The sequence below is a fragment of the Pseudomonas sp. R3-56 genome, assembly GCF_051132075.1.
Classification (GTDB): Bacteria; Pseudomonadota; Gammaproteobacteria; order Pseudomonadales; family Pseudomonadaceae; genus Aquipseudomonas.
Genome location: NZ_CP071657.1, coordinates 3,939,092 through 4,375,000, shown reverse-complemented (window position 1 = coordinate 4,375,000; position 435,909 = coordinate 3,939,092). Strand labels below are relative to the sequence as shown.

General features: G+C 61.7%; 377 protein-coding genes, 10 tRNA genes, 2 rRNA genes and 14 pseudogenes (2 of these 403 only partly in view). 209 read left to right on the top strand and 194 right to left on the bottom strand.

Features of this window, described 5'->3' with window-relative positions; translation table 11 throughout:
• Positions 1–456, top strand: a 23S ribosomal RNA gene (locus J3P96_RS19720) (it extends 2,436 nt beyond the left edge of the window).
• Between the two features lie 164 nt (positions 457–620).
• Positions 621–736, top strand: a 5S ribosomal RNA gene (gene rrf / locus J3P96_RS19715).
• A gap of 96 nt (positions 737–832) precedes the next feature.
• On the opposite strand, the gene J3P96_RS19710 is transcribed toward rrf, so the two are convergent.
• Positions 833–1,234, bottom strand: a complete 402-nt coding sequence (locus J3P96_RS19710) for a lysozyme inhibitor LprI family protein (protein ID WP_434658267.1) — start codon at positions 1,232–1,234, stop codon at positions 833–835.
• Positions 1,235–1,358: 124 nt separating this feature from the next.
• On the opposite strand from J3P96_RS19710, the gene J3P96_RS19705 reads away from it, so the two are divergent.
• Positions 1,359–1,817, top strand: a complete 459-nt coding sequence (locus J3P96_RS19705; protein WP_434653100.1) for an SRPBCC family protein — start codon at positions 1,359–1,361, stop codon at positions 1,815–1,817.
• Between the two features lie 921 nt (positions 1,818–2,738).
• On the opposite strand, the gene J3P96_RS19700 is transcribed toward J3P96_RS19705, so the two are convergent.
• Positions 2,739–3,686, bottom strand: a complete 948-nt coding sequence (locus J3P96_RS19700) for an AraC family transcriptional regulator N-terminal domain-containing protein (protein ID WP_434653098.1) — start codon at positions 3,684–3,686, stop codon at positions 2,739–2,741.
• Positions 3,687–3,885: 199 nt separating this feature from the next.
• Here J3P96_RS19700 and J3P96_RS19695 point away from each other — a divergent pair, with 199 nt between their 5' ends.
• Complete coding sequence (locus tag J3P96_RS19695) at positions 3,886–4,623, top strand: SDR family oxidoreductase (protein ID WP_434653096.1); 738 nt, start codon at positions 3,886–3,888, stop codon at positions 4,621–4,623.
• Positions 4,624–4,650: 27 nt separating this feature from the next.
• Positions 4,651–4,908 (top strand): Atu4866 domain-containing protein, encoded by a 258-nt coding sequence (locus J3P96_RS19690; RefSeq protein WP_434569274.1) that lies wholly within the window; start codon positions 4,651–4,653, stop codon positions 4,906–4,908.
• Positions 4,909–4,955: 47 nt separating this feature from the next.
• Here J3P96_RS19690 and inhA read toward each other — a convergent pair whose 3' ends face one another.
• On the bottom strand, positions 4,956–5,642 hold the full coding sequence (gene inhA / locus J3P96_RS19685; protein WP_434653094.1) for an isonitrile hydratase: 687 nt from the start codon (positions 5,640–5,642) through the stop codon (positions 4,956–4,958).
• A gap of 101 nt (positions 5,643–5,743) precedes the next feature.
• On the opposite strand from inhA, the gene J3P96_RS19680 reads away from it, so the two are divergent.
• On the top strand, positions 5,744–6,736 hold the full coding sequence (locus J3P96_RS19680; RefSeq protein ID WP_434653092.1) for a GlxA family transcriptional regulator: 993 nt from the start codon (positions 5,744–5,746) through the stop codon (positions 6,734–6,736).
• Here the strand turns inward: J3P96_RS19680 and J3P96_RS19675 are convergent.
• Both J3P96_RS19675 and J3P96_RS19670 read right to left on the bottom strand, forming a co-directional pair.
• Complete coding sequence (locus tag J3P96_RS19675) at positions 6,705–7,607, bottom strand: alpha/beta fold hydrolase (protein WP_434653090.1); 903 nt, start codon at positions 7,605–7,607, stop codon at positions 6,705–6,707. The genes J3P96_RS19680 and J3P96_RS19675 overlap by 32 nt on opposite strands.
• Positions 7,608–7,635: 28 nt before the next feature.
• Positions 7,636–8,013 (bottom strand): hypothetical protein, encoded by a 378-nt coding sequence (locus J3P96_RS19670; protein WP_434653088.1) that lies wholly within the window; start codon positions 8,011–8,013, stop codon positions 7,636–7,638.
• A gap of 535 nt (positions 8,014–8,548) precedes the next feature.
• Between J3P96_RS19670 and J3P96_RS19665 the strand changes: the two genes are divergently transcribed.
• Positions 8,549–8,845 carry a DUF6124 family protein gene (locus J3P96_RS19665; protein ID WP_434653086.1) on the top strand — a complete coding sequence of 99 codons (297 nt, stop codon included), beginning with the start codon at positions 8,549–8,551 and terminating at the stop codon, positions 8,843–8,845.
• A 66-nt stretch (positions 8,846–8,911) separates the two neighbouring features.
• Here the strand turns inward: J3P96_RS19665 and J3P96_RS19660 are convergent, their stop codons facing one another.
• Both J3P96_RS19660 and J3P96_RS19655 read right to left on the bottom strand, forming a co-directional pair.
• Positions 8,912–10,735 (bottom strand): glycoside hydrolase family 15 protein, encoded by a 1,824-nt coding sequence (locus tag J3P96_RS19660; RefSeq protein ID WP_434653084.1) that lies wholly within the window; start codon positions 10,733–10,735, stop codon positions 8,912–8,914.
• A complete protein-coding gene (locus J3P96_RS19655; protein WP_434653082.1) occupies positions 10,728–11,528 on the bottom strand; it encodes an SDR family oxidoreductase in 801 nt (266 codons plus the stop codon). The genes J3P96_RS19660 and J3P96_RS19655 overlap by 8 nt, the downstream gene beginning before the upstream one ends.
• A gap of 158 nt (positions 11,529–11,686) precedes the next feature.
• On the opposite strand from J3P96_RS19655, the gene J3P96_RS19650 reads away from it, so the two are divergent.
• Positions 11,687–12,859, top strand: coding sequence for an MFS transporter (locus J3P96_RS19650; protein ID WP_434603390.1), 1,173 nt, complete (start codon positions 11,687–11,689; stop codon positions 12,857–12,859).
• Between the two features lie 123 nt (positions 12,860–12,982).
• Here the strand turns inward: J3P96_RS19650 and J3P96_RS19645 are convergent, their stop codons facing one another.
• Together J3P96_RS19645 and tam are read right to left on the bottom strand one after the other, a co-directional pair.
• The gene (locus tag J3P96_RS19645) at positions 12,983–14,116 is read right to left on the bottom strand and encodes a cupin-like domain-containing protein (protein ID WP_434653081.1); all 1,134 of its coding nucleotides are present in this window, start codon (positions 14,114–14,116) and stop codon (positions 12,983–12,985) included.
• 82 nt (positions 14,117–14,198) lie between these two features.
• Positions 14,199–14,969 (bottom strand): trans-aconitate 2-methyltransferase, encoded by a 771-nt coding sequence (gene tam / locus J3P96_RS19640; RefSeq protein WP_434625014.1) that lies wholly within the window; start codon positions 14,967–14,969, stop codon positions 14,199–14,201.
• A 132-nt stretch (positions 14,970–15,101) separates the two neighbouring features.
• On the opposite strand from tam, the gene J3P96_RS19635 reads away from it, so the two are divergent.
• From J3P96_RS19635 to J3P96_RS19615, 5 genes are all read left to right on the top strand, one after another.
• Entirely contained in the window at positions 15,102–15,836 is a 735-nt protein-coding gene (locus J3P96_RS19635) for a thioesterase II family protein (protein WP_434569264.1), read from the top strand.
• 266 nt (positions 15,837–16,102) lie between these two features.
• A complete protein-coding gene (locus J3P96_RS19630) occupies positions 16,103–28,537 on the top strand; it encodes a non-ribosomal peptide synthase/polyketide synthase (protein ID WP_434653078.1) in 12,435 nt (4,144 codons plus the stop codon).
• Entirely contained in the window at positions 28,537–42,126 is a 13,590-nt protein-coding gene (locus J3P96_RS19625) for a non-ribosomal peptide synthase/polyketide synthase (protein ID WP_434653076.1), read from the top strand. The genes J3P96_RS19630 and J3P96_RS19625 overlap by 1 nt, the downstream gene beginning before the upstream one ends.
• The gene (locus J3P96_RS19620; protein WP_434653074.1) at positions 42,123–45,329 is read left to right on the top strand and encodes a non-ribosomal peptide synthetase; all 3,207 of its coding nucleotides are present in this window, start codon (positions 42,123–42,125) and stop codon (positions 45,327–45,329) included. Before J3P96_RS19625 ends, J3P96_RS19620 begins: the two co-directional genes overlap by 4 nt.
• Before the next feature lie 331 nt (positions 45,330–45,660).
• Positions 45,661–48,129, top strand: a complete 2,469-nt coding sequence (locus tag J3P96_RS19615; RefSeq protein WP_434653072.1) for a TonB-dependent siderophore receptor — start codon at positions 45,661–45,663, stop codon at positions 48,127–48,129.
• Positions 48,130–49,023: 894 nt separating this feature from the next.
• On the opposite strand, the gene J3P96_RS19610 is transcribed toward J3P96_RS19615, so the two are convergent.
• From J3P96_RS19610 to pvdM, 5 genes are all read right to left on the bottom strand, one after another.
• Complete coding sequence (locus J3P96_RS19610; protein WP_434653070.1) at positions 49,024–53,145, bottom strand: amino acid adenylation domain-containing protein; 4,122 nt, start codon at positions 53,143–53,145, stop codon at positions 49,024–49,026.
• Positions 53,146–53,182: 37 nt separating this feature from the next.
• Complete coding sequence (locus tag J3P96_RS19605; RefSeq protein WP_434653068.1) at positions 53,183–54,841, bottom strand: cyclic peptide export ABC transporter; 1,659 nt, start codon at positions 54,839–54,841, stop codon at positions 53,183–53,185.
• A gap of 282 nt (positions 54,842–55,123) precedes the next feature.
• Positions 55,124–55,999, bottom strand: coding sequence for a formylglycine-generating enzyme family protein (locus tag J3P96_RS19600; protein ID WP_434653066.1), 876 nt, complete (start codon positions 55,997–55,999; stop codon positions 55,124–55,126).
• A 20-nt stretch (positions 56,000–56,019) separates the two neighbouring features.
• Positions 56,020–57,300 carry a pyoverdine-tailoring periplasmic protein PvdN gene (gene pvdN / locus J3P96_RS19595; RefSeq protein ID WP_434653064.1) on the bottom strand — a complete coding sequence of 427 codons (1,281 nt, stop codon included), beginning with the start codon at positions 57,298–57,300 and terminating at the stop codon, positions 56,020–56,022.
• Complete coding sequence (gene pvdM, locus J3P96_RS19590; RefSeq protein ID WP_434624993.1) at positions 57,297–58,667, bottom strand: pyoverdine-tailoring dipeptidase-like protein PvdM; 1,371 nt, start codon at positions 58,665–58,667, stop codon at positions 57,297–57,299. The genes pvdN and pvdM overlap by 4 nt, the downstream gene beginning before the upstream one ends.
• 330 nt (positions 58,668–58,997) lie before the next feature.
• Here pvdM and pvdP point away from each other — a divergent pair, with 330 nt between their 5' ends.
• Positions 58,998–60,614, top strand: coding sequence for a pyoverdine maturation tyrosinase PvdP (gene pvdP / locus J3P96_RS19585; RefSeq protein WP_434653062.1), 1,617 nt, complete (start codon positions 58,998–59,000; stop codon positions 60,612–60,614).
• Positions 60,615–60,686: 72 nt separating this feature from the next.
• On the opposite strand, the pseudogene J3P96_RS19580 reads toward pvdP, so the two are convergent.
• From J3P96_RS19580 to J3P96_RS19565, 4 genes and pseudogenes are all read right to left on the bottom strand, one after another.
• Positions 60,687–60,893: pseudogene (locus J3P96_RS19580) on the bottom strand (DUF6124 family protein); the annotation flags it as partial.
• A 556-nt stretch (positions 60,894–61,449) separates the two neighbouring features.
• Positions 61,450–62,844 carry an efflux transporter outer membrane subunit gene (locus J3P96_RS19575; protein WP_434653060.1) on the bottom strand — a complete coding sequence of 465 codons (1,395 nt, stop codon included), beginning with the start codon at positions 62,842–62,844 and terminating at the stop codon, positions 61,450–61,452.
• A gap of 10 nt (positions 62,845–62,854) precedes the next feature.
• A complete protein-coding gene (locus J3P96_RS19570) occupies positions 62,855–64,825 on the bottom strand; it encodes a MacB family efflux pump subunit (RefSeq protein WP_434653058.1) in 1,971 nt (656 codons plus the stop codon).
• Entirely contained in the window at positions 64,826–65,971 is a 1,146-nt protein-coding gene (locus tag J3P96_RS19565; protein ID WP_434653056.1) for an efflux RND transporter periplasmic adaptor subunit, read from the bottom strand. It abuts the gene before it with no gap.
• Positions 65,972–66,394: 423 nt separating this feature from the next.
• On the opposite strand from J3P96_RS19565, the gene J3P96_RS19560 reads away from it, so the two are divergent.
• The 5 genes from J3P96_RS19560 (at position 66,395) to J3P96_RS19540 (ending at position 73,589) form a co-directional block, all read left to right on the top strand.
• Positions 66,395–66,877: a sigma-70 family RNA polymerase sigma factor gene (locus J3P96_RS19560; protein ID WP_434653054.1), complete on the top strand. Its 483-nt coding sequence runs from the start codon at positions 66,395–66,397 to the stop codon at positions 66,875–66,877.
• Positions 66,878–67,019: 142 nt separating this feature from the next.
• Positions 67,020–68,354, top strand: coding sequence for a lysine N(6)-hydroxylase/L-ornithine N(5)-oxygenase family protein (locus J3P96_RS19555; protein WP_434653052.1), 1,335 nt, complete (start codon positions 67,020–67,022; stop codon positions 68,352–68,354).
• Between the two features lie 265 nt (positions 68,355–68,619).
• Complete coding sequence (locus tag J3P96_RS19550) at positions 68,620–72,264, top strand: transporter substrate-binding domain-containing protein (protein ID WP_434653051.1); 3,645 nt, start codon at positions 68,620–68,622, stop codon at positions 72,262–72,264.
• Positions 72,265–72,435: 171 nt separating this feature from the next.
• The gene (locus tag J3P96_RS19545; protein ID WP_434603433.1) at positions 72,436–72,840 is read left to right on the top strand and encodes a hypothetical protein; all 405 of its coding nucleotides are present in this window, start codon (positions 72,436–72,438) and stop codon (positions 72,838–72,840) included.
• 134 nt (positions 72,841–72,974) lie between these two features.
• Positions 72,975–73,589 carry a response regulator gene (locus J3P96_RS19540; RefSeq protein WP_434569242.1) on the top strand — a complete coding sequence of 205 codons (615 nt, stop codon included), beginning with the start codon at positions 72,975–72,977 and terminating at the stop codon, positions 73,587–73,589.
• Between the two features lie 30 nt (positions 73,590–73,619).
• Here the strand turns inward: J3P96_RS19540 and J3P96_RS19535 are convergent, their stop codons facing one another.
• Positions 73,620–74,525 carry a LysR family transcriptional regulator gene (locus J3P96_RS19535; protein ID WP_305501314.1) on the bottom strand — a complete coding sequence of 302 codons (906 nt, stop codon included), beginning with the start codon at positions 74,523–74,525 and terminating at the stop codon, positions 73,620–73,622.
• Positions 74,526–74,633: 108 nt separating this feature from the next.
• On the opposite strand from J3P96_RS19535, the gene J3P96_RS19530 reads away from it, so the two are divergent.
• The 3 genes from J3P96_RS19530 (at position 74,634) to J3P96_RS19520 (ending at position 77,992) form a co-directional block, all read left to right on the top strand.
• Entirely contained in the window at positions 74,634–75,500 is an 867-nt protein-coding gene (locus tag J3P96_RS19530; RefSeq protein WP_434653048.1) for a pirin family protein, read from the top strand.
• Positions 75,501–75,851: 351 nt separating this feature from the next.
• Positions 75,852–77,294: a mechanosensitive ion channel domain-containing protein gene (locus tag J3P96_RS19525; protein WP_434569240.1), complete on the top strand. Its 1,443-nt coding sequence runs from the start codon at positions 75,852–75,854 to the stop codon at positions 77,292–77,294.
• A gap of 257 nt (positions 77,295–77,551) precedes the next feature.
• Positions 77,552–77,992 carry a carboxymuconolactone decarboxylase family protein gene (locus J3P96_RS19520; protein ID WP_434569239.1) on the top strand — a complete coding sequence of 147 codons (441 nt, stop codon included), beginning with the start codon at positions 77,552–77,554 and terminating at the stop codon, positions 77,990–77,992.
• Between the two features lie 12 nt (positions 77,993–78,004).
• Here the strand turns inward: J3P96_RS19520 and J3P96_RS19515 are convergent, their stop codons facing one another.
• Entirely contained in the window at positions 78,005–78,769 is a 765-nt protein-coding gene (locus tag J3P96_RS19515) for an AraC family transcriptional regulator (protein ID WP_434653045.1), read from the bottom strand.
• Between the two features lie 98 nt (positions 78,770–78,867).
• Here J3P96_RS19515 and J3P96_RS19510 point away from each other — a divergent pair, with 98 nt between their 5' ends.
• The 6 genes from J3P96_RS19510 to J3P96_RS19485 all read left to right on the top strand — a co-directional run bounded on the left by J3P96_RS19510 (position 78,868) and on the right by J3P96_RS19485 (position 85,957).
• Positions 78,868–80,025: an MFS transporter gene (locus J3P96_RS19510; RefSeq protein ID WP_434653043.1), complete on the top strand. Its 1,158-nt coding sequence runs from the start codon at positions 78,868–78,870 to the stop codon at positions 80,023–80,025.
• Positions 80,026–80,090: 65 nt separating this feature from the next.
• Positions 80,091–80,513 carry an HPF/RaiA family ribosome-associated protein gene (locus tag J3P96_RS19505; RefSeq protein ID WP_434569238.1) on the top strand — a complete coding sequence of 141 codons (423 nt, stop codon included), beginning with the start codon at positions 80,091–80,093 and terminating at the stop codon, positions 80,511–80,513.
• A 12-nt stretch (positions 80,514–80,525) separates the two neighbouring features.
• Positions 80,526–81,701, top strand: a complete 1,176-nt coding sequence (locus J3P96_RS19500) for a hypothetical protein (protein WP_434624968.1) — start codon at positions 80,526–80,528, stop codon at positions 81,699–81,701.
• A 208-nt stretch (positions 81,702–81,909) separates the two neighbouring features.
• Positions 81,910–82,410, top strand: coding sequence for a sigma-70 family RNA polymerase sigma factor (locus J3P96_RS19495; protein ID WP_434569236.1), 501 nt, complete (start codon positions 81,910–81,912; stop codon positions 82,408–82,410).
• Positions 82,411–82,448: 38 nt separating this feature from the next.
• Positions 82,449–83,420, top strand: a complete 972-nt coding sequence (locus J3P96_RS19490) for a FecR family protein (protein ID WP_434653041.1) — start codon at positions 82,449–82,451, stop codon at positions 83,418–83,420.
• Between the two features lie 98 nt (positions 83,421–83,518).
• The gene (locus tag J3P96_RS19485; protein WP_434653039.1) at positions 83,519–85,957 is read left to right on the top strand and encodes a TonB-dependent siderophore receptor; all 2,439 of its coding nucleotides are present in this window, start codon (positions 83,519–83,521) and stop codon (positions 85,955–85,957) included.
• 783 nt (positions 85,958–86,740) lie between these two features.
• Here the strand turns inward: J3P96_RS19485 and J3P96_RS19480 are convergent.
• A complete protein-coding gene (locus J3P96_RS19480; RefSeq protein WP_434653037.1) occupies positions 86,741–87,892 on the bottom strand; it encodes an MFS transporter in 1,152 nt (383 codons plus the stop codon).
• 180 nt (positions 87,893–88,072) lie between these two features.
• Between J3P96_RS19480 and J3P96_RS19475 the strand changes: the two genes are divergently transcribed.
• Positions 88,073–89,065, top strand: a complete 993-nt coding sequence (locus J3P96_RS19475) for a diaminopimelate epimerase (RefSeq protein ID WP_434653035.1) — start codon at positions 88,073–88,075, stop codon at positions 89,063–89,065.
• Positions 89,066–89,136: 71 nt separating this feature from the next.
• Here J3P96_RS19475 and J3P96_RS19470 read toward each other — a convergent pair whose 3' ends face one another.
• The 8 genes from J3P96_RS19470 to J3P96_RS19435 all read right to left on the bottom strand — a co-directional run bounded on the left by J3P96_RS19470 (position 89,137) and on the right by J3P96_RS19435 (position 96,737).
• The gene (locus J3P96_RS19470; RefSeq protein WP_434653033.1) at positions 89,137–90,702 is read right to left on the bottom strand and encodes a glucan 1,4-alpha-maltotetraohydrolase domain-containing protein; all 1,566 of its coding nucleotides are present in this window, start codon (positions 90,700–90,702) and stop codon (positions 89,137–89,139) included.
• A gap of 120 nt (positions 90,703–90,822) precedes the next feature.
• A complete protein-coding gene (gene codA / locus J3P96_RS19465) occupies positions 90,823–92,070 on the bottom strand; it encodes a cytosine deaminase (protein ID WP_434653031.1) in 1,248 nt (415 codons plus the stop codon).
• 12 nt (positions 92,071–92,082) lie between these two features.
• Positions 92,083–93,354, bottom strand: a complete 1,272-nt coding sequence (codB, locus tag J3P96_RS19460) for a cytosine permease (RefSeq protein WP_434653029.1) — start codon at positions 93,352–93,354, stop codon at positions 92,083–92,085.
• 276 nt (positions 93,355–93,630) lie between these two features.
• Positions 93,631–94,461: an alpha/beta fold hydrolase gene (locus J3P96_RS19455; RefSeq protein ID WP_434653027.1), complete on the bottom strand. Its 831-nt coding sequence runs from the start codon at positions 94,459–94,461 to the stop codon at positions 93,631–93,633.
• Between the two features lie 57 nt (positions 94,462–94,518).
• Positions 94,519–94,875, bottom strand: coding sequence for a 6-carboxytetrahydropterin synthase QueD (gene queD / locus J3P96_RS19450; RefSeq protein WP_025212792.1), 357 nt, complete (start codon positions 94,873–94,875; stop codon positions 94,519–94,521).
• Positions 94,876–94,983: 108 nt separating this feature from the next.
• Complete coding sequence (locus tag J3P96_RS19445; RefSeq protein ID WP_434603461.1) at positions 94,984–95,271, bottom strand: type II toxin-antitoxin system RelE family toxin; 288 nt, start codon at positions 95,269–95,271, stop codon at positions 94,984–94,986.
• Complete coding sequence (locus J3P96_RS19440) at positions 95,261–95,548, bottom strand: type II toxin-antitoxin system Phd/YefM family antitoxin (protein WP_434603463.1); 288 nt, start codon at positions 95,546–95,548, stop codon at positions 95,261–95,263. The genes J3P96_RS19445 and J3P96_RS19440 overlap by 11 nt, the downstream gene beginning before the upstream one ends.
• A gap of 109 nt (positions 95,549–95,657) precedes the next feature.
• Positions 95,658–96,737, bottom strand: a complete 1,080-nt coding sequence (locus tag J3P96_RS19435; RefSeq protein ID WP_434653024.1) for a patatin-like phospholipase family protein — start codon at positions 96,735–96,737, stop codon at positions 95,658–95,660.
• 216 nt (positions 96,738–96,953) lie between these two features.
• On the opposite strand from J3P96_RS19435, the gene J3P96_RS19430 reads away from it, so the two are divergent.
• The 8 genes and pseudogenes from J3P96_RS19430 to J3P96_RS19395 all read left to right on the top strand — a co-directional run bounded on the left by J3P96_RS19430 (position 96,954) and on the right by J3P96_RS19395 (position 104,540).
• Positions 96,954–97,262, top strand: coding sequence for a PepSY domain-containing protein (locus J3P96_RS19430; protein ID WP_434569227.1), 309 nt, complete (start codon positions 96,954–96,956; stop codon positions 97,260–97,262).
• Positions 97,262–97,573 carry a PepSY domain-containing protein gene (locus J3P96_RS19425; RefSeq protein WP_434624945.1) on the top strand — a complete coding sequence of 104 codons (312 nt, stop codon included), beginning with the start codon at positions 97,262–97,264 and terminating at the stop codon, positions 97,571–97,573. Before J3P96_RS19430 ends, J3P96_RS19425 begins: the two co-directional genes overlap by 1 nt.
• Complete coding sequence (locus J3P96_RS19420; RefSeq protein WP_305495857.1) at positions 97,573–98,241, top strand: response regulator transcription factor; 669 nt, start codon at positions 97,573–97,575, stop codon at positions 98,239–98,241. The genes J3P96_RS19425 and J3P96_RS19420 overlap by 1 nt, the downstream gene beginning before the upstream one ends.
• Complete coding sequence (locus J3P96_RS19415) at positions 98,238–99,551, top strand: ATP-binding protein (protein ID WP_434569224.1); 1,314 nt, start codon at positions 98,238–98,240, stop codon at positions 99,549–99,551. Before J3P96_RS19420 ends, J3P96_RS19415 begins: the two co-directional genes overlap by 4 nt.
• A 221-nt stretch (positions 99,552–99,772) precedes the next feature.
• Positions 99,773–101,089, top strand: coding sequence for a Na+/H+ antiporter family protein (locus tag J3P96_RS19410; RefSeq protein ID WP_434658265.1), 1,317 nt, complete (start codon positions 99,773–99,775; stop codon positions 101,087–101,089).
• 111 nt (positions 101,090–101,200) lie between these two features.
• Positions 101,201–102,091 (top strand): annotated as a pseudogene (locus tag J3P96_RS19405) (cache domain-containing protein); the annotation flags it as partial.
• Between the two features lie 84 nt (positions 102,092–102,175).
• Positions 102,176–102,997, top strand: a complete 822-nt coding sequence (locus tag J3P96_RS19400) for a methyl-accepting chemotaxis protein (protein WP_370871133.1) — start codon at positions 102,176–102,178, stop codon at positions 102,995–102,997.
• A 481-nt stretch (positions 102,998–103,478) separates the two neighbouring features.
• On the top strand, positions 103,479–104,540 hold the full coding sequence (locus J3P96_RS19395; RefSeq protein WP_305495852.1) for an AI-2E family transporter: 1,062 nt from the start codon (positions 103,479–103,481) through the stop codon (positions 104,538–104,540).
• Here J3P96_RS19395 and J3P96_RS19390 read toward each other — a convergent pair.
• The 3 genes from J3P96_RS19390 to J3P96_RS19380 all read right to left on the bottom strand — a co-directional run bounded on the left by J3P96_RS19390 (position 104,537) and on the right by J3P96_RS19380 (position 105,333).
• Positions 104,537–104,719, bottom strand: a complete 183-nt coding sequence (locus J3P96_RS19390) for a hypothetical protein (protein WP_305495849.1) — start codon at positions 104,717–104,719, stop codon at positions 104,537–104,539. The two genes, J3P96_RS19395 and J3P96_RS19390, sit on opposite strands and share 4 nt — an antisense overlap.
• Positions 104,720–104,808: 89 nt before the next feature.
• Complete coding sequence (locus J3P96_RS19385) at positions 104,809–105,003, bottom strand: hypothetical protein (protein WP_305495847.1); 195 nt, start codon at positions 105,001–105,003, stop codon at positions 104,809–104,811.
• 254 nt (positions 105,004–105,257) lie between these two features.
• A tRNA-Asn gene (locus J3P96_RS19380) sits at positions 105,258–105,333 on the bottom strand.
• 233 nt (positions 105,334–105,566) lie between these two features.
• On the opposite strand from J3P96_RS19380, the gene J3P96_RS19375 reads away from it, so the two are divergent.
• Entirely contained in the window at positions 105,567–105,794 is a 228-nt protein-coding gene (locus J3P96_RS19375) for a hypothetical protein (protein ID WP_305495845.1), read from the top strand.
• A gap of 252 nt (positions 105,795–106,046) precedes the next feature.
• On the opposite strand, the gene J3P96_RS19370 is transcribed toward J3P96_RS19375, so the two are convergent.
• Entirely contained in the window at positions 106,047–107,243 is a 1,197-nt protein-coding gene (locus J3P96_RS19370) for an amino acid aminotransferase (RefSeq protein WP_434653021.1), read from the bottom strand.
• 332 nt (positions 107,244–107,575) lie between these two features.
• On the opposite strand from J3P96_RS19370, the gene uvrB reads away from it, so the two are divergent.
• From uvrB to J3P96_RS19315, 11 genes are all read left to right on the top strand, one after another.
• The gene (gene uvrB / locus J3P96_RS19365) at positions 107,576–109,591 is read left to right on the top strand and encodes an excinuclease ABC subunit UvrB (protein WP_434569222.1); all 2,016 of its coding nucleotides are present in this window, start codon (positions 107,576–107,578) and stop codon (positions 109,589–109,591) included.
• A gap of 229 nt (positions 109,592–109,820) precedes the next feature.
• Entirely contained in the window at positions 109,821–111,302 is a 1,482-nt protein-coding gene (gltX, locus tag J3P96_RS19360; RefSeq protein WP_434653020.1) for a glutamate--tRNA ligase, read from the top strand.
• Between the two features lie 146 nt (positions 111,303–111,448).
• A tRNA-Ala gene (locus J3P96_RS19355) sits at positions 111,449–111,524 on the top strand.
• Positions 111,525–111,602: 78 nt separating this feature from the next.
• Positions 111,603–111,678: transfer RNA gene (locus J3P96_RS19350), tRNA-Glu, on the top strand.
• A 56-nt stretch (positions 111,679–111,734) separates the two neighbouring features.
• Positions 111,735–111,810, top strand: a tRNA-Ala gene (locus J3P96_RS19345).
• 76 nt (positions 111,811–111,886) lie between these two features.
• A tRNA-Glu gene (locus tag J3P96_RS19340) sits at positions 111,887–111,962 on the top strand.
• Positions 111,963–112,141: 179 nt separating this feature from the next.
• Positions 112,142–112,681: a TetR/AcrR family transcriptional regulator gene (locus tag J3P96_RS19335; protein WP_434653018.1), complete on the top strand. Its 540-nt coding sequence runs from the start codon at positions 112,142–112,144 to the stop codon at positions 112,679–112,681.
• Between the two features lie 27 nt (positions 112,682–112,708).
• A complete protein-coding gene (locus tag J3P96_RS19330; protein ID WP_434653016.1) occupies positions 112,709–113,542 on the top strand; it encodes an alpha/beta fold hydrolase in 834 nt (277 codons plus the stop codon).
• Positions 113,543–113,587: 45 nt separating this feature from the next.
• On the top strand, positions 113,588–114,073 hold the full coding sequence (locus J3P96_RS19325) for an acyl-CoA thioesterase (RefSeq protein ID WP_434653014.1): 486 nt from the start codon (positions 113,588–113,590) through the stop codon (positions 114,071–114,073).
• A 109-nt stretch (positions 114,074–114,182) separates the two neighbouring features.
• Complete coding sequence (locus tag J3P96_RS19320) at positions 114,183–115,142, top strand: tRNA dihydrouridine synthase (RefSeq protein ID WP_434624932.1); 960 nt, start codon at positions 114,183–114,185, stop codon at positions 115,140–115,142.
• A 119-nt stretch (positions 115,143–115,261) separates the two neighbouring features.
• Positions 115,262–115,714, top strand: a complete 453-nt coding sequence (locus tag J3P96_RS19315; RefSeq protein ID WP_434569217.1) for an Hsp20 family protein — start codon at positions 115,262–115,264, stop codon at positions 115,712–115,714.
• A gap of 242 nt (positions 115,715–115,956) precedes the next feature.
• On the opposite strand, the gene J3P96_RS19310 is transcribed toward J3P96_RS19315, so the two are convergent.
• A complete protein-coding gene (locus J3P96_RS19310; protein WP_434653012.1) occupies positions 115,957–119,235 on the bottom strand; it encodes an EAL domain-containing protein in 3,279 nt (1,092 codons plus the stop codon).
• A gap of 67 nt (positions 119,236–119,302) precedes the next feature.
• The gene (locus tag J3P96_RS19305; protein ID WP_434569215.1) at positions 119,303–120,193 is read right to left on the bottom strand and encodes a LysR family transcriptional regulator; all 891 of its coding nucleotides are present in this window, start codon (positions 120,191–120,193) and stop codon (positions 119,303–119,305) included.
• 157 nt (positions 120,194–120,350) lie between these two features.
• Between J3P96_RS19305 and leuC the strand changes: the two genes are divergently transcribed.
• The 19 genes from leuC to J3P96_RS19210 all read left to right on the top strand — a co-directional run bounded on the left by leuC (position 120,351) and on the right by J3P96_RS19210 (position 139,365).
• The gene (gene leuC, locus J3P96_RS19300) at positions 120,351–121,769 is read left to right on the top strand and encodes a 3-isopropylmalate dehydratase large subunit (protein ID WP_305495827.1); all 1,419 of its coding nucleotides are present in this window, start codon (positions 120,351–120,353) and stop codon (positions 121,767–121,769) included.
• Positions 121,770–121,780: 11 nt separating this feature from the next.
• Positions 121,781–122,425, top strand: a complete 645-nt coding sequence (gene leuD, locus J3P96_RS19295; protein WP_434624928.1) for a 3-isopropylmalate dehydratase small subunit — start codon at positions 121,781–121,783, stop codon at positions 122,423–122,425.
• 147 nt (positions 122,426–122,572) lie between these two features.
• Positions 122,573–123,337: a class I SAM-dependent methyltransferase gene (locus J3P96_RS19290; RefSeq protein WP_434653010.1), complete on the top strand. Its 765-nt coding sequence runs from the start codon at positions 122,573–122,575 to the stop codon at positions 123,335–123,337.
• Positions 123,338–123,384: 47 nt separating this feature from the next.
• A complete protein-coding gene (gene leuB / locus J3P96_RS19285) occupies positions 123,385–124,467 on the top strand; it encodes a 3-isopropylmalate dehydrogenase (protein ID WP_434603483.1) in 1,083 nt (360 codons plus the stop codon).
• Positions 124,468–124,521: 54 nt separating this feature from the next.
• Complete coding sequence (asd, locus tag J3P96_RS19280) at positions 124,522–125,634, top strand: aspartate-semialdehyde dehydrogenase (RefSeq protein WP_434569212.1); 1,113 nt, start codon at positions 124,522–124,524, stop codon at positions 125,632–125,634.
• Between the two features lie 247 nt (positions 125,635–125,881).
• A complete protein-coding gene (locus tag J3P96_RS19275) occupies positions 125,882–126,892 on the top strand; it encodes an aspartate-semialdehyde dehydrogenase (RefSeq protein ID WP_434653008.1) in 1,011 nt (336 codons plus the stop codon).
• A gap of 208 nt (positions 126,893–127,100) precedes the next feature.
• The gene (locus J3P96_RS19270) at positions 127,101–129,683 is read left to right on the top strand and encodes a FimV/HubP family polar landmark protein (protein ID WP_434653006.1); all 2,583 of its coding nucleotides are present in this window, start codon (positions 127,101–127,103) and stop codon (positions 129,681–129,683) included.
• Positions 129,684–129,995: 312 nt separating this feature from the next.
• Entirely contained in the window at positions 129,996–130,820 is an 825-nt protein-coding gene (truA, locus tag J3P96_RS19265) for a tRNA pseudouridine(38-40) synthase TruA (RefSeq protein WP_434605041.1), read from the top strand.
• Positions 130,821–130,883: 63 nt separating this feature from the next.
• Complete coding sequence (locus tag J3P96_RS19260; RefSeq protein ID WP_434658263.1) at positions 130,884–131,507, top strand: phosphoribosylanthranilate isomerase; 624 nt, start codon at positions 130,884–130,886, stop codon at positions 131,505–131,507.
• A 265-nt stretch (positions 131,508–131,772) separates the two neighbouring features.
• Positions 131,773–132,693 carry an acetyl-CoA carboxylase, carboxyltransferase subunit beta gene (gene accD / locus J3P96_RS19255; protein WP_305495819.1) on the top strand — a complete coding sequence of 307 codons (921 nt, stop codon included), beginning with the start codon at positions 131,773–131,775 and terminating at the stop codon, positions 132,691–132,693.
• Complete coding sequence (gene folC, locus J3P96_RS19250) at positions 132,690–133,997, top strand: bifunctional tetrahydrofolate synthase/dihydrofolate synthase (protein ID WP_434653004.1); 1,308 nt, start codon at positions 132,690–132,692, stop codon at positions 133,995–133,997. The genes accD and folC overlap by 4 nt, the downstream gene beginning before the upstream one ends.
• A complete protein-coding gene (locus J3P96_RS19245; RefSeq protein WP_434653002.1) occupies positions 133,981–134,649 on the top strand; it encodes an SPOR domain-containing protein in 669 nt (222 codons plus the stop codon). Before folC ends, J3P96_RS19245 begins: the two co-directional genes overlap by 17 nt.
• Positions 134,650–134,738: 89 nt before the next feature.
• Positions 134,739–135,299: a CvpA family protein gene (locus J3P96_RS19240; RefSeq protein WP_039593931.1), complete on the top strand. Its 561-nt coding sequence runs from the start codon at positions 134,739–134,741 to the stop codon at positions 135,297–135,299.
• Positions 135,300–135,340: 41 nt separating this feature from the next.
• Positions 135,341–136,846: an amidophosphoribosyltransferase gene (gene purF, locus J3P96_RS19235; RefSeq protein WP_434569205.1), complete on the top strand. Its 1,506-nt coding sequence runs from the start codon at positions 135,341–135,343 to the stop codon at positions 136,844–136,846.
• Positions 136,847–136,903: 57 nt separating this feature from the next.
• Positions 136,904–138,115: an O-succinylhomoserine sulfhydrylase gene (locus J3P96_RS19230; protein ID WP_434653000.1), complete on the top strand. Its 1,212-nt coding sequence runs from the start codon at positions 136,904–136,906 to the stop codon at positions 138,113–138,115.
• Positions 138,112–138,885, top strand: coding sequence for an SDR family oxidoreductase (locus tag J3P96_RS19225; protein WP_305495812.1), 774 nt, complete (start codon positions 138,112–138,114; stop codon positions 138,883–138,885). Before J3P96_RS19230 ends, J3P96_RS19225 begins: the two co-directional genes overlap by 4 nt.
• Positions 138,886–138,988: 103 nt before the next feature.
• Positions 138,989–139,064 (top strand) — tRNA-Val (locus J3P96_RS19220).
• Positions 139,065–139,122: 58 nt separating this feature from the next.
• Positions 139,123–139,199 (top strand) — tRNA-Asp (locus tag J3P96_RS19215).
• Positions 139,200–139,288: 89 nt separating this feature from the next.
• A tRNA-Asp gene (locus tag J3P96_RS19210) sits at positions 139,289–139,365 on the top strand.
• A gap of 199 nt (positions 139,366–139,564) precedes the next feature.
• Here J3P96_RS19210 and J3P96_RS19205 read toward each other — a convergent pair.
• Entirely contained in the window at positions 139,565–140,848 is a 1,284-nt protein-coding gene (locus tag J3P96_RS19205; protein WP_434652998.1) for an NAD(P)/FAD-dependent oxidoreductase, read from the bottom strand.
• Positions 140,849–141,030: 182 nt separating this feature from the next.
• Between J3P96_RS19205 and J3P96_RS19200 the strand changes: the two genes are divergently transcribed.
• The 5 genes from J3P96_RS19200 to J3P96_RS19180 all read left to right on the top strand — a co-directional run bounded on the left by J3P96_RS19200 (position 141,031) and on the right by J3P96_RS19180 (position 143,881).
• Positions 141,031–141,107 (top strand) — tRNA-Val (locus tag J3P96_RS19200).
• Between the two features lie 503 nt (positions 141,108–141,610).
• Positions 141,611–142,075 carry a hypothetical protein gene (locus J3P96_RS19195; RefSeq protein ID WP_434652996.1) on the top strand — a complete coding sequence of 155 codons (465 nt, stop codon included), beginning with the start codon at positions 141,611–141,613 and terminating at the stop codon, positions 142,073–142,075.
• 226 nt (positions 142,076–142,301) lie between these two features.
• Positions 142,302–142,433: a YHYH domain-containing protein gene (locus J3P96_RS19190; RefSeq protein WP_434652995.1), complete on the top strand. Its 132-nt coding sequence runs from the start codon at positions 142,302–142,304 to the stop codon at positions 142,431–142,433.
• Positions 142,434–142,638: 205 nt separating this feature from the next.
• Complete coding sequence (locus tag J3P96_RS19185; protein WP_434652993.1) at positions 142,639–143,127, top strand: hypothetical protein; 489 nt, start codon at positions 142,639–142,641, stop codon at positions 143,125–143,127.
• Positions 143,128–143,131: 4 nt separating this feature from the next.
• On the top strand, positions 143,132–143,881 hold the full coding sequence (locus J3P96_RS19180) for a DUF1828 domain-containing protein (RefSeq protein WP_434652991.1): 750 nt from the start codon (positions 143,132–143,134) through the stop codon (positions 143,879–143,881).
• A 73-nt stretch (positions 143,882–143,954) separates the two neighbouring features.
• Here J3P96_RS19180 and J3P96_RS19175 read toward each other — a convergent pair.
• The 3 genes and pseudogenes from J3P96_RS19175 to J3P96_RS19165 form a co-directional block, all read right to left on the bottom strand.
• A pseudogene (locus J3P96_RS19175) lies at positions 143,955–144,223 on the bottom strand (type II toxin-antitoxin system RelE family toxin).
• A gap of 234 nt (positions 144,224–144,457) precedes the next feature.
• Positions 144,458–144,631 (bottom strand): annotated as a pseudogene (locus J3P96_RS19170) (DNA-binding protein); the annotation flags it as partial.
• Positions 144,632–144,770: 139 nt separating this feature from the next.
• Positions 144,771–145,187, bottom strand: a complete 417-nt coding sequence (locus J3P96_RS19165; protein ID WP_434652989.1) for a c-type cytochrome — start codon at positions 145,185–145,187, stop codon at positions 144,771–144,773.
• Positions 145,188–145,338: 151 nt separating this feature from the next.
• On the opposite strand from J3P96_RS19165, the gene J3P96_RS19160 reads away from it, so the two are divergent.
• The 4 genes from J3P96_RS19160 (at position 145,339) to J3P96_RS19145 (ending at position 148,028) form a co-directional block, all read left to right on the top strand.
• Positions 145,339–145,980 (top strand): DUF998 domain-containing protein, encoded by a 642-nt coding sequence (locus tag J3P96_RS19160; protein ID WP_434652987.1) that lies wholly within the window; start codon positions 145,339–145,341, stop codon positions 145,978–145,980.
• 71 nt (positions 145,981–146,051) lie between these two features.
• A complete protein-coding gene (locus J3P96_RS19155) occupies positions 146,052–146,597 on the top strand; it encodes a hypothetical protein (RefSeq protein WP_434652985.1) in 546 nt (181 codons plus the stop codon).
• Positions 146,598–146,753: 156 nt separating this feature from the next.
• Positions 146,754–147,278 carry a hypothetical protein gene (locus tag J3P96_RS19150; protein ID WP_434652983.1) on the top strand — a complete coding sequence of 175 codons (525 nt, stop codon included), beginning with the start codon at positions 146,754–146,756 and terminating at the stop codon, positions 147,276–147,278.
• Between the two features lie 234 nt (positions 147,279–147,512).
• The gene (locus J3P96_RS19145; RefSeq protein WP_434652981.1) at positions 147,513–148,028 is read left to right on the top strand and encodes a hypothetical protein; all 516 of its coding nucleotides are present in this window, start codon (positions 147,513–147,515) and stop codon (positions 148,026–148,028) included.
• Positions 148,029–148,128: 100 nt separating this feature from the next.
• Here the strand turns inward: J3P96_RS19145 and J3P96_RS19140 are convergent, their stop codons facing one another.
• Positions 148,129–148,707 carry a hypothetical protein gene (locus tag J3P96_RS19140; RefSeq protein WP_434652979.1) on the bottom strand — a complete coding sequence of 193 codons (579 nt, stop codon included), beginning with the start codon at positions 148,705–148,707 and terminating at the stop codon, positions 148,129–148,131.
• A 712-nt stretch (positions 148,708–149,419) separates the two neighbouring features.
• Here J3P96_RS19140 and J3P96_RS19135 point away from each other — a divergent pair.
• From J3P96_RS19135 to J3P96_RS19115, 5 genes are all read left to right on the top strand, one after another.
• Positions 149,420–149,632 (top strand): hypothetical protein, encoded by a 213-nt coding sequence (locus J3P96_RS19135; RefSeq protein WP_305495793.1) that lies wholly within the window; start codon positions 149,420–149,422, stop codon positions 149,630–149,632.
• A 218-nt stretch (positions 149,633–149,850) separates the two neighbouring features.
• Positions 149,851–150,399: a DUF2867 domain-containing protein gene (locus J3P96_RS19130; RefSeq protein ID WP_434652977.1), complete on the top strand. Its 549-nt coding sequence runs from the start codon at positions 149,851–149,853 to the stop codon at positions 150,397–150,399.
• Positions 150,400–150,534: 135 nt separating this feature from the next.
• Complete coding sequence (locus J3P96_RS19125; RefSeq protein WP_434652975.1) at positions 150,535–151,281, top strand: hypothetical protein; 747 nt, start codon at positions 150,535–150,537, stop codon at positions 151,279–151,281.
• Between the two features lie 431 nt (positions 151,282–151,712).
• On the top strand, positions 151,713–151,943 hold the full coding sequence (locus J3P96_RS19120) for a hypothetical protein (RefSeq protein ID WP_434652973.1): 231 nt from the start codon (positions 151,713–151,715) through the stop codon (positions 151,941–151,943).
• 60 nt (positions 151,944–152,003) lie between these two features.
• The gene (locus tag J3P96_RS19115; RefSeq protein ID WP_434652971.1) at positions 152,004–152,207 is read left to right on the top strand and encodes a hypothetical protein; all 204 of its coding nucleotides are present in this window, start codon (positions 152,004–152,006) and stop codon (positions 152,205–152,207) included.
• A gap of 45 nt (positions 152,208–152,252) precedes the next feature.
• Here the strand turns inward: J3P96_RS19115 and pip are convergent, their stop codons facing one another.
• Positions 152,253–153,233: a prolyl aminopeptidase gene (pip, locus tag J3P96_RS19110; RefSeq protein WP_434652969.1), complete on the bottom strand. Its 981-nt coding sequence runs from the start codon at positions 153,231–153,233 to the stop codon at positions 152,253–152,255.
• Positions 153,234–153,451: 218 nt separating this feature from the next.
• Here pip and J3P96_RS19105 point away from each other — a divergent pair, with 218 nt between their 5' ends.
• The 3 genes from J3P96_RS19105 (at position 153,452) to J3P96_RS19095 (ending at position 155,762) form a co-directional block, all read left to right on the top strand.
• Positions 153,452–154,456 (top strand): NAD(P)/FAD-dependent oxidoreductase, encoded by a 1,005-nt coding sequence (locus tag J3P96_RS19105; protein WP_434624889.1) that lies wholly within the window; start codon positions 153,452–153,454, stop codon positions 154,454–154,456.
• A 124-nt stretch (positions 154,457–154,580) separates the two neighbouring features.
• Positions 154,581–154,784, top strand: a complete 204-nt coding sequence (locus J3P96_RS19100) for a hypothetical protein (RefSeq protein WP_434652967.1) — start codon at positions 154,581–154,583, stop codon at positions 154,782–154,784.
• Between the two features lie 609 nt (positions 154,785–155,393).
• A complete protein-coding gene (locus J3P96_RS19095; RefSeq protein WP_434652965.1) occupies positions 155,394–155,762 on the top strand; it encodes a hypothetical protein in 369 nt (122 codons plus the stop codon).
• A gap of 54 nt (positions 155,763–155,816) precedes the next feature.
• Here the strand turns inward: J3P96_RS19095 and J3P96_RS19090 are convergent, their stop codons facing one another.
• From J3P96_RS19090 to J3P96_RS19080, 3 genes are all read right to left on the bottom strand, one after another.
• A complete protein-coding gene (locus tag J3P96_RS19090; RefSeq protein WP_434569139.1) occupies positions 155,817–155,993 on the bottom strand; it encodes a DUF3606 domain-containing protein in 177 nt (58 codons plus the stop codon).
• Between the two features lie 105 nt (positions 155,994–156,098).
• The gene (locus tag J3P96_RS19085) at positions 156,099–156,527 is read right to left on the bottom strand and encodes a DUF2628 domain-containing protein (RefSeq protein ID WP_434624884.1); all 429 of its coding nucleotides are present in this window, start codon (positions 156,525–156,527) and stop codon (positions 156,099–156,101) included.
• A gap of 290 nt (positions 156,528–156,817) precedes the next feature.
• Positions 156,818–157,015 carry a hypothetical protein gene (locus J3P96_RS19080; protein ID WP_434652963.1) on the bottom strand — a complete coding sequence of 66 codons (198 nt, stop codon included), beginning with the start codon at positions 157,013–157,015 and terminating at the stop codon, positions 156,818–156,820.
• 355 nt (positions 157,016–157,370) lie between these two features.
• Between J3P96_RS19080 and J3P96_RS19075 the strand changes: the two genes are divergently transcribed.
• Positions 157,371–157,904 (top strand): anti-virulence regulator CigR family protein, encoded by a 534-nt coding sequence (locus tag J3P96_RS19075; protein WP_434652961.1) that lies wholly within the window; start codon positions 157,371–157,373, stop codon positions 157,902–157,904.
• Between the two features lie 158 nt (positions 157,905–158,062).
• Here the strand turns inward: J3P96_RS19075 and J3P96_RS19070 are convergent, their stop codons facing one another.
• Entirely contained in the window at positions 158,063–159,913 is a 1,851-nt protein-coding gene (locus J3P96_RS19070; protein ID WP_434624880.1) for a sigma-54-dependent Fis family transcriptional regulator, read from the bottom strand.
• Positions 159,914–160,337: 424 nt separating this feature from the next.
• Between J3P96_RS19070 and J3P96_RS19065 the strand changes: the two genes are divergently transcribed.
• From J3P96_RS19065 to J3P96_RS19040, 6 genes are read left to right on the top strand one after another with little or no spacing between them, the layout of a single operon-like run.
• Positions 160,338–161,432: an ABC transporter ATP-binding protein gene (locus tag J3P96_RS19065; protein ID WP_305495775.1), complete on the top strand. Its 1,095-nt coding sequence runs from the start codon at positions 160,338–160,340 to the stop codon at positions 161,430–161,432.
• Positions 161,432–162,541, top strand: a complete 1,110-nt coding sequence (locus J3P96_RS19060) for an ABC transporter ATP-binding protein (protein WP_434569134.1) — start codon at positions 161,432–161,434, stop codon at positions 162,539–162,541. Before J3P96_RS19065 ends, J3P96_RS19060 begins: the two co-directional genes overlap by 1 nt.
• Positions 162,538–163,404 carry a carbohydrate ABC transporter permease gene (locus tag J3P96_RS19055; protein WP_305495771.1) on the top strand — a complete coding sequence of 289 codons (867 nt, stop codon included), beginning with the start codon at positions 162,538–162,540 and terminating at the stop codon, positions 163,402–163,404. The genes J3P96_RS19060 and J3P96_RS19055 overlap by 4 nt, the downstream gene beginning before the upstream one ends.
• Before the next feature lie 10 nt (positions 163,405–163,414).
• Positions 163,415–164,215: a carbohydrate ABC transporter permease gene (locus J3P96_RS19050; RefSeq protein ID WP_305495769.1), complete on the top strand. Its 801-nt coding sequence runs from the start codon at positions 163,415–163,417 to the stop codon at positions 164,213–164,215.
• A 10-nt stretch (positions 164,216–164,225) separates the two neighbouring features.
• Positions 164,226–164,498, top strand: a complete 273-nt coding sequence (locus tag J3P96_RS19045) for a DUF2160 domain-containing protein (protein ID WP_305495766.1) — start codon at positions 164,226–164,228, stop codon at positions 164,496–164,498.
• A 51-nt stretch (positions 164,499–164,549) separates the two neighbouring features.
• Positions 164,550–166,292: an ABC transporter substrate-binding protein gene (locus J3P96_RS19040; protein WP_305495764.1), complete on the top strand. Its 1,743-nt coding sequence runs from the start codon at positions 164,550–164,552 to the stop codon at positions 166,290–166,292.
• 178 nt (positions 166,293–166,470) lie between these two features.
• Here the strand turns inward: J3P96_RS19040 and J3P96_RS19035 are convergent, their stop codons facing one another.
• Positions 166,471–167,412: an alpha/beta hydrolase gene (locus J3P96_RS19035; RefSeq protein WP_434652959.1), complete on the bottom strand. Its 942-nt coding sequence runs from the start codon at positions 167,410–167,412 to the stop codon at positions 166,471–166,473.
• A gap of 270 nt (positions 167,413–167,682) precedes the next feature.
• On the opposite strand from J3P96_RS19035, the gene J3P96_RS19030 reads away from it, so the two are divergent.
• Positions 167,683–167,910: a hypothetical protein gene (locus J3P96_RS19030; protein WP_434603518.1), complete on the top strand. Its 228-nt coding sequence runs from the start codon at positions 167,683–167,685 to the stop codon at positions 167,908–167,910.
• Between the two features lie 96 nt (positions 167,911–168,006).
• The gene (locus J3P96_RS19025; RefSeq protein ID WP_434652957.1) at positions 168,007–168,549 is read left to right on the top strand and encodes a hypothetical protein; all 543 of its coding nucleotides are present in this window, start codon (positions 168,007–168,009) and stop codon (positions 168,547–168,549) included.
• Positions 168,550–168,676: 127 nt separating this feature from the next.
• Here J3P96_RS19025 and J3P96_RS19020 read toward each other — a convergent pair whose 3' ends face one another.
• The 16 genes from J3P96_RS19020 to J3P96_RS18945 all read right to left on the bottom strand — a co-directional run bounded on the left by J3P96_RS19020 (position 168,677) and on the right by J3P96_RS18945 (position 186,864).
• Positions 168,677–169,471, bottom strand: coding sequence for a ChbG/HpnK family deacetylase (locus J3P96_RS19020; protein ID WP_434652955.1), 795 nt, complete (start codon positions 169,469–169,471; stop codon positions 168,677–168,679).
• Positions 169,443–170,615 (bottom strand): GNAT family N-acetyltransferase, encoded by a 1,173-nt coding sequence (locus J3P96_RS19015; RefSeq protein ID WP_434652953.1) that lies wholly within the window; start codon positions 170,613–170,615, stop codon positions 169,443–169,445. The genes J3P96_RS19020 and J3P96_RS19015 overlap by 29 nt, the downstream gene beginning before the upstream one ends.
• Before the next feature lie 5 nt (positions 170,616–170,620).
• Positions 170,621–171,310, bottom strand: coding sequence for an N-acetyltransferase (locus J3P96_RS19010; protein WP_434652951.1), 690 nt, complete (start codon positions 171,308–171,310; stop codon positions 170,621–170,623).
• A complete protein-coding gene (locus J3P96_RS19005) occupies positions 171,307–173,283 on the bottom strand; it encodes a hypothetical protein (protein WP_434658261.1) in 1,977 nt (658 codons plus the stop codon). Before J3P96_RS19005 ends, J3P96_RS19010 begins: the two co-directional genes overlap by 4 nt.
• Before the next feature lie 245 nt (positions 173,284–173,528).
• Complete coding sequence (locus J3P96_RS19000; RefSeq protein ID WP_434652949.1) at positions 173,529–174,833, bottom strand: lipopolysaccharide biosynthesis protein; 1,305 nt, start codon at positions 174,831–174,833, stop codon at positions 173,529–173,531.
• On the bottom strand, positions 174,830–175,834 hold the full coding sequence (locus J3P96_RS18995; protein ID WP_434569125.1) for a polysaccharide deacetylase family protein: 1,005 nt from the start codon (positions 175,832–175,834) through the stop codon (positions 174,830–174,832). Before J3P96_RS18995 ends, J3P96_RS19000 begins: the two co-directional genes overlap by 4 nt.
• A 12-nt stretch (positions 175,835–175,846) precedes the next feature.
• On the bottom strand, positions 175,847–176,983 hold the full coding sequence (locus J3P96_RS18990) for a glycosyltransferase (protein WP_434652947.1): 1,137 nt from the start codon (positions 176,981–176,983) through the stop codon (positions 175,847–175,849).
• Positions 176,976–177,935 (bottom strand): glycosyltransferase, encoded by a 960-nt coding sequence (locus tag J3P96_RS18985; protein ID WP_434652945.1) that lies wholly within the window; start codon positions 177,933–177,935, stop codon positions 176,976–176,978. Before J3P96_RS18985 ends, J3P96_RS18990 begins: the two co-directional genes overlap by 8 nt.
• Entirely contained in the window at positions 177,935–179,302 is a 1,368-nt protein-coding gene (locus J3P96_RS18980) for an O-antigen ligase family protein (RefSeq protein WP_434569122.1), read from the bottom strand. The genes J3P96_RS18985 and J3P96_RS18980 overlap by 1 nt, the downstream gene beginning before the upstream one ends.
• Complete coding sequence (locus tag J3P96_RS18975; RefSeq protein WP_434652943.1) at positions 179,299–180,402, bottom strand: glycosyltransferase family 4 protein; 1,104 nt, start codon at positions 180,400–180,402, stop codon at positions 179,299–179,301. The genes J3P96_RS18980 and J3P96_RS18975 overlap by 4 nt, the downstream gene beginning before the upstream one ends.
• Positions 180,399–181,991: a GumC family protein gene (locus J3P96_RS18970; RefSeq protein ID WP_434652941.1), complete on the bottom strand. Its 1,593-nt coding sequence runs from the start codon at positions 181,989–181,991 to the stop codon at positions 180,399–180,401. The genes J3P96_RS18975 and J3P96_RS18970 overlap by 4 nt, the downstream gene beginning before the upstream one ends.
• Before the next feature lie 17 nt (positions 181,992–182,008).
• Positions 182,009–183,031 carry a polysaccharide biosynthesis/export family protein gene (locus J3P96_RS18965; protein ID WP_434603537.1) on the bottom strand — a complete coding sequence of 341 codons (1,023 nt, stop codon included), beginning with the start codon at positions 183,029–183,031 and terminating at the stop codon, positions 182,009–182,011.
• A 20-nt stretch (positions 183,032–183,051) separates the two neighbouring features.
• Positions 183,052–183,696 carry a CpsD/CapB family tyrosine-protein kinase gene (locus tag J3P96_RS18960; protein ID WP_434569118.1) on the bottom strand — a complete coding sequence of 215 codons (645 nt, stop codon included), beginning with the start codon at positions 183,694–183,696 and terminating at the stop codon, positions 183,052–183,054.
• On the bottom strand, positions 183,697–184,443 hold the full coding sequence (locus J3P96_RS18955; RefSeq protein ID WP_305495735.1) for a sugar transferase: 747 nt from the start codon (positions 184,441–184,443) through the stop codon (positions 183,697–183,699).
• Positions 184,430–185,512, bottom strand: a complete 1,083-nt coding sequence (locus tag J3P96_RS18950; RefSeq protein ID WP_434652939.1) for an NAD-dependent epimerase — start codon at positions 185,510–185,512, stop codon at positions 184,430–184,432. Before J3P96_RS18950 ends, J3P96_RS18955 begins: the two co-directional genes overlap by 14 nt.
• On the bottom strand, positions 185,509–186,864 hold the full coding sequence (locus J3P96_RS18945) for a UDP-glucose dehydrogenase family protein (protein WP_305495731.1): 1,356 nt from the start codon (positions 186,862–186,864) through the stop codon (positions 185,509–185,511). Before J3P96_RS18945 ends, J3P96_RS18950 begins: the two co-directional genes overlap by 4 nt.
• Positions 186,865–187,241: 377 nt before the next feature.
• Between J3P96_RS18945 and J3P96_RS18940 the strand changes: the two genes are divergently transcribed.
• From J3P96_RS18940 to J3P96_RS18915, 6 genes are all read left to right on the top strand, one after another.
• Positions 187,242–188,939, top strand: coding sequence for a sulfatase-like hydrolase/transferase (locus J3P96_RS18940; protein ID WP_434652937.1), 1,698 nt, complete (start codon positions 187,242–187,244; stop codon positions 188,937–188,939).
• Positions 188,940–189,234: 295 nt separating this feature from the next.
• Positions 189,235–189,903, top strand: coding sequence for an ABC transporter ATP-binding protein (locus tag J3P96_RS18935; RefSeq protein ID WP_434652935.1), 669 nt, complete (start codon positions 189,235–189,237; stop codon positions 189,901–189,903).
• Positions 189,900–192,371, top strand: coding sequence for an FtsX-like permease family protein (locus tag J3P96_RS18930; protein WP_434652933.1), 2,472 nt, complete (start codon positions 189,900–189,902; stop codon positions 192,369–192,371). Before J3P96_RS18935 ends, J3P96_RS18930 begins: the two co-directional genes overlap by 4 nt.
• Complete coding sequence (locus J3P96_RS18925) at positions 192,361–193,431, top strand: lipocalin-like domain-containing protein (protein WP_434652931.1); 1,071 nt, start codon at positions 192,361–192,363, stop codon at positions 193,429–193,431. Before J3P96_RS18930 ends, J3P96_RS18925 begins: the two co-directional genes overlap by 11 nt.
• A gap of 65 nt (positions 193,432–193,496) precedes the next feature.
• Positions 193,497–193,739 (top strand): hypothetical protein, encoded by a 243-nt coding sequence (locus J3P96_RS18920; RefSeq protein WP_434652929.1) that lies wholly within the window; start codon positions 193,497–193,499, stop codon positions 193,737–193,739.
• A 190-nt stretch (positions 193,740–193,929) separates the two neighbouring features.
• Positions 193,930–194,100, top strand: coding sequence for a hypothetical protein (locus tag J3P96_RS18915; RefSeq protein WP_434624838.1), 171 nt, complete (start codon positions 193,930–193,932; stop codon positions 194,098–194,100).
• Between the two features lie 175 nt (positions 194,101–194,275).
• On the opposite strand, the gene J3P96_RS18910 is transcribed toward J3P96_RS18915, so the two are convergent.
• The 6 genes from J3P96_RS18910 to J3P96_RS18885 all read right to left on the bottom strand — a co-directional run bounded on the left by J3P96_RS18910 (position 194,276) and on the right by J3P96_RS18885 (position 201,419).
• Positions 194,276–194,794 carry an Hcp family type VI secretion system effector gene (locus tag J3P96_RS18910; protein ID WP_434652927.1) on the bottom strand — a complete coding sequence of 173 codons (519 nt, stop codon included), beginning with the start codon at positions 194,792–194,794 and terminating at the stop codon, positions 194,276–194,278.
• Between the two features lie 300 nt (positions 194,795–195,094).
• Positions 195,095–196,471 (bottom strand): 2-oxoadipate dioxygenase/decarboxylase HglS, encoded by a 1,377-nt coding sequence (gene hglS / locus J3P96_RS18905; RefSeq protein WP_434652925.1) that lies wholly within the window; start codon positions 196,469–196,471, stop codon positions 195,095–195,097.
• Between the two features lie 88 nt (positions 196,472–196,559).
• Positions 196,560–197,780, bottom strand: coding sequence for a glycolate oxidase subunit GlcF (glcF, locus tag J3P96_RS18900; protein ID WP_434652923.1), 1,221 nt, complete (start codon positions 197,778–197,780; stop codon positions 196,560–196,562).
• Complete coding sequence (glcE, locus tag J3P96_RS18895; protein ID WP_434652921.1) at positions 197,781–198,839, bottom strand: glycolate oxidase subunit GlcE; 1,059 nt, start codon at positions 198,837–198,839, stop codon at positions 197,781–197,783.
• Positions 198,839–200,338 (bottom strand): glycolate oxidase subunit GlcD, encoded by a 1,500-nt coding sequence (glcD, locus tag J3P96_RS18890; RefSeq protein ID WP_434652919.1) that lies wholly within the window; start codon positions 200,336–200,338, stop codon positions 198,839–198,841. The genes glcE and glcD overlap by 1 nt, the downstream gene beginning before the upstream one ends.
• 151 nt (positions 200,339–200,489) lie before the next feature.
• Positions 200,490–201,419: an alpha/beta fold hydrolase gene (locus J3P96_RS18885; RefSeq protein WP_434652917.1), complete on the bottom strand. Its 930-nt coding sequence runs from the start codon at positions 201,417–201,419 to the stop codon at positions 200,490–200,492.
• Between the two features lie 203 nt (positions 201,420–201,622).
• On the opposite strand from J3P96_RS18885, the gene J3P96_RS18880 reads away from it, so the two are divergent.
• Both J3P96_RS18880 and J3P96_RS18875 read left to right on the top strand, forming a co-directional pair.
• Positions 201,623–202,702, top strand: coding sequence for a diguanylate cyclase (locus J3P96_RS18880; protein WP_434652915.1), 1,080 nt, complete (start codon positions 201,623–201,625; stop codon positions 202,700–202,702).
• Between the two features lie 76 nt (positions 202,703–202,778).
• Complete coding sequence (locus J3P96_RS18875; protein WP_434652913.1) at positions 202,779–204,017, top strand: M20/M25/M40 family metallo-hydrolase; 1,239 nt, start codon at positions 202,779–202,781, stop codon at positions 204,015–204,017.
• A 153-nt stretch (positions 204,018–204,170) separates the two neighbouring features.
• Here J3P96_RS18875 and J3P96_RS18870 read toward each other — a convergent pair whose 3' ends face one another.
• The 3 genes from J3P96_RS18870 to xthA all read right to left on the bottom strand — a co-directional run bounded on the left by J3P96_RS18870 (position 204,171) and on the right by xthA (position 207,280).
• On the bottom strand, positions 204,171–204,449 hold the full coding sequence (locus tag J3P96_RS18870) for a DUF6124 family protein (protein ID WP_434624820.1): 279 nt from the start codon (positions 204,447–204,449) through the stop codon (positions 204,171–204,173).
• Positions 204,450–204,916: 467 nt separating this feature from the next.
• Positions 204,917–206,251: a substrate-binding domain-containing protein gene (locus tag J3P96_RS18865; protein WP_434603565.1), complete on the bottom strand. Its 1,335-nt coding sequence runs from the start codon at positions 206,249–206,251 to the stop codon at positions 204,917–204,919.
• Between the two features lie 216 nt (positions 206,252–206,467).
• A complete protein-coding gene (gene xthA, locus J3P96_RS18860; RefSeq protein ID WP_434603567.1) occupies positions 206,468–207,280 on the bottom strand; it encodes an exodeoxyribonuclease III in 813 nt (270 codons plus the stop codon).
• Between the two features lie 177 nt (positions 207,281–207,457).
• Here xthA and J3P96_RS18855 point away from each other — a divergent pair, with 177 nt between their 5' ends.
• The 7 genes from J3P96_RS18855 to J3P96_RS18825 all read left to right on the top strand — a co-directional run bounded on the left by J3P96_RS18855 (position 207,458) and on the right by J3P96_RS18825 (position 218,708).
• Positions 207,458–208,102, top strand: coding sequence for a GNAT family N-acetyltransferase (locus J3P96_RS18855; protein WP_434652910.1), 645 nt, complete (start codon positions 207,458–207,460; stop codon positions 208,100–208,102).
• Positions 208,103–208,167: 65 nt separating this feature from the next.
• Positions 208,168–209,895, top strand: coding sequence for an autotransporter assembly complex protein TamA (locus J3P96_RS18850; protein ID WP_434652908.1), 1,728 nt, complete (start codon positions 208,168–208,170; stop codon positions 209,893–209,895).
• Entirely contained in the window at positions 209,892–213,566 is a 3,675-nt protein-coding gene (locus J3P96_RS18845; protein ID WP_434652906.1) for a translocation/assembly module TamB domain-containing protein, read from the top strand. Before J3P96_RS18850 ends, J3P96_RS18845 begins: the two co-directional genes overlap by 4 nt.
• Positions 213,567–213,790: 224 nt before the next feature.
• The gene (locus tag J3P96_RS18840) at positions 213,791–214,264 is read left to right on the top strand and encodes a MarR family winged helix-turn-helix transcriptional regulator (RefSeq protein ID WP_434652904.1); all 474 of its coding nucleotides are present in this window, start codon (positions 213,791–213,793) and stop codon (positions 214,262–214,264) included.
• Positions 214,261–215,730: an efflux transporter outer membrane subunit gene (locus J3P96_RS18835; RefSeq protein ID WP_434652902.1), complete on the top strand. Its 1,470-nt coding sequence runs from the start codon at positions 214,261–214,263 to the stop codon at positions 215,728–215,730. Before J3P96_RS18840 ends, J3P96_RS18835 begins: the two co-directional genes overlap by 4 nt.
• A gap of 15 nt (positions 215,731–215,745) precedes the next feature.
• Positions 215,746–216,942, top strand: a complete 1,197-nt coding sequence (locus tag J3P96_RS18830; RefSeq protein WP_434569094.1) for an HlyD family efflux transporter periplasmic adaptor subunit — start codon at positions 215,746–215,748, stop codon at positions 216,940–216,942.
• A gap of 236 nt (positions 216,943–217,178) precedes the next feature.
• Complete coding sequence (locus J3P96_RS18825) at positions 217,179–218,708, top strand: DHA2 family efflux MFS transporter permease subunit (RefSeq protein WP_434652900.1); 1,530 nt, start codon at positions 217,179–217,181, stop codon at positions 218,706–218,708.
• 119 nt (positions 218,709–218,827) lie between these two features.
• On the opposite strand, the gene J3P96_RS18820 is transcribed toward J3P96_RS18825, so the two are convergent.
• Both J3P96_RS18820 and J3P96_RS18815 read right to left on the bottom strand, forming a co-directional pair.
• Complete coding sequence (locus J3P96_RS18820; RefSeq protein WP_434652898.1) at positions 218,828–219,595, bottom strand: UDP-2,3-diacylglucosamine diphosphatase; 768 nt, start codon at positions 219,593–219,595, stop codon at positions 218,828–218,830.
• Positions 219,592–220,095, bottom strand: a complete 504-nt coding sequence (locus tag J3P96_RS18815) for a peptidylprolyl isomerase (RefSeq protein WP_434603581.1) — start codon at positions 220,093–220,095, stop codon at positions 219,592–219,594. Before J3P96_RS18815 ends, J3P96_RS18820 begins: the two co-directional genes overlap by 4 nt.
• Positions 220,096–220,345: 250 nt before the next feature.
• Here J3P96_RS18815 and J3P96_RS18810 point away from each other — a divergent pair, with 250 nt between their 5' ends.
• Both J3P96_RS18810 and cysS read left to right on the top strand, forming a co-directional pair.
• A complete protein-coding gene (locus tag J3P96_RS18810) occupies positions 220,346–222,043 on the top strand; it encodes a glutamine--tRNA ligase/YqeY domain fusion protein (protein ID WP_434652895.1) in 1,698 nt (565 codons plus the stop codon).
• A 21-nt stretch (positions 222,044–222,064) separates the two neighbouring features.
• Positions 222,065–223,447: a cysteine--tRNA ligase gene (gene cysS, locus J3P96_RS18805; RefSeq protein WP_434652893.1), complete on the top strand. Its 1,383-nt coding sequence runs from the start codon at positions 222,065–222,067 to the stop codon at positions 223,445–223,447.
• A 373-nt stretch (positions 223,448–223,820) separates the two neighbouring features.
• On the opposite strand, the gene csrA is transcribed toward cysS, so the two are convergent.
• On the bottom strand, positions 223,821–224,015 hold the full coding sequence (gene csrA / locus J3P96_RS18800) for a carbon storage regulator CsrA (RefSeq protein ID WP_003179932.1): 195 nt from the start codon (positions 224,013–224,015) through the stop codon (positions 223,821–223,823).
• Between the two features lie 247 nt (positions 224,016–224,262).
• Here csrA and J3P96_RS18795 point away from each other — a divergent pair, with 247 nt between their 5' ends.
• Complete coding sequence (locus J3P96_RS18795; RefSeq protein ID WP_434603587.1) at positions 224,263–224,628, top strand: SPOR domain-containing protein; 366 nt, start codon at positions 224,263–224,265, stop codon at positions 224,626–224,628.
• 135 nt (positions 224,629–224,763) lie between these two features.
• On the opposite strand, the gene J3P96_RS18790 is transcribed toward J3P96_RS18795, so the two are convergent.
• The 3 genes from J3P96_RS18790 to J3P96_RS18780 form a co-directional block, all read right to left on the bottom strand.
• Positions 224,764–225,453 (bottom strand): endonuclease, encoded by a 690-nt coding sequence (locus J3P96_RS18790; protein WP_434569087.1) that lies wholly within the window; start codon positions 225,451–225,453, stop codon positions 224,764–224,766.
• Positions 225,454–225,458: 5 nt separating this feature from the next.
• The gene (locus J3P96_RS18785; RefSeq protein WP_434569086.1) at positions 225,459–225,758 is read right to left on the bottom strand and encodes a DUF1654 domain-containing protein; all 300 of its coding nucleotides are present in this window, start codon (positions 225,756–225,758) and stop codon (positions 225,459–225,461) included.
• A 160-nt stretch (positions 225,759–225,918) separates the two neighbouring features.
• Positions 225,919–227,007, bottom strand: coding sequence for an asparaginase (locus tag J3P96_RS18780; protein ID WP_434652891.1), 1,089 nt, complete (start codon positions 227,005–227,007; stop codon positions 225,919–225,921).
• 326 nt (positions 227,008–227,333) lie between these two features.
• Between J3P96_RS18780 and J3P96_RS18775 the strand changes: the two genes are divergently transcribed.
• The 8 genes from J3P96_RS18775 (at position 227,334) to J3P96_RS18740 (ending at position 234,876) form a co-directional block, all read left to right on the top strand.
• Positions 227,334–227,780, top strand: a complete 447-nt coding sequence (locus J3P96_RS18775; RefSeq protein WP_434652889.1) for a hypothetical protein — start codon at positions 227,334–227,336, stop codon at positions 227,778–227,780.
• A gap of 134 nt (positions 227,781–227,914) precedes the next feature.
• Complete coding sequence (locus J3P96_RS18770; protein ID WP_434569083.1) at positions 227,915–228,874, top strand: sugar ABC transporter substrate-binding protein; 960 nt, start codon at positions 227,915–227,917, stop codon at positions 228,872–228,874.
• 55 nt (positions 228,875–228,929) lie between these two features.
• Positions 228,930–230,483, top strand: coding sequence for a sugar ABC transporter ATP-binding protein (locus tag J3P96_RS18765; protein ID WP_434652887.1), 1,554 nt, complete (start codon positions 228,930–228,932; stop codon positions 230,481–230,483).
• The gene (locus tag J3P96_RS18760; protein ID WP_305495674.1) at positions 230,480–231,457 is read left to right on the top strand and encodes an ABC transporter permease; all 978 of its coding nucleotides are present in this window, start codon (positions 230,480–230,482) and stop codon (positions 231,455–231,457) included. The genes J3P96_RS18765 and J3P96_RS18760 overlap by 4 nt, the downstream gene beginning before the upstream one ends.
• Before the next feature lie 3 nt (positions 231,458–231,460).
• Positions 231,461–232,480 carry a LacI family DNA-binding transcriptional regulator gene (locus J3P96_RS18755; protein WP_305495672.1) on the top strand — a complete coding sequence of 340 codons (1,020 nt, stop codon included), beginning with the start codon at positions 231,461–231,463 and terminating at the stop codon, positions 232,478–232,480.
• Between the two features lie 23 nt (positions 232,481–232,503).
• Positions 232,504–233,418 (top strand): ribokinase, encoded by a 915-nt coding sequence (gene rbsK / locus J3P96_RS18750; RefSeq protein WP_434652885.1) that lies wholly within the window; start codon positions 232,504–232,506, stop codon positions 233,416–233,418.
• Positions 233,415–233,819, top strand: a complete 405-nt coding sequence (gene rbsD / locus J3P96_RS18745; protein WP_434569080.1) for a D-ribose pyranase — start codon at positions 233,415–233,417, stop codon at positions 233,817–233,819. Before rbsK ends, rbsD begins: the two co-directional genes overlap by 4 nt.
• A gap of 28 nt (positions 233,820–233,847) precedes the next feature.
• Positions 233,848–234,876 carry a nucleoside hydrolase gene (locus tag J3P96_RS18740; RefSeq protein ID WP_434603602.1) on the top strand — a complete coding sequence of 343 codons (1,029 nt, stop codon included), beginning with the start codon at positions 233,848–233,850 and terminating at the stop codon, positions 234,874–234,876.
• Positions 234,877–234,917: 41 nt separating this feature from the next.
• On the opposite strand, the gene J3P96_RS18735 is transcribed toward J3P96_RS18740, so the two are convergent.
• Entirely contained in the window at positions 234,918–235,115 is a 198-nt protein-coding gene (locus J3P96_RS18735; protein WP_305495666.1) for a hypothetical protein, read from the bottom strand.
• A 130-nt stretch (positions 235,116–235,245) separates the two neighbouring features.
• On the opposite strand from J3P96_RS18735, the gene J3P96_RS18730 reads away from it, so the two are divergent.
• Positions 235,246–235,551: a hypothetical protein gene (locus J3P96_RS18730; RefSeq protein WP_434569077.1), complete on the top strand. Its 306-nt coding sequence runs from the start codon at positions 235,246–235,248 to the stop codon at positions 235,549–235,551.
• A 162-nt stretch (positions 235,552–235,713) separates the two neighbouring features.
• Complete coding sequence (locus J3P96_RS18725; RefSeq protein ID WP_434652883.1) at positions 235,714–236,028, top strand: I78 family peptidase inhibitor; 315 nt, start codon at positions 235,714–235,716, stop codon at positions 236,026–236,028.
• A 68-nt stretch (positions 236,029–236,096) separates the two neighbouring features.
• Here J3P96_RS18725 and J3P96_RS18720 read toward each other — a convergent pair whose 3' ends face one another.
• A complete protein-coding gene (locus tag J3P96_RS18720; RefSeq protein ID WP_003179963.1) occupies positions 236,097–236,309 on the bottom strand; it encodes a cold-shock protein in 213 nt (70 codons plus the stop codon).
• 289 nt (positions 236,310–236,598) lie between these two features.
• A complete protein-coding gene (locus J3P96_RS18715; RefSeq protein ID WP_305495662.1) occupies positions 236,599–236,901 on the bottom strand; it encodes a hypothetical protein in 303 nt (100 codons plus the stop codon).
• A gap of 373 nt (positions 236,902–237,274) precedes the next feature.
• Between J3P96_RS18715 and thrS the strand changes: the two genes are divergently transcribed.
• The 9 genes from thrS to J3P96_RS18670 all read left to right on the top strand — a co-directional run bounded on the left by thrS (position 237,275) and on the right by J3P96_RS18670 (position 244,741).
• The gene (thrS, locus tag J3P96_RS18710; protein ID WP_305495660.1) at positions 237,275–239,197 is read left to right on the top strand and encodes a threonine--tRNA ligase; all 1,923 of its coding nucleotides are present in this window, start codon (positions 237,275–237,277) and stop codon (positions 239,195–239,197) included.
• Positions 239,197–239,748, top strand: coding sequence for a translation initiation factor IF-3 (gene infC / locus J3P96_RS18705; RefSeq protein ID WP_169432615.1), 552 nt, complete (start codon positions 239,197–239,199; stop codon positions 239,746–239,748). Before thrS ends, infC begins: the two co-directional genes overlap by 1 nt.
• A gap of 60 nt (positions 239,749–239,808) precedes the next feature.
• Positions 239,809–240,003, top strand: a complete 195-nt coding sequence (gene rpmI / locus J3P96_RS18700; RefSeq protein WP_002553160.1) for a 50S ribosomal protein L35 — start codon at positions 239,809–239,811, stop codon at positions 240,001–240,003.
• Between the two features lie 30 nt (positions 240,004–240,033).
• Positions 240,034–240,390: a 50S ribosomal protein L20 gene (gene rplT, locus J3P96_RS18695; protein ID WP_002553161.1), complete on the top strand. Its 357-nt coding sequence runs from the start codon at positions 240,034–240,036 to the stop codon at positions 240,388–240,390.
• Positions 240,391–240,499: 109 nt separating this feature from the next.
• Positions 240,500–241,516 carry a phenylalanine--tRNA ligase subunit alpha gene (pheS, locus tag J3P96_RS18690; RefSeq protein ID WP_003203624.1) on the top strand — a complete coding sequence of 339 codons (1,017 nt, stop codon included), beginning with the start codon at positions 240,500–240,502 and terminating at the stop codon, positions 241,514–241,516.
• 36 nt (positions 241,517–241,552) lie between these two features.
• Positions 241,553–243,931 carry a phenylalanine--tRNA ligase subunit beta gene (gene pheT / locus J3P96_RS18685; protein ID WP_434652881.1) on the top strand — a complete coding sequence of 793 codons (2,379 nt, stop codon included), beginning with the start codon at positions 241,553–241,555 and terminating at the stop codon, positions 243,929–243,931.
• Between the two features lie 3 nt (positions 243,932–243,934).
• Complete coding sequence (ihfA, locus tag J3P96_RS18680; protein ID WP_002553164.1) at positions 243,935–244,237, top strand: integration host factor subunit alpha; 303 nt, start codon at positions 243,935–243,937, stop codon at positions 244,235–244,237.
• Positions 244,218–244,574, top strand: coding sequence for a MerR family transcriptional regulator (locus J3P96_RS18675; RefSeq protein WP_003179985.1), 357 nt, complete (start codon positions 244,218–244,220; stop codon positions 244,572–244,574). The genes ihfA and J3P96_RS18675 overlap by 20 nt, the downstream gene beginning before the upstream one ends.
• A 90-nt stretch (positions 244,575–244,664) precedes the next feature.
• Positions 244,665–244,741 (top strand) — tRNA-Pro (locus J3P96_RS18670).
• Positions 244,742–244,823: 82 nt separating this feature from the next.
• On the opposite strand, the pseudogene J3P96_RS18665 reads toward J3P96_RS18670, so the two are convergent.
• Both J3P96_RS18665 and J3P96_RS18660 read right to left on the bottom strand, forming a co-directional pair.
• Positions 244,824–245,156, bottom strand: a pseudogene (locus J3P96_RS18665) (tyrosine-type recombinase/integrase); the annotation flags it as partial.
• An 8-nt stretch (positions 245,157–245,164) separates the two neighbouring features.
• Positions 245,165–245,443: pseudogene (locus J3P96_RS18660) on the bottom strand (DNA cytosine methyltransferase); the annotation flags it as partial.
• Here J3P96_RS18660 and J3P96_RS18655 point away from each other — a divergent pair.
• Positions 245,435–245,877 (top strand): annotated as a pseudogene (locus J3P96_RS18655) (C40 family peptidase). The pseudogenes J3P96_RS18660 and J3P96_RS18655 sit on opposite strands and share 9 nt — an antisense overlap.
• 183 nt (positions 245,878–246,060) lie before the next feature.
• On the opposite strand, the gene J3P96_RS18650 reads toward J3P96_RS18655, so the two are convergent.
• Both J3P96_RS18650 and J3P96_RS18645 read right to left on the bottom strand, forming a co-directional pair.
• On the bottom strand, positions 246,061–246,675 hold the full coding sequence (locus J3P96_RS18650) for a hypothetical protein (protein WP_434652879.1): 615 nt from the start codon (positions 246,673–246,675) through the stop codon (positions 246,061–246,063).
• Between the two features lie 81 nt (positions 246,676–246,756).
• Positions 246,757–247,011, bottom strand: coding sequence for a protein L (locus J3P96_RS18645; protein WP_434569073.1), 255 nt, complete (start codon positions 247,009–247,011; stop codon positions 246,757–246,759).
• 136 nt (positions 247,012–247,147) lie between these two features.
• Between J3P96_RS18645 and J3P96_RS18640 the strand changes: the two genes are divergently transcribed.
• Together J3P96_RS18640 and J3P96_RS18635 are read left to right on the top strand one after the other, a co-directional pair.
• Positions 247,148–247,750, top strand: a complete 603-nt coding sequence (locus tag J3P96_RS18640; RefSeq protein ID WP_434652877.1) for a DUF6338 family protein — start codon at positions 247,148–247,150, stop codon at positions 247,748–247,750.
• Between the two features lie 345 nt (positions 247,751–248,095).
• Complete coding sequence (locus tag J3P96_RS18635) at positions 248,096–248,380, top strand: hypothetical protein (protein WP_434652875.1); 285 nt, start codon at positions 248,096–248,098, stop codon at positions 248,378–248,380.
• Positions 248,381–248,528: 148 nt separating this feature from the next.
• On the opposite strand, the pseudogene J3P96_RS18630 reads toward J3P96_RS18635, so the two are convergent.
• From J3P96_RS18630 to J3P96_RS18605, 6 genes and pseudogenes are all read right to left on the bottom strand, one after another.
• A pseudogene (locus J3P96_RS18630) lies at positions 248,529–249,102 on the bottom strand (SDR family oxidoreductase).
• A 31-nt stretch (positions 249,103–249,133) separates the two neighbouring features.
• Positions 249,134–249,961, bottom strand: a complete 828-nt coding sequence (locus J3P96_RS18625) for an EamA family transporter (protein ID WP_434652873.1) — start codon at positions 249,959–249,961, stop codon at positions 249,134–249,136.
• 68 nt (positions 249,962–250,029) lie between these two features.
• Entirely contained in the window at positions 250,030–250,941 is a 912-nt protein-coding gene (gene gcvA / locus J3P96_RS18620; RefSeq protein ID WP_434658258.1) for a transcriptional regulator GcvA, read from the bottom strand.
• A gap of 69 nt (positions 250,942–251,010) precedes the next feature.
• Positions 251,011–253,029, bottom strand: coding sequence for a DKNYY domain-containing protein (locus tag J3P96_RS18615; protein WP_434652871.1), 2,019 nt, complete (start codon positions 253,027–253,029; stop codon positions 251,011–251,013).
• 67 nt (positions 253,030–253,096) lie between these two features.
• Positions 253,097–253,705 (bottom strand): LysE family translocator, encoded by a 609-nt coding sequence (locus J3P96_RS18610; protein ID WP_434652869.1) that lies wholly within the window; start codon positions 253,703–253,705, stop codon positions 253,097–253,099.
• Between the two features lie 216 nt (positions 253,706–253,921).
• Positions 253,922–254,704, bottom strand: a complete 783-nt coding sequence (locus J3P96_RS18605) for an SDR family NAD(P)-dependent oxidoreductase (protein WP_434652866.1) — start codon at positions 254,702–254,704, stop codon at positions 253,922–253,924.
• Positions 254,705–254,898: 194 nt separating this feature from the next.
• Here J3P96_RS18605 and J3P96_RS18600 point away from each other — a divergent pair, with 194 nt between their 5' ends.
• Positions 254,899–255,465, top strand: coding sequence for a TetR/AcrR family transcriptional regulator (locus tag J3P96_RS18600; RefSeq protein WP_434569065.1), 567 nt, complete (start codon positions 254,899–254,901; stop codon positions 255,463–255,465).
• A gap of 216 nt (positions 255,466–255,681) precedes the next feature.
• Here J3P96_RS18600 and J3P96_RS18595 read toward each other — a convergent pair whose 3' ends face one another.
• The 6 genes from J3P96_RS18595 to choW all read right to left on the bottom strand — a co-directional run bounded on the left by J3P96_RS18595 (position 255,682) and on the right by choW (position 261,590).
• Positions 255,682–255,945 carry a hypothetical protein gene (locus tag J3P96_RS18595; protein ID WP_305495615.1) on the bottom strand — a complete coding sequence of 88 codons (264 nt, stop codon included), beginning with the start codon at positions 255,943–255,945 and terminating at the stop codon, positions 255,682–255,684.
• A 117-nt stretch (positions 255,946–256,062) separates the two neighbouring features.
• Positions 256,063–256,977, bottom strand: coding sequence for a LysR substrate-binding domain-containing protein (locus tag J3P96_RS18590; protein ID WP_434652863.1), 915 nt, complete (start codon positions 256,975–256,977; stop codon positions 256,063–256,065).
• An 88-nt stretch (positions 256,978–257,065) separates the two neighbouring features.
• The gene (locus tag J3P96_RS18585; protein WP_434652861.1) at positions 257,066–258,184 is read right to left on the bottom strand and encodes an FAD-binding oxidoreductase; all 1,119 of its coding nucleotides are present in this window, start codon (positions 258,182–258,184) and stop codon (positions 257,066–257,068) included.
• 9 nt (positions 258,185–258,193) lie between these two features.
• Entirely contained in the window at positions 258,194–259,447 is a 1,254-nt protein-coding gene (locus J3P96_RS18580; RefSeq protein WP_434652859.1) for an aromatic ring-hydroxylating oxygenase subunit alpha, read from the bottom strand.
• A 74-nt stretch (positions 259,448–259,521) separates the two neighbouring features.
• Positions 259,522–260,745, bottom strand: a complete 1,224-nt coding sequence (choV, locus tag J3P96_RS18575) for a choline ABC transporter ATP-binding protein (protein ID WP_434652857.1) — start codon at positions 260,743–260,745, stop codon at positions 259,522–259,524.
• The gene (gene choW / locus J3P96_RS18570; RefSeq protein WP_434652855.1) at positions 260,742–261,590 is read right to left on the bottom strand and encodes a choline ABC transporter permease subunit; all 849 of its coding nucleotides are present in this window, start codon (positions 261,588–261,590) and stop codon (positions 260,742–260,744) included. Before choW ends, choV begins: the two co-directional genes overlap by 4 nt.
• 221 nt (positions 261,591–261,811) lie before the next feature.
• Between choW and J3P96_RS18565 the strand changes: the two genes are divergently transcribed.
• Together J3P96_RS18565 and J3P96_RS18560 are read left to right on the top strand one after the other, a co-directional pair.
• Entirely contained in the window at positions 261,812–262,513 is a 702-nt protein-coding gene (locus tag J3P96_RS18565; RefSeq protein WP_305495603.1) for a TetR/AcrR family transcriptional regulator, read from the top strand.
• Positions 262,510–263,295 carry a pyrroline-5-carboxylate reductase family protein gene (locus tag J3P96_RS18560; RefSeq protein ID WP_434652853.1) on the top strand — a complete coding sequence of 262 codons (786 nt, stop codon included), beginning with the start codon at positions 262,510–262,512 and terminating at the stop codon, positions 263,293–263,295. The genes J3P96_RS18565 and J3P96_RS18560 overlap by 4 nt, the downstream gene beginning before the upstream one ends.
• A 567-nt stretch (positions 263,296–263,862) precedes the next feature.
• Here J3P96_RS18560 and J3P96_RS18555 read toward each other — a convergent pair.
• Complete coding sequence (locus J3P96_RS18555; protein WP_434652851.1) at positions 263,863–265,899, bottom strand: FAD-dependent oxidoreductase; 2,037 nt, start codon at positions 265,897–265,899, stop codon at positions 263,863–263,865.
• Positions 265,900–266,108: 209 nt separating this feature from the next.
• Between J3P96_RS18555 and J3P96_RS18550 the strand changes: the two genes are divergently transcribed.
• The 4 genes from J3P96_RS18550 (at position 266,109) to J3P96_RS18535 (ending at position 270,303) form a co-directional block, all read left to right on the top strand.
• Positions 266,109–266,858, top strand: coding sequence for an electron transfer flavoprotein subunit beta/FixA family protein (locus J3P96_RS18550; protein WP_434652849.1), 750 nt, complete (start codon positions 266,109–266,111; stop codon positions 266,856–266,858).
• The gene (locus J3P96_RS18545; protein WP_434652847.1) at positions 266,858–267,793 is read left to right on the top strand and encodes an electron transfer flavoprotein subunit alpha/FixB family protein; all 936 of its coding nucleotides are present in this window, start codon (positions 266,858–266,860) and stop codon (positions 267,791–267,793) included. Before J3P96_RS18550 ends, J3P96_RS18545 begins: the two co-directional genes overlap by 1 nt.
• A gap of 291 nt (positions 267,794–268,084) precedes the next feature.
• Positions 268,085–268,984: a glycine betaine ABC transporter substrate-binding protein gene (locus J3P96_RS18540; protein WP_434652846.1), complete on the top strand. Its 900-nt coding sequence runs from the start codon at positions 268,085–268,087 to the stop codon at positions 268,982–268,984.
• A 332-nt stretch (positions 268,985–269,316) separates the two neighbouring features.
• Complete coding sequence (locus J3P96_RS18535) at positions 269,317–270,303, top strand: isopenicillin N synthase family dioxygenase (RefSeq protein WP_434652844.1); 987 nt, start codon at positions 269,317–269,319, stop codon at positions 270,301–270,303.
• A 32-nt stretch (positions 270,304–270,335) separates the two neighbouring features.
• Here J3P96_RS18535 and J3P96_RS18530 read toward each other — a convergent pair whose 3' ends face one another.
• The 8 genes from J3P96_RS18530 to J3P96_RS18495 all read right to left on the bottom strand — a co-directional run bounded on the left by J3P96_RS18530 (position 270,336) and on the right by J3P96_RS18495 (position 280,161).
• A complete protein-coding gene (locus tag J3P96_RS18530; RefSeq protein ID WP_434569053.1) occupies positions 270,336–271,289 on the bottom strand; it encodes a GlxA family transcriptional regulator in 954 nt (317 codons plus the stop codon).
• A complete protein-coding gene (dddP, locus tag J3P96_RS18525; protein WP_434652841.1) occupies positions 271,286–272,647 on the bottom strand; it encodes a dimethylsulfonioproprionate lyase DddP in 1,362 nt (453 codons plus the stop codon). Before dddP ends, J3P96_RS18530 begins: the two co-directional genes overlap by 4 nt.
• A gap of 161 nt (positions 272,648–272,808) precedes the next feature.
• Complete coding sequence (locus tag J3P96_RS18520; protein WP_434652839.1) at positions 272,809–274,299, bottom strand: aldehyde dehydrogenase; 1,491 nt, start codon at positions 274,297–274,299, stop codon at positions 272,809–272,811.
• 1 nt (position 274,300) lies between these two features.
• The gene (locus J3P96_RS18515) at positions 274,301–275,203 is read right to left on the bottom strand and encodes a dihydrodipicolinate synthase family protein (protein ID WP_434652837.1); all 903 of its coding nucleotides are present in this window, start codon (positions 275,201–275,203) and stop codon (positions 274,301–274,303) included.
• A gap of 98 nt (positions 275,204–275,301) precedes the next feature.
• Positions 275,302–276,621, bottom strand: coding sequence for an NAD(P)/FAD-dependent oxidoreductase (locus J3P96_RS18510; protein ID WP_434652835.1), 1,320 nt, complete (start codon positions 276,619–276,621; stop codon positions 275,302–275,304).
• Between the two features lie 315 nt (positions 276,622–276,936).
• Entirely contained in the window at positions 276,937–277,965 is a 1,029-nt protein-coding gene (proX, locus tag J3P96_RS18505; RefSeq protein ID WP_434658255.1) for a glycine betaine/L-proline ABC transporter substrate-binding protein ProX, read from the bottom strand.
• Positions 277,966–278,021: 56 nt separating this feature from the next.
• Complete coding sequence (gene proW / locus J3P96_RS18500) at positions 278,022–278,975, bottom strand: glycine betaine/L-proline ABC transporter permease ProW (protein WP_434569048.1); 954 nt, start codon at positions 278,973–278,975, stop codon at positions 278,022–278,024.
• A 25-nt stretch (positions 278,976–279,000) separates the two neighbouring features.
• Positions 279,001–280,161 (bottom strand): quaternary amine ABC transporter ATP-binding protein, encoded by a 1,161-nt coding sequence (locus J3P96_RS18495; RefSeq protein ID WP_434652833.1) that lies wholly within the window; start codon positions 280,159–280,161, stop codon positions 279,001–279,003.
• Positions 280,162–280,493: 332 nt separating this feature from the next.
• Here J3P96_RS18495 and J3P96_RS18490 point away from each other — a divergent pair, with 332 nt between their 5' ends.
• The 4 genes from J3P96_RS18490 to J3P96_RS18475 all read left to right on the top strand — a co-directional run bounded on the left by J3P96_RS18490 (position 280,494) and on the right by J3P96_RS18475 (position 284,873).
• Positions 280,494–281,462 carry a LysR family transcriptional regulator gene (locus J3P96_RS18490; RefSeq protein WP_434605048.1) on the top strand — a complete coding sequence of 323 codons (969 nt, stop codon included), beginning with the start codon at positions 280,494–280,496 and terminating at the stop codon, positions 281,460–281,462.
• Between the two features lie 274 nt (positions 281,463–281,736).
• Positions 281,737–282,972: an aromatic ring-hydroxylating oxygenase subunit alpha gene (locus J3P96_RS18485; protein ID WP_434652831.1), complete on the top strand. Its 1,236-nt coding sequence runs from the start codon at positions 281,737–281,739 to the stop codon at positions 282,970–282,972.
• Positions 282,973–283,025: 53 nt separating this feature from the next.
• Complete coding sequence (locus J3P96_RS18480; RefSeq protein ID WP_434652829.1) at positions 283,026–283,919, top strand: dihydrodipicolinate synthase family protein; 894 nt, start codon at positions 283,026–283,028, stop codon at positions 283,917–283,919.
• A gap of 66 nt (positions 283,920–283,985) precedes the next feature.
• Positions 283,986–284,873, top strand: coding sequence for a DMT family transporter (locus J3P96_RS18475; RefSeq protein WP_434652827.1), 888 nt, complete (start codon positions 283,986–283,988; stop codon positions 284,871–284,873).
• Positions 284,874–285,404: 531 nt separating this feature from the next.
• Here J3P96_RS18475 and J3P96_RS18470 read toward each other — a convergent pair.
• Together J3P96_RS18470 and J3P96_RS18465 are read right to left on the bottom strand one after the other, a co-directional pair.
• Positions 285,405–286,109 carry a methyl-accepting chemotaxis protein gene (locus tag J3P96_RS18470; RefSeq protein WP_434574243.1) on the bottom strand — a complete coding sequence of 235 codons (705 nt, stop codon included), beginning with the start codon at positions 286,107–286,109 and terminating at the stop codon, positions 285,405–285,407.
• Between the two features lie 204 nt (positions 286,110–286,313).
• Positions 286,314–287,168: pseudogene (locus tag J3P96_RS18465) on the bottom strand (cache domain-containing protein); the annotation flags it as partial.
• A gap of 450 nt (positions 287,169–287,618) precedes the next feature.
• On the opposite strand from J3P96_RS18465, the gene J3P96_RS18460 reads away from it, so the two are divergent.
• The gene (locus tag J3P96_RS18460; RefSeq protein WP_434652825.1) at positions 287,619–288,650 is read left to right on the top strand and encodes a GlxA family transcriptional regulator; all 1,032 of its coding nucleotides are present in this window, start codon (positions 287,619–287,621) and stop codon (positions 288,648–288,650) included.
• A 3-nt stretch (positions 288,651–288,653) separates the two neighbouring features.
• Here the strand turns inward: J3P96_RS18460 and J3P96_RS18455 are convergent, their stop codons facing one another.
• Positions 288,654–289,865, bottom strand: a complete 1,212-nt coding sequence (locus tag J3P96_RS18455; protein WP_434652823.1) for a YbfB/YjiJ family MFS transporter — start codon at positions 289,863–289,865, stop codon at positions 288,654–288,656.
• A 111-nt stretch (positions 289,866–289,976) separates the two neighbouring features.
• Here J3P96_RS18455 and J3P96_RS18450 point away from each other — a divergent pair, with 111 nt between their 5' ends.
• Positions 289,977–290,852 carry a LysR family transcriptional regulator gene (locus J3P96_RS18450; RefSeq protein WP_434652821.1) on the top strand — a complete coding sequence of 292 codons (876 nt, stop codon included), beginning with the start codon at positions 289,977–289,979 and terminating at the stop codon, positions 290,850–290,852.
• A gap of 153 nt (positions 290,853–291,005) precedes the next feature.
• Here the strand turns inward: J3P96_RS18450 and J3P96_RS18445 are convergent, their stop codons facing one another.
• Positions 291,006–291,728, bottom strand: a complete 723-nt coding sequence (locus J3P96_RS18445; protein WP_434652819.1) for a pirin family protein — start codon at positions 291,726–291,728, stop codon at positions 291,006–291,008.
• A gap of 321 nt (positions 291,729–292,049) precedes the next feature.
• On the opposite strand from J3P96_RS18445, the gene J3P96_RS18440 reads away from it, so the two are divergent.
• The gene (locus tag J3P96_RS18440) at positions 292,050–293,000 is read left to right on the top strand and encodes a GlxA family transcriptional regulator (RefSeq protein WP_434652817.1); all 951 of its coding nucleotides are present in this window, start codon (positions 292,050–292,052) and stop codon (positions 292,998–293,000) included.
• Between the two features lie 183 nt (positions 293,001–293,183).
• Complete coding sequence (locus J3P96_RS18435; RefSeq protein ID WP_434652815.1) at positions 293,184–294,692, top strand: ATP-binding protein; 1,509 nt, start codon at positions 293,184–293,186, stop codon at positions 294,690–294,692.
• Here the strand turns inward: J3P96_RS18435 and J3P96_RS18430 are convergent.
• Positions 294,639–297,449: an ATP-binding protein gene (locus J3P96_RS18430; RefSeq protein WP_434652813.1), complete on the bottom strand. Its 2,811-nt coding sequence runs from the start codon at positions 297,447–297,449 to the stop codon at positions 294,639–294,641. The two genes, J3P96_RS18435 and J3P96_RS18430, sit on opposite strands and share 54 nt — an antisense overlap.
• Positions 297,450–297,796: 347 nt before the next feature.
• Between J3P96_RS18430 and J3P96_RS18425 the strand changes: the two genes are divergently transcribed.
• The 7 genes from J3P96_RS18425 to J3P96_RS18395 all read left to right on the top strand — a co-directional run bounded on the left by J3P96_RS18425 (position 297,797) and on the right by J3P96_RS18395 (position 304,522).
• Positions 297,797–298,618, top strand: a complete 822-nt coding sequence (locus tag J3P96_RS18425; RefSeq protein WP_434624721.1) for an alpha/beta fold hydrolase — start codon at positions 297,797–297,799, stop codon at positions 298,616–298,618.
• 60 nt (positions 298,619–298,678) lie between these two features.
• Positions 298,679–299,626 (top strand): LysR family transcriptional regulator, encoded by a 948-nt coding sequence (locus tag J3P96_RS18420; RefSeq protein ID WP_305495573.1) that lies wholly within the window; start codon positions 298,679–298,681, stop codon positions 299,624–299,626.
• A complete protein-coding gene (locus tag J3P96_RS18415; protein ID WP_434652811.1) occupies positions 299,623–300,036 on the top strand; it encodes a DoxX family protein in 414 nt (137 codons plus the stop codon). Before J3P96_RS18420 ends, J3P96_RS18415 begins: the two co-directional genes overlap by 4 nt.
• Positions 300,029–300,667 carry an antibiotic biosynthesis monooxygenase gene (locus J3P96_RS18410; RefSeq protein ID WP_434603694.1) on the top strand — a complete coding sequence of 213 codons (639 nt, stop codon included), beginning with the start codon at positions 300,029–300,031 and terminating at the stop codon, positions 300,665–300,667. The genes J3P96_RS18415 and J3P96_RS18410 overlap by 8 nt, the downstream gene beginning before the upstream one ends.
• Positions 300,668–300,782: 115 nt before the next feature.
• Entirely contained in the window at positions 300,783–302,621 is a 1,839-nt protein-coding gene (locus J3P96_RS18405; RefSeq protein ID WP_434605052.1) for an amidohydrolase, read from the top strand.
• Positions 302,622–302,764: 143 nt separating this feature from the next.
• Positions 302,765–303,394: an isochorismate family cysteine hydrolase YcaC gene (gene ycaC / locus J3P96_RS18400; protein WP_030141308.1), complete on the top strand. Its 630-nt coding sequence runs from the start codon at positions 302,765–302,767 to the stop codon at positions 303,392–303,394.
• A 249-nt stretch (positions 303,395–303,643) separates the two neighbouring features.
• Positions 303,644–304,522 (top strand): LysR family transcriptional regulator, encoded by an 879-nt coding sequence (locus tag J3P96_RS18395; RefSeq protein WP_434652809.1) that lies wholly within the window; start codon positions 303,644–303,646, stop codon positions 304,520–304,522.
• 56 nt (positions 304,523–304,578) lie between these two features.
• Here J3P96_RS18395 and J3P96_RS18390 read toward each other — a convergent pair whose 3' ends face one another.
• The 25 genes from J3P96_RS18390 to J3P96_RS18270 all read right to left on the bottom strand — a co-directional run bounded on the left by J3P96_RS18390 (position 304,579) and on the right by J3P96_RS18270 (position 333,136).
• Positions 304,579–305,052 (bottom strand): hemerythrin domain-containing protein, encoded by a 474-nt coding sequence (locus tag J3P96_RS18390; protein ID WP_305495568.1) that lies wholly within the window; start codon positions 305,050–305,052, stop codon positions 304,579–304,581.
• Positions 305,053–305,277: 225 nt separating this feature from the next.
• Positions 305,278–305,553: a type II toxin-antitoxin system RelE/ParE family toxin gene (locus tag J3P96_RS18385; RefSeq protein WP_434603698.1), complete on the bottom strand. Its 276-nt coding sequence runs from the start codon at positions 305,551–305,553 to the stop codon at positions 305,278–305,280.
• The gene (locus J3P96_RS18380; protein ID WP_434603700.1) at positions 305,553–305,825 is read right to left on the bottom strand and encodes a CopG family ribbon-helix-helix protein; all 273 of its coding nucleotides are present in this window, start codon (positions 305,823–305,825) and stop codon (positions 305,553–305,555) included. Before J3P96_RS18380 ends, J3P96_RS18385 begins: the two co-directional genes overlap by 1 nt.
• A gap of 215 nt (positions 305,826–306,040) precedes the next feature.
• A complete protein-coding gene (nuoN, locus tag J3P96_RS18375) occupies positions 306,041–307,504 on the bottom strand; it encodes an NADH-quinone oxidoreductase subunit NuoN (RefSeq protein WP_003203388.1) in 1,464 nt (487 codons plus the stop codon).
• A gap of 7 nt (positions 307,505–307,511) precedes the next feature.
• Entirely contained in the window at positions 307,512–309,044 is a 1,533-nt protein-coding gene (gene nuoM / locus J3P96_RS18370) for an NADH-quinone oxidoreductase subunit M (protein WP_434569028.1), read from the bottom strand.
• A 39-nt stretch (positions 309,045–309,083) separates the two neighbouring features.
• Positions 309,084–310,937, bottom strand: coding sequence for an NADH-quinone oxidoreductase subunit L (gene nuoL, locus J3P96_RS18365; protein ID WP_434603702.1), 1,854 nt, complete (start codon positions 310,935–310,937; stop codon positions 309,084–309,086).
• Positions 310,934–311,242, bottom strand: coding sequence for an NADH-quinone oxidoreductase subunit NuoK (gene nuoK, locus J3P96_RS18360; protein ID WP_003180046.1), 309 nt, complete (start codon positions 311,240–311,242; stop codon positions 310,934–310,936). The genes nuoL and nuoK overlap by 4 nt, the downstream gene beginning before the upstream one ends.
• A gap of 4 nt (positions 311,243–311,246) precedes the next feature.
• A complete protein-coding gene (gene nuoJ, locus J3P96_RS18355; RefSeq protein WP_030141317.1) occupies positions 311,247–311,747 on the bottom strand; it encodes an NADH-quinone oxidoreductase subunit J in 501 nt (166 codons plus the stop codon).
• A gap of 9 nt (positions 311,748–311,756) precedes the next feature.
• Complete coding sequence (gene nuoI, locus J3P96_RS18350) at positions 311,757–312,305, bottom strand: NADH-quinone oxidoreductase subunit NuoI (RefSeq protein WP_072392816.1); 549 nt, start codon at positions 312,303–312,305, stop codon at positions 311,757–311,759.
• Between the two features lie 11 nt (positions 312,306–312,316).
• On the bottom strand, positions 312,317–313,324 hold the full coding sequence (gene nuoH / locus J3P96_RS18345) for an NADH-quinone oxidoreductase subunit NuoH (RefSeq protein WP_186609329.1): 1,008 nt from the start codon (positions 313,322–313,324) through the stop codon (positions 312,317–312,319).
• On the bottom strand, positions 313,321–316,035 hold the full coding sequence (nuoG, locus tag J3P96_RS18340) for an NADH-quinone oxidoreductase subunit NuoG (protein WP_434569025.1): 2,715 nt from the start codon (positions 316,033–316,035) through the stop codon (positions 313,321–313,323). The genes nuoH and nuoG overlap by 4 nt, the downstream gene beginning before the upstream one ends.
• 142 nt (positions 316,036–316,177) lie before the next feature.
• Complete coding sequence (gene nuoF / locus J3P96_RS18335; protein ID WP_434652806.1) at positions 316,178–317,536, bottom strand: NADH-quinone oxidoreductase subunit NuoF; 1,359 nt, start codon at positions 317,534–317,536, stop codon at positions 316,178–316,180.
• Positions 317,533–318,030: an NADH-quinone oxidoreductase subunit NuoE gene (nuoE, locus tag J3P96_RS18330; RefSeq protein ID WP_003180060.1), complete on the bottom strand. Its 498-nt coding sequence runs from the start codon at positions 318,028–318,030 to the stop codon at positions 317,533–317,535. The genes nuoF and nuoE overlap by 4 nt, the downstream gene beginning before the upstream one ends.
• Before the next feature lie 2 nt (positions 318,031–318,032).
• Positions 318,033–319,814 carry an NADH-quinone oxidoreductase subunit C/D gene (gene nuoC / locus J3P96_RS18325; protein WP_434569023.1) on the bottom strand — a complete coding sequence of 594 codons (1,782 nt, stop codon included), beginning with the start codon at positions 319,812–319,814 and terminating at the stop codon, positions 318,033–318,035.
• A gap of 72 nt (positions 319,815–319,886) precedes the next feature.
• Positions 319,887–320,561, bottom strand: a complete 675-nt coding sequence (locus tag J3P96_RS18320; RefSeq protein WP_186609323.1) for a NuoB/complex I 20 kDa subunit family protein — start codon at positions 320,559–320,561, stop codon at positions 319,887–319,889.
• 10 nt (positions 320,562–320,571) lie between these two features.
• Positions 320,572–320,985: an NADH-quinone oxidoreductase subunit A gene (locus J3P96_RS18315; protein WP_030141323.1), complete on the bottom strand. Its 414-nt coding sequence runs from the start codon at positions 320,983–320,985 to the stop codon at positions 320,572–320,574.
• Positions 320,986–321,647: 662 nt separating this feature from the next.
• Positions 321,648–322,973 carry an isocitrate lyase gene (aceA, locus tag J3P96_RS18310; protein WP_014337679.1) on the bottom strand — a complete coding sequence of 442 codons (1,326 nt, stop codon included), beginning with the start codon at positions 322,971–322,973 and terminating at the stop codon, positions 321,648–321,650.
• A 505-nt stretch (positions 322,974–323,478) separates the two neighbouring features.
• Entirely contained in the window at positions 323,479–324,240 is a 762-nt protein-coding gene (locus J3P96_RS18305) for a secretin N-terminal domain-containing protein (RefSeq protein WP_434652804.1), read from the bottom strand.
• Positions 324,241–324,487: 247 nt separating this feature from the next.
• Positions 324,488–324,913, bottom strand: coding sequence for a GNAT family N-acetyltransferase (locus tag J3P96_RS18300; protein WP_434603710.1), 426 nt, complete (start codon positions 324,911–324,913; stop codon positions 324,488–324,490).
• Positions 324,906–326,072 (bottom strand): cupin domain-containing protein, encoded by a 1,167-nt coding sequence (locus J3P96_RS18295; RefSeq protein ID WP_305495555.1) that lies wholly within the window; start codon positions 326,070–326,072, stop codon positions 324,906–324,908. Before J3P96_RS18295 ends, J3P96_RS18300 begins: the two co-directional genes overlap by 8 nt.
• An 84-nt stretch (positions 326,073–326,156) precedes the next feature.
• On the bottom strand, positions 326,157–327,527 hold the full coding sequence (gene purB / locus J3P96_RS18290; RefSeq protein WP_434603714.1) for an adenylosuccinate lyase: 1,371 nt from the start codon (positions 327,525–327,527) through the stop codon (positions 326,157–326,159).
• A gap of 190 nt (positions 327,528–327,717) precedes the next feature.
• Positions 327,718–328,341 carry a high frequency lysogenization protein HflD gene (hflD, locus tag J3P96_RS18285; protein ID WP_434652801.1) on the bottom strand — a complete coding sequence of 208 codons (624 nt, stop codon included), beginning with the start codon at positions 328,339–328,341 and terminating at the stop codon, positions 327,718–327,720.
• Positions 328,338–329,462, bottom strand: coding sequence for a tRNA 2-thiouridine(34) synthase MnmA (gene mnmA / locus J3P96_RS18280; protein ID WP_434652799.1), 1,125 nt, complete (start codon positions 329,460–329,462; stop codon positions 328,338–328,340). Before mnmA ends, hflD begins: the two co-directional genes overlap by 4 nt.
• A 59-nt stretch (positions 329,463–329,521) precedes the next feature.
• The gene (locus tag J3P96_RS18275; RefSeq protein ID WP_434652797.1) at positions 329,522–329,968 is read right to left on the bottom strand and encodes an NUDIX hydrolase; all 447 of its coding nucleotides are present in this window, start codon (positions 329,966–329,968) and stop codon (positions 329,522–329,524) included.
• 942 nt (positions 329,969–330,910) lie between these two features.
• Positions 330,911–333,136, bottom strand: a complete 2,226-nt coding sequence (locus J3P96_RS18270) for an NADP-dependent isocitrate dehydrogenase (RefSeq protein ID WP_434652795.1) — start codon at positions 333,134–333,136, stop codon at positions 330,911–330,913.
• A gap of 481 nt (positions 333,137–333,617) precedes the next feature.
• Between J3P96_RS18270 and icd the strand changes: the two genes are divergently transcribed.
• The gene (gene icd, locus J3P96_RS18265; RefSeq protein WP_305495545.1) at positions 333,618–334,874 is read left to right on the top strand and encodes an NADP-dependent isocitrate dehydrogenase; all 1,257 of its coding nucleotides are present in this window, start codon (positions 333,618–333,620) and stop codon (positions 334,872–334,874) included.
• A 76-nt stretch (positions 334,875–334,950) separates the two neighbouring features.
• On the opposite strand, the gene J3P96_RS18260 is transcribed toward icd, so the two are convergent.
• A complete protein-coding gene (locus J3P96_RS18260) occupies positions 334,951–335,250 on the bottom strand; it encodes a cold shock domain-containing protein (protein ID WP_434624690.1) in 300 nt (99 codons plus the stop codon).
• Positions 335,251–335,474: 224 nt separating this feature from the next.
• Here J3P96_RS18260 and clpS point away from each other — a divergent pair, with 224 nt between their 5' ends.
• Entirely contained in the window at positions 335,475–335,837 is a 363-nt protein-coding gene (clpS, locus tag J3P96_RS18255) for an ATP-dependent Clp protease adapter ClpS (protein WP_305495541.1), read from the top strand.
• Positions 335,838–335,866: 29 nt separating this feature from the next.
• Positions 335,867–338,137, top strand: coding sequence for an ATP-dependent Clp protease ATP-binding subunit ClpA (gene clpA / locus J3P96_RS18250; protein WP_305495539.1), 2,271 nt, complete (start codon positions 335,867–335,869; stop codon positions 338,135–338,137).
• Positions 338,138–338,396: 259 nt separating this feature from the next.
• On the opposite strand, the gene infA is transcribed toward clpA, so the two are convergent.
• The 4 genes from infA to trxB all read right to left on the bottom strand — a co-directional run bounded on the left by infA (position 338,397) and on the right by trxB (position 341,245).
• A complete protein-coding gene (infA, locus tag J3P96_RS18245; protein WP_002553999.1) occupies positions 338,397–338,615 on the bottom strand; it encodes a translation initiation factor IF-1 in 219 nt (72 codons plus the stop codon).
• A 157-nt stretch (positions 338,616–338,772) separates the two neighbouring features.
• On the bottom strand, positions 338,773–339,480 hold the full coding sequence (locus J3P96_RS18240; protein ID WP_305495537.1) for an arginyltransferase: 708 nt from the start codon (positions 339,478–339,480) through the stop codon (positions 338,773–338,775).
• Positions 339,481–339,537: 57 nt separating this feature from the next.
• Positions 339,538–340,218: a leucyl/phenylalanyl-tRNA--protein transferase gene (aat, locus tag J3P96_RS18235; RefSeq protein ID WP_434569012.1), complete on the bottom strand. Its 681-nt coding sequence runs from the start codon at positions 340,216–340,218 to the stop codon at positions 339,538–339,540.
• Positions 340,219–340,285: 67 nt separating this feature from the next.
• Positions 340,286–341,245 carry a thioredoxin-disulfide reductase gene (trxB, locus tag J3P96_RS18230; protein ID WP_434603730.1) on the bottom strand — a complete coding sequence of 320 codons (960 nt, stop codon included), beginning with the start codon at positions 341,243–341,245 and terminating at the stop codon, positions 340,286–340,288.
• 334 nt (positions 341,246–341,579) lie between these two features.
• Here trxB and J3P96_RS18225 point away from each other — a divergent pair, with 334 nt between their 5' ends.
• From J3P96_RS18225 to cysG, 6 genes are all read left to right on the top strand, one after another.
• Positions 341,580–343,985: a DNA translocase FtsK gene (locus J3P96_RS18225; protein WP_434569010.1), complete on the top strand. Its 2,406-nt coding sequence runs from the start codon at positions 341,580–341,582 to the stop codon at positions 343,983–343,985.
• 57 nt (positions 343,986–344,042) lie between these two features.
• Positions 344,043–344,666 carry an outer membrane lipoprotein chaperone LolA gene (gene lolA / locus J3P96_RS18220; protein WP_186710180.1) on the top strand — a complete coding sequence of 208 codons (624 nt, stop codon included), beginning with the start codon at positions 344,043–344,045 and terminating at the stop codon, positions 344,664–344,666.
• Between the two features lie 155 nt (positions 344,667–344,821).
• The gene (locus J3P96_RS18215) at positions 344,822–346,147 is read left to right on the top strand and encodes a replication-associated recombination protein A (RefSeq protein WP_434603736.1); all 1,326 of its coding nucleotides are present in this window, start codon (positions 344,822–344,824) and stop codon (positions 346,145–346,147) included.
• Entirely contained in the window at positions 346,144–346,518 is a 375-nt protein-coding gene (crcB, locus tag J3P96_RS18210; RefSeq protein WP_207961507.1) for a fluoride efflux transporter CrcB, read from the top strand. Before J3P96_RS18215 ends, crcB begins: the two co-directional genes overlap by 4 nt.
• Before the next feature lie 15 nt (positions 346,519–346,533).
• Positions 346,534–347,814, top strand: coding sequence for a serine--tRNA ligase (serS, locus tag J3P96_RS18205; protein WP_434652792.1), 1,281 nt, complete (start codon positions 346,534–346,536; stop codon positions 347,812–347,814).
• The gene (cysG, locus tag J3P96_RS18200; protein ID WP_434569007.1) at positions 347,815–349,209 is read left to right on the top strand and encodes a siroheme synthase CysG; all 1,395 of its coding nucleotides are present in this window, start codon (positions 347,815–347,817) and stop codon (positions 349,207–349,209) included.
• Positions 349,210–349,346: 137 nt separating this feature from the next.
• Here the strand turns inward: cysG and J3P96_RS18195 are convergent, their stop codons facing one another.
• The 7 genes from J3P96_RS18195 to J3P96_RS18165 form a co-directional block, all read right to left on the bottom strand.
• Positions 349,347–350,351 (bottom strand): glutathione S-transferase family protein, encoded by a 1,005-nt coding sequence (locus J3P96_RS18195; protein ID WP_434652790.1) that lies wholly within the window; start codon positions 350,349–350,351, stop codon positions 349,347–349,349.
• Between the two features lie 89 nt (positions 350,352–350,440).
• The gene (locus tag J3P96_RS18190; RefSeq protein ID WP_434652788.1) at positions 350,441–351,442 is read right to left on the bottom strand and encodes a glycosyl transferase family protein; all 1,002 of its coding nucleotides are present in this window, start codon (positions 351,440–351,442) and stop codon (positions 350,441–350,443) included.
• Complete coding sequence (locus J3P96_RS18185) at positions 351,439–351,774, bottom strand: TusE/DsrC/DsvC family sulfur relay protein (protein ID WP_305495521.1); 336 nt, start codon at positions 351,772–351,774, stop codon at positions 351,439–351,441. The genes J3P96_RS18190 and J3P96_RS18185 overlap by 4 nt, the downstream gene beginning before the upstream one ends.
• Complete coding sequence (gene tusB, locus J3P96_RS18180; RefSeq protein ID WP_434652786.1) at positions 351,771–352,064, bottom strand: sulfurtransferase complex subunit TusB; 294 nt, start codon at positions 352,062–352,064, stop codon at positions 351,771–351,773. The genes J3P96_RS18185 and tusB overlap by 4 nt, the downstream gene beginning before the upstream one ends.
• The gene (tusC, locus tag J3P96_RS18175) at positions 352,064–352,426 is read right to left on the bottom strand and encodes a sulfurtransferase complex subunit TusC (protein WP_434569003.1); all 363 of its coding nucleotides are present in this window, start codon (positions 352,424–352,426) and stop codon (positions 352,064–352,066) included. Before tusC ends, tusB begins: the two co-directional genes overlap by 1 nt.
• Positions 352,426–352,818, bottom strand: coding sequence for a sulfurtransferase complex subunit TusD (gene tusD, locus J3P96_RS18170; RefSeq protein ID WP_434603751.1), 393 nt, complete (start codon positions 352,816–352,818; stop codon positions 352,426–352,428). Before tusD ends, tusC begins: the two co-directional genes overlap by 1 nt.
• A gap of 219 nt (positions 352,819–353,037) precedes the next feature.
• A complete protein-coding gene (locus tag J3P96_RS18165; RefSeq protein WP_434652784.1) occupies positions 353,038–353,367 on the bottom strand; it encodes a DUF6388 family protein in 330 nt (109 codons plus the stop codon).
• A gap of 133 nt (positions 353,368–353,500) precedes the next feature.
• Here J3P96_RS18165 and J3P96_RS18160 point away from each other — a divergent pair, with 133 nt between their 5' ends.
• On the top strand, positions 353,501–353,851 hold the full coding sequence (locus tag J3P96_RS18160; RefSeq protein WP_434652782.1) for a hypothetical protein: 351 nt from the start codon (positions 353,501–353,503) through the stop codon (positions 353,849–353,851).
• 33 nt (positions 353,852–353,884) lie between these two features.
• On the opposite strand, the gene J3P96_RS18155 is transcribed toward J3P96_RS18160, so the two are convergent.
• Complete coding sequence (locus tag J3P96_RS18155) at positions 353,885–354,316, bottom strand: GNAT family N-acetyltransferase (protein ID WP_434652780.1); 432 nt, start codon at positions 354,314–354,316, stop codon at positions 353,885–353,887.
• A 129-nt stretch (positions 354,317–354,445) separates the two neighbouring features.
• Here J3P96_RS18155 and ggt point away from each other — a divergent pair, with 129 nt between their 5' ends.
• From ggt to J3P96_RS18135, 4 genes are all read left to right on the top strand, one after another.
• A complete protein-coding gene (gene ggt, locus J3P96_RS18150; protein ID WP_434652778.1) occupies positions 354,446–356,173 on the top strand; it encodes a gamma-glutamyltransferase in 1,728 nt (575 codons plus the stop codon).
• An 18-nt stretch (positions 356,174–356,191) separates the two neighbouring features.
• Entirely contained in the window at positions 356,192–356,725 is a 534-nt protein-coding gene (locus J3P96_RS18145; protein ID WP_434652776.1) for a cysteine hydrolase family protein, read from the top strand.
• 127 nt (positions 356,726–356,852) lie between these two features.
• Positions 356,853–358,073, top strand: a complete 1,221-nt coding sequence (locus J3P96_RS18140) for a helix-turn-helix domain-containing protein (protein ID WP_434652774.1) — start codon at positions 356,853–356,855, stop codon at positions 358,071–358,073.
• Between the two features lie 34 nt (positions 358,074–358,107).
• A complete protein-coding gene (locus tag J3P96_RS18135) occupies positions 358,108–358,740 on the top strand; it encodes a Vgb family protein (protein ID WP_434652772.1) in 633 nt (210 codons plus the stop codon).
• A 73-nt stretch (positions 358,741–358,813) separates the two neighbouring features.
• Here the strand turns inward: J3P96_RS18135 and J3P96_RS18130 are convergent, their stop codons facing one another.
• Both J3P96_RS18130 and J3P96_RS18125 read right to left on the bottom strand, forming a co-directional pair.
• Complete coding sequence (locus J3P96_RS18130) at positions 358,814–359,683, bottom strand: CAP domain-containing protein (protein ID WP_434652770.1); 870 nt, start codon at positions 359,681–359,683, stop codon at positions 358,814–358,816.
• A gap of 263 nt (positions 359,684–359,946) precedes the next feature.
• The gene (locus J3P96_RS18125; protein ID WP_434568993.1) at positions 359,947–360,909 is read right to left on the bottom strand and encodes an EamA family transporter; all 963 of its coding nucleotides are present in this window, start codon (positions 360,907–360,909) and stop codon (positions 359,947–359,949) included.
• A 330-nt stretch (positions 360,910–361,239) separates the two neighbouring features.
• Here J3P96_RS18125 and J3P96_RS18120 point away from each other — a divergent pair, with 330 nt between their 5' ends.
• Positions 361,240–362,370 carry a sensor histidine kinase gene (locus J3P96_RS18120; protein WP_434652768.1) on the top strand — a complete coding sequence of 377 codons (1,131 nt, stop codon included), beginning with the start codon at positions 361,240–361,242 and terminating at the stop codon, positions 362,368–362,370.
• 90 nt (positions 362,371–362,460) lie between these two features.
• The gene (locus J3P96_RS18115; protein WP_434568991.1) at positions 362,461–363,549 is read left to right on the top strand and encodes an SMP-30/gluconolactonase/LRE family protein; all 1,089 of its coding nucleotides are present in this window, start codon (positions 362,461–362,463) and stop codon (positions 363,547–363,549) included.
• Between the two features lie 228 nt (positions 363,550–363,777).
• Here the strand turns inward: J3P96_RS18115 and J3P96_RS18110 are convergent, their stop codons facing one another.
• Positions 363,778–364,218 carry a hotdog fold domain-containing protein gene (locus tag J3P96_RS18110; protein ID WP_434652766.1) on the bottom strand — a complete coding sequence of 147 codons (441 nt, stop codon included), beginning with the start codon at positions 364,216–364,218 and terminating at the stop codon, positions 363,778–363,780.
• Positions 364,219–364,379: 161 nt separating this feature from the next.
• Here J3P96_RS18110 and J3P96_RS18105 point away from each other — a divergent pair, with 161 nt between their 5' ends.
• On the top strand, positions 364,380–364,997 hold the full coding sequence (locus tag J3P96_RS18105; protein ID WP_434652764.1) for a TetR/AcrR family transcriptional regulator: 618 nt from the start codon (positions 364,380–364,382) through the stop codon (positions 364,995–364,997).
• Here J3P96_RS18105 and J3P96_RS18100 read toward each other — a convergent pair.
• The 4 genes from J3P96_RS18100 to J3P96_RS18085 form a co-directional block, all read right to left on the bottom strand.
• On the bottom strand, positions 364,984–365,385 hold the full coding sequence (locus J3P96_RS18100) for a DUF1850 domain-containing protein (protein WP_434652762.1): 402 nt from the start codon (positions 365,383–365,385) through the stop codon (positions 364,984–364,986). The genes J3P96_RS18105 and J3P96_RS18100 overlap by 14 nt on opposite strands.
• On the bottom strand, positions 365,382–367,409 hold the full coding sequence (locus J3P96_RS18095; RefSeq protein WP_434652760.1) for a TRAP transporter permease: 2,028 nt from the start codon (positions 367,407–367,409) through the stop codon (positions 365,382–365,384). The genes J3P96_RS18100 and J3P96_RS18095 overlap by 4 nt, the downstream gene beginning before the upstream one ends.
• Positions 367,410–367,487: 78 nt before the next feature.
• Positions 367,488–368,438, bottom strand: coding sequence for a TAXI family TRAP transporter solute-binding subunit (locus J3P96_RS18090; RefSeq protein ID WP_434652758.1), 951 nt, complete (start codon positions 368,436–368,438; stop codon positions 367,488–367,490).
• Between the two features lie 92 nt (positions 368,439–368,530).
• The gene (locus J3P96_RS18085) at positions 368,531–369,541 is read right to left on the bottom strand and encodes a LacI family DNA-binding transcriptional regulator (protein ID WP_434652756.1); all 1,011 of its coding nucleotides are present in this window, start codon (positions 369,539–369,541) and stop codon (positions 368,531–368,533) included.
• A gap of 176 nt (positions 369,542–369,717) precedes the next feature.
• Between J3P96_RS18085 and J3P96_RS18080 the strand changes: the two genes are divergently transcribed.
• The 3 genes from J3P96_RS18080 to J3P96_RS18070 all read left to right on the top strand — a co-directional run bounded on the left by J3P96_RS18080 (position 369,718) and on the right by J3P96_RS18070 (position 373,453).
• Positions 369,718–370,893 carry a Gfo/Idh/MocA family protein gene (locus J3P96_RS18080; protein ID WP_434652754.1) on the top strand — a complete coding sequence of 392 codons (1,176 nt, stop codon included), beginning with the start codon at positions 369,718–369,720 and terminating at the stop codon, positions 370,891–370,893.
• Positions 370,894–370,952: 59 nt separating this feature from the next.
• A complete protein-coding gene (locus tag J3P96_RS18075) occupies positions 370,953–371,975 on the top strand; it encodes a sugar phosphate isomerase/epimerase family protein (protein ID WP_434658252.1) in 1,023 nt (340 codons plus the stop codon).
• Between the two features lie 245 nt (positions 371,976–372,220).
• A complete protein-coding gene (locus J3P96_RS18070) occupies positions 372,221–373,453 on the top strand; it encodes a nucleoside permease (RefSeq protein ID WP_434652752.1) in 1,233 nt (410 codons plus the stop codon).
• A gap of 18 nt (positions 373,454–373,471) precedes the next feature.
• Here J3P96_RS18070 and J3P96_RS18065 read toward each other — a convergent pair whose 3' ends face one another.
• Entirely contained in the window at positions 373,472–374,128 is a 657-nt protein-coding gene (locus tag J3P96_RS18065; protein ID WP_434624637.1) for a polysaccharide lyase family 7 protein, read from the bottom strand.
• Between the two features lie 247 nt (positions 374,129–374,375).
• On the opposite strand from J3P96_RS18065, the gene J3P96_RS18060 reads away from it, so the two are divergent.
• Entirely contained in the window at positions 374,376–374,711 is a 336-nt protein-coding gene (locus J3P96_RS18060) for a hypothetical protein (protein ID WP_305495484.1), read from the top strand.
• Positions 374,712–374,782: 71 nt separating this feature from the next.
• On the opposite strand, the gene J3P96_RS18055 is transcribed toward J3P96_RS18060, so the two are convergent.
• The 6 genes and pseudogenes from J3P96_RS18055 to J3P96_RS18030 form a co-directional block, all read right to left on the bottom strand.
• Positions 374,783–376,546, bottom strand: coding sequence for an L-lactate permease (locus tag J3P96_RS18055; RefSeq protein WP_434568980.1), 1,764 nt, complete (start codon positions 376,544–376,546; stop codon positions 374,783–374,785).
• A 229-nt stretch (positions 376,547–376,775) separates the two neighbouring features.
• A pseudogene (locus J3P96_RS18050) lies at positions 376,776–376,850 on the bottom strand (DUF6124 family protein); the annotation flags it as partial.
• A gap of 144 nt (positions 376,851–376,994) precedes the next feature.
• Positions 376,995–377,069, bottom strand: a pseudogene (locus tag J3P96_RS18045) (DUF6124 family protein); the annotation flags it as partial.
• A 144-nt stretch (positions 377,070–377,213) separates the two neighbouring features.
• Positions 377,214–377,288: pseudogene (locus J3P96_RS18040) on the bottom strand (DUF6124 family protein); the annotation flags it as partial.
• Positions 377,289–377,438: 150 nt separating this feature from the next.
• On the bottom strand, positions 377,439–377,819 hold the full coding sequence (locus J3P96_RS18035; RefSeq protein ID WP_434603794.1) for a RidA family protein: 381 nt from the start codon (positions 377,817–377,819) through the stop codon (positions 377,439–377,441).
• A 110-nt stretch (positions 377,820–377,929) separates the two neighbouring features.
• Entirely contained in the window at positions 377,930–378,613 is a 684-nt protein-coding gene (locus tag J3P96_RS18030; RefSeq protein ID WP_434603797.1) for an SOS response-associated peptidase family protein, read from the bottom strand.
• Between the two features lie 294 nt (positions 378,614–378,907).
• On the opposite strand from J3P96_RS18030, the gene J3P96_RS18025 reads away from it, so the two are divergent.
• From J3P96_RS18025 to J3P96_RS18015, 3 genes are all read left to right on the top strand, one after another.
• Positions 378,908–380,083: a hypothetical protein gene (locus J3P96_RS18025; RefSeq protein WP_434603800.1), complete on the top strand. Its 1,176-nt coding sequence runs from the start codon at positions 378,908–378,910 to the stop codon at positions 380,081–380,083.
• Positions 380,080–380,805: a ferritin-like domain-containing protein gene (locus tag J3P96_RS18020; protein WP_434652748.1), complete on the top strand. Its 726-nt coding sequence runs from the start codon at positions 380,080–380,082 to the stop codon at positions 380,803–380,805. Before J3P96_RS18025 ends, J3P96_RS18020 begins: the two co-directional genes overlap by 4 nt.
• Before the next feature lie 78 nt (positions 380,806–380,883).
• Complete coding sequence (locus J3P96_RS18015; protein ID WP_434624625.1) at positions 380,884–381,150, top strand: hypothetical protein; 267 nt, start codon at positions 380,884–380,886, stop codon at positions 381,148–381,150.
• 941 nt (positions 381,151–382,091) lie between these two features.
• Here J3P96_RS18015 and galE read toward each other — a convergent pair.
• Positions 382,092–383,138: a UDP-glucose 4-epimerase GalE gene (gene galE, locus J3P96_RS18010; RefSeq protein ID WP_434658250.1), complete on the bottom strand. Its 1,047-nt coding sequence runs from the start codon at positions 383,136–383,138 to the stop codon at positions 382,092–382,094.
• 344 nt (positions 383,139–383,482) lie between these two features.
• Here galE and J3P96_RS18005 point away from each other — a divergent pair, with 344 nt between their 5' ends.
• From J3P96_RS18005 to J3P96_RS17990, 4 genes are all read left to right on the top strand, one after another.
• Positions 383,483–384,637: a glycosyltransferase family 1 protein gene (locus tag J3P96_RS18005; protein ID WP_434652746.1), complete on the top strand. Its 1,155-nt coding sequence runs from the start codon at positions 383,483–383,485 to the stop codon at positions 384,635–384,637.
• Positions 384,625–385,806 carry a UDP-galactopyranose mutase gene (glf, locus tag J3P96_RS18000; RefSeq protein WP_434652745.1) on the top strand — a complete coding sequence of 394 codons (1,182 nt, stop codon included), beginning with the start codon at positions 384,625–384,627 and terminating at the stop codon, positions 385,804–385,806. Before J3P96_RS18005 ends, glf begins: the two co-directional genes overlap by 13 nt.
• Before the next feature lie 64 nt (positions 385,807–385,870).
• Positions 385,871–386,977 (top strand): beta-glucosidase, encoded by a 1,107-nt coding sequence (locus J3P96_RS17995; RefSeq protein WP_434658247.1) that lies wholly within the window; start codon positions 385,871–385,873, stop codon positions 386,975–386,977.
• Positions 386,974–388,740, top strand: coding sequence for an ABC transporter ATP-binding protein (locus tag J3P96_RS17990; RefSeq protein ID WP_434652743.1), 1,767 nt, complete (start codon positions 386,974–386,976; stop codon positions 388,738–388,740). The genes J3P96_RS17995 and J3P96_RS17990 overlap by 4 nt, the downstream gene beginning before the upstream one ends.
• 298 nt (positions 388,741–389,038) lie before the next feature.
• On the opposite strand, the gene J3P96_RS17985 is transcribed toward J3P96_RS17990, so the two are convergent.
• Positions 389,039–389,953, bottom strand: coding sequence for a LysR family transcriptional regulator (locus J3P96_RS17985; RefSeq protein WP_434624615.1), 915 nt, complete (start codon positions 389,951–389,953; stop codon positions 389,039–389,041).
• A 100-nt stretch (positions 389,954–390,053) separates the two neighbouring features.
• Here J3P96_RS17985 and J3P96_RS17980 point away from each other — a divergent pair, with 100 nt between their 5' ends.
• Both J3P96_RS17980 and J3P96_RS17975 read left to right on the top strand, forming a co-directional pair.
• Positions 390,054–390,917, top strand: a complete 864-nt coding sequence (locus tag J3P96_RS17980) for an aldo/keto reductase family oxidoreductase (RefSeq protein ID WP_434652741.1) — start codon at positions 390,054–390,056, stop codon at positions 390,915–390,917.
• Positions 390,918–391,015: 98 nt separating this feature from the next.
• Entirely contained in the window at positions 391,016–392,257 is a 1,242-nt protein-coding gene (locus J3P96_RS17975; RefSeq protein WP_434652740.1) for a cytochrome P450, read from the top strand.
• Here J3P96_RS17975 and kefC read toward each other — a convergent pair.
• From kefC to J3P96_RS17955, 4 genes are all read right to left on the bottom strand, one after another.
• On the bottom strand, positions 392,254–394,080 hold the full coding sequence (kefC, locus tag J3P96_RS17970) for a glutathione-regulated potassium-efflux system protein KefC (RefSeq protein WP_434652738.1): 1,827 nt from the start codon (positions 394,078–394,080) through the stop codon (positions 392,254–392,256). The genes J3P96_RS17975 and kefC overlap by 4 nt on opposite strands.
• Before the next feature lies 1 nt (position 394,081).
• Positions 394,082–394,603: a glutathione-regulated potassium-efflux system oxidoreductase KefF gene (gene kefF / locus J3P96_RS17965; RefSeq protein WP_434652736.1), complete on the bottom strand. Its 522-nt coding sequence runs from the start codon at positions 394,601–394,603 to the stop codon at positions 394,082–394,084.
• A gap of 102 nt (positions 394,604–394,705) precedes the next feature.
• Positions 394,706–396,055 (bottom strand): sensor histidine kinase, encoded by a 1,350-nt coding sequence (locus tag J3P96_RS17960; RefSeq protein WP_434652734.1) that lies wholly within the window; start codon positions 396,053–396,055, stop codon positions 394,706–394,708.
• A complete protein-coding gene (locus J3P96_RS17955) occupies positions 396,052–396,762 on the bottom strand; it encodes a response regulator (RefSeq protein WP_434624604.1) in 711 nt (236 codons plus the stop codon). The genes J3P96_RS17960 and J3P96_RS17955 overlap by 4 nt, the downstream gene beginning before the upstream one ends.
• Before the next feature lie 330 nt (positions 396,763–397,092).
• On the opposite strand from J3P96_RS17955, the gene J3P96_RS17950 reads away from it, so the two are divergent.
• From J3P96_RS17950 to J3P96_RS17935, 4 genes are all read left to right on the top strand, one after another.
• Positions 397,093–397,875 (top strand): MlaA family lipoprotein, encoded by a 783-nt coding sequence (locus J3P96_RS17950; RefSeq protein WP_434603830.1) that lies wholly within the window; start codon positions 397,093–397,095, stop codon positions 397,873–397,875.
• Positions 397,868–398,107 carry a hypothetical protein gene (locus J3P96_RS17945; protein ID WP_434568963.1) on the top strand — a complete coding sequence of 80 codons (240 nt, stop codon included), beginning with the start codon at positions 397,868–397,870 and terminating at the stop codon, positions 398,105–398,107. Before J3P96_RS17950 ends, J3P96_RS17945 begins: the two co-directional genes overlap by 8 nt.
• Before the next feature lie 144 nt (positions 398,108–398,251).
• Complete coding sequence (locus J3P96_RS17940; RefSeq protein ID WP_434652732.1) at positions 398,252–399,553, top strand: Nramp family divalent metal transporter; 1,302 nt, start codon at positions 398,252–398,254, stop codon at positions 399,551–399,553.
• A 66-nt stretch (positions 399,554–399,619) separates the two neighbouring features.
• Positions 399,620–400,099 carry a VOC family protein gene (locus J3P96_RS17935; protein ID WP_434652731.1) on the top strand — a complete coding sequence of 160 codons (480 nt, stop codon included), beginning with the start codon at positions 399,620–399,622 and terminating at the stop codon, positions 400,097–400,099.
• Positions 400,100–400,254: 155 nt separating this feature from the next.
• Here J3P96_RS17935 and J3P96_RS17930 read toward each other — a convergent pair whose 3' ends face one another.
• Positions 400,255–400,659: a RidA family protein gene (locus tag J3P96_RS17930; RefSeq protein ID WP_434652729.1), complete on the bottom strand. Its 405-nt coding sequence runs from the start codon at positions 400,657–400,659 to the stop codon at positions 400,255–400,257.
• Positions 400,660–400,791: 132 nt separating this feature from the next.
• Here J3P96_RS17930 and J3P96_RS17925 point away from each other — a divergent pair, with 132 nt between their 5' ends.
• Together J3P96_RS17925 and J3P96_RS17920 are read left to right on the top strand one after the other, a co-directional pair.
• Complete coding sequence (locus tag J3P96_RS17925; protein WP_434652727.1) at positions 400,792–401,718, top strand: LysR substrate-binding domain-containing protein; 927 nt, start codon at positions 400,792–400,794, stop codon at positions 401,716–401,718.
• Between the two features lie 30 nt (positions 401,719–401,748).
• The gene (locus J3P96_RS17920; RefSeq protein ID WP_434568958.1) at positions 401,749–402,141 is read left to right on the top strand and encodes a GFA family protein; all 393 of its coding nucleotides are present in this window, start codon (positions 401,749–401,751) and stop codon (positions 402,139–402,141) included.
• A 23-nt stretch (positions 402,142–402,164) separates the two neighbouring features.
• On the opposite strand, the gene J3P96_RS17915 is transcribed toward J3P96_RS17920, so the two are convergent.
• Complete coding sequence (locus J3P96_RS17915; RefSeq protein ID WP_434652725.1) at positions 402,165–402,746, bottom strand: DUF3916 domain-containing protein; 582 nt, start codon at positions 402,744–402,746, stop codon at positions 402,165–402,167.
• 245 nt (positions 402,747–402,991) lie between these two features.
• Here J3P96_RS17915 and J3P96_RS17910 point away from each other — a divergent pair, with 245 nt between their 5' ends.
• A complete protein-coding gene (locus tag J3P96_RS17910; protein ID WP_434652724.1) occupies positions 402,992–403,399 on the top strand; it encodes an ester cyclase in 408 nt (135 codons plus the stop codon).
• Positions 403,400–403,558: 159 nt separating this feature from the next.
• Here J3P96_RS17910 and J3P96_RS17905 read toward each other — a convergent pair whose 3' ends face one another.
• The 5 genes from J3P96_RS17905 to J3P96_RS17885 form a co-directional block, all read right to left on the bottom strand.
• Positions 403,559–404,512: an alpha/beta fold hydrolase gene (locus tag J3P96_RS17905; RefSeq protein WP_434568956.1), complete on the bottom strand. Its 954-nt coding sequence runs from the start codon at positions 404,510–404,512 to the stop codon at positions 403,559–403,561.
• 631 nt (positions 404,513–405,143) lie between these two features.
• Positions 405,144–405,950 carry a DUF6630 family protein gene (locus tag J3P96_RS17900; RefSeq protein WP_434652722.1) on the bottom strand — a complete coding sequence of 269 codons (807 nt, stop codon included), beginning with the start codon at positions 405,948–405,950 and terminating at the stop codon, positions 405,144–405,146.
• The gene (locus J3P96_RS17895; protein ID WP_434652720.1) at positions 405,951–406,697 is read right to left on the bottom strand and encodes a hypothetical protein; all 747 of its coding nucleotides are present in this window, start codon (positions 406,695–406,697) and stop codon (positions 405,951–405,953) included.
• Between the two features lie 66 nt (positions 406,698–406,763).
• Positions 406,764–406,925 carry a DUF2986 domain-containing protein gene (locus J3P96_RS17890; protein ID WP_434652718.1) on the bottom strand — a complete coding sequence of 54 codons (162 nt, stop codon included), beginning with the start codon at positions 406,923–406,925 and terminating at the stop codon, positions 406,764–406,766.
• 114 nt (positions 406,926–407,039) lie between these two features.
• Complete coding sequence (locus tag J3P96_RS17885) at positions 407,040–407,915, bottom strand: LysR family transcriptional regulator (protein WP_434652716.1); 876 nt, start codon at positions 407,913–407,915, stop codon at positions 407,040–407,042.
• Between the two features lie 122 nt (positions 407,916–408,037).
• On the opposite strand from J3P96_RS17885, the gene J3P96_RS17880 reads away from it, so the two are divergent.
• From J3P96_RS17880 to J3P96_RS17870, 3 genes are all read left to right on the top strand, one after another.
• Complete coding sequence (locus J3P96_RS17880; RefSeq protein WP_434652714.1) at positions 408,038–408,904, top strand: NmrA family NAD(P)-binding protein; 867 nt, start codon at positions 408,038–408,040, stop codon at positions 408,902–408,904.
• A 135-nt stretch (positions 408,905–409,039) separates the two neighbouring features.
• On the top strand, positions 409,040–410,014 hold the full coding sequence (locus J3P96_RS17875; RefSeq protein WP_434652712.1) for a quinone oxidoreductase family protein: 975 nt from the start codon (positions 409,040–409,042) through the stop codon (positions 410,012–410,014).
• Positions 410,011–410,937 carry a LysR family transcriptional regulator gene (locus J3P96_RS17870; RefSeq protein ID WP_434652710.1) on the top strand — a complete coding sequence of 309 codons (927 nt, stop codon included), beginning with the start codon at positions 410,011–410,013 and terminating at the stop codon, positions 410,935–410,937. The genes J3P96_RS17875 and J3P96_RS17870 overlap by 4 nt, the downstream gene beginning before the upstream one ends.
• Before the next feature lie 9 nt (positions 410,938–410,946).
• On the opposite strand, the gene J3P96_RS17865 is transcribed toward J3P96_RS17870, so the two are convergent.
• Positions 410,947–412,713, bottom strand: coding sequence for a S8/S53 family peptidase (locus tag J3P96_RS17865; protein WP_434652708.1), 1,767 nt, complete (start codon positions 412,711–412,713; stop codon positions 410,947–410,949).
• Positions 412,714–412,875: 162 nt separating this feature from the next.
• Here J3P96_RS17865 and J3P96_RS17860 point away from each other — a divergent pair, with 162 nt between their 5' ends.
• On the top strand, positions 412,876–413,625 hold the full coding sequence (locus J3P96_RS17860; protein WP_434652706.1) for a gamma-glutamyl-gamma-aminobutyrate hydrolase family protein: 750 nt from the start codon (positions 412,876–412,878) through the stop codon (positions 413,623–413,625).
• A gap of 216 nt (positions 413,626–413,841) precedes the next feature.
• Positions 413,842–414,225 (top strand): MarR family winged helix-turn-helix transcriptional regulator, encoded by a 384-nt coding sequence (locus J3P96_RS17855; RefSeq protein WP_434624571.1) that lies wholly within the window; start codon positions 413,842–413,844, stop codon positions 414,223–414,225.
• A gap of 9 nt (positions 414,226–414,234) precedes the next feature.
• Here J3P96_RS17855 and J3P96_RS17850 read toward each other — a convergent pair whose 3' ends face one another.
• The gene (locus tag J3P96_RS17850) at positions 414,235–414,864 is read right to left on the bottom strand and encodes a DJ-1/PfpI family protein (protein WP_434652704.1); all 630 of its coding nucleotides are present in this window, start codon (positions 414,862–414,864) and stop codon (positions 414,235–414,237) included.
• 125 nt (positions 414,865–414,989) lie between these two features.
• Here J3P96_RS17850 and J3P96_RS17845 point away from each other — a divergent pair, with 125 nt between their 5' ends.
• The 3 genes from J3P96_RS17845 to J3P96_RS17835 all read left to right on the top strand — a co-directional run bounded on the left by J3P96_RS17845 (position 414,990) and on the right by J3P96_RS17835 (position 417,249).
• Positions 414,990–415,544 carry a TetR/AcrR family transcriptional regulator gene (locus tag J3P96_RS17845; protein ID WP_434603866.1) on the top strand — a complete coding sequence of 185 codons (555 nt, stop codon included), beginning with the start codon at positions 414,990–414,992 and terminating at the stop codon, positions 415,542–415,544.
• Positions 415,545–415,650: 106 nt separating this feature from the next.
• Entirely contained in the window at positions 415,651–416,706 is a 1,056-nt protein-coding gene (locus J3P96_RS17840) for an alpha/beta hydrolase family protein (protein WP_434652702.1), read from the top strand.
• A gap of 42 nt (positions 416,707–416,748) precedes the next feature.
• The gene (locus tag J3P96_RS17835) at positions 416,749–417,249 is read left to right on the top strand and encodes an HIT family protein (protein ID WP_434652700.1); all 501 of its coding nucleotides are present in this window, start codon (positions 416,749–416,751) and stop codon (positions 417,247–417,249) included.
• A 206-nt stretch (positions 417,250–417,455) separates the two neighbouring features.
• Here J3P96_RS17835 and J3P96_RS17830 read toward each other — a convergent pair whose 3' ends face one another.
• Together J3P96_RS17830 and J3P96_RS17825 are read right to left on the bottom strand one after the other, a co-directional pair.
• Complete coding sequence (locus J3P96_RS17830) at positions 417,456–418,388, bottom strand: hypothetical protein (RefSeq protein WP_434652698.1); 933 nt, start codon at positions 418,386–418,388, stop codon at positions 417,456–417,458.
• A 104-nt stretch (positions 418,389–418,492) separates the two neighbouring features.
• Positions 418,493–418,879 carry a hypothetical protein gene (locus J3P96_RS17825; RefSeq protein WP_434652696.1) on the bottom strand — a complete coding sequence of 129 codons (387 nt, stop codon included), beginning with the start codon at positions 418,877–418,879 and terminating at the stop codon, positions 418,493–418,495.
• A gap of 220 nt (positions 418,880–419,099) precedes the next feature.
• Between J3P96_RS17825 and J3P96_RS17820 the strand changes: the two genes are divergently transcribed.
• The 3 genes from J3P96_RS17820 to J3P96_RS17810 all read left to right on the top strand — a co-directional run bounded on the left by J3P96_RS17820 (position 419,100) and on the right by J3P96_RS17810 (position 420,872).
• A complete protein-coding gene (locus tag J3P96_RS17820; RefSeq protein WP_434652694.1) occupies positions 419,100–420,293 on the top strand; it encodes an S-type pyocin domain-containing protein in 1,194 nt (397 codons plus the stop codon).
• Positions 420,294–420,295: 2 nt separating this feature from the next.
• A complete protein-coding gene (locus J3P96_RS17815) occupies positions 420,296–420,553 on the top strand; it encodes a pyocin S6 family toxin immunity protein (protein WP_434652692.1) in 258 nt (85 codons plus the stop codon).
• A gap of 88 nt (positions 420,554–420,641) precedes the next feature.
• Positions 420,642–420,872 (top strand): DUF7683 domain-containing protein, encoded by a 231-nt coding sequence (locus J3P96_RS17810; protein ID WP_434652690.1) that lies wholly within the window; start codon positions 420,642–420,644, stop codon positions 420,870–420,872.
• Here the strand turns inward: J3P96_RS17810 and J3P96_RS17805 are convergent.
• The 3 genes and pseudogenes from J3P96_RS17805 to J3P96_RS17795 form a co-directional block, all read right to left on the bottom strand.
• A pseudogene (locus J3P96_RS17805) lies at positions 420,852–421,049 on the bottom strand (TonB-dependent siderophore receptor); the annotation flags it as partial. The gene J3P96_RS17810 and the pseudogene J3P96_RS17805 sit on opposite strands and share 21 nt — an antisense overlap.
• Before the next feature lie 71 nt (positions 421,050–421,120).
• Positions 421,121–422,212, bottom strand: a complete 1,092-nt coding sequence (locus tag J3P96_RS17800) for a methyl-accepting chemotaxis protein (protein ID WP_434658244.1) — start codon at positions 422,210–422,212, stop codon at positions 421,121–421,123.
• A 195-nt stretch (positions 422,213–422,407) separates the two neighbouring features.
• Positions 422,408–422,686: pseudogene (locus J3P96_RS17795) on the bottom strand (PAS domain-containing protein); the annotation flags it as partial.
• A gap of 246 nt (positions 422,687–422,932) precedes the next feature.
• Between J3P96_RS17795 and J3P96_RS17790 the strand changes: the two are divergent.
• A complete protein-coding gene (locus tag J3P96_RS17790) occupies positions 422,933–423,661 on the top strand; it encodes a hypothetical protein (RefSeq protein ID WP_434652688.1) in 729 nt (242 codons plus the stop codon).
• 63 nt (positions 423,662–423,724) lie between these two features.
• A complete protein-coding gene (locus J3P96_RS17785) occupies positions 423,725–424,180 on the top strand; it encodes a hypothetical protein (RefSeq protein ID WP_434652686.1) in 456 nt (151 codons plus the stop codon).
• 62 nt (positions 424,181–424,242) lie between these two features.
• Here the strand turns inward: J3P96_RS17785 and J3P96_RS17780 are convergent, their stop codons facing one another.
• The gene (locus J3P96_RS17780) at positions 424,243–425,133 is read right to left on the bottom strand and encodes an MBL fold metallo-hydrolase (protein WP_434658241.1); all 891 of its coding nucleotides are present in this window, start codon (positions 425,131–425,133) and stop codon (positions 424,243–424,245) included.
• A gap of 149 nt (positions 425,134–425,282) precedes the next feature.
• Between J3P96_RS17780 and J3P96_RS17775 the strand changes: the two genes are divergently transcribed.
• Together J3P96_RS17775 and J3P96_RS17770 are read left to right on the top strand one after the other, a co-directional pair.
• A complete protein-coding gene (locus J3P96_RS17775; RefSeq protein ID WP_434652684.1) occupies positions 425,283–426,248 on the top strand; it encodes a GlxA family transcriptional regulator in 966 nt (321 codons plus the stop codon).
• Positions 426,249–426,523: 275 nt separating this feature from the next.
• Positions 426,524–427,135, top strand: coding sequence for a hypothetical protein (locus J3P96_RS17770; protein WP_434652682.1), 612 nt, complete (start codon positions 426,524–426,526; stop codon positions 427,133–427,135).
• 256 nt (positions 427,136–427,391) lie between these two features.
• On the opposite strand, the gene J3P96_RS17765 is transcribed toward J3P96_RS17770, so the two are convergent.
• From J3P96_RS17765 to J3P96_RS17730, 8 genes are all read right to left on the bottom strand, one after another.
• Positions 427,392–427,892, bottom strand: coding sequence for a hypothetical protein (locus tag J3P96_RS17765; RefSeq protein WP_434652681.1), 501 nt, complete (start codon positions 427,890–427,892; stop codon positions 427,392–427,394).
• Positions 427,893–429,137 carry a hypothetical protein gene (locus tag J3P96_RS17760; protein ID WP_434652679.1) on the bottom strand — a complete coding sequence of 415 codons (1,245 nt, stop codon included), beginning with the start codon at positions 429,135–429,137 and terminating at the stop codon, positions 427,893–427,895.
• On the bottom strand, positions 429,137–429,406 hold the full coding sequence (locus J3P96_RS17755; protein ID WP_434652677.1) for a hypothetical protein: 270 nt from the start codon (positions 429,404–429,406) through the stop codon (positions 429,137–429,139). The genes J3P96_RS17760 and J3P96_RS17755 overlap by 1 nt, the downstream gene beginning before the upstream one ends.
• Before the next feature lie 334 nt (positions 429,407–429,740).
• Positions 429,741–430,013, bottom strand: a complete 273-nt coding sequence (locus J3P96_RS17750) for a hypothetical protein (protein WP_434652675.1) — start codon at positions 430,011–430,013, stop codon at positions 429,741–429,743.
• Between the two features lie 140 nt (positions 430,014–430,153).
• Positions 430,154–430,900, bottom strand: a complete 747-nt coding sequence (locus J3P96_RS17745; protein WP_434652673.1) for an HvfC family RiPP maturation protein — start codon at positions 430,898–430,900, stop codon at positions 430,154–430,156.
• Positions 430,893–431,744 (bottom strand): HvfB family MNIO-type RiPP peptide maturase, encoded by an 852-nt coding sequence (locus J3P96_RS17740; protein WP_434652671.1) that lies wholly within the window; start codon positions 431,742–431,744, stop codon positions 430,893–430,895. Before J3P96_RS17740 ends, J3P96_RS17745 begins: the two co-directional genes overlap by 8 nt.
• A 65-nt stretch (positions 431,745–431,809) precedes the next feature.
• On the bottom strand, positions 431,810–432,274 hold the full coding sequence (locus tag J3P96_RS17735; RefSeq protein WP_434624521.1) for an HvfA family oxazolone/thioamide-modified RiPP metallophore: 465 nt from the start codon (positions 432,272–432,274) through the stop codon (positions 431,810–431,812).
• 230 nt (positions 432,275–432,504) lie between these two features.
• Positions 432,505–433,113, bottom strand: a complete 609-nt coding sequence (locus tag J3P96_RS17730; protein ID WP_434652669.1) for a DUF1349 domain-containing protein — start codon at positions 433,111–433,113, stop codon at positions 432,505–432,507.
• Between the two features lie 258 nt (positions 433,114–433,371).
• Between J3P96_RS17730 and J3P96_RS17725 the strand changes: the two genes are divergently transcribed.
• The gene (locus J3P96_RS17725; RefSeq protein ID WP_434603905.1) at positions 433,372–433,584 is read left to right on the top strand and encodes an antitoxin Xre/MbcA/ParS toxin-binding domain-containing protein; all 213 of its coding nucleotides are present in this window, start codon (positions 433,372–433,374) and stop codon (positions 433,582–433,584) included.
• A 52-nt stretch (positions 433,585–433,636) separates the two neighbouring features.
• Here J3P96_RS17725 and J3P96_RS17720 read toward each other — a convergent pair whose 3' ends face one another.
• The 3 genes from J3P96_RS17720 to cheD form a co-directional block, all read right to left on the bottom strand.
• Positions 433,637–434,176 (bottom strand): hypothetical protein, encoded by a 540-nt coding sequence (locus J3P96_RS17720; protein ID WP_434652667.1) that lies wholly within the window; start codon positions 434,174–434,176, stop codon positions 433,637–433,639.
• A gap of 465 nt (positions 434,177–434,641) precedes the next feature.
• Positions 434,642–435,721 carry a protein-glutamate methylesterase/protein-glutamine glutaminase gene (locus tag J3P96_RS17715; protein ID WP_434652665.1) on the bottom strand — a complete coding sequence of 360 codons (1,080 nt, stop codon included), beginning with the start codon at positions 435,719–435,721 and terminating at the stop codon, positions 434,642–434,644.
• A 2-nt stretch (positions 435,722–435,723) separates the two neighbouring features.
• Positions 435,724–435,909, bottom strand: the end of a protein-coding gene (gene cheD, locus J3P96_RS17710; protein ID WP_434568922.1) for a chemoreceptor glutamine deamidase CheD. The gene runs 312 nt beyond the window's last position; the window shows 186 of its 498 coding nt (coding positions 313–498); its start codon lies off the right edge, out of view — the gene reads right to left on this strand; it ends in the stop codon at positions 435,724–435,726.

Below are 435,909 nucleotides of genomic sequence, written 5' to 3'. Positions count from 1 at the left end.
TAACAGGCTGATACCGCCCAAGAGTTCATATCGACGGCGGTGTTTGGCACCTCGATGTCGGCTCATCACATCCTGGGGCTGAAGCCGGTCCCAAGGGTATGGCTGTTCGCCATTTAAAGTGGTACGCGAGCTGGGTTTAGAACGTCGTGAGACAGTTCGGTCCCTATCTGCCGTGGACGTTTGAGATTTGAGAGGGGCTGCTCCTAGTACGAGAGGACCGGAGTGGACGAACCTCTGGTGTTCCGGTTGTCACGCCAGTGGCATTGCCGGGTAGCTATGTTCGGAAAAGATAACCGCTGAAAGCATCTAAGCGGGAAACTTGCCTCAAGATGAGATCTCACTGGGACCTTGAGTCCCCTGAAGGGCCGTCGAAGACTACGACGTTGATAGGCAGGGTGTGTAAGCGCTGTGAGGCGTTGAGCTAACCTGTACTAATTGCCCGTGAGGCTTGACCATATAACACCCAAGCAATTTGCTGATCCTGCTCTGGAAACGGAGAAAGGCACCAGATTGCGGTGTGTGAAGACGAAATGAACCGAAAGTTCGAGTCAAAACCCACAAACTATCGCATACCCATTCGCTGGAACGTGACCGTAAGGCACGCGCTGGCTACCGAATTTCTTGACGACCATAGAGCATTGGAACCACCTGATCCCATCCCGAACTCAGAAGTGAAACGATGCATCGCCGATGGTAGTGTGGGGTTTCCCCATGTGAGAGTAGGTCATCGTCAAGATTAAATTCCGAAACCCCTATCTGCTGACGCAGGTAGGGGTTTTGTTTTTGCATTAAAAAAAATTGACCTGAGGGACATCCTCTTAAACACCATTAATCAAGCCCCAGGTACCGGGCAGCTCAGGTCTCCTTCTTCGCAGTTGAGGTACGTCTTGAACGCCTCTACTCGCGCCTTCGTCAGGGCTGTAATGCAGTCATTCTGAATCATCGGATAGACGCTCCCCCCTTCGACACCAGAAGCAGAAAAGCTGCATTCGGCGTCACGGAAGTCAATCCAGGCTCGCTGTGCCTTGACCAGCAATTGCTTGGCCTCGGCATTGTCTTTCAAACGCGCTGTGATCTGTTTGTACAGACTGTTCAGTTCCTTGTCGGCGGCCTTGGTCTCTTGGGCTGCACACTGGTTCATGTCGCCTTGGGTCGTGGCGTTGGTACAAACGTCAGCCTGGACAGCGCCAATGAACAACAGCGGAATCAGGGGCAGCAACAAACGGGTGTACATCATCAAGCTCTCCATGAGGGGTAAAAACTGCTGGAGGAGTGTAACCAAACAAGGCGTTGATACAACTTTACGGTTGGCCTTGTGGTCTTACAGGCCTAATGTTGAACACAGGAGGTGACGACCCATGCATCTGTCTGATCGTATCGAAAGAAAGATCTTGTTGAAGGCGCCGCGTTCGCAGGTCTGGCGAGCCCTGGCCAATGCTGAAGCCTTCGGCCAATGGTTTGGCGTGGATCTCGCGGGCAAGCGGTTTGTTGCCGGTGAGCGCACCCAAGGGCAGATTACCTATCCGGGTTATGAGCATCTTGTGTGGGATGTCCTGGTGGAGCGTGTCGAACCCGAGCGAGTGTTCTCGTTTCGCTGGCATCCTTACGCTGTGGAGCCGCAGACCGACTATTCCCAAGAGTCCGAGACGCGTGTGCAATTCGAGCTTGAGGACATGGGCGGTGGCACCCTTCTGAAGGTAGTGGAGTCAGGATTCAATGACATTCCCGAGGCGCGTCGACTCAAGGCTTTCCGAATGGACAGTCGTGGTTGGGATGAACAGATGGCCAATATTGAAGAGTATCTGAACAAGCCATGATGGATCCCAAGGACCGAAAGCAGGCTTTGAAACGCCGGTTACCTGACCGGGCTAAGGGTTTCCGGAAGGGGTGATATGGCGAATGTCTTACACAGGTTAGTAGCTATGTCCTCTGTTTCACTTTGGATCCGACGCGTAATCTAGCCTCATCCACTGAAGCACAGGAAGTGCTCAGGATCAGGGACGATCGACCTTGCAAGGATGGCTACCGACAGGGAGTCGTAATGGTCTTGGAAAAACCCGCTTCGGCGGGTTTTTTTTCGCCTGTAGAAAAGTAACAGTGGCGCATAGCGAAACGCTTACGTTGCGACGCTGCTTTCTCGTCTTTTTCTGCCTATTGATCCCCTCTAATCTACATCCATCCACTGAGTACAGGGAGTGCTTGGGGTCATGGATGATGGGACCCGGCATGGAGTGCCTGACAGGAAGTCAATCTGGTCCTTGAAAAACCCGCCTAGGCGGGTTTTTTTTCGTCCAAAGAATAACCCCATCATGCCAGGCGCCGTCCCATGGTGCGGTCAGCGCCATCAGCAGCGAGAGTCTGGGCACCGGGAGTACGGTCAGCGCCATCAGCGGCGAGAGTCTGGCCACCAGGAGTGCGATCCGCGCCGTCTGCTGCCACTGACTGCGAAGGCTCTGGCGACTGGGTAAAGAATCGATCCTGTTGCTGGCTTGGCAATGCGAAAACGCTAGCGCTCAGGACAAGGCTGGTAACGGCGATCAAGGAATTGAAAGTTTTCATGGCAATGACTCCGGTCGTATCAAAGGGTTGAGTGCCGGGTCGTTCAGATGTCGAAATCTGCTGAACCCGTTGCAGCCCGGACGGTTGTCTTGCTGCATGGGTTCAGAGTAGGGGCGAGGTGGCTAGGGTCGTTAGTCGGATACTGCCCTCGGTTTGCCTGATCCTGTTTGTATGCAGAATCAGGCGCTGCTCGCTTGCAACGCCTGGGCGCGAAGGCGAGCGACGTCCTTGCTCGGTGAGGCGCCGAATAGACGGCTGTATTCACGGCTGAACTGCGAGGGGCTCTCGTAGCCCATCTTGTAGCCGATTGACGAAACATCGCTGTTCTCCGCCAGCAGCAGTCGTCGGGCTTCCTGCAGGCGTAACTGCTTCTGGTATTGCAGCGGGCTCATGGCGGTCACGGCCTTGAAGCGATGATGCAGTGCCGAGGGACTCAGATTGATCATCTGCGCCAGGCTGTCGATGCTCAATGGTTCGGCGTAATGGGTGTTAAGCCACTCGATGGCGCGGCTGATGCGGTGGGTCTGGGTGTCAGGAATAGCGATTTCGTGCAGCCGCCTGCCCTGGGCGCCCCGCAACAGTCGATAGAAAATCTCTTTCTGGGCCAGTGGCGCGAGGGTGGCGATGTCGTCCGGGCTGTCGAGCAGTCGCAGCAAACGCAGCATTGCGTCGAGCAGCGGCTCGTCGATGCGGTCCAGGAACAATCCGCGATCGGCTCTTTCACTCGGTACGCCAATTGGGCTGGCATCGGCGATCAACTGGCAGATCTGTGCCGGGTCGATGTCCAGGCGTATGCACAAGTACGGTTGCTCGGGGCTGGCCTCGATTACCTGGCCGGCCAGCGGCAGCGTCACAGAGACCACCAGGTAATTGAGCGGATCGTAAACGTAGCGCTCGTCAGACAGCGTGACTTCCTTGCGCCCCTGGACAATCACGCACAGCCCGGGCTTGTGCACAACGTGCAAGGCCTCGGTGGGTTGATCGCTGCGGATCAGGTGCAAGGCCTCGATGGCCGTTGCGTGGACACCATATTCCGGTGCGAAGCGCTTCATCAGGTTCGCCAGCTCGGCGCGACGCTGATCTACGCCGTTAACGGGCGTGATGGTGATGGACGTGGATACCGACATGCCGATCAATCTCCCTGGCCAATTTAATGGATCGCGCTAGTAAAGCTGATTGCAGCCGTAACGACCAGAGGCGTTATCGTTACAGGATCGTGCAAATGCGCAGGAGAATCCGGCTAACCGAAGCGCCTGACACCCTCCTAATCTGGACCTGTCAAAACGCTCCCACCGGGGGCCAACGCATCCAGACGAGGAAACCATCATGTCCGATATTCAAAACAAAGTAGTGGTCATCACTGGCGCCAGCAGCGGGATTGGTGAGGCGGCAGCACGGTTGTTGGCGGCCCGCGGGGCTTGCGTGGTGCTTGGCGCCCGGCGCGTGGAGCGCTTGCAAGCGCTGGTGCAGGAACTTGAAGCCGCCGGTCACCGGGCTGCCTGCAAAGCCGTGGACGTGACCCGTCGCGACGATGTCCAGGGCCTGATCGATTTCGCCGTCGAGAAATTCGGCGGGCTTGACGTGATCATCAATAACGCCGGCGTCATGCCGCTCTCCAAGCTTGAGGCGCTGAAGGTCGAGGAATGGGACCGCATGATCGACGTCAACATCCGTGGCGTGCTCCACGGCATCGCCGCCGGTCTGCCGTTGATGCAGCGCCAGCGCAGCGGACAGTTCGTCAATATTGCCTCCATCGGTGCGTACACCGTCAGCCCGACTGCCGCTGTGTACTGCGCGACCAAATTTGCCGTACGGGCGATTTCCGAAGGCCTGTGCCAGGAGGTGGGTGGGGATGTCCGCGTGACGGTGATTTCCCCCGGCGTGACCGAGTCGGAACTGGCGGAAAGCATTTCCGACGAAGGCGGACGGGCCGAGATGCGCGAGTTCCGCAGGATCGCCATCCCCGCCGAGGCCATCGCTCGGGCAATTGCCTATGCGATCGAGCAACCGGCAGACGTGGACGTCAGCGAACTGGTGGTGCGGCCGACGGCCAGCCCATTTTAAAACCTGGCGACCACTAGGAGACGTCCCGTGAGAAAGGCATTTGGAGATCAGGACAAATTTGTCGGCCTATGGGTGACGGCCGATGGCGTGATTCGCCATCGGTTGCTTCCGGGCGGGCGCTACGACGAAGCACGGGGCACTCGGGAGAGTGCCTACGAGGGCGACTATTGGCTGCAGGACGACCATATCGAATACCACGACGATACGGGTTTCACCGCCGACGGGGATTTTCGCGATGGCGTGCTGTATCACGCCGGAATGGTGCTGTATCGCCAGGAGGAATAGGCCATCCAAGCCAGGCACCGGATTGCTGTGCCTGGCTGAACCTGCCGCTACGCTGATTCCAAGCGTGCCGCAGCCCGCTGGGTGATCTGCGAGCGCACGCGGAACGATTCCGCCGAACGCCGGTTGGCCTCTTCGAGCACCAGCGTCGGCGCGGTGTCCGGGGAACCTGCGGCGAACGGCGGAGCCGGTGCGTATTCAAGCTGCAATTGGACCAGCTCAGCGGTGTCCCGGTCGAACAGCTCGGCCGCCAGGGTCAAGGCAAAATCGATTCCCGCGGTGATGCCGCCACCGGTAAGCAGGTTGCCGTCGCGGACCACACGGTCCTTGACCGGCGTCGCCCCCAGCGGCTGCAACAAACTGTGGAAGGCCCAGTGGGTAGTGGCGCGCTTGCCGCGCAACAATCCCGCCGCGCCGAGTACCAGCGCACCGGTGCACACCGAGGTGATGTATTTGGCGTGAGTGGCCTGGCGTTTGATGAAGGCCAGGGTCTGCTCGTCTTCCATCAACGGACCGACGCCGCTACCACCGGGGACACAAATGACGTCGAGCTTCGGACAGTCCTCGAAGGTGGTGGTTGGCAGCAGGACCAAGCCCGTGCTGGAGGTAACCGGCGGCAGGTCTTTCCAGACCAGATGCACTTTCACATCTGGCAGCGAAGCCAGCACGTCAAAAGGCCCGGTGAGGTCCAACTGCTGAACCTGGGGGAATAACAGAAAACCGATCTGCAACGTCATGTCGCTTGCTCCTTTGGATGATTGCCCGAGAGGGTGGACGGTTTGACTTTAGACTCGTAGGATCTGGCGTATTCGCCAATAAGCCCTCGAATCACGCCAATATGCCAAACACAGCAAAAACCGTTCATGTGCTGGCCTTCGCCAACGTACAAGTGCTGGATGTCACCGGGCCTCTGCAGGTCTTCGCGTCGGCCAATGATCTGGTTCGCGGACAAGGCTTGCCGGCGCCGTATGCGCCGACTGTTATTGCTGCGGGTGGCGGGGCGGTGATGTCGTCGGCGGGGTTGGCGCTGATGGCCGAACCACTGCCCAGCGAGGGCAGTGACACCTTGTTGATTGCCGGCGGTTGGGGCGTGTACGAAGCCGCGAAAGATCCTGCGCTGGTGGCCTGGGTCAAGGGCCAGGGAGCGCGTTCGCGAAGGGTCGCATCGGTGTGTACCGGGGCGTTTCTGCTGGCGGCCAGTGGCTGGCTGGACGGACGCCGGGTGGCGACCCACTGGACCCGTTGTGAACAGCTGGCCCGGCAACATCCAGAACTGCAGGTCGAACCCAATCCGATTTTCATCAAGGATGGTTCGGTCTGGACCTCGGCTGGAGTCACGGCCGGCATTGACCTGGCGTTGGCGCTGGTCGAAGAGGACCTGGGCCGGGCGATGGCGCTGGAAGTCGCGCGGCATCTGGTGGTATTTCTCAAGCGCCCCGGGGGGCAGTCGCAGTTCAGCGCTACTTTGGCATTACAGGAGCAGGGCGGTCGTTTCGATAAACTGCACGCCTGGATCGCCGAAAATCTCACTCGCTACCTAGGCTTGTCGAGCCTGGCCGCCGAGGCCGGTATGAGCGAGCGCAGCTTTGTCCGTCATTACCGCGCCGAGACCGGCCAGACCCCGGCCCGTGCGGTGGAGCTGATCCGCGTGGAAACTGCCCGGCGGCTGCTCTGCGACAGTGCGGTGCCGATCAAGCGTGTCGCCCTGCAATGCGGCTTCGGCAGCGAAGAAACCTTGCGTCGCAGTTTTCTGCGGGGCATGGGCGTGACGCCCCAGGCTTATCGCGAGCGGTTTGCGCTCAGCCCTCAAGCAAATCCAGCAATGCCCTGAGCGTGGCTTCAGGTGCTTCCTGAGGAATGTTATGGCCGACGCCGGCCAGCACGCGGCGCTCGTAGCGTCCGGTGAAATGCGCGGCATCTTCGTCGTGCTCGGGCGCGGGTCCCACGCCGTCATCTGCGCCGCACAGGGAAATACTCGGCACGCTGATGGCCGGTTGCGCCGCCAACTGTTCCTCCATCCATTCAAGCGTCGGATCTCCCGGCGCGTACATGAAGCGATGGCGATAGGAATGAATCACCACCTCGACAAAATCCGGATTATCAAACGAAGGCGCGCTCAGCGGATACAGCTCCGCACCGCGCGCCCAGGTCGGCGACCACAGGCGCCAGAGCAATTGGCACAGCTCGCGTCGGTTCTGCTTCAGGCCTTCGACGCCTCGGTCGGTGTGGAAGTAATACTGATACCACAAGCGGTATTCGGTTTCCGGGTCCAGTGGCTGGGTTGATCGAGGAATATTCTGCAGGTTGTAGCCATCGCCGGTGACCAGGCAGCGAACGCGCTCGGGCCACAACGCGGCGACAATGCACCCGGCGCGGCCACCCCAGTCATAGCCGCACAGCGCAGCCTGGGGAATGCCGAGTGTGTGCATCAGGTCCAGCAGGTCCTGGGCCAGTGCCGCTTGCTGGCCGGAGAGGGCAATCGCGGGATTGTTGAAACGGGTCGGGCCGTAGCCGCGCAGGTACGGCACGATGACTCGATAACCGCGTTGGGCCAAGGGCGGCGCAACCTCGTCAAAGGCCCGCGGATCGTAGGGAAAACCGTGCAGCAGGATAATCGGCTCGCCGCTGGCGGGGCCGTGTTCCTCATAGGCGATGCGCAGCAGCGGCGTTACCGCAAAATTGATCTTGGGCGCAGATGTCATGTCGGTCTCCGGCTTCACTCGGTTGGGGTCAGGCGGGTTCCTGGTTCACATATTTGGCCCGGTCTGGCGTGAATGTCACGATCATGCTCGTGTTGGAGCAGGTCAGGGTGCGTTCCTCGGCCAGGTCGATGTCCAGGTCTTCGCCGCGCAGGCCCTGCCATTGGGCCAGGTACTTGAGGCAACCGAACTTGGCGGTCTTCTTCAGGCTGCGGCTGACCCCGCCTTTCCAGCCCAGCACCGGCAGCTCTCCGGCGAGACAACGTTGCGCCAGTTCAGGGAACCTCTGCGCCCGGTCGCGGCCGACTTCCCAGCATTTGATCAAGCCCTTGTCCGGGCCGTCCCAGAGTTCTTCGCGGCTCAGCCCGGTGAGGGGTTCGGTGGTGATGGGACGTTGGATATGCGTCATGGTCGGGTCCTTGAGTCGGGTTCTTATCGGGCAGCTCCGCTGCACCCGTGAGTGCGTCGATCTTAGGAGAGGGGGGCGGGGCTGGCAACCAGGAGTCACTCAAAGGCGTTTAGCTTTGGCGAAAAGCAGATCCCCCGTGGCGAGGGAGCTTGCTCCCGCTCGGCTGCGCAGCAGTCGTCGCTTTTCAATCCGGAATTTTTGGGGTCGCTGCGCAACCCAGCGGGAGCAAGCTCCCTCGCCACGGGTTTGGTGGTCCTACAAAAAATTTGGCGAATCAGAATTTTCCGACGAGTCGTGGCGGTTGGTGGTTCGGAAGTTGTGGGGATAGGCTTTGGTCGTCGCTGCAAAATCAGCGACCGGGCTTGGTCGTCCGGGTTTAGAATGGCGCATTGTCTGCTTTATGGCTGACTGTGCGTGGGAGGGCTGCGGGCCCTGCCGGGTATCCATTCCCTGGTCGACCAACCTGCGCACAGTTCGCCACCCTCTGCTTGGTCGCGGAAATGGCGAACTCCACTTTTGAATGGAGCCGTACGTCATGGTCAAGACCACCCCCAATCCCCCAGAAAAAGCCGAAAACCTGTCCGGCCATCCCAACCCCGACACCCAGGACGGCCAGATATTTTCCGTCGTCGCGGACATCAACACCGAATCCATACTGACCACCCTCAGCGAAACCCTGGCCTCGGCCAACGCCATGGCCAGCGACCTGGCGTTCGATCTGGAAGGCTCCCGACGGCATGTCGCGCTGGGGCTTCAGCAGTTGATCGAGTTGGGAACGCTGCTGGCCAACCGAGCGCTGGATAACATCGAACTGGCGGAGCCACCGCGCTAGCCGGAGCACTGCAGGCCTTGTGGTGAGGGGATAAATGCCCTCACCACAAGGGATAATCAAAATCCCTCACGGCTGCCAATGATTTTTCTCCCCGCTCAACCTGCGGTCCAGGAAACTCGCCGCGCTGATCAGCGCCAGATGGCTCAGCGCCTGGGGCAGGTTGCCCAGGTGACAACCATGGCTGTCGAATTCCTCGGCATACAGCCCAAGCGGATTGGCGTAGCGCAGCAATTGTTCGAATTCCAGTTGGGCTTTCTCCACGCGGCCGGCGCGGGCCAGGCACTCGACGTACCAGAACGAGCAGGCGACGAACGAACCTTCGGTGCCGCTGAGGCCGTCGATCGAGCCGTCGTCGGTGCGGTAGCGATAGACCATGCCGTCGCGCACCAAATCTTTCTCGATGGCGTCCAGCGTTGACAGCCAGCGCGGGTCGCGGGCACTGACGAAGCGCACCAGCGGCATCAACAGCATCGAGCCGTCAAGGGCGGTGCTGCCCAGGCGCTGGACGAAGTGCTGGTGTTCGTCGTTCCAGAAATTCGTCCAGATGTCTTCATAGATGGCCTGTCGAGTCTCGTCCCAACGCGCGAACGGGGCGGGCAGGGAACGTTTGCTCGCCAGGCGGATGGCCCGGTCCACCGCCACCCAGCACATCAGCCGCGAATGCAGGAAATGCTGCTCCTCGCCGCGCATTTCCCAGATGCCCACGTCCTTGTCCCGCCAGATTTCGCACACTTGGTCGACCACATCGACCGTGTGTTTCCAGCCTTGGTGGGAGATGGCTTCGCCGTATTTGTTGACCAGGTACACCGCATCCATCAACTCGCCGAAGATGTCCAACTGCACCTGCTGGTAGGCGAGGTTGCCGATGCGCACCGGTCGCGCGTTGCCGTAGCCGCTCAGGTGCGTCAGCTCGGTTTCCGGGAGTTCGAGCCGGCCGTCCAGGCCGTAGAGGATGTTGAGCTTGGTCGGTTGTTCGCGGCAGTCGCTGACCCGGCCGCGCAGCCAGCGCATATAGGCGTTGGCTTCGTCGACAAAGCCCAGGCGCATGAACGCGTAGACGGTGAAGGAGGCATCGCGGATCCAGGTGTAGCGGTAATCCCAGTTGCGTTCGCCGCCGCGTGTTTCCGGCAGGCCGAAGGTGGCGGCGGCGAGGATCGCGCCCTGTTTGCGCGAGGTCAGCAGCTTCAGCGCCAACGCCGAGCGGTTGACCATTTCCCGCCAGCGACCACGGTAGTTGGATTGGCCGATCCAGCCGCGCCAGAACGCCAGGGTTCTCTCCAGGCACAGGGCACTGGTGTCGTCCACCAGGCGCGGGTCGTCGATGCCACCCAAGAGAAATTCAGCGGTCTGGCCTTGGCCCAGGGTGAACTCGGCCACCGCCGCCTGGCCCTCCAGGGTCATGGGTTGGTCGGCGCACAGGCGCAGGCTCGGTTGCTGCGGGGCCTCGAAGATGACGTGGTCGCCGTCCTGGCGCGCGGTAGTCGCGGCGCGTGAATAATCATGGCGCACCGCGCAGCGCATGCGAAACGTCGCGCTGCCGACCGTCATGCGCACTCGGCGCATCAAGACCGGCAAATCATCCTCGCTGTCGCCAATGGGTAGCAGATCGGTGATTTCCACCACCACGCCATCGCTCAGCCAGCGGGTCTGCAGGACATTGGTGTCGGGCAGGTAGATTTGCTGGCGACGGGCATCCGGCAAATCCGGAGCAAGCTGGAAGATGCCCGCCTCAGGGGTGTCGAGCAGCGAGCAGAAGATCGACGGGCTGTCGAATTCCGGCCAGCAGAAAAAATCCACGCTGCCCCGATCGTTGACCAGCGCCGCCGTGCGCATGTCACCGATGATGCCGTGGTTCTCGATCGGGCTCTGCGGTTCGTCATGATCAGCCATTGCCGCGGAACCCCGGATAGAGGCTCATCCCGCCATCGATGAACAGCGTGGTGCCCACCACATAATCGGACAGGTCCGACGCCAGCCAGACTACCGCGTTGGCGACATCCTCCACATTGCCGACCCGGCCGTAGGGAATCAGCTGCAACAGCTCCTGTTCCTTGTCGCCCTCCATGGCCTCACGGTTGATGGCTGTGCGGATGGCGCCGGGGGCGATGCTGTTGATGCGGATGCGCTGGTGGCTGGTTTCCTGGGCCAGGGTCTGCATGAGCTGATCGATGCCGCCCTTGGACGCCGCGTAATTGACGTGGCCGGCCCAGGGGATGCGCTGGTGCACCGAACTCATGTGGATGATCTTGCCGGCGGCCTGGGACACACCCTGGCGAATGCCCTGGCGGTTGAAAATGCGCAAGGCCGCGCGGGCGCAAAGGAACTGGCCGGTGAGATTGACGCCGATGACGGTGTTCCAGTCTTCCAGACTCATGTCGACGGCGGCGGCGTCTTTTTGCAGGCCGGAGTTGGCGACCAGGATGTCCAGCGCGCCGAACGCGTCCAGGGTCTGGGCGAACAGCCGCTCGACGTCCTGCTCCTTCGACACATCGGCACCGATGGCGATGGCTCGGCCACCGCTGTCGTTGATCTCGCGGGCCAGGTCTTCGGCGGGTCCGGCGCTGGAATGGTAATTGAGCACCACGGCGGCACCGGCCGCCGCCAGCGCCCGGGCCGCACCGGCGCCAATGCCGGAGCTGGCGCCGGTAACCAGAGCAACTTGTCGGGCAAGAGAAATCTGCATGGGATAGCACCTTGAACTGAGGGCCTTACTTGCTGACTGACGACAGGCGCGCAGAGTTCATTTGCAGGCGGCAGTCTTCACATTTCACCGACAGTTTTGCGCTTTCCCCGGCACCGTCCTTTGTGGCAAGTTGCAGGCCCTTGTTGAGGCGGCATCCCATGGCAAATCCTTATCGTGAACTGTTCAGCGCACCTGGCAGCCGTGGCTTCGTGCTGGCGGGAATGATCGCGCGCATGCCGATATCGATGACCGGGATCGGCGTGATCACCATGCTTGCGCAGCTCAAGGGCGGCTACGGATTGGCCGGTGCGGTGGCGGCGACGTTTGCCTTGGCGACGGCGTTCTGCGCGCCACAGGTGTCGCGGCTGGTCGACCGTTTTGGCCAGGGGCGGGTCTTGCCACTAGCGGCGCTGCTGGGTGGCGGGGCGTTGCTGATGCTGCTGTTGTGCACGCGCTTGCAGGCGCCCCAGTGGACGCTGTTCCTGTTCGCCGCCCTGGCCGGTTGCATGCCCAGCATGTCGGCCATGGTGCGGGCGCGCTGGACCGAGGTGTATCGCGGCCAGCCGCAGCTGCGCACTGCCTATGCGCTGGAGTCAGTGTTGGACGAGGTCTGCTTCATCGTCGGACCGCCGCTGTCGGTGGGGTTGTGCGTGGTGGCGTTCCCGGAGGCTGGGCCGCTGGCCTCGGTGTTGCTGCTGGCGATCGGCGTAACGGCGTTTGTCCTGCAGCGCGGCACCGAGCCGCCGGTGCACCCGCATCAGGCGCATCACCAGGGTTCGATCATCAGCTCAAGCGACGTGCTTTTGCTGCTGCTGTTGATGGTCGCCATGGGCGTCATCGTCGGGGTGGTGGACGTAGTCAGCGTGGCGTTCGCCCAGCATCAGGGGCAACCGGCGGCGGCGAGCATTGTGCTGTCGGTCTATGCCATCGGCTCGTGCCTGGCCGGCCTGGCGTTCGGCGCGCTGCGCTCGAAACTGCCGTTGCCGCGATTGTTCCTGTACGGCGGGGTGGCGACGGCGCTAACCACGCTGCCGCTGTTGTTGGCGAGCAATATCCTCGGGCTGTCGCTGGCGGTATTTGTCGCGGGGTTGTTCTTCGCGCCGACGCTGATCGTCGCCATGGCCCTGGTGGAACGCATCGTGCCGCCGGCGCGGCTCACCGAAGGCCTGACCTGGCTGGTGACCGGGCTGAGCATCGGCGTGGCCATCGGCGCGGCCGGCTCGGGTTGGCTGGTGGATACGTATGGCGCGCGCAGTGGTTTCTGGTTGGCGATTGCGGCTGGGGCAGTGGTCCTGGGAGCGGCGGTGCAGAGTTATCGCCAGCAAAAATAAATGCACACCTTCTTGTGGCGAGGGAGCTTGCTCCCGCTGGGTTGCGTAGCGACCCCAAGGTTTGCGCCTGCTGCGCAGTCGAGCGGGAGCAAGCTCCCTCGCCACGAAAGCAAACTTCGGACGCTACCAACCCCGCCCCGAATTCACCCAGAAATTCACTGACAGCGAAGTGGCCACCGATTCCACCTGATGAAACCAGCCCTCCGGCAAAAACAGCAAATCCCCAGCCTCCAGCGTCACCCGCAGGAATGTCACGTCGCGGGCGTGGGGGAAACGCTCATAGTCCGGCGCGTCCGGGTTGAAGTCGCAACCGTCCAGCCCGCCCTGGGGCGCGGTCGACCAGGTGCCCAGGGCCTCGCGGTGGTGGGGGGCGGCGAGGGTGAAGGTTTTCTGGCCCCAGACCTGGGCGAACAGGTTATCGGTGTCGTCGCGGTGCAGCGGTGTGAGGGTGCCCTTGGGGCCGATCCAGATGCGCGGCGGGATGAACAGCGACGGATCGAAGTAGGGTGGGTACTTGATCAGCTCCATCAACTGTGCCGGCAAGATATTGTTGCCCATGTAGGCTGGCGGCTCGCCGTCCGCACCCTTGGCGGCCGGGTTGTCGAGGGACTCGATGAAGTCGGCCATGGATGTCGAGCGAAAATCGCGCTCGGTGGAAAAGGTTTTTTTCACGTAGTCGCCGTGGCGGGTGATGCCTTGCAGCTGGGCAAAATGCACCAGGGATTCTTCCCGGCTGAGCTTGAACAAGGGCCAGTCCTGCAGCGCGTCGCTGATCACCAGCGGAATGCCATGGGGCAGGTAGCGTGCCTGGAAATCCCTCACCGACAGTTCGCTGCGCGGCCGCCGCTCGACGCTGCGTTGGGTCGGCAGGCTCGCGGTGAGGGTTTCGCTGAAGCGCGGCGGGGTCGGGTAGCGTTTGTTCATGTCGACCTTTTCCGCCGGGCGGCTGCCATTGCGGGCGTGATCAATGATCTGCGGCAGCAACGTCGCCAGGCCCATGTTGCCATCGATCTTAAGGCGGCCGCTGGCGAACAGTTCCTCGACATTGGCCAGGCCGGCCATGATCCCGAGAAAATCCTTTTCCGCGATTTCGATGGTCACGTCGGGGCTGCTGTGCCGACCAGCCTGGGTGTGGCTGCTGGCTTTGACCTCGGACCAGTACGCCTGATGCGGGCCGAACACGAATTGGAAAACGCCGTCGATACCAACGGCGCCGGCGTTGGCGAACAGTTTGCCCAGGATGGTTTGCAGGTCCACGGCGGTCACTCTTGTGGGTTTTGGTCTTAGCAGGTAACGAGGGCCTGGACCAGAAATTTAGCCCTCGCGCCTGACCATCGCCCTAGCGTGTCGCGACGATGAACACCCTCGGGAACGGCAGCAGGACCGACCCATCGTCCAGGGCCGGATAGGCCTGTTCGATGGCCTTGAGGTATTGCTGCAGATAGTCCTCGCGCTGCGCTTCGTCCAGCGGCTCGAGGAATGGCCGCAGGCCGCTGCCCTTGAACCACTCCACGACCCCCGAGGCGCCACCGGCCAGCGGGTGATGGTAGGTGGTGCGCCACACATCGACGCGGGTGCAGTGGGGTTTGAGGATCGAGTAATAAGTGCTGGCATCCTCCACCTCGGTCCGCGAATCCGCCGCGCCGGCCAGTTGGCTGGCCCAGGGGCCGCTGGCAGCAATGTCACGCATCAAGCGATGGGACGGTTGGTGCAGAGTGTCAGGCATCTGGACGGCCAGGCTGCCGCCAGCGGCGAGTTTGTCCACCAGCGACGGCAGCAGGGTGGCGTGGTCGGGAAGCCATTGCAGCACAGCGTTGGCGAAGATCACGTCGAAGGGGCCGCTTTCGTTCCAGCGCCCGATATCGGCGGTGTCGAATGTCACGCCGGGCAAGCGCTTACGGGCGGCTTCGACCATGTCGGCGGAACTGTCCAGGGCACGCACCGTTGCGCCGGGAAAGTGATCGACCAGCAGCTCGGTGGAGTTGCCGGGGCCGCAGCCCAGGTCGATGACCTGACGCGCCTGTACCGGCGGGATGGCCGCCAGCAGATCGCGGGACGGGCGGGTGCGTTCCTGTTCGAACGCGACATATTGTTGGGCGGACCAGCTCATTGTGTTCTCCTTAAGGGCAGACCAGGCCATCGGGCGTGCAGTATAAGACGCATCCGGGCGAAGGGCCGGTGACTAATTCTTTACGGCCCGGCCTCGTTATTCCTTTTATACAAACGATCGGAGAAAACCGCAGTGACCCAACTGACCCTGCTGTGTCTGCCGTATTCCGGCGCCAGCGCGATGGTTTACAGCCGCTGGCGGCGCAAGGTGCCGCAGTGGCTGACGGTGCAGCCGGTGGAGTTGCCGGGGCGTGGGGCGCGTTTCGCCGAGCCGCTGCACACCGACATGGGGCCCTTGGCCAAGCAATTGGCGCGGGAGCTGGCTCCGACCCTCCAGGCCCCTTACGCCTTGTTCGGCCACAGCCTGGGCGCGCTGCTGGCCTGTGAAATCGCTCATGCCTTGCGTGAGCTGGGCTGCCCGGAGCCGGTGGCGCTGTTTGCCTCGGGCACCGCTGCGCCGACGATGCGCGCCGACTATGACCGGGGTTTCGCCGAGCCGAAAACCGATGCCGAACTGATCGACCAGCTGCGTACCCTCAACGGTACCAGCGAAGAGGTGCTGGCCAATGAAGAGCTGATGGCTTTGACCTTGCCGGTACTGCGCGCGGACTTCCTGCTCTGTGGCCGCTACCAGCCAAGGCTTCGGTCACCGCTCAACTGCCCCGTGCACGTACTCGGCGGCACCGCCGATAAGGCCACCACCGAACAGTTGATCGGCTGGAGCCGCGAAACCAGCGGCAGCTTCTCCGTGGATATGCTGGCGGGCGGGCACTTCTTCATCCATGAACACGAGGCCAGGGTGCTGCGGCTGATCAAGGATCAGCTGAGCGTGCATCACCGGCGACACGGGTTGGCAATCAGCGCATAACCGATTCAAGACCCGCTTTTGTGGCGAGGGAGCTTGCTCCCGCTGGGCGGCGAAGCCGCCCCAAAAGAGATGGCGCATTAAGCCAGGCAGACCGCATCAGCCGGTTTACGACTGCTGCGCAGCCGAGCGGGAGCAAGCTCCCTCGCCACGGTTTTTCTTCATTCCTGACACTTGTTCCCAATCGCTAATTTTTCCGGTTTGCATTCGTTTCATAGGGACGACTTGCCTTTGTGCCTCTGTGCCCACTGATTCCGGATACCCCAGAAATGAATGCTGAAGACGCCTTGAAACTTGCTCGCCGGTTTATCGGGTTGCCCCTGGACAAGCGCCAGATGTTCCTGGCAGCGCTGGACAAGGAGGGCGTGGATTTCAGCCGTTTCCCCATTCCCCAAGGCGTCGAAGCCGATGACCGCCAGGCCCTGTCCTATGCCCAGCGCCGCATGTGGTTTCTCTGGCAACTGGACCCCGACAGCGGTGCCTACAACTTGCCCGGCGCGGTGCGGCTCAAGGGCGCGCTGAGCCTGTCGGCGCTGAAGCAGGCCTTCGCCAGCCTGGTGGCCCGCCATGAAACCCTGCGCACAGTGTTCCAGCGCCAGGCCGACGACAGCCTGGTGCAAGTACCTACCGATGCGCCGCTGGTGATCGAGCAACAGGACCTCAGCGCATTGCCCGCAGGCGAACGCGAGCAGGCAGTACGTCAAGCCGCCGAAGCACAATCGATGCGCCCCTTCGACTTGTCGCGCGGCCCTTTGCTGCGGGTCGAACTGCTCAAGCTTGATCAGCAGGAGCACGTGTTGCTGCTGACCTTGCATCACATCGTCTCCGACGGCTGGTCGATGAACGTGCTGATCGACGAGTTCATCCGCTGCTACGACGCCCACGAGGCAGGCGTGGCCCCGCAATTGGCCGACCTGCCGATCCAGTACAGCGACTATGCCCTGTGGCAGCGTCGCTGGCTGGAGGCCGGCGAGCAGGCGCGGCAGCTGGCGTACTGGCAGGCACAACTGGGCGATGAACATCCGGTGCTGGAGTTGCCCACCGACCATTCGCGCCCGGCGATGCCCAGCTATCGCGGCAGCCGCTATGAATTCGCCATCGACGCCGCGTTGGCGGAGCAACTGCGCAGCACAGCCCAGCAGCAGGGCGTCACGCTGTTCATGCTGCTGCTCGGCGCGTTCAATGTGCTGCTGCATCGCTACAGCGGCCAGTCCGATATCCGCGTCGGCGTGCCGATCGCCAACCGTAACCGGGATGAGGTCGAAGGGCTGATCGGCTTCTTCGTCAACACCCAGGTACTGCGTACCGAACTGGACGGCCAGCTCCGTGTCGACGAGCTGCTGCGCCGGGTCAAAGAGACCGCGCTCGGCGCCCAGGCCCATCAGGACCTGCCGTTCGAGCGCCTGGTCGAAGCGCTCAAGCTGGAGCGCAGCCTCAGCCATACGCCGCTGTTCCAGGTGATGTACAACCATCAGCCGCACGTGGCGGACGTCACCACGATCCGCACGGCGTCCGGGCTGGAACTGGGCATGATCGAATGGCAGGCGCGCACCACTCAGTTCGACCTGACCCTGGACACTTATGAAAAGGCCGGCACGCTGCACGCGGCGCTGACCTACGCCAACGACCTGTTCGAGGCGCCGAGCATCGCGCGCATGGCCCGGCATTGGCTGCGATTGCTCACCGCGATGATCGCTGATCCGTCCCGGCGCATCGACGAACTGCCGCTGCTCGACGCTGACGAACACGCCAGCCTGGTCCACGGTTGGAACGCCACGGCGCAACGCTACCCGACCGCGCAGTGCATGCATCAACTGATTGAAGCCCAGGTGGCGCGCACCCCGGACGCACCGGCGCTGGTGTTTGCTGAGCAAACCCTGAGCTATGCCGAGCTCGATGCCCGCGCCAACCGACTGGCTCACCTGCTGCGGGAGCGCGGCGTGCGGCCGGACAGCCTGGTGGGGATCTGCCTCGAGCGCTCGCTGGAAATGGTGGTGGGCCTGCTGGCGATTCACAAGGCCGGCGGCGCCTATGTGCCGCTGGATCCTGAGTACCCGCAGGAGCGCCTGGCCTACATGATCGAGGACAGCGCCATCGGCTTGCTGCTGACCCAGCGCTCGCTGTCGGCGGCGCTGCCAACCGACGGCGTCGAGGTGATCGAACTCGACCAGGCGGCCGGCTGGCTCGACGGCTACAGCGACCATCGTCCCGACATCACGCTTGATCCGCTGAACCTGGCCTACGTGATCTACACCTCTGGCTCCACCGGCAAACCCAAGGGCGCTGGCAACAGTCACGCGGCACTGGTCAATCGTTTGTGCTGGATGCAACAGGCCTATGCCTTGGATGGCAGCGACGCGGTGTTGCAGAAAACTCCGTTCAGCTTCGACGTGTCGGTGTGGGAATTCTTCTGGCCGCTGATGACCGGAGCCCGACTGGTAGTCGCCGCGTCGGGCGTGCACCGCGATCCGCTGCAACTGATCGAGACCATCAAGCGCCATGGCATCAGCACGCTGCACTTCGTGCCGTCGATGCTGCAAGCGTTCATTCATGAGCCGGGCGTGGAAAGCTGCGAAGGTCTCAAGCGCATCGTTTGTAGCGGTGAAGCGCTGCCGCTGGACGCGCAGTATCAGGTCTTCGCCAAGCTGCCGAACGCTGCGCTCTACAACCTCTACGGCCCGACCGAAGCGGCCATCGACGTGACCCACTGGACCTGTGTCGATGAAGGCGCCGATTGCGTGCCGATCGGTGTCCCTATCGCCAACCTGCGCACCCATGTGCTCGACGCCGATCTGTCGCCGGTGCCGTGGGGCGTGGCGGGCGAGTTGTACCTGGGCGGGGCGGGGCTGGCGCGCAGTTATCACCAGCGTCCGGCGCTGACCGCCGAGCGTTTCGTGCCGTGCCCGTTCCATGCCGGCGCACGCCTGTATCGCACCGGTGATCGCGTGCGCCAGCGCGCCGACGGCGTGATCGAATACCTCGGCCGTCTCGATCATCAGGTCAAGTTGCGCGGCCTGCGCATCGAGCTCGGCGAAATCGAAACCCGCCTCATGCAACACCCGCTGGTGCGCGAGGCCGTGGTGCTGGTCCAGGACGGCAAGCACCTGGTGGGTTACCTGGTGCTGGAAAACAGCGTGCCGCACGAGCAGTGGCAGCAGGACCTCAAGGCTTGGCTGCTGGCGAGCCTGCCGGAGTACATGGTGCCGACCTATCTGATGCCGTTGGCCAGATTGCCCGTCACCGCCAACGGCAAGCTCGACCGCAAGGCCCTGCCACAACCGGACGCCGCGCCCCGGCAAACATTCGTCGCCCCGCAGGATGCGCTGCAAGTTGCCCTGGCCGAAATATGGCAGGACGTACTCGGCGTGGAGCGCGTCGGCCTTGAAGACAACTTCTTCGAGCTGGGCGGCGACTCGATCATTTCCATCCAGGTGGTGAGCCGCGCGCGGCAGGCCGGTATCCGCATTCATCCCCGCGATCTGTTCCAGTACCAGACCGTGCGCAGCCTGGCGCTGGTCGCCACTCGCGACAGCCACAGTGCTGTGGATCAGGCGCCAGTTACCGGCGATGCTGTGCTCGGGCCGATCCAGCGGCAGTTCTTCTCCCAGGCGATGCAGGCCCGTGACCACTGGAACCAGTCGCTGTTGCTGACCGCCCGCGAGCCGCTGGATGCACAGCGGCTCGACGCGGCGCTGACCTGCGTCATCAACCACCACGACGCCTTGCGTCTGCGCTTTGTCGAAGACGCCGACGGTTGGCGGCAGGGCCACGGGCCGCTTGTGCAAAACGCCGATCTTTGGCAACGCGAAGCCCGATCCATCGAAGACCTCGCTGCACTGTGCGACGAGGCGCAGCGCAGCCTGAAGCTGCAGGACGGTCCGCTGCTGCGCGCCATGCTGGTGGACCTGGCCGACGGGAGCCAGCGGCTGGCGCTGATCATTCATCACCTGGTAGTGGACGGTGTGTCGTGGCGCGTGTTGCTGGAAGACTTGCAGCAAGCCTACGAACAACTGGCGGCGGGCGGCGCGGCCACGTTGCCGGCCAAGACCAGCGCGTTCCAGAGCTGGACCGCGCGGCTCAGTGCCGAAGCGTCGCGCTTCGACGATCAGTTGGCCTACTGGCAAGCCCAGCACCAGGGCGCGGCGGACATTCCTTGTGATCGTCCGCAGGGCAGCCTGCAAAATATCCACGGCGCGAAGATCGAATGGCGCCTGGACGCCGAGCTGACCCGGCAGTTGCTGCAACAGGCCCCAGCGGCCTATCGCACCCAGGTCAACGACCTGTTGCTGACCGCGCTGGCCCGCACCATCAGCCAATGGAGTGGACAGTCGGACACGCTGGTGGAACTGGAAGGCCATGGCCGCGAAGAGCTGTTCGACGACATCGACCTGACCCGCACGGTCGGTTGGCTGACCAGCCTGTTCCCGGTGAAGCTCACCGTTACCGACGACCTCGACGGTTCGATCAAGACCGTCAAGGAGCAACTGCGCGGCGTGCCGGACAAAGGCCTGGGGTATGGCGTGCTGCGGCATCTGGCGGCGCCTTCGGTACAAGCGACATTGGCCGGTCTGGCGCAACCGCGCATGACCTTCAATTACCTCGGCCAGTTCGACCGTCAGTTCGACGAAACGGCGCTGTTGCTGCCATCCGGCGAAGGCAGTGGGGTCGCCCAGGACCCGACCGCGCCGCTGGCCAACTGGCTGACCGTGGAAGGCCAGGTGCATGGCGGCGAGCTGGCGCTGAGCTGGGGGTTCAGCCGTGAAATGTTCGACAGCGCGACCGTGCAACAACTGGCCGATCAATACGCCCTCGAGCTCAAGGCGCTGATTCGACATTGCGTCAGTCTGGCGACGCCGCAAGCGACGCCGTCGGACTTCCCGCTGGCGCAAATCAGCCAGGCGCAGCTCGACCATCTGCCGGTGGCGGCTGGCCAACTCGACGATATCTACCCGCTGTCACCGATGCAGCAGGGCCTGTTGTTCCACACGCTGTACGAGCAGGCGGCGGGCGAGTACGTCAACCAGCTGCGGGTGGACGTGCAAGGCCTGGATGCCGAGCGATTCCGTGCGGCGTGGCAGGCCACCGTCGCTGCGCAAGACATCCTGCGCAGCGGCTTCGTCTGGCAGGGCGAATTGCCGCAACCGCTGCAGATTGTCCACAAGCAGGTGCAACTGCCGTTCACGGTGCTCGACTGGCGCGAGCGAGCCGAGCAGACCCAGACTCAGGCCCAGGCACTTGCTGCCCTGGCTGACGCAGAACGCGCGCAAGGTTTCGAGCTGAGCCAGGCACCGCTGTTGCGCCTGGTGCTGGTGCAGACCGGCGCCGAGCAGTGGCATCTGATCTACACCCATCACCACATCCTGATGGATGGCTGGAGCAATTCGCAGTTGCTCGGCGAGGTCATGCAACGCTACAACGGCCACGCGCCGGGCCGCATCGCCGGCCGTTATCGCGATTACATCGCCTGGCTGCAACGCCAGGACGGCCAGCTCAGCCAGGACTTCTGGAGCGAGCAACTGGCCGCGCTGCAAGAACCGACCCGGCTCGCCCGCGCGGCCTTGGGCGATGCCGGCCAGAGCGGCCATGGCGATCACTTCCTGACGCTGGATGCGCCGCGCACCAAGGCACTGGAGACCTTCGCCCGCCGGCAGAAAGTCACTGTCAACACGCTGGTACAAGCGGCGTGGCTGCTGTTGCTGCAACGCTATACCGGGCACCAGACCGTGGCATTTGGCGCGACCGTCGCCGGGCGGCCGGCGGATCTGCCCGGCATCGAACAGCAGGTCGGCCTGTTCATCAACACCTTGCCGGTGATCGGCACGCCGCGCCCCGACCAGACGGTCGGCCAGTGGCTGCAAGCGGTGCAGGCGCAGAACCTGAGCCTGCGGGATTTCGAGCACACGCCGTTGGCGGACATCCAGCGTTGGGCCGGGCAGGGCGGGGAGGCGCTGTTCGACAACCTCCTGGTGTTCGAGAACTACCCGATCGCCCAAGCCTTGCAGCAAGGCACCAACAGCGATGTCACCTTTGGCGACGTGGCCAATCTTGAGCAGACCCACTATGCCCTGAGCGTGGCGGTCACCCTCGGTGAACAACTGGCGTTGCACTACAGCTACGAGCGTCGACAGTTCGCCGACGAGGTCATCAACCAGATCAGCGCTCACCTGCTGCACCTGCTTGAGCAATTCAGCCAGGACGCCGAACGCAGCCTGGGCGAAATCGCCTTGGCCGGCGTCGCGGAACACGCGCGGCAACAGGCCGACAATCACCCGCAGCCTTATCCGGTGGACATCGCCGTGCATCAGCGGATCGCCGCGTTGGCGACCGAGCGCCCGCAGCGCACGGCAGTGATCTTCAATGACCGGCACTTCAGCTACGGCGAGATCGACCGGCGCGCGAACCAACTGGCCCATGCCTTGATCGCCCGTGGCGTCGGCGCCGAAACCCGCGTCGGCGTGGCCCTGCCGCGCAGCGAAAACGTGATCGTCGCGCTGCTGGCGGTGCTCAAAGCCGGCGGCGCCTACGTGCCGTTGGACATCAGTTATCCCCGGGAGCGCCTGGCGTACCTGATGGAAGACGCCGGCCTGGCCTTGTTGATCAGTGACACCTCGGTGGCGGCGCAATTGCCAGTGGCCGAATCGCTACCGCTGCTGGAGCTGGATCGGGTCGATCTGCGCGAGCTGCCGGTCGGTGCGCCGCAGGTGCGACTCGATCCGCAGAACCTCGCCTACGTCATCTACACCTCCGGCTCCACCGGCAACCCCAAGGGCGTCAGCGTGGCCCACGGTCCGCTGGCGATGCACTGCCAGGCGATCGGCGAGCGTTATGAAATGCGCGACAGCGATTGCGAGTTCCATTTCATGTCGTTCGCTTTCGACGGTGCCCATGAGCGCTGGCTCACCAGCCTGACCCACGGCGCCTCGCTGCTGGTTCGCGATGACAGCCTGTGGACCCCGGAGCAAACCTACAACGCCATGCGCGAGCACGGCGTGACGGTGGTCGCGTTCCCGCCGGTGTACCTGCAACAACTGGCCGAGCACGCCGAGCGTGAAGGCAACCCGCCGCAGGTGCGCATCTATTGCTTCGGCGGCGACGCGGTGGCCAACGCCAGCTTCGAACGGGTCAAGCGCGCCTTGCAGCCTGAGTACATCATCAACGGCTACGGCCCGACCGAAACCGTGGTCACGCCGCTGATCTGGAAGGCCGGCTGCGAGGTGGCTTGTGGCGCGGCCTATGCGCCGATCGGCAGCCGCATCGGCGACCGCAGCGCCTACGTGCTCGATGCCGACCTGAACCTGCTGCCACAGGGCATGCCCGGTGAGCTGTACCTGGGCGGCAGCGGCCTGGCCCGGGGTTACCTGAACCGTCCGGGGCTGACCGCCGAGCGTTTTGTCGCCGACCCGTTCAGCGCCGGCGGCTTGCTGTACCGTACCGGCGACCTGGTGCGCCAGCGCGCCGACGGCACCTTCGATTACCTCGACCGTATCGACAACCAGGTGAAGATCCGTGGTTTCCGCATCGAACTGGGTGAAATCGAAGCCAGCCTGCAAGCCCTCGACGGCGTGCGCGAAGCGGTGGTCGTGGCCCAGGAGCGTGCTGCCGGCAGCGGCAAGCGCCTGGTGGCCTACGTCGTGGCTGATCAATGGGTGCCGGATGACTTCGCAGAGAGTCTGCGCGAACAACTCAAGGCGACCTTGCCGGCGCACATGGTCCCGGCCTATCTGCTGTTGCTCGAACGGCTGCCGCTGACCCCCAACGGCAAGCTCGATCGCAAGAACCTGCCCAAGCCCGACGCCAGCCAATTGCAGCAAAGCTACAGGGCACCGCGCAGCCCGTTGGAACAGCAGCTCGCGGCGATCTGGCAGGACGTGCTCAAGCTTGAGCGGGTGGGCCTGCGCGATAACTTCTTCGAACTGGGCGGCGATTCCATCGTCTCGATCCAGGTGGTCAGCCGCGCCCGTCAGGCCGGGATTCACTTGACGCCCAAGGACCTGTTCCAGCACCAGACGCTTGAGATGCTGGCGACCGTGGCCCGCCAGGGCGAAGCCGCGCAAGTCATCGATCAGGGCCCGGTGACGGGTGAGCTGGCGCTGCTGCCAGTGCAACGAGTGTTCTTCGAGCAAGCGGTGCCGCAGCGTCATCACTGGAACCAGGCGGTGCTGCTCAAGCCGACCGAGCCTCTGGAGGCGTCGACTCTGAACCAGGCGCTGAGCGCGCTGGTGCTGCATCACGATGGCCTGCGCTTGAGCTTCACGGAGCAGGGCGAAGGCTGGAAGGCGGCTTACCGTCCTGCGGACGTTGACTGCGAAGACCTGCTCTGGACCGTGGACGCGCCTGACGCCTCGGCCTTGCACAGCATCGCCAACGAAGCCCAACGCAGCCTCGGTCTGCAAGACGGGCCGCTGTTGCGGGCGGTATTGGCGACCTTGGGCGATGGCAGCCAACGTCTGTTGTTGGCGGTTCATCACCTGGTGGTCGATGGCGTGTCGTGGCGCATCCTGTTCGAGGATCTGCAACGCGCCTACCGACAGCTGTCCAGCGGCGCAGCGTTGCAGCTACCGGACAAAACCACCTCAGCGCAGGTCTGGGCCGAGCGCCTGCAAGACCATGCCCGCAGCCCGGCGCTGCAACAGCAATTGGCCTTCTGGCAGACCCAGCTCGAAGGCATCGATGCGCGATTGCCGATGGATCGTCCACAAGGCGGCCAGCAGAACCGCCTCGCGCTGACCGTGCGTACGCGACTGAACGCCGCACTGACCCGACAGCTGCTGCAAGACGCGCCCAAGGCCTATCGCACCCAGGTCAACGACTTGCTGCTGACGGCTTTGGCGCGGGTCATGGTGCGCTGGACCGGCGCCGACAGCGCGCTGATCCAGCTCGAAGGCCACGGCCGCGAAGCGCTGTTCGACGATGTCGACCTGACCCGCACCGTCGGCTGGTTTACCAGCCTGTACCCGGCCCGACTCACGCCGCAGGCCGATCTTGGGGATAGCCTCAAGCAGATCAAGGAACAACTGCGGGCGATCCCGGACAAAGGCCTCGGTTTTGGTGCCTTGGCGCATCTGGCGGATGACGCTACGCGGGCAAGTCTGGCGCGGCTGCCGACGCCAGGCGTGACCTTCAACTACCTGGGCCAGTTCGACGCCAGCTTCGATGCAGCCGACGGCGCCTTGTTCGTGCCGGCCAACGAAGCGGCCGGCGATGAGCTGGACGCTGAAGCACCGTTGTCGAATGTGCTGGCGTTGAACGGCCAGGTGTTCAATGGCGAACTGAACCTGGGCTGGACCTTCAGCCGCGAGCAGTTCAACGAGGCGACCATCCAGGCCTTGGCCGACGAGTATGCGCTTGAGTTGCAGCAGCTCATCGAGCATTGCTGCCAGGGCGGACATCACGGCGTGACGCCATCGGACTTCCCGCTGGCGAGCCTGAGCCAGCAGCAACTGGACGGGCTGGCGCTGCCGATGGCGCAGATCGTCGACCTGTATCCGTTGTCGCCGATGCAGCAAGGCATGCTGTTCCACGGCGTGTATGGCGACGCCACCGGTGACTACATCAACCAATTGCGCCTGGACGTGGAAGGGCTGGACCCGCAGCGTTTCCGCCAAGCCTGGCAAGCGGCGGTGGATGCCCACGACATCCTGCGCACGCGGTTTGTCTGGCAAGGGGATCTGCCGGCGCCGGTGCAGGTGGTCAGCAAATACCTGGAGCTGCCTTACAGCGTGCAGGATCTGCGCAGCGATCCGTTGCCTGACCAGGCCTTGCAGGCCCTGGCCGATGCCGAACGCGAGCAACTGGACCTGAGAGCGCCGGCGCTGATACGCCTGATGATCGTGCGCCTCGACGAACAGCGTTATCACCTGATCTACAGTCACCACCACATCCTCATGGACGGCTGGAGCAATTCGCAGTTGCTCGGCGAAGTGCTGCAACGCTACAGCGGTCAACCCGTCGCCGTGTCCGGCAGCCGCTACCGCGACTACATCGCCTGGCTGCAACGCCAGGACGCGGCGGCCAGCGAAGCGTTCTGGAAACCGGCGCTGCAACAGCTGGAGACGCCGACACGATTGGCCGATGCGGTGGCCAAACCGGCCGAGATGGGCAGTGGTTACGGCGATCACGTCCACGTGCTGGACGAAGCGTCGACCCGTCGCCTGGAAGCCTTCGCCCGCGCCTCGAAAGTCACCGTCAACACACTGGTGCAAGCGGCGTGGCTGCTGCTGTTGCAGCGCTACACCGGCAAAACCACCGTGGCTTTCGGCGCAACCGTGGCCGGGCGTCCGGCGGATTTGCCCGGCATCGAGCAGCAGATCGGTCTGTTCATCAACACCTTGCCAGTGATCGCCAGTCCTCGGGCCGAGCAGACGTTGGACAGCTGGCTGCAAGCGGTGCAGGCGCAGAACCTGGCCTTGCGCGAGTTCGAGCACACCGCGTTGCTGGACATCCAGCGCTGGGCCGGGCAGGGCGGCGACGCGCTGTTCGACAACCTGCTGGTGTTCGAGAACTACCCAATTGCCCAGGCGCTGGAGCAGGGCGCGCCGGACGGTTTGCGTTTTGGTTCGCCAGTGACTCAGGAGCAGACCAACTATCCGTTGACGCTGCTGGTGGGGTTGGAGCGGCAGTTGTCGGTGCACATGAGTTATCAACGGGCGAGCTTTGCGCCGGATACGGTTGAACGGCTGGCGGCGCATCTGGCGCAGTTGCTCGGGCAGATGAGCGCCAATGGCGAGCGCTGCCTGGGTGAATTGTCGATGCTGGAATTCGATGAGCATCATGACTGGAACCCGGTTGATGCGCCGTTCGAACAGGACCTGTGCATTCATGAAGTCATTGCGCGCCAGGCCGACGCTTCGCCGGATGCCCTGGCAGTGACTTTTGCCAACACGCGCCTGAGCTACAGCGAACTGGACGGCCGCGCCAATCGCCTGGCCCACAAACTCATCGAACTGGGCGTCGGCCCGGAAGTGCGGGTCGGCGTGGCGATGCCGCGTTCCGAGCAGTTGCTGATCGCCTTGCTGGCGGTGCTCAAGGCTGGTGGCGCGTACGTGCCGCTGGATCCGGATTACCCGGCCGAGCGCGTGGCCTACATGCTTGAGGACAGTCGCGCGCGGGTGTTGTTGACCGAGCAGGCGGTGGCGCAGACGCTGACGGTTCCGGCGGGGACCGAAGTGCTGATGCTGGACCGGATTGAGTTGAGCTCATATCCCTTCAACGCACCGGGCACAACGGTCACCCCAGACAACCTCGCCTACGTCATCTACACCTCCGGTTCCACCGGCAAACCCAAGGGCGTGGCCATCGCCCACCGAAACGTCTTGGCGCTGATCGACTGGTCCAGAACCGTCTACAGCCGCGACGACATTCAGGGCGTACTGGCGTCGACCTCGGTGTGCTTCGACCTGTCGGTGTGGGAGCTGTTTGTCACCCTCGCCAACGCCGGCTCGCTGATCATCGCCCGCAACGCCCTGGAACTGCCGCACCTGCCGGCCCGCGATCAGGTGCGCCTGATCAACACCGTGCCCTCGGCGATCGCCGCGTTGCAGCGCAGCGGCGAGATCCCGGACAGCGTGCGCATCATCAATCTCGCCGGTGAGCCGCTGAAGCAGAGCCTGGTGGATGCCCTCTACCCGACACCCCAAACCTGTGGGAGCGAGCTTGCTCGCGATAGCGGTGGGTCAGTCGATGAGGGGCTAATTGCCAGGACGCCATCGCGAGCAAGCTCGCTCCCACAGGTGTTGGGTGAACAGGTGGGTGGGGTTGAGCATGTTTATGACCTGTACGGCCCCTCGGAAGACACGACTTATTCTACCTGGACCCGCCGCACCGCCGGCGGCACGGCAAACATCGGCCGTGCGCTCAAGCACACCGCCAGCTACCTGCTGGACGCCAACCTGCAACCGGTGCCGCAAGGCGTCTCGGCGGAGCTGTACCTGAGCGGCGCGGGCATCACCCGGGGTTATCTCGGGCGCGCCGCGATGACCGCCGAGAAATACGTGCCGAACCCGTTCTCGACCACCGGCGAACGCCTGTATCGCACCGGCGACCTGTGCCGCTATCGCGCCGATGGCGTGCTCGAATACCAGGGCCGACTCGACCATCAGGTGAAGATCCGCGGCTTCCGCATCGAGCTGGGGGAAATCGAGGCGCAGCTGTTGCAGCAAGCCGAGGTAAGCGACGTCGCCGTGCTGGCCCAGGAAGGGCCGGGCGGGCAGCAGTTGGTGGCTTACGTGGTTGCCCCGGCGCTGCAGCAGGACGCTAAAACGCTGCGCGACCAGATCAGGGCACACCTGCCGGACTACATGATCCCGGCCCACTGGCTGTTCCTCGACCACCTGCCACTGACCCCCAACGGCAAGCTCGACCGCAAGGCATTGCCGGGCATCGAGGCCGGGCGCTCACAAAACGCTTACGAAGCACCGGTCAGCGACCTTGAACAGCAAGTCGCAGCGATCTGGGCCCAGGTGCTCACCGTCGAGCGCGTGGGCCTGCACGATCACTTCTTCGAGTTGGGCGGCCACTCGTTGCTGGCGGTCACCGCCGTTTCGCGCATGGCTCTCGAACTGGGGTTGAGCCTGACCCCGCAGCTGCTATTCCAGCACCCCGTCCTGAAGGATTTCGTCGCCCGACTCGACAGCGGCGACGGGCCGATCAACGAACAGAAACTGAACAAGCTGGACGCCCTGCTTGATGAAATGGAGGAAGTCTGATGGACAAGAGTGTTGCTTTGAGGGTTGCCAAGCGCTTTATCACTCTGCCGCTGGACAAACGCCGGCTGTACCTGGAAAAGATGCTGGAAGAGGGCGTCTCGCCGGCCAACCTGCCGATCCCCGAGGTGCGTTCCGGGTTTGAACATGTCCCGCTGTCCTACGCCCAGGAGCGCCAGTGGTTCCTCTGGCAGATGGACCGCCACAGCTCGGCTTACCACATCCCCAGCGCCTTGCGCCTCAAAGGGCAACTGGACGTGCCGGCGCTGGAGCGCAGCTTCAATGCCGTGGTCGAGCGCCACGAAAGCTTGCGCACCACGTTCGCCGAGCACGGCGAGCAAACCGTGCAAATCATTCACCCGCATATGCCCCTGAGCATCGCTGTCGAGGCGTTGCCCGCCGGTTCGCCGGCCAGCCAGGACGAACGCATCAAGGCCTTCGTCGAAGGTGAAACCGCGCGTCCGTTCGATCTGCGCCAAGGGCCGTTGCTGCGGGTTTCGCTGTTGAAAATTGCCGAAGACGACCATGTCCTGGTGCTCATCCAGCACCACATCATTGCCGATGGCTGGTCGATGCAGGTGCTGGTGGATGAACTGGTCCGGCACTACGCCGCCGACATCGGCGGCCAGCCGCTGGCCTTGCCGGACCTGCCGGTGCAATACGCCGACTACGCCATTTGGCAACGCCACTGGCTGGAGGCCGGCGAGCGTGAGCGGCAATTGGCCTATTGGGTCCAGACCCTCGGTGACGAACAACCGGTGCTTGAACTGCCGTTCGATCATCCGCGCCCACCGGTGCAGAGCTTTCGTGGCGCGCGCCTGGATTTGAACCTGAGCGCGGAACTGGCCACCGCGCTCAAGCAGCTGGCCCAGCGTGAAGGCGCCAGCCTGTTCATGGTCTTGCTGGCCTCGTTCCAGGCGCTCCTGCACCGCTACAGTGGGCAACCGCAGATCCGCGTGGGCGTGCCGACGGCCAACCGCAACCGGGTCGAGACCGAAGGGCTGATAGGCTTTTTCGTCAACACCCAGGTACTCAGTGCCGACGTTGACGGGCAACTGCCGTTTGATCAGTTGCTCGCCCAGGTCAAGCAGTCGGCCATGGCGGCCCAGGCCCATCAGGACTTGCCATTCGAGCAATTGATCGAAGCCTTGCAACCGGAGCGCAGCCTCAGCCATAGCCCGATCTTCCAGGTCATGTTCAACCACCAGAACGCCGATGCCACTCGAAGCCGGCAGATGCACCTGCCGCAACTGCGGGTCGAGGATCTGGTATGGGAAGGGCGGACCGCCCAGTTCGACTTGACCCTGGGCACCTATGAGACCGAGCTGGGCATCGCTGCGGAACTGACCTACGCCACCGACCTGTTCGACGCGCCGACCATCGAGCGCCTGGCCGGGCACTGGCAGAACCTGCTGCACGGCATCGTCGATGCGCCACGCCAGCGTATCGGCGAACTGCCGCTGCTCGACCCGGCGCAACAGCAACTCACGCAGCAGCAATGGCTGAGGATGGCCGACCACACTGACGAAGCCGTTTGCGTGCACCAGCGCATCGCCCAACAGGTGCGCCGCAACCCCGAGGCGCTGGCGCTGACCATCGACGACCAGGCCCTGAGCTACGCACAACTGGACGCGCGCGCCAACCAATTGGCCCATCGTCTGATCGACCTGGGCGTGATGCCCGGCCAGTTGGTGGGCATCGCGGTCGAGCGCAGCGTCGAGATGATTGTCGGCCTGCTGGCAATCCTCAAGGCCGGCGCCGCTTATGTGCCGCTGGATCCGGCGTACCCCGAGGATCGCCTGGCCTACATGATCGAGGACAGCAGCATCGGACTGCTGCTGACCCAGGCCCGTTTGCAGGCGCGCTTGCCGATCCCGCCAAGTCTTCGGACTCTGTTGCTGGACCAGCCGGACGCCGCACTGCAAGCAGCCCCGCAAACCTGCCCGGTGGTGCCGCTGACTGGCGAACACCTGGCCTACGTCATCTACACCTCCGGTTCCACCGGCAAGCCCAAGGGCGTGATGGTGCGCCATGGCGCCCTGAGCAATTTCATCCACAGCATGATCGCCGAGCCGGGTCTCGTGCCCGGCGACCGCATGCTGTCATTGACGACGTTCTCTTTCGATATTTTCGGCCTGGAAATCTACGGACCTCTGTCAGCCGGGGCCAGCGTGGTGCTGACCGGCCAGAACGTGCACCAGGACCCGCAAGCGGTGCTGGCGCTGATCGAACAACACGCTGTCAGCGTGCTGCAAGCCACGCCGTCGAGCTGGCGTATGTTGATCGATCATGAGCAGGCTTCGCTGCTGGCCGGGCGGACCTTCCTCTGCGGCGGCGAAGCGTTGCCGCTGGAACTGGCGCAGCGCTTGCTGGCGCTTTCGCCGAACGTCTGGAACCTCTACGGCCCGACCGAAACCACCATCTGGTCGGCGCTGCATCCGCTGAGCCCGGAGCGCGACCGTCCGTTCCTCGGTAAACCGCTGGACAACACTGCGCTGTACATCGTCGGCAGCGACCTGACCCTCAACCCGCCCGGTGCGCCGGGAGAGCTGCTGATCGGTGGCGCCGGCCTGGCCCGTGGTTATTTCCAGCGTCCGGCGCTGACCGCCGAACGCTTCGTGCCGGACCCGTTTTCCGCCACGGGCGAGCGCCTGTACCGCACCGGCGACCTGTGCCGTTATCGCGCCGAAGGCGTGGTCGAGTACCTCGGCCGGATCGACCATCAAGTGAAGATCCGCGGCCTGCGTATCGAGCTGGGGGAAATCGAAGCCGCGCTGCTGGCCCAGGACCGCGTGCGCGAAACCGTGGTGGTCGCCCACGAAGGCCCGACCGGCGCGCAATTAGTTGCCTACGTGGTGCCCGCCAGCGGCGCAGTGCCGGAGCCGGACGCGCCGTTGCGCACCGCACTCAAGGCGGCCCTCAAGGCGCAGTTGCCGGAATACATGGTGCCGGCGCACCTGTTGTTCCTGGCGCAACTGCCGCTGACGCCCAACGGCAAGATCGATCGCAAGGCCTTGCCGGCGCCCGAGGCCAGCGATTTGCAGCAGGCCTACGTGGCGCCGCGCAGCGAGGTCGAGCAACAGGTCGCGGCAATCTGGCAGGACGTGCTCAAGCTTGAACGCGTGGGGCTGGAAGACAATTTCTTCGAACTGGGCGGGCATTCGCTGCTGGTGACCCAGGTGGTCTCGCGGGTCCGTCGGGTGCTCGGCATCGAGGTGCCGCTGCGCAGCCTGTTCGAACACAGCACGTTGCAGGCGTTCGTCGCCGCCTTCGATACCACGACAGGCGAACAGGCCCCGGCAATGACGCCGGTGCCTCGCGACGCGCCGCTGCCGTTGTCCTTTGCCCAGGAGCGCCAGTGGTTCCTCTGGAAAATGGACCCCGACGGCGCCGCCTACAACATACCGACCGCGTTGCGGATGCGCGGCGCATTGGACAAGGGCGCGCTGCGCAAGAGCTTTGCCGCACTGGTCCAGCGCCACGAAAGCTTGCGCACCGCATTCGTGGAAGAGGATGGACGCACTGGCCAGGTCATTTGTGAGCAGGGCGAAGTCGACTATATCGAGCAGCGTCTGGAAGGGATTGATATCCAGGCCTTCCTCGAACAGCAGACGCAACGCCCGTTCGATCTGCTGAAGGACGCGCTGCTGCGCGTGGCGCTGTTGGAAGTGGCCGAGGAGGATCACCTGCTGGTGCTGACGCTGCATCACATCGTCTCCGACGGCTGGTCGTTGCAGGTGATGGTCGATGACCTGATGAGCCTGTACTCGGCTTTCATCCAGGGTCAACCGGCACAGCTGCCGCCCTTGGCGGTGCAATACGCCGACTACGCGGTCTGGCAGCGGCAATGGATGGCGGCCGGTGAACGCGACCGCCAACTGGCCTACTGGTCGGCGCAACTGGGCGGCGAACAGCCGCTGCTGGAACTGCCCACCGACCACCCGCGCCCAGCGCAACAAAGCCTGCGCGGGGCACGCCTGCCGATCGTGCTGGATCGCGCCTTGAGCGATGACCTCAAGGCCCTGGCCCGGCAAGAAAACGTCACCCTGTTCGTGCTGTTGCTCGGCTCGTTCCAGGCATTGCTGCATCGCTACAGTGGCCAGGCCGACATCCGCGTCGGCGTGCCGATCGCCAACCGCCAGCGGCTGGAAACCGAGCGGCTGATCGGGTTCTTCGTCAACACCCAGGTCCTGCGCAGCGAATTCCCCGGCGACCTGACCGGCGCCGCTTTGCTGCAACAGCTCAAGCAGACGGCCATGGCCGCGCAGATGCACCAGGACCTGCCCTTCGAGCAACTGGTGGATGCCCTGCAGCCGCAGCGCAACCTGAGCCACAGCCCGCTGTTCCAGGCGATGTTCAACCACCGCAACGAAACCGCCTCGGTGTTTGCCAAGGCCTTGCCGGGGCTCGACGTCGAACCCGTAGGCTGGGCGCAGCGCACCGCGCAATTCGACCTGAGCCTGGACACCGTCGAAAGTCCCCAGGGCCTGCACGCTGCCCTGACCTACGCCACCGACCTGTTCGAGCCGGCGACTATCGAACGCATGGCCGGGCATTGGCTCAACCTGTTGCGCAGCCTGGTGCAAGACCTGCACCGCCCGGTGGCGCAATGGTCGCTGCTGGACGAGGATGAGCGTCGGCACATGCTCATCGACTGGAACGCGACGGCGCGGCAATACCCGCTTGACCGCAGCGTCCAGGCGCTGATCGAGGAGCAGGTGGGCCGGACCCCGGATGCGCCTGCATTGGTTTTTGGCGGGCAGCGCCTGAGCTACCGCGAACTCAACGCCCGGGCCAACCGCCTGGCCCATCGCTTGATCGACCTGGGCGTCGGCCCCGATGTGCTGGTGGGCATCGCCGTGGAACGTTCGGTGGAGATGGTGCTCGGGCTGTTGGCGATCCTCAAGGCCGGTGGCGCCTACGTGCCGTTGGACCCTGAGTACCCGCAGGATCGCCTGGCCTATATGTTCGAAGACAGCGGCATCGGTCTGCTGCTGACCCAGCAACACCTGCTTGATGCTTTGCCGATTCCGCAAGGACTGCGCAGTCTGCTACTGGACCTGCCCGCTGAGGAGTCGCATGCCCGTCGTGAGGAAAATCCCGACGTCAAGGTTCACGGCGAAAACCTGGCCTATGTCATCTACACCTCCGGTTCCACCGGCAAGCCCAAGGGTGCGGGCAATCGCCATTGCGCCCTGGTCAACCGCTTGTGCTGGATGCAGCAGGCCTATGGCCTCGATGCGACTGACAGTGTGTTGCAGAAAACGCCGTTCAGTTTCGACGTGTCGGTGTGGGAATTCTTCTGGCCGCTGCTGACCGGCTCGACGCTGGTGGTGGCCGCGCCGGGGGCCCATCGCGACCCGGCGCAACTGATCGAGCTGATCACCGCGCAGCGCATCACCACGCTGCACTTTGTACCGTCGATGCTCCAGGCGTTCGTGCAGGACCCGCGGGTAGCCGAATGCACCAGCCTCAAGCGGATTGTCTGCAGCGGTGAAGCGCTGCCGGTGGATGCCCAGCAGCAGGTGTTCGCCAAACTGACGAACGCCAGCCTGTACAACCTCTACGGCCCGACCGAGGCGGCCATCGACGTGACCCACTGGACCTGCGTCGAGGAGGGCCGCGACAGCGTGCCGATCGGACAGCCGATCGCCAACCTCGGCACCTACATTCTCGACGATGAGCTGTCGCCGGTGCCCGTCGGGGTGATCGGCGAGCTGTACCTGGCGGGCGAAGGGCTGGCGCGCGGTTACCATCGGCGCGCGGCGTTGACCGCCGAACGGTTCGTCACCGCGCCGTTCGGCGCTGGTCAGCGCTTGTATCGCACCGGCGACCTGGCGCGTTATCGGGCCGATGGCGTGATCGAATACGCCGGCCGAATGGACCATCAGGTGAAAATCCGTGGCTTGCGCATCGAGTTGGGCGAAATCGAAGCGCGTCTGGCCGAACACGAGGCGGTACGCGAAACCGTGGTCCTGGCCCAGGACGGCACGTTGCTGGTGGCCTACGTGGTGCCGGCGCGCGCCGAGCTGCTGATCGCCGATGACGCCGTCCGCCAGGCGCTGCAAGTGCGCCTCAGGGAACATCTGAGCCAGTCCTTGCCCGACTACATGGTGCCGCAACACTGGGTGTGGCTGGAGAACATGCCGGTCAGCCCCAACGGCAAGCTTGAGCGCAAGGCTCTGCCGAAGGCCGATCCGAGCGCCAGCCCGAAGAGCTACAGTGCCCCGGTCACCGCCGTGGAAAACACTTTGGCCGCGATCTGGCAAAGCGTGCTCGGGCGCGAACGCATAGGGCAGACCGACAATTTCTTCGAGCTGGGCGGCGATTCGATCATTTCCATCCAGGTGGTGAGTCGCGCCCGTCAGGCCGGGATTCATTTCAGTCCCAAGGACCTGTTCCTGCACCAGACCATCCAGGGCCTCGCCGGGGTGGCAACGACCGGAGACAACGGGCCGGTCATCGATCAGGGCCCGGTGGTCGGGCAGACGGTATTGCTGCCGTTCCAGCAGTTGTTCTTCGAACAGGCCATGGCCGAGCCTCATCATTGGAACCAGTCGGTGTTGCTCAAGAGCTTGCGCGCCGTGGATGCCGCACATCTGGAGCAGGCGTTGCAGGCCCTGGTCGAGCATCACGATGCGTTGCACCTGGCCTTCGTCTGCGAGGCAGGCACCTGGACCGCTCGCCACAATACCTTGGCCGAACAGCGCACGCTCTGGCAGCGCTCGCCGCTGTTGTGGACCGCCGAGGTGGCCGATGCGCCGGCCCTTGAACGCCTGGCCGAACAAGCCCAACGCAGCCTCGACCTGCAAGATGGCGCGCTGCTGCGCGGAGTGCTGGCGAGCCTGGCCGACGGCAGCCAGCGACTGCTGCTGGTGATCCATCACTTGGTGGTGGACGGCGTGTCCTGGCGTGTACTGCTGGAAGACCTGCAACAGGCGTACGAGCAGTTGCAGGCCGGCCAGACGCCAGCGTTGCCGGCCAAGACCACGGCTGCGCAGACCTGGGCGCAACGGTTGCAGGCGCATGCCGGCAGCGCGACGTTGCAGTCCCAGCTGAAGTATTGGCAAGAGCAACTGCAAGGCGCCGGTCATGACTTGCCTTGCGACCGCCCAGGGGGCGATTTGCGCAGGTGCCACGCGGCCCAGGTCCAGACGCGGCTGGACAAGGACCAGACGCGACGCCTGCTGCAGCAAGCGCCGGCGGCTTATCGCACCCAGGTCAACGATCTGCTGTTGACCGCGCTGGCCCGGGTGATCGGCCGTTGGACTTCCCAGGCCTCGACCTTGATTCAGCTGGAGGGCCATGGCCGTGAGGCGCTGTTCGAGGATGTCGACCTGAGCCGCAGCGTCGGTTGGTTCACCAGCCTGTTCCCGGTGCGCCTGGCCCCGACGGCGACCATGGAAAGTTCGATCAAGGTCATCAAGGAGCAACTGCGGGCGATCCCAGACAAAGGGCTCGGCTTCGGCGTGTTGCGTTACCTGGGCGATGAACCGACGCGGCGCACCCTCGCGGCGCTGCCGGTGCCGCGCATCACATTCAACTACCTGGGCCAGTTCGACAGCGGCTTTGCCGACGACGCCGACGGCCTGTTTGTCCCGGCCAGCGAATCGGCGGGCGCGGCGCAGAGTCCGTTGGCGCCGCTGGACAACTGGCTGACGCTCAACGGCAGCGTCTATGCCGGCGAGTTGAGCATCGACTGGACGTTCAGCTCGCAAATGTTCGATGAAGCGACGATCCAGGCGCTGGCCGAGGATTACGCTGGGGAATTGCAGGCATTGATCGACCACTGTTGCGAGCCGCGGCACCACGGGTTCACGCCGTCGGACTTCCCCCTGGCCGGATTGCAACAGCAACAGTTGGACGCCTTGCCGCTGGTGGCGCGCGACGTGGAGGACATCTATCCGCTGTCACCGATGCAGCAGGGCATGCTGTTCCACACGTTATACGAGCAGCAGGCCGGCCACTACATCAACCAGGTGCGCGTGGATGTCGAAGGGCTGGACGTCGAGCGCTTCCGCCAGGCCTGGCAAGCGGCGACCGACGCCCACGACGTGCTGCGCAGCGGTTTTGTCTGGGAGGGTGATTTCAAGCGTGCAGTGCAGGTGGTGCACAAGCGCGTAGAGGTCGCGTTGCAGTTGCATGACGCACGTACGCAGGCTGACCTGCCTGAGCACCTGAACGCCCTCGCAACGGCCCAGCGCGAGCAAGGTTTTGCCCTGGATGCGGCGCCGTTGTTGCGGTTGGTGATGGTGCGCGTGGCGCAGGAGCGTTATCACTTGATCTACACCAGCCATCACATCCTGATGGACGGCTGGAGCAATTCGCAATTGCTCGGCGAAGTGCTGCAACGCTACAGCGGTCAATCCGTTGCGGTGTCCGGCAGCCGCTACCGCGACTACATCGCCTGGCTGCAACGCCAGGACGCGGCGGCCAGCGAAGCGTTCTGGAAACCGGCGCTGCAACAGCTGGAGGCGCCGACACGATTGGCCGATGCGGTGGCCAAACCGGCCGACATGGGCAGTGGTTACGGCGATCATATCCACGTGCTGGACGAAGCGTCGACCCGTCGCCTGGAAGCTTTCGCCCGCGCCTCGAAAGTCACCGTCAACACACTGGTGCAAGCGGCGTGGCTGCTGCTGTTGCAGCGCTACACCGGTCGAGAAACGGTGGCCTTCGGGGCGACCGTGGCCGGGCGTCCGGCGGACTTGCCCGGCATCGAGCAGCAGATCGGTCTGTTCATCAACACCTTGCCAGTGATCGCCAGCCCTCGGGCCGAGCAGACCTTGGACAGCTGGCTGCAAGCGGTGCAGGCGCAGAACCTGGCCTTGCGCGAGTTCGAGCACACCGCGTTGCTGGACATCCAGCGCTGGGCCGGGCAGGGCGGCGACGCGCTGTTCGACAGCCTGCTGGTGTTCGAGAACTACCCGATCGCCCAGGCGCTGGAGCAGGGCGCGCCAGACGGTTTACGTTTTGGTTCGCCAGTGACTCAGGAGCAGACCAACTATCCGTTGACGCTGCTGGTGGGGTTGGAGCGGCAGTTGTCGGTGCACATGAGTTATCAACGGGCGAGCTTTGCGCCGGATACGGTTGAGCAGCTGGCGGCGCATCTGGCGCAGTTGCTCGGGCAGATGAGCGCCAATGGCGAGCGCTGCCTGGGTGAACTGTCGATGCTGGAATTCGATGAGCATCAGCGTTTGACCCATGACTGGAACCCGGTCGATGCGCCGTTCGAACAAGACCTGTGCATTCATGAGGTCATTGCGCATCAGGCCGACGCTTCGCCGGATGCCCTAGCAGTGACTTTTGCCAACACGCGCCTGAGCTACAGCGAACTGGACGGCCGCGCCAATCGTCTGGCCCACAAACTCATCGAACTGGGCGTCGGTCCGGAGGTGCGGGTAGGCGTGGCGATGCCGCGGTCCGAGCAATTGCTGATCGCCTTGCTGGCGGTGCTCAAGGCCGGTGGCGCGTACGTGCCGCTGGACCCGGATTACCCGGCCGAGCGCGTGGCCTACATGCTTGAGGACAGCCGTGCGCGGGTGTTGCTGACCGAGCAGGCGGTGGCGCAGACGCTGACGGTTCCGGCGGGGACCGAAGTGCTGATGCTGGACCGGATTGAGTTGAGCTCATATCCCTTTAACGCACCGGGCACAACGGTCACCCCAGACAACCTGGCCTACGTCATCTACACCTCCGGTTCCACCGGCAAACCCAAGGGCGTGGCCATCGCCCATCGCAACGTGCTGGCGCTGATCGACTGGTCCACAACCGTCTACAGCCGCGACGACATCCAGGGCGTACTCGCTTCAACCTCGGTGTGCTTCGACCTGTCGGTGTGGGAGCTGTTTGTCACCCTTGCCAACGGCGGTTCGCTGATCATCGCCCGCAACGCCCTGGAACTGCCGCACCTGCCGGCCCGCGATCAGGTACGCCTGATCAACACCGTGCCCTCGGCGATCGCCGCGTTGCAGCGCAGCGGCGAGATCCCGGACAGCGTGCGCATCATCAATCTGGCCGGTGAGCCGCTGAAGCAGAGTCTGGTGGACAGCCTGTACTCGCATCCCCACCTTGGATCTCCCGACTGTGGGAGCGAGCCTGCTCGCGAAGGCGTCCCGTCAGTCACCCCATCATCGATTGACCCAGCGCTTTCGCGAGCAGGCTCGCTCCCACAGGTAAGTGTGGGGGTTGAGCATGTCTACGATCTGTACGGCCCCTCGGAAGACACCACCTATTCCACCTGGACCCGCCGCACCGCCGGCGGCACGGCGAACATTGGTCGCCCGCTCAAGCACACCGCCAGTTACCTGCTCGACGCCAACCTGCAACCGGTGCCGCAAGGCGTCTCGGCGGAGCTGTACCTGAGCGGCGCGGGCATCACCCGGGGTTATCTCGGGCGCGCGGCGATGACCGCCGAAAAGTACGTGCCGAACCCGTTCTCGACCACCGGCGAACGCCTGTATCGCACCGGTGACCTGTGCCGCTATCGCGCCGATGGCGTGCTCGAATACCAGGGCCGACTCGACCATCAGGTGAAGATCCGCGGCTTCCGCATCGAGCTGGGGGAAATCGAGGCGCGGCTGTTGCAGCAAGCCGAGGTAAGCGACGTCGCCGTGCTGGCCCAGGAAGGGCCGGGCGGGCAGCAGTTGGTGGCTTACGTGGTTGCTTCGACCGACGCGAATACTCTGCGCGATCAACTCAAGGCCAATCTCAAGGCGCACCTGCCCGACTACATGATCCCGGCCCACTGGCTGTTCCTCGACCACCTGCCGCTGACCCCCAACGGCAAGCTCGACCGCAAGGCCTTGCCGAGCATCGAAACCGGATCTTCACAGGGCGGTTACGAGGCGCCGGCCAACGAGCTGGAGCACCGGATCGCCGGCATCTGGCAAGAAGTGCTGGAAGTGGAACAGGTCGGGCGCAACGACCATTTCTTCGAGCGCGGCGGTCACTCCTTGCTGGCGACGCAGGCCGTATCCCGGCTGCGAAAGCTCACGCGTTATCCGCTGAGCCTGCGCGACCTGTTCGACCATCCGCAACTCAAGGCACTGGCGGCACTGATGAGCGAGACCGGCGACGGCGCGGAGCGGGCCGGCGATTCCAGCCAGGTCCGACTCAAGGCCCATGGGCCACGGCAATCGGCACCGCTGTCGCTGGTGCAGCGACGGTTGTGGATCGCCGAGCAGCTGGCCGGCGGCACCTCCGCCTATGGCATGCCCATGGCGCTGCGGTTGTGCGGCGAGTTGTCCGTCGAGCGGCTGATGAGCAGCTTTGCCGAAGTGACACGCCGTCACGCCGTGCTGCGCACCGCGTATGTTCAGGATGACGAAGGCGATCCGCTGGCGCTGATTGCCGATGAGGTCCGGCTGGATTTCCCGCTGGTCGATCTGTCCCAGTTGTCGCCCGGTGCCCGGCAGGAGCAAGTGGCCCAGGCGATCCTGGACAACGCCAGTACCCCGATTGACCTGGAGCAGGCGCCACTGCTGCGCGGGCGGATCCTGCGCCTGGGGCCGACCGAACACGTGTTGTTGTACGCCATGCACCACATCATTTCCGATGGCTGGTCGATGGGGCTGTTGATCAATGAACTGGTGCAGATCTACGAAGCGTCCCTGCGCGGCGAGCCCATGCCGCTCGCGCCGCTGGAGGTCCAATACCATGACTTCGCCTTGTGGCAGCAGGCGCTGGAAGACCAAGGCGTGCTGGCGCGCCAGGGCGATTATTGGAAGCAGCGGCTCGACGGTTACCACGGGCGTCTTGATTTGCCTTTGGACAATCCACGCGGCCAGACGGCCTCCTTTGCCGGCGATGCGCTGCAGTTCGAGCTGCCTGCCGGGCTGAGCGCGGCGTTGCGCCGGGTGTCGAGCGCGGCCGGCGTCACGCTGTACAGCACGTTGCTGGCGTCGTTCCAGGTGTTGTTGCATCGCCTCTGCGACGCGCAGGATCTTGTCGTCGGTGCTGACGTGGCCGGGCGCGAGCAACCCGAGCTGGAGCGCCTGATCGGTTTCTTCGTCAACGTCCTGCCGTTGCGTTCGCACTTTGCCGCCGATGTGGTCTTCAGCCGGTTCCTGGCACAGACCCAGGACCATCTGCTCGGCGCGCTGGAACATCAGGACCTGCCGTTCGACCAGATCGTCGAGGCCTCGGGCGTGCCGCGACACAAGGGCATGAACCCATTGCTGCAGGTGTTGTTCGTGATGAACAACGTGCCGGTGCGCACGCGTTCCATGGCCGGCTTGAGCGTCGAGTTCCTGCCGGCGCTGCAGAACCATTCTAAATTCGACATGGCATTGTTCGTTGACGAAGAAGAAGGGCAGTTGCGCGGTAATTGGCAATTCGCCACAAGCTTGTTCGGACATGAGCGCATCCAGTACCTGATCCGGGCCTGGACGGCCCTGTTGGAACAGATCGTCGCTGATCAGGACATTCAATTGGGAGCTATCAGCATGCCAGTCGACAACGTGGCGGCAGCCGCCACGCCTGCCAACGTCCCGGGGCCCAAGGCCGACAAACTGGGCAAGTTTCTCAAGCGTTCGGCGACCCCGGCCGCGCGGCCACGTCCGGCGTTGGTGCGCGAATCGCTGGTGGCGGCGCCCCAGCGTTTCCCACTGATGCTGGAGCCTGGCGAGCCGCACCTGGACGTCATCGAGTGGATCCGGCAGAACCGACCGTTGATCGAGCAGAAGCTGGCCGAGCACGCCGGCATCCTCTTCCGTGGCTTCGAACTGGACGGTATCCAGGGCTTCGAAGCGTTCGCCGAAGCGATCCAGCCGGGGCTGTACGGCCAGTACGGCGACCTGCCGAAGAAGGAAGGCGGCAAGAACACCTACCGGTCCACGCCGTACCCGGAACGCAAGATGATCCTGTTTCACAACGAGAGCTCCCACCAGGACCGCTGGCCGCGCAAGCAGATGTTCTATTGCGAGCAGGCCGCACCCGTGGGCGGCGCGACCCCGGTGGTGGATTGCCGCCTGATGTACGAAAAGCTGCCGACGGACCTTCGCGAGAAGTTCGAAGACAAGGGTTTGCTGTACGTGCGCACCTTCACCGACAAACTCGACGTGTCGTGGCAGCACTTCTTCAAGACCGAGGATCGCCTTGAAGTGGAGGCCCGCTGCCGGGCCGGCGGCATCCAGTGGCGCTGGCTCGATAACGATGAACTGCAGACCCGCACGCCGGGGCCGGCGATCATCACACACCCGATCACCGGGGAAAAATCCTTCTTCAACCAGGTGCAACTGCATCACATCCATTGGCTGGAGCCGGACGTGCGCCAGGACCTGTTGTCGATGTACGGCCTGGAGCGCATGCCCCGGCACGTGTACTACGGCGACGGCACGCCGATCGAAGACGAGGTGATGGCGCGTATCGGTGAGTTGTACGAAGCCTGCGCGGTGCGTTTCGACTGGCAGAAAGGTGACGTGATCCTCTTGGACAACATGCTCGTGGCCCACGCCCGCGACCCGTACGAGGGGCCGCGCAAGATCGTCGTCGCCATGGGCGATATGTACGACCACGCCAGCCTGGAGCGTCCAGCGGGCGCCGGGCGATCGGTCCGTGGCGCATTCAATACCGAGGAAAGCGGAGCATGAACGAGGTGACGATGGACACGCAGGAAGCGGGTTTCGCCCTGACGCCCGAGCAGCAACGGGCACTTGAGCAGCTGTCGGGCACGGTGACCTGCGGCGAGGCCTTGCGTTGGCTGAACGTGGTCATCGACGGTGATCTCGACCCGCAGCGATTGCAGGTCGCCTTCGACACGCTGGTGGCGCAGCAGCCGATGTTGCTCGCGCGACTGACCAAGGTCGGCGGTTTCCACGGTTTGCGTCAGGTGGCCCATGCGGGACGCTTCCCACTGACGATACAAGCCAGCGAACAACCGGCCGAGGAAGTCCGGGCGCAGATCAGCGAGACGCTCGGCCGGGCTTTTGTGCTCGGCGAATCGGCCAGTGTCCAGGCGGTGCTTTATCGTCTGGCGTCTCGGCAATGGCAACTGCTGCTGGGCGTCGCCCGCCACAGCGCGGATGCGCCGTCGATGAACCTGCTGCTTGAACAGCTACGGCAGGCTTACGCCGGCGATGTGGCGGAGGAAGAGGCGCCCGGCGAGTTTGCCCAGTACCTGGAGTGGCGCAGCGAAGTGGTGCTGGATGAAGATGCCGGCACTGCAAGAAATTACTGGCAGCAGCATTTGCACGGCCTGCAGACGGCGATCGACACGCCATGGCTGGCTGCGCGTCGTGCTGGTGCTGGAACAGCCGATGCGCAGATTTCGCTGATCTTCGAGCCGGCCCGACGCGATGCCTTGCAACGGTTGGCCGAGCAGCTCGGCCAACCGCTGGCGACGTTGCTGCAAGGCGCATGGTGGGTGCTGCTGGGACGCCTGGGTGGCCTTGAGCAAGCGCTGGTCGGCGTGCGCCACGACAGCCGTGGCGACTATGACTACTTCGCCAATGCCTTCGGCGTGTTCGAAAAAAACCTGCCGCTTTGCGTTCCATTGCCTGCCGACGCGCCGTTCAGCGAGTGGCTGGCGGAGCTGGCGACGCGTCTCGAAGCCCATCGCACCTGGCAGGAATACTGGACGCCGGAACTGGCGTCGGAGGCGGCGTATCCGGCCTATGGCTTCGCGATTGCCCCGGCAAATTCTGTTCGCAGCAGCGCTGGCCTGACGTGGGCGACTGAGCCCTTGCCTGGGCGGGATGCGTTCGAACTGCTGCTGCAGATTCAACTGGACGACACCCAACAACTGGTTGCGGTCGACCTCCGCTACGCCCGCTCGGGTTATTCGCAAGCCGCGGTCCGCAGCGTGCTCGAACAATACGAGGTGCTGCTGGCCTCGATCCTCGTGGCTGCGCACACGCCACTGGCGCAGCTCAACTTGCTCGGCGACACCGAGGAGCAGCGTTTGCGGGCGATCAACCCGGCGATGCAGGCATTGGTGGATAACCGTTACCTGCCGCAGCGCATCGCCGAGCTGGCGCTGCAGACGCCGGACGCCATCGCCCTGAGCGACGCTGGTCAATCGCTGAGCTACGGTCAACTGAAAGATCAGGTCGAGCGCTTCGCCCAGGGCCTCATGGACCAGGGCCTGGGCGAAGGGTCGATTGTTGCCTTGGCCTTGCCGCGCTCGGCGGAACTGGTGATCGCGATGCTGGCAAGCTGGCGCATCGGCGCGGCTTATCTGCCGCTGGATATCCAGTGGCCCCAGGCCCGTCAGGCGTTGATGCTGGAGCAGGCCGGCGCCGCTGTGTTGCTCACCGATGCAACGCATTTTCCTGCCTGGCAGGCGCAGCCGTTCAAGGCGCTGGCAATCGCCGAGCTTGATCGTCCTTCAAGCACGCCGTTGCCGGCCCTCACGACCAAGGGCAATGACATTGCCTATGTGTTGTTCACCTCAGGCTCCACCGGCGTGCCCAAGGGCGTGGCGATCGAGCATCGGCAATTGCTCAACTACACCGCCCAGGCCAGCCAGGCGTTGGGGCTGAGCCAGTGCAAACACGTCGCTTTGAGCTCTACCGTGGCGGCGGACCTGGGCAATACGGCGCTGTTTGGCGCGTTGTTCAATGGCGCGACCTTGCATGTGGCCAGTGATGAACAGATGCAGGACGGCGCGCTCTTTGCCGGGTTCCTGCGAGAACAACAGATCGACTGCCTGAAAATCGTGCCGTCGCACCTCGCGGCGTTGCTCGACAGTGAGCAGGCGACGCTGCCGCACGTCCTGGTACTTGGCGGCGAGCCGATTGCGCCAACGCTGGTCGAGCGTATCGCCCGGTTGCGCAGCGATTGCCGGGTGTTCAACCACTATGGGCCGACCGAAGCCACGGTCGGAGTGATGATCCATCGGTTGGCGCTGGACGGTGCTGCCGATGATTGTTCGGCGCTGACCCAGGTGCTGGGCAATAACCAGGTCTACGTGCTGGACGCTGACAGGCGCCTGGCGCCGGTGGGTGTGCTGGGCGAGGTGTACCTGGGCGGTGCGCAGTTGTGCCGGGGTTACGTGAATGCCAAGGCGGACGAGCAGACGTTCATCCCGAGCCCGTTCGACCCGGCGCAGCGCCTGTACCGCACTGGCGACCTGGCGCGTTATCGCCCGGACGGTGGGATCCAGTTGCACGGTCGCCGCGATCAACAGGTCAAGGTGCGCGGGTTCCGCATCGAACTGGCGGAAATCGAGGCCGAGCTACTACGTGTACCGCAGGTGGCCGAAGCGCTGGTATTGCCCGGCGAGCAGGGCTTGTTGGCATTTGTCGTGCCCCGGCAAGGCCTGTCTTCGGGCGTGCTCGACGCCGTGCGCGCCGAACTGAGCGCGCGCCTGCCCGGCGTGATGGTGCCGCAGCAGCTGCAACTGATCGAACGTTTCCCTCGGCTGGCCAACGGCAAGATCGATCGCAAGGCGCTGCAGCAGTTGGCGGTCGCGATCAGCGATGAGGAGGATGCCGCGCCCCGCGATGCGCTGGAGCAGCTGCTGGCCGCGCGCATGGCTCAATTGCTTGGGCTTGAACGATTGGGCATCGAGCGCGACTTCTTCGCCGCCGGCGGCCATTCGCTGCTGGTGATCAAGCTGGTGGCCGGCATTCGCAAGTTGTTGCAGTGCGACATCCATCCTGGGCTGGTCTTCGATCATCCGACCGTGGCGTCCCTGGCCATGGCCTTGCGAGCGGTGGAGGGCAGTCCGGGGCAACTGGAAAAAATCGCTCAGGTGCGTTTGCGCATGGAAGCGCTGAGTCCCGAGGAAAAGGCCCGCCTGACCGAACAGGCTCAACAGCTGCAAGCCGCCAAGGCTGCGCAAGGCCGCTGAAATGGAGATCGTTCCCACGCTCCGCGTAGGAACGATCGCTTCAATCAACAAGAGGCCGGTGCCCGTTCGCATCGGCTTTTTTTCGAGCTTTTGCGCGAATGATAAATAAACTCATTCCGGTTTTTCCCAGGTGCTGCGTCTTACTTAGGTATGCGGGCAAATCGGCTCGGGCAGGGCTGCCCAGGCGCCGGTTGTGTCCAGGAAAAATTTAGCTGTCGTCCAGCCGGATGACCGTACCCGGGGAGGGGTCGGTCAGCAGGTACACCGTGCTGGCGAGCGGCAGGCCCTTCGGCCCCCATGGACTTTTCTTCTACCAATAATAGAGAGCACGATGTCGGCAATTCATGAGTTGAAACCGCTGTTCAAGGCATTGGTCATGTCCCGCGGCCTGCGTTCGCGCCGGGTGTTGACGGGCCTGGGTCTGGTCTGCGTGTTGCCATTGAGCGCCCAGGTGATGGCTGAAAACGTCAGCATCAACATCCCTGCGCAACCGCTGCCGCAGGCATTAAAAGCGTTCGGCGAGCAGACCAACCAACAAGTGATCTATAACGCCGACGAACTGGCCGGCCTGAAAAGCAATCGCGTCAGCGGCAAGATGAGCCCGCAAGCGGCCATCACCGAATTGCTCAAGGGCACCGGCGTGCGCCACAGCCTCGAGGGCAATACCCTGATGCTGGTAAAGGGCTCCGGCGCAGGTCTGGAACTGGGCGCGACCACCATCAACGCGCAGCAGCCGGAGGCCACCACCGAAGGCAGCAACTCGTACACCAGTAATGCGGTGACCATCGGCAAGGGCACTCATACCCTGAAGGAGATTCCGCAGTCGATCACGGTGATGACGCGCAAGCAGATGGATGACCAGAACCTGGTCAGCCTCAAGGACGCCGTCAACCAGACCACCGGCGTCGTCGGCCTGCAGGGCGTCGGTCAGGGCATGATCCTCTCGTCGCGCGGCTTCCAGATCGATGACTGGCAGTACGACGGTGTGCCGATCCCGCGTAACACCTACTCGCTGGGCAACTGGGCGACCCAGGACCTGATTTTCTTCGACCGCCTGGAAATCCTCCGTGGTGCGTCCGGCCTGCTGCAAGGCACCGGCAGCCCCGGCGGCGCCGTCAACCTGGTGCGCAAGCGTGGCCAGAGCGCCCCGACCGTTACCCTGACCGGCAAGGCCGGCTCCTGGGACCACTACGGCCTGCAACTGGACGCCGGCGGCCCGCTGAACGAGGCCGGCAACATCCGCGGCCGTATCGTCGCCGACGAAGACCAGAGCAATTCCTTCGTCGATCATGCCTGGAACAAGACCCACTCGCTCTACGGCTCGCTGGACATCGACCTGAGCGAAGACACCACCCTGGGCTTCGCGGCCAGCCAATCCAATGGCGAGTCGCGTGGCAACATCCGCGGCCTGCCACGCTACGCCGATGGCTCGATGCCGGACGTGTCGCGCTCGACCTACACCGGCGCGCGCTGGAACCGTTCCGATATCGACGTCACCACGCTGTACGCCGACCTGGAGCATCGCTTCAACGAGGATTGGGCGTTCAAGGTCGGTGCCGTGCAGATGACCGAAGACAACCAGGCGAAAAACCAGCGCACGCAAAGTCCTGGCGGCCTGCTGCCGGATGGCAGCCGCGTGCAATATGCCGACTTCGTGACTGACTTCCAGTCCACCAAAGTGGGTCTGGACATGAACCTGGTCGGCAAGTTCGAAGCCCTGTCGATGGAGCAGGAGGTCATGCTCGGCGGCAACTACTCCCAGCTGGAGACGGACGACAAATACGCCCGGACCTTCAACAGCAGCACCGACAATATCTTCGACCTCGACAACAACCGTCCGGACATCAGCTATGAGGGCCTGATCAATAGCCCGGGTGGCATGGGCACACTGAGCAAGTACGACATTCGCCAGAAAGGCATATACGGTACCTGGCGCGTCAAGCCGGTGGACGACCTGACGCTGATCCTCGGCTCCCGGGTCAGCTGGTATGACTTCAGCTACAAGTCGAAAACGGAACGGGCAACCGGTATTACCCCCAATGCGCCGAGCACTGGAAGTGAGACGGGGGAGGTCACGCCATACGCCGGTATCGTCTACGATTTGAGTCGTGAGTGGGCGGTGTACGCCAGTTACACCGACGTGTTCCAGCCGCAGACCAACGTTGATGCCAACGGTTCCGTGCTCAAGCCCGTCATCGGCACCAACTATGAAGTGGGTCTTAAAGGTGAATTGATGGACGGTCGGGTCAATACTTCCCTGGCTGTCTTCCGCTACGACCATGAAAACCGTGCGGTCAATGACGGCGGTTCGGGATGTGGTGGCTTCGGTTGCTCGACAGCCTCGGGCAAGGTGCGTAGCCAGGGCATCGAGGCCGAAATCAGCGGTGAGGTGATCGACAATCTGCAGCTGTTCGCGGGCTATACCTACAACACCACCAAGTACCTGAAAGATCCGGATAACGAAGGCAGTGTCTTCAGTACCTGGACGCCGAAACACATGCTCCGGGTGTGGGGCAATTACCAATTCACCGGTGACTGGAACCGTGTCAATGCGGGCCTGGGCTTCACTACCCAAAGCCATACGCAGGTCTTCGACCTCAACTATGACGTACCGGGTTACACCGTGTGGAATGCCCGTGTCGGCTATCAGTTGACGCCGGAGATCGGGTTGGCGGTCAATGCCAACAACCTGTTTGACAAGACGTACATCACGCCGGCTTACAACCAGATCAACGGTAACAACAACTTCGGCGATCCTAGGAATTTGATGTTTACCGTGAAATATACACCGCAGTTTTGATCTGATCTAAGGCGGAAGGCCGATCCGCTGTGGTTTTGCGGGTCGGTTTTTTTTGTGCATATCTATTTCTTTGGTTATGGCCGCTGGCGGTTTCGCTTTTACAGCGACTCACTTTTATGAAGCGTAAAAGTAAGCAAAACGCTTTTGCCCCACCACTCGGTGCCTCGCCTAGGCTCGGCATGCCCTCACTCCGGCATTGCTCCGTGGGCCGCCGCGAAGGGCCATCCCTGGCCCAGCGCGGCTATCCCGGCATCCTTGCCGGGATGCCCACTCCACAATGCCTGCGTTCGGCCAGCGTGGTTAACGGGGCGCCGAAATCAACGTCCACCGCGAGGCGGCCTTATAGCCGACCTGGCTCTTGCTGGGGTCCGCGTTCGTTCTGTGGGAGCGAGCCTGCTCGCGAAGGGGCCGGCACATCCAACATCTTCATCGACTGACACTCAGCCTTCGCGAGCAAGCTCGCTCCCACATTGGATTTTCGACAGATACAGATCTCACGGCCCACAGGGAATCACCGTGGGAGCGAGCCTGCTCGCGAAGGGGCCGGCACATCCAACATCTTCATCGACTGACACTCAGCCTTCGCGAGCAAGCTCGCTCCCACATTGGATTTTCGACAGATACAGATCTCACGGCCCACAGGGAATCACCGTGGGAGCGAGCCTGCTCGCGAAGGGGCCGGCACATCCAACATCTTCATCGACTGACACTCCGCCTTCGCGAGCAGGCTCGCTCCCACATTGGATTTTCGACAGAACAGATTTCACGATCCACAGGGAGTCACTGAGGGAGCGAGCTTGCTCGCGAAGGGGCCGGCACATTCAACATCTTCATTGACTGATACTCCGCCTTCGCGAGCAGGCACGCGAAGAGTCCCCGGCATTCGCTCAAGCGCTACCCCGCCAGGTTCCCCAAAAACACCTCAACCAACGAATCAAGCAACCCTTCATCAAAGATCATGCCCCTATGGCGCAACGGAGAACGCACTGAACACTGCAACTCGCCAGTCAAGCTATGTTCCCTGACTAACGCCTCGCAAAACGCCAGCTCTTGCGGTGTTTTCTCTGCCTCGGTCCACCAGCAGCTGGGACGTACCCGTACCGGCTTGAAAGCGAACCCCTCAAAGGCCTCCAGCAACCGGTCATGCACCGAAAACGCCTGGGCATTCATGACCTCTTCCTTGACGCTCTGCACGACCGACAGCAAGTCGCCTCGCTCAGGCTCGATCTGCCCGGCGGCCCACTCGTGGAAAGCCTTGACCGAGCTGTCAGGGTGTTCCCGTCGAAAGGCCGCGGTGCGTTCCGTAAGAGCAGGGAACAGCAGATCGAAATACTCGATTGCCTCATGCAGATCCTGCGAGGCCGGGTCGGTTTTTTCCTCCGCAAGCAGTTCCCGATGACGCGGCAACGTCGCGGGATACAGGTGCTCGGGAATCGTACTGTCCACCAGCCCCAGGAAACCCACCGTATGACCCTGGCTTTCCAGGGTTGCCGCGATGTCCAGGGCAATCGCCCCGCCCAGGGACCATCCCATCAGGTAATACGGACCCTCTGGCTGAGCCGAGACGATTTCCTGGCTGTAGTCGGCAATCATCTGGTGCCAGGCCTCGGGGCCCGCATGGGGTTCGCTGAAGCCGCGGTGCATGACGCCGAAGGTGCGTGCGCGATTTTGCAGTTTGCGCGCCAGTGGCTGGTAGCAGAAGACGATGCCCCCGCTGGGGTGCAGGCAGAACAGCTGCGGTGCGCTGGCGGGCGCGTTGTTCAGGGCGACGAGGCACTGCGTCTGCTCGCGGTGTTTTTGCGAAATGAACCGGGCCAGTTCGGCGATGCTCGGGTTGGCCAGCAGTTCTTGCAGGCGCACCGTGTGGTTCAGGCGTGCCTTGAGGCTGGCGATGAGCTCGATCGCCAGGATCGAATGCCCACCCAGCTCAAAGAAACTGTCGCTGATACCCACGCGCTCGACCTTCAGCGACTGTTGCCAGAGTTGCACCAGGGCCTGTTCCAACTGCGTGCGGGGCGCCACGTAGGTCGAATGCCGGAGGTCGGCGTCCGGTTCCGGCAAGGCCTTGCGATCGAGCTTGCCGTTGGCATTGAGCGGCAAGTGATCGATGAATAACAGATGGCTGGGCACCATGTAGTCCGGCATCTGCGTTTTCAGCGCAGTGAGCAGGTCTTCGCGCAACCCGGCCGAGGCCGGTTGCGTCGGGATGACGTAGGCGATCAATTGCAGGCCGCCCGGGCCTTCATGGGTCAACACCACGCAATCGCGGACCGCCGAGAGCATTTGCAGGCGCGCCTGGATCTCGCCCAACTCGATGCGGAAGCCGCGGATCTTGACCTGATGATCGAGGCGTCCGATGTATTCGATGCTGCCGTCGCAGAGGTAGCGGGCCAGGTCCCCGGTGCGGTACAGGCGTCCGCCCGGCAGTGGGTCGAACGGGTCTGGAATGAAACGGCTGGCGGTCAGGTCGGCGCGCTGGTGGTAACCACGGGCCAGGCCCGCGCGACCGACATACAGCTCGCCGATGCAACCCTTGGGCACCGGGTTCAGGTGCGCATCGAGCAAATACCAGGACAGATCGACGATGGGCTCGCCGATGGGGCTGGCGGCCTCGCCATGCAAATCCTGCAACGACAGCGGCCGCCAGGTGACATGCACCGTGGTTTCGGTGATGCCGTACATGTTGATCAATTGTGGTGTCTGGTCGCCGAAACGTTCGAACCAGGGGCGCAGGCTCTGCACATCAATCGCTTCACCGCCGAAAATCACTTGTCGCAAGCGGTGGACGAGCGTCTGTTGAGGGTCGCAGGCCACTTGCAGCAACGACTTGAATGCCGATGGGGTCTGGTTGAGCACCGTGACCTTTTCCTGGCAGACGAGGGCGTAGAAATCCTCGGGCGCCCGGCTCACGGCGTGGGGCACGATGACCAGTCGGCCGCCATGCAGCAGGGCACCGAAGATCTCCCACACGGAAAAATCGAAGGCGTAGGAGTGAAACAGGCACCACACGTCCTGCTGGTCGAAACCGAACCAATGGTCGGTGGCCTGGAACAATCGGCTGACGTTGTGGTGCGCGAGCAGTGCGCCTTTGGGTTTGCCGGTGGAGCCGGAGGTGTAGATCACGTAGGCCAGGTTGTCCGGATCCATCGGCACGTGCGGATTGTGTTCGGGGTAGGTGCTGACGGCATCGACCGGATCCAGCAACAGGCAGTCGACGCCGGCGGGCAGCGCCAGCGAATCAAGCAGGTGGGCCTCGGTCAGTATCTGCCTGACGCCGCTGTCCTCGATCATATAGGCCAGGCGATCGGCCGGGTAGGCCGGGTCCAGCGGTACGTAGGCGCCGCCGGCCTTGAGAATCGCCAGCAGGCCGATGATCATCCGTGGCGTGCGTTCTACCGCGATGCCGACCAGTACGTCGGGCCCGACGCCTTGTTCGATCAAACGATGGGCCAATTGGTTGGCGTGTCGATTGAGCTCGGCATAGCTTATGTGCTGCCCTTCGAACGTCAGCGCTATCGCCTCTGCGGTGTTGGCGGCGTGGGTTTCGATCACCTGGTGCAGGCACTCTTCCTGGCGCAACCGGGTCGGCCGACGGTTCCAGTCGTTCAGGGTCAGCCGCTGTTCATCGGTGCTCAACAACGGTAGCTCGCCGAGGGCGCAGCCGGGCGTTTCGATCAGGCCGCGCAGCAGGTTCTGCCAATGCTCGGCCATGCGCTCGATGGTTTGTGTGCGGTACAGGTCACGGCTGTATTCGAAGGTCGCCACGGTCTGCTGTTGTGAATAGTCGACATCCAGCGACACGTCGAACTTGGCCTGGTTTTCGCCGGTGTCGAGAAACTCCAGCATGAATTGCTCCGGACTTGGCAGCGACGCCGCCTGTGACCCGGTGCGCCAGTTGAACAGGACCTGAAACAGCGGGTTGGCGCCCAGTTGATCGAGGATCAATTCCAGCGGGTAATCGGCATGCTCCAGGGCGGCGAGGGACTGCGCGCGCAAATCGCGGAGAAAATCCAGCGCGCTGCGGGTCGAGTCGATCCGCGCCCGGTACACCTGGCTGCTGACAAAAAAACCTACCAGGTCCTGGCTTTCATGGTTGTTGCGGTTGGCGTTGGGAACGCCGACGGTGAAGTCGGTCTGGCGGCTGTAGCGGGCCAGCAGCAATTGCCAGGCACCCAGTGCTACCACGAACGGCGTCAGCCCCTGGCGTTGGCAGAACGTGTCGAGCGCATGGACCATCGCCGGGGCCAGCGCCACCTGCACACGGCCGGCCATGTGTGTCTGGCTCGCGGTGCGCGCAAAATCCTGTGGCAGTTCCAGTGTGGGCAGGTCGTGGCCCAGGTACTCGCTCCAGTATTCGCCGCCGCGCCGGCAGGCCAGGCTCTGCAGGTACTCGCCGCGTTGCCACTTCGCGTAGTCGGCGTATTGCAGGGGCAACGGCGGCAGCGGTGACGGATCGCCCAGCAAGCCCTGGGCATAGGCCTGGGTCATGTCCTGCATGAGGATCGTGTTGGACCAGGCATCGGACACGATGTGATGCATATTCAGCAACAGCACATGTTCCGCAGGGCTCAGCCTGAGCAGGGTGGCCCGCATCAGCGGCGCCTGGGTGAGATCGAACGGTCGCCGGGCGTGTTGCTCGATGCGCTGCGAAAGCGTCGGCTGGTCGAGCCCGGCGAGGTCTTCGCGATGCAGGACCAGGCAGGCGTTGCGCTCAACCACCTGGGTCGCGGCGCCGTCGATTTCGATGAACGCGGTGCGGAGGATATCGTGCCGGTCGATGACCCGATTCAGCGCTTGCTCCAGGGCATCGGCATTCAGCTCGCCCGTCAGGCGCAGGGCACGTGGCAGGTTGTAGGCCGACCGGGTCGGGTCGCGCTGTTGTTCCAGCCACAAGCGTTGCTGGGCGAAAGACAAGGGCGCGCGGTCCAGCCGGCTGCGGTTGGACCGCGCGTGCAGATCGTCGGCGGCGTCATCGAGCAGCAGCGCCAGCAGATCATCATCTAGCAATTCGTTCATGGTGTTCTCGCGGTAGACAGCATTGCGTCGGGCAGGCTCAGGCGAAGGCTGCCGGGACCTTTTCAGTGACGACCTGACCGGCCTGCATCCGCACCAGCTGATCGGCGATGTCGAAGTAACGGTCGTCGTGGGAAATGACGATGATGGTCTTGCCCAGGGCCTTCAGCTCCGGCAGCAGCTCGGTGTAGAAGATCCGCCGGAACACCGGGTCCTGGTCGGCGGCCCATTCGTCGAAGACCATCACCGGGCGTTCTTCCAGCCAGGCGTTGAGCAGGGCCAGGCGCTTGCGTTGGCCGGTGGAGAGATCGGTGGTGCTGAAGACACCGTCGCGAATGCTGACCTTGTGGGCAATCTCCAGGCGCTCCAGGTAACGATTGGCGGTCCCCGGCACTTGCTGGTCGCCTTGCACCAGTTCATCGAACAGGTAGTAGTCGGCAAAAATCGTGGTGAACAACTGGCGATAATCGTCACGCTGCGCAGCCAGCACCGGCTTGCCATCGAGCAGAATTTCACCGCCCTGGGGCGCATAGAGGCCCAGCAGCAATTTGATCAGCGTGGTCTTGCCCCCGCCGTTCTCGCCGACGATGAATACGATCTCGCCCTGGTCGATGGACAGGTTGACCGGTCCGAGGGCGAAGGCCTGGCTGCCGTCGACCGCCGGGAAGACGTAGTGCACGTCACGCAATTCAAGCTGTTGGATCGTCGGCTTGGGCACGCTCTTATCGTTGAGCAGCAGATGCGGTTCCGGTGAGGAGAACTGCTCGGCCAACTCCGCAATGCGTTTGAATGCAATGTTGGCGCGGCTGATCACCGGCAAGGTCATCACCAGGTATTCCAGCGGCCCTTTCATATACAACAGCACCAGCACAAAACCGCTGAGCACCGCCTTGTCGATGCCCAGCCACAGCGATTGCAGGGCCAGGACCAGGCCAATGACCACAAAGAACAGCATCGAGCCGAAAGTCTTGGCGACCACGAAGGTGTTGACCGAGCGGATGTTGGTATCGCAGATCTGCTCGGCGGTGGCTTCGATGCGCTGGCTGAACATGCGTTGGCGACGAGGCCGATGGATACGCAATTCCTTGGCGCCGGCGGCGATCGCGCTGTAGTGCTTTTGCAGGGCGTCTTCAGCCTCGCGGGCCGCTTCGAAACCGCGAATGCCACGGGCTCGCGCCACGTACTGGATGACCGTGCCGATCACCAATGCCACCAGCAGCAGCGCAAACATCGGCAATGACAGGTAGGCCAGGTAGGCCAGGCAGCCGAGGGTGACGGTGAAGGCAATCGCCAATGGCGCAAAGGAAAAAGCGAAGTTGCTGACCATGTTGACGTCGTGGGTCAGTATCGGGATGAGCCGATGACTGCGAAAACGCTCGATCTGTTCGATCGGTGCCAGCAGGACTTTCTGGCCGAGGGATTTGCGCAGGCTGGCGATGATGTTCTGGCCGACATGGTTGGTGCCGATGTCCGACAGGATCGAGGTCAGCAGCGCCGCCGCGCAAAGCCCGGCGAAGGTGCCGAGCATGTGTGGCGAGGGCCCGGCATCGGCGTTCAGCGCGTCGTTGATGGTCGCCAGCAGGGCGGTGATGCTCAGGCCACCGAGCATGCCCAAGAGGATGGAGCCTACGACAATCAGCCGGAAGGGTTTGAGCAGGATGAACAATTCAGTGATCACCCCGCGTTGTGGTTGGCTCATGGAGGTTCCCTGCTAGATAAAAAGGGCGAAGGCCATCGGGGGCATTCACCGCATGGGCTGGAGGACGGCGGCACGCCGGTTGGGACGCGCCCACCTATGGAACGATTGGAGGGAAAGGGGATTTAACGAGGAACCACCTGACACACATTATTGTGGCGAGGGAGCTGGCTCCCGCTCGGTTGCGCAGCGACCGCAAAATCTTGGGGCCGCTGCGCCCGAAGCGTCGGACCGGCCCAGCGGGAGCAAGCTCCCTCGCCACAAAAGCGTGTCCGGCAGGTTGAGCTACATATCCCGGGCGACCCGGAACCCCAGCCAATCGCCGCGGGCATCGGCAAACACCGCGTTGCGGTTGCCCGAGCGGGAAAACACCGGTGCTTCGCCCCAGTCGTTGCCACGGATGCGCCGCACTTTGCAGTTGCCCGTCAGTGCGGCGCTGCCGTCGCCTGGAGCATTGAGGTAGTTTTCGTTGAAGCAATCGGCGGTCCATTCGTAGACGTTGCCGTGCATGTCGTACACGCCGAAGGCATTGGGCGCGAAGCTGCCGGCCGGCGCGGTGAAGTTGTAGCCATCGGCGGCGCCGTAGGTATTGGCGTGCTGGGCGATGCTGTAGTCCTTGCCTTCATCGAATGGGAAGGGAAACGAGCCATCGCTGCCGCCGCGCGCTGCGTATTCGCGCAGGGACTCGCTGACCAACCGATACGGCTTGCCGGTTTTTTTCGACAGCCACGCCACGTAGGCCGTGGCCTCGGCGAAATCCATGCACACCGCCGGGTGCCGGTCGGTGTATTGCTTGCGCGGATCGCTGCCCTGGTAATCCGGGATGCCGGCCTGGCACGCGCGGCCGGGACGCTTGTCGCCGTCAGGCATCACGTAGCCGCTGTCGCGCAGGTAGGCGAACCACTCGCCTTGGAGCACCTGGAAGCGGCTGATTGCCACCGGCTTGTCGAACGTCACCGGGTGCATCGGGCCTTCGTCGGGCTCGCGGCCGACCTCGTTGTCCGGCGTGCCCATCTGGAAGGTGCCGGTGGGCAGCACGACCATCTCCGGGCAGTCCTTGCAGTCGCGAAATACCTGGCCCGGTTGCGACGCCTGGGCATTGGAGGGCAGCAGGGCGGTGAGGGCCAATGCCGGAAGCGTCTTCAATAAAAATCGGTTCATCGATTGCTCTCGATCAGTCATCAGAGTGTTTTGCTCAACAGCGCCATGAAGCGGTCGATTTCGACTTCGGTGTTGAGCAGCCCCGGCGCGGTGCGGATCACCGGCCCGGCATCGCGGTGCACGGCGTCGGCGATGACGCGGTTTTGCATCAGGTAGGCAGCGATCTCATCGCTTTTGCGATTCTTGGCCCGGAAGAAGGTGAAGCCGGCCGACAGCTCCGGGCTCAACGGCGTGACCAGCTCGATCTGCGGCAGCGCCAGCAGTTGTTTCTTCAGGTAGCTGTTGAGCGCATGAATGCGCGTCTGCACCTCGGCCTTGCCCAATTGCAGATGCAGCTTGAAGGCCTCGTCCGCCGCCCAGCGATGCTCAAACGCGTGGTAGCCGCCCGGGGTCATTGTGGTGGAAAACGCCGTCGCCTCGGAGAAGGTCGGGATGATCGGCGTGACGTACCTGACCTCTTCGCTGCGGCTGCACACCACGCCGGTGCCCCGGGGGCCGAACATCCATTTGTGGGTGCCGGCGATGAAGAAGTCGCAATTCATCTGCGGGAAATTCAGGTCCTCGACACCGAAACCGTGCACGCCGTCCACCACATAAACGATCCGCTGCTCATCGCTGCGGCCCTGGTTGTGCTTGTCCACCAGGGCGCCGATCTTGCCGATCGGCAGCTTCACGCCGCTGCCCGAGTGCACCCAGGTCATGCCCAGTACGCGGGTCTCGGGGCGGATGTTGCGGTCGATGGCCGCGAGAATTTGCGCCTCGCTGGCGTCGCGGGCGTTTTCGAACAGCTTGATCTTGCGCACCCGGGTGCCGTCCCGTTGCTTGCGCAAGTCGAGGATGGTGTGGGTGGCATAGTGTTCATGGGCGGTGGTGAGGATTTCCTGTTCGGGCCGTACATGGACGCCGCCATAAATCATCGCCAGGCCTTCGGTGGTGCTGCCGGTCAGGGCGATCTGTTTCGGTGTCGCTTGCAGGTAGCGCCCGGCCCAGGTCCGCACGTTTTCCTCGCGCTCTTCGGTGACGCCCAGGTCCCAGTCCATCAACAATCCCGGGTTTTTATCGAGGGCGGCGCGGTGGCGTTCGATGGCCTCGCGCACCGGACGTGGGTGAGTGGTGATGAGGAAATTGGAGAAATGCAGGTAGTCCGGGTCCTGGTAGAACAACGAGCGCAGTTGCGCCCATTTGTCCCGGGGCAGCGGCGACAATGGATCGGCAGCGGCGATGGACGGCAGGCTGGCGGCAAACGGCAGGCCGGCAGTCAGGATCCCGGCTTGCTTGAGAAAGGTACGGCGCTCGTTCATCGCTGGGCCGCCTTCTGCGTCGCGGCAATCGCTGGCTGGGCGGCTTTCTGCACCTGGTCCCAGACGCGCAGGAAGTTGCCGCCCCAGAGTTTGGCGATGTCGGCTTCGGAGTAGCCGCGCGTCAGCAGTTCGGCGGTCACGTTGCGGATGTCGCCGACATCTTCCCAGCCCTTTACGCCGCCGCCTTCGTTGAAGTCCGAGCTGATGCCGACGTGGTCGATACCGATCTTGCGCACGGCGTAGTCGATGGCATCGCCCAGGTCCTTGAGGCTGGCCTTGGGTTCCTCTTCGAGAATGGCGTAGAGCTGGCCGGCGTATTCGCCGAATCGCTGTTCCGGCCACGCGGCGATGATCGGATCGCCGGGCATCAGCGCCATCGCCAGGTTGGACAGCGGCGGCAGGTCGAAGCGCTCGCGCAGGTCGTTGAGTTTGTCCTGGGTCTTTTGCGTCAGCGGTCGCAGGTACTGGGAGAAACCGACAATCTGCACCACGCCGCCGCTGGCCTTGATCAACTGCATTTCCTTGTCGCTGAGGTTGCGCGGGATGTCCACCATGGCCCGTGGCGCCGAGTGAGAAGCTACCAATGGGGTGCGGCTCAGTTGTGCGACTTGCTCCAGGGCCAGGGTCGACATTTGCGATACGTCAATGATCACGCCGAGGTCGTTCAGGCGTTTCACCGCTTGCTTGCCAATGTCCGAGAGGCCGCCAAGGGCGTCGGGCGAATCGTTGAAAAACGGCAGCGGTCGCGAAGAATCGGCCCAGTCGTTGTTGCCGATGTAGCTGAAGCCGAACATGCGCATGCCCCGCGCCGTCCACAGGTCCAGCAGGCTCAGGTCGTGGCCGAGGGGGTAGGCGTTGAGCATGCTGATGAAAATTGCGAACTTGCCTTCGCCGTGCAGGCGGCGAAAATCATCCGGGGTGTAGGCGATGGCGACCTGGTTGGGGAAATCCCGGACCATGCCGGTGATGATCTTGTAGCGCACTTCCTGCTGGTTGCGCGCTTCCTCGACGAAGCCGGCGGTGGGCTTGTGCGGCGCGTTGGGGCCGTTCCACAGTTCGGGCCAGCCGAATATGGTCAGCGCTGCGCCGGAGAGGTGACCGCGATTGGCTTTCACCAGGTCGAATTGGCCGTTGCCGTCCTTGTCCGCTTCATTGCCGGCGGTGCCAAAATCCAGCGGCACGGTGATGTGACTGTCGAAGGACAACAGGCGCTCGTGCAGCTCCCGGGCTTCTTTCATCACCTTGACCGGGTAGCCGGGATTGTCCCGCCACCAATGGTCCCAGGCCGCGAGCCCACCACCGACGACCAGCGCCAGGGCCAGGGATACGCCGGTGAAAAGAGCCTTTTTCGAACGTGGTGTGGTCATTGCCGATCTCAGTCTGGTTCGCCTTGGAAGGACAGGCGCGGGGGCCTTTGCTATCTGGGGGAAACGAGTGGCCGGTGGGGAAATTTAGGCGCCCTTGAGGGCCCCTTCGCGAGCAAGCTCGCTCCCACATTGAAATGCAATCCACCTGTGGGAGCGAGCCTGCTCGCGAAGGCGGCCGTGAAACCAACCTATCTTCTGCGAATGTACCCAGATCCATTGTGGGAGCGAGCTTGCTCGCGATGAGGCCCTCGCAGCTCGCTATAAATTTGTCCGCCCAGCCATCGTCCTAGCTTGGATAAAGCCCGTGCGAGGGCGAACACAGGTAAGGCAATGACGATTTCTCGACGATGGTTCATGGCAGGCCTGGCGCTGACCGGTGCCGCCGTGCCTGCGGTGTATTACGGGCACCGTGAACTGACCCGGCCGGACCCCACCATCACCCCCGGCGAGGCGTCGTTCGATGTGGCGGATGTGGCGGGCCAGCGCCGGGCCAACACGCTGCGGGGTATCTGGACGATCCGTTTCACCGGTCGCGATGCCGGTCTCGACGGTTTGCCCGGCGGCGACCTGCAAGTGTTTCTCGACATCGCCCACAAAGGCCGTGGCCTGGTGGGTTGCCTGGACACCGCCGAACGCCTGCGTGCCGGGGAAGAACCGCGTTATCGGGTCTTGGGCGACCTGGCCGGCAGCGACCCGAAGCAGTTGAGTTGGCGACTGATCGGCAGCGAACATGCCGCGCCGGACTACGAGTTCATCATGACCCTTGACGAAGTCTGGGCCGGTTTCGGCAATGCCGGCACCGCCACCCTCAGCGGCCGGGTGTTGCGCCTGGACCGCCCGCTGGCACAGCCGGAACTCGACAACCAGTTCATCGCCGTCAAGCAGCGCTTTCCCGAAGCCAGGGAGCGCACACCACTGAGCCCGAAGCTCCTGGCCTGGCTGGTCTCGCCCGAGCACCGCCTGTTTCACCAGCTCTGGCACGCCTCGCGGGACAAATGGCACACCCTCGACGAAGACAAGCGCAACGCCCTGCGCGGCCTTGGCTGGCAGCCCGGGCCGCGAGACAACGAGCGTGACGCCCGTGGGCCGCACAAGGATCGCAACGGCTCGGGGGTGGATTTCTTTTTCATGCATCGGCACATGCTCGGCACGGCGCGTTCGTTCCAGCCGTTACCGTCGTGGCCGCGTTTCCCCTTGCCGCAACCGGAGCTGGAACGCGATCGCCTGGGCTTTGCCCGGTATTTCGATAACCTCGACGGCACGGCACTGCCGCCGACCTGGCTGGCCCGTGGCGACGAGCAGTACGCCCAATGGGTCAGCGACATCAAGACCGCCGAGACCTACCACAGCAATTTCCAGGTCTGGGAGTCGCGCTATCGCGATCCGCGCTACCTGTCGAAGCTGACCTTGGGCCAGTTCGGTTCCGAGGTGGAACTGGGCCTGCATGACTGGCTGCACATGCGCTGGGCCTCGGTGCCCAGGGACCCGTCCAACGGTCATCCGGTGCCGTTCGCCCGTGATCAGGCGGACTTCGCCCAGCGCTGGTTCGAACCGGAGAACGATTTTCTGGGCGATCCGTTTTCGTCTCACGTGAGCCCGGTATTCTGGGCCTTCCACGGCTGGATCGACGATCGCCTCGAAGACTGGTTCCGCGCCCACGAGCGTTTCCATCCGGGCGAAGTCAGCCGGCTGCAAGTCAACGGCGTGCCCTGGTTCGCCCCGGGCCGCTGGGTGGAAATCGCCGACCCCTGGCTGGGCCCGGACACCCATGGCTGCAGCACCACGCCGGGGCTGCAGGTCGGCCGCTCGGTGGAAATGGACCCGGAAACCATGAAACTGGCGCTGCGCATCACCTTTGGCAGTGATGACGACAAACTCTCCAGACTGTTGCGCCGCGTGCCGCAACGACCGTGGTACGCGCGTAATCTGAAGTCCAAGCCGGTTTGACTTTTCCTTTGCGCGACACCTTGTGGCGAGGGAGCAAGCTCCCTCGCCACGGGTTTCACTTGGCTTGAGGTGCTAGCGCGGCGCGGCAATGTCCAGGGCGCGGTTTGCCAGGAGCTCACCGAGCTCGATCATCTGCTGGATCCCCAACGCCAAATGCCGTCGCGAGCCTTCCAGGGCGAAGGCAAGGTCGCTGGCCATCGCGTTCGCCGAGGCGAGGGTTTCGCTGAGGTTGGCGAGCAGGCATTCGATGTCGGCGTCTGGTGCGACGGTGAATAACGGGCTGGGGGATTCTTCGGGGGGATTGGGGGTGGCTTTGAACATTGTGCAGCTCCTGATTATGAACAAGGCGCTGCCAGAACATCACTTGCAGATGATGGGTGGCAGCTATGCGCGGGTCTGCAAGACCGGGAAACCAGGAACCCGGCAGACCCGAAGGTCTCCCGCACACAGCCGCCATTGAGCGACACGGATATGTCGATTGGCTTGTGGCAATGCGCCTGGTATTTCGCCGGGCTTGCAGACCCGATCACTGATGGGCAGTGACGAGGTACAAGTTATCGACAGAGTGGCAGGCACACAAGCCGGCGGATTCTGGCGTAGTTGTAGGCAATGACGCAAGGCAACGTAGCCTCGCTCGGACGTCTTACATGGCCGGATAAACAGAACCGAAGCCGAACACAATTTGTGAGTATACGAATCCCCCGTGGCGAGGGAGCTTGCTCCCGCTGGGCCGCGTAGCGGCCCTAAAATCTTGCGGTCGCTGCGCAACCGAGCGGGAGCAAGCTCCCTCGCCACGGGTATTGCCCCATCCCTAATAGGGCGCTCGGCTTTAGGCCTACATCACCCGCCAACCGCCACCCAGCGCCTTGTACAACGCCACGCTCGCCTGCACTCGTGCCAGGCGCAATTGCACGTTCATGTCTTGGGCGGCGTACAGCGTGCGTTGGGTTTCGAGTACGGTGAGCAAGTCTTCGGCGCCGGCCTGGTAGCGGCTCTGGGCGATGTCGAAAGCGGTCTGCGCCTGGTGCAGTTCTTCACTCTGCCATTGTCGCTGCTGGTCCAGGCCCTGGATGCCGTTCAGGGCTTTTTCGACGTCGGCGAAGCCGTTGACGATGGCGGCGCGGTAGGTTTCCAGCAGTTCCTCCTGGCGCGCGGTGGCCCTGTCCCGTTCGGCCCGCAGGCGACCGTTGTTGAAGATTGGCGCGGCCAGGCCGGCGCTGAGGTTGTAGACGTTGTTGCGCAACAACTGGTCGGCGATGTCGGCGCCGGTGGCCAGGCTCAGGCCCAGGGTGACCGAGGGCAGCAGGGCGGCGCGGGCCACGCTGATGTCGGCCTGGGCGGCGGCGAGGCGTGCTTCGGCGGCGGCGATGTCGGGGCGACGGCGCAGCAGGTCGCTGGGTACGCCCGCGTCGATGGCGGGCCAGTGCAAGGCGTCGAAGGTTTCATCGTCGAGCTTGAGTGATTGCACCGGCTGGCCCAGCAACGCCGCCAGGGTGATCAACGCCTCCCGCGCCTGTTGTTGCACCTGGGGCAATCGGCGCCGCTGCGTCGCCACCAGGCTTTTTTGCTGGGACAGTTCCAGCGCCGTGGCGCTGCCGGCGTCGTAGCGAGTCTGCACCAGGTCGAGCACGTTTTGCGCATTGGCCAGGTTCAGTTCGGCGATGCGCTGTTGTTCGCGCAGCGACAAGGCCTGGGTGTAGCTGTTGGCGACAGCGCTGAGCAAGGTCAATTCCACGGTCGCCCGGTCAAACCGGCTGGCCGACAACGCGCTCAGCGCACTGTCCCGCGCCGCCCGCTTGCCGCCCCAGAAATCCACTTCATAACTGGCGCTGAGGTGGGCATCGTAGTAGTCGATGGTGCGGTTGTTCCGATCCACGTCCAACTGGCTGTAGCCCTTGCCCCGCAGCAACTCCTGGCGATTGCCGTTGAGCCCGGCGCGGATTTCCGGCAGCAACGGTGCGCCAGCGATCACCGCGCTGGCCTGGGCCTGGCGAACCCGGGCCATGGCGGCCGCGAGGTCGAAGCTGCCTTGGCGCGCCTGTTCGATCAATTTATCGAGCTGCGGGCTGCCGAACTGCTTCCACCATTGTTGGTTATCGACATGAGCACTGGGCGTATCGACAGTTTGCCAGGCCGAGGGCGGCTCGATGCCGCTGTCGGGTGTCGACAAAGGTGTGCCGCAGGCCGCCAGCAGCAGGCTGGCGGCCAGGAGGGTCAGGTGCGCTTTCATAGAGAAGGATTCATTCACTGGTAAGGGCCGCGACCGGGTCGAGGCGAGCGGCCTTGCGGGCCGGCATGAAACCGAAGACGACGCCGGTGACCAGCGCGCAACCGAAGGCGCCAAACACCGCCAGCCATTCGAACGCCACGGCGATTTTGCCCAGCAGCAACGCGCCGCCCACCAGCAGGGCCAGGCCGATGCCGGCCAATCCACCGACCACGGAGAGCATCACCGCTTCGGTCAGGAACTGGCGCAGGATGTCGCGCTGGCGGGCACCGGTGGCCATGCGGATGCCGATTTCCCGGGTCCGCTCGCGCACCGTCATGAGCATGATGTTCATCACGCCGATGCCGCCCACCAGCAGCGAGATTGCCGCAATGGCCCCGAGCATCAACGACAGCGTGCCCTGGGTGCGGGCCTCGGCCTGGATCATCGCGGCGTTGTTGGTCAGCTCGAAATCCTGCTTGCCGTTGTGCAGTCGCAGCAAGGTACGGGAAACGGCCTGCTCGGCCTCCTTGACCTTGGCCGCGTCGCGAGCGGCGATCACCACGTATTCAGGATGACGGCTGCCGAACAGGCGCACGCTGGCGGCGGAGTAGGGCACGGCGATGCGGTTGTCGGCGTCCGAATCCCCCGAGCTGGCGCCTTTTTCGGCGAGTACACCGACCACCTGAAACGGCACGTTTTCGATCAGGATGTAGCGGCCGATGGGATCGGCGACGTCCTTGAGCAGCTTCTGCCGGACCTTGTGGCCGATCACCGCCACGGCCGCCGCGCTGCGTTCATCGGCGTCACTGAAATAGCTGCCCTGGGCCACCGGCCATTTGAAGATGGTCGGGAAATGGGTGTCGTTGCCGCCCACATAGCTGGTGTGGTCGAGGTTGCCGAAACGCACGTTGGCGTTGTTGCCGTTGACCGGCATGATGCGTTGCACTTCGGGCAGGGCGGCGAGGGCGGCGATGTCCTGTTCGCTAATGATGCCCTTGGCGGCGCGCGGGTTGGGCGCGGTGCCGTTGAGGTAGATGATGTTGGAGCCGAAGGCGCCCATCTGGGCCATGACCTGGCGCTTGCTGCCTTCGCCCACCGCCAGCATCACCACCACCGAGGCCACGCCGATGACGATGCCGAGCAAGGTCAGGGCGGTGCGAAAACGGTTGATCCACATCACTCGCCAAGCGGCCTGGACGGCGTCCACCAGTTCGCCTTTCCAGGCGCCGTTGTGTTCGCTGCCGGCGCTCAGGCGTTGGCGCAGATCCACGGCCTGTAACGCTTTGGGGTTGGCTTGTGGTGCGCTGGCTGTGGTGGTGGCGCTGTCGCTGATGATCAGCCCGTCGCGGATTTCGATGATGCGTTTGGCCCGGGCCGCCACTTCGCGGTCGTGGGTGATCAGGATCACCACGTGGCCCTGGCTCGCCAGTTCGTCGAGCAGCGCCATGACTTCGATGCCGCTCTGGCTGTCGAGGGCGCCGGTGGGTTCGTCGGCGAGGATGATGTGGCCGCCGTTCATCAAGGCCCGGGCAATCGACACTCGCTGTTGCTGCCCGCCGGACAACTGGTGGGGACGATTGCCGGTGCGGCTCGCCAGGCCCAGGCGTTCGAGCAGGGCGCTGGCCCGGGCATGACGCTCGGCGGCCGAGATGCCGGCATAGATGGCCGGCATCTCGACGTTTTCCTGGGCCGTGCCGGACGGGATCAGGTGGTAGCCCTGAAACACGAACCCGAACGCCTCCCGGCGCAGCCAGGCCAGTTCGTCGCTGCCCAGTCGGGCGACGTTCTCACCGGCAAAGCGGTACTCGCCGCTGGTGGGACGGTCGAGGCAGCCGAGGATGTTCATCAGCGTCGATTTGCCGGAGCCGGACGCCCCGACGATCGCCAAAAACTCCCCAGCGTGAATCGACAGGTCGATACCCCGCAGCACTTCCACCCGTGGGCTGTCGCCACCGCCGTAGGCCTTGCGAATGTCCTGCAGTTCGATCAGGGGCGTACTCATTCAGCCTCCGCTGCCGGCCGGGCCGATCAGCACGCGATCGCCTTCGCTCAGGCCGTCGAGGATCTGCGTGCGCAAGCGGTCGCTGACGCCGGTGCGAACGGTCCTTGGCTGGATGTCGCCATTGTCGGCCAGCACCCGCACCTGGCTTGCGTCCTGCAACGCGGCGATGGGCACGGTCAACACGTCCTTGGCCTGGGCAGCGACGAAAAATACCTGGGCGGTCATGTCTGTCATCAGGGCGCGGTCGGCGTTGTCCACGTCCAGCAGAACGGTGTACAGCACCACTCGTTCGCTGCCGCTGCGGCCACCGGAGGGGCTGCCGCCCTGGCTGGCTTCCAGCGGACGCGGCGGCACCGGCAGGATCTGTCGCACGGTGCTGCTCCAGCGCCGGTTGCCGCCGGCCAGGGTGGTGAAGTAGGCGGTCATGCCCGGCTTGACGTGGCCGATGTCGGCTTCCGAGACTTCGGCCCAGACCGTCATCGGTGACAGCCGGGCGATGCGCAGGATCAGCGGGGTTTGCTGCTGGGCGTTGAGGGTCTGGCCTTCCCGGGCGCCGACGGCAACCACGGTGCCGTTCATCGGCGCATAGATCCGGGTATAGCCCAATTCGGCCTCGTCGCTGCGCAGATTGGCCTGGGCCTGGCGGATCTGCGCCTGGAACATGTCGATGCGCGCCTGGGTAGCCCGCACCTCGGCCTGCGCTGTTTGCACATCCTCTTCGCGAGTAGCTCCGCCGGCCTTGAGCTGTTGTTGACGGCGGAATTTCTGTTGCGCCAGGTCGTGCTGGGCGCGTTGTTCCTGGAGTTGGGCCTTGAGGTTTTCGATGGAAAAACGTCCGGCGTCGAGCCGGGCTTTCTGCGTGGACGGGTCGATTTCCACCAGCAACTGACCTTCGCGAACCTCGTCGCCGGCCTCGACATGGATCCTCTGGATCTGCCCGGAGGCCTGGGCGCCGACGTCTACATAACGCCGCGGTTGCAAGGTGCCGAGGGCGGTGACGCTGTTTTCGATATCGCCACGGGTGACGGCCGCGGTGGCGACGGGGCCGTGGTCCGGCGTAACCGCTTGCCACGCGGCGAAGGCCACGGCCGGTAGCAGGGCGAAAGTCAGGAGCCAGGCGGGGCGGGTGAGGCGGGGACGTTTCATGCAGGGTTCCGGCCGGTGATATCGGGTCCGTCGCAAGAGCAGCAGGGACGGGGGCTGTTCTGGTAAACGAGCGTTCCGGGCGGGAATTTAGCGGGTGAAATACTGGGTAACAGTTGACCCCGTGGCGAGGGAGCTTGCTCCCGCTGGTCTGCGCAGCAGGCCCAAGGCAGGCAACCGGATAAAAATTGTGCACTCAGGTTTGGGGCCGCTTCGCGCCCCAGCGGGAGCAAGCTCCCTCGCCACAGAAGCGGTTTCAGACGCCCAATCAGATGAACGATTCGGCCTTGATACAAACCAACGCTTTAAATCTATATGAGAATTACTATAAATTACGCGATTGAGCCTGCCACTATCCTGCCATGCCTTTTTCAGGCATGCCGAGTGGCACAGGGATAGCTGTCGCAGTCGCTGCGCACGGGAGTCATGTTGGAAAACTACTATCGCGAACTGGTGTGTTTCCTCAACGCCAGGCTAGGCAACCGCCAGGCGGCCGAAGATGTGGTGCATGACGCCTATGTGCGGGTGCTGGAGCGCGCCAGCGATACCCCCATCGAGCAGCCCCGGGCGTTCCTTTATCGCACCGCGCTGAACCTGGTGATCGACGGGCATCGGCGCAACACCCTGCGCCAGGTCGAATCCCTCGATGTGCTCGACAGCGAAGAACGGTTCTTCACCCCATCGCCCCATACCAGCCTGGACCACGGCCAGCGCCTGGACATGCTGCAACGGGCCCTGGCCGAGTTGCCGCCGCTGTGCCGCGAGAGTTTCCTGCTGCGCAAACTCGAAGGGCTGTCTCACTCGCAGATCGCCGGGCGCCTGGGCATTTCCAGGGCGCTGGTGGAGAAACACATCGTCAATGCCATGAAGCATTGTCGTATTCGCGTACGGCAGTGGGACCCGTCCTGATTCACCCTCGCTGATTCTCGGTGGTAAATTTTCCTTCATTGTCCTCGTTCCTCTCAACAGACGACTGACGGCCTAGTGCGGGCCGCTCAAGTCACCCAGGCTTTCGCGCCCTGTTGAGGGGCTTCTCCAGAGGACACTGGACATGACACAGGCAATTGCAGCGCCCACCGTTCACGATTTGATCGGCATCGGCTTCGGCCCTTCGAACTTGGCGCTGGCCATCGCGCTCCAGGAACGTGGCCCGGTCCAGGGCGAACTGGATGTGTTGTTCCTCGACAAACAGGCCGACTACCGCTGGCACGGCAATACCCTGGTGACCCAGAGCGAATTGCAGATTTCCTTCCTCAAGGATCTGGTGACCCTGCGCAACCCGACCAGCCCGTACTCGTTCGTCAATTACCTCAAGCACCATGGCCGCCTGGTGGATTTCATCAACCTCGGCACCTTCTACCCGTGTCGCATGGAGTACAACGACTACCTGCGCTGGGTGGCGGCGCAGTTCGCCGGCCAGAGCCGCTACGGCGAAGAGGTGCTGCGCATCGAGCCGGTGCTGCACAACCAGCAGGTTGAAGCGCTGCGGGTGATTTCCCGCAACGGACGGGGCGAGGAGTGTGTGCGCACCACGCGTTCGGTGGTGGTCAGCGCTGGCGGCACGCCGCGCATTCCCGAGGCGTTCAAAGGGTTCAGGGAAGATGCGCGGGTGTTCCATCACTCGCAGTATCTGGAGCGCATGGCAACCCAACCGTGCGTGAGCGGCCAGCCAATGAAAATCGCGATCATCGGCGGCGGCCAGAGCGCAGCCGAAGCCTTCATCGACCTCAACGACAGCTTCCCATCGGCGCAGGTCGACATGATCCTGCGCGGCTCGGCCCTCAAGCCGGCCGACGACAGCCCGTTCGTCAACGAAGTGTTTTCGCCGGAGTTCACCGACCTGGTGTTCCAGCAACCCCACAGCGAGCGCGAGCGGCTGGTCAACGAATACCACAACACCAATTATTCGGTGGTCGACATCGACCTCATCGAACGCATCTACGGGATTTTCTATCGCCAGAAAGTCTCGGGCATCGCCCGCCATGCGTTCCGTACCCTGACCACGATCGAGAAAGCCACGGCCACGGAGAATGGCGTGGAGTTGGCCATGCGCAACAACGCCACCGGCGAGCTGACAAACCGGCGCTATGACGCGGTGGTGCTCGCCACCGGCTACGAGCGCCAGATGCACCGCACCTTGCTGGAGCCGCTGGCGCAATACCTCGGCGATTTCGAGGTGGATCGCAACTACAAACTGATCACCGATGAGCGCTGCAAGGCCGCCATCTACATGCAGGGCTTTTGTCAGGCCAGCCATGGTTTGAGCGACACCTTGCTGTCGATCCTGCCGGTGCGCGCCGACGAAATCGCCGGCTCGCTCTATGAGCACGGCAAGGAACGCGGCCTGGGCCAATCGGTACGGGAACGATTGCTGGTCACGGCATAAGGTCTGCCGGCAGGCGGCGATCCCGGGCTGCGCTTGGGCGCAATGCCACGGATCACCGTCTGCGCCTGAGCGATGTTATTTCTCGATAACACATCAGGAAATTCCTCAGAAACTTCCTACACTCCAGTCACGCTTGCTGTATTTTCTACAGGCACGCTGACGGTTCGCTGTTCCCTTGCTTTGGCAGGCAGAACCTTATTTTCACCCAGGTTCGGTGGCGCTCCCGCGCCAACTCTGCCAAGGCCAGGCGAAACCCTCTGATCCGATGATTGTGTTTTCACGCATGAGCCTGGCGGCGTTGTGGCTGGGTTTATTGAGCATGGCGCCGGAGACCGTCGCTGCGCCCGAGTCGCTGCAGGTGCTTGGGCGTTCCACCGTGAGCGGTTATTCGGTGTCACTGGATGCAGCCGACCGGGCCTGGCTGCGCGACAAGGGCTCGTTGCTGCTGGGCGCCTCTGCGCCGGATTATGCGCCGTTCGGTATCACCGGCAATGGCCATGAATACGAAGGCCTGACCGCCGATTACGCCGGGTTGCTCGGTCAGTTGTTGCAGGTCGATGTGCAGGTGCGCCGGTACCCGTCGCGGGCCGAGGCGCTGCAGGCCCTGCGCGGCGGTGCAATCGACATGCTCGGCAGCGCCAATGGCTTCGAGGCTGGCGATCCGGAACTGGCGATGTCCCAGGCCTACGCCGATGACCAGCCGACCCTGGTGACCCGTGCCGGTGACAATCGCAAGCTCGCGCCGGACCTGGCGGGCAAGCGCGTGGCGATGCTTTATCACTATCTGCCCCCTGAAGCGGTCAAGGCTTTTTACCCCAAGGCTTCGCTGCAGCTGTACCCGTCGACGCTGAGCGCCATCGGTGCCGTGGCTTTCGGCCAGGCCGACGTCTATCTGGGGGACTCGATCAGCGCCCATTACCTGATCACCAAGAACTACCTGAACAACGTCCAGTTGGCCGACTTTTCACGCTTGGAAGTGCAGCCGTTCGCGTTTGCCCTGGCGCGTGACAACACGCGCCTGCTGCGGATCATCAACAGCGCCTTGCAAGCCATTCCCGGCACCGAGCGCATGGCGATCCTGCGCCGCTGGAGTGCCGGGGGCGCAAGCATGCCCGGTCACCAACGGCTGCATTTCAGCGTCAACGAACAACGCTGGCTGGACACGCATCCGCGAATCAGGGTGGTGATCAATGATCATTTCATGCCGCTGACGTTCATTGACCAACAGGCACACTTTCGCGGCATCAGTGCCGATGTGCTGGCGAAAATCAGCCTGCGCACCGGGCTGAAATTCGATATCCGGCACGGTGAGTCGCTCGAGGATCTGATCGCGCAGGTCAAGAGTGGCGAGGCCGACGTCGTGGCGGCGTTCCCGCCGGGTTCCGACTACGCCGATGAATTGAGTTCTACCCGACCCTATTTGAGTAATCCCTACGTGCTCGTGGCCGCCCTGGATACCCAGGCCCCCGTCACGCCGGAGCAGATGGCCGGCAAGCGCTTGGCACTGGTGCGCGGAAATGTGCTGCGCGATTACCTGCTGCAGCAATTTCCCGACGTCGAACTGGTGCCGGCGCAAAACGCCGCCGATGCCCTGGCCATGGTGGCTTCCGGCGCGGTGGACGCGGCGATCAGCCCGCTGCTCAGTGCCAGCTACATGATCTCCCGTCAGTACCGCGACACGCTGCAGATCACCTGCACCGTCGGCACCGAGCCGGCGCTGATCGCCTTGGGCACCCGCCGGGACGCGCCGCAGTTGCATTCGATCCTGGACAAGGCGCTGCTCAGCATTGCCCCTGAGGAAATGGACGAACTGACCAACCGCTGGCGTACGGAAATCGTTGTGGAAGACAGTTATTGGCTGCGCCACCGCGCCACCGTTCTCCAAGGCTTCGCCATCGCTGCACTGCTGTTGCTCCTGGCGCTGGGCTGGATCGGCTATCTGCGCCATCTGATACGCAAGCGTCGGCAGGCCGAAGTCGCCCTCAACGACCAACTGGAATTCATGCGGGTATTGATCGACGGCACGCCACATCCGATCTATGTCCGTGATCGCGAGGCGCGGCTGGTGTTGTGCAACAGCGGCTACCTGGAGGTATTCGGTGCCGAACGGCAGAGCGTTGTCGGCAAGACCCTGCTCGAAAGCGCGCCGGGGGATCCGGTCGAAGCGCGGCTCTACCACAATGATTACTTGCGGGTCATGGAGCAGGGCCTACCCCGGGTGCAAGACCGCCACTTGACTGTGGCCAGCGGCGAGGCGCTGACCATCTATCAATGGATGCTGCCGTATCGCGGCAGCGACGGCGCGGTCAGCGGCATGATCGGCGGCTGGATCGACGTCAGCGAACGCCAGCACCTGCTCGAACAATTGCGCATTGCCAAGGACGGTTCGGATGACGCCAACCGGGCCAAGACCACGTTCTTGGCGACGATGAGCCACGAGATCCGCACGCCGATGAACGCCGTGATCGGCATGCTCGAACTGGCGCTGAAAAAGGCCGAAGAAGGCATTGTCGATCGGGCGGCCATCGAGGTCGCTTCGGGCGCTGCCCATGGCTTGCTGGCGTTGATCGGCGACATCCTCGATGTTGCCCGTATCGAGTCCGGGCGGATGTCGCTGGCGCCGGAGCGCGCCAACCTGCGGGAGCTGGTCGAGTCGGTGGCGCGGGTTTTCGAAGGCCTGGCCCGGCAGAAACACCTGGGCCTGCAATTGGCGCTGGACGATGAGCTCGACCGCGACGTGCTGATCGATCCGTTGCACTTCAAGCAGGTGCTGTCGAACCTGCTCAGCAACGCGATCAAGTTCACCGATCAGGGCTTGGTGCGCTTGATCGCCGAGGTCGTCCCCGGCAGCGAAGACCGGCGACTCGCTGTTTGCCTGCGGGTGGAAGACACCGGCAGCGGGATTTCCCTTGAAGACCAGCAGCGGCTGTTCCAGCCGTTCACCCAGGTCGGCGACAACCGCGAGTCTACCCGCGGCGGTTCCGGGCTGGGGTTGGTCATCAGCCGGACCTTGTGCGAAATGATGGGCGGCACCCTGACGATGAGCAGCCTGCCGGGGGAGGGCACGCAGGTCGAGATCCGGCTGGATCTGCCGCTGCTCGACGCCTTGCTCCAGGCCCCACTTGTCGAGGGCAAGGCGCAGTTGCCGATGCGGGTGCTGGCCATTCTGGTGGTCGATGACTATCCGGCCAATCGCCTGCTGCTGTGCCAGCAACTGAGTTACCTGGGCCATCGCGTGGAGGAGGCTGCGGAGGGTGTGCAAGGCCTGCAAGCGTGGCGCGCCGGGCGCTTCGACATGGTCATTACCGACTGCAACATGCCCCTGATGGACGGCTACGCATTGACCCGAGCCATTCGTGAAGAGGAGCGCGCGCGAGGCCTGTCGCCGATATTGATACTGGGGTTCACCGCCAATGCCCAGCCAGAAGAAAAGAAGCGTTGCATCGACGCGGGAATGAACGACTGCCTGTTCAAGCCCATCGGTCTCGAAGTCCTCGGTGCGCGTCTGGCGCAGGTTTTTCCGGAACCGGCCGCAGGGTTTCCTGGAACGGAGGCCGAGGCGCCCACGGATGATTTTGACCTGGACGGCCTGGCGCAGTTGACCGGCGGCGATACGGAGGCGCTGAACAGCCTGATCAGCGAACTGGTCACCTGCAATACCGAAGACACCGCGCAGTTGCTGCGCTTGTCCGCCCGGCATGATCTGCCCGGACTCGCCGACCTGGCGCATCGGATCAAGGGCGGGGCGCGGATGGTCAGGGCGCAAGGTCTGGTTAGCGCGTGCGATGCCCTGGAAGACGCTTGCCGGGAGCGGGATGCGTCTTCGTTGGCCGATGCGGTGGGCGACTTGCAGCAGGCGCTCGAACATTTGACCGGGCGGCTGCGTGCTTCGTCGCTCTGGCCAGGTTGAAGTGGTTCCTGACCGGCATGAGGGGATATTGACCGCGGGACGGCGCCATGGGCGCCATTTACCCGGTTTTTAAGATTTTTCCTACAGCGTCCTTTGGAAGCTTTCTCTAGCCTGACGCCTCCTGACGTTCATGGGCCGCCGTACCCGTCGCGTTGCCATTGGATGCCCGTCATGCCGAACAAAGCATTACGTATCATGATCGCCGATTCAGAGCATTTTCATCGAATGAAGCTTGAGCGCCTGTTCAACCAGCAGGGTTATTTCCGGATTGCTCCGGTGAACGACATGGAGGAATTGTTGCTGCTGGTGGAGTATGGCAGCGAGCCGTTCGACGTGATCGTCGCCAATGCCCGACTGGCAAGTGGCGGAGTGGAGTTGGCTGATTTCCTGGTCGACAACCCCCAGGTGCTTCACGGGTTGATCTACAACATGCCGCAGGCTGGCGTGTCGCCGCAGGTAGGCGGGCGCCGGTCTCACGTGCAACTGAGCCAGGCCGCGTTGCCCGAACCTGTTGCACTGGCCTGCCTGATGGCTCGTGCCGAGGGAGCGCGTATCAGCGAGCGGGCGCGCTCTTGACGAGGTGGTTGTCGCCGGGCCAATGACCGCTGGTCGCACCTGTCAGATCTGACAGGTGAATCCTGCCCACCGCTTGTGCAAGAGTTCGATGCCGTCTGGCACCAATGTCATTTGTCATTACCCAGGGAGTTGCCGTGAAAGACATGTTGATCGTGGACGACCACCCTGTCATTCGAGGAGCGTTGCGGCTCATTTGCCAGAATGAAGGGGCTGCGCAGGTCCGCGATGCCAGCAACGTGGCGCAAGCCAGGGCCTTGATCAAGGAAGGCATACCCGACCTGGTAATCCTGGACCTGGTAATGAACGGTTTCGACGGCCTTGAACTGTTGAGCTGGATCATGGCCGAGTTCCCGTCATGCGGGGTGCTGGTGTTTACCTCCCAGGATGCCCAGCATTTCTGCAATCGCTGTATCTCGGCGGGGGCCCGAGGGTTTGTCACCAAGAAAAGCGACCTGAAGGAATTGACCAAGGCCATTCATGCATTGAAGTCCGGTTATTCCTATTTCCCACAGATGTCCGTCCGCCTGGATTTCCAGCAGCGCACCGAACAGCAGGCGCTGGAGAGTCTCTCGATCCGCGAGTTGTCAATCCTGCGGATGCTGGCCATGGGCATGCGCGGCAAGGACGTCGCCGAAGCTTTGTTCCTGAGCCCCAAGACGGTCAGCACCTACAAGACCCGCCTGCTGGAAAAGCTTGGCTTGAAAACCCTGGTGGGCCTGTCGGATTTCGCCAAGCGCAATCACTTGTAGGGCACCGTGGGGAGCGCCTTGCCGCATGCGCTAGGCCATGTCGCTCTGGCTGAACTCCTCGGCGAGGAAGTCGATCAGGGTTCGCACCGAGGGCAGCAAACCACGGCGTGAGGCGAATATCGCATGGACGATCCCGCATTTCGGTGTCCAGCCCGGCACCAGTTCCACCAGGCGTCCGGCGGCCAGGTCTTCGCGTACCACGACCGTGGGCAGGTGCGCGATGCCGATGCCTGCCAGCACCGCATGACGCAAGGCCAGCAGGTCGTCGGTGACCATGCGCGGTGCGTGGCGGATCAGCGCGCGGGTGCCGTCCGGGCCGAACAGCTCCCATTGGTATTCACGTTGCGCCGAACCCCAGTGGACGCTGGGCAGGCCATTGAGGTCCGCCGGCGAGGCGGGGGACGACAGGCCTTCACGATAGACCGGGCTTCCCACCAGGCACTGGGTGCTGTTGCTCAGCACCTTCATGACCATGTCAGTGTTTTCCAACGGGGGGAAACGGACCCGCAACGCGATATCGAACCCTTCGTGGAGCAGGTCGACGCGGCGGTTGGTGCTCTCGATGAACAGCTCCACCCGCGGGTATTTGACCATGTAGCGGGTCAGCATCGGTCCGACCCAGCTGTTGAGCAGCGCCGTCGGACAACTGATGCGCACCAGCCCCTGGGGTTCCGAGCGGTTGCGCTCGATCACTTCGGCGGCGCTTTCAGCCTCGACCCGCATGGCCAGGCAGCGCTGGTAATAGGCCTGGCCGATTTCCGTTAACGAACAATGCCGGCTGGTGCGATGGATCAGCCTGACGCCCAGGCGCTCCTCCAGCTGGGCGATACGCCGGCTGAGCTTGGACTTGGGCATGTCCAGCGCCCGGCCAGCGGGGGCGAAACCGCCGTGTTCGACCACTTGGGTAAAGTAGTACAGGGTGTTGAGGTCTTCGATGATCGTTCTCCTGGTGGAACGCTACGGCCGATTTTTGCAGTCTAGCGCATCAAGGGGTGCGGTTTTAAGCTGTTCCATCGAATGGCAACACCCGATTGGAGACTCAGCATGAAAAACATCACCGGCGTCTATACCAGTCCGCGGCCTCATTGGGTCGGCGACGGCTTTCCGGTTCGCACGCTGTTTTCCTACGACAACCTGGGCAAACATGTCAGCCCGTTCCTGCTGCTCGATCATGCGGCCCCCAGCGAATTCGCACCGACCACCGAGCGACGCGGCGTAGGCCAGCACCCTCATCGTGGTTTCGAAACCGTGACCATCGTCTACCAGGGCGAACTGGAACATCGTGATTCGACTGGCAGCGGCGGCAAGATCGGCCCCGGTGACGTGCAATGGATGACCGCTGCGTCCGGCATCATTCACGAAGAGTTCCACTCCGAAGCCTTCGCCCGGCAGGGCGGGTTCATGGAAATGGTCCAGCTGTGGGTCAACTTGCCCGCCAAGGACAAGATGGCGCCGGCCGGCTACCAGACCATTCTCAAGGGCGACATCCCACAGATCGCGCTGAAGGATGGAGCCGGTAGCTTGCGCCTGATTGCCGGGTCCTTCGAAGGGCATCAAGGCCCGGCGAAAACCTTTACCCCGATCGACGTCTGGGACATCCGCCTAAACGCCGGGAAGCACCTGACCGTGGCCGTGCATGACGGTTACAACACCGCACTGGTGGTGCTGCGCGGTACCGTCCAGGTCAACGGCCGTGAACGCGTCGAGCAAGGGCAACTGGCCCTGTTCGAACGGGCCGGCGACCGATTGAGCCTGCAAGCCGACCATGACGCGGTGGTCCTGTTGCTCAGTGGCGAGCCCATCGATGAACCCATCGTCGGCCATGGCCCGTTCGTGATGAACAGCCAGCAGGAAATCCTCCAGGCCTTCGAGGATTTCCATTCCGGGCACTTCGGCCGGATGCAGGGCTGAAGTGGTCGCATAGCCCTGTAGACCTCACCTGTGGGAGCGAGCTTGCTCGCGAATGCGTCGGTTCAGCTTGCATCAATGTTGAATGGACGGCCGCCTTCGCGAGCAAGCTCGCTCCCACATGGTTTTGCGTTGGTCCTGATTTTGTGTTCGCCGGGAATCTACTGTGGGAGCGAGCTTGCTCGCGATAGCGGTATCTCAGGCGAAAAAGGATGTTGAAGGGGCCGGCCTCTTCGCGAGCAGGCTCGCTCCCACAGGGGGGCTGGGGCGCACCTGGGATTTGTCCTGGGGTGACCTCTACAGCGTGTTCATTCTGTGCCAATCTTCGCCAATGGCCTTCCTGGAGCTGTCCCGATGCTGTCTCTGTTCACCGACCACCCGCTGCTCTGTGCCCTGGCACTGCTTGTGCTCGATCTGGTGTTGTGGCGGCTTGTCAGCGCCGACCGGACCTACTGGAAAATCGGTGTACGGCTGTTGATCTTTTCGTTGTTCAGCGTGCTGCTGTTCAACGAAGGCCTCAATCCCATGGAAAAAGCCCAGTGGGTCGACGACGTGCCCCGGCACCTCGCGGCGACCGGCTTGCAGATCGGCTGGTGGTTGTTCGCCGCGCGCACCCTGACGGTGATGATCGGTGCGGTGATGATGCAACGGGTCGGCCATACCGGGCGGCTATTGCAGGACCTGCTCGGTGCGGTGATTTTCCTGGTCGCGGTGATCGCCGCGTTGGCTTACGTGCTCGACCTGCCGGTCAAAGGCGTGCTGGCGACGTCCGGCGCGATGGCAATCATCGTCGGCCTGGCGTTGCAGAGCACCCTCAGCGATGTTTTCTCCGGCATCGTGCTCAATACCACCAAGCCCTATCAGGTCGATGACTGGATTTCCATCGACGGCACCGAAGGCCGGGTCACCGACATCGATTGGCGGGCTACACGGTTGCAGACCTCCCAAGGGAGCATGGCGGTGATCCCCAACTCGCTGGCGGCAAAGGCCAAGATCATCAATTTCAGCCGACCCAGCGATGTCCATGGCTTGTCGATCAGCATCCAGGTGAGCCCTCACGCACGGCCGCAAACGGTAATCGACGCACTGGAGCGGGCGATGGTCGGCTGCCGTGCGTTGCTGTCGAGCCCGGAGCCCTGCGTGGCGCTGAAAAGCACCGGCAGTGGCGGGGCGGAATACGAGATCAGTGGGTTCGTCGCCTCGATGTCCCAGAAGCGCGGGGTGCGCAACCAGTTGTTCGACCTGGCGTTCCGGCATTTGCAGGCGTCCGGCGTGAGCCTGCTGTCCACCAGTGAAAGCGCGGCTCCCGCGGTGGTGTCGCGGCCCCGGGCATTGCTGGAGAGCTCGAACATTTTCTCGACCCTGCGCCAGGATGAAAAAGACACCTTCAGCCAGAACATGACCCTGCAAACCTTCCGCGCCGGCGACGTGATCCTGGCGGCCGGGGAGGTCAGCGATCATCTCTTCATCATCGAGTCCGGGGTGGTCAGCGTGACGCTCATGCGTAACGGCCAGCCGCTGGAGGGCGGGCGCATGGGACCGGGGGAAGTCATCGGCGAAGCCGGAATCGTCGCCGAACAGGCCGCACTGGCGAACTTCTCCGCCAAGACCTTCTGCACGCTGTATCGCATCGAGAACAGCTACCTCAAGCCCTGCCTCGAAGCCCGTCGCGATATCAACGACGCGATGAAAAACCTGCTGGACGTGCGCATGCACCTGGCCCAGAACCTGACTCGCGACGTGCCCAAGCCGGTAGCCAAGAAGCGTTTTTTGCAGTGGTTGCGCAGTCGGGCCTGAGTAGTACCTGTGGCGAGGGAGCTTGCTCCCGCTGGGCTGCGCAGCGGCCCCAAAACCAGACACCTCGGTGCAGCGGGTAAACCGTGCCAGCCGGTTTACGACTGCTGCGCAGCCGAGCGGGAGCAAGCTCCCTCGCCACGAAGGTATTCTTTGATTTCCCGACCATTGGCCACCCGAACTTCCCAACAATTGGCTATTTGTCCGGCGCCAGGGCAGGGCTAACGTAGCGCCACACCCCATTGTTCCAGGAGTTCACCATGCAACCGCGTATCGATTTCTACACCGCTTCCCCCGACGCCTACAAAGCCATGCTGACGCTGGAAAACACGGTGTCGAAACTGGGCCTGGAAAAGTCCCTGCTGGAGTTGGTCAAGCTGCGTTCCTCGCAAATCAACGGCTGCGCATTCTGCATCGACATGCACACCGCCGATGCGCGCAAGGACGGCGAGACCGAGCGGCGCCTGTACGCGGTGACCGCCTGGCGCGAAGCACCGTTTTTTACCGGCCGTGAACGCGCCGCGTTGGCCTGGACCGAAGCGCTGACACGCCTGAGCGAGACCCATGCGCCGGACGCGGACTACGCGCTGCTGAGCGAGCATTTCACGCCCAAGGAGATGGTCGACCTGACCGTGGCGATCAACGCCATCAACGGCTGGAATCGGCTGGCGGTGGGCTTTCGGAAAATGCCCGAGGTTTGATTCGAGCCCTGCTTACCTCAGGTAGTTCTTGGGCGTGAGACCGGTCATGAGCTTGAAGAAAGCGATAAAGGCACTGTCGCTGGCAAAGCCCAGTTCGAAAGCGCAATAGCTCAGGCTGCGACCGGTGGCGAGCAGCTCAATGGCACGCATCAAGCGCCATTGCTGACGCCACTGCTGATAGCTCATGCCGGTTTCCCGTTGCAGGATTCGCCCGATGGTCCGGCCACTCGCGCCGATCTGCTGTTCCAGCACAGCCAGCGCCGGTGGCAGTTGTTCCAGAGTCTTGAGCAGCGGCGCCAGGCGCTTGTCTTGAGGCAGCGGCAGCAGCATCGGTTGTGGTGCCGCCTGGCGGATTTCCTCCAGGCACAGGCCCAGCAGATGCGCGTTGCGGCCCTGCATCCAGTCGCTGTCAAACGCGGCGTGGGCGATCGGTTCAAGTACGGCGCGCAGCAGTGGCGAAACCTCGATGATGCGCACTTGCGAAGGTAGATCGGCGCACAAAGCCGGCGTCAGGTAGATCGATCGATACTCCACGCTCTGTTGCATCACTGCGCGATGCGGCGTGCCCGGTGGAATCCAGGCCGCTCGTGAGGGGGGCAGCAGGCAAAGCTGCCGTTGCAAGGTGATGCGCGTGCAGCCCTGGAAGGTGAACAGCAATTGCCCACGCCGGTGAGCGTGCAAGCCAGAATCGTGATGACCCAGCGTTGCGGCGATGCCAACGACCGGCGCGTGATGGCGATCGGGGTCGAAGCGGGCGTGAGCGTCGAGCCAAGCCATGAGTTTGTCCGATTTCAGCGATTTATTGTCAGGCCTTGGATAATACGACAGTCATAGCGTTTATAGACTGCTCGCCATTCTTTCAGCGAGCACTTTCCATGACATCCCGTCCTCTGCTTCATCTGGCGATCGCCCTGGTCATGTTTCCCCAGATCGCCCAGACCCTTTACAGCCCTGCATTGGCAGACATCAGCCAGGCCTTTGCCGTCAGCGCCCAAATGGCGGCGCAGACGCTTTCGGTGTTTTTCCTGGGGTTCGCTCTCGGAGTGGTGGTATGGGGGCGCCTCTGCGATCGCGCGGGCCGTCGGCCCGTCATGCTGGCCGGCCTCGCGTTGTACGGGGCTGCGACCGTGCTCGGTTTGAATGCCTCAAGCTTTGACGCGTTGCTGGCCTTTCAGGCCTTGGCCGCGTTCGGCGCCGCAGTCGGTTCGGTGGTGACCCAAACGGTTTTGCGTGACCGCTTCCAAGGCGCCGAACTGGGCCAGGTCTTCTCGATCATCGGTATCGCATTGGCGGCCAGTCCGGCTATCGGTCTGTTCAGCGGCGCGGGCCTGGTGGAGCTCTTCGGGTATCAAGGCGTACTCGGCGCACTCCTGCTGCTGTCGTTGATCCTGCTGCTGTGGTGCGTGTGTGCCTTGCCCGAAACCTTGCCGGTCCGACTGCCTCCACCGCCGCTGTTGAAAATCCTCTGGCGCATGCTGGTGGACCCGGCCATCTGGCGTTCGGCATGGCTGGTGGCTGCGTTCAACGTGGCGCTGTTCAGCTACTACAATCTTGCACCGTTCCAGTTCGAACGGCTCGGCTTGAGTCCCGCCATGTTCGGTTACAGCGGAGTGGTTCTGGCGTTGGGTTCAGGTTTGGGCGCCTGGCTCAACAAGCGCCTGCTGGCACGCGGATTCGACGGCAAACAATTGTCGGCCCTGGCGGCGGTTGTCCTGCTGGTGGGCGGTTCGGGTGTGCAAGGCCTGCTCGACAGCGGCAGCTTTGTCGCACCGATGTTGCTGGTGGTGCTGGCGTTCGGCATGGCGATCCCCAACGTCCTGGGTGCGGCGCTCGTACATTACAAGGATTGCCTGGGCACGGCCGGCGCGCTGTTCGGCCTGTTCTACTACGTGCTGATCGGCGCTGCGCTGATGCTCGCCGCCTGGTTCCAGGCGCTGGGCTGGACCTTGATCCTTTGCGGCACGCTGGCGGTGGGCTTGACGGTGCGCCAGTTGCTGCGTGCCAAACGCCAGTCATCCCGTGCCGGGAACTAAGCCCGATCACTTTTCTTCTACCCACAATAGGCGGCCCAAAGCCGCCTTTGTCAGAGGAGTCGATCATGCAAGTTCAAGTCAACAGCAACCATATCGAAGGCAGTGTCCGATTGCAGGAGTGGGTCGGCAGTACGGTGGTGGACGCGCTACAGCGTTTCGAAGACCAGTTGGCCCGGGTTGAAATCCACGTCAGCGACGAGAACGCCCAGAAGGGCGGCGCCGCGGACAAACGCTGCCAGATCGAGGCGCGTCTGCAAGGCGTTGCGGCCATCTCCGTAAGCCACAAGGCCGAAAGCCTGGAGCTGGCGGTCGAGGGCGCCGCCGAGAAAATGCTGCATGCGCTCGATCATCAGGTTGGCAAGCTCAACCCCGCCGTCGAATCCATGGGGCGCGTGACCGCTCCTGTGGATGAAGCGCCACCGGAATTGGTGGACGCCATGCTGGAGGAAGATTTCCTCGCAAACCAAGAGGCTCGTGGCAAAGAATAAAAGGAGACGATCATGACCGCTCATCAACCCTTCAGCCGGCAGGTATTGGCCGAGCTTCTAGCATTCGACGAACAGCCGAGCCTTTCGTTGTATATGCCTACCCACCGTACATTCCCCGAACGCAGCCAGGACCCGATCCGCTACAAGAACCTGGTGCGCGAACTGCAGACGCAACTGGAACAACAGCATCCGGGCGTCGATTGCGCACCGTTGCTTGAGCCTTTTCATGCGCTGGTGGACGACCAGGATTTCTGGAACTCCAATCGTGACGGCATCGCGGTGTTCGGCGCCCGTGACTATTTCAAGGTCATCGCGGTGAACCAGCGCCTGCCGCAATGCGCATTCGCCAACAGCCATCCTTATCTGAAGCCATTGTTGCGTCTGGTCCAGTCGACCGAACGTTATCAGGTGCTGTGCCTGACCCGTAACGAGGTGTGGTTGTACGAGGGCTCCTCCCAACAACTGGAAAAAGTCGAGCTGGCCGACGAGGTGCCGCGCAACCAGAACGAGGCGCTCGGCGATGAACTGACTTCAGGAGACCAGCAGGGTTTCCCCAACGGCTTCAGCCGCAGCAGTGAGCGCGGCGATCCGATGATGCATGAATCCGCCGGCGGCGGTAAGCAGGACGAAATCAACCTCGACCGCGAGCGTTTTTTTCGCGCCGTGGACAAAGCCATCCTGGAACATTACTCGCAGCCTTCGGGCTTGCCGATGATCCTCGTGGCCCTGCCGGAAAACCAGGCGGTGTTTCGCGCGGTCAGCCATAACTCGCAGTTGTTGGCCCAGGGCATCGATGGGGACCCTTCGAGGTTGAGCGTGGAGGAGTTACGCGTCCAGTGCTCCAAGGTCATGGCCCACAGCCACTCGGACCGGGTCGTCGACAGCCTCAATCGTTATGGTGTCGCGGTCGGCCAGGGACGGGCGCTGGACAACCTCGCCGAGATCGCCAAGGCCGCCTGGGAAAGCCGCATTGCGCTGTTGCTGGTGGAGGCGGAGCGCCAGGTGCCCGGCCAGCTCGACGCAGACAAGGGCCGCTTGATCATTGACGAGACCGGCGATGAACAGGCGCCTGACGTGCTGGACGAATTGATCCTGGCCGTGACCCGGCAGGGCGGCGAGGTAATCGTCGTGCCGCCTGAGCATGTCATGCCGACCGATACGGGGGCGGCGGCGGTGTGCCGGTTCTAGGCAATCCCGGAGGCAGTGTCGAACCCTGTGGGAGCGAGCTTGCTCGCGATAGCGGACTGACCTTCAACATAAATGTTGACTGATATACCGCCATCGCGAGCAAGCTCGCTCCCACATTGTATTTTTTCTGCCCAGGTGGTCGGACGGCGTTTGCTTCCAATTAATAAGAACGATTACTATTCGTGCCCCGTCCCCACAGCACGCCGCGATGATTCCCAAGCTGCCTCGCAGACCCGGCTTTTTTGAGCATTACGAAGAGTTGATCGGCACCTGGACCCGCCGCCTGCGCAACCGCGAGCAGGCCGAGGACCTGGCCCACGACGCCTTCGTGCGCGTGCTCGAGTCCGATTCGGCGCAGGTCGAGCAGCCACGGGCCTATTTGCACCAGACAGCGCGCAATATTGCAGTGGACGGCTATCGGCGTGAAGATCGACGGGGCGCCATGGAGGAAGCGGCGCTTGACCCTGGTTATTCGTTTGCGGGCGACCCGGAGCACTACATGCACGCGATCCAGCTGGCGGACTCCATCGAACGGGCGCTTGCCGAGCTGCCGGCCCATTGCCGCACGGTGTTTGTCTGGCAGAAGATCGAAGGCCTGACCCAGGCGGAAATCGCCGAGCGCCTGGGCCTGTCAAAAAACATGGTGGAAAAGTATATGATCCGCACCCTGCGCCATCTGCGTGATCGCCTCGACGGACCGGATCAATGAGCGGTCGTCCTTTTCCACCCGAGCCACAGGACCCTTCCATGATGGATAGCCGTGACTGCCCGTGCGGGCAGAGCAGGGTTCGCGACGAGGCGGCGCAATGGTTCGTGCGTCTGCAGGACCCGGTCATGAGCCTCGACGAGCGTCAGCGTTTCGAGGCCTGGCTGGGCGAACACCCCAACCACCGCGATGAAATTCAACTGCTGCAAGGGATCTGGAGCGCAACGGACCTGCTGCCCCGGGAGCGCTTGCAAGCCTTGTGCGAGCGGCCCGCCGAACGCCCGAGACGCAGGCCTTTGCTGCGCTATGCGGTGGCCGCCGGATTGGTGGCGGTGGCGGTCGGGCTGGGGTTGTTCAGCGGCCTGGGTGCGTCGAGCGATTACCGCAGCGAATTCGCCACTGCCCTCGGTGAGCGTCGGCATGTCGCGCTGCCGGATGGCTCGCTGATCGACCTCAACAGCCGCAGCCATGTGCGTGTTGTCTTCGAACATCGCCAACGTCGGGTAGAGCTGGTCGAGGGGGAGGCGCTGTTCAGAGTCGAGCATGATGCCGCGCGCCCGTTCACCGTTGACGCGGGCAACGGCCAGGTGACGGTGACCGGGACGCGCTTCGACGTGCGCCGCGATGCCGGCAGCACCCGGGTGGCGGTGGAGGAGGGTAGCGTCAAGGTCCAAGGGCGTGATTTCCCCATCAATCTCACGGCCGGCCTGGGTACCCGGATCGATGCTCAAGGCAAGGTCGCGTCATCGTACCCGATCAACGCCGATGAACTCACCGCGTGGCGCAACGGCAAGCTGGTGTTCAACAACGCGCCGTTGAGTGAAGTCGCCGAGGAGGTCTCCCGTTATCGCGCCAAGCCCCTGCGGGTTGCCAGTGCCGCGGTGGGCAACCTGCGCCTGACCAGTGTGTTTCGTTCGGACAATCCCGAGGCGCTGCTCAAGGCCTTGCCGAACATCCTGCCGGTGGCCGTGCGCACACTTGACGACGGCAGCCAGGAAATAATTGCGAAATAGATTCAGGTTTTTTTCGAGCTCTTCGTCTTCTTGTCCAACTGCAACTGGTTTGCATTAACAGACGCGTATTCTTGCGATTCGACAGGACAAGGTTCGACGTGAAAACTTCCGCCAAGAACAACAAACGTACCTCCACCCGTTGGCTACCGCTGGCCCTGACCCTGGCGGTCAGCGCCGCGTTGCCCGAGGCTTTTGCCGACCAGACCGTCACGGCGATCCACATCCAGGCGCAACCCTTGGGTCAGGCGCTGAGCCAGCTTGGCCAGCAGACCTCGTTGCAGGTGTTCTTCAGCCCGGAGCTGGTGGCCGGCAAACAAGCACCGGCGGTGCAGGGCAACCTGTCTCCCGAGGTGGCCCTGGGTCAATTGCTCAAGGGCAGCGGTTTGCAATACCAGATTGATCAGGGCTCGGTGACTGTGTTGCCGGCTCCTTCGGCGTCTACCGATGGCCCACTGGAGTTGGGCGCCACCGAGATCCAGGTGGTCGGCGACTGGCTTGGCGACGCCAACGCCGAAGTGGTACAGAACCACGCCGGCGCGCGGACGGTGATCCGCCGCGAAGCGATGGTCGAGCAGGGCGCCATGAACGTCGGCGACGTCTTGCGGCGGGTCCCGGGCGTGCAGGTGCAAGACGCCAACGGCACCGGTGGCAGCGACATCGCCCTGAACGTCGGCGTGCGCGGCCTGACCTCGCGCCTGTCGCCGCGCTCCACGGTCCTGATTGACGGCGTACCGGCGGCCTTCGCGCCGTACGGCCAGCCGCAACTGTCCATGGCACCGATTTCGTCGGGCAATCTGGACAGCATCGACGTGGTACGCGGTGCCGGCTCGGTGCGCTACGGACCGCAGAACGTCGGCGGCGTGATCAACTTCGTGACCCGTGCCATCCCGGAAAAAGCCACCGGGGAAATCGGCAGCACCCTGGAGACCTCCCAGCACGGCGGCTGGAAGCACATCGACACGGCGTTCCTGGGCGGTACCGCCGATAACGGGCTGGGCGTGGCGCTGCTGTATTCGGGCATCAACGGCAACGGATATCGCAAGAGCAACAACGATAACGACATCGACGACGTGATCCTCAAGACCCACTGGGCACCGACCGACGTCGATGATTTCTCGCTGAACTTCCACTACTACGACGCCGAGGCCGACATGCCCGGCGGCCTGACCCAGGCACAATACGACGCCGACCCGTACCAGTCCGATCGCGACTGGGACAGTTTCAGCGGCCGCCGCAAGGACGTGTCGTTCAAGTGGATCCGCGAAATCGGCGAGCGCACCCAGGCCGAAGTGTTGACCTATTACTCCGACAGCTTCCGCGGCAGCACCATCGCCTCGCGGGACCAGCGCAACCTGGTGTCCTACCCGCGTAGCTATTACACCTTCGGCATCGAGCCGCGGGTGTCCCATGTGTTCGACCTGGGGCCGACCACCCAGGAGGCCAGCGTCGGTTATCGCTACCTCAAGGAAGGCATGCACGAGGAGGCCAGCCGCCTGGCGCTGCGCAACAACGAACCGGTGGTGCGTCCGGGCGCCGACGGTCACGTCTATCAGGACCGGACCGGTGGTACCGAAGCCCATGCGGTCTACATCGACGACAAGATCGACGTGGGCAAGTGGACCATCACTCCGGGCATCCGCTTCGAAAGCATCAGCACCGAATGGCACGACCGCCCGGTGCTCGACACCGCCGGCCGCCCGGTGCAGGAAAAGCGCCGCAGCATCGACAGCAACGAACCGTTGCCGGCCTTGAGCGTGATGTACCACCTGTCCGACGCCTGGAAGCTGTTCGCCAACTACGAGACTTCGTTCGGCAGCCTGCAGTATTTTCAACTCGGCCAGGGCGGCGACGGCAACAACACCGCCAATGGCCTGAGCCCGGAAAAGGCCAAGACCTACGAGATCGGTACGCGCTACAACGATGACGTGTGGGGCGGGGAAGTGACGCTGTTCTACATCGACTTCGACGACGAGTTGCAATACATCAGTAACGATGTGGGCTGGACCAACATGGGCGCCACCAAGCATCAGGGGCTGGAAGCGTCGGTGCACTACGACATGGCCGCGTTGGACCCGCGCCTCGACGGCCTGACCGCCAGCGCTGGTTTCACCTATACCCGGGCCACCTATGAAGGGGACATCCCGAGCTTCAAGGGTCGTGACCTGCCGTTCTATTCGCGCCAGATTGCCACCGTGGGCCTGCGCTACGAAGTCAATCGCTGGACTTACAACCTTGATGGCTTTGCCCAGTCCGGGCAACGTTCACCGGGCAACAGCGTGAACCCCGATGGCAGTTTCAGCGATAACTACATCACCGACGGCACCGCCGATGGGCAGTACGGCGACATGCCTGGCTATATGCTCTGGAACGTTCGGGGCGGCTATGATTTCGGCTCGCAGTTGTCGAACCTGAAACTCGGCGCGGGGGTGAAGAACCTGTTCGATCATCAGTATTACACGCGTTCCAGCGACAACAACTCGGGTATCTACGTCGGCGCACCGCGTACGTTTTTCGTGCAGGCGAGCGTGGGGTTTTGAGCAAGTACCCAGCGGCCTGAAACACAGTCCCAAGGCTCAAATGCATTCCCGTGGCGAGGGAGCTTGCTCCCGCTGGGTCGCGAAGCGGCCCCAAAACCTGTCGAACGCGGAGCATCAGGTACTCCGCGTCCGCCGGGTTACGACTGCTTCGCAGCCGAGCGGGAGCAAGCTCCCTCGCCACGGGGAATCTGCAGGGCTTAGACTCTTAACACTTTCCCGCAACCACCGCCCAACGGGCGTATCTACGTCGGCGCGCCGCGTACGTTTTTCGTGCAGGCGAGCGTGGGGTTTTGAGCAAGTACCCAGCGGCCTGAAACACAGTCCCAAGGCTCATTAATTCCCGTGGCGAGGGAGCTTGCTCCCGCTGGGTCGCGAAGCGGCCCCAAAACCTGTCGAACGCGGAGCATCAGGTACTCCGCGTCCGCCGGGTTACGACTGCTTCGCAGCCGAGCGGGAGCAAGCTCCCTCGCCACGGGGAATCTGCAGGGCTTAGACTCTTGACACTTTCCCGCAACCACCGCCCAACGGGCGTATCTACGTCGGCGCGCCGCGTACGTTTTTCGTGCAGGCGAGGGTGGGATTTTGTCTCAGTTTTCTGCGGCCTGGAACACAGTCCCAAGGCTCAAATACAATCCCGTGGCGAGGGAGCTTGCTCCCGCTGGGTCGCGAAGCAGCCCCAAAACCTGTCGAACGCGGAGCATCAGTTACTCCGCGTCCGCCGGGTTACGACTGCTTCGCAGCCGAGCGGGAGCAAGCTCCCTCGCCACGGGGAATCTGCAGGGCTTAGACCTTCAACACTTTCCCGCTGCCCGCCACCGCCACCAGCGACAGCGCAATCAATCCGAACGCAATGGCCAGGCTGCTGCCATGGGCGACAAAGCCGATCAGTGCCGGCCCCGCGAGGATGCCGGCATAACCGATCGTGGTGATGGCCGGCACGGCGATGGCTTCGGGCATCAGGGTCTGTTTGCCGACGGCGGTGTACAGCACTGGCACGATGTTCGAACACCCGGCGCCGACCAGCGCATACCCTAGCAGCGCCGCTTGCCACATCGGTGCGAGGGTCGCCAGGAAGAAACCTGCTGCGGCGATCGAGCCGCCGTAGATGATCACGCGCTTGGCACCCAGGCGATGCACCACCGAATCGCCTGTCAACCGGCCGACGGTCATGGTCAGCGCAAACGCGGCATAACCCAACCCGGCGTAGGCGGTATCCACCGCACGCTCGGTGGTCAGGAACACCGCACTCCAGTCCAGTACCGCGCCTTCGGCCAGGAACACGATAAAGCAGAGGATGCCGATGAACAGCACCACGCCATGCGGAATGGCAAACGCCGGTCCCGAGCTTTCACTGCCGTAGGGCAACAGGTGCGGTGCGGCCTTGAACAACGCCACCAGCAGGACCGCGTTGACCACCAGGGTTGCCGCCAGCGGCGAAAGCCCGAGGCCGAGCAGGGCGCTCACGCCGGCCGCGCCGATGATTCCGCCGAGGCTGAACATGCCGTGGAAACCCGACATCATGGTCTTGCCGCTGGCGCGCTCGACCATCACCGCTTGCAGGTTGACGGTCGAATCGACGGTGCCGAGCCCGGCGCCAAACACGAACAATGCCGCCACCAACCAGGGCAAGGAACTCATCGACGCCAGTAGCGGCAACGCCAGGCAGATCAGGATCGTACCGCCACTGAGTACCCGACGGCAGCCGAACCGCGTCGCCAGCGCACCGGAGATCGGCATCGCCAGGATCGACCCGACCCCAAGGCATAACAGCAGCAAGCCGAGGGTCCCTTCATCCAGGTTCGCCCGCGCCTTGGCATAAGGCACCAGCGGCGCCCAGGCGGCAATACCGATTCCGGCAATGAGATAGGCGATGCGGGTGGACATCTGTTCCAGGCGTCCGGGAACAAAAGTGGGCGGGGGTGTTATGGCAGTCATGAAACGTCCTTGGCTTTGGTGCGGTGCGGTGATGCAGGCAGGGGCCTATGCTTGCATATCCACTGACCGCACCGCGACCCCAAGGTGCCGACCCGATGTTCCCGTCTGGAGCAGGCTTTGCTCCTGCCGGGCTTGCCGGCATAAAGTAACGGTTCTTCCTGGCCTGTTCGGACCTGATGCATGACGCAGTTCTACAACGCACGCGGCAACCTCTACGGAGTCGTCTCACCGCAGCAGGTGCGTGCCCTGGGCATCGGCCTGCCGTCGTCCGCCGCCGAGGCGGCCTCGTTACGCCAATCCTGGGCCAGCGCCGCCGTGCAGGCCTTCTGCGCCTGGGCGACGGGGGAGGCGCCGCCGGATGCCAAAGCCCATCGCAGTGATGGGCTGCTGGTCGGCCCGTTCCAGGACACGCCGCCCTTCGACCTGCTGATCGTCAATACCGACGGGACGCTGGCCGAGCGTAGCGGCAATGGCCTGACGATTTTTTCCCTGGCTCTGCAAGAGCGGGGGTTGCTGGTGGGCGATGACGATTGCGTACTGCAGGTTCACCACGACAAACCCGACGGTATCTCACCGCTGCGGACATCGGTTCGCGCCGCTGAACTGGGCGGGGTCCCAGGCTTCTGGCTGGACCTGGGGACACCGCTGTTCGGACCCGCTGCCGTGGGCGCTCAAGGTGTGGCAGCGGTGACCTTCAACCAATGCGCGGTAAGCCGGGTGCCTGCGCTGCATGGCTTGAATCCGGCGTGGGGCAACAGCCAATTCGTGCGCATCGGCAATCCTCATTGCGTAACGCTGGTGGATGACGTGGAGGCGTTGCCAGGTCTTGCGCAGATGCGCGCCGAGGCGCTGGCGCAAAGCCTGACCGGCATTGCCTATGCGGCGCCTGGCGGGGCGGGGATGCCTTGTCCGGCGGGGGTCAACCTGCAATGGGCCTGGCGCGCCGCCGACGGACAGATCGCCGCCCGGGTGTTCGAGCGGGGCGAAGGCCCAACCGCGTCCTCCGGCACCAGCGCCAGCGCGGTCGCGTGTGCCGCGTGGCGGGTGGGCTGGGTGCAGGCCGGGACGGTGAGCGTCATGATGCCCGGCGGTACTGCGCCAATCCTGTTGCAAGAGCGGGAGGGCGAGTTGGTACGGGTCAGCCTGTTTGGCACGGCCAGCGCCATGCGTTAGGCGTCGATGGCGATAAAGCCCGGTGCAACCTCGCCCCACTGGCGCCTGAAAGCCCCATTTTACTGTACTGCTTAAAGTCGCCCGGTCGTCTCGTAGGCCGTGTCACTGGTGAATGAAACGTTCGGCCCTGGCTGCCAACGAATCTCCGCAGAGTCCTGGCGGCGAACCATGCACTTCCATTCCACTTGTTGCTGCGCAGGCAGTTGGATAACGCTGCTCCGGCGATTATTGGAACCCTCCAGCGGCACGGCGTGGCGAGGATCCCACGCCCCCAATTCCAGGGACGACCCAACGGCGTAAACGCTTTCGCCGTGCTGAGCGCCTGGGTTGTCGCAATGAAAGCTGACCGAAACCTGCGGCGGTTCGGCAGGGATGCTCCAGATGCGGATGGCGCCGTTGTCCCACTCCAGTGCCGCTGCCTGCATCCCTTGAGGCAACTGCTGGAGATCCGACTGCAGGGCGATTACCAGGGCTTTTCGGCTGCCGCTGGTAGTTGCCACCAATCCCGAGTAATTTGGGTGGAAGCGGATTGGCGAGTCGGCGCGAATACCCGCGTCCTTGCGCAATTTGATCAGCCGACGAATCAGCTCATCCCGTTGCCAGTCGTACATGTGAGCCCAATACACGGTCGGCGTACCGGGGCTGCTGAGAATGTAGGCGTAGGCCTGGTTGATCAACGCATCGGCGACCGGCCAGTGATGTTGGCCGCCATAGGCGCCGGGTGAGTAGCCGGTGTCGTGGTTATCGACGAAGGTGACTGCGATTCGGCGCCAGGCCGGATCTGGATTGCCATTCAAGCCATGGCGCCATTCGGCGATCGGACCGTTCTGCATGCGCTCCTTGAGCGCGAAGTCGAACACGGTGCAGTGTGAGCGGTCCGACCAGTCTTTTAATACTTCTTGCCAACTTGCGCCGTGCCGCCAGTCACCCTGTGGATACTCGTTCGGGCTTTTCCAGTTTTCACCGATACAGAACTGTTGGCTGCCGAAGGCCTCCATCCACTTATTCACCGTTTCGGGAGCGTAACCCCGGACGAAGTCGAAGCGCAGGCCTTGCGCGCCGTAGTTGTCGCGCAAGTTGATGAACTCTTTCCTGAAGCTGTCGAACACCCGCGGATTGGCGGTATTCAGATCCGGGTTGCCCTTGTCGAATGCGTCGCCTTCATCGCATTGAGCGCAGTCCTGCCGCCACTCCCCGCTGCCTCGAACAAACATCGAAGGGCCGTCTCGTTCAGCCATGTGATTGGGCACCACGTCGTAGATGACCTTGACCCCGGCCTTGTTCAGCGCGGCCGCTGCCTGACGCAGCTGTGCGTCGGTACCGTAGCGGCCGTCTTTCTCGAAGCTGTGCCAGAAGTAACCTTCGCCGCCCCCCGAAACGGTCCCGTTGTTCCAACTTGATTGATCCGCCCATGGCGGTGGCATCCAGATGGCGGTAAAGCCGTCGGCGCCAATCGTGCTGGCCATGCGCGAGAGCACCGGGTACCACTTTTCCGTGTTGCGGCTGGAGTTCCAGTGAAAGCCTTGCAGCAGGATTTCCTCTGCGCTGCCATCACGCACGGTATCGATGGTTGCAGCCATCGCTGGCAAAGCTAAAACAATGCCCAGCAGCAAGCCCGACAGTGACGTCCTTTTCATGGCCGTTTCCTCAAGTGATCGGTGACGATCACTTTGAGGCGGGCTCGGAGCGCGGTCACCTGTCAGACCTGACAGGTCGATGGTTTTTTTCTTGGAGTCGTTGCCGTTGGTTCCGCTACGTCAACCTGCCCGGGGGGGAAACTCCACCACCGGCATCTGCCGCTTCATCAACACGTCACCATTGCGAATCGAGTAAAGCGGCAGGCCCTGGCTGCGGATCACTTCGTAGTCGCTGTCGGCCGAGAGGATCAGCAGGTTCGCCGGGCGTCCGGGTTCCAGTCCGTAACGTTCGCCCAGGGCCATGGCCTTGGCGCTGTTGTCAGTGACCAGGTCCAAAGCGCTTTGCAGGTTGCGGTAGCCGAGCATATGGCAGATGTGCAGCCCGGCTTCGAGCACGCGCAGGATGTTGCCATTGCCCAACGGATACCACGGGTCGACGATCGAGTCCTGGCCGAAGCAGACGTTCATCCCGGCTTCGAGCAGTTCATTGACCCGGGTGACGCCACGGCGTTTGGGGAAGTTGTCGAAGCGCCCTTGCAGGTGAATGCTTTCGGTGGGGCACGATACAAAGCTGATGCCCGAGTGCCCGAGCAGGCGGAACAGCTTGGCGCAGTAGGCGTTGTCGTAGGAGCCCATGGCCGTCGTGTGGCTGGCGGTGACCCGGGCGCCCATGTCGCGGCTGCGGGCCTCTTCGGCGAGTACCTCAAGGAAGCGCGAGTGCGGATCGTCGGTTTCGTCGCAATGCACATCCACCAGGCAACCGGTGCGCTCGGCCAGGTCCATGAGGAATTTCACCGAGCTGACGCCTTGATCGCGGGTGTACTCGAAATGCGGAATGCCGCCCACCACGTCGGCGCCCATGCGGATGGCTTCTTCCATCAGTTCGCGACCGCTGCGGTAGGATTCGATGCCCTCCTGGGGAAACGCGACGATCTGCATGTCGACCAGATGACGGCTTTCCTCGCGCACTTCCAGCATTGCCTTGAGCGCGGTGAGCGTCGGGTCGGTCACGTCGACGTGGGTGCGCACATGCTGGATGCCATGGGCGGCGAGGGCCTGGAGCGTCTTCCTGGCGCGAATCCTGGTGTCTTCTTGGGTGATGGTGGCCTTGCGTTCGCCCCAGCACTCGATACCTTCGAACAGCGTACCGCTCATGTTCCAGCGCGGTTCGCCGGCAGTCAGGGTGGCGTCCAGGTGAATGTGCGGCTCGACGAAGGGCGGCACCACCAGGTTGCCGCCGGCGTCGAGGTCTTCGGGGCCCAGGCTGGGGGCCTCGGTCTGGCGGGCGATGCTGGCGATCAGGCCGTTTTCCAGGTGCAGTTCATGCAAGCCTTCGCGGTTGCGCAGGCGGGCGTTGATGATGTGCATCAAGCGAGTCCTTTATAGGTCTTGTAGGGGCGCGTCAGCGGTGCGAATACCCATCACGCCGATCAATAGCACATACGTTAGCGCGCCGGTGGCGATTCCTACCAGCGGCGCGACCCAGGGTGAATTGAAGGCGGCCACCGTGCCGACGCCGTAAGCACACAGCCCGGGCCAGTTGAAGGCCGGCAGTTGCGCCGCGGCCAGGCGCGGATAGCGACCACGCCAGCGGAAGAAGAAGTCGGCCATGATCACCCCGCCAATCGGTGGGATCACGGTGCCGAGCAGGATCAGGTACGGCACCAGCAAATCGTACATGCCCAGCAGCGCCAGCAGCGTGCCGATCACCGCGCCGGCCAGCGTGACGGTCTTGCGTCGGCGGGTGCGCAGCAGGTTGCAGCCGGCCACGGCAAAGTTGTAGATCGTGTTGTCCTGGGTGCTCCAGATGTTGAGCAGAAGCATCGCCATCGCCGCCATGGCGAAACCTTGCAGCAGCAAGACTTCGACCACATCGGGCTGCTGGTAGACGATGGCTCCGTAGGCGCCGATCAGCACCATCAGGCCATTGCCGAGAAAAAAACCGATCAGGCTGGCCAGCACCGCGACCTTTGCCGAACGGGAAAAGCGCGTCCAGTTGGTCGCCTGGGTAGCGCCGCTGACGAACGTGCCGAACACCAGCGTGATCGCGGTCGACCAGTCGAGGCTGCCGGTGGGCACTACCGCGAGCAGACCATCGAGGCCACCGACCTGCTGCGTGGCGACCCACATCGAGAGCATCAGCAACAGCATCATCGCCGGCACTGCGACGTACGAGAGCATTTCCAGCCCGCGATAGCCGATGTAGGCCGTGGCGCAGAAGCCCAGCCCGAACAGCACCATCAACCCCAGGACGGTGCCCTGGCTCAATTCGAAATACTTGCCCAGCACCACCGCCGCGGTGGCCGTGCCCCAGGCATACCAGCCGATCTGGGTGAAGCCCAGGATCAAGTCGCTGAGCTTGCTGCCCACCTCGCCAAAACAGAAGCGACCCATCAACACCGAATTGAGCCCGCTCTTGAAGGCGATGTAACCCAGGCTCGCCGCGTACAGCCCCAGCAGCAGGTTGCCGATGACAATCACGCCGAGCATCTCGGCGAAACCGAACGCCACGCCCAACTTGCCGCCGGCGAACATGGTCGCGGTGAAAAAAGTGAAACCCAGCAGCACCATGGCCGTGGAGGCGAGGCCCTTGCGGGCATGCATCGGGACTTCGCTCAAGGGGTAGTCGTTACCGGGATCGTTCTGAGTCATGTGGCGGTCCTTGCAGAGGAGGGAATGTCGCAAGCGTGCAGCGGCCGTGCCAAACGAGTGATTGCCGGTTATTTATAGCCAACGGGTGGATCGGGTGGGCTTCGAGGCGCAAAAGCGGTGCAGGGAGTGGATCAAGTTGGAACACGGATGTTGCTGCCCATGGAAACCCCCTGTGGGAGCGAGCTTGCTCGCGATGGCGTCAGTTCAGGCACATCAGCATCAACTGACACACCGCTATCGCGAGCAAGCTCGCTCCCACAGGGGTCCAGGGTGCCTTCAGTTAGATGAGTTCATCGGCAAGAACCGCATCACCGCCGCGACGATCGCTTCCGGCGCGTCCTCCTGGACCAGATGCCCGGCATTCGGTACAGGATGGAACAGCGCCCCCGGGATCATCTTGTGCAACGCCCGGCCGCGCTCGATGGGGATCCACTGGTCATCCTCGCCCCAAAGGATCTGCGTTGGGCAGCGTACCTTCGGATAAAGGTCCTGGACCTCGTCGGTGTAACGCTCGTCCATCTGCGCAATCTGCCGGTAGAGCGCGGCCTGGCCGGTTTCGCCGAGCCAGGGCTGGACGTACGGGGAGAGCTCTTCATCGGTGATGCAGCGCTTGATCGCGCCACGGATATAGGTCGGCACGATGGCCCGCTGGATGTAGTCGGGCAGGCCGCTGAACGCCGCTTCGTGCTGGCGTACGTGTTGCACGAACGCGGAGCCCCAAGGCGACAAGGCTACCGGGTCGATCAGGGTCAGGCTGCGGTAATCCTTGCCATCGAGCAGATGGGTGCGCAGGGCCGTGGCGCCGCCAAAGTCATGGGCGACGACGTCCGGGCAATCCAGCTTCCAATGCTCCAGCAGTCGGGCAAGCAGCCGGTTTTGAACGCCGAGGGACACGTCTGCATCGGGTTGCGCGGACTGGCCATAACCCAACAGGTCGAAGTAATGAACCTTGTGCGTGGCGAAAAACAGCGGGGCGATCCGGTGCCATACATAAGAGGAGAACGGCGTGCCATGGACAAACACCAACGGCGGGCCGTCGCCGTGAATGGCGTAGCGGATGGGGTGCCCGTTGAAGTCGTATTCCTGATCCAGCGGCCATTGGGTCATGATGGTGTCCTCTTGGTATATCCGAACCAAGGAGGATAGACACAAAGGCCGCCAGGTTCATTCGCCGTGGTAGATACAGCCGCTGGTGCAGGTCTCATGGATGCGGATGGCGCTGAGTTCCGGCAGCAGCGGCTTCAACTCGTTCCAGATCCACTTGGCCAGGACTTCGCTGGTAGGGTTTTCCAGACCGGGGATGTCGTTGAGGTAGTTGTGGTCCAGGCGCTCGTAGAGCGGCTTGAAGATCGCCTTGATTTCCGAGAAGTCGCGAATCCAGCCGGTGTGCGGGTCGATGTCGCCGCTGAGGTGGATCGCCACCTTGAACGAATGACCATGCAGGCGTCCGCACTTGTGGCCTTCCGGTACGTGGGGCAGGCGGTGGGCGGATTCGAAGGTGAACTCTTTGAAGATTTCCACAGATTTGGCTCTTTAAATGGACGGTCGCGAGGCAGGCGGCGCAGTTTATCAGTTTGATCCCCGCGTTGCGCGAGCGTGCTGACTAAAGGGTCAGCAAACCTGGCTGTCCTAGCGGGTCTTGGCTGAAGCGTAGACGCCGCTGCGCTCTCGCTTGCCAACCGCTATTACCAGAATGACGATCCGCTCCTCCTCTATGCGATACACGAGTCGATACCCAGCCCCGCGTAACTTGATCTTGTAACAATCCTTCATCCCGTGAAGAGCATCGCCCGGTACGCGAGGGTGCCCTTGTCGCTCCTGGAGTTTTTTCAAAAGCTGCAGACGGACCGCACCGTCCAGTTTTCGCAGTTCTTTCAGAGCCTTCGGGTCCCATTCGACTCCATATTCAACGCCCATTGGCGATATCAGCCTCAGCCTCGCCAATAAGGTCATCGAGCGATACGCGTACCCGCGGTTCGTTGGCCTCGATCCGCGCTTTGACCACTTGGGCCAGCTCCAACTCGTCCAGGCGCTCTATCATCGCTTCGTAGACCTCCGCCGGTACCATGTAGCCCATCACGCGGTTATGGTTCAGCACGGCCACAGGTGAGCCGTTCGCGCCACTCAGGACCGCGGACGGATTTTTCTTCAGTTCCGATACGCTGACGGCCACATCAGCCAAGACGATTTGCATGAAGATGGCTCCTTTAAAAGTGCTTTATTTTGGTCTTTTTATGCGCATTCAGGCAAGCACTCCATCCGGGCTGTCTCATAGTTATCACCGCGTTGCGCGAGCGTGCTGACTAAAGGGTCAGCAAACGCTCGCCCAGCCCACCGTTGGCGGTCAGTTCGAGGAACTCGTCGCCGAGGCGGCGGCTTTCGTCCATTGCGGTGCGCCAGTATTTGCGGCGGGCCGGGTCATCGCCCATGAAACGCTTGAAGTCGTTGCGGTCCGGCAGTTTGCCGTAGGGCAGGCGAGCCAGGTATTCGCGGGACGGCGCCAGCAGCAGAACATCCTGCAAGCGCGAGGTATCGCCTCGGCGCCATGGCAGGCCTTTGTCGAACCAGCCGGGAATGACCCGATCGGTGAAGTGCGGATAGAGCACGATGTCCTCGCCGCTATAGGGCAGGTCAAGGTGGTAGTCCAGCAGGCCGCCATCGCGGTAGGTGCCCGCGCCGGCGCCGGGCAGGTCGCGCACGCCTTCCATGATCATCGGGATCGAGCCCGACGCCAGCAGTGCCTGGCGCAGGTTGCCGGCTTCCAGCGGCACGAAGCGCGAGGGGAAGTCCGTCAGCGGATGGAGCGGGGGAGCCAGGCGCGGGTCGTGGATGATCAGCCTTTCGAAATGCCGCGACAGCCGCGCCCGGCCGCGCAGGTTGTCGGCGACCACCGAGGACAGCCCCAGGCCCAGCCGGCCGCGATGGTCCTGCGCCAACAGGCCATGACTCTTGACTACCATGATGTTGAGCCGGTAATGCGGATTGTCGAGGATCGTCAGGTCGCGACCTTCAAGCAGGTCGTCGAGCATGCGCTGCGAGCTTTGGCTGACCCCGGCCATGGTCACGCCTTTGGCGAAGCTCTGCTCGTTGTAAAGGATGCCCAGGCGGCGAATGCCCTCGGCGCCGTCCGGCAGACAGGCGCTGGCGAAGCGCCAGGAGCCGACCGATGCACCGATCAGCGAGCGCTCCCGCGGCGCGGCGGGCAGCCATTCGCCGAACAGCGCCAGGTCCAGCCCCTGGATACCCAAGGCCTTCGGCCCTCCGGCGGCGCCCGGCAGGATGCCGACATCGGCGGCCTGAAGGCCTGCCTGGCGGATGCGCTTGAAGGCGCGAGGGCCGGCCTTCAGAGTCAACGCGGGGAACTTCATGTGAATGGCGGTCATACCGGTCTCGAATACGTGCAAGCGGCTGATTATAGCGACACAGAACCCTGTGGGAGCGAGCTTGCTCGCGATGACGCTGTGTCAGTTGTCAGTTTTGATGACTGACCTGACGCTGGCGCGAGCAAAATTGAACTGGATTCAATGATGGCAATTCAGTTTCAGTTAAGTTCGTCCCGATACAGTTCCCCGCTGAAGATTATAAAAAGGAGATAACCCGTGAACCGCCTCACTGCCTTTTTCATCGCGGCGCTCATGGTCATCGGTACAGGTCCGGCTCAAGCCAGGGACCTCGATGCCACTGAAGCCCAAAAATTGCTGGACGCTGGTACCATCCTGCCTTTTGATCAGCTCAACGCCGCTGCCCTGGCCAAACACACTGGCGCCACGGTGACCGATACCGAGCTGGAAGAGGAATACGGCAAGTACCGGTACAAAGTGGATCTGCGTGATGCCAAGGGCATCGAGTGGGATCTGGAACTCGACGCCGTCACTGGCGAGGTGCTCAAGAATCATCAGGATACGTAATGAAGCTTAATCTGCGCGCCCGCAACCGTTGGGCGCTGGCGCTGCTGGTGTGTTGTTCGGTGGCCGTGGCCCGCGACCTGGACCAGGACGAGGCCCTGCAACTGCGTCAGCAGGGCGTGATCCTGCCCTTGGAACACCTGCTGCAACAGGCGCTGGACCGCCATCCCGGCGCCAAGTTGCTGGAAGCCGAGCTGGAAGAAAAGCACGGCGTCTACATCTACGAAGTCGAGCTGCTGGACACCGACGGCGTCGTGCGCGAACTGGACCTGGAGGCCGCGACCGGCCGCCTACTCAAAGATAAGGAAGACTGATGCGCCTGCTACTGGTGGAAGACCATGTTCCCCTGGCCGACGAACTGATGGCCGGGCTCGCCCGGCAGGGCTACGCGGTCGATTGGCTCGCCGACGGGCGCGACGCGGTGTATCAGGGCAGCAGCGAGCCCTACGACCTGATCATTCTCGATCTTGGGCTGCCGGGGGTGCCGGGGCTCGAGGTGCTGGCGCAATGGCGCGCTGGCGGCCTGACCACCCCGGTACTTATTCTCACCGCGCGTGGCTCCTGGGCCGAGCGCATCGAAGGACTCAAGGCCGGGGCCGATGATTACCTGACCAAACCCTTTCACCCTGAAGAACTGCACCTGCGCATCCAGGCGCTGTTGCGTCGCTCCCACGGCCAGGTCAACCAGCCGACGCTGCAAGCGGCGGGATTGCACCTGGACGAAGGCCGGCAATGCGTGATTCGCGACGGCGCCGAGATCCAGCTGACCGCCGCCGAATTCAGGCTGTTGCGCTATTTCATGCTCCACCCCGAGCAGATCCTTTCCAAAAGCCACCTCGCCGAGCATCTTTATGACGGTGAAACCGAGCGCGATTCGAATGTGCTGGAGGTCCACGTCAATCACCTGCGCCGCAAGCTCGGACGCAGCGTGATCGAAACCCGTCGCGGCCAGGGTTACCTGTTCGGCGGACAGGCGCAGTGAGATCCATCCAGCGGCGCCTGAGCCTGGGCCTGATCGGTGTGATGGTGGTGGTCGGCCTGGTCCTCGCGCAGACCAGCCTGTGGTTGTTCGAGTTGGGTTTGCAGCGCTACCTCGAAGCGGGGTTGCGCAATGACAGCGAGAACCTGCTGGTGGCCCTGGTCCGTGGCCCGCAAGGGTTGCAACTGGACGAGCGGCGTTTGTCGCCGGCTTACCTGCGGCCTTTCTCCGGGCATTACTTCCGCATCGATTTTGCCGACGAGCATTGGCGCTCCCGTTCCCTCTGGGACCAGGAACTGCCGCGGCTCGACCATCCGGGGCTGCACAGCAACCTGCAACTGGGCCCCGAAGGCCAGAAACTGCTGGTGCTGCGCACGGACTACCGGCGCCTGGGCCAGGCGATTTCCATCAGCGTGGCGCAGGACTACACGCCGGTGCGCGACAGCTTCCTGCGGATGCAGCAGGTCGGCCTCGGCCTCGGCTTGGCGGGGTTGCTGCTGATCCTGCTGTTGCAGCGGCTCACGGTGCAGCGCGCCTTGCGGCCGTTGGAGAAGGCCCGGGAGCAGATTGCCCAGCTGCAACGCGGCCAGCGTTCGCAACTTGACGAACAAGTGCCCAGGGAACTGGAGCCGCTGGTGGCGCAGATCAACCATTTGCTGGCCCATACCGAAGACAGCCTCAAGCGTTCGCGCAACGCCCTGGGCAACCTTGGCCATGCCTTGAAGACACCTCTGGCGGTGCTGCAAAGCCTGGCGTCGAACGAGAAGCTCGACCCTTATCCTGAGTTGCGCAAGTTGCTGCTGGATCAACTCGAGCAGGTTCGCCAGCGCCTGAACCGCGAACTCAACCGTGCCCGCCTGTCCGGCGATGCCTTGCCCGGCGCGCACCTGGATTGCGACGCCGAACTGCCGGGTTTGTTGGCGACGCTGAACATGATCCACGGCGAGCATCTGCACCTGGCTTATGTCGCGCCGCCCGGCTTGCACCTGCCTTGGGATCGGGAAGACCTGCTGGAACTGCTGGGCAACCTGCTGGACAACGCCTGCAAATGGGCCGACGCCGAAGTGCGCCTGACCGTGAGCGAGACGCTCGTGGGTTTCCACCTGGCGGTGGAAGACGATGGCCCCGGCATTCCGCCGGATCGCCGCGACCAGGTCTTCAGCCGCGGCACGCGCCTGGATGAGCAGACCGATGGCCATGGCCTGGGGCTGGGTATCGTGCGCGACATCGTCGACACCTGGGGCGGGACATTGGCGTTAGGCGACAGCGAGTGGGGCGGGTTGAAAGTAATGATTGAGCTGCCCAAGCGCTGAAATCCGCACGAACCCCTGTGGGAGCGAGCCTGCTCGCGAAGGCGTCGGGTCTGCCAATTCGATTTGACTGACAGACCGCTTTCGCGAGCAGGCTCGCTCCCACGGGGCATTGGTGATATGCAAATCCCGCCGCATGACCCTTGCAGCTTGCCGCCGCTTGCTGCAAAGTCGCGACCTTTTTGTCCGGTGGCTTTCCATCGCTGTGCTTTGAGGTAACGATGATAAATGCAGTAATTGCCGCGGTTGGCGTCATGCTGGTGCTCAGCCTGTCCCGCGTGCATGTGGTGATCGCGCTGATTATCGGCGCGCTGGTGGGTGGCTTGGTAGGCGGCCTGGGGATCGAGGCAACGCTCAAGGCCTTCAACGCGGGCCTTGGCGGCGGCGCAACGGTGGCGTTGTCCTACGCTCTGCTGGGCGCCTTTGCGGTGGCGATTGCCAAGTCCGGCATGGCCCATGCCTTGGCCGACAAGGTCCTGGCCATGGTCGACCGTCAGGACGCGGCCGGTGGCACGGGCGTCAAATGGCTGTTGATCGGCCTGCTGGGGACGGTCGCGGTGGCCTCGCAGAATATCCTGCCGATCCATATCGCCTTCATTCCGCTGCTGGTGCCGCCACTGCTTTATGTGCTGACCAAGCTGCAACTGGACCGTCGGCTGATCGCTTGCGTCATGACTTTCGGCCTGATCACCCCCTACATGTTCCTGCCGGTGGGCTTCGGCAATATCTTCCTCAACGAAATCCTGCTCGCCAACATCGCCCGCAGCGGTGTCGATGTCAGTGGCATCAACGTCACCCATGCGATGGGCATCCCGGCGCTGGGCATGGTGTTCGGGCTGGTGCTGTCGTTTATCAGCTATCGCAAAAAACGCGTCTACGATCTGAAAAAGATCGCCAGGGCCGAGCAGGTGGCCGTGCGCTACAACCCGCTCAGCCTGTTGGTCGCCGGGTTGGCAATCGCGGCGGCATTCGCCATCCAGCTCCTGCTCGATTCGATGATCATCGGCGCCCTGGCCGGTTTCCTGATTTTCTCGGTGTCGGGCGTGGTGCGCTGGCGCGAGACGGACGACCTGTTCACCGAAGGCATGAAGATGATGGCGATGATCGGCTTCATCATGATCGCCGCCTCGGGCTTCGCCGAAGTGATGAAGGCCACCGGTGAGGTGCAAAGCCTGGTGGAAACCTCGGCGGCCTGGATCGGCCACAACAAGGGCATCGGTGCGCTGTTGATGTTGCTGGTCGGGCTGCTGGTGACGATGGGGATCGGCTCGTCGTTTTCCACGGTGCCGATCCTGGCGACCATTTTTGTGCCGCTGTGCCTGCAACTGGGCTTCAGCCCGCTGGCGATCGTCTGCATCGTCGGCACCGCCGGCGCCCTGGGCGATGCCGGCTCGCCTGCTTCGGATTCGACCCTCGGCCCGACCTCCGGCCTGAACATCGACGGCCAGCATCACCACATCTGGGACACCGTGGTCCCGACCTTCCTCCACTACAACCTGCCATTGCTGGCGTTTGGTTGGGTGGCGGCGATGGTGTTGTAGCTTCAGAGACCGGGTTGTCTTCTTCGCGAGCAGGCTCGCTCCCACAGGGGATCGGTGTGAACACAGCAGTTGTGGACACCACCAAACCCTGTGGGAGCGAGCCTGCTCGCGATGGGGCCCTTGAGTCCAGCGGCCCTGCCAACCGACTGTCCACCTTGTCCTACAGTTTTATCGTGCGCTGCCGTTAACCCAGCTAACCACGCCATAAAACCAACAAGAGTGAACAGCATGCGCCTGAGCCTGAAGGCTAAAGTCCTGTCCCTGGCAATTCTGCCGGTATTGCTGTCCGCGGTGGTCATCAGCCTGACCACGGCGTTCATCTTGAAGGAACAGGCCAGCAAGGAAGTCCAGCAAACCCGCGAACGTCTGCTCAGTGAAGCCAAGGCCACGCTGCAGAATTACGTCGCGGTCGGCCTTACCGCCATCAAGCCGCTCTACGATGCCGCCGCGCCTGGCGATAACGAGGCGCGCGCCCAGGCAATCAAGTTGCTGTCGAACATCAGCTACGGCAAGGACGGCTACTTCTTCGGCTACGACTCCGAGACCATTCGCCTGTTCAAGGCCAACAGCCCCGACGGCGTGGGCAAGAGTTTCAAGGACAACCGCGACCCGAACGGTGTCTACGTCAACCGTGACCTGGTGAAGGTCGCCAAGGACGGCACGCATTATCTGGAATACAGCTCGCCGCTGCCCGGCAGCAAGGACCTGGTGCCCAAGCTCGGCTACACCGAATACCTGGCCAAGTGGGACCTGGCGGTCGGCAGCTCGGTCAACCTCGACGGTATCGAAGGCCAGGTGGCGCTGGTGGAAGCCAAGGTCCACGATCGCCTGCAAGGTGTGATCCTGAGTATCGTCGGGATCGCCGCCGTGGTGCTGCTGGTGATCGCGGTGGTGGGCCTGGTGCTCGCCAATACCATCCTGCGTCCGCTGCACCTGATGAAGGACAACCTCGACGACATCGCGGCGGGCGAGGGCGACCTGACCCGGCGCCTGGCGATTACCAGCCAGGACGAACTGGGCCAACTGGCCGGTTCCTTCAACCGCTTCGTCGACAAGATCCATGGCCTGGTGCGGCAGATCACCGACATGACGTCGCAACTGACTGGCCTGGTGACGCAAGTGTCCGAGCAGGCCCAGCGTTCCGAGCAGGCCATGGAGCGCCAGCGCCACGAGACCGACCAGGTCGCCACGGCGATCAACGAAATGTCCTCCGCCGCCCAGGAAGTTGCCCGCAGTGCCCAGGGCGCAGCCGTCGCGGCCCAGCAGACCGATGAAGAAGGCCAGTCCGCCAAGCGCGTGGTGGCCGGCAGCATCCAGCAGATTCACGCGCTGGTGAACGATATCCGCAGCAGCGGCGTGTCCCTGGACAGCCTGCAACAGGACGTGGCCTCGATTGTCAGCGTACTCGGTGTGATCCGTTCGATTGCCGAGCAAACCAACCTGCTGGCCCTCAACGCGGCCATCGAGGCTGCGCGTGCCGGTGAGGCGGGCCGCGGGTTTGCGGTGGTTGCCGACGAAGTCCGCGCCCTCGCCAGCCGGACCCAGCAAAGCACCCAGGAAATCCAGGGCATGATCGATCGCCTGCAGTCGGGTACCCATGCCGCGGTGGAAGCGATGCGCCGTTCCAGCGAGGCCGGCGACGGCACCTCGGAACGGGCCAACGAGGCGGGCGCCTCCCTGGACACCATGGCGCAACTGATCGGCACCATCAACTCGATGAACGCCCAGATCGCCAGCGCCGCCGAGGAGCAGACCGCGGTGGCTGAAGAAATCAACCGCAGCGTGCATCAGATTGCCGTGGCGGTGGACACTGTCGCCGACGAAACCCAGCTCAGCGCCCAGACTTCTCGCAGCCTGGCCGATCTGGGCCAGCGCCTGGGCAAACTGGTGGGGCAGTTCCGGATCTGATCCGAGCGCAGCAGGAGCTGCCGAAGGCTGCGATCTTTCGCTTTCGATCCAGATGTTTTCGCCTGGGCTACCAGGCCCTATCGGAAGCGGAGGATCGCAGCCTTCGGCAGTTTCTGCCGGGCAGAGACAAACATGATCCGTGTGGGAGCGAGCCTGCTCGCGAAAGCGATTTCCGGCCGAATGCAACGCAGTCGTGGCGAGGGAGCTTGCTCCCGCTGGGCCGCGAAGCGGCCCCAAACCTGCCGCATGCGGAGCATCAGACACACCGCATCCGCAGATTTACGACTGCTTCGCAGCCGAGCGGGAGCAAGCTCCCTCGCCACGATTAGATCTCAGGCAGCTCGCGCGCATCGCGCATCAACAGCCCGAACCACATTCCCATCCCCCGGCGCGACCTCGAAGGCCGGCATATGGCAGACGCGACGGCACTCCGGCGAGTCCTGGCGGACTAACGTCTATCTGCCAATGACATGGAAAGCACATGAACCGAAAGAACCTCCAAAACAAGTCGCAGATGCTGTTGCTGATCCTGGTCAGCATTGCCTTCGTCTGGATTCTGCTGCCGTTTTATGGGGCGGTATTCTGGGCCGTCATCCTGGGCATCGTCTTTGCGCCGCTGCAACGTCGCTTGCAGTTCAAGTTCGGCTGGCCGCGCAATGTCACGGCACTGTTCACCCTGAGCATCTGCGTGGTGATCGCCATTTTGCCGGTGATCGTCATCAGTACCTTGCTCGTCCAGGAAGGGGCAGCGCTGTACAAGAGCCTGGAAAGTGGCGAGCTGGACGTCGCCGATTACCTGGCGCGTTTCAAGGAGGCGTTGCCGCCGTTCTTCCAGCACCTGCTTGACCGCTTCGGCCTGGGCAACCTGAGTGGCTTGCGAGACAAGATCGTCAAGAGCGCCATGCAGGGCAGCGAATTTTTCGCCACCCAGGCGTTCAGTTTCGGCCAGGGTACGTTCCAGTTCCTGGTGAGCTTCTTCGTGATGCTCTACCTGTTGTTCTTTTTCCTGCGTGACGGCGCGGAGCTGGTGCGCAAGGTGCGCTCGGCCGTTCCGCTGGCCGAGCACCAGAAGCGCCGCCTGCAATTGAAGTTCAACCGGGTGGTGCGGGCGACGGTGAAGGGCAACCTGTTGGTGGCGATCACTCAGGGCGCCCTGGGGGGCCTGATTTTCTGGATCCTGGGTATCCCGACGGTGTTGCCGTGGGCGGTGCTGATGGCTTTCCTGTCGCTGCTGCCGGCGGTGGGGGCGGGCATTGTCTGGGTGCCAGTGGCGGTGTATTTCCTGCTGTCGGGGGCGATCTGGCAGGGCGTGGTGCTGGCGCTGTTCGGGGTCTTCGTGATTGGCCTGGTGGACAACTTCCTGCGCCCGATCCTCGTCGGCAAGGACACCAAGATGCCCGACTACATGGTCCTGATTTCGACGCTCGGCGGGTTGGCCGTATTCGGCCTCAATGGTTTTGTCATCGGGCCACTGATCGCCGCGCTGTTCATGTCCTGCTGGGCGCTGTTCGTCGAGGGCAAGCCGCGGGTGCAGTTGCCCTAGGCGCTCAACAGGTACGGACCGATACGTTGCGACAAGGCCTGGGCGGCGGGCAGGGAAGTCAGCGGGCCGCTGACGGTGACGCCATCCTGCACCAGATACCAGCAAGCCAACAGTCCGCGCTCCCGAAGTGGGGCGGGGACGGCGCTGCCAATGACAGACATGATTTGAACCTTGGGCATGGGAAACCTCCATCAGTCGATGGGGTTACCTTACGGCTCATACGGGATGGGGAAAAATCAACCGCTTCAATAGTAGGAATCGATGCCGCTCAATCGACCACCAGGTCGAGCATGTGCACCACTTCCTGTTCATTGAGCAGGCCCTTGCGAACCAGGTTTTCCGCGAGCAGGGAAAGGAACTTGGCGCTGCGGTGGCCTTCCAGGTGCTTGAGCTCGGTCAGTACGTTGTAGACCTTGCTGGAAGTGCACAGGCCGACGATGCGGTGGGGATTTTGTGTGGGCATGGCTTCGTCCTTGTTGTTATGAGCTGCGGCGGCGGACGTTGACAGGTTGCGGCACTGCCATGACACGCTCGTGACAGCTTGAGTCGTCGAAAAATAAAGCAGGATTCAGACCATAGTGCCTGGTTGGCGCCAGATTATTGTTCCGGTAGCGACCTCAGCCAGGCGGTATACGGCGATCAATCGCCGTTTGGCTGAAAAGCGCCCACAAAAAAGCCCCTGGATCTTTCGATTCAGGGGCTTTTTCTGTTGCTGTCTGGCTCCACGACCTGGACTCGAACCAGGGACCCAGTGATTAACAGTCACTTGCTCTACCAACTGAGCTATCGCGGAATGGCGCGTATGTTACTGATTGGAAAAGAGAAGTCAAGCATCTGTTGCGTACGGAGCGGCTTGAAGCCCATCGGTGACCAATCAACAATTGGCAGTTACCGCGACGGCGAGAGAGGGCTACCATGGGCGCCCGGAAGTGGCAGGACGCGCTGCCGGCCATTCGCCGACATCAAGGGACGCGCCATGAACCATCTGTTACCACTTCACACAATCGATTGCGCCGAGGTGTTCCTGTGAGCACCGCCCAGATCAGTCTGCCCAAGGGCGTGGGCCCTCACGCTGAAAAACTGTACGACGCCATCACCCAGGCCAGCACCCCGGAAGAACTGAACCGCGCCGGTGGCAAGGCCGAGGGATTTGTCCTGGGGCTCGAAAGTACCAAGGCGATCAAGAGCCAGGTCGCCGAGTCGTTGTATGTCATCTACGACGATGCGGCGAGCCAGCGGGCGACGGAGCTGTAGGCTCGACGAGGATTTCGTTCGCTGCTTTGTGGCCTGCCTTTTCTGGCCCGCTTTTGTGGCGAGGGAGCTTGCTCCCGCTGGGTTGCGAAGCAGCCCCAGGCTGTTCCAACCAACCAGGCTGATATCCCGCGGTGGCTGATTTTGGGGCTGCTCTGCAGCCCAGCGGGAGCAAGCTCCCTCGCCACGGGGGGGGATTCAACCGAAAAAAAAACGGGAAGCTCGAAGGCTTCCCGTTTTTTATTTCGTCGAGGGTCAGATCACCTGGACGATGGCCTTGGTCACCGCATCGATGTTGTTCTGGTTCAGCGCGGCCACGCAGATGCGGCCGGTGTCCAGGGCATAGATGCCGAACTCGTTGCGCAGGCGGGTCACTTGTTCAACGGTCAGGCCGGAGTAGGAGAACATCCCGCTCTGGCGGGCGACGAAGCTGAAGTCGTGATGCGGCGCGGCCTTGGCCAGCATGTCGACCATCTGCTCACGCATGCCACGAATGCGCAGGCGCATTTCGGCCAGCTCTTCTTCCCACTGTGTGCGCAGCTCAGGGCTGTTGAGCACGGCGGCGACGATACTGGCGCCGTGGGTCGGCGGGTTGGAGTAGTTGGTGCGGATCACGCGCTTGACCTGGGACAGCACGCGGGTGCTTTCTTCCTTCGACTCGCTGACAATCGACAGCGCGCCGACACGCTCGCCGTACAGGGAGAACGACTTGGAGAACGAGCTGGAGGCGAAGAAGGTCAGGCCCGACTCGGCGAACAGGCGCACGGCCGCCGCGTCTTCGTCGATGCCTTTGCCAAAGCCCTGGTAGGCCATGTCCAGAAACGGCACGTGGTTCTTGGCCTTGACCACGGCCAGGACGTTTTTCCAGTCTTCCGGGCTCAGGTCCACGCCGGTCGGGTTGTGGCAGCAGGCATGCAGCACAACGATCGAACGGTCGGGCAGGGCGTTGAGGTCTTCCAGCAGGCCGCTGCGGTTCACGTCGTGGGTAGCGGCGTCATAGTAACGATAGTTCTGCACCGGGAAACCGGCGGTTTCGAACAGCGCGCGGTGGTTTTCCCAGCTTGGGTCGCTGATGGCCACGACCGCGTCCGGCAGCAATTGCTTAAGGAAGTCGGCACCGATTTTCAGTGCGCCCGTGCCGCCCACGGCCTGGGTGGTGATGACGCGGCCCGATGCGATCAGCGGGGAATCCTTGCCGAACAGCAGGGTCTGGACTGCCTGGTCATAGGCGGCAATGCCGTCGATCGGCAGGTAACCGCGAGAAACATGCTGAGCCACGCGAATCGTCTCGGCTTCGACCACGGCGCGCAGCAACGGAATGCGCCCTTCCTCGTTGCAGTAAACACCCACGCCCAGGTTGACCTTATTGGTACGGGGGTCGGCGTTGAAAGCTTCGTTGAGGCCCAGGATGGGGTCGCGTGGTGCCAATTCGACAGCGGAAAACAGGCTCATTATTGCGCGGCTCTGAATGGAGGGTGAGAGGACGTGTCGCGCTCCAGCCGAATGCACTAGAGCGGTGCACAAACGGGGAGCTAGTATAGAGGCCATCACCGGACAGGGCGACAGGCTATTCGGCGTTTAGCGTAAGTATTTTCGATTTTTTTCGACCGTTAGTCCCTTCGCAGCGTCAAAGTCTGCAAGGCGTGTAGGACGTTCGTCTTGAAAGCGAAGGCAATCACCTCCACATTGTGTGCATTCCAGCTTTTTCCTCGGGCGACGTCAGTCGTTTCGGTCTTTCTCGTTCCTGTCGCCTGGCCGACGGGAGTGAACCCAGGGGTTATGTCATGTCTGAATTCCAGCTAGTCACTCGCTTCCAGCCCGCCGGCGACCAGCCGGAAGCCATCCGCCTGATGGTGGAAGGCATCGAGGCCGGGCTGGCGCACCAGACCTTGCTCGGTGTGACCGGCTCGGGCAAGACGTTCAGTATCGCCAACGTGATCGCCCAGGTGCAGCGGCCGACCCTGGTGCTGGCGCCGAACAAGACCCTGGCGGCGCAATTGTATGGCGAGTTCAAGGCGTTTTTCCCGAACAACGCGGTCGAGTATTTCGTCTCTTACTATGACTACTACCAGCCCGAGGCTTATGTGCCTTCGTCGGACACCTTCATCGAGAAGGACGCCTCGATCAACGACCACATCGAACAGATGCGGCTGTCGGCGACCAAAGCGTTGCTTGAGCGCAAGGACGCCATCATCGTCACCACGGTGTCGTGCATCTACGGTCTGGGCAGCCCGGAAACCTATCTGAAAATGGTCCTGCACGTGGATCGTGGCGACAAACTCGACCAGCGCGCCTTGCTCCGGCGCCTGGCGGACTTGCAATACACGCGCAACGACATGGACTTCGCCCGGGCCACGTTTCGGGTGCGCGGCGATGTGATCGACATCTATCCGGCCGAATCGGACCTGGAAGCGATTCGTATCGAGCTGTTCGATGACGAGGTGGAGAGCATCTCGGCGTTCGATCCGCTGACCGGCGAGGTGATCCGCAAACTGCCACGCTTCACGTTCTACCCCAAGAGCCACTACGTGACGCCGCGGGAAACCCTGTTGGGCGCCATCGAGGGCATCAAGGCCGAATTGCAGGAACGCCTGGAATACCTGCGTTCGAACAACAAACTGGTGGAAGCCCAGCGTCTGGAGCAGCGGACCCGGTTCGATCTGGAAATGATCCTGGAGCTGGGCTACTGCAACGGCATCGAGAACTACTCGCGCTACCTGTCGGGTCGTCCGGCGGGTGCGCCGCCGCCCACGTTGTATGACTATTTGCCGGCCGATGCCCTGCTGGTGATCGACGAATCCCACGTCAGCGTGCCTCAGGTCGGCGCCATGTACAAAGGCGACCGTTCGCGCAAGGAAACCCTGGTGGAATATGGCTTCCGCCTGCCCTCGGCGCTGGATAACCGGCCGATGCGCTTCGACGAGTGGGAAGGCGTGAGCCCGCAGACGATTTTCGTCTCGGCCACGCCCGGCAACTACGAAGCCGAGCATGCCGGGCGGGTGGTCGAGCAAGTGGTGCGGCCGACCGGGCTGGTGGACCCGCAGGTCGAGGTGCGCCCGGCGCTGACTCAGGTCGATGACCTGCTCTCGGAGATCACCAAGCGCGTGGCGGTGGAGGAGCGGGTGCTTGTGACCACGCTGACCAAGCGCATGGCCGAAGACCTCACCGATTACCTCGCCGACCATGGCGTGCGGGTGCGTTACCTGCACTCGGACATCGACACGGTGGAGCGGGTCGAGATCATCCGCGACCTGCGCCTGGGCACCTTCGATGTGCTGGTGGGGATCAACCTGCTGCGCGAAGGCCTGGACATGCCCGAGGTGTCGCTGGTGGCGATTCTCGACGCGGACAAGGAAGGTTTCCTGCGCTCCGAGCGCTCGTTGATCCAGACCATCGGTCGCGCGGCGCGTAACCTCAACGGCCGGGCAATCCTGTATGCCGATCGCATCACCGGCTCGATGGAGCGCGCCATCGGCGAGACCGAACGCCGTCGCGACAAGCAGATCGCGTTCAACCTGGCCAATGGCATCACGCCCAAGGGCGTGTTCAAGGATGTCGCCGACATCATGGAAGGCGCCACCGTGCCCGGTTCGCGCAGCAAAAAGCGCAAGGGCATGGCCAAGGCCGCCGAAGAGAGCGCCCGCTACGAAGCCGAACTGCGCTCGCCGAGCGAAATCACCAAGCGTATCCGGCAGTTGGAAGAGAAGATGTACCAGCTCGCCCGGGACCTGGAGTTCGAAGCTGCGGCGCAGTTGCGTGACGAGATTGGCAAGTTGCGTGAGCGGTTGCTGACTGTCTGAGGTTTTGTGGCGATGCCTAGGACCTCATCGCGAGCAAGCTCGCTCCCACATTGGACCGTGTCCAGCCCGGACAACCTGGTTCCCTGTGGGAGCGAGCTTGCTCGCGATGGCCGCGACTCGGTCGGACGACTGCCACACAAATCCTGCGCTCACTGGAGCCCCCCACCATCGCCTGTTACCATTCGCCCCCTGTTTCATCTTCGCTTTTATATTCTTTCCGAGACATGCCATGACCACCGTCCGTACCCGCATCGCGCCTTCGCCTACTGGCGATCCCCATGTCGGCACCGCTTACATCGCCTTGTTCAACTATTGCTTTGCCAAGCAGCACGGCGGTGAGTTCATCCTGCGGATCGAGGACACCGATCAATTGCGTTCGACCCGCGAGTCCGAACAGCAGATATTCGACGCCCTGCGCTGGCTCGGCATCGACTGGAGCGAAGGTCCGGACGTCGGCGGGCCGCACGGTCCGTACCGCCAGAGCGAGCGTGGCGAGATCTACAAGCAGTACTGCCAGCAGCTGGTGGACATGGGCCACGCGTTTCCTTGCTTCTGCACCGCCGAAGAATTGGACCAGATGCGCGCCGAGCAAATCGCCCGGGGCGAGACCCCGCGCTACGACGGCCGTGCGCTGCTGCTGTCGAAGGAAGAAGTCGACCGTCGCCTGGCCGCGGGCGAGCCTCATGTGATCCGCATGAAGGTGCCGAGCGAGGGCGTCTGCGTGGTGCCGGACATGTTGCGTGGCGATGTCGAGATCCCATGGGACCGCATGGACATGCAAGTGCTGATGAAGACCGACGGCCTGCCGACGTACTTCCTGGCCAACGTGGTCGACGACCATCTGATGGGCATCACCCATGTGCTGCGCGGCGAAGAATGGCTGCCCTCGGCACCGAAACTGATCCTGCTCTATGAGTACTTCGGCTGGGAGCAACCGCAGTTGTGCTACATGCCGCTGCTGCGTAACCCGGACAAGAGCAAGCTGTCCAAGCGCAAGAATCCGACCTCGGTGACCTTCTACGAGCGCATGGGCTTCATGCCCGAGGCGATGCTCAACTACCTGGGCCGCATGGGCTGGTCGATGCCGGACGAGCGCGAGAAGTTCTCGCTGGAGGAGATGGTCGAGCACTTCGACCTGTCCCGCGTCTCCCTGGGCGGGCCGATCTTCGACGTCGAGAAGCTGTCCTGGCTCAACGGCCAGTGGCTGCGCGACCTGCCGGTGGAAGAGTTTGCCGCGCGGGTGCAGAAGTGGGCGTTCAACCCCGAGTACATGATGAAGATCGCCCCGCACGTGCAGGGCAGGGTAGAGACCTTCAGCCAGATCGCGCCATTGGCCGGGTTCTTTTTTGCCGGCGGCGTGACCCCGGATGTGAAGCTGTTCGAATCGAAGAAACTCTCTGGCGATCAGGTGCGGCAGTTGATGCAATTGATCCTGTGGAAGCTGGAAAGCTTGCGCCAGTGGGAAAAGGACAGCATCACCGCGACCATCCAGGCGGTGGTTGAACACCTGGAGCTGAAATTGCGCGATGCGATGCCGCTGATGTTTGCCGCGATCACCGGCCAGGCGAGCTCGGTGTCGGTGCTCGATGCGATGGAAATCCTCGGGCCGGACCTGACCCGTTTCCGTCTGCGCCAGGCCATTGATCTGCTCGGTGGCGTGTCGAAGAAGGAGAACAAGGAGTGGGAAAAACTGCTGGGCACGATTGCCTGAGCGGTCGATGGAACAAGGCATACCCCGGTTTTCCGGGGTTTGTCGGTAAGTGATTGTTATCCCGGCAAAAAATTTTCAATTTTGTTGAAAATAAATTTGACAGCCCTCGGATACGCCCTTAAGATTCGCCCCGTCCTCAGCGATGAGGGGCTATAGCTCAGCTGGGAGAGCGCTTGCATGGCATGCAAGAGGTCGACGGTTCGATCCCGTCTAGCTCCACCAATTTGCACTTCAAGGCCTGGCCACACTGGTCTTGAAGCGATCAACACTCAGCGTTGATCAGATGTTAGAAGGGTTTGCGTCCCCTTCGTCTAGTGGCCTAGGACACCGCCCTTTCACGGCGGTAACAGGGGTTCGAGTCCCCTAGGGGACGCCAGTTTTACAGAAGCGATGTTGCAGCAGGATGTCGCTCCGCCGCGAGGCGAAAAATCCGGGGCTATAGCTCAGCTGGGAGAGCGCTTGCATGGCATGCAAGAGGTCGACGGTTCGATCCCGTCTAGCTCCACCAATTTACACTTCGAGGTCTGGCCACACCGGCCTTGAAGCGATCAGTTCTCAGCGCTGATCATGTTCAGAAGGTTTGTGTCCCCTTCGTCTAGTGGCCTAGGACACCGCCCTTTCACGGCGGTAACAGGGGTTCGAGTCCCCTAGGGGACGCCACGATTACCCGCTCTGCGGGATTTTATAAGGGTCATTCAATTCTTGAATGGCCCTTTTGTTTGTCTGGCGTTCAGCCAATTCCCTTATCCTCGATGAATCCTTCCGACCAGCGGTGAAAATTTCGCTTGCGGAAAATTATTATGAGAATAATATTTCAATCGTAATATTCGGAGGCAACGATGAGCGATAAAAAAGCACAAACCCGTGAACGCATTCTCAAGGCCGCCAGTGATGCGCTGATCCAGCGCGGGCCGGCCGAGCCGAGCGTGGGCGAGGTGATGGGCGCGGCAGGGCTGACGGTGGGCGGTTTTTATGCCCACTTCGAAAGCAAGGACGCCTTGATGCTGGAGTCGTTCAAGCAACTGCTCAATCGCCGCCGTGGCCTGATCGCCGACATGGATGCCGAGCTGACAGGCGAAGAGCGGCGCGCGTTGGTCGCGGCGTTTTACCTGTCGCGCAAACATCGTGATTCCACCGAGCAGGCGTGCCCGATCCCGGCCTCGGTCGGCGAGCTCGGACGACTGCCGGACGCGTTTCGTGAGGTTCTCAGTGAGCATATCGAGCTGATGGTCGCGCAGTTGGCCGCCAGCCCCGAGGATGCGGATAAAGCCCTGGCCGACATCGCCTTGATGGTCGGCGGCCTGGCCCTGGCCCGGGCGTTGGGCCCGGGCGAGTTATCGGATCGTTTGCTGCGCGCCGCCAAGTCGGCGGTGCGCTGAGCTAAGGCGCAAGCCCTGGAGATGAGCATGGACAGGTTGAGCTGGATTCGTGGTGTCAATGGCACGCTTGGCCGGATAGCCCCGCGCCTGGTAGCGAAAAAAATGCGCAGGGTGTTCATGAGTCCTCGGGCCCTGCCGCCGCGGGACTGGGAGCTGCCATTGCTGGCCTCGTCCGAGCGCATCACCTTGCGCTTCGGCCTGTCTGCGTTGCGCTGGGGCAAAGGACCGGCGGTGCTGCTGATGCACGGCTGGGAAGGGCGCCCGACGCAATTCGCGGCACTGATCAACGCGCTGGTGGAGGCCGGTTATACGGTGGTGGCGCTGGATGGGCCGGCTCATGGTCGCTCGCCGGGTCGCGAGGCCAATGTGCTGCTGTTCGCCAGGGCGATGCTCGAAGCCGCAGCCGAGTTGCCGCCGTTGCAAGCGGTGATCGGCCACTCCATGGGCGGCGCCAGTGCCATGCTGGCGGTTCAGCTTGGGTTGCGGACCGAGACATTGGTCAGCATCGCCGCGCCGGCGCGTATCCTCGGCGTCCTGCGTGGCTTCGCGCGGATGATGGGTTTGCCACCCAGGGCGCGTTCGGCCTTTATTCGCCAGGTGGAGCAGGACGTCGGCATGCAGGCTTCGAAGATGGATGTCGCGCAATATCAGCTGGATGTTCCGGGCTTGATTGTCCACGCCGAGGACGATACTTCGGTATCGGTCAAGGAATCACAATTGATCCATGAAGCCTGGTTCGACAGCCGCTTGCTGCGCCTGGGCCAGGGCGGGCATCAACGGGTACTGGCCGATCCCCGTGTCATTGATGGTGTGTTATCACTGCTGGCCGGACGCAGCCTGCAGGCGCGGCAATCGGCCTGAGCTTCCGGTACACTGCGCCGATCCAAATTCGACCAGGAGACGGGCATGGGCTGGGATCGGGCAACGCCGTTCATCATTGATCTTCAAGTGAATGCCGAAGACATCGACGGGCTGGGTCACGCCAATAATGCGGTGTACGTTACCTGGCTGGAACGCTGCGCGTGGCGCCATTCCCAGCGCCTGGGCCTGGACCTGGTGGAGTACCGCCGGCTTGACCGGGCCATGGCGGTGGTGCGGCATGAGATCGATTACCTGGCGGCGGCCTATGAAGGCGACGAATTGCAGTTGGCGACCTGGATCGTCGACTGGGACCAGCGGCTGAAAATGACCCGGCACTTTCAATTGGTTCGCCCCAGTGATAACGCCACATTGCTGCGCGCCCAGACCACTTTTGTCTGCATCGAACTGTCCACCGGCAGGCCCAAGCGCATGCCGCCGGAGTTTATCGAGGGGTACGCAGTGGCGCTGAACCCCTGTGGGAGCGAGCCTGCTCGCGAAGGCGGCGGTACATCCAACAGCTTTGCAAGCTGACCCACCGCTTTCGCGAGCAGGCTCGCTCCCACAGGTTTTGTGGTGAATGCCGGATAGGTGAGCAAAATCCGCTAAACTGCCGCACGTTTTTTCGTTGAGTGTGTTTTCCATGCAAATTGCCCTGGCGCCCATGGAGGGGTTGGTCGACAACATCCTGCGGGACGTGCTGACCCGTGTTGGCGGTATCGACTGGTGTGTCACCGAGTTCATCCGCGTCAACGACCGTCTGCTTACGCCGGCCTATTTTCATAAGCTCGGCCCCGAACTGCTGACCGGTGCCAGGACGGCCGCTGGCGTGCCGCTGCGGGTGCAATTGCTGGGTTCCGATCCGGTGTGCCTGGCGGAAAACGCCGCGTTGGCCTGTGAGCTGGGCTCGGAAGTCATCGACCTGAACTTCGGTTGCCCGGCCAAGACGGTGAACAAATCCCGGGGCGGGGCGGTGTTGCTCAAGGAACCGGAGCTGCTCAACCAGATCGTCGAGCATGTCCGCCGCGCGGTGCCGAAACACATCCCCGTCACCGCCAAAATGCGCCTGGGCTTCGACAGCCCGGACGGCGCGCTGGTCTGCGCCACGGCCCTGGCCGAGGGCGGCGCGGCGCACATCGTCGTGCATGCGCGGACCAAGGTTGATGGCTACAAGCCGCCGGCCCACTGGGAATGGATTCCGCGGGTCCAGGACGTGGTCAAGGTACCGGTGTTCGCCAACGGCGATATCTGGAGCGTGGAAGACTGGCGTCGTTGCCGGGAAATCAGCGGGGTCGAAGACATCATGCTCGGCCGCGGCCTGGTTTCCCGCCCTGACCTGGCCCGGCAGATCGCCGCCGCCCGGGCCGGCGAGGAGGTGGTCGAGATGTCCTGGGCTGAACTGCAGCCGATGCTCCAGGACTTCTGGGTGCAAGTGGTCGAGCAACTGACACCACGCCAGGCGCCCGGTCGGTTGAAGCAGTGGCTGGCGATGTTGACCCGCAACTACCCCGAGGCGGTCGAGCTGTTCAGTGCCCTGCGCCGGGAAACCGACCTGGACGCAGTGGGTCGTTTGCTGGGTGTGCAGCGCACGGAAGCGGCCTGAAAAAAATTTCCGAAAAAGCTCTTGAAAAGTATTTGGCGGTCCCTAGATAGGGAGTACGCGATGCCGAATTCGGGTCGCGGAGACAAAAAACCTTGCTGAACTTTCAGGAGATTTGAATCATGAGTACTGCATTTTCGCTGGCCCCTCTGTTCCGTTCCTCGGTGGGCTTCGACCGTTTCAACGACCTGTTCGAAACCGCGCTGCGTAACGAACCGGGCAGCAGTTATCCACCCTACAACGTGGAAAAACATGGCGATGACGAATACCGCATCGTAGTCGCCGCCGCCGGTTTCCGCGAAGAGGACCTGGACCTGCAAGTGGAAAAAGGTGTGCTGACCATCAGCGGCGGCAAGCGCGAGGCCAGCAACGACAGCGTCACCTTCCTGCACCAGGGCATCGCCCAGCGTGCGTTCAAGCTGTCCTTCCGGTTGGCGGATCATATCGAGATCAAATCCGCGGGCCTGAGCAACGGTCTGTTGAGCATCGACCTGTTGCGTGTGGTGCCGGAAGAGGCGAAAGCCAAGCGCATCCCGATCAACGGTGCGCAACAGCAAGCCGCGCTGGAAAATTGATGCATCGCAGTTGAAGAAGGGCGCCGAATGGCGCCCTTTTTCATTTTGTGTATCCCTAGAAGATTAAGTTGTGGCGAGGGGATTTATCCCCGCTGGGCTGCGAAGCAGCCCCAAAAAAGAACAGGCGACGCTGTTTAGCCTGACATGCCGAGGCGACGGTTTTAGGGCTGCGTCGCAGCCCTGCGGGGATAAATCCCCTCGCCACAGCAAGCTCCCTCGCCACAAAAAGCTCTCCGGCACGGCTAAGGCAACAACCGCTCGAACGCCTCCAGCGGCAATGGCCGGCTGTGCAGGTAACCCTGGTACAAATGACAATCGAGCCCCTGCAGGAACTTCAATTGCTCCAGCGTCTCGACGCCTTCGGCAATCATTTCCAGGTTCAGGCTGCGGGCCATGGCGACGATGGCGCGGATGATCTCGGCGTCGTTGGGGTCACTGGTGGCATCACGTACGAACGACTGGTCGATTTTCAGCGTGTCCACCGGCAGGCGCTTGAGGTAAGTCAGCGATGAATAACCGGTGCCGAAGTCGTCCATGGCAAAGCTCACCCCCAATTTCTTCAGGCGGCGCATCTTGCCAATGGTGTCGTCGAGATTGTGGATCACGATGCCTTCGGTGATCTCCAGCTTCAACAGCGAATAGGGCAGGCCATGGCTGGCGAGGCTGGTTTCGATGCGCTCGACGAAGTCGCTCTGGCGGAACTGCCGGGGGCTGATATTCACGCACAGTTTGAACCGTCGGGGGTCGACCTTGCCCTTGGCGATCAGTTGTTTGAAGCCGTCGCAGGCTTCGTCGAGGATCCAGGTGCCGACTTCCAGGATCAGGCCGCTGTCCTCCAGCACCTTGATGAACTCGTTGGGTGATTGCGCGCCCAGGTCCGGATGATGCCAGCGCACCAGGGCTTCGGCGCCAACGATGCGGTTGTCCCGGGCATCGACCTGTGGCTGGAAATGCACGCTGAACTCGTTGCGAGCCAGGGCCTGGCGCAGGTCGGTTTCCATGCGCAGCCGTTCGCTGGCAGCTTTTTGCATGGTGGCGTGGAACATCTGCGAGGTATTGCGTCCCGAATCCTTGGCGCGGTACAGGGCGATATCGGCGCGCTTGAGCAGGTCAGTGGGCGTGGAGCCGTGGTCCGGTATCAGCGCCATGCCGATGCTGGGGGTGACTTGCAGTCGTTGCCCATCGAGAAACATCGGCTCGGAAAGCAGTTCGCGAAGGGTGTCGGCCAGGGTCTGCACCTGCTGGCTGACCACGCCACGCGTGCCTTCCAGGCCGCTGAGCAGCACGACGAATTCATCGCCGCCCAGGCGCGCCACGGTGTCTTCGAGGCGCACGCTGGCTTCGAGGCGCGCGGTGATGATCTTCAGCACCGTGTCGCCAACCGGATGGCCGAGCGAATCATTGATGTGCTTGAAATGGTCGAGGTCGAGGAACAGCAACGCCCCGCGCAGGTTATGGCGCTTGAGCAGGGCGATCTGCTGGCTGAGCCGGTCCAGCAGCAGCGCGCGGTTGGGCAGGTTGGTCAGCGGGTCGTGATAGGCGAGGTGACGGATCTGCGCCTCGGCGTTGCGCAGCAGGCTCACGTCACGGGCGGTCAGCAGCAGGCATGCGGTTTCGTTGAGCGTGATGGGCTCGACCGATACTTCCACCGTGAGGATTTCCCCGCGCTTGTTGCGCCCGAGCATTTCCTGGTGGAGAACGCGGCCCTTGAGCTGCAATTCGGCGAGCAGCGCCGTCCGTTGCTTTTCTTCGGCCCAGATGCCGACCTCGTAGACGGTATGGCCGATGACTTCGTCGGCGCGATAACCGGTCAGGCGACAGAAGCCATCGTTGACCTCAAGGTAGCGGCCGCTTTCGCATTCGGTAATGGTGATCGCGTCGGGGCTGGAGTGGAATGCCTTGGCGAATTTTTCCTCGCTGGCTTTCAGTGCCGCTTCGGAGCGTTGCTGCTGGGTGATGTCCCGCAGGGTGGTAACGATGCAGGGCTGGTTGCCGACACTGATCTGCCGGCTGGAGATCACGCAGGTCAGCGGCTGGCCGTTCTTGTGGTGGACGACGATGGCGACGTTGCTCAGCGACTGCTCGCGGATGACCCGTTCGATGCGCTGCAGGCTGCTGCCCGAAGCTTCCCACAGGCCGATCTCGTCGGCGCTGCGGCCCAGCACATCATTGGCCGCCCAGCCGAATGTCTGGGTAAAACTGGAGTTTATTTCCAGGAACGTGCCGTCGTCCTGGTGGGTAAGGCAAATCGGATCGGGGCTGACCTGGAACAACGTGGCGAATTTTTCTTCCGAAGCCGCCAGGCTCTGTTCGCGTTCCACCTGGTCGGTGATGTCGAGCAAGGTGCCGGCCATGCGCAGCGGGCTGCCGTCGTCGTTGCGGTAGAGACGGGCGCGACTTTCCAGGTAACGCGAGCTGCCGTCCGGCAGTTGCACGCGGTAGGTCAGCTGGTAATTGCCCGCCGGGCCTTCACGCAGGCTGCGGTAGGCGTTGCGCATGTTGTTGCGTTCTTCGGTAGGCACGCCCTCGAAAAACGCATCGAACGATTCGTGGAACGCCTGGGGCTCCAGGCCATGGAGCTGCGCGGCCCGGGCCGAGCCGTAGAGCATGCCGCTGGGGATGTGCCAGTCCCAGGTACCCAGTTGCGCCGAGTCGAGGGCCAGGTCCAGGCGCTCCTGGCTGTCCTTGAGGGCCTGTTCGGCAAGTTTGCGTTCGGTGGTGTCGAGGAAGGTGCTCAGTAAATAAGGCTGGCCTTCGAGTTCGACTTTCTGGGCGCTGAGGATACCGTTGTGGACCTGGCCGTTACTGGCGCGGAATTGCACTTCCATGCTCACCAGCTCGCCCTTGGCTTTGGTGGCCTCTACCAGTTTGGCGCGCTGCGTGGGGTCGACCCACAGGCCCAGTTCCAGGGTGGTGCGGCCGATCACATTGTGGACCGGCCAGCCGAACAGGCTTTCGAAATACTGGTTGGCTTCGCTGATCAGCCCATCTTCCTGGCGGGTCAGCAGGACCATGTTCGGGCACAGGTGGAACAGTGTCGCGAAGCGTTTCTCCGAGCTGCGCAGCGCCTGTTCCCGTTCGCGCTGGTGGGTGATTTCGCGGATCACCCCGATCATGCGCGGGCGACCGTGCTTGTCAGGCAGTACGCTGCCACTGATTTCCAGCCAGTGCAGGCTGCCATCGGGCCAGACGATGCGGTGGTGCATCGCCTGTTCCAGCGGCACGCCGGACACGGCTGCATGGAAGGCCCGCACGGCCCTGGCCCGATCCTCGGGCAGCAGCAGGTCGAGGTAGTCGACGTCCGCCGGCAATGGCTGGCGCGGGTCGAAGCCGAACAACGCCTGGGTGCCTCGGGACCAGCTGATCTGGCCGGTATCGATGTCCCACGACCAGGCCCCCAGCCGCGCTCCGTTCAGGGCGGCGAGCAACTGTGGCGCGCTTTCCCAGCTTTGCTCCGACCGTTTCGGGTCGAGCGCCTGGATACGCGGCAGGGGCGGAGTATGGTCGGCGGGTTTGGGCATTCTCTAGCGGGCCTTGGGCGGTTGGGTGTTAGGCGCAGGCGTAATGGCCCTGTAGGAGTAGCACAACTTATGCCCTTGTCCCTGGCAGATCGATTTGTGCGTCCAATAGAGCCATGAAAGCCCGTGCAGCGTTCGACAGCGTCCTTTCGGTGTGCAGGATATAGCCTAGCTGGCGACTGAGCTGTATGCCCGGCAAAGGCACACGCGCCACTTGATCATCAAGCATCGTGCGCGGCAAAACGCTCCAGGCCAGGCCGATGGACACCATCATCTTTATGGTTTCCAGATAATTCGTGCTCATTGCGATGTTCGGCGTCAGGCCCTGGGCTTCGAACAGCCGCTGCACGATGTGATGGGTAAACGTGTTGCCTCCCGGGAAAACCGCCGGATGAAGGGCGATGTCCGCCAGGCTGACCGCGCTGTTTTCCAGCAGGGCGTGTTCCGGCGCCACCACGAAATCCAGCGGGTCGTCCCACACCGGGGTGGCCCGTACGAGCGTGTGGGGCTCGGGGGCCAGGGTGATGACCGCCAGTTCCGCCCGGCCGTGGAGAATTTCCTCGTAGGCCACTTCCGAATCCAGGAACTGAATATCCAGTGCCACCTGGGGGTAGCGTCGGGTGAACTCCCGCAATAGTGGTGGCAGCCGGTGCAAGCCGATATGGTGGCTGGTGGCGAGGGTCAGGCGCCCGGTCACTTCGCCGGTCAGGTTGGTCAGGGCGCGGCGGGTGTCGTCCAGCACGTTGAGGATCTGATAGGCCCGTGGCAGCAGGGCCCGACCGGCTTCGGTCAGGCTCACTTCCCGGCCGAGACGGTCGAACAGGCGCACGTTGAGCTGCTGCTCGAGGCCGGCGATACGCTTGCTGATGGCCGGTTGCGTCAGGTGCAGGCGTTCACCGGCACCGGAAAAACTGCCGGTTTCAGCAATGGCAATAAAGGCATTGAGGTTGGCGAGGTCCATGGCGTTTCTGGTCGGATTCCAGTTGGTTATGCAAAGCATGAAAAATATGAATTTGAGTTATTTAATGTAGCCTCTTACCATCAGCCTCACAAGCCAAGGGGTTATTGATCCGCTCAGGACCCAGGGCATAGAAACAAGCTGATGAGGAAACCGTCTGATGGCCGGCAAAACGCTCTACGACAAGCTCTGGGATTCGCATTTGGTCAAGCAGCGCGACGATGGCTCGGCGCTGATCTACATCGACCGTCACATCATTCACGAAGTGACCTCGCCGCAAGCCTTCGAAGGTTTGCGTCTGGCCGGGCGCAAGCCTTGGCGCATCGATGCCAACATCGCGACCCCGGACCACAACGTGCCGACCACGCCGGAGCGCAAGGGTGGCATCGAAGCCATTGCCGACCAGGTTTCGCGCCTGCAAGTCCAGACCCTTGACGACAACTGTGATGAATACGGCATCGTCGAATTCAAGATGAATGACGTCCGCCAGGGCATCGTCCACGTGATCGGCCCGGAGCAGGGCGCGACCTTGCCGGGCATGACCGTGGTCTGTGGTGACTCGCATACTTCGACCCACGGCGCCTTCGGTGCGCTGGCCCATGGTATCGGTACTTCGGAGGTCGAGCACGTGCTCGCCACCCAGTGCCTGGTCGCCAAGAAAATGAAAAACATGCTGGTGCGCGTCGAGGGCAAGCTGCCTTTCGGCGTGACCGCCAAGGACATCGTCCTGGCCGTGATCGGCAAGATCGGCACCGCCGGCGGTAACGGCCACGCCATCGAGTTCGCTGGCAGCGCGATCCGCGATTTGTCCGTCGAAGGCCGCATGACCATTTGCAACATGTCCATTGAAGCCGGCGCGCGCGTCGGGTTGGTGGCTGCCGATGAAAAAACCGTGGAATACGTCAAGGGCCGGCCGTTCTCTCCCAAAGGCGCCGAATGGGACATGGCGGTCGAAGCCTGGAAAGATCTGGTCTCCGACCCGGACGCCAGGTTCGACACCGTGGTCGAGCTCGACGCGACGCAGATCAAGCCGCAAGTCAGTTGGGGCACTTCGCCGGAAATGGTCCTGGCCGTGGACCAGAACGTGCCGGATCCGGCCAAGGAAATGGACCTGGTCAAGCGTGACTCCATCGTCCGCGCCTTGAAATACATGGGCCTGAGCGCCAACCAGGCGATCACCGACATTCAGCTCGACCGTGTGTTCATCGGTTCCTGCACCAACTCGCGGATCGAAGACTTGCGCGCCGCCGCCGTGATCGCCAAGGGCCGCAAGGTTGCCTCGACGATCAAGCAGGCGATCGTGGTGCCGGGCTCGGGGCTGGTGAAAGCCCAGGCCGAAGCGGAAGGGCTGGACAAGATTTTCCTCGAGGCCGGTTTCGAATGGCGCGAGCCAGGCTGCTCGATGTGCCTGGCGATGAACCCGGATCGCCTGGAGTCGGGCGAGCACTGCGCCTCGACGTCCAACCGAAACTTCGAAGGCCGCCAGGGCGCCGGTGGGCGTACGCACCTGGTGAGCCCGGCGATGGCCGCCGCCGCTGCCGTCAACGGCCGTTTTGTCGATGTCCGCGAATTGATCTGAAGGAGCGCAGCATGAAAGCTTTCACCCAGCACACCGGTCTTGTCGCGCCTTTGGATCGTGCCAACGTCGACACCGACCAGATCATCCCCAAGCAATTCCTGAAGTCCATCAAACGCACCGGCTTCGGCCCGAACCTGTTTGACGAATGGCGTTACCTGGATGTGGGCCAGCCGTACCAGGACAACTCCAAGCGGCCGTTGAACAAGGACTTCGTGCTCAATGCCGCGCGTTACCAAGGCGCCAGCGTATTGCTGGCCCGCGAGAACTTCGGTTGCGGCTCGAGCCGCGAGCACGCGCCATGGGCCCTGGAAGAGTACGGTTTTCGCAGCATCATCGCGCCGAGCTACGCCGACATCTTCTTCAACAACAGCTTCAAGAACGGCCTGCTGCCGATCATTCTCAGCGATGCCGAAGTGGACGAGCTGTTCCAGCAGGTCGAGGCCAACCCTGGCTATCAACTGCAGATCGACCTGGCGGCCCAGACCGTGACCCGTCCCGACGGCAAGGTGCTGGGTTTTGAAATCGACGCGTTCCGCAAGCACTGCCTGCTCAACGGCCTGGACGACATCGGCCTGACCCTGCAGGACGGCGAGGCGATTGCCGCGTTCGAAGCCAAGCACCGGGCGAGCCAGCCTTGGTTGTTTCGTGATGCTTGATTGATGTGAGATTGATGTAGTCAGTTCTGGCCTCTTCGCGAGCAGGCTCGCTCCCACAGGGACGCCGCAAATCCAGTGTGGGAGCGAGCCCGCTCGCGAAGACGGCGGTGCTGACATCACAAGGCTACAGCCCAAAAGGAAGTCCCCATGACCAGCACCGCCCACAGCCAAGTCGTACAAAAGCAATTCGGCGAACAGGCCTCGGCCTACCTGAGCAGCGCCGTGCACGCCCAGGGCGCCGAATTCGTGCTGCTGCAGGCCGAGCTGGCCGGTCACGCCAATGCCCGTGTGCTGGACCTGGGCTGTGGCGCCGGGCATGTGAGCTTCCATGTGGCGCCGCTGGCCGGCGAGGTGGTGGCCTACGACCTGTCCCAGCAGATGCTCGACGTGGTTGCCGCGGCGGCGGCCGAGCGTGGCCTGGGCAATATCGGCACGGTACGTGGCGCCGCCGAGCGGCTGCCGTTCGCCGACGGCGAGTTCGACTTCGTGTTCAGTCGCTATTCGGCGCATCATTGGAGTGACGTGGGCCTGGCTTTGCGGGAAGTGCGCCGGGTGCTCAAGCCGGGCGGCGTAGCGGCGTTCATTGATATCCTGTCGCCGGGCATGCCGCTGCTTGATACCTACCTGCAAAGCGTCGAAGTGCTGCGCGACACCAGCCATGTGCGCGACTATTCGGCTGCCGAGTGGTTGCAGCAGGTCAGCGACGCGGGGCTGCACACCCGTAGCACCTCGCGCCAGCGTCTGCGCCTGGAATACCGTTCGTGGGTCGAGCGCATGCGTACTCCGGAGGTAATGCGGGCGGCGATTCTCGAGCTGCAGCGCTCGATGGGCGATGAAGTGCGTGAATATTTTCAGATTGAGGCCGATGGATCGTTCAGCACGGATGTACTGGTGCTGTGGGCCGAGCGATAGCATTTTTCCCGGCTAGCCCAAGGGCGCCGACTGTTAATGAGGAAAGCATGAGCAAGCAGATTCTGATTCTCCCAGGTGATGGCATCGGCCCGGAAATCATGGCCGAGGCGGTCAAGGTCCTGGAGCTGGCGAACGCCAAGTACGGCCTGGGCTTCGAACTCAGCCACGACGTGATCGGTGGCGCCGCCATCGACAAGCACGGCGTGCCGCTGGCCGATGAAACCCTGGACCGTGCCCGTGCCGCCGATGCCGTGCTGCTGGGCGCCGTGGGCGGGCCGAAATGGGACAAGATCGAACGCGACATCCGCCCCGAGCGCGGGCTGCTGAAGATCCGCGCGCAACTGGGCCTGTTCGGCAACCTGCGTCCGGCGATCCTTTATCCGCAACTGGCCGATGCATCGAGCCTGAAGCCGGAAATCGTCTCCGGCCTGGACATCCTCATCGTGCGTGAGCTGACCGGCGGTATCTACTTCGGTGCCCCGCGCGGTACCCGTGAGCTGGAAAACGGCGAGCGCCAGGCCTACGACACCCTGCCGTACAGCGAAAGCGAAATCCGCCGTATCGCCCGGGTCGGCTTCGACATGGCCCGCGTGCGTGGCAAGAAGCTGTGCTCGGTGGACAAGGCCAACGTGCTGGCGTCCAGCCAACTGTGGCGCGAAGTGGTCGAGCAGGTGGCCAAGGATTATCCGGACATCGAGCTGAGCCACATGTACGTCGACAACGCCGCGATGCAACTGGTGCGCGCGCCGAAGCAGTTCGATGTGATCGTCACCGACAACATGTTCGGCGACATCCTGTCCGACGAAGCGTCGATGCTCACCGGTTCCATCGGCATGCTGCCGTCGGCCTCCCTGGATGCCAACAACAAAGGCATGTACGAGCCGTGCCACGGTTCGGCGCCGGACATTGCCGGGCAGGGCATTGCCAACCCGTTGGCGACCATCCTGTCGGTGTCGATGATGCTGCGCTACAGCTTCAACTTGAACGATGCCGCCGACGCGATTGAAAAAGCCGTCAGCGTGGTCCTGGACCAGGGCTTGCGCACCGGTGACATCTGGTCACAAGGTTGCACCAAGGTCGGTACGCAGCAAATGGGCGATGCAGTAGTCGCGGCGCTGCGGAATCTGTAATCTTTCGGGCCCACTGCTTCGACGGTGGCCCACTTTTGTATAGGTGTAGTTGCGATGAAACGTGTAGGTCTGATCGGTTGGCGCGGCATGGTCGGTTCCGTGCTCATGCAGCGAATGCTGGAAGAGCAGGATTTCGATCTCATTGAGCCGGTGTTTTTCACCACCTCCAACGTCGGTGGCCAGGGCCCGTCCGTGGGCAAGGACACTGGTGTGCTCAAGGATGCCTACAGTATCGAAGAGCTCAAGACCCTCGACGTGATCCTGACCTGCCAGGGCGGCGACTACACCAGCGAAGTGTTCCCCAAGCTGCGTGAAGCCGGCTGGCAGGGTTACTGGATCGACGCCGCTTCCAGCCTGCGCATGCAGGATGACGCGGTGATCATCCTCGACCCGGTCAACCGCAAGGTCATCGACCAGCAACTGGACGCAGGCACCAAGAACTACATCGGCGGCAACTGCACCGTCAGCTTGATGCTGATGGGCCTGGGCGGGCTGTTCGAGGCTGGTCTGGTCGAGTGGATGAGCGCCATGACCTATCAGGCGGCCTCCGGTGCCGGCGCGCAGAACATGCGTGAACTGATCAAGCAGATGGGCGCGACCCACGCCGCTGTCGCCGATGACCTGGCCAACCCCGCCAGCGCCATCCTCGACATCGACCGCAAGGTCGCCGAGGCGATGCGCAGCGATGCCTACCCGACCGAGAACTTCGGCGTGCCGCTGGCTGGCAGCCTGATCCCGTGGATCGACAAGGAACTGCCTAACGGCCAGAGCCGTGAAGAGTGGAAGGCCCAGGCCGAAACCAACAAGATCCTCGGTCGCTTCAAGAGCCCGATCCCGGTGGACGGCATCTGTGTGCGCATCGGCGCCATGCGTTGCCATAGCCAGGCGCTGACCATCAAGCTGAACAAGGACGTGCCGATCGCCGACATCGAAGGGTTGATCAGCCAGCACAACCCTTGGGTCAAGCTGGTGCCGAACAACCGCGAAACCAGCATTCAAGAGCTGAGCCCGACCAAGGTCACCGGCACCCTGAACGTGCCGGTGGGCCGTCTGCGCAAACTGAACATGGGTTCGCAATTCGTCGGCGCTTTCACCGTCGGCGACCAGCTGCTGTGGGGCGCGGCCGAACCGCTGCGCCGCATGCTGCGGATCCTGCTCGAGCGTTGATCGGTTGCTGCTGTTGAAGAACCCGTGCCTTGCGAGAGGCACGGGTTTTTTTATATTGGTTTGGTGAAGTCTCCGTGGCGAGGGAGCTTGCTTCCGCTGGGCTGCGCAGCAGCCCCAAAAATTCTGGCGGTTGCTACGCAACCGAGCGGGAGCAAGCTCCCTCGCCACGAGTTCTCTTGTGTCCAATTGCTTGCCCGCCGACCACCCGGTAAAGTGCCGCTCCCCACGTTTTACCTGAGGTAGACCCATGAGCCAGTCCTTTGATATTGCCGTGATCGGCGCCACCGGTACTGTCGGCGAAACCCTGGTGCAGATCCTCGAAGAACGGGATTTTCCGATCGGCACCCTGCACCTGCTGGCGAGCAGCGAATCGGCGGGAAGCTCGGTGCTGTTTCGCGGCAAGAACGTGCGGGTGCGCGAGGTCGATGAATTCGATTTCGGCAAGGTCCAACTGGTGTTCTTCGCCGCCGGCCCGGCGGTCACCCTTAGTTTTGCACCACGCGCCACGGCCGCCGGTTGTGCACTGATCGACCTCTCCGGCGCGCTGCCGCCGGAGCAGGCGCCGCAGATCGTGCCAGAGGCCAACGCCCGGTTGCTGGCCGGCCTGAGCAAACCGTTCCAGGTCAGCAGCCCCAGCGCCTCGACCACTGCGCTCGCCGTGGTGCTGGCGCCGCTGCGCGATTGCCTGGACCTGCAACGCATCAGCCTGACCGCCAGTCTCGCCGTCTCCGCCCAGGGGCGCGCAGCGGTGAGCGAGTTGGCGCGCCAGACCGCCGAGTTGCTCAATGCCCGTCCGCTGGAGCCGAAATTCTTCGATCGGCAGATGGCGTTCAACCTGCTGGCCCAGGTCGGTGTCCCGGATGAGCAGGGTCATACGCTGCTGGAGAAGCGCCTGGTCCGCGAGCTGCGCCAAGTGCTTGCGCAACCTTTGTTAAAGATTTCCGTCACTTGCATTCAAGCGCCGGTGTTTTTCGGCGATAGCTTTAGCGTGACCGTACAGTCCGCGAGCGCTGTTGACCTGGCGAAGGTCAACGCAGCCCTGGAGGCGGCGCCCGGCATTGAGCTGGTGGAGGCGGGTGACTACCCGACGCCGGTGGGCGATGCGGTCGGCCAGGATGTGGTTTATGTCGGGCGTGTGCGCGGTGGCGTGGACGATCCGGCGGAACTGAATCTGTGGCTGACGGCGGATAACGTGCGCAAGGGCGCGGCGCTCAATGCCGTGCAGGTGGCTGAGTTGTTGATAAAAGACTTGCTGTAAAAGATACTTGGCAACAATTTGTCGAATGAGTCTAGCTGGGCGCTATGCTTGGCCAGAGTGCTGAAGGCGAACCTCCTCCCCGGGGCGTCCTCGGGCATGAGTGAAACGATCGCGCGCGCCGTCGCTTCGGGGCTGCGCGCAATGCCTTACGGCAGCGGCATCAACACCTTCTCGCTGGCCGAGGAATGTTCAAACAAAGGAAGAGGCTATGGTTCAAGTTCGCAAACTGGTGTTAGCAATAGCGGCCGCCTCGGCGCTGTCCTCCGGTATGGCGCAAGCGCTCGGGCTCGGGGAGTTGACCCTGAAGTCGCCGCCGAACCAGCCTTTGGTCGCCGAGATCGAGCTGCTCGATGTCCAGCAACTGACCGCCGCCGAAGTCGTGCCGAGCCTGGCGCCCCCAGAAGAGTTCGCCAAGGCGGGCATTGACCGCCAAGCCTTCCTCAATGACCTGAGCTTCACCCCGGTGATCAACGCCAACGGCCGCAGTGTCCTGCGGGTGACGTCCAGCCGGCCGCTGTCCGAGCCGATGGTCAAGTTCCTGGTGCAGGTGATGTGGCCCAACGGCCGCTTGCTGCGCGACTACAGCGTGCTGCTCGATCCGTCCAAATTCTCGCCGCAGGCCGCCGATGCTGCGCGGGCGAAGCCGTCCCAAGCGGTTTCCACACCGGTCACCGGGGCCACCAAGCCGTCCCAATACACCACCACGCCGCGCGACACCCTGTGGGAAATCGCCGCCAAGGTGCGAAACGGTGGATCGGTGCAACAGACCATGCTGGCGATTCAGGCGCTGAACCCGAACGCCTTCATCAACGGCAATATCAACCTGCTCAAGACCGGCCAGGTGCTGCGCCTGCCGGATCCGGTGCAAAGCACGGCGCTGCCGCAACCCCAGGCCATCGCCGAAGTGGCTGCACAGAACGCCGCCTGGCGCCAGGGGCGTCGGGGTGTGGCGGGTAACGGCCGGCAGCAGTTGGACGCGACCAAGCGGGGCGCTGCCGAGGGCGCGCCAGCCCAGGCCGCCGCGCGCGACAACCTGAGCCTGGTTTCCGCCGAGTCGGCGAAGGCCGGCGCCAAGGGCAAGGGCGCTGCCGGTGATGCCCAGGCACTGAGCAACCAGCTTGCAGTGACCCAGGAAAGCCTGGATGCGGCTCGTCGCGACAACGAAGAACTGAAAAGCCGCATGGCCGACTTGCAGAGCCAGCTGGACAAGCTGCAGCGCCTGATCGAGCTGAAGAACAACCAACTGGCGAAAATGCAGGCTGATGGCGCTGCTGTACCGCCTACTGGCGAGTCGACCCCGACGATGTCGGCCGAGCTGACCCCGACGCCGTCGGCGCAGCCACCGGCGCCAACACCAGCACCCGAGGCCGCCCCGGAAGCGACGCCGCCCGCCGCACCGGTCGAGCCGACAGCTGCCGCTTCCGATGAAAAGAAATACAACGACCTGCTGACCAATCCGATCCTCCTGGGGCTGGTTGGCGGTGGCGCGTTGATCCTGTTGCTGCTTCTGTTGCTGCTTGCCCGTCGCCGCAAGGCCCAGCAGGAAGCCGAGAAACATCTGCGCATGGCCCGAGCCCTCGAGGAGGAGGCCGACTTCTCCCCGGAGCTCGATCTGCCCCCGAGCAGCTTCGAGGGCATTGAGGTTCCACCACCCAGCGTAAAACTCGAACCCAAGCCAGCCCCGGCGCCAGCGCCCAAGCCGGCTCCGGTGATTGCGCCAGTGATTGTCACGCCGCCTATCGCCGCACCGTTGGTGGCCCCGGCCGCCGATCGTTCCGACGACGTGCTGCCTCAGGCCCAGTCGCACATCGACCGCGGTCGCTTGAACCAGGCGGCCGATCTGCTGGAGCAAGGCATCAAGGCTGAGCCTCAGCGCAGCGATCTGCGTCTGAAGTTGATGGAAGTCTACGGCCAACAGGGCGATCGAGACGCCTTTGTTGCCCAGGAACGCCAACTGGTCGCCAATGGTGAAAACTACGCCCAGGTCGAACAGCTCAAGAGCCGTTTCCCGGCCATGGCGGTCGCCGCTGGCGCAGGCCTGGCAGCCGCAGCCGTGGCTGCCGAACTGGATGCGCAGTACGTCAAGGAACTGCTGGAAGACAAGCCGGCGACCGATGAAGAACTCGACAACGCTTTTGACCTGAGCCTGGACGACTTTGATACGACGCCCGCAGCGCCGGCACCCGAGCCGCTCAACGAACTGGACGCGTTTCCGGAAGACGATGACCTGAGTTTCGAGTCGGTGCTCAAGCAGCAGACCGAGGCCAACGAAAGCCTCGACGACCTGTCGGAGTTCGACCTGGACCTGGGCGCCGACGCTCCGGCACCCGCGCTGGAGGACGAAGATTTCCTGCTGGGCCTGGAGGATGACCTCAAGGGCCTGGACGTCCCGGCCGCCGAAACGCCGGCCCTGAACGACACCCCGGCCGACGATCTGGAGCTGCCGGCGGATTTCGACCTGTCCCTGGCGGACGAAATGGATGCCCATGACCAGCCCAAGGATGCCTTCGAATCCGAGCTGGACGATGTCAACGCCGAGCTGGATCGTTTGTCCGACAGCCTCGGTCAGCCGACCTTCACGGCCGATGATGCCTTGGCAACTGCTGATGACGAGCCGGATTTCGACTTCCTCAGCGGCACCAACGAAGTGGCAACCAAGCTCGATCTGGCCCAGGCCTACATCGACATGGGCGACGACGACGGCGCCCGGGATATCCTGGGTGAAGTCCTCAACGAAGGCGATGCCACGCAGAAGAGTGAAGCGCAGGAAATGTTGTCGCGCCTTGCTTGAGGTGATTGGTTAAACAACAACGGCAGCCGGTGAGGCTGCCGTTTTTGTTTGCAGATCATTGACGCTGCTCTTGTGGCGAGGGAGCTTGCTCCCGCTCGAGTGCGCAGCGCTCGCAAAAAAATAGCGGCCGCACCAAGTGAGGGGCTGCTGCGCAGCCCAGCGGGAGCAAGCTCCCTCGCCACAAAGGCTAGACCTTTGAGCACAGACCACCGGTTGCACTGGCATCCCGCCCCGCCCGCCTTATAATGCCCGCCTTTGCGTACCTCAGCAGGCTGTAATTCCTTGGCAAACATAGACAACCCGGCCGCAGAAATGGCGGCTGACGGCTTTTTCCGGATCGCTCTGGGCGTTGAATACAAGGGCTCGCGCTATCGCGGCTGGCAGCGTCAGGCCTCCGGTGTCCTGACGGTGCAGGAAACCCTTGAAAATGCCCTGTCCAAAGTCGCCGACTCGCCCGTGTCGCTGCATTGCGCCGGGCGTACCGATGCCGGCGTGCATGCGTGCGGGCAGGTGGTGCATTTTGATACCCAGGTCGAGCGCTCGATGAAGGCCTGGGTCATGGGCGCCAATATCAACTTGCCGCACGATGTCAGCGTCAGTTGGGCCAAGGCCATGCCGGCGCATTTCCATGCACGCTTCAAGGCCATCGCCCGGCGTTATCGCTATGTGATCTACAACGACCAGATCCGCCCGGCGCACCTGAACGAAGAAATCACCTGGAACCACCGCCCGCTGGACGTCGAACGCATGGCCGAGGCTGCGCAATATCTGGTCGGCGTCCACGACTTCAGCGCCTTCCGCGCCGGTCAATGCCAGGCCAAATCGCCGATCAAGGAGCTGCATCACTTGCGCGTGACCCGTCACGGCAAGATGATCGTGCTCGACATCCGTGCCAGCGCCTTCCTGCATCACATGGTGCGCAACATCGCCGGCGTGCTGATGACCATCGGCGCAGGCGAGCGACCGGTGGAGTGGATCAAGGAAGTACTGGAAAGCCGCATCCGTCGTTCCGGTGGCGTCACGGCGCATCCGTTTGGCCTGTACCTGGTGCAGGTGGAATATCACGATGAATTCGAACTGCCGGAGCGTTACATCGGGCCGCATTTCCTGACAGGCTTCTCGGAACTCGACGGCTGACGCCTTCCGTTGCATTTGTTACCATCCGGGACTTTCATGGAATTGCCTGAGGTTTTCACCATCATGCCGGTCGTTCGCAGCAAGATATGCGGGATCACTCGCGTCGAGGACGCGCTGGCGGCGGTCGAGGCTGGGGCGGACGCCATCGGGCTGGTGTTTTACGCCAAGAGTCCGCGGGCGGTGACGGTGCAGCAGGCGAGGGCGATCATCCAGGCCTTGCCGCCATTCGTGGCGCCGGTCGGTCTGTTCGTCAACGCCAGCCGTTGCGAGCTGGGCGAGATACTCGATGCGGTGCCGTTGGCGCTGTTGCAGTTCCATGGCGACGAGACGCCAGCCGATTGTGAAGGCTGGCATCGCCCTTATATCAAGGCCCTGCGGGTCAAGGCCGGCGACGACATCGCCGCGGCTTGCGAGGCCTTTGCCGGTGCCAGCGGGATCTTGCTGGACACCTACGTCGAGGGCGTTCCCGGCGGGACCGGCGAAGCGTTCGACTGGTCGCTGGTCCCGCAAGATCTTGCCAAGCCGATCATCCTCGCCGGTGGCCTGACGGCGGACAACGTGGCGGCAGCCATTGCCCAGGTCCGCCCCTATGCGGTGGACGTCAGTGGTGGTGTGGAGCAGGCCAAGGGCCTCAAGGATCCGGCAAAGATTCGCGCATTCATGGCCGCTGTGCGCAGCAGTCAGTAGTCAATGTGACGGCTGGCAGACTGCCGCCGTCCATACCTGCACTGTACAAAGCAGGCAGGCGCCGCCTCCGGGCGGGCCGATAGCGTAGTGGCAATCGCCGTGCAGCGATTGTCGGGATGGCAGGGGATGGTGGGGCTGGACGCAGGTCATGTTTCGCGCTGACCGCGACGGTCCGCAACCCTCGCCGCACAATGAATTTGAGCTCAAGGGCATACGCGGGGCCGCGAACCAGAGCGTTCGGGCCGCCGGTACTGGAGAAAGAAGCATGAGCAACTGGTTGGTAGACAAACTGATCCCTTCGATCATGCGTTCCGAGGTGAAGAAAAGCTCGGTGCCTGAAGGTCTGTGGCACAAATGTCCATCCTGCGAAGCGGTGCTTTACCGCCCGGAGCTGGAAAAGACCCTGGACGTTTGCCCCAAGTGCAACCACCACATGCGCATCGGCGCGCGTGCCCGTATCGATATTTTCCTCGACGCCGAAGGCCGTGTTGAACTGGGCGCCGAACTGGAGCCCGTGGACCGCCTGAAATTCCGCGACGGCAAGAAATACAAGGACCGCCTGACCGCCGCCCAGAAACAGACCGGCGAAAAAGACGCGCTGGTGTCCATGAGCGGCACCCTGCTGGGGATGCCGGTGGTGGTGTCGGCGTTCGAGTTCTCCTTCATGGGCGGTTCCATGGGCGCCATCGTCGGCGAGCGCTTCGTTCGCGCCGCCAACCATGCCTTGGAAAACCGTTGCCCGATGATCTGCTTCGCCGCCTCCGGCGGTGCGCGGATGCAGGAAGCGCTGATCTCGCTGATGCAAATGGCCAAGACCTCCGCGGTACTGGCGCGTCTGCGTGAAGAAGGCATTCCGTTCATTTCGGTACTGACCGACCCGGTCTACGGCGGCGTCTCCGCCAGCCTGGCGATGCTCGGTGATGTGATTGTCGGCGAGCCGAAAGCGCTGATCGGCTTTGCCGGCCCTCGCGTGATCGAACAGACCGTGCGGGAAAAACTGCCGGAAGGTTTCCAGCGCAGTGAATTCCTGCTTGAGCACGGCGCCATCGACATGATCATTCACCGTCAGGAACTGCGCCCGCGCCTGGGCAACCTGCTGGCGCAATTGATGGGCCTGCCGACGCCGAAGTTCGTCGCCACGCCGATCGAGCCGATCGTGGTTCCGCCGGCGCCTGCTGGCCTATGACCCAACGTACCCTGGGCGACTGGCTTGCCTACCTTGAGCAGTTGCATCCATCCGCCATCGACATGGGGTTGGAGCGCTCGCAAGCGGTAGCGTCCCGCATGGGACTGGCCAAACCGGCGCCCCGGGTCATCACGGTTACCGGCACCAATGGCAAGGGTTCGACCTGCGCCTTCCTGGCTTCGCTGTTGCGGGGCCAGGGCCTGAGTGTCGGTGTCTACAGTTCGCCGCACCTGCTGCGCTACAACGAGCGGGTGCAGGTCAATGGCATCGAAGCCTCTGATGCCGAGCTGTGCGAAGCCTTCGCGGCGGTGGAAGCCGGGCGGGGCGAGACTTCCCTGACGTATTTCGAAATGGGCACGCTGGCGGCGTTCTGGTTGTTCGCCCGTGCCGGTCTGGACGCCGTCGTGCTGGAAGTCGGCCTGGGCGGGCGGTTGGACGCGGTCAACCTGGTGGATGCGGACATCGCGCTGGTCACCAGTATCGGCGTGGACCATGCCGATTACCTGGGCGATACCCGCGAATCCGTGGCTTACGAGAAAGCCGGCATCTTCCGCCCGGGCGCGCCTGCGCTGTGTGGCGACCTTGACCCACCGCAGCCCTTGCTCGACAAGGTTCGCGAGCTTGATTGCCGATTTTTTCTGCGTGGGCGGGATTTCGACCTGGCCATGACCGAGCAGCACTGGCAATGGCGCGGCAGTGACGCCAAGGGCAACCCGGTGGAGCTGCATGACCTGCCGCTCCTGGACCTGCCGATGGAAAACGCTGCGCTGGCGCTTCAGGCCTATTTGCTCGCGGATCTGCCGTGGGACGCGGAACGGATTGTCCAGGCGTTGCAGGCGACTCGCGTCGTCGGTCGTCTTGATCGTCGTTCGTTCGATTGGCAGGGCAAGCGTCTCAACCTGCTGCTCGATGTCGGCCACAACCCCCATGCGGCCCAGTACCTGGCGGAGCGTCTGGCGCGGCGGCCGGTGCCGGGCAAGCGCCTGGCGGTGTTCGGGCTGCTGTCGGACAAGGACCTCGATGGCGTGGTCGATGCCTTGGGTGCTACTGTCCAGCACTGGGCCGTCGCTCCGCTGGATTCGCCGCGTTCCCGTCCGGCCAGCGAGTTGCAGGCAGCCTTGCAGGGTCGTGGCGCTTCGGTTGATGCTTACGCCAGTGTGGCCGACGCGTTGGAAGGGCAGTGCGCCCTGGCGACGGCCGACGACGAGATTCTGTTGTTCGGATCATTTTTTTGCGTAGCCGAGGCCCTTCAATGGTTGGCCCGGCGTTCCTCGGAGGAAGCTGCAGATGGCATTGCTGGATAAGGCGTACAAGCAGCGCATGGTCGGGGCCCTGGTGTTGGTGGCCCTGGCGGTGATCTTCCTGCCGATGCTGTTTTCCCGTCAGGACGAGCAGCGCCAGGTCACGGTCGATGCACCCGCCGCGCCCCAGGCGCCCGCCGTGCCGCCGGTGCAGGTCGAACCGGTGGCGGTGCCCGAGCCGCAAGCATTGCCTCAGGAACCTGTTCCGAGTGACGAGGAACTGGCCCAGGAACCTGCCGCGCCGTCTGGGCCCATTGCGCCCGCGCCGACCGCACCGGCTCCGGCCACGCCGAGCAAACCGGCTGCCGCGCCAACGCCTGTTCCAGCGGCGCCGGCAGTCAAGCCGGCCCCAACCCAGCCGATCACGGCGGCACCGAAACCGGACACCACGCAAAGCCGCGTCGATGCCAATGGCCTGTCGGTCAGTTGGTCGGTGCAACTGGCCAGCCTGACCAGCCGTGAAAGCGCGGAAAAACTGCAGAAGAACCTGCGCAGCCAAGGTTATAACGCCTATATCCGTTCCGCCGATGGCAAAAATCGGGTGTTTGTCGGTCCGCTGATCGAGCGTGCGGAGGCTGACCGCCTGCGCGACTTGCTCAATCGCCAGCAAAACCTCAAGGGTTTCGTGGTGCGCTTCCAGCCGGAGCGTGGTTGAACGCCATTTGGCTGATTTGAATCACGCAGCTTACCGACAGCCCTGCGCTCTGCTAAAATGCGCCGCCTTATCCGTCTGTAGGCTGCACCGTGCCATTTACCTGGGTTGACTGGGCGATTGTTGCAATCGTCGCCATCTCTGCATTGATCAGTCTGAGTCGCGGCTTCGTCAAGGAAGCGCTCTCGCTGCTGACCTGGATCATTGCGGGAGTCGTGGCCTGGATGTTTGGTGGCTCGCTGTCCCAGTACCTCGCCGGATACATCGAAACACCGTCGGCCCGCGTCATCGCGGGCTGTGCCATCTTGTTTATCGCCACCTTGCTGGTTGGCGCAATGATCAATTATCTGATCGGCGAACTGATTCGCGTCACCGGGCTTTCCGGGACGGACCGGTTCCTGGGCATGGCCTTCGGTGCGGCGCGTGGCGCGTTGCTGGTGGTCGTGGCCGTCGGGCTGTTGAGCCTGGGGCCGGTACAGCAGGATACGTGGTGGCAGGAGTCCCGGCTCGTGCCACAATTTCTATTGGTCGCAGACTGGTCCAAGAACCTGATCCTGGGTTGGAGCAGTCAGTGGCTTGCCAGCGGTATCAGCGTACCCGCTGAAATACCGTTCAAGGAACAACTCTTGCCGATGGCCAAAACGCCGCAGTGAGTGTTGTTCAGTTCAGATCCATTAAGTAGGGGTTGCGTCGCATGTGTGGCATCGTCGGTATCGTCGGTAAGTCGAACGTCAATCAGGCGCTGTATGACGCGCTAACCGTGCTCCAGCACCGCGGCCAGGACGCTGCCGGTATCGTGACCAGCCATGACGGCCGGTTGTTCCTGCGCAAGGACAATGGCCTGGTGCGTGACGTGTTCCATCAGCGTCACATGCAGCGCCTGGTCGGCCACATGGGTATCGGCCATGTGCGCTACCCGACAGCGGGCAGCTCGACCTCGGCCGAGGCCCAGCCGTTCTACGTCAACTCGCCGTACGGCATCACCCTGGCGCACAACGGCAACCTGACCAACGTCGAGCAGTTGGCCAAGGAAATCTACGAATCCGATCTGCGTCACGTCAACACCAGTTCCGACTCGGAAGTGATGCTCAACGTGTTCGCCCACGAGCTGGCCCAGCGCGGCAAGCTGCAGCCAACCGAAGAAGACGTGTTCGCCGCCGTAACCGACGTGCATAACCGTTGTGTCGGCGGCTACTCGGTAGTGGCGATGATCACCGGCTACGGCATCGTCGGTTTCCGCGACCCCCATGGCATCCGTCCGATCGTGTTCGGCCAGCGCCACACCGACGAAGGCGTCGAGTACATGATCGCCTCCGAGAGCGTGTCCCTGGACGTGCTGGGCTTCACTCTGATTCGCGACCTGGCACCGGGCGAAGCGGTCTACATCACTGAAGACGGCAAGCTTTTCACCCGCCAGTGCGCGACCAACCCGAGCCTGACCCCGTGCATCTTCGAACACGTCTACCTGGCGCGTCCGGACTCGATCATCGACGGTATCTCGGTCTACAAGGCGCGCCTGCGCATGGGCGAGAAACTGGCCGACAAGATCCTGCGCGAGCGTCCGGACCACGACATCGACGTGGTCATCCCGATCCCGGATACCAGTCGCACCGCGGCCCTGGAACTGGCCAACCACCTGGGCGTGAAGTTCCGCGAAGGCTTCGTGAAGAACCGCTACATCGGCCGCACCTTCATCATGCCGGGCCAGGCCGCGCGGAAAAAATCCGTACGCCAGAAGCTCAACGCCATCGAGCTGGAATTTCGCGGCAAGAACGTGATGCTGGTGGACGACTCCATCGTGCGCGGCACTACCTGCAAGCAGATCATCCAGATGGCCCGCGAAGCCGGCGCCAAGAACGTGTATTTCTGCTCCGCGGCCCCGGCCGTGCGTTACCCGAACGTCTACGGCATCGACATGCCGAGTGCCCACGAGCTGATCGCTCATAACCGCACGACCCAGGAAGTGGCCGACCTGATCGGCGCCGACTGGTTGATCTACCAGGACCTGCCGGACCTGATCGAAGCGGTCGGTGGTGGCAAGATCAAGATCGAGCAGTTCGATTGCGCGGTATTCGACGGCAAGTACGTTACCGGCGATATCGACGAGGTCTATCTGAACCGGATCGAGAACGCCCGTAACGATGCGTCCAAAGCCAAGACCCAGGCGGTCAGCGCGATCATCGATCTGTACAACAACTGAGTAACGAACCGGCCCCGAGGGGCCGGTTTGCGTTCAAGCGATAGAAGGAGTGGCAGCATGAGTCAGGATTGGGATGCCGGTCGGCTGGACAGCGACCTTGAGGGTGTAGCGTTCGATACCCTGGCGGTTCGCGCGGGCCAGCACCGTACACCGGAAGCCGAGCATGGCGATCCGATGTTCTTCACCTCCAGCTACGTCTTCCGCACCGCTGCCGACGCCGCGGCGCGATTTGCCGGTGAAGTGCCGGGCAACGTCTATTCGCGTTATACCAATCCCACCGTGCGGGCTTTCGAGGAGCGCATCGCCGCCCTGGAAGGCGCCGAGCAAGCGGTTGCCACCGCCACCGGCATGGCCGCGATCATGGCCGTGGTCATGAGCCTGTGCAGCGCTGGTGATCATGTACTGGTGTCGCGCAGCGTCTTCGGCTCGACCATCAGCCTGTTTGAAAAGTACTTCAAGCGCTTCGGTGTCGAAGTCGACTACGTGCCGCTGGCGGATTTGTCGGGTTGGGATGCGGCAATCAAGGCCAACACCAAACTGTTGTTCGTCGAATCGCCGTCCAACCCGCTCGCCGAGCTGGTGGATATCGCCGCGTTGGCGGAAATAGCCCACGCCAAAGGCGCCATGCTGGTGGTCGACAACTGCTTCTGCACGCCGGCGCTGCAACAGCCGCTCAAGCTGGGTGCGGACGTGGTGGTGCATTCGGCCACCAAGTTCATCGACGGTCAGGGTCGTTGCATGGGTGGCGTTGTTGCCGGTCGTGGCGAGCAGATGAAAGAAGTGGTGGGTTTCCTGCGCACCGCCGGGCCGACCCTCAGCCCGTTCAACGCCTGGATCTTCCTCAAGGGCCTGGAAACCCTCGGCCTGCGGATGAAAGCGCATTGTGCCAACGCTCAGGTCCTGGCCGAGTGGCTGGCACAGCAGGACGGCATCGAGAAAGTCCATTACGCCGGCCTCAAGAGTCATCCGCAACATGAGCTGGCGGCGCGTCAGCAGCGTGGTTTTGGCGCGGTGGTGAGTTTCGAAGTCAAGGGCGGCAAAGAGGGCGCCTGGCGCTTCATCGATGCCACCCGGTTGATTTCCATCACCGCGAACCTGGGTGACAGCAAGACCACCATCACGCACCCAAGCACCACCTCTCACGGGCGTCTCTCGCCGCAAGAGCGTGAAGCAGCGGGCATCCGTGACAGCCTGATCCGCGTCGCGGTCGGCCTGGAAGACGTAGCGGACCTGCAAGCCGACCTGGCCCGCGGGTTGGCGGCCTTGTGATCGAGCTGGCAACGCCGCCGAGCGGTACTCATGGCCGGGTTGCCTTGGTAACGGGTGCGGCACGGGGGATCGGCCTGGGCATTGCCGCCTGGCTGATCTGCGAAGGTTGGCAGGTCGTCTTGACCGACCTGGACCGCCAGCGCGGCTCCAGAGTGGCGAAGGCCCTGGGCGACAATGCCTGGTTCATCGGCATGGACGTGGCGGATGAAGGGCAGGTCGCCACCGGCATCGCCGAAGTGCTCGGGCAGTTCGGCCGGCTCGACGCGCTGGTGTGCAACGCGGCCATTGCCGACCCGCACAACATCACCCTGGAAAGCCTCGACCTGGCTCACTGGAACCGGGTCCTGGCGGTGAACCTGGGCGGGCCGATGCTGTTGGCCAAGCATTGCGCGCCTTACCTGCGTGCCCATAACGGCGCCATCGTCAACCTGGCCTCGACCCGCGCCGCGCAATCGGAGCCCGACACCGAGGCTTATGCGGCGAGCAAGGGTGGCCTGCTGGCGCTGACCCATGCCCTGGCGATCAGCCTTGGGCCGGAGATCCGCGTCAACGCCGTCAGCCCCGGCTGGATCGATGCGCGAGACCCCTCGCAACGTCGTGCGCAGCCGTTGACCGACGCCGATCATGCCCAGCATCCGGCGGGCAGGGTAGGCACGGTGGAGGACGTGGCGGCGATGGTGGCGTGGCTGTTGTCGCGCAACGCCGGTTTTGTTACCGGGCAGGAGTTTGTCGTGGACGGTGGCATGACCAAGAAAATGATCTACGAGTGAAAGGCTGCCCGCGCGTTGTTTGAACTGTTTTTAAAAAAACTTCAACGCTGCTATTGACTTAGCATCGGTACCTGCGTAAATTTCGCGGCCTCAACGCAGCAAAGGGTGATTAGCTCAGCCGGGAGAGCGTCTGCCTTACAAGCAGAATGTCGGCGGTTCGATCCCGTCATCACCCACCATGTTTCTTGAGAGTCTTGCGAAAGCAAGATGGAAGCTGTCAAAAGCCTCCACCGACGCGCAGCGGTAGTTCAGTCGGTTAGAATACCGGCCTGTCACGCCGGGGGTCGCGGGTTCGAGTCCCGTCCGCTGCGCCATATTTTCCGAAGCAGGTTCACCTGGTTCGAGATCCAAGCCTTCGGGTTTTGATCAGACGAGTTAACTGGACGCAAGTCCACAGCGATACGCAGCGGTAGTTCAGTCGGTTAGAATACCGGCCTGTCACGCCGGGGGTCGCGGGTTCGAGTCCCGTCCGCTGCGCCATATCTGCTTCGAGGCCCACTGAACGCCTTGAAGCTAAGAAGAAAGCTGAAAAGCTTCTTCCAATCGATAGCAAAGACCCTGGTCGAAAGACCGGGGTTTTTTGTTTCTGGGATTTGAAGATTGGAACAAGCCCCTGTGGCGAGGGAGCTTGCTCCCGCTGGGCTGCAAAGCAGCCCTTCGGTGAAATGTCGAACTCGCCTCAGAACCCCAACCGATCCCGCAACCCGTAATACCAGGCCCCCATCGCCGCAAACGGCGTACGCAACAACTGCCCGCCCGGGAACGGGTAGTGAGGCAGGTCCGCAAACGCATCAAAACGCTCCGCCTGACCTCGCAGTGCCTCGGCCAGGACCTTGCCCGCCAGATGCGTATACGTCACGCCATGGCCACTGCAGCCCTGGGAATAATAAATGTTATCCCCCAGCCGTCCGACCTGCGGAAGACGCGACAGTGTCAGCAGGAAATTTCCGGTCCAGGCGTAATCGATCTTCACATCCTTGAGCTGCGGAAACGCCTTGAGCATCTTCGGCCGGATGATCGCTTCGATATTCGCCGGATCCCGCGCGCCGTACACCACGCCGCCACCGAAGATCAGACGCTTGTCGCCTGTCAGCCGGTAGTAATCGAGCAAGTAGTTGCAGTCTTCGACGCAATAATCCTGGGGCAGCAGACGTTGAGCCAGCTCATCGCCCAGCGGCTCGGTGGCAACCACCTGCGTACCGCAAGGCATGGACTTGGCCGCCAGCTCAGGCACCAGATTGCCCAGGTAAGCATTACCCGCCACGATAATGAACTTGGCCCTGACCTTGCCCTGCGGGGTATGCACAACCGGACTGGCGCCGCGCTCGATGCGCACCGCCGGCGACTGTTCATAAATCACCCCGCCCAGCGACTCGACCGCCGCCGCTTCGCCCAAGGCCAGGTTGAGCGGATGAATATGCCCGCCGCTCATGTCCAGCATCCCGCCGACATACTCGTCGCAAGCCACCACCTCGCGGATACGCCGCTGATCCAGCAGTTCCAGCTGGGTATGCCCGAAACGCTCCCATAAACGCTTCTGCGACTCCAGATGGCCCATCTGCTTGGCGGTGAGAGCGGCGAACACACCGCCGTCCTTCAGATCACACTGAATCTGATACTTCGCCACCCGCTCACGAATGATCCGGCCACCCTCGAACGCCATGTTGCCCAGTAACTGCGCCTGCTGAGGGCCGACACTGCGTTCGATCACATCAATGTCGCGGCTATAGCTGTTGACGATCTGCCCGCCGTTACGACCCGAGGCGCCAAAGCCGACCCTGGCCGCCTCGACAACCGTGACCTTGAAGCCATGCTCCAGCAGAAACAATGCAGAAGACAACCCCGTATAACCCGCACCGATGACGCAGACATCGGTTTCGACGTCGTCCTGCAGGGCAGGGCGCGACGGCGCCGGATTCGCCGATGCGGCGTAATAGGACGCTGGGTAGGATGTGTTCGCCATTCTGGAACCTCTGTTTTATATTTTTTACGAATGCGCCGATCCTACCCGAGATAAAAATCCGCCGCCAGCCGGCGCAAATCTTCGTCGCGTTGGCGCAATTAAATATTTTGCATATTCATAGGGTTAGGTGAAAAAAAGGTGTTGACACCCTTTTGGAATTCCGTAGAATGCCGCCTCACAGCAGGCACGTAGCTCAGTTGGTTAGAGCACCACCTTGACATGGTGGGGGTCGTTGGTTCGAGTCCAATCGCGCCTACCAAACAAAATCCGCTCTGCTGGGCGGTCTAGAAGGGCTCACCGAAAGGTGGGCCCTTTTTTGCGTCTGGGGTTTTTTAAAGCTGCGACGTAGGAGGTTTCTGAAAATCTCTACAAAGGCACTCATCTGGCCCCAGGGCCCTCGCCATAAATTTTTTATCCCGTTACGCTCTGAATGTGTTGAAGAAAGAGTTTGGTAAGCCGGTGGATTAGGCGTATCGCTGGCATTAAATACCAACTGCTCGGTGCCATTTGAGCCTTGATTTCGCTGTATAGCATTTGAGCAATTCGGTAGATTTGGTGACGTTATGACAGAAGCAGCCCAAAGCAAAGGCTCTTGGTCGGGGCCGATCATCGCTATGACTATGGTTGCGGCATGCTTGGTCATGACTGATCAAATGGCATTTGCGGAAGTAGCGCCAGCCAAGCAGCAGCGAAGCGGACCCAGGCGAACGTGCAGGATCTTGTGGAAATGTTGTTGGTGAACTGAGCAAGCTCGAAGCCGACATGAGTAAATACACTAGAATTTTGTGTGAGAAGGACTTTCCAGAACGCCATTTGGAAAACCATCTTTTTGGCTTGATCGCAGACAACCTGAGGTTCGCAGAGAAGAAACTTCTTGAAGTCGGCACTCCGGTCGGGCACGAAAAAGACTTCAATACGCTGCTTCGAGCTGTAGCGAAGGCGCGCTCGGTCGCGGCAATTAATGATTCCCTGATACGACAGCGCACGATTGTTCCGAATGTCATCGAAGGTGATGTCGACTTGGACGGCCTGAAAGATCTGACGGCTCGCAACACACAGCGTCTGATCGATCAAGTCGAAGCTATTCGGGTCGAAATCCATCCTGAGTTGCGGGTTGATATTGAGTTTGCACTCGCAGCCCATCCTTTAGCACTAGACCAAATAATCAAGGATTTACCGTTTGAGGGAAAACGAGGACCGACCACGATAGTGATACGGTCCGATTAGCGGTCTATCCCCGATTTTCCGCCGGCAAAGCCAAACCAGGCAACGGTTAACGCGACGTAGACGAACATGAATATCAGCGCCTCAAACAGGCGCATCGCTGATAAACGTTAAGGGGGATCACTTTCTCTAGGCCGAACGAGAGAGGCTACATTCATGCTCGTAGTGGCAAATTAATGGTGCTAAATTCTGCGCATCTGTCAAAGGAAACCATCACAGGAAGTGGACTATGAAAATCATCACCCTTGTACTGGCCGCAGTTCTCGCAGTCGCCTCTGTTTCTGCAATCGCTCACGGTGGCCGTACGGACAGCCAGGGCTGTCATAACGACAAGAAAGTTGGAACACGTCACTGCCACTGATCGCCGTAGGACTCCTGAGCCAGGGGCCGTTGACCGGGCCGAATCAGGAGGCTGCGTCTCGGCCTTCAAGAGGATCGCCCCTATTCAAGCGGTCTAGCATAGATCTGACGTTGCGGTCGACCATAAACTAGGGGATGGAGAGAGGCGAAGGCGGGATTGACTGTGCGGGTGAGGCTGAGTACGCCAACAACATCAAGGAGTGGCAATGCACAAAGACACCTGGCTAGACGACTGTCGCCAGTGGTGCCAGCGGATAAAATTTCTATCGGAAGATGTGGAGTGGTCCGAAAAGCCCTCCCACAGCGGATGGCTTGAAGCTACCAGCATGCTGCTGGATGATCGTCGCGTTACCATTCCGCATCTGTACTTCAAGGGCGAGTTTCAGCCTGGGAGGATGGGCGAGCGGGTTAGTTATGGGCTTATGTACCGGGAGGGCAAGGAAAAGCGCCGCGTTTTCATGCTTGAGGTTTGGCCAGAGCATGAGCGATCCCATAGAGAAAAAGGAATGGACATGTTCGGGGCTCACCTTCATCTTGGTGACGAGCGTTTGGCTCAAGTGACGAAAAAGGTCCGGTCGTCCATCAGTGGTGCCACCGAGCGCCGGTGGGTTGAGCGATTCGTGCGACACGCTAGAATTGTGAGCAGCAGTGGTCGTTCAATATCGGCTCCTTTCGAGGATGATCTATTTGGGTGAGGGTATGTGCAGCATTGGATGCGGAGATTTTTTCTCAAAATCGGGATGGCATTGCCGGACCGTTAATGTAGGTAGTGGACCAGCTACCTACATAAGCACGCCTATAACCTTGCCAGGCGGAAAACCTCTCGATTTCTATCTTATTAAGCGCGGAAACCATATTGAGTTTACCGATGACGGAATAACGATTTTCGCGCTTCGCTCGCTTGGCTACGCTCTCGGCGACAAGAGAAACTGGAAAGGTCTCGAGAATCTTGGCATTCGCCACGGTTTTGAATTGACCAGCGCAGGCGCCTTTGAATGCGTTTTTCCCGAAGATGCTCTCGATATTTGGGGAGCGAAGATTCTTCGGCTTATGGCTGCGATTGCTACCTGGGAGGAAGACAGGTTTTTTGAGGGAGATACTGACTTCTCGTTGACTGAGGAAGTTGAAATGCTGCTTCGGGCCAAAGACCCGGAAAGGAAGCTGCTCAGAAATGCTGCTCTCAGGGTAGGTAAGGTTGATGTCACCTTCGACTTCTTGTGGGGAGATACATACGTTGATGCTGTCGCTCCGGTGCAACAGTCAATCAATGCTCGACTCAGGAAGGCTGTGATTATCAATAAATCCGAAGAGCCAGTTGATGTATTGTTCATAGTTGATGATCGGGACAAGAAACAAAAAGCCGAGGACGAAATCAATGTTCTTGGCGGGCTGTCCCCAACAATATTGTTCAGTGACTTCCAGGCGCATTACAGTTCCGCCGTTCACTGACTCCAGCCCGGCCCAGCGCCGGGCTGCTTGTATCTGCCTACCGATTCTTGGCCGAATCGCAGACGCCGCTTCGTTATCGCTTGCCAACAGCCAGCACCAGAACGCCAATCCGTCCATCCTCAACGCGGTACACGAGTCGGTAGCCGGCGCCGCGCAATTTGATCTTGTAGCAATCCTTCTTCCCGTGAAGCGCATCTCCTGGCTCCGTGGCCCGGCCTGCCGTTCTTGGAGCTTTCGAAAGAACTGGAGGCGGATGGTGCCGTCGAGCTTCCGCAGTTCGTTCAGAGCCTTCGGATCCCACTCAACTCTGTACTCAACGGCCTTGGAAAAATCGCGTTTCACTCCTACATCAGCATCAGACACGGTGATGCTGACTGATTTTTTGTAAATTGGTGACCTCGTCATGCGTGATGGGTGTGATGTCATGGATGTGATTGGGCGACGATTGCGAGCGCAGTTGACGAATAGATGAAACGGGCGACTTATCTGTCGCCCGTCCCTCCGACGAATGTATGGCTGCAAAATCTACATGATGCTGGCCTGATTGCCGGGCTCTTCCGACTTGGGCCTTCCAAAGCTCTCTCGCCCTAGGCACCTGTCTTCAACAATCTGCGCTATGTCCCTCGCCTTGGCTACATAACCAAATTCCTCGCTGTCACCATCAGCCAACACTTGAGAAAGATATTCAACGGCTGCCTCATCGCTATCGAGCAGCGCAGCCATATCAAATGTCGTCAGGTTTTGACTCATGTTCAAATCTCCTTTGCCAATTTCTCGCTCGCCGAACAGGACGGGGAGGGGGCCGGCTACGGTTTGTGATGCGGGCCGGATACAAGCGGACCCAAAACAGCAATCTCCCCCCGGTCGGCGCTCAAGCCTGCTGCTTGTTTCAATCACCGATTCTCGCAATCACGCCGCTCATATACAGATTCAAATCGCGCAGATCCATAACGCTCCAAGCATGTGGCGGTAACCGTACTCCATTCTCTCGCAACGTCTTTGGAATCAAGTCGCCATTCGGGCGAAGGATTATCGATGACACAATTACGCCCGGATAATCACTCAGTCGCTTTTTAAAGGCAGACGTCGTGAGGTCTGGTGTGGGGCGGTTGCTTTTTCTAGCCAGTGGTCCCGTTGCCTTGAGGTCTGTTCCATGGCACATGGCACACCTCTGCAAATAGAGAGTCTTGCCGTTGGCGTTATCCGCAAAGGAAGACGGAGGCTGGATGAGCGATAAGATTCCTAGCGCAGCGATGTACAACATTTTCGTAATAGGCGAAAAAGTGTTCGGCAAGCGTTTGCTCATAATGACCGTCCATGGTTCGAAGGGGCCACAGGGTGACGCATCTACCCGGTAGCTTGCAAAAATAGATACCCCCCATGCCAGACGCCCGCTAGCATGAAGGCGCTTCGTAGGAAACGGAGCGGTCTATTGCCATAAAAAGGGAGTGTCGTATTTGAAAACCATTGACCGGATACTGCTGGGAATGGGGCTGTTGATTCCTCTTTGGTTGTTCGCGGGTGTGGCGCTGACGTCGCTGGGCTATCCGGGTTATAGCCATCTAGACCAGGCGATGAGTGTGTTGGGCGCGGTAGGGGCTCCCACGCACGGTTATTCCGCCTGGGTGAATAACTTTCCGCTGGGCGTGCTGTTCGTACTGTTCGCGATAGGTTTGATACGCAACTTCGGGGGATCGCGCCTCGCCCTGTTCAGCGCCGTTTTGATAGTGCTCCACGGCCTGGCGAGCTTCGCTGCAGGCTATTTTTCTTGTGATCAGGGATGTGCTCCGGTACTTCCTTCGACCTCTCAGCAGGCTCATAACCTGGCGGGGTTGATCATGTTCGTCTCCCTGGCGCTGGCCATTGTGTTGTGGGGTTTTCTCGGTAAACGGTTACTGTCGTCACCTGGATTCGGAAGGTTCTCGATGCTTTGCGTAATCCTGGCTGTCGTGACATTAGCGATGATGTCCAAGGCATTCGCCGAAGGGCATGGATTTGGTCTGTATCAACGGCTTAATTATGGCGTATGCGTCTTGTGGATCGCCGCCTTGGCATGGATCGCTCTTCGTGCTGAAGTGACCCCGGCAAGCGTCCCTTAAGGGACGGCCATAACCTATCCGCCCCGGCGGATACTTACCTGCATCTCACCGACTTTTGGATAGAGAAATCAATGAACAACTCCAAGCTTTCAATTGCGCTGTCCTGTGCTGTTGCACTTTTGATGTTGAGCGGATGCGCTGCTTCCGTGAAAAGCAGCGGGACTGAAACACTGGTTATCCAGGATTCAGCCAAGCCAAACCTGGTGGTCAACTTCCAGGGAAACAGCAAGGTTCAACAGAACGAAGACTGGCCTCGCTTGAAGCAAGAATGGCGCGATGCCCTGCAAGTCGAAGCGAGTCGCGCGGGCTACAGTCTTGCGGAGGGGCAAACATCAAGTTTTGGGGGCAGCGACGGCGTCGGCATCAAGATCAACGTGAGCAATTTCCGTTACCTCACTCCACGTGCCCGCTACGGCGCAGGGGTCATGGTGGGGAATGCATGGGTCAATTCCAGCGCAGATTACTCGGATTTGAAATCAGGCCGCCTGATCGGCACCCGGACGTACGACACTTCTTCGTCCGCCTGGGAAGGCGTCATGTCGGCCATGACCAAGGAGCAGGTTGAGGCTATTTCCCAGAGAATCATAAGCGACATCAAGAGCGCAAAAGCCAAGTAGTGCGGCCTTAGAAGCAAGAAAAAAGGGACCGATTTATTTTTGTTCCGGCATTTGAGAGTTCTTATAGAATGGATTCGCTTAGAACTGGCAGTTGGCTGGAAAATAAATTTGCCCCCTTTACCTATCTTTTCCTTCAGGCTTCGGCAGAGATTACGGATGACACCACTTGGCTCCAACGAAGTTTTCATCATCCGGCCGAAGATCGGCATTGGTCGTTTATTTTTTGTCCCGCTGCTTCGCCAGACACCTTGGGCGATCACGGCGATCTTTTGTATCAGCTTATCGACCGGCCTGTCGTTACCGGGGAGGGAATGGCCGGGCATCATCCTCGCAAGCCTGGTTGTGATGTGGTGGGTATATCAACTGGGCAGAGATATCAGCGAGCGCGCCCCACTGGCCGTGCAGTCGTCTGGTGTGGCTTTTCTCGGATGGTATCAACTAACGAAACGCACACCGCTTCGAATAGTGCTCAAACCCGACGGCCACCTGGCTGTTTTTAGCAATTCCTACAGTATTTATGTTGAGTATGAAAACGGGCGTTTGTTAATTGCTCGCCGTGTCGTCGGAAAAAAAGTCAACCAACAGAAACAGCTCGCCAGCGAGCTCGCCGCGTTTCTGGGCTTATTTGCATACGTGGATGATGGCTCTGGAAGACTGAAGAAATTAGCCGGCCAACGGTGAGGTACCCGCCGCAACCAAGCAAACGAAGCCCTGTTGAGGCACGTAACCGCGCATTGCGGGCCAAGCCCTATGAGTTGGCGCTCTATGAGTGATAACCTGCGAGTTCTTCTTTAAGTGATATTGGATACAGTCATGGAAAGCTGCTTGAGGACGCTCGGAGTTAGCCTCGCTAACAAGATAGTGATCCCCGCCGCTTGGTTATCGGGGCTGGTAACGATAGGACTTGTGTGGGGCATGATACGGTTTTCGCCCGATAAGCTTACAGTCGAAGGGCGTCAGCTCTTCGTGGCTTCTTTTTCTATCTTTTGTCTCGCCATAGGGTACTTGATATGGCGTAAGCGACGAGCACAAGCACTTGTGACATCCATCAACCTGAAAGAAGGTCTGAGCCTGGACGGTGCTCGGATGCTCGGCTATCCAAACTCCCTGTTTTTTGTCTTTGACCTGTCCAACAAGAAACTCGCTCAATGCCAAAGTGTCACCGGCGACTATCAAATTCGAGACTTCACGTGGGTAACAGGCTGGCAGTTCGAGTGGCAGCAGATTGACAGCAGGGTATCGGGCGGCGTTCTTCAAATAGTCGATGGGGCAGGCATGAGCGTTCCAGCCGACGAAATTCGGCGTAGGTTCATAAAATTCACACTGGTTTTGACGGTTGCCGATACAAATCATCCTCTCTTCCGTTTCCCGATGAGCCGGAGCGCAGCTGAAGGCTGGTGCAGCCGGTGCAATGTTCTTTTCATGTGCTAAACACGAAGCGTCACACCAGAAGATAATTTCTTTAGAACTCGCGGCAGCACTGATGTCGGAAGAAAGCCCTAGCGGATTGCGCTGGGGCTTTCTTTGCAGATTACCTGGCCTCGAAATCCGGATGAGACTCTTCGAGCTTTTCGTCAACTGCCCCAAATGCCTTCTCGATATTCCCTCGGCAGTAGGCGTCGATGGCATTGCAAATCGGGAAGAGGGGATGCGTGCCTAAGGCGCCAGGATCATTTTTCTCGTAGATATAACGCCACTCTACGAAAGCCTTGTCATATTGCCGTAGTCCGTAAGCGATATCGCCACTGTATCCTTCATTGATGGCGAATGCCTTGATTGACTCTTTAGCTTCGTCTGGCAGATTTTCGTATAGTTTGCTGAGATGATGTCCTTGTCCGCCAGGTGCGATTTTGAGAGATTCATCACGTCCTTGGGATATCGCAATTCCGCCAGGCAGTTCGTCCTCTTCATCGAGAACATAAGTCATCGTTGCGTTGATTGACTTTAAAAAAATTTCCGTGGCAAGACAGATATTGATCATTCCTGGCACGAACAGATTACTCTGCTTCGAGTCAATTAGCTTTCGCCCTGCTTCACCAAATGCCAAGCCTTGATGGTAAATAGTTCCAAGGCAGCGATAAGTCACCACGCGCTTATAAACTGAAGTCACTAACGAATCCTTTTGTTGGTTTTGGGCCGGTCAATATGGCAGGCCAAACGTCTGCGGGAGGTTTTATTCAGGCGTAGCTGTTAACTCGCGCCCAAACGCACGCGTCCCAGCCTTTCGTGCAAAGGTTGTCAACGAGCTCCTTGCATAACCACCAGTGACTTGACAGATTATCTGGATTGATGTCTATCTCTTGATCTTCAGTCTTCTTATAGATTGCCTGAATATTGTCAGGGAGGCTCTCGAAGGGTGTTTCGGCCGTGCGAACCAAGTGAGTTCTATTCCCTTCGTCGTTGAACGAAGCGTAGAAAAATACCTTCATGGCTGATCCTTGCTTTTTGGTTGGCTGGTTTTTTTTTGCAATTCATGATCTGGGAAGTTGTTAAAGAACTTCAATAGGTATCATTGATTCAAGCGTTAGCAAATGTTACGCGGTGTTCCGCTTCTGGCGTCGAATACGTCAGTATAGGTTTTCGTTGTTTCTGATATGTAGGAACTATCCTTCAGATGAGTGCACCGTGAGATGTTCTCAGCGAGGTAGCAACCATCGTTTTTCCTGGTCTTCTTCGCAAGCCAAGTCCGCGGGTTTTGAACATCGCCTCGAAATGAATTTACCGGCGGTCCGGCCGTTCGGAATTACCGCCGCTCGCGGGACTCCATTCATCGAGGAATATCTATTTCTCAATGGCGGTGAACACCGCCCGAGGCAGATGCAATGACGTCGTTCGAAGAATTCAGGGCTACATCCCATGAGCTTCTCAAAGAGCTGGACGCCGCGACGATAAAGATGATGATGCTGGTCTCTGCGAAAGAGGTATCCGGTCCTTTTTGGGAGGACGCTGCCCAGCGGCATCACGACGCTGTAGATGCTTGGCATTCCTTTCTCAATATTCCGACGGGTTTCGTGTCGGATCCGCCTCTACCCTAAGAGTCAGGTTCCTCACCGGTTACTTCGCTCGACATTTCGCGCCATACAGACTGCGTATGGTGCGCAGCTGACTGATATGCTGCGAACACCAGCGAACGTTAACAAGCTAAGTGCGACGTTGCTCTATGGTCTACCAGTGGGCAGCCATAGCTCTATCTTGCCTTTATCGACACGGCAGGTCGTCCAATTCGTGGCTGGAAACTAAGGAAGGATCCCCGATGCGAGAATTTGAGCTCATTAAGTCCGTGCCAGTCCCCTCAAGGTCCGGCATTACCCATCTTTACAACCCGATGAACCTGGTGGACGCTTTTGCGATTCGGCTCCCTGCGGGCACATCCAGCGATCCGGATTTGCTAGCTCGATTCATTCTTTCACACCAGCCCTCCTGGATCGGATGGCTCCTGGCAGTCCGGGACACTATCGTTGCCTGTTTTGGACTCAAGACAGCCAGACATCTGGCATCGCTTGCCAATCGGGTTGGCGTCTTCAAGGTCTACAGTACAAACCAGACTGAAATCGTGTTGGGAGAGGACGACAAGCACCTCGACTTTCGGATATCGATCCTGTGTTCTGAAGAGGCGGAGCCAGAAGGCAATCGCCAACTGGTGTTTTCAACCGTGGTTCAGTGCCACAACCGTCTTGGCCGGGCCTATATCTTCGTTATCGCCCCGTTTCATCGCTTGGTTGTCAGGGCCAGCTTGCTCCGTGCAGCGCGCGTCGGTTGGCCTCTGGCTACCTGCGCCTCAGAGCGCAGTGTCCCCGCGTAGATCAGTTTCCAACGGGCACTTCGCCAGTTAGACACGCAGCCGTTAGAAGATAGTGGGCATCGGTGCTCCTGACCTGATAGCGTTGCGGGAAAGGAGCATGGGTGTGTGCAGAGAATGGGCAAACTGGAACCGTTAATGCCGTACAACTACATGAACGGCCGCTACTTGGTCTTCAAAGGCAACGGCAACGATGGGGCGCCTTTGGGCAGGATTCACCAGGACGGAACCGTTCGAAACCTGCAGGGTGAGCCGCTCTACTACATAAACATGGACGAACATGCGTTCTGTTCGATGGACTTTACCTTTCAGGGCAATATACAAAAAATTCGCGGCACGTTTTACGTGCTCGGTGACAGAACGCTGTTCACATTTTCCGAGATGAAGGTTAAGCCACTTGGAAACGAGACCGAGGAGCAGGCGCTTCACCGGGAGTTCAAAAACACCGCGATAAACCTGGCAAGGCAAATCGCCCAGGCGAAGAACGAGATGGCGCAGGAACGGATAGAGATGGCCATGTCCGATTCAAACCCTTTCCGACGTTTCCGTGCCTTCTTCACGAGCCGAGCCCGCAGGGAGCGAGCATCACCAGGTTGGCGTCGCAGTGAGTTAGAAAACGATCATGAGTTCAAATCGAGGTCTGTCGCTGTCTCCTCATCATCACTTGCGCCAATGAGCTTATGGGCAACAGATGCAAGGACCAGGCAAACGCGGCCATACAACAATTACGCGACGGTCCGGTTACAGGTGAATTCCTATTACGGTCTGTCCCTGGCTTTCCGCTTTCCGCCGATCAAGGTGGGTTGTACTGCGTCACTCGCACAAGCTCCTCGTCGTAGCTCACGTTGGGAAAACATCCCCTCCGTCTATACCCCGCGTTTCTAGCCGCGGTAAATCTCAAGAGCGCGGTGTGCAACACACGCCTTCCAATTGACTGGGATTCATATGAAAACGCTAGTCTTGGCATTCTTGCTGGTAGTACTGGCAGCCTGCATGCCTTATAGGACAGTCACCTCGCCAGATCCAAACTGGATGCGTCTGGGTGGAAATGAGCCTGAGGGTTATCCAAGGACGTTTGTCGAGACTTGGGAGGGCAAATGCTATGCGGTTACCGAGGCATGGTTCAAGAGTGCAATCAACGGTCGTACCTTGTGGACCAAGCGGCAGTCTAACGAGGCTGTTACCTGTCCATAGGCGCCCCCGGAAGCAGATTGGAGGGTCCGGGATCCTGCAGTCATGGTTGCAGGCGATCAAGCCATTGAAACTTCACCCTTTACCAGACGATCTTCTAAGCATTGGCTAACAGGAGATCAGGTATGAAATGTTATCTATGCGGGCTGGAAGCACAACAGTCCGAAGGGAACCAAGGTGGTGAGCTCGTCAACTGCGCTGACTGCGGCACCTACAAGATTTCAGGCCTTGTTCTGAAAGAGCTGGGGGCCAGGAAGTTCGATTATCCGAAAATGCGCGATGATCTGCACCGCCAGCGGCAGTTCAACGCTACGTCTGTCGCGGAGATCAATACCGAGACGGCCATCTGGGCTTGAGCGTGGCGCTGCCTGGCGATTCATCGCAAAGACCCGATCAACTTAAAAAGCGCCAAGGTAATGCCAAAGAAACAGTCGGATGACAAAACGACAGCGAGTGCTGCCGAAATCGAGCGATCAATTCTGGCACTCAACAAAATGGCTGAGCGCCTGTGGGGTGATGGCCGGGAAGCTGAAGCCGAGGCGCTGTTAAAGGCGCTGGATGCGTTAAACCGTGCGCTTGATCGCATAAGGATCGGGGAGAGTCGCAGGGTGCTTCACTGAAGCCCGGCGTTGGTGCTGGGCCTTCTGGTTTGTTGTGCGTTGCTCCTAACCGAATTTCCCACCCACCTTGAACTGCTCCGTCGCCTCGATCAAAGCACTGACAATCCCGGTTTCCGAAGGTGAATGCCCGGCATCATTGATCACGGTCAGCACCGAGCCTGGCCACGCTTTATGCAGGCGAAAGGCCGAATTTGGCGTAGCAATCATGTCATGCCCGCCCTGGATGATCCTGCACGGCAGATGGGCAATCGACGCGATGTCTCGGATGAGCTGATCTTCCTCCAAGAATAGCTGGTTCTTGAAGTACCAGGCATCCAGGCATCCCATGCCAGTGCTGGTCTGATCGTCTGACGCTTGTTCTTCGACGCCGTCAGGGTCATGCCGCAACAGCGAACAACTGGCGGAGTAGCGCACCCAGCAGCGGATGGCTTCCACGCGTAGGTGCTCGTCGTCACCGGTCATGCGGTCCAGATAGGCTTTCAAGAGGTCGTGGCGTTCGGCTTCGGGAATGAAATTCACGAAGTCTTCATGAGCGCGGGGAAAGAAGCGCCGCATGCCGTGGATGAACCAGTCGATCTCGTCGGCTGTGCCCAGGAATACCCCTCGCAGGATGAAACCAAGGCAGCGTTGCGGATACGTCTCGCCGTAGGCCAACGCCAAGGTGGTGCCCCACGAGCCACCGGTGATCAGCCAACGATCGATTTCCAGATGCTCCCTTAACGCCTCGATGTCGTTGACCAGCGCTTGGGTAGTGTTGTCGCGCAGTTCCGCCAAGGGTGTCGAGCGAAGGGCGCCGCGCTGATCGAACAGTACGATGCGGTAATGATCGGGATCCCAGAACTGTCGTTTGGTCGGCGGAGCGCCTTCGCCGGGTCCGCCGTGGAGGTAAATCACCGGTACGCCGTCGGGGTTGCCGCTTTCTTCCCAATAAAGCGTATGCAGATCGTCGACGGGCAGCATGCCACTGCGCCGAGGCTGCTCGATAGGGGGAAATTGGCTGTAGGTAATCTGGCGGGGGGCATCCATTGGGCGGCTCCTGATGTATGTGTTGTCCAGCAAGGTCTCTTTCAGTTTCGGAAAGAGCCGCCTGCCGCAAGTTCACACGCGGCGTTGGCGCACAGGACAAACGGAAGGCGCATAAGCCGTTGATTACGCCGGATAAATGGCCGTTTGTCGGGCCAGGCAATCTTTGTCGCTCAGCTGGCAGTCATTGCTAAGAACACCGCAAGCACGAGGAACCGGCGATGCCACTGGAGCCTGATGAATATGAAGAGCTGTTCGCTCGGCCAGAATCAGCTTCCACTGAGGGTGGGGACGTTGATCTTGATTGCTTGGTCATCGGCGCCGGCCCCGCTGGATTGACCGCAGCCGTTTACCTGAGTCGTTTCCACCGGCAGGTCCTGGTCGCCGACGGTGGGCGCAGCCGTGCGAGTCTCATTCCACGTTCCCATAACTATCCGGGTTTTCCACCGGGCATTTCCGGCACGGACTTGCTCGCCCGGCTGCGAGAGCAGGCGTTGCGTTACGGCGCGATCATCGAATCAGGGAGGGTCAAGCGCCTGCTCAAGCACCGTGCAGGTTTTGTTGCGCAACTCAACGGCCGTGAACTGGTTGCGCGTCGCGTGGTGCTGGCGACCGGAATCGTCGACACGCTGCCACACATGGAGCGGCCTTACGATGCGGTTGCGCAATCGGTGATCCGACTTTGCGCTATCTGTGATGGTTACGAAGTCAACGGCGATAACGTCGCGGTTTATGGCGAGGCGAGCTGTGCGATCAATCATGGATTGTTTTTGCGAAACTTCACTGACCGGGTAACGGTATTGATTCATGGAGATAGCCAGGCTTGCGAAGAAGCCGTTGCGGTAGCGAGGCATGCCGGTATTTGCTTGGTAGCCGATCGTGTCGAGCATATAGAGGCTGGCAGCGATCAAGTCCAGGTTGAAACGTGCAAGGGCGAAAGCCTCTGCTTCGACATTGTGTATCCGTGTCTGGGTTCGCAAATATGCTCCGAACTCGCGGTGCAACTCGGTGCCGAAACCGACGAGCAAGGTGCGCTGGTCGTCGACCCGCACCAGCGCACCTGCGTAGAAGGTCTGTATGCGGTTGGAGACGTGGTCAATTCGCTCAAGCAGATCAGTGTCGCTACCGGCCAGGCGGCAATATGTGCGACGGCGGTGCATAACAGCCTGGAAGTGCGTTTATGGGATCGAGCGCGTGACAAGAAGATGCCTTTCGATTCGGCTTGAGCTTGCACCAGGCGGCGCTACTTGGTCGCTGGGAATCTCGTCGGTTCCACTCGACAGCCAACCGGAACACTGACGCACCTTGGCGTATCTACCGACGACACAATCGGAGCGCCTGGCAGTGGATGTGTACAGGATCGAATTCGAAAACGACCATTGGACACTTTATAAATCCCATGGCTACAAACCGATCCTGCAGGCTGACAGCCAAGGTGAGTTGATCGACCATGTGCTTGCCTTGACGCGGGGGGAGGGTGTCGTGATTCGATTCATGGGCAACAGCGGCCTGCGAGAATTGAGGCTGGGGAACGTGCGGGACGACGTACCGTAGAACCACGTATTGATTGAACTGCCAGCGCCCTGATGTGCCCAACCTGTTATCAACGAGAGGGCAAACCCATGACCGACGAGAAGAAAAAAGAACAACCCAAGGACGACACGCCCGCCCACTCCACCGAGCAGGAGCGTGAGCGTTTGAAGGACTTCAACAAAGATGGTATTCCACCGGGCTCTTCGTGATCGGCCTCGGGAATTGCGCACTGCCTCGGTGCGGATTTACACCCCGTTAGACGGAGGCTGGCGGCGCAAACGTTATCAGCGCCGCCAGCACAACTTGCCGATTATTCCACCATGCAAATCCAATGATGATCCTCCCTGTAAGGCGCTCGGATAAACGCCACGTCGGATACCAGCACCATCCCACGCTTCTGAAGTGCTTCGGTCAGTTGTACGAGTGTCTCTGCTTCGATAGTCATCGCTGTTACCTCGTCAGATTACTGCGTTCATGATTGTTGACCGAACGCCATCGACGGTAATTCATTTTATCTCACCGGCTTTTGGATAAGCTGAAAGAAGAAAATTGGGCCGCGTGGGGCTTGCCCGCCTGAAAGATGCTGGTAAGGTGGCGCCTCGTTTACTCAGTGTTCTAGAAGGATCTTTTATGAACTCGTTTCTCGCCAAGACCTTTGGCGGTCTCACCACGCATTATTACGTCCGCCAGTTTCTCTTCGGGTTGGTTTTCACGGCCATGATTATTTCTGTGGCAGCCAATGGCCCCGGTGGAATCGTCGCCAAGCCTGGACTGATCATTCTGGCGATCGTCAATACGCTGCTTTATCCGTACTCCCGATTTGTCTATGAGAGCGTCGTTGGATACATCATGGGCAACAACATTTTTTTTGTGAATGCGCTGTTCATGCTGCTGGTGAAAGCGTTCACCATGGCCATGTGCTGGTCTTTTGCAATTTTCGTCGCGCCGGTGGGGTTGGCTTATCTGTATTGGCGCAACAGCCGTCCGGTTGTTGAATAACCGGAACCACTTCATTAGTTGCAAGGAAAAGCCCTACAGATGTAGGGCTTTTTTTTATTTCTTCAGTTGCCTGCGAACATCATCGGCCACCGGCCCAACAGCCTTGACCGCTGCCTTGAGCTGCTCTTCGGTCACGCCGAATTCTTTCGCCCAGTATCTCAATTCCCAGTCTTCGGAAGTGTTGATGCGGTTCCGGTCCTGGGGCCCGCGATTGCTCAAGTCGTCAGCCATTGTCGAGCTCCTATGAAAGGCCTGGTAACGCCAGGCGACACTCAATGGACCATCAGGCGGGGCTGTTTGCGCCATTTTTATAGGGCGCTGCGGCTGAGCCGGTAATCAGAGACGCATGCCTTTGAGCGGATTCCAGCCTTGCTCGCCTTTGATTTCCTTCAGGTAGTACGCGTAGTTGGTCATGAGCGCATACATCATCGACATGGCGATGTTCAGACCCATGCTCAACGGCCGCGGAAATTCCATGCCGATGATGGCGAAAATCACGCTCAATACGATGTTGATCGCCAGGAAGATTCCGAGCAGCGCCAGGTTCTTCTTCCACAGGCCCAAGACAAACAGATAGATAGGACCGAAAAAAAACGCGATCACGTTGGCGTTGATCAGGATTTTCTTTTTGAAGTCCGGCAGGGTCTTGACGGCCTCCTTGTAGCGCGGGTCGTTTGGCGCGCCATAGGTATCAAAGAAGTCGAAACGTTCCTGCCATTTGGCGCTGTATTTTCCGCTGCTTTGTATTTGTTCAGTCGTGCTCATTTTTCGCTGCTCCTGGTGTTCCATCAAAGAGATCGTTCTTCCGAGAATCCTGCGCTGTTTTTCTTGGTCTTTTGGCTAATGCGCTTTTGCTGCCCGTCTTATAAGCGTTCGCGCGCAAAAATACCGCAACAGCTGCTTAAATGGCTTTCTGATCTGTGATGGGCATCACGCTGGTCTTGCGAGGGCAGGCGGGAAGTTAACGACGACGCTAGAAACCGTAAAGGCAGGTCATCCCGAATCGCCCGCTCAATCCAACGGGCGACGGGTTTCATCCAACATTCAGGACACACTCAGAGCATGGCATCTGCAAAAGCGTGGTCTGGGACGATTGTCAAAAAGTGCAGCGGCATCTGGTGTTCCGTTTGCGTCGCTGGCAACTCAAGACTGCCAACTATCTGGCTTTGAAGCGCGCTCAACCGCATCGACTCTTCTTCCTTTAATTTTGCCATTCTCGCGTGGTTCGCTGCGATTTCGTTGAGAGTTGACACGGTACATCTCCGGTGGCTGACCAAGCGTTGAGAATTTGCTGCCGCGCCAGAAAGACGTCGTCCTGCGCTGCTTACAAGGTCCGCTGCAAACCTTGAGCCAGACGTGCCCGTGTCATGCGCACGACTTGTCACAGGCGACCAGTGGCAAGTTTCGGCGCCTGTCGGGGCGGCAGCGCTCCAACCATGCCTCAAGAATAAGTCACTGATACGACAAAACCGGGTCAATTGCCGCCTGATTGCTTGGTTCAGAGCGGCACCGGGTGCAGGTAACCGACACGCAGCGTGATATGGAACTAATATCACCGTTAGTCTCTATATCTTTACAGGGACTATTCCCTTTTTTGAGAGTACTGCCATGTTCAAATCGCGCTCGTTGATTGCTGCAGTGACCTGTTTTGCCTTGGCGGCGGGCCCTGGTCTTGCTGTCGCGGACCCGGGCAATGGCAAGGGAAACGCTCAAGTCGATCAAGGTCAGGGACAAGGAGGCAAGGGCGGGCAGGGCAACAAGGGCGGCCAGGGTAATGCTGGCAATAAGGGTAACCAAGGCAATGCTGGCAATAAAGGCAACCAGGGCGGCAAAGGCAACCAGGGCGGTGGCGGCAGCGATTGGCATAACGGGCCGAGCATCGACCGTGGCGGTGTTCTGGGGGTGATTGGCGGTTATCGCGATTACTGGAGCCCTGGCCCGGCACTGCCGCCGGGTATCCAGAAGAACCTCGCCCGAGGCAAGCCGCTGCCCCCCGGTATCGCCAAGAAGCTCGACGGACGTTTGCTGGGGCATCTGCCGCGCTATGACGGTTACGAATGGCAGCAGGTCGGTACCGACCTGATTCTGGTGGCGATCGCCAGCGGCATCATTTACGAAGTGCTCAACGGTGCCTTCGACTGATCTGCTGCTTGAGTGCAATGGCAATCGCTTCGGAGTGCCAGGCAGATAAGCGAAACTTCTGTGGGAGCGAGCCTGCTCGCGAAAGCGGAGTGTCAGTCACCGTTGATGTTGGCTGATCCGACGCCTTCGCGAGCAAGCCCGCTCCCACAGGTTTTGTATCAGCTTTCCAACTGCCGCAGGCGTTTGTACAAGGTATTGCGGCTCACGCCGAGGCGTCGTGCCAGGTGGGAAATATTGCCGCCGACGGCCTGCAACTGGCGGTTCAGGTCTTCGGCGTCGTTCAGGTCTACTGCCAGCGGTTCCGGTGTTTCCACCGGCTCCATTTCCAGGTCGACAAAAAAGTCATCGGGCAGATGTTCCGGGCGGATCGGTTGTTCTTCGGCCATTGCCAGGGCCACTTGCAGCACGCTGCTGACTTGCCGCAGGTTGCCCGGCCAGGGGTGGCGTTCGAACAGCTCCAGGACTTCGCGGCTCAGGCCGGCCCATTGGGTCGGCTCGCGGTGGTGTTCCCAGAGGCGCTTGAACAGCGCCTGCTTGTCGCTGCGTTCGCGCAGGGGCGGCAATTCCAGGGTCAGACCGCCGATGCGGTAGTAGAGGTCTTCACGAAATCGCCCCAGTTGCACCTGTTCGCGCAGCGAGCGGTTGGTGGCGGAGATGATGCGGATGTCCACCGGGAACAGCTCGGCGCTGCCCACCGGTTGCACGCAGCGTTCCTGCAAGACCCGCAGCAAGCGGGCCTGGGTCGGTAGCGGCATGTCGCCGATCTCATCAAGGAACAACGTGCCGCGATCGGCCTTGCGGATCAGGCCGATGCTGCCCTTCTGGTTGGCGCCGGTGAAGGCACCTTTTTCATAACCGAACAATTCCGACTCGACCAACTCGGCGGGAATCGCCGCGCAGTTGACTGCGATAAACGCCTGCTTGCAACGCGAACTGGCCTGGTGCAAAGCCTTGACGAAGACTTCTTTGCCGACGCCGGTCTCGCCGTGGATCAGCAGCGGAATGTCTTTCTCCAACAGGCGCTCGGCCTGGCGCACAGCTTTTTCCACCCTGCTGTCACCGAAGTGCAGGGTGTTGAGGCTGATGGTGGTATTGGCAGGGGCGGGTGCTGGCGAGGGGGTCGTTTCGGCAAAGATGCGCGGCTTGACCGATACCTGCTTCGGCCGCTTGAGCAGGCACTGGAACCGATTGCGCCCGGACGCCTGCAAGGCGAATGGCAGGCCGTCGGGCTGGTTGAGCAATTCCATCAGCGAGACCTTGAACAGGCTTTCGATGCTCACCCGCGACAGGCTGAGGCCCAACAGGTTGTCGGCGCGACGGTTGGCCGAGAGCACCTGGCCGCTCTCATCGAAAATCAACAGCCCGGCCCATTGGCTGTCGAGGTTGTTCAGTCCGGTGTTGAAGGTGAGCTGGAAGTGTTCACCGCGAAACAGGTTGAGGATCAGCCGGTTCTCCACCGTCTGGCTCATCATCTTGACCATGCCCAGCGTGTGGGACGGCGGCAGGTAGCTGTCGCTGGAGACGTCCAGCACCGCGATGACCTTGCGCTCGGCATCGAAGATCGGCGCGGCGGAGCCCGTCATGAAACGGTTGGCCTTGAGGAAATGTTCATCGTGTTCGATGTGCACCGCCTGTTCACAGGCCAGCGCGGTGCCGATGGCGTTGGTGCCGGTGCAGCGCTCCATCCAGGTCGCTCCGGCGCTGAAACCGTGGGCCAGTTTCGGTTCGATGAACCGCTGGGTGCCCCAGGAGGTCAGCACCTGGCCCTGGTTGTCGGCCAGCATGATCAGGCAATTGGAATTGCTCAGGATGTTCTCGTAGTACGGCAGGACTTCCTGGTGGGTGGTCTGCACCAGTGAATGCTGGCTTTCCAGTAACTGGGCGATACCCTCGGCCGGCAATGGGTCGAATGCCGGTACGCTCTGGTGATTGAGGCCAAAGGCGCGGCAACGGGACCAGGAAGCCTGAATGATGGCCTCGTGGGATAAGGCAGGAGCTGGTGCGGCCATGGGGCACTCTCGCAGGTGCTGTTTTTATTGTTGTGGCAAGTCTCGCACAGAGTCCTTGTGCTGGGGCAGGCCTGAATATCACTTCATGCAAATGGAACCTGGTGGGAGCGGGCTTGCTCGCGAAGGCGGCGTATCAGCGAGTACAAATGTTGACTACCACACCGCCTTCGCGAGCAAGCCCGCTCCCACAGGATCCCAGTCAGGCCAGCTGGTAGCGTTCATTCAGTGTTGTTCAATATTGTTCATTGTCAACCGGCTCACTGTTCAATTGTTCATCCCTGATTGTTCACTTCTGTTCAGCAATGAACGCCAGTTTTACCGTCAAAAAAAGAAAACCAAGCATAATCAACAGCTTGTGATTTCTGGCACGGCTTTCGCTTTTGCACTCAGGTCGCTTGACTCCAAATAATAAAAAGGCCGAGCCATGTCATTACAGCTTGAGCACATCTGTCGCACCGTCGAAGGCCAGACCTGGATCGACGATGCCAATCTGAGTTTCGAACCCGGATCCTTCAACGTTCTGCTGGGTCGCACGCTGTCCGGCAAGACCAGCCTGATGCGCCTGATGGCCGGTCTGGACAAGCCCGACAGCGGCCGCATCCTGATGAACGGCGTGGATGTCACGAAGCGGCCGGTGCGGCTGCGCAATGTGTCGATGGTCTACCAGCAGTTCATCAACTACCCGACCATGACCGTATTCGAAAATATCGCCTCGCCGCTGCGCCAGGCCGGTATTTCCGAAGAAATTATCCAGGGCAAGGTCCTGGAAACCGCGAAGATGCTGCGGATCGAAAAATTCCTCAAGCGTCATCCGCTGGAGCTGTCCGGCGGCCAGCAGCAACGGACCGCCATGGCCCGTGCGCTGGTCAAGGACGCCGAACTGATCCTGTTCGACGAGCCGCTGGTGAACCTCGACTACAAGCTGCGTGAAGAACTGCGCCAGGAAATGCGCGAGCTGTTCCAGGCTCGTCACACCATCGCCGTCTACGCCACCACCGAGCCGAACGAAGCGTTGGCCCTGGGTGGCACCACGACGATCCTGCATGAGGGCCGGGTGATCCAGAGCGGCAAGTCGTCTTCCGTTTATCACCAACCGCAAACCGTGCTGGCCGCCGAGCTGTTTTCCGAACCACCGATCAATCTCATGCCGGGACGCATTGCCGGCAATGAAGTCAGCTTCGCCAACTTCGTGCACTTCCCGCTGAACGTCGACCTGCGTCCGGTGGGCGAGGGCGAGTTCCGTTTCGGCGTGCGTCCCAGCCATATCTCACTGGTGCCGAGCAACGACGACGACCTGGAACTGGCGGTGACCGTCGAGGTGGCCGAGATCAGCGGTTCCGAGACCTTCCTGCACGTGCGCAACGAACACTTCCTCCTGGTCCTGCATTTGCCCGGTGTGCACGAATACGACGTCGACGCGCCGATCCGCATCTACATCCCGACCCATAAATTGTTTGTCTTCGATGCCCAGGGCAAGCTGGTCCAAGCCCCAGGGCAACGTATCGCGAGGGTTGCCTGATGGCCGAAATTCGTTTGCAGAACCTCGCCCACAGCTACACCAGCACCCCGGCGGGCCCCGAGGACTACGCGATCCGCGAGATGAACCACATCTGGGAGCAGGGCGGCGCCTATGCGCTGCTCGGACCTTCGGGTTGCGGCAAGTCGACCTTGCTCAACATCATTTCCGGCTTGCTCAGCCCTTCCGAAGGGCAGGTGATGTTCGACAGCAAAGTCGTCAACGAACTGTCCCCGGAGCGGCGCAACATCGCCCAGGTGTTCCAGTTTCCGGTGGTCTACGACACCATGACGGTGTTCGACAACCTGGCGTTCCCGCTGCGCAACCAGGGCATGGCCGAGGCGCGGATCCACACCAAGGTGCAGGAAATCGCCGAGGTTCTCGACCTGCAGAGCCTTTTGGACAAGAAGGCCCGCAACCTCACCGCCGATGAAAAACAGAAAGTCTCCATGGGCCGTGGGCTGGTGCGCGACGATGTCTCGGCGATCCTGTTCGACGAGCCGCTGACGGTGATCGACCCGCACCTGAAATGGAAACTGCGGCGCAAGCTCAAGCAGATCCACGAGCAGTTCAACATCACCATGGTCTACGTCACCCACGACCAGTTGGAGGCCTCCACCTTCGCCGACAAGATCGCGGTGATGTACGGCGGCCAGATCGTGCAGTTCGGCACGCCGCGTGAACTGTTCGAGCGCCCGAGCCACACCTTCGTCGGCTACTTCATCGGCAGCCCCGGCATGAACCTGATCGAGGTCCAGGCGCAGCCCGGTGGCGTCGGTTTCGCCTCGACCCACTTGCCGCTGTCCGAAACCCTGCAGCGGCGTGTCGCCGACGCGCAAGGCAAGAGCCTGAAGGTCGGCATCCGCCCGGAATTCGTGCATGTCTGGGACGGCCCTTACGACGACGCGATGCGGGCTGACGTGGTGCACGTCGAAGACCTCGGCACCTACAAGATCCTGACCCTCAACCTTGATGGCGCACCGCTGAAGGTCCGCCTCGCCGAAGACAAGCCTGTGCCGGAAGGCACCGCGTACATCAGTTTTCCGGGTCAATGGCTGATGGTCTATGCCGATGAATATCTGCTTGAATCCGCAGGCGAGGTGCAGCCATGAACAAGGTGCAGAACAACAAGGCCTGGTGGCTGGTGTTGCCGGTGTTCCTGCTGGTGGCCTTCAGTGCCGTGATCCCGATGATGACCGTGGTCAACTATTCGGTGCAGGACATCTTCGACCAGTCCAGCCGCTACTTCGTCGGCGCCGACTGGTACAGGCAGGTACTGCTCGACCCACGGCTGCACGATTCGCTGTTGCGCCAGTTCATCTACTCGGCGTGTGTCCTGCTGATTGAAATTCCGCTGGGCATCGCCATCGCCCTGACCATGCCGACCAAGGGCAAGTGGTCGTCCCTGGTGCTGATCATCCTGGCGATTCCGTTGCTGATTCCGTGGAACGTGGTGGGCACCATCTGGCAGATTTTCGGGCGCGCCGACATTGGCCTGCTGGGCTCGACGCTCAACGCCATGGGCATCAACTACAACTACGCGGCCAACACCATGGACGCTTGGGTCACGGTGCTGGTGATGGACGTCTGGCACTGGACTTCGCTGGTGGCACTGCTGTGCTATTCGGGGCTGCGGGCCATTCCGGACGTCTATTATCAAGCGGCGCGAATCGACCGGGCGTCGAACTGGGCGGTGTTCCGGCACATCCAGTTGCCGAAGATGAAGAGCGTGCTGCTGATCGCGGTGATGCTGCGCTTCATGGACAGCTTCATGATCTACACCGAGCCGTTCGTCCTCACCGGCGGCGGGCCGGGCAACGCCACCACGTTCCTCAGCCAGACCCTGACGCAGATGGCTATCGGTCAATTCGACCTGGGCCCGGCGGCGGCGTTTTCCCTGGTGTACTTCCTGATCATTCTGTTGGTGTCCTGGCTGTTCTATACCGCCATGACGCACTCCGACGCCAACCGTTGAGGCCCGCACAATGAGCAAGAGAAAGCTGATTCCGCTTTTGATCTACATCCTGTTCCTGCTGGTGCCCATCTACTGGCTGCTGAACATGTCGTTCAAGAGCAACACCGAAATCCTCGGTGGCCTGACGCTGTGGCCACAGGATTTCACCTTCCAGAACTACAAAGTGATCTTCACCGATCCGAGCTGGTACACCGGTTACCTCAACTCGCTGTACTACGTGAGCCTGAACACGGTGATTTCCCTGGCGGTCGCGCTGCCGGCGGCCTATGCGTTCTCGCGCTACCGTTTTCTTGGCGACAAGCATCTGTTCTTCTGGCTGCTGACCAACCGCATGGCGCCACCGGCGGTTTTCCTGTTGCCGTTCTTCCAGCTGTACTCGTCCATCGGCCTGTTCGACACCCATATCGCCGTAGCTTTGGCCCACTGTCTGTTCAACGTGCCGTTGGCGGTGTGGATCCTTGAAGGCTTCATGTCCGGCGTGCCGAAAGAAATTGACGAGACCGCCTACATTGACGGCTACAGTTTCCCCAAGTTCTTCGCCAAGATCTTTATCCCGTTGATCGGTTCCGGCATCGGCGTCACGGCGTTTTTCTGCTTCATGTTCTCCTGGGTCGAGCTGTTGCTGGCCCGGACACTGACCTCGGTGAATGCCAAGCCGATCGCGGCGGTCATGACCCGCACGGTGTCGGCGTCCGGTATTGACTGGGGCGTGCTGGCGGCGGCAGGGGTGTTGACCATCCTGCCGGGCATGCTGGTGATCTGGTTCGTTCGCAACCACGTGGCCAAGGGCTTTGCCCTGGGCCGGGTCTGAGGAGTCGATGATGGAATGGATGAACTGGACCGCCCCGACGGCGACGTTTTTTGGGGTCATTGCCTTGCTGCTGGCGGGCATGACGACATGGGAATTGCGTTCGCCGAGTATCCCTCGGCGTGGTTTCCTGCCGATTGCCACGACCCGTGGCGATCGGTTGTTTATCGGTCTTCTCGGTAGCGCCTACCTGCACCTGCTGGTGATCGGCGTTACCGACTGGAGCATCTGGATAGCGTTCGCGTTGTCTCTGGTGTGGCTGTTGGCAGTGATGCGGTGGGGCTAGTCGCGAAAGTTCGACGACGATCAGGCTCTTAAACCCAAACAGGAGGTCTCTATGTTCGATAAAAACAATAAGCTGCGACATAGCGTTTCATTGGCAGCCATGCTGGCACTCAGCGGGCTGAGCGCTACGGCCTGGGCCGACGCCTATGAAGACGCCGCGAAAAAATGGATCGGCAGCGAATTCAAGCCGTCGACCCTGACAGCCGAGCAACAGCTCGAAGAACTGAAGTGGTTCATCAAGGCCGCCGAGCCATTTCGCGGGATGAAAATCAACGTGGTCTCGGAGACCATCGCTACCCACGAATATGAATCCAAGGTACTGGCCAAGGCTTTTAACGAAATCACCGGGATCCAGCTGACCCACGACCTGCTCCAGGAAGGCGACGTGGTGGAGAAGCTGCAGACCCAGATGCAGTCCGACAAGAACATCTACGACGGCTGGGTCAATGACTCGGACCTGATCGGCACGCATTTTCGCTACGGCAAGACCGAGTCGATCACCGACCTGATGGCCAACGAAGGCAAGAATTTCACCTCGCCGACCCTCGACCTCAAGGATTTCATCGGCATCTCCTTCACCACCGCGCCGGACGGCAAGGTCTATCAACTGCCCGACCAGCAGTTCGCCAACCTCTACTGGTTCCGCGCCGACTGGTTCGAGCGTGCCGACCTGAAGGCCAAGTTCAAGGAAAAATACGGCTACGAGCTAGGTGTACCGGTGAACTGGTCGGCCTATGAAGACATCGCCAAGTTCTTCTCCGAAGACGTCAAGGAGATCGACGGCAAGCGCGTCTATGGCCACATGGACTACGGCAAGAAAGATCCGTCCCTGGGCTGGCGCTTCACCGATGCCTGGTTCTCCATGGCCGGCGGCGGTGACAAGGGCCTGCCTAACGGCTTGCCAGTGGACGAGTGGGGCATTCGCGTCGAAGACTGCCATCCGGTCGGCTCCAGCGTCACCCGTGGCGGCGACACCAACGGCCCGGCCGCCGTGTTCGCCACCACCAAGTACGTCGACTGGATGAAGAAATACGCGCCACCGGAAGCGGCGGGCATGACCTTCTCCGAGTCCGGTCCGGTGCCGTCCCAAGGCAACATCGCCCAGCAGATTTTCTGGTACACCGCTTTCACCGCCGACATGACCAAGCCGGGCCTGCCAGTGATGAACGCCGACGGCACGCCGAAATGGCGCATGGCGCCGTCGCCACGCGGTCCGTATTGGGAAGAGGGCATGAAGCTGGGCTATCAGGACGTGGGTTCCTGGACCTTCATGAAGTCGACGCCTGAGAAACAGCGCCTCGCGGCCTGGCTCTACGCGCAGTTCGTGACATCCAAGACCGTGTCGCTGAAGAAGACCATCGTTGGCCTGACGCCGATTCGCGAATCGGACATCAACTCCCAGGCGATGACCGACCTGGCGCCGAAACTTGGTGGCCTGGTGGAGTTCTATCGCAGCCCGGCCCGTGTGCAATGGTCGCCAACCGGGACCAACGTGCCGGACTATCCACGCCTGGCGCAACTGTGGTGGAGCCACATCGCCGAAGCGGCCAGTGGCGAGAAAACCCCGCAACAGGCTCTCGACGGGCTGGCCAAGGATCAGGACGCGATCATGACGCGTCTGGAACGCTCCAAGGCCCAGGCCACCTGCGCGCCTAAGATGAACCCTGAGCGCGACGCGCAATACTGGTTCGATCAACCGGGCGCACCGAAGCCGAAACTGGCGAACGAGAAGCCTAAAGGCGAGACGGTCAACTATGCCGAACTGCTGAAATCTTGGGAGGCGGCGCGTAAGTAACGCTTCAACCAAAAAACAACGGCACCGAAAGGTGCCGTTTTTTTTTCTCCCGGTTCTGAAGTAAACCCAATCCCCTGTGGGAGCGAGCCTGCTCGCGAAAGCTGTGGGTCAGTTCGCCCCGATGTTGAATGTACTGGCCCCTTCGCGAGCAGGCTCGCTCCCACAGGGCAATTATGGTTTAACCGGCCTTGACCGGGCTTGCCTGGGCGTTTCCGGCCACCGGGGACGGACGGGTGTTCATCAACGCATCCAACGCCTGCCGATACGTGCGGCCCGCCAGGCTCATGCTGTTGTTATGCGTGGCGCCCGGCACCAACAACAAACGCTTCGGTTCCCGGGCGGCATTGAACAGCTGCTCGCTGAAGCGTGGTGGTACGTAGCGGTCGGCGGCGCCGTGGACGATCAGCAGCGGCATGTTGATCTCGCCGATCTTGTCGATGGAATCGAACTTCTGCGACAGCAGCCAGCGTACCGGCAGGGAAGTGTTGGCCATGGCGGTGGCGACATCGCCCAGGGACGTGAAGGTCGATTCGATGACCAGGCCTCGGGCGGGCACGGTAGTGCCATTTTTTGCCGCCTCCTGACCCAGTTCCGCCGCAAGATCCACCGCGACGGCACCGCCCAGGGAATGGCCGTAGATCAGGCGCAGGGCCGGGTCAGGTTGCAGCACCGCAAGACGTTCCCAGGCGATTCTTGCATCCTCGTACACGCTGGCTTCAGAGGGCAGCCCCCCTTGGCTTTTGCCAAAGCCACGGTAATCGATCGCCATGACCGAATAGCCCAGCGCCCGCAATTGCTGGATGCGAAACAGCTGGCCGGTCAGGTTCCAGCGCACGCCGTGCAGGTACAGGATGGCGGGCGCGTTCTTGCGTTCGGCCGGCCACCACCAGCCGTGGATATTTTCCCCGGCCTTGAAGCTCTTGGGCTTGAGGTCGAACTCCTGCACACCGCTGGGAAGGCCACTGAACCAGCTCGCCGTCCCCGGCTCGATGCGAAACACCAGCTCGCGTTCCTTGTGCTGCAACACCGCGCAGCCCACCGGCAGGCCGACCACCATCGCGGCCATGAACAACCAGGCCAGCCAGCGTTGCCTGAGGCGAGAAAGTAAGGATGAAGGCATCGACGCGATTCGCTACTCGAGGACAGAAGCTGCGTTTTAGCAGATTCCTCGGAGGGCGCGCAGGGATTTCGGACGGTTTGCCTGTGATGCGGGAACGGCCCCAGGGCGGCGGGCAGGCATCGATCTTTTGCGACTGCTGCGCAGTCGAGCGGGAGCAAGCTCCCTCGCCACGAGGGTTTCATTGCCTTCAGATTGTGGTGCAACCCGATCGAACTCTCGCCGTTTCGCCCCACTCGAAATTCAATACTCAACCCTGTCGAGGACGATGTCATGACGAGCGAACATTCGAAAACAGCCAGCCAAGTCGGCAACAATGCGCCAGCCAAGGATGCTGCCGGCGACCCGGTGGACGTCGTGGAACGCGATGTGCGCCACCCGGATCCAGCCACTGACAAAGTCGACAAGACGATCACGCCCAAGTCGATCAAGAGCCATGAGCAGGACGCTGAGAAATTGCGCGACAAGGTCGGGCAGGTGGAGAAAAAGCTCGGCCGCTGAGTGGCGACTGTCATTCGTCAGAAGCCCGCTTTGCAGCGCTGGAAATTGTCCCATCCGTGTGCCTTACTCCCTGTTCCTTAGGGGGAGGGCAACGGGATGCGACGTAGAAGCGCAGCGTATTGGCTGTGGGTGAACCGTCGGCTGGCGGGGCGCAACCACGAAGAGATCCTGGAGGACGGCACGCAGGTCGAGGTCCAGGCGCGGATCAACCAGCAGAGCGTGACGCAACTTTTCATCTGTATTTATCGGCCGAACGGATCCGTCTGGGTCGAGGAGTTCCATGATCGCGCGTTGCGCGAACCGTTGTGCCAAGCGCTCGAATGGGGCTTGGCCCGGGCCGGGGACATCGTCGCCGGTAGCGGATGTTTCAAGGCGCCCCACAAGATTCAGATGACCCTTGGGCCATTGATCCGCGACGAATGCACCCTGGCCCTGAGGCGCATGGACATGAGCGATGAAGAGCGCCGCAACCTCAAGATCCGGGATGCCTGGGCAGAGTACGTCCACGCCAAGGAAGCGATGCTGGCGCTGATGCGTTCGGCCCGGGTCGAGGCCGACGTCTGGGAGACGCAGAAGCGTCGGCTGTGCGAAGCCATTGATCGGCGGGCCTCCCTGGCCCGAGCGTGCCTCGGTAACTGAAACATGGCAGCCTCCGTGGCGAGGGAGCTTGCTCCCGCTGGGGCGCGTAGCGGCCCCCTCCGGTTCCAGCATTTGCCTCGTCGGGGCCGCTGCGCAGCCCAGCGGGAGCAAGCTCCCTCGCCACGGGTCAGTACAGATCCCCAAACTCAACTCGCTCAAACTCCCGCCCACTCTCGCCATACCCGACCTTCGGTACCCCCGCCAGGCGCTTGTGCAGCACTTGGGTCAGCGAGTTGTCGAGGGCCAGGCTGGCGTCGCCAAAATCCCCGTCCAGTTGCAGCGGATGAACGATCACTTCCAGCGAACCGTGCTTCGGTGGCGCCGCGTGATGAAGGTCCGCTGGCGTGCAGACATAATCCGCCGTTGCGCCGCAGAGCCTGCGCAGGCGGCGGTTGAGCAGGGTTTTGAAGATGCGTTTGGCGACGCTCAGGTTCGGTCCCAGGTTACGTGCCAGGCGCATGGGCACGCCTTGCCGGGCGGCGAAGCGAGCCACCAGTTCGCCGACGGGCCAGATGTTATGTACATGCTGATGAGAGTCCAGATGGCTCGGACGCAGGCCACGGTCCAGGCAGTATTGCCACTGCGCCTGGAGTTCTTCTTCTACGGCCGCCAGATCATCCGTCCTCAGCCGCAGGCTGTAGCGCGACAGGTTGAGTTCGAATTCGCCGGTTGCATTGCAGAATGTCTGCCGTGTCCTGATTGCCTGACTCAGCGGCGGTCCGTAGCTGAGATTGAAATGCAGGCCGATGCGCCCTTCAAGCAGTGGGTGTCGGGCCAGCTCACACGCCTGGTCAAACCCCGGCATGTTGGCCATGGCCGTAGCGGAGCTGATCACGCCTGCCTCGAAGGCTCGCAGAATCAAGTCGTTTTCATCGAGGCTGAGCCCGAAGTCATCAGCGTTGACGATCACTTGGCGAGGCATGCGTGTCCTCCGGCTTTTTGGCAGTGGGCGACGTTGTCGCGGGCGGTTTGGCGCGGCGCTTGCCGAGCCAGGGCTTCAGGCTTTTCCATAGCCGCAGGGCGAACCCCAGGAGCAGGCCATCGGGCCGCCAGGAATAGAAACTCCAGCGCCAGTGCTCAAGTTGGCCGGTCATGCGTTCGTGCAGTTGATGGCTGGAATTCTCAAGGCTGACGCGCGATGCATCGATCCACCGCCAGTTCTCGTCCAGCCCCCAGCGGATCCACTCTTCGAGCAAGACCCGACCGCTGCCCAGGTCGGCGTGCCGCGGCAGGAACGCCAGGTTGTAGTCATACAGCCGTCCCTGGTCGAGCAGGCCGAGGCGATAGCTGATGCACTCGCCGTTCAGCTCCAGCATCACCACCCGCACCAGGCCTTGGGCGGCGAGGGCGGTGAAGGCAAGGTTCATCCATTGCCGGCGCCCGGGGTCGGCGAAGATGCCGACACCTTCCTCGCCTTTCCAACTGGCCGCCTCGACTTCAGCGAGAGCCCGCAGCAGCTGCCCCATGCCGATGGCATCCGGCGTCACCCGACGTATTTCGGCACCGCAAGCGGCGATCCGCTTGCGCGCGCGGCGCAACTTGTAACGCGGATCGCCGGTGATTTCCTGACGGTCACTGTCGCTGATCAGGTGCACCGGGACCCGGCAACTGAGCCGCCGTTCGCCGGTGGAACTCTGCGCCATCCAGGCACTGAGCACACTTTGTTCGCCGACCGGCTCGATCACTTCATTCAATTGCAGCAACGCGTGGGGCACCTGCTGGCGGATCTGCATCAGCGCCTGGCCCATGGCGTCGGCGTCCAGGCGCACCAGCAGGGCGATACGGTCAGCCAGTGGAAACCCCAAGTGATGCAACACCCGAAAGCGCAGCCCGCCGATGCGCTCGCGCCCCGCGACCAGAGGCAGGCACAGGCACAGTGTCTGGTCCTGCCAGCCCAGCAGCACATGGAGTTGCTGGTCGGGCGCGAGGGCAAACTCCGCCGCTTGCAACCAGGCCAGCGTATTGAACGGCGTAGCGTCGACCACCTGGGTCCGCAGCTCTTCATAAGCCGTTGCAGGAAACTCCGCCGCGCTCATGGAGCGACACCACTGGAACCGGATCGCCATGGACGTCAGGCCGCCGCAGCCGATGCAACCGGCCGGGCCGGTTTACGGAAGGCGTCGAGTACCGAGCCGCTGTAGAACGTGTCGCGGAAGAACCGGAAGCGACCAAACAGGCAATACACATGGGTGATCTGGCCGCGCTCCTGGAAGTCCATGCGGATGTGCATCTTGATCGCTGGGGTGTTCTGCAAGTCGCAAACATCGACCATTTTTTCGCAGCCCTTGTCCGCCATGACTTTCCACATGTCGGTCTGTACGTCCGCCGACAGCTGGGAGCCCCAGTACGCACGGATCATTTCTCCGCCGAACTGGAAGTATTCGCCAGGCTTGACCGGGAACCAGCAGCCATAGAAATGGCGGTCAAAATAGTCTCGTGTACTGGCCCAGACGAAGCCCACGGTGTCGCCCTTGTCGTCCAGGTACATCAGGCCGGTATAACCTTCGGCGGCCAGCTCGCGCATGGTTTCGACGCGGTCGCCGAAATGCCTGGCGAAAGCGTCGGCGTTTTCGACGGTGATGAACTCGCGACGTACCGGTGGGTAGGGCCTGAGGGTGTGCGGCCGCAGCGGGATTCTCACATCGTGTTCCAGCCATACCAGTTGCGAATGGAAAAACACGAAGCGACGTACCAGCAGTTTGAAAACGGAACGCAGGCCTTTTTTCTGAATGCGATCACGCAATTTTTGCAGAGCGTTCATGGAGCCTCCTGACGGATAGCGGGTTGGGGGGGAAGGGCGGCAGTCCAGCGCAGGGCGAATACGGTTTCTCCTGGCAAGAGAAATCCGACCTGGCCGGCGTTGCAGTTGAACGGGGCATTGCGGCTGATGTTGTCCGGGCCGAAATACGCCAGGCTGGCGCCGGGCTGCGGGCAGGCCGCACCCTGCAGGCTGACTTGATGGGCGCGAGTGCTTTTGTTCACGCCCAGCAGGCTGCGCTGCTGCCCGGTGGCCATGGCCAGCGCGTCGACTTCAAACGCGTCGTTGTCCAGGCGCAGCACCTGGTCGAGCCAGTGCTGCTGGATGAATTGTTGGGCCAGGCCCACCGGCTTGAGTTCGAAGCGCTGGTTCTCCAGCACTCGCACCATGCCTTTGGGGTATTGCGGCTCGTCGGCGGACTGAAACCAGTTGAGCATGTCCAGCCAGCCGTCGGCGGAGGCGTTGATCGCCACCGACGCCCACCACAGCGCGGCGTAGTGCGTTTCCTGATCGTAGGGGCTGAGGCTCGAGCCGCTGGAAATGTTGGTCTGATCCAGCAGCAAGGCCTTGCGCGGCCGGCCCTGGCTGTCCAGGCCCACCAGGTCGGCGGCCTGGCGGACGCTGTTGCGATAGACCCGGGTCGCCAGCAAGTCGCGGACCATCCATTCATGCCAGGCCAGGGCGTCGATCCGGTCGCCGGAGGTTTCCAGCAGGCGCCGTGCCCAATCGATGCCGCGCCGATCCGCCGCGTTTTCGGCCAGCGGGCCATTGGTGAATCGGGAGCTGGCCGGCATGGCGATGCGCACTCCGGCGCGGGCATTGGCGTCGTTGGCGCGGACCTGGGCGGCCAGGCTTTCGAACATCTGCTGGAAGCTGGCGAAGTCCGGATAGTTGAGGTTCGGCTCGTCGGCGAAACTCAGGTAATGGAGGCCCTTGCCGCCCAAGGCGCGGGTCGTGTCGAGCCAGGCTTGCAAGCCGCTGCTGCTGGTCCGGTCGGCGCGCAGATCGGCCTTGCGTTGGCTGCCGGCCAAGAGGGTAATGTCCCGGGTGATGCCGAAGCGATCCTGGTACAGGCGCCGGAACGCATCTTCGTGGTCGGCCTTGGCCGCCGTGACATCGACGAAACTGTAGTAGGTGGCCGCTCGGGGCTTGAGGGTATCGATCACCGCGTAGGCGGACGGTGGCGGCAACACATAGGGCAGGGACATGCCCAGGCTGGGGGTGGGGCCGAGCACATCGTCATGAAGGGTCAGGTGGGTTTGGCCCGGATCCTGGCGCACCGGCTGCAACTGCGCCGGGTCCTGGGCGAACAGGTTGGCGCTACCGTCGAGCCAGAACGCTACCTTGCCGTTGCCTTGCAAGTGCAGGCGCCAGGTTTGCTCGACATCCGCCACCGGCAGGGCGATCTGGTCGAACTGCCAATAGGCGCGATACGGTTTGAGATTCAGCTGGAGCTGTTTGCCGTCGCCGACGCGCCGGGCTTGCAGCGCGTGCACACCGCCATGGAATTTACCCGCCAGCACTGCGCGTTCGCCGGCCGCCACCTTGAAGTACAACTCGTCGCCATCGTGGGCTTCGGCGCTGAAATGCACTTTCGCCGGGGCGAACAGGGCACGGGTGCGCGCATCGTGCTCTACCGTATAGCGGCGGAAACTGTAGCCGGGAATTTCCAGACGATAACTGGCGGCACCAGGCCGCAGCGGCCACTGCTGCTCGCCACTGGTCTGTGCCGCCTCGACCAGGCGCTCATCGGCCAGCCGCCCCTGGCCGTCGAGCAGGTAAAGGTGTTCGGTATTGGCATCGGCCTGCCAGGCGGGCACCCAGCGCACGGTCACGGTGCTTGGCTGGTCGGTCTGCAGGTACAGGCTGCCGTCGCGGATGCCGGTCCATTGCATGGACGCACCATGGGCCGAGGCTGCGAGGGCCAGAAGGCATAGACCGGCGCCGATTTTTCCCATGCCCCCCACTGGCCCCATCGCGAGCAAGCTCGCTCCCACAGATCTACGGTGACCACAAATACCCTGCCCAACCCCAGCCCCCTGTGGGAGCGGGCTTGCTCGCGAAGGGGCCGTCACCTGCAACATCACCGCCAGCTGACCCAACGCTTTCGCGAGCAGGCTCGCTCCCACAGGTGATCTGCGGTGGATATAAATACCGTTGCCAACCCTGGACCCTGTGGGAGCGAGCTTGCTCGCGATGGCGGTCTGGCGGGCGGCGGTGTTCACACGGATTTCCCCAGCAGCATCTGGCGCATCGGCAGCAAATCGCTGGGCAGGATGATCAGTGTCTGCCACAGCGCCACGCCGCTGAGGCGGCAGTACACGCCCAGCAGTGCCAGCGTCACGCCCAGATAGGCGATCGACGACGCGGCGGCCGCGCCGACGATGCCGTAGCGCGGTATCAGGACCAGGTTGAGCGCCAGGTTCAGCAGCGCGCCGACGCCCATCAGCAGCGACACCGTGCCGGGTCGGTCCTTGCCCAGCAGATCCAGGCGCAGGATGCTCGCGTAGCAGAGCCCGAACAGCCCCGGCAGCAGCGCCAGCAGGGCCGGGTAGGCCGGTTGATAGGCGGCGCCGAACAGCGTGACGATCAACCATTCGCCAATCAGCGCCATGCCCAGGCAGGCACCGAGCATCACTGTGGCGGTCAGGCGCAAGGCCAGCGGGGTCAGGCGCTGCATGTCGCGGTCTTGCTGCAGCAGGCGTTTCATCAGCGGCGTGGTGACCGCTTCCGGCACGATCAGCAGCAGTTCGGCCGCGGCGCTGGCCATGGCGTAATGCCCCAGCGCCGTGCTGCCCAGCAGGGCGCCGATAAACAGGAAATCCGAACGCAGCACCACTTGCTGGAACAGCAGGTCCGGATGGCTGCGGGCACCGTATCGCAACAGCTCGTTCTGGCCGGTGCGGTCCCACTGCAGCTCGACTGTGTGATCACGGCGCAACCACATCCAGCCGGCCAGCACCACCAGGCTCAAGCCCGCCAGCCAACTGATCAACGCCGCCTCCAGCGCTTTGTCTTGCCACATCCAGAACAGCGCCACGAACAATACCAGCGGTGCCAGCGATTCCATCAGCCGCAATGCATTGAATGCGCCCACGCCACCCGAGGCATTGTGCAGCGTCAGCAGGCCACTCTTGAGCACGGTCAGCGGTACGGCCAGCAACAGCAGCCAGGCCAGCAATCCCAATTGCGTGGTGATGTCCAGCTCACCGCCAAATTCCCGAACCAGCGCCACCACCAACAAGGTCAGCAACCCGGCCAACAAACAACCGAACACCAGCACCTGGCTGAGCAACAAGCCCATCGAGCGCTGCTGCGCCGCCTGGTAACCGACGGCGGAATTCAGGCCACCGCTGGTGGCGGCGCTGATCAGGTCGGGCAGGGTACTGAGCAATGCAAACAGTCCACGCTCGCTGGGCCCGAGGATCCTTGCCAGCAACACGTTGCGCAGCAGGCGCAGAGCGATCATCGCCAGGCGCGTGCCCATGCTCAGTGCCAGATGCTTGAGGTAATGGGCTCGGCTCATGAGCGGGCTCCTCGACGGATGCGCCAGGCCAGCAACTCGGGGTGGCAGGCATTGCGCTGGCTGACGCCGAAGCGTGGCAGGTTCAAGGGGTCGCCATCGTGGCGATACAGCCCGGCCTCGGTGCCCAGGGCGAACGGAAAACCGTGGGCCGCCACCTGCTCGCGCACCCGTGCATCGTGATCACCGTTGGGGTAGCAATACACCGGCAGGGGTTGCGCGCAGCCATTTTCCAAAGCTATCCAGCTGCGGGTCAGTTCCTCGTGCAAACGCTGGTCGTCCAGTCCGGTCAGGATCGCATGGCTGGCACCGTGGGGGCCGAAGCGGATCAGGCCGGAATCTTCGAGCATGCGCACCTGGGTCCAGTCCAATGCCTGGGGTTGCGAACCTTGCGGACAGGCTTCGGTGAGATCGCTCAGGGTTCGCGCATCGAGGGTTTTCAGGCTTTGCAGGAAATGCAACAGCGCCAGGCTGCGGCGCTCGTCGTCGATGTCATCGAGCAGCACCGGCAATGGCCGGCCGACCTGCTGCAAATGCTCGATGAGCGAATGCCGCGCCAGCTGCCCATGGCTGCCCCAGAGGGTTTCGCCGATGCTTTCCCACCAGAAATGCTGGCGGCTGCCAACAAAATCGGTGGACAGGAAAATGCTCGCCGGCACCTGGTACTGGCGCAGCAGGGGAAAGGCATTCATGGCGTTGTCGCGCCAGCCATCATCGAACGTCAAGGCCACCCGCGGACGGTTCGGAACGCTTTCCGGGTCGGCCAGCAGCAAGCTCATCAACGGCACGCATTCAAAATGCCGTTGCAGCCAGATCAACAGGTGTTCGAACGCGTCAGGCCCCACGCACAGCTCGTTGCGATGCGGCAGTTCGGCGGCGCGGTCGTTGTTCAACACCCGGTGCAACATCAGGATCACGCCGGCGCCACGCAAGGGATGGCGCCCCATCGACGTGTTCAGGTACAGCCAGCCGCCGGTGCGCTTGAAGACGTGTTTGATCGACATCGGCGTTGCTCCTTAGCGGTTCTGCTCGGGATTCCATTGGCTATAGCGGTGGCCGCGCAGAAACTGCCACAACCCGATGCTCATGCCCGCCAACGTCACCAGCACGAACGCGGCCAGGCGGAAAGGCCTGGGCAGACGGTGGCCGACGTCCAGCAACCCGATCAAGGCGATGGCGTAACCGAGCAACTGCGCCACCAGGCTCAGGCGATAGAACCCATGCTCGTTCCACAGCCAGGCGTTGCTCAGCAACAGCGGCACCAGCAACACCGGCGCCAGGCGGCGGATCAACTTGTGGCTGATCAAGCCAATGGCGTAGAGCCCATGGCGCAAGGGATTGAGCAGTTCGCGACGCTGGGCCAGGCTCTGCAACCCACCGACGGTGACCCGCTGGCGCCGGCGGAACTGCTTGTCGGCTTCGTCCACGCCCTGGTCGGTCACTCTGGCTAGCGGGGCGTAGACGATCGCCTTGCCGGCCACCGGCGCACAGGTGCTGAGAAAAAAGTCATCGTTGACTTGCGCCGGTATCGCCTGGAACAACTCCCGGCGCAGGGCCAGCAGAGCACCGTCAGCGGAGACCATGCAGCCGGTGCGGCTCTCGACCCGACGCAGCCAGCCTTCGCAGTGCCGATACAGGCTGTCGCCCAGGCTCAGGCCCTTGCCGGGCACGGGGATTTCCATGTGCCCGGCGCAGGCGCCGACTTCCGGGTCGGCCAGCGGCGCCAACAGGTGGCCGAGGGTATCGTGGGCCCATTGATTGTCGGCGTCGGTGAACACCAGGATTTCGCCGCTGCTATGGGCCACGCCCGTGTTGAGGGCGGCAGCCTTGCCTTGGCGCGGCAGGTCGAGCACGCTGATCCGCGGATCGCTGACCTTGCGTGCGCAGGCCACTGTGCCATCGGTGGAACCGTCGCTGGCGAGGATGATTTGCAGCGAGCGCGCGCGATAATCCTGAGCCAGCAGCGTGCGCAATTTTTCTTCGATGTGCCGCGCCTCGTTGTGGGCGGCAATCACAATGCTCACGTCCATCGGCACTGGCGTGGTGTAGCGTCGTAGCGGAAACAGCGGCGCCAGCAAGGTCAGCAGCAGCGGGTAGCCGAGGTACGCGTACACCGGCAGCAACAGGCAAGACCAATAGAAAAACTCAGCCACGGGCAGGTCTCCTGACGTTCCATTGAAAAAGATTGAGCAGCAGCGCCGCGCCGGTCAGGTGCAGGCGCACCCCATGCAGGGCCCACAGTTGCAAGGTCAGGCGCGGGTCGCGCTGGCTCTGGCGCAGGCTCAGAACCAGGGCCGGCAATGTGCTGATCAACAGCAGCATCAGCCCCAGGCGCGCCTGGCCCTGGAACAGCGCGACCAGCGCCAGGAAATCCAGGCCCCAGGCACCGATGGACAAGGCGGGGAAGCGCAACAGCCGCAGGCTCGGCCCGTGGCTGCGCAGCAACTGCCAGTGACTGCCCTGGCGCCACAGTTCCTTGCTCATCCACTCGCGCCAGCTGCCTTCGTAACCCCAGTGCAGGGCGAGGCTTTCGCTCACCAGCAACAACTGCGCTCCGGCCTGGCGCAGGCGCAGGGAAAAATCCTTGTCCTCACCGGTGCGCAGGGTTTCATCAAAGCCACCGACGCGATCGAACCAGGCGCGGCGCATCAGCAGGTTGGCACTGGGCAGCCACTGCACCCGGTGCAGCGGACGCGATCCCGGGCGTTGGCTGCGACGTTGCCAAGCCCGGGCGAACCACGGCGCCTGCTCGGGCGTATCCAGGTCGAGACCGAGCACATCGCCCTGGCGACCTTCGATTTCGATCAACAACCTGAGCCAGTCGGCGGGCATTTCGATGTCGGCATCGATGAATGCCAGCCAGTCGCCGCTGGCGGCCGCCGCGCCACGATTGCGCAGGGCGCCGATGTGCACGCCGGGCACGATCAGCACCCGGGCGCCCAATTCGTTGGCGATGCGCGGGCCATGGTCGTCCGAGCCGTTGTCTACCACGATCAGCTCGCACTCCAGCTGCGCCTGGCGCGCAGCTTCCTGCGCCGCCAGCAACGTGCGGCCGATGTGTCGGGCCTCGTTGTACATCGGGATCACAATGCTCACGCGTTTCATCAACGGGTCTCCTGCGGCGCGGACCGTTCGGCGTCGTAGCGCAATACGCTGGTCAAGCCCAGCATGATCCACAGCAACTTGTGGTTCGGTGCACTGAGGAACATCAGGAACAACGCCAGCGACAGGAAGCTCATGCCCAGGTGCGTCAGCAGGTCCGCCTGCGCCCAGTCCCGCCGCTGGAGCCAGAGCTGGCGTGCGCGCAGCAGGTTGTAGAGACCCAGGCCGATCATGCCGACAAACATCAACCCGCCGGGAATGCCGATCTCGCTGAAGATTTCCAGGTAGGTGTTATGCGCCCGGCGATACAGGTCCCCCAGCTTGCGGTTGGCCGAGAAAGCCTTGGCGTAACCGGTGGGGGCGTAGTGCAGGGGAAACGTTCCGGGGCCTGAGCCGAGCAGCGGATTTTCGCGAAGCATCTGGCTGCCGACGACGATGTACGAGGCGCGACGGCCGAGGGATTCGTCCTTGTGAGCGCTGGCGCCAGCGCTGAGGATGCTCAGTGACTGGATGCGCGCCACGTAGCCGGCCGGCATCACCGCGATTGCCAGGGGAATCAGCAGCGCCAGCCCGAGCATCGCGAAGCCCAGGTGTCTTGGGCGGATGCGCGGCAGCTGCGCGCGGTAGTGATACAAGCCGATCATCAGGCTGAGCAGCAGCACCACCAGTCCCGAACGCGATTCGGTCTTGGTCATGCCGCCCAGCAGCAGGATGAAGCAGCCACCCCAGAACAACCGGTGCAGCAGGTTCGGACTGCGCACCACCAGCAACAACGCCAGCGGCACGGTGAAGGCGATCAGCAGGGCGAAGGTGTTCGGATCTTCCAACAGGCCGGAAGCGCGGCCCTGATCCTGGTACCGGGCGGAGAACATCGCCAGCACGCAGGTCGTCGTGACGCTCAGCGTGACCAACCGGCAGAACAGGTCTAGGTTCAGCTCGCGGCCGATCAGCAGGGTGATCGCGAACAGCACCAGGCCCACCGCCAGTTCCCGGAAGTGGGTGGTGGAGAGGCCCGGGTTTTCCGATAGCAGCAGGCTCAGGCCATAGAACAGCATGAAGCCGATCAGCGGCTTCCAGATATTGCTGCGCAGGCGAGTGGCGGGAATCTGGTGCAGGGCCAGTTGCAACGCCAGGATCAGGATCAGCGCCAGCCCGAGGAACTTGCTGCCGGAAAAGGCGTTTTCCTTGAACAGGCCTTCGAACGGCACCAGCGCGGCAATCCCCAGCAAGCCCCAGCCGGGCTTGCGATAGAGCACGGCAACACCGACCAGGCCGAGCACCGCGCCGGGAGCCAGGTACGGATATGGGCTGGCCAGCAACATCAGGCAAACCAGGCCCAGGAGGCTGACGATCGAGAGCGGGACAATCATGGCCGGGCCTCCCGTGCGGTGCGGATATACAGTTGCGACCAGCGTTCGGCCAGCGTGCGCAGGTCGTAGCGGTCGCGTTGGGTGCGCCGTGCGTTGTCGGCGAGGATCTGCGCCAGCGGTGGTTCGCTGAACAGCGTCTCGATCTGCCGGGCCAGCTCCTCGCTGTCGGCGGGCGTGGCGAGCAGGCCGTTGTGGCGGTCCTGCACGACATCGGGAATGCCGCCGACGCCGAACGCCACCACCGGCACTCCGGCTTGCATGGCTTCGAGCAGAATCATCGGCGTGCCCTCGGTGCGTGAGCTGATCACCAGTACATCGAGGCGGCTCCACCAGGCATTCATGTCGGTCTGGTAGCCAGGCAATTCGATGCGCGTGGGCAGCCCGGCATCGGTGATGCGCTTGAGCAGGAACTGGCGTTCCGGGCCGTCGCCGAGCATCACCGCGTGCAGCGAAGCATGGCGCTGGCACAGCGGGATCATGGCGTCGAGAAACAGGTCCGGGCCTTTTTCGCTGCTCAAGCGGCCGACGTAGCCGACCCGCCAGCGCTGCCGGTCATCGCGATGCGGCAGGGGTATGGCGACCGCCGGCAGACCGTTGGGAATCACGTCGAGTTTGTCCGCCTGCACGCTGGCCTGGCGGTGCAACGCCGCGATGCTTTCGGCCACGCATACCACTCGCTTCACCGAGGCGGTGCGGCACAGTTGCAGGCTCAGCCAGGTATAAAAACGCTGCTTGGTGCTGCGCGGCGTAAAGCCGTGCTGGGTAATCACCAGGGGCAGGCGCAGCAGCGTGGCCGCGGCCCAGCCGAACAACAGGCCTTTGAAGTTGTGCGTGTTGATCAGCGGTCGCTCGGCGCGCCGTTGCCGCAAATGCTGCAGCAGTTCGGCCCAGTTGGCGCAGTGGCGGCAGTCGACCCCGGCCTGGCGAAAGCGCGTGATCAAGGTCGGCGGCGCCGCCAAAAACACCACCTGGTGCTGGCCGGGCGTGGCCAGGCAATGATCGAGCAGCATCCGCTCGGCCCCGTAGAAGCCGCCGCTGTCGAGCAGATGAATGATCGACAGGGGGCTGCTGCGGTGGGACGGGCCGAACGGCGCGTTCAATTTCTCACCCAATGGACAAGGCTGGGCAAGCTCCAGTTGCGATGCGGATTGACCTGCTCGGGTGACTGCTCGTTGATCACCAGCAACACCGGCAGATCCAGTTGCTGGGTGATCTGCGCCGGATGCTTGAAGCGATGGTCGAAGAACTCACGCACATAGACCAGGGCGATGGCCAGCAGCAGGCCGCTGAACAGGCCGAACACAATGATCAGCATCGGCTTGGGAAATGCCGCGGCGGTCGGTTCGAAAGGCGGGCTCAGGACCCGGGCGTTGGACAGGTCGTTGTCCAGCGAGCGGGCGGTGCTGGCTTCGGCGAATCGCTGGGCGTAGGTGGAGAACGCCGCATGCAGAGCGTTGATCTCGGTGTCCATCTGCCGCAGCTTGCTCTGGGTTTCCTGCAACTGATGGATGCGCTCCTTGAAGGCCCCGATGCGCGCTTTTTTCTGCTCGATCACCGAGCTGACCACCGCAAGATCGGTGGTGCGTTCCTGGATGCGGTTGTTCACCACTTTCAGAAACTGCTGGCGGGTCCGCACGATCTGCTCCCGGGCCAGCAGCATCGGTTCGCTGCCGGGCTGGAAAATCGCCAGGTCATTCATATAGCGGCTGACCTGGCCGGTCAGTTGCTCACCCAACTGGCGAATTTCCCGGTCTTCGAAGGCGATATTGTCCACCGTGGTGGTGAAGGTGAACGGGAAGGTGTAGTCGTTGAACCGCGAGCTGGTCGTCGCCGCCAGGCTGCTCTTGAGGTAGTCGAGCCAGCGTTGGCTTTGCAGCAGGCGATCCTGATAGAGGTTCAGCGCCTGCTCTTCGGTATTGATGGCGTTCAGGCGGAAAGTGACTTCTTCCTTCGGATCGGACGAACCGATGCCTTCGAGCAGCCCGAGTCGTTTGTCTTCCAGGCCGTCGAGACGCGTCTGGTATTGGGCTTTTTTCTGCTCGTAGAAGGTCTGCGGCAGTTCGATCGATTGCAGTTCCTGGCGGCCGGTGAGGTAGTTCTTCAGCAGTTGCGCGACGAACCGCGTGCCCTGGGCCGGGTCACCGAAGCTGTAGACGATGGAGATGACATTGGAGCCGGGGAGGGTTTCGATCTTCAGGTTTTCGATGGCCTCGTCGGTCAGCGTATCGAGCATCGTGTCGCGCACCGGATCGACCTCAAGCCCCAGGCCGTCGCGCAACGGGTTGACCACATACTCACGCAGCGGCTGGGTGATGTAGCGCTTGAGCGGCTCGCTGACCCATTTGTTGAGGATACCCGGGCTTGGCGTGTACTCGCCCTGGTCGCGCAGGGTCTGGATGGTCTGGCGAATCAACGCCGGCGAGCGGAGGATATTGCTCTCGGTTTCCATGTCCGCCAGGGACGGCGGGATGAACGTGGCGTTTTCCTGGTTCAGCGACGTGGTGGCGTCGCCCTGGGAGAGTTTTTTCGACTGGACGATCACTTGGGCGGTGATATCGAAGCTCTGCTTGAGCATCAATGGCAGCACCAGGGCGATCACGGCGAAAATCAGGAAGATGCGCTTCACCCACTGCTTGTTGGCAAAGAAGATCCTGAAAAACTCGTGCAGATAATTTTCCTTGGGGTTCATGATCGGTCACCTGAATCTCAGTTGTCGCTGCCTTTGTTGTCGACGCGGTAGCCGAAGCCGAACCCCACGCCCTGGAACAGCACCACGTCGGCCAATTGGCGGGCCGTTTCGCCGGCTTTGGCCAGCCCGGTCTTGGGCACGAAGAGCATGTCTTCGGGCTGCAGGTAGGCGATTTGCGAGGCGTCGCCGCTCAAGGCTTTTTCGACGTCGTAGTGGCGGGCTTCGACCTGATTGCCGTTGCGGCGCATGATCACCACCGAGTCGAGCCGGGCCTTGACGTTTGCGCCACGGGCCAGGGTCAGGGCTTCCAGTACCGAGATGGGCCGGCGGATCGGATAGGAACCGGGCTGGGCCACTTCACCTAGGACGTAGATTTCATTGCCGGCGGTGGACTTGAGCAGCACATCGACGGTCATGCGTCCGGGCAGATTGGCGTAACGCTCGTTGAGGAAGGTTTCCAGCTGGGTGACGGTCATGCCCTGCAGCGGTACGGCGCCGATTTCCGGAAAGCTGGCGTAACCGTCCCGGCCCACGGTGATTTCCCGGCTCATGCCGGTGCCAGGGTGGGTCAGGGTATTGCGCAGGGTCGTCTCGCCGGCCAGCGGACTGGTCACCAGCACCGTCAACTGGTTGCGATTGGGCTGGAACAGCATCTTCTGGTCATAGGCTCGCTGTACCGCCAGGCGGGCCTCGTCGGTGGTCAGGCCGGCGAGCTTCACCGAGGTGTTCGCGCCCGGCAGTTCGATGCTGCCGTCGGGCATCACCTGTTGCGTGCCGTTGAGCTGGCTGGCGGCGGTAAAGTTCAGCGCTACCTGGTCGCCCGGCTGTACACGATATGCCTGGGAAGCGGTGGTGCTGATATGAAAAATCACATCCAGCACGTCCTGGGGCCGCAGGGTCTGTTCGACCTTGGGCATGTCGGTGGCCTGGGCGTTGGCCGGCGCGGCCGTGAGGATCTGCACCGGCATCGAGCGGGTATCGGTGGTGCTGGAGCAACCGGCAAGCGGCAGCAACAGCAGGACAAGCATTCTGGCGTTCATCTCGTCATCCTTTTGCAGGCTTACAGGTTGTTGTAGAGCCACTTGGGCATGTAGTACTTGCGGCGATTGAAGACGCTGCCGACCACCTTCGCGCCGGCCTGGGCCAAGCGTTGTCGGGCGGCCTGGGCGACTTCCCAGCGGGTGTCCTCGCCGCGCACCACCAGCACCACGCCGTCCACCTGAGTGCCCATGACCAAGGTGTCGGTGGCCGAATACACCGCGTCGGCGTCGATCACCACGAAGCGGTACTGCGCGGCCAGTTGCCTGAACAGCGGGCGCAGTCGCTCGGGGCTCAGGCGCTCGGCGTTATGGCCCAGGCGACCGTTGGGCAGGACGTCGAAGGGCAGGCTGGAAACCTGCACCACGCAGTCCTGCAACAGCGGCGGAGAAAGGCTGTTGAACAGCAGGTCGCTGAAGCCGCGCTCTTTTTGCAGCGACAGCTGCTGGCTGAGGTTGCGCGGCGACCGGCTGGCGTCCACCAGCAGCACACGGCCGCTGCTCATCTGCGCCAACTGGGCGGCCAGCGCCATGGCGCTGGTGCTCGTGCCGGTGCCGATATTCGCCGCCGTCAGGAGCAGGATCCGCAGGGAAGGGTCGAGCACGGTCGAGGTCAGGTTGGTCTCGCTCGGGCTTGCTATGGTCAGGATATTCGTTGAACCGTCCATTTAACTCGCTCCGTGGCCGCTGAAGACTTTGAAGGGGGTGATCATCAGGATCTTCAAATCCAGCAAAAGGCTCTGCTCGGCGATATAGCTGAGGTCCAGTTCCACGCGCTGGTCGAAGTCGATATTGCTGCGTCCGGAGATCTGCCAGAGGCCGGTGAGGCCGGGGTAGATGCTCAGGCGCACCAAATGGTTGTCCTTGTAGCGGTAGGCGTTGAACGAGGTCGGCCGCGGGCCCACCAGGCGCATGTCGCCGGTCACGACGTTGATCAGGTTCGGCAGTTCATCGAGGCTGCTGCGGCGCAGGAACCGGCCGATGGGGGTGATGCGCGGATCGTTGTCGATCTTGAAGTCGATGGCGTCGGCGCCGTGCTTGTTGAGGTGGCGCAGCGATTCTTTCAAGGCCTCGGCGTCGGCGACCATGGTGCGGAACTTGTACATGCCGAAAACGCGGCCGCGATAGCCGGTGCGTTTCTGCACGAACAGCACCGGGCCAGGGCTGGAGAACCTCACCAGCAGTGCCAGGCCCAGCAGCAGCGGACTGAGCATCAGCAACAGGGCCAAGGCGCCGAGGCAGGCCACCACCCGGTTGGTGCGCGAGACGGTCCAGGGCCGGCCGCCGTCGCGGCCAGTCATCCAGCCACGACCCTGGCGGTGGATAGCCGCGTCCAGGCGCCTGCGGTGCTCGGGGTCGACTCGTTTGTCACGGCCGAGGGTCCGGGTCGGGATGTCTTGCTCATGTCGGGTCATAGACTCCTCCGTTGAGGTTGGGCCGCAAGCGTTCTGTCGCAAGCGGTGCGTGGGCGATGGGCGGTGCGTAGTAATCGAGGAACCAGTCGATGAAACGGCCGAGGCCTTCGTCCAGTGCGATGCAAGGCTGGAAACCGGTGGCCCGGGCCAGGTCGCTGGCATCGGCGCAGGTGTTCAGCACATCGCCCGGTTGCAGGGGCAGCAGCTCGACTCGCGCGCTCCGGCCCAAGTGTTTTTCCAGCAGCGCCACGTAGGCCCGCAGCGTCACCGGATGCTGTCCGCCAATGTTGAAGACGCGCCACGGTGCCAGGCTGGTGGCCGGGTCCGGCTGGTGGCGATTCCAGTCCGGGTTTGCATGAGGTGGACGCTCGATCAGCCGGGCGATGCTCTCGATGATGTCGTCGATGCAGGTGAAGTCGCGCTCGTGCTCGCCATGGTTGAACAGCTTCAGCACCTGGCCTTCGGCAATGGCCCGGGCGAACTGGATCGGCGACATGTCCGGCCGGCCCCAGGGGCCATAGACGGTAAAGAAACGCAGGCCGGTGCAGGGGATGCCGAACAGATGGCTGTAGCTGTGGGCCATCAGTTCATTGGCTTTTTTGGTGGCCGCGTACAACGACAACGGATGGTCGACGCCGTCCTGTACCGAATACGGCGTGCGCTGGTTGGCGCCGTACACCGAACTGGAAGAGGCGTAGATCAGGTGCCTGACCGGATGGCGGCGGCAGCTCTCCAGAATGTTCAGGAACCCGCTGAGATTACTGTCGACATAAGCCCGCGGATTTTCCAGCGAATAACGCACGCCGGCCTGGGCTGCCAGATGGATCACCACGTCGGGGCGATGGGACTGGAACAGTTGGTCGAGGGCCGGTGCGTCGGTCAGGTCGATTCGCGCCAGGTGGAAGTCGCCGGCCTGGCCTTTGACCCACGCCACGCGGTCGTGCTTGAGTTGCGGGTCGTAGTAGTCGTTGAAGTTGTCCAGTCCGCACACGTCATGGCCGTCGCGCAGCAGTCGCAGCACGCAATGGGCGCCGATGAAACCGGCCGCGCCGGTCACCAGGATGTTCATGCTTGTGGCCCCTGGACGGGCACGGTGTGGCGCAGCCCGATGCCGCGATACAGCAGCCCGGCGGCGGCCAGGTGTTCCGGGTTGTACAGGTTGCGACCATCGATGATGACCCGCGCGCGCAGCTTGCTGGCAAGCAGGTCGAAATCGACCACGCGAAAATTCTTCCACTCGGTGCAGATCACCAGGGCGTCGGCATCTTCCAGCGTGTCGTCGCGGGTAGCGCAAAGGTTCAGGTCCTTGCGATAGCCATAGAGGCGCCGACATTCGGACATGGCTTCCGGGTCGTAGGCCTGGACGCGGGCGCCTTCGCGCCAGAGTGCCTCCATCAGGTAGCGGCTGGGCGCTTCGCGCATGTCGTCGGTGTTCGGTTTGAATGCCAGGCCCCAGATGGCAATCGACTTGCCCGCCAGGCCGTCGGGGAACTGCAGCGTGAGTTTTTCGAAAAGGATGTGCCGCTGGCTGTCGTTCACATCGGTGACGCTGCGCAGCAGGCGCAGTGGCATGCCGCTTTGTTCGGCGGTGTGCAGCAGGGCGCGCAGGTCCTTGGGAAAGCACGAGCCGCCAAAGCCGCAGCCGGGATAGATGAAGTGGTAGCCGATGCGCGGGTCCGAGCCGATGCCCTTGCGCACGGCCTCGATGTCGGCACCCAGGTGTTCGGTGAGGTTGGCCAGTTCGTTCATGAAACTGATGCGCGTGGCGAGCATGGCGTTGGCGGCGTACTTGGTCAGTTCCGCGCTGCGGTTGTCCATGAACATCAGCTTTTCGTGGTTACGGCAGAAGGGCGCGTAGAGCTCGCTCATCTGGTCGCGGGCCAGGGCGTCGACGGTGCCGACGATGATCCGGTCCGGGCGCATGCAATCGGCCAGTGCGCTGCCTTCCTTGAGGAACTCCGGGTTGGACACCACGCGCACATTCAGTTGTTGCAGGCCGCGACGGGCCAACGCCTGGCGGGCGCATTCGGCGACCTTGTCAGCCGTGCCGACCGGCACGGTCGACTTGATGATCAGAGTGCGGTCGCTGTCCATGAAGTCGGCGATCTGCCGGGTCACGGCCAGGACATGGCTGAGGTCCGCCGAGCCATCTTCATCGGCGGGCGTGCCCACGGCGATGAAGATCAGCTCGCCATGGTTGACCGCATCACTGGCCTGGCAACTGAACGACAGGCGCCCGGCCTTGATGTTGTCTTCGAGCAACCCGGACAGTCCCGGCTCGCTGATTGGCGGTACCGCCTGTTGCAGTTGCCGGATCTTGTTCGGATCGATATCGACACACAGGACGCGATGTCCGACGTCTGCCAGCGCCGCCGCTTGAATCAGCCCAACGTACCCCGTTCCAAATACGCTCACGTCCATTCTTGGCGCGCCTCGCAGACCCGTTGATGTAACTCGGATGAAACTGTTTAGAGGGGTATAGCGCAGCCTCAGAAAAGCGTGTCAGCAAAATGACAGTTGTCAGAGTTGGCAAACTCGAAAGAGTAGGGCTTTTTGATATCAAGTCCTTGACGGAATTGGAAAAGTGCCGTTTTTAAAGGGCTTTAACGGGGTTTGAGTAGCCGATGAACGGTATCCATCCATAGATTTTTATGTTTTTTGCTGGCTTCAGGTGTCATTTTTGAGCTAACTTTTTTTTGACGCTCTAGCCGTTGATCGGCTTTCTTGCGCTTTGCAAACCCGCTGCTAGTGTGCAGAAACCAAGCCGTTTTCAACCTCCTCGTAACGCTGGGAAAAACATGGCGCGATACCTCAAGGAACTGCTACTGCTTCTATACCTGCTCAGGGCACATGACTATTACCTCGACCGTCTTGCGGCGCTGGGTTTTGGCTTTGCAACGCTGCTGTTCGGCGCGATGTTCGTTGCGCTGGTGCTGGCTCTGTGGATGACCGCGTACATTCGTCAGGCATTGGTGCGGCATCTGTTTGCCCTGGCGATGTTTGCCTCGGCGGTGTTCTTCGAGGTCTACACGCGCGTAACCGACAGCTACCTGACCTACAGCCAGTTCGTGTCGATGGTCTATTCCGGCGGGTTCATCCAGGAGGCGGCTTATCAGTACCGCGAGGTGATCATCAGTGCGGTTGCGGGGGGCTTGTTGCTGCTGCTGGGGATCGGCCTGAAGCCCCGGCGGCGTCTGCCGTTGCCCGGCTACGTCGCGATCACTGCGCCATTGCTCGGCGTGCTGCTGCTCAGTGGTGTGCTGTTCGTACGGGCAGGCGAGGGCGCGCGCGGTTTGCCGATCATGTACACGCCGCTGGCCTATCTGAACCTGTTCATCTATGAAGCCGTGCACAACACCGTGGGCCCACGGGCGCCAGTCAGCCTCGTGCGGCAAACAGCGGCAATCGGCCACGATATCGTGCTGATCATCGACGAAAGCATTGGCGGGAATTATCTCGATATCAACACGCCGTCCGGCGTCGCCACCGGCCTCAAGACGCCCCCTCCCGGCGTGGAAATCCTCAATTATGGCTACGCCGCCTCGATCGCCAATTGCAGCGTGGATACCAACGTTACCCTGCGCTATGGCGGCACCCGTGGCGATTACATGCGCATCAACAGCACCCAGCCGTCGATCTGGCAGTACGCCCGCAACGCCGGGTTGCGCACCGTCTATATCGACGGCCAGAACACCGGCGGCAAGCGGCAGAACCTGATGACAGAGCTGGAACAACAGGACATCGACGAATTTGTCCAGTTCGACCAGGTCCGTGTGCGCGACCGAGACATGGCGGCTGCGGCGAAACTGATCGAGCTGATGGAAAACGACCGGGCCGAATTGGTGGTGGTCAATAAAGTCGGCGCGCATTTCCCGGTCCACGATAAATACCCCGATGCTTTCATGACTTACCGTCCGGCCTTGCCGCGAGGGCAGTTCGAGGAGGTGGCCGAAACCGGCCGGCGCGACGGTTTCAGTGGCGAGGCGGATGATTGGGCGCTGTATCGCAATGCTTACCAGAACACCTTGCTGTGGAGCGTCGGCGAATTTTTCCAACGTCTTTTCCGTCAGGGCAATCTCGACAATGCGGTGCTGATCTACACCTCCGATCATGGCCAGGATCTGCACGAGCGCGGCAACCCCGGCCTCAACACCCATTGCGGCGGAGATCCGGTGGAAGAAGAAGGGCTGGTGCCGTTGCTGGTGATCCAGGGAAGCCGGTTGCAGACCCTCGATTGGCGCAGCGCCTGGGCGCAGAACAAGGACCGCTCCAGCCACTACAACATCTTCCCGACGTTGCTGCGGTTGATGGGCTACGAGTCGGCCGGCGTCACGGCGCTGTATGGAAAATCCCTCGACCAGCCGACCGAAGACGACTTCACCTTCAACTACCGTTTTAATGCGCGGCTGGGGGCCAAGCCGGCGTGGAAGCACATTGACCTGAGCAACATCGTTACGCCGAAACCAGTCCAGGGTGAAATGGCGGTGGGGCATTGAACTGGCGGGTGGGAAACCTGAATCCTCGGGGGCGCTGCATCAGTGGCTTTGGTGGCGACTGGTGCATCGCTATCGCGAGCAAGCTCGCTCCCACATTTGATTTGTGTTGAGTCAGATTCTGGATTCACTGGACTAACCCTGTGGGAGCGAGCTTGCTCGCGATGGCGTCCGGTCAGCTTGCAATTCCCCTTGGCTTGCCGCTATTACAAACAAACCCGCATCACATGTTTTTGGAACTCTGCGCACAGCGCAACCTCCGCTATCCTGATGCCCTTGTCGATCAGCCGAGTTGCCCATGCTTGAGGTCCGAAACGTCTTCAAAAGCTACACCACGCCCCAAGGCCCCCTGGCGGTGCTGCAAGGTATCGACTTGACGCTGCCTCCCGGCAGCAGCCTGGCGCTGATGGGGGAATCCGGCAGCGGCAAGAGCACCTTGCTGCATCTGGTCGCTGGCCTCGACAAGGTCGATCTGGGCAGCATCCACAGCGCGGGGCACCGGCTCGAAGACATGAGCGAAAGCCAGTTGGCGAACTGGCGGCGCACCGAAATCGGCCTGGTGTTCCAGCAGTTCAACCTCATCAGCAGCCTTGCGGTGGAAGACAATCTCGCATTCCAGGCGCGCCTGTGCGGTCGGTTCGACGCTACGTGGCAAGCGCATCTGGTGCAGCGGCTCGGATTGTCGGAGCTGTTGCGGCGTTATCCCGAGCAGCTTTCCGGCGGCCAGCAACAGCGGGTGGCCTTGGGCCGGGCGCTGGCGTCACGTCCGCCGTTGTTGCTGGCGGATGAGCCCACCGGCAGCCTCGACGAAGCCACCAGCGACGAGGTGCTGCAATTGCTCCTGGAATTGCTCGATGGCAGCCCGACCAGCCTGTTGATGGTTACCCACAGCCAGCGGGTGGCGGCGCGTCTGGCACATCGCGTGGTATTGCAAGGCGGGCGCCTGGCGCAAGCGGGCCCGGCGTGATGATCTTTCGCCAGACCCTCAAGGCCCTGCTCAGTCACTGGCGTCGGCACCCAGTGCAATTTTTCAGTGTGTTGACCGGGCTTTGGCTGGCCACCAGCCTGCTCACTGGCGTACAGGCCTTGAACAGCCAGGCCCGGGACAGCTACGCCCGGGCCAGCCAGCTGATCGGCGGCGAACCCCAGGCCAGCCTCAGTGCCCCTGGCGGGGGCACGTTCCCACAGCAATGGTTTGTCGACCTGCGGCGTCAGGGTTGGCCCGTATCGCCGGTGTTGCAGGGTCGGCTGACGCTTGCGGGGCATGAAGACCAGCGCCTGCAATTGATGGGCATCGACCCGGTGTCGCTGCCGCCGGGTTCGGCCGTGGCGGGGCAAGCGCGGGAGATTGCCGAGGTGGTGGACTTCTTCACCGGCCCCGGTCGTACCTGGATCGCCCCGCAGACGTTGCAGGCCCTCGGGCTGAAAGTGGGCGACCGGCCCCGCAGCGCCGACGGCCAGGCCTTGCCGCCGCTGCACGTACAGCCGGACATGGCGCCAGGCATGCTGTTGATGGACATCGGTTTCGCCCAGCAGCTCCTGGGGTTGCCGGAGCAGGTTTCGCGAATGTTGTTACCGGCCACGTTCACCGCGCCCTTGCCCGAGGCATTCAACGGCCTGTTGCAATTCAAGCGCGCGGACGAGGAGAACAACTTGACGCGCCTGACCGAGAGCTTTCATTTGAACCTCGACGCACTCGGGTTCCTGTCATTCGTGGTGGGGCTGTTCATCGTTCATGCCGCCATCGGCCTGGCCCTGGAACAACGGCGCAGCCTGCTGCGAACCTTGCGCGCCTGTGGCGTCAGTGCGCGGGTACTGGTCGCCAGCCTGGCGCTGGAGTTGGGCGCGTTGGCCTTGCTCGGCGGGGTTGCCGGGGTGCTCAGCGGTTACTGGCTGGCGAGCCTGCTATTGCCTGATGTCGCGGCGAGCCTGCGCGGTCTGTACGGCGCCGAAGTGCCGGGGCAATTGCACCTCAGCCTTTGGTGGTGGCTCGGCGGCGTGGGCCTGGGCCTGCTCGGTGCGTTGCTGGCCGGGGGCCAAAGCCTGTTGCGGGCGGCGCGCCTGCCCTTGCTGGCGCTGGCTAATCCCCAGGCCTGGCACCAGGCCCACGCGCGGTGGTTGCGGCGCCAGGGCGGGGTGGCACTGATGGCCGCGCTGATCGCGGTGGCGGCGCTGGTCTGGGGCGACAGCCTGGCGAGCGGTTTTGTCCTGATGACCGCGTTGTTGCTGGGCGCGGCGCTGGCGCTACCGGTGCTGCTCAACGCTGTGTTGAACCGGTTGTTGCGCGGCAACCGTTCCGTGCTCGGCCAATGGTTCCTCGCCGATTGTCGCCAGCAGTTGCCGACGTTGAGCCTGGCGCTGATGGCGTTGTTGCTGGCGCTGGCGGCGAATATCGGCGCCGGCAGCATGACCGCCGGTTTCCGCCAGACCTTCAGCGACTGGCTCGAACAGCGGCTCACCGCCGAGCTGTACATCAACCCACAGACCCCGGCCCAGGCAGGCGAGTTGTACGAATGGCTCAAGCAACAACCGAGTGTCAGCGCCGTATTGCCGAACTGGCAGGTATCGGTCCCTCTGCAAGGCTGGCCGACGAATATCTACGGGATCATCGATCACCCTTCCTATCGCCTGCACTGGCCCTTGCTGGAGTCGGCCGGTGAGCAGGCCTGGGACCAACTGGCCGGCGCCGACACGCTGATGCTCAGCGAACAACTGGCCCGGCGCCTGAAAGTGGAGGTCGGCGACCGGTTGACCCTGCCGACCCCACAAGGGCCGTGGACGCCGCAGATTGTCGGGATTTATGCCGATTACGGTAATCCCAAGGGGCATGTGCTGATCAACGCCGATCACCTGCTGGCGCACTGGCCTCAATTGACGCCGAATCGCTTCAACCTGCGCATCGAGCCGGCCGCCATCGGGCCATTGCTGGCGGCGTTGCAAAGCCGGTTCAGCCTGGACGACAGTCACATCGTCGACCAGGCTCGCCTCAAGGGCTGGTCGACCCAGGTATTCGAGCGCACCTTTGCCGCCACCGCCGCGCTGAACAGCCTGACCCTGGCGGTCGCCGGAGTGGCGTTGTTCATCAGCCTGCTGACCCAGAGCCAGAGCCGTCTCGGTCAGTTGGCGCCGTTGTGGGCCGTGGGTGTAACGCGTCGGCAACTGATGCTGCTCAACCTCGGCCAGACCTGGTTGCTGGCGCTGCTGACCTTACTGCTGGCCGTGCCGCTGGGCATCGCCCTGGCCTGGTGCCTGGACGCCGTGATCAACGTGCAGGCTTTTGGCTGGCGCCTGCCGTTGCGGGTATTCCCGCTGCAATTGGCGCAGTTGTTGGGCCTGGCGATGTTCGCCACGCTGCTGGCGTCGGCGTGGCCGCTGTACGCGCTGTACCGCACGCAACCGGCGGATCTGCTCAGGACCTTCGCCCATGAAAATTAGAATCGGCCTGATGCTGCTGGCCTTGCTCGGCGGCTGCGACGACTCGTCGGCGCCGGAAAAAGGTTTTGCCGGCCTCGGCAACCAGGCCGTTGCATTTACGCCTGTGGTGCCGGGGCGCGTGTTCAGTTTTCCGGCCGATCATGGTGCCCATGACGGGTTTCGGATCGAGTGGTGGTACGTCACCGCCAATCTCAAGGATGCCGAGGGGCGGGATTTCGGCGTGCAGTGGACGTTGTTCCGCAGCAGCCAGGATGCCGCTCCCCAGGCCAGTGGCTGGCGTAACCAGTCCATCTGGCTCGGTCACGCCGCGGTCACTTCCGCGACCGTCCATCACGCCGCCGAACGTTATGCCCGCGGCGGAGTGGGGCAGGCCAGAGTGCGCACGACCCCGTTCGATGCCTGGATCGACGATTGGCAATTGACCACCCGAAGCGCGGGCACTGATCCCCTGGCGGCGATGCAGCTCAAGGCGCGGGATGCACGTTTCGGCTATGAGCTGCAGCTCACTTCGACGCGCCCGCTGGTCCTGCAAGGCAATCAGGGCTTCAGCCAGAAATCCGAGCAGGGCCAGGCATCGTATTACTACAGTCAACCTTTCTTCCAGGCCAACGGCCAGCTGGAAATCGATGGCCAGCGCTATCAGGTCAGCGGTCCGGCCTGGCTCGACCGTGAATGGAGCAGCCAGCCGCTGACCGAAAACCAGACCGGATGGGACTGGTTTTCGCTGCATCTGGATAATGGCGAACACGTCATGCTCTACCGCATGCGGCACAAGAAGGGCGCGCCGTACCTCACCGGCACCTGGATCGACGCCCAGGGCCAGGCAACGACTCTGAGCGCCAGCGAAATCAGCCTCGAACCGCTGGACACCGCCGAGGTCGCGGGACGCTCGATGCCGGTGCGCTGGTCGATCAGGATTCCCGCCAGGCAGCTAGAAATCATCACTCAGGCGCTGAATCCCGATGCCTGGATGAACCTGCGTATTCCTTATTGGGAAGGGCCGGTGCAACTGAGCGGCAATCGTGGCGGCATCGGTTACCTGGAAATGACCGGCTACTGACAATCACCGGAACTCCCGACAAGCGTCGCCTCTCATACTTTATGAATGCCTCGCGGGAGCCCCTCATGAGCGATGACCTCAAACCTCCGTCGCTGGCCGACTGGCAGCGGCTGTTCGACGACAAGGCCTACTTCCAGCAGTCGCCCGACGTTCATTTCACCGAGCTGACGCGGCTGGCGGACGACCTGTTCGGCCAGGGAGCCATTGACCTGGACCGCTGGCAGGAGCTGAAGACCAAAGCGGAGGAACTGCACCAGCGCTCGCCGGATGCGAATGTGGCGGAGGAAGTGGCCGATCCTGATGCCTGATTCTTCGTGGGCCGCCTTCGCGAGCAGGCTCGCTCCCACAGAAGCGTGAGCGGGCTCTGCCACAGAGAGTGCATCCCAATGTGGGAGCGAGCCTGCTCGCGAAGAAGACAACCCGGTCCTGATGACAGCCCTTGCCGCCATCCATCCAACCAAACGCCAGCCACTGGCACCACCATCCAAGGAGTCCACCATGAAGCCCGGTCCCGATCAGACCCAACACAACCCCGACGAGCCGGCGTTGCCCGGCGAAGTGGAGCGAGACAACGACGCGCTACGACCGAACGACCCGGCCAAGCGAGAGCAGCAAGGCAATGCCGAGGCGCAGGAAACCGATGCGCAAAAAACCGCACGGGGCGATTGAATCTTGGGTGGCGAGAAACAAACTCCCTCGCCACGCTACGTGAATAATTATTTAAGCGGGCCTCACGGACAGACCTGGCAAGCTCCACTATCATTGTTTTCGTTCGCCCAGTGCCAGGCTCTTTACCAGTGCATGGAATGCCGAGGCCGTCACACTGGGCGAACACCTGCATGACTCAGCCCGCTGTCGGGATGCGCCAGTCATCCGAGCCAGAAGTGCCGCTGACCTCGTGAGTCCAGGTGATTTTTCGGTAGCTGAAATGAACGTCCTGCAGATGGGTAAAGTGGCTGTTGCCCGGGTCTTGGCACGTGAGCATGTAGTCTTTCATGTCGACGATGATCGCATCCTCCAGCTTGGTGGTGTAGTAGTGCTCCTGGGTGCCTTGGGCCGACGTGCGGTACCAGTGGATTACAACCTCGGTCATCCGTTCGCCGCTGTTCAGGGCCTGCAGCAGAAGAGGCGAAGCCTTGTCGAAGACCTTGGTGATGACCAAGGGTTTGTGCAGGCGCTGGCCGGTGGGCTGGCCCGATTGAGGGTCGCGGGGGATGGTCATCTCGTGCTGGACGGCCTGCACCATGACCTGGTCTTCATGGCCTTCCTGATAGGTATTGCCAACCGAGTCAGCGCTGAATGCACCGGCAGTGATCAGGCCTTGTTTTTCACCGGTGACGGACATGTAAGCGGGGGTAGCCAATGGATGCTCTCCTTCCTGGATAAACTGAGAAGCCCCGGGACGCGAATCGTCCGAAGGCGGTCTGAGCGTTATCAAGAGCCGTGCCATCGGCAAGAAAATACTGCTGGATCAAGGTATTAGCTTGTTTTCTGGGCGAGCCTCGGGTCGCGCGCCCGGCAAATCACGCAAACGGCTGCACGCTGCCTCGCATTGATCTGCCCAAGCACGAGGCACCGTGTTGCCGGGAGCAAGGCGCGTAAGTCGAGCGGATGCTGCTGTCGGACTTGCGCAACTTGCTGCTTCTCCTTCCTGCGCTGGTTTTCAGAGCCCCAGCGTATGCAGACATTCATCGACGGAGCGCTGCTGCGTCTCGGCATACAGCCCCAGTTCATCGATGGTCGGCCGCCCCAGCGCCGTTTCGAAGGCGTGCCGATTGGACTGTCCGGCGTAGTGATTCTGCGCGGCATCGCCCAGGTTCGACTGGAAGATGCCGGCGGCGCTGACCGGAAGGAAATCTTCGTACACCAAGGGTTCGGCGCGCAGGTACTGCTGCTCAAGCAAGTGCTCCAGCGAGCTCGACCGTTCAATCGCGCCCTTGGCGGTCAGCCCCGCTGGCGTCACGAAATAGCGAAAGTACGCCAGCGCTTGTCGGCGCAGCTCGTCGAGGGTGTCAGGGAATTCGGCGAAGTGTTCAGCCATCAGCGCGTTGTAGCGTTCGGCATTGGCTTCGTTGGGAAACGCGCCCAGGGCGTCCCGCGCCGCGTTCAGCAGTTGATCGTAGAGCGCCCGGCCCTTGGGCGTAAGCGCCGCGCCGCGTTGCTCGATTTCACCAAAACGGGCGCTGTGGCTGCCTTGGGATTCTGGTTGGTCGGTAAACGCGACGGGTTCATCGAGCGCCTTGAAACTGGTCTGGCGCAGCAGGATGGGGCACTGGCGACGGGGCGGGCCTTCGATCACGGCCTTGGGCGTGATGCCATGCACCGGCATCTGGGCCTGGACAATGTCGATGTCCAGGGTGCGCGGCGTCAGGTGATTGATATGCGGGCCCTTGAACGCCACCACGTCGGCAATCAGCCGATGCTGAGCGCTCAGTTGACGGTATTGTCCGGCGGTGACGGTGGCGCTGTGGTGCCAGCGAAAGGTTTCCAGCGCTTGCAGCACAAATTCCTCGGCCTGGGGCTCGGTCAGGCCGCCCTGACGTTCGGCCAACTCGATGAGTTCAAGGGCGCCGGAAGTGAAGATCTGCCGTTTGCCCAGCACCGATTCGGCGAAGGCCCGAAGCTCGGCGTCTTCAATCAGCTCCAGGCGCAACAGGGAAGTGAACACGCGAAAGGGGCTGACTTGCAGTGCGGCCTCATGCACGGCGCGGAAGGCCGTGGAATGCACCGGCACCCCGGCTGGCGTGAGATCGTAATAGCCCACCGGCTGCATGCCCATGACCGCGAACAGCCGACCCAGCATCGCCAGCTCGGCGGCGGTGCCGACGCGGATCGCGCCATGCCGTTCCAGGTCCAGGCGCTGCAGTTCGCCGGTGTTGCGCAGGTGTTCGGCCAGTTGCGGATCGTTTCCCAACACCCGGGCGTTGGTTTGCTCCACCAGGTTCATCAATGCGCCGTACAGCGGTACTTCGTCGCGGTACATGTCGGACATCGCCCTGGAGAAGCGTTGGCGGATCAGGTCGGGGCTGACGAAGCTCATCGTGGGAATTCCTGGCGAGGGCTGTGGGAAAGATGGACAAAAGATCGCAGCCTTCGCCAGTGCCGGCAAACGAAGAATCTTCACGACTTCATTCTGCCAGGGACTGATCCACCAGCTCGATCCAGTGCCGCACGGGCGTGCGACCGGCACCGTCAAGGTGGCTCTGGCAGCCGACATTGGCGGTGACGATCAGCTCCGGCCGGCCGCTTTCCAGCGCGTTGAGACGGTTATCCCGCAATTGTCGCGCCAGCGCCGGCTGGGTCAGCGAATAGGTCCCGGCCGAGCCGCAGCACAGGTGGCCGTCGGGCACCTCGGTGAGGTTGAAGCCCAGCCTTGTGAGCAGGGCTTCGACGGCGCCACCGAGTTTCTGCGCGTGTTGCAAGGTGCAGGGGCAATGGACGGCGATGCGTTGATCCCTGGCGGCGCAGATTGCTTCCAGCGGTTCGTTGCCGAGTACCTGCACCAGGTCCAGCGCGCGTTCGCTTACGTGTTTCGCCTTGGCGGCATAGGCGGGATCGTGTTCCAACAGATGCCCGTAGTCCTTGATAAACGCGCCGCAGCCGCTGGCGGTCTGGACGATCGCCTCGGCGCCGTCCTGCAAGTGCGGCCACCAGGCATCGATGTTGCGCCGGGCGTGGTCCAGCCCGGTGGGTTGAGCGTCGAGATGATAATCCAGCGCGCCGCAACAGCCGGCTTCAGGGCTGGCAACGACGCTGATGCCGAGCCGGTCCAGCACCCGGGCGGCGGCCGCGTTGGTGTTCGGCGACAGGCCCGGCTGCACGCAGCCTTCGAGCATCAGCACGCGGCGCGAGTGCCGCACGGCCGGGCGCGTGCCGGGGGACGCCGCCGACCGTGGCAGCTTGGCCTCCAGGTTCGCCGGCAGTAGCGGGCGGAACACCGCTCCCAGGCGCAGTAAGGTCTTGAACCGTTCGGGACTCGCAGCCAGGCTCCGCAAGCCGAGACGCAGGCCGCGTTGGCCGGCGGGGCGGGGTACGGCCGCGTCGACCACGGCCCGGCCGATGTCCAGCAGGTTGTGATAATCGACGCCGGACGGGCAGGTGGTTTCGCAGTTGCGGCACGACAGGCAACGATCCAGGTGCAGTTGGGTGCTGGCGGTTGGCGGCTGGCCTTCGAGCACCTGCTTGATCAGGTAGATGCGTCCGCGCGGACCGTCCAGTTCATCGCCGAGCAACTGGTAAGTGGGGCAGGTGGCGTTGCAGAAGCCGCAATGCACGCAACTGCGCAGGATCCGTTCGGCCTCTTCGGCGCGAGGCAGGCGTTGGCTTTTTTCACTGAACCGGGTCTGCATCTAGAACTCCGCGTACATTCGGCCAGGATTGAACAGGCCCTGGGGATCAAGCTTCGCCTTGAGTTGACGGTGGTAGCGCAGCAGCGCCGGTTCCAACGGTTGGAACGGCGTTGCGGTTGCGCCAGGACGATAGCAGACGGCATGGCCGCCCCATTCCCGCGCCAGGGCCTGGACCGTATCGGCGTCGGTTTTCAGCCAGCGCTGCGCGCCCGCCCAATCGATCAGTTGCGCACCGGGCAAGTCGAGCGGGCCGGTAGCGTTGGGCAGCGACAGGCGCCACAGGGGCAGGTCTTCAGCGAAGAATGGCAGGCGATGTTCATTCAGCTCGGTCCAGTATTGATCGTCGATGGCTTCGCCGCCCAGGCGCTGATGGGCCGCGCTGACCGAACCCTCGCCGCCTTCCAGGCGCAGGCGCAGACAATCGCCGTCGTGGCTGGCGGCGCTGATGGGCAAGGGTTGTCGGCCCCATTCGGCGAGTTTTTCCAGGGCTTCGCGGCTGTCTATTTCCAGGCGGATGCTCAAGCCGTGGCGGGGCTTGGGCAGCACTTTCAAGGACACTTCGGTGATCACCCCCAGGCAACCGAAACTACCGGCCAGCAGGCGCGACAGGTCGTAGCCGGCGACGTTTTTCATCACCTCGCCGCCAAAGCGCAACAGGTGGCCGTGGCCGCTGATCATCCGCGTGCCGAGCACATAGTCGCGCACCGAGCCGGCCCACGGACGGCGCGGCCCCGACAATCCGGCGGCGACCATGCCGCCCACCGTGGCGTCTGTGCCGAACGCCGGCGGCTCGCAGGGCAGCCGCTGCCCGGCGGCGTCCAGCGCGGCCAACAGCTCCCGCAGCGGGGTGCCGGCGCGGGCGGTGATGACCAGCTCCGTGGGGTCGTAGTCAACGATCCCGCGATGCGCACGGGTGTCCAGCACCTCGCCGGCCACTTGGCGTCCCAGGAAAGCCTTGCTGTTGGAGCCCTGGATGCGCAGCGGCGTATCGCTCGCGCGGGCGCGGTTGACCTGCTCCAGCAGCAGCTCGCTGGCGTCGCGGTCGACTTGCGCGGTCATCAGAATCGCTCCAGTTCAGCAAATGGCAATTGCCCGCCATGGATATGCATCGCGCCAAATTCAGCGCAGCGGTTCAGGGTCGGTATGTTCTTGCCGGGGTTGAGCAGGCCAAGCGGATCGAATGCGGCTTTCACCGCGTGGAACAGTTGCAATTCTTCGCTGTTGAACTGCGTGCACATCTGGTTGATTTTCTCCCGGCCGACGCCGTGTTCACCGGTGATGCTGCCGCCCACCTGGACGCACAGTTCGAGGATCTTCCCACCCAGGGTTTCGGCGCGCTCCAGCTCGCCCGGCTGGTTGGCGTCGAACAGGATCAGCGGGTGCATGTTGCCGTCGCCGGCATGGAACACGTTGGCGACCCGCAGGCCGTGTTCGCTGCCCAGGCTGGCGATGCGCTGCAAGACCTCGGGCAATGCCCGCCGGGGGATGGTCCCGTCCATGCAGTAATAGTCCGGCGCCAGGCGGCCTACCGCCGGAAACGCATTCTTGCGTCCGGCCCAGAACCGCAGGCGTTCGGCCTCGTCCCGGGCCAGGCGCACCTCGGTGGCGCCGGCCCGTTGCAGCACTTGGCGGACCCGTTCGCAGTCATCGTGGACATCGGCCTCGACGCCATCGAGCTCGCACAGCAGGATCGCTTCGGCGTCGACCGGGTAGCCGGCGTGGATGAAATCCTCGGCGGCGCGGATCGCCAGGTTGTCCATCATTTCCAGGCCGCCGGGGATGATCCCGGCTGCGATGATCTCGGCCACCGCCCGTCCGGCCTTGTCCACCGAATCAAAGCTGGCCAGCAGCACCCTGGCAACCTGGGGGCGAGGCAACAGCTTGACGGTGACTTCGGTGATGATCCCCAGCAGGCCTTCGGAGCCGGTGAACAACGCCAGCAGGTCCAGGCCTGGCGAGTCCAGGGCCTCGCTGCCCAGCACCAGGCGTTCGCCTTCGATGGTGAGGATTTCCAGCTTCAGCAGGTTGTGCACCGTCAGGCCGTATTTCAGGCAATGCACGCCACCGGCGTTCTCCGCGACGTTGCCGCCGATGGAGCAGGCGATCTGCGAGGAAGGGTCCGGCGCGTAGTACAACCCGAACGGCGCCGCCGCCTGGGAAATCGCCAGGTTGCGCACCCCTGGCTGCAAGCGCGCGGTGCGGGCGTCGGGGTCGATGTGCAGGATCTGGTTGAAGCGCGCCATCACCAGCAACACGCCGCTTTGCAGGGGCAGGGCGCCACCGGACAGGCCGGTCCCGGCGCCCCTGGCCACCACCGGTACATGCTGTTCATGGCACAGCGTGAGCAAGGCCTGCACCTGCTCGACCCGCCGCGGCAGCACGACCAGCAATGGCGTGGTCCGGTAGGCAGACAGCCCATCACATTCGTAGGGCCTGAGGTCTTCGTCGCGGTGCAGGATATCCAGGTCCGGAATGCGTGCCTGCATGGCGTCGAGCAGGGCCTGCTTGGGCACTTTCGGCAGCGGGCCGTCGAGCTGCTCGTCGTAGAGGATGTTCATCGGATGGTTGCCTCAACCTGTGGCGAGGGAGCTTGCTCCCGCTGGGCCGCGAAGCGGCCCCAAAATTTTGTGTAAAAACAAAAAACCTGGGCCTGCTGTGCAGTCCAGCGGGAGCAAGCTCCCTCGCCACGGTATTTCAACGCGGCTGACGTCACTGCCCCAACCCCTTCAGAAAATCCCGGTACAACGCCGCGGTCTTGCCCGGTTTTTCAACCATCGGCATATGCCCGACTCCGTTCCAGATTTCCACCCTGAGGTCGGTGATGCCCTTGCTCCATACCGGTACGCTGCTGACGTCGATCAACCGGTCCTTGCGCCCCCAGAGTAGCAACGAAGGGGCGCGGATGTCGGCCAGGCGCGGTTCCATGGGTGGGCTGGCGCGTAAATCGACGAAGATCTCCGCCAATTCCTCCCGGCGCTGTTCATAACGCTCGGCCAGCGCTGCCAGCACTACGCTGGGCAGCCAGGGCGGCGAGGCCATGGTCATGGCGTAGAACGGCGCGAAATCGGCTCGAGAATCAACCAGGAACGGGTTGTGGCCGGCGGCCAGGTGGCGTTCCATGTCGCTGGGTTCGGGGGCGGTGACACCGGCCGGATCGATCAGCGCCAGGGTCAACACCCGCTCAGGCGACGTCGCCGCCAGCCAGGCTGCGAGGTAACCACCCATGGAGTTGCCGATCACATGGACCTTGTCCAGGCCACAGGCATCGAGCAATTCGATCACTCGCCGCGCCTGGGTCGGGATGTCATAACCGCCGCCGGCCTTGAAGCCGGTTTCGCCATGGCCGGCCAGGTCGGGAATCACCACCCGGTAATCGCCGACGAAATACCGGGCGAAGCGCAACCAGAGGTTCTTGTCGGCGCTGTAGCCATGCAGCATCAGCACGCTGCCGGACGCTTCATAGGGCCCGCCCTGCCAGGTCGACACCGTCATTTCGCTGATCGGCACGGTAATTTTGTGCAGCCGGTAGAGACGCGCCTCCAGCGCCATGCCCAGGTCATACAGCACATGGCCGATGCCCGGATACGTCAACCAGCTCCAGGCGATGAACACCGCAAGGACCACCCACAACACCAGCATGTTGTTGCCTCCATATCAGGACAAGGCGATCGAGACCCTGTACCAACGAATTTCCCTTTTTCATGTATAGCCAAAATCCGCGGGGAACCACGCTGATCGGTCGGAATAAATACCCCTGCATCGATAGTGGCTATTTGACTCCGCCCTGATAGACTGCCCAAAACCTATCCCGGCCCCGGGAGACCGGTGGTGCAGAGGCCCCTATGCATAAAACGGGAAAAAAGGGATTGTCGCTGGCCAGGAGGCTCTACACATCCCGAATCCTCGGTCTGGCGCTGGGGTTGCTGGTGGTGAGCGCCGCGCTCTATACCCTCGACCCGGCGCCCTGGGTCTGGGGCTTCATGCTGTTCAACGGGTTGCTCTGGCCGCACGTGTCCTACCAATGGGCCCGTCGTTCGACGGTGCCGTACCATGCCGAGCACCGCAACCTGGTGATCGACGCCTTCCTCGGTGGCTTCTGGGTCGCCGCGATGCAATTCAACCCGCTGCCTACCGCCGTGACGCTGGCGATGATGGCAATGAACAACGTGGCCATCGGCGGCCTGCGTTTCCTGTTGGTCGGGGCTGTGGCCCAGGTTGCCGGTATCACCGTCGGGATATTCATGTTCCCCTTTGCCAGCGTGCCCATGACCAGCCCGGCGCAGCTATACGCCTGCTTGCCGTTGCTGTGCCTGTACCCGCTGGCGCTGGGCTGGATCTGCTTTCGCCAGGCGCACACCCTGGGCCGACAGAAACGCGAATTGCTGGCCCTGAGCCGTACCGACAGCCTGACCGGCCTGCTCAACCATGGCGCCTGGAAGGACCGGCTCAACGAGGCATTCCAGCACTGCCGACGCCAGTCACCGGACGGGGCAGGGCATGGCGTGATCGCGCTGATCGACATCGACCACTTCAAAGCCATCAATGACACCTACGGCCATGGTGCCGGTGATGTCGTGCTGCGTCAGCTCGGCAAGCTGCTGGGGCAGAACCTGCGGGCCACGGACATCGTCGGGCGCTATGGCGGCGACGAGTTCGGGGTGATCCTGCCGGACCTGACGCTGCTCAGCGCGGTGCAGGCGATGGAGGGGCTACGCGAACGCTTCACCGCGCAGGACTACGAACGTGACCCGGCGCTGAAGGTGAGCCTGAGCATCGGCCTGGCGGCCTTCACGGCGGATTATGCCGATGCGACCGCCTGGCTCGACGACGCCGACCAGGTGCTCTATGAAGCCAAGACCAGCGGACGCAACCGGGTTGTCTGTCAGCGACATCGGCCGATGCTGGAGGCGTCCGCGATCTAGAGCCTTGGCGAATTGTCGGGTAGGGTGCTGGTTGACCTTCCCGATGATGCTTTCCAGATGAAACAAGGATGAACTCATGACCGTTATCGTTCGTCGCTCCCGTCTCGCCGTCAGCCTCGGCCTGAGCCTGGCACTCGGCGCCTTTGCCCCTGCCGCCCTGGCGCAGCCCCATCAACAGGTGCTGGCCGATGCCGAGCAGTCCAAGGGCGAGGCGCTGAAACTGCTTGAACGCCTGGTAAACATCGACTCCGGTTCCGGTTATGTGCCGGGGCTGACCCAGGTCGGCGATATCGCGATCGACGAGTTGCAGAAGCTCGGCGCCAGCATCGAAAAGGTGCCCAATTCTGACGGCACCCACCATGTCCTGGCGACCTTCAAGGGCACCGGCAAGGCGAAAATCCTGCTGATGGCCCACATGGACACGGTGTTCAAGGAAGGCTCGGCGGCCGAACGTCCCTTCCATATCAAGGATGGCCGCGCCTACGGGCCGGGGGTGATGGATGACAAGGGCGGCATCGTCGCGGGCATCTATGCGCTGAAGGTGCTGAAGAACCTGGATTTCAAGAATTACGCGCAGATCACGTTCCTGCTCGATGCCAGCGAAGAGACCGGTTCGGACGTCGCCACCGACCTGATCAAGAAAACCGCCAAGGCCCATGACGTGACCCTCAACCTTGAACCGGGGCGCCCGGCCGACGGCCTGGTGGTGTGGCGCAAGGGCAGCGCAACCGCGCTGGTGGAGGTCAAGGGCAAGGCGGCCCACGCCGGCGTCGCACCGGAACTGGGGCGTAACGCGGCAATGGAAGCGGCGCATCAGATACTGCAACTGGGCAAGCTGGGCGACGCGGAAAAGAAGACCACCATCAACTTCACCGTGCTCAAGGCCGGTGACCGGACCAACGTGATCCCCGACCAGGCCACGGCCAAGGCCGACGTGCGCGCAGCGGTGCCGGAAGAATTCGACCGCATCGAAAAAGACCTGGCCCGGGTCTCGAAGGACAAGCTGATCGCCGACACCGAAGTCACTACCAGCCTTCAGCGCGGTTTGCCGCCCATGCCCCAGACCGCCGAGTCGGACCGGTTGATGGCCATGGCCCAGGGCATCTATGGCGAGCTGGGCCGCAAACTGACCGAGGAAGGCAGCGGCGGCGCGGCGGACGCCAGCCTGTCCGCCGGCGTTGGTACACCCACGCTGGACGGATTTGGCATCGTCGGCGGCAATATCCATACGCCCGAGGAATATGCCGAGGTCGAAAGCGTGGTGCCGAGGATTTATCTGCTGACGCGAATGATCATGGAGTTGGCCGCACGGTAGCAGCCCGCGGAAGAAAGGGTTTTCGTGGCGAGGGAGCTTGCTCCCGCTGGGCCGCGAAGCGGCCCCAAGGATTTTGTGTTGAAACAAAAAACCTGGGCCTGCTGCGCAGTCCAGCGGGAGCAAGCTCCCTCGCCACAACAGGGTTGTGCTTGGCTAGCGTGGGTCGACGTTGTCCAGCGCGCGGTTTGCCAGGAGTGCGCCCAGTTCGATCAGTTGCTGGATGCCCAGGGCAATGTGGCGTCGTGAATCTTCCAGGTCGAAGGCCAGGTAACCGACCATGGCGTTGGCCGAGGCGAGGGTTTCGCTGAGGTTGGCGAGCAGGGATTCGGTGTCGATGCCGTTGATGACGGTGAAGAGCTGGCCGGGATCGGTTTCTCTTGGATCGGCGGTGGCTGGATCGGTGTCCGGTGGGTTGGGTGTTGGTTTGAACATGGTGAATCTCCGATGCGTCTGAAGGAGCCGTAACCCTCTCGCTACCAAACGAAGGGTGGTGGCCATACGAAGGTTGGTAGACCGGGCATCGGAAGCCGGCGTCTCCGGAGAGACCCTGCGCAGGGCCACCATAAAGCGAGGCACATGATTGCACTCACAAGAGGTGACGCTATGCACCGAAAGCCCGGGCTACCAAACCCGATCGCTGATTTTTCAACGACCAGGCCACAGTAAAGCCCACCCCCAAGGCGCACAAGCCGGCCGATTCTGGCGTAGTTGTAGGCAAAGGCGCAAGACGCGGGAGTTCGGTCCTACACGCAGGCCAACCCAATAAACCCCCGGGCTTTTCGTGGCGAGGGAGCTTGCTCCCGCTGGGCCGCGAAGCGGCCCCAAGGATTTTGTGTTGAAACAAAAACCTGGGCCTGCTGCGCAGTCCAGCGGGAGCAAGCTCCCTCGCCACTAGGGGTTCAGTAAACCCAAACCTCCACTCGCCGATTGCGCACCCGGCCTTCGTCTTCATTGTTGGCCGCCACCGGCATCAGTGCGCCGAACCCGCGGACCTCGCGCAACGTCACGCCGTATTTGACCAGTTCCCGCCGCACCGCCATGGCGCGCAGTTTGGACAGCAGGTCGGCTCGCGCCGGGTCGTCCTTGAGGTCGCCAAAACCCACCAGGGTCACGCGCCGGTCGAGTTTTCCGTGTTGCCTTATATAGTCGAGTACCCGGCCGAGGTCTTGGTGGGCCTTGTTGTCCAGGCTGGCGCTGCCTTCCTCGAAGCGGAAATTCACGGTCAGGCGCTGGGCATGGCGGCTCAAGGCCTGGTAACCCTCCGGCATCAGCGCGTTGGGCGTGACGGACATGGCCTGGATGGTCTGGGCGATGAATCCGTTGGCCGCGACGATGGCCTGGCCTTGTTCACTTTGGCTGAAGTCGACCAGGGCTTCGGCCCACGGGTTGGTTTGCGCTGGCGGCAAGTAGAAGAACAAGCGCCGGGACAGGGGATAATCCTCGGTGGCGATCAGGTTGTTCAGCGGCAACATGGGCTGCGAGGCGCCGTCAACGAGCGCCAGGGGTTTGGCCTGACGTACATAGGGCAAGCCGATGAAGCCGATGCCTTGCGGATCCTGGCTGACCGCATCGGACAATTGCTCACTGGATTCGAAGCGCTGGGCCGTAGGATCGAGCTTTTTTCCTTGTCGGTTGAGTACCAGTTCCTTGAAGGTATCGTAGGTGCCGGACTGTTCGTCCCGCGCGTATAAATGGATGGCCCCGCCGACGCTGCCCACCGCTTCCCAGGTCTTTGCCTCACCGCTGAAAATGCGCGCCAGTTGCGCGGTGTCGAGCTGACGCAACGGGTTTTGCGGATGCAGAATAATCGCCAGGCCGTCGATGGCGATGACCTGCTCGGCCATCGGACTTTTCAAATCGCCGAGGGCCGACAGGTCCTTCAGTTCACCGTCCTTGATCGGACGGGACGAGGCTGCCAGGTCAGCGCTGGCTTGCTTGAGAGCGGCGAATCCGGTGCTGGAACCGTGGGCCGCGATGTCGATCTGGACGCGCTTGCCTTCGGCGGTCCAGCCAACGATCCGTTGCTCATTGTCCCGGCCGGTTATTTCGCTGCTGACCCTGAGCAGCCCCTGGCCTTGCATCAGGCCCTTGACCAGGGCCGGCCCCAGTGCCGCGCCGATGGTGTTGGAGCCCTGGATGCGCAGGGCCGGGCCGTGTTCGGGAACGGGCAAGGCGCCGGCCCATGCCATGAGCGGCAGCCAGAAGCTCATGAAAAACACAACGCACAGCCGCATGCCGGCACCTTCTTGAACCAGGGAGGTGCCGGAAGATTAAGTCAGTCAGATTGCTGAAAGATGACAGGGTTGCGACGCGGAGCGTATGACCGACCCGGTCGAATGTGGGAGCGAGCCTGCTCGCGAAAGCGCTGTGTCAGGCGCCATCATTTCGACAGGAATAGCCCTTTCGCGAGCAGGCTCGCTCCCACAGGGGACGAAATGGAAGGCTGGTATTCAGCTCAGTTCCAGCCAGATCGGCGCGTGGTCCGAGGGTTTTTCCATGCCGCGCAATTCATAATCCACACCGGCGTCCTTGACCCGTGGCAGCAGGCCTTGGGACGCGAGGATCAAATCGATGCGCAGGCCGCGCTTGGGCTCGTCCTCGAAACCGCGGCTGCGGTAGTCGAACCAGCTGAAGCGGTCACTGACGTCCGGGTTCAGGTGACGGAAGCTGTCCACCAGACCCCAATTCTTCAGGCGCGCCATCCATTCGCGTTCTTCCGGCAGGAAGCTGCATTTGCCGGTCTTGAGCCAGCGCTTCATGTTGTCCGGGCCGATGCCGATGTCGCAGTCTTCCGGGGAAATGTTCACATCGCCCATCACCACCACCGGCTGGTCGTTGCTGAAGCGGGTTTCCAGCAGTTGCTGCAAATCGCTGTAGAAGCGCTGCTTGGCCGGGAACTTGGTCGGATGGTCGCGACTTTCACCTTGAGGGAAATAGCCGTTCATGATGGTCACCGGCACGCCATTGGCATCGGCGAAGGTGCCCCAGATGAAACGCCGCTGGGCGTCTTCGTCGTCAGTCTCGAAACCTTTGTGCAGGGTCAGCGGCGCCTGGCGCGAGAGCAGGGCGACGCCGTAATGGCCTTTCTGCCCGTGGTAATGCACGTGATAACCCAGGGCTTGCACCTCGGCCAGGGGAAATTGTTCGTCGTGAACCTTGGTTTCCTGCAACCCGATGACGTCAGGCTGGTGCTTGTCGATCAGTGCCGCCAACTGATGGGGACGGGCGCGCAGCCCGTTGATGTTGAAGGAGACGATCTTCATGGTCGGCTGTCCTGGCAAAACTGCGATGCTAGCTGACATGTCGGAAGGGAGCCAGCGTGGCGGTAGGACAAATGCACTGCTAATGTCCTCTGGCATGTAGGAACGATCGCAGCCCTGACGGGTTCGTAGTCAATAAGAGCAGGGCCTCACCGAGCCTCGCCCAGGAGATCCACCACCATGCCTGACGCCATTACCGCTGATATCCACATGCTCGACAGCGGCTATTCCCGCGAAGCGCGTTCATTGCTGTACCAGGCCTACCGCCATGAGCCGACCTTCAGCTACCTGTTCGAGTCCGAGCGTCCCGGTTACGAACAGCGGGTGCGGGCGACGGTGCGTGAACTGGTCAAGCAGCATTTCTTCCAGGACCTGCCAGCGATCGGTCTGTTGGTCAACGACCGCCTGATCGGCATCGCCCTGATTGCCCCGCCGCAGCGGCGCCTGGGCATTACCGAAAGCTGGGCCTGGCGCCTGCGCATGGTCTTGAGCACGGGGTTTCGCTGCACCCGGCGTTATCTGGAGTATCACGCCGCGGTGCTGGCCTGCCTGCCATCGGACGCGGTCCATGTGCTGCCACTGCTGGGGGTTCATCCGCAGTTCCAGGGCCAGCATTACGGCGAGCAGTTGCTCGAGGCAGTCCATAACTGGTGTGCGGTGGACGAGCATTCCCAAGGCGTCGTGCTCGATACCGGCAACCCGCGCTACCTGGAATTTTATAAACGCCAGGGCTATGAGGAAATCGGCGAAATCGCGGTAGGACCGGTCCGCGAGCATGTGTTCTTTCACGCCAACCCGCAGGTTTTACACAGCGCGACGGTATAATCGGACGAACTTTTGCGAAGCGTCCGGCTCTATCAGGCTCCCAAGCTCGTGATAGCATCCGCGCCATGAATTTCCCAGGACGAATGACCAGTGGCGCGCTCTTGCTGTCCCTCAGCTGCGCCGCGCTGGCACAAAGTGTATTGGATGTACGGGTCAAACCGTCCAATGACGAGCTCAAGGCCAATGTAGAGGGCTATATCGGTGGCCTCGGTGAGCGTGACGAAGAGGCACTGCTGCGTTTCAGTCGCGGCGCCGAGGAGCAGGCGCGCAAGGCGGCCCAGGCGCTGGGCTATTACCAGCCGCAGATCGACAGCGAGGTCAAGGCTGGCAAGGACCCGCGCCTGATCCTGACCATCGACCCCGGCGAGCCGGTGCACCTGCGCAATGTCACGATCCGCATCGACGGCCCGGCGGCCTCGCTGAAGAGTTTCCGGGTGCCGGACAACGCCGGTCTCAAACCGGGTGCGGTGCTCAATCACGGACGCTATGAAGATGCCAAGCGGACGATCCAGAACCAGGCCTCGCGTTATGGCTTTTTCAGCGGAAAATTTGTCAGCCAGACGTTGCGCGTTGATCCCAAGGCTGGCGTTGCCGATGTCGAGCTGATCTACGACAGCGGCCCGCGTTACGCCCTGGGCCCGGTCAGTTTCGAGGGCGATACACCGTTTGACGAGGACCTGCTGCAGCGCATGGTGCCGTTCAAGGCGGGCGCGCCCTACGACTCCGAATTGATTGCCGAACTCAACCAGGCCTTGCAGTCGAGCGGTTATTTCGAAGGCGTGCGCGTTGATGCGGCGCCCACCGCGGCCACCGACAATGTGATCCCGGTGGCGGTCAGGCTCGACACCCGCAAGCCGCGCACCATGGGCCTGGGCCTGGGGTTTTCCACTGACGTCGGCCCGCGCGCCAAGGCCAACTGGACGCGTCACTGGGTCAATCCCCAAGGCCACAGCTATGGTTGGGAAGCGGAAATATCGGCGCCCCGGCAAAACGTCGGCCTCTGGTACGACGTGCCGCTCGACCCGCCACTGACTGACAAGCTGCGCTACGCCGGCGGCTATCAATATGAAGAACTGTCCGGCACCGACACCCTCAGCAAGCTGCTGACCGTGGGCCCCGAGTGGCACAGCAAGCTGCCCAGCGGCTGGCAGCGGGTGGTGTCGCTCAAATGGCAGCGCGAAGAATACCGCCTCGGCGACGATTCGGGCCTGAGCACCTTGCTCATGCCGGGCGTCAGCTATTCGTACTTGCGCAGCGACAACCGCATCGACCCGCACAACGGCTATCGCCTGCAATTCGACACCAAGGTCGCCAAGGAAGGGTTGGGTTCGGACAACAACCTTTTGTATGGCACGGCCATGGTCAAGGGCCTGACCACGGTGTTCGACAAGCATCGCCTGTTGGCCCGGGCCCAGGTGGGCGGCAGCGCCACCAACGGCTACAAGTCGATCCCGCCGTCCCTGCGCTTTTTCGCCGGTGGCGACCAGAGCGTGCGTGGCTACGACTACCAGAGCCTGTCGCCGGAGAACTCCGAAGGCGATCGCATCGGCGGCCGCTACATGGTGGCCGCCAGCGTCGAGTATCAATATTCGGTCGCGGAGAAATGGCGCGTGGCGACCTTCGTCGACCAGGGCAACTCCTTCAACAGCCTTGAACTGCCAAGCCTCAAGACCGGGATCGGCGTCGGCGTGCGCTGGGTCTCGCCGGTCGGCCCGATCCGTCTCGACCTGGCCCATGCGATGGACGACGACGGCGGCATTCGACTGCACTTTTCCATGGGGCCCGAGTTGTGAATCGCGGTTTGAAATTAGTGCTCCTGGCGCTCGCCGGGTTACTGCTGACGGTCGTCCTGGCCTTGAGCATTGTGTTGGGCACCGCCTTTGGCAGCCGTTGGGCTCTCGGCCTGGTACCGGGCCTGAGCGTGGAGAATTTCCAGGGGCGGCTGGGCGGGCGGTGGAGCGCCGATCGGGTGCTGTGGCAGCAAGATACCCGCCGGGTGGCGCTGGAGCGGCCGAACTTCGCCTGGTCGCCGTCGTGCCTGCTGCGCATGACCCTGTGCATCGAACAGCTCAAGGCCGAGACCATCGCCGTGCAGTTGCCAGCCACCGCCGATGAACCGAGCAGCGGCCCGATCAGCCTGCCGGACCTGGACTTGCCGCTGGCGATCGAACTGGGCGATGTGCAGGTGGGCAGCCTGTCGTTCAACGGTAGCGAGCAGCTCAAGGGGCTGCAACTGGTGGCGCACTGGACCGCCGAGGGTTTGCAGATCGACTCGGTGCAGTTGCAGCGCGACGAACTGAGCCTGAAGTTATCCGGCCTGCTGCAACCGCACGGCGACTGGCCGCTGAACGCGACGGGCCAGCTGACCCTGCCAGCGCCGGGCGCGACGCCTTGGGCGCTGGACCTAAAAGTCGCCGGCGACCTGCTCAAGACCCTCAACCTTACGGCCGACAGCAGTGGTTACCTGCAAGGCCGCCTGACGGGCGAACTGCAACCGCTGGCGGATAACCTGCCGGCCAAAGTGCGCATCACCGCCGACGGCTTCAAGGCCAGCGCCGATCTGCCGGACACGCTGCTGCTCAACCAGCTGGAACTGACCGGCGAAGGCGACCTGAAGAACGGTTATCAACTGCTCGGCAAGGCGACTCTGCCCGCCGACAAGGGGCCGGTGGCGTTGCTGCTGCAAGGCCAGGTGGACGCCAATGGCGCGCAAGTCGCCGGGCTGGATCTCGACGCCGGCAACCAGCAGACCCTCAAGCTCACCGGGCAGTTGGATTGGCGTGAAGGGCTGAACGCCGAAGCAAAAGTCGCCTGGCTGGATTTCCCCTGGCATCGCCTTTATCCGCTGATCGACGAGCCGCAAGTCACGCTGCGCAGTTTTAATGGCGAAGTCTCGTACACCGACGGCCAGTACCTGGGCAATTTCCAGGCGGCGCTGGACGGCCCCGCCGGGGCGTTCAGCCTGGGCAGCCCGTTCAGCGGCAACCTGACGCAAATCCACTTGCCTGAACTCAAGCTTGCCGCCGGACAGGGCAAGGCCGAAGGGCACCTGGACCTGCAATTTGCCGACGGCATCGCCTGGGACACCGCGCTGCAACTGTCATCGGTCAACCCGGCGTACTGGCTCGCCGAATTGCCCGGCACGCTGGCCGGGCCGTTGCGCAGTAAAGGCTCGATGAAAAACCAGCGCATGGAACTCGACGCGGACGTGGACCTCAAGGGCAAGCTGCGCGGCCAGCCGGCACTGTTCCAGGCCAAGGCCAGCGGCGCCAGCGAGCAATGGAACCTCGGCGCACTGGATATCCGCCTCGGCGACAACCGCATCAACGGTACGGGCAACCTGCAACAGCAGCTGACCGGCCTGATCGACATCAAGCTCTCGCGCCTGGCCCAGCTCTGGCCGCAGTTGCGCGGTCAGGTCAGCGGGCGTGTCGACGTGGCCGGCACGCTCAAGGCCCCCCAGGGCAAGCTCGACTTGCAAGGCACGCAACTGGCGTTTCAGGACAACTATCTGCAAAGCCTGAACCTGGACGCGACGCTCGACGGCGCGCAACGGGGCAAAGTCGATCTCAAGGCCAGCGGTATCCGCAGCGGCGAAACCGCCCTTGGCGTCCTGACGCTGAGCGGGCGGGGCGATATCAAGCAACAGCAACTGAAGGTCGACCTGCAAGGGCCCCAGTTGAAAACCAGCCTGGCCCTTGATGGCACGCTGGATCAGGGCAGCTGGCGTGGACGCCTGGCCAGTGGCGACCTGCGGGTCGGCGGTCAGGACTGGCGCCTGCAAGCGCCGGCGAAGCTGGAACGGCTGGCCAACGGTACGCTGAACTTCGGTGCCCACTGCTGGCGCTCCGGCCAGGCCAGCCTGTGCGGCGAAGACCAACGGCTGATGCCGGAGCCGAAGCTGCGCTATCACCTCAAGCAATTCCCCATCGAAGGCCTGGCCCAGTGGATGCCCAAGGATTTTGCCTGGCAAGGCCGGCTCAACGCCGACTTGCAACTGGACCTGCCGGCCAGCGGCCCGAATGGCCGGGTGCTGGTGGATGCCAGCGGCGGCACGTTGCGGATTCGGGATAAAGAACAGTGGCTGGACTTCCCCTACCAGACCCTGACGCTCGACAGCCGCCTGACACCCACGCGCATCGATACCGATCTGAATTTCGTCGGCGCCAGGCTCGGCGAACTGATGGTCCAGGCGCGGATCAATCCGTTGCCAGCGAGCAAGCCGCTGAGCGGTTCGTTCCGCCTGAGTGGCCTGGACCTGTCCGTCGCCCGTCCGTTCGTGCCGATGGTGGAAACCCTCACGGGTCACTTGAACGGCAGTGGCACGCTGTCCGGCGGGCTGCTCGCGCCCCAGGTCAACGGCAACCTGGTGCTCAGCGATGGCGAAGTGTCCGGCCCGGAACTGCCGGTCAGCCTTGAAGCCTTGCAAGTGCGAGCGATGATCGCCGGTGAAACGGTGCGTCTGGATGGCGATTGGAAGAGTGGCAAGAGCGGGCAGGGCCGCCTGACCGGGAACATCGGCTGGGGCGAGGCGCTGACCATGGACCTGGCTCTCAAGGGCTCGCAACTGCCGGTGACCGTCGAACCCTATGCGGTGCTGGACGTGGCGCCGGACTTGAAGATCACGCTGCAGGGCGAGCGGCTGGCAATTGCCGGCAAGGTCCTGGTGCCGAAGGGCGAGATCACCATTCGCGAACTGCCGCCGTCAACCGTCAAGGTTTCGGACGACACGGTGATCGTCGGCCACCAGACCGAAGAGGGCAAGGCACCGATGGCCATGGCAATGGACATCGACGTGCTCGTCGGCCAGGAGAAGCTTGCCTTTTCGGGGTTCGGGCTCACCGCCAACGTCCAGGGGCAGGTGCATATTGGCGATAACATGGATACGCGCGGCGAACTCTGGCTCAACGACGGCCGCTATCGGGCCTATGGGCAGCGGTTGACGGTGCGCCGGGCGCGCTTGTTGTTCGCCGGGCCTATCGATCAGCCGTACCTGGACATCGAGGCGATCCGCCAGACCGACGATGTGATCGCCGGCATCCGCTTGAGTGGCAGCGCCGAGCAACCCACCACGCAAATCTTCTCGGAACCGGCCATGAGCCAGGAGCAGGCGTTGTCGTACCTGGTGCTGGGCCGGCCGCTGAGTACCACTGGCGAAGACAACAACATGCTCGCCCAGGCCGCACTGGGCCTGGGCTTGATGGGCAGTTCCGGCGTGACCACCAGCCTGGCCAACAACCTGGGAATCGAGGATTTCCAACTCGACACCCAGGGCAGCGGCAACGAAACCAGCGTGGTCGCCAGCGGCAACCTGTCGGAAAAACTCAGCCTGCGCTACGGCGTCGGAGTGTTCGAACCGGCCAATACCATTGCCCTGCGCTACAAGCTGAGCAAGAAGGTCTACCTCGAAGCCGCCAGCGGCGTCGCCAGCTCGCTGGATATTTTCTACAAGCGCGATTTCTGACCTTTCCCCCAAGTCCCTTGTGGGAGCGAGCTTGCTCGCGATAGCGGTATCACATTCAACCTGTTCGCAGGCTGACAGACCGCTATCGCGAGCAAGCTCGCTCCCACATGGTTTTCTCATTTCTGTTGTTTATGCATAGCTAACTAACTATTTGTTTGACATTTGCTGCCTAAGCAGTAACATCTGGACATACATTCACTGCCTAGGCAGCTAACGGTATCCAGATGAAGCATTTCACCCCGGACGAATTCCACAACTGCCATCTCGGCATGCTCCTTGGCCGTGCCGCGGCGCTCAAGGACCGGATCATCGACACCCACATGGAGCCTGTCGGCATCACCGCCGCGCAGTTCAAGGTGTTGATCATCATGGCCCAGCACGGCATCGATACGCCGGTCGAGCTGTGCCGGTACCTGTCGCTGGACAGCGGCTCGATGACCCGCATGCTCGACCGCCTGGAGCAGAAGGGTTTTCTGGTTCGCCAGCGCTCGGCACAGGATCGTCGTCAGGTCCGTCTGGTGCTGACCGACGCCGGCCAGGCCCTCGCCGATCGCCTGCCGTTCATCGGCGCCGACGCCATGAATCAACTGGCCGGCGCCATCAGCCGCGAGGAGCTGCAAACCCTCGAAAACATCCTCAAGAAAATACTGCTCGCCGCCGGTGACCCCATCACCGTCCTGCGATTGGGGGCCAAATGAAACATCAAACCTTGCGTACCCGCCTGAGCCTGGTGCTGTTGGCCATGAGCCTCGCCGGTTGTGCCAGCTACAGCGACCTGAAGACCGAGGGCGTCAGCCTGGAGGCCAAGAGCCTGCAGGCTGGGCAATCGCTGACCGGGGTCAAACTGTCGCCCGCGGCGTGGCCGAAAAGCGACTGGTGGAAAAGCCTTGGCGACCCGCAGCTCGACGGCTTGATCCGTGAAGCGCTGCGCGACAGCCCGGACATGCAGATCGCCAGCGCCCGGGTGCACCAGGCCAGCGCCGCTGCCTATGCCGCGAATGCCGCGCGCCTGCCGACCCTCGACGCCAGCGGCAGTGTCAGCCGTTCGCGCCTGGCCCGTGACCAGGACCCGCAAGGGCAGGGCGGCGCCTATAGCACCTTGCGTTCGCTGAGCGTCGATTTCAATTACAACTTCGATCTCTGGGGCGGCCAACGTGCCGCCTGGGAAGCGGCCCTGGGCCAGGCCCGCGCCGCCGAGATCGATCGCCAGGCCGCGCAACTGACCCTCGCCGCCGACGTGGCCCGGGCCTACAGCGACCTGGGCCAGGCCCACATCATTTATGACCTGGCCAATGAAGACCTCAAGCGCACGCGGCAGATGCTCGACCTGGGCAAACGCCGTCTCGGTGCCGGGATCGACAGCGAATACCAGTTCCAGCAGACCGAAAGCCTTGAAGCCAGCGCCGATGCGACGCTGATCGACGCGGAAAAACGCCTGCAAAGCGCAAAGATCGCCTTGGCAGTGCTGCTGGGCAAAGGTCCCGACCGGGGCAACGACATCGCCCGGCCCAACGTGCTGCAGGCTAGCGCGGTGGCCCTGCCGTCGAATCTGCCGGCCGAGTTGCTCGGTCGCCGTCCCGACCTGGTCGCGGCGCGGTGGCGGGTCGAGGCGGCGAGCAAGAACATCGAGGCCGGCAAGACCAACTTCTACCCCAACCTCAACCTGAGCGCGGCGGCCGGGGTGCAATCGCTGCTGGGTGACGCGATGTTCGGCGCGCCCAGTCGTTTCTTCAACGTGGCGCCGACCGTGTCGTTGCCGATCTTCGATGGCGGCCGCCTGCGGGCGGACCTGGATGCCCGGGACGCCGATTACGACCTGGCGGTGGCGCAATACAACAAGAGCCTGGTCACGGCCCTTGGCGACGTCAGCGATACCATCAACCAGTTGCGCGACATCGGTCGGCAGCTCGGCGCCCAGCAACACGCGGTGGATATCGCCCGGAACTCCTACGACACCGTGGTCCAGCGCTACGGTTCCGGCATCGGCAATTACCTGGACGTGTTGAGCATCGAGCAACAACTGCTCCAGGCCCAGCGCCAACTGGCGACCCTCAATGCCGAGCAGATCGATCTGTCGATCCAACTGATGCAGGCCCTGGGCGGTGGTTTCGATACCCAAACCATCGCTTCGGCCACTCCGGCCGCCACCGCGCCGACTCACTGATTCGAGGTACTTGTCATGGCAACTGCCGAAACTACCCAGGAAACCCAACAGGACAGCGGCAACCCGCGCAAGCGCAAGGTGTTGCTGCTGGCCCTGGCCCTGATCGTCATTCTCGCCGGCGTCGGTGTCTGGGCCTGGCATGAACTGTATGGACGCTGGAGCGAAAGCACCGACGATGCCTACGTGAACGGCAACGTGGTGGAAATCACCCCGCAAGTCACCGGCACCGTGGTGAGCATTGGTGCCGATGACGGTGACCTGGTGCGCGAAGGCCAGGTGCTGGTGCAGTTCGACCCGAACGACGCCGAAGTCGCCTTGCAAAGTGCCCAGGCCAACCTGGCCCATACCGTGCGTCAGGTGCGTGGTTTGTACAGCAATGTCGACGGCATGAAAGCGCAGGTGCATGCGCAGGAAGCGGAAGTGCAGAAGGCTCGGGAAAACTACAACCGACGCAAGAACCTGGCGGCCGGCGGGGCGATTTCCCAGGAAGAACTGTCCCACGCCCGGGACGACCTGACCTCGGCGCAGAACGCCCTGGCCAACGCCCGGCAACAACTCATGACGACCAGCGCGCTGGTGGATGACACCGTGGTGTCGAACCATCCCGACGTACAGGCGGCGGCCGCGCAATTGCGCCAGGCTTACCTGAGCAATGCCCGCAGCACCTTGATTGCGCCGGTGACCGGTTACGTCGCCAAGCGCACCGTTCAGCTCGGGCAACGCGTGCAGCCGGGCACGGCGCTGATGGCGGTGATCCCGCTGGATCAGTTGTGGATCGACGCCAACTTCAAGGAAACCCAGCTACGTGACATGCGCATCGGGCAACCGGTGGACATCGAGACCGACCTTTATGGCAGCGACGTGAAGTACAGCGGCACGGTGGACAGCCTGGGCGCCGGTACCGGCAGCGCGTTTGCCTTGCTGCCAGCGCAGAACGCCACCGGTAACTGGATCAAGATCGTCCAGCGGGTGCCGGTGCGCATTCATATCAATGCCGAGGAGCTGGCCAGGCATCCGCTGCGGGTCGGCCTGTCGACCCAGGTCAACGTCAATCTCCACGACCAGAGCGGCCCGGTACTGGCCCAGCAGCCACCGCAAAAAGCCTCGTTCAGCACCCAGGTCTACGCCCGCCAGCTGGCCGATGCCGACGCGATGATCACTCGACTGATTCATGAGAACAGCGCGGCGGCGAGCAAGACCGCGCAGCGTTGAAGCAGCCCCGTCGAGCCCTGTGGCGAGGGAGCTTGCTCCCGCTCGGCTGCGAAGCAGTCGTAAACCGGCGGGTGCGGTGTGTCTGGTGCTTCCCGTTCAGCAGGTTTTGGGGCCGCTTCGCGACCCAGCGGGAGCAAGCTCCCTCGCCACGTGTCTGGCGCAGACTCAAGTGACAGCATTCAGGTCCTGGCGGTCTTGCTCCAATTTTGTCACCTCCGCTTCATAGGATTCTCGCAATGAGCAATAACGCGTCCTTCACGCCGCCCAGCCTGTTGCTCAGCACCATCGGGTTGTCGCTGGCGACGTTCATGCAGGTGCTCGACACGACCATCGCCAACGTCGCCTTGCCGACGATTTCCGGCAACCTGGGCGTCAGTTCCGAGCAGGGCACCTGGGTCATTACCTCGTTTGCGGTGAGCAATGCGATCGCGCTGCCGCTGACCGGTTGGCTGAGCCGCCGGTTTGGCGAGGTGAAACTGTTTTTGTGGGCAACGATGCTGTTCGTCCTGGCCTCGTTCCTCTGCGGGGTTTCCACGTCGATGCCCGAGCTGATCGGTTTTCGTGTGGTTCAGGGCCTGGTGGCCGGGCCTCTGTATCCGATGACCCAGACCTTGCTGATTGCCGTGTACCCGCCGGCCAGGCGCGGCATGGCCTTGGCCTTGCTGGCGATGGTCACCGTGGTGGCGCCGATCGCCGGGCCGATCCTGGGCGGCTGGATCACCGACAGCTACAGCTGGCCGTGGATTTTCTTCATCAACGTGCCGATCGGGATTTTCGCGGTGCTGGTGGTGCGTCAGCAACTCAAGGCGCGGCCGGTGGTCACCAGTCGCCAGCCGATGGATTACGTCGGGTTGATCACCCTGATCATCGGTGTCGGGGCGTTGCAGGTGATCCTCGACAAGGGCAACGACCTGGATTGGTTCGAGTCGAACTTCATCATCGTCGGCGCGCTGATTTCAGTCGTTGCGCTGGCGGTGTTCGTGATCTGGGAAATGACCGACCGCCATCCGGTGGTCAACCTGCGGCTGTTTGCCTATCGCAACTTTCGCATCGGGACGATTGTGCTGGTAGGCGGTTATGCCGGATTCTTCGGCATCAACCTGATCCTGCCGCAGTGGTTGCAGACCCAGATGGGTTATACCGCCACCTGGGCCGGCCTGGCGGTCGCGCCCATCGGGATCCTGCCGGTGTTGATGTCACCTTTCGTTGGCAAATACGCCCACAAATTCGACCTGCGCCTGCTGGCCGGGCTGGCGTTCCTGGCGATCGGTTTGAGTTGCTTCATGCGCGCCGGGTTTACCAACGAGGTGGATTTCCAGCACATCGCCCTGGTGCAGCTGTTCATGGGCATCGGCGTGGCGCTGTTCTTCATGCCGACCTTGAGCATCCTGATGTCGGACCTGCCGCCCCAGCAGATCGCCGACGGCGCGGGGCTGGCGACGTTCCTGCGGACCCTGGGCGGCAGTTTTGCCGCGTCGCTGACCACCTGGATCTGGATCCGCCGCGCCGACCAGCACCATGCCTACCTGAGCGAAAGCATCAGCACTTTCGAACCGGCCACGCGCGAGACGATCAACCAGCTCGGCGGGGCGAGCACGCCGGTGTACGCCCAGCTCGACCAGATCCTCACCAGCCAGGCGTACATGCTCTCCACCGTGGATTATTTCACGCTGCTGGGCTGGGCGTTCATGGGGTTGATCCTGCTGGTGTGGCTGGCGAAACCGCCGTTTGCGGCGAAGGCGGGGCCTGCCAGCAGCGGTCATTGATCCGGAGGTTGAACGCAGTCCAATGTGGGAGCGGGCTTGCTCGCGAAGGCGGTGTATCAATGGACATCAAACTGACTGACACACCGCCTTCGCGAGCAAGCCCGCTCCCACAAAGGAATCTATGTGTGGCTGGGGATTGCGTCCGGTGCCGGCAGTTGTGGCGGCGGCGCCAACTCGAACGGCGCCAGCGAAAAGCCCTGCTCATCCACCTGCAACGCCCAGCCCTGCTTGTCCCAATCTCCCAGCACGATGCGCCGGGCGGCGTGTTCGCCCAGTTGCAGCTTGTGGATGGCGGGGCGGTGGGTGTGGCCGTGGACCAAGGTTTTCACGCCATAGTGCTGCATGACGCGCGGGACCTCTTCTGGCGTGACGTCAACGATGTCGTTGGCTTTCATCCTCACCTGCGTGCGGCTTTCGCTGCGCAGCTTGCGCGCCAGTTTCTGACGGCTGCCCAAGGGCAGGTGGCGCAGGATGAACAGCGTGACCGGGTTGCGCAGCCAGCGCCGCAGTTTCATGTAGCCGACATCCCGCGTGCACAGGCTGTCGCCGTGCATCAGCAGCACTGGCTCGGCGTTGAATTGCACGACGGTCGGGTCCTTGAGCAGGGTACAGCCGGCCGCTTTGCAGAAGGCCTGCCCGAGCATGAAGTCGCGGTTGCCGTGCATCAGGAAAATCGCCGTGCCGCTGTCGCTCAATTCGCGCAGGGCCTGGCAGATGGAACGCTGGAACGGCGTCATGGCATCGTCGCCGATCCAGGCTTCGAAGAAGTCGCCCAGAATGTATAACGCTTGCGCCGAGCGGGCGCGGGTGGCAAGTAAATCCAGAAACGCCCGGGTGATGTCCGGGCGCTCCTCTTCCAGATGCAGATCTGAAATCAGCAATATCACTCAATGATCTCGGCTTTCTCGATGATCACGTCTTCTGCCGGGACGTCCTGGTGGCCAGCCTTGGAAGTGGTGGAGACGCCTTTGATCTTGTCCACCACGTCGGTACCGGCGGTGACCTTGCCGAATACGGCGTAGCCCCAGCCCTGGACGTTCTTGCCGCTGTGGTTCAGGAAGCTGTTGTCGGCGACGTTGATGAAGAACTGCGCGGAGGCCGAATGCGGCTCCATGGTGCGGGCCATGGCAACAGTGTATTTGTCGTTGGAAAGGCCGTTGTCGGCTTCGTTCTGGATGCTCGGGCGCTTGTCTTTCTTTTCTTTCATGCCCGGTTCGAAACCGCCGCCCTGGATCATGAAGTTGCCGATGACACGGTGGAAAACGGTGTTTTCGTAGTGGCCGGCCTTGACGTATTCAACGAAGTTGGCAACGGTAATCGGTGCTTTCTCGGCGTTCAGCTCCAGGACGATCTCGCCATGGTTGGTGGTCAGTTTGACTTGGGTCATGATCACTACTCTTTCAAGGAATTCGTGGGTTTCGGGGGCGCGGACGCCCGCAACCGGTCTGGCTGTAATCGGCCAGGCTGGGCAGTTTAGCGCGCCATGCGCGAATTTCGAGGCTGTTTTTCATCTGGCTGTCGAATAAATTCAATCGTTTGCCGGCCTGGCCTGTCAGGTGCTTGACAGCATCGGCTATGATACGGGCTTTGATTTATCAGGCCGCACCCGGCCGCGCACTTGTATGTTCAAGGATCCTATGAGCAAGCCCACTGTCGACCCTACCTCGAATTCCAAGACCGGCCCGGCCGTGCCGGTCAATTTCCTGCGCCCGATCATCCAGGCGGACCTGGATTCGGGTAAGCACACGCAGATCGTCACCCGTTTTCCGCCGGAGCCCAACGGCTATCTGCACATCGGTCACGCCAAATCCATCTGCGTGAACTTCGGCCTGGCCGAGGAGTTCGGTGGCGTCACGCACCTGCGTTTCGATGACACCAACCCGGCCAAGGAAGACCAGGAATACATCGACGCGATCAAGAGCGACGTCAAGTGGCTGGGCTTCGAATGGGCCGGCGAAGTGCGCTACGCCTCGCAGTATTTCGACCAGTTGCACGACTGGGCGGTGGAACTGATCAAGTCCGGCAACGCCTACGTGTGTGACCTGACGCCGGAGCAGGCCAAGGAATATCGCGGCAGCCTGACCGAGCCGGGCAGGAACAGCCCGTTCCGTGACCGCAGCGTGGAGGAGAACCTCGACCTGTTCGCCCGCATGCGCGCCGGTGAGTTCCCGGACGGCGCCCGTGTGCTGCGCGCGAAGATCGACATGGCCTCGCCGAACATGAACCTGCGCGACCCGATCATGTACCGCATCCGTCACGCTCATCACCACCAGACCGGCGACAAGTGGTGCATCTACCCGAACTATGATTTCACCCACGGCCAGTCCGACGCCATCGAAGGCATCACGCATTCGATCTGCACCCTGGAGTTCGAAAGTCATCGTCCGCTGTACGAGTGGTTCCTCGAGCATCTGCCGGTGCCGGCCAACCCGCGCCAGTATGAATTCAGCCGCCTGAACCTGAACTACACGATCACCAGCAAGCGCAAGCTCAAGCAACTGGTGGACGAGAAGCACGTCAGCGGCTGGGATGACCCGCGCATGTCGACGCTGTCGGGTTTCCGCCGTCGTGGTTACACGCCGAAATCGATCCGCAATTTCTGCGAGATGATCGGCACCAACCGTTCTGACGGCGTGGTGGACTTCGGCATGCTGGAATTCAGCATCCGCGACGACCTCGACCACAGCGCGCCGCGCGCCATGTGCGTGTTGCGTCCGCTCAAAGTCGTCATCACCAATTACCCGGAAGGCCAGGTCGAGAACCTCGAACTGCCGTGCCACCCGAAAGAAGATATGGGCGTGCGCGTCCTGCCGTTCGCCCGGGAAATCTACATCGACCGTGACGACTTCATGGAAGAGCCACCAAAAGGCTACAAGCGCCTGGAGCCGGCCGGCGAAGTGCGCTTGCGCGGCAGCTACGTGATCCGCGCCGACGAGGCTATCAAGGACGCCGACGGCAACATCGTCGAGCTGCGTTGCTCGTACGATCCCGACACCCTGGGCAAGAACCCGGAAGGCCGCAAGGTCAAGGGCGTGATCCACTGGGTGCCGGCCGCCGCCAGCGTCGAGTGCGAAGTGCGCCTGTACGATCGCCTGTTCCGTTCGCCGAACCCGGAGAAGGCCGAGGACAGCGCCAGTTTCCTGGACAACATCAACCCTGACTCCCTGCAAGTACTCACCGGTTGTCGTGCCGAGCCTTCGCTGGGCAACGCACAGCCGGAAGACCGTTTCCAGTTCGAGCGCGAAGGCTACTTCTGCGCGGATATCAAGGACTCGAAACCCGGTGCTCCGGTGTTCAACCGTACCGTGACCTTGCGCGACTCCTGGGGTCAGTGATCAAGTCTTAAGGGAAACCCTGTGCTTACGATCTACAACACGCTCACCAAGAGCAAAGAAGTCTTCAAGCCGCTGGATGGCAACAAGGTCCGCATGTACGTCTGCGGCATGACCGTGTACGACTATTGCCACCTCGGCCATGGCCGCAGCATGGTTGCCTTCGACCTGGTGACCCGTTGGTTGCGCTTCAGCGGTTATGACCTGACCTATGTGCGCAACATCACCGACATCGACGACAAGATCATCAATCGGGCCAACGAGAACGGTGAAGCGTTCGATGCGCTGACCGAGCGCATGATCAAGGCCATGCACGAGGACGAGGCGCGCCTCAACATCCAGAAGCCGGACCTGGAGCCGCGGGCCACGGACCACATCCCGGGCATGCTGGCGATGATCCAGACCCTGATCGACAAGGGCTACGCCTACGCCCCGGGCAATGGCGACGTGTACTACCGCGTCGCCAAGTTCATGGGCTACGGCAAGCTGTCGCGCAAGAAGATCGAAGACTTGCGCATCGGCGCACGCATCGAGGTCGACGAGTCGAAAGAAGACCCGCTGGACTTCGTGCTGTGGAAAGGCGCCAAGCCGGGCGAGCCGAGCTGGGATTCGCCGTGGGGCGCCGGGCGTCCGGGCTGGCACATCGAATGCTCGGTGATGTCGACCTGCTGCCTGGGCGAGACCTTCGACATTCATGGCGGCGGCAGCGACCTGGAATTCCCGCACCACGAAAACGAAATCGCCCAGAGTGAAGCGGCTACCGGCAAGACCTACGCCAATGCCTGGATGCATTGCGGCATGATCCGCATCAATGGCGAGAAGATGTCCAAGTCCTTGAACAACTTCTTCACCATCCGCGACGTGCTCGACAAGTATCACCCGGAAGTTGTGCGTTACCTGCTGGTGTCCAGCCACTACCGCAGCGCCATCAACTATTCGGAAGACAACCTCAAGGACGCCAAGGGCGCCCTGGAGCGTTTCTACCATGCGTTGAAAGGCCTGCCGGCCGTGTCGCCCGCCGGTGGCGAAGCGTTCGTGGCGCGGTTCTCCGAAGTGATGAACGACGACTTCGGCACGCCGGAAGCCTGCGCGGTGCTGTTCGAGATGGTGCGTGAGATCAACCGCCTGCGCGAGAGCGATCTCGATGCGGCGGCGGGCCTGGCAGCGCGGCTGAAGGAACTGGCCAGCGTGTTGGGCGTGTTGCAGCTTGAAGCCGACGACTTCCTGCAAGCCGGCGCCGAGGGGCGCGTGGACGCCGCCGAGGTCGAGGCCTTGATCCAGGCGCGCCTGACCGCGCGGGCCAACAAGGACTGGGCCGAATCCGACCGCATCCGCGACCAGCTCACCGCCATGGGCGTGGTGCTCGAAGACGGCAAGGGCGGGACGACCTGGCGATTGGCGGACTGAGTCCTTCCAGCCCTCGCAATACCCCTGTGGGAGCGAGCCTGCTCGCGAAAGCGCAATATCAGCCAACAATGGTTTGACTGATATACCGCATTCGCGAGCAGGCTCGCTCCCACAGTTTTTTGTATGTCCACGCTGGAACAGGTCGCTACGACCTTCGCGCTGACAGCAGTCCCCATGTCGGAACCGGTCACGAACGCCTGCTTCGTCGCCATTAAAACGAAACGTCTGACAGCCATGCTGTGAGACATGCCAGTAGTATCGGTTTTAACGGAACGTCAAAGGCGGGATAGAGCAGGGTGAGGCTCGGTCGGCCTGATCTTTAGCCAGCCACTGCGCTGCTGCAAACGGGCTGGCTGCGGATTGCGGCAGGGGCTCAGGGCGTTTGTGGCTTGTCAGGAGCAGTCAGGCCGGCCTGGATACGCTGATAGATTTCTTCGCGGTGCACCGCAACGTTTTTCGGGGCGTTGATGCCGATCCGGACTTGTTGGCCGCTTACGCCCAGAATGGTGATCGTGATGTCGTCACCAATGTTTATGCTTTCACCGACTTTGCGGGTGAGTATCAGCATGGTGTTCTCCTTGATTGCTTTATAGGGCACCTGATTCAGACAGTGCAGATGTCGGTACTGCTTATAGATTAGTGCTAAGTGTCACAATATGGGTGCCTCTTTCTGACGTGCAGATGCTGCATTAATTCCCAGGGTGCGACTATACAGAGACGCCGGAGAGGTTTCTCGTGTTTTGAGCTCCGTTTGCGGCGTTTTTGGCGACAGTGAGTGCTAAAATTCCCGCCTCATGTCTTTCGGGGGAATCGTTGTGCGTAAATTGGCTTGGGTATTGGTGGTATTGGCGCTGGCGGGATGCGGTGAAGGGCGTGACGTCGCGGCACCCAAGCCCAAGCCCGTGGCGAGCTCCACGCCGGCCGCTGCTGCCGCACCGCAGTGGGCCGTCGAGGTTCGAGGCCAGACGCCCCAGGCCGTCAGCGACCTGACCGGATGGCTCATCGAGCACAGCTTCATGTCCACCGTCGTCAGGGAAAACGGCAAGGACCGCGTCCTGGTAGGGCCGTTAAGCTCCAAGGCTGAAGCCGAGGCGAAGCAGGAGCAGATCACCGCTGCCCTGGTCCGTGCGAAGAAACGCAACATCGAAGCCTTGGTGGTGGACTTCCCGCCGGCTCAATAATCGGTCAATACAGAACCTGTGGGAGCGAGCTTGCTCGTGATAGCGGTATATCAGTCGACAAACCTGTTGTCTGTCACTCCGCTATCGCGAGCAAGCTCGCTCCCACATTGTTTTGTGCTGTTAACGAATGCCAGGTCAGCCGCAGGCCTTCAGATCCACCGGGCCGACGAATTCGTTCCCGCGGCCCATGACACACGCCACGCTCTGGTTGCGCTGGCGTTCCCAGGCCTGCACCGGATAGGTCTTGTCCCAGGCCTCATACAGGCGCCGGTCCTGTTTGGAGAGGCGCAAACCGTATTGTTTGCTCATGTAGAAATACGTCCTGGCGATCATCCCCCGAATGGACGGGCGCGGCATGACCTTCTTGGCCTTGAAGTCCACCTGGGTCAGGCATGAGCCGTACTGGCCTTTCTGCACCGGCAACCAGCCGAAGCTGAAGTTGCTGCGATCACCGTTCACCTCGCCAATGCTCGGCACCAGGTTATGCAGATCTGCCTCGGCCCGTTGATAGACCGGGTCGTAGCGGGTGCATTGTTTGCGCCCGCCCTGTTGCCAGCATTGGCGTTGATGACCGATCTGCCAGGCCGGGACAATATGCTCCCACTCGATGCGGGCGGCGCGATTGGCGTTCTTGCGCGGTACATAGCCGCAGGCCGCGAGGTTCACCCGATTGCCGGTGTATTTGCACCCGCAGTAGAACTCGGTGGATTGTGGCGCATAGAGTTTCCAGGCGACTTTCTTGGCTTCGTTGAAGGTGCGCGGCGCACCAGCCTGTGCACCCGTGGCAACGAAGACGAGCAATAAAGCTAAACAGCGAACAATCATCGGGCTCAATCTTCCTTCGGCACAACCCAGAAAACCTGCACACCGCCATCGTCGCGATAAGCGAGGGTGACGTTGTCGTTCTCGTCGATTTCTTCGAGCAGGCGTTCCCACTCGTCGATCGGCTCGTCGGGCAGGCGGAAGATCAGCGCGGCCTTGGCCTTTTGCGCAGTGGGCGAATTGATGATTTTCGAGACGCGCAGGCCGAGTCGAGTGTAGGAATCTAAGGGGGTGGTTGCAGCGAGAGGCGTTGCCACAGGATTATCCTTATTAAGCTGTACGGGCATACAGTATTTAACCGTAGGCAATTACGCAACTGCTTAAAATTCAAGAAAATCGTCTGACAACACTTTTCCGACTTTGGTGTAGGAGAAATACGTTTTTTTAGCGGGTGTGTAGGCGAAGCGCCACCTGCTTGTAGGAAGCAGGTGGCGAAACAGCCCGACCGGAAACGGCTGGGCGTGAGTATCAGTATTCCCAGAATATCCGCTGCAATTCCTTGCTGTCCTGAGTCTTGGTCAGGGCGACCATGGCCAGGATGCGCGCCTTCTGCGGATTCAGGTCGTGGGCCACGACCCAGTCGTATTTGTCGTCAGGCTGTTCGGCGTTGCGCAGCACGAAACCGCCGGCGTTGGCGTGGGACGAACGAATGATCTGCACGCCTTCCTTGCGCAAGGCCTGCAACGAAGGCACAACCCGCGACGACACCGAACCGTTGCCGGTACCGGCATGAATGATCGCCTTGGCGCCGGACTGGGCGAGGGCCTTGTAAGCCGTGTCGCTGACGTTGCCGTAGGAGTAGGCGATTTCCACGTCCGGCAGGCTCTTGATGGTCTTGATGTCGAATTCCGAGTCCAGGGTGTGACGCTTGGCCGGAAGGCGGAACCAGTAGGATTTTCCTTCCACTACCATGCCCAGCGGGCCCCATGGGCTCTTGAAGGCTTCAGTCTTGATATTGATCATCTTGCTGACATCGCGACCGGACTGGATTTCATCGTTCATGGTCACCAGCACGCCCTTGCCCCGTGCTTCCTTGCTGCTGGCCACGGCCACGGCATTGTAGAGATTGAGCATGCCATCGGCCGACATCGCAGTGCCGGGACGCATCGAGCCGACGACGATGATCGGTTTTTCGGTCTTTTCCACCAGGTTGAGGAAGTACGCGGTTTCTTCCAGCGTGTCGGTGCCATGGGTGATGACAATGCCATCGACGTCATTGCTGTCGGCGAGCTCGGCGACGCGCCGGCCCAGTTGCAGCAGATTGTCGTTGGTGATGCTTTCCGAGGCGATTTGCATGACCTGTTCGCCACGCACATTGGCCAGTCGGCTGAGCTCGGGCACGCCGGCGATCAGCTGTTCGATGCCCACCTTCGCCGCCTGGTAAGTGGCGCTGTTGGCCGAGCTGGCGCCCGCTCCGGCGATGGTGCCGCCGGTGGCGAGGATGACGACGTTGGCGAGCTTTTGCTCAGTTTGGGTTTCTTTTGCCTGGAGCGCGCCGGGCAGCAGGAGCAGAAGGGCCAAGGCGCCCGGAACAAGAGTCTTGAAAGCAGATGTCATTATTTTTCTCTCTAGTCATGAGGAATCTAGTCATGAGGATTCATCTAGATGTTCCGGCAGACCTGAATGCCGGGAACACAGCTGGAGGAGCATGATCCGTACCAGCCCGGTCGGCGCCGCCGATCAGGGCCTAAGACGTTGATATCCAAAGCGATGTGTATTGAGTGAGGGGCCCGGGCAAGCAGTCTGGGGACGGGTTTCCGAATGTCGCGAGTGTTTACTGTTCGGTTACCCGAAAGGGAAAGGGCTGAAAGAAAGGTCTGAAGCGCTAAAGAAAAAGCTCTGACGGACGATGCCTTTGTAGGAATTCATTCACGGAGCGAGACATGTCCTTTTCCATCGGCTTTCCCAATGCCGCGACCATCACCATCGGTGGTAGATCCATCTCCACGCTGAATGCCCTGAGGGAGGCGAGCGCCGACGCGGCTGACGAGGCGCTTGGCGAAACGCAGGAAACCGGCACGGTCCGTGCGAACCTTGCAACCGAAGCCGAGGGCAAGACCGAGAAAAGTGGCAGCACGCAAAGTATCGCTATGCAAGTGCTGCTCAAGCGCATGCAGGAACTCCAGCAGCAATTGCGGGAGCAGCAGCAACAACTTGCCGCTGCACAGGCGCGTGCCTATTCAACGCCCGAAGCCAAGACGACCGCTATCATGGCTATCCAAGGGCAAATCGCCGATACCACCGGCGCGCTGCAACAGGTCACCGGCAACCTGATCAAGGAACTGGCCAAGGATTCAGGTTCGGGCGCGCTGGTGAATACCACCGCTTGACGTTTCAACGTTGCGGATGAAACCGCAACGTTGACAAAACCCTGATGCTTTACCATAGTTCATTCCACGCAAACGTTTGCGCGGCTGTCGTGCGACGATTTTGCTCACAATAATCATAAAATCGGAGTGAACCCATGAAGCTGCCATTCGCTGGACGCCTTCTCGCCGTCGCCATGCTCGCGGCCGCATCCGCAGCGCTGCCATTCTCCTCGGCGCTCGCCCAGACCACCGAAAAACCCAAGGTCGCCCTGGTCATGAAATCCTTGGCCAACGAATTCTTCCTGACCATGGAAGATGGCGCCAAGGCTTATCAGAAGGAACACTCCGCCGAGTTCGACCTGATCTCCAACGGGATCAAGGATGAAACCGACACCGCCAACCAGATTCGCATCGTCGAGCAGATGATCGTGTCCAAGGTCGATGCGCTGATCATTGCGCCGGCCGACTCCAAGGCCATGGTGCCGGTGATCAAGAAAGCCGTGGATGCCGGCATCACTGTGATCAACATCGATAACCAGCTCGATCCGGCCGTGGTCAAGAGCAAGAACATCAACGTGCCGTTCGTAGGCCCGGACAACCGCAAGGGCGCCCGCTTGGTGGGTGAATACCTGGCCAAGCAGCTCAAGGCCGGTGACGAGGTCGGCATCATCGAAGGCGTGTCGACCACCACCAACGCCCAGGCGCGCACCGCAGGCTTCAAGGATGCGATGGAAGCGGCGCAGATCAAGGTCGTCTCCCTGCAATCCGGTGACTGGGAAATCAACAAGGGCAACCAGGTTGCCGCGTCGATGCTCAGCGAATACCCGAACATCAAAGCACTCCTGGCCGGCAACGACAGCATGGCGGTCGGTGCGGTCTCGGCCGTTCGTGCCGCTGGCAAGGCGGGCAAGGTGCAAGTGGTCGGCTACGACAACATCAACGCCATCAAGCCGATGCTCAAGGACGGTCGCGTCCTGGCGACAGCCGACCAGTTCGCTGCCAGGCAGGCAGTGTTCGGCATCGAAACCGCGCTGAAGATGCTCAAGGGCGAAAAAGTCGACAGCGGCACCAACGGCGTCATTGAAACTCCGGTCGAGCTGGTGACCAAGCCGTAACCCTGGCGACACAACGGCGCTCGTCCGTCCGGGCGGGCGCATTGGAGAGTTTGTTATGTCCGTTCGTGATCCGAACGCTGTCCTTTGCGTCAGCGGTATCGGCAAGACCTATGCGCAGCCGGTACTGAGCGATATCAGCCTGACGTTGATGCGCGGTGAAGTGCTGGCGCTGACCGGCGAAAATGGCGCCGGCAAAAGTACCTTGTCCAAGATCATCGGCGGGCTGGTCACGCCGACAACCGGGCAGATGCAATTCCAGGGGCAGGATTACCGTCCCGGCAGCCGGACCCAGGCTGAATCGTTGGGCGTGCGCATGGTGATGCAGGAGCTCAACCTGCTGCCGACCCTTTCCGTGGCTGAAAACCTGTTCCTCGACAACCTGCCCAGCCACGCTGGCTGGGTCAGCCGCAAGCAATTGCGCAAGGCGGCAGTCGAGGCCATGGCCCAGGTGGGGCTGGATGCCATCGATCCTGACACGTTGGTCGGTGAACTGGGGATCGGTCACCAACAGATGGTCGAGATCGCCCGCAACCTGATCGGCGATTGCCATGTGCTGATCCTCGACGAACCGACCGCCATGCTGACGGCCCGTGAAGTCGAGATGCTTTTCGAACAGATCACCCGTCTGCAAGCCCGCGGCGTGTCGATCATCTACATTTCCCATCGCCTCGAAGAACTGGCGCGGGTGGCCCAGCGCATTGCGGTCCTGCGCGACGGCAACCTGGTCTGCGTCGAGCCGATGGCCAACTACAACAGCGAGCAACTGGTGACGCTGATGGTCGGTCGCGAGCTGGGCGAGCACATCGACCTGGGCCCGCGCCAGATCGGCGCACCGGCACTGACGGTCAAGGGGCTGAGCCGTTCCGACAAGGTTCGCGATGTGTCCTTTGAAGTTCGCAGCGGGGAAATCTTCGGTATTTCCGGCCTGATCGGGGCAGGGCGCACCGAGCTGTTGCGGCTGATATTCGGCGCCGATGCGGCCGACAGCGGCACGGTGGCGCTGGGTTCACCGGCGCAGGTGGTGAGCATTCGCTCGCCGTCCGACGCGGTGGCCCATGGCATCGCCTTGATTACCGAGGATCGCAAGGGCGAAGGCTTGCTGCTGACTCAATCCATCGCGGCCAATATTGCCTTGGGCAACATGCCGGAGATTTCCAGTGGCGGTTTCGTCAACGGCAGCGAGGAACTCTCGCTGGCGCAGCGGCAGATCGATGCCATGCGCATCCGCAGCTCCAGCCCGACGCAGCTGGTGTCGGAACTGTCCGGCGGCAACCAGCAGAAGGTGGTGATCGGCCGCTGGCTCGAACGCGACTGCTCGGTATTGCTGTTCGACGAGCCGACCCGGGGCATCGACGTCGGCGCCAAATTCGACATTTATGCACTGCTCGGTGAGTTGACTCGCCAGGGCAAGGCGCTGGTCGTGGTGTCCAGTGACCTGCGGGAGCTGATGCTGATCTGCGACCGGATCGGCGTGCTGTCCGCCGGGCGCCTGATCGACACCTTCGAGCGCGACAGCTGGACCCAGGATGACTTGCTTGCCGCCGCGTTCGCCGGCTACCAGAAACGTGATGCGTTGCTCAACGAAGCAGCGCCTAGGGAACTCTCATGAAAACCGCTCCTGCCGTCGGCAAATCGAATGGCAACTTTTATGGCCTTGGCACCTACCTGGGCCTGGCCGGCGCCTTGCTGGCCATGGTCGCGCTGTTCTCGGTCCTGAGCAGCCATTTCCTTTCCTACGACACCTTCAGCACCCTTGCCAACCAGATTCCGGATTTGATGGTACTGGCGGTCGGCATGACGTTCATCCTGATCATCGGCGGCATCGACCTGTCGGTGGGCTCGGTGCTGGCGCTGGCGGCCTCGACCGTCAGCGTGGCGGTGCTCGGCTGGGGCTGGAGTGTCTGGCCGTCGGCCTTGCTCGGCATGGCCGTGGCGGCGCTGGCCGGGACGGTGACCGGTTCGATTACCGTAGCGTGGCGCATCCCGTCGTTCATCGTCTCGCTGGGCGTGCTGGAAATGGCCCGTGGCCTGGCGTACCAGATGACCGGCTCGCGGACCGCCTATATCGGCGACTCCTTCGCCTGGTTGTCCAACCCGATCGCCTTCGGTATTTCCCCTTCGTTCATCATTGCCTTGCTGGTGATTTTCATTGCCCAGGCCGTGCTGACCCGTACCGTGTTCGGTCGCTACCTGATCGGCATCGGCACCAACGAAGAGGCTGTGCGCCTGGCCGGCATCAATCCCAAACCCTACAAGATCCTGGTGTTCAGCCTGATGGGGCTGCTCGCCGGTGTCGCCGCGCTGTTCCAGATTTCGCGCCTGGAGGCGGCCGATCCCAACGCCGGTTCAGGGCTTGAGCTGCAAGTCATCGCCGCGGTGGTCATCGGCGGTACGAGCCTGATGGGCGGGCGTGGCTCGGTCATCAGTACCTTCTTCGGCGTGCTGATCATTTCGGTGCTGGCGGCGGGCCTGGCCCAGATCGGCGCGACCGAGCCGACCAAAAGGATCATTACCGGCGCGGTGATCGTGGTGGCGGTGGTGCTCGATACGTACCGCAGCCAGCGCGCCAGTCGGCGGGCTTGAAGCATGGCAACGATCAAGGATGTGGCGGCGCTCGCGGGGATCTCCTACACGACGGTGTCCCACGTGGTGAACAAGACGCGACCGGTCAGTGACGAGGTGCGACGCAAAGTCGAGGCGGCCATCGAGCGATTGGACTACGTGCCCAGCGCGGTGGCGCGTTCACTCAAGGCCAAGACCACAGCGACTATCGGCCTGCTGGTGCCCAACAGCCTCAACCCGTACTTCGCCGAACTGGCCCGTGGGATCGAGGATTACTGCGAGCGCAATGGCTATTGCGTGATCCTGTGCAATTCCGACGACAACCCGGACAAGCAGCGCAGTTACCTGCGGGTGCTGTTGGAAAAACGCATCGACGGCTTGATCGTGGCGTCGGCCGGCGGCGATGTCGGCCTGGCCGAGGGCTTGGCCAACGTGCGCACGCCCATGGTGATCGTCGACCGCGGGCTCGATGGGGTGGACGCCGACCTGGTGCGTATCGACCACGAATATGGCGCGTACCTGGCGACCCGGCACCTGCTGGAGCTGGGGCACCGCGACATTGCCTTTATCGGTGGGCCGGCGGACACCAGCGTGGCGCAGATGCGCCTGGCGGGTTACTGCCGTGCGCTGAAAGAGGCGGGGATCGAATTGCCCGTAGAGCGCATGCTCGAAAGCGATTTCACCAGTACCGGTGGCTATCGCGCGGCGGCGCAACTGCTTGAGCAGCAGCCGCCCAGCGCGATCTTCGCCGCCAACGATATGATCGGCATCGGGGCGCTGCGCGCCGCCGCCGAACGCAACGTGCGGGTGCCCGGCGAGCTGTCGATCATCGGCTTCGACGACATCCAGATGAGCCGTTACGTCTACCCGGCGCTGACCACGGTGGGGCAGTCGATCCTGCAGCTCGGCGAGATGGCGGCTGAAGTGCTGCTACGACGGATCGCCACGCCGACGCTTGCCACCGACCAGCGGATCGTGACGCCCAGCATTGTCTTGCGAGAATCGACTGCACCGCTGTCCGGTACATTCGCCCAATACCGCTGAACCGAATTGACGAGTAATGATGTATGCCAGCAAAAGTAGTGGTAATAGGCAGCCTGAACATGGACCTGGTGACGCGTGCGCCACGTCTGCCCCGTGGCGGTGAAACGCTGATCGGGGAATCGTTTTCGACCATCCCCGGCGGCAAGGGCGCCAACCAGGCGGTGGCTGCCGCGCGCCTCGGGGCGCAAGTGTCCATGGTCGGTTGCGTCGGCGGTGACGCCTACGGTCAGCAATTGCGCGGTGCGCTGGTGGCCGAAGGCATTGATTGCCAGGCCGTCAGCGTCGTCGAGGGCTCCAGCGGCGTGGCGCTGATCGTGGTCGATGACAACAGCCAGAATGCGATCGTGATCGTCGCCGGCGCCAACGGTGAGCTGACGCCGGCTGTGCTCGACAGTTTCGACGCGGTGCTGCAAAGCGCCGAGGTCATCATCTGCCAGCTCGAAGTGCCGGATGCGACAGTGGGCCATGCGCTCAAGCGTGGTCGTGAACTCGGCAAGACCGTCATCCTCAATCCGGCGCCCGCTTCTCGGGCATTGCCCGCCGACTGGTATGCCTGCGTCGATTACCTGATTCCCAACGAAAGTGAAGCGGCGATCCTCAGCGGCCTGGCGGTGGATTCCCTGGAAAACGCCGAAGCTGCCGCGACCCAGTTGATCGGCGCCGGTGCCGGCAAGGTGATCGTGACCCTGGGGGCCCAAGGGCTGATGTTCGCCAACGGTTCGAGCTTCGAACATTTCCCGGCGCCGCGGGTCAAGGCGGTGGACACCACGGCAGCGGGCGACACGTTTGTCGGCGGGTTTGCCGCGGCCCTGGCCAGCGGCAAGAATGAGGTCGAGGCTATTCGTTTCGGCCAGGTCGCCGCTGCACTGTCGGTCACCCGCGCGGGCGCTCAGCCTTCCATTCCAACCCTGCAGGAAGTACAGGCGTTCGAAGCATGAAAAAAACTCCTCTGTTGAACATCGCCCTGTCGCGATTGATCGCCTCCCTCGGTCATGGCGACAAGGTGGTCATCGGTGACGCCGGCCTGCCGGTGCCGCCCCACGTCGAGTTGATCGACCTGGCGCTGACCCATGGGGTTCCGGATTTCGTCAGTACCTTGAAAGTGGTGCTCAGCGAAATGCAAGTCGAGCGCCATGTGCTGGCTCAGGAAATCCTCGATAAACAACCGTCGGCCCTGGCCACGTTGCAGGCGCTGCATGCCGAAGGCGCGCTGGGCACGCGGGAGCTGGTCAGCCACGAGCAATTCAAGACGCTCAGCCGAGAGGCGAGGGCGATCATTCGCACAGGAGAATGTTCTCCATACTGCAACGTGGTGCTGATCGCCGGCGTCACGTTCTAGGTTTTCCCACCAGCACAAGGAGTGCGCCATGCACCGCTATGCTCAGAAAATGCATCAACTGTTGCGGAGTCTGCTGCTTTTGTCATTGCTCACGGCTACAAGCGCCCAGGCGGCGGAAAAAATCGACCTGATCATCGACACCGATCCAGGCGCCGATGACGTTGTTGCGTTGTTGTTCGCCCTGGCATCCCCCGAAGAGCTGCATATTCGGGCGTTGACCACCGTTGCCGGCAACGTGCGCCTGGACAAGACATCCCGCAACGCGCGCCTTGCTCGCGAGTGGGCCGGGCGTGAAGAGGTTCCGGTGTACGCCGGTGCCCCGAAGCCGTTGATGCGCACGCCGATCTACGCCGAAAACATCCATGGCAAGGAAGGTTTGTCCGGTGTCGAGGTGCATGAGCCGAAGAAAGGATTGGCCGAGGGCAATGCCGTCAACTACCTGATCGACACGCTCAAGGCCGCCAAGCCACACAGCATCACCATTGCGATGCTCGGCCCGCAAACCAACCTGGCCCTGGCGCTGGTCCAGGAGCCCGACATCGTCCAGGGCATCAAGGAAGTGGTGATCATGGGCGGCGCGCATTTCAACGGCGGCAATATCACGCCGGTGGCGGAGTTCAACCTGTACGCCGATCCCCAGGCGGCAGAGATAGTCGCCAAAAGCGGGCTGAAGCTGACGTATCTGCCACTGGACGTGACCCACAAGATCCTCACCAGCGAGGCACGCCTCAAGCAGATCGCCGCGCTGAACAACAACGCCAGCAAGCTGGTCGGCAATATTCTCAATGAGTACGTCAAGGGCGATATGGAGCACTACGGCATGACCGGCGGGCCGGTGCATGATGCGACCGTGATCGCCTATCTGCTAAAGCCGCAGTTGTTTACCGGGCGTTCGGTCAATCTGGTGGTGGACAGTCGTGAAGGCCCGACGTTCGGGCAGACGGTCGTCGATTGGTACGACGGCCTCAAGGCGCCCAAGAATGCCTTCTGGGTGAAGGACGGCGATGCCCAGGGGTTCTTCGATCTGTTGACCGAGCGGCTGGCCCGCCTCAAGTAGACCTTCTCGCAGCGACCCCGCAGGCGCCGGCCTGCGGTGGTCTAGTCAACCGTCTCGATAATGCTCGGGTAGCGTTCGAACGCCTGCTGGATGAAGTTCTGAGCGCCTTGCGTCCCGAGCTCTTTCACCAACAACTCGATGCCGATGATTGCCAGTTCCTCAGGGCTGCCCGGGCTGTATGAGCTGTGGCCCTGGGCCCATTTGGCATTGATGGTGGCTTCGATGCTGACGGTGCTCATGGTCGGGCTCGCAGGTTGGGAGATCAGTAGGCTGAGTTAAGCATTTTTGCTTCGGGTTTGGCAGTGCGACTTAGGCATCAGAAGTGCGGTATGCGACACTTGGCTTTTGATTTTTTCGAGGAGCCCTGGCATGCAGATCGACCTGAACAAACCAGATGGACTTACCCTCGACTCGGTTCGCCAATTGCTGGCTTCTGCCAGTGATGACGAGCATACCCAACTGCGAGTGACCAAGGACGGCATCGCCTATCTGTCTTCGGGCATCGTGGGTGGTGCTGAAATCGATGGCCTGCGGTTCCGGCTCGAGACATGGGCGAAAGGGTCAGGCTACGTTGGCCGGGTCGCGGCAAGTGACGAGGTCTGGGTCATGCAGATCTATAACGCGCTGAAGGACAACTGGCCGAACCCACCCTTCGATTACATCGATATCTATTGAGCACCGTTCATATTCAGTCACGATTCAGCTCTGGACTGGCGGTCGTGCTCGGGCAAACTGCCGGTTTTTCCAGTGAGGGCGCAATGATAGCGCCGGTGTTGAAACCAAGCGTCATCCCGGCTGTCGCACGCTCACTACTATCCATCGAAAAAAGGAGGCTTCATGCCTTGGAAGCTCGTGTCATTGAATATTCTGTTGGCCGCCACGTTCTTGAGCGGATGCAGTAGCACGTCGGAGTCGACGCCTGATCCTGTGGCAGCCGAGGCCGGTCATACCCGCTGCGATGCCAAGGCCGCCGAGTTTGCCGTCGGCAAGCAGGCTTCGCCGCAATTGCTGGAGCAAGCGCGCACTCGATCCGGCGCGCAGAATGCCCGGATTCTCAAACCCAACGACATGATCACGCTTGAGTACCGCTCCGATCGCCTCAATCTCAACACCGATGCCAAGCTGGTGGTCAATCGGGTGAGCTGCGGCTGACAGGCGGTTTCCAGCAGGCCATAAAAAACCCCGTCACATGGACGGGGTTTTTTTAGCGCGCCGGGAAATTACTCTGGGCGAACTTGTGCAGCTTGCATACCCTTTTGGCCTTTCTCAGCCACGAAGGAAACGGTCTGGCCTTCTTTCAGGCTTTTGAAACCGTCGCTTTCGATAGCTTTGAAGTGTACGAACAGGTCGTCACCGCCACCTTGAGGAGTGATGAAGCCGAAGCCTTTTTCATCGTTGAACCATTTAACGGTGCCGGTTTGGCGATTAGACATGGTGTATCTCCAAGAAACATATATTTTCAGTGTACTGTGCTGCTCAGGCCAACTGGGCACACCCGGGTATCATAGTCGAAATGTTCGATTTGGGAGCCCCCCGGACGAGCTGTTTGCCAATCAGTCGTGTTTCCTTTACCCCCTGAACCGGCTGGAAGGCCCGGTTTCAAAGGCTTTCAGCCGAACGTAAAGACGATAAAAAAAGCTGTAAAACCTGAATAAATCCTGAAAAAAGCCGCTTATCCAAGCCTTTTCAGCTGCTCTGAGCCGTCTCTGGGGGCTCGATCACTCATTTTTTTGCGGGTGGATTGGCCTTGCATTTGGCGATCTGACCGAGTGCTTTCTGCTGCAGTTCAGGGGTGGCCTTATTGTCCATCAGCGCCTGGATATCGCTCGCCGGGTAGGATTTGATCGCGTCCGCACCACAAGCGCAGTGGGCCTTGGCCGCCGCTGCGCCAATCTGCGGGGTCGCCGCTTGAGTGCACTGTGCCATGTATTTTTCGCGCTCGCCCTTGGGCCATTCGGCGTGGGCACTCAGCGGAAGCAGCAGGGCGAGGGGGGCGACTACTGCCAATAGGGTGTTCAGACGCATGCGGGGATGCTCCTTTGTGGGTCGATGTCTTGTTATCTGAGGCGTTGCAGACGCTTCGGTTCAGCACTCTGGCATAAAAATCGTCAGTTTACGCCGGCTTCGATCCAGGCGCGGCGATGACCGTTCATCTGTGCTAGGATGCCGGGCTCGGGTATTTCTCAGGCTCCGGAGGCAACAGGCCCCGGCGGCGGTAAATGTTCGATCAACCCTGATTTGAATCCCAGTCACTCTGGTTCGGTTTCCCGGTTGGCCGCAAGGCTCCTGCCGCTGTAAGGCAGGCGTTCTTCATTGAACGGCCTGGACTGGATCTTGTACTGGCTCATCCCAACCCACGTGACCTTTGGTAGGGGTCACCACTAGGAGAGGAGGCGCCATGCCAACTATTACTCTTCCCGACGGCAGTCAACGTTCATTCGACCACCCGGTTTCCGTAGCCGAGGTCGCCGCATCCATCGGCGCGGGCCTGGCCAAGGCCACCCTGGCCGGCAAGGTCAATGGCAAGCTGGTCGATGCCAGCGATGTCATCGACAGCGATGCCACGCTGCAAATCATCACGCCCAAGGACGAAGAGGGGCTGGAGATCATTCGCCACTCTTGCGCGCACCTGGTTGGCCATGCGGTCAAGCAGCTGTATCCGAGCGCGAAAATGGTCATCGGTCCGGTCATCGACGAAGGCTTTTATTACGACATCGCCTTCGAGCGTCCTTTTACCCCGGACGACATGGCCGCCATCGAACAGCGCATGCAGCAGTTGATCGAGAAAGACTACGACGTCATCAAGAAGGTCACCCCGCGCGCCGAAGTCATTGAAGTCTTCAAGGCCCGTGGCGAGGACTACAAGTTGCGTCTGGTGGAAGACATGCCGGACGAACAGGCCATGGGCCTGTACTACCACGAAGAATACGTCGACATGTGCCGCGGCCCGCACGTGCCGAACACCCGTTTCCTGAAGTCCTTCAAGCTGACCAAGCTGTCCGGCGCCTACTGGCGTGGCGATGCGAAAAACGAACAGTTGCAGCGCGTCTACGGCACCGCCTGGGCCGACAAGAAGCAGCTGGCGGCCTACATCCAGCGCATCGAGGAAGCAGAAAAACGCGACCACCGCAAGATCGGCAAGCGCCTCGGCCTGTTCCACACCCAAGAAGAATCCCCGGGCATGGTGTTCTGGCACCCGAATGGCTGGACGCTGTATCAGGTGCTTGAGCAATACATGCGCCAGGTCCAGCGCGAAAACGGCTACCTGGAGATCAAGACGCCGCAAGTGGTTGACCGTAGCCTGTGGGAGAAATCCGGGCACTGGGCCAACTACGCCGACAACATGTTCACCACCCAGTCGGAAAACCGCGACTACGCCATCAAGCCGATGAACTGCCCGTGCCACGTGCAGGTGTTCAACCAGGGCCTGAAAAGCTACCGTGAGTTGCCGATGCGCCTGGCCGAGTTCGGTGCCTGCCACCGCAACGAGCCATCGGGTGCGCTGCACGGCATCATGCGCGTGCGGGCCTTTACCCAGGACGACGCCCACATTTTCTGCACCGAAGAACAGATGCAGGCCGAATCCGCCGCGTTCATCAAGCTGACCATGGACGTCTACCGGGACTTCGGCTTCACCGAAGTCGAGATGAAGCTGTCCACTCGTCCGGAAAAACGCGTCGGCTCCGACGAACTGTGGGATCGCGCCGAAGCAGCCCTGGCCGCTGCGCTCGACAGCGCGGGCCTTGCGTACGATCTGCAGCCGGGCGAGGGCGCTTTCTACGGTCCGAAGATCGAATTCTCGCTGAAAGATTGCCTTGGTCGCGTCTGGCAGTGTGGTACCCTGCAGCTCGATTTTAACCTGCCGATCCGTCTGGGCGCTGAATATGTGTCCGAAGACAACAGCCGCAAGCACCCGGTCATGCTTCACCGCGCGATCCTCGGTTCCTTCGAGCGTTTCGTCGGTATCCTGATCGAACACTACGAGGGTGCGTTCCCCGCGTGGCTGGCGCCGACCCAGGCAGTGATCATGAATATCACTGATAAACAGGCAGATTTTGCCGCTGAAGTCGAAAAAACTCTCAACCAAAGCGGATTTCGTGCCAAGTCCGACTTGAGAAATGAAAAGATCGGCTTTAAAATCCGCGAGCATACTTTGCTCAAGGTTCCCTTTCTCTTGGTTATTGGAGATCGGGAGGTCGAGATGCAGACTGTCGCTGTGCGTACTCGTGAAGGTGCTGACCTGGGCTCGATGCCCGTCGCCGAATTCGCTGAGTTTCTCGCGCAAGCGGTTTCCCGGCGTGGTCGCCCAGATTCGGAGTAATTATTATTAAGCGTGAAATGAGACAAGATAAACGAGCTGCACCGAAAGCCCCGATCAACGAGAATATCTCGGCACGCGAGGTTCGGTTAATTGGCGCTGATGGCGAGCAGATTGGCATCGTCTCGATTGATGAAGCGCTTCGTATTGCTGAAGAAGCCAAGCTTGATCTGGTGGAAATTTCCGCGGACGCAGTCCCACCCGTTTGCCGGGTGATGGACTACGGCAAGTCGATCTTCGAAAAGAAGAAGCAGATTGCCGCGGCGAAGAAAAACCAGAAGCAGATTCAGGTAAAAGAAATCAAGTTTCGTCCAGGGACGGAGGAAGGGGATTACCAGGTAAAACTGCGCAACCTGGTACGTTTCCTGAGTGACGGGGACAGGGCCAAGGTATCCTTGCGATTCCGCGGCCGTGAGATGGCCCACCAGGAGCTCGGGATGGAACTCCTCAAGCGGGTTGAACAAGACCTGCTCGAGTACGGTTCGGTCGAACAGCATCCTAAGATGGAAGGACGCCAGCTGATCATGGTCATCGCCCCGAAAAAGAAGAAGTAATCAACAGGGCACGGCAGGCCTTGCGATTATGTTTATCAACTGAATGCGGAGTATCCGAACATGCCAAAGATGAAGACTAAAAGTGGTGCTGCTAAGCGGTTTCTGAAAACTGCTAACGGTATCAAGCACAAGCACGCTTTCAAGAGCCACATCCTGACCAAAATGTCGACCAAGCGTAAGCGTCAACTGCGCGGTAGCAGCTTGCTGCATCCGTCTGACGTGGCAAAAGTCGAGCGCATGCTGCGCCTTCGTTAATTTTTGGATCAAGAATAGAGGAAGTAACTCATGGCTCGTGTAAAGCGTGGCGTCATTGCCCGTAAGCGTCACAAAAAAATTCTGAAACTTGCTAAAGGCTACTACGGCGCGCGTTCCCGCGTATTCCGTGTTGCCAAGCAAGCGGTAATCAAGGCAGGCCAATACGCCTACCGTGACCGTCGTCAGAAAAAACGTCAGTTCCGCGCTCTGTGGATCGCTCGTATCAATGCTGGTGCTCGTGTTAACGGTCTGTCCTACAGCCGTTTCATCGCTGGCCTGAAAAAAGCGTCCATCGAGATCGACCGCAAGGTTCTGGCTGATCTGGCAGTGAACGAAAAAGCGGCGTTTGCTGCGATTGTCGAGAAAGCTAAAGCCACCTTGGCTTAAGTACCCCCGGCAGTCACCAGGGCTCACCTCTGTGGGCCCAGGTGTCAAACGTCTTAAATAGGGGAAGAGCCTTAAAGCTCTTCCCCTATTTTGTATCTGGAGTCTGTACATGGAAAACCTGGACGCGCTGGTCGCTCAAGCACTAGAGGCTGTGCAAAGCGCTGAAGATATCAATGCCCTGGAGCAAATCCGGGTTCACTACCTTGGCAAGAAAGGCGAGTTGACTCAGGTGATGAAGACCCTGGGGAACCTGCCGGCTGAAGAGCGTCCGCAGGTCGGTGCGCTGATCAACGTCGCCAAGGAGCGTGTTACAGAGGTCCTCAATGCGCGCAAGGCGTTGTTCGAGGAGGCGGATCTGGCTGCCAAACTCGCCGCCGAGTCCATCGACGTGACCCTGCCTGGCCGTGGCCAGACTTCCGGTGGCTTGCATCCGGTGACCCGCACCCTGGAGCGCATCGAGCAGTTCTTCACCCATATCGGCTATGGCATCGCCGAAGGCCCTGAGGTCGAAGACGACTACCACAACTTCGAAGCGCTCAACATCCCAGGCCATCACCCGGCCCGGTCGATGCATGACACCTTCTATTTCAATGCGAACATGCTGTTGCGCACCCATACCTCGCCGGTACAGGTCCGCACCATGGAATCGCAGCAGCCGCCGATCCGCATCGTCTGCCCAGGCCGTGTGTACCGCAGCGACTCCGATATCACCCACTCGCCGATGTTCCATCAGGTTGAAGGCCTGTTGGTGGATCGCGACATCAATTTCGCCGACCTGAAAGGCACTATCGAAGAGTTCCTGCGGGTGTTCTTCGAAAAAGAACTGGCCGTGCGTTTCCGCCCTTCGTACTTCCCGTTCACCGAGCCATCGGCGGAAGTCGACATGGAATGCGTGATGTGCAGCGGCAAAGGCTGCCGTGTCTGCAAACAGACCGGCTGGCTGGAAGTCATGGGCTGCGGCATGGTTCATCCGAACGTGCTGCGCATGTCCGGGATCGATCCGGAAGAGTTCTCCGGCTTTGCCTTCGGCATGGGCGTCGAGCGCCTGGCCATGCTGCGTTACGGTGTGAATGACTTGCGCCTGTTCTTCGACAACGACTTGCGATTCCTTGCGCAATTTCGCTAGGTCGCAGTCGGTAACGAATTTATTAAGGGGAGCAGGATGAAATTCAGTGAACAATGGCTGCGCGGCTGGGTAAGCCCGCAGGTAAGCCAGGACGAGCTGGTTGCTCGCCTGTCGATGGCCGGCCTTGAGGTCGATAGCGTGACGCCGGCCGCCGGTGAGTTCAGCGGTGTGGTCGTGGGCGAGGTGCTGAGCACCGAGCAGCACCCGGACGCCGATAAACTGCGGGTTTGCCAGGTCAGCAATGGCACGGAGACCTTCCAGGTCGTCTGCGGCGCGCCCAATGTGCGCCCGGGCCTGAAGATCCCGTTCGCCATGATCGGCGCCGAACTGCCGGGCGACTTCAAGATCAAGAAAGCCAAGCTGCGCGGCGTCGAATCCAACGGCATGTTGTGCTCCCAGGCCGAGCTGCAGATCGGCGAAGGCAATGACGGCCTGATGGAACTGCCGGGCGACGCACCGGTTGGCCAGGACATTCGTGTGTACCTGGGCCTGGACGATGCCAGCATCGAAGTCGACCTGACGCCGAACCGTGGCGACTGCCTGTCCCTCGCCGGTCTGGCGCGCGAAGTGGGCGCCTTGTATGACGCTCCGGTCACCCGCCCTGCGGTCGCGGTCGTTCCGGCGGTGCATGATGAAGTCCGCCCGGTTGAAGTTCTCGCGCCGGCCGCATGCCCGCGTTACCTGGGTCGTGTGATCCGTAACGTCGACCTGTCGAAGCCGACCCCGCTGTGGATGGTCGAGCGCCTGCGGCGCGCCGACGTGCGCAGCATCGACGCGGCCGTCGACATCACCAACTATGTGATGCTCGAACTGGGCCAGCCGCTGCACGCGTTCGACCTGGCTGAAATCAACGGCGGCATCCGCGTGCGCATGGCCGACGAAGGCGAGAAGCTGGTGCTGCTCGACGGCCAGGAAGTGACCCTGCGCAGCGACACACTGGTGATTGCCGACCACACCCGCGCCCTGGCGATTGCCGGCGTGATGGGCGGCGAGCACAGTGGCGTCTCCAAGACAACCCGTGACGTGTTCCTCGAAAGCGCGTTCTTCGACCAGATCGCTGTCGCTGGCAAGGCTCGTTCCTACGGCCTGCACACCGACGCCTCGCACCGCTACGAGCGTGGCGTGGACTGGCAACTAGCCCGTGAAGCCATGGAGCGCGCCACTGGCCTGCTGCTGGAAATCACCGGTGGCGAAGCCGGCCCGATCATCGAAACGGTCAGCGAGCAGCATTTGCCGAAGATCGCGCCGGTGACCCTGCGTGCCCAACGCATCACCCAGATGCTGGGCATGGAAATGGACTCGGCCGAAGTCGAGCGCCTGCTTAGCGCCCTGGGCCTGGGCATCCGCGCCGATGGGCAAGGGCAGTGGCAGGTTGAAGTGCCGAGCCACCGCTTCGATATCAGCCTGGAAGTCGACCTGATCGAAGAACTGGCCCGCCTGTACGGCTACAACCGTCTGCCGGTTCGCTACCCGCAAGCCCGCCTGGCCCCACAGGCCAAGGCTGAAGCGCGCAGCGAGCTGCCGGAACTGCGCCGCCTGCTGGTGGCCCGTGGTTATCAGGAAGCGATCACCTACAGCTTCATCGATCCGCGCCAGTTCGAGCTGTTCAGCCCGGGCGTCGAACCGCTGCTGCTGGCCAACCCGATCTCCAACGACATGGCGGCCATGCGTTCGTCCTTGTGGCCGGGCCTCGTCAAGTCGTTGCAGCACAACCTGAACCGCCAGCAGGACCGCGTGCGTCTGTTCGAAAGTGGCCTGCGCTTCGTTGGGCAACTGGACGGCTTGAAGCAAGAGCCAATGCTGGCCGGTGTCGTCTGTGGCAGCCGCCTGCCGGAAGGCTGGGCGCAAGGTCGCGATGTCGTCGACTTCTTCGACGTCAAGGCTGACGTGGAAGCGGTGCTGGGCTTCGCCGGCGCGCTTGACGCATTCACCTTCGTGCCGGGCAAGCATCCGGCGCTGCACCCGGGCCAAACCGCACGCATCGAGCGAGACGGGCGCGAAGTCGGTTATGTCGGGGCGATTCACCCTGAATTGTCGAAGACCCTGGGCCTCGACCGTCCGGTCTTCGTTTTCGAGCTGGTGCTGGCCGAAGTCGCTCAAGGAAAAATGCCGAAATTCCAGGAGTTGTCGCGCTTTCCTGAAGTGCGTCGTGACCTTGCCCTGGTGGCCGATGTCAGCGTCGCATCCAGCGACGTACTGGCAGTAATCCGTGAAAATGCAGGCGAATGGCTGACGGACCTCAGGCTATTTGACGTGTATCAGGGTAAAGGCATTGATCCGCATAGAAAAAGCCTTGCAGTCGGCTTGACCTGGCAGCATCCATCGCGCACTCTTAACGACGATGAGGTGAATACCGCAACGCAGAATATCCTCACCTCGCTCGAACACAGGTTGAACGCCACGTTAAGGAAGTGACGTATGGGGGCTCTGACGAAAGCTGAGATGGCGGAACGTCTGTATGAGGAGTTGGGCCTGAATAAACGGGAGGCCAAAGAATTGGTCGAACTGTTTTTCGAAGAAATCAGGCACGCTCTCGAAGACAACGAACAGGTCAAATTGTCCGGTTTCGGCAATTTCGACCTTCGGGACAAACGCCAGCGGCCTGGCCGCAATCCGAAAACGGGAGAAGAAATCCCGATCACGGCTCGCCGTGTGGTCACCTTTCGTCCAGGGCAGAAGTTGAAGGCCCGAGTTGAGGCTTATGCTGGAACCAAGTCATAACGACGAGCTACCCGTCATCCCAGGCAAACGCTACTTCACCATCGGTGAAGTCAGCGAGCTGTGTGCGGTAAAACCGCACGTGCTGCGCTATTGGGAGCAGGAGTTTCCTCAACTCAACCCGGTCAAGCGCCGCGGAAACCGCCGGTATTATCAGCGCCAGGACGTGCTGATGATCCGCCAGATCCGCGCGCTGTTGTACGACCAAGGGTTCACCATCGGCGGCGCGCGCCTGCGCCTCTCCGGTGATGAGGCCAAAGACGACACAACCCAGTACAAACAAATGATCCGCCAGATGATCGCCGAGCTGGAAGATGTGCTGGTGGTGCTCAAGAAATAAATTTCTGCTTTTAAATACTTCCAGTTTTCAAAAGCTTGCGATATATTCCTGAGCGTTCCGTTGAGAAACGGAACAAGATTCACGCCTAGTCGGGGCGTAGCGCAGTCCGGTAGCGCACTAGCATGGGGTGCTAGGGGTCGAGTGTTCGAATCACTCCGTCCCGACCATATTTTTCAATGACTTAGCCGCTTTCGAGCGGCTTTGTTGTTTCTGCCATAGTGACTTTCCGAGTGACCTTTGCATTTTCGGTCATGCTTCCCTCCTTTTCAGAATCGTCAGTGCTGGTGCGCGCGAGTCGGTTGCTGATACCTTATTTGCCGCCGCAATGAGCTGATCCAACTCAGCTGCCGAGTAGTGGCTGGTGATGCTCCCGTTCTTGTGGCCGAGCAACGCTTTGCGATCCTCCTCAGTCACGCCAGCCGCACGCAGCCTTCTTCCAAGGTGTGCTTCAAGTCGTGAATTCGGATTCTGGCAAAGCCGTCATGTGCCGGCCGCAAGAATTTCTCCTGCCACTTCTTCGCCGCTCGGATGCGCGCTTTCTTCCAGGCCGGAGTCATTCATGCGGTGAACCGTCGTATCATTGCCCTCACCCCCTGGCCTAGGCGCGGCGCAGTATCCCGGCGCACGCCTTCTCGCTCAAAAAGAACCTCGGCGGGATCGAACCCGTCTCGAGCACTTGCGACAACGAACACACGACGGCGTCGTTGGGCCAGTCCGAAATATTGGGCGTCCAGGACCCGCCACGCGATTGTTCTTTTGGGTCCATACACACAACCAGCGTTTGGCCATTTCTTCCCTGAGGGCTGCAATTCCCAGTCTTCCCCAGCAAGCGCGCCAAGAAAGCATCCGAAGGCGTTGCCATTGTCACTAGCGCGATCCAGGCGCACGCCGCGGCCGAGTACCCGAAAGAGTGCTGCGGGCTGCTGCTGGCCCTAGGCCGGAAGCAGCAGTATTTCCCGTGCACCAACACCGCGAACGAGCCAAGCCAGGAATTCCGCATCGATCCGGAGCAGTACGCTGCGGCTGAAGACCTGGGCGAAGTGATCGGCATTGCTCACTCGCACCCGGACGCCACCAACAGGCCTCCGCCGCGTGACTTGGCGATGTGCGAAGCGACCGGGTTGCCCTGGCACATTCTAAGCTGGCCCGAAGGGGCCCTTTCTTACTTCACCACCTGTACGGCAGGCCGAGCGAAATCATAGTCCTCGGCGGGCCTTGGCTCGACCGAACACGCCTGGTCCTCAGACACAGAAATGCAAAGATACACACATGTCGCGGTCAAACCGCAGGAGAAAAGGCATGAGCGATTTAACGGATTGGTTGAACGCGCAAAGCCTTGCCGGCCTTGCGCGCTTTGCAAGTCGTCCGCCTCAAGAGCTAGGGCAAGTGAGCGTTACTAGCGCGATGACTGAGGCTGCCATGGAGTACATCTACAGCCTCTACGATCCGTTAATGTCCAGTCACCTGTTGGAAGAGGTTTTCCGGATTATGGCAGTTCTTCAGCCGAAACATCTGGTATGTCAAGCAGAGCCTGACGCGTCTTGTTAAGTACGTCATCGACACCTGACAGAGTCAGATCAATGAATGTGTCTGGAATATTTCCCGCTATAAAAGACGATACCAGTGCCATCAGCACGTTGACTTGCATTAATCCCCAAGAGGTTGCTTTTAAGGATCCTAGTGTGTGGTTTCTATCTGCACTAGGATCCCCATGGTTCATCCCTAGAAAATTAGAGGTCATAGCATTATCTTCGCCACAGGGCGAGAGACCCCACTGCCAGTGAGCTATCAGATTTCTGGCTTTGGAGAGCTGGTCATACGCCGAAAGGCATTCGGTTATTCGCTTCGATAGCTCTGGATGAATTTGTGATTCTTTTTCTTTTTTGAACGCTTTTATAAGCTCAATAAGGCCTCCATTTTTCAGTCTTAGAGCTCTCACCATGACCTTTGCTGTAGCCTCATTGATGCCTGATAACGCATGAAACAATGAATAAAGCGAAGGGTCGCATAGCGCGTGATTTATCACGATTTGACCGATCTCTTGCTTCATTGCGTCGGTTGGGCCAGCTTCATAATTCCATGTTGCGCTGTCTTCGTTCACATTGACCTCGAGGTCACACGCGCGCCGAAATTGGCGCATCCCAGTCCTTGGGCTTGCGGGTAAAGGGCTGGGGGAAATCCTTCAGCCTTTAGTTTGGGTTTCGACGATCAGGCGCCACTCAACCTTTTTTGTGTTGGTGTGCTGATGCTTGTTTTGTGGGGGGAAGCGATCGTCTTTGTTTGAGGTGATTTCGTCGCCACATCCCTCGCAACGATAGATTCCAGATACCGGAACAGTGCTTGATATCTGGTAAAGCGTGTCCCAGACGGCGCCGCCTAGGACGGTCTTCGGCGTCTTTTTCAGGTACTGGACTGTCTCTTCGATTACTCGCGCCATAGCGGTGCCGCCTCGGTTGGTTTGGAGGCACAACGCTACTACTTTCGGATCCAATCCAGTTACTGGGCTTTCGTCCAGGCTGGTTATCCCAACAGCCTGACGCTATGCTCGAGGGACTTGCTCAGAGATCGCCAGTATGGAAGACGTTGCAGGAAAGCTATTACCGGTCTTACAGGCGCTTTTGCCCGGATTTCTGGCGACGGTCGTTTTCTATTGGTTAGCAGATGCGAAAAAACCCGCACAGTTTGAGCAGGTGATTCAGGCCTTGATTTGTACTGCGTCGATCAAATTCATTGTCGACGTGGTTGCTGGAGTCGCTCTGTGGGCGGGGCAGTGGCATTCGTTCGGTATATGGACAACAAATGTCGCCATCACATGGTCGCTCGCGCTGGCAATCATCATTGGCCTCTCGTTAGCCTATCTTTCCCAGCATGACTTGCTCTATAAATTAGCTCGACGGGTCGGCCTTACCTCTAGGGCATCTGTTGGCGAATGGAGGTTCGCCTTCCTACGATTTTCCGATCGCGGAATTGTGCTCAATCTCAAAGATGGACGTAGGCTAATGGGGTATCCATACGCATGGCCTGCAGAGCCAGAAAATGGACATTTTGTTATGCAGTACCCAACATGGATCGTTGGTGAGGATGCTCAGCCTCAGGACGGAGTATCGTTCCTCATGGTTGCAAATACTGATGTTCAATGGGTCGAATTTCTAGAGCCGCAGGGGAAACCGAAATGAATGATCAAAATGGGCGTCCAATGATCTTGGAGCGCAAGCACGTTAATGACGGAATGAACGTGAATCCTGATCGGACTAGAAGCGTATTACCACCTCAGCCCCCTAAGGCACCACCTCCGGCGCCGACCCCTAAAAAGGATTGAACATCAAGCCCAGCCCACCCGCTGGGCTTTTGATTTCTGATATGGAGAGTAAAAGTCCGGAGGGCCTTGGCTTGATCGAACTCGCCTCATCCTCAGGCACACCCATAGGTGTACAAGCGACGATTGACGTAGTGTGACGCACTCAAGCTTGAGCGGATTGTGCAGATACAACAGAAGTAGAAATTTTCTCTAGGGAATTGGCGTGGCACGTTATTTTAAGAATCCAGAAAATAATGAAACAGAGGAAGTTGGTGCATTCCAGGTTTTAGCGATCCTTTTTCTTGGCCCTATCTATCTGTTTTTTGCGCAACTCTGGTCCCATCTATTGATCTGGGTAATTGCGATTGGCTTGGGGGTCATAGCGGGCCCACCTTGGATGGGTATACCCGTTATGTGCCTCCCCATTGGATATTGCTTTTTTATCCGCAAAATTGTCGCTGATGTCTATTTGAAGAAGGGCTGGAAAGAAGTACCGGACGCGCCCTGATCTGCCGAGCGCGGAGCATCAGACCCACCGCACCCGCTGGTTTTACGACTGCTTCGCAGTCGAGCGGGAGCAAGCTCCCTCGCCACGGGTCTGCCGTTTCTCTTGGGTGAACAGCGTTAGGCTCCTCAGCGTTTCACCCGCGCAAAACTCATTTCCCCCCAGTCACATCAAGAAACGTCCCCGTCACAAACGACGCCTCTCCACCCGCCAGCCACAAAATCGCCCGTGCCACTTCCTCCGGTTGGCCGCCCCGACCCATGGGAATCGAGTCCTTCACCCGATCAACCCGCCCCGGCTCGCCGCCGCTGGCGTGCATTTCGGTGTAGATGTGTCCGGGGCGAATGCAGTTGACGCGTATGCCTTCCCGGGCCACTTCTTTGGCGAGGCCGATGGTGAAGGTCTCCAAGGCGCCTTTTGACGCCGCGTAATCGACATATTCGTTGGGACTGCCCAGGCGCGCCGATGCCGAAGAGACGTTGATGATCGCGCCGCCCGGGCCGTTATGCCGGTACGCCATGCGTTTGACTGCCTGCTGGGCGCAGAGAATCGGGCCGATGGAGTGCTTCCACATCCGCCGCCACTGCCAGCGCTGCGGGCTCGTTGGCAACGTAGCTGATCGCGACGTCGTAGCCTTGTGCGGCGGCTAGCCGCGCGGTGGCGGCGCCCACTCCGCGACTTCCGCCGGTTATCAGGATCAGCGGTGCCTGCGGGTCATTGACCATGGTGAATAGCCCTCCTGAGCAGTCGGATGTGTCAGCCGATGATGATGGTGCCGCTGACGATCACTGCGCACGCCAGGATCCGGCGGGCGGTGAGTGTCTCGCCGAGGAAGATGGCGCCGATCAGCGCCGCAAACAGCACGCTGGTTTCACGCAATGCCGATACCGCCCCCAGGGGCGCTTCGTTCATGGCGTAGATGACTATTCCATAGGCCAGCAAGGAGACCAGCCCGCCGGCCGCGGCGCTGAATATTCCGGGGCGGACGGAGAACAGGCTGCGTGCGTCGCGCAGGCCGATGTAGACCATCGGCATCATCACGCCCCACAAGGCGCACATCCAGACGGTATAGGCGAGCGGCGCGCCGGAGAGCCTGGCACCGATGCCGTCGACGACGCTATAGGCGGCGATGAAACAGCCGGTGCCCAGCGCGTAGGGCAGGCTGGGCACCGACAGTTGGCGGCCCCTGAAGGCCAGGGAAATGATCCCGCCGGACACCAGCGCAATCCCCAGCAGGACGCCGGGGGCGATGCTTTCTCCGGCGAAGACGGCGGCGCCCAGGGCGATCAGTGCCGGTGATGAGCCACGGGAAATCGGATAGACCTGTCCCAGGTCGCCGACCCGGTAGCTGCGCACCAGGAACAGGTTGTAGCCGACGTGCAGTACGGCTGAAAGCACCGCATAACCCCAACTGGCGGCAGCCGGTGGGACCATGAATGCTGCGGCGACGACGCAGGTCACGGCGATGGCGATGCACATGATCGTCATTGACCACAGCCGATCGGCACCGCCGCGCAGCAAGGCGTTCCAGCTGGCATGCAGGAGCGCGGCGAAAAGAACCAGTGAAATGATATGGATAGGCATGCGCCATTCTAGGCGGCGCAGATGCCTGTACTACAGCGAAGTCTCCTCATCGTTTCATGAGTAAAACCTCATGCATTTTCATAAGCGCGTTGGACGGTCGACGCCTCGCCGATCAACCATTGGCGGAAGCTGACGATATGCGGCTGCGATTCGATGCCCTTGGGACAGACAAAATAGTAGGCCAGTGGTGACGGGAATGGCACGTCGAACAGCCGCACCAGGCGGCCATCGCTGATTTCGCTTTCGACATGCCCGCTGCGCACCAAGGCAACGCCCTGGCCGAGCAGGGCTGCCTCGACCGTCATGTTGGTGTCGCCGAACCTGACGCTTTCCTTGAGGGGCAAGAATTCCAGCCCGACCTTCTCGAACCACATCTCCCATTTCGGCACCAGCTCGGCGCCATCCCGGGTCAGCAACGGGTAGTGCAACAATTCGGCAGGGCTGCGTGGCGTCCCGAAGCGCTGCAGCAAGTCAGGACTGACCACCGGAAAAACCTGCTCGCCGAAGAGAAATTCCGAATACAGGCCAGGGTAGTTGCCCTTGCCGAGCCGGATCGCCACGTCGGCCTGGGCACTGGAGAAGTGGATGATCTTGTCGGTGGTGTCCAGCGAGACCAATAATTCCGGGTGCAGGCGGGAGAGATTCGGCAAGCGGGGCAGCAGCCATTTCAGTGCGAAGGAATACGTGGTGCTGACTTCGAGTCGAACCCTGCCTTTCTGCTCGCGCAGATCGCCCAGGGTCGCTTCGAGGCTCATGAAGAACTCGCGCACGATGGGCGCCAGCGTGGCCCCTGCGGCGGTGAGGCGCAGTGACTTGCCACGTTCGAACAGTTGCAATCCCCAAAGGGACTCCAGGTGCTTGAGCTGGTGACTGACCGCGCTTTGGGTGACATGCAACTCTTGCGCGGCTGCGGTAAAGGTCGCATGGCGGGTGGCGACTTCAAAGGCTCGTAGTGTAGCGGTCGGCGGCAGGTCTCTCATGTGAAGGGTATCCGGCGATTTCAGGATGCGCGTCATGAGCGCTGGCTCATGATAGAACATCGCCGACGGCTATGAATGGGACGGCTCACGAAGGGATTGCTGATAATGCGCTTCATCGACCTCGGTCAGGCTCGCATAGCCGTCGTAGTGGTAGATTCGGTGCTTGTCTCGGGCATGACGCTCCGTCAGGAATTCCAACGTGCCCAGGTCGATACGCTTGGCACTCAGCGGCCGCCGATGGCAGAACAGTTTGCGTCTACCCAATTGCAGGAAATCGGGATGCGGCACGCGGACTTCGTCAGGCTCGAACGCCACATCCAGCCACTTGCCTTCCGAGAAGATCAGCGTGGGGCTAACGGCATAGGTACCGAGAATGCGAGTGTCGCAAGGATGCAGCTTTTTTTTCGCCTCGCCGTAGTAATAAACCGCGTCCCGATCCTTGGCCCAACCATGCCCGCAAGACTCGAAACTGCCTACCTGAGCCTTACGAATCGGTTCAGGGGGATGGTAGAAGACCCGGTGGCAGAACACGGTTTTGCCGTCGGTGAGATAGGGCCCGCCGAGTGAGCGGAAGTGCTCAACCGGCTCCTGGGAAAACCGTTCGGGCACTTGTGTCTCGGCGTTATGAAACGGGATCAGATAAAGCCCCTGGGCGTCGCCGCACAGGTGTGTGTCGAGCAATTTGAAACTTGCAGCGTCCAGCCCATTGATAACGCGGCCATGGAAGTACACCTGGCGGCCGACTTCGAAACCGAGGCCGATGGCTTGTAACGGCGGCGTTTCTGTTTGCGCTTCTGCAGCTTCAGGCGATACCTGCATACGATGCCACCAGTAACCCTGCAATTGCGGATGAGCCTCGAAGTAGGGCGCCCATGCCTGTTGCATGGCCGCATCGATGATTCCGCCAGAACCCAGCGGACCCTTCCTGTCACCCGCGAGCACAGGCGAGTAGTCCAGGTCATCGCCACAGAGTTGGGTCACGACGAAGCTTTCCGCGTCGACATCCAGGCGTTTCTGGCGTTTGTAGACGTGATGTTGATCACGGTAATAATCGAACCCCAAGTGGCGGAAACTCGGGCCGTGGGCGTCACGCAGACGCGTCCCGGCGGCGTAGACGTACAGGTCGTCCACGGCGAAATACTCATCCTCGCTTTCGCTGCTGCCAACCACGCGGCCGCACTCGTCGAACGCCGGGTGGCAGTTCTTCAGCAGCCGAAAATCGCCAACGTAGCGCAGGGTCTTGCCGGTCAGGTAATAGGCGCGTTGCTGGTCCTTGGCGTAACGTTCGTTAAGCACGGTGAAGGTCGCCAGGTCGGCATTGTCGATGCGATAGAAATACTCATAGGCAATGCTCGAACCTTGCTGCGCCTGCACGATGATCGACTGCCCATCGGTTCCCCAGCGTTCGGCGAGCATCCGGAAGTCGTCCGGATTGCTGATCGGCAATGGGGTGCCGTCCTTCTGATGCAGGGGTTTGAAACCCTTGTAGACCTGGCCGTCAATCACTCGATAGGAAGGGTGGTTGCAATAACACACCCGCGCCGTCGCGCTGGCGATGAATTTGCCTTGAAGAAAGATATTTACCCCGTCGCTGAACAGGGCAGAGGCTGCAGTCACCGAGGCTGGCGACGATGCCACCAGGGCCAGGCTGTCGGGCTTTGCCTGAAGGATTTCGGTGATTGCGTATTCGCCGAACCAATAGGCGCCGGACGCATCGCGCCAATACTGGTGGCCAAGGTTTTCCAGGGCCTTGTCGAACCGAAACGCCAGGGCCTGGAGCGCGTGATAGCCGTAGCGCTGTTGGTAGGCGGGAAGCAGGTAATAGTCGCGCAAGGCGTCACGCAAAACCCAGGGGTTGCGTCGATGCCGCCAGACCGGCTGGCCGGCAACCAGAGGCGAGGGCGGATAACGCCCGTCACTGGCAGCTTTCGCTATCGCGTCGGGGTGTGCGCCTTCAGGGTTGAGCAGGATGTACACGTCCGGCACTTGCCCGTCGCCCAGCAGCACGCCTTCCAGGAAGGCGAAACCCTGATGCCATTCGAGATCAAGCGGCTCCCACTCAGCAATAGCCGTCTCTACGTCTGTCATGTTGTTGCGACCTGAGCGTTCGATGGTTGGCCAATGATCACGGTTTTACATGCCAGAAGCACATCGTTCAGTTATGAATCGGCAGGCTCACCCCGAAAAGTACGAAAAAACCGCCACAGACTTTATTGAACCGGCGCCCGGTTCGGGCCAGCCAAGGCCTGACCCGGTGCGCTGCGCTGGCTACACCGAACTCGACGATAAACTCGACAACCGCGTAAGTCAGCGCGATGGCCAACGTCTGCGCGATGATGTTCCGTTGCGGATCCAGAAATGGCGGAATGAATGCGGTAAACAGCAGCAGCGCCTTGGGATTGGAAATGGCCGATACCAGCCCTTGGCGGAACAGCGACCAACCACGGAAGCTGTCCGTAGCGGGCGCCTCAAGACTGACGGGAGGCGATCGCCACAGATTGAAGCCCAGCCAGATCAGATAGAGCCCGCCGATGATTTTCAACGCCGTGAACCAGGTAACTGAAGCCTGGATCAGCGCACCCAGGCCCAGGGCGCAAAGCGTCAGCACGAGGGCAAAGCCGAGGACGCCGCCGGTGATGGTGAACAGCGTTTTCCGGCTGCCGTGAATGGCGCCGTGGGTCAGCGCTAACAAGGCATTGGGACCTGGCACTACCGCTATGCCGCAGCAAGTAACCAGATAGAGCAACCAGGTATCAAACGGCATGATCCGATCCAGATGGGTTGATTCTGACTTGCATCCTGCGAGGGAACAGCGATCATGGAAAGCGCATAATTCAGGTCGTAGCCATTCGATTAACGAATAGAGGATAGCGCTACGCCGGGGTGGAAATCGAGCTGAATTGCGAACAGTCGACTGCGCTCATCCCGCGCGTACGCAGCCACGAACCGTCCAGCACCGGAACATTTTCGCTGTGAAACGTCAGGCTTTGTAGCGCTCGGCAACCGTCGATTGCTTGATCTGCGACAGCAGTCCCTGCCGCGCCGCCTGCAACGCATCCCAGCGCGCGCCGTCCTGCAAGGGTGGAATGGTCACGCCTTCGCGGCGATCGAAGCCGACCAGCGCGGCGTCAACCAGGTCGCTCACTTCCATGATTTCGCTCAGCGAATTGATGTCGATGCCGGCGCGCTCCCAGATTTCGGTACGGGTGGCTGCCGGCAGCACGGCTTGGACGTAGACGCCTTTGGGCGAAAGCTCGAGGCTCAGCCCTTGGGAGAGAAACAGCACGAAGGCCTTGGTTGCGCCGTAGACCGACATGCCGAATTCCGGTGCCAGGCCGACCACCGAGCCGATGTTGATGATTGCGCCTTCGCCAGCGTTTGCCAGGCGCGGGGCGATGGCGCTGGCGAGTCGAACCAGCGCGGTGGTGTTGAGCGCAACGAGGTGCGCGACGCTGTCGGTGGTCTGTTCGATGAAACTGCCGGACTGGGCGGCGCCGGCGTTGTTGATCAGGATGCCGATGCTGTCGTCATCGCGCAGGCGGGCCTCGACCTTGTGCAGATCGCCGGTTTGGGTGAGGTCGGCCTGGAGCACATCGACGCTGACGTTGTGTTCATTGCGCAGTTCGCTTGCCAGCGCTTCCAGCCGCGCGTTGTCGCGGGCGACCAGCACCAGATCGTGGCCGCGTTGAGCGAAGCGCCTGGCGTAGACCGCGCCGATGCCGGTGGAGGCGCCAGTGATGAGGACGGTTTTGCGAGTGGTCATGGTGTCGGTCTCTTGAAGGGTTGGGAGTGTGCAATCACTTCATTTGCGGTGCTGCTCAGCGAACGTCGGGCAGTCAGTTTCGTACCGCTTGGTTATAAGATGATGACCGAAATCTAAACTGTCAACGAATTTGATTATGCTCGGCATCTATGTATGATGAGGGCTTGATTCGAGCGGCCACGAGGCATACGCAAATGAGAGTGACCAAGGCCCAGGCACAGGCAAACCGCGAGCACATCGTCGAGACGGCGTCCGTGTTGTTCCGCGAGCGCGGTTTTGACGGAATAGGCGTGGCGGACCTGATGGCCGCTGCGGGTTTTACCCATGGCGGCTTCTACAAACATTTCGGTTCGAAGGCCGACCTGATGGCTGAGGCTTCCGCGAACAGCCTGTCGCAGTCGCTGGCCAGCACCGGCGAGCTTGATGTAGCCGGATTTTTTGCGATGTATCTATCCAGGGAACACCGCGATGCACGGGGTCACGGTTGCACGATGGCGGCGTTGTGCGGGGATGCGGCGCGTCAGTCAGACGAGTTGAAGGCGACTTTCGCCAGCGGCGTCGAAAGCACCCTGGCTTCGCTTGAAAAAAAGCTTGAGACACAAGAGGAGGGGGGCCGGGCGAAGATGCTTGGCCTGCTCGCCCAGGCTATTGGCGCGATCATGCTGTCGCGCGCGTGCCCGGACGATGCTCCGCTGGCTGGCGAAATACTCGAGGTCTGCCGAGCACAGATCCTGGCGTCCCTGCCAGCATCGGAGCCATGAAAAACCAGCGGTAGCGCAGCACGTGCTACCGCTGTCCGGGTCAGAAAATGAACTTGAACAGGGCAATGACCACGATTAGGCCGATGAGGAAAATGATCCCGACGGTACCACCAAGAAATTTCAACATGAGGACGCTCTCTTCAGATGGGCTTAGTGTTCTAGACCCCTGGCGAGCGCGCGCGGTTCGTTAAATTTTCGAATGATCGGCCGCAGGCTTCAGTGAACCGCCAGGGACCTCGGGACGGAAACGTATTCGAACTTCGACACGGTCTTGATCCAGTACCGCCGATACTCGGTCTTGTCCGGCGCCAGCGGTTTATGGCTTGACCAACGGTTTTCCGCCTTCAGGCTGGCGCGATACGCCTCCCATTCTTTCTGCTCGGCCACTTCCCTGGCTTTGTTCCTGTCATCGAACCAACCCAGGACGTACGCATCGCTCTGGTCCGTGCCGCTCGCTATCAGCAGATATATGTCTGTCATCACCGGTTCCCGCCGCAATCCAGCCACCCAGTCACTGGGCTCTTGTGAGGGGTATCGGCCGCCGTTGCGGTTTTTGAAGCCGTTTGATAAACGGCCCTGGGTTCGACGCACCACTGCTCAGGCACCCTCCGTCTGCGCAAGATAAGTCATCAGCCATTCGCGGAAGCGATTGACACTTTGCCGGTTCGGCACCCGTCCCAAGGGTTCCAGCAGACAAAACTGCGCATCGGTGCGCAAGAGGCTGGAGGTCGGGCGAACAAGGTTGCCGGTCTGCAAGTGGTCGCCGAGCAACCTCGACCAGGCCAGGGCCACACCTTGCCCGGCCAGCGCCGACTGGATCAGCATCGAGTAGCTGTTGATGTTGATCCGCCGACGAGGCTCTGGCGCCTGGTGGCCCAGGCGTCGGAACCATTCCTTCCAGCCGATCCAGTCCCGATGCTGATCCTCCAGCCATAACCAGGTGCAGGCGCCGAGCTGTTCGAGCCTGCCGGCCTCGGGATGCTGCGCCAGGTACGCGGGGCTGCACACCGGGAAAATCTCTTCGCTGAACAGCGTGGTGACCTTCATGTTGTTGGGCGGCTTGCTGCAGTAATACAGCGCCAGATCGCAATCGAGTCGGGAAAAGTCCTCGACCTGGTCGGTGGCGATGATGCGCAGGTCGATTTCTTCGTGCTGGCGCTGAAACTCCGAAACAAGCGGGAGCAGCCACAGGGATGCCATCGCCGTACTGGTGACCACGGTGACTTGCTGCGCGCCTTGCCAATGACGAACGCCAGCCGTGGCGCGGGCGATCTGCTGCAGAGTGTCGCGAATGCTTTCGTGGTACTGGCTGCCAGTCGCAGTGAGGTTGATTTCACGGGTCGTGCGGATGAACAGCGCCGTGCCCAGATAATCTTCGAGCAGGCGTATCTGGCGGCTGATGGCGCCCTGGGTGACGTTCAGTTCACGAGCCGCCACGGTGAAACTCAGGTGGCGAGCAGCGGCCTCGAACGCCACCAGGCTGTTGAGCGGCGGCAACGGTTGCAGTTTCATCGGGCTGGGTCACTGTCTTGTTTGGGGTCAGGCGCAGGGTGATTGTGCAGAAGCCCGCGCGCAGTGACTAGCGGATCAGGCGTGACGGCTAGAGATCGATGATCAGATTGGAGGTCGGCTTGCTGCAGCAGAGCAAGCGCAGGCCTTTGTCGATCTCCCGTTGCCGGATGCCGCCGTTGTGGTTCATGTCCACCGTGCCTTCCAGCAAGGCGGTCTTGCAGGTGCCACAGATGCCCTGGCTGCACGAGGAGGGCACGATCGCCCCGGCTTTTTTTGCCGCGCTCAGCACGGTCTGGTTGCCGGGCATGCTGAAGGTCTTGCCCGAACGCGACAGGGTGACGGTGAACATCTGTTGCTGGTCGAGTGAAGGGGCCTGCTCGATCAGCGGTTCCTCATTCAGCACCGCGATATCGAAGCTTTCCTGATGATAGTGGCGAAAATCGAACGCCGCTTCCCTGAGCAGCGCCTTGACTGCTTCCATGTAGCCCTGGGGGCCACAGGTGAAGATTTCCCGCTGGTGGTAGTCCGGTACTTGCTGGCTCAACAGAGGCAGATCGAGCCGACCGATCGGTTGCTGCCATTGGCTGGCAACGCCGAGCCCTTCGCAAATGCCGATGACCCGCAGGCCGGGCATATCGGCCTGCATTCGCGTCAGTTCGTCATGGAAGATGATATCCGCCGGCGTGCGGGCGCTGTGCAGGAATACGATGTCGAGATTGGCCGCCATGTCGCAGGCGGCGCGGGTCATCGACATCAAGGGCGTCACGCCGGAACCGGCCGACAGGTACAGCAGTTTTGTCGCCGGATGACCCACCGGTGTGAAACTGCCCGCCGGGCCGGATGCCCTGAGGTTGTCTCCCGGTTCGAGATGGTCATGCAGCCAGTTCGAGACCACGCCACCCGGCACGCGCTTGACCGTAATCGAAAAGGTGAACGGGCGCGTGGGGGAGGACGACAGCGTGTAGCAGCGCGCGATGGTTTGCCCACCGATGACCGGCGACAGCGTGATGAATTGCCCCGGCTCGAAGCTCAACGCAGTGAAGTCCGCGCATTGGAAGACGAACGTCTTTACGTCATGGGTTTCCTGGCGCACGGCGCAACATGACAAGGTTTTCTGCTCGCCGCTGTGCCATTGCGAGCCATAAGCGGTCCAGGTCGTCGGGTCGGTAAAACGTTGGGGCCGCGTCAGCTTTTCGTAGGTCGTCATGTCCATCCCTCACACGCCATGGGCGGCCAGACGCGCCGCGTACCAGCGAGAAAACTGGTCGACATAGGTTTCGGTAAACGCCGAGAACGGTCCGGGTGAATAGGCCGGGTCCTGGGTGCCGCTGTGGGTGATGCCGACCAGGTTGGCGTCTTGAAGATTGGTCGCCGCCCAGACTTCGATCAGTCTATCCACCTGGTAGTCCACGCCCTCGATGGCATCGGCGTGCACCAGCCATTTGGTCCGCACCAGGGTTTTATCGGGCGCCAGCGGGATGATGTAGGAGACCACCGCATGGTCGCTCATGATGTGGGTCCATGAGTTGTGGGTCCACAGGTGCATGTCGCCCAGATCGCGCCGGGTGAGGTCGCCAAACAAGCGCGTGCAGGCGACGCGGGTATCGAGGGTCTGGGATTCGCCGTTGCCGGCGATGGCCAGGCGCTGGGTGCGGAACTGAGTCACCGCGTCCTCGCCCAGGTGCTCGACGGCCTCACAGAGGTAGCCTTGGTTTTCCCAGTCTCGCTTGGTATCGGCGTTGCGCTGGTGATATTCCTTGAGCGCCAGGAGCGAGTCCTCGCCCAGGCCGTCGGTGCAGAAGCCGAAGTCTTCCGGCAGGAACGACGCGGTCAATTCGGGGTGAGTGGCGGCGCAGTGATAACACTCGCGGTTGTTTTCGATCACCAGTTTCCAATTGCCGTTCTCGATGATTTCCGACTCGTAGGCGATCTTCGAATGGCTGAGATCGTACTGAGCGAAACGCGGGGTCATGACCTGGTCGAGGTACAGGATGTCTTCCGGCGGCTCGTCACTCAGGCAGACGAATACATGGGCACCCACCACGCGGGTGTGGACCGGGATCAGGCTCTTGCACCCCGGGTCGAAATCCTTGCCCATGTGCGCGGCATGTTTCAGGCTGCCGTCCAGGTCGTACGTCCATTGGTGATAGGGGCAGACCAGCATGCCCACCGTCGATTTGCCGGCCTGTTTCAAGCGCGCCCCACGGTGCCGGCAGACATTGCGGAACGCCTGCACATGCTCGTCATCATCGCGGACCAGGATGATCGAGGATTTGCCGATATCGATCGTCGAAACATCGCCGGGTTCGGCAACGTCGCTGGTGGCCCCCACCAGAATCCAGTGTCTGGTGAAAAACACATCGACGTCGGTTTCAAAAACATCCTCGCGGCCGAACAGACCGCCGGGCATGCCATGGCCCGGGGTGCGGTCGGCCAGCAGTTCACGATGGGTTTTCAGGGTTGGGTTCATCGTCGATCTCACTCAAGGCAAATGATCGGTGGTTGGCGGACAAGCAGTGCTGCAGGGAAACGGGTTTCGTCTGTTCAGGCCACCGCAGGCTCTGACAATGGCTCGGATAAAACCGGGCGCGACAGGTCATGCCCGAGCAGCGCGCGGTACAGTTCCGTATCGCCCAGTACACCGACGACGGTCTGGTCTTTATCGAGCACGATCAATGGATGTCCTGTTTCGTAGCGGATACGCAGCGCCTCGCGCATGCCGGTATCCGCCTGCACCGAGGTGACCAGGCGGCGCAAGGGCGCGCTGGCCTCGTTGCGGTTCCAGTGTTGCAGCGGTTGGGCCGCAGCGCCGCGGCGCACGCTGGCCAATTCTTTCGATGCGTTCAGCGCAACCCAGAGGTTCTGCACCGTATCCAGGCAATATTCGCCCTGTGCGGATATGCACTGGTCCAATGGGGTCATCAGGCTTCCCGCACAGAGCACATTCAGTGGGTTGGTGTGGGCGACGAAATTGCGCACGTAGTCGTCTGCCGGCTTCAGCACGATCTCCTCGGGTTTGCTGTACTGGATGATCTTGCCGTCTTTCATGATGGCGATCCGTGTTCCCAGCTTGAGGGCTTCGTCCAGGTCATGACTGACGAAGACGATGGTCTTGTGCAACTTGCGCTGCAGGTCGAGCAGCTCGTCCTGCAGCCCTTGGCGAATGAGCGGATCGAGGGCCGAGAAGGGTTCGTCCATCAGCAGGATATCGGCGTCCATCGCCAGGGCGCGGGCCAGGCCAACGCGCTGCTGCATGCCGCCGGACAACTCGTCGGGCTTCTTGTTGCGCCATTGAGTCAAGCCCACCAGTTCAAGCTTTTCGTCGACCAGATTGCGCCGCTCCTTCTCGGGGCGGCCTTGCATTTCGAGGCCGAAACCGATGTTCTCGCGCACGGTCAGCCAGGGCATCAGGGCGAATTTCTGGAAGACCATGGCGATGCGTCGGGTGCGCATCATTTTCAGCTCGGCCGGGGTGCAGGCGGCGATGTCGATCTGTCGGCCCTCGTGCTCGACGAACAACTTGCCGCGACTCACCGTGTTCAAGCCGTTGATGCAGCGCAGCAGGCTCGACTTGCCGGAGCCGGACAGGCCCATCAGCACGCAGATTTCACCTTTGTTGATGTCGAGATTGGCCTTCTCCACGCCGACGATCAGGCCGGTTTGCTGCAGAATCTCCGGGCGCGAAAAACCCTGGTCGAGCAGCGCCAGCGCCGGCTTCGGGCGGTTGGCGAAGATGACGTCGACGTCTTCAAAACGAATGATGCTCATGCGTCACCTCTTTTCACGGTTTCGCGCTGCTTGCAGATGCGGTCGAGGATGATCGCCAACAACACGATCGCCAGGCCTGCTTCGAAACCCATGGCGATATCGGCGGTATTCAAGGCGTTGACGACAGGCTTGCCCAGGCCATCCGCGCCGACCAGCGCGGCGATGACCACCATCGACAGCGACAACATGATGCATTGGGTAACCCCGGCGGCGATGCTCGGCATGGCATGGGGCAGCTCGATGCGTGCCAGCAGCTGGCGACGTGAGCAGCCGAAGGCTTTGCCGGCGTCCATCAGTTCTTGAGGCACATCGCGCACGCCCAGGTAAGTCAGGCGGATTGGCGCGGCAATGGCGAAGACCACCGTGGAAATCAATCCCGGAACCACGCCGAGGCCGAACAGCGTCAAGGTCGGGATCAGGTAGACGAAAGTGGGGACGGTCTGCATCAGGTCGAGCACCGGTCGCAGGGTTGCGTAGAACCAGGGACGATGCGCCGCGACGATGCCAAGCGGCACGCCGATGATGACGCACACCAGGGTGGCGAATGTCACCTGGGCCAGGGTTTCCATGGTTTCCTGCCAATAGCCCAGGTTTAAGATCAACAGGAACGACAGGGCGACGAAAAGCGTCAGGCTTACCTTGCGTTGAACGTAATAAGCGAAGAGGGCCAGCAGTCCGATCAAGGCCAGCGGGTTGAACCAGAGCAGGGCGCTGGTAAAGACCGAAATGACTTCGGAAAGCGAAAGCGAAATGGCGTCGAAGACACTGGCGCCATGTTGGGTCAGCCATTCGACGTATCGGGCGATGTACTCACCCAGCGGGAGTTTTTCTTGTGCAGTCCACATAAGGCGGCTCGTTTTTGTTCTGGTTTGCCTGGAGCAGATACTCATCCGGGCGTGCGGTGCTGACAAACCATTTAAAGTCAGCGGCTCATGAGTTTCTGTCATCAATCCTGCTGGGATTCGGAAGCACAAGTCGCGTCGCGTTGAGCAACTGTACTCAGGTGTACATTCGGCGGGCATCCGAGTACATTCGCGTTACGTATGTTCAACAAGGTGGATGCAAGATGCCCCAGGTAGGGAAGGCGCGCGGCAAGGCCCAGGACGCCGGCTGGCGAGGGTCGCCCGAAGGCTGGCTGGAAGCGGCCTACGAGGCCTTGAAGGAGTCCGGCATCGATGCGGTCAGGGTCATGCCGCTGGCCAAGCGTTTGGGTTTGTCACGCACCAGCTTCTATTGGTTCTTCGAGGATCGTGAGCAGTTGCTCGCCGCCTTGCTGTCGCGCTGGCGCGAGACCAACACCGGTGGCCTGATCCGGCAAAGCGAGAGCTACGCCGAGAGCATTTCCGAGGCGATCCTGAATGTCTTCGAATGCTGGCTCAACCCTCAATTGTTCGATTCGCAATTCGAATTCGCCGTACGCAGCTGGGCGCTCCAGTCCGCTGAAGTGGCGCAGGAAGTCGCCATCGTCGACGAGCAGCGAATGGGCGCCCTGGCGAGCATGTTCAAGCGCTTTGGTTACGACAGCCAGGGCGCCGACGCACGGGCCCGGACGATCTACCTGACCCAGATCGGCTACATCACCATGAACACCAGCGAGCTGATCACCGTGCGTTTCCAGCGCATCCCGCATTACGTGAGCATTTTCACCGGCAAGGTACCCAAGCAGCGCGAGCTGGATCGTTTCTATGGCAAATTCGGCTATGCCGAAAAAGAGCCAGGGATCTTTGTGCCGTTGACGGAAACCTTCGAAGAGACGGCCGGGAAATGAACGCGCCGACGCTGGGCATCATTGGTGGAACGGGCTGGCTGGGCGGGGCGATTGCCAAGGCTGTGTTGGCGCAGGCGCTGTTGCCGGCGGGTAACCTAATTATTTCCAATCGCTCGGGTGTCCATCCTTTGGCGCAACAAGGCGTTTGTCTCGTCACGGACAACCAGGCGCTGGTGGACCGCAGCGACTTGATCATCATCGCGGTGCGCCCCGAGCAGTTCGCCGGCCTGTGCCTCAACGCTTCTGGCAAGACAGTCATTTCATTGATGGCCGGGATCACCGCGCAGGCCATTGCCACTCGGACCTCGGCTTCGACGGTGCTGCGGGCGATGCCCAATGCGGCGGTGGAGATCGGGCAGTCGTTTACACCTTGGTATTGCGCGGGTGTGGTGGATGCGGTGACTAAAGGCCTGGTTCAGCGTTTGTTCGAATGCGTGGGCACGGCTGCCGAGGTCGAGGAGGAAGATTTCATTGATTACCTCTCCGCGCTTTCCGGCACCGGCCCGGCCTTTCCCGCCTTGCTCATGACAGCCCTGGCCAATCAGGCGATGGAGGCCGGCATCCCCGCCAAGATAGCACAGCTTGCGGCTAAGAATGTCGTGGTCAACAGCAGCCAGTTACTGGCCAGCCATGACGCCCGGCAGATGATCGACGCCCTGGTCGCCTACCGCGGCGTGACCGCTGCCGCCCTGCAGGCGATGACCGAGGGGCATTTCGAGGAGCAGGTGGGGAAGGCATTGCAAGCCGGCGCCACGGTCGCCCGCCAGGGCCTGCAAGCCTGATTCACTGATCAGACCTGTGGGAGACCTGTGGGAGCGAGCCTGCTCGCGAAAGCGTCAGCCAATCCACCATCTCTGTCACTGGACCACCGCTATCGCGAGCAAGCTCGCTCCCACATTCGAATCTTCGAAAGGCACAGGGCATGTGCAACCCACAATCCCTTGTGGGAGCGAGCCTGCTCGCGATGGCGTCCGTCAGTCCAACATCCCTTTCACTGGACCCCCGCCTTCGCGAGCAGGCTCGCTCCCACATTTGGATCTTTATCAATCACAAGATTGCCGTGCAACACAGAACCCTGGGGGAGCGAGCTTGCTCGCGATGGCGTCCGCCAGTCCAGCATCCTTGTCACTGAACCACCGCTATCGCGAGCAAGCTCGCTCCCACATTTGGATCTTTATCAATCACACAATTGCTGTGCAACACAGAACCCTGTGGGAGCGAGCCTGCTCGCGAAAGCGTCCGCCATCCAGCATCCTTGTCACTGAACCACCGCTATCGCGAGCAAGCTCGCTCCCACATTTGGATCTTCATTTATCGACACAATTGCTGTGTCCTTATCCGGTCGCGCTTCAGATGTCCTTGACCAACCGCAGCGCATCGTAGATGGCCGCATGGGTATTGCGCGCCGACACCGCGTCGCCGATCCGGAACAGCTGGAAGCGGCCTCCGGGGTTGGTCACGATATTCTGGGTTTTCCCGGCGATCAGGTTGTGCTGCTCGACCGCGCCGTTGTTGCTCGAATGCGGCCGTAACTCAAAGTACAAATCGTCCAGGGGCAGGGTGCCGTGGTTGACCACCACCTGATCGACCACACGCTGCTTGTGCACCTGGCCGTAGTCGCTGCCGAAGTGCGCAACCAGTTGACCGTCGCGTTTTTCCACGGAATCGACCCGATAGGTGACGGTGAAGGTGACGTTCAGGTCTTGCAGGCTGCGCATGTAAGGCACCAGGTTCATCGCCATCACCTCCGGTGCGAACGACCGGTCGGGCGTGACGATTTCCAGTTTCGCGCCGCTGCTGGCGATGATCTCGGCCGCCTGTAGCGCCGCGTGGTCGCCGGCGTCGTCGAATATCAGCACGTTCTGGCCGGGCTTGATATCGCCGGAAATGATGTCCCAGGTCGACACCACCAGTTCGTTGCCTTGCTTGAGCACCTCGGTGTGGGGCAGGCCGCCCGTAGCGACGATCACCACGTCCGGTTCTTCGGCCATCACCGTCTCGGCTTCGGCCCAGGTGTTGAACTGGAACTTCACGCCAAGGCGTTCACATTGCGCCATGCGCCAGTCGATGATGCTGATCATCTCGCGGCGGCGCTCGCTCTGCGCGGTCAAGCGGATCTGCCCGCCTGGCTGGTCGGCCACTTCGAACACGGTGACTGCATGGCCGCGCTCGCCGGCCACCCGTGCCGCCTCCAGGCCCGCCGGGCCGGTGCCGATTACCACCACCTTGCGCTTGAGCGGCGCCTTGGGGATTTCGTGGGGCATGGTGGTTTCGCGCCCGGTGGCGGCGTTGTGGATGCAATACGCGGCGCCGCCCTGATAGATGCGGTCCAGGCAATAGTTGGCGCCAACGCAAGGGCGGATCTCTTCTTCACGTTTTTCGATGATCTTGCGCACGATATGCGGGTCGGTCATGTGCGCGCGGGTCATGCCGATCATGTCCACTTTGCCCGAGGCGATGGCGTGTCGCGCCGTGGCGACATCCGGGATCTTCGCTGCATGAAAGGTCGGGAAACCGGTGGCGGAGCGGATCTCGCCAGCAAAATCCAGGTGCGGCGAGTTGCGCATGCCCTGGATCGGGATCACGTCGGTGAGGCCGGCATCGGTATCGATGTGCCCGCGCACGACGTTGAGGAAATCCACCAGCCCGCTGTCCTTGAGCATGTGGGAAATCTGCAGGCCATCGCTGGCGCCAAAGCCGCCGGGCAGGTCTTCATCGCCGGTGTAGCGCACCCCCAGCAGGAAGTCCTCACCACAACGCTGGCGGATGCCGCGCAGCACATCGAAGGTGAAGCGCATGCGGTTTTCCAGCGAACCACCGTAGGGGCCGTCGAGATCGTTGGTCAGTGGCGACCAGAATTGATCCATGAGGTGCCCGTAGGCCTGCAGTTCCAAACCGTCGAGACCGGCGGCCTTCATGCGTTCGGCGGCGTCCACGTAATCCTTGACGATCCGGTCGATGTCCCAGTCTTCCATCTTTTTCGGGAAGGCCCGGTGGGACGCTTCGCGGCGATGGGACGGCGAGACGACCGGCAGCCAGTCAGCCTTGTCCCAGCGCGTGCGCCGCCCCAGGTGGGTCAGTTGAATCATCACCGCGGCGCCGTGTTCGTGGCATTCGTCGGTCAGGTCCTTCATCCATTTGACCACCTCGTCCTTGTACGCCAGCACGTTGTTGAACACCGGCGGGCTGTCCCGTGAAACCGCAGCGGAGCCCGCGGTCATGGTCAACGCAACACCGGCCTTCGCCCGTTCGACGTGATAGGCGCGGTACAAATCCTTCGGCATGCCGTCCACGGGATACGCGGGCTCGTGGGAGGTGGTCATGATTCGATTCTTGAGGGTCAGATGCTTGATCTTGTAGGGCTGCAGCAGAGGATCGCTGGACATGGTGTTGCTCCGGGAACAGAACATCAGGCTTGGTTTTGACATAACGGTATGTGCAATGTTCATGTGTGTCAACGATTGAGACACAGGTGTACATTTTTCTTGCGCGGGGGAATAACCAGGATTACCATCCAGTCGAAACAGGGGTGATCCGGCGTATGCGCGCCGGTCATCGCGCATCGATCCAAGTGCAAGGGGGCTGTGCAAAGACCATGAAAGTGCTCGTTGCGATAAAGCGTGCCATCGACCCGAATGTGAAAGTCCGGATGAAGGCTGACGGTTCAGACGTTGAGCTCAACGGCGTGAAAATGGCCTTGAATCCGTTCTGCGAGATCGCGGTGGAAGAGGCGATTCGCCTCAAGGAAAAAGGCCTGGCAACCGAAGTGGTGGTGGTCTCGGTGGGCACTTCGGCCGCCCAGGAACAACTGCGCACGGCGTTGGCACTCGGTGCGGACCGGGCACTTCTGGTCGAGACCAGCGCGATTCTCGAGCCGCTCAACGTCGCCAAGTACCTGAGCAAAGTGATTGATCAGGAACAACCGCAACTGATCCTGTTCGGCAAGCAGGCGATCGACCAGGAAAACAACCAGGTCGGGCAAATGGTCGCGCAGTTGATTGGCAGCGGTCAGGCCACTTACGCCTCGGCAGTCAATCATGTCGACGGGCAATGGCTCGTCGAGCGTGAGGTCGATGGGGGCAGCCAGGTGGTCGCGCTCTCGACGCCGGCCGTGGTGACCTGCGATCTGCGCCTGAATCAACCGCGCTACGCCTCGTTGCCGAACATCATGAAAGCCAAGAAAAAACCCTTGGAAACCATCGCCGCCGACAGCTTGGGCGCGAGCGTGAAGCAACACTCGCGATTGCTGGGTGTTGTCCCTCCACCGGTACGCAAAGCAGGCATCACGGTCGCTTCGGTGACCGAGTTGGTGGATAAACTGAAAACCGTTGCGGGGGTGATTTGATGCGCACATTGGTGATCGCCGAGCACAGCGCCGGACAGCTGACGGCAGGCACCTGGAGTGCCGTGAGCGCCGCCGTGGCGTTGGGGGCTGAAACGGATCTGCTGGTGATGGGCGGGACGGACGCCCCGGCCGTGGCGCAACAGGCAGCGTCGACCCAGGGCCTGGACCGGGTGCTGCTCGCACAGGCGGCGGTGTTCGAAAATGCCCTGGCTGAAAACGCCCAGCCGCTGATCACTTCGCTGGTGGCCGAGGGGTATACACACGTCGTTGCCGATGCCAGCAGCATGGGCCGCAATCTGCTGCCACGGGTCGCGGCGAGCCTGGATGTGGGCATGCTTTCGGACGTTACCCACATCGTCTCGGCGGACACTTTCCAGCGGCCCATTTATGCCGGCAATGCCATCGCCACGCTGCAGTCACTGGATCCGATCAAGTTGCTCACCGTGCGCGCTTCGGCATTCGCCCCAGCGTTATCCCATGACAAACCCTGCGAAGTGGTTGCAGTGGACGGCGGACAAAGCGCCAGCAACGTGCGTTTGGTGAGCGAACAACTGACGGCCAGCGAACGGCCCGATCTGTCGAGCGCCCGCGTCGTCGTTTCCGGTGGCCGCGGGATGCAGAGCAAAGAGAATTTCGCCCTGATCGAGCGAGTGGCCGACAAGCTCGGCGGTGCCGTGGGGGCCTCCCGCGCTGCTGTTGATTCGGGATTCGCGCCCAACGATTTGCAGGTCGGGCAGACGGGCAAGATCGTCGCGCCGGAGCTTTATATTGCCGCAGGCATCAGTGGCGCCATTCAACATCTGGCGGGCATGAGCGGTTCAAAGGTCATCGTCGCGATCAACCAGGACGCCGAGGCACCGATTGCCCAGGTGGCGGATTATCTGTTGGTGGCGGATTTGTTCGAGGCGCTGCCGGCACTCGAAAGGGCATTGTGAATTCAAGACGTAAACGACGAACCCGTGGCGAGGGAGCTTGCTCCCGCTCGGCTGCGCAGCAGCCGCAAAACCTGGGGCCGCTGCGCGACCCAGCGGGAGCAAGCTCCCTCGCCACGGGTTTATCGACAACCTTGAAAGTTTCAATCCGCCAACGGGCGGAGGAGGGTAAGCCACACTCAATAGCCGTGATTTCATAATTAGAACTTGCCCATGGCCGTGCGCGGTCGCGATGGGAAATGAATGCTTCTGCTGCCCTGCCAATAACTATTAATACAGTCTGCGGAGATGCACATGATGACGTTACCCCGTAAAACTTTTATCGCCTGGTTTGCCGGCCTTGCATTGGCCTGCGGCAGCCTGATCGCTCAAGCCGAGGAACCCGCGCCCATTCGTATCGGCTGGGTGAACTGGTCGGATACGGAAATCGCCGTGAAGCTGGCGAACACCGCGTTGCAGGATCATCTCAAGCAACCGGTCAAGTTGGTGCTGGCCGATATTGGCATCCAGTTCCAGGCGCTGGCTAACGGCAACATCGACCTGATCCCGATGGTCTGGCTGCCGAGCACCCACAAGTCCTTCTATGACAAGTACAAGGACAAGCTCGAAGACCTCGGCGTACTGTATGAAGGCCGGATCGGCATGGCGGTGCCCACCTCGATTCCTACCAGTGAGATTGCCAGTGTCGAAGACCTCAACAAACCTGAAGTGAGAGAAAAACTTGGCGGCAAGATCCTCACTTCGGAAGTGGGCAATGGTCAGTACAAGCTGACGGAAAAAGCTATCAAGGAATACAAGCTCGACGGCTACAAGATGGTTGCGTCTTCAGAGTCCGGCATGCTGAGTGAACTGGATCGCAACATCAAGCGGGACAAGTGGTCGTTGGTCAACGCCTGGAGCCCTCATTGGATGTTCGCCAAATGGCCGCTGCGTTACCTGGATGATCCGAAGCAGATATTCGGTGGCGCCGAGCAGATCCACGCGATTGCCCGCAAAGGTTTCAGCGCCGAACATCCGGACGTGGCGCGCTTCTTCGCCAACTTCAAGATCCCGAAAGCGGACCTTGAGAAGTTGATGGCGGATGCCCGCGAAAGCACTGCGGACAAGGTGGTTGCCGAGTACTACGCGGCGAACAAACCGCGCTTCGAAGCGATGTTCGGCAGCCAGACTGCTTCCGCTACGCCAGCCCCGTAATCACCGCTGTCCCTCGATGGTTTTATTGCCGTCCGGTGCCCTTCGTCAGGGCACCGGATTTATTGTTTTCAAGGATGAATAGTCTGTAAGCGCTGCTACGGCCTGACAACTTTAAAGACACTCCGTTTTCGTTGTTGCGCTCTTAGGATTCTAATGAGCGGCATTGTTTGGTTTGGCCAATGATTATTTGTCATGAGTGCAGAAAGAAATATGGTTTGTCTGTAACTGTCCGGTTCTCGACAATGACTTAAGCGCAAGTACCAAGAGGAGTTGTGTCCCACGGGTACTTGGCTTCCCGCCATTATTCAAAGTGTTCTGTTGAGGACCGATCGATGAATCAGATGACCGACGCCAGGCTGAATAGCAAACAAATAACGTTCGAAGAAATTCCGCTCATAGATATTGCCGCTCTGGTCGATGGTAGTGATCCCCGGAAAGTCGCACGCGAAATAGGTGTGGTTTGCGAAGAGGTCGGGTTTTTCTACGTTGGCAACCACGGTGTGCCCAGAGCCCTGACCGATGCCATGCATGTTCAAGCGAAAGGCTTTTTCGCCAGGCCTTTTGACGAAAAGAATAAACTCAATGTGGTTAATTCGGGCCCTACGCTCCGCGGCTATATCCCCATGTACGCGGAGAACGTCGATCCGGAAAATACCCGTGATTTCAAGGAGTGCTTTGACTACGGTGCGCACTATGACGAAGTGTCGCCTTTCTTCGGAGCCAACCTGATGCCGGCTGAGCCTGCCGCGTTTTCCGATGTTTGCGAGGCCTATCACGATGCAATGCTGGCGCTCGCACGCAAGCTTATCAGCGCCATTGCGTTGAGCCTCGATCTGCCAGCGGATTACTTTGAAAAGTTGCAACGCAAACCGATCACCATCCAGCGCTTGCTGCGCTACCCCTCGCAAAGTGGCGAAGTGTCACAAAAGGAAATAGGGATCGGAGCACACACGGACTATGGTGTCCTGACGATCCTGTTCCAGGACCGGGTCGGCGGCTTGCAAGTGCGCAATCGCGCGGGTGAATGGGTAAGCGCTCCTCCGCTGGAAGATACGTTCATCGTCAACATCGGGGACCTGGTCCAAACCCTGACGAATGATCGCTACACCTCGACCATGCACCGGGTCATCAATACCAGTGGTGTCGAACGGTACTCCTTCCCATTCTTCATTGACCTGGACTTCGACGCGACAGTAGCGACCGTTGCGACCTGTGTCAGCGCCGGCAACCCGGCCAAATATGCGCCTTACACCTGTGGCCAACATAAGTACCGTCGTTTTGTTGCCAGCTATACCCACCTGAAGCCTATCGAGGCCTGACATCGGAGGACCTGCCTCCTCGTCAGCAGGCGCTATATCTCGTAGCGACTTTCCTTCGAAGGAGGAAAGCCAAAGAGCGTGCTATAGCACTTGCTGAAGTGAGGGGTAGAGACAAACCCGCAGGCAATGGCGACATCCGTGACGCTCAGCCTGGAGTTCTGTAGCAGGCGCCGCGCCTCGGTCAGCCGTAGTTCCAGATAGTAGCGCTGGGGAGACATATTGATCTGCCTGCGAAACAGGCGCTGAATCTGGCGCTTGGACAGCTGAACGCATTGAGCGAGCAAGTCCAGGCTCAAAGGTTCTTCAAGGTTGCATTCCATCAATGCAATGACTTCCCGCAGGCACGCACTGACCTTGCGGTCCAGGACCTTGGCCGAGGTACGAAACCGAGACTCATGGTCCAACAGGTCAAACACCGCGTCCGCGAGTTTCGGGTCGAGGGCCGCGTACAGCCATTTCATCATGATCTGAAAGGCGCCGGCAGGGTTTGACGCGGTGAATCGGTCCCTGTCGAACACCACTGTATCCAGCGTCACCGTGGTCTTTGGTGAACACTCCGACAAGGCCATTCGTTGTTCGGCATGAATAGCACATCGGTAACCATCCAGCAGTCCAGCCTTGCCCAGGTACCAGGCGCCGTTCCATAACCCGCCGAGCGCAATGGGCAGGTTCGCCAGTTTGGTCAGCAGCGTTACCAGCCCGTGGGGGAGTACCCTCGGCGTGCGCAGGCCGCCGCAGACAATCATCAAGTCCAGCGCCGCGATCCTGATATCGGTCAACGGTGTGTCTGGCCTGATGGGGATTGCCAGGTCGCTGATCACTTCAGAGTCGTTGCGACTGAAAGTATGGATTCTTATCGACCCTGGCTGAATCAGATTGGCGGTGACGAGCACGTCCAGGCATTGGGTGAAACAGGTCAGGGAGAAGTTATCGAGCAACAGGAAGCCCACGCTCGATGTTTTCTGGGACTCGATCATCGCGTTCATGAGTTGCGCTTCGTATCCCGCAGGAAACTGTCATCGAAAGGGTAGTGGGTGAGTAACTCATAACCGGTCTCGGTCACCAGCAATTGGTTCTCCAGCTTGATTCCATCCTGTCCGCCCACCTCACCGACATACGCCTCGACGCACAGGGCCATGCCCGGCTGCAGTTCGCCCTCGTATCCGTAGGACTCCAGGTCCTCCGGATAACGAATGCTCGGGTACTCGTCACACAGCCCGACGCCGTGATAAAGCACGCCATACCGTTGAGCCCGGCACGGTTCGGGCAACCGGTGCGCCTTGGCGGTCAGTTCGGTGAAGCGTACGCCTGGCTTGATCAACTCGGTGTTATGGACGATATGGTCATGGGCGATCCGGTACAGGCGCTTCTGTTCGGGCGTGGGCTCCAGCCCCCCGCAGATCCAGCTGCGGGACATGTCCACGCACATGCCGTAGGTGCCGATCAGATCCGTGTCGAATGACAGCAGGTCGCCGTCGTTCAACACGCGTGGGCCGGACTCCTGGAACCAGGGGTTGGTGCGAGGACCGGAACTGAGGATGCGCGTCTCGATCCATTCGCCACCGCGGCGGATATTGCCGGAATGCAGCGCGGCCCAGACATCGTTTTCGGTCGCGCCAGCGCGCATTGCCTGGTGCATTTCGGCCACTGACGCTTCGCATGAAGCCACCGCACAGCGCATTGCCTTGATTTCATCCGGGCCCTTGATCATGCGCGCGAATTCGGTCACTTCCTGGCCGCTGTAAATCTCGATTGCCAGGGCATCCAGGGCACGTACGCCGGCGACTTCTATTCGATCGACCGCAAGCCGTCGGTTGACTCCGGCGTGTTGGCGCAGCAAATCGTCGATTTGCGCGGCGAAATGCCTGGCGTGTCGATCAGTGTGTTCACCGGTCTCGAAAAAGAAAAAAGATGCCCCGCTGCGTAGCTCCGTCACCAGCGGCAAGTGGGCGGACAAGTGATCACAGCCATGAAAGTCCCACAAAACCACATGCCCACTGGCGGCGACGAAGCATGCCCGTGCGGGGTTATGAGTCGTCCACAGTTGCATGTTGGTGGTGTCGGTCGCGTAGCGGATATTCAGCGGATCGAATAACAGGATGCCACCCAGGTCACGGGCGACCAGCTGATCGACAATCCGTTGCAATCGGTACTTGCGCAGGGTGGGTAAATGGGGCGGCTCCAGGCCCAGCCGCTCCCACTCCGCAAACGCCAGCGGCGTAGGGCCTATCTCGACGCGGTTGTTGTCATCGACGGAGCCGTCTTTTTTCAGTGCAACTGCACGCTGCCTCGCCGGGTCGATGCGCCGGGCATTGGCTGGAATCGAAAAAGGTGAAGGGGGCATGATGGCGTCCAGTGTTCAGTCTGCTAGAGGTATTCAGCTGTGCCGGCCTCTTCGCGAGCAAGCTCGCTCCCACATTCCTCGGGCGTACACACGAACCTGTGGGAGCGAGCTTGCTCGCGATGAGGCCAGTACAGTCGCCACAAATCGCGATCTCGATCAGCTTACGAAGCATCGATCCAGATGGTTTTCAGCTCGGTGTACTGATCGTGTGCCCAGACGGATTTGTCGCGGCCACCAAAACCGGACTCCTTGTAGCCGCCGAACGGCGTGGAGGCGTCGCCTTCACCGAAACAGTTGACCGTGACCACGCCCGCCCGAATTTCCCGCGACAGCCGCAAGGCGTTACGCAGGCTACCGGTATAGGCAGATGCCGCCAGGCCGTAGACCGTGTCGTTGGCCAGCGCAATGGCTTCGTCGATCGTGCTGAAGCTGGTGACGCTCAGGACCGGGCCGAAGATCTCCTCGATGAACAGGCGACTTTCCCGTTCAACACCGTCGATGATCGTCGGCTGCACGTACACACCGGACTCGGTCTCGCCACCTTGCAGCACATTGAGTTTCTGCTCGGCCGCATACTCCAGATACGAACGCACCTTCTCGAAATGCGTTTTGCTGATCATGGCCCCGAGGCGATTTTGCGGGTCCAGCGGGTCGCCCATTTTCCAATCGCGCAGGTGCTTGCCGATCAGTTGCAGCAACTCTTCCTTGACCTCTTCATGGACGATCAGCCGCGACGACGCCGAGCAGTTCTCGCCCATGTTCCAGAAAGCGCCGGCGGTCACATACTGGGCAACCTGATCGAGGTCTTCGCAGTCATTCATCACCACGGCGGGGTTCTTGCCCCCCAGTTCCAGCACCACGCGCTTGAGGTTCGACTCGGACGCGTACTTGAGGAACAACCGGCCTGTGTCGGTAGAACCGGTGAAGCTGACCATCGCCACATCCATGTGTCGGCCGATTGCCTCGCCAGCCTCGCGACCACCGCCAGGGGTAATGTTGAATACGCCGGCCGGAATACCAGCCTCATGGGCCAGCTCGGCGACACGCAGCGCGGTCAGGGTGGTTTCCTTGGCGGGCTTGACCACGATGGAACAGCCGGCGGCCAGGGACGGCCCAATCTTCCAGGCCAGCATCAACAGCGGGAAGTTCCAAGGCAGGACCAGGCCGACCACGCCGATTGCTTCGCGCACCACCATGGTTACCGCACCGTGGCCGGTCGGCGCGGTACTGTCGTACACCTTGTCGATCAACTCGGCATGCCAGCGCAAGGTATGGATGGTGTCGGGCACATCGACGTTCTGGCATTCGCTGACCGGCTTGCCACTGTCCAGGCTTTCCAGCACCGCGAGCTCATGGGCATTGTCTTCCAGCAACTGGGCGAAACGCAGGAGCACCTGCTTGCGTGCGCCGGGAGACAGCTTGTGCCAGCGGCCATCCTCGAACGCTTGCTTCGCGGCAGCCACGGCAACGTCGACGTCACGGGTATCGCAAGCCGCTACCTCTGCAAGCTGTTCACCCGTGGCAGGGTTCGTCGTGATGAAGGTCTTTCCACAGAGCGCATCGCGGAACTCGCCGTTGATGAAGGCCTGGGTAGGAAACTGCAACTTGGCGGCGATGGCCGCGTACTGTTCCTTGGTCAGTAAATCAGCCATCTCATGCACCTCCAGTGATTTGCGCGATGTTGCGCTTGAGCTCGGTGACGACACTTTGCAGCGTCTGTTTCTCATCAAGGTCCAGGCCGTGCAGGGGGGCACGCAGGCCACCGGTGCTCAAGCCGTTCAGTTCACAGCCGTACTTGATGGACTGGACAAATTTTCCACCTTCCAGGAAATCCATCAGCGGCATCATCGCCGCCATGATTCGGCGACCTTTGTCGAAGTTCTTCTCGACCACGCAGGCCTCGTACAGCGCGACGTGTTCACGGGGAATGAAGTTGGAACCGGCACATACCCAACTGCGGGCGCCCCAGGCGAAAAATTCCAGGGCCTGATCGTCCCAGCCGCAGGACAGCGCGATGTGCGGGTACTTGCAGGCCAAACGGTGCATCTGGGCCATTTCGCCGGAGCTTTCCTTGATGGCGACGATGTTCTTCACATCACGGACCTCATCAAAGAACTCCGTGCCCATGCTGACGCTCATGCGGCCTGGATAGTTGTAAAGCATGATGGGGAGATTGGCGGCGCGGTCCACTGCCTTGACGTGCAGCGCGATTTCCTTTTGCGTTGGCAGTGCATAGGGCGGTGAACCCACCAGCAGCGCATCGGCCTTGATCGCCTTCGCCGCTTCGGCGTAGGCGACCGAGTCTTCGGTGCGGATGGCGCCGGTCCCCACGATCAGCGGCAGGCGACCGCGCAGCACGTCCTTGGCCTGGGCAGCCAGGTCGAAACGCTCCTGGGCGGTGTGGGCATAATATTCGCCGGTCGAGCCGCCGATAATGATGCCGTGTACCTTGGCGTCGACCAGATATTCCAGGACTTCGGCGAAGGCTGTCTTATCGATACTGCCGTCTGAGGTCAGGGGCGTAACGGCCGGTGTGTAAATGCCTTCAAACTTCATTGATATCGCTCCAGTTAATGTCACTGTTCAACCAAGGGAGGCCGCTTGCCGAGAATCGAGCGAGCGGACCTGAACTTCTTCAAGTGTGTCGGGGCGGGTCAACTTTCTTTACCGGCGCGGTATTGCCCCCAGCGCAAACTTATATTGACGCCCGCTGAAACCAGCGGGCCGGGTGGATTAGGACTGGGGCCGGGTGATTTCAAGACAAAATCAATAAGTTCGGAGTGTTCGCCGGCCAGCCAATCCGCCAGGAGTTTTCCGGTCGCCGTCCCGCGGGTAACACCCAGGCCATTGCAGCAAAGAGCCCCATAGACATGGGGTGAAAGTTCGCCGAAATAACCCATATGGTTACGCGAAAGAGCCAGTGCACCGCCCCAGGTATATTCGAAGTTCATCGCGGGCAACATGGGAAAGCGTTGCTCGAAAGAGGCTTGATGCCTGGCGACAAAGCGTTTCAGATATTTTGTATCGCTGCGGCCGTCGGGGTTGAAGCTGAAACTGTTACGGATCAACAGGCGGTTGTCCGGAGTGCGACGTACCGTGGTGCCGAATGGGTCCGCGGGAATCACTCCCCAATAAGGCCGGCCGCCCAGGCGAGCTTGCTCTTGCTCGGTCATGGGACGGGTCAGGCTGGCATAGGTGAACACCGGTAGCATTCGCCCCTTCAGGAAGCCGAAACTCATGCCAAAGGCATTATTGGTCAGGATCAGTTTGTCGGCGGTGATTGAGCCCCCGGCGTGCTTGAGCACCGTCCTGGTGCCGTACTCGACATGAGTGATCGCGGTGTTTTCGTAGAGTGTCACGTTGCCGGGAAGGCTGTCGGCCAGACCTTTGACCAGCGCCGACGGCTGAAGCAAGGAAGTCCCTGGCGTAAATAAGGCCTTGCGGTAGAAATGCGTGCCGATATGTTCGGGTAGTTCGCCAGCCTCGATCATCTGGTAGGGTTGATCGAGCTTATCGAGTCCGCGACGGTAGGCTTCCAGGACAGCGATGCCCCGTGGTTCAACGGCTGCCTGATATTTGCCGCAATGCTTCATCTGGCAATTGATGTTGTGGCGTTCAACCAATTCTTTTAGATAGCTCAGGCCGCTCAAATTAAGTTTCAAGGTTGTTTTGGCAGTGGCGATATCACCGATGTAATCTTCTGCGGCGATGTCATGCGGCAAGTCGATAGCGAATCCGGCATTGCGACCGGAAGTGCCAAAGCCGATTTCCTGAGCGTCGATCAACACAATGTGATCGTCGGGGAAATGAGTCGCGAGCTGCCGGGCGGCGGCGAGCCCTGTAAAACCGGCACCGACAATCACCCAACGTGCGCTGTCGTGACCCTGATGGGCGGGCTTGACCTGGCGCCCCCTGCTCAAGTGATACCACCCGCAAGATTGATCATCGGCAGGTAACGAAGAGACTTTCAACATTTCAAGATCCTGTTCATTCAACCAATCCGACGCCTGTCTTGCAAAAGGTTGCTTGGCAATTTCACGGCGACTGAGTATTTAACGGGCGTAACGGTCAAGACGTTGCAGTTTCAATTAACGATAGGGTAAGGCATTAAATTTATTCTGATGATTGCTTGATATCCAGCAACATTAAATCAAGAAAAAAGATAACCCTCCGTTATCGATAATCGAAACGGGAGCTTTCAGTTGGATTTCATAAACTAAATGTTGCGTAGAACCGAGCGCCATTAAAAGGCGGGGGTAGTCATCGACTCGCCCCGCCTCTTGTTCGTATCAATTGCTGGCTTGTGTCGCTGCCGCGCGAGCAGTTTGTAACCAGGCATCAAACTGCTGCCGATGGGCGGCTACCCACTCCTTGGCGTGACGGCGAATATCCGCAGGCTTTTTCTCGCCCTGTTGCATCTTCAGGTTCTGGGCACTTTCGTCAGCGGTAGTAATCTGCATCACCGAAAGGAACTTCAAGGCTGCCGGATTTTTGTCGGCGAACTCTTTATTCAACACGGTCTCGACCTTATCCACTGCAAAGCCGAGATTCTTGCCCTTGTACATCGTGTCAACGTTATTGTTGCCATCAGGCAGGTCGGTTTTCGGTACTTCCAGCCAGACCACATCCCTGTCTTCGACCAGAACGGTGGCGATCCACTGTGGGACCCAAGTGAAGTAGAGAATCGGCTGCCCTTCCTTATAACGGGTAATGGTGTCAGCCATCAGCGCGAAATAGGAGCCCTGGTTGACCGTGACCGTTTTTTCCAGGTCATAGGCCTTCATGTGATGGGCAATGATCAGCTCGCAGCCCCAGCCAGGATTACAACCCGTCATGTCTGCCTTGCCGTCGCCGTTGGTGTCGAACAGCTTGGCGATTTCCGGTTTCTTCAAGTCGGTGATGTACTTGATGTTGTGCGCTTCAGCGGTCTTTTTGTCGATCAGATAACCTTGAAGTACACCGGGCATGATGTCGCCCGCCTTGACCATGGCTTTATCACCCCCGGCCTGCTGGAAGAATTTATCGTGCAACTTGTCCCACAAGTGCACGGTAAAGTCCGCATCACCGTTACCCAAGGCCATCATCATGACGCCGTATTCGGTCTCCTTGGGCTCCTGCACCTTGTAACCCAGCTCTCGCAACCCTTCCATGGCCACTTCGCCACGGAAGCGCTCTTCAGCGATGGACGGGAAGATGGGGGTGACCTTCACACCGTCGCCCGGTTGGTTCGCCGAGGCGTTTGCGCACAGGGACATGGCCGCAATGGCGAGGGCTGTAGCGCAATTGAGAATGCTGCGGGAGAGCTTGAATTCAGACATTGTCGCGTACCTTTTTTGGGGTTTTTTCTTCAAGTGCGGCAGATCGAAAGTGGGATTCAGGCGGTCTTGCTCCGCCCCGCAGGCTGTCTTGCGCCGAACAGGCGTAGCAGCAGACCTACGGGACCGGTGTGATACCAGCGCAGGCTCGGGTCGGCGCCGGTGCGCGCGCCCATGGCTTGGGTCAGGCGGTCAAGGAAGATGGCGAGCAGTACCAGGCCCGTCCCGCCGACCGTGGCCAGGCCCATGTCCAGGCGACCGATGCCGCGCAGGACCATCTGTCCAAGGCCGCCCACCGAGATCATCGAGGCGATGACCACCATCGACAGCGAGAGCATCAGGGTCTGATTGAGTCCCGCCATGATGGTCGGCGTCGCCAGTGGCAGCTGGACACGGGTGAGCATCTGCCGCGGTGTGCAACCAAACGCGCGGGCCGCTTCTATCTTGTCCTCCGGTACCTGGCGGATGCCCAGGTTCGTCAGGCGCACCAGAGGGGGGAGGGCGAAGACAATCGTCACAAGGATGCCCGGCACGTTGCCGATGCCGAACAGCATGACGACCGGCACCAGGTAAACGAACGCCGGCAGTGTCTGCATGGCATCGAGGATGGGCCGCAGGACCTTTTCCAGGTTGTCGCTGCGGGCACAGAGAATACCCAGTGGAATACCCAGCAGCGCGCAAAAGAACACCGAGGTCAGTACCAGCGCCAGGGTCGTCATCGACTCGGACCAGACACCGATCAAACCCAGCAGTGTGAGTGTCACAAAGCACAGCAACGCCATGCGTTTGCCAGCGAGTTGCCATCCGAGCAATGAAGACAGGATGATGCCGATGCTCGGTGGAATGCTCTGCAGAATGAACTCAACGCCGTTAAGTACCTGGTCAATTGGCCAGCGGATGGCGCGAAATACATCGCGAAAGTTGTGCACCAGAAAATTCAGGGTGCTTTCCACCCAATCGCCGAGTGGAATGGTGGCGACTTGGAACGGGTCGAGAAAACTGAACTCGGACATCAGGGCTTACCTCTTCACGGTTGTATCAATGGCGGCTCAGCGTTTGCAGCAACTCGCTCTTTGACAGGGTCCCGGTGAGCGCGCCCGAGCGGTCCAGTACAGGGACCGGATACGGCAGGTTGGCCGCAATTTCCAATACTTCGTGCAGGGGCGTATCGGTAAATACCGGCTGGTGTTGGTGCTGGGTGTGATGGGTGCTGCCACCCGCGCCACTGGTATCGATGTCGACGACCCCGAGCAGTTGCCCTCGTTCATCGACCAGGTAACCGAACGGAAGGCCGGCCTTGAAGTGGGGCGCCTGGCCATTCGCTTTACGAACCCATTCCGGATCAAGCCTGGCCACGTCGCCCGCCTTGAGAATCCGTGAACTGTCGAACCCTTTGAAAAAGGTGCGCACATAGTCATTGGCGGGTTGGCTGATCAGCTCTTGAGGCGTGCCGATCTGCACCACCTGGCCGCCCTCCATGATCGCGATGCGGTGGCCGATGCGAACGGCTTCCTCGATGTCGTGGGAGATGAAAATGATGGTCCGCTTCTGTTCGGCTTGCAGGCGAATGAGCTCCCCCTGCATCTCGCTGCGGATAAGCGGGTCCAGCGCGGAAAAGGCTTCGTCCATCAGCAGGATGGTCGGGTCGTTGGCCAGCGCACGGGCCAGGCCTACCCGTTGCTGCATGCCGCCGGAAAGTTGATGCGGATAACTGTGCTCCTGGCCAGCAAGACCGACCTGGCTGAGGGCTTCCCTGGCGCGGCTATGCCGTTCCTTTTCGGCGATGCCGGAAATTTCCAGGCCGAAGGCGGTGTTCTCCAGGACACTCATGTGAGGCATCAGGGCAAAGGATTGAAACACCATGCCCATCTCTTTACGGCGAACATCAAGCAGGGCTTTATCAGCCAGCCCGGTAATTTCCCGACCGTTCAGATAAATGCTGCCGGAAGTGGGCTCGATAAGGCGGTTGAACAGACGCACCATCGTCGACTTGCCAGAACCCGAGAGCCCCATGATCACAAAGATTTCGCCACGCTTGACGGCGAAGCTGGCGTCGAAAACACCAATAACCTGGCCTGTTTTCTCAAACACATCTTTTTTGCAGGCGCCAGCGGCAAGCATCTTCATCGCCGCGTCGGGTTGTGCGCCGAATATCTTGAAAACGTTCTTAACAGAAATGATTTCGTCTGAACTAGTCATCGCGTCCCTCCTTTGCGTGTAACGCTACAAGCGCACGAAATCGAATTGAGTTCGAGCGTTGGTAATTTAGGCGGGCAGGAATAAATGATTGAATGGCGCATGACATTGACCTTGTTTTTATTGTTTGCCCTTGGGCTCGGGCTTTTTTTCAATCTATGGGTATCCTTGTGTTAAATCCAACAACATTTACCGGGCTTTATGGATAACCTAACGTTATCGAGGCCTGTCGAAACGACCGCCTTGGCGTAATCACGACGCTTTGTATGGCCCGGGCCAGGCTATTGAGTTACGCTCCGGCGCTTTCGCGGATGCTAGGAGTGCGAGGGCTTGCCATGCTCAGCAGACACGTTGACCCCGATACATTACTGCTTAGAATGCCTTCCCTCAGGGCTGTCAGAGCGTTTGTCGCCGCCGCCAAATATGAAAGCTTCACTCGGGCGGCAGAGGCACTTTGTGTATCGCAAGCGGCGATCAGTCGGCAGATCCGGGAGCTTGAGGACTCCTTGGGCGCTCAATTGTTCATGCGTGCCGGGCGGACGGTAGAGCTGACCGCCGAGGGGAAGATTTTTTTTGAGGCGGCGCAACTGTCCTTCGTTAATATCGCACAGGCGGCTGAAAGGATTCGTACCACGCCGACGCAGAAGCACATTCTGACTGTTTGTTGCTCACCCGCATTCTCCGCATTATGGCTGTCGGAACATCTTCCAGAGTTTCGTGCAACGAACCCGGATATCGAGTTCAATCTGATCACTACCCAGAACTTTGTGAATATGGAGCCTGGCGTAGAGCCGGACATCATCATCTCGAAGATCCGCAAGGTCGGGGACGGGTACAAGAGTTATCAGTTGTGCCACGACATTATTTATCCTGTTTGTTCTCCCGTGTTCCTGGAGGCGCACCCCGAACTGACTTCGCTTGAAGGCGTGCGCGATTCTTCGCTACTCAATCTGAGTCCCTATGGCCGGTCGGGGGTGGCTGAGCATGTTGACTGGGGGGTATGGCTGGCGTTTCTGAACGTTGATATTGATGAGCGTCCTGGTGACTGCCCGCCTATTTTTCATGCCAATGACTACAACCTGATCATGAATATGGTCTTGACCCATCAGGGCGTCGCACTCGGCTGGAACCAGCTGGTCGGGGCCATGGTCGAGAGAGGGCAGCTTGTTCGTCCCGTCGAGCAGCAGGTGACGCTTCGAAACAGTCTTCATTATGTTGCTTGTAACGAAAGGACTGAATATGAAGATGCCTGTCGGAGAGTGCGAGACTGGATCCTCTCGAAGTTTTCCAGATTGGCCGTATAAGTTTCTCCCGACGTAGGTCCCTCTTGGCCGTTAGCGAAATCCAAACAAGGTAGTGTCTGGATTCGCCCGGTCATAACGCCAAGTTATCAGTTGAACAACGAAAATGTAGTTTTGCCGACCGGATTGGCTATCGTACCCTTCGGGCTAAATATGGCTGATACATGCGTATCCAGCGGCTGCGCTGAACAATCGTTGGCGCAGGATCCGTTGGCCATGACACTGCTTTCTGGGCGTACTTGCCATTAACCGTCAGGTTGATGTGTAGAGGATAATAATGAATATCAGAACATCCGTGACCGACCTGATTCAAAAGCGCAAGGCGCGCCACGCGCTTCCTCGCGAACTGTACATTGAACCTGAGGTGTTTCGGCAGGATCTTGAGCAGATCTGGCACAAGGACTGGATCTTTGCCGGGCATACCTTTGAGCTTGAAAAACCCGGGCAATACCTGACATTGCAGATCGGCGACTATCCCGTCCTGGTCGTCAGGGATAAAAGTGGTCAGGTCCGGGCTTTTCACAACGCCTGTCGTCACCGTGGCTCCAAAGTTTGCGAGCACGCCCAGGGCAAAGTCGCAAAACTGGTCTGTCCTTATCATAAGTGGACTTTCGAACTGGACGGCAGTCTTTTGTTTGCCGGTAACATGGGCGCCGACTTCGACAGGTCGCAGTACAATTTGAAGCCTGTCCATTGTGAAGTTGTTCACACCTACATTTATGTCTGTGTCGCTGACAAGGCGCCGGAATTCGACAGTTTCAGAAATGCTGTAAGTCCATTTATAGCCCCGCATTTCCTGGATAACTGCAAGGTCGCTTTCGAGTCCAACCTCATTGAAAAGGGTAACTGGAAACTTGTCTTTGAAAATAATCGCGAGTGCTTCCACTGCGACGGTACCCATCCGGAATTGATGAACTCCTTTGTCGAGAACCTTTCGGTGGCCGGGGTGGGCGGCGAAGAGGATCCCGAACTGAGCGCACACTGGAATCGCTGCGAGACCGCGGGTATGCCGAGCAAGCTGGTCATGGATCCCAATGGCCGGTTTCGTATGACGCGTATTCCACTCTCCGCGGGTGCCGTGAGTTACACAATGGACGGTAAACCTGCTGTGGCGGGACGCCTGGATAAAAGCGGCGAGCCGGATATTGGCGCCTTGCTGTATTTCAACTACCCATCTACCTGGAACCACTTCCTTGGTGATCATGCGTTGAGCTTCCGCGTCCTCCCGATCGGACCGGACGAAACGCTTGTCACGACCAAATGGCTGGTGCCCAATACCGCCGTTGAGGGTGTTGACTACGAGATTGATAGGCTGACGAAGGTCTGGCTTGCCACCAACGATCAGGACCGGCGTTTGGTGGAAGGTACGCAGGCCGGTATTACCTCACCGAGTTACGAGCCGGGACCCTTTTCGGACATCGCGGAAAAGGGTGTATGCCAGTTTGACGATTGGTACTGCGAAACCATGCTTAAGCGGCTCCAGGCCCATATTCCGCTCAAGTCGGTGGGCTGATTCCTCGTCATCAGTGCGTTCGATCAGAGAAGAACAAGAAGAGGCTCGAGTTAATGTCCGCATTCGCTTTTTCCGGCCTCAACCTGGCCGTGACCACGCCTTTCGATGCCCAAGGCAAGATCGACTATCCACGCTTCGAAACGTTGCTTGAGCGCTATCTCGTGGCCGGCGTGGAGGGCTTTGTCCTGAGTTCGGGGACCGGCATGCATGTCTACCTTAGCCAGGAAGAGTCCAGGCAATTGGTTGCCTTCGGCACCAGCGTCATCAAGGGTCGTGCTCGCGTCATTGTGCAAACCTCTGCCTTGCTGGTGGACGAAGTAGTGCAGCGCACCCGCCACGCCGCCGGGTGTGGCGCCGATGGGGTCATGGTGCTGCCGCCGTTTTTCGAAGGCCCAACCGATGAACAGTGCATCGTTGACTTCTACTCCACAGTGTCCGAAGCCGGGTTGCCGATCATTGGCTACAATGTGCCTCAGGCGGTGGGTGTAGAAGTCACTCCGTCGCTGTTTCGCCAGTTGAGTGAGATTCCGAACTTCGTGTCGGTCAAGGACAGCAGTGGTGACCTTGCCGCCCAAGCCGCGCTGATCCGCACGGGCCTGCCGACGATGAATGGCGCCGATGCACTGGTGCCCTACGCGCTCTTCGCCGGGGCCGCAGGTCTGATCTGGGGCGGCGCTAACATGGCTCCAAGCGCTTGCGTTGCCGTGGTAGAGGCCGCCATGAGGCACGACTGGATCAGTGCCCGGGAGATCTGGCGGTCGATAGAGCCGGCGATGTCGTTGATCTGGCAGGGTGACTATGTGCAGTCGGTCTACGCCGCTGCCGAGATCACCGGCTACGGAGCGGGAAACCCGCGTCGGCCGTTGGCGCGTTTGGCTGCTGGTAAACTCGACGCGCTCAAGGTTGCCCTGGAACCGTTGATCGCGCTTGAATCTGACCTCGCCTGAGGATTGGGCGCGGGCTTATGAGCGTGCCGGGCGAATGATGTCGTCTCCCTCGAAATGGAATGATCCATGAGCAACCAGTCGGACAGCGCGGCACCGGCTTACGATGTGCCCAGGCCTCAGCTAGGTATCATCCTGTGCCTTCTCTCGATGCTGGTGTTCGCCAGCCAGGACGGGATTACCAAGGTACTGGTCAAGGATCTCCCGATTGCACAGCTGGTGATGGTGCGCTACTGGGCCTTCCTGGTTTTCGCTGTCGGCTATGGCGTCTTCCAGGGAAACCTGCGCACCGCCTGTCGAAGCCGCCACCCCTGCCTGCAGATCATTCGCGCCCTGATCGGCGTGGGTGAAATCGCCTTGTTCGGACTGGGGCTGCGCCACCTTGGGCTGGCGGAAATGCACGCGCTGTATGCAGTCTTCCCGCTGATGACGCTGGCCTTGGCTGGAGCGTTCTTGGGCGAGTTCATCGGGGTTCGTCGATGGATAGCCGCCGCCATCGGTTTTACGGGGACACTGGTTATCCTTCGCCCCGGCACCGGTGTCTTCGAGCTGGCGGCGCTGGTCCCGCTGTTGTCTGCCCTGGGTTTTGCGATTTTCAGCGCGTTGACCCGGCGGATCAGCCAGCATGATTCATTCGCTACGAACCTGCTTTACATGGGATTCTTCGGCGCAATAGCCATCACCTTGTGGGGGCTTCCAGGTTGGGTTTCGCCAAGCCCGATGCAATGGGCCCTGATCGCGGTGCTTTCCACTACCGGGGTTGTGGCCCAGCTGTTGTTGCTTCAGGCGCTGAAGTACGCAACGGCAGCCACACTCCAACCGTTCAACTACACCTTGCTGGTGTTCGCCACGCTGATTGGCCTGCTGGTATTCGGTGAGCTGCCCGACACCTGGACCGTGGTGGGAGCATGTCTGGTGATTGCGGGTGGGATGTATGCGATCAAGGCGAAAGGGTAGCCACCGGGCCGATACCCAGCGGCTGTGACACCGCCTTCGCGAGCAGGCTCGCTCCCACATTCTTGATCTTTAGCGGACACAAAATCCAAGTAACCGCAGAACTTCAGCAGGCACAAAACGAAGGTAACCGCAGAACCCCTTGTGGGAGCGAGCTTGCTCGCGAAGAGGCCGGCACAGTCAAAACATCTATCAACTGTCAGACCGCCTTCGCGAGCAGGCTCGCTCCCACATTTTTGATCTTCAGCGGACACAAAACTCAAGTAACCGCAGAACCCCTTGTGGGAGCGAGCCTGCTCGCGAAGAGGCCGGCACCGTCAACACATCTATCGACTGTCAGACCGCCTTCGCGAGCAGGCTCGCTCCCACATTTTTGATCTTCACGGACACAAAACCCAGGTAACCGCAGAACCCCTGTGGGAGCGAGCCTGCTCGCGAAGAGGCCGGCACAGTCAACATCTTCATTGGCTGTCAGGCCGCCTTCGCGAGCAGGCTCGCTCCCACATTGGATCTTCGGCGGGACATAAAGCCGATTTAGAACCTGAAGCGTCCCACCAATCCCTTGAGCTGCCCGGAAATATCGGTCAGCCGCCCCGAACCGGTCTGCGCCGTATGGGCGAATTCCTCGACCAGTTGCGCATCGGAATGGATCTGCGCGATGTGCCGGTTGATGTCTTCCGCCACTTGGTGCTGTTGCTCCGCCGCAGTGGCGATCTGGGTGTTCTGGTCGCGGATCGAGTCCACCGAGGTGCGGATTTTGTCGAAGCTGTCGCGAGCCTGCTGGATGCGCTCGACGCTGGTGTGCGACACCTGCAGGCTGTTCTGCATCTGTTGCGTCACTTCCTGGGTGCGCCGCGCGAGGTTGCCGAGCAGACTGTCGATCTCGCCGGTGGAATCGGCGGTGCGCCGCGCCAGGGCGCGCACCTCGTCGGCCACCACGGCAAAGCCGCGGCCCTGATCGCCCGCGCGCGCCGCTTCGATGGCCGCATTGAGCGCCAGCAGGTTGGTCTGTTCAGCGATCGAACGGATGGTGTCGAGGATGGTGTTGATGTTCTTGCTGTCCTGCTCCAGCGCCTGCATGGTCTGGGTCGACTGCTGCAATTCCTCACTCAGCTTCAGCACACTGCCCGTGGCTTCGCCGATATGATGTTGGCCGTCGTGTACATCGCGATAGCCGGTGTCCGCGCTGACGGCGGCCTGGCTGCAGGAGCGGGCCACCTCGTTGGCGGTGGCGACCATTTCGTTGAACGCGGTGCTCACCAGCTCCACGGCCTGGCGCTGGCGCCCGGCGGCATCGTTCATGTTCTGGGCCACGTTGCTGGTATCGGCCGCGGCAGTTTGCAGGTCGGAAGAAGCGCTGCCGATGCGCTGCATCAGTTGCGCGATCATGGCCAGGAACTGGTTGAACCAACCCGCCAGGGTGGCCGTTTCGTCCTTGCCCTGCACCGACAGTTTGCGGGTGAGGTCGCCTTCGCCTTCGGCGATTTCCTGCAGGCCATTGGCAACGCCACGAATCGGCCGCACGATCACGCTGGCGAAGCTGGCGCCGACAATGGCGAAGACCACGGCCAGCGCGGCGGCGATGGCGGCGATCAACCAGGTCAGGCTCGAAGCCTCGGCCATCACTTCGTCGCGCTTGATCAGGCCGATGAAGCGCCAGCCCAGGCTTTTGGAGGTGACGATGTTGGCCATGTAGGGCACGCCATCGATCTCGATCTGGGTGGCGCCATCGCTGCTCTTGGCCAGCGCGGCGTAATTGGGGCCGAGGTCGGCCAGCGGCTTGAAGTTGTGCTTGGCCTCGGCTGGGTCGACCAGCACGTTGCCGCTGGCCTCCACCAGCATCAGGTAGCCGCTGTCGCCCAGCTTGATGTTCTTGACCAGTTCGGTCAGCTGTTTGAGCGACACATCGAGGCCGACCACGCCGACCAGCTTGCCGCTGGCATCGGCGACGGTGTGCACGATGCCGATCAACGACACGTCGTCCGGCGCCCAGTAATAGGCATCGGTTTTCACAGTGGTGCCAGGCGCTGCAATAGCCGCCTTGTACCAGGGGCGTACGCGCGGGTCGTAGTTGGAAATCTTCGGATCATCCGGCCAACTGGCGTAGCCACCGTCCGCCAGGCCCAGGGACAGGTAGGCGGTGGTTGGATGGCTCTTGGCGAACTGGTCGAAAATCGCCAGCAGCTGTTTGTTGTTCTCGGTCAGCGGGATTTGCGCGGCGTCAGCGCCCGAGTAGTTCTTCAGGTCCTTGGCCGCGACGATCCGCGGGTCCTTGGCGAAAAATTCGACGTTCTGCATGATGCCGTCGAAGAACTGCTTCATGCCGTTGTCGATCTGGCGGATCTCGCGGCTGCTGCTGTCCAGGAAGTTGGCTTGTGCCGCATCGCGCAGGTTCAATACAACGAGCACCGCCACCAGGATAACCGGGAGGCAGGCAATGGTCGCGAACGCCCATGTCAGCTTCTGTTTGATATTCATGACTTCTCCCGCAGGTATTTATCGGTGTTGGAAACGGCGGAAACAGTAGCGGTGCGCGTTGCGAGCTTTGGAGGGAAAAGCGCCCATGCCTACTCTGAGGCTATCGACCAATGTCGTATTCCCTTGAGGTCGCCACTGGTCGGACGTCGCTAACGCTGACAGTGATGTCGCGCAGGCGATGGTTGCCTTTGCGGTTAATCGGGAAGATGGCTTGGCTCGGGCAATCCGCCCGGGTCCGGTCCAGATCGCCTTCCTGTCTCACGAGGCCCCATGCCCAGCGCATTCGAAAGCGTACTCAAGAACAAGAACATGGCCTATCGCCCCCAAGGGGCTGCGCCTGAGGGACAAGCGCCGGTGCGCGTCGCGTTTGTGCTGATGGACAACTTTTCCATGATGTCCTTTACCGGCGCGGTGGACGCGCTGGTCACCGCCAACCTGATGAGCGACAAGCCGCTTTATGAAGTGCTGACGGTGGGCGCTTCGGGCGGGCAGGTGACGAGTGACCTGGGCATCGTGATTTCCACCGATATCGAGCTGGCGCAATTGCCCGATAACCTCGACGTGCTGATTGTCGCCGGAGGCTTTCGTGTGAAGTTGCAAGGCACGCCGTTATTGCGGCGCAAGCTGCGCGCCCATGCAACGTCCGGGGCGATAGTGGGTGGGTTGTGGAACGGCGTGTTTTTTGTGGCAGAGGCGAACCTGCTCGATGGTTTCGAATGCGCGGTCCATCCGGAAAGTCGGGCGACGATGGCCGAGATGTTCCCCCATGTGAAAGTCACCAGCCGCGCCTATGTCGTAGACCGCGAGCGAGTCAGCTGCGCGGGCGCCAACAGCTCGCTGCGCATGATGCTCCAGCTGATCCGCCGCACCGGCGGCGAGGCGCTGGTGGGGGCAATCGAAGAGATCCTTCGCTGCGATGAATCAGGGGATGACGCCACGGACCTGCCGCCGATCTTCGTCGAGACCGATCCGACGCTGCCGGAAAGTCTCAAGCTGGCGTTGGAACTGATGTGGCAGAACGTCGAGGAGCCGTTGACGATCGATGAGCTGGCGGCCTGCGTCAAGGTTTCCAAGCGCCAGCTGGAACGGCGGTTCTGCCGGTTCCTCGGTGCGACCCCGACGCGTTATTACCTGGAACTGCGCCTGACACGCGCACGCCAGCTCATCCAGCAGACCAACCGCTCGGTGACCGAAATCGCCGTGGCCACCGGCTTCGTCAGCTCCCCGCATTTCCAGCGACGTTTCCGCGATTTTTTTGGTGTGCCGCCGGGTAGCTATCGTTCGACGTTTGGGCGCAAGTAAGGTTTAGTTGCCCGCGTTTGCAGGCCTTGCGAACAGCTTGGGCGTGAAATCGAGCAGCAGCGCCACCACGATCGCCCCAGCAGAAACCAGGAACAGCACCGCATGCTGTCCGCCACTGGCATTGAACAGCGCCGAATAGCCGAACCCGGCGAGCGCCTGAAAGGTTGCGAACGAAACGGTGGCGCGGCTCCAGGCGACTTGCTGGCGATGATGGTCCGGCACCAGTTCGTGCACCCGGGCCAGGGCCAATGGCACGATGCCCGGGGGGAACGAGCCGATCAGCACGGCCAGTACCGCCAGCGCCAGGAAGCTCTGTGTAATCGCCAGCAGGCCAAGGGCAACGGCCTGGACGGCCAGCACCAGTCGTATGCTTTTGCGCGCGCCCAGATGGTCGGCGAGAAGGCCGTAGGTCACCGGGCCGATAATCGCGCCGAGGCCGTACATCACCCAGACCAGCGCACCGACATGGGCGCCCGCCTTGAGGCCGCGCGCTACGTAGTCCACCAGGAACACCATTGCCGGGACCAACCCTGCCGCCATGAAGGCGTATTGGACAAACAGCTGATACACGGCGCGGGGTGTGGGTTCGGCCGGTGTGGCGTGTTTCGCGACGCTTGTCGCCTGGGCAGAATCTTCCGGCCAACCGAACCAGCTCAGCCCGGTCAGCACCAGCGACAACACGCCGAGCCCCAGCCAGGTCGCCTGCAGACCGTGGCTCAACAGCGGCGGCACAATCGTTCCGGAGCCGGCGATACCCAGCCCGATGCCAAGGAAAATCGCACCACTGGCCAAGCCTCTGCGCGCGGCGGGCACATGTGGCAGTACGGTCGCCGCCACCAGCACCATAATCGCGCCGCCGGCGATGCCCGACAGCAGCCGCCAAGCGAAATACCAGATCACCGACACCGGGAAGGCGCAGGCAAAAAATGCCGCCGTCACGGCCAGCATCATCAGGCGCAGCGCCTGCTTGTTGCCGAGGCGCCGAGCCATGGGCCGGCCGAGCAGGGCGCCGATCAGGTAGCCCACCAGGTTCGCCGCTCCCAGGTAAACCACGTCGTTGGCGCTGAACCAATGCGCCTCGATCAGCGACGGAATCAACGGCGTGTAGGCGAAGCGTGCGAGGCCGATGCTGACGAGGCTGGCGCAGAGGCCGGCGAATATCGGCAACCAGATGCCCGTCGGGGATGAGTCCAGCGCCGTGGATTGGGTGTGCATGGGAACGATCCTCTGGAAAGGTTTATGGCGTCCAGCATATCGGCTATCGTTGGAGCGTTTATGCAGCGATTTCGCGACACGGTGATGCAGTTTTGAAGCGGGAGAGGGCGAATGAATTGGGATGACGCGCGGGTGTTTCTCGCGGTATGTCGGGAGTCGACCCTGCGTGGAGCGGCCCGGATACTGGGCGTGGATCAGGCGACCGTGGGGCGGCGGATCGTCGCGTTGGAAAAATCCTTGAGCGCCGCGTTGTTCCTGCGCACCTCCGACGGTTATGCGCTGACGGCGGTAGGCGAAGCGGCGCTCAAGGCCGTGGAAAAAATGGAGCAGTCGGCCCTGGAGCTTGAGCGTCGCATCCAGGGCCTGGACGATCGGTTGATCGGCAACGTACGCGTCGCCACCACCGATTCGTTGGCGATCGATTTCCTCATCCCGGCCATCGCTCGCCTGCATGCGCGGCATCCCGACGTCCGCGTGCAACTGGATGCCTCCACGCAGATCATCAGCCTGGTCAAGCGTGAAGCGGACATTGCCGTGCGCAATACCCGGCCCGACAATCCTGATCTCATCGCCCGGCGGATTGCGCGCTGGCCGGTGGGGCTGTTCGCCTCCCAGGATTACGTCGACGCTCATGGGGAGCCTGCGCCGGGCAGTGCTTTCGAAGGGCATGACCTGGTGGTCTATCAACCGTACTGGCAGGGCCAAAAGGATTTCACCCTGGTGGCCGAACCGGTCGGCCGAGGACGGATTGTCGCCAGCCTGAGCTCAAGCCTGCTGGTACGCAGGTCGATCGGGGCGGGGATCGGGGTGGGAGAAATTCCGGTGTACATGGGCGAGCGCGACGGGCTGGTGCGGCTCTGGCCGCAGCGCACGCGACCGCTGCCATATGAGGTGTGGCTGGTGACTCACGCGGATCTGCGCCACACGGCGCGGGTGCGGGCGGTGATCGATGAGATTGTCGCGGCGTTTTCCAAGGAGAACGAGTAGATCTTCAGCGGCCCCACATCTGAGTACGACATAAAACAACTGTGGGAGCGAGCTTGCTCGCGATGGCGGTGGTCAATCCAACATTAATGTTGCTCGACCCACCGCGATCGCGAGCAAGCTCGCTCCCACAAATTAATCTCACAGCTGCCGATGTTATGGCATTTGCGGCAGTTCCTGCGGCCGCAGGTCAAACACCAGCACCTCGGCATCCTGGCCGTTGTCCAGCGTCAGTACCTGTTCGTTGCGTACCCGCACGCCGTCGCCTTCCTGCAACGCCACGCCGTTGAGCTCGACGCTGCCCCGGGCCACATGCACATAGGCATAACGATCAGCGGCCAAGGTCAGCGTGGCGCTTTCCTGACCATCGAACAGCCCGGCATACACCCGTGCGTCCTGGCGTACGTGCAACGACCCCTCGGCGCCGTCCGGGGAGATGATCAGTTGCAGGCGACCGCGTTTCTGTTCGGTGCTGAAGTGCTCCTGCTGGTAGCGCGGCGTAGCGCCCACGACATTGGGCACGATCCAGATCTGCAGGAAGTGCACCGGCTCGTCCGCGCTGTGATTGAACTCGCTGTGGGCCACGCCGCTGCCGGCGCTCATCAACTGCACATCACCCGGACGAATCACCGAGCCCGTGCCCAGGGTGTCCTTGTGTTCCAGCGCGCCTTCGAGCACGTAGGAGAAAATCTCCATGTCCCGGTGTGGGTGCTGGCCGAAACCTTTGGCGGCGGCGACCCGATCGTCGTTGATCACCAGCAGGTCGGAAAAACCCTGTTGGTTGAGGTCGCGGTAGTTGGCGAAGGAAAAGGTATGGAACGACGTCAGCCAGCCGTGACGAGCGATGCCGCGATCAGAAGCTTTGCGAAGGGTCAGCATGATGATTCTCCTGGTTCAGTGGGCGGTGGCCTTGGCCGTTCGCCGGGTACAGAAGAAGGTTAATGGTTATCGGCGCATTCAATAAGCGGCTGAATGTGGAAATACTGTCCGTTCTGAGTGGACAATCTCGCCGGGAGCGCTGCGCTTCGTCATAATACCAGCCGGTGACCGCTGGTCCCTGTGGGAGCGAGCTTGCTCGCGATAGCGGTGCCTCAGTTACATAGATGCCGGCTGGACGTACGCTATCGCGAGCAAGCTCGCTCCCACAGGGTCGTCGGTCGCCAACCGGTAGCATGTTCCCCTTGTCTTGGCGTCCTCCCCATGAAAACCGTTGCAATGGTGCTGTTCCCCGATTTCCTGCTGCTCGACATGGCCGGGCCGCTCGAAGTGTTTTCCATCGCCAATCGTTTTCTCGCGCCGGACCAGCACTATCAGTTGCTGACCCTGGGCACCGAGCGCGGGGCGTTGCGAGCCTCCAACGGGGTGACTGTCCAAGCCGACATCCATATCGACCAGGCTTGGGCGGCCTACGACGTACTGCTGGTACCGGGCGGGCCTGGTGCCTATAACGATCGGCATCCGGGCTTGCACACCTGGTTGCGGGCGTCCGCGCAGCGGGCCACGCGCTACGGGTCGATCTGCACGGGAGCCTTCATCCTGGGAGAGGCGGGCTTGCTCGACGGCTATCGGGTCACCACCCATTGGCATTACACCGAACGCCTGATCCAGCGGTTCCCCAAGGCGTTGGTCGAGACCGACAAGATCATCTTGCATGACCGACGGTTGATCACCTCCGGCGGTGTCACGGCCGGTATCGACATGGCCCTGTCCATCGTCGCCCAGGACCATGGCCGCAAAGTCGCGCTGGATGTGGCCAAGGTGTTGCTGGTGGTCATGCAGCGCCAGGGTGGGCAAGCGCAGTTCAGCCCGCTGGTAGCGGCGGTGGCGGCACAGGAATCGGCGGTTACCCGGGTGCAGCATTACGTGATGGAACACCTGGAGGAGCCGTTTTCCATCGAGCGCATGGCCGATCTGGCCGCCATGAGCTCAAGGCATTTCGCCCGGGTTTTCCAGCGCGAAGTCAAAATGACGCCGATGGAGTTCCTGCAAGGTGCGCGCATCGATCGGGCGCGGCAGTTGCTCGAGTCCACCGACTTGCCCCTCAAGACCGTGGCGTTTCGCAGTGGCTTTGGCAGCGTCCGGCACATGCGCCAGTTGTTCAGCGAAAAACTCGGCCTGACACCGGTCCAGTACCGGCAGCAGTTCAGTTGAGCCTTCGGTGTCCGTCCAGGGCACCGTGATGTCCGTGATGCGTCCTGTGCCAGCATTGTTCTCTGCCCTGTGGCTGCCAAGATAACGGCGAACCCTCTGCAAAGGATGCGCAGGAGCCAGGGCAGGTGTGTGCGGTAATCCGCAGCGCCACGCCCGGACCGGTTTTCTGTCGCTGGATCGCTCATGAACAGCTTCACCAAACCTTGCGCCGCACCAGCGGCGAGCACCGAAACCACGGTGCGCTTCGGTCCGTTTGTCTTTCACCGCCAGCAGCGGCTGGTTACCCGCGATGGCAAGCCCCTGGCCTTGGGCGGTCGCGCCCTGGACATCCTGCACTTGCTGGTTGCCCATGCGGGCGCCTTCGTCAGCAAGCAAACCCTGATCGCGCAGGTCTGGCCCGACAGCGTGGTGGAAGACATCAACCTGCGGGTGCACATCGCCGCCTTGCGGCGGGCGTTCGGTGCCGGACAGGATGGCAATCGCTACATTCTCAATCATCCGCGCCAGGGCTACTGCTTCGCCGTGCCCCTGACCCCACAGCCGAGTGCTGAATCGTCCGGCGCCAGGCGCTCCGAGCGGCACAATCTGCCCGCGCGCCTGAGCCCGGTGATCGGTCGCGACAAGCTGCTGGGACGGCTGTTGGTCGAGGTTCCTCGCCAGCCCCTGACCACCGTCGTCGGCCCGGGCGGTATCGGCAAGACCACGGTGGTGTCGCGGGCGGCGGAACTGTTGCTTGAGCATTTTGCCGACGGCGCCTGGTTTATTGACCTGGCGGCGATCAGCGACCCGGCCGAGGTCTGCCCGCGGATCATGCAAACCCTTGGCCTGACGGGCGGCTCGCTGGAACAGTGCCTGCAATCGTGCCGGATGTTGCTGGTGCTCGATGGCGCCGAACACCTGCTCGATGCCTGCCGGGAGCTGGCCTTGACGCTGCGCTCCGCGGCCCCTGGCGTATCGCTGTTGTTGAGCAGTCGCGAAGCCTTGGAGCTTGCAGATGAACATGTCGTGCAATTGGCCGGTCTGGCCGTGGCGACGGCCAGCGACCCCGGCCACCTGATATTGGCGAGTCCGGCGGTGCGCTTGCTGGTCGATCGGGTCGGTGCCCGACAGCAGGGCTTCAAGCCGGGTGAACGCGACCTCGCGCCTCTCGCACAAATCTGCCAGCGCCTGGACGGGTTGCCGTTGGCGCTGGAGCTGGCGGCGGCCCAGGTTGATGCGCTGGGCGTGGCGGGGGTCCTGGAACAGTTGGACTACGGTCTGTCACTGTTGAGCCACGGCCGCCGTACAGCCGTGGCGCGCCACCGCAGCCTTGATGCGGCGTTGGATTGGAGTTTCGAGCGCTTGGGCAGCGACGAACGGACGGTGTTCCAGCGGCTGGCGGTGTTCGAGGAACCGTTCACGTTGAAGGCTGCGCTGGCTGTGGTCAGTTGCACCGACGTCGGGGTGGGGCGATTGCCCTGGCTGCTGTCGCGGCTGGTCAAGCAGTCGCTGGTGATGGTTGAACAAGGTGCCGAAGGCAATCGCTACCACCTGCTCAATACCACGCGTGCCTATGCCTTGGAAAAGTTGCGTCGCGCAGGCCAGTGGCAGTCGCTCCATCGGCGCTACGTGTTGCAGGAGGCCTGGCTGGCGCGACGTTCAAGACCCGAGCTGGCGAGTCAGCGTCTGGAGCAGCGCGCCGGCTTCCTTTAGGTCGGGTGTGTCGAACCCTTCGCTGAAGCGCCGATAGACCGAAGCGAGCACATCCTGCGCTGCCGCATCCTGGCCGCGCCGTTGCCACAGCCGGGCCAGCGACATGGCACTGCGTAATTGCCAGGCCAGCGCGCCTTGGTTCCGGGCTAGCGCCAGCGCGGCGTGCAAGTACTCTTCGGCACGGCTTTCTGCGCCCGCCTTTCCCTCGGCCAGCAACGCTTCGGCAGCGACGCGCAGGATTTCCGCCGAGCACCAGCCTGCCGCGCCGCTATGAGCGCGCTCGATCTGCTCCGGGCTGACGGCATCGCCGCGCAGAGTGACGACGGTATCCTGGATCAGGCCGCAAGCGCTCCAGTGCGACTGCGGACTGGCGCCGTCGAAGGCGCGCTCGTAATGGCCAGCCCAATCATGGAACAGCATGACCGAATGGCGTTTGGCCTGCTGCTTCAACATGTCCAGCCGTTCCCGGGCGGTCGGCTGATCGCCGGTGTAATGGGCGATCACGCAACCGGCGATCGCCAGGGTGTAGCAGATCGAAAGGCCGTGGTTGATCTGCAGGGCAATCTGTAGCGCGAGGTTGGCCGTGCGCCGGGCTTTTTCGGCGAACCCTTGCAGCCAGAGGATGCGCGACAGGATTGTCAGCGCGGCCACGCTCTGCTCGTATTGCACGCCGAAACCGTGGCTGAAGCGGCTCAGGTGACCATTCTGGGCGAGGCGCTGGATGACCTGCTCGGCGTCGCGTCGCGCGCCGTCCTGGTCGCCGGTGAAATGCAGCGCCAGCACCCGCAGGCGCTGGGTACTCAAGGACAGGACCGGGTCGCCCGGCAGGCCCAGGCGATCAAAATCCAGGCTTTGCTCCAGCGCCTGCTGATAGCGGCCGGCGCTGAGATTGACCGTCATGAGGCCCGACAATGCGCGCAATTCGCCCGCCCGGTCCTGGCACTGCCGGGCCAGGTGGCGGGCCGTGACGAACGCCTCGACAGTGGCCGGCGTACCGCCCTCGGTGTGGTAGTTGAAACTGCCGTGGGCCAGTTCCAGGGCGAGGGTCAATCTCGGGCACGGCGAGGGGCTGGCCCGTAGCAGCGCCCGCGCCTTGCTGACATACAGCCCGTGCTCCTTGAGCAGCGACAGCTCTTGCCAGAGCGGCAGGGTGCGCGCGGCCAGGCGGATCGCCACGGCGTGCGAACCCTGCGGGCCCAGCCCGCGGTCGAGCGCCGCGCGGATGTCGTCCCGATAGGCCGCGTACCGTGCGATCCACACACGCGTAGAAGTGTTTTCCCAATCCTTTTCAGCCTGTTCCATGAGCGTCAGGCAGCGCTCGGCGTGGCGCTCCCGGGTGGCGGCCAGTTCCCCGGCCTCCAGCAGTTTTTCCAAGGCGTAGCTGCGTGTGGTATCCAGCAGCCGATAACGGACCTCATCGTCGCCGATTTCGACATTGAGCAACGATTTCGCCACCAACTGGCTGATCGAGACCAGCACCTGCTCGGGCGCGACATGCTGGCCGACGATGACTGCCGCGGCCGACGCCAGGTTGAAACTGCCCATGAACACCGCAAGGCGCCGCAGGCAGGTCTGTTCGCACGGCGTGAGCAGCGCGAAGCTCCAGTCCACCGTGGCGCGCAGGGTCTGCTGGCGCGGTGCGCTGGCGTGCCTGTCATGGTCGAGCAGGGCGACGCTGTCCTGCAGTTGCCGGCATAGCGCCTCCAGCCCAAAGCGCCCGACCTGGGCGGCGGCCAGTTCGATCGCCAGGGGTATTCCGTCGAGCCGCTGGCAGATATCGACGATCAGCGGAACCTCGTGGTCCGTCAGCTCAAAGTCGTCCTGGCTGGCCATCGCCCGTTCGGCGAACAGTTGCAGCGCCGGGAATTCCAGGGCCGGATAACCTTCGATGACCATGCCCCTTGGCGGAAACGCCAGCGAATCGAGGCGCTGCACGTGTTCGCCTTCGGCGCGCAGGCCTTCGCGGCTGGTGGCCAGGATGTGCAGGTGAGGCGCGCCGCGCAGCAAGGTTTCGCAGAGCAGAGCAACGGCATCGATCAGGTGTTCACAGGTGTCGATGACCAGCAGCAGATGGCGGTTCTTGAGTTGCCGGACGATCGCGTCAAGCGGTTCGCCGTCATGCAGCGTCAGCTCCAGCAGCGCACAGAGGTTGGGGGCGATCATGGCCGCGTCGTTGAGCGAGGCCAGGTCCAGCAGGCAGGTGCCGTCGCGGTACTGGCCAAGCAGCCGTTCGGCAACCCGCAAGGCGACGGTGGTCTTGCCGATGCCGCCGCTGCCGACCAGGCTGATGAAACGTTTGCGCGGGAGCTGCGCCACCAGGCTCTCCACCAGGCCCTGGCGGCCGATCATGCGGGTACGGCGCGGCGGCAGGTTGCGCGCCAGGGAGGGGTGGGGGATGCGCGCCAGTTCCTCGGGCGCTTCGAACGTCACCGGCGCGACAAAACTGTAGCCGCGCTGCGCCACCGTGACGATATAACGCTGACCGGCCTGGCCGTCGCCCAGGGCCTTGCGCAACGCCGCCACGTGAACCCGCAGGTTGGTGTCCTCCACCACGCTTTTCGGCCAGACCCGGGCGATCAGTTGCTGCTTGCTCACCACTTGGCCGGCGTGTTCGAGCAGCACCAGCAGGATCTCCACCGCTCGCCGCCCCAGGCGCAACGGTTGCCCGCCCTCCAGCACCAGGCGCTGGCGCGGATGGACCCGGTAGGGGCCGAAATGCACCGTCTGTTCGACGGGCAGGCTGAGGTATTGGCTCATGGTCTGCTCAAGGTTCTGTTTGCGCTGTACCCGAGCATATTCCTCAGGTTTTGCGCCAAGCGCAACGGTGGGACGTGTTGTTCCAACCAAGCCCCCGTGGCGAGGGAGCTTGCTCCCGCTGGGCCGCGAAGCGGCCCCAAAAGCACCACCCCAACCAATCTGGCACACCGAAGTGACAATTCCGGGGCTGCTGCGCAGCCCAGCGGGAGCAAGCTCCCTCGCCACAAAAGTGCTCTCCTGTAGCTTGTTAACACCTCAGTCCCAAAAAAATTAACAACGTTTAACTCACGCACATGCCTCTCCTGGCCGGACCATTGATTGATCCACCGACCTCAAGGAATCACGCCATGAGCACCTTCATCACCCGCGACGGCACCGAGATCTACTACAAGGATTGGGGCAGTGGTCAACCGGTGGTCTTCAGCCACGGCTGGCCGTTGAATTCGGACAGTTGGGAGGCGCAGATGATGTTCCTGGCGTCCAACGGCTATCGGGTGATTGCCCACGACCGTCGTGGTCACGGGCGTTCCAGCCAGCCCTGGGACGGCAATGATATGGACACCTACGCCGATGACCTGGCCGAGCTGATCGAGCGCCTGGACCTCAAGGACGCGGTGTTGCTCGGTTTCTCCACCGGCGGTGGCGAAGTGGCGCGCTACATCGGTCGGCACGGTGCCGCCCGCGTCGCCAAGCTCGGCCTGATCTCGGCGGTCACCCCGCTGATGCTCAGGACCGCGGCCAACCCCGGCGGCCTGCCCATCGAGGTGTTCGACGGCTTCCGCCAGGCCTCCCTGGCCGACCGTTCTCAGCTATACAAGGATGTGGCCAGCGCGTTTTTCGGCGCCAACCGTCCGGGTGCCAAGGTGTCCCAGGGCATGATCGACTGGTTCTGGATGCAGGGCATGCTCTCCGGCCACAAGAACGCCTATGACTGCATCAAGGCCTTCTCGGAGACCGATCTTTCCGAAGACCTGCGCAACATCGATGTGCCGACCCTGGTGGTGCATGGCGATGACGACCAGGTAGTGCCGATCGAAACCGCCGGCATCGCGGCCGCCAAGCTGCTCAAGAACTCGCAGCTGCTGGTCTACCCGGGCGCGCCCCATGGTCTGACCGACACCCACAAGGACCGGCTGAATGCCGACCTGCTGGCGTTCATCCAGGGTTGATCAAGCCATGAACCTGTGGGAGCAAGCCAGCTCCCGCAGTTTAAACAGGACCTCACACCGATGAACCGCAACGATCTACGCCGCCTCGACATGAACCTGCTGGTGATCTTCGAGGCGCTGATGTTCGAGAAGAACCTGACCCGTGTCGCCGAAAAGCTGTTCATGGGCCAACCGGCGGTGAGCGCGGCGCTCGGGCGACTGCGGGATCTGTTCGATGATCCGCTGCTGATCCGTCACGGCCGGGGCATGGAACCGACGCCTCGGGCCCTGGCGATCCTGCAAGAATTGCAGCCGGCCATGGACACCATTTCCGGCGCGGTCAGCCGGGCCAAGGCGTTCGACCCGTCTACCAGTTGCGACGTGTTCCGCATCGGTCTGTCCGATGATGCCGAATTCGGCCTGTTTCCACCGCTGCTCAGTCAATTGCGCGAAGAAGCGCCGGGCATCATCGTGGTGGTGCGCCGGGCCAATTTCCTTTTGATGTCGTCGTTGCTCGCCAGCGGCGAAATCAGCGTCGGCGTCAGCTACACCACCGATCTGCCGGCCAATGCCAAGCGCAAGAAACTGCGGGACATTCCCTGCAAGGTCCTGCGTGGCGACAAGCGCCCGGGGCCGCTGACCCTGGATGACTACTGCTCGCGACCCCACGCCATGGTGTCGTTCTCGGGCGACCTGAGCGGCAACATCGACCTGGACCTGGCGCGCATCGGCCGGGCTCGCAAAGTGGTCTTGGCAGTGCCGCAATTCAGCGGCCTGCGCGCCTTGCTGGCCGGCACCGAGCTGATCGCCACGGTACCGGACTACGCCGCCTGCGCGCTGGTGGAAGGCTGCGCCTTGCGCGCCGAAGACCCGCCGTTCGAGATCAATGCCGCCGAGTTGTCGATGGTCTGGAGCGGCGTCCACGACAACGACCCCGCCGAGCGCTGGCTGCGCTCGCGCATCGCCACCCACATGTCCCAACCGTTGCCGGCAGCCGCCTCGACGGACCCGGCCGGAGCTCACCGATGAACACCACTGACGAACGCCGCATGCAGGACCTCGGCCTGCTGTTCCTGCGCCTGAGCGGCGCGTTGTTTTTGCTGTGGGTCCATGGCTTGCCGAAGCTGCTGAGCTACAGCGCCGAGCTGACCCGCATCGAAGACCCGTTCCACCTCGGCGCAGCGCCCACGCTGATCCTGGCGATTTTCGCCGAGGTGCTTTGCCCGCTGCTGATCATGGCCGGCGTGCTGGTGCGCCTGGCGTGCTTGCCCATCCTTTTCCTGCTGGCCGTTGCGCTGCTCGTGGTGCACCCGCAATGGAGCCTGGAAGAAGGCCAGTTCGGTTGGTTGCTGCTGATCATATTTACCAGCGTGTTCATTGCTGGCCCGGGAGGCCTGGCGATCAACGCGCGTTTTGCTGGAGTGCTGCGTCATGCCTGAATCCCAAACCCTTGAATCAACCGCGATCCCGGCGATCCCCGGCTTCGATGAAATCGTCACCCTGGTAGTCAAGCACCGGGTCAAGGCCGGGCAGGACGGCGCCTATGAAGCCTGGTTGCGGCGCATCGTCAGCGTGGCCGGCCAATGGCCGGGGCATCTGGGCGTGGACGTAGTCCGGGGCAAGCAGGGCGGGTTGTCGCTGTTCACCTGCGTGCTGCGGTTCTGCTCCACCGAGGCCATGCAGCGCTGGCTGGACTCGCCCGAGCGCCGCGAACTGGTGGAAGAGGCCGCGCCGCTGCTGGCGGACGGCGACCAGACAGAAGTCGCCCCGCACAAGGAATTCTGGTTCGCCCCGCTGGCCGATGCCGCCACGCCGCCACCGCGCTGGAAGCAATCGGTGGTGACCTTGCTGGTCATCCTGCCGCACACCTTGCTGGTGCCGTTGCTCTGGGGCCCGCTGCTGCAACTCAACGCGTTTCTGTCCAATTACGTGGTCGCCACGTTCCTGATCACCGTGACCATCGTGCTCTCGGTGGTGTACGTGTGCATGCCGCTGGCGACGCGTCTGTTCGCTCCGTGGCTGGAAGCGTCCAAGGCCCACCAACACCTGGAGCCCGGCGATGGCCAATAAAGACGACCCGACCGATCCGCTGCGCCGCCAGTTGCTGGCCGCCGGATCCCTGCTCAGCGCGGCGGCTTTCTGGCCACGCCTGTCTCTTTCATCTTCCCATCCAGAAGGACATCCAATGAACGCCGATCTGATTCTGTTCAATGGCCAGTTCCATACCGTCGACCGTGAAAAACCTCGCGCCAGCGCGGTTGCCATCAGCCAGGGCCGTTTCGTCGCCGTGGGCACCGATGCCGAGGCCATGGCCTTGCGTGGCAGCGGCACCCAGGTCATCGACCTCAAGGGCCGCACCGTCATTCCCGGCCTCAACGACTCGCACCTGCACCTGATCCGCGGTGGCCTGAACTACAACCTGGAGCTGCGTTGGGAAGGTGTGCCGTCCCTGGCCGACGCCTTGCGCATGCTCAAGGACCAGGCCGATCGCACCCCGACCCCGCAATGGGTACGGGTGGTGGGGGGCTGGAACGAATTCCAGTTCGCCGAAAAACGCCTGCCGACCCTGGAAGAACTGAACCAGGCCGCGCCCGACACCCCGGTGTTCGTGCTGCACCTGTACGACCGCGCCTTGCTCAACCGCGCCGCGCTGCGGGTGGCCGGCTACACCCGCGACACGCCGAACCCGCCGGGCGGCGAGATCGTTCGCGATGCCAACGGGAATCCGACCGGCATGCTGGTGGCGCGGCCCAACGCGATGATCCTTTACTCGACGCTGGCGAAAGGGCCGAAGCTGCCGCTGGAATACCAGGTCAACTCCACCCGCCAGTTCATGCGCGAGCTCAATCGCCTGGGCCTGACCAGCGCGATCGACGCCGGCGGCGGCTATCAGAACTACCCGGACGACTACGAAGTCATCGAGCAGTTGGCTCGCGAGCAGCAGCTGACGGTGCGCATCGCCTACAACCTGTTCACCCAGAAGCCCAAGGAAGAACTCACCGACTTCAAGAACTGGACCGGCAGCGTCAAGCTGCACCAGGGCGACGACTTCCTGCGGCACAACGGTGCCGGTGAAATGCTGGTGTTCTCGGCGGCGGACTTCGAAGACTTCCTCGAACCGCGTCCGGACCTGCCGCCGGGCATGGAGCAGGACCTGGAGCCGGTGGTGCGTCATCTGGTCGAGCAGCGCTGGCCGTTCCGCCTGCACGCCACCTATGACGAATCCATCAGCCGCATGCTCGACGTGTTCGAGAAGGTCAACCGCGACATTCCGTTCAACGGCCTGCCGTGGTTCTTCGACCACGCCGAGACCATCACGCCGAAAAACATCGAGCGGGTCCGCGCGCTGGGCGGTGGCATCGCCATCCAGGACCGCATGGCCTTCCAGGGCGAATATTTCGTCGACCGCTACGGCGCCAAGGCCGCCGAAGCCACGCCGCCGATCAAGCGCATGCTGGCCGAAGGCGTACCGGTGGGCGCCGGCACCGACGCCACCCGGGTCTCCAGCTACAACCCGTGGACATCGCTGTACTGGATGGTCAGCGGCCGCACCGTCGGCGGCCTCTCGCTGCACGAAGAAGGCCTGCCGCGCCTGACCGCGTTGGAGCTGTTCACCCATGGCAGCGCCTGGTTCTCCTCGGAGCAGGGCAAGAAGGGCCAGATCAAGGTTGGCCAACTGGCGGACCTGGCAGCCCTGAGCGCGGATTTCTTCAGCGTCGAGGAAGAAGCCATCAAGTGGATCGAATCGGTGCTGACCGTCGTGGACGGCAAGGTCGTCTACGCCGCCGGCGACTTCGAAAAACTCGGCCCGGCCAGCGTCCCGGTACTGCCGGACTGGTCGCCGGTGGTCAAGGTTCCCGGCCACTGGCGCCCGGCTTCGCCATTGCAGGCGCAAGTCCACCAGTGCAGTGGGCCGTGCAAGGTGCATTCCCACAGCCATGAACGGGCGCGTCTGTCGAACGTGCCGGTCAGCGACTTCCAGGGTTTCTGGGGCGCGTTTGGCTGTTCGTGTTTTGCCTTTTAACTGACAAGCATATTTCCCTGTGGGAGCGGGCTTGCTCGCGAAAGCGGTGTGTCAGCTTGCAAGGTTGTCGGATGTGACGACGCCTTCGCGAGCAAGCCCGCTCCCACAGGGGGCTGTAACATCCATCCCAAAGGAGTCATCCCATGAGCAACGTTCCCGCCTACAACCGCCTGAATAAAGACGACGCGGTGGTCCTGCTGGTCGATCACCAGACTGGCCTGATTTCCCTGGTCCAGGATTTCTCGCCCAACGAGTTCAAGAACAACGTGCTGGCCCTGGCTGACCTGGCCAAGTTTTTTGGCCTGCCGACCATCCTGACCACCAGTTTCGAACAGGGCCCCAATGGCCCGATCGTGCCGGAGCTCAAGGAAATGTTCCCGGACGCGCCGTATATTCCGCGCCCTGGCCAGATCAATGCCTGGGACAACGAAGACTTCGTCAAGGCGATCAAGGCCACCGGCCGCAAGCAATTGATCATCGCCGGCGTAGTGACCGATGTCTGCGTGGCGTTCCCGACCCTGTCGGCCCTGGCTGAAGGTTTCGACGTGTTTGTCGTCACCGACGCCTCGGGTACGTTCAACGAAACCGTGCAACAGGCCGCCTGGGTGCGCATGACCGCCGCCGGCGCGCAGATGATGAACTGGTTCTCGGTGGCCTGTGAGCTGCACCGCGACTGGCGCAACGACATCGAAGGCCTGGGCAACCTGCTGTCCCAGCGCATCCCCAACTACCGCAACCTGATGAACAGCTACTCGGCGCTGACTGCCAAATAAGCTGCTTTCTTGCTGAACGGATGCCCGCCAATGAGCGGGCATCTTTTTATCTGGCAAATGACCCTTGTGGCGAGGGGATTTATCCCCGTTGGGCTGCGCAGCGGCCCCAAAACAGGCTGACTGGGTGTGTCAGAATGCTCACATATTTGAATATTGGGGCTGCTGCGCAGCCCAGCGGGGATAAATCCCCTCGCCACAGGTTTGTATTCGGCTTGGATGTCTAAATAAAGCCCCACCCACGGAATGACAATGAACCCCTTCGAAGAAATGCGCATCTTTGCCCAGGTCATGGAGTCGGGCAGTTTCACCGCCGCGGCGGACAAGCTCGGGCTGTCCAAGCAGTTCGTCAGTCGCAAGTTGATGGAGCTGGAGCAGCGGCTGGGGGTTCGGTTGCTCAATCGCTCGACGCGCCGGCTGGACGTCACTCCGCTGGGCCAGCGTTATCACGAGGCGGCGTTGCGCCTGCTCAGCGAAGTCGAGCAGGTGGAGCAGGGCATCAGTGGCCAGACCAGCGAGCCGCGCGGAACCATCCGCCTCAGCGCTCCGTTGTCCTTCGCCGTGGCGCACCTGGGCAGCCTGCTGCCGCTGTTCTTGCAGCGCTACCCGGATGTCACCGTGGAGGTCGACCTGAGTGATCGTTCGGTGGACCTGCTGGGGGAGGGGTACGACCTCGCACTGAGGATCGGCGTGCTGGAAGATTCGACCCTGATCGCCCGGCGCATTGCGAGTATCGAGCGAGTGTATTGCGCCAGCGCCGCCTACCTGGCGCAGCGAGGCACGCCGACGCGACCGGAAGACCTGCGCAGCCACGACTGTTTGCCGTACGGGCACAGCCGTCAGGTGCAGTGGCGATTCGCCGGAAAGGGCAAGCCGTTGGCGCTGGAAGTGGTGGGGCGCATGCGTGCCAATAACGGTGACTTGCTCAGGGATGCGGCGATTGCCGGCATGGGGATTACTTATCTGCCGACCTTCATCCTCGGTGAGGCGTTAAGGGATGGGCGGCTGATCCAGGTGTTGGAGGGATTCGAGACCGAGCCATTGACGCTGTCGGCGGTCTATCCGCAACACCGACAAAGCTCGCGACCGGTGCAGGCGTTGGTGGAATTCTTGCGTGAACACATGCAGTAGGTGGCGCAAAACGCATTCAGCCGTCCCTGGGACGGCTGAATTTCGAGACGCCTGGATCAGGCAGCCAGGTTGGCGGTGAACTCTTTTTTGTACTGGGCCTTCACGGCTTCCATCTGGTTGCCCAGTTCTTCGAGCTTGGCCTTGCCGAGGATTTCTTCGGCTTTAGGGAACATTTCTTCCTCTTCTTCTTCGATGTGATGCTCGAGCAGCTCCTTGACCACTTTCACGCGACCGGCGAACTCAGGTTGGGAAGGGTCGGTGTTTTTCAGGTCGGGCAGCACCAGGGAATCGACGGTACGGTGCTCTTCCTTGGCTTCGTAGTACATCTCGGCTTCATCCTTGCCACCTTCCTGCTTGAAGGCCGGATAAAGGATTTCTTCTTCCAGGCGGGTATGGATGGACACTTCCATTTCCAGCTTGGCCAACAGTTCGGTGCGTTTCTTGATGGCGCGGTCGGTTGATTCGCTCAACTGGGACAGGATGCCCTTCACGCGTTCATGGTCGGCTTTCAACAGGTCGATGGCGTTCATGTGTTGCTCCTCGGTCATTCACGGATGCGGGCCGGCTTCAAGCGCCGACGCCACGTAACAAGGACAGGTGCATCCACCGTGCCAGCCGAGTCGCTTGATAAAAATCTTTGGAATCAATGACTTAAATTATCGAGAATTTTCGCCATCGTGCAGGCTGCATGAGACCCGCTGAAAACGCCTTGCACTTTGCGCTGCCGAGGGCGCTGGTGGCTGATCGAGCCCAGGTCATCGATCTTCGCGTGTGTGCCACAGGCGTAGCAGGTAAAGGGTGGAGCCGATTATTTCATAGCGCATTTCGTAGGGGCCGACCTGGATTCTGCGCACGTTCCGAGGGTCGAACTCTTCCAGGCGCTCACCCATGCGCGGGTTGGCCAGCAGAGCGGTAGGCGCCGCCGTGAGCTGTTGCACTGTTCGCGCGGCGGCGGGTTGATTCACCAGCGCCAGAAATTCGTAAAGTCGGGCGATGTCGGAAAGCGCCTTGCTGGTCCACTTCAACTCCATCAGCGCGGTACCGGTAACGGAGCGTCAGTGCTGAGGCTATCGGCCCAAGCCTGGACAGCCTGATGGTCAACCACACGGCCAGCGTCAACATCGGCCAACGCCTCATGAGTCAGGCGGCTGCGTTCCTCCTCCTGTTCGATCCAGGCAGATAGCGCTTGTTTGACGATCCAGTTCCTGGAGCGCTCAAGGCGCTCGGCCATCAGATCGACTTTTTCAGCCAGGTCCACCGGGACATGAGCGGTGACCGACCGGGTTTTCGTGGTGGTTGTCATGACGGAATTCTCCTTGGCGGTTGGCGGTGATGATTATAGATGACTGATTAGGATTCAAGCTGACAAAAAAATAATCAAACCTAATAACAATCTCGGAAAGACACCAAACCGTGGCGAGGGAGCAAGCTCCCTCGCCACGGTTTTAAATCCAGATCAAAAAAAATGCCCGCATCTCACGATACGGGCATTTTTTGTCAGCGATGACGCTCAGGCACTCAGCCGGTCAGGCCCGCCTGCTGGACCAGCGTCAGCAACGGTTGCGGGTACACACCGAGGAAGAACGCCAGGACGGCGATGGCCAGCAGCATCACGCCGCCAGCCTTCTGTTCCCAGTGCAACTCGGCATCGTGACGACGCAGGTTCGGTTCCATCAGGTACAGGGTGACCATCACGCGCAGGTAGTAGAACACGCCGATGGCACTGCCCAGCACCAGGGAGCCGACCAGCCACCATTGGTGGGCCTCGACGCCGGTGGCGATGATGTAGAACTTGCCGATGAAGCCGGCGGTCAGCGGGATGCCGGCCAGGGACAGCATCATCACGGTCAGCACGGCGGTCAGGTACGGACGACGCCAGAACAGGCCGCGGTATTCGTACAGGGCGTCGGCGTCGCGGCCGTTGTACGGCGAGGACATCAGGGTGATCACGCCGAAGGCGCCGAGGCTGGTGATCACGTAGGTCACCAGATACACGCCGATGGCTTCCACGGCCAGGCCTTTGCTGGCGATCAGGGCGATCAGCAGGTAGCCGAAGTGGGCGATGGACGAGTAACCGAGCAGACGCTTGAGGTTGCTCTGGGTCAGCGCCAGCAGGTTACCGAACAGGATCGACGCGATGGCGATGATCGTCAGCACATTGCTCAGCACACCGCTACTGGCCACTGGCGAGATCTGGAACAGCCGCACCATCACCGCGAACACCGCCACTTTCGAAGCGGTCGCCAGGAACGCCGCCACCGGCGCCGGGGCGCCTTCGTAGACGTCCGGGGTCCAGAGGTGGAAGGGCACCAGCGACAGCTTGAACGCCAGGCCGATCAGCATCATGCCCAGGCCCAGTTGCGCGATCGGGCTAGGCAGGCCGGTGGCCGCCAAGGCCTGGCCGATGCCGACGAAGCTCAGGGTGCCGGCTTCGGCGTAGAGCAGGGCCATGCCGAACAACAGGAACGCGGAACCGGCCGCCGACAGCACCATGTACTTGATGCCGGCTTCCAGGGAGCGCTTGTTGAAGAAGGCATAGGCCACCAGGCCGTAGACCGGTACCGACAGCAGCTCCAGGCCAATGAACAGGCTGGCCAGGTGCTGCGCGCTGACCAGGACCAGGCCACCGGCGGCGGCCATCAGGATCAGCAGGTACAGTTCTTCGCGGTTGCCCGGGTAACCCGAACCGCCGTCACCCAGGTAGGCGTGGGCGAGGGTGACGCAGGCGAGGGTGGCGACCAGGATCAGCGCCATGTACAGGCAGGCGAAGCTGTCGATCTGGATCAGTGGCGTGACCGCCAATGGCGCGACTTTCAGGGCCGGCAGGATCGACAGCAAGGCCAGGTTCAGCCCCGCCACCGACAGCAGGAAGGTCTGCGAGTGATTGCGCCGCCAGGCGATCGCCAGCATCACCACGATGATCGTGGCGCTGGTGATCAACAGCGGCGCAAGCGCGATAAAGTGTTGAATCGTGAATTCCATAGCGCTCTTACCGGGCCGAAGCGAGTTGAGAGAAGGCGGTGCCGAGCCACTGCTGCACGCCATGCATCGTGGCGGCAGAGGTGTCGAGGAACGGTTGCGGGTAGACGCCGAGGTAAACCAGCAGCACCGCAAGGCCGAGCACCATGATCAGTTCGCGACCGTCCATGCCCCGCAACACTTCGTCCGACTTGGCCGGACCGAAGTAGGCGCGGTGGATCATGATCAGCGAGTAGACCGAACCGAACACCAGGCCGGACGTCGCGATCGCGGTGATCCACGGTGCGCTGACGAACGAGCCGATCAGGATCAGGAACTCGCCGACGAAGTTGCCGGTGCCTGGCAGGCCCAGGGACGCGGCTGCGAAGAACAGGCTGATGGCCGGCAGGTAGGCGATGCGCGACCAGATGCCGCCCATTTCACGCATGTCCCGGGTGTGCAGGCGCTCGTACAACTGACCGCTGAGGATAAACAGCGCCGCGGCCGACAGGCCGTGGGCGAGCATCTGGATCACCGCGCCTTGCAGGGCCAGCTGGCTGCCGGAGTAGATCCCGATCAGCACGAAGCCCATGTGCGAGACGCTGGAGAAGGCGATCAGGCGCTTGATATCGCTCTGGGCAAACGCCAGGAACGCACCGTAGAAAATCCCGATCAGGCCCAGGGTCATGGCAATCGGCGCGAACTCCGCCGAGGCATTCGGGAACAGCGGCAGGGCGAAACGCAGCAGGCCGTAGGCCGCCGTTTTCAACAGGATACCGGCCAGGTCCACGGAACCGGCGGTCGGTGCCTGGGCGTGGGCGTCCGGCAGCCAGGAGTGGAACGGCACCACCGGCAGCTTCACCGCGAAGGCGATGAAGAAGCCCAGCATCAGCACGTATTCGGTGGTGCGCGACATCTGCACTTTCAACAGGTCGGCGTAATTGAAGGTAATCACGCCAGTATTGTTGAAGTTCACCAGCACCAGGCCAAGGATCGCCACCAGCATGATCAGACCGGAAGCCTGGGTGAAGATGAAGAACTTGGTCGCCGCGTAGATCCGGGTTTTCTTGCCGTCCGAAGAACTGTGACCCCAGAGCGCGATGAGGAAGTACATCGGCACCAGCATCATTTCCCAGAAGAAGAAGAACATGAACAGGTCCAGCGCCAGGAACACGCCGACGACACCGCCCAGGATCCACATCAGGTTCAGGTGGAAGAAGCCGACGTGACGCTGGATCTCTTTCCAGGAGCAGAGTACCGAGAGAATACCCAGCAGGCCGGTCAGCAGGATCATCAGCAGCGACAGGCCGTCGAGGGCCAGGTGCACGCTGATGCCGAAGCGCTCGATCCAGGTGTGCTTGAACTCAAGCGCCCAGGTCGGATCGGCGCCAGGGGCCGGTGCAAATGAATAGTCGCCGGTCGCCCACAGCCAGAGGCCGAGCGCGAGTTCCAGGGACATGGTCAGCAGCGCAATCCAGCGCGGGAGGGTAGAGCTGGAACGCTCCGCCATCCAGCACAGCAGGCCGCCGATGAAGGGGATCAGGATTAGCCAGGGCAGAATCATGACGGGCTCGTTTCCTTTCGCAAGTTCGCAAGGTTCATATCAGACCGCTACCAGCACGATGGCGCCGATAACCAGCACGGCGCCAGCCGCCATGGAAGCCGCATACCAACGCAGTTGACCGGTCTCGGTACGGCTCAGGGCGGTGTGGCCGCCCTTGGCCATGCGCGGGATCAGGCCAATGGTCTGGTCGAGCGGGTCTTTGCGCAGAATGTGGCTGATCGCAAGGTATGGCTTGACGAACAGTTTGTCGTAGATCCAGTCGAAGCCCCAGGCGGCGAACCACCAGGCCGAGAGGAAACGCCCGATGCCGCTGTTGGCGATGGCCGTGACGAAGCGGCGCTTGCCGAGGAACAGCAGGGCGGCCAGCAGGATCCCCGCCAGGGCGATGGCACCCGAGGCGATTTCCAGGCTGTGCTTGGCTTCGCCGCCGGCATGGCCGACGCTTTGCGGCAGCACATCGGCCAGCGGTGGGGTGATCATTGCGCCGACAAAGGTCGACAGCACAATCAGCACCGACAGCGGCAGCCAGTGGGCGATGCCGTGGCCGGCGTGGGCTTCGGTCTTGGCTTCACCGTGGAACGCGATGAAGATCAGGCGGAAGGTGTACAGCGAGGTCATGAACGCACCCACCAGGCCGGCGTAGAGCAGACCCTGGTTACCGCTGGCGAACGCTTCCCAGAGGATTTCGTCCTTGGAGTAGAAACCGGCAGTGACCAGTGGCAGGGCCGCCAGGGCCGCGCCGCCAACGATAAAGCTGGCGTAGGCCAACGGCAGTTTTTTCCACAGGCCGCCCATCTTGAAGATGTTCTGCTCGTGGTGGCAGGCAACGATCACCGCACCGGAGGCAAGGAACAGCAGGGCCTTGAAGAACGCGTGGGTCATCAGGTGGAAGATCGCGCCTTCCCAGGCGCCGACACCCAGGGCCAGGAACATGTAGCCGATCTGGCTCATGGTCGAGTAGGCGAGGATACGCTTGATGTCGGTCTGCACCAGCGCGGCAAAACCGGCCAGCACCAGGGTCACGCCGCCAACGAGGCCGACCAGGTGCAGGATGTCCGGCGCCAGGGCGAACAAGCCGTGGGTACGGGCGATCAGGTAGACACCGGCGGTGACCATGGTCGCGGCGTGGATCAGTGCCGAAACCGGGGTCGGGCCGGCCATCGCGTCCGCCAGCCAGGTCTGCAGCGGCAGTTGCGCGGATTTACCGACAGCACCGCCCAGCAGCATCAGGGTCGCCAGGACAATCCAGAAGTCGCCGGCCTTGAAGTGCTCCGGAGCACGCACCAGCAGCTCCTGGATGTTCAGCGTGCCCAGTTGCTGGAACAGGATGAACAGGCCGATGGCCATGAACACGTCGCCGATGCGGGTCACGATGAATGCCTTGAGCGCGGCGTTACCGTTGTTGCGGTTGCTGTAGTAGAAACCGATCAACAGGTACGAGCACAGGCCCACGCCTTCCCAGCCGAAGTACAGGAACAACAGGTTATCGCCGAGCACCAGGAACAGCATGCTGGCGATGAACAGGTTGGTGTAGGCGAAGAAGCGCGAGTAACCGGCTTCACCGCGCATGTACCAAGAGGCGAACAGGTGGATCAGGAAACCCACGCCGACCACCACGCCGAGCATGGTCACCGACAGGCCGTCCAGGTAGAGGGCGAAGTTCGGCGTGAAGCCTTCCACCGCCATCCACTGCCACAGCACCTGCACGTACCGGCCACCTTCCGGTGGGGCGACGTTGAATTGCCAGATCACATAGGCCGTGACGAGGGCGGACAGGCCGATCGAGCCCACGCCAACCAGCGCCGAAAGGTTTTCCGACCAGCGTCCACGGGAGAACGACAGCAGCAGGAAACCGATGAGGGGGAATACGAAAGTCAGGAAGAGAAGGTTCATCCGCGCATCTCGCTGGCAGCGTCAATATCGAGAGTGTGGAAGCGGCGGTACAGCTGCAACAGGATCGCCAGGCCGATACTGGCCTCCGCGGCTGCCAGGCTGATCACCAGGATGAACATGATCTGTCCATCCGGTTGCGCCCAGCGCGCGCCCGCGACGATGAAGGCCAGGGCGGAGGCATTCATCATGACCTCCAGGCTCATCAGCACGAACAGAATGTTGCGGCGGACCATCAGGCCGACCAGACCGAGACAGAACAGGATGCCGGCAACCGCCAGACCATGCTCAAGAGGGATAGCAGGCATGTGATTACTCCTTCGCCTCGTTACGGCCCAAATGGAACGCCGTGACAACTGCGGCAAGCAGCAGCATCGAGGCGAGTTCGACCACCAGCAGGTACGGACCGAACAGGCTGATGCCCACGGCCTTGGCGCCTACGGTGGTGTGGCCGATGGCCTGGCCGCTCTGGTGGGCGAACAGCACATACAGCAGTTCACCCAGCAGCAGCGCGGAGAGAATCACCGGCCCGGCCCAGATGCCCGGCTTGAGCCAGGAGCGTTCCTGCTGGACGGCCGCCGGACCCAGGTTGAGCATCATCACCACGAATACGAACAGCACCATGATGGCGCCGGCGTAGGCGATCACTTCCAGGGCACCGGCGAACGGTGCTCCGAGAGCGAAGAAGGTCATGGCCACGGCGATCAGCGAAATGATCAGGTAGAGCAGGGCGTGCACAGGGTTGGTGTTGGTGACCACACGAAGCGTGGACACCACCGCGATACCCGATGCGAAATAGAAAGCGAATTCCATCTTTCTTCCTTAAGGCAGCAAGCTCTTCACGTTGATCGGTTCGGCTTCGTTCTGCGCGGCGCCTTTCGGCTTACCGGCAATGGCCATACCTGCAACACGATAGAAGTTGTAATCAGGGTTTTTACCGGGACCGGAAATCAGCAAGTCTTCTTTCTCGTACACCAGGTCCTGACGCTTGAAGTCGGCCATTTCGAAATCCGGCGTGAGCTGGATCGCGGTGGTCGGGCACGCTTCCTCGCACAACCCGCAGAAAATGCAGCGCGAGAAGTTGATACGGAAGAAGTCCGGGTACCAGCGACCGTCTTCGGTCTCGGCTTTCTGCAGCGAGATGCAACCTACCGGGCACGCCACGGCGCACAGGTTGCAGGCCACGCAGCGTTCCTCACCGTCGGGGTCGCGGGTCAGGACGATACGGCCGCGATAACGCGGCGCCAGGTAGACCGCTTCTTCCGGGTATTGCAGGGTGTCGCGCTTGCGAAAGCCATGGCCGAAGATCATGACCAGGCTTCGCAGTTGGGTACCGGTACCCTTAACGATGTCGCCAATATATTTGAACATGGGTCAAATCCTCACTGAACCGCGGCCGCAGGCGCGTTCATCAAAACGATCGCAGCGGTCACCAGCATGTTGATCAGGGTCAGCGGCAGGCAGAATTTCCAGCTGAAGTCCATCACCTGGTCGTAGCGTGGGCGCGGGATCGAGGCGCGCAGCAGGACGAACAGCATGATGAAAAACGCGGTCTTCAGGGCGAACCAGACGAAGGACAGTTGCGGCAGGATGCCGAACGGACCGTGCCAGCCACCGAAGAACAGCGTTACCAGCAGCGCCGAGATCAGGATGATGCCGATGTACTCGCCAACGAAGAACATGCCCCATTTCATGCCGGCATATTCAATGTGGTAACCGTCGGCCAGTTCCTGTTCCGCTTCCGGCTGGTCGAAGGGGTGACGGTGAGTCACGGCGACGCCGGCGATGAAGAAGGTACAGAAACCGAAGAACTGCGGAATGATGAACCACAGGTTCTGGGCCTGGTACTCGACGATGTCGCGCATGTTGAACGAGCCGGCCTGGATCACGATGCCCATCAGCGACAGGCCCATGAACACTTCATAGGACACGGTCTGGGCCGAGGCCCGCAGGCTGCCGAGCAGGGCGAACTTGTTGTTGCTCGACCAACCGGCGAACAGCACCGCGTACACCGACAGACCGGCCATGGCGAAGAAGAACAGCAGGCCGATGTTCAGGTCCGCCACGCCCCAGGTCGGGGTGATCGGGATGACCGCGAAGGCGATCAGCAAGGCGCTCATGGCCACGACCGGTGCCAGGGTGAAGATCACCTTGTCGGCAAACGGCGGGGTCCAGTCTTCCTTGAAGAACATCTTGATCATGTCGGCGGCGATCTGGAACATGCCGAACGGGCCGACGCGGTTCGGACCGTAGCGGTCCTGCCACCAGCCGAGCAGGCGACGTTCGACGAAGCTCAGCAACGCGCCGCAGACCACCACGGCCAGCAGGATCACGATGGCCTTGAGGACCGTCAGGATCACCGCGATCACTTCAGGGGTGAACCAGCTCATTGCGCCGCCTCCTGCAGACCGTCGACAGTCTTGCCGAAAATCGCCGGTGGAATGCCCGCCAGGCCAGCCGGCAGGGCCACCAGGCCGGCGCCCAGTTCTTCATTGATGCGCAGCGGCAGACGCAAGGTCCGGCCCGCAACGTTCAGGCTCAGCAAGGCGCCATCGTTGACGCCCAGGCGATCGGCTTCGGACTTGGCCAGCGACACGTAGGCCGCCGGGATGCGCTCCTGCACCGGCTCGGCCTTGGAAGAGTTCTCTTCACTGCCGAACAGGTGATGGAACGGCACGACCTGCCAGGTGCCCGGTGCCGGATTGAAGGCGCGTGGCACGCTGGCGAACCAGCCGAGGCCATCGCCCTGGCTTTCGATCAGGCGGGTGCCCGGATCACCGGCGCGCAGGTGACCGCCGACTTCGTCCTGGAACTTGTTCCAGGCTTGCGGCGAGTTCCAGCCCGGCGACCAGGCGAACGGCACCTGGGAGCGCGGTTCGGCGGAGCCCGAGTAACCTTCCATGGAGAAGGCGAACGCGGTGTCCTGGTCCTGCGGCATACGCGGTTCGTGCACGCTGATGTTCGCGCGCATCGCGGTGCGACCGGAGTAGCGCAGCGGTTCGCGCGCCAGCTTCAGGCCCTTGATGCGGAACGCGGCGGACGGCGCGGCGTCGACGATGCGGTTCAACTGCGGGCTGCTCGAAGCGACGGCGGCGGTGACGTGGTCCAGCTGGGTCCAGTCGATCGGCTGGTTCAGCAGGGTCGCGCGCAAGGCATGCAGCCAGCGCCAGCCTTCGTGGACCAGGATGCTGGCGTCCAGGTATTGCGGGTCAAAGACCTGGAAGAAGCGCTGGGCGCGACCTTCCTGGCTGACCAGCGTACCGTCGCCTTCGGCGAAGCTCGCCGCCGGCAGCACCAGGTCGGCGCGGTCGGTGGTGGCGGTTTTCTGATGGTCGGCGACGATCACTACCTTGGCAGCGTTCAGCGCAGCATCGACCTTGGCATTGTCGGTGCGGGTGAACAGGTCGTTCTCCAGCACCACGATGGCATCGGCGCTGCCGTCGATCACTGCTTGCAGGGCGGCATCGACCGATTCGCCACCGAGCATGGCCAGGCCGAGGCTGTTGGCTTCCGGCACGACCAGGCTGATGGAACCGTTCTTCTCGCGCAGCTTCAGGGCCTTGGCGATGTTGGCGGCGGCTTCGATCAGCGCCTTGGAACCCAGCGAGGTGCCGGCGATGATCAATGGACGCTTGGCCGCCAGCAGGGCGTCGGCGATGCGCTGGGCCAGGCCGGCGGCTTCGCTGTCCAGGCCGTCGACGGCCGGGGCGCTGGCGTCCAGGGCGTGGGCGACGGCAAAACCGATGCGCGCGAGGTCGTCCGGAGCGGCGTGGACGCATTCTTCGGCGACGTCGTCGAGCTTGGTTTCAGCGAGGCTGGCGATGAACAGCGGGTTCAGCGCGTGCTGGCCGATGTTCTTCACCGCAGCGTCGAGCCATGGCTGGACGCGCATGGCGTCGGCCATGTCCTCGGCCTTGCCTTTTACCGACTGGCGCAGGGCCAGGGCCATGCGGGCGGCGGTCTGGGTCAGGTCTTCGCCGAGGACGAACACCGCGTCGTGATCTTCGATGTCGCGCATCGTCGGCACGGGCAGTGGGCTGTCCTTGAGCACTTGCAGCACCAGGCGAATACGTTCCAGCTCGCCGGCTTCGATGCCGCTGTAGAAGTGCTCGGCGCCGACCAGCTCACGCAGGGCGTAGTTGCTTTCCAGGCTGGCCCGTGGCGAACCGATGCCGACAATGTTGCGACCGCGCAGCAGTTCGGCGGCCTTGTCCAGGGCTTCGTCCAGGCTCAGCTTGGCGCCATTGGCGAGCAGCGGCTGGCGCGGGCGGTCCTTGCGATTGACGTAGCCATAGCCGAAACGGCCACGGTCGCAGAGGAAATACTGGTTCACCGAACCGTTGTAGCGGTTCTCGATGCGCCGCAGTTCGCCGTAGCGTTCGCCCGGGCTGATGTTGCAGCCGCTGGAGCAGCCGTGGCAGATGCTTGGTGAGAACTGCATGTCCCACTTGCGGTTGTAGCGCTCGGAGTGAGTCTTGTCGGTGAATACACCGGTCGGGCAGACCTCGGTGAGGTTGCCGGAGAACTCGCTTTCCAGGGTGCCGTCTTCAACGCGACCGAAGTACACGTTGTCGTGGGCGCCGAACACACCGAGGTCGGTGCCGCCGGCGTAGTCCTTGTAGAAACGCACGCAACGGTAGCAGGCGATGCAGCGGTTCATCTCGTGGGAAATGAACGGGCCGAGGTCCTGGTTCTGGTGGGTGCGCTTGGTGAAGCGATAACGGCGCTCGTTGTGGCCGGTCATCACGGTCATGTCTTGCAGGTGGCAGTGGCCGCCTTCCTCACAGACCGGGCAGTCGTGAGGGTGGTTGGTCATCAGCCATTCGACGACGCTGGCGCGAAACACTTTCGCTTCTTCGTCGTCGATGGAGATCCAGCTGCCGTCGGTGGCGGGGGTCATGCAGGACATGACGATACGACCACGCTTGTCGTTCTCGTCGGTGTACTGCTTGACCGCGCACTGGCGACAGGCGCCAACGCTGCCAAGGGCGGGGTGCCAGCAGAAATAAGGAATGTCGAGGCCCAGCGACAGACATGCCTGTAACAGGTTGTCTGCGCCATCGACTTCGAGCTCTTTGCCGTCTACGTGGATAGTGGCCATGGTTCAAAGTTCTTCGTTGGCCCGGTGTCAGCGGGCGTGGCTAATGGAATCTTGTTGTTCGTCCGAATCCAAACAGCCTCGGTGAAAAGGCGTCATCGAACGAAAGGCGAAGGGCACGGACCCTTCGCCTTGTTAAGCGTCGTTACGCGCCGACCATGGTCGGCGTGACCACCTGATTAAGATCGCCCGCGCGGGTTGGCGCGATGCCGGCCTCGAACTCAGGGCGGAAGTATTTGATTGCGCTGCCCAACGGCTCCACGGCACCCGGTGCGTGAGCACAGAAGGTCTTGCCTGGGCCGAGGAAGCCGACCAGACCCAGCAGGGTCTCGATGTCGCCGGGCTGGCCTTCACCGTTCTCGATGGCCATCAGCAGCTTGACGCTCCATGGCAGGCCATCGCGGCAAGGGGTGCAGAAACCGCAGGACTCGCGGGCGAAAAACTGTTCCATGTTGCGCAGCAGGGAAACCATGTTGACGCTGTCGTCCACCGCCATCGCCAGGCCGGTACCCATCCGGGTGCCGACCTTGGCGATGCCGCCGGCATACATTTGTGCGTCCAGGTGTTCCGGCAACAGGAAACCGGTACCGGCGCCGCCGGGCTGCCAGCACTTGAGCTTGTAGCCGTCGCGCATGCCGCCGGCATAGTCCTCGAACAGCTCGCGGGCGGTGACGCCGAACGGCAGTTCCCACAGGCCAGGGTTCTTGACCTTGCCGGAGAAGCCCATGAGCTTGGTGCCCATGTCTTCGCTGCCGTCACGGGCCAGGGATTTGTACCAGTCCACGCCGTCGGCGATGATCGCCGGCACGTTGCACAAGGTCTCGACGTTGTTCACGCAGGTCGGCTTGCCCCACACGCCAACAGCGGCGGGGAAGGGCGGCTTGGAGCGCGGGTTGGCGCGACGACCTTCGAGGGAGTTGATCAGCGCGGTTTCTTCACCGCAGATGTAGCGCCCGGCGCCGGTGTGGACGAACAGCTCGAAGTCGAAGCCTGAGCCCAGGATGTTCTTGCCCAGCAGGCCTGCGGCCTTGGCTTCTTCGACGGCACGGTTCAGGTGCCTGGCGGCGGTGGTGTATTCGCCGCGCAGGAAGATGTAGCCACGGTAGGTTTTCAGCGCGCGGGCACTGATCAGCATGCCTTCGATCAGCAGATGGGGCAGTTGCTCCATCAGCATACGGTCTTTCCAGGTGTTGGGTTCCATCTCGTCCGCGTTGCACAGCAGGTAGCGGATGTTGATGGACTCGTCCTTGGGCATCAGGCCCCACTTCACGCCCGTGGGGAAGCCCGCACCGCCACGGCCCTTGAGGCCGGCGTCCTTCACGGTCTGGACGATGTCGTCGGCAGCCATGTCGGCGAACGCCTTGCGCGCGGCGGCATAGCCGTTCTTCGCCTGGTATTCGTCCAGCCATACCGCCTCGCCATCGTCACGCAGGCGCCAGGTCAGGGGATGGGTTTCGGCCGAACGCTGGATGCGGTTGGCGGGCCCGAAGGAAGTCAGGGTCATACGTAGCCCTCCAGCAGTTTGGCGACGCCATCCGGCTTGACGTCACCAAAGGTGTCGTCGTCGATCATCAGCGCCGGTGCCTTGTCGCAGTTGCCCAGGCAGCACACCGGCAGCAGCGTGAAGCGGCCGTCAGCGGTGGTCTGGCCCAGGCCGATGCCCAGCTTGCCCTGGATTTCGCTGACCACCGACTCGTGGCCGCCGATGTAGCAGACCATGCTGTCGCAGACGCGAATGATGTGGCGGCCGACCGGCTGGCGGAAAATCTGGCTGTAGAACGTGGCGACACCTTCGACGTCGCTGGCCGGAATGCCGAGGATTTCGCCGATGGCATAGAGCGCGCCATCGGGCACCCAGCCACGTTCCTTCTGGACGATCTTCAGGGCTTCGATCGACGCCGCGCGCGGGTCTTCGTAGTGATGCAGCTCGTGCTCGATGGCCGAGCGCTCGGTTTCGCTCAGGGCGAAACGGTCTGTCTGGATAAGCGTGCTGTTCATGCTTAGCGGTCCACGTCGGCCATAACGAAATCGATACTACCCAGGTACGCGATCAAGTCCGCGACCATGCTGCCTTTGATCACCGAAGGGATCTGCTGCAGGTGCGGGTAGCTTGGGGTGCGAATCCGGGTGCGGTAGCTCATGGTGCCGCCATCGCTCGTCAGGTAATAACTGTTGATGCCCTTGGTCGCTTCGATCATCTGGAAGGATTCGTTGGCCGGCATGACCGGGCCCCACGAAACCTGCAGGAAGTGCGTGATCAGGGTCTCGATGTGTTGCAGCGTGCGCTCTTTTGGCGGCGGCGTGGTCAGCGGGTGGTCCGCCTTGTACGGGCCTTCCGGCATGTTGCGCATGCATTGCTCGATGATCTTGACGCTCTGGCGCATTTCCTCGACGCGAACCAGGCAGCGGTCATAGGCATCGCCGCTGGACGCCAGCGGGACTTCGAACTCGAAATTCTCGTAGCCGGAGTACGGGCGCGCCTTGCGCAGGTCGAAATCAAGGCCGGTGGCGCGCAGGCTCGGGCCGGTGACGCCCCATTCCAGCGCTTCCTTGGTGTTGTACGCGGCGACGCCGACGGTACGACCCTTGAGGATGCTGTTCTGCAACGCTGCCTTGGTGTATTCGTCCAGGCGCTTGGGCATCCACTCGACGAAATCCTTGACCAGCTTTTCCCAGCCGCGCGGCAGGTCGTGGGCAACGCCACCGATGCGGTACCACGCCGGGTGCAGGCGGAAACCGGTGATGGCTTCGATCACGGTGTAGGCTTTCTGGCGGTCGGTGAAGGTGAAGAACACCGGCGTCATGGCGCCCACGTCCTGGATATAGGTACCCAGGAACAACAGGTGGCTGGTGATGCGGAAGAACTCGGCCATCATGATGCGGATCACGTTGACCCGGTCCGGCACCGTGATGCCCGCCAGTTTTTCCACCGACAGGACGTACGGCAGGTTGTTCATCACACCGCCGAGGTAATCGATGCGGTCGGTGTACGGAATATAGCTGTGCCAGGACTGACGCTCGCCCATCTTCTCGGCGCCACGGTGGTGGTAGCCGATGTCCGGGACGCAATCGACGATCTCTTCACCGTCCAGTTGCAGGATGATACGGAACGCACCGTGGGCCGAAGGGTGGTTCGGGCCCAGGTTGAGGAACATGTAGTCCTCGTTGGCGCCGGAACGTTTCATGCCCCAGTCTTCCGGCTTGAAGCGCGCGGATTCTTCCTCGAGCTGCTGCTTGGCCAGGGTCAGGCTGTACGGGTCGAACTCGGTGGCGCGGGCCGGGAAGTCCTTGCGCAACGGGTGACCTTCCCAGGTCGGCGGCATCATGATGCGGGTCAGGTGCGGGTGGCCGGGGAAGTCGATGCCGAACATGTCCCAGACTTCACGCTCGTACCAATTGGCGTTCGGCCAGATGCCGGTCACGGTCGGCACGCTGAGGTCGCTCTCGGACAAGGCGACCTTGATCATTACGTCACTATTACGCTCGATCGACAGCAGGTGGTAGAACACGGTGAAGTCGGCGCCCGGCAGCCCCTGGCGCTTGGTGCGCAGGCGCTCGTCCACGCCGTGCAGGTCATAGAGCATGACGTACGGCTTGGGCAGGTTGCGCAGGAAAGTCAGGACTTCGATGAGCCTGGCGCGGGCAACCCAAAGCACCGGCATGCCGGTGCGGGTGGCCTGGGCGGTGAACGCCTCGGCGCCAAAGCGGTTGTTCAGTTCGACGACCACATCCTGGTCGTCTGCCTTGTAAGGCGGGATGTACAGAGCACTGCCTGTAGTCATGGTTATTTATCGCTTTCGGTCAACGTAAAGAATGAAGCCAGGTTCTCGTTTCTTCTACAGAACAGAGCTGGATCAGACTTCGTCGGGGCTGCGCAGGTTGGTGACTGCGATTCGCTGTTCGCGGCGCTGTTCCTTTTGCGACGGCATGTCGGCGCGATAGACGCCTTGATCACCGACGACCCAGGACAGTGGGCGACGCTCCTGGCCGATGGATTCCTGCAGCAGCATCAGGCCTTGCAGGAACGCTTCGGGGCGGGGCGGGCAGCCGGGCACGTAGACATCCACCGGGAGGAACTTGTCGACTCCCTGGACCACGGAATAAATGTCGTACATGCCGCCGGAGTTGGCACACGCGCCCATGGAAATGACCCACTTGGGTTCCAGCATCTGTTCGTACAGGCGCTGGATGATGGGAGCCATTTTCAGGAACGGCGTACCGGCGATAACCATGAAATCCGCCTGGCGCGGCGATGCCCGGATCACCTCGGCGCCAAAGCGCGCGATGTCGTGGGGCGCCGTGAAGGCGGTGGTCATTTCCACGTAGCAGCACGAAAGGCCGAAGTTGTACGGCCACAGGGAGTTCTTGCGACCCCAGTTGACCGTGCTGTTCAGCACGTCTTCGAGCTTGCCCATGAAGATGTTCTTGTGAACTTGATCCTCTAACGGATCGGAAACGGTTTCCCGCTTGCCGATCGGATATTGCTCGTTAGGAGCATCGGGGTCGATCCTGGTGAGATTGTATTGCATTGCCAAAGCCTCATTGTTTCAGCTTCGCCTGCCGCTTGCGCCGAGCTTCCGGAGCCCAATCAAGAGCCCCCACCCGGTAAAGGTAGACAAGACCTGCCAACAGAATTGCTATGAAAACGAGAGCTTCGACGAATCCGGTCCAGCCGCTTTCGCGGACGGACACAGACCATGCAAAGAGAAAAAGGGCTTCGATATCGAAGATCACGAAGAGCATCGCGACCAGATAGAATTTGGCTGAGAGCCGCAAGCGGGCGCCACCGGTAGGCAGCATGCCGGACTCGAACGGTTCATTCTTGCTGCGGCCCCAGGCTTTTGACCCGAGCAGGCTCGACACGCCGAGCATGAAGGCACACAGGCCGACAACACCCAGAAGGAAAATGGCAAAGCCCCAGTTGTGGGCCATGAGTCCTGTCGCTTCGGGCATGCTGGAAATCCTTAACAGAGAGCAAAGGTCTCTGAGCTTGAAAAGAAATAACGCAGTGACGATATGTCGCAGCAATCAATCGCGGTGATTTTATGGCTAAACACCGGGCAAGTAAAATTCCTATAGCGAAATTATTTATTGGAATAAGGACATAGCGCGCCTCCACGACCTCGCGAGCCCGGCCCCGTGGGGATTGGCTGTCGAATTCACAATGGAATTTCGTTTTGGATGTAACAATGAAATGCCCTTCAAATGATAATTATTATTGTTTGGCCTGCGATCGCCGTATGGGCTCGATGCAACAACTGAGAACATGTCTTATATAGCGGTGATCGCAGTTGTCAGCGCCGGCCGTTTTACTCTTTTTCAGACTGCCCGTTACTGCGTTCGATCAATCTTTTTGTTTTTTCTGCGGTAGTGCTTCCTTGAGGGCTGTCTGGATCCTTGTGGCGAGGGAGCTTGCTCCCGCTTGAGTGCGAAGCGCTCACAAAAAGGCTGCTGCGCAGCCAGCGGGAGCAAGCTCCCTCGCCACAAAATCCTTTCATGTGACGACGTTGCTGCTAAAGCATAGGCAAAAAAAAGCCCCGAACCAGTCGGGGCTTCAAATCGTCGGCTTTGCGGTTAGCTTTTATTCGGTCCGCAAGGGCCGTTTACGCGTGCAATCAGTGGAACTGTTCTTCTTCGGTCGAGCCGGTCAGTGCGGTCACCGACGAGGTACCGCCCTGGATCACCGTGGTCATGTCGTCGAAGTAGCCGGTGCCGACTTCCTGCTGGTGGGCCACGAAGGTGTAGCCTTTGGCGGCGTCAGCGAACTCCTGCTCTTGCAGCTTCACGTAGGCGGTCATGTCGTTGCGGGCGTAGTCGTGCGCCAGGTTGAACATGCTGTGCCACATGTTGTGGATGCCGGCCAGGGTGATGAACTGGTGCTTGTAGCCCATGGCGGACAGTTCGCGCTGGAACTTGGCGATGGTCGCGTCGTCCAGGTTTTTCTTCCAGTTGAAGGAAGGCGAGCAGTTGTACGACAGCAGTTGGTCCGGGTATTCCTTCTTGATCGCTTCGGCGAAGCGACGGGCCTCGTCCAGGTCCGGCTTGGCGGTTTCGCACCAGATCAGGTCGGCGTACGGGGCGTAGGCCAGGCCACGGGCGATGGCCTGGTCGAGACCGGCGCGCACCTTGTAGAAGCCTTCCTGGGTACGGGTGCCGGTGACGAACGGCTGGTCGTACGGATCGCAGTCGGAAGTCAGCAGGTCAGCGGCGTTGGCGTCGGTACGGGCCAGAATGATGGTCGGTACGCCGGCAACGTCGGCGGCCAGGCGCGCGGCGGTCAGCTTCTGTACGGCTTCCTGGGTGGGAACCAGTACCTTGCCGCCCATGTGGCCGCATTTTTTAACCGAGGCCAGCTGATCTTCGAAGTGCACGCCGGCGGCGCCTGCCTCGATCATGCTCTTCATCAGTTCGTAGGCGTTCAGTACGCCGCCGAAACCGGCTTCGGCGTCAGCCACGATTGGCGCGAAGTAGTCGATGTAGCCTTCGTCGCCCGGGTTCTTGCCGGCTTTCCACTGGATCTGGTCGGCACGACGGAACGAGTTGTTGATGCGCTTGACCACGGTTGGAACCGAATCCACCGGGTACAGCGACTGGTCGGGGTACATGGACTCGGCGGAGTTGTTGTCCGCGGCCACTTGCCAGCCCGACAGGTAGATGGCCTGGATACCGGCCTTGACCTGCTGCACAGCCTGGCCGCCGGTCAGGGCGCCCATGCAGTTGACGAAGTCTTTCTCGGGACGGAAGGCTGGCTTGGCGCCCTGGGTGACCAGGTTCCACAGCTTCTCGGCGCCCATTTTCGCGAAGGTGTGCTCAGGTTGCACCGAGCCACGCAGACGGACGACGTCAGCAGCCGAATAATTGCGCTTCACGCCTTTCCAGCGCGGGTTTTCAGCCCAGTCTTTTTCAAGGGCTGCAATTTGCTGTTCGCGTGTCAGTGCCATGGAAATAAACCTCGTCGCGTCTTGTATGGATGGTCGTTCCGGGCTGGAAGGTTCCAGCTCGTCAATCGCACCAGTCATTGGTGTGAAGGGCTGCTCGCTGACCAGGAGGCTGGCGTACAAGTCGGTTCAGGCGGGGAGGCGACGGGATGAACGATGGGCTCGAGGGGAAAGTGAGCAGGTAGGGGCGAGCTGCGGGCGCATTCGGGCGTCGTGGGCCTTCATACGAACTCAGAGTGATGCCGGGTTACCTAGTTACGCTTCCGTCCCTCGGGACAACTTCGTTCCAGTCGCAACCTCGTCAAACACACCTTGTGGGCGGTACAGACACGAATCGGCTCGCAGGGTAGTTGCAAGCGTCGACCCGAAGGCCCTTGCCAGGGCCCCTGATTAGCGGGAGCGAGGCCATCATGCCTTCGGTTTTTTGGCTCGTCAAACGTTTTGTAGTGCTTTTTTTCAGGCACTACATCTTTGGTCTAATACGACTTATCAGTCAGTTTCTGGTGCTTCAGTTCAGCGTATCGACCTTGACCCGCAAAATCATGTCATCCCGGCCTTGGGTCGAGTAGCTGCGGGTCAGGCCTTGTTTATCGGCCTGATTCTGCCGATTCACCCCGGCCAGGGTGATCCACTCGCCCAGGCGCCCGCTGACGGTTGTGTCGGTGCTTTGCACGTTCACTACATCGGGACGTTCCTGGCTCATGCGGTCACGGTTGGTGCTGATGCTCAGATGAACGGTCTCGCCGGTGACGCTGGCCGTTACGTAAAAACCCTGGGTGACGTTGCGGTATTCGGTCTGGCTTTGCATGCGCCCATAGCCATCGGTCTGGTTGCTGGTGAAGGGCACGCTCTGGCCCACCTGGATCAGCGCCGGCTGGCCCTCGCTGGCCTGGATCTGCTGCACGCCGCCGTCACGGCTGGCGGTGCTGCGGTTGATGATGCGGGTCTGGCTGGGTGCGGCGCCGTTGATCGAGTAACCCTGGTCGCCTTGCAGGTTGTTTTCATTGGTGTCGACCGTGATCAGCAAGCGCTTGGGAGCCACGTCGAGCTGCGCCAGGAATTGTCGAAGTTCTTCGATCTTGCCAGGTTCGGCGTTGACGATCAGCTGGTTGCCGTAAGCGCTGACCTGGCCATCCTTGCCGACGAAGTTCTGCGCCACCGGCAGCAAGTCCGCGCTGGTGCGGTAGTTCAGCGGCACGATTTCGGTAGCCGCCATGACTGACAGGCTGCAACCGAGCAGCAGGGTGGTCAGCAGGGTACGTAGGGACATGTCCATTTCTCCGCGAGACAAAAGCTGGATATTGCCAGTTTGTCGGCCCCGGGTGGGGCAAGTTGAATGGTAGACGGCAAAACGCCCCGGCATCGGTGGATGGCGGGGCGTTTTGGGCGTTGCAGGATGTTGTTGCAGGGCTGCCTTTGTGGCGAGGGAGCTTGCTCCCGCTGGGTCGCGAAGCGACCCCAAAAAGCGGGGGCCGCTGCGCAGCCCAGCGGGAGCAAGCTCCCTCGCCACAGGGGTATTAGGTCGAATGACGCACCATGTCCACATGAGGAATCCCGGCTTCGAGGAACTCCTCGCTGACCACCGCAAAACCCAGTCGCTCGTAGAACGGCGTGGCGTGCACCTGAGCGCTGAGCATCTGCTGCTTGAGCCCGCGCTTCTCGGCCTCGGCGATTGCTGCGTGCATCAGCGCATCGCCGACTTTCAGGCCGCGCCAATCCTTCAGGACCGAGACGCGGCCGATATGGCCATCGGTCAGCAGGCGCGCGGTGCCGATGGGGAAGTCGCCTTCGAAGGCCAGGAAATGCACGGCATCCTGATCGTCCGAATCCCACTCCAACTCCGGCGGCACGGATTGCTCGGCAATGAATACCGCTTCACGAATGCGCCGGATCTCGGCGTTATCCTTTTGCCAGTCTGCGACACGAACGTGAATTTTATTCATCGGCGAACCCCAGGCTACCTTGCTTGACCAATTCATGAATGAGGCCGCGACCGTCCTCGTCGGCCAGCCATGGGCCGAGGTTTTCGATGTGCAGCGCGTCGGCGGCACAGATCATCTTCAACAGGTCGCGCAATTTGCCCGGCAAATAACGGCTCTGGCCGCTGGCGAACAGCAACAGGTCGTCATCGACTTCCGACCAGGCCAGGCGAGCGCTCGGGTTGCGAATGATCACCGCGCCCTGTTCCAGGCCGGCCAGCAGATCGTCCTCTTCCAGCTCTGGGCCGACGACCAGTTCCGGATAGCGCGGCTCGGTCATGAACTGGCCGAACCAGGTCAGCAGCAGGCGCTCGTCGCTCATGTGCTCGGCCAGCAGGCCCTTGAGGCGGTCCAGGGCGTCATGCTGGATCTGATGCGGGTCGGCGACAGGCCGCGCATCGGCGTCGGTGTAGCGCTCTTCGTCCGGCAGGAACTGGCTGAGGAAGTCGGTGAAATGGGTCAGCACCTCGGCGGCGCTAGGTGCGCGGAAACCCACCGAATAGGTCATGCAGTCATCCACGGCGACGCCGCAGTGGGCCAGGCGCGGCGGCAGGTAGAGCATGTCGCCAGGTTCCAGGACCCATTCCTCGGTCGCCTCGAAATCGGCGAGGATGCGCAGGTCTGCATGGGGCAACAGCGGGCTTTCGGAGTTGCACATCTGGCCGATTTTCCAGTTGCGCTTGCCGTGGCCCTGCAGCAGGAACACATCGTAGTTGTCGAAATGCGGGCCGACGCCGCCACCTGGGGCAGCGAAGCTGATCATCACATCGTCGATGCGCCAGCTCGGCAAAAAGCGGAAATGCTCCAGCAGCTCGCTGACTTCCGGTACGAACTGGTCGACCGCCTGCACCAGCAGGGTCCACTCGCGCTCCGGCAGTTTGCTGAATTCGTCTTCGGCGAACGGGCCGCGACGCAATTCCCAGGGGCGCTCGCCGTGTTCGATCACCAGGCGTGACTCGATCTCTTCCTCAAGCGCAAGGCCGGCCAGTTCGTCGGCGTCGATCGGGCTTTCGAAGTCAGGAATGGCCTGGCGGATCAGCAGGGGTTTCTTCTGCCAGTAGTCGCGCAGGAACTCCCGTGCCGTGATACCGCCCAGGAGTTGCAGTGGAATGTCAGAATTCATGTGTAACCTATTGAAAAAATATACTTTTCAGACGCGAATAAAAACGCCCGGCGCGGCCGGGCGTCTCAAAGGTGAAGCGATGTGTCAGATGCGCTTGGCTTGTGCCGCCGCGTTGCCGATGTAGCTGGCCGGGGTCAGCTTCTTCAGCTCTGCCTTGGCCTCGGCAGGCATGTCCAGGCCATCGATGAAAGTCTGCAACGCGTCCGGGCTGATGCCCTTGCCACGGGTCAGTTCTTTCAGCTTTTCATAGGGGTTTTCGATGTTGTAGCGACGCATCACGGTCTGGATCGGCTCGGCCAGGACTTCCCAGCAGGCATCCAGGTCGGCGGCGATTTTCTGCTCGTTCAGTTCCAGCTTGCTGATGCCCTTGAGGCTGGCCTCATAGGCGATGACGCTGTGGGCAAAACCTACGCCCAGGTTGCGCAGCACGGTGGAGTCGGTCAGGTCGCGCTGCCAGCGGGAAATCGGCAGCTTGCTCGCCAGGTGCTGGAACAGCGCGTTGGCGATGCCCAGGTTGCCTTCGGAGTTTTCGAAGTCGATCGGGTTGACCTTGTGCGGCATGGTCGAGGAACCGATTTCGCCGGCGATGGTGCGCTGCTTGAAGTAGCCCAGGGAGATGTAGCCCCAGATGTCACGGTCGAAGTCGATCAGGATGGTGTTGAAGCGCGCGATCGCGTCGAACAGCTCGGCGATGTAGTCATGCGGTTCGATCTGGGTGGTGTACGGGTTGAAGCTCAGGCCCAGCTCGTCTTCGATGAAGGCGCGGGCGTTGGCTTCCCAGTCGATGTCCGGGTAGGCCGACAGGTGGGCGTTGTAGTTGCCCACGGCGCCGTTGATCTTGCCCAGCAGTGGCACGGCGGCTACCTGGGCGATCTGGCGCTCCAGGCGATACACCACGTTCGCCAGTTCCTTGCCCAGGGTGGTCGGCGAAGCCGGTTGGCCGTGGGTGCGCGACAGCATCGGCACGTCGGCGAAGCGGATCGCCAGTTCGCGGATGGCCTGGGCGGTCTGGCGCATCAGGGGCAGCATCACCTCGTCACGGCCTTCGCGCAGCATCAGGGCGTGGGACAGGTTGTTGATGTCCTCGCTGGTGCAGGCAAAGTGGATGAACTCGCTGACGTTGGCCAGTTCCGGCAGCTTGGCCGCCTGCTCCTTGAGCAGGTATTCGATGGCCTTGACGTCGTGGTTGGTGGTGCGCTCGATCTCTTTGACGCGCTCGGCGTGCTCCAGCGCGAAATCGTCGGCCAGGGCGTTCAGTACCGCGTTGGCTTCGGCGGAAAAGGCCGGTACTTCGCCAATGCCAGGGTGAGCGGCCAGGCGCTGGAGCCAGCGCACTTCAACCAGAACGCGGGCACGGATCAGGCCGTACTCGCTGAAAATAGGGCGCAGGGCCTGGGTTTTGCCGGCGTAGCGGCCGTCTACAGGGGAAACCGCAGTGAGCGAAGAGAGCTGCATGGGGTGTTCTCGGACAGTCGGGCAACGAAATGGGGCGCGTATCATACATGAAATCCAGCGCCGGTCCGTTGCCAACTGACCGGCGTGTTACGCGTATCGAGATAAAACTGTTCATTACCTGTGGCGAGGGCGCTTGCTCCCGCTGGGCTGCAAAGCAGCCCCTCAATGTCCACAAGCAGGTCGAGGCGACTTATTCGTTGCGCATCAACGGGTAAAGCTCTTTCAACAATTTGCGCCGGCTGATCACCAGCTGCCAGCGATGCCCACCCAGTTGTCGCCACAGCCGCGCCGAGCGAATCCCGGCCAGCAACAGGGCGCGGATCTTCGAGGCGTTACTTGGCTGCTGCAGGTTGCGCATGTCGCCGTGCACCTGGATGCGCTGGCGCAGGGTACTCAAGGTGTCCTGGTACAGCGCGCCGCAAGCGGCGATCACGTTTTCGTGGGACGGGCCGAAGTGTTCGACCTGGGACTGGATCTGCGGCAAGCGTTTGCCGATGGTGTCCAGCAGGTCGTCGCGCTTGGCCAGCTGACGCTCCAGGCCCAGCATCGACAGGGCGTAGCGCAGCGGCTCGCGTTGCAGGGCGCTGGGGTCGCGCTCCAGGGCGCCGATCAGCGCACGGTAGCCTTCGCGCAGGTTCAGGTCATCGCCACCATAGACTTCCAGGGTGTCCTTGGGGTCGCGTACCAGCAGGCTGCCGAGCATGCAGCCCAGGCCGGCTTCGGTGGCCTGGCCGGTCTTGGCGATCCGGTCCACCAGCACCGCGGCGAGAAACACCCCGCCGAGTGCCGTCAGTTGTTCCTGGATCGGCGTCATGCCTGGCTGCTCCATGGCTCGGCGACTTCTATCACGCCGCCGCCGAGGCAGATTTCACCGTCGTAGAACACCACGGACTGGCCGGGCGTGACCGCGCGCTGCGGATCATCGAACGTGGCGCGATAGCCGCTGGCGGTTTTTTCCAGGGTGCAGGGCTGGTCGCTCTGGCGATAGCGAACCTTGGCCGTCAGGCGGCGCGGTTCGCGGAGGTCGATCGGGTTGACCCAATAGATATCGGAGGCGAGCAGGGCACGGGAAAACAGCCATGGATGGTCATTGCCCTGGCCAACGATCAGCTCGTTGTGCTCCAGGTCCTTGACCAGCACGTACCACGGCTCTTCGCCGGCGTCTTTCAAGCCGCCGATGCCCAGGCCCTGGCGCTGGCCGATGGTGTGGTACATCAGACCATGGTGGCGGCCGATGACTTCGCCTTCGGTGGTCTTGATCTCGCCCGGCTGGGCCGGCAGGTATTGCTTGAGGAAATCGCTGAAGCGCCGTTCGCCGATGAAGCAGATCCCGGTGGAATCCTTCTTCTTGGCGGTGGCCAGGTCATGTTTCTCGGCAATTGCGCGCACTTCGGGTTTTTCCAGCTCGCCCACCGGGAACAGGGTCTTGGCGATCTGTTCACCGCCGACGGCGTGCAGGAAATAACTCTGGTCCTTGTTCGGGTCCAGGCCCTTGAGCAGCTCGGTACGACCGTCGATGTCGCGGCGGCGCACGTAGTGACCGGTGGCGATCAGGTCGGCGCCGAGCATCATGGCGTAGTCGAGGAACGCCTTGAACTTGATTTCGCGGTTGCAGAGGATGTCCGGGTTCGGCGTGCGACCGGCCTTGTATTCGGCGAGGAAGTGCTCGAACACGTTGTCCCAGTATTCCGCGGCGAAGTTGGCGGTGTGCAGCTTGATGCCGATCCGGTCGCAGACGGCCTGGGCGTCCGCCAGGTCGTCCATGGCGGTGCAGTATTCGGTTCCGTCGTCTTCTTCCCAGTTCTTCATGAACAGGCCTTCCACCTCATAACCCTGCTCGATCAGCAGAAGGGCGGAAACGGAAGAGTCCACGCCGCCGGACATGCCGACTATGACGCGTTGCTTGGGGGTGTGCGAAGAGGCTGGATCACGCATAGGAATTCAATGAGTGTCTTGAAAAAGGACGCGATTCTATCAGGCCCGGGCGTGCAAGGCTAAAGAGAAGGGCGGATAAGCTCCAGGCTGTGGCGATGGCCGGCCAGGTAATCGTCGATGCAGCGGATGACCAGCTCGCTGCGCCAGCGGTCGCGCTGTGTCAGCAATTCGTCGCGGGTCAGCCACTTGGCGCCGAGGATGCCGTCGTCCAGTTGATAATCCGGGTGGTGTTTCAGGGCTTTGGCGGCGAAGCAGACCCGCTGGTAGGTCACGCCGTTGCTCGGGGCGGTGTAGAGGTAGAGGCCGGTGACGCTGGTGGGTTCGACGTCCCAGCCGGTTTCTTCGAGGGTTTCGCGTATGGCGGCTTCGATCAGTGTTTCGTTCGGGTCCAGGTGGCCGGCGGGCTGGTTGAGCACTGCTCGTCCGCCTTTGGATTCTTCGACCATCAGGAAGCGGCCGTGGTCTTCGACGATGGTGGCGACGGTGATGTGGGGTTGCCAGTTCATGAGACTCCTCTATTTCTCGGATTTTGTTGGCTGAGTACATATCCATTGCTGCGGTCACGGCTGCTTAGGGTTCCGCCCTTACGGCGGGTCACTTTTCAGACGCCAAAAAAAGTAACCAAAAAGGCTTTGGGGGTATGACTCACCCACATAGGTTACAAATCAGTTCACTCACATAGGTAACAGTTTTTAACTGGCAGGGTCGGTTTTCGAGGATCTGACCGTGCCATGGCGAGACCTATGGACCTGAAACTGCTATTCATCGCGGACTACATCAAAGGCCCGCCCAGCTATACCCCCATCTAATTGTGGGAGCGAGCCTGCTCGCGAAGGCGGCCTGATAGCTGGCCGGGATTTTGTTGGCTGGGTACATATCCATTGCTGCGGTCACGGCTGCTTAGGGTTCCGCCCTTACGGCGGGTCACTTTTTTCAGACGCCAAAAAAGTAACCAAAAAGGCTTAGCCCCACCACTCGGTGCCTCGCCTAGGCTCGGCATGCCCTCACTCCGGCATTGCTCCGTGGGCCGCCGCGAAGGGCCATCCATGGCCCAGCGCGGCTAACCCGGCATCCATGCCGGGTTGCCCACTGCGCAATGCCTGCGTTCGGCCATCGTGGTTAACGGGGCGCCTCAGATCAAGATCAAGATCGAAAGCGAGGCGGCCTGATAGCCGGCCTGTCTCTTTGGCTATACCCCGATCTAATTGTGGGAGCGAGCTTGCTCGCGAAGGCGGCCTGACAGCCGACCTGTCTCTGCCGGCTCTGCTTCAATCCCCCTGTGGGAGCGAGCTTGCTCGCGATAGCGGTGGGTCAGTCAGCATCTGAATTGAATGATGAATCGCAATCGCGAGCAAGCTCGCTCCCACAGGGGGAAATGATTGTCAGGTGGTGGCCCGGAAACACAAACCCCGGCACAGGGCCGGGGTTTGTGGTGTTTCCTTGCAACCTTATACCAGCGCAGCAATCGCCGCGTTGAAGGTGTTGCTCGGGCGCATGGCCTTGCTGGTCAGCTCAGGGTTGGCGAAGTAGTAGCCGCCGATGTCCACTGGCTTGCCTTGGACCGCGTTGAGCTCGGCAACGATTTTTTCTTCGTTGTCGGTCAGGGCCTTGGCCAGGGTGGTGAACTGCGCCTTGAGCGCTGCGTCGTCATCCTGGGCGGCCAGTGCCTGGGCCCAGAACAGGGTCAGGTAGAAGTGGCTGCCGCGGTTGTCGATGCCGCCGACCTTGCGCGAAGGCGACTTGTTGCGGTCCAGGAATTCGCCAGTCGCCTGGTCGAGAGTCTTGGCCAGCACCAGTGCTTTCGGGTTGTTGTAGGTCACGCCCAGGTGTTCCAGGGATGCGGCCAGGGCCAGGAACTCGCCCAGGGAATCCCAACGCAGGAAGTTCTCTTCCAGCAATTGCTGCACGTGCTTGGGTGCCGAGCCGCCGGCGCCGGTTTCGAACAGGCCGCCACCGTTCATCAGTGGCACGATCGAGAGCATCTTGGCGCTGGTGCCCAGTTCCATGATCGGGAACAGGTCGGTCAGGTAGTCACGCAGTACGTTGCCGGTCACCGAGATGGTGTCCTTGCCTTCGCGGGTACGCGCCAGGGTGAACTTCATCGCGTCGACAGGCGACATGATGCGGATGTCCAGGCCGCTGGTGTTGTGATCCTTCAGGTAAGCCTGGACCTTCTCGATCATCACGCCATCGTGGGCGCGCATCGGGTCGAGCCAGAAGATTGCCGGGGTGCTGCTGGCGCGGGCGCGGTTGACGGCGAGCTTGACCCAATCCTGGATCGGCGCGTCCTTGGTCTGGCACATGCGGAAGATATCGCCAGCCTCGACGTTCTGCTCCAGCAGGGTGCGACCGTTGTTGTCCGAGACGCGGACCACACCGTCAGTCTTGATCTGGAAGGTCTTGTCGTGGGAGCCGTACTCTTCGGCTTTCTTGGCCATCAGGCCGACGTTCGGCACGCTGCCCATGGTGGTCGGGTCGAAGGCGCCGTGTTGCTTGCAGTCTTCGATCACGGCCTGGTAGATGGTCGCGTAGCAGCGATCCGGGATCACGGCCTTGGTGTCGTGCAGCTGGCCGTCGGTGCCCCACATCTTGCCGGAGTCACGGATCATGGCTGGCATCGAGGCGTCGACGATGACGTCGCTCGGCACGTGCAGGTTGGTGATGCCTTTGTCGGAATTGACCATCGCCAGTGCCGGACGAACGGCATAGACCGCCTGGATGTCGGCTTCGATCTGCGCCTGCTGCTCGGCCGGCAGGGCCTTGATGCGGGCGTACAGGTCGCCGATGCCGTTGTTCAGGTTGAAGCCGATCTGCTCCAGTACCTGGGCGTGCTTGGCCAGCGCGTCCTTATAGTACTCAGCCACGATCTGGCCGAACATGATCGGGTCGGAGACCTTCATCATGGTCGCTTTGAGGTGAACCGACAGCAGCACGCCTTTCTGCTTGGCGTCTTCGATTTCGGCGGCGATGAAATTGCGCAGGGCATTTTTGCTCATGACCGCGCAATCGAGGATCTCACCGGCTTGGACGGTGGTTTTTTCCTTCAAAACAGTGGCAGTACCGTCCTTGGCGATCAGCTCGATCTTTACGCTGCCCGCGGCGTCGATCAGGGCGGCTTTTTCGCTGCCGTAGAAATCGCCGGTGCTCATGTGGGCCACGTGGGATTTGGAATCGGCAGCCCAGGCGCCCATCTTGTGCGGGTGCTTGCGAGCGTAGTTCTTCACCGACAGCGGCGCGCGGCGGTCGGAGTTGCCTTCGCGCAGGACCGGGTTCACGGCGCTGCCCTTGACCTTGTCGTAACGGGCGCGGACTTCTTTCTCGGCGTCGGTGGTCACGGTTTCCGGGTAGTCTGGCAGTGCGTAGCCCTGGGCCTGCAATTCCTTGATCGCGGCCTGCAGTTGCGGCACCGAGGCGCTGATGTTCGGCAGCTTGATGATGTTGGCTTCAGGCGTGACGGCCAGGTCGCCCAGTTCGGCGAGGTGGTCGGCTACGGCTTTGTCACCCAGTTGCTCGGGGAAGCTGGCCAGGATGCGCCCTGCGAGGGAGATATCGCGGGTCTCCACGGCGATATCGGCCGAAGCGGTGAAGGCTTCGACGATCGGCAGCAGCGAATAGGTGGCGAGGGCAGGCGCTTCGTCGGTGAAGGTATAGATGATCTTCGAGCGGGTGGGCATATTCGGATTAACTCTCTTCTTTGCTAAAGCATGCGCAGAAACTCGAGGGGCGCCGGGTAAGCGCGTTCGTTCAAAGTCATCCGTGAGCCGAATGTCGAGGTTTCTTCGCGGTGATGTTGGGTGCATCAGTCGAGCGTCAAGCGGTCGGGCCGCGGTAACGGTCCGGCTTTCAAATTGGCGGAAAGTCTCGTGATAGAGCCGTCAGCCGTCGTGACCCTGTGGTCAGCGGCGGCATTATACATAGGTAGCTGGCGATCTGCCGACGGTTCATAGACTTCCGTACACGTCCATTGGTCTAAACGTCGCAGGCCGCGGGGCTGGACTATGCTCAAGTTTGGCGCTTTTCCCTTGGTTTTCAGGCTTGTACGCGGCGAACTCGGTTTATTTGCCGAGGACGGGCCGAACGTAGGGTTTGCGTGCCGATACAACTGGGGTACGCTCGAACGCAGCCAGATGTTCAATCCAAGCAATGGAGTTCAGCATGGGGTATCAAAAGATTCAGGTTCCAGCCGTCGGTGACAAAATCACCGTCAATGCAGACCATTCTCTTAATGTTCCCGACAATCCGATCATCCCTTTCATTGAAGGTGACGGTATTGGCGTTGATATCAGTCCGGTCATGATCAAGGTTGTCGATGCCGCGGTCGAGAAGGCTTATGGCGGCAAGCGCAAGATTTCCTGGATGGAAGTCTATGCCGGTGAAAAAGCCACCCAGGTCTACGACCAGGACACCTGGCTTCCCCAGGAAACCCTGGACGCGGTCAAGGACTACGTGGTTTCCATCAAGGGCCCGCTGACCACGCCGGTCGGTGGCGGTATCCGCTCGTTGAACGTCGCGCTGCGCCAGCAGCTGGACCTGTATGTCTGCCTGCGCCCGGTGCGCTGGTTCGAGGGTGTGCCAAGCCCGGTGAAGAAGCCTGGCGATGTCGACATGACAATCTTCCGCGAGAACTCCGAAGACATCTATGCAGGCATCGAGTGGAAGGCCGGTTCGGCCGAGGCCACCAAGGTCATCAAGTTCCTCAAGGAGGAAATGGGTGTTACCAAGATCCGCTTCGACGAAGATTGCGGTATCGGCGTCAAGCCGGTTTCCAAGCAGGGCACCAAACGTCTGGCGCGCAAAGCCTTGCAATATGTTGTCGACAATGACCGCGACTCGCTGACCATCGTGCACAAAGGCAACATCATGAAGTTCACCGAAGGTGCCTTCAAGGAATGGGCCTACGAAGTGGCGGCCGAAGAGTTCGGCGCGACCCTGCTCGACGGCGGGCCCTGGATGCAGTTCAAGAATCCGCGGACCGGCAAGAATGTCGTGGTCAAGGATGCCATCGCCGACGCCATGCTCCAGCAGATCCTGCTGCGCCCGGCCGAGTACGACGTGATCGCGACCCTGAACCTCAACGGCGACTATCTCTCCGACGCCCTGGCGGCCGAAGTGGGCGGTATCGGTATCGCGCCGGGCGCCAACCTGTCGGACACCGTGGCGATGTTCGAGGCCACCCATGGCACCGCGCCCAAATATGCCGGCAAGGACCAGGTCAACCCGGGTTCGCTGATCCTGTCGGCGGAAATGATGCTGCGTCACATGGGTTGGACCGAAGCGGCCGACCTCATCATCAAGGGCACCAACGGCGCGATCTCGGCCAAGACCGTGACCTATGACTTCGAACGCCTGATGGACGGAGCCAAGCTGGTATCGTCTTCCGGCTTTGGTGATGCACTGATTTCGCACATGTAGGCGGATCGTTACGCAACTGGAAACGCCCGGCTCGAGTGATCGATCCGGGCGTTTTGCCTGAGGAGGGGCGGGTGTGTCAGCCTTTTTCGGAGGCGCTGACGTGCTCCAGGGCGTTGACGGATTCGGGCGTGGCGTCGGCGTTGTCCTGCGCGACGGGCGTGATGGCGACTGCGTGTACGCCCTTGGGACCCTGGATCATGCTGAACGACACGGTTTGCCCGGCCTTCAAGGTCTTGTAGCCGTCCATCAGGATCGCCGAGTAGTGAGCGAACAGGTCTTCCTTATTCGGATCGCCATCGCGATTGATAAACCCGAAGCCCTTGGAGTTGTTGAACCATTTGACCTTGCCCTTGAATGTCATCCCGGTACCCGGCATACCAATATCCCTCTGCAACACACCCCGCCATGGGAGTATCATCCTGACCATCCGCCGTCGATCATTGAAATCGGATTGACTTCACGGACCTTTTTAACCCACGGTGGGCTCTATTGGTTGTAACACCGATTTGCCGATAGTCAAGGTGATCGGGCAGTAGCGGTTGAAATCGCCTGCAAGCGGCCCCATCACTGTATTCGCCAACTAAACGAACCTTTCTTTCCATGCATGCAATCAGCCAGATTCGACTAACATTCAATCAGGATCGCCCGGATCTACATGACGACGATTCAGCGGGTATTGCTGTTCAGGAATCAAAGCCCGCTTTACAGGCTCCACCGATGTACAAGGTGGTTTTGTTCAACGATGACTACACACCGATGGATTTCGTCGTCGAAGTGCTCGAGGTGTTTTTTAACCTGAATCGCGAGCTGGCGACCAAGGTCATGCTGGCCGTCCATACAGAGGGACGGGCAGTATGTGGAGTGTTTACCCGCGACATCGCCGAGACAAAGGCCATGCAGGTCAACCAGTACGCCCGGGAAAGCCAGCATCCGCTACTCTGTGAAATCGAGAAGGACGGTTAACGCCGACCACTTGGGTATGAGGTGAAGCTATGTTAAACCGCGAGCTCGAAGTCACCCTCAATCTTGCCTTCAAGGAGGCTCGTTCGAAGCGTCATGAATTCATGACCGTCGAACACCTGCTGCTGGCCCTATTGGATAATGAGGCTGCCGCCACCGTTTTGCGTGCCTGCGGCGCAAACCTCGATAAACTCAAGCATGATCTGCAGGAGTTCATCGACTCCACCACGCCATTGATCCCCGTTCATGACGAGGATCGCGAAACCCAGCCAACCCTGGGCTTCCAGCGTGTATTGCAGCGTGCTGTCTTTCACGTACAGAGCTCGGGCAAGCGCGAAGTCACCGGCGCCAATGTCCTGGTCGCGATCTTCAGCGAGCAGGAAAGCCAGGCGGTCTTCCTGCTCAAGCAGCAGAGCGTGGCGCGTATCGATGTCGTCAACTACATCGCCCATGGCATCTCCAAGGTGCCCGGGCATGGCGATCATTCCGAGGGTGAGCAGGACATGCAGGACGACGAGGGCGGTGAGTCTTCTTCTTCAGGCAATCCCCTGGATGCCTATGCCAGCAACCTGAACGAACTGGCGCGCCAGGGCCGTATCGACCCGCTGGTCGGGCGCGAGGCGGAAGTCGAGCGCGTGGCGCAGATCCTGGCCCGGCGTCGCAAGAACAATCCGCTGCTGGTAGGCGAGGCGGGCGTGGGCAAGACCGCGATCGCCGAAGGCCTGGCCAAGCGCATCGTCGATAACCAGGTGCCGGACCTGCTGGCCAACAGTGTCGTCTATTCCCTCGACCTGGGTGCCTTGCTGGCCGGTACCAAATACCGCGGCGACTTCGAGAAACGCTTCAAGGCGCTGCTCGGCGAGCTGAAGAAACGTCCGCAGGCGATCCTGTTCATCGACGAGATCCACACCATCATCGGTGCCGGTGCTGCGTCGGGTGGCGTCATGGATGCCTCGAACCTGCTCAAGCCGTTGCTTTCCTCGGGTGATATCCGTTGCATCGGCTCGACCACGTTCCAGGAATTCCGTGGCATTTTCGAGAAAGACCGTGCTTTGGCCCGGCGTTTCCAGAAAGTCGACGTCTCGGAGCCGTCGGTGGAAGACACCATCGGCATCCTGCGCGGCCTGAAAGGGCGTTTCGAGCTGCACCACAGCATCGAATACAGCGATGAGGCGTTGCGCGCCGCCGCCGAGCTGGCCTCGCGCTACATTAATGATCGGCACATGCCGGACAAAGCCATCGATGTCATCGACGAGGCGGGTGCCTACCAGCGCCTGCAACCGGTGGAGAATCGCGTCAAGCGCATCGACGTGCCGCAGGTCGAGGACATCGTCGCGAAGATCGCGCGGATTCCACCAAAACACGTCACCAGTTCCGACAAGGAGCTGCTGCGTAACCTGGAACGCGACCTGAAGCTCACGGTGTTCGGTCAGGATGCGGCCATCGACTCGCTGTCGACCGCCATCAAGCTGTCGCGCGCCGGTCTCAAGTCGCCGGACAAACCGGTCGGTTCGTTCCTGTTCGCCGGGCCTACCGGTGTCGGCAAGACCGAGGCGGCACGGCAGTTGGCCAAGGCGCTGGGGATCGAGCTGGTGCGCTTCGACATGTCCGAGTACATGGAGCGTCACACCGTATCGCGGCTGATCGGTGCGCCTCCAGGTTATGTCGGCTTCGACCAGGGCGGCCTGCTGACCGAGGCGATCACCAAGCAGCCGCACTGCGTGCTGTTGCTCGATGAGATCGAGAAGGCGCATCCGGAAGTCTTCAACCTGCTGCTGCAGGTCATGGACCACGGTACGCTGACCGACAACAACGGACGCAAGGCGGATTTCCGCAACGTGATCATCATCATGACCACCAACGCCGGCGCTGAAACCGCTGCGCGCGCTTCGATCGGTTTCACCCATCAGGATCACTCGTCCGATGCGATGGAAGTGATCAAGAAGAGCTTCACGCCTGAGTTCCGTAACCGCCTGGACACTATCATCCAGTTTGGTCGCCTCAGCCATGAAGTCATCAAGAGCGTGGTGGACAAGTTCCTTACCGAACTTCAGGCGCAGCTCGAAGACAAGCGGGTGTTGCTGGAGGTTACCGATGCGGCACGCAGCTGGCTCGCCGAAGGTGGCTACGATGTGACGATGGGGGCACGGCCGATGGCTCGCCTGATCCAGGACAAGATCAAGCGTCCACTGGCGGAGGAAATCCTCTTTGGCGAACTGGCCGAGCATGGCGGTGTGGTCCACATCGACATCAAGGATGGCGAGCTTACGTTCGACTTCGAAACCACGGCAGAAATGGCCTGATCGTTACCTGCAGCAAAGTAAAAAGGCGCCGAGAGGCGCCTTTTTTATTGCTCGAGATTCACACCAATTCTCTGTGGGAGCGAGCCTGCTCCGGGCGGCGTTCCGACGAATTCAATGGCACATTCAATATATGCGCAAGCTGACACGCCGCCATCGCGAGCAGGCTCGCTCCCACAGGGAAGCTGTGTTCTGAAAGATCGGGACAAATCCCAGGCAAACAAAAACGCCCGACATGAGCCGGGCGTTTTGTATTGACTTGTTAGCGAGCGCGGTAAGTGATGCGCCCTTTGCTCAAGTCATAGGGCGTCAGCTCGACGCGCACTTTGTCACCGGTAAGAATACGAATGTAGTTCTTGCGCATCTTGCCGGAGATATGCGCGGTTACGACGTGCCCATTTTCCAACTCCACACGAAACATGGTGTTGGGCAGGGTGTCGACGACAGTGCCTTCCATTTCGAAGCTGTCTTCTTTCGACATGCAGTAAAGCCCTCGGTATCCAGTGAATGGCCCGGTGCAACTGCGCCAGGCAAAAGCGGCGTGCATTGTGCCCGAAAAAGGGGGGGCAAGCCAAGGGGTTCTTGGGATACTCGACGAGTCGGGTACTTGCATCGGGGCACTCATTGCGAGCGAGCCCTTAGTTCAGGACGACCCACCGCTGGTTGATCAGCAATTCAATGGGCCGATATTGGGTCTTGTAGTTCATTTTTTTGCAGTTCTTGATCCAGTAGCCCAAGTACACCGCATCCAGGCCCAGGCGCCGGCACTCGTTGATCTGCCAGAGAATCGCAAAACGTCCCAGGCTGCGTTTTTCTTCGTCGGGCTCATAGAACGTGTACACCGCCGAAAGCCCATTGGGCAGCAGGTCGGTGACGGCGATGGCGACCAGTCGGCCGTCGAGGCGGAACTCGTAGAAGCGCGAGAACGGCAGGTCGCGCACCAGGAACGTCGAGAATTGATCCCGGCTGGGCGGGTACATGTCGCCATCGGCGTGGCGTTGCTCGATATAGCGCTGGTACAGGTCAAAATATTCTTCGGTAAATTGCGGCTTGGCCGGGCGCACCTGCAAGTCGGCGTTGCGCTTGAAAATACGCTTTTGCTGGCGATTGGGTGTGAATCGCGCCACGGGAATGCGCGCCGGAACGCACGCATTGCAGTGTTGGCAATGGGGCCGGTAAAGATGATCGCCACTGCGCCGAAAGCCCATTTCCGACAGGTCTGCGTAGACATGCACATCCATGGGCTGGCTCGGGTCGAGGAACAGGGTCGTGGCCTGCTCCTCCGGCAGATAACTGCAAGAGTGAGGTTGAGTGGCATAGAACTTCAAGCGCGCCAACTCGGTCATGATCAACCCTCGGGATAAAACTTCAATTCAAGTGTAAGCCAGTCGCGCGAATATCGCTCAGCAAAGCCAGGTGGCCTGGTTGGGCTGGTCCAGGTGTGCCTTCAAGTAATCGGCAAACGCCGCGCGGGGAATCGACCGGGCGCCCAGGCTGTGCAGGTGCTCGGTGGGCATCTGGCAGTCAATGAGCACGAAACCCGCTTCCTTGAGATGTTGGACCAGGGTTGCGAAGCCGAATTTCGACGCATTGTCGGCCCGGCTGAACATCGACTCGCCGAAAAACAGTTGCCCCATCGCCAGGCCATACAAGCCGCCCACCAGTTGGTCCTGGTCCCAGACCTCCACCGAATGGGCGAAGCCACGCCGGTGCAGTTCCAGATAAGCGGTCTGCATGGCGTCGGTGATCCAGGTGCCGTCGGCATAATCGCGGGGTGCGGCGCAGGCCTTGATGACCGCCGCGAAGTCCCGGTCGAACGTCACTTGATAGCGCTGCTTGCGCAACAGCTTGTTCAGGCTACGGGAAACATGCAGTTCGTCGGGAAACAGCACGGTGCGCGGGTCCGGTGACCACCACAGAATCGGCTGTCCCTCCGAGAACCATGGAAAACAGCCGTGGCGATAGGCCTGGATCAACCGATCGGCGCAAAGATCCCCGCCGGCGGCCAGCAAGCCATTGGGGTCGCGCATGGCTTTTTCCAGCGGTGGGAAATCGAACGTGTTGCGTTGTAACCAGGTCAGCATCGTTATCCGGACTTGCAGAAGGGGAGGGGAGCGGGCCCTGTCATAGGCCCGCCCTAGAGGTTAACCGTCAAACGGCCGGGATGTCATCGAGATACTTCTCTGCATCCAGCGCGGCCATGCAGCCGGCACCAGCGGACGTAATGGCCTGGCGATAGACGTGGTCAGCCACGTCGCCGGCGGCAAAAACACCTTCGATGTCAGTGGCGGTGGCATTGCCTTCGCTGCCGCCGCGCACAATCAGGTAGCCGTCGCGCATCTGCAACTGGCCCTGGAACAGATCGGTGTTGGGTTTATGCCCGATGGCGATGAACACCCCGGCCAGGGATAACGTGCTGGTATCGCCCGTCTCGCTGTGCCGCAGGCGCGCGCCGGTCACGCCGCTGGCGTCACCCAGCACTTCATCCAGGTTCTGGTTCCAGTGCAGGCGGATATTGCCGTTGGCTGCCTTTTCGAAGAGCTTGTCCTGCAATATCTTTTCCGCGCGCAGCTTGTCGCGGCGGTGAATCAGGTGAACTTCCCTGGCGATGTTCGACAGGTACAAGGCTTCTTCAACCGCCGTGTTACCGCCACCGATAACGGCCACCACCTGGTTTCGATAAAAGAAGCCATCACAGGTCGCGCAGGCGGACACGCCTTTGCCGGCGAAGGTTTCCTCTGAAGGCAGGCCCAGGTATTGAGCCGAGGCGCCGGTGGCGATGATCAATGCATCGCAGGTATAGGTGCCGCTGTCGCCGACCAGTTCGAACGGTCGCTGTTGCAACTTGGCGGTATGGATATGGTCGTAGACGATCTGCGTGTCGAAGCGCTCGGCGTGCCGCTGCATGCGTTCCATGAGTACGGGACCGGTCAGGCCTTCGACATCGCCGGGCCAGTTATCGACTTCGACCGTGGTGGTGAGCTGGCCACCGGCCTGTATGCCGGTAATGACAACGGGTTTGAGGTTGGCGCGGGCTGCATAGACAGCCGCGCTGTACCCTGCAGGGCCCGAACCGAGAATGATCAGGCGTGAATGCTTCGCTTCGCTCATAAAAAACACCTCATAAGCCTTTGTCACAAAAGAGAATGCATGCTCAAATTGGCGCCCGATGACCCGTTTCTGGCCAGGTTGTCGCCGGGCGCGCGGGCAATGCCTCGGGCAAGACAAACCCGTACAATGCTTGAGTTTTGAACGCAGGACGGGCAAAAGGTCAAATCTTCGGCAACACCTGCGGTTTTCCGGACGCATGCCACAGTGGTAAAACATGCCTCAGTGGTAAAAGTAGTACCGGTTGAGCACATTCACTTTTTTACCTGCTCCCCGTGGGCAGTTTTTATAGTCATTCAACAGATGGACGCGCCATTGGCGCAGGAAAAGAAGCGTTTTGAAGAAATCCACCGCAGCACCCAAGACAGTCGTTCCGCTCTGGCGCCAACAATTGCACTACCGGCTCAAGGAAGGTGCGTTGATCGCCATTGGGGCCTTGTGCCTGTTCCTGATGATGGCCTTGCTGACCTACGGCAAGGACGATCCGGGCTGGAGCCACAACAGCAAGATCGAAGACGTGCAGAATTTCGGCGGGCCGGCCGGTTCCTACAGCGCTGACATCCTGTTCATGGTGCTGGGCTATTTCGCCTATATTTTCCCGCTGCTGCTGGCGATCAAGACCTATCAGATTTTCCGCCAGCGCCATGAGCCCTGGCAGTGGAGCGGCTGGCTGTTCTCCTGGCGCCTGATTGGCCTGGTGTTCCTGGTGTTGTCGGGCGCCGCGCTGGCACATATCCATTTCCACGCACCCACCGGCCTGCCGGCCGGGGCGGGTGGTGCGCTGGGCGAGAGCCTTGGTGATCTGGCGCGCAATGCCCTGAATATCCAGGGCAGCACGCTGCTGTTCATCGCACTGTTCCTCTTCGGCCTGACAGTGTTCACCGACCTGTCCTGGTTCAAGGTCATGGACGTGACCGGCAAGATCACGCTCGACCTCATCGAATTGATCCAGGGTGCGCTGAACCGCTGGTGGGCGGCGCGCAACGAACGCAAGCAATTGGTGGCGCAACTGCGTGAAGTGGACGATCGGGTCCATGACGTCGTGGCGCCCACCGTTCCGGACAAACGCGAGCAGGCCAAGGTCAAGGAACGCCTGATCGAGCGCGAGCAGGCCCTGAGCAAGCACATGTCCGAGCGCGAAAAGCAGGTGCCGCCGGTCATCACCATGGCCCCGGCCAAGCCGCCGGAGCAGAGCAAGCGCGTGCAGAAGGAAAAACAGGCGCCGCTGTTCGTCGACAGCGCGGTGGAAGGGACCTTGCCGCCGATCTCGATCCTCGATCCTGCCGAAAAGAAACAACTCAATTATTCCCCCGAATCCCTGGCGGCCGTCGGTCACCTGCTGGAGATCAAGCTCAAGGAGTTCGGTGTCGAGGTGTCGGTGGATTCGATCCATCCGGGTCCGGTCATTACCCGTTACGAAATCCAGCCGGCCGCCGGCGTCAAGGTCAGCCGTATCGCCAACCTCGCGAAGGACCTGGCGCGCTCCCTGGCCGTCACCAGCGTGCGGGTGGTGGAAGTGATCCCGGGCAAGACCACCGTGGGCATCGAGATCCCCAACGAGGATCGCCAGATCGTGCGCTTCTCCGAGGTGCTCTCGACCCCCGAGTACGACAATCACAAGTCACCGGTCACCCTGGCCCTGGGCCACGACATCGGCGGCAAGCCGGTCATCACCGACCTGGCGAAGATGCCTCACCTGCTGGTGGCCGGTACCACCGGTTCGGGTAAGTCGGTGGGGGTGAACGCGATGATCCTGTCGATCCTGTTCAAGTCCGGCCCGGAAGACGCCAAGCTGATCATGATCGACCCGAAGATGCTCGAATTGTCGATCTACGAAGGCATCCCGCACCTGCTGTGCCCGGTGGTCACCGACATGAAGGACGCGGCCAACGCCCTGCGCTGGAGCGTTGCCGAGATGGAGCGCCGCTACAAGCTGATGGCGAAGATGGGCGTGCGCAACCTGTCGGGCTTCAACGCCAAGGTCAAGGAGGCCGAGGAAGCCGGCACGCCGTTGAGCGACCCGCTGTACCACCGCGAAAGCATCCACGACGAAGCGCCGCTGTTGCACAAGCTGCCGACCATCGTGGTGGTGGTGGACGAATTCGCCGACATGATGATGATCGTCGGCAAGAAGGTCGAAGAACTGATCGCCCGTATCGCCCAGAAAGCCCGTGCGGCCGGTATTCACCTGATCCTCGCCACCCAACGGCCGTCGGTTGACGTGATCACCGGTCTGATCAAGGCCAACATCCCGACCCGCATGGCGTTCCAGGTGTCGAGCAAGATCGACTCGCGGACCATCATCGACCAGGGCGGCGCCGAGCAATTGCTCGGCCACGGTGACATGCTCTACATGCCGCCCGGCACCAGCCTGCCGATCCGTGTCCACGGTGCGTTCGTCTCCGATGACGAAGTGCACCGCGTGGTCGAAGCCTGGAAGTTGCGTGGCGCGCCTGAATACAACGACGACATCCTCAACGGTGTCGAAGAGGCCGGCAGCGGTTTCGAGGGCAGCAGTGGCGGCGGTGACGACGATGCCGAGACCGATGCGCTCTATGACGAAGCGGTGCAGTTCGTCCTGGAGAGTCGCCGTGCCTCGATTTCCGCCGTACAGCGCAAGCTGAAGATCGGCTACAACCGCGCCGCACGCATGATCGAGGCCATGGAAATGGCCGGGGTCGTGACGGCCATGAACACCAACGGCTCGCGCGAAGTGCTGGCGCCGGGCCCGATGCGCGACTGACAACCCGGGCGGCGTGATGACGCGCCGCTCGCCCCCCACGAATTCATGAGGACTCCCATGCGCCTGATTCGCATGCTGTTGTTGCCCGTATTGGCTTTGTCTACCTTGTCGGCCCATGCCGGCGAGAAAGATGTGGCCCGCCTGACCCAGTTGCTGGGCGGCTCCCAGACCCTGACTGCGCGTTTCTCCCAGCTGACCCTCGACGGCAGCGGCACCCAGTTGCAGGAAACCGCTGGCGACATGGCCCTGCAGCGCCCTGGCCTGTTCTACTGGCACACCGATGCACCCGCCGAACAGCTGATGGTGTCCGATGGCAAGAAAGTCTCCCTGTGGGACCCGGACCTCGAACAAGTGACCATCAAGACCCTCGACCAGCGCCTGACCCAGACGCCGGCGCTGCTGCTCTCCGGCGATATCTCGGAGATCAGTCAGAGCTTCGACATCACCTCCAAGGAGGCCGGTGGCGTGATTGACTTCACTCTCAAGCCGAAGACCAAGGACAGCCTGTTCGACAGCCTGCGCCTGTCGTTCCGCAACGGCCTGGTCAACGACATGCAACTGATCGACAGTGTCGGCCAGCGCACCAACATCCTGTTCACCGGGGTCAAGGCCAACGAGCCGATCGCCGCGTCCAAGTTCAAGTTCGACATCCCCAAGGGTGCGGATGTGATCCAGGAATAAACCCCGGATCCCTGTGTGTGGGAGCGGGCTTGCTCGCGAATGCGGTGTATCAATCGACATTATTGTTAACTGACACACCGCATTCGCGAGCAAGCCCGCTCCCACAAAGGCATCTTGGTACAAACCAGGACCCAGCGGAGGTTGTGTAAGTAATCATGGACCTGTTTCGAAGCGCCCCGATTGCCCAGCCATTGGCCGCCCGCCTGCGGGCCACCAACCTGGATGAGTACGTCGGCCAGGAACATGTACTCGCCCGCGGCAAGCCCCTGCGCGAAGCCCTGGAGCAGGGCGCCCTGCATTCGATGATCTTCTGGGGCCCGCCGGGAGTCGGCAAGACCACCCTGGCGCGGTTGCTGGCGGAAGTCTCGGACGCGCATTTCGAAACGGTGTCGGCCGTGCTGGCCGGGGTCAAGGAGATTCGCCAGGCGGTGGAAATCGCCAAGCAGCAGGCCGGCCAGTACGGCAAGCGCACCATCCTGTTCGTCGATGAAGTGCATCGCTTCAACAAGTCGCAGCAGGACGCCTTCCTGCCCTATGTCGAAGACGGCACGCTGATTTTCATCGGTGCCACCACCGAGAACCCTTCGTTCGAACTCAACAACGCCTTGCTGTCCCGCGCGCGGGTCTACGTGCTCAAGAGCCTCGACGAGGCGGCGATGCGCAAGCTGGTGCATCGCGCGCTCACCGAAGAGCGCGGCCTGGGCAAGCGCCACCTGAGCCTCAGCGACGAAGGTTTCCAGATATTGTTCAGCGCTGCCGACGGCGATGGCCGACGCCTGCTCAACCTGCTGGAAAACGCCTCGGACCTGGCCGAAGACGACAGCGAGATCGGTGTCGAACTGCTGCAAAGCCTGCTGGGCGATACCCGGCGCCGCTTCGACAAGGGCGGCGAGGCGTTCTACGACCAGATTTCGGCGCTGCACAAGTCGGTGCGCGGCTCCAACCCGGACGGCGCGCTGTACTGGTTTGCGCGGATGATCGATGGCGGTTGTGATCCGCTGTACCTCGCACGCCGGGTAGTACGCATGGCCAGCGAAGACATCGGTAATGCCGATCCGCGCGCGCTGAGCCTGTGCCTGGCAGCCTGGGACGTGCAGGAACGCCTCGGCAGTCCGGAAGGCGAGCTCGCCGTGGCCCAGGCCATTACCTACCTGGCCTGCGCGCCGAAAAGCAACGCCGTCTACATGGGCTTCAAAGCGGCGATGCGCAGCGCCGCCGAGCACGGCTCCCTCGAAGTGCCGTTGCACCTGCGCAACGCGCCGACCAAGCTCATGAAACAGTTGGGCTACGGCGAGGAATACCGTTACGCCCATGACGAGCCTGACGCTTACGCCGCCGGCGAAGACTATTTTCCCGAGGAACTCGACCCCCAGCGGTTCTATCAGCCGGTGCCCCGTGGCCTGGAGCTGAAGATCGGCGAGAAGCTCAATCACTTGGCGCAATTGGACCGATTGAGTCCACGGCAGCGGAGAAAACCGTGATCCCCTTGATTCTCGCAGTCTCCGCCGGCGGCGTTGCCGGTACATTGTTGCGTTTCGCCACGGGCAACTGGATCAGCGCAAATTGGCCGCGGCACTTCTATACCGCGACGCTGGCCGTTAATATCGTGGGCTGTCTGCTGATCGGCGTCCTATACGGCCTGTTTCTGATTCGCCCCGAAGTGCCCATCGAGGTGCGCGCGGGGTTGATGGTCGGCTTTCTTGGCGGCCTGACGACTTTTTCATCCTTTTCACTGGATACGGTGCGCCTGCTGGAAAGCGGGCAGGTGCCGCTGGCCCTGGGCTATGCGGCCATCAGCGTGTTCGGCGGGCTGCTCGCCACCTGGGCCGGCCTGTCCCTGACCAAACTTTGATAACGAGAGACCGACATGCTCGATTCCAAACTGTTACGTAGCAACCTTCAGGACGTAGCGGACCGCCTGGCATCCCGTGGCTTTGCCCTGGATGTCGCGCGCATCGAAGCGCTGGAAGAACAGCGCAAGACCGTCCAGACCCGCACCGAAGCCCTGCAGGCTGAACGTAACGCGCGCTCCAAGTCCATCGGTCAGGCCAAGCAGCGCGGCGAAGACATCGCGCCGCTGATGGCCGATGTCGAGCGCATGGCGGGCGAGTTGAGTGCCGGCAAGACCGAACTGGACGCGATCCAGAGCGAGCTGGATTCGATCCTGCTGGGCATCCCGAACCTGCCCCACGAATCGGTGCCGGTGGGCGAGGACGAAGACGGCAACGTCGAAGTGCGCCGCTGGGGCACGCCGAAAGCCTTTGATTTTCCGGTGCAGGACCACGTCGCCCTGGGCGAGAAATTCGGTTGGCTGGATTTCGAAACCGCCGCCAAGCTGTCGGGCGCGCGTTTCGCCCTGCTGCGCGGGCCGATCGCCCGTCTGCATCGCGCACTGGCGCAGTTCATGATCAACCTGCACGTTACCGAGCACGGCTACGAAGAGGCCTACACGCCGTACCTGGTCCAGGCGCCGGCGCTGCAAGGCACCGGTCAGTTGCCGAAGTTCGAGGAAGACCTGTTCAAGATCGCTCGCGACGGCGAAGCCGATCTGTACCTGATCCCGACCGCCGAAGTCTCGCTGACCAACATCGTTGCCGGCGAAATCGTCGACGCCAAGCAACTGCCGATCAAGTTTGTCGCCCACACCCCGTGCTTTCGCAGTGAAGCCGGCGCGTCGGGTCGTGACACTCGCGGCATGATCCGCCAGCACCAGTTCGACAAGGTCGAGATGGTGCAGATCGTCGAGCCGTCGAAATCCATGGAAGCCCTGGAAAGCCTGACCGCCAACGCCGAGAAGGTCCTGCAACTGCTCGAGCTGCCGTATCGCACCCTGGCGCTGTGCACCGGCGACATGGGCTTCAGCGCGGTCAAGACTTACGATCTGGAAGTCTGGATCCCGAGCCAGGACAAGTACCGCGAGATTTCGTCGTGCTCCAACTGCGGTGATTTCCAGGCCCGCCGCATGCAGGCGCGTTTCCGCAACCTGGAAACCGGCAAGCCGGAACTGGTCCATACCCTCAACGGCTCCGGCCTGGCGGTGGGTCGTACGCTGGTCGCCGTGTTGGAAAACTATCAGCAGGCCGACGGTTCGATCCGGGTGCCTGAAGTGCTGAAGCCGTACATGGGCGGCATCGAGGTCATCGGCTAAATGGACTATCTGCCACTGTTCCACAACCTGCGCGGCAGCCGCGTGCTGGTGGTCGGCGGCGGCGAGATTGCCCTGCGCAAGTCTCGCCTGCTGGCGGATGCCGGTGCCCTGCTACGGGTGGTCGCACCCGACATCGAACCGCAGTTGCGGGAACTGGTCAGTGGCAGCGGCGGCGAATGCGTGCTGCGTGGCTACGTCGAAGCGGATATGGACGGCTGCGGCCTGGTCATCGCCGCCACCGACGACGAGCCGCTCAATGCCCAGGTTTCGGCCGACGCCCACAAGCGCTGCGTGCCGGTCAACGTGGTGGACGCGCCTGCGCTGTGCAGCGTGATCTTCCCGGCGATCGTCGACCGCTCGCCGCTGGTTATTGCGGTGTCCAGCGGCGGCGACGCGCCGGTGCTGGCACGGCTGATCCGCGCCAAGCTGGAAACCTGGATTCCATCGACCTACGGGCAACTGGCCGGCCTGGCGGCGCGCTTTCGCAATCAGGTCAAGCAACTGTTTCCCGATGTGCAGCAACGGCGGGCATTCTGGGAAGAGGTTTTCCAGGGCCCGATCGCCGACCGTCAACTGGCCGGGCAGGGCGCCGAGGCCGAGCGGTTGCTGCGCGAGAAGATCGACGGCCAGGCGCCGAACGCGCCGGGGGAAGTCTATCTGGTAGGCGCCGGGCCGGGTGACCCGGACCTGCTGACCTTCCGCGCGCTGCGCCTGATGCAGCAGGCGGACGTGGTGCTTTACGACCGTCTGGTGGCCCCGGCGATTCTCGAGCTGTGCCGGCGCGACGCCGAGCGGGTTTACGTCGGCAAGCGCCGGTCCGAGCACGCGGTACCCCAGGACCAGATCAACCAGCAATTGGTCGACCTGGCCCGGCAGGGCAAGCGTGTGGTGCGGTTGAAGGGCGGCGATCCGTTCATCTTCGGTCGTGGCGGCGAAGAAATCGAAGAACTGGCGGCCCATGGCATCCCGTTCCAGGTGGTCCCGGGCATCACCGCCGCCAGTGGTTGCGCGGCTTACGCCGGGATCCCGCTGACCCATCGCGACTACGCCCAGTCGGTGCGTTTCATCACCGGCCATCTCAAGGACGGCAGCAGCGATCTGCCCTGGGCGGACCTGGTATCGCCAGCGCAGACCCTGGTGTTCTACATGGGCCTGGTGGGGCTGCCGGTGATTTGCAACGAACTGATCAAGCACGGTCGAGCGGCGGACACGCCGGCGGCGCTCATCCAGCAAGGCACGACTTCAAACCAGCGGGTGTTTACCGGTACCTTGGCGGACCTACCGCGGCTGGTGGCCGAGCATGAGGTGCATGCGCCGACACTGGTGATCGTCGGGGAAGTGGTGCAGTTGCGCGAAAAGCTGGCTTGGTTTGAAGGGGCTCAGGGGCAGGTCTGAAGACCGCGCCGCGCCCTTCGCGAGCAGCCTCGCTCCCACAGGGGACTGTGTGTAACCACGGATTTTGGCCAACACCAATCAACTGTGGGAGCGAGCTTGCTCGCGATGAGGCCCCCAATCACAGCGAAAATCCAGGATCAATCCCGGGCTCCGCGCCAGATCCCTTTCCCACTCAACCTCCCTCGATCATGCGCCACCATGAAGTCTTGCTTCGGCCCCTTGGGCACGATCCCATTGGGGTTGATGGTCTTGTGGCTGCCGTAGTAATGCCCCTGGATATGGGTGAAATCCACTGTCTCGGCAATGCCCGGCCACTGGTACATCTCCCGCAGCCAGTTCGACAGGTTCGGATAATCGGCGATGCGTCGCAGGTTGCATTTGAAGTGACCGAAGTACACCGCGTCGAAACGGATCATCGTCGTGAACAAGCGGATGTCGGCCTCGGTCAGGTACTCGCCAGCCAGGTAGCGGCGGGTGTCCAGCAGGGCTTCCAGATGGTCCAGCTCGGCAAACAGCTGATCAAAGGCTTCTTCGTAAGCCGCCTGGGTGGTGGCGAAGCCGGCGCGGTAGACGCCGTTGTTCACCGCCGGATAGATGCGCTCGTTCAACCCATCGATTTCGCCGCGCAGGTGCTCTGGATAGAGATCCAGGTCGTTGCCGGTCAAACCATCGAAGGCGCTGTTGAACATGCGGATGATTTCCGCTGACTCATTGTTGACGATGCGCTGCTGCTGTTTATCCCACAGCGCGGGCACAGTGACACGACCGGTGTAGTTCGGTGTATCGGCGGTGTAGCGCTGGTGCAGGAAGTCGAAGTGGTCGAGCTTGTCGCCCGTCGAGCCGTGAGCCTGATCGAAGGTCCAGCCGTTTTCCAGCATCAGGTAGCTGACCACTGAAACATCGATCAGGTCTTCCAGGCCCTTGAGCTTGCGCAAGATCAGCGTGCGGTGGGCCCAGGGGCAGGCCAGGGACACATAAAGATGATAACGACCGGCTTCGGCGGCGAAACCGCTCTCGCCGGAAGGGCCGGCGCTGCCGTCGGCGGTTATCCAGTGGCGGCGTTGCGCCTGTTCACGCTGGAAACTGCCGTCCTTGCTCTCATACCACTGGTCCTGCCAGCGGCCCTCGACCAACAAACCCATCTCGATCTCCTCAGCCTGATAAACGTTGGAGAAGAGTCTATGCCGATAGGTTCGAACAAAAAGCGCAAAGGTTGGGCGCTGATGATCGACTAAATCGATCTGTTCCGCGCGTCCCAATACTGCCGGGCTTTGTCGAACGCTTCTTCGCGCGACAACCCCAGGCCGCGCAAGGCCAAAGCCATCGTGGCGATCAACGCCAGTTGCGGGTAGCTGTCCTCGACGTCGCCGCGCCAGACGGCTTTCAAATGCTCAGGGTCGAGGCGCTCCGGCTTGACGTGGCGCTGCTCCGACAGGCGTGGCCATTCTTCGTCCCAACTGGCGCCACCGGTGGTGCCGTACAGATGGCTGTCGGCGTCCGGATTGATTTCGATCTCGCCGCCGTCGCCCTTGATCACGATGGCGGTGTCGCCCAGCAACCCGCTGGCCTCGCGATGCACGGCCTGGTAGCCAGGATGGAAGATGCTTTGCAGACCGCAACGTGCGCCCAGTGGATTGAGGATCCGCGCCAGGGAATGGATCGGTGAGCGCAGGCCGAGGGTGTTGCGCAGGTCGATCATCCGTTGCATCTGCGGTGCCCAGTCCACCAGCGGCATGAAGGCCATGCCGCCATTGTCCAGCGCCGTGCCGACCTGTTGCCAGTCGCGGCACAAGGGGATATCCAGCAAACCAAGCAACTGTTCGGTGTAGAGCCGACCCGCCGTGTGGGCGCCGCCGCCGTGCATGAAGATCCGCACGCCGTTCTGTCCCAGGCATTTGGCCGCCAGCAGATACCACGGCAGGTGGCGCTTCTTCCCGGCGTAGGTCGGCCAGTCGAGGTCTACCGCCAATTGTGGAACCACCAGGCGTTGACGCAGGGCGTCGGTGAAGCCGGCCATTTCCTCGGCGCTTTCTTCCTTGTGCCGCAACAGCATCAGGAAGGCGCCGAGCTGGGTCTCTTCGACCTGTTCATCGAGCACCATGCCCATGGCCTCGCGGGCTTCTTCACGGGTGAGGTTGCGGGCGCCGCGCTTGCCTTTGCCAAGGATGCGCACGAATTGGGCGAACGGATGTTCGGCCGGGGTCTCGAGGGTCAGCGAAGGAAAGTCGGTCATAAGCAATTCGTCGGTTTGGGCAGGCCCGCCAGCTTGGCGGCGAGTTTGGCGGGAGTGCCTTTGAACAATCGGTTCAGGTGCAGGCTGTTGCCCTTGTCCGCGCCGAGTTTCAGCGCGGTGTACTTGATCAGCGGCCGAGTGGCGGGGGACAGCTGGAATTCATCGTGGAAGGCCCGGAGCAGTTCGAGGATTTCCCAGTGCTCGGGGCTCAGCTCGATGTCTTCGGCGGCGGCCAGGGCTGTGGCCACTTCCGTTGACCAGTCATTGAGGTCGGCGAGGTAGCCGTCCTTGTCCAGCGCGATGCTGCGCGCGCCCACGGTCAGCACGTTCATAGCCAGGAGTTGACCTTGTCATGCTCGATTGAAAGCTCGACGAAGGCCGGATAATCGATGGCTTCGGCCCAGTCGGGAATGTGCTGGGCACGGCCCTGGGCGTCTTCGGCAAGGACGAACACCTTGCGAGCGGCGGCCTGGAGTGCAGCGAACGGTTCGGTGCCAGGTTGCAGCGCGTAAGTCGCGTCGCCGCACAGCAGCAGCGCATCCTGGCTCCCCAGTATCCGCAGGCAACTGGCGAGGCGGTTATCACCGAACGGCGAATGGGACAACACATGCAGAGTCGACATCAGAGGGTGATCACCTGGTCGTAACGGTCAATGAGCGCGGCGATGTCCGCTGCACCCAGCACTTTCAAAGCGTCCAGTGCCAGGGCATCGGTGGCGATGCCACGCTCGGCGGCGCTGTCGGCGCAGACAAACAGGTCTTCGACGCCGAACATCGGCAATGCCTGCAAATTGGCGCTCAGGTCTTTTTGCTGGAGGGCCTTGGCGTTTTGCCCGGCGCTGAGCTGGAACACGCCGTCATCGAGAAACAGCAGGCCAATGGGCAGGTCGAACGCACCGCCGGCCAGCACGATGTCCAACGCTTCCCGGGCTCCGGGGCCAGACCACGGAGACTGACGGCTGATGAGCAATAACGACTTGGCCATCATGCGCCTCCAAAACAGATCAAGCGGTCGGCGTCCTGGATCGCATCGTGCAGCTGACCCAGTCCGGAAAGGGCCCAAGGCGCTTCGACGCTGATTGCCGAACGCTGATAGCGCTGGGCCTCTTCAGCGTTGAGCACACCACGGCGCAACGCCGCCGCGATGCAGACGACGCCGTCGAGCTGATGGTCGCTGACGAAGGTTCGCCATTGCCGGGGCAGATCCTGCTCGTCCTGAGGCGTGACGATGCTGTTATCGGCGTTGTAGACGCCGTCCTGGTAGAAAAACAGCCGCACGATCTCATGCCCACCGGCCAGCGCGGCTTGCGCAAACAGCAAGGCGCGGCGCGAGGAGGGCGCATGGGCGGCGGAAAACAGCGCGATGGCGAACTTCATGACAGACCCGATCGGTAAAACTGCGGCCATGATAAAGCTTTATGGGCGTCGGGGCGATTCTCGGAACGGCTGGAGCTTTCGTGGCGAGGGAGCTTGCTCCCGCTGGGCTGCGAAGCGGCCCCAGGATCGTGCAACTCGGTGTGTCAGGTGAGTTGAGTCGCCTTTTTGGGCCTGCTGCGCAGGCCAGCGGGAGCAAGCTCCCTCGCCACGGGGTTCACTTCAGTCCAGGAGACCATGTAACTGGCAGTACTCAGCCCATTCCATTCCCGCCATCTCCGCGACTTCCCTGTGCACTTCCATGCGCTGGGCCTGGTAGTCCTCGGCGGAGTCCGCCGTCAGCGACAGCGTCAGCTCCCAGGCAAACAGACCCAGGCGCTCGGCCTCGGCTTCGAACGCCTCATGCAAGCGCTCGGCGCGATACTGCGCAGCGGTTTCGCCCTTGGCCTGGGCCAGCAGGGGGTTGAGGTTGTCCAGCTCGACACGCAACTGCGGGCGTTCGTCGAGAAAGATCTCCAGGGCTCGTTCGTGCTGCTGTCCGGTTGCCGCCATGGTTGCTCCTTGAGTCAATGTCCCGACAGGTTGCGTGAATCGATCGCCATTGTCGCGGGCAAATTTCAGTAAAGCCGCACGTAGGCGCGGATCGCAGTGCTAAAGTCGGTTTTTTTCTCGATGAGTGAACGCGATGCGAATGCTGATGGTGGCCGTGGCCGCAACCCTGCTGGCCGGCTGCGCGGGTTCGGCGATGGAACAGGCCCGGACCCAAGCCCCCTACAAGACCCTGGCCTCGGACAAGCCGGAGCAGAATGTCGCCCAATGCGTGAAGTTCGCCTGGGAAGACGAAGCGGTGTTCGGCGTCGATGCCGGTGCCTACCTGCAACCCGGCAAGCAGGGTGGCTCGACGGTGTACACCCGCTCGGCCGAATCGTTTGTCGATATACAAGCCAGTGCCACCGGCACGGCGTTGAACTACTACGCCAAACAGGATGACTTTTTCGCCAAGCGCCGGTTGGCGGCGTTGGCGACTTGCCTCTGAACACCTGATCCTGGTGTGGGAGGGTATGGGAGGTCAGTCAGCGTTCGGCAGGCGTTTCTGGAAAAAGAAACGCTGATGTCCCGGCGGGTAGTCGTCGATCTGCCCGCACTCGGTAAAGCCATGCCGGCGGTAGAAGTCCGGGGCCTGGAAGTCGAAGGTGTCGAGCCAGATACCTACGCAATCCTTCTCCCTGGCCAGCTGTTCGGCCATCCGCATCAGTTGCGAACCCGTGCCTTGGCCCCGGGCCTGTTCAGGCACTACCAGCAGTTCGATATAGAGCCAACGAAAGAATACTCGGCCGTAGAGTCCGCCGACGATTTCGCCGTGCTCGTCGCGCACCAGCCAGGCGACCAGTTCCGGCGCGCTTCCACCGGTCTGAGCCGTGTTATAGGCGCGTAGTGGCGCGAGGATGGCCTGGCGTTGTTCATCGGTTGGAGCGTCCGTGCGTTCGATTCGCAGCGTCATCGGCGATGTCCTTGTGCGAGGATGATCAAGCACACGAGCCTACAGTAAACAGGCATATTGTTTAAACCGAGCCATACTCGTGTGTGCTTTTGAAGCGATCCCGACCCTAAAACAAGAAGAGACCGACTCATGAAGTTCGAATCCCTGGCCCGGACCCTCATCGCCACTTCGCTCTCCCTTTGCTGCCTGACTGCCCACGCTGCGTCCCAGGCACCGGTTGCCGCCGAGAACGGCATGGTCGTCACCGCCCAGCACCTGGCGACCCACGTCGGCGTCGACGTGCTCAAGAACGGTGGCAACGCGGTGGATGCGGCAGTCGCGGTGGGCTACGCCCTGGCGGTGGTCTACCCGGCGGCGGGCAACCTTGGCGGTGGCGGTTTCATGACGCTGCAGATGGCGGATGGCCGCAAGACATTCCTGGATTTCCGCGAAAAAGCGCCATTGGCCGCCACCGCCGACATGTACCTGGACAAGGACGGCAACGTCATTCCCGAGCTCAGCACCCGCGGCCACCTGGCGGTAGGCGTGCCCGGCACGGTGTCCGGCATGGAGCTGGCGCTGAAGAAATACGGCAGCAAGCCCCGGGAGGAACTGATCGCCCCGGCGATCAGGTTCGCCGAGGAGGGTTTTGTCCTCGAACAAGGTGATGTCGACCTGCTGGAGACCGCCACGGACGTGTTCAAAAAGGACATGCGCGATTCCGGCGCGATCTTCCTGCACAACGGCGAGCCGATGCAGGCCGGCCAGAAACTGGTGCAGAAAGACCTCGCCAGGACCCTGCGGGAAATTTCCGCCAAAGGCGCCGACGGCTTCTACAAAGGCTGGGTGGCCGACGCCCTGGTGACTTCCAGCCAGGCCAACAAGGGCATCATCACCCAGGCCGACCTGGACAAATACAAGACCCGCGAGCTGGCCCCGGTGGAATGCGACTATCGCGGTTATCACATCATTTCCGCACCACCGCCCAGTTCCGGTGGTGTGGTGCTGTGCCAGATCATGAATATCCTCGACGGGTATCCGATGAAAGACCTGGGCTTCCATTCGGCCCAGGGCATGCACTACCAGATCGAAGCCATGCGTCACGCCTATGTCGATCGCAATAGCTACCTGGGCGACCCGGACTTTGTGCAGAACCCCATCGACCATCTGCTGGACAAGAACTATGCGGCAAAACTGCGCGCCGCGATCGAGCCGCAAAAGGCCGGCGATTCGCACAAGATCAAACCCGGCGTGGCGCCTCACGAGGGCAGCAACACCACCCACTATTCGATCGTCGACCAATGGGGCAACGCCGTCTCTGTCACCTACACCCTCAACGACTGGTTCGGCGCCGGCGTGATGGCGAGCAAGACCGGGGTGATCCTCAACGATGAAATGGACGATTTCACCGCCAAGGTCGGCGTGCCCAACATGTACGGCCTGGTACAGGGCGAGGCCAACGCCATCGCACCGGGCAAGGCGCCGCTGTCGTCCATGAGCCCGACCATCATCACCAAGGACGGCAAGACCGTGATGGTCGTCGGCACGCCGGGCGGCAGCCGCATCATTACCGCGACCCTGCTGACCATTCTCAATGTGATCGACTACGGCATGAACCTGCAGGAAGCGGTGGACGCACCGCGCTTTCACCAGCAGTGGATGCCGGAGGAGACCAACCTGGAAACCTTCGCCGCCAGCCCCGATACGCTCAAGCTGCTGGAAAGCTGGGGTCACAAGTTCGCCGGCCCGCAGGACCCCAACCACATCGCCGCGATCCTGGTGGGCGCGCCGTCACTGGGTGGCAAGCCCGTGGGCAAGAATCGTTTCTACGGTGCCAACGATCCGCGCCGCAACACCGGGTTATCGTTGGGCTACTGAGCGCTCGGAGAGGCAAGCATGAGCAGCGCATTGCTGATTATCGACGTCCAGGCCGGGCTGTGCACGGGCGAAGAGGAATGCTTCGACAGCCCACGCCTGCTCGGCACCATCAACGACCTCAGTGCCAGGGCTCGGGCTGTCGGCTTGCCGGTGATCCTGGTCCAGCACGAAGAACTTGAGGGCTCGTTGGCTTATGGCAGTGCCGCCTGGCAATTGGCCGACGGCCTGCTCACCGCCGCGGATGACTTGCGCGTGCGCAAGACCACTGCGGACGCGTTCTACCAGACCGACCTGCTGGCGCTGTTGCAGGCCAGAAGCATCGATCGCGTGGTGATCTGCGGGCTGCAGACCGATTACTGCATCAATGCCACCGTGCGCCAGGCCCATGCCCTGGGGTACGAAGTGGTGTTGGCCGCCGATGCGCATTCGACGGTGGACAATGGCAGCCTGTCGGCCGAGCAGATCATTGCCGATCACAACCAGCGACTGGGGCGGCTGAGCAGCGCGGTGTCGCGCATCGATGTGGTACGGGCCGCCGAGATTCGCCTGTAGCGATACTCACTGCCTGGCCTGAGGAGCAGGCCGGGCTGGCGCTCCAGTGCGCAGCGACTGCAAGATTTTCAGGCCCGCTTCGCAGGCCAGCGGGAGCAAGCTCCCTCGCCACAAGGGCCGTCGTTTTATGGATTACGCGATCAGCATAGCAGCGCGAGCATTGGCGGCAGGCGATCCAGTAGCGGCGCTCAATCGCATCGCCTTGCGCACCGATGCCCCGGCCCTCGCGCTGCGCGGCATCGCCATGGCGCAGCTGGGGGACCTGGACAAAGCCAGGAGCCTGATGCGCCGGGCAAGTACGGCGTTCGGGTCCAAGGCGGCCGTGGCGCGGGCACGGTGTATCGTGGCGGAGGGCGAAATCGCCTTGGCTTCCCGTGACCTGGCGTGGCCCATGAAGCGCCTCGACGCCGCGCGGACGGTACTCGAAGCCTGCGGTGACCGGGCGAACGTCGGTCATGCTCATGCGATCGAAATCCGCCGCCTGCTGTTGCTCGGTCACCTTGGCGAGGCCGAGGGCAAGCTTGCTGATCTGAATCTTTGCAGCTTGCCTGTGGCGTCTCGAGCCGCTTGTGAACTGGTGGCGGCGGGGATCGCCATGCGGCGCCTGCAAGCGCAAACCGCCCACGCCGCTCTGGAAAGGGCCGGGCAGGCCGCACGGCAAACGGGCATCAGCGCGCTGAACGCCGAAATCGAAAGCGCCTGGCGCATGCTGAGCTCACCGGCGGCGCGTCTGATCGGCCGGAACGAAGAGCGCTTGCTGATTCTTGAAGAGGTACAGGTGCTGCTGGCCGGTGCGGCGCTGGTAGTAGATGCATGCCGGTATGGCGTCAGTAGCGCTGGCAGCCAGGTTTCCCTCGCCCGGCGCCCGGTGTTGTTCGCCCTGGCCCGCGGGCTGGCCCAAGCCTGGCCGGGCGATGCATCGAGGGAAGCGCTCATGGCCGAGGCCTTCGGCTTGAAACTGACGGATGAGTCCCACCGCGCCCGGCTGCGGGTCGAGATGGGGCGGTTGCGGGCGGCGCTGCGGTCATTGGCCGAGGTGAAGGCAACCCGGCGCGGTTTTATCCTGATTCCCAACCAGGCCGACGAGGTCGTGGTGCTGGCGCGCGTCATCGAAGAACCTCACGGCGCGGTGCTGGCGCTGCTTGCCGATGGCGAAACCTGGTCCAGTTCGGCCCTGGCGCTTGCCTTGGGCAACAGCCAGCGCAGCGTGCAGCGGGCCTTGGAAACCCTCGCCGCCTGCGGCAAGGCGCAAGCGTTCGGTCGTGCCAGGGCCCGGCGCTGGATGGCGCCAACGATGCCTGGATTCGCGACGGCATTGTTACTCACTGCGTTGCCAGTGGCTGGTTAGGATGTAATCACACCCCACTGATGAGGCGAGTGAAATGAAACGTTCAGAAGCACAGATCCTGCGTGAGTACGGCCCTTTTCCGGGCGTCGAGTGTGTCCACGGCGTAAGCCATGACGGCGAGCGCGTCTGGTTCGCCTCAGGCGAAAAGCTCCACGCACTTGATCCCGCCAGTGGCCAGACCGTGCACTCGCTCGACGTGCCGGCGAACGCTGGCACGGCGTTCGACGGTGAGCATCTGTTCCAGATTGCTGGCGACAGCATCCGCAAGATCGATCCACGCACCGGCGAGGTACTGGCGACGATTCCGGCGCCCAACAGCGGTGATGATTCAGGGTTGGCTTGGGCCGAAGGATCGCTCTGGGTCGGCCAGTACAAGGCGCGCAAAATCCTCCAGATCGACCCTGCCGACGGAAAAGTCCTGCGCACCATTGAATCCAATCGCTTCGTCACGGGCGTGACCTGGGTCGACGGAGAGCTTTGGCACGGGACGTGGGAAAACGATGAGAGCGACCTGCGGCGTATTGATCCGCAGACAGCACAAGTGCTGGAAAGCGTGACGATGCCGCCCGGGACCGGTGTGTCAGGGCTGGAATCCGATGGGGGCGAACGGTTTTTCTGTGGCGGCGGTGGCAGCGGGAAGGTGAGGGCGGTGCGTCGGCCGGTGTGAGGATGCCAGGCTCGCATAAACCTCCGTGGCGAGGGAGCAAGCTCCCTCGCCACGGGATACCCGTTCCGTTACCTCACGGGGCGCCAAGCACCATTGTCCAATACACTCCGGCATCGCTGCGCGAGTCACTGGCCGACGCCGCACCGACCTGGGTGAACATTGGGTTCATCAGGTTGGAGCAATGCCCGGGGCTGGCGAGCCAGTCGTGCATGGCCTGGCTTGGCGAACGTTGTCCGGCGGCAATGTTCTCGCCGAGTTTGCGTCCGCGAAAACCGGCGCTCCTGGCCCGCTCGGATGTGGAGCGACCGTCCGGGTCGCGATGGGCAAAATAGTTGCCCCGGGCCATCGACCGACTGTGGCCCTGGGCAGCGCTTCCCAGCGCGGCGTTCCAGCTCAGCGGCCGAGCCGCCGCAAAGCGCTGGCGCCCGCACATTCGGGGCTTGGCCCTGGCGGCATTGATCTGGGCCAGCAGCGTTTTGTCCGGCGCGCCGATATCGCGCGTGTCGCTGATCCGCGTTCCGCCCATGGGTTGTGCGAGCACCACGCGCCATTCATCCCCGACCCGATTGACGCCAATGTCGGCGTATTGGCCGTCCAGCAGCGCTGCGCAATGCTCGTCCGCCAGCCTCTCGAACGCTTCTTCGGCGTCCCGCGCATCGGTCAGGCGAATGCTGCGCACTGACCGGGCCTGATAGCCGGATCTGCTCAGGGTTTCGCGCAAGCCACCGCTGAAGCCGATGGGCAAGGCCAGGCTGGAGCGCAACACCAAGGGTTGGGCAGCACGCACTGTTTGCCATTCACAGCGGTGGGGCTGGCTGCGGTAGTCGTTGATGGCACTCACCAGTTGTCCTTCGCCTCGGGCGTGAGCCGGGCTGGGGAACAACGGAAACAGGATCGTGAGGCACAGCGCAGCGAAACGGCGAGAGCGAACGAGGTGGCGCATGGATGGACAGCTCTGGAAGGGAATTGCCTGAGCGCCGGGAGACGGCGCCAATCAGCCCGAAACGCTTCGTTCAGGGCTGGGGTAGGACTGTGGCTTTTGAAACTAGTTTCCGGCGCACCCAGACATAAACGCCTGACCGCACAATGCTTTTGTGGCGAGGGAGCTTGCTCCCGCTGGCCTGCGAAGCAGGCCCAAGAAATTCGCGACTGCGTCGCAGCCGAGCGGGAGCAAGCTACCTCGCCACAAAAGAGCGTTCAGTCAGTTCAATTGCGTGCAGCCACCGGCGCCTTGACCCGCTCAGCCTTGCGCCAGGTCAGCAACACAATACCCGTCACCACGATCGCGCCGCCGAGCACCTGGCCCGGGTTGAGCATCTGGTCCAGCACCAGCCAGCCAATCAGCAGGGTCGCCAGCGGTTCGATGTTCATCACCGGGGCATTGCGTGGCATGTCCAGGCGTGGCACGCACATGAACAACACGATGAACCCGGTGCCGTAAAGCACCACCAGGGTGGCGAGCGCGAGCCAGCCGGTGTTGCTGGCAGGCAGGTCGAGGCCGCCGGGCAGGGCACCGGTCAGGCCTGCGAGGTTGACGCTGCTGAACACAATGAAAATCGTCAGCAGGCTGCGCACCGAGCCGCGTACCTGGGACAGCTTGTGATCGGTGATCCACAACGCGCAAGCGAACACGCACGCGGCGCAGAATGCCAGGCCAACCCCCAATAGCCATTGCGGGCCGACATCCGCCTGCGACGATAACCGCGCCGGCACTTCAAGCACGAACACCAGGCCGACCAGGATCATCCCCATCAACATCGCCGTACGCGCAGTGGGGCGCGGCCCGCCGAGTGCCCAGGTCAGCAGCGCCAACAGGATCGGGAACACGTTACCCACCAACAGCGCCAGCGCCACCGGCACCCGCGCTACGGCCGAATACAGGCACAGGCTCTGGGCGCCGATCAACAGGCCCAACACCAACTGCCAGCGCCAGGCCCCGGCGGGCAGGCGCAGGCTCTGGCGTTGCCACAAGACCATCGCCGCCAGCACCAGCAACGTCCCGCCCGAGCGCAGCAGGATCGCCAGCAGCACGCCGGCACCGTCATCGAACGCCGCCCGCGCGGCGACGTGGTTACCGGCAAAAGCGCAGCCCATGCAGAGCAGGATGAGCACAGCGACAGGGCGGGAAAAAGGAATAGGAACATCGGCGGCAACGGTGGGGCGGGTCATGGCAGCAATCTCAAAGGTGTACCACCGCAGCAGCGAGGCTTCGGTGGTTTATTTTTAGTTATAGGTTGTCGTACAACAACGGAAGATTTGTACCGGATCCAGCAGAGAGAGACAAGCGCCGGCTCCCGCCCGTCAACCCGTTCTCCCCAGATGTTCGCAGCTCACCCGTGGCGAGGGAGCCTGCTCCCGCTCGGCTGCAAAGCAGCCGCCAGCTCCACCAGCTCAACCAATCCAGAGACCGGCGTACATCCCCCAGCGATTTGCTGTACAACAACTGACCGCTGTGTTGTTTCCGGCACCGATCCCCCTGAGTTTCCCGCGGAGCAACCCATGCGCCTGGCTGATTTCATTGTCGACAACATCGAACCGATCCTCCAGGCGTGGGAAGACTTCGCCAGGACCATCACCCCGGCTTCCATCGGCATGGATGCGGTAGCGCTGCGCGACCATGCCGAGCAGATGCTGCGCACCATCGCCATTGATCTGCGCACTTCTCAGACCCCGGAGGAGCAGATCGCCAAATCCCAGGGCGAAGCCCCGGCGGCGGAGGCCGAGACCGCGGCGGAAACCCACGCTGTCATTCGCCAGTCATCCGGTTTTACCGTGGAACAGATGGTCTCGGAGTACCGTGCGTTGCGCACCAGCGTGCTGGTGTTGTGGATGCCCCATGCCCAGCTGGACCAGGCGCAGGCGATGTCGGATGTGATCCGCTTCAATGAAGCCGTCGACCAGGCCCTGGCGGAATCGGTGGTCAGTTATTCCGGCGCGGTCGATGCGGCGCGCAATATCTTCCTGGGGATTCTGGGACATGATCTGCGCAGCCCGCTGGGGGCAATCCTGCTGAGTTCCGAAGTGCTCCTGCGCGCCGGCGATCTGCCTGCCAAGGCCACCAAGATTTCCTCGCGCATCTACACCAGCGTAAAACGGGCCAACAAGATTGTTGGCGACCTGCTGGACTTCACCCGTACCCAGCTGGGCGCAGGCATACCGGTACAGCGCTTCAACGGCGACCTGGTGGCAGCGTGCGAAGGCATGGTGGAAGAGGCACGGGCCTATCATCCGGAAAGCAGCATCCTCTTCGAGCCGCACGGTCCGCTTGAAGGACTGTTCGATCCGGCGCGGATGGAACAGGTGTTTTCCAACCTGATCGGCAATGCCGTGCAACATGGCGCGGAGGGCGCGCCGATCACGGTATCGTTGAGCCGCGAAGGGGGTGAAGCCGTCATCGCGATCAACAACCAGGGCAAGCCTATCGAGAAGGACGCCATCGCCAGCATCTTCAATCCCTTGATCCGGCAGCTGCGCAGCGGCGACTTGCAATACGGCCCCACGGCCGGCCTGGGACTGGGCCTCTACATTGCCTCGGCGATCGTCGCGGCTCACCAGGGGACCATCGAAGTCCACTCGAAGGCGCGCGGAGGCACCACGTTCACCGTTCGGATCCCACTCCATCCCGAGTGACAGGGCCGGGCGAGGATAATAACTTGTACGATGTCCTATCAGAGGGTAAAACAAACGTCCCCGTCCAATAATAATTAACGGAGACGTACTATGGATGCTTCGCAACCTGCAACCGCCGATCAGGCGCGCCGGACCTTCCTCAAGAAATCCCTGGTGGTCTCGGCCGCCGCCGCGACCCTTGGCAACCTGCCCGGCCTGACCCAGGCCGAACCGCTGAGCCAGCGTTATCCGGACCCTCTGGTCAATATCCTCGACCCCAGCTTCATGGACCTGCGCATCTTCAACGCGAGCGTGGAAAAACTCGCCAGCGGCCTGCGCTGGGCCGAAGGGCCGGTGTGGATCGGCGACGGTCGGTATCTGCTGGTCAGTGACATCCCCAACAACCGCATCGTGCGCTGGGACGAAGTCACCGGTGGGCTGTCGGTGTATCGGGAGAATTCGAACTTCTCCAACGGCATGTGCCGTGATCGCCAGGGGCGTTTGCTGGTCTGTGAAGGCTCGACCACGTCGACCGAAGGGCGGCGTATCACCCGCACCGAACACAACGGCACGATCACCGTGCTGGCCGATCGTTTCGACGGCAAACCGTTGAACTCGCCCAACGACATCGTTTGCAAACGGGATGGCTCGATCTGGTTCACCGACCCGCCGTTCCAGACCGGCAACAACTACGAGGGGCACAAAGTCACCCCCGAGCAGCCGCACGCGGTGTACCGCATCGACGGTGAAACCGGCAAGCTCAGCCGGGTCATCGACGACCTGGCGGGGCCGAACGGCTTGTGCTTTTCCCCGGATGAAAAAACTCTCTATGTGGTCGAAGGCCGGGCCAAGCCCAACCGCCTGGTCTGGGCAATCACGGTCAAGGATGACGGCACCTTGGGCGAGCGCCGCAAGCATATCGAAGGCCTGGATTACGCCGCCATCGACGGCATCAAGTGCGATGAGAGCGGCAACCTCTGGTGCGGCTGGGGCGGCAACGGCGACCCCAAGGCCGACCTGGAAAAACTCGACGGTGTGCGGGTGTTCAACCCCGAGGGCAAGGCCATCGGGCACATCTCCCTGCCGGAACGCTGCCCCAACATCTGTTTCGGCGGCAGGGAGGGCAACCGGTTGTTCATGGCCGGCAGCCACTCGTTGTACTCATTGTTCGTGAACACCCGTGGGGCGACGTTTGCCTGACCATTAAAATAGCCCAGCAACGTCTCTCAGTTAGCCGAGCACCTCTCTTTGTGGCGAGGGGATTTATCCCCGCTGGGCTGCGAAGCAGCCCTCAAACCAGGCAACTCGGCGTGCCAGGAATATCGAGTTCACAGGTTCGGGGCTGCTCGGCAGCCCAGCGGGGATAAATCCCCCTCGCCACGATTTTCCAATTATTGGATAGAGGGCGTTCCAGACGCCCCCGATTTTTCAAGCCAACTTCACATTCATGGTGATCCGCGCCGTGAACACCTTCTTGCCATCCACGTCATGAATATCCACCGGCACGATCTTGTCGCCCTCGGTCTGCCAGTCAACCTCATCGCCGTTCGCCACCGCCGTCACGTCGCTCTTGGCCTTGGCCAGGTATTCCACGGTCATGTCTTTGGGGATCCACCGGGCGCCGTCGGGAATCGAGACGTTGGTCATCATCCCGGCGGCCAGCTCGGCGGCGTTGCACATGGCAATGGCATGCACGGTGCCGAGGTGATTGGTGATTTCCTTGCGAAACGGTACCTGCACAGTCGCCGCGCCTTGGCGCAGCTCCGTGACCAGCGGATTGATAGTGGCGAAGTAAGGTGCCATCTGACAGGCCATTTTGCTGAACGCATCGGGACCTGCGCTGTTGAACATACCGAGAACCTGATTCATGTGAAGCCTCACTGACAAGGGATTTGCGGAACAATCTTCCGTAACAGAATATTATTCTGTTACGGAACGGTATTCTGTTGTTGGCGAATCTGTCAAGCTGCGCTCACTTCGTCATGGGCAGCCGTCTGCCTGATCCTTCAACGAACCGGTTTAAGCCCAGCATGCAAACAACGGAATTACTCGAACGTGCCTTCCCCGGCAGAAGGGCCGAGCTCAAGCGCGATATCTTCAGAAAGGCTCTGGCGCTGTTCAACGAACAGGGCATCGAGGCGACCACAATCGAAATGATCCGCACCGAATGCCAGACCAGTGTCGGCGCGATCTACCACCACTTCGGCAACAAGGAAGGCCTGGTGGCGGCGCTGTTCTTCACCGCGCTGGACGACCAGGCGCACTTGCGCGAGCAATACCTGGCCGAGGCGACGACGGCCGAACAGGGCGTGCAAGCGTTGATCTTCAGCTATGTCGATTGGGTCGACAGCCAGCCGGAATGGGCGCGTTTCCAGTATCACGCGCGTTTTGCCGTGACCAAGGGACCGTTCAAGGACGAACTCGCCAACCGCAATACCACGCGCAACGGCCAACTCTGGCAGTGGCTGAGCGCGGCGGAGCAGGGCGAGGCGCTCAAGCGTTATCCGGCCGAGCTGATGTTTTCGCTGATCATCGGCGCGTCGGAAAGTTATTGCCGTGCCTGGCTGGCGGGGCGAGTGCCGACCAGCCCCAAGGCCCATCGGGAGTTACTGGCGCAGGCGGCGTGGCGGTCGATCAGCGCTGATTAATCGAGCGCCGTTCGCAGCTCCACAGTTCTACCGAGGGGGGTTCCACGGTGGGCGGGCCGAGCCAATGCGCCATGGGCTGGCAATGGCCGGCATGACACAGTTGGTAATCGCCGGCCTGGGGCGTGCGGCCCAGCTTCAAGGGTTGCAGCGGCGGCAGTTGTCGATAGTAGTGCCAACTGCCGTTTTCCAGCCGGGCATTTTCCGGAATCTCCATGCCGGCACCGTTGCCCTTGATCCTGGCTTCGCCCAGGACCAGGCCCGTTTCGGTGACACGGTAGTCTTCCTCCCAACGGATCTTCTCGATGGTGTGATCCCACGCCAAGGTGAACTCGCTGAGTTCAAGCTGCGCCCAGATCACTCCGGACAGGCCCAGGCACAAGCCGATCACGCCAAGGCCTGTCCGCCGCGACGTGCGCGCCACAGATGCTGCCCGATCAACAGCGCCCCCAGGACAAAGCCGATTTCATCGGTCAACGGCAGCGCCATCACCAACAATGCCCCGGCGGCAAAACACATCAGCCGTTCCCAGACCGGCATCTTCTGTTGCAGGAAACCGGTGGACGCCATGCCCCACAGGCCGACCGCGAGCAAGGTCTTGATCAGCATGTACGCGGTCATCCAGAGATTGTCGCCCTGGAGCATCAGCGCCGGGTTGTAGACCGTCATGAACGGAATGACGAAGCCGGCGAGGGCGATGCGCACGGCCCAGAAGCTGATCTTCAGGCCACTCTCCCTGGCGATGGGCGCGGCGGCGAAACAGGCCAGGGCCACCGGCGGGGTCAGGTCGGCGAGGATGCCGAAGTAGAACACGAACATGTGCGACACAATCAGCGGCACGCCCAGTTCCAACAGGGCTGGCGCGGCGATCGAGCTGGTGATGATGTAGTTGGGGATGGTCGGGATGCCCATGCCCAATACCAAGCAGGTAAGCATGGTCAGGATCAGCGACAGCAGCAGGTTGTCCTTGCCGATGGCCAGGATGTAACCGGCGAAAGTGGACGCCACGCCCGTCAGCGAAACCACGGCGATGATGGTGCCAACCAAGGCGCAGGCGATCCCCACCGGAACGGCGTGCCGGGCACCATCCACCAATGCATGCAGGCAGATGACCAGGGTTTCCCGCGTGCCTTGCATGAACCAGCAAGCCACCACCAGCACGCCGATCACCGCGAACACGATTCCGATACCCAACCGGAAGAAGCCGACGCAGAGAATCCCCAGTGCGACCCAGAACGCGCAGCGCAAGGCGTAGTTCGATACTTTGAGGATGATCGCCGAGCCGAGAATCACAATAGCCGTCAATGCCAGCCCGACCATGCCGGAGAACAGCGGCGTGCGCCCGGAAAACAGCAGATAGACCAGCACTGCCAGTGGAATCAGCAGGTACCAGTTTTCCTTGACCGCGCCCCAGGCACTCGGGCACTGATCCTTGGGTAGACCTCTGAGGTTCGAACGCTTGGCCTCCAGGTGCACCATCCAGAACACCGAGCCGAAATACAGGCAGGCGGGTATCAAGGCCGCCTTGGCGATTTCCACGAACGGCACGTTGATGGTCTCGGCCATGATGAACGCCACCGCACCCATGACCGGCGGCATGATCTGGCTGCCCATGCTCGATGTCGCTTCCACGCCGCCGGCGAACGCGGCCTTGTAGCCAAAACGTTTCATCAGCGGAATAGTGAACTGGCCGGTCGTCACCACATTGGCGATGCCCGAGCCGGTGATGGTGCCCATCAGCGCCGATGACACCACCGACACCTTCGCCGGACCGCCGAGTTTGTGACCGAACAGGCCCATGGAGAAATCGGTGAACAGCTTGATCATGCCGGCCTTTTCCAGGAAAGCGCCGAACAGGATGAAGAGGAAGATATAAGTGGCCGATACGTAGGTCGGCGTGCCGTACAACCCTTCGGTGCCAAACGCCAGCTGGTTGATGATCTGGTCCACGCCGTAGCCGCGATGCGCCAGGTCGCCCGGCAGGTGTTCGCCGAACAGGCCATAGGCGAGGAACAGGCCGCAGATGATCGGCAAGGCGATGCCCATCACCCGCCGCGCCGCCTCGAATACCAGCACGATCAGGACGATGCCGATGACCATGTCGGCGCTCGTCAGGTCGCCGGAGCGCTGGATCAGGTCGGCCTCGAATACCCACTGATAGAGCGCGGTCGCCATCCCCGCCAGCCCCAACGCCCAGGCCAGGGGTTGCCAGGGCCGTTGCTTGCCATGGGCCGGGTAACTCAAGAACACCACCCACAGCAAAAAGCCCACATGCACCGCCCGCAGCACGATGCTGGAGACCGGGGAGAAGGCTGCGGTGACGATCTGGAATATGGAAAACAGCAACGCTACATAGAACAGCGTCTTCGGCCAGTCCCGTGGGTCCGTGGCGATGCCGTGCTGGTCTTCACTCATAAGGTGCCTGCCTGTTGTCTGTAGCCGGTGCGAAACACGACACGGCAACGGCGGTTTACGCCGTTGCCGCCCCAGGGTCTACAGCGCGCCCGCTTCCTTGTAGTAGCGTTCGGCGCCAGGGTGCAGGGCTATCGGCAGGTTCTTCGCGGCGTTTTTCAGGGAAATGTCTTTCGCCGCCGAATGGGACGTGCCCAGGCGATTGAGGTTGTCGAAGAGCAGCTTGGTCATCTGATAAGCCACTTCGTCCGGCACATCCTCGCGGGTCACCAGGATATTGGTGATGGCGACGGTGGGCACGGCGTCAGTTTGTCCGTCGTACGTGTTGGCCGGGATTTGCGCGCTCAAATAGGCCGGGTTACCGATTTTTGCCACGACATCGGTGGGAATCGATACGTAGTTCAATGGCATGGTCGACGCCAGGTCACGAATCGCGGCCATACCCAGGCCGGAAGATTGCAGCGTGGCATCCAACTGGCGGTTCTTGATCAGATCCACCGACTCGGCGAATGGCAGGTATTGCACCTTCATCTCGCTGTAGGTCAGGCCCGCGGCCTTGAAGATTGCCCGGGCGTTGAGCTCGGTGCCAGATTTCGCTGCGCCGACCGAAACGGTCTTGCCCTTGAGATCGGCCAGGGTCTTGATGCCCGATTCCTGGCTGGCGACGATTTGTATGTAGTTGGGGTAGGCGCCAGCGATGGCCCGCAGCTTGGTCAAGGGCGCCTTGAAGCCGGCGTCTTCCACCCCATTCTTGGCGTCCGCCACCGAGTCGCCCAAGGCGAACGCCAACTCGCCGCGTCCGGCTTGCAGCAGGTTCAGGTTTTCCACCGAAGCCTTGGTGGCCTGGACCGACGTCTTGGAATCCTTGATGCCGCTGCTGTAGATCTGCGAGAGCCCGACGCCAATCGGGTAATACACCCCACTGGTGCCTCCGGTCAGAATGTTGATGTACGCTGGCGCAGCATAGGCCGTGGTCGTGACCATCACGGCTGCGGCGGCGGCCAGGGAAATGAAGCGTTTGCTGATTGGCATGGCGACTCTCCGTCTTGTTATGGCTTTTGCAGAGTCTTTCCACTGTAGTCGAAACGGGCCTGATGGCGAGTCGACAACTCCGATGTGCCTGATCAGGCCATGCTGGAGGCTGGCGCTGCGCTGCTGCCGCGTACGGTCAGCTCGAACGGCAACAGCACGTGCCGCTGGGCGATGGGTCTTTTCTCGATCAGGGCGATCAGCATTTCTACGGCTTTGTGACCAAAGGTTTCAGCCGGCTGGGAAATGGTGGTCAGCGGCGGATCGCAATAAGCGGCAAACGGGATGTCATCAAAACCCACCAGGGAGATGTCCTCGGGCACCCGCAGGCCCATCTGCTTGATGCGCTTGAGCGCGCCGATGGCCATCTCATCGTTCTCGCAGAACAGCGCGCTGGGACGCTCGGCCAGGGCGAGCATGGCGCCGGCACCGTCGTAGCCGGCCTTGAGGGTGAAATCGCCGTGGCAGATCAGCTCGGGGACGATGGCGATGCCGGCGTCTTGCAAGGCGTCCTGGTAACCGGCGACGCGATCGAGGGTCAACGGGCTGCTGCGAGGGCCCTTGATGATGCCGATGCGTCGGTGGCCGAGGCCGATAAGGTGCTCGGTCATGGCGCGGGCGGCGCTGCGGTTGTCCAGGCTGATGGTCGGGTAGGGCGCGTCCTTGACCACTTCGCAGGCATTGACCAGCGGCAACGCGTCGGCGCCGGGCGGCAATGAAACAAAGGGGTCGCTGGCGCGCAGTTGAATCACCCCGTCGGCCTGGTGGGCGTAGACCAGCGCGGCGAATTCCTGCTCGATGGCTTCGCGGCCCTGGGTATCGCACAGCAGCAATCGATAGCCGGCCGCTTGCGCCGCCTGTTGGGCACCGCTGATGACCCGGGCGAAAAAAGTATTGGCGATCGCCGGCACCAGGATCACCAGGTTGCCGGTACGGCGGGAACGGAACTGCACCGCCATCAGGTTCGGTCGATAACCGGCCTGTGCCACCGCGGCGTTGACCTTGTCGCGGGTTTCCGGCAGCACGCGTTCAGGCGACTTCAGCGTCCTCGACACCGTGGCCACGGAAACACCGGCCAGCCGGGCCACTTCACGGATATTCGACAAGATCACCTCGATTCGGCGCCTGGAGACGCAGGCATGGCCGCGAGCTTACCGCAGGTTCGAAGCCTGACAAATGCTCATCGGCATCTTCCAGGGTTTGACACGAAGCTAAACCAGGCCTAGATTTCCGCTCATGATGTAACCGGTTACATCATCAGTCCGGACAAAAGAGAATCGCGATGAAACCTGTAGCACCAAAAATAAGAATGGGCTTCGTCGGCGGTGGGGAGGGCGCGTTCATCGGCCAGGCCCATCGTCAGGCCGCGGGCCTGGACGGTGGTTTCGAGCTGGTGTGCGGCGCGTTCAGCCGTGACCCGCAGAATAACCGGCAGACCGGAGAGGCCCTGGGGCTGGCCGCGTCCCGCTGTTATCACGACTGGCAGCAGATGCTCGACGCCGAGGCGCTGCTGCCGCTGGACCAGCGCATGGAACTGCTGGTGATCGTCACGCCCAACCATCTCCACGCGCCCATTGCCCGCCAGGCGCTGGCGGCGGGTTTCCATGTGTTCAGCGAGAAGCCCGCGGCACTGAACCTCAAGGAGTTGCTCGCGCTCAGGGAGGTGCTGCAGGGCAGCCGTTGTCTCTACGGCCTGGCTCACACCTACCTGGGCTACCCGATGGTCTGGCAGGCCCGGGAGATGGTGCGTTCGGGCGTGATCGGCCAGGTGCGCAAAGTGTTCGTCGAATACCCTCAGGGCTGGCTCAGCCAGGACGTCGCCGCGCAAGGCAACAAACAGGCCGAGTGGCGCGACGATCCGGCACAGTCCGGGCTGGGCGGCTGCATTGGTGACATTGGCACCCATGCCTTTTCCTTGGCGGAGTTTGTCGCCGACCAACCGATCCAACAGCTTTGCGCCACGCTGGGCACGCATGTCGCCGGTCGGCAACTGGACGACGACGTGGCGATGTTGTTCCAGATGCAACGCGGCGCCAGCGGCGTGTTGCTGGCCAGCCAGGTCTGCACCGGCGAAGAGAACCCGCTGAAGATCCGCGTCTACGGCGACAAAGGCGCCCTGGAGTGGCGCCAGGAACAGCCGTCGAGCCTGATCCATCGCGCCCTCGATCAACCCCTGAGCATCCTGCGTAGCGGGGTTGGCCAGCCGTGGTTGTGCGAGGCCGCAACGCGCCGCATGCGTCTGCCCGCCGGGCATCCCGAGGGTTATCTGGAAGCGATGGCCAACCTCTACGGCGATTTCGCCCGGGCCATTCGCGAACGCGTCGAAGGCCCCGATGTGCCTGGCGTACCCGGCATCGAAATCGGCTTGCGCGGCATGGCGTTCATCGAGGCCGCCATCATCAATCACCGTGGCGAGGCGAAATGGACCACGCTGAAAACCGGAGAATCGCAGTTGTGAGCAGCCCCGACGTAACACCGAGCGGCCTGCGCGGGCCAGCGATTTTCCTGGCGCAGTTCATGTCCGATGAAGCGCCGTTCGACACCCTGGCCGACATTGCTCGATGGGCCGCGTCGCAGGGCTACAAGGCGATTCAACTGCCGACCCTCGGCACGCGCTACATCGACCTGGCCCGGGCCGCCGAGAGCCAGGATTATTGCGATGAGCTCAAGGCCGTCTGCGCATCGGCCGGCGTCGAGATCAGCGAGTTGTCGACGCACCTGCAAGGGCAGTTGGTGGCGGTGCACCCGGCATTCGACGCGCTGTTCGACGACTTCGCCCCGGCCCACCTGCGCGGCCAGCCCGAGGCGCGCACCGAGTGGGCCATCGAGCAACTGAAACTCGCCGCCCGTGCCAGCCAGCGCCTGGGCCTCAAGGCCCACGCGACGTTTTCCGGTGCGTTGCTGTGGCCTTATATGTACCCGTGGCCGCAACGTCCGTCCGGCCTGGTCGAGCAAGGGTTCGCCGAACTGGCCCGGCGCTGGTTGCCGATCCTCGACTGTTTCGACGCGGCCGGCGTCGACCTGTGCTACGAGATCCACCCCGGCGAAGACCTGCACGACGGTGCCTCGTTCGAGCGTTTCCTCGAAGCCGTCGATCACCATCCACGGGCGGCGATCCTCTACGACCCCAGCCACCTGTTGCTGCAACAGATGGACTACCTGGGCTTCATCGGTCGCTACCACGACCGCATCCGCATGTTCCACGTCAAGGACGCCGAATTTCGCCCCGATGCCCGTTCCGGTGTCTATGGCGGCTACCAGGGTTGGGTTGATCGCCCCGGTCGGTTCCGGTCTTTGGGCGATGGGCAGATCGATTTCAAGGCGATCTTCAGCAAGCTGACCCAGTACGGCTTCAACGGCTGGGCGGTGCTGGAATGGGAATGCTGCCTGAAGGATTCGCAGCAGGGCGCGGCCGAAGGTGCGGCGTTCATCCAGCGGCACATGATCAGCAAGACCGCCAAGGCGTTCGATGATTTCGCCGGTGTCACGGCGGATGAAGCGTCCAATCGGCGGTTGCTGGGGTTGCCTCCGGAGCAATGACCCCGTGGCGAGGGAGCTTGCTCTCGCTGGGTGGCGAAGCCGCCCCTAACATTGTTCCAGCCGGACCGCGTCGCCTGGATTTACGACTGCTGCGCAGCCGAGCGGGAGCAAGCTCCCTCGCCACAAGGGCAGTCCACAAGGGCAGTCCACAAGGGCAATCCACAAGAGCAGAGCGACAAGGGCAGGGCCATAAAAGCAGGGCACGGCTTTGTTTCAACAAGAACAACAATAAAACGGTGACTACCATGACCACGATGAATGCACGCCTGAGCGTGATGATGTTCCTGCAGTTCTTTATCTGGGGCGGCTGGTTCGTCACCCTTGGCACGTTCCTGTCCACTACGCTGAGTGCCAGCGGCGGGCAGATCGGCATGGCCTTCGCCACCCAATCCTGGGGCGCGATCATCGCGCCGTTCGTCATCGGCCTGATTGCCGACCGCTACTTCAACGCCGAGCGCATCCTGGCGGTGCTGCACCTGGTGGGCGCGGTGTTGTTGTATCAGCTGTACTCGGCGGTGGATTTCAACGCGTTCTATCCGTACGTGCTGGCCTACATGGTGATCTACATGCCGACCCTGGCCCTGGTCAATTCCGTGGCATTCCGGCAGATGCGCGATCCGGCGCTGGAGTTCTCGCGTATCCGCGTCTGGGGTACGGTCGGCTGGATCGTCGCCGGCGTGGTGATCAGTTTTGTCTTTGCCTGGGACTCACGCGAAGCGATCTCGGCGGGCGGCCTGCGCAATACGTTCCTGATGGCGGCCATCGCCTCGCTGCTCCTCGGGCTCTACAGCTTCACGCTGCCAGGCACCGCGCCGCTCAAGGCGCAGGCGAGCGCTGGCGCCGTCAAGCAGTCGCTGGGGCTCGACGCGTTAGGCCTGTTAAAGGACCGCAGCTACCTGGTGTTTTTCCTCGCCTCGATCCTGATCTGCATCCCGTTGGCGTTCTACTACCAGAACGCCAACCCGTTCCTGGCGGAAACCGGCATGACCAACCCGACGGCGAAAATGGCTATCGGGCAGGTGTCCGAAGTGCTGTTCATGCTGCTGTTGCCGCTGTTCATCCAGCGCTTCGGTATCAAGCTGGCGCTGTTGGTGGGCATGCTGGCGTGGGCGTTGCGCTACGTGCTGTTCGCCTACGGCGACAACGGCGGGCTAGCGTTCATGCTGTTCACCGGCATTGCGCTGCATGGCATCTGCTACGACTTCTTTTTTGTCTCGGGGCAGATCTACACGGACGCCAAGGCGCCCGCGCACCTGCGCAGCTCGGCCCAGGGGCTGATCACTTTGGCGACGTACGGAGTAGGCATGTTGATCGGTTTCTGGGTGGCGGGGCAGGTGACCGATCACTTTGTGGTGGAAGGCGGCCACGACTGGAAAAGCATCTGGCTGTTCCCGGCCGGTTTTGCCCTGGTGGTATTTGTCTGCTTCCTGCTGACCTTCAGCGGCCGGCAAGCGGTCGTGGCGCCGTCCAAGGCTTGAGTGGGGAAAGAACGCCAGTCACTTGTGGCTGGCGCTCAGTTTGGTGTAGGTCACTTTTCCGCCTTCACTGGTGCTGCCCTTGTTATCCAAGGTGTAGACGCCGGCCTTGAAGTAGAAATCGTAGCCTTGCCAGGACTTGTCCAGTTTCACCTGTTTGCCACTGCTGCCGATCAGCACCGACAGTTGGCCTTGCTTGTCCATTTGCAGCGTGTACGAAAACGATTTGTTCAACGGCACCTTGGGCACGGTCATGATCACCGGGCTTTTTTTGTCCTTGGGCTTGAAGCGGTATTCCACGTCGATATTGCCGACGCCCTTTTCATAGCGATAAACCAGTTTCAACAACGGCGTCGGCGCCTCCTTGGCGTGAATCTGCGCCACCACCACACGGCCTTCCGAAGGCACCTGGTTCACCGACAATTCCCCCTTGAGAGTGTTGGTGCCGCTGTTGTAGCGCCAGTTGCGATGTTTCCCGTCTTTGCTGGTTTCCCGCAGTTCGGAACGCGGGTAATCGCTGTTACCGGTATGGGAGCCGGTGACAGGCGCCCAGAAGATGATCCTCTGGCCGTTATTGTCGAAATACTTGTTGTTCAAACTCGGCATGGCTTTGGTCGCCACGACCTGCGCGGGCGTTTGCACCGGCAGGGTAACGCTCCAGACAGTCACGTCAATCATGATGAAATCCTCCAGCGGGACCGGCCGTATCTGGCGGTCGTCAAGACAATGAATTGCCTTCCGTGGCGTAGTTTTCATGCTATCGACGGGAGTCTGTTTCGCTGGAGGCCCAACTGACGGATGGCTCTGCGATGAGCCTCTCAGGCCCGTAATTGGGGGGAGTGACGTTGTGTCTTTTTGTTGCTGATCGGTTAGAGTACGCGCCGCCCGAGAGACGGATCCCGGGCGTTTTCCCATGGAGCATCAAATGAAACAATTCAGCAAAGTTGTCGCCTGCGCACTGTTCGGCCTGGTCCTGGCGGGTTGCACCGGCACCCCGATGAAAACCCAGCAATACGACAGCAGCCAATACACCGTGGTTGGCCACAGTGAAGCCAAGGCCACCGGCCTGTTGCTGTTCGGCGTGATCCCGATCCGCCAGAACAACCGTTTCGTGCGCGCCCAGACCGCAGCGATCAGGGCCAAGGGCGGCGACGCCATGATCAACACCCAAGTCCAGGAAAACTGGTTCTGGGCCTGGGTCCTGACCGGCTACACCACTTCGGTGTCCGGTGATGTGGTCAAGCTGAAGAACGTTCAGTAAGCCCGACCAGGTAAGTCCGCCCGTGGCGAGGGAGCAAGCTCCCTCGCCACAAAAGCTGGTTCATTTCCAGGTTACTTTCCTCCCACCACCATGTGACTGAAAGGCTCGACATACGCCTGCAACGTCACCAGCCCGCCCACCAGAATCGCCAGCACCACCGAGTGGAAAAACACGTAGCGCAGGATTTCCCCTTCGTGGCCGTACCAGCGGGTCGCGGTGGAGGCGACCACGATCGATTGGGCGTCCACCATCTTGCCCATCACCCCGCCGGAACTGTTGGCGGCGGCCATCAACACCGGGCTGATTCCCAACTGCTCTGCCGTGACCCGTTGCAAACCGCCGAACAGCACGTTGGACGCCGTGTCCGAACCGGTCAGCGCCACGCCGAGCCAGCCCAGCAGCGTGCCGAACATCGGGTAGAAGATGCCCGTCGCGGCAAACGCCAGGCCCATGGTCGCGTCCAGGCCCGAATAGCGGGTGAGAAAGCCCAACGCCAACATGGCGACAATGGTGATCAGCGAATAGCGCACCACCCACAGCGTTCGCAGGTATTGGCGCGCCAGTTGCGGGATCGAATAGCCCATCAGCAAGCCGCCGAGAATAGCCGCCAGGAAGATGCCGCTGCCGGTGGCGGTGAACCAGTTGAACTTGTAGACCGCTTCCTCGGTTTTCGGCTGGGGCACCACCGGCGGGACCTTTTCGATCTGCTGGTGGATGGTGCCGAAGGTCAGCAGCGGCGAGAAGATCGGATTCGCCTCGCGCATTGGCTTGCCCTGGGGATCCAGCCTGGCCGATTGGGTCTGCGGGTCGATGGCCGGGCGGGTGTCGAACAGATTCTTGAAGCCCTGGGTGCCCCAGGCAAACACGAAGACCGTGAGGATGATCCACGGCATCCACGCCCGCAGCACGGCGGGGCGGTTATCGCTGGCGAAGGCGCCGCTGGCCACCGGCGTCTGTTGCTCGCTGGGGTCGATCTTCGAATCATCGTGCCGGCCTGACAACGCCGCCGAGGTATGCACCGTGGCCGGTTTCCAGACCTTGAGGAAACCGGTCAGGCAGGCCATGGAAATCAGCGCGGCAATCACGTCCACCAGCATCGGGCCGTGGTAGTTCGAGACCAGGAACTGCGGGATGGCGAAGCTGACGCCGGCCACCAGGATCGCCGGCCAGACTTCGAGCATCTTGCGCCAACCGGCGAACGCCCAGATCAGCCAGAACGGCACGATCACCGAGAAAAACGGCAACTGTCGGCCGACCATCATCGACAGCTCCATTTCATCCAGCCCGGTGACCTTGGCGAGCGTGATGATCGGCGTACCCAGCGCGCCGAACGCCACTGGCGCAGTGTTGGCGATCAGCGCCAGGCCCGAGGCGGCGAGCGGCGAAAAGCCCAGCCCGATCAGGATCGCCCCGGTCACCGCCACTGGCGTGCCGAAGCCCGCCGCGCCCTCGAAGAAGGCACCGAAACAGAAGGCGATCAGCAGCAATTGCAGACGCCGATCGTCGGTGATGCGCGCCAGGGAATCCTGCAGGACCTTGAACGAACCGTTCTCGGTGGTCAGCCGGTGCAGGAAGATGATGTTGAGCACGATCCAGCCGATGGGCAGCAGGCCGTTGGCCGCACCATAAAGGGCCGCCGAACCGGCCATGTCGGCGGGCATGCCGAAGGCGAAAATCGCGATGAGCAGCGCCGAGGCCAGGGCGTACAACGCCGCCAGGTGCGCCTTGACATGAAAGAACGCCAGGGCCGCCAGCATCACCACCACCGGAACCGCCGCCAGGAGCGTCGACAGCACCGCATTACCGAAGGGATCGTAGACTTGTTGCCAGACCATGTTCCACCTCTGCTTTTTATTGTTGGAAGTGCAGGCCCCGGGGGGATTGGCAGAGAAGTATAGGCGGGGATTTGGTAAGCGATTGCCTGCCAACCCCCCGTGGCGAGGGAGCTTGCTCCCGCTGGGTGGCGAAGCCGCCCCAAAATTTCTGCCTTGGCAAAAAGCTTGGGCCTGCTGCGCAGGCCAGCGGGAGCAAGCTCCCTCGCCACAGGGAGCTGTGCAACGGCGGCTAGCGGGCTTCGACGTTATCCAGCGCGCGGTTCGCCAGCAGCCCGCTCAGCTCGATCAGTTGCTGGATGCCCAGCTTTAACAACCCCGTGGCGAGGGAGCTTGCTCCCGCTGGGTGGCGAAGCCGCCCCAAAAATTTCTGCCTTGGCAAAAAGCTTGGGCCTGCTGCGCAGGCCAGCGGGAGCAAGCTCCCTCGCCACAGGGAACTGTGCAACGACGGCTAGCGGGCCTCGACGTTATCCAGCGCGCGGTTCGCCAGCAGCCCGCTCAGCTCGATCAGTTGCTGGATGCCCAGCTTTAACAACCCCGTGGCGAGGGAGCCAGCTCCCGCTGGGTGGCGAAGCCGCCCCAAAAATTTCTGCCTTGGCAAAAAGCTTGGGCCTGCTGCGCAGGCCAGCGGGAGCAAGCTCCCTCGCCACAGGGAGCTGTGCAACGGCGGCTAGCGGGCCTCGACGTTATCCAGCGCGCGATTCGCCAGCAGCCCGCTCAGCTCGATCAACTGCTGGATGCCCAGCTTTAACAACCCCGTGGCGAGGGAGCTTGCTCCCGCTGGGTGGCGAAGCCGCCCCAAAAATTTCTGCCTTGGCAAAAAAGCTTGGGCCTGCTGCGCAGGCCAGCGGGAGCAAGCTCCCTCGCCACGAGAGTGATTCGTAAGACCGTGCGCTCAGCCCTTCGCCGCCATCGCCGTCACTTCCACTTTCATGCCTTCCACCGCCAGCGCCGCCACGCCCACCGCGGCGCGCACCGGCCAGGGCTTGGCGAAGAAGCGTTTGTAGACTTCATTGAAAGCCGCGCGATCGGCCATGTCAGTCAGGTAGATGGTCAAGTGCAACACGCGGTCCATGGAGCTGCCGGCGCGTTCGAGGGCGCTCTTGAGCGCCTGCAACGTGCATTCGCTCTGCGCCGTGATGTCGCCCAGCTCCAGGCTGCCGTCCGCGCGGGTCGGGATCTGGGTGGAAACCAGCAGGCCGCCGAAACCGGCGACGTCAGAGGAGATGGAGTCTGCGTCCGGGTCGGGGGTGAACGTGATGTCTTGGTTCGCCATGGAAGTCTCGTGCTCGAAAAGAAAGGAGGCCAGTCGCGTCAAAACGACTGACCTGCCAGTTTAACGCCGATCTTCGGGCTGTCAGCCACTTCCTCCGGTTCGAGCCGCCGTCACCGTCGGCCCTGGACCATTCGCTTGGCGGTCAGCACGTGCTCCAGTTGCGGTTCGGCGACCGCTACGTGGGCGGCCATGTCGCGGGCCTGTTCCCAATCCAGCTCCGGGCGCAACCATTCGAGGGCGTTCTCGCCGGTGAAGGCCAGCAGTCGCTGCTGTTGATTGACCATGTCGCCGTAGGTCACCAGGGCCAGCCCGTCACAGCCGTTGGGCGTTTCACTGGCCTGGGCCAGGGCGGCGAGGAAGATCGGAGAGGATTGCCGCGACGTCGTATAGCTCAGGCGCTTGGACTGGGTGTGCGCGCCAGTCTCCGCGGCGGCTTCGTACCAGCCATCCACCGCCACCAGGACGCGACCGTCGCGCTTGATCCGGTCGAACACCTTGGAGCGCATCACCAGGTGCAAGGGCAGGTGGGTCAGCGGCGGCATCGTGCCCATCGACCACACGGGCGACCACCCCCAGCGCACCTTGATGCACTCCAGGCGCCCGCCACGGTTGCGTATGGCGCTGACCTGCATGTTCGGCTTGATCACGCTTTGTCGCTCATGCAGCGCGGGCTCCGCGGCAGCGTGAAGGCTGTCGGCGGACAAGCTTGATGGGTTGGCACCGAAGGGGTCGCGCTGGGCAAAAAACGCCAGGGAATCCTTGGAAGAAACGGGCTGAACGAAACATTCACACATCGCGAAAACTCCAGGCAGATATTGACTACAACCCGCCGTTGAAGCCGCAAAAAACGAGTCGTCTTCAGTCGGTTGCGGCGGTGTTATGTAGCTCCGAGCCGGCGCGCCAAAGCTTGGTTCGAAAATCCTTATCGTCACCGGATGAGCGGAAAATCAAGCGGCATTTCATCCACTTATACGACCGCTCATCGTCTGCACGGAGAGCCGCGCAATTTCCCAAGGTCGTTCGTTTTGTCCCCGCTGCTGTTGCATCGACGGCGTATCGCGAGGCCTCTGATGAAGGAGAAATGACCCATGACCAAAATCGACAACCTGCTGGATAACAAAGGGACGCCGCTGGACAAGCAGACGTTTACCTGGCGTGACCTGGCCGGCAAACCCATCAGCAAACTGGATGACGATGCGTTCACCCGAGTGCGGGTGATCCTGATGAACGGCGTCGAATCCGACGCGCTGCGCCTCAAGCATTTCGGCGCGCGTTTCCACAAGGAATTGCAACTGCCCCTGGCCCAGGTAAGGCGCGCCGAGCAGCATCAGATGACCGCGATAAACTGGCTGCTGTCGGCTGATCATTCGCCGCTTGAAACCACCGTGGCCTACGAACAGGTCGCCATCGAAGTGACTGCCGCCGTTGCCCAGAACGAGCCCGACCCTTATCAGGCGCAGACCTATCGTTTCGGCCTGCTGGAAGATTTCGACCACCTCTATCGTTACTCGGCCATGCTTGATCGGTTGGAAGGCAAAGACGCCAACAACATCCTGCAAGGCTATACGGACATCGTGCCCGGCCGGCCCACTAGCGAGCACCACCGCGCCCCCGGCGATGACCTGCGCGACAACTACAAGAAGGAGAACGCCGCGCTGATCACCAAGATCCATGCGGCGCTGATCACCGGTGCGGAATACCAGACCCATGATTACTACATGAACATCGGCCCGCTGTTTGCCGACCCGGTGGCGCGCGCGTTGTATGCCGAAATCGCCTCGGTGGAAGAGCAGCATGTCACCCAATATGGCTCGTTGCAGGACCCCAGCGAAACCTTCATGGAGAAGTGGCTGGTGCATGAAGCGATGGAGGTCTACACCTACGCCAGTTGCGCCGAGCAGGAAGAAAACCCACGGATCAAGGCGATGTGGGAACGCTTCGTCGACTACGAGCTGGGGCACTTGAACCTGGCTTGCGAATTGTTCAAGAAGTACGAGCGACGCGACCCCGCCGAGGTGCTCAGCGGCCAGTTGCCGCGCATGATCGAGTTCAAGAGCCAGCGCGATTTTGTCCGTGAGACGCTGTCCCGGGAAGTGGATTTGCGAGCCCACGGCATCGACTACGTGCCCAAGGAACGCGAAGGCCACGCTTCCCTCGACTACCGCGCCCAGCTCAACAGCGAAGGCGTGCCTGCCAACATCGTCTCCGCCGGCTACACCTTCAAGCCCGGCACCGAACTCAACCCAGTGGGAGAACAGCAATGAGCGAACGCCAAGTCACCATCGGCATGAATCGTACCGGCGTCCAGATGTCTCCCGAAGACACCGCTCGCCAACTGGAAGCCACCCGTCTGTTTCCGGCGGATGTGCCGGGCGATGTGAGCGAGTTTACCGCCGAGCGCGAGCGTGCCATTCGCGAGGCCGACCTGATCGGCTCGGTACCGGCACCGGGTTCGGTCAAAGGCGTGGTCAAGACCGCATTGGACAAAACCATCGGCAAGGCGCCGGAAGTGCTGCTGGACAAGCTCGGCGAACGCCTGGCCTTCGAGCGCACCGGCGTGCGCCTGTATGAGGCGATGGTCGCCAAGGCCACAGCCGCGCCCGGGGCCGATCCGGCGTTGGTGGAGACCTTGCGGCAGATCCAGGCCGAGGAGCTTGAGCACATGAACATCGTGCGCGAAGCCATCGAAACCCTCGGCGGCGATCCGACCGCGATGACGCCATGCGCGGACGTGGCGGGAGTCAAGGCGATGGGCGTGCTGCAAGTATTGACCGACCCACGCACCACCGTTTCCCAGTCGATGAGCGCGATCCTGACCATCGAGTTGGAAGACAACGCTGCCTGGGAATTGCTGATCGAGCTGGCGAAGAAGGGCGGTCACCCGCTGATCGCCAAGCGCTTCGGCCACGCCCTGGAGCAGGAGGAAACGCACCTGGCCACGGTGCGCGACTTCATCAGGCAAGACCTGCTCGCGCAAGTGAGTTGAGGCTTGTTTCACTGCGGGCTCCACCCTGTTTTTTCCGGGGTGGAGCCCTTGGCTCGAACTTTTGAAGGACACCCGCCCGTGAGTGAAACCGACCTTGAGATGGAATTGAAAGCCTGGCGGCTGTTGCTGGAAGACGATGCATATCGCCTGGACTTTCCCGAAGATTATTACGACACGTTGATCCGGCGCGCGGATGAATTGGTGTTGCATGAATTGATCAGTCTGGAGGATTGGCAATTGCTCAAGGACGCGGCGGACCAGGCTTACCAACTGACGGTTGAAATGCTGGCGCGTAATCAGCGCGATTGTCTGAGTGTGCAGGGGATGCGCTTGCCTCGAGCTTGATTTTCGTTGCGCCGAGGTTTGGTGGGTATATCCATTTATTTGTAGCTGCTGCTTATGGTTTCGCCCTTACGGCGAGTCACTTTCAAAAAGCGTGAAAGTAACCAAAGCGCTTTTGCCCCACCACTTGGCACCTCGCCTAGGCTCGGTGTGCCCTCACTCCGGCATTGCTCCGTGGGCCCGCCGCGAAGGGCCGTCCCTGGCCCAGCGCGGCTATCCCGGCATCCATGCCGGGATGCCCACTGCGCAATGCCTGCGTTCGGCCAGCGTGGTTAACGGGGCCTCCGGATCAACGTCTGCGGCGAGGCGGCCTTATAGCCGACCTGGTTTTGGTGTGGTTTGCATTTCCCTTGTGGGAGCGAGCCTGCTCGCGAAGGCAATGTCACGGTCGATGAAGATGTTGGATGTACCGGCTTCATCGCGAGCCAGCTCGCTCCCACATTGGATCTACGGCGGATGCCAGATTCCAGACACATGCAAAGCCCATGTGGGAGCGAGCTTGCTCGCGAAACCGTCGGTACAGGCAATGAAGATGTTGGATGTACCGGCCTCTTCGCGAGCAGGCTCGCTCCCACATTGGAACGCGGTCCGTCCACCCAAAATCAGGTCGGCTATAAGGCCGCCTCGCCGCAGACGTTGATCTCGGAGGCCCCGTTAACCACGACGGCCGAACGCAGGTATTGCGCAGTGGGCATCCCGGCATGGATGCCGGGATAGCCGCGCAGGGCCAGGGACGGCCCTTCGCGGCGGGCCCACGGAGCAATGCCGGAGTGAGGGCACACCGAGCCTAGGCGAGGTGCCAAGTGGTGGGGCAGAAGCGCTTTGGTTACTTTCACGCTTTTTGAAAGTGACTCGCCGTAAGGGCGAAACCATAAGCAGCCATCACCAAAAAAACGGATATGCCCCCAATCCAAACCCACCCGTGCGTCCTAAACCAAATCAACTCACCCTTGCTCGATACTCCGCAAAACCACCTCCCGCGGCTCGACCCGAGGAAAATTCAGGCGCTGCCAGCGCCAGGCATCCTCCAACATCCGCTCAAGCCCATGACGTGCAGTCCAGCCCAACTGCTCGGCTGCCTTGCCCGGATCCGCCCAGCACCGTGCAATGTCCCCCGGACGACGCGCTTCAAAAGCCAGCGGCACGGTCGCACCGGTCGCCCGCTCGAAAGCACTGACCACTTCCAGCACCGAATAACCACGCCCGGTGCCCAGGTTCCAGACGTGCACACCCGTCTGTTCGCGCAAGAACGCCAGAGCTTGCAAGTGCCCCTCGGCCAGATCCACCACATGTACATAATCCCTGATCCCGGTGCCATCCGGCGTCGGGTAGTCGGAGCCGAAAATCCGCAGCACCTCGCGCTCGCCGTTGGCCACCTGCAACAGGTACGGCAAAAGGTTGTTGGGGGTCTGCGTCGGCGTCTCTCCCAGCAGGCCTGAACAATGCGCGCCGATCGGGTTGAAGTAGCGCAGCAAGCCGATCGACCAGCGGGCGTCGGAGGCGGCGGTGCTGCGCATGACGTGTTCGGCCATCAGTTTCGACTGGCCGTACGGGTTGGTCGGCTGCCCGGTCGGGCAGGTTTCGGCGATGGGCATCTGGGCGCAATCGCCGTAGACCGTCGCCGATGAGCTGAACACCAGGTTGAACACGCCGGCTTCGGCCATCGCCTGGCACAGCGTCACGCTGCCGCTGACGTTCGTGTCGAAATACCTCAGCGGTTCACGCACGCTTTCACCCACCGCCTTGAGCCCGGCGCAATGAACGACGGCCTCGATGGGGTACTCCCTGAAGACCTTGTCCAGTGCGCGACGGCTTCTCACGTCGGCATGGACAAAAACCGGCTCCCGCCCCGTCACGTCCGATATGCGCTGCACGGTTGCCCGGGAGCTGTTGCACAGGTTGTCGAGGATCACCACCTCGTCGCCCTGGTTCATCAACTCGACCGCCACATGGGCGCCGATATAACCCGCACCACCTGTCACCAGAATCATCATTCAGTCCCCCTCGATTATCCCTGTCCTGGTGTCTCTTGGACGAGACACTCGGCGTTGTCCGGCGGTCTCTTTCGGCAGTGGTGCGCGTTGGAGACATCAGCCTGTTCTGTTGAGTGTGGTGGCGGGCTCCAGGAGTTCAGAGCAGTTGACTGACCGGTGTGTGCACTTGGTCGGCTGGCTGGAAGAAGATTTGGAACGGCATCGGAACCGGCTTTCTCAAACGTCCACAAGGCCAGGCGTGAGAGGAGTTACCAGGTCTTGTTTGCCAGGCGCAGCAGCGCCGGATCGCGGTAGGCCCAGCATCGATTTTCAGACATCGATCTTTAGAAAAGGAACGTCACATGAATCAACAAGAACATCTTCATCCCGATCACAGCGCCGCGCCCGCCGCGAGCTTGCGACCTACGCTGTTGTGCCTGTCGCACCTGCGCTGGGGCTTTGTCTATCAGCGGCCGCAACACGTGATGTCGCGATTGGCCAGGGACTACGACGTACTGTTTTTCGAAGAACCGATATTCGAAGGCCGGCAGTCCGCGCACCTGGAAAGCTATGCAGTGGCGGAGGGCGTGACGGTGCTGGTGCCAAGGCTCCCCGAGGGGCTGGATGAAGCCCAGGTGATCGCCACCCAGCGCGAATTGCTCGATGCCTGGCTGGCAGAGCATTGGCCGAGTGAGTTGATGCTCTGGTACCTCACGCCCATGAGCCAGGCCTTCACCGATCACCTGGAGGCCAATGTGGTGATTTTCGATTGCATGGACGAACTCTCGGCCTTCAAGTTTGCGCCGCCCGCGTTGGTGGAGATGGAGCGGCGGCTGATGGCCAAGGCCGATGTGGTGTTCACCGGCGGATACAGCCTCTGGGAGGCCAAGCGCGAGCATCACGACAACGTCCACGCCATGCCCAGCAGCGTTGATATCACGCACTTTGCCGCGGCCAGGCAGCCGATTCCCGACCCGGCGGACCAGGCTGATATCGGTCATCCGCGCCTGGGTTTCTTTGGCGTCATCGATGAGCGTTTTGATATCGAGCTGGTACGTGAACTGGCGACGCAGCGGCCGGACTGGCACATCGTGTTGATCGGGCCGGTGGTGAAGATCGATCCGCAGACGTTGCCGCGCCTGGCGAATATTCACTACCTGGGCGCCAAGCAATATGAAGAGCTGCCTGCGTACCTGGCGGGTTGGGACGTGGCGTTGATGCCATTCGCATTGAACGAATCCACTCGCTTCATCAGCCCTACCAAAACGCCCGAATACCTGGCGGGCGGGTGCCCGGTGGTGTCCACGCCGATCCGCGATGTGGTCAATGGCTACGGTGAGAGTGGTGTGGTCGCGATTGCCGATTCGCCCCAGGGATTCATCGACGCGATCCAGGCCGCGCTCGACCTGCGGACCCAGCCAGGAGTGGTTGCGCAGTACGCCGACAAAGCGCTGGACGGCATGTCCTGGGACAAGACCTGCGCGCAGATGAAGGAGCAGATCGAATGCCAACGATAACCCTCGATTCCCTTGATAACTCCCAAGGCGGCGCGCCGTACGACTACCTGATCGTCGGCGCCGGTTTCGCCGGCAGCGTGCTGGCCGAGCGGCTGGCCGAAGGGTTGGGCAAGCGCGTGCTGCTGGTCGATCGTCGCGATCACATCGGCGGCAATGCATACGACCACTTGGACGAGGCGGGCGTGCTGGTCCATCGCTACGGGCCGCACATCTTCCACACCAATGCCCAGCGCATTGTCGATTACCTGTCGCGGTTCACCGAATGGCGCCCGTACGAGCATCGAGTGCTGGCCCAGGTCGATGAGCACCGGGTGCCGATTCCCATCAACCTGACGACGCTCAATAGGCTGTTCGGCTTGTCCATGGATGAAGCGCAGGCCGAGGCCTTCCTGGCGCAGCGGGCGGAGCCGGTCGAGTCGATCAGGACTTCGGAGGACGTGGTCATCAACCAGATCGGCCGCGAGCTGTATGAGAAATTCTTTCGTGGCTACACCCGCAAGCAGTGGGGCCTGGACCCTTCGCAGCTGGACAAGTCGGTGACCTCGCGGGTGCCGACACGGACCAATACCGATGATCGGTATTTCACCGACGAGTTCCAGATGATGCCGCTGCACGGCTATACACGGATGTTCGAGCGCATGCTCGCCCATCCGAACATCGATATCTTGTTGGCGACCGATTTCAAAGAGGTTCGCCAGCGCATCCCCTATCGGGAACTGGTCTATTGCGGGCCGATCGATGAGTACTTCGAATACTGCTTCGGCCATCTGCCGTATCGCTCGTTGCGCTTTCAGCATGAAACGCTGGATGCGCCGCAGTTCCAGCCGGTGGCAGTGGTCAACTATCCGGACGAGCGCGTGCCCTATACACGAATCACCGAGTACAAGCACCTCACCGGGCAGGAGCATCCGCGCACCAGCATCAGCTACGAGTTCCCCTGCGCCGATGGTGACCCTTACTACCCGGTTCCGCGCCCGGAAAACGCCGAGCTGTACAAACGCTACAAGGCCCTGGCCGACGAAACACCCGGGGTGACTTTTCTCGGTCGGCTCGGCACCTACAAGTACTACAACATGGATCAGGTGGTCGGTCAGGCGCTGGCGCTGTATCAGCGCATCGCCGAGGGCGAAGGGGTCGTGACGAGGGCTCACGAGGTCGAGCCGGGTTGATCCCGGCTTCATCCAGACACTGGGAGACAGCAGCGTGCAGGAGAGGATCTTCAACAGTTTCGTGATGGCCGGCTACGAGTGTTCCACCCATCGCCGTGCCGATGGACGTCGGCTGGATATGCTCGCCGCGACTCGCCATGACCGCTGGGCCGAGCAGGATTACAGCCGGCTCGCCGAGCTGGGCATTCGCTGCGCCAGGGATGGCTTGCGTTGGCATCTGATCGAACAGCAGCCGGGTCGTTATGACTGGAGCAGTTTCCTGCCGATGCTGCGCGCCGCCCAGCGCGGCGATGTGCAAGTGGTGTGGGACCTGTGCCATTACGGCTACCCCGACGATCTGGACATCTGGCGGCCGGCCTTCGTCGAACGGTTTGCTCGCTTCGCCGGCGCCGTCGCGCGGTTGATGCGCGAGGAGGGGATCGAGACGGCGTTCTACTCGCCGATCAACGAGATATCTTTCTGGAGCTGGGCCGGCGGCGACGTCGGCTACTTCAACCCCACCGCCCGACAACGGGGCATGGAGCTCAAGCACCAGTTGGTGCGCGCGAGTATCGCGGCGATCGAGGCGATTCGCGAGGTGACTCCCGCCGCGCGATTCGTCCAGTGCGACCCGCTGATCAACGTGCGGTCCTTATCGCGGCGGGCCGAAGATATCGAGGCCGCCGAGGCGTATCGGTTATCCCAGTTCGAGGCGTGGGACCTGCTCACCGGCAGAAGCTGGCCGGGGTTGGGCGGGCGCGAGGAGTACCTGGATATTGTCGGCGTCAATTTCTATCCGCATAACCAGTGGTTCCTGCACGGCAATCGGATCGAGCCGGGCAGCGCGGATTATCGCCCGTTGGTGGGCATGCTCAGCGAAGTCCACCAGCGTTATCGAAGGCCGCTTCTGCTCTCTGAAACGGGCGCCGAAGACACCGCTCGGGTGCCCTGGCTGCACTACATCGGCGAGCAGTTGGCACTGGCGATGGAGCGCGGCATTCCGATAGCAGGCATGTGCTGGTACCCGTTTCTTGACTACCCGGGTTGGGACGATGATCGCTACTGTCCCACTGGCGTGTTTGGCTACGCCGACAACGAGGGCAGCCGCGCGTCTTTCCATCCACTGACGTTGGCAATGAAGTCCCTGCAGGCGCGGTTTGCCTCGTCCGTGGCCACGGTGCAGATGCCATGAACAGCCATCAGTCCCATGGCGCGCCGTTGCCGAATACCGCCATCGCGTTTTTGTGGCGATACGTCACCCTCAGGCCGTGGCATTTCGCGACGTTGTTTGTGCTGATTGTCGGTGCCGCCAGTTGCGCGGTGGCGGTGCAGTTCGGCATGAAGCTGCTGGTCGACGCGATGGCCCAGGGCAGGGAGGCGGCCGGGCATGTGTGGCTGCCGTTCACCGTGTTCATCGCGCTGATTGTGGTGGAAAACCTGTTCTGGCGTTCCGGTGGCTACCTGGGCTGCCGGACGGTGGTCGCCAGTTGCGCGGATTTGCGGATCGACCTGTTCAATCACCTGACCGGACACCCGATGCGCTATTTCTCCGAGCATTTCGCCGGAGCCCTGGCCAACCGGATCTCCTCGGCGGGCGCGGCAGCGGGTTCCATCTACGGTGGCCTGGCCTGGAAGATTATTCCACCTTGCGTGGATTTCATCGGTGCGGTCGTGGTGCTGTTTACCGTGCGGCTGTCCATGGGAATCGCTTTGATCGGCGCAGTGGTTGTGGTGGCCTCGCTGATCACCGTGATGGGGCTGCGCGGCCGCAGCCGGCATATCGATTTCGCTTCCCAGGCCGCACGCGTCGGTGGCGAGTTGGTGGACCAGGTCTCCAACGTCTGGACGATCAAGGCATTCTCCGCCCGACACCGCGAGCGGCGCCGGCTCGAACAGGCGATCGGCGTCGAGGCCAAGGCCCAGCGCCGCAGCTGGATCTACCTGGAAAAAGCCCGGGTCTTGCACGACATCTGCCTGTCGATCATGGCCGGCGGCATGCTCGGCTGGTCGATCCTGTTGTGGCAGGACGGGCAGATCACCCCGGGCGATGTAGTGATGGTCAGCGCGTTGTCGTTTCGCATCCTGCACGGCTCGCGTGACCTGGCGCTGGCTTTGGTGGATACCTCGCAGCAGATGGGCGTGATTGCCGAAACGTTGCGCATCATCGTCCAGCCACACGCACTCAGCGACACCCCGGCGGAACTGGAACCTGGGCGCGGCAATATCCGTTTCCTCGACGTCAGCTACAGCTATGCCGACGGGCGCGGCGCGATCAGGCATCTGTCCCTGGACATTCCGGCCGGCCAGAAAGTCGGCATCGTCGGGCCGTCGGGCGCGGGCAAGTCGACATTGGTCAGTCTGGTCCAGCGCCTGGACGATGTGCGCAGCGGGGTGATCCTGATCGATGGCCGCGACGTGCGCTCGGTCAGTCAGGACAGCCTGCGCAGCCAGATCGCCGTGGTGCCTCAGGAGCCGGCGCTGTTCAATCGGACCATCTACGAAAACATCGCCTATGGCCAGCCCGATGCCACCGAGGCACAAGTCATCGACGCGGCCCGCCATGCCTATTGCGAAGAATTCATCCGCGACCTGCCGGAAGGCTTCAACACGTTGGTGGGCGAGCGCGGCGTGATGCTCTCGGGCGGCCAACGCCAGCGCCTCGGGCTGGCGCGGGCGTTCCTCAAGAACGCACCGATCCTGATCCTCGACGAAGCCACCTCGGCACTGGATTCGGAATCCGAAGCCAAGGTGCAAATGGCCCTGGACGATCTGATGCGCGGTCGCACCGTGCTGGCAGTGGCGCACCGGCTGTCGACGGTCGCGCGGTTCGACCGGATCTTGGTCTTGCAGGGCGGAAGAATCATCGAAGACGGCTCACCCGATGAACTGCGCCAGCGTGAAGGGCCGTTCCAGACCCTGTGGCAGGCGCAGGGATTGGAATTGGGCAAGCGTTAGCTGCCGATATTGGATGTGCCGCCGCCTTCGCGAGCAGGCTCGCTCCCACAGTGCAAACGAGATTGGGCGTTGGATGTGCATGCGCCGCAGGACCCCTGTGGGAGCGAGCTTGCTCGCGATAGCGGTGGTTCAGTTATGGAGATGCTGGATCTGCCGCCGCCTTCGCGAGCAGGCTCGCTCCCACAGCGGAAATGAGATTGGGCGTTGGATGTGCATGCGCCGCAGGACCCCTGTGGGAGCGAGCCTGCTCGCGAAAGCGGTGGTTCAGTTTATGGAGATGCTGGATCTGCCGCCGGGATCAGGCGTCTTGGTTGCTGCGGTTCTGATTGATGAAGTCCACAAACGCCCGTAACGGCGAGGGCAGGTAGCGGCGGCCGGGGTAGTAGAGGAATGGTCCGGTAAAGCGCTGCCACCAGGGTTCGAGTACCGGTTCGAGGACACCGCTGTCCAGGTAGGGGCGCAGCCAGTCCTCGAACAGGTGGACGATCCCCAGTCCATCCACCGCGGCCTGGACGGCCAGGTCCATGGCGCCGCCAATGCGCACCAGCAATGGGCCGTTCGGCTCGACGCTGATGGTTTCGCCGTCACGCTCATACTCCCACAGCGGCAAGGCGCCGCTGGGGAACTTGCCGGCCAGGCAAGCGTGTTGCAGCAGGTCCCGTGGATGCTCGGGGCGGCCCCGGGCGTCGAGGTACGCCGGTGCGGCGGCGGTCGCGAAGCGTTGAAAGCGCGGGCCGATGGGGATCGCGATCATGTCCTGTTCGAGGCGTTCGTCGTAGCGAATACCTGCATCACACCCGGCCGCCAGCATGTCGACAAAGCTTTCTTCGGTAACCACTTCGAGGCGGATGTCGGGGTAGCTTTTCAGGAACGGCGCGATGATCGACGGTAGCACCAGTCGGGCGGCGCTGACCGGCACGTTCAACCTGAGGGTACCGGAAGGGCGGTCGCGAAAATCGTTGACCACGTCCAGCGCGGATTCGACTTCGCCCAGGGCCGGCACGATGCGTTCCATCAACCGTGCGCCGGCCTCGGTCGGCACCACGCTGCGGGTGGTGCGGTTGAGCAGGCGCACGCCGAGTCGGCTTTCGATCCGGCGTACCGCGTCGCTGAGGCTGGAGGCGGATTTGCCGCTGAGCCGGGCGCCTTCGCGAAATCCCCGCGCATTGACCACCGCCACAAAGGCCAGCAGGTCTTGAATGTCCGTCGCCATTGTTCTCTCCGTCGTACAACCCGTTCGGATTGCACATGATTATCAGTGGAGTGGTCAACGCCTATAGTCGGCTCACACAGACTAATTCAAGGGGTACGCGATGAGCAGGGCAGACAAGGCGGGGACTTATTTACTGGGTGATCGTACGGTCAACCGCATGGGCTACGGCGCGATGCAACTGGCGGGGCCACAGGTCTTCGGACCGCCCAAGGATCCGGCGGCGGCCATCGTCGTGCTGCGCGAAGCGCTGGCCGCTGGGGTCAACCACATCGACACCGCCGATTTTTACGGGCCCCATGTCACCAACCAATTGATCCGCGAGGCGCTGCACCCTTACGCCGACGACCTGGTCATCGTGACCAAGGTCGGCGCGGTTCGTGGCGCCGATGCATCATGGAACCCAGCCCAGAGCACCGCCGAGCTGACCCGTGCGGTGCACGACAACCTGCGCAACCTCGACGTCGAGGTGCTGGACGTGGTCAATCTGCGGGTCATGGGCGATGTGCATGCGCCCGCGGAAGGATCGATTGAAGAGTCCTTCACAGCATTGGCCGAGCTGCAGCGCCAAGGCCTGATTCGCCAACTGGGCCTGAGCAACGTCACGGCGGCGCAGGTCAAGGAGGCCCAGGGTATCGCCAAGGTGGTCTGCGTGCAGAATCACTACAACCTGACCCATCGCGACGACGAACAACTCATCGCTGACCTTGGCCGCCAGGGCATTGCCTACGTGCCGTTCTTCCCACTGGGTGGCTTTACGCCGCTGCAATCGGAAACGTTGTCGAACGTTGCCGCGCGCCTGGAGGCGTCGCCGCTGTGCGTTGCGCTGGCATGGCTGCTGCAACGTGCGCCGAATATCCTGCTGATTCCCGGTACGTCGTCAGTGGCTCACCTGCGGGAAAATATCTCGGCCAGTGAGCTGCAGATTCCGGCGCCTATGTTGGCTGAGCTTGACGCCATGGTTTAGCCGCAGCCCCTTTGGGCAGTCTCCATTCGCCTGAAAAATCGAACAGGGTCCAGCCGGGCGATGTCCCAGACATATCGTTGTCAGGCAAGGATTTCGTCATGGCAGACCCTTCTATTCCCGGCCACCGCTGGGCTGATTCGACCTTGGCATTCTTGCGCGAGGGCTACCCGTTCATACGCGAGCGTTGCGTCGCCTATGGCAGTCCGGTTTTCCAGACCCGACTGCTGGGACGGCGCACGCTGTGCCTCAGTGGGCTGGAAGCGGCGGAGCTGTTCTACGATGCGCGGCGCTTCGTCCGGACCCCTACGTCGACACCGGCGCCGCTGCGCAACATCCTGTTGGGCGCGGGCGGCGTCCAGGGTCTGGATGGCGCACCTCATGCGCGACGCAAGCAGCTGTTTCTCGACGTGCTGGACAAGGAAAGCGTAAACCGCCTGGTCGGCCGCTACGAGGCTCACTTGAGCGAAGCGACGGCGAAGCTTGCGGCGAACCAGCCGATCGAATTCCTGCCGTGGATCGAGGCGCTGCTGTGTCGATCGGTCTGCGAGTGGGCCGGCGTGCCAATGATGAGTGATCGGCAAATGCGGCGGTTGACCCGTCGGCTCGCCTCGCTGATCGATGGCAACGGCCGCGTCGACTGGCGGATGCCGGCCGCCTGGATGCGGCGCAAGGCTTGCGAGGCCCAGGCGGCGCGCTGGATAAAAAACTGTCGGCAAGACCCGGCGCCAGCATCGCTGCAGACCCCGCTGCAACAGCTCGCATGGCATCGCGATGAGCACGGCCAGTTGCTCCCACCGCGGATAGCGGCAGTGGAGCTGCTGAATATCTTGCGTCCAGTGGTGGCGGTGGGGCGCTTTCTGTTGTTTGGGCTGATCGAGCTGGAACGCCGGCCGCAATGGCGCGCCAGCATTGCTCGCGATGACGCTGCGGCTTGGGCTTTTGCCGAGGAAACGCGGCGCTTTTACGCGTTCTTTCCGATGGTGGCGGCGTTTGTACGCGAGAGTTTCGAGTGGCGAGGCTACCGCTTCGAAAAAGGCACTCGGGTGCTGCTCGATCTGTTTGGCTCCAACCGTGATCCGGCGCATTGGAAAACCCCGGAAAGCTTTGCGCCCGAACGTTTCGGCCAGTGCCCCATGAGAACCTCTGTCATCAGCCAGGGCGGCGGGGAATACACGTATCACCGCTGCCCGGGCGAGCCGCTGACGCTGGCCCTGATGCAGAAAACTTTCGAACATCTGTGCCGCCACGTGCAATGGCGGCTGGTGGTGAAAGAAGTCGATTTTCAACGCCTGCCCATGTTGCCCAGGGAGCCGGTGCTGATGTCAGTGGTGACCGGCTAGCCACGCGCCTCATCCGTCTCGTTTCGATGGTGTTCCGGCCAGCTGTCGACGGGGCGGGCGCGGTCTTCGTTGAACATCTCGGTGAGCAACGCGTTGGCGCGTCGGTAGGCGTCGTGCCGGAACGTGAGGTCATCTTCCGGTTGGGCGACGATTTCTTCGAGCATCTGCAGATTCAAGCGGCGAAACTGATCGGCGCGTTCGCGCGCCTCGTAAGCGCCGACACCCATCTGCACCAGTGCCCGGCGACCCAACGCCAGCGCGCTTTCGAAGGTTTCCCGCTCGGCAACCTCGACGCCCATCTGCCGCAGGTTGATCAGGTGGCCCATGTCCCGCGCGCGGACGACCAGTTTCAACGTGGGGAAGTGCTCCTGGGCCAACCGGGTCAGCGTCAGGTTGTCTTGCTGATCGTCGATCGCATTGATCAGCACCGCCGCCTGTGCCGCGCCGGCCGCGTGCAACAGGTCGAGGCGCGTGGCGTCGCCGTAGAACACTTTCACGCCGAATTTGCGCAGCGTCTCGATGTTGTCGGGGTCGTGGTCCAGAACCACTACCTCGACGCCGCAGGACATCAGCAAACGTCCGGCGATCTGTCCGAAACGGCCGAAGCCGGCAATGATCACCCGCGGGTTCTGCTGGTCGACGAGGTCGGATTCCTGGCGGTCTTTCTTGCTGGCCGACTCGATTCGCTCCAGCAGCAGAATGAGCAGCGGCGTCACGCACATCGACAGGGCCACCGCCAGGGTCAGGCTCTTGCCCCACTGGTCGGTCAGGATGCCCGCCAACGTCGCGGCGCCGAACACCACAAAGGCGAACTCGCTGCCCTGGCCGAGCAATACCGCCTGCCAGGAACGCTGGCCGGCGGGGACATTCAGGAAGCGGCTGACGGCCTTGATCACCAGCAGTTTGATCAGGATGAACCCGACGGTCAGGGTGATGACTTTCAGCGGTGCGTCGATCAGCGTGCCGAAGTCGATCGACATGCCGACGCCGATGAAAAACAGCCCCAGCAGCAAGCCCTTGAACGGTTCGATGTCGCTTTCCAGGGCATGGCGGTATTCGGAACTCGCCAGCAACACGCCGGCGAGGAATGCGCCCATGGCCATCGACAGGCCGGCTTCTTCCAGCAGAAAGCCGAAGCCGAATACCAGGAACAGCGCCACGGCACTGAAGATCTCACGCAGGCCCGAGCGCGCGGCGAAGCGCAACAGCGGCCGTGTCACGTAGCGCCCGAGCAGCACGACGACGCTGATGGCGGCGACGATCTTGACGATCGATAACGCCAGGGCCATGCCCGACGGCGTGTCGCCATGGGCCGAGAGCAACGGGATCATGGCCACCAGGGGAATGGCCGCGATGTCCTGGAACAGCAGGACGGCAAAACTGCTGCGGCCCACGGCGGTAGCGTTCAGGTTGCGTTCGCTCATGGCCTGCATGGCGATGGCCGTGGACGAAAGGCTCAGGGTCAGGCCCACCAACAACGCCGCCGTCCAGCCCAGGCCGAGCGCCGCGCAAAACGCTGCGATGGCGGCGCCGCAAGCGAGCATCTGCAGCGCGCCGCCACCGAATACCATCCGGCGCAGCGCCCAGAGGCGCTTGGGGTCGAGCTCAAGGCCGATGATGAACAGCATCAGCACGACGCCGATTTCGGCGAATTCCAGGATGGCCTTGACGTCGGTTATAAGCTTCAGCCCCCACGGGCCGATCACGCACCCGGCCAGCAGATAACCGAGCACCGGGCCCAGGCCCAACCGGACGGCAATCGGTACGATCAGTGTCGCCGAGGCCAGGTAGATGAGCATTTCGATCAGGCTGTGAGTTTCCATATCAATCTTCCTTCCAGGCGGCCAGGCGTTCGCCATAGTGTTCGATTTGCTCGCGTTGGGCCTCGGCGTCGCCGGCAAACGCACCATGCACGACCAGCGGTTCCAGCCAGCGCATATGACAGTAGAGCGCCGTGGCCTGGAGCGGCTGCGCCAGCACGGCAAAGCCGGGGTAGGCGCCCATCTGGAAATGATCGTGTTCGCCACCCGTGGTGACGGCCCACAGCAGGCTTTTGCCGTTCAGGGCCGTGGCGCCTTTGCCGTACGCCCAGCCATGGGTGAAGACTTTGTCGATCCACAATTTGAGCAGGGGCGGCATGCTGTACCAGTACATGGGGTGCTGCAGGACGACCAGCTGTGCCTGTTCGACGGCGCGCTGTTCCGCCTCGACGTCGATGTCGAAATCCGGGTAGAGATCGTAGAGCGAGCGTATGACCACGTCCGGATTGGCGCCGGCGCGCTTGAGCATCTGCTGGTTGACCCGCGACTGGTCGGGGTAGGGATGGGCATAAACGATCAGGATCATCGGGCAATTCCAGGCGGCTGGGTCCGGGTCAAAAGGCCGGACATCCTACCGGGGAAGGCGCGTGATGTTTAGGAGATTGTTCCCGGGCGAGCCTTGCCAGGGTCAATTGAGCGGCAGCGAGACCCTGACCTCCAGGCCGCCGCCCCGGCGATTCCTGAGCGTCAGTGTGCCGCCGTGCTCCAGAACCGTCGCCCGAGCGGCCGACAGGCCCAGGCCGACGCCGCCGGTATTTTTGTTGCGTGAACCCTCGATGCGAAAGAACGGTGCGAAGACCTGCTCATGGTATTCGGGCGCAATGCCCGGGCCGCGATCCTGGATGCGGATTTCGATGCGATCGATGAACGTCTTGAGTTGAACACCCGGTTCGCTGGCGTATTTGACCGCGTTGTCGATCAGGTTGGTCAGCGCGCGCTTGATCCCGATGGGGCGGCCCACGTAGACCAGCCGCTGGACGCCTTCGAAAGACACTTCGATGCCGCCGTCCCTGAAATCATCGACGATGGTGTGCAGCAGCTCCGCCAGGTCGAACGCGGTGGCGTGTTCGAGGCGCGCTTCGTCGCGGAAGAATTCCAGCGCGGCGTTGACCATCGCCTGCATCTCGTCGACGTCCCGGAACAACCGCGATTGCTGTTCGGCATCCTCGATGAATTCGCCGCGCAGGCGCATGCGGGTCAACGGTGCCCGCAGGTCATGGGAGATGGCCGCGAGCATTTGCGTGCGGTCCTGGACGAAATGCTTGAGCTGGGCCTGCATGGCATTGAACGCCAGGATCGCCTGGCGGATCTCGAAGGGGCCGACGACCGGGATCGGCGGCGCCCGGAAGTCCACGCCGAAGCGCCGGGCACCCTCGGCGAAACGCTCCAGCGGGGTTGCCAGGTGCCGCGTGGCAATCAGGGCGACGATGAAGGTCGACAGCAGGATCAACGCGATGATGATCAGGTTGCGCTGCCATTCCCCCAGCCCCCAACTGCGCGAGCCCACCGAGAAGATGACCCAGGTGTGGTCAGACAGCTCGATAATCACCGCGTAGCGTCTGTCCGGGTCATCAGCGGCCGGCCAGTCGTTGGGCTCGTAGGCCTCGATCCGGGCGTCGGGCCTGTTCAATTGCTGGTGCAGGAACGCCGAGCCTTCGCTGAACTCCGGATCCCCGATCACCGGCAGATGCGCCTCCTCGTAGCGCTGCAGCCACTGCACATTGATCCCGGGATCACTGGCGATACGGGCAATGGCGTGCCGTTGGCCGGGATCGGCCGCGTCGATGATGCGCGTGATCGCCGCAGCCTTGTCCATCAGGCCGGTTTCCATCAGAGGAGGGCGCGCCCACGCACCGGCCACCAGGCTGAACAGTTCGTTGAGGGCCAGCAGCGTCAGCATCGAAACCATGGTGGTCAGGGCGATCCAGCGCGCCACGGTGTCCCTGGGGCGAGGCATCTTCGAGGGGTTGGCGGTCATCGCTTCACCACGTGAGGGCTGAACAGGTAGCCGCTGTTGCGGATGGTACGGATCATCGACGGGCCCGTGATGTCGGTCTCCAATTTGCGCCGCAGACGGCTGACCTGCACGTCGATGCTGCGGTCGAACGCGTCGAAGGTTTCGCCCCGGGCCAGGTCCAGCAGTTGCTGGCGGGTGAGGACGCGGCGCGGATGTTCGGCGAAGACCAGCAGCAGTTCGAACTCGCCGGTGGACAGCGGAATCATGACCTTGTCGGGGGAGCGCAACTCGCGACGGGTGACGTCCAGCTGCCAGCCCTCGAATTCCAGCACGGGTCGGGAGATATCGCCCAGGCTGCCCCTGGCTTCGCCGGTACGCCGCAGGACGGCGCGGACCCGGGCCAGCAGCTCGCGGGCGTCGAAGGGTTTGGTCAGGTAATCGTCGGCGCCCATTTCCAGGCCGACGACGCGGTCGCTCAGTTCGCCCATGGCGGTGAGCATGATGATCCCGACCCGGTGTTCGGCCCGCAGTCGCTGGCAGAGCACCAGGCCGTTGTCGCCCGGCAGCATGACGTCGAGGATGATCAGGTCGGGCATCCGCCGCTCGACCGCCTGCCACAGGGCTGCGCCGTCGGCGGCCACTTCGACGCTGTAGCCATGTTGTTCAAGGAATTTGCGCAGGAGGGCGAGGACTTCGAGGTCGTCGTCCACCAGGAGTAGGTGGCTCACAGGGGTCACGTCGGGCAATGGATACAGGAGGCGATACTAGGGTCAATCCGCCGCTTGCGTCATATATTTCAATCCGGAAACAAAGCGACCGGCACGCAACATTGCGGAAATCTTCGGGCAAGAAAACCGCGGCAGGATTGCCTCGATGTCAGCCAGTGAAGCTGTGCACTGAACCCTGTGGCGAGGGAGCTTGCTCCCGCTTGAGTGCGAAGCGCTCATGGATTTTTAGGGCCGCTTCGCGACCCAGCGGGAGCAAGCTCCCTCGCCACGGGTTGGGTGTTCGGCTTTCAACTGGCAGGCAGCCCTTATTCCTCGCCGAGATGATTCTGTATGCCGATCGCCAGACCCGCGCTGCTTGTTCGATCCACCGTCGTCGTTGCGCTGGCGGCGTTTGCCAGCGGTTGCAGCAGCACGCCGCCCGCGACACCGGGCAGCTGCGAGAATATGCCCTATGCCGTGCATGATCCGGCGGAACCGGTGAACCGCGGCATCTTCGCCTTCAACCGTACCGTGGACGACTATGCCCTGGCCCCCATCGCCCGTGGTTATCGCAAACTGCCAGAGATGTTCCAGAGCGGCGTGCACAACTTCGTCGCCAACTTCGGCGAGCCCAAGGTCTTCATCAACGATTTGCTGCAAGGCAACGGCGAGCGCTCGGTCACCACCCTGGGCCGTTTTGTCATCAACACCACGGTGGGCATCGTCGGGCTGATCGATGTGTCGGGCAAGATGGGCATCGCCCGTCACGAATCCGATTTCGGCCAGACTTTCGGCGTCTGGAATATCGCTCCGGGGCCGATCGTCGAGCTGCCACTGTTCGGCACTGGCAACCTGAGGGACGCGACCGGCAAGGTGGTGAGCTTCGCGGTGGACCCGTTCGGCAGCAACAGCGATACCGTCGAAACCCTGGGCACGATCAAGACCGTGGGCGGTGTCGTCGATGGCCGTGCCGAGGCGCTGCCGCTCACCGACAAATTGCAGACCCAGGCCGATTACTACGTGGCGCTGCGAGACGCGGTCGCCCAGCGGCGCGCCGATTTTGTCGCCGACGGGAAACTGGGAGCCGTCCAGGACAACCCGCAATGCCAGGAACAGGGTGCCGGGGATGAATAGCCAGGCGCTGGTCCTGCATCGTCGAGTGAAGACACTCGACCAGGGTGCGTTGCATTGCCGCGAAGTCGAGTTGCGGCTCGCCGAGGATGGCCGGCATGTGCTGCTCAGCCGCTACGTCGAATGGTACGACCCCGAGCAAGCGGGCTTGTGCGCTAGCCAGCACTATCGTGTGCCGCTGGCGAGCATGATTCGGTGGATGATCAATAACGGCGAACGAGGGGAGGGCCACTGACAGCGGTTCAATAATGGCTGTTTGCCGCCCGAGCAGTGATGAAACATTTTTACATACTCTCGCTAAATTAGAGTTGTACGATGTCGTACGAAATATGGTCGACTGTGTCCGTTTCTCACAAAAAAAACAACGGAGACTCCATCCATGTCGAGCATACCTTCCGTCGAAGGGCAGGCTGCAGCCCCCGCGCAAAGCCGCTTCGTACGACTGTTGAAGCTTCTAGGCCCGGGCATCATCGCGGTACTTTCCTGGCTGGGCGCAGGCGACCTCATCACCTCATCCGTAGCCGGTGCCAACTACGGCTACGCCATGATGTGGGTGCTGGCGGTGTCTCTGCTGCTGCGCTACCTGATCGTCAACATCATCGCGCGCTTCCAGCTTTGCAATAACCAGGGCATGACCATCCTGCAGGGCTACGCGCAACTCAATCCGTTTTTTGCCTGGTTCCTGCTGGTGTATGCGCTGCTCATGGGGCACCTGATGAATGCCTACATGATCAAGGGTGCCGGCGAGGCCTTGGCGATGCTGCTCAAGACCGATTATCCGCTGCTCTGTTCGGTGGCGGTGGTGCTGGCGGTGTGGATGCTCGTCGGGCGCAATATCTATTCGATGATCGAAGGCGTGATGAAGGCGCTGCTGGCGATCATGACTTTGGCGTTCCTGGCCCTGGCGGTGATGTCCGGCCCGGATGTCGCCGGTATCGTCAAAGGCACCATCGGCTTCAGCATTCCGCCGGATGAAGGCGTACACGGTGCGCTGCTGGTGGCGGTCTCGGTGATCGGCGCGGTGGCCGGTTCCATCGCCAACTTCGTTCACCCCTACGTGATGCGCCAGAAAGGCTGGGTGGGTCCTGAGCACAAGCGCATCCAGCGCAACGACCTGCTGTTTGCGGTGTTCGTCGGGATCATCATCAACCTGGCGATCTGGATCGTCGGCGCGGAAATCCTGCGGCCCAACGGCATCGAAGTCAAAACCCTGGGCGACCTGGGCAAAGCCCTGGAAATCTTCTTCGGCCCGATTGGCTGGTATGTGTTCTTCATCGGTGTCTTCGCCACGCTGTTCGCCAGTATTTCCGGCAAGACCACGGCGTTCCCGATGCTCATCACCGACGCCTTCCAGCACGTGCGGCCCGAGCGTCGCGAGCGCTACGGCAAAGAGTTCCACCGTGACCCGATGCACAAGTGGTTCATGCTGTTCATTCTGGTGACGCCGCTGATCTGGTCCTTGCCCGGCATGCCGGACTTCGTGACCCTGACCATCGGTGTCAACGCCCTGAACATCATCGGCCTGCCGGTGATCTCCCTGGGCCTGTTGATCATGTCCAACCAGAAGTCGCTGCTGAGCAAGGAATACCGCAACAACCTGTTCGAGAATATCGCGCTGGTATTCGCCACTGGCCTGGCGTTGTGGGTCGCGTTCCAGCTGGGCGTCGATCTGTTTACCTGAGGTCTGCTCATTCATCTCTGGAGGGGCTGCTAGACTTCACGGTCCAGCCCCTTGCGGAGAATCCGGATGAACAACAAGAACAGGATCTGTCTCTGGTATGACGGCACCGCTCAGGAAGCTGCGCAGTTCTATGCGGCCACCTTTCCCGACAGCGCGGTGAACGCCATCCATCACGCGCCCGGCGACTACCCGGCGGGCCAGGAGGGTGACGTGCTCACCGTGGATTTCACCGTGATCGGCATCCCCTGTATCGGCCTGAATGGCGGGACGATGTTCAAGCACAACGAAGCGTTTTCTTTCCAGGTGGCCACCGATGACCAGGCCGAAACCGACCGCTTGTGGAACGCAATCATCGACAACGGCGGCCAGGCGAGCGCTTGCGGATGGTGCAAGGACAAGTGGGGCGTGTCGTGGCAGATCAGCCCGCGGGTGCTGATCGAAGCAGTCACCAGTTCCGACAAAGCCGCCGCCAGGCGCGCCTTCGAGGCCATGATGAACATGACCAGGATCGATATTGCGGCGATTGAGGCGGCGGTGAGGGGCTGATCGGCAGTACCGCCATTCATGCAAGCTGAACCACCGCTATCGCGAGCAAGCTCGCTCCCACATGGGCTCCATGGGGAGACCGAACATTGAGTTCACACCTCTTCCCTGTGGGAGCGAGCTTGCTCGCGATGGCGCCGGTACTGTCGATACAGCTATCAGCTCCCGGTGGTTTCCGGCAACCGCGCAATCACCTTGATCTCGAACTGGAAACCATACAACCAGGTCACGCCCACCGCCGTCAGCGTCGGGTGCGGCGCGTTGCCCCAGAATTCCGGCACGACGCTCCAGACTCGCTCGAATATTGCCTGCGGATCGACCATGAAGACCGTCACGTCAACCACATCGTCAAAGCTGCAATCGGCGGCCGCCAGGATCGCCTTCAGATTGTTGAACGCACGCCGGACCTGATCCTCCAGGAGCGGCTCCGGTGAACCGTCCTCGGTACTGCCGACCTGCCCGGAGACGAACAGGAAACCATTGGAACGAATCGCCGGCGAGTAACGGTTGCGCTCGTAGAGCGCCTGGCGGCCGGGTGGGAAAACAACGTCGCGCTGTGTCATGGGTGTCTCCATCAAATGAGCCGCAAGCGGCGGGAAATCAACGATGAAGTCACTCTAGGGGCTTGTGTCCGGGCGATAAACGAGCAACCTTGGCGATCACTGTTTGTAGAACCCAAACAATCCGAGGCACCCATGGATCGTTTCGATGCGATGCAGGCGTTTGTACGTGTCGTGGAGGCGGGCAGCTTCACCAAGGCCGCCGAGACCCTGCACATGAGCAAGACCACCGTGACCCAACTGGTGCAGCAGCTGGAGGCGCGGCTGCGCGTCAGGCTGCTCAACCGCACCACCCGCAAGGTCAATGTCACCGCGGACGGCGCGGTTTTCTACGAGCGGGCGATTCGCCTGCTGGCCGACCTGGACGACGCCGAAACCAGCTTGTCCACTGCCCAGTCGCTGCCCCGTGGCCGGCTGCGGGTGGATGTGCCGAGTCCGCTGGCCGCGATGATCCTGGTGCCGGCATTGCCGGGTTTCTATCAGCGCTACCCGGACATCCAGATCGACCTGGGCGTCAGCGATCGCATCGTCGACATGCTCGACGAAAATGTCGATTGCGTGGTGCGCGGCGGTGAACTGAAAGACCAGTCACTGATCGCCCGGCGGGTCGGCGACCTGGCCTTGGGCGTGTTTGCGGCGCCGAGTTACCTGGCGCGCGAGGGCATCCCCCTGCATCCCCGGGAGCTGGAAGATTCCGCGCACCGCATCGTCGGTTTCCTCTGGGCGCGCACCGGCAAGGCGCTGCCTTATGCCATGCACAAGGATGACGAACACCTTCATATCAAGGGCCGCCATGTGCTTGCCGTCGACGATGGCAACGCTTACCTCGCAGCCGGCCTGGCGGGGCTGGGCGTGTTATGGCTGCCCCAGTACATGTCCCGCCCACACGAAGCGCAAGGCGCGCTGGTGCCGCTGTTCGAAGGCTGGCGCCTGGAGTCGATGCCGCTTTACGTGGCTTACCCGCCGAACCGGCACATCAGCGCCAAGCTGCGGGTATTCATCGACTGGGTGGTGGAGCTGATGGCGCAACATGCGCCTATTATTGATCGGCCTGTGTCATGAAAATTTTCTCGAATGCAGAGGAGATCGACGATGGACCGGTTCACTGGCGGTTGCCTGTGCGGCAACGTGCGCATTGAAGCTTCAGGGCGCCCATACCGGGTTGGCCTGTGCCACTGCCTGGACTGCCGCAAACACCATGGCGCACTGTTTTTCGCCGCCGCCGTGTTCCCCCGGGACGCGGTGACCGTCAGCGGTGAAACCCGGGATTACGCCGGACGTTTTTTCTGCCCCCACTGCGGTTCGTCCGTCTTCGCCCGCAGCGGCGACGAGGTCGAAGTCAACCTGGGCACGCTGGATGCGCCCGACCAACTGATGCCCACCTACGAAAGCTGGACCGTGCGCCGCGAATCCTGGTTGCCGGCGTTTCCACTCTCACGGCGCTATGAACATGATCGCGAGGGCACGGGGCGGTTCGAGGGGTAGGGTGCTCCTGGCCAAGCAGAGCCTCAGGCTGGCTCCCCTATGCACCACTGTTGGACTTTGTTTTCGTCGTAAGGTCGAGTGACCTCATGTCCATGCTCGATGAAGTGCATGGGAACGTGCAACGCGAGCCTGTCGCTGAGCCGTTGCGGTTCCAGCGCGTTAGCCTCGCCGAGAAAACGCAGGTAGTAGTCCTGGTCGTAGAAAATCGTGACTTCGCTTTCAAACACCCATGGCCATGTCAGCAGGCACGCGACTCGGTAGTAGCCCTGTGAACGGTCTGCGGCACTGGACAGATGTGTTGCAGCTTCAAGCAGTTGCTGCATACAAAAGGCCTGGGCTTCGATCCTGGCTCGATCGCCTTCGACGAGGAGTTCGTGGACCGGAATCTTCCAGTTTGCATAGCGCCTGTCTTCCGGCCTCGGATAAAAATTGCCTTCAAAGCCCGATGCCCAGCGCTCGATCGAGCGAAGGCGACGGTGGAGGCCCCTGAGTGGTTTTCCGTTGATGCTGATTTGCCGCATTGATGAGCCCTGCCGAATTTGGGCGATCATTCTCTGGGGCCGGATGGGACAATCCAAGGGCTGCTTCGACGAATTCAGTGTCATTTGATTTCCCTCAATGACTGGACCAGGCAGTCATAGTGCAGCGTGAAGGTTGGACAGGGCTTGTTTGCTCACCGGTGTTACGCCATCGCGAGCAGGCTCGCTCCCACAAGGGCTTGGCGGTGGACATAGGATCGAAGGCCGTCCCGAATCCAATGTGGGAGCGAGCTTGCTCGCGATGGCGGCCCAGAACCTTGCCCATCCTCTGTGGTCAGCCCAAATACGCCTTGGGAACCGAGGAACTGGAAATGGACCTGGCCGAGCAATACCGCAATTACATCGACTGCCTGAATGCCCGTCGCTGGCAGGCGCTGGGTGACTTTGTCGACGATAGCGTGCAATACAACGGCGAACCGGTGGGTTTGGCGGGCTATCGGGCGATGCTGGAAAACGACGTGAGGACCATTGCGGACTTGCGTTTTATTATCGACGTGCTGGTGGTCGAACCGCCGGATGCCGGGGCCCGGCTGCTGTTCGATTGCTCGCCGCGCGGCCGGTTTCTCGGGCTTGAGACCGATGGCCGGCGGATTCGCTTTTCCGAGAATGTGTTCTACACCTTCGATGGCGGCAAAATCGTTCGCGTGTGGTCGGTCATCGACAAGGCGGCGGTGGAAGCGGCGCTCCAACGCGAAAGCCCTTCCGGAGAAGGGCTTTGAGCACAAATGAATGATTGAGTGGATGAATGTGGGAGCGAGCCTGCTCGCGAAAGCGGTGGCACAGCTTGCAGAGGTGTTGAATCTGCTGCTGCCTTCGCGAGCAGGCTCGCTCCCACAGGTTATCTCCCACCCAGTTATTCGCGATCGTTATCCGGGGGGTCATTCCTTGAGGAAAGTCAGCAGGTCCTGGTTCAGGCGATCCTTGTGCGTCTCGGTCAAGCCGTGCGGCGCGCCTGGGTAGACGATCAGCCGAGCGCCCTTGATCAGTGCCGCCGAAGCCCGGCCTGAGGCATCGATGGGCACGATCTGGTCGTCGTCACCGTGGATCACCAGCGTCGGCACGTCGAATTTTTTCAAGTCGCCGCGAAAGTCGGTCGCCGAGAACGCCGCGATCGAGTCATAGGTGTTCTTGCTGCCGCCTTGCATGCCCTGCGCCCAGAACGACTGGATCAGGCCTTGGGATGGCTTGGCACCCTTGCGGTTGTAGCCATAGAACGGGCCGGAAGCGATGTCCAGGTACAGCTGCGAACGGTTCTCCAGGGACGCTTTGCGCAGGCCGTCGAAGACTTCGAGTGGCAAGCCGCCGGGGTTGGTGTCGGTCTTGAGCATCAGCGGCGGCACCGAGGACACCAGCACGGCTTTCTTGACTCGACCGGTGCCGTGGCGACCGATGTAACGCGCCACTTCGCCGCCCCCCGTCGAGAAGCCGACCAAGGTCACGTCCTTCAGGTCCAGCGCTTCGATGACCGCCGCCAGGTCGTCGGCGTAGTGGTCCATGTCGTTGCCTTCCCACGGCTGGCTGGAGCGACCATGACCGCGACGGTCGTGGGCAATCACGCGGTAGCCCTTGGAGGCGAGGAACATCATCTGGCCTTCCCAGCTGTCGGAGTCCAGCGGCCAGCCGTGGCTGAAGGTGACGACCTGGCCATTGCGCGGGCCCCAATCCTTGTAATAGAGCTGCACGCCATCCTTGGTGGTGATGTAGCTGGACGACTGCACCACGCTGCCGACGGCCGAGGCCGGGGCACCGGCTTGTACGGGCGTCGCCGCCTCGGCGCCGAGGGTGGCCAGGGCCAGGGTTGCGACAGCCAGGGTGCGGTTGAAGGTGTTCATCGTTTCTCTCTCCATAAGGGGTGTTTTGATCTGCCGGGATCGTCATCGATCGCGTTGGTGGGCAGATTAGAGAGAGCGCAGCGCAACGAGAACGGCGCTGGCGTCGATAGCAACTATGGGGAATTCAGATACCTGCAGAATCTCAGAGACCTCAGGGCTCCAGATACCTGCAAGATCACTGTGGCGAGGGAGCTTGCTCCCGCTGGACTGCGTAGCAGTCCCAATGGGCCGGATGCGGTTTTGCAGGTATACCGCGTGTTGGGTATTACGACGGCTGCGCCGCCGAGCGGGAGCAAGCTCCCTCGCCACAAACGCAATTGCAATTGTTGGCGGGGATCACCCAAACGAAGGCATCGGCCCCAACGATTTGATCACCCAGGCGATCACCGCTGCGGCAATCAGCACCGCTGCCAGCAGCCCGATAAACAGCCACTTGACGACTTTCACCCACCTCGGCGTCCCGGAACTCGGCGGGAGCGTTTCGGCGGCTGTCTGCCTCATCGCCTCGGAGCAGCGTTTGCACTCACCGTTATCAGCGAGAATAAGGGCTCCGCAGTAAACACAATTTTTCATGGTATATCCGAGGCTCGAGGACGTTTGTGCGACGACGAGATATCGCCGCACCAGAGGCTTAGTATTTATAGACGATGCCCAGCCTGCCGAGGATTTCCAACGCATTGACCAGGCCCAGGCCGTTCATGGGCAGGCAGGCAAATGCCTGGTATTCATCGAAATGCGTGCCGATGGCCAGCAGCTTCAAATCGTGGGGTTCCAGCTGCGCGTTGAAGTACTGCAGCAGTGCGCGCTCCCAATCGTCGGCGCGGTTCACGGCGTCAACGGTCTTGCTGTCCGGGGCAGGGATTTCGATGCTCAGTTGCTTTAACGGGGCGAGGGCATTGATGGCGTAGACGCCTGAGGACGACCATTCCTTCCATTCGAATTCAGCCAGCTGCCCGGCCTCGGAAAGCGCCGATTGCACTTGCGTCCAGGCCCAATCCCACTCGCCGGTAGGGGCCGGCATATTGTCGATCAGCGCTTGCGCCTGCGCCTCTTCGAAAAGTCCATCGAACAGGTCGGCCAGCGTATCGGCCAGATCCACGGGCGGCCCGTTGCCTTGGGTGTCGAGGTCGAGGCTCAAACGCTGCCAGAGACTGCCAAGTTCGGCCCAGTCGTCATCGTCCATGTCGTCATCGATCACTTGGGCCTTGTGGCCCCGGTGGTAATTGTCCAGCCGCGTCTTGCGCACCCGGACCGCGCCTTCGACGACATCCACTGCATAACTGCTGTGGTCCAGGTAGTTGGTCTGGAAAACGATGCGATCAGGAAACAGGTCATGGACCAGGCTTTCTTCCGCGTCGAAGTACGACGCACCCTCAAGGGTGCCGTGGGCGGCGGTGATGCGCTGAAGCGCCAGTGGATCGATGGGGTTGGTGGTCATCTACTTCACACTCTTGATGTGCATGTCGATGGAAGTGGAGTCGCTTTTGTCGGTACTGGCATGGAAAAAGAAGCCGTAGTCGACCAGATAGTAATAGTGATCGAAGGGGACGGGGCCGGGGCTCGGGCGCTGTTCCTGGCAGCTCATGGCCTTGGCCTGGCCGCTCAGCGCCGGGTTCAGTTGTTTGGCCGGCAATTCGCGGTCGATGCGACAGTCGACGACTTTCGGCTCCGTGCCCAACGTACCGATGATGTTGCTGGTGAGACTGCCTTGTCGGGTGAAACCCAATTGACCGCCCACCGGCATGTGTTGCCAATCACCGCGGAAACTCAGGCTGTCGATCACTGCGGTGTTCCGAGACGCCTTGGCCTGCTCCAGGCCTGACAACGTGAGCAGGCCACGCCAGCTGATCATGCGGCCGTCGAGGTTTTCGCTTTTGTGTGTGATGCGCAGTTGGCGGGTGGCAGGGTCGCTCGACAGAAAATATTCGGTACGCTCCGGCCGGCTTTCCTTGGGGTAGTTGACGGTGCCGGCCAGTTCCACGTAGCTCAGCGTCTTGGCCGGCGCCGGCATGCCGAGTTGTTCGATACTTTTCAGCACGTCCGGGTTGATGACCGGAAGACCATCGGCCTCCAACGATACGCTGCGGAACGTGAATGCCGGCGCATTGACCGGGGCTGTGCGGGACTGCTGGTTGGCGCAAGCGGCCAGTGCGATGCAGGCGATGCCAAGGATAAGACGTTGCACGGGTGTCTCCGGGAAGTCCATTCGAGGGAGGCGTGACGGGGTGCTGATGCCTGTCACAGGCAAGGATCAGCTTTCAGGGGAAACGGTCACCTCTGGATCGGCCTCAGCCGCCAGCTTCAGTCGGTCGGCTTTGCTGATGTATCGGTCCTTGCTCTTCGGCGCCAGCTTGGCACTGGCCTTCTTTGCGTTGGCCTTGAGTAGCTGGTTGATCTTTTTACGGCGATTCATGTTTTCTACTCGGCTTGTCCGATTGGGAAGCGGCTGCGGTGACGTATCGTAAGTGCGAAAGGGGGCGGTGGCTAGGGTTCGGGTTCCCGCGTCGTCTTTTGTGAACGGCTGCGCCTATCCCTTGAGCACCAACGACATGTCCGGGTATCTGGCGCAAAGGAAATCGACGAAGGCGCGGACCTTTGGCGCCGCCAGGCGCCTGGATGTGTGCAAGACCCAGAGTTGCGGTTCGACGCCGGTCACGGTGCCCCACTGGACCAACTCACCGCGGGCCAGTTGGTCCCACGCGATCGATTGGGGAATGAGCGCAGCACCACCGCCGGCGATCGCGGCGTCGCGGATCATCAGGAATGAGGAAAACTGCAGATTGGGGATGGGCTCCAGCACCAGTTCCCCTCCATCGAGCGTCCAGTGGGTGGGCTGGAAGCTCGGCATCACGATGGCGGGAACCGGGCGGATCGCTCCGGGTTCTGGCCTGGGTATGCCTGGGGCGGCCACGACCACCAGCCGGTCCTTGGCGAAGCAGCGCCCGACCAGGCTGCTGTCCGGGCTCGGATTGATCCGGATGGCGACGTCGAATTGGTCCTCGACGAGGTCCACCAGCCGATCTTCCGCCACTACTTCGAGGGTGACTTGCGGGTAGGCCGCACAAAACTCGGCACCGATCCGACCCATCGCCAACTGCGAGAACAGCACCGGGGAGGCGACTCGCAGGCGTCCTCGTGGCGTCGACCCTCCGTCACGCGCGGCCGTCAACGCCTCCGCCACCTCGGCCAGCGGCCCCTGGGCCCGGGCCAGCAGTGTTTCGCCGGCTTCAGTCAGCTTCAGGCCTTGCGCGCTGCGCTCGATCAGCCTCACACCCAATTGCTCTTCGAGCTCGGAGATGCGCCGCGACAAGGTCGCCTTGGACCGGCCGCTTGCTCTGCTTGCCTTTCCCAATCCCTCGCTGCTGGCGACGAGTGTGAAATCGATCAGTGCATTCAAGTTCATCGCTGTTCCAGATTTGAGACACGGCGTCTACATATTGTGGTCTTCGTTTTGCGGATGCAACAGCTTATCTTTTTTCCAACGCGGTTCGATTCATCCACTTGCATCCACTTCTGGAGATTCACATGAGCATTCTCGTCATCGGCGCCACTGGCACCATCGGTTCACTCGTCACGCAAGGCCTCGCCGACGCGGGCGCCGAGGTGAAAGCCCTGGTGCGCCAAACGGGTAAACGCGCCTTTGCGGCCGGTGTCACGGAAGTTGTCGCGGACCTCACCGATGTCCCGTCGCTGCGCGCTGCGCTGTCGTCGGTACGTACGCTGTTCCTGCTCAACGCCGTGACGCCCGATGAGGTCACCCAAGCCCTGATCACCCTGAACCTCGCCCAAGAGGCAGGCATCGAGCGCGTCGTCTACCTCTCGGTGATCCACGCCGACCGGTTCACCAGCGTCCCGCATTTCACCGGCAAGCACACGGTTGAACGCATGATCGAAAGCCACGGCATCGCCGCGACGATCCTGCGCCCGGCCTACTTCATGCAAAACGAACGCATGGTCCAGCAAACGATCCAGGACTACTCGGTGTACCCGATGCCGATCGGCTCGGCGGGCGTCTCGATGGTCGATGCGCGCGATATCGCTGATGTCGCCGTGGCCGAGTTGCTGCGCCGTGACAGGGCTTCGGCACCGCTGGAGCGGATCACCCTGGACCTGGTCGGCCCGCAAGCGCTGACCGGGGCGTCGGTGGCGAAGATCTGGAGCGCCGCGCTGGGGCGCGAGATTGCCTACGGCGGTGACGATGTGGCGGCCTTCGAAGCGCAGATGGCTTCGTTCGGTCCCGCCTGGTTGGCTTATGACATGCGCCTGATGATGGCCGGCATCCAGCAGTTCGGCATGACCAGCGAAGGCGCCGTCGACCGGTTGCAGGCCATCCTCGGCCGTCCGCTGCGCAGCTATGAGGCATTTGTTCGCGAGGCGGTTGCCGGAGAGTAGGCAGCCGGAGCAAAGCGTAATTGCTGCATGTTGTGCAGCAATGATCTGCAATCCGCCTGTCTTGTTCATTTCGGGATCGCTTCTCACACTGGCTCCGTCTGGTGAAGTCGATTTCCAACCGAGGGAGAAATGAACATGGCAGCTGCGATCCGGTTCAACCAATTCGGCAGCCCCGATGTACTGACGCTGCAAGCAGTGCCCGAACAGTCGCCAGGGCCGGGCGACGTCTGGCTCGAGCAGGAAGCGATCGGGGTGAATTTTCTCGACGTTACCCAGCGCAAGGGCGCGGTGCCGATTCCCTTGCCTTCCGGCCTTGGGCTTGAAGGTGCTGGGCGTGTGGCGGCCGTGGGTGCCGATGTCAGCAACGTAAAAGTCGGAGATCGCGTCGCCTACGCCACGGGCCCGATAGGCGCGTATGCGTCGGCCCGGCTTTATCCGGCGCAGCGGCTGGTCAGGATTCCCGATGCGCTGTCGTTCGAAGACGCGGCGGCGCTGATGTTCAAGGGCATCACGGCGCAGTACCTGCTGAAAAGCACCTATCCCGTCGGGCCGGGCAGCACCCTTCTGCTTTACGGAGTGGCAGGCGGGCTGGGGGCGATCATGGTGCCGTGGGCCAAGCACTTGGGCGCGTTTGTGATCGGCGTGGTCTCCAGGCAAGCCAGCGTCGAAAAAGCCAAGGCATTGGGCTGCGACGAGGTCCTGGTGTTCGACGCCGACAGCCTGGCTTCGGATGTCGCGCGTATTACCGGTGGGCAGAAAGTCGATGTCGTCTACGACCCGATCGGGCGGGTCTCTTTCCAAGCCTCCCTGGACAGCCTGCGACCCCGAGGCCTGCTGGTGTCGTTCGGCGCTTCATCGGGGGCGCCGGCGGCCGTCGAGCTGGCGACACTCAATGCCAAGGGTTCGCTGTTCCTGACCCGTCCCTCGCTGGCCGCGCATACCGCGACTGTCGATGAATACCAGGCGCGGGCCCAGGATGTCCTGGCCGCGATCGATTCGGCTGTCATCCAGCCGCGAATCTGGGCAAGCTATGCGCTGGCTGACGCAGCATCGGCCCATGCCGATCTGGAGTCGGGGCGTTCATCGGGGGCGATCATCCTGAAACCATGAATCTTGATGTCTTGAATAACCAGCACAGCGATGAAATCGCTGCGTTCCTGGCCGTGGCCGCGCAGGGCTCATTCGTGGCGGCCGGCCGGCTTTTGCAACGGCACCCGACCATCATCTCGAAACGGCTCGCGGCGATGGAAAAGCGCCTGGGCGTGCGGCTGGTGGAGCGTTCCACCCGACAGGTGCGGATTACCGACGTCGGGGTCAAGCTGGAGCAGCGCCTGCGCTCGGCCATCGACTTGATGAATGAAGCTCAGGCGCAAGCGGCCGAGGGCGCCAGCGAGGTTCGCGGCACGTTGCGACTGGCATTGCCCGCCGCCATGGGCAGGCGTTGGCTCGGCCCGATATTGCCGGGGTTTCTCGAGGCATATCCGCAGGTTTCGATCATCGCGGACTATAGCGAACGCCTGGTCGACATCATTGATGAAGGTTTTGACGCGGCGATCCGGATTGGCGAACTGGATGACAACCGATTGATCGCCAAGAAACTGAGCGATCACCGGCGCATCCTCTGCGCTTCACCGGCCTATCTGGAAAAACATGGCATGCCCCGGACGCCGCAGGACCTGGCCAGCCATAACTGCCTGCGCTTCAGCGGCCTGGCGTCTTTTCCTCAATGGCGGCTCCATCGTGGCAACGAACTGCAGACAGTCACGCCGAAAGGCAACCTCACCGCCAACGACAGTGAATCACTGCTGGCGGCGGCCTGCGCCGACGCCGGGATACTCGGCGCCGGCGACTGGTTGATGAGTCGTGAGATCGCCGCCGGCAGGCTCTTGCATGTACTCCCCGATTGGCACCTGGACACCGCCGGCGGGGTTTATCTGGTCAGGCCGTCGGCCAAGTTCCCCAGTGCCGTGGTGGTCGCTTTCAAGCAGTGGATCGAGGCGAGGTTCAGCCCGGCGCCGCCTTGGGGCCTGTGACCCTACGAATCAACGCACCCGATCGCGACTCTGTACCGACAGATCCAGGGCCTTTTGCATGTCCAGCCGCGCCGAGCGACCGACGTCCTTGTCGTTGAGCTGGTAGTTGCGCTCTGACGGCAGGATGGGCGCGGTGAGGTCTTCGCCATCCATTTGTTCGAAGTCGTGATTATCGCCGATGGTCATGGCGCTACGGCGCAGAAGCATACGCAGCTGCTCGGGATGAAGCTGCGGATTGATCGACAGCATCGCCGCCAGCAGGCCGGTAACCATTGGCGTGGCGTAGGACGTGCCGCAATGCACCGCGCCGTCCTCGCCGGCATTGACCGTCGAGGCGTGGGTGCACGCGGCGGCGGTGATGTCGACGCGCATGTCGACGTTCGAGGAGTCGCGCTTGACTGCGTAGGCCGGATCATCGACCGCAACCCCGGCGCGTTCGCTGCGCTGATGCCCGCCGACCACCAGTAATTGTTCGGTGATGAACGAGGAGGGCAGGCGGTATTCATCGGTGCCCGAGTATGACGAGCCGTTGCCGGCGGAATTCACCACCACCACGTCGGGATGTTCCTTGCGCAGCCACAGGAAAAACTCCTCCAGCAACTCCTCGTAGCCGCTCATGGCGATGCCCGAGCGCAGCAACGAATCGACCTCGTCACCCTTGACGTTTTTCGCGCCAACGCGATGAATGCCCCAGCTCCAGTTGAGCACCCGCACGCCGTCCTCGACGAGGTTCACCGAAGCGGCGATGTTGGCGGTGATCCCGGCGTCGGAATTGCGCTCGACAATCACCTCGAAGCCGCCGCTGGCCTTGTCCAGGCCCCGCAGGAAGCCGCTGTTGCCGCCATCGTTCCAGCGCGCGGCGAGGATGCCGGCGACCGTCGTGCCGTGGTTGTCCGGCTTGTCCGCATCGCGGGCATAGACGCAGGTTCGCGGCATTGAGCAGGCGCCGAGGTAATCGGCGAAATCCGCCGTGTCGAAATCCACGTCGCGCTCGATCAGGCCGATGCGCACCGGCTGCGGTCGGATCGGCGCCTGCTGCCCGGGGATGCGCCGCTGGTAATAGTGCACCGCATCGAGGAAGCGATTCGCCGCCCATTCATCGGAGTCCTTGGCCGGCTTCTTCGGCTCTTCTGGCTGGGCGGGCGCTTGCTCGGTCTCTTCGGCAGCGGACTCCTCTATCACCACCGCATCGACACTGGTCTCGCCGCCCAGGCGCAGCACCAACGCATCGCGCTCGACCAGGTCCTTGGCCGGCAGGCGCAGCTGATAAACGTTCAGCGGGGCGATGCTGCCGACCACCTTCGCGCCGTATTTGGCTGCGAGACGTTCAGCCTCCTGGCGGCCGTCATGACTTTCCTCGATGAGCACGCTCACCAGGTCCACATAGGTGGTCAGGCCGTCCATGTTCTTCGCCACTTCGTTCGGCCCGGCGGCCACCACGTGGCTGGTGCGTAACGTCAGCCAGGCGGCGTTGCTGGCCCGCGGGCCGTCCTCCAGCCAGAGCGGGCCGCTCTGGTAGTCGGCGCGGTCCAGGCGCAGGCGGAGGTTGTTCCCGTCACGCTGAACGCTGCCGGCCGGAATCATTTTCTCGCCCAGTTTCAGTTGCGGTGTTGCGTCACCCAGCCCACGCGCGGTCAGGCACCATTCCTGGCGCTGGTTTTCCAGCAAGTCGCCGCAGCGTTTCAGGCCTTCCAGGCGTAGCGGTTCCTGCGCCACTGCAAGGCTGCTGGCAGACAAGGCGAACAGCGTGACGAGGGCGGCGGATCGTATGGGCATGGGGTGAGTTTTCTTGGTCGGGGATTGCTGTTCCGACCGTTGTGTCGCGAGCTTCGTTCAGCCCTGGGGTTCGATCCGTGGCGGTGGTCATCGAAATGGAACAACCGGACCCGCGCGGCAATCGGATTCTTAAACGTCTGAGACTCGAAAAAGAGGGATCCCATGTCTCGTCCACCCATGATCGGAATCATCGCCTGCTCAGGCAAAGTCGGCCCACACACCGTCCAGCTCAGCAATGACAAATATGCCCAGGCCGTGGCCACCGCCGCCGACGCGTTGCCGGTCATCCTGCCGGTGTTTCCGGCGCTGCTCGATCCGGCCCGCATCATCGCCGGCCTGGACGGCCTGCTCTTCACCGGATCGCCGTCCAATATCGAACCCCATCACTACGACGGCCCCCCGAGCCCGCCGGGCACCGAGCACGACCCGGCCCGCGACAACCTGGCGCTGCCGCTCTGGCGCGCCGCCGTCGAGGCCGGCCTGCCGGTGCTCGGCATCTGCCGCGGCTTCCAGGAAATGAACGTCGCCTTTGGCGGCTCGCTCCATCAACAACTCGACGGCCCGGGCGCCGAACATGAACCGCCGAGCAATGAACCGGTCCAGGAACAGTACGCCCGCAACCACGCCTTGACGGTGCGGCCCGGTGGCGTACTGGCGCGGCTGGGCCTCAAGGACGTGATCGAGGTCAACTCAGTCCACGGCCAGGGCATCGCGCGGGTGGGGCAGGGCTTGCGCGTCGAGGCCGTGGCCGAGGATGGGTTGGTGGAGGGCCTTTCGGTGGAGGGCAGCCGGGCGTTTGCGTTGGGGGTGCAATGGCATCCGGAGTGGGAGGTTATGGATAACGTGGATTATCGGACGATTTTCCGGGCGTTCGGGGAGGCATGTCGGGAGCGTGCGGCAAAAGACGCTTGACGCTTGGATCTGGTTTCTAGATGCTGTAGTGGTCAAGTATCTGGAAGGTAGGGCTGCTCTGAATTGGTACGGGTTGCCGTTCGGTCCTCTGGGTGCAGGCAAATCCACGTTCACCTGGTAACTGGAAGCCGGGTCGATCTGATGTCTTTCCCCTTAGCGCTGGAGCGTTTTGCAATGTCTGTAAATTCACCTACTGAACCGACCGCGAACGGATCGATGCTTGATCGCTGTATCCGCTTGTCACGCGCCTACACCTCAGCCGCGCGGCGGGTCGATGCCAAGCTTTCCGCCGTGCATGGCCTGAGCTTCAGCGACTTCATGATTCTTTACCACCTCAAGCATGCCCACAACTCCCGGCTTCGACGCGCTGACCTGGCCGATTGCATGGGCCTGACTGCGTCGGCGGTGACCAAGTCCCTGCTGTCGCTTGAAAAAATAGGCTTGGTTTCCCGACAAAGCGATCCTCGAGATGCGCGCGTGGGCTACGCCTGTCTGACCACGACTGGCGAACAGGTGTTTGCCGACGCGCAGGTTTCCGCGGAGTTCGCTTGCCAGGAGGTTTATGAGGCGATGGTGGGTGAGTGGAACAAGGCCGGTTGAGATTGCTGTTTAAGCGCCTGGCCTGGACCCAATTCTCTGGATCTGACCTTGTCGGATGCTGAGCCCGATCAGGATATCGAAGAGTGCTTGCTGCCCGGCCGGCAGGACGGGGAGCAGGGTTGCGCGGCGCTTCTCGACATCGAACCAGGATTCAACCAGCCATCCCACCAGGTAAAGCGCGGCAAGGCATCCGCCTGCCGTGGCGACATTCCCGTGGCAAACCAGCGGCTGATCCACGGGCTCGATTCCCAGGGCCAGCAGGCCCGAGCGAGCCTCCGGGTGGGTGGTTGCCCGGCCGTCGGGCAGCAGCCCAAGCCGCTGGAGAATAAACACCCCGGCGCAGATCGAGCCGATTCGCTGGCGTCGGGCATCGAGTTCAAACGACGGTAGGAAGTCCGCAGCTGCAAGCGCGGCAGGTATGCCTTGTTTGCCACTGACGAACAATACCGCGTCCGCGCCATTGGCCTCGCACAGAGGACCGTGCACCGAAACCGCCAAGCCGTGCGCCGATGTCACGACAGGGCTGGAGGCCAGAATTCTTACGTGCCAGTCTTGCGTATTGCGGCCTAAGATGTCCCACATCAGGAACAGGTCGATGTCGGTGAACTGGTCGAAAGCGATCAGGGCGATTTGCTTCAAGGCGAACTCCATGAAAATGCTGGCGTGCAAAACGCAACGGCCTTCTATGCAGGTGTTCGCAGCGTATCGATCGGTTTGGCACCCTACACAGTCTGTACGGTGCATTGAGAGGGAGCGAAGTAACCATGGAAAAACTGACTCGTCACCGTTGGATCGCGGCAGGCTTCGAGGCCCTCGACCAGGCAGGCCACGCAGGCGTCTCGGCCGAAAGCCTGGCGCGTCGATTGAATGTGACCCGTGGCTCGTTCTATCACCATTTTCGCAATCGCGAAGACTTTGTCCGCGCTTTGCTGGCTGCCTGGGAAGAGGACTACACGGGGCGCATGCTTGCTTATGCGGGCCAGGGTCGGAGCGCGCGAGAGACGTTGCAGCGCTACCTGGAAATCGCCGCGCAGAAACAACCTGGGCGGGAAGTGTCCATCCGCGCCTGGTCGCTGCATGATCCGTTGGTTGCCGAGTTCCAGCAGCGTGTCGACGCAAGACGATTGGCCTTTGCGATACAGGCGTGTCGCCGCTTGGCCCCGGCGCCCGGTCAGGCGGAGGTCATCGGGCAGATGGCCCATCTGTGCCTGATTGGCGGGCAACAGGCCGGGATACGACGTGATGCGGCGCGCTTCAATGGTTTCGTGAGCCGGGCTTTTGCCTTGGTCGAGGGTGTTATTGCGCCGTGGAGAGGCTGAGTGGTGGGCTGAGTTTGTTTGAAAGTGAAAGTCAGGCACGGCGGTACGGAATTAGGCTTTAATGCCCCGCGCAACTCAACTGTTTGTCCGATCAAGGAAGACGACATTGAACAATGCTTTTGCGGCTCTGTTTCTGGCTTGCCTGGCCACCTCCGTATTCGCTGACGAAAACCCTGTCGGCTTTCGCTCTTCGACAGTGTCGAATCTGCAGGATGACCGGCTGTTGGAAATGGTCGTCTGGTACCCCGGCGCGACTGCCGCAACCCCGCAACTGATCGCCGATAACGCGGTATTTGTCGGCGCATCTGCCGTTCGTGACGCGCCGCCGTCTGCCGGTGAGCATCCCCTGGTGGTGCTTTCTCATGGATACAGGGGCAACTGGAGCAATCAGGTCTGGCTTGCCAGTGCCTTGGCCCGTAAGGGGTACATCGTCGCGGCCGTCAATCATCCTGGCACCACCACCTATGACCGCAGTCCGCAAGCAGCGGCGCAGTTATGGCAGCGGTCCGTTGATCTGCGCCGAACCATCGATGAGGTCACGACCCAACCGGAAAAATTCGGCCAGGTTGCCAATCATCGCGTCGCAGTCGTGGGCCATTCACTCGGTGGCTGGACCGCCCTGGAAATGGCCGGCGCCCGTTTTGATCCGGACCGCTTCGCCGACGATTGCAAAACCCATCCGCAGCTAGCCAGCTGCACCGTCTACGGGCAGATGAATCCGGCGAGTAGTCCGGACTCGAAAGCCGCGCTGGCCGCCGACTGGCGCGACAAACGCGTCACGGCCGTGATCACTCTGGATCTGGGCCTGTCGCGAGGCCTGACCGATGAAAGCCTCTCCGCGCTGCCGGTGCCCGCCCTGGTGATTGCTGCCGGCGTGCCCTCGCGCGAACTTCCCGCCGAGTTGGAGTCCGCCGACCTCGCCAGGCGCCTGCCGCCGGTGTCCAGCCGTTATGTGGAAATCAGCGACGCCAGCCATTTCAGTTTCATGTCGATTTGCAAACCTGGCGCGCAGGCAATGCTCGAAGAAGAAGTGCCAGGCGATGGCATCATTTGCCGGGACGGCGAAAACGGGCGTGATCGTTGGGTGATTCAACAGGGGGTCGTATCGTTGATAGCGGATTTCCTGGCGGGAACGCCTGCGTCCAGTGGAGGCGGGTTGTAAGTTGCCTTGATTTGCCGTCCCCAACTTCATCAAGGTCATCCGATGGAAATATCGCCTCGCTTTGTCGTTCATGAATCAGAGCATTGGCTCATCAATCACCGCGTGGACAGTGCACTGCCCGGCTACCTGATGCTCAGCGCAAAACAGATGACGAATGCCTTGGCATCGCTGTCGGCTGAAGCGCTGGCGGAGTTGGGTGTATTGCAAGCGCGAATCCAGCACGCCATCGAAACCTGCCTGCAACCAAGACGACTGTACATCGGCCGTTTTGGTCATGACGCTGGTTACTCCATCCACTTCCATTTCATTCCGGTTTATCACTGGGTCGAAGCGCTGTTCTGGAACGACGACAGGTACCGGCTGCTGCAGACTTTCGGCTCGATCGACAGCAGTTTGCCTCAGACCGATGGTGCGGAATTGACGCTCTTTGTCTGGCGGGAATTTTGCGAGCGTCCTGATCCTCCGCCGATACAGGGGCCGTCTGTCGAGCAGGTCGTGGCGGTGTTACGGCGGGAATTCGGTTTTCGGCTTGTTGATGAATAGCGCGGACCGTTAGCCCTGCTCGCGATGGCGGTGGTCAGCCGTGTAGGACCGCTTTCGCGAGCAGGCTCGCTCCCACAGGTTTTTCTGGCGCTCAGAAATAATTAATCCACCTCAGCCCCCGTGGCGAGGGAGCTTGCTCCCGCTGGGTCGCGTAGCGGCCCCAAGTTTTTTGCTGCCGCTACGCAACCGAGTGGAATCAACCGCCCTCAACGATCGGACTTCATCCGCCCCTCGATCGCCACGCGCAAACAACCCCAGGCGATGACGCCAATGATCAGCAGCTCGGCGACGCCGATAAGCATGTGAAAGGAAAAGGTCATCGGCTCCTCGGCCCAGTAGAAGGTCGTCGGGCGACTGATGCCAATGCGCAGCCGTCCGGTAAACAGCGAAGGCACCCACGTGATGATGCGGGTCAGCTCATACACAGCCAGGAAGGCGCCAAGCAGGGCGAGCAGGGCGCGGACGGGGGTGCCCAGTTGCTCAGTCGTCTCAGCCGAAGGCGTCGGCGCCTTTGCTTTGCGCTGCCTGGCGATCTTCGCCGGGGTTGGAGCAGGCCGGTAGGCTGCCTTCGCAACGGCCGTCGAACCGATCATGACCTCGCTGGGCACTGTCACTTGCAGGTAGTCGGCCAGCTCACGCAGCCACAGGTCAGTGCGTTTGCTTCCCGGCACTACCGGAACGTTGTCGCTCGTCAGACGGTGTTCGGTGCCATCGCGCAGCACCAGCCATAGCTGGGTGCGGGCTGGCTCGGCCTCCGGGTGGCGGCGAAGTTCGAGGTATTTGACGGTGTCGATCCTGAACACCGATCGCACCCGCTCACGGCGTCCAAAAAAGTTTCGGGTGCGACGCTTGCCTTCAGCGTCGACGCGCGACAGCAGCAGGGTTTCGCGGGTGCCGGTGTAAACCAGCAGCGCCAGGCCCAGGGCAGGAATCAACAGCAGCCCGAGCACCATCAGCAGCAAGGTCAGTGGGTCCAGGCCCACCAGCGACGAGTCTGCAGTGGCAATCGCCAGCACGGCTCCCACGGGAAAGATCAAGGCCAGCGCACTGGTAAACAACACGAATACGCTCTGCACCCGGTTGAGCGAGTGGATGTGCAAGTCACCCCGCGCGGTGCGCTCGAACCGATATCCAATCAAATGCAGATCTCCTGAAAGCCGCCAGCCCAAAGCAGCGGTGAATTTGAACGAGGTGGAACAACCGCCGAGTCGGCTGAATGATTGGTCGACAGCAACCTGACCGATTATTGGGCATCAGCCTCTGGCGCGTCATCGGTGTCCGGTTGAGCTCCGTAAGGTTCGCCAATCTGTACCCGGTCTGCCTTCACCCAACCGGTGTAGTCCTCGCCATCCTTGGCGATGTAATTCACTTCCAGCCAGGACTCGTCTTCAAGACTGGCGTAAACGGTGAGGGAGTCGCCGGGTATCACGAAAATCTTCTTGTTGGCGCAAGCCCCATCCGGCGCTTCGTGGAAATGCAGGCGCCCGGTGCCAATGACCTCGCCTTGCACTGACGGATGAAATTCAGGGACCGTTCCCGAGAGCTTTTCCGTCAGGGCAGAACAGTCGACAGCGGCCTGGCCAAGGCTGCTGAAAAGGCACAGGCACAACAAGCTTGAACGCAGATGCATCTAGGCAAAGTCCGTTTGGGTTGGATGCGTAGGATAGTGAACTCGCAAACTGTTGGGAAAGACTCATAAGCAGCTTTGTGCGGTTCCGCTAAAAATTTCGACCCCGGCCCTCTGGCGTTTGAGGAAAACGGAGTAGCCAATTCAAGACGCGTCCTACATCGCCGCGCTTACCCCTTGCGTTAGCGTCCGTCCTGGATTTTCAGGATGAGATTCGCGACTCGTGACCACACGCCCCAAAGACCTGCCCAAAATTCGCAATCCACCTTCTGGAGAAGGGCACCGCGTTTCCTATCGAGACATGACCTCCAGCGAGGTGGCGGAGTACGAAGCACTCCAGCGTAGCCACAAAGCCATGCTTGCCCGACAGGCTGCTTACGAAAAACAACGTTGGGCCAAGGTTGAGCGAACTCCCCTCGTCCTTACCGGGTCGGTGTTCGCCAAAAGCTGCGCGCTGCCCAACGGAATCATTGACTACAGCAACCCCAACGGCTTTGTTCCGCCGGACCTGATCAAGCAGTACGGCGACCTGATGTGGCTTGGCGCCAGGAGCCCCGACGCGTCGGGAACCCTTCCCCTGAAGCAGATTGGCTCAAGCGCGATACCCGCCGCAATGGGTAGGCTCGCACTGGGCGGTTCCGCAGTGTCAACCGCCGGAGCCATCGGCGGCACGGTCGGCGCCGCACTGTTGACCGGCATCGTCGCCTTGCTCTGGCCCTCCAGCCTCGGCGACAGCGCACTCTACAGCGAAGACCAACTGCGCAATCTCAAACAGGCCCGCAGCCGCATGCGCCTGAGCATCGAGCAGCAGGCCGATGGCAGCCTCAAGGGCTATGGCTTCTACACCGGCCAGAACCGTGACTGGGAAATGGTCGACGTCATCCAGCTGACGCCGCGTGCCGACCAATACGTCGCCGACCTTGGCGACGGCATCGAACTGATCTGGACCCCAGCCATCGACCCCTCCGACACCCTCGGCATCCCGGCCTTGGAAGCCGCGCCTCAGACGCCACACATCTGGATTTATCCGCCGACGCCCGTGGCGGACAGCATCATCGTCAACCCGATCTATCCGCCGGAGTACAAGGATTTCATTCTGGTGTTTCCGGTGGATTCGGGGGTTCGGCCGGTTTATGTGGTTTTGAGTGTTCCGGGGGATCATAAGTATTACGAACCTCCGAAACTGCTACCGGCCTTTCCTGATGCGATCAGGGTTAAGTCAAAGTCCTCCGTACAGGGTGGCGGCCAACAAAGAAGGCGCTGGGTCGATAGGAAGGGACGCATTTATGAATGGGACTACAAAAGTAATGCTGTGGAAAAATTTGACAAATTAGGAAGCCATTTGGGGGAATACGACCATTTAACAGGTCGTCAGACGAAACCTGCCAAGCCTGGTAGAAAAACCCCAAGACAATAGGAGTGAATGCTGTGCCGTACTTTTCAATAACAGGTTTTTATCCGGATGATAAAAAAGACGACTCGTTGCAGTTCGAGTTCGACGTAAAAGACGCTGAGCAAAATGAAGCGCTAGCGCAGATAACGGAGGAAAGATCCTTCAGCGAATTTAGCCCTGGAGAGCTGGCAATAACAGAAGATCAAATAAAAAAAATTGAGGCGCTTTTAGATGTGGAATTTCCCGCTGGTTTGGAATATTACATCGGTGTTAGTGCTGACTGAGACGGTTTCTTTGGCGTTTTTAGCAATGGCGGCGGTCTCAGGTGGAAACAGATGAAAATATCCGCCTGCACAGCAAGGAAAGCAGCAAATGAAGCCAACCGTAGAAGTTTTTAACGCGACGACTGAAGAGCTGTTACAAAGTGTAGAAGTCCCAAGTGTCTTCATTGACCAATTAGCCGCACTTATGGGCTGGTCAAAACCGGAAGACTTTTGCTTTGGCTACGATTTGTCGCCCCAGCAGATAAAAATAATAGAAGAGTGGACCCGCACGACGTTGGATGGCGACAACCGCATTATCCAAATTGTTTGCCTTGAGTGAGGCGTGCTGTATCTGCCCCGGAAAGCCGTTAGCCAGCGGAATGTAGTTATACATGCGGCTCTGCCAGGAGACGTTGCCGCCCACGCGCAGTTCTTTCAGTGGGCTCTGGAAATGGTAGCTGGTGGTCAGCTTGAACAGATGCTCTGGCGTGTCGGTGTCGAATTGTTTTCGCGCCGAAGCGGACCAGGTCACCCCGGTCCGCCTCGCAACACCAGCTTCGGCAAAGCGAATTCAATTCGGTTGATTGACTAGCGATTAAATCGCTCCACCAACGAGTACTGGGTCATGGCTGTTTGCGTCAATTCCTTGCTCAGTTCCGCGGAGTGCCTGGCCTGTTCGGAGGTCTGGTCTGCCAGGTTCGCGATGGTGGTGATATTGCGGCTGATTTCGTCGGCCACCGCGGTTTGCTCTTCTGTCGCCGCGGCAATCTGGGTGGTCATGTCGGTGATGTGTGCCACGGCTTCGCTGATACCAATCAGTGCTTTGTCTGCCTCAAGCACCCAGGCGACGCCTTCCTCAGCTTGTCGATGGCCGCTTTCCATGGTTTTCACGGCGTTGTTGGAGGAGACCTGCAGCTTGGAAATCAGGCTATGAATCTGCGTGGTGGACTCAGTCGTGCGCTGTGCCAGCTGGCGCACTTCATCGGCAACCACCGCGAACCCCCTGCCCATGTCTCCGGCGCGCGCGGCTTCGATGGCGGCGTTCAACGCCAGCAGGTTGGTCTGGTCGGCAATGCCTTTGATGACATCGACCACCGTCCCGATTTCGTTGCTGTCCTTGGCCAGCTGCGCAACCGTCAGCCCGGTTTCGCCCACGACCTCGGAGAGACGCTGAATCGCCTGGCGGGTGTCACGGGCCACGTCGCGTCCGCGCCCGGTCAGCACGTTGGCTTCCTGGGTAGCGTCAGCCGTGCGCTGGACATGACTGGCGACCTCTTGGGTGGTCGCCGACATCTGATTCACCGCGGCCGACACTTGCTCAGTCTCGACGCGTTGGCGTTCAAGCCCGCGTGAACTGTCGGCGGCCAGGCCGTCGGACCTGCCAGCCAAACCGGTCAGTTGCTCGGCGGTGTCCTGCAGGCGAGTGAGGCACGTCTTGAGCCGGGATGCCTGGCTCTCGAAAGCTGTTTCAAGGCGAGCCTGCAGGCCGCGCTCGTCGCTGTACATTTTCGCCAGCAACGCATCCGAGGTTGATGCCTCGGCCATTTCCAACAGACGCAGCGCGCCTTTGTTCTGCTGGCGCGAGATGATCAACCCGACCGGAATCGATATTCCGACAGCAAGCAGCATCGCCATGGCGGTATTGAGGAAGGCGCCGCCTACTGTGACCAATAAACCCATCAACAGAACCGGTACCCAACTGAGCAGGAAGGGGTACCACCGATCAACACCCGGGACAGCTGCCTTGCCGAGCCTGATGCGTTTGTAGAGCGCTTCGGCGCGGCGGATCTGGCTGGCCGTCGGCTTGACTCGTACCGATTCGTAACCGACGACCTGGCTCCCTTCGTAAACAGGCGTGACGTAGGCATTGACCCAATAATGGTCGCCGTTTTTCGAGCGGTTCTTGACGATCCCCATCCACGGTTTGCCTTGCTTGAGCGCGGCCCACATATGCGCAAACACGGCGGGCGGCACATCCGGATGACGAACGATATTCTGTGGTGCGCCGATCAGGTCCACCTTGTCGAATCCGCTGATCTCGACGAAGGTGTCATTGCAATACGTGATGACGCCTCGCGTATCCGTGGTGGAAATCAGCTTTTGCTGAGGTGCGAGCGAAATCTCACGTTGCGTGACCGGCTGATTGTTTCTCATATCTAAACTGCTCCCTGGAATCTGTAAGTCCATCGACTACCGTTTAGAAAAGTTGATGAAATGCCGATGAAATACTTTGGTAACAATCAAGGGTGGTCATTCTTTCCACGGATTCAATCATCAGCCCAGGCATCGGAATGCACCGCTTCCAGAAGCTGCGAAGCTGGCGACATGGAGCGATCTCTAAAGTTGGATCCAGCACCGCCGATAACCTGAACGAACCCGCCCATCATGGACAGATGAAAAATGGTACTCACCGTCAGTTCCGCTTACATCCCGCCGGCCAATACCAACCTCACGCGCTCCGAACAGGCGCTCGTGACCAAGGCGCCGACAGACGCTGCGAAAGAACTCCTGGCAAACGCCAGCCCAGCGGCCATCTTCCATCCCAGCGAAGAAGCCCAGGCAACAATGCCGATGCCTGTGGCGATCGAGACCTGGATCGGTCGCTCTCAATCACCGGACTTTCCTCGATACGCCGAGATCCTCAAAGGGGCAACCAGTACGCTGAAGTCCTCGTTCGAGGATTTCCAATCCACGCTCTCGACGACCCACCCGGACTTGGCCGGGAAGAAATACGGCTTCACTGTAGAAGCCGACGGCAGCCTGAAGGTGCTCAACTCCGCCGGCAAGCTCAGCAGTTCCGATATCCAACGGCTGACCGATCTGCTCAACGACTCCAAGGACGTGAAAGCCGCCGCCATCGCAGTCCGCGACGCCTCCATCGACCTGGTCGACGCCGACTCGCCATGGTCCGGCAGCTACCTGGGCCTCTACAGCCTGACCAAGGAAAACTTCGCCAAAACAATCGATCTGGCCCCGCTGCTGAAAGACCGTGGGTCGGTGTCCATACAGGAATATTCGGATGGGTTGTTTTTCAATCAGTTGGCGTACAAGGGCGAGCGGGCGACGCGGGAGACGGAACAGGCGATGTTCGAGAGGCGGGCGGCGGAGCGGTTTTCGGTGCGGGTTTGAGTAGGCGCCAATTCATTTGGTTTCGATAGACAGCTGGTGAGTTCTGACATACGGGAAAAATGAATGAGTAAAATGTTGAAGCCTACCTCCGCAATGGTAACGGTTGAGGACAAAAAGAATCAGTTCCAAGGGACGTTCTTGGCCTACGTTATTTTTGCTTCAATAGCTGCTTATACTTGTCAGCCCTTGATCAAGTTCGCAAACCCACCTGTGCTCGGAACCGGCGGGGTTTTTCTTGGGTTCGGAATAGTGTCGGTATATAGGGTCGTGGTATTAGGAGCAGCCAGGGCGTTTCTAGTACTGGGCTGCTTCGCTGCCCTGGCTGGGTTTGGCGCGATTGCGGTTAGTGCACACCACGCGATTGGAGCGAGCGATAAAAATGATGCGCAATGCCTGACAATACAGGCCAAAATTCTTGCCGACGGCGTACCTGACGAAAAAGCAGCTGCAGCATTTTCCGCACTTGGATGCCGGCCCCAGTATCCTGAAAAAGTGGATTACTTTGACCGATTCAGATAGTTGCGAAGGGGAAATATTGGAGGAGGGGACAGATTTTTTACCAAATCTGTCCCTTTCGTTTTTTAAAACTCCAGTGAAGCCCCGTCCTCCGGAATGTCCACACGCCCCTCAACCCCTTGCTTCTTGACGTAAGCGCGCAGTTCTTCACGAGTCAGGGACATATGGTTGATCGCGTCCATGTGCACCGCGACAATCTGTGCGTTTTTCGCGGCTTTTGAGGCGCGCAGCACATCTTCTTCGCCCATGATGATCGAGCCGTCGAATCCCGCCATTTTTGCCTTCCCGGCGTTGAGCACGATAACTTCCGGGCGGTACTGGTTGATGGCCTGGTCGACCTCTTTACGCCAGATCGTGTCACCCGCAAGGTAGAGCGTCTTGTAACCCGGTGCTTGGAGAACCACGCCCATGGCTTCGCCTAGCGGTTTTGCGAGCGCTGGCACGGCATACATTTCGTCAGTGCCATGCTGGCCGCCGGTCTTGGTGATCTTTACGCCGCCGAATTCGGCTTCATCGGTCAGCACGCGTACGTTCTCGAAACCTTGGGAACGAATCAGCTGTGCATCTTCTTCATGTTGGGCGAACAACGGAATGTCTTTAGGCAACGCTTTCTGCGCGGCATCGTCCCAGTGGTCCAGGTGCGTATGGGTGACGATGACGGCGTCGACTCCGGCGATAACTTTTTCCGGCGATTCCGTCAGATCAACCAAGGGGTTGCGCAGGTTGCTTCGATAGGTATTTTCAAAACCCGGATAAGCGCCTTTTTTCGCCAGCATCGGATCAATCAGGAAAGTGGTGTCGCCGTAGGTGATTTTCACCGTGGCGTTACGAACCTGCTGCAAATCCAACTTGTGAGAGGCGACCGGCGCCTTGGGAGCATTCGAACTGGCGAACGAGGGGGCAGCGGCTACGGCACAAGCCATGCTGACGGCAAGCGGTAAAGTTCTAAATTTCATAACAATCATCCTGTTGTTTACATCGAAGAGTCCATTCTTGCCGAATGTCTGGTGAGCCAACAGTGGCCCGAATGACATATTTCGCTATAATCGGGCCAACCGCTCGACGTGGTTCGGCTTGGGCCCACAGGGCGAATCGAGGCCTCCTCATGCTTCCCATACGCGTTGCTGTTCTAGCTTTCGAAGGCGTCAGCCTTTTCCATCTTTCCGTGCCGGGAATGGTATTGGGCACCGCGCAACCCGCGCCCGATGGGCCTCGCTACGAAATCAATTACTGCGCAGAAGTGCCCGGAGTGATCAGCACTGACCAAGACATTGGCCTATCGGTAAGCCTCGGCCTGGAGCTGATGGAAACCTGCGACGTCATCATCATCCCGGCGTGGGGCGATCAATCCCTTGTTGCATCGCCCCAACTCGTAGAAGCACTGCAGCTCGCCAATGCGCAAGGCAAGCTCATCGTGGGATTGTGTTTGGGAGCGTTCGTTCTCGGCGATGCTGGGCTGCTCGATGGAAAGGAAGCAACAACCCACTGGGCCGTCCGTGACCAGTTTGCACAACGTTTTCCCAAGGTCCGATTCAAGCCCGAAGTGCTCTACGTCAGCGCGGATAACATCGTGACGTCCGCCGGAACGGTGGCGGCAATCGATTGTTGCTTGCACCTGATACGCGAGCGACTCGGCGCAGACGTGGCGAATCGCACCGCGAAAATGCTCGTGACGCCACCCCACAGGCCCGGAGGCCAGGCGCAGTATGTTGAACACCCGGTACCGCAATTATCTGGCGAGACGCATCTGTCCGACGTCCTGACGTGGGCCCGAATGAACCTGTCCGACGACCTGTCCCTCGACGTTCTGGCAGACATGGCGAAGATGAGCAGGCGGACTTTTACTCGTCGGTTCAAGGAGGCGACTGGCACAACCGTGTCCAAATGGTTGACCGCTGAACGGGTGGCTAGAGCGCAGGCGTTGCTGGAAACGACTGAGTTGTCTATTGAATGCATCGCGGGGGAGGTGGGGTTTGGGACGTCGTTGTCGTTGAGGCAGCATTTTGGCGCGCATCTGGGGACGTCGCCTTCTGATTATCGGAAGATGTTTTGTCTTGGGGTGGGGCGGTAGAGTTGATGTATTGGAAGGCGCGTCCGAGGGCGGCGTCGGGCTCAGATTTGTTGCTAAATCAACTTGTGAGTTTTTTGACGGGGGCCCTGGCGTCGCGCGGGAGACCGAGGCGGTCTTGGAGGGCGCCACTCATTTCTGATGGACTGCAATCGGCCAGACGCGGACACGGGCTGACCCCCATCACTATAAATAACAGCACGCAGGTCTCCAGCCTATAGAGGGGTGTCGAAGCCCCTTACCAGCCTGAGGTTTTTATTGATAGCCAAGGATGAGAAATGGACGTCCCCTCTCCAGACATAGCTGAAGATTTGGAGGATGAGAGCAGCGATCTCGTCTTCCCGGAGCCTGAGCCCCAAAGCTTGGCCGCCGGTGCGCACCTCACAGACTCGGGGCGCGACCAGCTTTACCAGGTCACTTACCGCCTCGCCACTGACCATCAGATCAAAGGGCTTTTTCGTAGGAAAAGGCCGGTAGATGACTTGCTGCAGCCTTCCAATTTTCTCGGTCGTCCTTGCTATGAGCTCTGGACCAAAGGTTCGCTGGCCGGCGTTGCTTTGCTGGGTTTCTCCGGAATGGAGTACTCTGACCAAATCTTTCTCACTGTCACGCTAGATGCGGTGTATCTCGCCTATAGCAGTCGTGGTACGGGACTGGTCTATTCCTTTTTGGAGGAGACGGCCAAAGCTGCATACCTGGTGTCGATGGCGCCTCTTGCTGGGCCTGGTCGCGAGTTACCAAAGAAGCGAGTCAACCTGACCATTACGGCAGAGCTACATTCAGATGGCGGGCAGAATGCTGTGAGGGCACTAGGCGATTCGCTTTCATGGATGTTCTCGCTGAGTGGGTTCCCGTCTTTAAAGATCGTTGTTGAGGACAGCAACTTCTAGAGCGCCACAAACAATGAAATCGATGTGTTCCTGTGGTTCTTAGGTGGCTGGCGGACAGGGTCGACTGAAGACGGGCTAAGTAGTTCTGCAGAAAGTGGGGGAAACGGACGGGCAGATTTGAGGGCGGAAACGGGGACGGACCACCATTACGAAACGGTCCGATTACAGGTGAACCTAAATCGTGGCCTGTGCCAGTTTCTGCGAAGCACCTTCGTCGAAAAGAAATGGCCTCTCCATCCCAAGGGGGAAGCCAACATCAAACAGACGAAAGCACCAGCACGGTCGCATGAATGTCGATTCGGAAACCATAGCTCTGAAAGAACCGCCGCTTCAATTCATGGTCGATGGTCGCGAACGCCCTGTGTCGCTTATTACAAGCGAACGCTTTTTTGTGACGAAAGCGAATTAAATCATCTGCGTGATGTTGACGAAGAAAAAGAACCGTTGATTCCAATTGGGCAATGGCATGGGACTGCCAGTGCGCCCTCTGATCCTTTAGTTCCACCAGGTACAACAAATTCTCTGTGGTCAACATACCATCGCAGCGTCCCCGATCTGGCTCGTCGCAGTCTTGGATCACGCACTTATCGATAGCCGTGAAGATGACTGAGCACTGTGTAGGGTTATCAACGGTCGCAACCCATGTAGACGGAGTGGTGGTATCGACATAGGCGCGGGTTGTGTCTTGGTCATCACACAATCCAAACTTCGCCTGAGTGAAAGGACCGTTCTGGCACGCTGGATTAAAGAAATCCACTCAAATAGCCTCTTCCAGTTCCAACAACCGATCAAACAGTTCGTTCCCTGCTAGCAGCCAGTCGTTCAGCAGGTTGTGATCCGAGGGAATGCCCTCGAAAGAGGGCAAGCGGGTGATGCTGCCATCCCGCTCGTTGCACTGATAGATCGCCACCTCATTGGCTAGCAACAATGACTTCAAGGGTACGATCTCATAAAGCGCAGGCAGTAAGTCCTCACGCTTTTGTTCAACGAGACGCTGCTGTAAATGCTTTCCCTGTATCGCAAGGCTGAGGTAGTTCACGATATATGGGCTATGTGTAGTTAGTACCAGACGGTTACGTGCCCCTTGGTTATTGAAGGCAAGCAGACTTTTCAGAATATCCCACTGCGAAGAGGGGAACAGGTTTTGCTCCGGTTCCTCGACGATGTTTAGGAAGGCCGTTTTATTAAAACGAGCCGAAAGCACCGAGAGAGCAGCCCGTTTTTGCTCTTCCGTTAGGGTTTCGTTGGCAAAAACGCTTTCCACACCCTTCTTGAACCGATCCAGCTCGTCGGCGCTCATCGGCTGTTGACTATTCTGGCTCTGCTCTTGCACCGTATTGGCAAGGTATTGGCTCACTAGATACACCGGCACGAAAGACTGAAATCCGCTGGAAGCATCCGCCAGTCTCAATTTATAGTCTGGCCCCTTGAGATTCAGGATGTCGTTGAGCTTGTCGTACTCAATTTCGCTGTCATTGATCGGCAACTTCAGCGAGCCCCTGAGACTGTTTTTGGCCTGATCAAAAGCTGTTAGGAATTCCTTTAGTGACTCGGAAGAGAGCTTTAACTCTCTTGGGTTTCTCACATATGAAATAAAGTTGCGCTCCGCTGGCACATACATAACCTGCGGTAGGGCATAGCCTTGATGTCCAGTTTCACTGATGCTTAACTGCCCGCCCGCATAGCGGAGTGTGTAGGCTTCCCCTTCATACTCTATTTCGACATTGCCTCGGTCACTTGTTTCCAAGTAGTTTTCCAGGCGGTGATAACTGAAAAATTGGCTCTTTAGCCGCCCCTTTCGCTCAAACCACTTTTTCTCGTAATCCCCACGCACCAAGGCTTTTTCGATCCACGAAAAGGTAGAGTACAACTTGGCTAGCGTGCTTTTCCCCGACCCCTGATTGCCGATGAAGACCGTAACCCGTTTAATATCGACCCAGCCATCGCTCTCCGACAGACCGGGGCCGATGGGGCCGAAATTCTTGATGCGCAGGCGGCTCATTATGTGTCTCCATTGAGTATCGAGTCAGGGGCCGTTCTTTGTTCTACCCTACGCTTGATCTTTTCTTCGACCGCAGAAAGCTCGTGCTTTTCGACCTGTGAGTGGCTCTCGCCTTCGAGCATCGTCTCGCTGACCTTATTCTGCTCTAGTCCATCCAAATACTTGAGGAAAGGAGGCCAGGATGTTTGTCCGGTGTAGTCGAGTTGGATGGTACTGCCGCTTTCCTTCCAGAGGGCGTCATCTATATTCTTGAAGGCTTGTTCAAACATGAGGTGCGGTATCCTGACGATGCAGCGCGAGGCAAAGCCGTTAATCTACCTGCTATGACCCCGGCCTGAAAGTTTGTATTGCCTGAAGACCTCATCCGTATTGGCAATGCTCATAGATTGGGGAGCAGAATACTGCCCCCACGTGAGCATTGGAAAGCTGTCCTCTGAGCGCTTCTGGTCGAAAGCACTGCGTTGCAACGGGCCGCTTTTGGTCAATTGCTTCCAGTAAAATGCTGCAAATTCCTGGGCTACCAAGCGCAGATGGGCATCTGAACAAGGCATCCCAATCGCCATATGGCCCAAAAAACGGGCGTCACCAACGCCCGTCCTCCTATCAGCCCTCAACCCTCTCCTGAAGCCGCCGCCCAATCACCTCCAACAAATCACACCCATCCCTTAGCGGAATCGCCAGCAACTGCGCGAAATCCGAAAGCACCACCGTATCGCTACCAATCTCGGCACGAAACGCAATATTTTCCAGAACCTGTGTCACAACGCGAATACGGTAATCAGCCGTAGCATGCAGGACGTCAAGTGGTGCCTGACTATCAATCAGCAGCGAAGCCGGGGTGCAGTCGATGCCGGTGATGGGGACGTATCTTTCCATGGGATTGCTCCGATCAGATTAATGGGCTGATCCGATCGCAGGTCGCCAAACCTGGTCGCTCTTCAAGGCGACGCAACCGACTATAAGTTCAAGTACCCGTCACGAACAGGTGACCATTTCCGAGACTCGCGTAGGAATTATCACAACTCACCCCAACGCGTCCCCAACACAATCCCCCGCGCCTTGAACCCCTCAAGCGCCGCCACTCCCATCGGCATCAACTCCCGCACCGATACTCCAGCCACCTCAGCCAACGCCACCAGATGCTCCCGCCCACTGCGTCGGTGCTCCACCAGCGAAACCAACAACGCATAAGCCATCGGCGCCAGTCGCGAAAACGTCACTTGCCCTTCGCGCCGCTGTAGCAAGACCAATGTGGGGGTCGCAGGTTTTTCGGTGGGTTGATGATCCGGCCCGATGTCGCACACCGGCCATTCATAGGCATGTGCCTGCGCGAGTCGGGAGATCACGGGGGCGCCTTCCATCAGATCACAGTGGGGATTGTGTGACGGCTCCACCGCATCGCTCAGCAGCAGGGCGCTTTCGCTCCATTCGTGTTGGGCGAGTTCGGGCAGCCATGGCGGGAAATCCTGCGGATTCTCGTGTTGTTCCAGGTAGGCGACAAACTCACCGGCAAGCTGCGTGAACAGCGGCGTCTGGCAGCGGTAGTTGGCGTAGAAGTCGTGGACCAGTCGTTGCCAGTCGGCGCGCGGCAGGGTTTGGTGGATGACTGGGAAGCTGGCGGCGAGCAGTGATTCGATGTTGCCGATGAACAGTTGGCGGTAGATGGCCAGGCGTCGGGCTTCCAGCCCGGATGGGGGCGGGTGGTGGGGGTTGCGGACGAAGTTTGCCATGCAGTTGAGTTGGTCGAGCAGTTGTTCAGGCATGGCGGGCCTCCGGGGTGGCCGGGCAGGCGAGTTGTTGGAGCTGTTTGATCTGCTCGACTTCGGCGAGCAGTTCGGTCAACGGCGGGAAGTTGAAGTCGCGTTCCAGCAATGTCGGCACCGGTCCGAATCGTTGGTAGGTCTGGTACAGAAGCGTCCAGACATCTTGCTTGACGGCCGCGCCGTGGGTGTCGATTTTCAGGTCGTCGGCTTCGTCGTAATGGCCGGCGACGTGCAGGTAGCTGACGCGTTGCGCGGGCAGGGCGGCGAGAAATTTCTGAGCGTCGTAGCGGTGGTTGATGGCGTTGACGTAGAGGTTGTTGACGTCCAGCAGCAGGTCGCAGTCGGCTTCTTCGAGGACTGCGGTGATGAAGTCGATTTCGCTCATGGCCTGGAAGGGCGCGGCGTAGTAGGAGATGTTTTCCACGGCGATGCGCTGGCCCAGTAGGTCCTGGGTCTGGCGTATGCGCGCGGCAACGTGGTGCACGGCTTCTTCGGTGAAGGGGATCGGCAATAGGTCGTAGAGGTGGCCGCTGGCGGAGCAATAGCTCAGGTGCTCGCTGTAGATCGCCACGGCGTAGCGATCGAGAAAGCGGCGTGTGCCCCGCAGCAGGTCGAGGTCGAGAGGTTGTGGGCCGCCGAGGGACAGGGACAGGCCGTGGCAGGTGATGGGGTGTCTTGCGGCCAGTTGATCGAGTTGTTCGGCGTAGACACCGCCGACGCCGATCCAGTTATCCGGCGCGCATTCGAGGAAATCCACGGCGCCCGGGGGCATTTTCAGCAAGTCGCCAAGCATGGCGCGACGCAGGCCGAGCCCGGCGCCGTTGGGTGAAGTGAAGGGGCTCATCGCAATTCTCCAGGGATGGCCAGACCCTCCCGGTGTGAACCGCCGGGAGGGCGCGGGCGAAGGGCTTATTCCTTGGCTTGGCTCATGCGGGTGAACAGCTCGGTGGGCACTTTCTTGCCATTGGCGGTGTATTGGCCGGTGCGGTATTTGTAGGTTTCCGCTTCGGACAGGTAGCCGTCGTGGTTGCTGTCCATCTTTTCGAACTCGGCTTGTTCGGTCGGCGCCACGCTGAGGAATTCCTTCAGCGACACGCGATCATCTTTGTCGGTGTCAGTGCGGGCGAAGGACGCGTCGCCACATTTGCCTTCACCGCATTTGCCTTCGGCCTGAGTGACTTTTTTGCCCGATTCGGCGGCGCCGCATTTGCCTTCGCCGCACTTGCCTTCGGAGGTTTTTTCCGCCGAGGCCAGTTGATAACCCTGGGGCAGGGCGTCGACCGCGAAAGCCGACTGGGCGAGGCTCAAGCCACCAGACAGGGCAAGTGCGGCAAGGGCGAGACGAGCGGTGTTCGAGTTTTTTGTACGGGTCATGAGATTTCTCCAGATAAGAGCTGTGTGGCCCCTGGCAACGTTGCGCGGGGCGTGTGCCGTGGCGGCGTCACGTTGCTTGCCCGGTGCTGGGCACGTCGGGTCGAAGCAAGGCGCGACTGGCCTGTTCGGACGGGGCCATTTGGCGCTTGTCGTGTATCTGGGATGTGTCGTGCGGCGGTGTGTTTGTATTGCTGTGTGTCGCGGATACAGAGCGCTGCAGGGGGCCGCGCTCAGGTCAGATCATGCAAGTCCTTGCCCAGCGCAGGCCCGAGGGTCCAGTCGGAAAAAGCGACTTTCAAGCCGCCGCGCTTGGGGCTGCACGCCATCGGGCCGACGCGGTAGGTCGGTGCGATGGGAAACGGGCATAAGCGCACCAGCGGCCAACGAAGTCCATCGGCGGAAACCTGCAAGCGCAGTACGCCGTTGGCGACCGTGGCGCGCATCCAGAAATCGCCGGGATCGGCGGTGTACGGGCTGGTCGCCCAGTCGGATTGTCCGTCGGTGAGTACGCTGCCGAGCATCGCCTGGCCGTCGCTCAGTTCGATCCCGGCCTTGACCCATTGGCGTTCGTTGATGCGGACCATGAGGCCGGCCTGGTCGTACAGGGCTTTGAAGGTGCCTTGGATGCGTAGCTGGCAGGTGAAGCTGGGTGGGGCTTCGACGCCGAGGAAATGGCCGCTGTCGTGGGTGAAGCCGTAGTGGGTTTCGCGCCAGAAGTCAGTGTTGGTGTCGGTTTCCAGGCGTAGGGAATTCGTTGTGGCGGTGCTGTGGATTTTGGGTTCGTTCAGCCATGAGCCGTTTAGCAGGCTGTGGGGGGGTGTATTGGGTTTGTCAGGCATCGTCGTGCTCCTGGTTCGAGAGTTTTGGAGTCGACAGACGAGCCGGGGGTTGGTTCAGAAAGGAGGGGCTGCTGCGCAGCCCAGCGGGAGCAAGCTCCCTCGCCACGGGCTTGGTGCGTTTCCTACAGAAGATGGACGCTCATGGAGTGAATGAACGAAATCTCTGACGACTTTTTAGGGTTGGCCTTCGGAAGTGCCGCGCCTAGCATGGGCTAGCACAACGCTGTGTGAAGAACTTTATATCGTGAGGATAAATCGATGCTGGGAAGTCAGGATGTCAAGCTTCAGTATGCCCGCACTTTGGATCATGCGACTGAGGTGTTCGGCAGCCAGTCGTTGGCTCAAGACTGGTTGAAGAAACCCTGCAGGTACCTGGACGGTCATGTGCCCTTGGAGTTGATCGACAAGCCGCTGGGCTTTCAAACGGTAAAGGATTACCTGCGCCGTATCGAGCAAGGGGTTTATCAATGAATCCCTTGCCTGGATACGCGATGATTGTTGGGTTGCTTGATCGCGGATGTCTCTACTTCTTGACCGAATAATCCGCCCCCCAGACCCGTACGGCACTGATCGCTTCGTTCATGCCTTCGAAAACGAATTTCTGCCGCACGGCGATCTTCGGTGGGACGGTGACTTCGTCGGGGTTGTCCAGACCGGTGAGGCGGTTGGCGTAGCCGGCCTGGTCGATGGCCAGCAGGGTGCCGGTTTGTCCGAGGTTGATCAGGCGCAGTTGGGTGTCGGTGCTGTTCTTGAAGCCGAGGGTGATGGTGACGTTTTCTTCGCTGGGCTCAAGCTTCAGCACTTCGATGGTGATGCGGTCTTTCATTTGCTCGCCGGAGGAGATGATCGCGGCGCCATCGGTGCCCTGGACCGACTCGCGCCCGTCGAGCACGCCTTCGCTCACACCGCCCAACAGGTTCTTGCCTGCGGTGATGAACGACGAGACCGCGGATTTGGTCGAGTCCTTGATGACGCTTTCCGCCGGCTCGCCCTCGGCCAGGCACAGAGAGCTGATCAGAAGACCTGAGACTAAGAGGGTGGCGCGTGACGGCAGAAGGGGCATACCTGAATCCTTTAGGGTGGCTAGCAGCACACCGGGCAAATGAGCGTGCGGCATGATAGCCGGGATCATGGCGTACTTCTGCAGTTCTGGCTTGGCGGGTTTCTGGCTTTATGCGCTGATCCGCATTTTTTGGTCGCAGGTGCGTCTGTAACGGTATCAGTTACCGCTCCACAATTCGGCCGTGCCGCAATGACTCTATTGGGAGAATGTTTATGGCGAAGATGGCGATTTTTCTGGGTGGTTTTCTGGCGTTGACGTTGCTGATTGGTGTGCTGGCGACGATCTCGCCTGTTTGAAGCGTTTTCCCTGTGGCGAGGGAGCTTGCTCCCGCTGGGGCGCGCAGCGGCCCTGAACCCTGGCAACTCGATCTGCAACGGCGCCTCCGAGTATTTGGGGCCGCTGCGCAGCCCAGCGGGAGCAAGCTCCCTCGCCACAACAGCTCTCACTCAACAACAGGTGCGTTGCTCAGCGATGCAATATCACCTGCGCAATCTCCTGCAACGGCATCACCCGCTGCGCGGCGTTGAGTTTGATGGCTTCCTTGGGCATGCCGAACACCACGCAACTGGCCTCGTCCTGGGCCACGGTGGCGCTGCCGGCGTCGAGCATTTCCTTGAGGCCGCGGGCGCCGTCGTCGCCCATGCCGGTCATGATGATGCCCGTGGCATTGCGGCCGGCGAACTTCGCCACCGAGCGGAACAGCACATCCACCGACGGGCGATGGCGATTGACCAGCGGGCCGTCCACTACCTGCACGTGATAGAACGCGCCGCTGCGGGTCACCATCATGTGCTTGCCGCCGGGGGCGATGAGGGCCAGGCCCGGGTGGATGCGGTCGTTGTTTTTCGCTTCGCGCACTTCGATCTGGCACAGGCTGTTGAGCCGCGCGGCGAAGGATGCGGTGAATTTTTCCGGCATGTGCTGGACAATGACGATGCCCGGACACACCCGTGGCAGGGCGGTAAGCACGGCTTCCAGCGCCTGGGTGCCGCCGGTGGAGGTGCCCATGGCGACGATGCGTTCGGTGGTCTGGGCCATGGCGTGGCCGTTGGCGGCGGGCAGCATGGCGTCGGCGGTGAGTTTGGTTGCTGGGGTCAGCGGCGCCGCGGGAGCCGGGCGCTTGCCCAGGTTGCGGACGTTGACCTGGGCGGCGGCGCGGATGGCGGACACCAGTTCCGGGGCCGATTCCAAGAGGAAATTCTTCAAGCCGCTGGTGGGCTTGGTGATGATTTCCACCGCACCGGCGGCCATGGCTTGCAAGGTGGTTTCCGCGCCTTTGGGCGTCAGCGACGAGCAGATCACCACCGGTGTGGGCCGTTCGCTCATGATCTTTTTCAGGAAAGTGATGCCGTCCATGCGTGGCATTTCCACGTCCATTACGATCACGTCGGGCCATTCCTTCGCCAGTTTGTCCATGGCGAAGATCGGGTCGGAAGCCGCGCCGATGACGTTGATGTCCGGCGTGTCACTCAGGATCGCCAACAATACCTGGCGGACCACGGCGGAATCATCCACCAGCAATACGTTTATTTTTTTGCCTGACATGGTTAGTGCAGGGTCCTTATCGGTTGGTGCCTGACCCAGACGTCACCCGTGCAAAGGTCAAAAATGATGCTCCGGTGGCCGGTGCTGCCCATGTCCTGGGCGATCAGGTCCAGGCGATAGAGCGCGGCCATTTCCAGCGCCGCGTTGACGTTCGACCGTGCCACGTCGCCGAATGCCACATGGCGTTG

Bases quoted from the DNA above. Each gene is read 5' to 3' on its own strand.
- J3P96_RS19710 (WP_434658267.1), bottom strand. From the start codon at position 1,234: ATGTACACCCGTTTGTTGCTGCCCCTGATTCCGCTGTTGTTCATTGGC.
- J3P96_RS19705 (WP_434653100.1), top strand. From the start codon at position 1,359: ATGCATCTGTCTGATCGTATCGAAAGAAAGATCTTGTTGAAGGCGCCG.
- J3P96_RS19700 (WP_434653098.1), bottom strand. From the start codon at position 3,686: ATGTCGGTATCCACGTCCATCACCATCACGCCCGTTAACGGCGTAGAT.
- J3P96_RS19695 (WP_434653096.1), top strand. From the start codon at position 3,886: ATGTCCGATATTCAAAACAAAGTAGTGGTCATCACTGGCGCCAGCAGC.
- inhA (WP_434653094.1), bottom strand. From the start codon at position 5,642: ATGACGTTGCAGATCGGTTTTCTGTTATTCCCCCAGGTTCAGCAGTTG.
- J3P96_RS19680 (WP_434653092.1), top strand. From the start codon at position 5,744: ATGCCAAACACAGCAAAAACCGTTCATGTGCTGGCCTTCGCCAACGTA.
- J3P96_RS19675 (WP_434653090.1), bottom strand. From the start codon at position 7,607: ATGACATCTGCGCCCAAGATCAATTTTGCGGTAACGCCGCTGCTGCGC.
- J3P96_RS19670 (WP_434653088.1), bottom strand. From the start codon at position 8,013: ATGACGCATATCCAACGTCCCATCACCACCGAACCCCTCACCGGGCTG.
- J3P96_RS19665 (WP_434653086.1), top strand. From the start codon at position 8,549: ATGGTCAAGACCACCCCCAATCCCCCAGAAAAAGCCGAAAACCTGTCC.
- J3P96_RS19660 (WP_434653084.1), bottom strand. From the start codon at position 10,735: ATGGCTGATCATGACGAACCGCAGAGCCCGATCGAGAACCACGGCATC.
- J3P96_RS19655 (WP_434653082.1), bottom strand. From the start codon at position 11,528: ATGCAGATTTCTCTTGCCCGACAAGTTGCTCTGGTTACCGGCGCCAGC.
- J3P96_RS19650 (WP_434603390.1), top strand. From the start codon at position 11,687: ATGGCAAATCCTTATCGTGAACTGTTCAGCGCACCTGGCAGCCGTGGC.
- tam (WP_434625014.1), bottom strand. From the start codon at position 14,969: ATGAGCTGGTCCGCCCAACAATATGTCGCGTTCGAACAGGAACGCACC.
- J3P96_RS19630 (WP_434653078.1), top strand. From the start codon at position 16,103: ATGAATGCTGAAGACGCCTTGAAACTTGCTCGCCGGTTTATCGGGTTG.
- J3P96_RS19625 (WP_434653076.1), top strand. From the start codon at position 28,537: ATGGACAAGAGTGTTGCTTTGAGGGTTGCCAAGCGCTTTATCACTCTG.
- J3P96_RS19620 (WP_434653074.1), top strand. From the start codon at position 42,123: ATGAACGAGGTGACGATGGACACGCAGGAAGCGGGTTTCGCCCTGACG.
- J3P96_RS19615 (WP_434653072.1), top strand. From the start codon at position 45,661: ATGTCGGCAATTCATGAGTTGAAACCGCTGTTCAAGGCATTGGTCATG.
- J3P96_RS19610 (WP_434653070.1), bottom strand. From the start codon at position 53,145: ATGAACGAATTGCTAGATGATGATCTGCTGGCGCTGCTGCTCGATGAC.
- J3P96_RS19605 (WP_434653068.1), bottom strand. From the start codon at position 54,841: ATGAGCCAACCACAACGCGGGGTGATCACTGAATTGTTCATCCTGCTC.
- J3P96_RS19600 (WP_434653066.1), bottom strand. From the start codon at position 55,999: ATGAACCGATTTTTATTGAAGACGCTTCCGGCATTGGCCCTCACCGCC.
- pvdN (WP_434653064.1), bottom strand. From the start codon at position 57,300: ATGAACGAGCGCCGTACCTTTCTCAAGCAAGCCGGGATCCTGACTGCC.
- pvdM (WP_434624993.1), bottom strand. From the start codon at position 58,667: ATGACCACACCACGTTCGAAAAAGGCTCTTTTCACCGGCGTATCCCTG.
- pvdP (WP_434653062.1), top strand. From the start codon at position 58,998: ATGACGATTTCTCGACGATGGTTCATGGCAGGCCTGGCGCTGACCGGT.
- J3P96_RS19575 (WP_434653060.1), bottom strand. From the start codon at position 62,844: ATGAAAGCGCACCTGACCCTCCTGGCCGCCAGCCTGCTGCTGGCGGCC.
- J3P96_RS19570 (WP_434653058.1), bottom strand. From the start codon at position 64,825: ATGAGTACGCCCCTGATCGAACTGCAGGACATTCGCAAGGCCTACGGC.
- J3P96_RS19565 (WP_434653056.1), bottom strand. From the start codon at position 65,971: ATGAAACGTCCCCGCCTCACCCGCCCCGCCTGGCTCCTGACTTTCGCC.
- J3P96_RS19560 (WP_434653054.1), top strand. From the start codon at position 66,395: ATGTTGGAAAACTACTATCGCGAACTGGTGTGTTTCCTCAACGCCAGG.
- J3P96_RS19555 (WP_434653052.1), top strand. From the start codon at position 67,020: ATGACACAGGCAATTGCAGCGCCCACCGTTCACGATTTGATCGGCATC.
- J3P96_RS19550 (WP_434653051.1), top strand. From the start codon at position 68,620: ATGATTGTGTTTTCACGCATGAGCCTGGCGGCGTTGTGGCTGGGTTTA.
- J3P96_RS19545 (WP_434603433.1), top strand. From the start codon at position 72,436: ATGCCGAACAAAGCATTACGTATCATGATCGCCGATTCAGAGCATTTT.
- J3P96_RS19530 (WP_434653048.1), top strand. From the start codon at position 74,634: ATGAAAAACATCACCGGCGTCTATACCAGTCCGCGGCCTCATTGGGTC.
- J3P96_RS19525 (WP_434569240.1), top strand. From the start codon at position 75,852: ATGCTGTCTCTGTTCACCGACCACCCGCTGCTCTGTGCCCTGGCACTG.
- J3P96_RS19520 (WP_434569239.1), top strand. From the start codon at position 77,552: ATGCAACCGCGTATCGATTTCTACACCGCTTCCCCCGACGCCTACAAA.
- J3P96_RS19515 (WP_434653045.1), bottom strand. From the start codon at position 78,769: ATGGCTTGGCTCGACGCTCACGCCCGCTTCGACCCCGATCGCCATCAC.
- J3P96_RS19510 (WP_434653043.1), top strand. From the start codon at position 78,868: ATGACATCCCGTCCTCTGCTTCATCTGGCGATCGCCCTGGTCATGTTT.
- J3P96_RS19505 (WP_434569238.1), top strand. From the start codon at position 80,091: ATGCAAGTTCAAGTCAACAGCAACCATATCGAAGGCAGTGTCCGATTG.
- J3P96_RS19500 (WP_434624968.1), top strand. From the start codon at position 80,526: ATGACCGCTCATCAACCCTTCAGCCGGCAGGTATTGGCCGAGCTTCTA.
- J3P96_RS19495 (WP_434569236.1), top strand. From the start codon at position 81,910: ATGATTCCCAAGCTGCCTCGCAGACCCGGCTTTTTTGAGCATTACGAA.
- J3P96_RS19490 (WP_434653041.1), top strand. From the start codon at position 82,449: ATGATGGATAGCCGTGACTGCCCGTGCGGGCAGAGCAGGGTTCGCGAC.
- J3P96_RS19480 (WP_434653037.1), bottom strand. From the start codon at position 87,892: ATGACTGCCATAACACCCCCGCCCACTTTTGTTCCCGGACGCCTGGAA.
- J3P96_RS19475 (WP_434653035.1), top strand. From the start codon at position 88,073: ATGACGCAGTTCTACAACGCACGCGGCAACCTCTACGGAGTCGTCTCA.
- J3P96_RS19470 (WP_434653033.1), bottom strand. From the start codon at position 90,702: ATGAAAAGGACGTCACTGTCGGGCTTGCTGCTGGGCATTGTTTTAGCT.
- codA (WP_434653031.1), bottom strand. From the start codon at position 92,070: ATGCACATCATCAACGCCCGCCTGCGCAACCGCGAAGGCTTGCATGAA.
- codB (WP_434653029.1), bottom strand. From the start codon at position 93,354: ATGACTCAGAACGATCCCGGTAACGACTACCCCTTGAGCGAAGTCCCG.
- J3P96_RS19455 (WP_434653027.1), bottom strand. From the start codon at position 94,461: ATGACCCAATGGCCGCTGGATCAGGAATACGACTTCAACGGGCACCCC.
- J3P96_RS19445 (WP_434603461.1), bottom strand. From the start codon at position 95,271: ATGGGCGTTGAATATGGAGTCGAATGGGACCCGAAGGCTCTGAAAGAA.
- J3P96_RS19440 (WP_434603463.1), bottom strand. From the start codon at position 95,548: ATGCAAATCGTCTTGGCTGATGTGGCCGTCAGCGTATCGGAACTGAAG.
- J3P96_RS19435 (WP_434653024.1), bottom strand. From the start codon at position 96,737: ATGACCGCCATTCACATGAAGTTCCCCGCGTTGACTCTGAAGGCCGGC.
- J3P96_RS19425 (WP_434624945.1), top strand. From the start codon at position 97,262: ATGAAGCTTAATCTGCGCGCCCGCAACCGTTGGGCGCTGGCGCTGCTG.
- J3P96_RS19420 (WP_305495857.1), top strand. From the start codon at position 97,573: ATGCGCCTGCTACTGGTGGAAGACCATGTTCCCCTGGCCGACGAACTG.
- J3P96_RS19400 (WP_370871133.1), top strand. From the start codon at position 102,176: ATGACGTCGCAACTGACTGGCCTGGTGACGCAAGTGTCCGAGCAGGCC.
- J3P96_RS19395 (WP_305495852.1), top strand. From the start codon at position 103,479: ATGAACCGAAAGAACCTCCAAAACAAGTCGCAGATGCTGTTGCTGATC.
- J3P96_RS19390 (WP_305495849.1), bottom strand. From the start codon at position 104,719: ATGCCCAAGGTTCAAATCATGTCTGTCATTGGCAGCGCCGTCCCCGCC.
- J3P96_RS19385 (WP_305495847.1), bottom strand. From the start codon at position 105,003: ATGCCCACACAAAATCCCCACCGCATCGTCGGCCTGTGCACTTCCAGC.
- J3P96_RS19370 (WP_434653021.1), bottom strand. From the start codon at position 107,243: ATGAGCCTGTTTTCCGCTGTCGAATTGGCACCACGCGACCCCATCCTG.
- uvrB (WP_434569222.1), top strand. From the start codon at position 107,576: ATGTCTGAATTCCAGCTAGTCACTCGCTTCCAGCCCGCCGGCGACCAG.
- gltX (WP_434653020.1), top strand. From the start codon at position 109,821: ATGACCACCGTCCGTACCCGCATCGCGCCTTCGCCTACTGGCGATCCC.
- J3P96_RS19335 (WP_434653018.1), top strand. From the start codon at position 112,142: ATGAGCGATAAAAAAGCACAAACCCGTGAACGCATTCTCAAGGCCGCC.
- J3P96_RS19330 (WP_434653016.1), top strand. From the start codon at position 112,709: ATGGACAGGTTGAGCTGGATTCGTGGTGTCAATGGCACGCTTGGCCGG.
- J3P96_RS19325 (WP_434653014.1), top strand. From the start codon at position 113,588: ATGGGCTGGGATCGGGCAACGCCGTTCATCATTGATCTTCAAGTGAAT.
- J3P96_RS19320 (WP_434624932.1), top strand. From the start codon at position 114,183: ATGCAAATTGCCCTGGCGCCCATGGAGGGGTTGGTCGACAACATCCTG.
- J3P96_RS19315 (WP_434569217.1), top strand. From the start codon at position 115,262: ATGAGTACTGCATTTTCGCTGGCCCCTCTGTTCCGTTCCTCGGTGGGC.
- J3P96_RS19310 (WP_434653012.1), bottom strand. From the start codon at position 119,235: ATGCCCAAACCCGCCGACCATACTCCGCCCCTGCCGCGTATCCAGGCG.
- J3P96_RS19305 (WP_434569215.1), bottom strand. From the start codon at position 120,193: ATGGACCTCGCCAACCTCAATGCCTTTATTGCCATTGCTGAAACCGGC.
- leuC (WP_305495827.1), top strand. From the start codon at position 120,351: ATGGCCGGCAAAACGCTCTACGACAAGCTCTGGGATTCGCATTTGGTC.
- leuD (WP_434624928.1), top strand. From the start codon at position 121,781: ATGAAAGCTTTCACCCAGCACACCGGTCTTGTCGCGCCTTTGGATCGT.
- J3P96_RS19290 (WP_434653010.1), top strand. From the start codon at position 122,573: ATGACCAGCACCGCCCACAGCCAAGTCGTACAAAAGCAATTCGGCGAA.
- leuB (WP_434603483.1), top strand. From the start codon at position 123,385: ATGAGCAAGCAGATTCTGATTCTCCCAGGTGATGGCATCGGCCCGGAA.
- asd (WP_434569212.1), top strand. From the start codon at position 124,522: ATGAAACGTGTAGGTCTGATCGGTTGGCGCGGCATGGTCGGTTCCGTG.
- J3P96_RS19275 (WP_434653008.1), top strand. From the start codon at position 125,882: ATGAGCCAGTCCTTTGATATTGCCGTGATCGGCGCCACCGGTACTGTC.
- J3P96_RS19270 (WP_434653006.1), top strand. From the start codon at position 127,101: ATGGTTCAAGTTCGCAAACTGGTGTTAGCAATAGCGGCCGCCTCGGCG.
- truA (WP_434605041.1), top strand. From the start codon at position 129,996: ATGGCGGCTGACGGCTTTTTCCGGATCGCTCTGGGCGTTGAATACAAG.
- J3P96_RS19260 (WP_434658263.1), top strand. From the start codon at position 130,884: ATGCCGGTCGTTCGCAGCAAGATATGCGGGATCACTCGCGTCGAGGAC.
- accD (WP_305495819.1), top strand. From the start codon at position 131,773: ATGAGCAACTGGTTGGTAGACAAACTGATCCCTTCGATCATGCGTTCC.
- folC (WP_434653004.1), top strand. From the start codon at position 132,690: ATGACCCAACGTACCCTGGGCGACTGGCTTGCCTACCTTGAGCAGTTG.
- J3P96_RS19245 (WP_434653002.1), top strand. From the start codon at position 133,981: ATGGCATTGCTGGATAAGGCGTACAAGCAGCGCATGGTCGGGGCCCTG.
- purF (WP_434569205.1), top strand. From the start codon at position 135,341: ATGTGTGGCATCGTCGGTATCGTCGGTAAGTCGAACGTCAATCAGGCG.
- J3P96_RS19230 (WP_434653000.1), top strand. From the start codon at position 136,904: ATGAGTCAGGATTGGGATGCCGGTCGGCTGGACAGCGACCTTGAGGGT.
- J3P96_RS19205 (WP_434652998.1), bottom strand. From the start codon at position 140,848: ATGGCGAACACATCCTACCCAGCGTCCTATTACGCCGCATCGGCGAAT.
- J3P96_RS19195 (WP_434652996.1), top strand. From the start codon at position 141,611: ATGAGTAAATACACTAGAATTTTGTGTGAGAAGGACTTTCCAGAACGC.
- J3P96_RS19190 (WP_434652995.1), top strand. From the start codon at position 142,302: ATGAAAATCATCACCCTTGTACTGGCCGCAGTTCTCGCAGTCGCCTCT.
- J3P96_RS19185 (WP_434652993.1), top strand. From the start codon at position 142,639: ATGCACAAAGACACCTGGCTAGACGACTGTCGCCAGTGGTGCCAGCGG.
- J3P96_RS19180 (WP_434652991.1), top strand. From the start codon at position 143,132: ATGTGCAGCATTGGATGCGGAGATTTTTTCTCAAAATCGGGATGGCAT.
- J3P96_RS19165 (WP_434652989.1), bottom strand. From the start codon at position 145,187: ATGAGCAAACGCTTGCCGAACACTTTTTCGCCTATTACGAAAATGTTG.
- J3P96_RS19155 (WP_434652985.1), top strand. From the start codon at position 146,052: ATGAACAACTCCAAGCTTTCAATTGCGCTGTCCTGTGCTGTTGCACTT.
- J3P96_RS19150 (WP_434652983.1), top strand. From the start codon at position 146,754: ATGACACCACTTGGCTCCAACGAAGTTTTCATCATCCGGCCGAAGATC.
- J3P96_RS19145 (WP_434652981.1), top strand. From the start codon at position 147,513: ATGATACGGTTTTCGCCCGATAAGCTTACAGTCGAAGGGCGTCAGCTC.
- J3P96_RS19135 (WP_305495793.1), top strand. From the start codon at position 149,420: ATGACGTCGTTCGAAGAATTCAGGGCTACATCCCATGAGCTTCTCAAA.
- J3P96_RS19130 (WP_434652977.1), top strand. From the start codon at position 149,851: ATGCGAGAATTTGAGCTCATTAAGTCCGTGCCAGTCCCCTCAAGGTCC.
- J3P96_RS19125 (WP_434652975.1), top strand. From the start codon at position 150,535: ATGCCGTACAACTACATGAACGGCCGCTACTTGGTCTTCAAAGGCAAC.
- J3P96_RS19120 (WP_434652973.1), top strand. From the start codon at position 151,713: ATGAAATGTTATCTATGCGGGCTGGAAGCACAACAGTCCGAAGGGAAC.
- J3P96_RS19115 (WP_434652971.1), top strand. From the start codon at position 152,004: ATGCCAAAGAAACAGTCGGATGACAAAACGACAGCGAGTGCTGCCGAA.
- pip (WP_434652969.1), bottom strand. From the start codon at position 153,233: ATGGATGCCCCCCGCCAGATTACCTACAGCCAATTTCCCCCTATCGAG.
- J3P96_RS19105 (WP_434624889.1), top strand. From the start codon at position 153,452: ATGCCACTGGAGCCTGATGAATATGAAGAGCTGTTCGCTCGGCCAGAA.
- J3P96_RS19095 (WP_434652965.1), top strand. From the start codon at position 155,394: ATGAACTCGTTTCTCGCCAAGACCTTTGGCGGTCTCACCACGCATTAT.
- J3P96_RS19090 (WP_434569139.1), bottom strand. From the start codon at position 155,993: ATGGCTGACGACTTGAGCAATCGCGGGCCCCAGGACCGGAACCGCATC.
- J3P96_RS19085 (WP_434624884.1), bottom strand. From the start codon at position 156,527: ATGAGCACGACTGAACAAATACAAAGCAGCGGAAAATACAGCGCCAAA.
- J3P96_RS19075 (WP_434652961.1), top strand. From the start codon at position 157,371: ATGTTCAAATCGCGCTCGTTGATTGCTGCAGTGACCTGTTTTGCCTTG.
- J3P96_RS19070 (WP_434624880.1), bottom strand. From the start codon at position 159,913: ATGGCCGCACCAGCTCCTGCCTTATCCCACGAGGCCATCATTCAGGCT.
- J3P96_RS19065 (WP_305495775.1), top strand. From the start codon at position 160,338: ATGTCATTACAGCTTGAGCACATCTGTCGCACCGTCGAAGGCCAGACC.
- J3P96_RS19060 (WP_434569134.1), top strand. From the start codon at position 161,432: ATGGCCGAAATTCGTTTGCAGAACCTCGCCCACAGCTACACCAGCACC.
- J3P96_RS19055 (WP_305495771.1), top strand. From the start codon at position 162,538: ATGAACAAGGTGCAGAACAACAAGGCCTGGTGGCTGGTGTTGCCGGTG.
- J3P96_RS19050 (WP_305495769.1), top strand. From the start codon at position 163,415: ATGAGCAAGAGAAAGCTGATTCCGCTTTTGATCTACATCCTGTTCCTG.
- J3P96_RS19045 (WP_305495766.1), top strand. From the start codon at position 164,226: ATGGAATGGATGAACTGGACCGCCCCGACGGCGACGTTTTTTGGGGTC.
- J3P96_RS19040 (WP_305495764.1), top strand. From the start codon at position 164,550: ATGTTCGATAAAAACAATAAGCTGCGACATAGCGTTTCATTGGCAGCC.
- J3P96_RS19035 (WP_434652959.1), bottom strand. From the start codon at position 167,412: ATGCCTTCATCCTTACTTTCTCGCCTCAGGCAACGCTGGCTGGCCTGG.
- J3P96_RS19030 (WP_434603518.1), top strand. From the start codon at position 167,683: ATGACGAGCGAACATTCGAAAACAGCCAGCCAAGTCGGCAACAATGCG.
- J3P96_RS19025 (WP_434652957.1), top strand. From the start codon at position 168,007: ATGCGACGTAGAAGCGCAGCGTATTGGCTGTGGGTGAACCGTCGGCTG.
- J3P96_RS19020 (WP_434652955.1), bottom strand. From the start codon at position 169,471: ATGCCTCGCCAAGTGATCGTCAACGCTGATGACTTCGGGCTCAGCCTC.
- J3P96_RS19015 (WP_434652953.1), bottom strand. From the start codon at position 170,615: ATGGCGATCCGGTTCCAGTGGTGTCGCTCCATGAGCGCGGCGGAGTTT.
- J3P96_RS19010 (WP_434652951.1), bottom strand. From the start codon at position 171,310: ATGAACGCTCTGCAAAAATTGCGTGATCGCATTCAGAAAAAAGGCCTG.
- J3P96_RS19005 (WP_434658261.1), bottom strand. From the start codon at position 173,283: ATGGGGCCAGTGGGGGGCATGGGAAAAATCGGCGCCGGTCTATGCCTT.
- J3P96_RS19000 (WP_434652949.1), bottom strand. From the start codon at position 174,833: ATGAGCCGAGCCCATTACCTCAAGCATCTGGCACTGAGCATGGGCACG.
- J3P96_RS18995 (WP_434569125.1), bottom strand. From the start codon at position 175,834: ATGTCGATCAAACACGTCTTCAAGCGCACCGGCGGCTGGCTGTACCTG.
- J3P96_RS18985 (WP_434652945.1), bottom strand. From the start codon at position 177,935: ATGAAACGCGTGAGCATTGTGATCCCGATGTACAACGAGGCCCGACAC.
- J3P96_RS18980 (WP_434569122.1), bottom strand. From the start codon at position 179,302: ATGATTGTCCCGCTCTCGATCGTCAGCCTCCTGGGCCTGGTTTGCCTG.
- J3P96_RS18970 (WP_434652941.1), bottom strand. From the start codon at position 181,991: ATGAACCCCAAGGAAAATTATCTGCACGAGTTTTTCAGGATCTTCTTT.
- J3P96_RS18965 (WP_434603537.1), bottom strand. From the start codon at position 183,031: ATGAACGCCAGAATGCTTGTCCTGCTGTTGCTGCCGCTTGCCGGTTGC.
- J3P96_RS18960 (WP_434569118.1), bottom strand. From the start codon at position 183,696: ATGGACGGTTCAACGAATATCCTGACCATAGCAAGCCCGAGCGAGACC.
- J3P96_RS18955 (WP_305495735.1), bottom strand. From the start codon at position 184,443: ATGACCCGACATGAGCAAGACATCCCGACCCGGACCCTCGGCCGTGAC.
- J3P96_RS18950 (WP_434652939.1), bottom strand. From the start codon at position 185,512: ATGAACATCCTGGTGACCGGCGCGGCCGGTTTCATCGGCGCCCATTGC.
- J3P96_RS18945 (WP_305495731.1), bottom strand. From the start codon at position 186,864: ATGGACGTGAGCGTATTTGGAACGGGGTACGTTGGGCTGATTCAAGCG.
- J3P96_RS18940 (WP_434652937.1), top strand. From the start codon at position 187,242: ATGGCGCGATACCTCAAGGAACTGCTACTGCTTCTATACCTGCTCAGG.
- J3P96_RS18935 (WP_434652935.1), top strand. From the start codon at position 189,235: ATGCTTGAGGTCCGAAACGTCTTCAAAAGCTACACCACGCCCCAAGGC.
- J3P96_RS18925 (WP_434652931.1), top strand. From the start codon at position 192,361: ATGAAAATTAGAATCGGCCTGATGCTGCTGGCCTTGCTCGGCGGCTGC.
- J3P96_RS18920 (WP_434652929.1), top strand. From the start codon at position 193,497: ATGAGCGATGACCTCAAACCTCCGTCGCTGGCCGACTGGCAGCGGCTG.
- J3P96_RS18915 (WP_434624838.1), top strand. From the start codon at position 193,930: ATGAAGCCCGGTCCCGATCAGACCCAACACAACCCCGACGAGCCGGCG.
- hglS (WP_434652925.1), bottom strand. From the start codon at position 196,471: ATGAGCTTCGTCAGCCCCGACCTGATCCGCCAACGCTTCTCCAGGGCG.
- glcF (WP_434652923.1), bottom strand. From the start codon at position 197,780: ATGCAGACCCGGTTCAGTGAAAAAAGCCAACGCCTGCCTCGCGCCGAA.
- glcE (WP_434652921.1), bottom strand. From the start codon at position 198,839: ATGACCGCGCAAGTCGACCGCGACGCCAGCGAGCTGCTGCTGGAGCAG.
- glcD (WP_434652919.1), bottom strand. From the start codon at position 200,338: ATGAACATCCTCTACGACGAGCAGCTCGACGGCCCGCTGCCGAAAGTG.
- J3P96_RS18885 (WP_434652917.1), bottom strand. From the start codon at position 201,419: ATGCTGGTGTTGTGGGTGGTCCTTGCGGTGTTCATCGCCTGGAGCTGG.
- J3P96_RS18880 (WP_434652915.1), top strand. From the start codon at position 201,623: ATGCATAAAACGGGAAAAAAGGGATTGTCGCTGGCCAGGAGGCTCTAC.
- J3P96_RS18875 (WP_434652913.1), top strand. From the start codon at position 202,779: ATGACCGTTATCGTTCGTCGCTCCCGTCTCGCCGTCAGCCTCGGCCTG.
- J3P96_RS18870 (WP_434624820.1), bottom strand. From the start codon at position 204,449: ATGTTCAAACCAACACCCAACCCACCGGACACCGATCCAGCCACCGCC.
- J3P96_RS18865 (WP_434603565.1), bottom strand. From the start codon at position 206,251: ATGCGGCTGTGCGTTGTGTTTTTCATGAGCTTCTGGCTGCCGCTCATG.
- xthA (WP_434603567.1), bottom strand. From the start codon at position 207,280: ATGAAGATCGTCTCCTTCAACATCAACGGGCTGCGCGCCCGTCCCCAT.
- J3P96_RS18855 (WP_434652910.1), top strand. From the start codon at position 207,458: ATGCCTGACGCCATTACCGCTGATATCCACATGCTCGACAGCGGCTAT.
- J3P96_RS18850 (WP_434652908.1), top strand. From the start codon at position 208,168: ATGAATTTCCCAGGACGAATGACCAGTGGCGCGCTCTTGCTGTCCCTC.
- J3P96_RS18840 (WP_434652904.1), top strand. From the start codon at position 213,791: ATGAAGCATTTCACCCCGGACGAATTCCACAACTGCCATCTCGGCATG.
- J3P96_RS18835 (WP_434652902.1), top strand. From the start codon at position 214,261: ATGAAACATCAAACCTTGCGTACCCGCCTGAGCCTGGTGCTGTTGGCC.
- J3P96_RS18830 (WP_434569094.1), top strand. From the start codon at position 215,746: ATGGCAACTGCCGAAACTACCCAGGAAACCCAACAGGACAGCGGCAAC.
- J3P96_RS18825 (WP_434652900.1), top strand. From the start codon at position 217,179: ATGAGCAATAACGCGTCCTTCACGCCGCCCAGCCTGTTGCTCAGCACC.
- J3P96_RS18815 (WP_434603581.1), bottom strand. From the start codon at position 220,095: ATGACCCAAGTCAAACTGACCACCAACCATGGCGAGATCGTCCTGGAG.
- J3P96_RS18810 (WP_434652895.1), top strand. From the start codon at position 220,346: ATGAGCAAGCCCACTGTCGACCCTACCTCGAATTCCAAGACCGGCCCG.
- csrA (WP_003179932.1), bottom strand. From the start codon at position 224,015: ATGCTGATACTCACCCGCAAAGTCGGTGAAAGCATAAACATTGGTGAC.
- J3P96_RS18790 (WP_434569087.1), bottom strand. From the start codon at position 225,453: ATGATTGTTCGCTGTTTAGCTTTATTGCTCGTCTTCGTTGCCACGGGT.
- J3P96_RS18780 (WP_434652891.1), bottom strand. From the start codon at position 227,007: ATGACATCTGCTTTCAAGACTCTTGTTCCGGGCGCCTTGGCCCTTCTG.
- J3P96_RS18775 (WP_434652889.1), top strand. From the start codon at position 227,334: ATGTCCTTTTCCATCGGCTTTCCCAATGCCGCGACCATCACCATCGGT.
- J3P96_RS18770 (WP_434569083.1), top strand. From the start codon at position 227,915: ATGAAGCTGCCATTCGCTGGACGCCTTCTCGCCGTCGCCATGCTCGCG.
- J3P96_RS18765 (WP_434652887.1), top strand. From the start codon at position 228,930: ATGTCCGTTCGTGATCCGAACGCTGTCCTTTGCGTCAGCGGTATCGGC.
- J3P96_RS18760 (WP_305495674.1), top strand. From the start codon at position 230,480: ATGAAAACCGCTCCTGCCGTCGGCAAATCGAATGGCAACTTTTATGGC.
- J3P96_RS18755 (WP_305495672.1), top strand. From the start codon at position 231,461: ATGGCAACGATCAAGGATGTGGCGGCGCTCGCGGGGATCTCCTACACG.
- rbsK (WP_434652885.1), top strand. From the start codon at position 232,504: ATGCCAGCAAAAGTAGTGGTAATAGGCAGCCTGAACATGGACCTGGTG.
- rbsD (WP_434569080.1), top strand. From the start codon at position 233,415: ATGAAAAAAACTCCTCTGTTGAACATCGCCCTGTCGCGATTGATCGCC.
- J3P96_RS18740 (WP_434603602.1), top strand. From the start codon at position 233,848: ATGCACCGCTATGCTCAGAAAATGCATCAACTGTTGCGGAGTCTGCTG.
- J3P96_RS18735 (WP_305495666.1), bottom strand. From the start codon at position 235,115: ATGAGCACCGTCAGCATCGAAGCCACCATCAATGCCAAATGGGCCCAG.
- J3P96_RS18730 (WP_434569077.1), top strand. From the start codon at position 235,246: ATGCAGATCGACCTGAACAAACCAGATGGACTTACCCTCGACTCGGTT.
- J3P96_RS18725 (WP_434652883.1), top strand. From the start codon at position 235,714: ATGCCTTGGAAGCTCGTGTCATTGAATATTCTGTTGGCCGCCACGTTC.
- J3P96_RS18720 (WP_003179963.1), bottom strand. From the start codon at position 236,309: ATGTCTAATCGCCAAACCGGCACCGTTAAATGGTTCAACGATGAAAAA.
- J3P96_RS18715 (WP_305495662.1), bottom strand. From the start codon at position 236,901: ATGCGTCTGAACACCCTATTGGCAGTAGTCGCCCCCCTCGCCCTGCTG.
- thrS (WP_305495660.1), top strand. From the start codon at position 237,275: ATGCCAACTATTACTCTTCCCGACGGCAGTCAACGTTCATTCGACCAC.
- rpmI (WP_002553160.1), top strand. From the start codon at position 239,809: ATGCCAAAGATGAAGACTAAAAGTGGTGCTGCTAAGCGGTTTCTGAAA.
- rplT (WP_002553161.1), top strand. From the start codon at position 240,034: ATGGCTCGTGTAAAGCGTGGCGTCATTGCCCGTAAGCGTCACAAAAAA.
- pheS (WP_003203624.1), top strand. From the start codon at position 240,500: ATGGAAAACCTGGACGCGCTGGTCGCTCAAGCACTAGAGGCTGTGCAA.
- pheT (WP_434652881.1), top strand. From the start codon at position 241,553: ATGAAATTCAGTGAACAATGGCTGCGCGGCTGGGTAAGCCCGCAGGTA.
- ihfA (WP_002553164.1), top strand. From the start codon at position 243,935: ATGGGGGCTCTGACGAAAGCTGAGATGGCGGAACGTCTGTATGAGGAG.
- J3P96_RS18675 (WP_003179985.1), top strand. From the start codon at position 244,218: ATGCTGGAACCAAGTCATAACGACGAGCTACCCGTCATCCCAGGCAAA.
- J3P96_RS18645 (WP_434569073.1), bottom strand. From the start codon at position 247,011: ATGGCGCGAGTAATCGAAGAGACAGTCCAGTACCTGAAAAAGACGCCG.
- J3P96_RS18640 (WP_434652877.1), top strand. From the start codon at position 247,148: ATGGAAGACGTTGCAGGAAAGCTATTACCGGTCTTACAGGCGCTTTTG.
- J3P96_RS18625 (WP_434652873.1), bottom strand. From the start codon at position 249,961: ATGCCTATCCATATCATTTCACTGGTTCTTTTCGCCGCGCTCCTGCAT.
- gcvA (WP_434658258.1), bottom strand. From the start codon at position 250,941: ATGAGAGACCTGCCGCCGACCGCTACACTACGAGCCTTTGAAGTCGCC.
- J3P96_RS18615 (WP_434652871.1), bottom strand. From the start codon at position 253,029: ATGACAGACGTAGAGACGGCTATTGCTGAGTGGGAGCCGCTTGATCTC.
- J3P96_RS18610 (WP_434652869.1), bottom strand. From the start codon at position 253,705: ATGCCGTTTGATACCTGGTTGCTCTATCTGGTTACTTGCTGCGGCATA.
- J3P96_RS18605 (WP_434652866.1), bottom strand. From the start codon at position 254,704: ATGACCACTCGCAAAACCGTCCTCATCACTGGCGCCTCCACCGGCATC.
- J3P96_RS18600 (WP_434569065.1), top strand. From the start codon at position 254,899: ATGAGAGTGACCAAGGCCCAGGCACAGGCAAACCGCGAGCACATCGTC.
- J3P96_RS18595 (WP_305495615.1), bottom strand. From the start codon at position 255,945: ATGACAGACATATATCTGCTGATAGCGAGCGGCACGGACCAGAGCGAT.
- J3P96_RS18590 (WP_434652863.1), bottom strand. From the start codon at position 256,977: ATGAAACTGCAACCGTTGCCGCCGCTCAACAGCCTGGTGGCGTTCGAG.
- J3P96_RS18585 (WP_434652861.1), bottom strand. From the start codon at position 258,184: ATGACGACCTACGAAAAGCTGACGCGGCCCCAACGTTTTACCGACCCG.
- J3P96_RS18580 (WP_434652859.1), bottom strand. From the start codon at position 259,447: ATGAACCCAACCCTGAAAACCCATCGTGAACTGCTGGCCGACCGCACC.
- choV (WP_434652857.1), bottom strand. From the start codon at position 260,745: ATGAGCATCATTCGTTTTGAAGACGTCGACGTCATCTTCGCCAACCGC.
- choW (WP_434652855.1), bottom strand. From the start codon at position 261,590: ATGTGGACTGCACAAGAAAAACTCCCGCTGGGTGAGTACATCGCCCGA.
- J3P96_RS18565 (WP_305495603.1), top strand. From the start codon at position 261,812: ATGCCCCAGGTAGGGAAGGCGCGCGGCAAGGCCCAGGACGCCGGCTGG.
- J3P96_RS18560 (WP_434652853.1), top strand. From the start codon at position 262,510: ATGAACGCGCCGACGCTGGGCATCATTGGTGGAACGGGCTGGCTGGGC.
- J3P96_RS18555 (WP_434652851.1), bottom strand. From the start codon at position 265,899: ATGTCCAGCGATCCTCTGCTGCAGCCCTACAAGATCAAGCATCTGACC.
- J3P96_RS18550 (WP_434652849.1), top strand. From the start codon at position 266,109: ATGAAAGTGCTCGTTGCGATAAAGCGTGCCATCGACCCGAATGTGAAA.
- J3P96_RS18545 (WP_434652847.1), top strand. From the start codon at position 266,858: ATGCGCACATTGGTGATCGCCGAGCACAGCGCCGGACAGCTGACGGCA.
- J3P96_RS18540 (WP_434652846.1), top strand. From the start codon at position 268,085: ATGATGACGTTACCCCGTAAAACTTTTATCGCCTGGTTTGCCGGCCTT.
- J3P96_RS18535 (WP_434652844.1), top strand. From the start codon at position 269,317: ATGAATCAGATGACCGACGCCAGGCTGAATAGCAAACAAATAACGTTC.
- J3P96_RS18530 (WP_434569053.1), bottom strand. From the start codon at position 271,289: ATGAACGCGATGATCGAGTCCCAGAAAACATCGAGCGTGGGCTTCCTG.
- dddP (WP_434652841.1), bottom strand. From the start codon at position 272,647: ATGCCCCCTTCACCTTTTTCGATTCCAGCCAATGCCCGGCGCATCGAC.
- J3P96_RS18520 (WP_434652839.1), bottom strand. From the start codon at position 274,299: ATGGCTGATTTACTGACCAAGGAACAGTACGCGGCCATCGCCGCCAAG.
- J3P96_RS18515 (WP_434652837.1), bottom strand. From the start codon at position 275,203: ATGAAGTTTGAAGGCATTTACACACCGGCCGTTACGCCCCTGACCTCA.
- J3P96_RS18510 (WP_434652835.1), bottom strand. From the start codon at position 276,621: ATGTTGAAAGTCTCTTCGTTACCTGCCGATGATCAATCTTGCGGGTGG.
- proX (WP_434658255.1), bottom strand. From the start codon at position 277,965: ATGTCTGAATTCAAGCTCTCCCGCAGCATTCTCAATTGCGCTACAGCC.
- proW (WP_434569048.1), bottom strand. From the start codon at position 278,975: ATGTCCGAGTTCAGTTTTCTCGACCCGTTCCAAGTCGCCACCATTCCA.
- J3P96_RS18495 (WP_434652833.1), bottom strand. From the start codon at position 280,161: ATGACTAGTTCAGACGAAATCATTTCTGTTAAGAACGTTTTCAAGATA.
- J3P96_RS18490 (WP_434605048.1), top strand. From the start codon at position 280,494: ATGCTCAGCAGACACGTTGACCCCGATACATTACTGCTTAGAATGCCT.
- J3P96_RS18485 (WP_434652831.1), top strand. From the start codon at position 281,737: ATGAATATCAGAACATCCGTGACCGACCTGATTCAAAAGCGCAAGGCG.
- J3P96_RS18480 (WP_434652829.1), top strand. From the start codon at position 283,026: ATGTCCGCATTCGCTTTTTCCGGCCTCAACCTGGCCGTGACCACGCCT.
- J3P96_RS18475 (WP_434652827.1), top strand. From the start codon at position 283,986: ATGAGCAACCAGTCGGACAGCGCGGCACCGGCTTACGATGTGCCCAGG.
- J3P96_RS18470 (WP_434574243.1), bottom strand. From the start codon at position 286,109: ATGGTCGCCACCGCCAACGAGGTGGCCCGCTCCTGCAGCCAGGCCGCC.
- J3P96_RS18460 (WP_434652825.1), top strand. From the start codon at position 287,619: ATGCCCAGCGCATTCGAAAGCGTACTCAAGAACAAGAACATGGCCTAT.
- J3P96_RS18455 (WP_434652823.1), bottom strand. From the start codon at position 289,865: ATGCACACCCAATCCACGGCGCTGGACTCATCCCCGACGGGCATCTGG.
- J3P96_RS18450 (WP_434652821.1), top strand. From the start codon at position 289,977: ATGAATTGGGATGACGCGCGGGTGTTTCTCGCGGTATGTCGGGAGTCG.
- J3P96_RS18445 (WP_434652819.1), bottom strand. From the start codon at position 291,728: ATGCTGACCCTTCGCAAAGCTTCTGATCGCGGCATCGCTCGTCACGGC.
- J3P96_RS18440 (WP_434652817.1), top strand. From the start codon at position 292,050: ATGAAAACCGTTGCAATGGTGCTGTTCCCCGATTTCCTGCTGCTCGAC.
- J3P96_RS18435 (WP_434652815.1), top strand. From the start codon at position 293,184: ATGAACAGCTTCACCAAACCTTGCGCCGCACCAGCGGCGAGCACCGAA.
- J3P96_RS18430 (WP_434652813.1), bottom strand. From the start codon at position 297,449: ATGAGCCAATACCTCAGCCTGCCCGTCGAACAGACGGTGCATTTCGGC.
- J3P96_RS18425 (WP_434624721.1), top strand. From the start codon at position 297,797: ATGAGCACCTTCATCACCCGCGACGGCACCGAGATCTACTACAAGGAT.
- J3P96_RS18420 (WP_305495573.1), top strand. From the start codon at position 298,679: ATGAACCGCAACGATCTACGCCGCCTCGACATGAACCTGCTGGTGATC.
- J3P96_RS18415 (WP_434652811.1), top strand. From the start codon at position 299,623: ATGAACACCACTGACGAACGCCGCATGCAGGACCTCGGCCTGCTGTTC.
- J3P96_RS18410 (WP_434603694.1), top strand. From the start codon at position 300,029: ATGCCTGAATCCCAAACCCTTGAATCAACCGCGATCCCGGCGATCCCC.
- J3P96_RS18405 (WP_434605052.1), top strand. From the start codon at position 300,783: ATGAACGCCGATCTGATTCTGTTCAATGGCCAGTTCCATACCGTCGAC.
- ycaC (WP_030141308.1), top strand. From the start codon at position 302,765: ATGAGCAACGTTCCCGCCTACAACCGCCTGAATAAAGACGACGCGGTG.
- J3P96_RS18395 (WP_434652809.1), top strand. From the start codon at position 303,644: ATGAACCCCTTCGAAGAAATGCGCATCTTTGCCCAGGTCATGGAGTCG.
- J3P96_RS18390 (WP_305495568.1), bottom strand. From the start codon at position 305,052: ATGAACGCCATCGACCTGTTGAAAGCCGACCATGAACGCGTGAAGGGC.
- J3P96_RS18385 (WP_434603698.1), bottom strand. From the start codon at position 305,553: ATGGAGTTGAAGTGGACCAGCAAGGCGCTTTCCGACATCGCCCGACTT.
- J3P96_RS18380 (WP_434603700.1), bottom strand. From the start codon at position 305,825: ATGACAACCACCACGAAAACCCGGTCGGTCACCGCTCATGTCCCGGTG.
- nuoN (WP_003203388.1), bottom strand. From the start codon at position 307,504: ATGGAATTCACGATTCAACACTTTATCGCGCTTGCGCCGCTGTTGATC.
- nuoM (WP_434569028.1), bottom strand. From the start codon at position 309,044: ATGATTCTGCCCTGGCTAATCCTGATCCCCTTCATCGGCGGCCTGCTG.
- nuoL (WP_434603702.1), bottom strand. From the start codon at position 310,937: ATGAACCTTCTCTTCCTGACTTTCGTATTCCCCCTCATCGGTTTCCTG.
- nuoK (WP_003180046.1), bottom strand. From the start codon at position 311,242: ATGCCTGCTATCCCTCTTGAGCATGGTCTGGCGGTTGCCGGCATCCTG.
- nuoJ (WP_030141317.1), bottom strand. From the start codon at position 311,747: ATGGAATTCGCTTTCTATTTCGCATCGGGTATCGCGGTGGTGTCCACG.
- nuoI (WP_072392816.1), bottom strand. From the start codon at position 312,305: ATGTTCAAATATATTGGCGACATCGTTAAGGGTACCGGTACCCAACTG.
- nuoH (WP_186609329.1), bottom strand. From the start codon at position 313,324: ATGAGCTGGTTCACCCCTGAAGTGATCGCGGTGATCCTGACGGTCCTC.
- nuoG (WP_434569025.1), bottom strand. From the start codon at position 316,035: ATGGCCACTATCCACGTAGACGGCAAAGAGCTCGAAGTCGATGGCGCA.
- nuoF (WP_434652806.1), bottom strand. From the start codon at position 317,536: ATGACCCTGACTTCCTTCGGGCCCGCCAACCGCATCCAGCGTTCGGCC.
- nuoE (WP_003180060.1), bottom strand. From the start codon at position 318,030: ATGAACAGCACGCTTATCCAGACAGACCGTTTCGCCCTGAGCGAAACC.
- nuoC (WP_434569023.1), bottom strand. From the start codon at position 319,814: ATGACTACAGGCAGTGCTCTGTACATCCCGCCTTACAAGGCAGACGAC.
- J3P96_RS18320 (WP_186609323.1), bottom strand. From the start codon at position 320,561: ATGCAATACAATCTCACCAGGATCGACCCCGATGCTCCTAACGAGCAA.
- J3P96_RS18315 (WP_030141323.1), bottom strand. From the start codon at position 320,985: ATGCCCGAAGCGACAGGACTCATGGCCCACAACTGGGGCTTTGCCATT.
- aceA (WP_014337679.1), bottom strand. From the start codon at position 322,973: ATGGCACTGACACGCGAACAGCAAATTGCAGCCCTTGAAAAAGACTGG.
- J3P96_RS18305 (WP_434652804.1), bottom strand. From the start codon at position 324,240: ATGTCCCTACGTACCCTGCTGACCACCCTGCTGCTCGGTTGCAGCCTG.
- J3P96_RS18300 (WP_434603710.1), bottom strand. From the start codon at position 324,913: ATGAATAAAATTCACGTTCGTGTCGCAGACTGGCAAAAGGATAACGCC.
- J3P96_RS18295 (WP_305495555.1), bottom strand. From the start codon at position 326,072: ATGAATTCTGACATTCCACTGCAACTCCTGGGCGGTATCACGGCACGG.
- purB (WP_434603714.1), bottom strand. From the start codon at position 327,527: ATGCAGCTCTCTTCGCTCACTGCGGTTTCCCCTGTAGACGGCCGCTAC.
- hflD (WP_434652801.1), bottom strand. From the start codon at position 328,341: ATGACGCCGATCCAGGAACAACTGACGGCACTCGGCGGGGTGTTTCTC.
- mnmA (WP_434652799.1), bottom strand. From the start codon at position 329,462: ATGCGTGATCCAGCCTCTTCGCACACCCCCAAGCAACGCGTCATAGTC.
- J3P96_RS18275 (WP_434652797.1), bottom strand. From the start codon at position 329,968: ATGAACTGGCAACCCCACATCACCGTCGCCACCATCGTCGAAGACCAC.
- J3P96_RS18270 (WP_434652795.1), bottom strand. From the start codon at position 333,136: ATGCCCACCCGCTCGAAGATCATCTATACCTTCACCGACGAAGCGCCT.
- icd (WP_305495545.1), top strand. From the start codon at position 333,618: ATGGGGTATCAAAAGATTCAGGTTCCAGCCGTCGGTGACAAAATCACC.
- J3P96_RS18260 (WP_434624690.1), bottom strand. From the start codon at position 335,250: ATGCCGGGTACCGGGATGACATTCAAGGGCAAGGTCAAATGGTTCAAC.
- clpS (WP_305495541.1), top strand. From the start codon at position 335,475: ATGCATGCAATCAGCCAGATTCGACTAACATTCAATCAGGATCGCCCG.
- clpA (WP_305495539.1), top strand. From the start codon at position 335,867: ATGTTAAACCGCGAGCTCGAAGTCACCCTCAATCTTGCCTTCAAGGAG.
- infA (WP_002553999.1), bottom strand. From the start codon at position 338,615: ATGTCGAAAGAAGACAGCTTCGAAATGGAAGGCACTGTCGTCGACACC.
- J3P96_RS18240 (WP_305495537.1), bottom strand. From the start codon at position 339,480: ATGACCGAGTTGGCGCGCTTGAAGTTCTATGCCACTCAACCTCACTCT.
- aat (WP_434569012.1), bottom strand. From the start codon at position 340,218: ATGCTGACCTGGTTACAACGCAACACGTTCGATTTCCCACCGCTGGAA.
- trxB (WP_434603730.1), bottom strand. From the start codon at position 341,245: ATGAGCGAAGCGAAGCATTCACGCCTGATCATTCTCGGTTCGGGCCCT.
- lolA (WP_186710180.1), top strand. From the start codon at position 344,043: ATGCGCCTGATTCGCATGCTGTTGTTGCCCGTATTGGCTTTGTCTACC.
- J3P96_RS18215 (WP_434603736.1), top strand. From the start codon at position 344,822: ATGGACCTGTTTCGAAGCGCCCCGATTGCCCAGCCATTGGCCGCCCGC.
- serS (WP_434652792.1), top strand. From the start codon at position 346,534: ATGCTCGATTCCAAACTGTTACGTAGCAACCTTCAGGACGTAGCGGAC.
- cysG (WP_434569007.1), top strand. From the start codon at position 347,815: ATGGACTATCTGCCACTGTTCCACAACCTGCGCGGCAGCCGCGTGCTG.
- J3P96_RS18195 (WP_434652790.1), bottom strand. From the start codon at position 350,351: ATGGGTTTGTTGGTCGAGGGCCGCTGGCAGGACCAGTGGTATGAGAGC.
- J3P96_RS18190 (WP_434652788.1), bottom strand. From the start codon at position 351,442: ATGACCGACTTTCCTTCGCTGACCCTCGAGACCCCGGCCGAACATCCG.
- J3P96_RS18185 (WP_305495521.1), bottom strand. From the start codon at position 351,774: ATGAACGTGCTGACCGTGGGCGCGCGCAGCATCGCGCTGGACAAGGAC.
- tusB (WP_434652786.1), bottom strand. From the start codon at position 352,064: ATGTCGACTCTGCATGTGTTGTCCCATTCGCCGTTCGGTGATAACCGC.
- tusC (WP_434569003.1), bottom strand. From the start codon at position 352,426: ATGGCCAAGTCGTTATTGCTCATCAGCCGTCAGTCTCCGTGGTCTGGC.
- tusD (WP_434603751.1), bottom strand. From the start codon at position 352,818: ATGAAGTTCGCCATCGCGCTGTTTTCCGCCGCCCATGCGCCCTCCTCG.
- J3P96_RS18165 (WP_434652784.1), bottom strand. From the start codon at position 353,367: ATGGCGGCAACCGGACAGCAGCACGAACGAGCCCTGGAGATCTTTCTC.
- J3P96_RS18160 (WP_434652782.1), top strand. From the start codon at position 353,501: ATGCGAATGCTGATGGTGGCCGTGGCCGCAACCCTGCTGGCCGGCTGC.
- J3P96_RS18155 (WP_434652780.1), bottom strand. From the start codon at position 354,316: ATGACGCTGCGAATCGAACGCACGGACGCTCCAACCGATGAACAACGC.
- ggt (WP_434652778.1), top strand. From the start codon at position 354,446: ATGAAGTTCGAATCCCTGGCCCGGACCCTCATCGCCACTTCGCTCTCC.
- J3P96_RS18145 (WP_434652776.1), top strand. From the start codon at position 356,192: ATGAGCAGCGCATTGCTGATTATCGACGTCCAGGCCGGGCTGTGCACG.
- J3P96_RS18140 (WP_434652774.1), top strand. From the start codon at position 356,853: ATGGATTACGCGATCAGCATAGCAGCGCGAGCATTGGCGGCAGGCGAT.
- J3P96_RS18135 (WP_434652772.1), top strand. From the start codon at position 358,108: ATGAAACGTTCAGAAGCACAGATCCTGCGTGAGTACGGCCCTTTTCCG.
- J3P96_RS18130 (WP_434652770.1), bottom strand. From the start codon at position 359,683: ATGCGCCACCTCGTTCGCTCTCGCCGTTTCGCTGCGCTGTGCCTCACG.
- J3P96_RS18125 (WP_434568993.1), bottom strand. From the start codon at position 360,909: ATGACCCGCCCCACCGTTGCCGCCGATGTTCCTATTCCTTTTTCCCGC.
- J3P96_RS18120 (WP_434652768.1), top strand. From the start codon at position 361,240: ATGCGCCTGGCTGATTTCATTGTCGACAACATCGAACCGATCCTCCAG.
- J3P96_RS18115 (WP_434568991.1), top strand. From the start codon at position 362,461: ATGGATGCTTCGCAACCTGCAACCGCCGATCAGGCGCGCCGGACCTTC.
- J3P96_RS18110 (WP_434652766.1), bottom strand. From the start codon at position 364,218: ATGAATCAGGTTCTCGGTATGTTCAACAGCGCAGGTCCCGATGCGTTC.
- J3P96_RS18105 (WP_434652764.1), top strand. From the start codon at position 364,380: ATGCAAACAACGGAATTACTCGAACGTGCCTTCCCCGGCAGAAGGGCC.
- J3P96_RS18095 (WP_434652760.1), bottom strand. From the start codon at position 367,409: ATGAGTGAAGACCAGCACGGCATCGCCACGGACCCACGGGACTGGCCG.
- J3P96_RS18090 (WP_434652758.1), bottom strand. From the start codon at position 368,438: ATGCCAATCAGCAAACGCTTCATTTCCCTGGCCGCCGCCGCAGCCGTG.
- J3P96_RS18080 (WP_434652754.1), top strand. From the start codon at position 369,718: ATGAAACCTGTAGCACCAAAAATAAGAATGGGCTTCGTCGGCGGTGGG.
- J3P96_RS18075 (WP_434658252.1), top strand. From the start codon at position 370,953: ATGTCCGATGAAGCGCCGTTCGACACCCTGGCCGACATTGCTCGATGG.
- J3P96_RS18070 (WP_434652752.1), top strand. From the start codon at position 372,221: ATGACCACGATGAATGCACGCCTGAGCGTGATGATGTTCCTGCAGTTC.
- J3P96_RS18065 (WP_434624637.1), bottom strand. From the start codon at position 374,128: ATGATTGACGTGACTGTCTGGAGCGTTACCCTGCCGGTGCAAACGCCC.
- J3P96_RS18060 (WP_305495484.1), top strand. From the start codon at position 374,376: ATGAAACAATTCAGCAAAGTTGTCGCCTGCGCACTGTTCGGCCTGGTC.
- J3P96_RS18055 (WP_434568980.1), bottom strand. From the start codon at position 376,546: ATGGTCTGGCAACAAGTCTACGATCCCTTCGGTAATGCGGTGCTGTCG.
- J3P96_RS18035 (WP_434603794.1), bottom strand. From the start codon at position 377,819: ATGGCGAACCAAGACATCACGTTCACCCCCGACCCGGACGCAGACTCC.
- J3P96_RS18030 (WP_434603797.1), bottom strand. From the start codon at position 378,613: ATGTGTGAATGTTTCGTTCAGCCCGTTTCTTCCAAGGATTCCCTGGCG.
- J3P96_RS18025 (WP_434603800.1), top strand. From the start codon at position 378,908: ATGACCAAAATCGACAACCTGCTGGATAACAAAGGGACGCCGCTGGAC.
- J3P96_RS18020 (WP_434652748.1), top strand. From the start codon at position 380,080: ATGAGCGAACGCCAAGTCACCATCGGCATGAATCGTACCGGCGTCCAG.
- galE (WP_434658250.1), bottom strand. From the start codon at position 383,138: ATGATTCTGGTGACAGGTGGTGCGGGTTATATCGGCGCCCATGTGGCG.
- J3P96_RS18005 (WP_434652746.1), top strand. From the start codon at position 383,483: ATGAATCAACAAGAACATCTTCATCCCGATCACAGCGCCGCGCCCGCC.
- glf (WP_434652745.1), top strand. From the start codon at position 384,625: ATGCCAACGATAACCCTCGATTCCCTTGATAACTCCCAAGGCGGCGCG.
- J3P96_RS17995 (WP_434658247.1), top strand. From the start codon at position 385,871: ATGGCCGGCTACGAGTGTTCCACCCATCGCCGTGCCGATGGACGTCGG.
- J3P96_RS17990 (WP_434652743.1), top strand. From the start codon at position 386,974: ATGAACAGCCATCAGTCCCATGGCGCGCCGTTGCCGAATACCGCCATC.
- J3P96_RS17985 (WP_434624615.1), bottom strand. From the start codon at position 389,953: ATGGCGACGGACATTCAAGACCTGCTGGCCTTTGTGGCGGTGGTCAAT.
- J3P96_RS17980 (WP_434652741.1), top strand. From the start codon at position 390,054: ATGAGCAGGGCAGACAAGGCGGGGACTTATTTACTGGGTGATCGTACG.
- J3P96_RS17975 (WP_434652740.1), top strand. From the start codon at position 391,016: ATGGCAGACCCTTCTATTCCCGGCCACCGCTGGGCTGATTCGACCTTG.
- kefC (WP_434652738.1), bottom strand. From the start codon at position 394,080: ATGGAAACTCACAGCCTGATCGAAATGCTCATCTACCTGGCCTCGGCG.
- kefF (WP_434652736.1), bottom strand. From the start codon at position 394,603: ATGATCCTGATCGTTTATGCCCATCCCTACCCCGACCAGTCGCGGGTC.
- J3P96_RS17960 (WP_434652734.1), bottom strand. From the start codon at position 396,055: ATGACCGCCAACCCCTCGAAGATGCCTCGCCCCAGGGACACCGTGGCG.
- J3P96_RS17950 (WP_434603830.1), top strand. From the start codon at position 397,093: ATGCCGATCGCCAGACCCGCGCTGCTTGTTCGATCCACCGTCGTCGTT.
- J3P96_RS17945 (WP_434568963.1), top strand. From the start codon at position 397,868: ATGAATAGCCAGGCGCTGGTCCTGCATCGTCGAGTGAAGACACTCGAC.
- J3P96_RS17940 (WP_434652732.1), top strand. From the start codon at position 398,252: ATGTCGAGCATACCTTCCGTCGAAGGGCAGGCTGCAGCCCCCGCGCAA.
- J3P96_RS17935 (WP_434652731.1), top strand. From the start codon at position 399,620: ATGAACAACAAGAACAGGATCTGTCTCTGGTATGACGGCACCGCTCAG.
- J3P96_RS17930 (WP_434652729.1), bottom strand. From the start codon at position 400,659: ATGACACAGCGCGACGTTGTTTTCCCACCCGGCCGCCAGGCGCTCTAC.
- J3P96_RS17925 (WP_434652727.1), top strand. From the start codon at position 400,792: ATGGATCGTTTCGATGCGATGCAGGCGTTTGTACGTGTCGTGGAGGCG.
- J3P96_RS17920 (WP_434568958.1), top strand. From the start codon at position 401,749: ATGGACCGGTTCACTGGCGGTTGCCTGTGCGGCAACGTGCGCATTGAA.
- J3P96_RS17915 (WP_434652725.1), bottom strand. From the start codon at position 402,746: ATGACACTGAATTCGTCGAAGCAGCCCTTGGATTGTCCCATCCGGCCC.
- J3P96_RS17910 (WP_434652724.1), top strand. From the start codon at position 402,992: ATGGACCTGGCCGAGCAATACCGCAATTACATCGACTGCCTGAATGCC.
- J3P96_RS17905 (WP_434568956.1), bottom strand. From the start codon at position 404,512: ATGAACACCTTCAACCGCACCCTGGCTGTCGCAACCCTGGCCCTGGCC.
- J3P96_RS17900 (WP_434652722.1), bottom strand. From the start codon at position 405,950: ATGACCACCAACCCCATCGATCCACTGGCGCTTCAGCGCATCACCGCC.
- J3P96_RS17890 (WP_434652718.1), bottom strand. From the start codon at position 406,925: ATGAATCGCCGTAAAAAGATCAACCAGCTACTCAAGGCCAACGCAAAG.
- J3P96_RS17885 (WP_434652716.1), bottom strand. From the start codon at position 407,915: ATGAACTTGAATGCACTGATCGATTTCACACTCGTCGCCAGCAGCGAG.
- J3P96_RS17880 (WP_434652714.1), top strand. From the start codon at position 408,038: ATGAGCATTCTCGTCATCGGCGCCACTGGCACCATCGGTTCACTCGTC.
- J3P96_RS17875 (WP_434652712.1), top strand. From the start codon at position 409,040: ATGGCAGCTGCGATCCGGTTCAACCAATTCGGCAGCCCCGATGTACTG.
- J3P96_RS17870 (WP_434652710.1), top strand. From the start codon at position 410,011: ATGAATCTTGATGTCTTGAATAACCAGCACAGCGATGAAATCGCTGCG.
- J3P96_RS17865 (WP_434652708.1), bottom strand. From the start codon at position 412,713: ATGCCCATACGATCCGCCGCCCTCGTCACGCTGTTCGCCTTGTCTGCC.
- J3P96_RS17860 (WP_434652706.1), top strand. From the start codon at position 412,876: ATGTCTCGTCCACCCATGATCGGAATCATCGCCTGCTCAGGCAAAGTC.
- J3P96_RS17855 (WP_434624571.1), top strand. From the start codon at position 413,842: ATGCTTGATCGCTGTATCCGCTTGTCACGCGCCTACACCTCAGCCGCG.
- J3P96_RS17845 (WP_434603866.1), top strand. From the start codon at position 414,990: ATGGAAAAACTGACTCGTCACCGTTGGATCGCGGCAGGCTTCGAGGCC.
- J3P96_RS17835 (WP_434652700.1), top strand. From the start codon at position 416,749: ATGGAAATATCGCCTCGCTTTGTCGTTCATGAATCAGAGCATTGGCTC.
- J3P96_RS17825 (WP_434652696.1), bottom strand. From the start codon at position 418,879: ATGCATCTGCGTTCAAGCTTGTTGTGCCTGTGCCTTTTCAGCAGCCTT.
- J3P96_RS17810 (WP_434652690.1), top strand. From the start codon at position 420,642: ATGAAGCCAACCGTAGAAGTTTTTAACGCGACGACTGAAGAGCTGTTA.
- J3P96_RS17800 (WP_434658244.1), bottom strand. From the start codon at position 422,212: ATGGGTTTATTGGTCACAGTAGGCGGCGCCTTCCTCAATACCGCCATG.
- J3P96_RS17790 (WP_434652688.1), top strand. From the start codon at position 422,933: ATGGTACTCACCGTCAGTTCCGCTTACATCCCGCCGGCCAATACCAAC.
- J3P96_RS17785 (WP_434652686.1), top strand. From the start codon at position 423,725: ATGAGTAAAATGTTGAAGCCTACCTCCGCAATGGTAACGGTTGAGGAC.
- J3P96_RS17780 (WP_434658241.1), bottom strand. From the start codon at position 425,133: ATGAAATTTAGAACTTTACCGCTTGCCGTCAGCATGGCTTGTGCCGTA.
- J3P96_RS17775 (WP_434652684.1), top strand. From the start codon at position 425,283: ATGCTTCCCATACGCGTTGCTGTTCTAGCTTTCGAAGGCGTCAGCCTT.
- J3P96_RS17770 (WP_434652682.1), top strand. From the start codon at position 426,524: ATGGACGTCCCCTCTCCAGACATAGCTGAAGATTTGGAGGATGAGAGC.
- J3P96_RS17760 (WP_434652679.1), bottom strand. From the start codon at position 429,137: ATGAGCCGCCTGCGCATCAAGAATTTCGGCCCCATCGGCCCCGGTCTG.
- J3P96_RS17755 (WP_434652677.1), bottom strand. From the start codon at position 429,406: ATGTTTGAACAAGCCTTCAAGAATATAGATGACGCCCTCTGGAAGGAA.
- J3P96_RS17750 (WP_434652675.1), bottom strand. From the start codon at position 430,013: ATGGAAAGATACGTCCCCATCACCGGCATCGACTGCACCCCGGCTTCG.
- J3P96_RS17745 (WP_434652673.1), bottom strand. From the start codon at position 430,900: ATGCCTGAACAACTGCTCGACCAACTCAACTGCATGGCAAACTTCGTC.
- J3P96_RS17740 (WP_434652671.1), bottom strand. From the start codon at position 431,744: ATGAGCCCCTTCACTTCACCCAACGGCGCCGGGCTCGGCCTGCGTCGC.
- J3P96_RS17735 (WP_434624521.1), bottom strand. From the start codon at position 432,274: ATGACCCGTACAAAAAACTCGAACACCGCTCGTCTCGCCCTTGCCGCA.
- J3P96_RS17730 (WP_434652669.1), bottom strand. From the start codon at position 433,113: ATGCCTGACAAACCCAATACACCCCCCCACAGCCTGCTAAACGGCTCA.
- J3P96_RS17725 (WP_434603905.1), top strand. From the start codon at position 433,372: ATGCTGGGAAGTCAGGATGTCAAGCTTCAGTATGCCCGCACTTTGGAT.
- J3P96_RS17720 (WP_434652667.1), bottom strand. From the start codon at position 434,176: ATGCCCCTTCTGCCGTCACGCGCCACCCTCTTAGTCTCAGGTCTTCTG.
- J3P96_RS17715 (WP_434652665.1), bottom strand. From the start codon at position 435,721: ATGTCAGGCAAAAAAATAAACGTATTGCTGGTGGATGATTCCGCCGTG.